At 40.4% G+C, this 461,373-nt stretch carries 398 protein-coding genes, 4 pseudogenes, 2 riboswitches and 3 other annotated features (1 of these 407 running past the window's edge); of the genes and pseudogenes, 73 read left to right on the top strand and 329 right to left on the bottom strand.

Going from position 1 to position 461,373, the window contains the following annotated elements; all coding sequences use genetic code 11:
* Nucleotides 1–18 precede the first annotated feature (18 nt).
* From IGI49_RS18310 to IGI49_RS18295, 4 genes are read left to right on the top strand one after another with little or no spacing between them, the layout of a single operon-like run.
* Nucleotides 19–1,518, top strand: coding sequence for a sucrose-6-phosphate hydrolase (locus IGI49_RS18310; protein WP_429962870.1), 1,500 nt, complete (start codon nt 19–21; stop codon nt 1,516–1,518).
* A gap of 12 nt (nt 1,519–1,530) precedes the next feature.
* On the top strand, nt 1,531–2,514 hold the full coding sequence (locus IGI49_RS18305; RefSeq protein ID WP_429962869.1) for a LacI family DNA-binding transcriptional regulator: 984 nt from the start codon (nt 1,531–1,533) through the stop codon (nt 2,512–2,514).
* Between the two features lie 18 nt (nt 2,515–2,532).
* Nucleotides 2,533–3,366, top strand: coding sequence for a helix-turn-helix domain-containing protein (locus tag IGI49_RS18300; protein ID WP_429962868.1), 834 nt, complete (start codon nt 2,533–2,535; stop codon nt 3,364–3,366).
* A gap of 40 nt (nt 3,367–3,406) precedes the next feature.
* Nucleotides 3,407–3,862, top strand: coding sequence for a VOC family protein (locus IGI49_RS18295; RefSeq protein ID WP_207701526.1), 456 nt, complete (start codon nt 3,407–3,409; stop codon nt 3,860–3,862).
* A gap of 95 nt (nt 3,863–3,957) precedes the next feature.
* Here IGI49_RS18295 and IGI49_RS18290 read toward each other — a convergent pair whose 3' ends face one another.
* Nucleotides 3,958–4,749: a CPBP family intramembrane glutamic endopeptidase gene (locus tag IGI49_RS18290; protein ID WP_429962867.1), complete on the bottom strand. Its 792-nt coding sequence runs from the start codon at nt 4,747–4,749 to the stop codon at nt 3,958–3,960.
* Between the two features lie 150 nt (nt 4,750–4,899).
* Between IGI49_RS18290 and IGI49_RS18285 the strand changes: the two genes are divergently transcribed.
* A complete protein-coding gene (locus IGI49_RS18285) occupies nt 4,900–5,430 on the top strand; it encodes a TetR/AcrR family transcriptional regulator (RefSeq protein ID WP_429962866.1) in 531 nt (176 codons plus the stop codon).
* 160 nt (nt 5,431–5,590) lie between these two features.
* Here the strand turns inward: IGI49_RS18285 and IGI49_RS18280 are convergent, their stop codons facing one another.
* The 13 genes from IGI49_RS18280 to gnd all read right to left on the bottom strand — a co-directional run bounded on the left by IGI49_RS18280 (nt 5,591) and on the right by gnd (nt 17,216).
* Nucleotides 5,591–6,352 (bottom strand): aspartate/glutamate racemase family protein, encoded by a 762-nt coding sequence (locus tag IGI49_RS18280; protein WP_429962865.1) that lies wholly within the window; start codon nt 6,350–6,352, stop codon nt 5,591–5,593.
* Nucleotides 6,353–6,363: 11 nt separating this feature from the next.
* Nucleotides 6,364–7,581: an NAD/NADP octopine/nopaline dehydrogenase family protein gene (locus IGI49_RS18275; RefSeq protein WP_429962864.1), complete on the bottom strand. Its 1,218-nt coding sequence runs from the start codon at nt 7,579–7,581 to the stop codon at nt 6,364–6,366.
* A gap of 58 nt (nt 7,582–7,639) precedes the next feature.
* Nucleotides 7,640–7,885: a binding site (T-box leader), on the bottom strand.
* Between the two features lie 53 nt (nt 7,886–7,938).
* Nucleotides 7,939–8,604: an HAD family hydrolase gene (locus tag IGI49_RS18270; protein WP_429962863.1), complete on the bottom strand. Its 666-nt coding sequence runs from the start codon at nt 8,602–8,604 to the stop codon at nt 7,939–7,941.
* Between the two features lie 124 nt (nt 8,605–8,728).
* Nucleotides 8,729–9,370, bottom strand: a complete 642-nt coding sequence (locus IGI49_RS18265; protein WP_429962862.1) for a bifunctional 4-hydroxy-2-oxoglutarate aldolase/2-dehydro-3-deoxy-phosphogluconate aldolase — start codon at nt 9,368–9,370, stop codon at nt 8,729–8,731.
* A 24-nt stretch (nt 9,371–9,394) separates the two neighbouring features.
* Nucleotides 9,395–10,468 (bottom strand): mannonate dehydratase, encoded by a 1,074-nt coding sequence (gene uxuA / locus IGI49_RS18260; protein ID WP_429962861.1) that lies wholly within the window; start codon nt 10,466–10,468, stop codon nt 9,395–9,397.
* A gap of 20 nt (nt 10,469–10,488) precedes the next feature.
* Entirely contained in the window at nt 10,489–10,938 is a 450-nt protein-coding gene (locus IGI49_RS18255) for a PTS sugar transporter subunit IIA (protein WP_429962860.1), read from the bottom strand.
* 19 nt (nt 10,939–10,957) lie between these two features.
* Nucleotides 10,958–11,839, bottom strand: coding sequence for a hypothetical protein (locus IGI49_RS18250; protein WP_429962859.1), 882 nt, complete (start codon nt 11,837–11,839; stop codon nt 10,958–10,960).
* Between the two features lie 81 nt (nt 11,840–11,920).
* Complete coding sequence (locus IGI49_RS18245) at nt 11,921–12,427, bottom strand: PTS system mannose/fructose/N-acetylgalactosamine-transporter subunit IIB (protein ID WP_429962858.1); 507 nt, start codon at nt 12,425–12,427, stop codon at nt 11,921–11,923.
* A 23-nt stretch (nt 12,428–12,450) separates the two neighbouring features.
* Nucleotides 12,451–13,308, bottom strand: coding sequence for a PTS system mannose/fructose/sorbose family transporter subunit IID (locus tag IGI49_RS18240; protein ID WP_207704619.1), 858 nt, complete (start codon nt 13,306–13,308; stop codon nt 12,451–12,453).
* A gap of 20 nt (nt 13,309–13,328) precedes the next feature.
* Nucleotides 13,329–14,168: a PTS mannose/fructose/sorbose/N-acetylgalactosamine transporter subunit IIC gene (locus IGI49_RS18235; protein WP_429962857.1), complete on the bottom strand. Its 840-nt coding sequence runs from the start codon at nt 14,166–14,168 to the stop codon at nt 13,329–13,331.
* A gap of 22 nt (nt 14,169–14,190) precedes the next feature.
* Nucleotides 14,191–15,288 (bottom strand): iron-containing alcohol dehydrogenase family protein, encoded by a 1,098-nt coding sequence (locus IGI49_RS18230; RefSeq protein WP_429962856.1) that lies wholly within the window; start codon nt 15,286–15,288, stop codon nt 14,191–14,193.
* Between the two features lie 17 nt (nt 15,289–15,305).
* Complete coding sequence (locus tag IGI49_RS18225) at nt 15,306–16,304, bottom strand: D-isomer specific 2-hydroxyacid dehydrogenase family protein (protein ID WP_429962855.1); 999 nt, start codon at nt 16,302–16,304, stop codon at nt 15,306–15,308.
* Nucleotides 16,305–16,316: 12 nt separating this feature from the next.
* Nucleotides 16,317–17,216: a phosphogluconate dehydrogenase (NAD(+)-dependent, decarboxylating) gene (gnd, locus tag IGI49_RS18220; protein ID WP_429962854.1), complete on the bottom strand. Its 900-nt coding sequence runs from the start codon at nt 17,214–17,216 to the stop codon at nt 16,317–16,319.
* A 650-nt stretch (nt 17,217–17,866) separates the two neighbouring features.
* Between gnd and IGI49_RS18215 the strand changes: the two genes are divergently transcribed.
* A complete protein-coding gene (locus IGI49_RS18215) occupies nt 17,867–18,757 on the top strand; it encodes a MurR/RpiR family transcriptional regulator (RefSeq protein WP_429962853.1) in 891 nt (296 codons plus the stop codon).
* A 55-nt stretch (nt 18,758–18,812) separates the two neighbouring features.
* On the opposite strand, the gene IGI49_RS18210 is transcribed toward IGI49_RS18215, so the two are convergent.
* From IGI49_RS18210 to IGI49_RS18040, 35 genes are all read right to left on the bottom strand, one after another.
* The gene (locus tag IGI49_RS18210; protein ID WP_429962852.1) at nt 18,813–19,652 is read right to left on the bottom strand and encodes an Asp23/Gls24 family envelope stress response protein; all 840 of its coding nucleotides are present in this window, start codon (nt 19,650–19,652) and stop codon (nt 18,813–18,815) included.
* Nucleotides 19,653–19,767: 115 nt separating this feature from the next.
* Nucleotides 19,768–20,346 carry a TMEM175 family protein gene (locus IGI49_RS18205; RefSeq protein ID WP_429962851.1) on the bottom strand — a complete coding sequence of 193 codons (579 nt, stop codon included), beginning with the start codon at nt 20,344–20,346 and terminating at the stop codon, nt 19,768–19,770.
* Between the two features lie 101 nt (nt 20,347–20,447).
* Nucleotides 20,448–21,653 (bottom strand): ABC transporter permease, encoded by a 1,206-nt coding sequence (locus IGI49_RS18200; RefSeq protein WP_429962850.1) that lies wholly within the window; start codon nt 21,651–21,653, stop codon nt 20,448–20,450.
* Nucleotides 21,650–22,327 carry an ABC transporter ATP-binding protein gene (locus tag IGI49_RS18195; RefSeq protein ID WP_207704611.1) on the bottom strand — a complete coding sequence of 226 codons (678 nt, stop codon included), beginning with the start codon at nt 22,325–22,327 and terminating at the stop codon, nt 21,650–21,652. The genes IGI49_RS18200 and IGI49_RS18195 overlap by 4 nt, the downstream gene beginning before the upstream one ends.
* On the bottom strand, nt 22,320–23,465 hold the full coding sequence (locus IGI49_RS18190; protein WP_429962849.1) for an efflux RND transporter periplasmic adaptor subunit: 1,146 nt from the start codon (nt 23,463–23,465) through the stop codon (nt 22,320–22,322). The genes IGI49_RS18195 and IGI49_RS18190 overlap by 8 nt, the downstream gene beginning before the upstream one ends.
* 338 nt (nt 23,466–23,803) lie before the next feature.
* The gene (locus tag IGI49_RS18185) at nt 23,804–24,529 is read right to left on the bottom strand and encodes a winged helix-turn-helix domain-containing protein (protein ID WP_429962848.1); all 726 of its coding nucleotides are present in this window, start codon (nt 24,527–24,529) and stop codon (nt 23,804–23,806) included.
* A gap of 38 nt (nt 24,530–24,567) precedes the next feature.
* Entirely contained in the window at nt 24,568–25,500 is a 933-nt protein-coding gene (locus tag IGI49_RS18180) for a hypothetical protein (RefSeq protein ID WP_429962847.1), read from the bottom strand.
* Nucleotides 25,501–25,516: 16 nt separating this feature from the next.
* Nucleotides 25,517–26,257, bottom strand: a complete 741-nt coding sequence (locus IGI49_RS18175) for a hypothetical protein (RefSeq protein WP_429962846.1) — start codon at nt 26,255–26,257, stop codon at nt 25,517–25,519.
* Nucleotides 26,258–26,289: 32 nt separating this feature from the next.
* Complete coding sequence (lepB, locus tag IGI49_RS18170) at nt 26,290–26,844, bottom strand: signal peptidase I (RefSeq protein WP_429962845.1); 555 nt, start codon at nt 26,842–26,844, stop codon at nt 26,290–26,292.
* 12 nt (nt 26,845–26,856) lie between these two features.
* The gene (locus IGI49_RS18165) at nt 26,857–29,025 is read right to left on the bottom strand and encodes a glucosaminidase domain-containing protein (protein WP_429962844.1); all 2,169 of its coding nucleotides are present in this window, start codon (nt 29,023–29,025) and stop codon (nt 26,857–26,859) included.
* Nucleotides 29,026–29,055: 30 nt separating this feature from the next.
* Nucleotides 29,056–30,825 carry a class C sortase gene (locus IGI49_RS18160; protein WP_429962843.1) on the bottom strand — a complete coding sequence of 590 codons (1,770 nt, stop codon included), beginning with the start codon at nt 30,823–30,825 and terminating at the stop codon, nt 29,056–29,058.
* 91 nt (nt 30,826–30,916) lie between these two features.
* Complete coding sequence (locus IGI49_RS18155) at nt 30,917–31,621, bottom strand: prealbumin-like fold domain-containing protein (RefSeq protein WP_429962564.1); 705 nt, start codon at nt 31,619–31,621, stop codon at nt 30,917–30,919.
* On the bottom strand, nt 31,618–36,387 hold the full coding sequence (locus tag IGI49_RS18150) for a SpaA isopeptide-forming pilin-related protein (RefSeq protein ID WP_429962842.1): 4,770 nt from the start codon (nt 36,385–36,387) through the stop codon (nt 31,618–31,620). The genes IGI49_RS18155 and IGI49_RS18150 overlap by 4 nt, the downstream gene beginning before the upstream one ends.
* 27 nt (nt 36,388–36,414) lie before the next feature.
* Nucleotides 36,415–38,319, bottom strand: a complete 1,905-nt coding sequence (locus IGI49_RS18145) for a SpaH/EbpB family LPXTG-anchored major pilin (protein ID WP_429962841.1) — start codon at nt 38,317–38,319, stop codon at nt 36,415–36,417.
* 518 nt (nt 38,320–38,837) lie between these two features.
* Nucleotides 38,838–39,938 carry a tyrosine-type recombinase/integrase gene (locus tag IGI49_RS18140; RefSeq protein ID WP_429962840.1) on the bottom strand — a complete coding sequence of 367 codons (1,101 nt, stop codon included), beginning with the start codon at nt 39,936–39,938 and terminating at the stop codon, nt 38,838–38,840.
* 838 nt (nt 39,939–40,776) lie between these two features.
* Entirely contained in the window at nt 40,777–41,841 is a 1,065-nt protein-coding gene (locus tag IGI49_RS18135) for a hypothetical protein (protein WP_429962839.1), read from the bottom strand.
* 442 nt (nt 41,842–42,283) lie between these two features.
* A complete protein-coding gene (locus tag IGI49_RS18130) occupies nt 42,284–43,246 on the bottom strand; it encodes an ankyrin repeat domain-containing protein (protein ID WP_429962838.1) in 963 nt (320 codons plus the stop codon).
* A 12-nt stretch (nt 43,247–43,258) separates the two neighbouring features.
* Nucleotides 43,259–43,420 carry a hypothetical protein gene (locus tag IGI49_RS18125; RefSeq protein ID WP_207703599.1) on the bottom strand — a complete coding sequence of 54 codons (162 nt, stop codon included), beginning with the start codon at nt 43,418–43,420 and terminating at the stop codon, nt 43,259–43,261.
* A 231-nt stretch (nt 43,421–43,651) separates the two neighbouring features.
* Complete coding sequence (locus IGI49_RS18120; protein WP_429962837.1) at nt 43,652–44,074, bottom strand: hypothetical protein; 423 nt, start codon at nt 44,072–44,074, stop codon at nt 43,652–43,654.
* A gap of 674 nt (nt 44,075–44,748) precedes the next feature.
* Nucleotides 44,749–45,813: a hypothetical protein gene (locus IGI49_RS18115; RefSeq protein ID WP_429962836.1), complete on the bottom strand. Its 1,065-nt coding sequence runs from the start codon at nt 45,811–45,813 to the stop codon at nt 44,749–44,751.
* Nucleotides 45,814–46,401: 588 nt separating this feature from the next.
* On the bottom strand, nt 46,402–47,163 hold the full coding sequence (locus IGI49_RS18110; RefSeq protein ID WP_429962835.1) for a winged helix-turn-helix domain-containing protein: 762 nt from the start codon (nt 47,161–47,163) through the stop codon (nt 46,402–46,404).
* A gap of 17 nt (nt 47,164–47,180) precedes the next feature.
* Nucleotides 47,181–47,924 carry a recombinase family protein gene (locus tag IGI49_RS18105; RefSeq protein ID WP_429962834.1) on the bottom strand — a complete coding sequence of 248 codons (744 nt, stop codon included), beginning with the start codon at nt 47,922–47,924 and terminating at the stop codon, nt 47,181–47,183.
* A complete protein-coding gene (locus tag IGI49_RS18100; protein WP_207702200.1) occupies nt 47,921–48,100 on the bottom strand; it encodes a hypothetical protein in 180 nt (59 codons plus the stop codon). Before IGI49_RS18100 ends, IGI49_RS18105 begins: the two co-directional genes overlap by 4 nt.
* Before the next feature lie 21 nt (nt 48,101–48,121).
* Nucleotides 48,122–50,815: a hypothetical protein gene (locus IGI49_RS18095; RefSeq protein WP_429962833.1), complete on the bottom strand. Its 2,694-nt coding sequence runs from the start codon at nt 50,813–50,815 to the stop codon at nt 48,122–48,124.
* 117 nt (nt 50,816–50,932) lie between these two features.
* Nucleotides 50,933–51,577, bottom strand: a complete 645-nt coding sequence (locus tag IGI49_RS18090) for a hypothetical protein (protein ID WP_429962832.1) — start codon at nt 51,575–51,577, stop codon at nt 50,933–50,935.
* Complete coding sequence (locus IGI49_RS18085) at nt 51,577–52,491, bottom strand: hypothetical protein (RefSeq protein ID WP_429962831.1); 915 nt, start codon at nt 52,489–52,491, stop codon at nt 51,577–51,579. Before IGI49_RS18085 ends, IGI49_RS18090 begins: the two co-directional genes overlap by 1 nt.
* Nucleotides 52,488–53,270: an LPXTG cell wall anchor domain-containing protein gene (locus tag IGI49_RS18080; protein ID WP_429962830.1), complete on the bottom strand. Its 783-nt coding sequence runs from the start codon at nt 53,268–53,270 to the stop codon at nt 52,488–52,490. Before IGI49_RS18080 ends, IGI49_RS18085 begins: the two co-directional genes overlap by 4 nt.
* A 27-nt stretch (nt 53,271–53,297) precedes the next feature.
* Complete coding sequence (locus tag IGI49_RS18075) at nt 53,298–54,554, bottom strand: hypothetical protein (RefSeq protein WP_429962829.1); 1,257 nt, start codon at nt 54,552–54,554, stop codon at nt 53,298–53,300.
* A gap of 55 nt (nt 54,555–54,609) precedes the next feature.
* Nucleotides 54,610–55,560 (bottom strand): signal peptidase I, encoded by a 951-nt coding sequence (locus IGI49_RS18070; protein ID WP_429962828.1) that lies wholly within the window; start codon nt 55,558–55,560, stop codon nt 54,610–54,612.
* Nucleotides 55,561–55,576: 16 nt separating this feature from the next.
* Nucleotides 55,577–56,656 (bottom strand): glucosaminidase domain-containing protein, encoded by a 1,080-nt coding sequence (locus tag IGI49_RS18065; RefSeq protein ID WP_429962827.1) that lies wholly within the window; start codon nt 56,654–56,656, stop codon nt 55,577–55,579.
* Complete coding sequence (locus IGI49_RS18060) at nt 56,646–56,945, bottom strand: hypothetical protein (protein ID WP_429962826.1); 300 nt, start codon at nt 56,943–56,945, stop codon at nt 56,646–56,648. Before IGI49_RS18060 ends, IGI49_RS18065 begins: the two co-directional genes overlap by 11 nt.
* Entirely contained in the window at nt 56,942–57,385 is a 444-nt protein-coding gene (gene lepB, locus IGI49_RS18055; RefSeq protein WP_429964940.1) for a signal peptidase I, read from the bottom strand. The genes IGI49_RS18060 and lepB (IGI49_RS18055) overlap by 4 nt, the downstream gene beginning before the upstream one ends.
* 60 nt (nt 57,386–57,445) lie before the next feature.
* The gene (locus tag IGI49_RS18050) at nt 57,446–58,576 is read right to left on the bottom strand and encodes a hypothetical protein (protein WP_429962825.1); all 1,131 of its coding nucleotides are present in this window, start codon (nt 58,574–58,576) and stop codon (nt 57,446–57,448) included.
* Nucleotides 58,577–58,594: 18 nt separating this feature from the next.
* Nucleotides 58,595–59,425 carry a hypothetical protein gene (locus IGI49_RS18045; RefSeq protein WP_429962824.1) on the bottom strand — a complete coding sequence of 277 codons (831 nt, stop codon included), beginning with the start codon at nt 59,423–59,425 and terminating at the stop codon, nt 58,595–58,597.
* Between the two features lie 396 nt (nt 59,426–59,821).
* Nucleotides 59,822–60,928, bottom strand: coding sequence for a tyrosine-type recombinase/integrase (locus IGI49_RS18040; RefSeq protein ID WP_429962823.1), 1,107 nt, complete (start codon nt 60,926–60,928; stop codon nt 59,822–59,824).
* Nucleotides 60,929–61,641: 713 nt separating this feature from the next.
* On the opposite strand from IGI49_RS18040, the gene IGI49_RS18035 reads away from it, so the two are divergent.
* The 5 genes from IGI49_RS18035 (at nt 61,642) to IGI49_RS18015 (ending at nt 64,418) form a co-directional block, all read left to right on the top strand.
* Nucleotides 61,642–62,406: a hypothetical protein gene (locus IGI49_RS18035; RefSeq protein WP_429962822.1), complete on the top strand. Its 765-nt coding sequence runs from the start codon at nt 61,642–61,644 to the stop codon at nt 62,404–62,406.
* Between the two features lie 412 nt (nt 62,407–62,818).
* Nucleotides 62,819–63,034, top strand: coding sequence for a hypothetical protein (locus IGI49_RS18030; RefSeq protein ID WP_429962821.1), 216 nt, complete (start codon nt 62,819–62,821; stop codon nt 63,032–63,034).
* Between the two features lie 2 nt (nt 63,035–63,036).
* Nucleotides 63,037–63,279, top strand: coding sequence for a DUF2922 domain-containing protein (locus IGI49_RS18025; protein WP_429962820.1), 243 nt, complete (start codon nt 63,037–63,039; stop codon nt 63,277–63,279).
* A 125-nt stretch (nt 63,280–63,404) separates the two neighbouring features.
* Nucleotides 63,405–63,791 carry a hypothetical protein gene (locus IGI49_RS18020; protein ID WP_429962819.1) on the top strand — a complete coding sequence of 129 codons (387 nt, stop codon included), beginning with the start codon at nt 63,405–63,407 and terminating at the stop codon, nt 63,789–63,791.
* A gap of 57 nt (nt 63,792–63,848) precedes the next feature.
* The gene (locus IGI49_RS18015) at nt 63,849–64,418 is read left to right on the top strand and encodes a DUF2922 family protein (RefSeq protein WP_429962818.1); all 570 of its coding nucleotides are present in this window, start codon (nt 63,849–63,851) and stop codon (nt 64,416–64,418) included.
* A 492-nt stretch (nt 64,419–64,910) separates the two neighbouring features.
* On the opposite strand, the gene IGI49_RS18010 is transcribed toward IGI49_RS18015, so the two are convergent.
* The 36 genes and pseudogenes from IGI49_RS18010 to IGI49_RS17835 all read right to left on the bottom strand — a co-directional run bounded on the left by IGI49_RS18010 (nt 64,911) and on the right by IGI49_RS17835 (nt 105,349).
* Entirely contained in the window at nt 64,911–65,117 is a 207-nt protein-coding gene (locus IGI49_RS18010; RefSeq protein WP_429962817.1) for a hypothetical protein, read from the bottom strand.
* A 140-nt stretch (nt 65,118–65,257) separates the two neighbouring features.
* On the bottom strand, nt 65,258–66,025 hold the full coding sequence (locus IGI49_RS18005) for a helix-turn-helix domain-containing protein (RefSeq protein WP_429962816.1): 768 nt from the start codon (nt 66,023–66,025) through the stop codon (nt 65,258–65,260).
* A gap of 17 nt (nt 66,026–66,042) precedes the next feature.
* Nucleotides 66,043–66,786 (bottom strand): recombinase family protein, encoded by a 744-nt coding sequence (locus tag IGI49_RS18000; RefSeq protein ID WP_429962815.1) that lies wholly within the window; start codon nt 66,784–66,786, stop codon nt 66,043–66,045.
* 197 nt (nt 66,787–66,983) lie between these two features.
* Nucleotides 66,984–70,199 carry a hypothetical protein gene (locus tag IGI49_RS17995; protein ID WP_429962814.1) on the bottom strand — a complete coding sequence of 1,072 codons (3,216 nt, stop codon included), beginning with the start codon at nt 70,197–70,199 and terminating at the stop codon, nt 66,984–66,986.
* Nucleotides 70,200–70,312: 113 nt separating this feature from the next.
* Nucleotides 70,313–70,945, bottom strand: a complete 633-nt coding sequence (locus IGI49_RS17990) for a hypothetical protein (protein WP_429962813.1) — start codon at nt 70,943–70,945, stop codon at nt 70,313–70,315.
* 12 nt (nt 70,946–70,957) lie between these two features.
* A complete protein-coding gene (locus IGI49_RS17985; protein ID WP_429962812.1) occupies nt 70,958–71,821 on the bottom strand; it encodes a BsaA family SipW-dependent biofilm matrix protein in 864 nt (287 codons plus the stop codon).
* The gene (locus tag IGI49_RS17980) at nt 71,818–72,600 is read right to left on the bottom strand and encodes an LPXTG cell wall anchor domain-containing protein (protein WP_429962811.1); all 783 of its coding nucleotides are present in this window, start codon (nt 72,598–72,600) and stop codon (nt 71,818–71,820) included. Before IGI49_RS17980 ends, IGI49_RS17985 begins: the two co-directional genes overlap by 4 nt.
* Before the next feature lie 27 nt (nt 72,601–72,627).
* Nucleotides 72,628–73,884, bottom strand: coding sequence for a hypothetical protein (locus IGI49_RS17975; RefSeq protein ID WP_429962810.1), 1,257 nt, complete (start codon nt 73,882–73,884; stop codon nt 72,628–72,630).
* A gap of 55 nt (nt 73,885–73,939) precedes the next feature.
* On the bottom strand, nt 73,940–74,890 hold the full coding sequence (locus IGI49_RS17970; protein WP_429962809.1) for a signal peptidase I: 951 nt from the start codon (nt 74,888–74,890) through the stop codon (nt 73,940–73,942).
* Between the two features lie 13 nt (nt 74,891–74,903).
* A complete protein-coding gene (locus IGI49_RS17965) occupies nt 74,904–75,983 on the bottom strand; it encodes a glucosaminidase domain-containing protein (RefSeq protein ID WP_429962808.1) in 1,080 nt (359 codons plus the stop codon).
* The gene (locus tag IGI49_RS17960) at nt 75,973–76,281 is read right to left on the bottom strand and encodes a hypothetical protein (RefSeq protein WP_429962807.1); all 309 of its coding nucleotides are present in this window, start codon (nt 76,279–76,281) and stop codon (nt 75,973–75,975) included. Before IGI49_RS17960 ends, IGI49_RS17965 begins: the two co-directional genes overlap by 11 nt.
* Nucleotides 76,278–76,733, bottom strand: a complete 456-nt coding sequence (gene lepB, locus IGI49_RS17955; protein ID WP_429962806.1) for a signal peptidase I — start codon at nt 76,731–76,733, stop codon at nt 76,278–76,280. Before lepB (IGI49_RS17955) ends, IGI49_RS17960 begins: the two co-directional genes overlap by 4 nt.
* 48 nt (nt 76,734–76,781) lie before the next feature.
* On the bottom strand, nt 76,782–77,936 hold the full coding sequence (locus tag IGI49_RS17950) for a hypothetical protein (protein WP_429962805.1): 1,155 nt from the start codon (nt 77,934–77,936) through the stop codon (nt 76,782–76,784).
* 19 nt (nt 77,937–77,955) lie between these two features.
* Nucleotides 77,956–78,858, bottom strand: a complete 903-nt coding sequence (locus IGI49_RS17945) for a hypothetical protein (protein ID WP_429962804.1) — start codon at nt 78,856–78,858, stop codon at nt 77,956–77,958.
* A 368-nt stretch (nt 78,859–79,226) separates the two neighbouring features.
* The gene (locus IGI49_RS17940; protein WP_429962803.1) at nt 79,227–80,333 is read right to left on the bottom strand and encodes a tyrosine-type recombinase/integrase; all 1,107 of its coding nucleotides are present in this window, start codon (nt 80,331–80,333) and stop codon (nt 79,227–79,229) included.
* A 699-nt stretch (nt 80,334–81,032) separates the two neighbouring features.
* Nucleotides 81,033–81,800, bottom strand: coding sequence for a helix-turn-helix domain-containing protein (locus IGI49_RS17935; RefSeq protein WP_429962802.1), 768 nt, complete (start codon nt 81,798–81,800; stop codon nt 81,033–81,035).
* A gap of 17 nt (nt 81,801–81,817) precedes the next feature.
* Nucleotides 81,818–82,561, bottom strand: a complete 744-nt coding sequence (locus IGI49_RS17930; protein WP_429962801.1) for a recombinase family protein — start codon at nt 82,559–82,561, stop codon at nt 81,818–81,820.
* Complete coding sequence (locus IGI49_RS17925) at nt 82,558–82,737, bottom strand: hypothetical protein (RefSeq protein WP_429962800.1); 180 nt, start codon at nt 82,735–82,737, stop codon at nt 82,558–82,560. The genes IGI49_RS17930 and IGI49_RS17925 overlap by 4 nt, the downstream gene beginning before the upstream one ends.
* A 21-nt stretch (nt 82,738–82,758) precedes the next feature.
* On the bottom strand, nt 82,759–85,923 hold the full coding sequence (locus IGI49_RS17920; RefSeq protein ID WP_429962799.1) for a hypothetical protein: 3,165 nt from the start codon (nt 85,921–85,923) through the stop codon (nt 82,759–82,761).
* A 132-nt stretch (nt 85,924–86,055) separates the two neighbouring features.
* Nucleotides 86,056–86,694, bottom strand: a complete 639-nt coding sequence (locus IGI49_RS17915) for a hypothetical protein (protein WP_429962798.1) — start codon at nt 86,692–86,694, stop codon at nt 86,056–86,058.
* Nucleotides 86,695–86,711: 17 nt separating this feature from the next.
* Nucleotides 86,712–87,563, bottom strand: a complete 852-nt coding sequence (locus IGI49_RS17910; RefSeq protein WP_429962797.1) for a BsaA family SipW-dependent biofilm matrix protein — start codon at nt 87,561–87,563, stop codon at nt 86,712–86,714.
* On the bottom strand, nt 87,560–88,327 hold the full coding sequence (locus IGI49_RS17905) for an LPXTG cell wall anchor domain-containing protein (RefSeq protein ID WP_429962796.1): 768 nt from the start codon (nt 88,325–88,327) through the stop codon (nt 87,560–87,562). The genes IGI49_RS17910 and IGI49_RS17905 overlap by 4 nt, the downstream gene beginning before the upstream one ends.
* A gap of 41 nt (nt 88,328–88,368) precedes the next feature.
* Nucleotides 88,369–89,685 (bottom strand): hypothetical protein, encoded by a 1,317-nt coding sequence (locus IGI49_RS17900; RefSeq protein WP_429962795.1) that lies wholly within the window; start codon nt 89,683–89,685, stop codon nt 88,369–88,371.
* A gap of 61 nt (nt 89,686–89,746) precedes the next feature.
* Nucleotides 89,747–90,700, bottom strand: coding sequence for a signal peptidase I (locus IGI49_RS17895; protein WP_429962794.1), 954 nt, complete (start codon nt 90,698–90,700; stop codon nt 89,747–89,749).
* A 13-nt stretch (nt 90,701–90,713) separates the two neighbouring features.
* Entirely contained in the window at nt 90,714–91,790 is a 1,077-nt protein-coding gene (locus IGI49_RS17890) for a glucosaminidase domain-containing protein (RefSeq protein WP_429962793.1), read from the bottom strand.
* Entirely contained in the window at nt 91,780–92,094 is a 315-nt protein-coding gene (locus IGI49_RS17885; protein WP_429962792.1) for a hypothetical protein, read from the bottom strand. The genes IGI49_RS17890 and IGI49_RS17885 overlap by 11 nt, the downstream gene beginning before the upstream one ends.
* Entirely contained in the window at nt 92,091–92,552 is a 462-nt protein-coding gene (lepB, locus tag IGI49_RS17880) for a signal peptidase I (RefSeq protein ID WP_429964939.1), read from the bottom strand. Before lepB (IGI49_RS17880) ends, IGI49_RS17885 begins: the two co-directional genes overlap by 4 nt.
* A gap of 42 nt (nt 92,553–92,594) precedes the next feature.
* The gene (locus IGI49_RS17875; protein ID WP_429962791.1) at nt 92,595–93,749 is read right to left on the bottom strand and encodes a hypothetical protein; all 1,155 of its coding nucleotides are present in this window, start codon (nt 93,747–93,749) and stop codon (nt 92,595–92,597) included.
* Nucleotides 93,750–93,766: 17 nt separating this feature from the next.
* On the bottom strand, nt 93,767–94,669 hold the full coding sequence (locus IGI49_RS17870; protein WP_429962790.1) for a hypothetical protein: 903 nt from the start codon (nt 94,667–94,669) through the stop codon (nt 93,767–93,769).
* Between the two features lie 367 nt (nt 94,670–95,036).
* The gene (locus IGI49_RS17865; protein WP_429962789.1) at nt 95,037–96,143 is read right to left on the bottom strand and encodes a tyrosine-type recombinase/integrase; all 1,107 of its coding nucleotides are present in this window, start codon (nt 96,141–96,143) and stop codon (nt 95,037–95,039) included.
* Between the two features lie 499 nt (nt 96,144–96,642).
* The gene (locus tag IGI49_RS17860; protein ID WP_429962788.1) at nt 96,643–97,677 is read right to left on the bottom strand and encodes an NlpC/P60 family protein; all 1,035 of its coding nucleotides are present in this window, start codon (nt 97,675–97,677) and stop codon (nt 96,643–96,645) included.
* Nucleotides 97,678–98,261: 584 nt separating this feature from the next.
* A complete protein-coding gene (gene araA, locus IGI49_RS17855; protein WP_429962787.1) occupies nt 98,262–99,686 on the bottom strand; it encodes an L-arabinose isomerase in 1,425 nt (474 codons plus the stop codon).
* A gap of 38 nt (nt 99,687–99,724) precedes the next feature.
* The gene (locus tag IGI49_RS17850) at nt 99,725–100,423 is read right to left on the bottom strand and encodes an L-ribulose-5-phosphate 4-epimerase (RefSeq protein WP_429962786.1); all 699 of its coding nucleotides are present in this window, start codon (nt 100,421–100,423) and stop codon (nt 99,725–99,727) included.
* A pseudogene (locus tag IGI49_RS17845) lies at nt 100,371–102,025 on the bottom strand (xylulokinase). Before IGI49_RS17845 ends, IGI49_RS17850 begins: the two are co-directional and overlap by 53 nt.
* A gap of 157 nt (nt 102,026–102,182) precedes the next feature.
* On the bottom strand, nt 102,183–103,256 hold the full coding sequence (locus IGI49_RS17840) for a GntR family transcriptional regulator (RefSeq protein ID WP_429962785.1): 1,074 nt from the start codon (nt 103,254–103,256) through the stop codon (nt 102,183–102,185).
* Between the two features lie 122 nt (nt 103,257–103,378).
* Nucleotides 103,379–105,349, bottom strand: coding sequence for a glycoside hydrolase family 127 protein (locus IGI49_RS17835; RefSeq protein ID WP_429962784.1), 1,971 nt, complete (start codon nt 105,347–105,349; stop codon nt 103,379–103,381).
* A gap of 217 nt (nt 105,350–105,566) precedes the next feature.
* Here IGI49_RS17835 and IGI49_RS17830 point away from each other — a divergent pair, with 217 nt between their 5' ends.
* The gene (locus IGI49_RS17830) at nt 105,567–106,505 is read left to right on the top strand and encodes a helix-turn-helix domain-containing protein (RefSeq protein WP_429962783.1); all 939 of its coding nucleotides are present in this window, start codon (nt 105,567–105,569) and stop codon (nt 106,503–106,505) included.
* A 153-nt stretch (nt 106,506–106,658) separates the two neighbouring features.
* Nucleotides 106,659–108,023 (top strand): glycoside-pentoside-hexuronide (GPH):cation symporter, encoded by a 1,365-nt coding sequence (locus IGI49_RS17825; RefSeq protein ID WP_429962782.1) that lies wholly within the window; start codon nt 106,659–106,661, stop codon nt 108,021–108,023.
* 172 nt (nt 108,024–108,195) lie between these two features.
* Here IGI49_RS17825 and arcC (IGI49_RS17820) read toward each other — a convergent pair whose 3' ends face one another.
* The 4 genes from arcC (IGI49_RS17820) to ptcA form a co-directional block, all read right to left on the bottom strand.
* Nucleotides 108,196–109,128: a carbamate kinase gene (gene arcC, locus IGI49_RS17820; protein WP_429962781.1), complete on the bottom strand. Its 933-nt coding sequence runs from the start codon at nt 109,126–109,128 to the stop codon at nt 108,196–108,198.
* An 87-nt stretch (nt 109,129–109,215) separates the two neighbouring features.
* A complete protein-coding gene (gene aguA, locus IGI49_RS17815) occupies nt 109,216–110,313 on the bottom strand; it encodes an agmatine deiminase (RefSeq protein ID WP_429962780.1) in 1,098 nt (365 codons plus the stop codon).
* Nucleotides 110,267–111,685: an APC family permease gene (locus tag IGI49_RS17810; RefSeq protein ID WP_429962779.1), complete on the bottom strand. Its 1,419-nt coding sequence runs from the start codon at nt 111,683–111,685 to the stop codon at nt 110,267–110,269. The genes aguA and IGI49_RS17810 overlap by 47 nt, the downstream gene beginning before the upstream one ends.
* Nucleotides 111,686–111,794: 109 nt before the next feature.
* Nucleotides 111,795–112,814, bottom strand: a complete 1,020-nt coding sequence (gene ptcA / locus IGI49_RS17805) for a putrescine carbamoyltransferase (protein WP_429962778.1) — start codon at nt 112,812–112,814, stop codon at nt 111,795–111,797.
* A 288-nt stretch (nt 112,815–113,102) separates the two neighbouring features.
* Here ptcA and IGI49_RS17800 point away from each other — a divergent pair, with 288 nt between their 5' ends.
* Nucleotides 113,103–114,056 carry a response regulator transcription factor gene (locus IGI49_RS17800; protein WP_429962777.1) on the top strand — a complete coding sequence of 318 codons (954 nt, stop codon included), beginning with the start codon at nt 113,103–113,105 and terminating at the stop codon, nt 114,054–114,056.
* A 169-nt stretch (nt 114,057–114,225) separates the two neighbouring features.
* Here IGI49_RS17800 and IGI49_RS17795 read toward each other — a convergent pair whose 3' ends face one another.
* Nucleotides 114,226–114,948, bottom strand: a complete 723-nt coding sequence (locus IGI49_RS17795) for a winged helix-turn-helix domain-containing protein (RefSeq protein WP_429962776.1) — start codon at nt 114,946–114,948, stop codon at nt 114,226–114,228.
* Nucleotides 114,949–115,297: 349 nt separating this feature from the next.
* Here IGI49_RS17795 and IGI49_RS17790 point away from each other — a divergent pair, with 349 nt between their 5' ends.
* The 4 genes from IGI49_RS17790 (at nt 115,298) to IGI49_RS17775 (ending at nt 118,761) form a co-directional block, all read left to right on the top strand.
* Nucleotides 115,298–116,164, top strand: a complete 867-nt coding sequence (locus IGI49_RS17790) for a LysR family transcriptional regulator (protein WP_429962775.1) — start codon at nt 115,298–115,300, stop codon at nt 116,162–116,164.
* A 114-nt stretch (nt 116,165–116,278) separates the two neighbouring features.
* Nucleotides 116,279–117,757, top strand: coding sequence for a UbiD family decarboxylase (locus tag IGI49_RS17785; protein ID WP_429962774.1), 1,479 nt, complete (start codon nt 116,279–116,281; stop codon nt 117,755–117,757).
* Nucleotides 117,758–117,773: 16 nt separating this feature from the next.
* Entirely contained in the window at nt 117,774–118,343 is a 570-nt protein-coding gene (locus IGI49_RS17780) for a UbiX family flavin prenyltransferase (protein WP_207702026.1), read from the top strand.
* A 1-nt stretch (nt 118,344) separates the two neighbouring features.
* Nucleotides 118,345–118,761, top strand: a complete 417-nt coding sequence (locus IGI49_RS17775; RefSeq protein ID WP_429962773.1) for an amino acid decarboxylase — start codon at nt 118,345–118,347, stop codon at nt 118,759–118,761.
* A 261-nt stretch (nt 118,762–119,022) separates the two neighbouring features.
* Here IGI49_RS17775 and IGI49_RS17770 read toward each other — a convergent pair whose 3' ends face one another.
* The 9 genes from IGI49_RS17770 to IGI49_RS17730 all read right to left on the bottom strand — a co-directional run bounded on the left by IGI49_RS17770 (nt 119,023) and on the right by IGI49_RS17730 (nt 128,986).
* Nucleotides 119,023–121,419, bottom strand: coding sequence for a leucine-rich repeat domain-containing protein (locus tag IGI49_RS17770; RefSeq protein ID WP_429962772.1), 2,397 nt, complete (start codon nt 121,417–121,419; stop codon nt 119,023–119,025).
* Nucleotides 121,420–121,833: 414 nt separating this feature from the next.
* Complete coding sequence (locus tag IGI49_RS17765; RefSeq protein ID WP_207702029.1) at nt 121,834–122,139, bottom strand: YciI family protein; 306 nt, start codon at nt 122,137–122,139, stop codon at nt 121,834–121,836.
* An 18-nt stretch (nt 122,140–122,157) separates the two neighbouring features.
* Nucleotides 122,158–122,463, bottom strand: coding sequence for a YciI family protein (locus IGI49_RS17760; RefSeq protein WP_207702030.1), 306 nt, complete (start codon nt 122,461–122,463; stop codon nt 122,158–122,160).
* A gap of 15 nt (nt 122,464–122,478) precedes the next feature.
* Nucleotides 122,479–123,387 carry a helix-turn-helix transcriptional regulator gene (locus IGI49_RS17755; RefSeq protein WP_429962771.1) on the bottom strand — a complete coding sequence of 303 codons (909 nt, stop codon included), beginning with the start codon at nt 123,385–123,387 and terminating at the stop codon, nt 122,479–122,481.
* Between the two features lie 123 nt (nt 123,388–123,510).
* Nucleotides 123,511–124,335: an ABC transporter permease gene (locus tag IGI49_RS17750; RefSeq protein ID WP_429962770.1), complete on the bottom strand. Its 825-nt coding sequence runs from the start codon at nt 124,333–124,335 to the stop codon at nt 123,511–123,513.
* Nucleotides 124,335–125,357, bottom strand: a complete 1,023-nt coding sequence (locus IGI49_RS17745) for an ABC transporter permease (protein ID WP_429962769.1) — start codon at nt 125,355–125,357, stop codon at nt 124,335–124,337. Before IGI49_RS17745 ends, IGI49_RS17750 begins: the two co-directional genes overlap by 1 nt.
* A 24-nt stretch (nt 125,358–125,381) precedes the next feature.
* Nucleotides 125,382–126,992: an ABC transporter substrate-binding protein gene (locus tag IGI49_RS17740; RefSeq protein WP_429962768.1), complete on the bottom strand. Its 1,611-nt coding sequence runs from the start codon at nt 126,990–126,992 to the stop codon at nt 125,382–125,384.
* 3 nt (nt 126,993–126,995) lie between these two features.
* On the bottom strand, nt 126,996–127,991 hold the full coding sequence (locus IGI49_RS17735) for an ABC transporter ATP-binding protein (protein ID WP_429962767.1): 996 nt from the start codon (nt 127,989–127,991) through the stop codon (nt 126,996–126,998).
* A 2-nt stretch (nt 127,992–127,993) separates the two neighbouring features.
* The gene (locus IGI49_RS17730; RefSeq protein ID WP_429962766.1) at nt 127,994–128,986 is read right to left on the bottom strand and encodes an ABC transporter ATP-binding protein; all 993 of its coding nucleotides are present in this window, start codon (nt 128,984–128,986) and stop codon (nt 127,994–127,996) included.
* Between the two features lie 799 nt (nt 128,987–129,785).
* Here IGI49_RS17730 and IGI49_RS17725 point away from each other — a divergent pair.
* Nucleotides 129,786–131,129 (top strand): MATE family efflux transporter, encoded by a 1,344-nt coding sequence (locus tag IGI49_RS17725; protein WP_429962765.1) that lies wholly within the window; start codon nt 129,786–129,788, stop codon nt 131,127–131,129.
* Between the two features lie 75 nt (nt 131,130–131,204).
* Here the strand turns inward: IGI49_RS17725 and lacD (IGI49_RS17720) are convergent, their stop codons facing one another.
* From lacD (IGI49_RS17720) to IGI49_RS17700, 5 genes are all read right to left on the bottom strand, one after another.
* The gene (gene lacD, locus IGI49_RS17720) at nt 131,205–132,176 is read right to left on the bottom strand and encodes a tagatose-bisphosphate aldolase (protein WP_429962764.1); all 972 of its coding nucleotides are present in this window, start codon (nt 132,174–132,176) and stop codon (nt 131,205–131,207) included.
* Nucleotides 132,177–132,190: 14 nt separating this feature from the next.
* Nucleotides 132,191–133,120, bottom strand: coding sequence for a tagatose-6-phosphate kinase (lacC, locus tag IGI49_RS17715; RefSeq protein WP_429962763.1), 930 nt, complete (start codon nt 133,118–133,120; stop codon nt 132,191–132,193).
* A gap of 12 nt (nt 133,121–133,132) precedes the next feature.
* Nucleotides 133,133–133,648, bottom strand: a complete 516-nt coding sequence (gene lacB / locus IGI49_RS17710; RefSeq protein ID WP_429962762.1) for a galactose-6-phosphate isomerase subunit LacB — start codon at nt 133,646–133,648, stop codon at nt 133,133–133,135.
* 15 nt (nt 133,649–133,663) lie between these two features.
* The gene (gene lacA, locus IGI49_RS17705; RefSeq protein ID WP_429962761.1) at nt 133,664–134,092 is read right to left on the bottom strand and encodes a galactose-6-phosphate isomerase subunit LacA; all 429 of its coding nucleotides are present in this window, start codon (nt 134,090–134,092) and stop codon (nt 133,664–133,666) included.
* Nucleotides 134,093–134,376: 284 nt separating this feature from the next.
* A complete protein-coding gene (locus tag IGI49_RS17700; protein ID WP_429962760.1) occupies nt 134,377–135,132 on the bottom strand; it encodes a DeoR/GlpR family DNA-binding transcription regulator in 756 nt (251 codons plus the stop codon).
* Between the two features lie 175 nt (nt 135,133–135,307).
* Between IGI49_RS17700 and IGI49_RS17695 the strand changes: the two genes are divergently transcribed.
* Nucleotides 135,308–136,216, top strand: a complete 909-nt coding sequence (locus IGI49_RS17695) for a magnesium transporter CorA family protein (protein WP_429962759.1) — start codon at nt 135,308–135,310, stop codon at nt 136,214–136,216.
* Nucleotides 136,217–136,788: 572 nt separating this feature from the next.
* On the top strand, nt 136,789–137,214 hold the full coding sequence (gene spx / locus IGI49_RS17690; RefSeq protein ID WP_207702041.1) for a transcriptional regulator Spx: 426 nt from the start codon (nt 136,789–136,791) through the stop codon (nt 137,212–137,214).
* Between the two features lie 139 nt (nt 137,215–137,353).
* Here spx and ahpF read toward each other — a convergent pair whose 3' ends face one another.
* The 6 genes from ahpF to IGI49_RS17660 form a co-directional block, all read right to left on the bottom strand.
* Nucleotides 137,354–138,898 carry an alkyl hydroperoxide reductase subunit F gene (gene ahpF, locus IGI49_RS17685; protein ID WP_429962758.1) on the bottom strand — a complete coding sequence of 515 codons (1,545 nt, stop codon included), beginning with the start codon at nt 138,896–138,898 and terminating at the stop codon, nt 137,354–137,356.
* A gap of 10 nt (nt 138,899–138,908) precedes the next feature.
* On the bottom strand, nt 138,909–139,472 hold the full coding sequence (ahpC, locus tag IGI49_RS17680) for an alkyl hydroperoxide reductase subunit C (protein WP_429962757.1): 564 nt from the start codon (nt 139,470–139,472) through the stop codon (nt 138,909–138,911).
* 335 nt (nt 139,473–139,807) lie between these two features.
* Entirely contained in the window at nt 139,808–142,720 is a 2,913-nt protein-coding gene (locus IGI49_RS17675; RefSeq protein ID WP_429962756.1) for a glycoside hydrolase family 3 protein, read from the bottom strand.
* A 228-nt stretch (nt 142,721–142,948) separates the two neighbouring features.
* Nucleotides 142,949–143,962, bottom strand: a complete 1,014-nt coding sequence (locus IGI49_RS17670) for a glycosyltransferase family 2 protein (protein ID WP_429962755.1) — start codon at nt 143,960–143,962, stop codon at nt 142,949–142,951.
* Entirely contained in the window at nt 143,959–144,486 is a 528-nt protein-coding gene (locus IGI49_RS17665; protein WP_429962754.1) for a GtrA family protein, read from the bottom strand. The genes IGI49_RS17670 and IGI49_RS17665 overlap by 4 nt, the downstream gene beginning before the upstream one ends.
* Before the next feature lie 12 nt (nt 144,487–144,498).
* Nucleotides 144,499–146,892: a glycoside hydrolase family 3 C-terminal domain-containing protein gene (locus tag IGI49_RS17660; protein WP_429962753.1), complete on the bottom strand. Its 2,394-nt coding sequence runs from the start codon at nt 146,890–146,892 to the stop codon at nt 144,499–144,501.
* 206 nt (nt 146,893–147,098) lie between these two features.
* Between IGI49_RS17660 and IGI49_RS17655 the strand changes: the two genes are divergently transcribed.
* Together IGI49_RS17655 and IGI49_RS17650 are read left to right on the top strand one after the other, a co-directional pair.
* Nucleotides 147,099–147,806, top strand: coding sequence for a LytR/AlgR family response regulator transcription factor (locus IGI49_RS17655; protein WP_429962752.1), 708 nt, complete (start codon nt 147,099–147,101; stop codon nt 147,804–147,806).
* Nucleotides 147,807–149,111 (top strand): GHKL domain-containing protein, encoded by a 1,305-nt coding sequence (locus IGI49_RS17650; protein ID WP_429962751.1) that lies wholly within the window; start codon nt 147,807–147,809, stop codon nt 149,109–149,111.
* 57 nt (nt 149,112–149,168) lie between these two features.
* Here IGI49_RS17650 and glf read toward each other — a convergent pair whose 3' ends face one another.
* The 9 genes from glf to IGI49_RS17605 all read right to left on the bottom strand — a co-directional run bounded on the left by glf (nt 149,169) and on the right by IGI49_RS17605 (nt 159,579).
* The gene (glf, locus tag IGI49_RS17645; RefSeq protein ID WP_429962750.1) at nt 149,169–150,269 is read right to left on the bottom strand and encodes a UDP-galactopyranose mutase; all 1,101 of its coding nucleotides are present in this window, start codon (nt 150,267–150,269) and stop codon (nt 149,169–149,171) included.
* Nucleotides 150,270–150,336: 67 nt separating this feature from the next.
* Nucleotides 150,337–151,800: a helix-turn-helix domain-containing protein gene (locus tag IGI49_RS17640; RefSeq protein WP_429962749.1), complete on the bottom strand. Its 1,464-nt coding sequence runs from the start codon at nt 151,798–151,800 to the stop codon at nt 150,337–150,339.
* A 436-nt stretch (nt 151,801–152,236) separates the two neighbouring features.
* Nucleotides 152,237–152,983 carry an ABC transporter permease gene (locus tag IGI49_RS17635; RefSeq protein WP_429962748.1) on the bottom strand — a complete coding sequence of 249 codons (747 nt, stop codon included), beginning with the start codon at nt 152,981–152,983 and terminating at the stop codon, nt 152,237–152,239.
* Complete coding sequence (locus IGI49_RS17630; RefSeq protein WP_207702053.1) at nt 152,983–153,849, bottom strand: ABC transporter ATP-binding protein; 867 nt, start codon at nt 153,847–153,849, stop codon at nt 152,983–152,985. Before IGI49_RS17630 ends, IGI49_RS17635 begins: the two co-directional genes overlap by 1 nt.
* A 93-nt stretch (nt 153,850–153,942) precedes the next feature.
* Nucleotides 153,943–155,256 carry a sensor histidine kinase gene (locus IGI49_RS17625; protein WP_429962747.1) on the bottom strand — a complete coding sequence of 438 codons (1,314 nt, stop codon included), beginning with the start codon at nt 155,254–155,256 and terminating at the stop codon, nt 153,943–153,945.
* Nucleotides 155,257–155,267: 11 nt separating this feature from the next.
* A complete protein-coding gene (locus IGI49_RS17620; RefSeq protein ID WP_429962746.1) occupies nt 155,268–156,014 on the bottom strand; it encodes a LytR/AlgR family response regulator transcription factor in 747 nt (248 codons plus the stop codon).
* Between the two features lie 158 nt (nt 156,015–156,172).
* Nucleotides 156,173–157,576, bottom strand: coding sequence for a 6-phospho-beta-galactosidase (lacG, locus tag IGI49_RS17615; RefSeq protein WP_429962745.1), 1,404 nt, complete (start codon nt 157,574–157,576; stop codon nt 156,173–156,175).
* An 11-nt stretch (nt 157,577–157,587) separates the two neighbouring features.
* Entirely contained in the window at nt 157,588–159,249 is a 1,662-nt protein-coding gene (locus IGI49_RS17610) for a lactose-specific PTS transporter subunit EIIC (protein WP_429962744.1), read from the bottom strand.
* An 18-nt stretch (nt 159,250–159,267) separates the two neighbouring features.
* Nucleotides 159,268–159,579: a PTS lactose/cellobiose transporter subunit IIA gene (locus IGI49_RS17605; RefSeq protein WP_429962743.1), complete on the bottom strand. Its 312-nt coding sequence runs from the start codon at nt 159,577–159,579 to the stop codon at nt 159,268–159,270.
* 204 nt (nt 159,580–159,783) lie between these two features.
* On the opposite strand from IGI49_RS17605, the gene IGI49_RS17600 reads away from it, so the two are divergent.
* Entirely contained in the window at nt 159,784–160,545 is a 762-nt protein-coding gene (locus tag IGI49_RS17600; RefSeq protein ID WP_429962742.1) for a DeoR/GlpR family DNA-binding transcription regulator, read from the top strand.
* A 318-nt stretch (nt 160,546–160,863) separates the two neighbouring features.
* Here IGI49_RS17600 and IGI49_RS17595 read toward each other — a convergent pair whose 3' ends face one another.
* From IGI49_RS17595 to IGI49_RS17570, 6 genes are all read right to left on the bottom strand, one after another.
* Nucleotides 160,864–162,021: an MFS transporter gene (locus IGI49_RS17595; RefSeq protein ID WP_429962741.1), complete on the bottom strand. Its 1,158-nt coding sequence runs from the start codon at nt 162,019–162,021 to the stop codon at nt 160,864–160,866.
* 92 nt (nt 162,022–162,113) lie between these two features.
* Nucleotides 162,114–162,428 carry a carboxymuconolactone decarboxylase family protein gene (locus IGI49_RS17590; protein WP_429962740.1) on the bottom strand — a complete coding sequence of 105 codons (315 nt, stop codon included), beginning with the start codon at nt 162,426–162,428 and terminating at the stop codon, nt 162,114–162,116.
* A gap of 14 nt (nt 162,429–162,442) precedes the next feature.
* On the bottom strand, nt 162,443–162,856 hold the full coding sequence (locus IGI49_RS17585) for a cupin domain-containing protein (RefSeq protein ID WP_429962739.1): 414 nt from the start codon (nt 162,854–162,856) through the stop codon (nt 162,443–162,445).
* Between the two features lie 14 nt (nt 162,857–162,870).
* Entirely contained in the window at nt 162,871–163,383 is a 513-nt protein-coding gene (locus tag IGI49_RS17580; protein ID WP_429962738.1) for a flavodoxin, read from the bottom strand.
* Nucleotides 163,384–163,478: 95 nt separating this feature from the next.
* Nucleotides 163,479–164,360, bottom strand: a complete 882-nt coding sequence (locus IGI49_RS17575) for a LysR family transcriptional regulator (protein WP_429962737.1) — start codon at nt 164,358–164,360, stop codon at nt 163,479–163,481.
* Nucleotides 164,361–164,404: 44 nt separating this feature from the next.
* On the bottom strand, nt 164,405–165,385 hold the full coding sequence (locus tag IGI49_RS17570; RefSeq protein ID WP_429962736.1) for an aldo/keto reductase: 981 nt from the start codon (nt 165,383–165,385) through the stop codon (nt 164,405–164,407).
* Between the two features lie 447 nt (nt 165,386–165,832).
* Here IGI49_RS17570 and dat point away from each other — a divergent pair, with 447 nt between their 5' ends.
* Nucleotides 165,833–166,690, top strand: a complete 858-nt coding sequence (gene dat, locus IGI49_RS17565) for a D-amino-acid transaminase (protein WP_429962735.1) — start codon at nt 165,833–165,835, stop codon at nt 166,688–166,690.
* 44 nt (nt 166,691–166,734) lie between these two features.
* Here the strand turns inward: dat and IGI49_RS17560 are convergent, their stop codons facing one another.
* The 8 genes from IGI49_RS17560 to IGI49_RS17525 all read right to left on the bottom strand — a co-directional run bounded on the left by IGI49_RS17560 (nt 166,735) and on the right by IGI49_RS17525 (nt 176,243).
* Nucleotides 166,735–167,631 carry an LCP family protein gene (locus IGI49_RS17560; protein ID WP_429962734.1) on the bottom strand — a complete coding sequence of 299 codons (897 nt, stop codon included), beginning with the start codon at nt 167,629–167,631 and terminating at the stop codon, nt 166,735–166,737.
* Nucleotides 167,632–167,715: 84 nt separating this feature from the next.
* Complete coding sequence (locus IGI49_RS17555) at nt 167,716–168,894, bottom strand: FtsW/RodA/SpoVE family cell cycle protein (RefSeq protein WP_429962733.1); 1,179 nt, start codon at nt 168,892–168,894, stop codon at nt 167,716–167,718.
* A 4-nt stretch (nt 168,895–168,898) separates the two neighbouring features.
* Nucleotides 168,899–170,029, bottom strand: coding sequence for an FtsW/RodA/SpoVE family cell cycle protein (locus tag IGI49_RS17550; RefSeq protein ID WP_207702067.1), 1,131 nt, complete (start codon nt 170,027–170,029; stop codon nt 168,899–168,901).
* Nucleotides 170,030–170,138: 109 nt separating this feature from the next.
* A riboswitch (M-box (ykoK) riboswitch) is annotated at nt 170,139–170,307 on the bottom strand.
* A gap of 467 nt (nt 170,308–170,774) precedes the next feature.
* The gene (locus IGI49_RS17545) at nt 170,775–171,800 is read right to left on the bottom strand and encodes a DUF916 and DUF3324 domain-containing protein (protein WP_429964938.1); all 1,026 of its coding nucleotides are present in this window, start codon (nt 171,798–171,800) and stop codon (nt 170,775–170,777) included.
* A 113-nt stretch (nt 171,801–171,913) separates the two neighbouring features.
* Nucleotides 171,914–172,564 (bottom strand): hypothetical protein, encoded by a 651-nt coding sequence (locus tag IGI49_RS17540; RefSeq protein WP_429962732.1) that lies wholly within the window; start codon nt 172,562–172,564, stop codon nt 171,914–171,916.
* A gap of 53 nt (nt 172,565–172,617) precedes the next feature.
* The gene (locus tag IGI49_RS17535; protein ID WP_429962731.1) at nt 172,618–173,190 is read right to left on the bottom strand and encodes a WxL domain-containing protein; all 573 of its coding nucleotides are present in this window, start codon (nt 173,188–173,190) and stop codon (nt 172,618–172,620) included.
* Nucleotides 173,180–173,506: an LPXTG cell wall anchor domain-containing protein gene (locus tag IGI49_RS17530; RefSeq protein WP_429962730.1), complete on the bottom strand. Its 327-nt coding sequence runs from the start codon at nt 173,504–173,506 to the stop codon at nt 173,180–173,182. The genes IGI49_RS17535 and IGI49_RS17530 overlap by 11 nt, the downstream gene beginning before the upstream one ends.
* Before the next feature lie 13 nt (nt 173,507–173,519).
* Entirely contained in the window at nt 173,520–176,243 is a 2,724-nt protein-coding gene (locus tag IGI49_RS17525) for a hypothetical protein (RefSeq protein WP_429962729.1), read from the bottom strand.
* Nucleotides 176,244–176,697: 454 nt separating this feature from the next.
* On the opposite strand from IGI49_RS17525, the gene IGI49_RS17520 reads away from it, so the two are divergent.
* On the top strand, nt 176,698–178,161 hold the full coding sequence (locus IGI49_RS17520) for a helix-turn-helix domain-containing protein (RefSeq protein ID WP_429962728.1): 1,464 nt from the start codon (nt 176,698–176,700) through the stop codon (nt 178,159–178,161).
* Nucleotides 178,162–179,127: 966 nt separating this feature from the next.
* Here IGI49_RS17520 and IGI49_RS17515 read toward each other — a convergent pair.
* From IGI49_RS17515 to aroE, 5 genes and pseudogenes are all read right to left on the bottom strand, one after another.
* The gene (locus tag IGI49_RS17515; protein WP_429962727.1) at nt 179,128–179,862 is read right to left on the bottom strand and encodes a class I SAM-dependent methyltransferase; all 735 of its coding nucleotides are present in this window, start codon (nt 179,860–179,862) and stop codon (nt 179,128–179,130) included.
* 133 nt (nt 179,863–179,995) lie between these two features.
* Nucleotides 179,996–180,493: a shikimate kinase gene (locus tag IGI49_RS17510; protein ID WP_429962726.1), complete on the bottom strand. Its 498-nt coding sequence runs from the start codon at nt 180,491–180,493 to the stop codon at nt 179,996–179,998.
* Between the two features lie 24 nt (nt 180,494–180,517).
* Nucleotides 180,518–181,578: pseudogene (gene aroB, locus IGI49_RS17505) on the bottom strand (3-dehydroquinate synthase).
* Entirely contained in the window at nt 181,572–182,612 is a 1,041-nt protein-coding gene (gene aroF / locus IGI49_RS17500; protein ID WP_207702075.1) for a 3-deoxy-7-phosphoheptulonate synthase, read from the bottom strand. The pseudogene aroB and the gene aroF overlap by 7 nt, the downstream one beginning before the upstream one ends.
* Before the next feature lie 13 nt (nt 182,613–182,625).
* Nucleotides 182,626–183,504, bottom strand: a complete 879-nt coding sequence (aroE, locus tag IGI49_RS17495) for a shikimate dehydrogenase (RefSeq protein ID WP_429962725.1) — start codon at nt 183,502–183,504, stop codon at nt 182,626–182,628.
* A 563-nt stretch (nt 183,505–184,067) separates the two neighbouring features.
* On the opposite strand from aroE, the gene IGI49_RS17490 reads away from it, so the two are divergent.
* Together IGI49_RS17490 and IGI49_RS17485 are read left to right on the top strand one after the other, a co-directional pair.
* Nucleotides 184,068–184,502, top strand: coding sequence for a GNAT family N-acetyltransferase (locus IGI49_RS17490; protein WP_429962724.1), 435 nt, complete (start codon nt 184,068–184,070; stop codon nt 184,500–184,502).
* A 296-nt stretch (nt 184,503–184,798) separates the two neighbouring features.
* Nucleotides 184,799–186,259 carry a helix-turn-helix domain-containing protein gene (locus IGI49_RS17485; RefSeq protein ID WP_207702078.1) on the top strand — a complete coding sequence of 487 codons (1,461 nt, stop codon included), beginning with the start codon at nt 184,799–184,801 and terminating at the stop codon, nt 186,257–186,259.
* Nucleotides 186,260–186,301: 42 nt separating this feature from the next.
* On the opposite strand, the gene IGI49_RS17480 is transcribed toward IGI49_RS17485, so the two are convergent.
* From IGI49_RS17480 to IGI49_RS17450, 7 genes are all read right to left on the bottom strand, one after another.
* Nucleotides 186,302–187,702, bottom strand: a complete 1,401-nt coding sequence (locus IGI49_RS17480; RefSeq protein WP_207702079.1) for a glutamate decarboxylase — start codon at nt 187,700–187,702, stop codon at nt 186,302–186,304.
* Nucleotides 187,703–187,715: 13 nt separating this feature from the next.
* The gene (gadC, locus tag IGI49_RS17475; protein WP_207702080.1) at nt 187,716–189,227 is read right to left on the bottom strand and encodes a glutamate:gamma-aminobutyrate antiporter; all 1,512 of its coding nucleotides are present in this window, start codon (nt 189,225–189,227) and stop codon (nt 187,716–187,718) included.
* A 218-nt stretch (nt 189,228–189,445) separates the two neighbouring features.
* Nucleotides 189,446–190,063 carry an isochorismatase family protein gene (locus tag IGI49_RS17470; protein ID WP_207702081.1) on the bottom strand — a complete coding sequence of 206 codons (618 nt, stop codon included), beginning with the start codon at nt 190,061–190,063 and terminating at the stop codon, nt 189,446–189,448.
* Nucleotides 190,064–190,207: 144 nt separating this feature from the next.
* Entirely contained in the window at nt 190,208–191,410 is a 1,203-nt protein-coding gene (locus tag IGI49_RS17465; RefSeq protein ID WP_429962723.1) for an MFS transporter, read from the bottom strand.
* Between the two features lie 194 nt (nt 191,411–191,604).
* Nucleotides 191,605–191,871, bottom strand: a complete 267-nt coding sequence (locus IGI49_RS17460) for a hypothetical protein (RefSeq protein WP_429962722.1) — start codon at nt 191,869–191,871, stop codon at nt 191,605–191,607.
* Between the two features lie 150 nt (nt 191,872–192,021).
* Nucleotides 192,022–192,618 (bottom strand): hypothetical protein, encoded by a 597-nt coding sequence (locus IGI49_RS17455; RefSeq protein WP_429962721.1) that lies wholly within the window; start codon nt 192,616–192,618, stop codon nt 192,022–192,024.
* Between the two features lie 374 nt (nt 192,619–192,992).
* A complete protein-coding gene (locus tag IGI49_RS17450; protein WP_429962720.1) occupies nt 192,993–194,114 on the bottom strand; it encodes an aminotransferase in 1,122 nt (373 codons plus the stop codon).
* 142 nt (nt 194,115–194,256) lie between these two features.
* On the opposite strand from IGI49_RS17450, the gene IGI49_RS17445 reads away from it, so the two are divergent.
* A complete protein-coding gene (locus IGI49_RS17445; RefSeq protein WP_429962719.1) occupies nt 194,257–194,823 on the top strand; it encodes a histidine phosphatase family protein in 567 nt (188 codons plus the stop codon).
* A gap of 109 nt (nt 194,824–194,932) precedes the next feature.
* Here IGI49_RS17445 and IGI49_RS17440 read toward each other — a convergent pair whose 3' ends face one another.
* From IGI49_RS17440 to IGI49_RS17375, 14 genes are all read right to left on the bottom strand, one after another.
* Entirely contained in the window at nt 194,933–196,231 is a 1,299-nt protein-coding gene (locus IGI49_RS17440) for a glycoside hydrolase family 32 protein (RefSeq protein WP_429962718.1), read from the bottom strand.
* A 13-nt stretch (nt 196,232–196,244) separates the two neighbouring features.
* Nucleotides 196,245–196,658, bottom strand: coding sequence for a PTS sugar transporter subunit IIA (locus IGI49_RS17435; RefSeq protein ID WP_429962717.1), 414 nt, complete (start codon nt 196,656–196,658; stop codon nt 196,245–196,247).
* An 11-nt stretch (nt 196,659–196,669) separates the two neighbouring features.
* A complete protein-coding gene (locus IGI49_RS17430) occupies nt 196,670–197,149 on the bottom strand; it encodes a PTS system mannose/fructose/N-acetylgalactosamine-transporter subunit IIB (RefSeq protein ID WP_207702090.1) in 480 nt (159 codons plus the stop codon).
* 12 nt (nt 197,150–197,161) lie between these two features.
* Nucleotides 197,162–197,956 carry a PTS system mannose/fructose/sorbose family transporter subunit IID gene (locus IGI49_RS17425; protein WP_207702091.1) on the bottom strand — a complete coding sequence of 265 codons (795 nt, stop codon included), beginning with the start codon at nt 197,954–197,956 and terminating at the stop codon, nt 197,162–197,164.
* Nucleotides 197,949–198,716, bottom strand: coding sequence for a PTS sugar transporter subunit IIC (locus tag IGI49_RS17420; protein ID WP_207702176.1), 768 nt, complete (start codon nt 198,714–198,716; stop codon nt 197,949–197,951). The genes IGI49_RS17425 and IGI49_RS17420 overlap by 8 nt, the downstream gene beginning before the upstream one ends.
* 145 nt (nt 198,717–198,861) lie before the next feature.
* Complete coding sequence (locus IGI49_RS17415; RefSeq protein ID WP_429962716.1) at nt 198,862–201,351, bottom strand: sigma 54-interacting transcriptional regulator; 2,490 nt, start codon at nt 201,349–201,351, stop codon at nt 198,862–198,864.
* A 167-nt stretch (nt 201,352–201,518) separates the two neighbouring features.
* The gene (locus tag IGI49_RS17410; protein WP_429962715.1) at nt 201,519–204,251 is read right to left on the bottom strand and encodes a cation-translocating P-type ATPase; all 2,733 of its coding nucleotides are present in this window, start codon (nt 204,249–204,251) and stop codon (nt 201,519–201,521) included.
* 198 nt (nt 204,252–204,449) lie between these two features.
* On the bottom strand, nt 204,450–204,797 hold the full coding sequence (locus IGI49_RS17405; RefSeq protein ID WP_429962714.1) for a 2-dehydro-3-deoxyphosphogluconate aldolase: 348 nt from the start codon (nt 204,795–204,797) through the stop codon (nt 204,450–204,452).
* Between the two features lie 25 nt (nt 204,798–204,822).
* Nucleotides 204,823–206,106 carry an SLC13 family permease gene (locus IGI49_RS17400; protein ID WP_429962713.1) on the bottom strand — a complete coding sequence of 428 codons (1,284 nt, stop codon included), beginning with the start codon at nt 206,104–206,106 and terminating at the stop codon, nt 204,823–204,825.
* A gap of 139 nt (nt 206,107–206,245) precedes the next feature.
* Entirely contained in the window at nt 206,246–207,154 is a 909-nt protein-coding gene (gene dapA / locus IGI49_RS17395; RefSeq protein WP_429962712.1) for a 4-hydroxy-tetrahydrodipicolinate synthase, read from the bottom strand.
* Between the two features lie 76 nt (nt 207,155–207,230).
* On the bottom strand, nt 207,231–208,403 hold the full coding sequence (locus IGI49_RS17390; RefSeq protein WP_429962711.1) for a sialidase family protein: 1,173 nt from the start codon (nt 208,401–208,403) through the stop codon (nt 207,231–207,233).
* Between the two features lie 154 nt (nt 208,404–208,557).
* Nucleotides 208,558–209,583 carry a 4-hydroxythreonine-4-phosphate dehydrogenase PdxA gene (gene pdxA / locus IGI49_RS17385; RefSeq protein WP_429962710.1) on the bottom strand — a complete coding sequence of 342 codons (1,026 nt, stop codon included), beginning with the start codon at nt 209,581–209,583 and terminating at the stop codon, nt 208,558–208,560.
* Between the two features lie 79 nt (nt 209,584–209,662).
* Nucleotides 209,663–210,820: an iron-containing alcohol dehydrogenase gene (locus IGI49_RS17380; protein ID WP_429962709.1), complete on the bottom strand. Its 1,158-nt coding sequence runs from the start codon at nt 210,818–210,820 to the stop codon at nt 209,663–209,665.
* On the bottom strand, nt 210,814–212,073 hold the full coding sequence (locus IGI49_RS17375) for a four-carbon acid sugar kinase family protein (protein ID WP_429962708.1): 1,260 nt from the start codon (nt 212,071–212,073) through the stop codon (nt 210,814–210,816). Before IGI49_RS17375 ends, IGI49_RS17380 begins: the two co-directional genes overlap by 7 nt.
* Before the next feature lie 170 nt (nt 212,074–212,243).
* Here IGI49_RS17375 and IGI49_RS17370 point away from each other — a divergent pair, with 170 nt between their 5' ends.
* Nucleotides 212,244–214,022, top strand: coding sequence for a PrpR N-terminal domain-containing protein (locus tag IGI49_RS17370; protein ID WP_429962707.1), 1,779 nt, complete (start codon nt 212,244–212,246; stop codon nt 214,020–214,022).
* Between the two features lie 102 nt (nt 214,023–214,124).
* Here IGI49_RS17370 and IGI49_RS17365 read toward each other — a convergent pair whose 3' ends face one another.
* From IGI49_RS17365 to IGI49_RS17340, 6 genes are all read right to left on the bottom strand, one after another.
* Nucleotides 214,125–214,484 carry an ArsC/Spx/MgsR family protein gene (locus IGI49_RS17365; RefSeq protein WP_429962706.1) on the bottom strand — a complete coding sequence of 120 codons (360 nt, stop codon included), beginning with the start codon at nt 214,482–214,484 and terminating at the stop codon, nt 214,125–214,127.
* Between the two features lie 321 nt (nt 214,485–214,805).
* Entirely contained in the window at nt 214,806–215,210 is a 405-nt protein-coding gene (locus IGI49_RS17360; protein ID WP_429962705.1) for a PTS sugar transporter subunit IIA, read from the bottom strand.
* A 22-nt stretch (nt 215,211–215,232) separates the two neighbouring features.
* Nucleotides 215,233–216,042, bottom strand: a complete 810-nt coding sequence (locus IGI49_RS17355; protein WP_207702104.1) for a PTS system mannose/fructose/sorbose family transporter subunit IID — start codon at nt 216,040–216,042, stop codon at nt 215,233–215,235.
* Nucleotides 216,029–216,922 carry a PTS mannose/fructose/sorbose/N-acetylgalactosamine transporter subunit IIC gene (locus tag IGI49_RS17350; protein ID WP_429962704.1) on the bottom strand — a complete coding sequence of 298 codons (894 nt, stop codon included), beginning with the start codon at nt 216,920–216,922 and terminating at the stop codon, nt 216,029–216,031. The genes IGI49_RS17355 and IGI49_RS17350 overlap by 14 nt, the downstream gene beginning before the upstream one ends.
* A 12-nt stretch (nt 216,923–216,934) precedes the next feature.
* The gene (locus IGI49_RS17345; protein WP_429962703.1) at nt 216,935–217,414 is read right to left on the bottom strand and encodes a PTS system mannose/fructose/N-acetylgalactosamine-transporter subunit IIB; all 480 of its coding nucleotides are present in this window, start codon (nt 217,412–217,414) and stop codon (nt 216,935–216,937) included.
* Nucleotides 217,411–219,195 (bottom strand): glycoside hydrolase family 35 protein, encoded by a 1,785-nt coding sequence (locus IGI49_RS17340; protein ID WP_429962702.1) that lies wholly within the window; start codon nt 219,193–219,195, stop codon nt 217,411–217,413. Before IGI49_RS17340 ends, IGI49_RS17345 begins: the two co-directional genes overlap by 4 nt.
* A 171-nt stretch (nt 219,196–219,366) precedes the next feature.
* On the opposite strand from IGI49_RS17340, the gene IGI49_RS17335 reads away from it, so the two are divergent.
* Entirely contained in the window at nt 219,367–220,077 is a 711-nt protein-coding gene (locus IGI49_RS17335; RefSeq protein WP_429962701.1) for a GntR family transcriptional regulator, read from the top strand.
* A gap of 18 nt (nt 220,078–220,095) precedes the next feature.
* Here the strand turns inward: IGI49_RS17335 and IGI49_RS17330 are convergent, their stop codons facing one another.
* The 6 genes from IGI49_RS17330 to IGI49_RS17305 form a co-directional block, all read right to left on the bottom strand.
* Nucleotides 220,096–221,034 (bottom strand): hexose kinase, encoded by a 939-nt coding sequence (locus tag IGI49_RS17330; RefSeq protein ID WP_429962700.1) that lies wholly within the window; start codon nt 221,032–221,034, stop codon nt 220,096–220,098.
* An 11-nt stretch (nt 221,035–221,045) separates the two neighbouring features.
* On the bottom strand, nt 221,046–222,038 hold the full coding sequence (lacD, locus tag IGI49_RS17325) for a tagatose-bisphosphate aldolase (protein WP_429962699.1): 993 nt from the start codon (nt 222,036–222,038) through the stop codon (nt 221,046–221,048).
* A gap of 14 nt (nt 222,039–222,052) precedes the next feature.
* Nucleotides 222,053–223,228, bottom strand: coding sequence for an SIS domain-containing protein (locus IGI49_RS17320; protein WP_429962698.1), 1,176 nt, complete (start codon nt 223,226–223,228; stop codon nt 222,053–222,055).
* Nucleotides 223,229–223,306: 78 nt separating this feature from the next.
* A complete protein-coding gene (locus tag IGI49_RS17315) occupies nt 223,307–224,038 on the bottom strand; it encodes a GntR family transcriptional regulator (RefSeq protein ID WP_429962697.1) in 732 nt (243 codons plus the stop codon).
* Between the two features lie 297 nt (nt 224,039–224,335).
* On the bottom strand, nt 224,336–225,145 hold the full coding sequence (locus tag IGI49_RS17310) for a metallophosphoesterase (protein ID WP_429962696.1): 810 nt from the start codon (nt 225,143–225,145) through the stop codon (nt 224,336–224,338).
* Nucleotides 225,142–227,523, bottom strand: coding sequence for a glycoside hydrolase (locus IGI49_RS17305; protein WP_429962695.1), 2,382 nt, complete (start codon nt 227,521–227,523; stop codon nt 225,142–225,144). Before IGI49_RS17305 ends, IGI49_RS17310 begins: the two co-directional genes overlap by 4 nt.
* A gap of 171 nt (nt 227,524–227,694) precedes the next feature.
* Here IGI49_RS17305 and thiT point away from each other — a divergent pair, with 171 nt between their 5' ends.
* A complete protein-coding gene (thiT, locus tag IGI49_RS17300) occupies nt 227,695–228,285 on the top strand; it encodes an energy-coupled thiamine transporter ThiT (protein ID WP_429962694.1) in 591 nt (196 codons plus the stop codon).
* Between the two features lie 28 nt (nt 228,286–228,313).
* Here the strand turns inward: thiT and IGI49_RS17295 are convergent, their stop codons facing one another.
* The 4 genes from IGI49_RS17295 to IGI49_RS17280 form a co-directional block, all read right to left on the bottom strand.
* Nucleotides 228,314–230,842 (bottom strand): cation-translocating P-type ATPase, encoded by a 2,529-nt coding sequence (locus IGI49_RS17295; RefSeq protein WP_429962693.1) that lies wholly within the window; start codon nt 230,840–230,842, stop codon nt 228,314–228,316.
* 242 nt (nt 230,843–231,084) lie between these two features.
* Nucleotides 231,085–231,681 (bottom strand): YitT family protein, encoded by a 597-nt coding sequence (locus tag IGI49_RS17290; protein WP_429962692.1) that lies wholly within the window; start codon nt 231,679–231,681, stop codon nt 231,085–231,087.
* A 122-nt stretch (nt 231,682–231,803) separates the two neighbouring features.
* Nucleotides 231,804–232,514, bottom strand: coding sequence for a B3/B4 domain-containing protein (locus tag IGI49_RS17285; RefSeq protein WP_429962691.1), 711 nt, complete (start codon nt 232,512–232,514; stop codon nt 231,804–231,806).
* Between the two features lie 17 nt (nt 232,515–232,531).
* Complete coding sequence (locus IGI49_RS17280) at nt 232,532–232,984, bottom strand: MarR family winged helix-turn-helix transcriptional regulator (protein WP_429962690.1); 453 nt, start codon at nt 232,982–232,984, stop codon at nt 232,532–232,534.
* 285 nt (nt 232,985–233,269) lie between these two features.
* Here IGI49_RS17280 and IGI49_RS17275 point away from each other — a divergent pair, with 285 nt between their 5' ends.
* A complete protein-coding gene (locus IGI49_RS17275) occupies nt 233,270–234,832 on the top strand; it encodes an Nramp family divalent metal transporter (RefSeq protein WP_207702120.1) in 1,563 nt (520 codons plus the stop codon).
* A complete protein-coding gene (locus tag IGI49_RS17270; protein ID WP_207702121.1) occupies nt 234,832–235,278 on the top strand; it encodes a universal stress protein in 447 nt (148 codons plus the stop codon). Before IGI49_RS17275 ends, IGI49_RS17270 begins: the two co-directional genes overlap by 1 nt.
* A 41-nt stretch (nt 235,279–235,319) precedes the next feature.
* Here the strand turns inward: IGI49_RS17270 and IGI49_RS17265 are convergent, their stop codons facing one another.
* From IGI49_RS17265 to IGI49_RS17185, 17 genes are all read right to left on the bottom strand, one after another.
* Nucleotides 235,320–236,678: a HAMP domain-containing sensor histidine kinase gene (locus IGI49_RS17265; protein WP_429962689.1), complete on the bottom strand. Its 1,359-nt coding sequence runs from the start codon at nt 236,676–236,678 to the stop codon at nt 235,320–235,322.
* Nucleotides 236,659–237,306 carry a response regulator transcription factor gene (locus IGI49_RS17260; RefSeq protein ID WP_429962688.1) on the bottom strand — a complete coding sequence of 216 codons (648 nt, stop codon included), beginning with the start codon at nt 237,304–237,306 and terminating at the stop codon, nt 236,659–236,661. The genes IGI49_RS17265 and IGI49_RS17260 overlap by 20 nt, the downstream gene beginning before the upstream one ends.
* Before the next feature lie 135 nt (nt 237,307–237,441).
* Nucleotides 237,442–242,820, bottom strand: a complete 5,379-nt coding sequence (locus tag IGI49_RS17255) for a hypothetical protein (protein ID WP_429962687.1) — start codon at nt 242,818–242,820, stop codon at nt 237,442–237,444.
* A gap of 1 nt (nt 242,821) precedes the next feature.
* Nucleotides 242,822–243,673: a hypothetical protein gene (locus IGI49_RS17250; protein WP_429962686.1), complete on the bottom strand. Its 852-nt coding sequence runs from the start codon at nt 243,671–243,673 to the stop codon at nt 242,822–242,824.
* 10 nt (nt 243,674–243,683) lie between these two features.
* Nucleotides 243,684–244,190 (bottom strand): hypothetical protein, encoded by a 507-nt coding sequence (locus tag IGI49_RS17245; protein WP_429962685.1) that lies wholly within the window; start codon nt 244,188–244,190, stop codon nt 243,684–243,686.
* A gap of 534 nt (nt 244,191–244,724) precedes the next feature.
* The gene (locus IGI49_RS17240) at nt 244,725–244,943 is read right to left on the bottom strand and encodes a hypothetical protein (protein WP_429962684.1); all 219 of its coding nucleotides are present in this window, start codon (nt 244,941–244,943) and stop codon (nt 244,725–244,727) included.
* On the bottom strand, nt 244,933–245,226 hold the full coding sequence (locus tag IGI49_RS17235; protein ID WP_207702127.1) for a helix-turn-helix domain-containing protein: 294 nt from the start codon (nt 245,224–245,226) through the stop codon (nt 244,933–244,935). Before IGI49_RS17235 ends, IGI49_RS17240 begins: the two co-directional genes overlap by 11 nt.
* 529 nt (nt 245,227–245,755) lie before the next feature.
* A complete protein-coding gene (locus IGI49_RS17230) occupies nt 245,756–246,484 on the bottom strand; it encodes a winged helix-turn-helix domain-containing protein (RefSeq protein WP_429962683.1) in 729 nt (242 codons plus the stop codon).
* On the bottom strand, nt 246,459–247,889 hold the full coding sequence (locus IGI49_RS17225; protein WP_429962682.1) for a hypothetical protein: 1,431 nt from the start codon (nt 247,887–247,889) through the stop codon (nt 246,459–246,461). Before IGI49_RS17225 ends, IGI49_RS17230 begins: the two co-directional genes overlap by 26 nt.
* A 1-nt stretch (nt 247,890) precedes the next feature.
* Complete coding sequence (locus IGI49_RS17220; RefSeq protein ID WP_429962681.1) at nt 247,891–248,658, bottom strand: hypothetical protein; 768 nt, start codon at nt 248,656–248,658, stop codon at nt 247,891–247,893.
* A 15-nt stretch (nt 248,659–248,673) separates the two neighbouring features.
* Nucleotides 248,674–249,216 (bottom strand): signal peptidase I, encoded by a 543-nt coding sequence (gene lepB, locus IGI49_RS17215; RefSeq protein WP_429962680.1) that lies wholly within the window; start codon nt 249,214–249,216, stop codon nt 248,674–248,676.
* Complete coding sequence (locus IGI49_RS17210) at nt 249,213–251,330, bottom strand: glucosaminidase domain-containing protein (RefSeq protein ID WP_429962679.1); 2,118 nt, start codon at nt 251,328–251,330, stop codon at nt 249,213–249,215. Before IGI49_RS17210 ends, lepB (IGI49_RS17215) begins: the two co-directional genes overlap by 4 nt.
* A gap of 13 nt (nt 251,331–251,343) precedes the next feature.
* Nucleotides 251,344–253,098, bottom strand: a complete 1,755-nt coding sequence (locus IGI49_RS17205; protein ID WP_429962678.1) for a class C sortase — start codon at nt 253,096–253,098, stop codon at nt 251,344–251,346.
* Nucleotides 253,099–253,162: 64 nt separating this feature from the next.
* Entirely contained in the window at nt 253,163–253,855 is a 693-nt protein-coding gene (locus IGI49_RS17200) for a pilin N-terminal domain-containing protein (RefSeq protein ID WP_429962677.1), read from the bottom strand.
* Nucleotides 253,852–257,415, bottom strand: a complete 3,564-nt coding sequence (locus tag IGI49_RS17195) for a SpaA isopeptide-forming pilin-related protein (protein ID WP_429962676.1) — start codon at nt 257,413–257,415, stop codon at nt 253,852–253,854. The genes IGI49_RS17200 and IGI49_RS17195 overlap by 4 nt, the downstream gene beginning before the upstream one ends.
* Before the next feature lie 25 nt (nt 257,416–257,440).
* Nucleotides 257,441–259,183, bottom strand: a complete 1,743-nt coding sequence (locus IGI49_RS17190; protein ID WP_429962675.1) for a SpaH/EbpB family LPXTG-anchored major pilin — start codon at nt 259,181–259,183, stop codon at nt 257,441–257,443.
* A gap of 354 nt (nt 259,184–259,537) precedes the next feature.
* Nucleotides 259,538–260,638 carry a tyrosine-type recombinase/integrase gene (locus IGI49_RS17185; RefSeq protein WP_429962674.1) on the bottom strand — a complete coding sequence of 367 codons (1,101 nt, stop codon included), beginning with the start codon at nt 260,636–260,638 and terminating at the stop codon, nt 259,538–259,540.
* Nucleotides 260,639–261,232: 594 nt separating this feature from the next.
* On the opposite strand from IGI49_RS17185, the gene IGI49_RS17180 reads away from it, so the two are divergent.
* The gene (locus tag IGI49_RS17180) at nt 261,233–261,457 is read left to right on the top strand and encodes a helix-turn-helix domain-containing protein (protein ID WP_429962673.1); all 225 of its coding nucleotides are present in this window, start codon (nt 261,233–261,235) and stop codon (nt 261,455–261,457) included.
* A gap of 118 nt (nt 261,458–261,575) precedes the next feature.
* On the opposite strand, the gene IGI49_RS17175 is transcribed toward IGI49_RS17180, so the two are convergent.
* Nucleotides 261,576–262,670 carry a PQQ-dependent sugar dehydrogenase gene (locus IGI49_RS17175; RefSeq protein WP_429962672.1) on the bottom strand — a complete coding sequence of 365 codons (1,095 nt, stop codon included), beginning with the start codon at nt 262,668–262,670 and terminating at the stop codon, nt 261,576–261,578.
* A gap of 187 nt (nt 262,671–262,857) precedes the next feature.
* Here IGI49_RS17175 and IGI49_RS17170 point away from each other — a divergent pair, with 187 nt between their 5' ends.
* Together IGI49_RS17170 and IGI49_RS17165 are read left to right on the top strand one after the other, a co-directional pair.
* The gene (locus IGI49_RS17170) at nt 262,858–263,319 is read left to right on the top strand and encodes a hypothetical protein (RefSeq protein ID WP_429962671.1); all 462 of its coding nucleotides are present in this window, start codon (nt 262,858–262,860) and stop codon (nt 263,317–263,319) included.
* A pseudogene (locus IGI49_RS17165) lies at nt 263,320–264,237 on the top strand (pyridoxal phosphate-dependent decarboxylase family protein).
* A 51-nt stretch (nt 264,238–264,288) separates the two neighbouring features.
* Here the strand turns inward: IGI49_RS17165 and IGI49_RS17160 are convergent.
* The 4 genes from IGI49_RS17160 to IGI49_RS17145 all read right to left on the bottom strand — a co-directional run bounded on the left by IGI49_RS17160 (nt 264,289) and on the right by IGI49_RS17145 (nt 268,600).
* Complete coding sequence (locus tag IGI49_RS17160; protein WP_429962670.1) at nt 264,289–264,693, bottom strand: hypothetical protein; 405 nt, start codon at nt 264,691–264,693, stop codon at nt 264,289–264,291.
* Between the two features lie 197 nt (nt 264,694–264,890).
* Nucleotides 264,891–265,634 (bottom strand): AAA family ATPase, encoded by a 744-nt coding sequence (locus IGI49_RS17155; RefSeq protein ID WP_429962669.1) that lies wholly within the window; start codon nt 265,632–265,634, stop codon nt 264,891–264,893.
* A gap of 130 nt (nt 265,635–265,764) precedes the next feature.
* A complete protein-coding gene (locus IGI49_RS17150) occupies nt 265,765–267,855 on the bottom strand; it encodes an FtsX-like permease family protein (RefSeq protein WP_429962668.1) in 2,091 nt (696 codons plus the stop codon).
* Nucleotides 267,842–268,600, bottom strand: a complete 759-nt coding sequence (locus IGI49_RS17145) for an ABC transporter ATP-binding protein (protein WP_429962667.1) — start codon at nt 268,598–268,600, stop codon at nt 267,842–267,844. The genes IGI49_RS17150 and IGI49_RS17145 overlap by 14 nt, the downstream gene beginning before the upstream one ends.
* Nucleotides 268,601–268,759: 159 nt before the next feature.
* Here IGI49_RS17145 and IGI49_RS17140 point away from each other — a divergent pair, with 159 nt between their 5' ends.
* The 3 genes from IGI49_RS17140 to IGI49_RS17130 are packed head-to-tail and all read left to right on the top strand — an operon-like array spanning nt 268,760 to nt 271,120.
* Nucleotides 268,760–269,458, top strand: a complete 699-nt coding sequence (locus IGI49_RS17140) for a LytR/AlgR family response regulator transcription factor (RefSeq protein ID WP_429962666.1) — start codon at nt 268,760–268,762, stop codon at nt 269,456–269,458.
* Nucleotides 269,459–269,462: 4 nt separating this feature from the next.
* Nucleotides 269,463–270,743 carry a sensor histidine kinase gene (locus tag IGI49_RS17135; RefSeq protein ID WP_429962665.1) on the top strand — a complete coding sequence of 427 codons (1,281 nt, stop codon included), beginning with the start codon at nt 269,463–269,465 and terminating at the stop codon, nt 270,741–270,743.
* 23 nt (nt 270,744–270,766) lie between these two features.
* Complete coding sequence (locus IGI49_RS17130; RefSeq protein ID WP_429962664.1) at nt 270,767–271,120, top strand: hypothetical protein; 354 nt, start codon at nt 270,767–270,769, stop codon at nt 271,118–271,120.
* An 86-nt stretch (nt 271,121–271,206) separates the two neighbouring features.
* Here IGI49_RS17130 and eno read toward each other — a convergent pair whose 3' ends face one another.
* The 5 genes from eno to IGI49_RS17105 all read right to left on the bottom strand — a co-directional run bounded on the left by eno (nt 271,207) and on the right by IGI49_RS17105 (nt 277,895).
* On the bottom strand, nt 271,207–272,478 hold the full coding sequence (eno, locus tag IGI49_RS17125; RefSeq protein ID WP_429962663.1) for a phosphopyruvate hydratase: 1,272 nt from the start codon (nt 272,476–272,478) through the stop codon (nt 271,207–271,209).
* 93 nt (nt 272,479–272,571) lie between these two features.
* A riboswitch (Fluoride riboswitch) is annotated at nt 272,572–272,633 on the bottom strand.
* A 57-nt stretch (nt 272,634–272,690) separates the two neighbouring features.
* A complete protein-coding gene (locus IGI49_RS17120; protein ID WP_429962662.1) occupies nt 272,691–273,482 on the bottom strand; it encodes an ABC transporter permease in 792 nt (263 codons plus the stop codon).
* The gene (locus tag IGI49_RS17115) at nt 273,475–274,389 is read right to left on the bottom strand and encodes an ABC transporter ATP-binding protein (RefSeq protein WP_429962661.1); all 915 of its coding nucleotides are present in this window, start codon (nt 274,387–274,389) and stop codon (nt 273,475–273,477) included. The genes IGI49_RS17120 and IGI49_RS17115 overlap by 8 nt, the downstream gene beginning before the upstream one ends.
* A 108-nt stretch (nt 274,390–274,497) precedes the next feature.
* Nucleotides 274,498–275,445 (bottom strand): aminoglycoside phosphotransferase family protein, encoded by a 948-nt coding sequence (locus IGI49_RS17110; protein WP_429962660.1) that lies wholly within the window; start codon nt 275,443–275,445, stop codon nt 274,498–274,500.
* A 17-nt stretch (nt 275,446–275,462) separates the two neighbouring features.
* Nucleotides 275,463–277,895: a DEAD/DEAH box helicase family protein gene (locus IGI49_RS17105; protein ID WP_429962659.1), complete on the bottom strand. Its 2,433-nt coding sequence runs from the start codon at nt 277,893–277,895 to the stop codon at nt 275,463–275,465.
* Nucleotides 277,896–278,559: 664 nt separating this feature from the next.
* Here IGI49_RS17105 and IGI49_RS17100 point away from each other — a divergent pair.
* Nucleotides 278,560–279,552, top strand: a complete 993-nt coding sequence (locus IGI49_RS17100; RefSeq protein ID WP_429962658.1) for a hypothetical protein — start codon at nt 278,560–278,562, stop codon at nt 279,550–279,552.
* 187 nt (nt 279,553–279,739) lie between these two features.
* Here the strand turns inward: IGI49_RS17100 and IGI49_RS17095 are convergent, their stop codons facing one another.
* The 5 genes from IGI49_RS17095 to IGI49_RS17075 form a co-directional block, all read right to left on the bottom strand.
* Nucleotides 279,740–280,207: a PTS sugar transporter subunit IIA gene (locus tag IGI49_RS17095; protein WP_429962657.1), complete on the bottom strand. Its 468-nt coding sequence runs from the start codon at nt 280,205–280,207 to the stop codon at nt 279,740–279,742.
* Between the two features lie 13 nt (nt 280,208–280,220).
* Nucleotides 280,221–280,670 carry a hypothetical protein gene (locus IGI49_RS17090; RefSeq protein ID WP_429962656.1) on the bottom strand — a complete coding sequence of 150 codons (450 nt, stop codon included), beginning with the start codon at nt 280,668–280,670 and terminating at the stop codon, nt 280,221–280,223.
* On the bottom strand, nt 280,642–281,439 hold the full coding sequence (locus IGI49_RS17085; RefSeq protein WP_429962655.1) for a MurR/RpiR family transcriptional regulator: 798 nt from the start codon (nt 281,437–281,439) through the stop codon (nt 280,642–280,644). Before IGI49_RS17085 ends, IGI49_RS17090 begins: the two co-directional genes overlap by 29 nt.
* 103 nt (nt 281,440–281,542) lie before the next feature.
* On the bottom strand, nt 281,543–282,874 hold the full coding sequence (locus tag IGI49_RS17080) for a 6-phospho-alpha-glucosidase (RefSeq protein ID WP_429962654.1): 1,332 nt from the start codon (nt 282,872–282,874) through the stop codon (nt 281,543–281,545).
* A gap of 22 nt (nt 282,875–282,896) precedes the next feature.
* Nucleotides 282,897–284,489, bottom strand: a complete 1,593-nt coding sequence (locus tag IGI49_RS17075) for an alpha-glucoside-specific PTS transporter subunit IIBC (protein ID WP_207702161.1) — start codon at nt 284,487–284,489, stop codon at nt 282,897–282,899.
* A gap of 309 nt (nt 284,490–284,798) precedes the next feature.
* Between IGI49_RS17075 and IGI49_RS17070 the strand changes: the two genes are divergently transcribed.
* Both IGI49_RS17070 and IGI49_RS17065 read left to right on the top strand, forming a co-directional pair.
* Nucleotides 284,799–285,725, top strand: a complete 927-nt coding sequence (locus IGI49_RS17070) for an ABC transporter ATP-binding protein (protein ID WP_429962653.1) — start codon at nt 284,799–284,801, stop codon at nt 285,723–285,725.
* A complete protein-coding gene (locus tag IGI49_RS17065) occupies nt 285,722–286,495 on the top strand; it encodes an ABC transporter permease (protein WP_429962652.1) in 774 nt (257 codons plus the stop codon). Before IGI49_RS17070 ends, IGI49_RS17065 begins: the two co-directional genes overlap by 4 nt.
* 333 nt (nt 286,496–286,828) lie before the next feature.
* On the opposite strand, the gene IGI49_RS17060 is transcribed toward IGI49_RS17065, so the two are convergent.
* Both IGI49_RS17060 and IGI49_RS17055 read right to left on the bottom strand, forming a co-directional pair.
* Nucleotides 286,829–287,539, bottom strand: a complete 711-nt coding sequence (locus IGI49_RS17060) for a flavodoxin (RefSeq protein ID WP_429962651.1) — start codon at nt 287,537–287,539, stop codon at nt 286,829–286,831.
* Nucleotides 287,539–288,396, bottom strand: a complete 858-nt coding sequence (locus tag IGI49_RS17055; protein ID WP_429962650.1) for an aldo/keto reductase — start codon at nt 288,394–288,396, stop codon at nt 287,539–287,541. Before IGI49_RS17055 ends, IGI49_RS17060 begins: the two co-directional genes overlap by 1 nt.
* A 102-nt stretch (nt 288,397–288,498) precedes the next feature.
* Here IGI49_RS17055 and IGI49_RS17050 point away from each other — a divergent pair, with 102 nt between their 5' ends.
* Nucleotides 288,499–288,888, top strand: coding sequence for a MerR family transcriptional regulator (locus IGI49_RS17050; protein ID WP_429962649.1), 390 nt, complete (start codon nt 288,499–288,501; stop codon nt 288,886–288,888).
* Between the two features lie 169 nt (nt 288,889–289,057).
* On the opposite strand, the gene IGI49_RS17045 is transcribed toward IGI49_RS17050, so the two are convergent.
* From IGI49_RS17045 to IGI49_RS17035, 3 genes are all read right to left on the bottom strand, one after another.
* Complete coding sequence (locus IGI49_RS17045; RefSeq protein ID WP_429962648.1) at nt 289,058–289,948, bottom strand: sensor histidine kinase; 891 nt, start codon at nt 289,946–289,948, stop codon at nt 289,058–289,060.
* Nucleotides 289,948–290,625 carry a response regulator transcription factor gene (locus IGI49_RS17040; RefSeq protein WP_429962647.1) on the bottom strand — a complete coding sequence of 226 codons (678 nt, stop codon included), beginning with the start codon at nt 290,623–290,625 and terminating at the stop codon, nt 289,948–289,950. Before IGI49_RS17040 ends, IGI49_RS17045 begins: the two co-directional genes overlap by 1 nt.
* An 80-nt stretch (nt 290,626–290,705) precedes the next feature.
* Nucleotides 290,706–291,386, bottom strand: a complete 681-nt coding sequence (locus IGI49_RS17035) for a hypothetical protein (protein WP_429962646.1) — start codon at nt 291,384–291,386, stop codon at nt 290,706–290,708.
* 323 nt (nt 291,387–291,709) lie between these two features.
* Here IGI49_RS17035 and IGI49_RS17030 point away from each other — a divergent pair, with 323 nt between their 5' ends.
* On the top strand, nt 291,710–291,922 hold the full coding sequence (locus IGI49_RS17030) for a zinc ribbon domain-containing protein (RefSeq protein WP_207702167.1): 213 nt from the start codon (nt 291,710–291,712) through the stop codon (nt 291,920–291,922).
* Nucleotides 291,923–292,204: 282 nt separating this feature from the next.
* Here IGI49_RS17030 and IGI49_RS17025 read toward each other — a convergent pair whose 3' ends face one another.
* The 3 genes from IGI49_RS17025 to IGI49_RS17015 form a co-directional block, all read right to left on the bottom strand.
* The gene (locus tag IGI49_RS17025; protein ID WP_429962645.1) at nt 292,205–295,663 is read right to left on the bottom strand and encodes a MucBP domain-containing protein; all 3,459 of its coding nucleotides are present in this window, start codon (nt 295,661–295,663) and stop codon (nt 292,205–292,207) included.
* Between the two features lie 469 nt (nt 295,664–296,132).
* On the bottom strand, nt 296,133–296,972 hold the full coding sequence (locus IGI49_RS17020) for an aldo/keto reductase (protein WP_207705022.1): 840 nt from the start codon (nt 296,970–296,972) through the stop codon (nt 296,133–296,135).
* 443 nt (nt 296,973–297,415) lie between these two features.
* Nucleotides 297,416–298,387: a diaminopimelate dehydrogenase gene (locus tag IGI49_RS17015; protein WP_429962644.1), complete on the bottom strand. Its 972-nt coding sequence runs from the start codon at nt 298,385–298,387 to the stop codon at nt 297,416–297,418.
* Between the two features lie 187 nt (nt 298,388–298,574).
* Between IGI49_RS17015 and IGI49_RS17010 the strand changes: the two genes are divergently transcribed.
* From IGI49_RS17010 to IGI49_RS16990, 5 genes are all read left to right on the top strand, one after another.
* On the top strand, nt 298,575–299,144 hold the full coding sequence (locus IGI49_RS17010) for a glycerol-3-phosphate responsive antiterminator (RefSeq protein WP_429962643.1): 570 nt from the start codon (nt 298,575–298,577) through the stop codon (nt 299,142–299,144).
* A 158-nt stretch (nt 299,145–299,302) separates the two neighbouring features.
* Nucleotides 299,303–300,751: an NAD(P)/FAD-dependent oxidoreductase gene (locus tag IGI49_RS17005; RefSeq protein ID WP_429962642.1), complete on the top strand. Its 1,449-nt coding sequence runs from the start codon at nt 299,303–299,305 to the stop codon at nt 300,749–300,751.
* 1 nt (nt 300,752) lies between these two features.
* Complete coding sequence (locus IGI49_RS17000; protein WP_429962641.1) at nt 300,753–302,021, top strand: NAD(P)/FAD-dependent oxidoreductase; 1,269 nt, start codon at nt 300,753–300,755, stop codon at nt 302,019–302,021.
* Nucleotides 302,018–302,371, top strand: coding sequence for a DUF1667 domain-containing protein (locus tag IGI49_RS16995; protein WP_429962640.1), 354 nt, complete (start codon nt 302,018–302,020; stop codon nt 302,369–302,371). The genes IGI49_RS17000 and IGI49_RS16995 overlap by 4 nt, the downstream gene beginning before the upstream one ends.
* A 126-nt stretch (nt 302,372–302,497) precedes the next feature.
* A complete protein-coding gene (locus IGI49_RS16990) occupies nt 302,498–303,574 on the top strand; it encodes a CPBP family intramembrane glutamic endopeptidase (RefSeq protein WP_429962639.1) in 1,077 nt (358 codons plus the stop codon).
* A gap of 40 nt (nt 303,575–303,614) precedes the next feature.
* Here the strand turns inward: IGI49_RS16990 and truA are convergent, their stop codons facing one another.
* From truA to IGI49_RS16935, 11 genes are all read right to left on the bottom strand, one after another.
* A complete protein-coding gene (gene truA, locus IGI49_RS16985) occupies nt 303,615–304,355 on the bottom strand; it encodes a tRNA pseudouridine(38-40) synthase TruA (RefSeq protein WP_429962638.1) in 741 nt (246 codons plus the stop codon).
* Between the two features lie 199 nt (nt 304,356–304,554).
* On the bottom strand, nt 304,555–305,064 hold the full coding sequence (locus tag IGI49_RS16980; RefSeq protein ID WP_429962637.1) for a DinB family protein: 510 nt from the start codon (nt 305,062–305,064) through the stop codon (nt 304,555–304,557).
* A gap of 248 nt (nt 305,065–305,312) precedes the next feature.
* Nucleotides 305,313–306,641, bottom strand: a complete 1,329-nt coding sequence (locus IGI49_RS16975; RefSeq protein WP_429962636.1) for a PcsB-like coiled-coil domain-containing protein — start codon at nt 306,639–306,641, stop codon at nt 305,313–305,315.
* A 464-nt stretch (nt 306,642–307,105) separates the two neighbouring features.
* Nucleotides 307,106–308,104, bottom strand: coding sequence for a PfkB family carbohydrate kinase (locus tag IGI49_RS16970; RefSeq protein WP_429962635.1), 999 nt, complete (start codon nt 308,102–308,104; stop codon nt 307,106–307,108).
* A 3-nt stretch (nt 308,105–308,107) separates the two neighbouring features.
* Nucleotides 308,108–308,752, bottom strand: a complete 645-nt coding sequence (locus IGI49_RS16965; RefSeq protein WP_429962634.1) for a bifunctional 4-hydroxy-2-oxoglutarate aldolase/2-dehydro-3-deoxy-phosphogluconate aldolase — start codon at nt 308,750–308,752, stop codon at nt 308,108–308,110.
* 23 nt (nt 308,753–308,775) lie between these two features.
* Nucleotides 308,776–310,638 (bottom strand): glucose PTS transporter subunit IIA, encoded by a 1,863-nt coding sequence (locus tag IGI49_RS16960; RefSeq protein WP_429962633.1) that lies wholly within the window; start codon nt 310,636–310,638, stop codon nt 308,776–308,778.
* A 14-nt stretch (nt 310,639–310,652) separates the two neighbouring features.
* Nucleotides 310,653–311,858, bottom strand: coding sequence for an enolase C-terminal domain-like protein (locus IGI49_RS16955; RefSeq protein ID WP_429962632.1), 1,206 nt, complete (start codon nt 311,856–311,858; stop codon nt 310,653–310,655).
* Between the two features lie 156 nt (nt 311,859–312,014).
* Nucleotides 312,015–312,776 carry a MurR/RpiR family transcriptional regulator gene (locus IGI49_RS16950; RefSeq protein ID WP_429962631.1) on the bottom strand — a complete coding sequence of 254 codons (762 nt, stop codon included), beginning with the start codon at nt 312,774–312,776 and terminating at the stop codon, nt 312,015–312,017.
* A gap of 297 nt (nt 312,777–313,073) precedes the next feature.
* The gene (locus tag IGI49_RS16945) at nt 313,074–313,682 is read right to left on the bottom strand and encodes a hypothetical protein (RefSeq protein ID WP_429962630.1); all 609 of its coding nucleotides are present in this window, start codon (nt 313,680–313,682) and stop codon (nt 313,074–313,076) included.
* Between the two features lie 143 nt (nt 313,683–313,825).
* On the bottom strand, nt 313,826–314,341 hold the full coding sequence (locus IGI49_RS16940; protein WP_429962629.1) for a DUF1456 family protein: 516 nt from the start codon (nt 314,339–314,341) through the stop codon (nt 313,826–313,828).
* Between the two features lie 335 nt (nt 314,342–314,676).
* Nucleotides 314,677–315,348, bottom strand: coding sequence for a Fic family protein (locus IGI49_RS16935; protein WP_429962628.1), 672 nt, complete (start codon nt 315,346–315,348; stop codon nt 314,677–314,679).
* Between the two features lie 343 nt (nt 315,349–315,691).
* On the opposite strand from IGI49_RS16935, the gene IGI49_RS16930 reads away from it, so the two are divergent.
* Nucleotides 315,692–317,152, top strand: a complete 1,461-nt coding sequence (locus IGI49_RS16930) for a helix-turn-helix domain-containing protein (protein WP_429962627.1) — start codon at nt 315,692–315,694, stop codon at nt 317,150–317,152.
* Nucleotides 317,153–317,336: 184 nt separating this feature from the next.
* Nucleotides 317,337–318,275, top strand: a complete 939-nt coding sequence (locus tag IGI49_RS16925; RefSeq protein ID WP_429962626.1) for an immunoglobulin-like domain-containing protein — start codon at nt 317,337–317,339, stop codon at nt 318,273–318,275.
* A 203-nt stretch (nt 318,276–318,478) separates the two neighbouring features.
* Here IGI49_RS16925 and rlmH read toward each other — a convergent pair whose 3' ends face one another.
* On the bottom strand, nt 318,479–318,958 hold the full coding sequence (rlmH, locus tag IGI49_RS16920; RefSeq protein ID WP_429962625.1) for a 23S rRNA (pseudouridine(1915)-N(3))-methyltransferase RlmH: 480 nt from the start codon (nt 318,956–318,958) through the stop codon (nt 318,479–318,481).
* Between the two features lie 350 nt (nt 318,959–319,308).
* On the opposite strand from rlmH, the gene IGI49_RS16915 reads away from it, so the two are divergent.
* The gene (locus tag IGI49_RS16915; protein ID WP_429964937.1) at nt 319,309–320,643 is read left to right on the top strand and encodes a S1C family serine protease; all 1,335 of its coding nucleotides are present in this window, start codon (nt 319,309–319,311) and stop codon (nt 320,641–320,643) included.
* A 61-nt stretch (nt 320,644–320,704) separates the two neighbouring features.
* Here IGI49_RS16915 and IGI49_RS16910 read toward each other — a convergent pair whose 3' ends face one another.
* The 4 genes from IGI49_RS16910 to IGI49_RS16895 form a co-directional block, all read right to left on the bottom strand.
* Nucleotides 320,705–323,284 carry a YfhO family protein gene (locus IGI49_RS16910; RefSeq protein WP_429962624.1) on the bottom strand — a complete coding sequence of 860 codons (2,580 nt, stop codon included), beginning with the start codon at nt 323,282–323,284 and terminating at the stop codon, nt 320,705–320,707.
* A 201-nt stretch (nt 323,285–323,485) separates the two neighbouring features.
* Nucleotides 323,486–324,097 (bottom strand): YtpR family tRNA-binding protein, encoded by a 612-nt coding sequence (gene ytpR / locus IGI49_RS16905; RefSeq protein WP_429962623.1) that lies wholly within the window; start codon nt 324,095–324,097, stop codon nt 323,486–323,488.
* Between the two features lie 105 nt (nt 324,098–324,202).
* Nucleotides 324,203–324,664 (bottom strand): universal stress protein, encoded by a 462-nt coding sequence (locus IGI49_RS16900; protein ID WP_429964936.1) that lies wholly within the window; start codon nt 324,662–324,664, stop codon nt 324,203–324,205.
* 12 nt (nt 324,665–324,676) lie between these two features.
* Complete coding sequence (locus IGI49_RS16895; RefSeq protein ID WP_429962622.1) at nt 324,677–325,003, bottom strand: thioredoxin family protein; 327 nt, start codon at nt 325,001–325,003, stop codon at nt 324,677–324,679.
* Between the two features lie 137 nt (nt 325,004–325,140).
* Between IGI49_RS16895 and IGI49_RS16890 the strand changes: the two genes are divergently transcribed.
* Entirely contained in the window at nt 325,141–325,473 is a 333-nt protein-coding gene (locus tag IGI49_RS16890; RefSeq protein ID WP_207703810.1) for a hypothetical protein, read from the top strand.
* A gap of 44 nt (nt 325,474–325,517) precedes the next feature.
* Here IGI49_RS16890 and pepV read toward each other — a convergent pair whose 3' ends face one another.
* Entirely contained in the window at nt 325,518–326,930 is a 1,413-nt protein-coding gene (gene pepV / locus IGI49_RS16885) for a dipeptidase PepV (protein ID WP_429962621.1), read from the bottom strand.
* A gap of 139 nt (nt 326,931–327,069) precedes the next feature.
* Here pepV and IGI49_RS16880 point away from each other — a divergent pair, with 139 nt between their 5' ends.
* Both IGI49_RS16880 and IGI49_RS16875 read left to right on the top strand, forming a co-directional pair.
* Nucleotides 327,070–327,915: an NAD(P)H-hydrate dehydratase gene (locus IGI49_RS16880; RefSeq protein ID WP_429962620.1), complete on the top strand. Its 846-nt coding sequence runs from the start codon at nt 327,070–327,072 to the stop codon at nt 327,913–327,915.
* On the top strand, nt 327,912–328,349 hold the full coding sequence (locus IGI49_RS16875; protein ID WP_429962619.1) for an acyl-CoA thioesterase: 438 nt from the start codon (nt 327,912–327,914) through the stop codon (nt 328,347–328,349). The genes IGI49_RS16880 and IGI49_RS16875 overlap by 4 nt, the downstream gene beginning before the upstream one ends.
* A gap of 10 nt (nt 328,350–328,359) precedes the next feature.
* On the opposite strand, the gene IGI49_RS16870 is transcribed toward IGI49_RS16875, so the two are convergent.
* From IGI49_RS16870 to fdrA, 5 genes are read right to left on the bottom strand one after another with little or no spacing between them, the layout of a single operon-like run.
* Nucleotides 328,360–329,184 carry a DUF2877 domain-containing protein gene (locus IGI49_RS16870; RefSeq protein WP_429962618.1) on the bottom strand — a complete coding sequence of 275 codons (825 nt, stop codon included), beginning with the start codon at nt 329,182–329,184 and terminating at the stop codon, nt 328,360–328,362.
* A gap of 23 nt (nt 329,185–329,207) precedes the next feature.
* Entirely contained in the window at nt 329,208–330,431 is a 1,224-nt protein-coding gene (locus tag IGI49_RS16865) for an amidohydrolase family protein (protein WP_429962617.1), read from the bottom strand.
* 28 nt (nt 330,432–330,459) lie between these two features.
* A complete protein-coding gene (locus IGI49_RS16860) occupies nt 330,460–331,815 on the bottom strand; it encodes a citrate transporter (RefSeq protein WP_429962616.1) in 1,356 nt (451 codons plus the stop codon).
* A 28-nt stretch (nt 331,816–331,843) separates the two neighbouring features.
* A complete protein-coding gene (gene arcC / locus IGI49_RS16855) occupies nt 331,844–332,779 on the bottom strand; it encodes a carbamate kinase (RefSeq protein WP_429962615.1) in 936 nt (311 codons plus the stop codon).
* Between the two features lie 17 nt (nt 332,780–332,796).
* Nucleotides 332,797–335,790, bottom strand: a complete 2,994-nt coding sequence (gene fdrA, locus IGI49_RS16850) for an acyl-CoA synthetase FdrA (protein WP_429962614.1) — start codon at nt 335,788–335,790, stop codon at nt 332,797–332,799.
* Nucleotides 335,791–335,911: 121 nt separating this feature from the next.
* On the opposite strand from fdrA, the gene IGI49_RS16845 reads away from it, so the two are divergent.
* Nucleotides 335,912–337,501: a PucR family transcriptional regulator gene (locus IGI49_RS16845; RefSeq protein ID WP_207703801.1), complete on the top strand. Its 1,590-nt coding sequence runs from the start codon at nt 335,912–335,914 to the stop codon at nt 337,499–337,501.
* Nucleotides 337,476–338,267: an alpha/beta hydrolase gene (locus IGI49_RS16840; RefSeq protein ID WP_429962613.1), complete on the top strand. Its 792-nt coding sequence runs from the start codon at nt 337,476–337,478 to the stop codon at nt 338,265–338,267. The genes IGI49_RS16845 and IGI49_RS16840 overlap by 26 nt, the downstream gene beginning before the upstream one ends.
* A gap of 91 nt (nt 338,268–338,358) precedes the next feature.
* On the opposite strand, the gene IGI49_RS16835 is transcribed toward IGI49_RS16840, so the two are convergent.
* The 4 genes from IGI49_RS16835 to IGI49_RS16820 all read right to left on the bottom strand — a co-directional run bounded on the left by IGI49_RS16835 (nt 338,359) and on the right by IGI49_RS16820 (nt 342,376).
* The gene (locus IGI49_RS16835; protein ID WP_207703799.1) at nt 338,359–339,189 is read right to left on the bottom strand and encodes an energy-coupling factor transporter transmembrane component T family protein; all 831 of its coding nucleotides are present in this window, start codon (nt 339,187–339,189) and stop codon (nt 338,359–338,361) included.
* Entirely contained in the window at nt 339,186–340,892 is a 1,707-nt protein-coding gene (locus tag IGI49_RS16830; RefSeq protein WP_429962612.1) for an ABC transporter ATP-binding protein, read from the bottom strand. The genes IGI49_RS16835 and IGI49_RS16830 overlap by 4 nt, the downstream gene beginning before the upstream one ends.
* 63 nt (nt 340,893–340,955) lie before the next feature.
* Nucleotides 340,956–341,507, bottom strand: a complete 552-nt coding sequence (locus IGI49_RS16825) for an ECF-type riboflavin transporter substrate-binding protein (protein WP_207703797.1) — start codon at nt 341,505–341,507, stop codon at nt 340,956–340,958.
* A 2-nt stretch (nt 341,508–341,509) separates the two neighbouring features.
* A complete protein-coding gene (locus tag IGI49_RS16820) occupies nt 341,510–342,376 on the bottom strand; it encodes an SAM hydrolase/SAM-dependent halogenase family protein (RefSeq protein WP_207703796.1) in 867 nt (288 codons plus the stop codon).
* A gap of 304 nt (nt 342,377–342,680) precedes the next feature.
* Between IGI49_RS16820 and IGI49_RS16815 the strand changes: the two genes are divergently transcribed.
* Complete coding sequence (locus tag IGI49_RS16815; protein WP_207703816.1) at nt 342,681–342,911, top strand: DUF378 domain-containing protein; 231 nt, start codon at nt 342,681–342,683, stop codon at nt 342,909–342,911.
* 62 nt (nt 342,912–342,973) lie between these two features.
* Here IGI49_RS16815 and IGI49_RS16810 read toward each other — a convergent pair whose 3' ends face one another.
* The 7 genes from IGI49_RS16810 to IGI49_RS16780 all read right to left on the bottom strand — a co-directional run bounded on the left by IGI49_RS16810 (nt 342,974) and on the right by IGI49_RS16780 (nt 349,907).
* Nucleotides 342,974–343,522 carry a DUF6155 family protein gene (locus tag IGI49_RS16810; RefSeq protein ID WP_207703795.1) on the bottom strand — a complete coding sequence of 183 codons (549 nt, stop codon included), beginning with the start codon at nt 343,520–343,522 and terminating at the stop codon, nt 342,974–342,976.
* The gene (locus IGI49_RS16805; RefSeq protein ID WP_429962611.1) at nt 343,519–344,004 is read right to left on the bottom strand and encodes a hypothetical protein; all 486 of its coding nucleotides are present in this window, start codon (nt 344,002–344,004) and stop codon (nt 343,519–343,521) included. The genes IGI49_RS16810 and IGI49_RS16805 overlap by 4 nt, the downstream gene beginning before the upstream one ends.
* Before the next feature lie 93 nt (nt 344,005–344,097).
* Nucleotides 344,098–345,462, bottom strand: coding sequence for an APC family permease (locus IGI49_RS16800; RefSeq protein WP_207703792.1), 1,365 nt, complete (start codon nt 345,460–345,462; stop codon nt 344,098–344,100).
* Between the two features lie 198 nt (nt 345,463–345,660).
* Nucleotides 345,661–346,638 (bottom strand): NAD-dependent epimerase/dehydratase family protein, encoded by a 978-nt coding sequence (locus IGI49_RS16795; RefSeq protein WP_207703791.1) that lies wholly within the window; start codon nt 346,636–346,638, stop codon nt 345,661–345,663.
* Between the two features lie 39 nt (nt 346,639–346,677).
* On the bottom strand, nt 346,678–347,868 hold the full coding sequence (locus tag IGI49_RS16790) for a glycine C-acetyltransferase (RefSeq protein ID WP_429962610.1): 1,191 nt from the start codon (nt 347,866–347,868) through the stop codon (nt 346,678–346,680).
* A 989-nt stretch (nt 347,869–348,857) separates the two neighbouring features.
* Entirely contained in the window at nt 348,858–348,980 is a 123-nt protein-coding gene (locus tag IGI49_RS16785; protein ID WP_429962609.1) for a hypothetical protein, read from the bottom strand.
* A gap of 486 nt (nt 348,981–349,466) precedes the next feature.
* The gene (locus IGI49_RS16780) at nt 349,467–349,907 is read right to left on the bottom strand and encodes a hypothetical protein (RefSeq protein ID WP_429962608.1); all 441 of its coding nucleotides are present in this window, start codon (nt 349,905–349,907) and stop codon (nt 349,467–349,469) included.
* Between the two features lie 273 nt (nt 349,908–350,180).
* Here IGI49_RS16780 and IGI49_RS16775 point away from each other — a divergent pair, with 273 nt between their 5' ends.
* Together IGI49_RS16775 and IGI49_RS16770 are read left to right on the top strand one after the other, a co-directional pair.
* The gene (locus IGI49_RS16775) at nt 350,181–351,032 is read left to right on the top strand and encodes a MurR/RpiR family transcriptional regulator (protein WP_429962607.1); all 852 of its coding nucleotides are present in this window, start codon (nt 350,181–350,183) and stop codon (nt 351,030–351,032) included.
* A gap of 116 nt (nt 351,033–351,148) precedes the next feature.
* Nucleotides 351,149–351,988: a Cof-type HAD-IIB family hydrolase gene (locus IGI49_RS16770; RefSeq protein WP_429962606.1), complete on the top strand. Its 840-nt coding sequence runs from the start codon at nt 351,149–351,151 to the stop codon at nt 351,986–351,988.
* 563 nt (nt 351,989–352,551) lie between these two features.
* Here the strand turns inward: IGI49_RS16770 and IGI49_RS16765 are convergent.
* From IGI49_RS16765 to infC, 10 genes are all read right to left on the bottom strand, one after another.
* Nucleotides 352,552–352,791, bottom strand: a complete 240-nt coding sequence (locus IGI49_RS16765; RefSeq protein WP_207703786.1) for a GlsB/YeaQ/YmgE family stress response membrane protein — start codon at nt 352,789–352,791, stop codon at nt 352,552–352,554.
* 503 nt (nt 352,792–353,294) lie between these two features.
* Nucleotides 353,295–354,113, bottom strand: a complete 819-nt coding sequence (locus IGI49_RS16760) for a MetQ/NlpA family ABC transporter substrate-binding protein (RefSeq protein WP_429962605.1) — start codon at nt 354,111–354,113, stop codon at nt 353,295–353,297.
* A gap of 59 nt (nt 354,114–354,172) precedes the next feature.
* Nucleotides 354,173–354,423, bottom strand: a binding site (T-box leader).
* Entirely contained in the window at nt 354,424–355,356 is a 933-nt protein-coding gene (gene cysK, locus IGI49_RS16755) for a cysteine synthase A (protein WP_429962604.1), read from the bottom strand.
* 158 nt (nt 355,357–355,514) lie between these two features.
* Nucleotides 355,515–358,073, bottom strand: a complete 2,559-nt coding sequence (locus tag IGI49_RS16750) for a LuxR C-terminal-related transcriptional regulator (RefSeq protein WP_429962603.1) — start codon at nt 358,071–358,073, stop codon at nt 355,515–355,517.
* 45 nt (nt 358,074–358,118) lie between these two features.
* Complete coding sequence (locus IGI49_RS16745; RefSeq protein WP_429962602.1) at nt 358,119–359,081, bottom strand: ABC transporter permease; 963 nt, start codon at nt 359,079–359,081, stop codon at nt 358,119–358,121.
* Complete coding sequence (locus tag IGI49_RS16740) at nt 359,078–359,818, bottom strand: ABC transporter permease (RefSeq protein WP_429962601.1); 741 nt, start codon at nt 359,816–359,818, stop codon at nt 359,078–359,080. Before IGI49_RS16740 ends, IGI49_RS16745 begins: the two co-directional genes overlap by 4 nt.
* 13 nt (nt 359,819–359,831) lie before the next feature.
* On the bottom strand, nt 359,832–360,767 hold the full coding sequence (locus IGI49_RS16735) for an ABC transporter ATP-binding protein (RefSeq protein ID WP_429962600.1): 936 nt from the start codon (nt 360,765–360,767) through the stop codon (nt 359,832–359,834).
* Between the two features lie 184 nt (nt 360,768–360,951).
* Entirely contained in the window at nt 360,952–361,311 is a 360-nt protein-coding gene (gene rplT, locus IGI49_RS16730; protein ID WP_207703780.1) for a 50S ribosomal protein L20, read from the bottom strand.
* Nucleotides 361,312–361,377: 66 nt separating this feature from the next.
* Nucleotides 361,378–361,578 carry a 50S ribosomal protein L35 gene (rpmI, locus tag IGI49_RS16725; protein WP_010755107.1) on the bottom strand — a complete coding sequence of 67 codons (201 nt, stop codon included), beginning with the start codon at nt 361,576–361,578 and terminating at the stop codon, nt 361,378–361,380.
* Between the two features lie 91 nt (nt 361,579–361,669).
* Nucleotides 361,670–362,194: a translation initiation factor IF-3 gene (infC, locus tag IGI49_RS16720; RefSeq protein WP_207703779.1), complete on the bottom strand. Its 525-nt coding sequence runs from the start codon at nt 362,192–362,194 to the stop codon at nt 361,670–361,672.
* A gap of 38 nt (nt 362,195–362,232) precedes the next feature.
* Nucleotides 362,233–362,364, bottom strand: a sequence feature (ribosomal protein L20 leader region).
* A gap of 187 nt (nt 362,365–362,551) precedes the next feature.
* On the opposite strand from infC, the gene IGI49_RS16715 reads away from it, so the two are divergent.
* Nucleotides 362,552–363,607, top strand: coding sequence for an FUSC family protein (locus IGI49_RS16715; RefSeq protein WP_429962599.1), 1,056 nt, complete (start codon nt 362,552–362,554; stop codon nt 363,605–363,607).
* 339 nt (nt 363,608–363,946) lie between these two features.
* Here the strand turns inward: IGI49_RS16715 and IGI49_RS16710 are convergent, their stop codons facing one another.
* On the bottom strand, nt 363,947–364,852 hold the full coding sequence (locus IGI49_RS16710) for a magnesium transporter CorA family protein (RefSeq protein WP_429962598.1): 906 nt from the start codon (nt 364,850–364,852) through the stop codon (nt 363,947–363,949).
* 113 nt (nt 364,853–364,965) lie between these two features.
* Nucleotides 364,966–365,622 carry a deoxynucleoside kinase gene (locus IGI49_RS16705; RefSeq protein WP_429962597.1) on the bottom strand — a complete coding sequence of 219 codons (657 nt, stop codon included), beginning with the start codon at nt 365,620–365,622 and terminating at the stop codon, nt 364,966–364,968.
* Between the two features lie 256 nt (nt 365,623–365,878).
* On the opposite strand from IGI49_RS16705, the gene mvk reads away from it, so the two are divergent.
* From mvk to fni, 4 genes are read left to right on the top strand one after another with little or no spacing between them, the layout of a single operon-like run.
* Nucleotides 365,879–366,823: a mevalonate kinase gene (gene mvk, locus IGI49_RS16700; RefSeq protein ID WP_429962596.1), complete on the top strand. Its 945-nt coding sequence runs from the start codon at nt 365,879–365,881 to the stop codon at nt 366,821–366,823.
* Nucleotides 366,816–367,808 carry a diphosphomevalonate decarboxylase gene (gene mvaD, locus IGI49_RS16695; RefSeq protein WP_429962595.1) on the top strand — a complete coding sequence of 331 codons (993 nt, stop codon included), beginning with the start codon at nt 366,816–366,818 and terminating at the stop codon, nt 367,806–367,808. The genes mvk and mvaD overlap by 8 nt, the downstream gene beginning before the upstream one ends.
* Nucleotides 367,805–368,902: a phosphomevalonate kinase gene (locus IGI49_RS16690; RefSeq protein ID WP_207703771.1), complete on the top strand. Its 1,098-nt coding sequence runs from the start codon at nt 367,805–367,807 to the stop codon at nt 368,900–368,902. Before mvaD ends, IGI49_RS16690 begins: the two co-directional genes overlap by 4 nt.
* A complete protein-coding gene (fni, locus tag IGI49_RS16685; RefSeq protein ID WP_429962594.1) occupies nt 368,886–369,929 on the top strand; it encodes a type 2 isopentenyl-diphosphate Delta-isomerase in 1,044 nt (347 codons plus the stop codon). The genes IGI49_RS16690 and fni overlap by 17 nt, the downstream gene beginning before the upstream one ends.
* Before the next feature lie 47 nt (nt 369,930–369,976).
* Here fni and IGI49_RS16680 read toward each other — a convergent pair whose 3' ends face one another.
* From IGI49_RS16680 to tgt, 5 genes are all read right to left on the bottom strand, one after another.
* A complete protein-coding gene (locus IGI49_RS16680) occupies nt 369,977–370,669 on the bottom strand; it encodes an aspartate/glutamate racemase family protein (protein ID WP_429962593.1) in 693 nt (230 codons plus the stop codon).
* 9 nt (nt 370,670–370,678) lie between these two features.
* Nucleotides 370,679–371,173 carry a hypothetical protein gene (locus IGI49_RS16675; protein ID WP_429962592.1) on the bottom strand — a complete coding sequence of 165 codons (495 nt, stop codon included), beginning with the start codon at nt 371,171–371,173 and terminating at the stop codon, nt 370,679–370,681.
* 224 nt (nt 371,174–371,397) lie between these two features.
* Complete coding sequence (gene adhE, locus IGI49_RS16670; RefSeq protein ID WP_429962591.1) at nt 371,398–374,001, bottom strand: bifunctional acetaldehyde-CoA/alcohol dehydrogenase; 2,604 nt, start codon at nt 373,999–374,001, stop codon at nt 371,398–371,400.
* Nucleotides 374,002–374,303: 302 nt separating this feature from the next.
* Nucleotides 374,304–374,648, bottom strand: coding sequence for a preprotein translocase subunit YajC (yajC, locus tag IGI49_RS16665; protein ID WP_242704515.1), 345 nt, complete (start codon nt 374,646–374,648; stop codon nt 374,304–374,306).
* A gap of 80 nt (nt 374,649–374,728) precedes the next feature.
* On the bottom strand, nt 374,729–375,874 hold the full coding sequence (gene tgt / locus IGI49_RS16660) for a tRNA guanosine(34) transglycosylase Tgt (protein ID WP_207703765.1): 1,146 nt from the start codon (nt 375,872–375,874) through the stop codon (nt 374,729–374,731).
* Nucleotides 375,875–376,370: 496 nt separating this feature from the next.
* On the opposite strand from tgt, the gene adhE (IGI49_RS16655) reads away from it, so the two are divergent.
* Nucleotides 376,371–378,974 carry a bifunctional acetaldehyde-CoA/alcohol dehydrogenase gene (gene adhE, locus IGI49_RS16655; RefSeq protein WP_429962590.1) on the top strand — a complete coding sequence of 868 codons (2,604 nt, stop codon included), beginning with the start codon at nt 376,371–376,373 and terminating at the stop codon, nt 378,972–378,974.
* 583 nt (nt 378,975–379,557) lie between these two features.
* Here the strand turns inward: adhE (IGI49_RS16655) and IGI49_RS16650 are convergent.
* The 21 genes from IGI49_RS16650 to IGI49_RS16550 all read right to left on the bottom strand — a co-directional run bounded on the left by IGI49_RS16650 (nt 379,558) and on the right by IGI49_RS16550 (nt 401,577).
* Nucleotides 379,558–379,824, bottom strand: coding sequence for a type II toxin-antitoxin system RelB/DinJ family antitoxin (locus IGI49_RS16650; protein ID WP_429962589.1), 267 nt, complete (start codon nt 379,822–379,824; stop codon nt 379,558–379,560).
* Nucleotides 379,825–380,054: 230 nt separating this feature from the next.
* Complete coding sequence (locus IGI49_RS16645) at nt 380,055–380,657, bottom strand: YczE/YyaS/YitT family protein (protein ID WP_429962588.1); 603 nt, start codon at nt 380,655–380,657, stop codon at nt 380,055–380,057.
* Between the two features lies 1 nt (nt 380,658).
* Nucleotides 380,659–382,557, bottom strand: a complete 1,899-nt coding sequence (locus IGI49_RS16640; protein WP_429962587.1) for a BglG family transcription antiterminator — start codon at nt 382,555–382,557, stop codon at nt 380,659–380,661.
* 54 nt (nt 382,558–382,611) lie between these two features.
* The gene (locus IGI49_RS16635; protein WP_429962586.1) at nt 382,612–384,054 is read right to left on the bottom strand and encodes a glycoside hydrolase family 1 protein; all 1,443 of its coding nucleotides are present in this window, start codon (nt 384,052–384,054) and stop codon (nt 382,612–382,614) included.
* A 13-nt stretch (nt 384,055–384,067) separates the two neighbouring features.
* Nucleotides 384,068–384,409: a PTS lactose/cellobiose transporter subunit IIA gene (locus IGI49_RS16630; protein ID WP_429962585.1), complete on the bottom strand. Its 342-nt coding sequence runs from the start codon at nt 384,407–384,409 to the stop codon at nt 384,068–384,070.
* A gap of 28 nt (nt 384,410–384,437) precedes the next feature.
* Nucleotides 384,438–385,706 carry a PTS sugar transporter subunit IIC gene (locus IGI49_RS16625; protein ID WP_429962584.1) on the bottom strand — a complete coding sequence of 423 codons (1,269 nt, stop codon included), beginning with the start codon at nt 385,704–385,706 and terminating at the stop codon, nt 384,438–384,440.
* Nucleotides 385,707–385,709: 3 nt separating this feature from the next.
* Nucleotides 385,710–386,015: a PTS sugar transporter subunit IIB gene (locus tag IGI49_RS16620; protein ID WP_429962583.1), complete on the bottom strand. Its 306-nt coding sequence runs from the start codon at nt 386,013–386,015 to the stop codon at nt 385,710–385,712.
* A 336-nt stretch (nt 386,016–386,351) separates the two neighbouring features.
* Complete coding sequence (locus IGI49_RS16615) at nt 386,352–387,119, bottom strand: helix-turn-helix domain-containing protein (protein ID WP_429962582.1); 768 nt, start codon at nt 387,117–387,119, stop codon at nt 386,352–386,354.
* 17 nt (nt 387,120–387,136) lie between these two features.
* Nucleotides 387,137–387,880: a recombinase family protein gene (locus IGI49_RS16610; RefSeq protein ID WP_429962581.1), complete on the bottom strand. Its 744-nt coding sequence runs from the start codon at nt 387,878–387,880 to the stop codon at nt 387,137–387,139.
* A gap of 197 nt (nt 387,881–388,077) precedes the next feature.
* Nucleotides 388,078–391,305, bottom strand: coding sequence for a hypothetical protein (locus IGI49_RS16605; RefSeq protein ID WP_429962580.1), 3,228 nt, complete (start codon nt 391,303–391,305; stop codon nt 388,078–388,080).
* Between the two features lie 110 nt (nt 391,306–391,415).
* On the bottom strand, nt 391,416–392,051 hold the full coding sequence (locus IGI49_RS16600) for a hypothetical protein (RefSeq protein ID WP_429962579.1): 636 nt from the start codon (nt 392,049–392,051) through the stop codon (nt 391,416–391,418).
* Nucleotides 392,052–392,066: 15 nt separating this feature from the next.
* Nucleotides 392,067–392,951: a BsaA family SipW-dependent biofilm matrix protein gene (locus IGI49_RS16595; protein WP_429962578.1), complete on the bottom strand. Its 885-nt coding sequence runs from the start codon at nt 392,949–392,951 to the stop codon at nt 392,067–392,069.
* Nucleotides 392,948–393,724, bottom strand: a complete 777-nt coding sequence (locus tag IGI49_RS16590) for an LPXTG cell wall anchor domain-containing protein (RefSeq protein ID WP_429962577.1) — start codon at nt 393,722–393,724, stop codon at nt 392,948–392,950. Before IGI49_RS16590 ends, IGI49_RS16595 begins: the two co-directional genes overlap by 4 nt.
* 39 nt (nt 393,725–393,763) lie before the next feature.
* On the bottom strand, nt 393,764–395,080 hold the full coding sequence (locus tag IGI49_RS16585) for a hypothetical protein (protein ID WP_429962576.1): 1,317 nt from the start codon (nt 395,078–395,080) through the stop codon (nt 393,764–393,766).
* 62 nt (nt 395,081–395,142) lie between these two features.
* A complete protein-coding gene (locus IGI49_RS16580; protein WP_429962575.1) occupies nt 395,143–396,114 on the bottom strand; it encodes a signal peptidase I in 972 nt (323 codons plus the stop codon).
* Nucleotides 396,115–396,127: 13 nt separating this feature from the next.
* Complete coding sequence (locus IGI49_RS16575; protein ID WP_429962574.1) at nt 396,128–397,222, bottom strand: glucosaminidase domain-containing protein; 1,095 nt, start codon at nt 397,220–397,222, stop codon at nt 396,128–396,130.
* Nucleotides 397,212–397,526, bottom strand: coding sequence for a hypothetical protein (locus IGI49_RS16570; RefSeq protein WP_429962573.1), 315 nt, complete (start codon nt 397,524–397,526; stop codon nt 397,212–397,214). The genes IGI49_RS16575 and IGI49_RS16570 overlap by 11 nt, the downstream gene beginning before the upstream one ends.
* Nucleotides 397,523–397,984: a signal peptidase I gene (lepB, locus tag IGI49_RS16565; protein WP_429964935.1), complete on the bottom strand. Its 462-nt coding sequence runs from the start codon at nt 397,982–397,984 to the stop codon at nt 397,523–397,525. Before lepB (IGI49_RS16565) ends, IGI49_RS16570 begins: the two co-directional genes overlap by 4 nt.
* Nucleotides 397,985–398,026: 42 nt before the next feature.
* The gene (locus IGI49_RS16560) at nt 398,027–399,184 is read right to left on the bottom strand and encodes a hypothetical protein (RefSeq protein WP_429962572.1); all 1,158 of its coding nucleotides are present in this window, start codon (nt 399,182–399,184) and stop codon (nt 398,027–398,029) included.
* Between the two features lie 17 nt (nt 399,185–399,201).
* A complete protein-coding gene (locus IGI49_RS16555; RefSeq protein ID WP_429962571.1) occupies nt 399,202–400,104 on the bottom strand; it encodes a hypothetical protein in 903 nt (300 codons plus the stop codon).
* A gap of 366 nt (nt 400,105–400,470) precedes the next feature.
* Nucleotides 400,471–401,577: a tyrosine-type recombinase/integrase gene (locus IGI49_RS16550; protein WP_429962570.1), complete on the bottom strand. Its 1,107-nt coding sequence runs from the start codon at nt 401,575–401,577 to the stop codon at nt 400,471–400,473.
* Between the two features lie 597 nt (nt 401,578–402,174).
* On the opposite strand from IGI49_RS16550, the pseudogene IGI49_RS16545 reads away from it, so the two are divergent.
* A pseudogene (locus tag IGI49_RS16545) lies at nt 402,175–402,417 on the top strand (integrase core domain-containing protein); the annotation flags it as partial.
* A 468-nt stretch (nt 402,418–402,885) separates the two neighbouring features.
* Here the strand turns inward: IGI49_RS16545 and IGI49_RS16540 are convergent.
* The 25 genes from IGI49_RS16540 to IGI49_RS16420 all read right to left on the bottom strand — a co-directional run bounded on the left by IGI49_RS16540 (nt 402,886) and on the right by IGI49_RS16420 (nt 435,556).
* On the bottom strand, nt 402,886–403,611 hold the full coding sequence (locus IGI49_RS16540) for a winged helix-turn-helix domain-containing protein (protein ID WP_207705411.1): 726 nt from the start codon (nt 403,609–403,611) through the stop codon (nt 402,886–402,888).
* Between the two features lie 24 nt (nt 403,612–403,635).
* Nucleotides 403,636–404,583: a hypothetical protein gene (locus IGI49_RS16535; RefSeq protein ID WP_429962569.1), complete on the bottom strand. Its 948-nt coding sequence runs from the start codon at nt 404,581–404,583 to the stop codon at nt 403,636–403,638.
* A 16-nt stretch (nt 404,584–404,599) separates the two neighbouring features.
* The gene (locus tag IGI49_RS16530; protein WP_429962568.1) at nt 404,600–405,340 is read right to left on the bottom strand and encodes a hypothetical protein; all 741 of its coding nucleotides are present in this window, start codon (nt 405,338–405,340) and stop codon (nt 404,600–404,602) included.
* 45 nt (nt 405,341–405,385) lie between these two features.
* A complete protein-coding gene (lepB, locus tag IGI49_RS16525) occupies nt 405,386–405,940 on the bottom strand; it encodes a signal peptidase I (RefSeq protein ID WP_429962567.1) in 555 nt (184 codons plus the stop codon).
* Nucleotides 405,941–405,952: 12 nt separating this feature from the next.
* Entirely contained in the window at nt 405,953–408,145 is a 2,193-nt protein-coding gene (locus IGI49_RS16520) for a glucosaminidase domain-containing protein (RefSeq protein ID WP_429962566.1), read from the bottom strand.
* Between the two features lie 30 nt (nt 408,146–408,175).
* Complete coding sequence (locus IGI49_RS16515; RefSeq protein ID WP_429962565.1) at nt 408,176–409,945, bottom strand: class C sortase; 1,770 nt, start codon at nt 409,943–409,945, stop codon at nt 408,176–408,178.
* Nucleotides 409,946–410,036: 91 nt separating this feature from the next.
* Entirely contained in the window at nt 410,037–410,741 is a 705-nt protein-coding gene (locus IGI49_RS16510) for a prealbumin-like fold domain-containing protein (protein WP_429962564.1), read from the bottom strand.
* Entirely contained in the window at nt 410,738–415,696 is a 4,959-nt protein-coding gene (locus IGI49_RS16505) for a SpaA isopeptide-forming pilin-related protein (RefSeq protein ID WP_429962563.1), read from the bottom strand. The genes IGI49_RS16510 and IGI49_RS16505 overlap by 4 nt, the downstream gene beginning before the upstream one ends.
* A gap of 133 nt (nt 415,697–415,829) precedes the next feature.
* Nucleotides 415,830–417,719, bottom strand: coding sequence for a SpaH/EbpB family LPXTG-anchored major pilin (locus IGI49_RS16500; RefSeq protein ID WP_429962562.1), 1,890 nt, complete (start codon nt 417,717–417,719; stop codon nt 415,830–415,832).
* A gap of 519 nt (nt 417,720–418,238) precedes the next feature.
* On the bottom strand, nt 418,239–419,339 hold the full coding sequence (locus IGI49_RS16495; protein WP_429962561.1) for a tyrosine-type recombinase/integrase: 1,101 nt from the start codon (nt 419,337–419,339) through the stop codon (nt 418,239–418,241).
* A 1,147-nt stretch (nt 419,340–420,486) separates the two neighbouring features.
* The gene (locus tag IGI49_RS16490; RefSeq protein WP_429962560.1) at nt 420,487–421,248 is read right to left on the bottom strand and encodes a winged helix-turn-helix domain-containing protein; all 762 of its coding nucleotides are present in this window, start codon (nt 421,246–421,248) and stop codon (nt 420,487–420,489) included.
* A gap of 17 nt (nt 421,249–421,265) precedes the next feature.
* Complete coding sequence (locus IGI49_RS16485; RefSeq protein ID WP_429962559.1) at nt 421,266–422,009, bottom strand: recombinase family protein; 744 nt, start codon at nt 422,007–422,009, stop codon at nt 421,266–421,268.
* The gene (locus IGI49_RS16480) at nt 422,006–422,185 is read right to left on the bottom strand and encodes a hypothetical protein (protein ID WP_429962558.1); all 180 of its coding nucleotides are present in this window, start codon (nt 422,183–422,185) and stop codon (nt 422,006–422,008) included. The genes IGI49_RS16485 and IGI49_RS16480 overlap by 4 nt, the downstream gene beginning before the upstream one ends.
* A 21-nt stretch (nt 422,186–422,206) precedes the next feature.
* Entirely contained in the window at nt 422,207–425,467 is a 3,261-nt protein-coding gene (locus IGI49_RS16475; protein ID WP_429962557.1) for a hypothetical protein, read from the bottom strand.
* Nucleotides 425,468–425,580: 113 nt separating this feature from the next.
* On the bottom strand, nt 425,581–426,219 hold the full coding sequence (locus IGI49_RS16470) for a hypothetical protein (RefSeq protein ID WP_429962556.1): 639 nt from the start codon (nt 426,217–426,219) through the stop codon (nt 425,581–425,583).
* 1 nt (nt 426,220) lies between these two features.
* Nucleotides 426,221–427,108, bottom strand: coding sequence for a BsaA family SipW-dependent biofilm matrix protein (locus tag IGI49_RS16465; RefSeq protein ID WP_429962555.1), 888 nt, complete (start codon nt 427,106–427,108; stop codon nt 426,221–426,223).
* Nucleotides 427,105–427,887: an LPXTG cell wall anchor domain-containing protein gene (locus tag IGI49_RS16460; RefSeq protein WP_429962554.1), complete on the bottom strand. Its 783-nt coding sequence runs from the start codon at nt 427,885–427,887 to the stop codon at nt 427,105–427,107. The genes IGI49_RS16465 and IGI49_RS16460 overlap by 4 nt, the downstream gene beginning before the upstream one ends.
* 32 nt (nt 427,888–427,919) lie before the next feature.
* Nucleotides 427,920–429,176 carry a hypothetical protein gene (locus tag IGI49_RS16455; protein WP_429962553.1) on the bottom strand — a complete coding sequence of 419 codons (1,257 nt, stop codon included), beginning with the start codon at nt 429,174–429,176 and terminating at the stop codon, nt 427,920–427,922.
* A 56-nt stretch (nt 429,177–429,232) separates the two neighbouring features.
* Nucleotides 429,233–430,183 (bottom strand): signal peptidase I, encoded by a 951-nt coding sequence (locus IGI49_RS16450; RefSeq protein WP_429962552.1) that lies wholly within the window; start codon nt 430,181–430,183, stop codon nt 429,233–429,235.
* Nucleotides 430,184–430,196: 13 nt separating this feature from the next.
* A complete protein-coding gene (locus tag IGI49_RS16445; protein WP_429962551.1) occupies nt 430,197–431,291 on the bottom strand; it encodes a glucosaminidase domain-containing protein in 1,095 nt (364 codons plus the stop codon).
* Nucleotides 431,281–431,580 (bottom strand): hypothetical protein, encoded by a 300-nt coding sequence (locus IGI49_RS16440; protein WP_429962550.1) that lies wholly within the window; start codon nt 431,578–431,580, stop codon nt 431,281–431,283. The genes IGI49_RS16445 and IGI49_RS16440 overlap by 11 nt, the downstream gene beginning before the upstream one ends.
* Nucleotides 431,577–432,053, bottom strand: a complete 477-nt coding sequence (gene lepB / locus IGI49_RS16435; protein WP_429962549.1) for a signal peptidase I — start codon at nt 432,051–432,053, stop codon at nt 431,577–431,579. Before lepB (IGI49_RS16435) ends, IGI49_RS16440 begins: the two co-directional genes overlap by 4 nt.
* A gap of 39 nt (nt 432,054–432,092) precedes the next feature.
* A complete protein-coding gene (locus IGI49_RS16430; RefSeq protein ID WP_429962548.1) occupies nt 432,093–433,226 on the bottom strand; it encodes a hypothetical protein in 1,134 nt (377 codons plus the stop codon).
* Between the two features lie 18 nt (nt 433,227–433,244).
* Nucleotides 433,245–434,075, bottom strand: a complete 831-nt coding sequence (locus IGI49_RS16425) for a hypothetical protein (protein ID WP_429962547.1) — start codon at nt 434,073–434,075, stop codon at nt 433,245–433,247.
* Between the two features lie 368 nt (nt 434,076–434,443).
* Nucleotides 434,444–435,556, bottom strand: a complete 1,113-nt coding sequence (locus IGI49_RS16420; protein WP_429962546.1) for a tyrosine-type recombinase/integrase — start codon at nt 435,554–435,556, stop codon at nt 434,444–434,446.
* Nucleotides 435,557–436,288: 732 nt separating this feature from the next.
* On the opposite strand from IGI49_RS16420, the gene IGI49_RS16415 reads away from it, so the two are divergent.
* The 5 genes from IGI49_RS16415 to IGI49_RS16395 all read left to right on the top strand — a co-directional run bounded on the left by IGI49_RS16415 (nt 436,289) and on the right by IGI49_RS16395 (nt 439,057).
* Nucleotides 436,289–437,059: a hypothetical protein gene (locus IGI49_RS16415; protein WP_429962545.1), complete on the top strand. Its 771-nt coding sequence runs from the start codon at nt 436,289–436,291 to the stop codon at nt 437,057–437,059.
* A gap of 395 nt (nt 437,060–437,454) precedes the next feature.
* Nucleotides 437,455–437,670, top strand: a complete 216-nt coding sequence (locus IGI49_RS16410) for a hypothetical protein (protein WP_429962544.1) — start codon at nt 437,455–437,457, stop codon at nt 437,668–437,670.
* Nucleotides 437,671–437,672: 2 nt separating this feature from the next.
* A complete protein-coding gene (locus tag IGI49_RS16405) occupies nt 437,673–437,915 on the top strand; it encodes a DUF2922 domain-containing protein (protein ID WP_429962543.1) in 243 nt (80 codons plus the stop codon).
* A gap of 124 nt (nt 437,916–438,039) precedes the next feature.
* Nucleotides 438,040–438,429 carry a hypothetical protein gene (locus IGI49_RS16400; protein ID WP_429962542.1) on the top strand — a complete coding sequence of 130 codons (390 nt, stop codon included), beginning with the start codon at nt 438,040–438,042 and terminating at the stop codon, nt 438,427–438,429.
* Nucleotides 438,430–438,487: 58 nt separating this feature from the next.
* Nucleotides 438,488–439,057, top strand: coding sequence for a DUF2922 family protein (locus tag IGI49_RS16395; RefSeq protein ID WP_429962541.1), 570 nt, complete (start codon nt 438,488–438,490; stop codon nt 439,055–439,057).
* 468 nt (nt 439,058–439,525) lie between these two features.
* On the opposite strand, the gene IGI49_RS16390 is transcribed toward IGI49_RS16395, so the two are convergent.
* The 18 genes from IGI49_RS16390 to IGI49_RS16305 all read right to left on the bottom strand — a co-directional run.
* Entirely contained in the window at nt 439,526–442,726 is a 3,201-nt protein-coding gene (locus tag IGI49_RS16390) for a hypothetical protein (protein ID WP_429962540.1), read from the bottom strand.
* A 207-nt stretch (nt 442,727–442,933) separates the two neighbouring features.
* Complete coding sequence (locus IGI49_RS16385) at nt 442,934–446,095, bottom strand: hypothetical protein (RefSeq protein ID WP_429962539.1); 3,162 nt, start codon at nt 446,093–446,095, stop codon at nt 442,934–442,936.
* 344 nt (nt 446,096–446,439) lie between these two features.
* Nucleotides 446,440–447,246 (bottom strand): NlpC/P60 family protein, encoded by an 807-nt coding sequence (locus tag IGI49_RS16380; RefSeq protein ID WP_429962538.1) that lies wholly within the window; start codon nt 447,244–447,246, stop codon nt 446,440–446,442.
* A 138-nt stretch (nt 447,247–447,384) separates the two neighbouring features.
* Nucleotides 447,385–448,149, bottom strand: a complete 765-nt coding sequence (locus IGI49_RS16375) for a winged helix-turn-helix domain-containing protein (protein ID WP_429962537.1) — start codon at nt 448,147–448,149, stop codon at nt 447,385–447,387.
* Nucleotides 448,150–448,166: 17 nt separating this feature from the next.
* Nucleotides 448,167–448,910 carry a recombinase family protein gene (locus tag IGI49_RS16370; RefSeq protein WP_429962536.1) on the bottom strand — a complete coding sequence of 248 codons (744 nt, stop codon included), beginning with the start codon at nt 448,908–448,910 and terminating at the stop codon, nt 448,167–448,169.
* Nucleotides 448,907–449,098 carry a hypothetical protein gene (locus IGI49_RS16365; RefSeq protein ID WP_207700615.1) on the bottom strand — a complete coding sequence of 64 codons (192 nt, stop codon included), beginning with the start codon at nt 449,096–449,098 and terminating at the stop codon, nt 448,907–448,909. Before IGI49_RS16365 ends, IGI49_RS16370 begins: the two co-directional genes overlap by 4 nt.
* Before the next feature lie 489 nt (nt 449,099–449,587).
* A complete protein-coding gene (locus IGI49_RS16360; RefSeq protein WP_429962535.1) occupies nt 449,588–450,232 on the bottom strand; it encodes a hypothetical protein in 645 nt (214 codons plus the stop codon).
* 12 nt (nt 450,233–450,244) lie between these two features.
* Nucleotides 450,245–451,090: a BsaA family SipW-dependent biofilm matrix protein gene (locus IGI49_RS16355; protein ID WP_429962534.1), complete on the bottom strand. Its 846-nt coding sequence runs from the start codon at nt 451,088–451,090 to the stop codon at nt 450,245–450,247.
* A complete protein-coding gene (locus tag IGI49_RS16350) occupies nt 451,087–451,809 on the bottom strand; it encodes a cell wall protein (protein WP_429962533.1) in 723 nt (240 codons plus the stop codon). Before IGI49_RS16350 ends, IGI49_RS16355 begins: the two co-directional genes overlap by 4 nt.
* Nucleotides 451,810–451,850: 41 nt before the next feature.
* Nucleotides 451,851–453,167, bottom strand: coding sequence for a hypothetical protein (locus tag IGI49_RS16345; RefSeq protein WP_429962532.1), 1,317 nt, complete (start codon nt 453,165–453,167; stop codon nt 451,851–451,853).
* A 57-nt stretch (nt 453,168–453,224) separates the two neighbouring features.
* Nucleotides 453,225–454,211: a signal peptidase I gene (locus IGI49_RS16340; RefSeq protein WP_429962531.1), complete on the bottom strand. Its 987-nt coding sequence runs from the start codon at nt 454,209–454,211 to the stop codon at nt 453,225–453,227.
* 13 nt (nt 454,212–454,224) lie between these two features.
* Nucleotides 454,225–455,370, bottom strand: a complete 1,146-nt coding sequence (locus IGI49_RS16335; RefSeq protein WP_429962530.1) for a glucosaminidase domain-containing protein — start codon at nt 455,368–455,370, stop codon at nt 454,225–454,227.
* Nucleotides 455,360–455,677 (bottom strand): hypothetical protein, encoded by a 318-nt coding sequence (locus IGI49_RS16330; protein ID WP_010760231.1) that lies wholly within the window; start codon nt 455,675–455,677, stop codon nt 455,360–455,362. The genes IGI49_RS16335 and IGI49_RS16330 overlap by 11 nt, the downstream gene beginning before the upstream one ends.
* Nucleotides 455,678–455,679: 2 nt before the next feature.
* Entirely contained in the window at nt 455,680–456,126 is a 447-nt protein-coding gene (lepB, locus tag IGI49_RS16325) for a signal peptidase I (RefSeq protein WP_429962529.1), read from the bottom strand.
* A gap of 63 nt (nt 456,127–456,189) precedes the next feature.
* Nucleotides 456,190–457,329, bottom strand: a complete 1,140-nt coding sequence (locus IGI49_RS16320) for a hypothetical protein (RefSeq protein WP_429962528.1) — start codon at nt 457,327–457,329, stop codon at nt 456,190–456,192.
* 19 nt (nt 457,330–457,348) lie between these two features.
* A complete protein-coding gene (locus IGI49_RS16315) occupies nt 457,349–458,221 on the bottom strand; it encodes a hypothetical protein (RefSeq protein WP_429962527.1) in 873 nt (290 codons plus the stop codon).
* Between the two features lie 402 nt (nt 458,222–458,623).
* The gene (locus tag IGI49_RS16310; protein ID WP_429962526.1) at nt 458,624–459,730 is read right to left on the bottom strand and encodes a tyrosine-type recombinase/integrase; all 1,107 of its coding nucleotides are present in this window, start codon (nt 459,728–459,730) and stop codon (nt 458,624–458,626) included.
* 845 nt (nt 459,731–460,575) lie between these two features.
* Nucleotides 460,576–461,373 carry the 3' portion of a permease-like cell division protein FtsX gene (locus tag IGI49_RS16305; RefSeq protein WP_429962525.1) on the bottom strand. 90 nt of this gene lie beyond the right edge of the window, so 798 of the gene's 888 nt are visible here — the last part of the coding sequence; its start codon lies off the right edge, out of view; it ends in the stop codon at nt 460,576–460,578.

Here is a 461,373-nt window from a genome sequence, read left to right as displayed (position 1 = left end):
AAAAAGGGGAATTTACAAATGGAATTAATAAAAAACTGGACCGATGCGCTGCGCTATCAGCCTTATTGGCAATGGGACAAACAGTATCAGAAGCTGTTGACTGAAACGGTGAACCACTCTAAGTGGCGCCAGAATTATCATATTCAAGCCGAGAGCGGTCTTCTAAATGATCCTAATGGCTTTTCCTATTTCAATGGACAATGGCATCTCTTTTACCAGATATATCCAATGGGACCGGTGCATGGAGTAAAATCCTGGTACCATGTTTCGTCTGATAATCTGGTTGATTGGCAGCCAGAAGGATTCGCTCTTTTACCTGATATGACCTATGACAGTCATGGTGTTTATTCAGGTTCAGGGATTGTAATAGACGATGAACTGATACTTGCCTATACGGGAAATGTACGTGATCAGGATTGGCAAAGAAAGTCTTATCAAATGCTGGCCGCAATGAACAAGCAAGGCGAAATCACTAAACAGGATAAACCATTTATTTCTGCTCCGCCAAAAGGCTATACTCATGAGTTTCGCGACCCGCAGGTATTCAAGTATCAAGAGCAATACTGGCTGTTGATCGGTGCACAGACCGACCAGCTTAAAGGAAAAGTACTGGCTTATGCTGGAGACACCTTGGAAAAGCTTGAATTTAAGGGTGAACTGCACTTTACCGATCAATCGATGGGCTTTATGGTGGAATGTCCTAATTTAGTATTTATTGAAGAAACACCAGTACTTCTTTTCTGCCCTCAAGGCTTAGACAAAGAAGTACTGGATTACCAAAATATCTACCCGAATACCTATATTGTTGCTGAAACCTTTGATCCTGAAACGTTGACTCTCACCCAGCCAAAGGCACTGAAAAATCTGGATGAAGGTTTTGATGTCTATGCGACCCAAGCGTTTAATGCTCCTGATGGCCGAGCTTTAGCCGTCAGCTGGGTTGGCATGCCCGAGACTGCTTATCCTAGCGACCATGAAGGCTGGGCACATTGTTTGAGCATTGTTAAAGAACTAAAGCTAAAGAATGGTCATTTATGCCAAACACCGATTAAAGAACAAGCTGAACTGCGTCAAGAACAAACAGCACTTGCAGGAGAACTGACTTCGCAGCCTGCTGTTTTAATGCAAGCAACCAACAATTGTTATGAAGTAATTTTGAAATTTACTGCCGGTAGTCAAGGGAAGCTTCATTTGTTTGCTGACCAAGAGCTGAATCACTCATTAGTTATCGATTTTGATACAAAAAATGGTATGATTAAGATGGATCGCACAAACGCCGGCAGTCCTTTTGCCCAAGAATACGGAACTACGCGTTCTGTTTCCATCGAAAAAAATCAGCCGCTTACTCTGCAGCTCTTCGTTGACCAATCTGTTTGCGAATTATTTATCAACGGAGGGCAACAGGTTGCAACAGCTCGCATCTTTCCTGGTGAAGGAGAAGATGGCGTAGTGATTGAAGGAGCAGCTGGTTCCTATGCTGGTGATTTCTGGCGTTTGCGCAGCATGAAAAACGACTAAGGAGTGCAAGCGATGGCAATCAAGTTAACCGATGTTGCTAAAAAAGCAGGCGTTTCTCCCACGACTGTTTCCCGTGTCATCAATAATTACGGGTCATTAAGTCAAAAGACCATTGATAAGGTTCAGGCAGCTATGGAGGAATTGAACTATCAGCCCAATTCTCTTGCCCGTTCTTTGCAAGGAAAAAATACCCAGCTGATTGGGGTCATTTTCCCAACGGTTTCGAACCCATTTTTTGGTGAATTAGTGGATAAACTGGAAACCACATTGTTCGAGCAAGGCTACAAAACAATTCTTTGCAATAGTGCTAACAACAAAGAAAAGGAACGAGCTTACATTAATATGCTGGCAGCCAATCGGGTAGATGGTATCATCGCTGGTGCCCATAACTTGGGAATTAAGGAGTATGAAAACATCGGCCTGCCGATTGTCTCCTTTGACCGTTACCTATCGGAAAGTATTCCGATTATCGGCAGCGACAACTTCCGCGGCGGTTATCTAGCAACCGAGAATTTGTATCTGCGCGGCTGCCGTAAAATTGGCATTCTGACCGGAAGTCTGAAATCCAGCTCGCCCACTAATGGACGATTAGAAGGGTATGAACAGTTCCTGCAGAAAAAAAAATTAGATTCACGTATTTTTGCGATTGATTCCCGAGCCAGCTCGATGGCTTTGAAGACGCTAGAGATTAAACGAATTTTGGAAAAGGAAGACCTGGACAGCCTCTTTTGTACGGATGATTTAACCGCTATTCTGGTTTACAACATTTGTCAAGAAATGCAGATTTCAATTCCAGAAGACATGAAGCTGATCGGCTATGATGGAACCAAATTTGTCCAAAATTATTTCCCACAGTTATCAACAATTGCTCAGCCGATTTCTGATTTTGCTGATTTGCTGGTCGATTTGCTGATTCAGCGGATTAACAATCCAGAAAAAATGCTGGAACAGCAGTATTCCCTGCCCGTGAAGCTGATTCAAGGCAGGACAACCTAGATTAAAAAGGGGATTGCGATGCTCACGAAAAATTCTCTGGCAGCCTATCCTGCGCTGCATCGGATTATTAGCCGCGGGATAGATTTTATTTACCTCCAGCCTCATCCAGCTTTAAAAAAATTTATTTCTAATTACACCCTTACCTTTCCCAGCGAGGAAATGCTATCAGAGGATTACACCGTAATTCCTCATGGCTGCTCCACGCTGGTTTTTGGCTGCGATCAAAGGGGCATCGATGCCGTTTTATTAGGACCGGCTACCCAACCTGTCACTGTCGGCGATCGCGCTCGAACCTTTGATTTAGTGTTTATCGTTGAATTTCAGCCAGCAGGTTTGTACCAATTCACAGGAATTCCCCAAAAAGAATTAGCGGACCGACAGCTGCCTTTTTCCTTTGTCCAGCCTCAGTTGCATCAATTGATTCAACAGCTGCTGGAAACTAGCGACAATCTTTTTAATTTCATCGCTTCCATTGATCAGCTGCTTTTGATTAATATGCAAAATGATTGCCCGCAGTCCTTAACCACTGCTGCTGCCGCTGTCCTAAAAAGCCAAGGTACACTATCAATCAAACGGCTTGCTGAACAGACTTTCTACAGCGAACGCCAGTTGAACCGCTTAGCCAACCAACATCTAGGAATGAGTGTGAAGTCTTTTTCTCGTTTAGTTCGAGTGAATCGAGCAGTTACCTTGCTGGAAAATACTTATAACAGCTTAGCTATGATTTATCGTCAAACAGGCTACTACGATCTGCCCCATTTTATTCATGATTTTAAAACCACCTGTGCCCTTACTCCTGAAGAGTATCGCAAAAAGATGTCCGATTTTTACAGTCAAATCGCCAAATTTTAGGCTATAGTGAAGAAAAGAAAGGATAGAACAGGTGATGTCAATGAATTATGGTGGAACACTCTTAGCCGTTTCCGATCTGGCAAAGGCTAAAGACTTTTATGAAAACGTGATGGAACAAAAAGTAGTCATGGATATCTTCGCCCATGTAACTTTTGAAGGAGGTTTCTCTTTGCAGGAGGATTATGCAGGTTTAGTTGGAACAGACTTGGTAATGAAACCTCAACCCAATAACTTCCAACTGTATTTTGAGGTAGAAGATTTACAGGCCTGGGAAGAAAAGCTTTCAGCGGTGGAAGGAATCGAATTTCTGCATAAAAGTAAAGAATACCCTTGGGGACAAAAAGTCATGCGGATTTATGATTTGGATAAATATATTGTAGAAGTATCTGAAAGCATGGAATCCGTGGTCAAGCGTTTGCTGGCTGAAGGAGTATCTCCGGAAGAAACTGCCAAACGTACCATGTTTCCTCTTGAATTTGTTCAACAGTTTATCTAAAGACTATTCTCATTAGAGCTCCGAAAGATCGAATCTGTAGCGCTCTAATGAGAATTAAAGATTTTGATAAAAGCGAACAGAATTATACATTTAGGTTAACAAATTGGGATTACTTGCTTTTTACGAATAAGAAAAAAGGCGGCCATCAAAGGGACTCCAGCTCCAACTAATAAAGTTATACACACTTCACCAACTGATAGCGAAGCAGTCACAATAGAGGTTGCATTATCTGTAAATAATACTTGCGGAAACAGCGCAAAGAAATTCGTTAACGTATGAACACAAATAAGACCGCTTAGATTATGATTTTTCCAATAAAGTGTCGCAAATAATACCTCCGAGCAAGTCGCATTTATAACTTGCATTAAGACATTTAAGAGAGGAAAGGTTGGCAAGTTAACTAAATGAACGAATCCAAAAATCAATGCGGACAAAAGAATAGAGCGAAAGACACCACTTTTTTTTGCTTCAAACGTTTCATACAAACAATTAAAAACGACCCCTCGGTACAATAATTCTTCAACCGCCCCTACAAGAAACATATTCAACATAAAGACTGCACTATCAGAAAATGCTGGAAAGGTTTGTTCAGAGAATGATGCCCCATTCGTTAATAGAGCGGAGCCTACTCCGATAAGGACTAAGGGACTTCCCCAAAGTAATGTCGCAAAAAACGCTTGTCCTCTCCCGTCATTAACTGAGAAAAAGCCTTTATCCTTTATCAGCAGCAATAATCCAAGAATCACAACAATTCTAGATACTGCAAAATCTTTCCCTCCTAATGCATTTTGATCCGTATCAATAGAAGTAACCACCAAAACAACCAATACCAAAATTACGGAAAACAGAACAGGATAACGCGTAGATAAACTCTTCTCTTTAAACATCTTCTCTCTTCCTCTCCATAAATGACACATTTGTATCTTTTTGTTCTATTCATTATAATTACAGTAGATTCACTGCGTCAATATTCTCGTGACAACTTACACAGAGCAGTGAATTATGTGTCATTTTTTGAATGATGGGAGGAAGCTAGGATGACTAAAATTAATCCTTCAGTTACAAGATCGAAACAAATGATAACCCAAGCCCTGATTGATTTAATGGGCGAAAAAGCCTACACAAAAATCACAATCACCGAAATCGTGACTACAGCCCAAATCGCGAGAAAAACATTCTATCGTAATTTTACTTCAAAGGATGAAGTACTTGCTGAGTACATTGAAGTACTTTTCAAGCAATATCAGAACCAGCTTTCACACTCTTCCGTGTTTACAATCCACGAGGCAGTCTTGACTTATTTTACTTTTTGGCAAAATCACCGCGTGTTTATCCAGTTGTTGATACAGAATAATTTGGCACATCTCGTGCTGGAAGCATATGAAAAATATTTACCAATCATCGACAAAATCCATCAACATAGTGACTTAGCACAATCTGATTATTACGATTATTCAATTGCATTTTCAGCGGGTGGCTTTTGGTGGTTATTATGTACTTGGATAAGAAAAGGTGCAGTAGAGTCACCTAAAGAAATGGCGGATTATTATGTTCGCGTATGTTGCTAAATCTCAAGCTTATTTGGTACTGTCCTATTAGTCATGCTGAAGACCTTATTCAATTTATATCTTTTAAATTTAACTAGATTTAGGACGAAGAAACAGCAGATCAATCCGCTGTTTCTTCGTCCTAAATTAGAGCATCTTCTTTTTGCTTTCTTGATAAAAATTAAAAATACCCATGATATGGTCGTTGCACCACACTAGTGTATACCCAATGGATCAAAGTAATAAAGTCAAATACTGCTAATCCAGTTGCCTGCTGCAACGCGCACGCATAAGGTGGCAGATCACTACACTCCAGTAAGATTGCACCGATCTCAGGATACTCAGCCAGCTTCTCCTGAACTATTGCCACCAAGTCCAGTGTCAACTGTTGATTATTTAACTCTGTTTTACCCCAGCGGATCGGTGCAAAGCTTGACAAAGAACCGATCTCGCAAATTAGACAATCCTCCAATTGAGCACCAGATTTCTGAAAAAACTCTGCTGTTACATCCTCCCCGCTAGCTACTAAGGTAAGAATCTTTTGCTGCGGTTTCAATCCTAGCTTAATTAAAGGTACCTGACTGATGCTAGACATAAAAACAGGAATATCTACAGCCTCCGCTACTACTTGTTGGAAATGCCCAAAATAACCACAAGCGCCAACAATTGCTCGTACGCCACGATGCGCTAATTTTTCAGCTGCGGTAATGATTTGCTTCTTAATTTCAGCTGATCCTGCAAACAGCTCTTCGATCTCAAACTCAACCACCTCATACAAAACGGGAAAAGGAAATGTTGTTGCATTGGCTACATTTCCCGGAAGTTTAGGATAGTTTAGATTCACAGCAATGATTCCGATCGCATAACCAGCGAACGGCGCAGCCGGTACTCGATGAACCCCTTGCAGTTCAGACTGTTGATTCAAGGTCCCTTTCCAATGCATCCTTCACCCTCCTATAGCTTGCCAGTTTCCAAGTATGTTAACAGAGCGTCTTTTTCTAAGTGACCAATCCCTAAATCATCCAAAGTTAATCCTTCTTTTAAGAAATCTCGACCGGTCATAACAGAAGCCAAGGTAATCATGCTATCGATTACTTTAGTTTCCACATCAAACTTTTTACCTAACTCATGATAAATGTGGCAGCCTACTGGAATATCTTCAGTGATATAACGATCCTGAATACTGAAAGGTCCGGTACCAATCGCCATTTCGTATTGTTCATCGAAAGGTACGATGCAATCATCTCCCATATATTCAGGGCCTAAAATACTGGTACGAGATAAGAAATTCTTTTTCGGGAAGCGCTGCAAATCAACCCCGATTGCTTCAGCCAGCGCTACTTCTTCCAAATAAAAGGCATATTGTACTTCAGAGATGGATTCACAGTAAGCATGCGAGTAAATCGAATAGGTAGATTTATCGTTGCCGCCAAACACGCGACCCCAATTTTCCATGACACCCACACCCAGAATAGTTCCTGGACAATGCAAAACAGGATTTACGTTGCTAAAGCCCACATCCAAAACCGTCTTTCCGCTAGTGGGTCCATCACCTTCAGTAATTGCATCAAAACAGCCTAATTGCTTCGTACTTTCTAAAAATTTCTCCTGATCGGTTGAAGGCAAACTTGCACCGCGCAAGGTAATCGCTCGATAGATTAAGCCGATTTCCGACGTCATCACTCCGCCTTCCTTTACCACTCGCGCACCATACGGAGCACTGGACCAGCCGCCAATAATTACTTGCTTCGTGCAATTCACTTCCCGCATTTTTTTACGCAATTTTAGTGAACCAAAGTTATCAGGAATAATATGGATGATCATGCCATCCTCCAGCACTGGCACTAACTCTTCAAAAAAGGCATCGTGAGCAATTGAAGGAACAGCCACAATCAATAGTTTACAACCTTTTACACACTCAGCCACACTGTCAGTAATTTTTTCAAAGCGAGCATTACCCGAACGTTTAAAACCATACTTGCTGTTTTGCTTGCCGGTTATGTTAATTCCTGTTCGTTCGACCGTTGCTAGTGTTGTTTCAAAAAAGTTAGGTAAATCACAAATATTTACCTTGTTTCCACCTAATACACAATCTGCTGCCACTGCTTTTCCAGCAGCGCCTCCTCCTAAAACAGCTACTGTCGTTTCAGGCAAATTTTCCTTCAAAACCATTCCATTCACTCCTTTTCAAAATAAAAAAAACGCCCCTGGTTTGCATACGAAATGCTAAACCAAGGACGATTACAACCTGTGATCGTGGTACCACCTTTTTTCGCCTGTATAAACAAGCCTCTCAGCTACGGAAATTCCTTCGATAGCCTAGTCGCGATATCGGGCGAACCCGCAGCACCTAGGGTCTAACCCTCAGTGACTGATGCCAAAAGACCATCTTCCTATCTGCTTGAATATCTCTTTTCACCACTCAGAGACTCTCTAAAACTCTTGCAACTAGTACTCTTCTTTTCTATGCATTAATATTAAAATTAGATTAGTAATTACCTAGTATCTTATAATTACTAATCGCTTCTGTCAATGCCTTTTCAAATAATCCAAAACAATTTGTAAATCCTTTCCTCGCTGAATGACTCCAGCGGGTACTGCTTGAACATCTAACTCAAAATTCGAATCCGGAACCATCAAGACCTTCAATCCAGCATTCTCAGCTGCCTGGCTGCCAGGAATCGAATCTTCAACGGCAATCCCAGCATCCGCTGTAAAACCGGCACGCTGCAACACTTCCAAATACAAGTCAGGTGCTGGCTTCAGCCGTTCCACATCATCACCAAATACTGGATAATCGATATACTGTAAAAAATCTAAACCAGCCATTACATCCCTCGCCCGTTTGGCAATTGTAGAAGTTGCTAGACCCACTGTATAGTTTTTCTTCGCAGCTTGCAGTGCCTCTTTAGCATAGGGTTTAGGAGGAACCCTTCCCTCAGCTAATTCCTGGTAAAAATATTCTTCTCGAGTTTTACGAATCGCCATTACTAGTTCTCGATCATTGGTCAACCTCACCAGCTCTTCAGTGGTCTCATGATACCCCTTACCTACCCAGCCCTGAAACATTTCAGCCGGCAGCTGAACCCCATGATCCTTCGCTGCATATTCCCAACCATCGCGATAAACCCTTTCTGTATCAACCAACAACCCATCCATATCAAAGATGACAATCTTCAACTCACTTTGCCCCATCTAAATCCTCCTAGCAGTATTTAGTTCTTTCTTCATTTTGACGGTTTTGTTGCGAGATTGCAATGGATTCCGAAAGACCTCTCAAAAAAACGAACTTGATCCATTGATCAAGTTCGTTCCATTGTTACCCTTTAATCTTCGCCACCAACTCGCGTAAATTCTCATCTGCACTTTTTCCATCATCTTTTTTCAAAAGAGCTTCAGAAATGATGAATGAGCCGCCGACCCCAATGATATGATCATTTTCAAGATACTCCATGAAGTTTCCTTGGTTAATTCCACCCGTTGGTAAAAACTTCACGTCATAAAACGGTCCACTTAATGCTTTGATTGCCTTCAATCCGCCATAAATATCTGCCGGGAAGAATTTCACAACTTTGATGCCAAATTCCATTGCTCGCTGGATATCTCCAGGAGTTGCCGTCCCTGGAAAGACTGGTACATCCCGTTCGATACAGTAGTCAATCACCTCTGGAACAATCGCTGGTGAAACAACAAATTTCGCACCATTTTCTAATGCCAGCTTGGCTTCTGCCAAGGATCTGACCGTACCAGCTCCCACAATCAGTTCACCTGAATCAGCTAGCTGCTTAATGGCTTCGGCTGCTAAGTAGCTGCGAAAGGCAACTTCGATAAAGCGAACGTCGTTTTTTATCAGCACTTCTTCTAATCGACCCAGACAGCTTAAATCTGTTGCTGTATACAACGGCAGCAATTTTACTTCTGCCATCTGTTGATAAAGCGGATGATTCATATTTGCTAACATAATTTATCTCACTTTCCCGTAAAATTAGTTTGCTTTCTTAGACTTGACTGCTGCTTCATGCAGACCCTGCAAGTAGGTAATCCCCATTGCCCGGTCATACAAGCCGTAACCTGGCATTGCAACCTCGCCCCAGACTGTTCGACCATGGTCCGGACGGATTGGTCCATCAAAACCAGCATCAACTAAGGCCTCCATAATAGCATACATATCTAGAGAACCCTCTGTGCTTAAATGAGCTGTTTCCTTAAACTTGCGTTCTCCCATGAAGCCAACATTCCGGAAGTGAACAAAGTTAATTCTGTGACCAATTTCACGAACCATCTCAACTAGATCGTTAGCTGGATCAGCCCCGAGGGACCCTGTGCAAAATGTAATGCCGTTATAAGGAGAATCAACGATACTCAAAATTTTCTTCAGATCCTCCAGATTTTTAGTAATCCGAGGCAGATCAAAGATTTCCCAAGGTGGATCATCCGGATGGATCGCCATTTTGACATCCATTTCTTCACATACCGGAATGATACGGGTTAGAAAATATTCTAAATTTTCAAATAATTTTTCTTCTGTTACACCATCATAAGTGGCCATCAGGCTGTTGAATTTTTTCAACCGCTCTTCTTCCCACCCAGGCAGCTTGAATCCTTTTGATTGGCTGTGGATCAGCTTATACATATCGCTTGGTTCCATGTTGTCCACGACTGACTGGTCGTAAACCAAAGAATAACTGCCATCCTCATTTTCATAGTTCAAGGTTGTTTTGGCCCAGCCAAAGATTGGTTTGAAGCTGTAGCAAATCATATGAACATCGCAGGCCGATAAATTCTTAATGGTCTGGATATAATTATCGATGTACTGGTCCCGTTCAGCTGTTCCGGCTTTGATGGCGTCGTGAATCGCAACACTTTCAATCCCTAAAAGCGCCAAATTTTCCTTCTCGATAGATTCCTTTAATTCTTGAATTTCATTAACCTGCCAGACATCTCCTGGCAGTTTGTTCAATAAAGTACCGACAATCCCGTTCATTCCTGGAATTTGACGTACATTGTTTAATGGAATGGAATCACCTTTCTCACCATACCATCTAAATCCCCACTTCATTATAGACCTTCCCCCATTTCTTAAAAATCGTCCTCATCGTCATCGTCTGATGCATCTACCATAGAAACATGCCACATGCTTAAGCTTTCAGTACCTTGGTTAATTACTGCTTGAGCAGCTTGCTCCACAGGGGTTCCCAAGATTTGATGATTGATCGTTTCCAACAGCATTGGCAAGTTTACTCCCCCAACAATGTATACAGCTTCCTGTAACTCTGATTCCAGGTCGTTTACTGTTAAAACAGATTGATTATAAGGACTCGCGCTTACTAAATCGACAAGTACAATAACGCCCTCTCCCTGGTTGACTTCATTAATTGCTTCTTTGATTTTTGTTCCTAATGCTTGAACATCATCTCCCTGATTCAAATTCACAGTAGCGATGTTGTTAGTAGCACCAATGATGACCTCTGCCGAATCCTTTAGTCCATCACTTAATTTGCCATGTGTTGCTATGACGATACCTAACATGTAAAAAGCCTCCTATTCTTTATTCGAACAATTTGATAATCTTCGTTAAATTTTCCATATTCAACGTCTTTTGCTTTAACGCTGTTTTATCCAAAACATACTGAGTACCTTCTGTTGTTTCACTAACATTAGCCCCGAACAAGTAAGTGATATTTCCTATACTCGGATGCTGATGAACCTCTGCTTGCTGCAGCCGCTCACTAGAGAATCCTTTTCCTTTAACCTGCAGCTCCGTATGAGCACCGACTGCATCCAGAGAATAAATTTTCGCTGATGCCTTGCAGGAATCCTGAAGGACATTTAATCCCACTTCACCATAAGCACCTTCATCAATAAAGGCAAAGGCTATCTTTTTGTTTTTGACACTATTTATCAACTGTAAGATAGCTAAAATAGATGACGTATTACGAATCAACGTCTGGCGACTCGACAATCCCTTGGCTATTTTACTTAAAAAGATAAAATATGCTCCATAGCAAATCGCTACGAGGATAGTCAGCGGTGAGGAAAGATCAAAAGCACTTGGAGCAACTTGCATATAAGCCAGTGTGAATAGCAAACCTGCCAGCAATGTTAACAAAGCACTGACTAGAATAAAGCTTGTGGTGCCTTTGCTTTGTTTTTTACGGTCAAATAAATAATAAGGACCAAAATGCTGAGGCGGTGTATCATAATAGGTACAAATGATCTGATCGGCCTTCTTAATATCCCCAACGTAAATATTATTGGCAGCATATTTTTTATGACGGTTGTATTCAATCACCTGAATGTCTTCCCGCATTTTTGCAATATCAGTAACCAATGCAGTTATAAATCTACGTTTTTGCTTCGCCGTACGCCGTACACGGTATACATATTGATAGCGAAACAGCCAATCGTTAAAGGTCTCATTTTGTTCCACTGGCTTCACTTCCCAACATTTTGGTCTTTCTTTAAAAGAAAATTACCACCGGATGCTGCGTGATGGTAATTTTCAACAGTTTTATAAACCGAATTGTCCCAATACATCTTTCAATGATGATTTAGGTGCCGATGGTGTTGCTTGGAAATAAATATCCTCTACACCATAATCGTCATGTAACTCTTTCAGTCTTGCTGCATCTTCTTTGTTTAGATAAACAGATTTTGTTACTAGCAAATCTTTGTCTGGATCTTTTTGAGCAATCCCACCAATATTCAATTCCTTCATCGGTAAACCATGCTTAACCAAATCGTAGATCACGCTGACCGTTTTAGTAATCAGAATGCAGTTATAATCCTTGAAACTATACTCATCCCAATAAAATTTCGCTTTTTCTGGTGTGATAACAATGGTCTTTTGACCAGTACGACTTCCAGCACTCTTGTATAGATCCCGCATAAATTTATCTTTAGCTACTACTTCATCCACCACAAAGATTGAGTTTACTCCGCTTTTTTGTGATAAGGTCATCATTACTTGTCCATGAATCAAACGCTCATCGACACGCGCTAAGTTTACTACTCCCATTACAGATCACTTCCTTTTAAGTTTTATAAAATTCCTACAGCTGCTAATACAATCAGAATAGCCGTTAGCCACAGCAGTGCTTGGGTAACCTTCAAGCCTTTCTTAGTATAGAACCAGTAGACACCCATCACGACTGCCAAAGGCAAGATTCCTGGAACAATTTGATCTAGTATTTCCTGCACAACGAATTCTCGACCTGACAGACTGAATTTCAAGGTTGATGCCACTTTAACATAGTTGCCGGCCAGAATTCCCATCATAAACAACCCAAGTACGGACAATGTTTCAATCGCTGTTTGGACACCTGTGCTTTGCATTAAACCAGTTGCATTACGTCCCATTGAGAAGGCTTGCTGTGCAAAGAATACCCCTAGAATCACTTGGTATAGAGCGAAACAAACGAATGGGAATAAAGCACCTAGTGGACTACCCTCTTGAGCCCAAGGAACAGCAATCGCAATAAAGATGTATTGAACAGTTCCTGAGTCAATCGCATCCCCAATACCTGCCAGAGCACCCATTAGTCCAGCTTTAGTATTGTACATTAGGTCATCTTGCATCATAATTTCTTTTTGTTCATACTCTTCTTCCGCCCGCTGTTGTTCCATTGAGGACATCAAGCCAGTGATAACTCCACCACCCCAGCTTAACTGAGTATTAAAGAATAGTAATTGCCGTTTGTAAGCGGCTTTTAATGTTTCATCATCTTTGTATAATTTTCTTAAAATCGGCATCATAGCATAGAGCAGTGATGGTGCCAAATAACGTTCAAAGGAATGCGGAATTTCATTGGCAAAGTGCCAGCGAAGATACGCTTTGGTTACATCTTTTTTAGTAATTTCTTCTGGTGCCAGATTATTTGTTTTAGTTGCTTCTGTCATTATTTTTCCCTCCTTATCGATTAAAATCCGTCATCGTAATCATCATCGTCGTCATCCATTGAAGCTGGTGCGCTTGATCCACTATCTGATGCTTGTACTAGTTTTCCTTTTTGTGACTGTACAAAGATCAAGGCAATAATTACGCCGAAGACAGCGTAAGTAACCATGGTAATTTCCAATGATTTGAAGACAACACTCATGAAGTACGCAAGGAAGAAGAAGACCATGTAATCTTTTCGACCAATAACATAAACCGTGGTTGCAATCCCGATTGCGGCTAATCCGCCACCGACTACTTCCAGTACATGGATAACTACGGTTCCTTCCAGAGCAGTAATGACATCTGCAATAACTGGTGCACCTAAGAATAGAGCCACAAATACTAATGGCACAAACAACAAGAATGATGCAATGGTTGGATAGGTAATGATCGAACGAGCAATTGCTCGTGGGTTCAAATCGTCCACTGCTTTATCTGTGTATTTTCCTAAGAAGGTATTAATGAAGAATCTAAATTGATAAAGATAACTACCTAAAAGTCCTACTGGTACTGCTACGGCAATCGCCGCTTCAGGTTTCAAGTTTCCTAATAAAGCCACCGGTACGGCAATTGCTGCTGCAATTGACGGTTCTGCTGGCATTGATCCACCAGGTGAGAATACCCCCATGTAAATCATTTGAAGTGCCGCCGTAACAATCATTGCCTGAGAAACATTTCCCATGACAACCCCTACAAAAAGTCCTGTCATTAATGGAGAGAAACGCAGGGTCAATGTTGCCCCGCCTCCTAGCCATCTTGACATAACGGCCGCAACCCATAACGCGATTAACAAACTCTGCATTACACTTAAAGTTTCCATATGTCCTCCTTTTGAAGCTCGTTTAATTTAAGTATTGCTCTAACATCTCAATCGTTTCTTTTAATTTCTCTTCCGTGATCGTTATCGGAATCAAATGAACCTTTTCCTTGGAATCAATGAATTCAACTAACTGATCAATTACTGCCTCATCCTTTGGATAAATCCCCATTTGATGCAATGAAGTTGGCAAGTTCAGCTCCTGATAAAACGGCATCAAGCGATCAATCGTTGCCCATTTGCCTTCTAGAGCCAGCTGGAAAAAGATTCCATATGCAACTTTTTCACCATGCAAGTACCGATGACAGTCAGGAATGTATTTGCTCATCCCATCATGCATCGCATGAGCCGCAGCATTTCTAGCATATTTATCTCCTAAGCCGCCAACTAATCCGGCAACCCCAAAAACAATCTCCGATAAATGAACAAACTCATCTGATAACCGTTGATCCTTCATGTCTTGAATGGCTTTGGCTGAATCTCTAGTAATTGCTTCTTCGCACAGCTTTGCCGTATAACCCGCCATTTGCAAAAATGGTTCATTCTTCAAATGATCCTGTGCCAGAATTGTTTCTGATTCGTACCATTTAGCTAAGGTATCAGCTAATCCAGCAATAAAATAATTAACTGGCGAATCGATCACTAATTCAGGTTCTGTAATCAGAAAGGCTGCCTGACGTAAAAAGTGTTCGCTCTTGCCTTCTGATTCTCCATTTTCCTTGTACATCACTGAGAGCGGTGTCCACGGTGCACAGTTGCTGGCTAACGTAGGAATTACCCCAAAATTCACATTAAATTTATGTGCTGAGTAACCAACCAAATCGGTCAGTTTTCCTCCACCAACACCAATAATAAAATCGATGTTGTCCTTTTTCACCACTTCACCAATTAAATCTGCCCCGTAGTAGCTGCATTCTCCCGTGTATTGATGGTAGGTAAAGCGGTACCGTTCATCCTCTAAAAAAGATAATCTGGGTCGCGCCTTTTCCCAAGAAATAGTCCCATGAACAATCAATACATTTTTGGCAGCATATTCTTGCAATAAGGTAGGAATTCTTTCAAAAGCAGCTGTACAGTACTGATAAAACTGCGGTCCTACCTTTACCTTCAAACCTTCTAGCATTGTCAATTTCTCCCTGTCTACTTGATATAGCTGCTCACCGGCTGTACTGCTCGTTCCGGCAGCTGGCCTTTAGTCACATCCTCTACATCACGAACACATTTCTTGCCCATTTCCTCTAAACATTCCATCGTGTAAGCAGATGTATGCGGTGTCATTACCACATTGTCAAATGCCAAGTACGGGTGGTCCTTGCGACCAGGTTCTTCTTCTAATACATCCGTTGCAAAACCAGCAATCTTGCCCGTCTCCAAGCCTTTTACAATTGCTTGCTCATCCACTAATGCACCGCGGGCACTGTTCGATATATACACGTGTTCCTTCATTTGTGCTATTTCCTTATCACCAATCATGTGATAATTTTTTTCTGTTAAATTAGCACATATGCAAATCATAGCTGAAGACTGAAGAAGTTCCTCCAATTCAACTTTTTTGGCTCCATGACTTTGAATATCCAGCTCTGATTTGTATGGATCATAGGCCAGTACTTCACAGCGGAAGCCATTTCGTAGAATTTCCACAACACAGCTGCCAGTATTTCCGACACCAATGACACCCACTGTTTTATTAAATAGTGTCCGGCCAACAAATTGAGCACGATCTTCCCAGTGATCCTCAGTTACCCGTTGGTGCGCTTCCACCGTTCGTCGCAAAATCGCCATTAAATTAGTGATATTATTCTCAGCTACCGCATCTCTTTCTACTAGTGCCGGAATTATTGTTACAAGTGTATTGTGCTTTTTAGCCGCTTCAATATCAACATTATTAAAACCTATTCCGTGTCGGGTAATTAAAATAAGTTCATCCTTATGATCAAAAAATTCTTGTGTAAAAAATGGTGTAACACTGGCAATAATAATGTTGTATCCCTGAAGTGTTTCTGCTAGTTCTCGACCCTTGATTTCACCATCCACCGTAAAATGTTTAACCGGTCCGATTTTTTCTAAACGTTGGATATGCTCTGGAAATACTTGACCGAAACTACTGGAGTTGACAATTGCAATTTTGTATTTTGACATTTCTAAACCCCTTTAAATGCTCTTTACGACAGCGTGTCCACCGAAACCATGTCTTAATGAAGCAACGACCTTATTGGAAAAGCTGTCTGGAATTTTACTTTGGTTCCGAACGAATAAGGATAATGCGATAGTCGGTACTGGAATATCTAACTGTAAAGCTTCTTCTATAGTCCATTTTGCTTCACCGCTAGCATTTATTTCTCCTTTGATTTCTTCTAGATGAGGATCCTGTGCAAATGACCGCTCTGCTAATTCCATCAACTTCGCTTCAATAACAGAACCATGGTTCCAAACCTTTGCGACCTTTTCTAAATCAAAAGCATATTCCGAAGCCTCCAGCAGTTGGAAGCCTTCACCAATCGCCTGCATCATGGCGTATTCGATTCCATTGTGCACCATCTTCAAATAATGCCCTGAACCTGCTTTACCAGAATACAAATACCCGTCTTCACAAGCTAAATCCTTAAAAAAAGGTTCCACAATTTTTACCGCTTCTTCATCACCACCAACCATTAAACACGCACCGTGACGAGCACCCTCCATTCCACCAGACGTCCCACAATCAACAAAATGAACGCCTTGTTTTTTGCCCGCGTGATAATTGTTTAGACTGTCATGGAAATTAGAATTTCCGCTGTCAATAATTACGTCGCCTCTATTAAGCGCTTTCAACAAGTCCGTCACAAGTAAATTCGTAATTTCTCCGGCTGGTGTGCTTAAGAAAAGGATTTTTTGTTCATCTAAAGAATCCAACAACGTCTCTATTGACCTAACCGTTCGAACATGTTCTGCTTCTGCCTTCTCACGTGCCTGACTGCTTGCATCAAAACCAACGACTTCCCATTGTTTATCCATTACATTCAGCGCCATGTTTAATCCCATTTTGCCGAGTCCAATGAATCCTATTTTCATATTTCTTTTTCACCTGCCCTCCTGCTATATTAAAATCATATCGTGAAAAGAATAAATTGTAAAGATTTACATCAAATAAAAAATATTTTTTATTTAGCGATTTCTACCTGTGTTATTTTATTCATAGCCTAGATTGGAATCGTATAGAAAAAACGTTGCAAACGCTACCATAAAATTTGTTAATTCTCCTTCTTCTTTTATCTATTCTAAAAATTAGAAAATACGAATAGAATTATACGTTTAAGAAACCGGTTACTATTACGGCAAGCTTTTTATGTATAACAAAAAATATTCAACAAGTTTTTTTCTAATAATATACTAACCTCGTTTAAGGAAAGGTTTCGATATATACTAGCTTCTTAGGATCATTATTCCTTTTAATTTGGCCCTGATTAATTAAGCCTGTTCTTATTTAATGAAATAATCGCAGCTTTTGAATAAAGATTATTTATTTTAGTGGATTGGACGTTTTATTGTCAGTAGAGACTGGTTTCATAGGATTTTAGGGGGATTTGTTCCTTGCATTAGAAAAAATATTTTTAGGAAATTGTCTTTTAGAGTACACTTCCCTATAATGAGCATAAGATCTTTTGAAGAACGAACGACGGAAGCGATTATTATAGAATCAGATTTTGGACGGAGGAAGCGACATGAAAAATCATTATCTTGATCAACGAATCAGAATAAAGAAACCTAAGCTTAGCGATACTGAACAAAAAATAGCCAATTATCTTGTTCACTCTGAAGAAGCCCTAGCTCATAAAACCTTAGATGAATTAGCTAATGAAATTGGTGTCTCACAGTCCTCAGTTTACCAGTTTGTTAAACGCATCGGATACAGTGGTTTTCAGGAGTTCAAAATTGATATTGCCCGTAACTCCAACTATCAGCCGACATTTCAATCTGTTAATCCGATGAGCGGTACAGATGATATTACATCAGAAGACTCAAGCATCGATATTGCAAAAAAAGTGCTGCAATCAAATCTGCACTCGTTGAGTAACTCAACTCATTTTATTACAGAAGAACTACTGGATAATGCATTAGCTCTCATTTATTCGTCTAAAACACTGCATTTTTTCGGTCAGGGAGGCTCTACAATTGTAGCCTTCGACAGTTTTCATAAGTTTATCCGGACCAAGTATCGTTGCAATTACGTTTTTGATTACCATATGCAGATAAGCTTCGCGACTAAGCTGACTAATGAGGATTGTGTGTTTATTTTCTCACATTCTGGTCAAACCAAAGAATCAATTAATTTAGCCCGACAGGTAAAAAAAACCGATGCTAAATTGATCACTCTCACTGGTAATGGCGGTTCAGAACTGGTCAGTTTATCAGATGAAGCGATTATTGTTGTTACCGAGGAAAGTCTGTTTCGGACAGAAGCTCTTTCTTCAAGAATTGGCTACTTAACCGTCATGGACATTCTTTATACGAATGCCATGCATCATAATTACGATCAAAATACAGATTCCCTAAAGAAAATTCGTGACAATATCAGCACTACAAAGGTAGATCCTCATAACTTCATGATGTAAAAAAAACAAGGCAAGACCGATAGGGGTCTCGCCTTGTTATTAGCGCCTATAATGATTATTCAACACGTGGTTTTTCAGATTTTTCTTCTTTATCTTTGTCTTCTGACTTTTCAGCTTTCTCTTTGTCGTCAGAAAATTCTTCACGTTTTTCGTTTACATATTCTTTCGCTTGGTCTGCTTGTTCAGAAGCCTTGTCTTGCAAAGTTTCTTTATCTTTTTCATGTTCTTCTTTTGTCTTAATGTCAACAACCTTCAAATTCACTTCGATGACATCTAGACCAGTCATTTGCTTAACTTCTTTAGCAACCACTTGTTTTAAGTTATTGAAGATTTCTTGGATATCTTTGCCGTATTCAACAACTACATCCATGTCGATTGCCACTTGTTTTTTGCCAACTTCGGTTTCAATACCGGCAGTATCATCAGCATTATTGCTGATTTTTTTAGCAGTATTTGAGAAGAAGCCGCCATCCACATTCAACAGTCCATTTACGCTATCCAAAGCTACAGCAATAATTTTTTTAATTACTGAGTCATCATATTCAACGTCCCCGCGAATATTTTCAATATCTTGTTTGTCAGTTGATTTTTGATCTTTCTTTTCTTCTTCTTTTTTCATGTCGTTACTCATATCTTTCGCTTCCTTCTTATTATCAGATTCTTTTTTATCTTCACTCTTTTGCTTTACTTCAGCAGCTTTTACTTCTTTACCACTTTTCGTTTCTTTGCTGTCTTGGTCATTCTTCACGTCAGGAGTCTTTGCTTTTTGATCTTCAACTTTGTTTTCGTCTTTTTTGATATCTTTAGCATTTCCGCCAGCCTGATCATGTGCTTCTTTCACGCTTTCGGTCACTTCTTTCTTCATGTCTTTATCTACTAAGTTTTGAATTTCCATGTTGCATCCTCCTTTTTTCTTATACCTTAAGCATAGAGGATAATGTACAAATTTCAAAATAAAACGCTTGATTGTGTCACAGAATTATTTTTCTTTCTTTATTTCTGACAATTGTTCAATCTAAAGTAACTTTTTCCAGCTTCTTCTCTGGAATAAACCACATTATCAGCATAATCCCGTTAATCACGATAACTAATACCGGATGAATCAACCAGCCAGCCAGTAAGGCGACCACATTCAAAGCAATAGTCACCCGTATCTTCGTATAATGTCTAAAAAGCTTGCCTACCGCTGAGTCCTTGCCGTTGCAGCGAACTAGAGATAAGCCTAGTAAATAATAAGAGATATCCGTTCCTAAAATAACTAAACCGTAAAAAATTTGCGGTGCCAGTGAGGTTGGATAGTCGGTTACCCAGACAGTGACATATGGAAACAGTGTTAACATCAAAATCAACAAGTTATTCATCCACAATACCAGGCCGTCCACTTTTTTTATCATGTGAAAAAGATGATGGTGATTGTTCCAATAAATGGCTAACGAAATAAAACTGACCAAATAAATAATAAATTGATGGGCTTTTCCTTCAAAAGCGAAAAAGGTGTCCCCATTGGGTTCATGCAGCTCCAATACTAGTAAGGTCATAACAATGGCGATTACAGCATCTGTGAAGGCCTCGATTCGATTTTTCGGCATTCAAATTCCCTCCTTACTTTTCTTTCTGAGTCTACTACACATTGATTGAAAAGTCTGGTTTAAAGCCTGTTACAACCAAAAGACCCTTGCAGAAGCAAGAGTCATTTTAAGATATCGATTAATTCTTTTTTGGCAGCTGCAGAAGCTGGCAGATAGCTGAAGCAGATACCGATCAACGTCGAGGTTCCAATGGAAATAAAAACAGTCATCAAATCTGGCCGAACTGAAAATGGTAATGCAAAGGAAGCAGCAAAAGCGATTAATATCCCTAACACGTAGCCGATTACTCCACCACTTAAGGTCAGGACAATTCCTTCAAAGAGGAATTGCTGCTTGATCGATTTAGCATTAGCACCTAATGCGCGACGAATCCCAATCTCTTTTGTCCGCTCGGATACAGAAATATACATCATATTCATTACACCTACACCGGCAATAAATAACGAAATTGCAGCTACAGCGCCAATAAAAAGCGTCATTTGATCCAGCATCGAGCCTAACTGCTTAATCTCAGCGGAAGGATCATAGCTTTGGTATTCCCCCTGCAAACGGCTTTCACCGTTAACGTTCAGTTGCTTAAGTACTTTGTCCATTGCTGCGTTATCATCTGCTTGGGTATTGAACTTGATTGCCAATACGGAGTGATTTTCCTTTTTTTCCAAGTAATGAGCATAGGTCTTTTTAGGAAAATAGGCCAATGGTTCATAGTTTTGAGGACCCATCTCTCCTGAGCTGTTAACGGAAACTCCGACCACAGTGAATACCTGACCGTTCAATTCAAAAGCCCCGTTTAATGCGGCCTTGGCTGAGCCAAAGACCTGTTTTGCAACAACTTCGTCTAAAACAACTACCTTATTCAATCCATCATTGTCAGCCGGAATTAATTGACGTCCAGTTAAAATAGGCAAGGAAGTTTTCTTAGTTGTTTCAATCGCCATAGTGAATTTCATATTTTTATTATAGAAGTCAACAGAGTCTTTATCGTTCTCTTTCATCGTTTGATGGTAGCTTACTTCCTTGACCTCTGGCAGATTGGCCACCATATTTTTATCGGTTTGAGAAATACCCGAGTCATCTTTGATTAAATTATCAAAATCATTGTACTTAATATTGATATACTTGGTTTGTCCTGTTTCGTCAGCGCCAGTTGTTTGCGATAAGATATTGCGTTTAAATCCATTCCCTAAAGCAACAATGGTAATAACTGCAGCAATTCCAATAATGATCCCAAACATGGTCAGGAAGCTGCGACGTTTATTTTTGAAAATTGAGCGGAAAGCTGTACGCCAAAGAATATATTTTCTCATGCTTGCAATACCTCCTCAACCATCTGTCCATCTCTGATTTTTAACAGCCGGTCACAATAAATAACTGTTTCTGGATCATGAGTAACCAGAATTATGGTTACTCCTTCATCGTTCAACTGCTTAAACAACTGCATAATCTCATCAGTTGTATGGGTGTCCAAAGCCCCCGTAGGTTCGTCAGCTATAATGAAGCTGGGTTGATTGATTAATGCTCGAGCAATCGCAACTCGCTGCTGTTGTCCACCGGAGAGTTGTTTTGGTAATTGATCCAGTTTGTCGGCTAGTCCAACCCTTGTTAAGGCTTGTTTGACCTTTTTTTGGGTTTCATTATGCTTAGCACCATTGTACAAAAGCGGCAGCTCAACATTTTCAGCAACGGTTAAATTTTCAATGAGACTAAAGTTTTGGAAAACAAACCCTACCGACTGATTGCGAATCTCTGACAGCTCTTCATCCTTGAAATCATCAATCTCTCGGCCTTTAAAAAGATAGTGTCCTTCAAAGGTTCGATCAATAAATCCCAACAGATTAATCAATGTAGACTTGCCAGAACCAGAGGGCCCCATGATTGCTACAAATTCGCCCGCTTCGATAGAAAAATTGATGTCCTTTAAGACATTTATTTTCGTATCGCCCGTTTCATAATATTTGTAAATATGCTCCAGCTTAATCATTCGCGCTCACCTGTACCTCTGCGCCATCTTTTAATTCGTCATCAGGATTTTCAATAATTTGATCCTTCGCTTTAAGTCCGTTCTGGACAATCTTGTGTCCATTCACTTCTTGAATTTGAATTTCAGTTTGTTTCACCTTACCGTTAGTATATTTAAAGACGTAGTGCTTGCCCCCTTTTTCCTTAATGGCAGCATCTGGCAAAATAAGCTGATCTTGTTTTAAGGTAACCACCGTAGATAGGTCATCGGACCAAGGGAAATCTCCTTCGACAATAAACTCATAAGAAGCAACATTATTATTGTCATTGCTGGAAACAATTGCACTGGAAGCAATACTCTTAACCTTGCCTTCTGCTTGCTGATTATCTCCAATAGTAGATACTTGAACCGCTTGACCCGGCACTAATTTGTCCAGATCATATTCAGTTACTATGCCTTTAATTTGCTTGTTTTTTTCAGAAATTGTTACGACTGGTACTTCCGGTGAGGCCTGACCTTTTTCTTCAACTGAAACAATCCCAGCTATTTCAGCATTAACTGTTGTTGAAGCCTGCTGCTGTTGTCCTGCTAGTACATCTTTGGCAGCTTGGATATCTTCATAAGCACCCTGCACAGCAAAACGCGCTTGACTTAATTGATCATTAGCCGCCTGCAGCTCTGCTTGCTGCTGCTTCAACTGTTCATTAAGTCCGGCTTTTTCTTCCTGATCCTGTGTGCGTGCTATCTTTTGCTGAGTATCCGTTACTTGGTTGGTCAAAGTTTGGGCCTGCTTTTCACTCGAAGCAACGGCGGCTTCTGATTGGGAAGCATCTAGTGAGCTCTTATTCACTGCATGCTGTTGAGTGATCAATTCATTTTGAGCAGTATCATTTTGGTATTCAAGTAACGGAGTACCCTCGGAAACTTCCTGTCCATTAGTAACAGTAATATTTTTAATTGCTCCCTTAGAAGTATCTAAAAAGTAAAGCCGCTTTTGAATCGGTTCAACCTTCCCTTTTAGCTGTAACGGATCCGCAGTTTTTACTGTATAAGCACTATACTGCGGCTCCTGTTTCCCTGATCTTAATGCAGCAAATCCACAGCCTGCAATAACTAAACCAGCAACACTAGCAATAAATATTTTTGTCTTTTTCTTCATGTTCTTCCTCCAAATAAACTTTCTGGTTCTAGTTTACTGAAGGAAAAGACTATCCGACATCGAATCAGGTAGAATTGATCTAACAAAAAAGTAAGGTGAGACTGTCATCTCTGTGAAATTTAAATAACATGGAAGGTATGTGTGGGTGGAGGGGAGTCTGTTTAGCAAACAGTTTGCAGAGTTTTTTTCATTTAATAGTTATGATCTGTTCTTTGTGACTTTTTAGAAGGCATATAAACTTTATCCACGGCTTTTACAATAAAAAATTCGAACCAAACAAACCGAACTCCAAGAGACGGATCCTCTTAAAAGCTTCGATTTGTTTGGTTCTCTGCTGGTTAATAAAACGACTGAGCGTAAGATGCGCATTGTTGATAAAAATAGTCACTCAATTGGTAGCCTCTCCCCCAATGGGTCACAATAATCCGTCCATCTACACCTTGATTTTCGAATTTACGCTTGATTCGATTAATCATACAAGAAAGCTGACTCATGTTTGACGCCGTATTGCCTTCTGACCAAATTTTTTCACACAACTCTTTCCGAGTCATTACTTCTCCTTGTGCTCGAACAAGAAGGTTCATAACCGTTTGCTCTTTGCCTGTTAGGCGAATAAGCGTTGAGTCGAATTCACTTCTGTTTTCTGAATTAGGAAATGGAACCACTCGTTGATTCGATTCCTTTGCTTGGTTTCTCTTCATAGTAGCCAATGCAATTTTTTCTCGAATCACTTCTTGTGAATCAATTTCTGCAAGGTATCCCTGCAGTCCAAGTTCTGTCCATTTTTCTCGTTCCTCTTCCGTTGGCTCCTGTTCAACCTCTCTTAATAGAATAAGCGGGTATTCTAACAAAGGCTGCAATAACGTTTGTACTTCCTCATCAGAGAGTGATTTACCAAAAATAACTACCTGAAATTGCTGAGAAACAAACACAGGGACACCGAAGCGTTGAATTTGATCCAACAGCCAAGTAGAGCACCATACTTCATCATTTAGTTCTTGCAATTTTTTTTGTAGTGTTTGGTTTGCTAAAATATTCTTTGTTAGAAGTAAGGCTTGAGACATATTTTTTCCTTCTTTCGTTCGATTTTAATTTTATCTAGTTACTCTTCTTTTGCATTAAGTTTTGTATTAGCTAATTTATCAACGCGCTGCTGCAGCTCTTTGAAAATTTCCAATACGTCGCGTTTCGATTCATTGACCTCAAAAGAAATTTCCTTCGCTCGGTCGTAAACAACCTCAAGATCTTCCTCTGCCGATCGAATCATCATTTCCGCATCCATTTTAGCTTTTTCGACCGTTCGATTTGCTTGCTTCCGGGCGGAAACTAATACCTCTCCAATTTCCAATTGAGAGCGAATCGCTTCTTCTTTTAGTTCCTTATTTTCTTTTTGCAGCTCTTCCAGCTGCACTTTCATTTGTTGAATCGTCACTTGATCGACCACCTGATCGGAATTTTCCAGCAAGGAAGCTAACGCAGTCTCCTTTTCGGTAATAATCTGATTTAATTCGCCCAGTTTCTGATCTTTGATAATTAATTCTTCTTTTAACTGCTGATTCACTCGTTCCAACTCAACAGCATCGGCTTGCTCTTTTAAGGTTTCCCGCAGGTTCGTGATCTCACTTTTCATTGTCTGTGTTTGCTGCTGGGCTTGCTCTTTTTCTGACTCTACGACACTTAGAGCACTGCGAAGACGTTCCTGCTCATTCATTAATTTTTGCACTTCAATCCGTCGATCCGTCTGTTGCTGAATAAGTTCTCGTTCGCGCTCTTCTGTCATACGTTGCAATTCATCTTGCAGACGAATAACTTCTGGTGGATGGATCGCTGCTTTGGGACTGTTCTTTTCGATTGGCGGCTCAGTTGGTCTTTCACTCGTTCTTTCAATTGGTCTTTGCACTGGCTTCTCTCCGTTCTTTTCCATTGAGTAAACATTCGATCCTAATTCTTCGATACGATTTTCTGGAATTGCATTGATTTCGTCTACAATACTTTTATTGAAAAACCAACTGTTCTTTTTCTTGTTTGACGACATAGGCTACCTTCTTTCTTTATTCTTCTGGGACCTGCACAAATTCTTGATCATCACCTGCACGGGTGAACGTGCGATGATGCGTTTCCTCTTTTTGATCTTCACCAGTTAAATGCATTTGAAAGGTGACCTGAGTTAAATGGGGCACCACCTCGGCTTCCTTAACAAAAGCTAGTTGATTGGCTTCCAGCGTTTCCAGTTGATCTTTGGTCCCCGAATGCCCTACCAGTGCAATACTCAGTGTCTTTGACGGAATATCCAGCACAATTAACGTAGAGGACAATCCAAAATAGGGTTCAGCTTTTGCGGCCAACTCATTCTCAATCTCGTATTGCTGCTTGCGATTTTCATTTTCAAAAAGAGCCGCCCAATCATACGTACCCAATCCTAGTCCCTCTTCAGGGTAGGCTTTAATTGGTAAGTCATTAATAAAACGCCGCTGCTCCTCTCGCATCTTATAGAGTTCATCATTCGTCTGAGCATTTTTCTGATTCACTGCATACAGCTGATCCTCCAGTTCAAAGAGACTATAGGTGCTTAAAAGCAGACCCATTGCCAAGAGCAGACTCAAAAACAACAGGTAAGACACATGTTTTTCTTGTTCCAGATACTTCACATAGGCCAGTTTTTTATAAAATGACGATGGCTGACCTTTTTGCTTTTCAATTTTCTTTAGGCGTGAAGTCATCAAAAACCGATAAAGGACAATGAGTAATGTAACAACCACAAGTCCTACACTTAGAATGTTAATAATTAACACGCAGCTTCCTCTTTTCTTCCTTCTTCTCTTTATTACTGAACCGCAGCTAAATGCAGCTGAACAATTCCTTCAATTTCTGTTTGCTTCACCAGTCCAAAGGTTCGGCTGTCTTTAGATACATCCACATGATCACCAATGACAAAATAACAATCCTCGGGAATCTCCGTTAAGGTTTGCATTTTCTTAGCTGCAGATGGGTTAACTTGAAAGGTATAAACTGTTTCAAAATTTTTAGGCTCTCCGATGTTTAAAACCATCCGATTATTTTTAACCATAATCGTATCCCCTGGCATGCCAACTACCCGCTTAACAAACATATCCGGCTCTTTGGCTACACTAAAAACAACCACTTCATACCGATGAATCGGTGTTTGTTTTCGCACCAACACGGCATCGCCATCATGTAAATTCTTTTCCATAGAAGTACCCGAAACCCAATGAATACTAAAATGGTTTCGCATCTGTGCATCAATCAGAAAGAAGCCGGTTATCCCTAGGACCAACAAATAAAGAATCGCAACTGCCTTTATTAGATTTCTTTTTTTGCGCCCATTTATTTGTGAACGATGTCTAGGTCTTCTACTCATGTGTCGCTCCTCTTACTTTGGTTGAATGTAGGATACTTGGTTGGATCGAGCCAAATCATTGCCAATTACTCGATAGGAAATAATCGTCCCACCATAGACGTTCCCTTCTGAAATCAGAATCCCCTCTGATCCTACAGCTTCCACAAAAGCCACATGGCCATAACGTGTATCTGATCCGGCAGTTCCAGGACTAAAGGAAACCAACCATCCAGCTTTTGGCTGTTGACTCACCTTATAGCCTAAACGTTGGCCTGTTGCTCCCCATTCACCACCGTTGCCCATAAACTCATCGACTGATTTACCCAGTTGTTTTACTCGATTGTAGGCATACCAAGTACATTGACCGACTGGATAAGAGCCTGAGCTGTTGTAATTTTTTCCATCATAATCCGGGAGCTTCATCCGTTCTTTGTACTCAGCAGGAATTTCTGATTTTCCTTTAATAAATACACTGGAGTCCGTCGCTTTGGGCCGGTCAAATTCTGTTAAGTGATAGACTGCAATCAGAGAATTCAGCTTCTGATTGTATTCTGTATCCGTCGCATAGCTTCCAGTTAAAGAGGTGGTGGCATTTAAATAATTTTTAGCTTTAGAACGCCAGGTTGGTTGATAAAAGGCACTGTTACCGGAAATCCCTCCTCGCAGCAAGCTGACATAATCGCCTAAAGACGCCGCATAATTGGGATATTTCCGAAAAGCAGATTGGATTTGATACAATTCGCCATTTCCACGATCTTCGCTGGTCGCAAAAGAAACCGATTGGCCTTGATAGGTTCCCTTAACCCCAAACAAATTGTAATGAGGTGGTAAGGAAAGTCCGCTAGTACCGGAGCCGCTCTCCAAAATAGCTTGTGCAATCATCACTGAGGCAAATACATCGTATTCCAGTCCTAAAGTTCGTGCATCTTCACTGATAGACTCGACAAAGTTTGTCGTTGCTTCACTGGCTTGGAAATTTTTAGCTGCCGGGTAATTAGCTAACACTTGCTGTCCCTCGGCTGTCAGCTGCACTTCAGGTAAGGATTGTATGGTAAACTCATCGTCCAATTCAGTTAGCAAACGGACGACTGCTTGACGTTCCTTGACTGGCTCCTCTGATTCTTTTGGTTCTTCGGCTTCTTCCGCCTCTTCTTTTTTCTCGGCTTCTGCATGTTCTTCGGTTACTTCAACGTCTGCCAAAGTAAGATAGCTATCGTTGCCCAAATACAAGCCCACCAGCTTTTGATCTTGGTAGAGAAGGGTGCCAATTAATAGTTCTTCCTTTTGAAACTTTTGACTATCCTCTACTAAATTTGTTCCATAGAACATTTGATACAGCTCCTTGAAAAATTCAGCTGCCTCCAAGTTTTTCTCTTGCGGCTGCCCCACTTGTTGAATGGCTCCATAAATCCATGCAGCCACCTCTTTGCGTTCAAAGGTAGATAGTAATGGTAGTTCGAACCGTCCTAAATCCGATTCCGCTAATCGTTCTGCCCGCCATTCCTTTGGAAGGTTGAGGGTACTAGTAGCTGAAAGGGCTTGGTCTTGCGTTCCATTAGTTAAACGAGGTGTCTGTACCGTTGGCTGACTCGGCTGGGGTACTTGAACCATTGGCGGTTCAGCTGGAGGTACCTCTGGTGAAGAAACTTCTGGATCACTAGAAGAAGGGCTCGTTTCTTGTTCTTCTGTAGTCGAAATGCTAGTACTGCTTTCTGTTGAATAAGCAGGCTCTTCACTTGTCATCGATTCAGTTGAACTTGTCGATTCCTGTGTCGTGGTCGAACTAGTGGACGACTCCGTGGTTGAGTTACTAGTAGTACTTGTTGTAGACTCACCTGTGGACTCGCTGCTCGAACTGGTCGTGGCTTCGGTCTCACTTGTTTCACTGGACGTATTAGATGACGGGTCACTGGATTCTTTTGTTGCTTCGGTCGATTCCTCTGAAATTACTTCTTCTACGGAGGAGTCAATTGGCGGTTCAATTGCTGGTTCCGCTGCTTGAGACGTTGGCGGCTCCTCTGTGTTTAACAAGGATGGCTCCTGTACAGTTTCTTGTGAAGGTTCAGTTGCTATTACTGGTTGTTCCGATAGTTGGACGTTTTTTTCTTCAAGCTCTCCCGCCTTCAAGACGCCACCTCTTAAACTAAAGAGTGAGACACCCAGCAACAACAGCGCACAAATTCCTCCAGCAGTTTTTTTCATCTTGTTTTCTCCTATCCCTGTCTTCCTTTTTTAAATCAAACTGAAAAATAAAATTGGCAATAAGAACAATAAAAATAATGGCACGACGGTTTGTAATGGATCACTAATGATCTTAGCTGCCAAGGTCATACTCCAATGATCCGTTGTGGTAATCGGGTCCTCCTTCATAATCTCGCCATTCACCTTGGTATTTGATCTCGTTAAATTCATTTGATCAAATAGCTCAGCTTCGGCTTCTCTCAAAGGTAAAATACTTTTTAGATTCCCTTGAACCAGTCGGCGATAGATTGTGCCAATGTCCCCTTCGCACCGCAACAGAGTCAGTAAGGCGCGATTGTTCGCTGGGTTCTTCTCAACATAGTCCACTTCTGTCTCCTCAATAATTTTGTTTATGGAAACCTCATAGACATAAATATCTTTGAAATCTGTCGTGTAGATCAGATCGCCTTTCTTTAAATTTTGAATCCGGTGCAGCAGAACATCTTTATCAAAAATATTATGGGCCAACAGCACATAATTTCCTCGACCCAGCTGCTGATCTAGACGATACGTCGCTGCTCCACTCAACAGATTTTCATTGGCTAACCCTGCCAGAATGGGTAAATCTATCGACACTTTGGGAATAACAATTTTGCCCACTCCCCAATTATTGGTTGTCGTCTGAATGGCTGATTTTGCTTTCGCATAGTCTGAAATTTTTACGCTGGCAATTTGTTTCTCCTCATAAGTGGCCTGTGAGATTTTATCCAGATTAAAACTGCTCAGCTCTTCTGATTGGCCGATATTGACCGATGCATACGCTGGCTCTTGTTCCATTTGAAGATAGCCGTAGATTGCTGTACACATGACCGCCACCATACTAATAAATAGTAAAATGAATAAGGTTTTTGTGACTAGGAACAATCGTTTCAGACGTTTTCTCGCCTTTCTTGCGACCAGGGGATCATCCGAGCGAAAGCGGCGGATATTGTATTGATAAATCCCCATTAATAGAAGAAAGATTGCGACATTACTGCCCAACGTGGCCAAAACAATATTTTGGTAACTCCATTGATTACGCTGTTTTACCTTTCGCTGCATCGCCTCGTTGTAGTCCACTCGATGACCTGTGACCAGAAGCCGGAAGGTATTGATACCCGGAGGTGTACAGGTTAACAGCGTCACCTTATCCTTTTTGGGTTGAATCTTGATTTTATCGGCGTCTGTCGGCAGAATCTCTTCGAAGGAATCAATTTCATAAGCCAACCGTTTGCCTAAAATATTGATGAAAAATAAATCACCTTCTTTTAAGTTACGGATGTCGGTAAAGAGTACTTGGTTACGGACACCGCTATGACCCGTGATTACCGCACGCGTATCTTTGCCGCCGATGGGAATCGAGGTCGGTTCAAAATGCCCTAGGCCCTTATCCAAGGTCTTAAAGGAAGTCCCGTGATAAAAAGGCATCTGTTTGATATCAATCGCCGGAATATCAATGGTGCCCATGACATCTCCCTGCTTCATGATGCTGTTGTAAACAATCGGTTCCCCTGTGGTTTTTCCCTCTTGTTTATTGAATATGTAGTGATTGTATTCTTGTGCCAGCTGCAGCTGTTTCTCTTTGTCTGCTTTTGACATTTTTCTCATGGTGTCATCGTATTGGCTGACCGCTTGACTGCGTTCTCGATTGGCCAGATAATTCCCAACAATTGGGTACAAGAGTGTCAGAATCCCTCCGAAGATCATCAACAGTGCAAAGTTTTTAAGCAACGAATTTCTTCGTTTGTTTTTTTCCCGCTTCACACTGGTTCCTTCTTTCATCTAAGTTCGTTTTACACTAGAAACAAAGAATCGAGGACACCTCTGCAAGTATCCCAGATTCTTTGTCTTGCTTATCGTTATTGCTGTTTGGTTAAAAACTGTCTCTTTTTCGGTGAATGTTCACCATCCCAACCAGCCCCATGACAAGCACCATAGCTAAAATCCACAGCAGGGTCTGATACGTTCCGATATTCCCGCTGGTTTGTGGCAGCTTCTTCACAGGATCCTTGGCAGAAGTACCAGGGGCGGGAGTATCCCCCTTCGTCCCCGATAACCCTGGACGATCACTGACCGCACTGGATTTCGGATAGATATAAACACCGTGTAACGCTTCCCCTTGTTGTTGCGGGAACGGCAGCTCCACAATGACCGGTTCCATGACTTCCAGCAACTGCTCATGTTCTTGTTCAACAATCTCATACATCCCTTGAGCGAGACCAGTGACGCTGGCCATGCCCTTATCGTCCGTCGTTACGGTAGTCGTGAAGGCACCTTCCCCTTTTAATGGTTCGAATCCTGTACCACCTTGCATCGGAGTAACCCGGGTGATGCTGTAGGACACACCTTTCATCGGTTCCAAGGCTTTACCTTGTTCGTCAGTTACCTGATCTACCTTGAGTCCATCTAAAGGAAGGGCATGAATGGTTGCGGCATCTTCCACCTTGTATTTCTGAATGTGGACATTGTAGCCTGATTCAGTATCAGTTGCAGGTTCTTGTCCATGTACAGGCACCCCTTGCATCAGATACGACAGAGAGAGAATAAGAAGCAGCGCTATACGACTTAATTTTTTCATCTTACTCGCCTCTTTCGTCTCTTAATTGGGTGAAATTGATGGACGATGCCCAGCATACCGATCAGCATCAGGCTGCCCGCAGCCACTAAAACAAGTTGCATGGCTTTGTTTCCACCCGTAAACGGCAATAGAGTCGCTCCAGAATCAGAAACATACACCTTCACAATATAATTGTATTTGGGAACATTCACTTTGATTGGCTCTTTAATCAATTCATAGCCAGAAGGCGCTTTGGTTTCCACCAGTGTATAGTCCCCTGGAGGGAGACCGGTGTATTCTAACCAGCCATATTCATCGGTCGTCGCTGAGCCGATCTTATCCGCTGGCTTCGTACTGTTTCCTTCAAACAAATCGAATTCTGCATATTGTAACGGTGTAGCGGTCTTTTCAATTTCTTCATCTGACAGATGCCCATCTCCATTCCCATCAACTGCACTACCCTCAATATATTTAAAGAGTCGAATCGTTGATAAACGAGTGAGACCTGCGTTGACATCTGTCACATGATGGACATACTTACCGGAACCAAGGGTGGTCGGCAGATCCTTCAATTCAGGCTGCGGATACTCTGGTGTCTTATAGTCGCTTGGACTAGCTTTGGAGTTCTTAGTCATATCTGAACCAACCAATTGCTTAGTAACGATCACGACCTTTGAAACAACTAAATCTCCGACAATAAACTCAGCTAGGTATTCGCCTTCTGGCAAATCTTCGAACAGGTACTCGCCTCTGGCATTGGTCTTAATTAAGGAGTCTCCGCTACCATCAATGTACGAATCTCCTCTTAAGCTCTCTTTGACCAATTGTTTTTTATACCCAGTGTTGGTTTTACTAGTTCGATAAAGCTTAACCGGAATATTAGCGACAGGATCTTCTGCCGAACCGTCTTCTTTAGTTCCAATCAATCCGTCATAGTCATCGTCATACCAGACATAACCTTTTAAATCTCGGCTGTAGACTCGGGTTTGAACAATGTTACTGTATACTGGCAATTCCAGCTTGCTGTTAAAGGCTGCTTGATTTCTAAACAAATCTCCAGCCATGTGTCCGGTTGGCGCTAACGTGACTTCGAAGCTAACCTTTTCGTTTACCCCTATTGAAGCTACCTTTGCCATAATCGCTTTGGCATTTTCATAGAGTTTTGGATTCCCACCTGATGGGAATGCTACTAAACCTGGTATTGCAGCATTCGGATTCTGATTTGTCGGAACAGACGAATTTGTATAGAAGAAGCTTCCTGTCCCCTTAGTCATTTTAAGATTTTTCACTTTGTACGACCCATTGAAATCAGAACCACGAACAGTATCCCCATCAAACGGCAATACATCTAAGAGATTCACATCCACTAGCTTATCTGAACTATTATTTTCCAATTCGATAGTGTACGTAATATCTGAAGATGCCGAAGGATTCGCTGCATCTTTCGCACCGACTTCCAACAACTCTTTATCCACTGTTTTTGTCAGTAAAATTTGCTGTATTTGATAAAGATCAATTTCTCCTTCTGACTCTCTGACTCTTTGTGCAGAAGGATCTTTTTGACTCGGACTTCCTTTCACCCATATTTCACCGACAGTATGGGCTTTGGCCTTAGCTACGGATTTATCATCAAAGGATAAATCCTTAACTTCAGCGCTTGTAGTAAAGTTTACCTCTGCAATATCTCCCCTCGCAGGGTTTAGATTATCAAGAGTAAACACAAGCACTGTAGTACCATCTGGTTTCTTCGTTACCGAAACATTTGAAGCCGCAATTTTATTTCCTAAACCATCTACTGCAGAACCCACATCATAATCAATTCCCTTAGATAAGGTAGTAGTTAATCGGACAGTATGAGCGGTGTTTCCACCATTGATGTTCCCATTGACCTTCCACTTGATGGTTTCATCTGTCGGGTAAATTGGCTTTTCTGGCGCCGTAGTGGTCGTAATCGAAACACCATTTATGAAGAAAGTATCCCCATAACTTGCCATATCTCCAGCTACATTAGGAACTACCTCATTCTCATCTCTATCGTACTTGGCAAAGTGCCCGCCTGTTTTGGTCCCTGTGGAAGAAAAGATAGATGGCGCATATGAAGTACCTACATCTGGTCTTTGCTTCTTAGTTCCATTAGAAAAGTTAACAAAAGAAGCCATTAGTAGAATATTCGGATTTCCGGAAGCATCTTTGTGACTACCAATTGGCCCAACGGCTGTCACAGGTAAAATGACACTGTACCCATACGGTGTATAGGTAGGAGTAGTTACTTCATCTTCAAGTTTACATGCAGTTATTTCCCTTGATCCCACCTCAGCTGCTTCGACTGTTGGGTACCAAGTATATTCGGCATCAAGTTGAGCTTGTGTTCTGTATGCGTTGCTGATAGGAACCTTAGATGTTTTAACCCCATAAGATATTTTTTTAGCCTTTGTGTAAACTGGCCTGCTAGAATCAAACTTTGCCGAATTCCCATTCCAGCGTACGTAGCTCACCGCATTTTTTACTAAGTGACAATCTGTTGAAACAGATAAACGTCCGACTGCAGTGAATTCATAGCCTTTATTTACTCTTGCATCTCCTGCAGCATTCCAAACGCTGCTTGTACTACCTAAACTTACACCATTATCACTAAGGTTCGCTGGGGGATTATACGCCCATAAAGTATGCTGCGAGAATCCTTGTCCAGCTTTCGTACGACTGTATTCAACAACCGTATCTCCAGAATGACTATTTCCTTCATACGAAATATTGGATACTTCGATCTCAGAATTGAAGACCCCTGTACCTTTGTTGACAATGTACAAATTGTTCCACTCAGTCAAAAGACTCACTGATGCAAAAACATGATTATTTTTACTAACAGCAGTACCGGACATATTATAAGTATAGGGATTCCACATAGGTTCATAATTTTCAATACTGACTTGAGTGTCACCAGTTAGACTTACATCTCCTGTATCAAAAACACCAATATTCGATTTGTCCACTGCTGTTGGTTCAGAAAAGTGAACATCCTGATACTTCCCGAAAGGAATCTGATCGCTTAAAACTGCTTTGTTTACCTTCAGTGTTCGCCCAGTAGCCTTGTGTAATCGCCAAAACCAATCAGCAGAATTATCACTCATTGTTCCTGATGTTCCAGCAACAATCTGAACTGGGTAAGCATGACTTGTAGAAGTAGCTGATCCAGTTGGAACAGGCGTTTTTGAAGATGTATTGGTCACCTGATACGTGTTGCTCTTTGTTCCTAAAGTAAACTTAATCGCTCCCGTTGGAAAAGTGGATCCACGAAAGTCGTATTTACTTCGTCCGCTTAATTCTTTCAGCGAAATATTGACACCAACACCTACAACCTGCCAATTATTTCGAGTCGCTGCAGACCAAGTCCCACCTGAAACAGTACTGGCAAAATCAGCTTGCTTGCCCTTAACAAGTTCGGGTTTTATGTTTGCTTTTGCTGATACTTTTGTATCTTTTACTTTTAGTTGACTCAAATTAGTTTGATCGTATTCTTTATTAATTGTTTCTACAAATCCAGTAGACTCATTTTTGGCACTAATAATCGTAATCTTTAGTTTGGGTTTGATCACAGTACCATGTTCAGCACCATAGACATTTACAAACATTGGGACTAAAATTTGTCCATTTGAATTGATCGTAGAACTCAGATACCCCTTAGCAGTTTGAGTGCCATCTGCTTCCGGATGCATTGACGTATTTTCGTGTGCAACTACTTCCCAGTTAAAGCGTTTCTTACCAGCTGAATCCAATCCATAAGCTTTCGGTACTTCCATATCTACTCGATATTGAATTTCTGAATACTTGATTCCAGGGTCTGATGCTTCTAACGAAAATGAAAGCAGATATAGATTTGAATCAAATGACCGAACTAGATCGTTGGTTTCTCCAGAATCGTAGCCTGGACCATCACTTGTATCAAACTTCGATGTTCCTGTACGCACAGTTACTTTAGCATTTGTCACTGAAATAGCAGAGGCTGCTTTTGTTCCTCGCTTTGCCTTTGCTTCTTCAGCCGGAATTTCAATTGGCTTAAAGGATTCTTCTTCTACATAGGCTCTTTTTTCAAGCTCTTCAATCGTTTCGCTTCCACTCAAAGGCTCTGGTTCGTTTTTTTTCTCTTCTGGCTCCGCAGGTTCTTCTGGAGTATTTATTTCTTCTGACGTTTCTTCCACTTTAATAGAAATAAAATTGAACAATTTATGCTTCCTTGCTTGTTCCACATTTTCAAGTTCAACCGTGGATTCTTGACTATCCTGTTCCCTAGAAAAGGTAACCGTTTCAGTCTTATCCTTCAAAAGCTTTAAATACGTAGTGACTTTTCCAGTTTCGGTATCGGATACTCGAATCAGCTCACTAGACAGCGCTCTTTTTTCAGCCTCATCATTCTTTTCAGAAGTATCCGTTTCCTCTGGTTCACCTTTCAATACAGCAAGTTCATTTTCTAAATCAAACTGTGAAGACAGTACTTCTCTAACTGGAAGTTCCCGCGAATCAGGACTTGGTGATGATAGACTGACGTGCTCATTTTCAACGAGCCGAAAAAGTTGATTTTCTTTTGCAGTCAATTTTAAGTTCACGGAATTTTCCAAAATACTGGTATCTTTTCCGGTGATGTCTTCATCATCCTTTTGAACAGTCAATTGGGTGGAAGAATCATCCGCTCGTAATAAATCCATACTAGATATTGAATAAACAATACCTAGTATGAATAGGATAGGAAGTAGGATGGCGACTACGTGCTTTATTTTTGTTTTTTTCCGCATTGTCTGCCCTTCCTTTCTGCCTTCATGTTACGCTGCGCGACGCTTTTTATCGATTGCGATGGCTACTGTACCGATTGTGATGGCTCCTAAAGCGATTGCTACAAGAAGCATAGTGCCTGTTCCACCAGTAAATGGCAGGTCTGTTTTAGGATTATTGATTACTGTTAATTCAATTTCACCATCGTCTTCAGTTCCTGGTACTGGTGGGATAGTTGTTGGTGTGCCTAATTTAACTGTTACTTTCTTAGGATCCTTCAACAATTCGTAGCCAGTTGGTGCTTTTGTTTCCACTACCCAGTAGTCTTTTTGGATCTTGTCATGAGACCATGTTGCTTCTGTTGGGTCACTTGGATCTTGTTTGCCATCATTCGCATTTGGTCCAGCTGTATTATCAGTAAACCAATCTAATTTCAATCCATCAAATTCAGCAATCCCTGGTTTCGTTGGATCTTCCCCTGCTGTTGCTTTTAGGAAGGTTACGCCACCTGGCAACGTATCTGCTGTACCAAATTTGTCTGTATCTTTTTTGTATGACTTGCCATCGGAAGCTAAGAAGATGCCTTTTTCGGCGTTGTCTTCATTTTCTGCAATATGGAATTCTGCGCCGTCTAATGTAGTTGTTCCATCAGTTTTTACCTTTTTGATGTCGAATCCGCCATTGTAGTATTCTGGTTCATCACTTGTGCCAGTATCAGGTGTTCCACCAGGCAGCAAGTAGTCGATGGTGTATTTATTAGAGATCATTCCGTTAAAATCTTTGTTTGTGTTTACTTTGTAAACCACTTGAAGTTTTGGCAGCTCATCGACACCGATTTTTTTCATTCCGGCTTTAGTTAAGCTAACGACAACTTTTTTCTTCGCACCTTCAGTTAGATCTTGTACTTTAGCTGGAGGTGTAATTGTTGTACCGTCTAAGGTAACGGTATATTCTACCCCATTAGTTAGTTTCACCTTAGTTCCAGTTTTATCAATAGTGTAAACTTCTGCATCATCTAACAATAGATCCTCACTGATTTCATCGCTTACTTTGAAGTAAGAAGCATAAATTTCAGCATCTTTCGCAAAAAATGTATCAGTTGGTGTTGCGGTTGCATCATCTGGATCTATATAACCTGTGACAGTCATATCTCGTGGAGCAATCGCGAATAACCCATCAGGTAATTCAGTGGTTGCTTCCCATTGGAAAGAATTCCCTGCTTTGATTGAGTAGCCTTTTCCGCCTTCAACTGTTTTATCCAATTTAGTATTAGTTACAATATTTTTCGGATAAACATGCACGTCATAGATCAAGCTTCCTGTATCGTCCCGCTTTGTTTGAGGGATATAAACGAAGAATGGATCCATTGGTTTGGTTACCTTAATACCTGGTTCAGCAGCAGTTGGTGGTACTGCGGTTGGGTCTGCTGGTTTTGTATAGGTATAGTTGCCAGATGCATCAGGAATTTCACGAACAATATAAATCCCATCCGCAAGCTTCTTATCAGTTGCCGCTAGACTTTTACTTACATCAAATACTAACTTACCATCTGAATCAGTTGCCCCCTTATCGGTAAAGGCATTGGTCGTATCAACTTCCCAATCCGTACCTTCGACTTGTTTCAAAGGATCGGTTAATTCTGCCGAACCAATTGGTTTGATTTTGATGATTTCAAAATTAACATCTTGCATCATTTTTTTGCCAGCAACGTTCGGCGCTTTACTCGGATCAGGATTAATACCGTCTCCACGCTCACCTAATTCAGCCGAACTATTGATTTCATATTTCCAAAGTGTAATCTTACGATCCGATGTATCATCTGAAACCGGATTGTTGCTAATGTCTTGATCAACCGCATAAGCTGCACTCCCAGCACTTAATGCTACGCCTCCCAACATCGTTAATAACCCTAAACTAACCGCTACCTTGCTTATCCATCTTTTTTTCTTTTTCATAATAAGCTCCTTCTCTATCCTTTTTTTGGTTGACTTGCTATAATTTAATTAGATATTTTGCGGATAATTGACGGCGAGGTCGATTTTCTATCCTTGTTTCTTTTTCTTTAGCACTAAACCCTTATTCAATACTAATCGTTAATATCTAATTAAAAACCTAAACTGTTCTATCTTTGCGATAGACATCCCCCCTCCAATGACTTATTACGTGGTATTCATGATTGTTGGCACAAGCAGAATAGTCCGCAGATTTTTCCTGAACTGTTTAATTCTAGGAAAAAGCCGATACAATCAGGGTTTCATAGGTCATTTGACGGCGAATGGACGGCGTATAAATCCAAAACAACTCTCTTAATTGAAAGAAAAACAGCTTATAAAATAACTGTTGTTATCTAAAAAAGACAAAAAAGCTCCCCCAATGGAAAAGCTTGGTTTTTTTAATTTAATTTTCATTTTTAACTAATAATAGCTTTCCCCTTTATTCAGATCATTTAACTTAAACGCAGACTGAAATAAGACTAGATCATCCAGCCCATTTCTAAGCGATTCAACATTTTACGCCGCTCAGTTAAATCAGAGCCTGTATAGATATCTAAAGTCATTTGCGTGGATGAATGCCCCAATAAAGCACTGATTCCCGCAATAGTTCCCTGTTTTTCCAGCAGGCGAGTGGCAAACGTATGGCGTAATTTATGAAAATGACAGTCTTGAATCCCCGCTTTTTTGCAAATTTGTTTGAAATGATACGTAATTAGACGCGGCTCCATCGGATGATCCTTCACCTGAAAAACAAAGGATTGATTCTCTTCCTGTTTCAAGGAAAGCAACCATTTTTTTACCCCACCAGCTAAAGGAATGACGCGTTCAGAAGCTCTTGTTTTAGGTCTTCCCAATTGCAATTCAGTGCCTTGTCCCGCCGTTAGAATGCGTTGATAGGTGTGACGTACATGGATCAAATTGGCCGAAAAATCAATATCCTGCCACTGCAAAGCAGCCAATTCACCAATACGCATCCCTGTTTGCAGAGCAAGCAGTACAGGCGCACCATTTATCTCCTGAGCAGCAACTTTTTCTATCTTTCGCTGTTCTTGAACGGTTAAGGGTTCCACCTTTTTGTTTACTTTTGCCGGTAGGCAAATCTCTTGGCACGGATCTTTTTTTAGGTACCCTTCTTTGAACGCTTGGGTTAAAAACCGTCGAATCATCTTGAAAACTGCATGGATCGTGGTACTGCCCAATGATCCTTTCTCCAGAGTCTCCACCCAGTTTTGAATGGTCCGCTTCGTCAATGTACGAAGGGGTTGTTCGCCAATATAGGGCAATGCATATTTTTCAACTTTGTATTGATAGGTTGTCAAGGTTGAGGGTTTGACTTGATCCTGTTTCTGTTGGATGCAGTACATCAACCAGTCCTCGACACTTCCTGAGTACTCTCCTTGATTTGCTTGAATCTCTTGATAGTTGAACTTCAATTTCAATAAAACTTCTCGTACTTTTTTGAAGGTCCGACGGTAGACATAGCCGTAATGAATCTTACCATTGGCTTTTCTTCCTTTGATATACCGCCCTTCCCAACGGCCATCTTTTCGTTTGTAAATATTTTCTCCTCTGCGAGCCATGTAAAACACTCCTTTAATTTGATCGTATCCTGATTCGATTTTTTGACGGCTTAATTGACGGCGAATAAAATCAAAGAAATCCTAAAAATACAATCCTCCAAGGTGCATTTTATTTCAATTCAAAAATAGAAAACACTTTGTCTTTCGTTTTTCTATCCAAAAACTTTAATTTATAAAAGAATATTGACGAAATTTTTCCAATATACTATAATTCGAATAGAAAGAAATTATTTGTTTTTATTAGGTTTTTCCTAGAATTAAACAATCAAAGAAAATCAACGAACGATATATTTAGGCTTGAAATAAAAAGGGATCAAGCTTTTTTATATTACAACTAAATCGAACACTTTTCACCTTTTCATTATATTTTTCATTCAAATTCGTTCTTTAGGTCATCTATCAGCAAACGATTGCTAATTTATAAACATAATTACGATACTGTTTTTTAAAACCTCATAATCCTAGAAATTATTTCGACTTTAATCTTGTGACAAAAAACAACCATTTCTTTAGCTGAAAGACCTACTTCTTACTAGTCTCATACTTAACAATTTTATTTTTCTATGTACTTTGCTATGTTTTCTGATAGCTTATTATTTATTCCCGAAACTTACAAAAGCACTTTAATCCGCACATAATCCTCGGTTATCTTTGTACCTTCTTATGCTTTTTTAATTCGAATTGTATTGCTATATTTCTGATACTTATTCTAATTTCCGACTTCTAGTAGGATTTTTTTTTGAACAAACTGATACTTGCATGTCTTTAATAGGAGACATTATTTCTTAAAAAAAAATCCCGAACTCCGAAGAGCCCAGGATGTTTGTTAACTATAGTGTTATATTACTTCTTGACTCAGCAAGGCTTCTAAACGAGCAAACTGCTCATCGGTAAGATAGGGCGAATAGGCACTTAGTAGTGCTTGACGTTGTGTCTCATCTAATTCTGACATATTTGCTTCAAACTGCTGGTAAACCACCTCAAATTGTTCGTCCGACAGCTCTTCTATCTCGTCCTCTCCCTGAGCAACCTCACCAGCTACACCGCTCATCGCTTGCGGTACAAAGAGATCATCCAGTTCTTCAGCTGGAACAATGTCCTGCTCTTTTGGAATTGAAATAGTTGTCTTCTTTTTACTTGGAGTGAGTACTACTTTCATCGTCATCTTCTGTTCTGAATCCCGCATCTTTACAGTGCAATCGGTCTTCAAAGTTTTTTTGTTTATTTTCATCGTTAACGTCATATTGTGTAGACTCTCTTCAGTATCTGCACCCAAATCAAAGCTTTTAGCTATTTCTTCCAAATCCTTGCTGCTAAAGGTATGAGAAACGGTCTCGCCCTCACTCTTAAAGCTGTCTTCCTTAGCTCTCCCTAATAATTTGTTCATTTTACTTCTGACTTCCTTAGGCTCAAGCGTAGCCTTGTCGTCATCAGCTGCTTTCATTTCTTCTGGATCAATCGCAATGTATTTTCCTTCTAAGTCATTTAATTGCTCCTGATCTACTTCAGCTGACCTGCCAAAGCTGTCCATAAAAGTCAGCATCCCGTCAATAAACGAAGTAGAAAGATAGACTTCATTCCCTTTTCCAACCATTTCAATAGGCATCGTGTTATCAAATGCTTTTACATCCGCCTCAAAACGAAAGCTCTCATCCTTGGCATTGTACTGATAGTCCCCATTGACTGACATATTTTTCAAGCTTTCACTTAACATGCTGGCCCAAGCTGCTCCAGTGGTCTGATTCATTTGAAAATCTGTAATTGATAGCTCAAATTTTCCAGCATTGTACTCTTCACTGCTCAGTGAGTCATAGGCACTTATAAATTCTTCTTTGGGACTTTTGCTGCAAGCACCTAATAATACTACTACCCCTAGTAAAACAATCCATTTAACCCTTTTCATTTTCTTCTCCTCCAAACCTTTCTTCACTTTCTGCCGAATACGACAAGGAAAGTACACCCAACTAACTGATTCTTCTTACAGTATACCCAGTTATTGAACGTAATCAAAGCTTGCTCGACAGAAATTTATTCATAGAAAACTCCCTGCTTGAATCTGGATATAAATTAATTGGACTTTACAACAGATTAGTGTAGAAATCCTTACAAACATTCAGGACCTTACGTAACAGGAAGTTGCGTGCTTTTCTTTTAGAGTTTTCTGTCCTACATTTTCAGCAATGTGTGTGAGCATCCATTGTTGTTTTATTTCCCGAATGTCCCGATTGAACAAGATGTCTACATAGGCTCTTTTGAACTTCCTATAGAGAATTTTGCAAAGTTCAAGTACAAGTCAGCTGCTCATTTGACCTTCGTTTCTAAATTTATTTTTATACCTTAGCGGCTTAATTAATTAGAACAAAATCTGAAATTTTCTTTCTTATTGAAGCATCATTTATTTTCGAAATATAGTTTTGGACAGTAAACCCTTTAGCATCTCTTACTTGAGTATCGGCTCCATGAGCAATTAAATATTCGACAATTCTAGCATTGCCATATTCTACTGCAAATAGTAAGGCTGTTTTTCCCTCTGCATCTCTAAAATTGACATTCGAATTATTTTGGATAAGTAATTTAACTATGTCAAAATTATTATAACAGCTTGCTATTATTAACGGCGTATTCCCAGCATTATCTGTTTGCTCCACATTTGCAGCGTTCGATAGAAGAAATTTTACTATCTTCGTTACTCCTTCCGCTGAAGCTGCGTACAATAAAGTCTGACCTTCATCGTTGGTCGAATTAACAGAGCAGCCCTCATCCACCAGTAAACTTATTACATCTACATTTCTAGATTGCAGGCTCCAATAAATAATTGGTTCATTTCTGTAGGAAAGCTTTGGATTAAACTTATTTGCTAACATCACCTTTAAATTTTCTACTTCACCATTTGTAACCGCTAAAGCCAACATCTCGCCTTCAGTAATAGAATCAATTTTTTCACGATTATTTTCGATCAATATGCTTACTATTTTAGAGTCCGCAATACTGGCTGCCAATCCAAAGGAGTTTATCCTACTGCTATTTCTAAGGAATGGATTAGCATGATTTTTTATAAGCAACTTGACTATCTTCTCATCGTTATCTCGGATAGCCCAATTTAACAGGGTGTTATTGTCTTCATCCAAGCTGTTGATTGCCATGAAATAAAGATTAGGGCTATCAATACTATTTTTCAAATTTGAGTATAATTGCTGCATATTGTTTTCCATTCTATTTCCCTTCGTAATAAACTTTTTCTGAGTTAATCCCAACCAAACTTTGAAACCGTTTGATACTTGATGGTGTGTCTCATCTAATTCTGACAAATTTGCTCCAAACTACTGATACAGCATCTCAAATTCTTCATTCGTCAGCTCTTCTATCTCTTCATCTCCCTGAAAAAATTCTCCAGATATACCACTCAGATCCTGCGAGTCAGAAAGTTTATCTAGATCTTCTTCGGGAACAATATCCTGCTCTTTTGGTATTAAAATAGCCATCTTTTTTTATTTAGAGTGATTACAGCTTTAATCGTCTTTTTTTGTTCTGAATCTCGCATTTTTACAGTACAATCAGCTTTCAAACCTCTTCAGTATTTGAACTCAAATCAACACTTTTAGCTAGCTTTTCTAACTTTTTTCGGAAAGTAGATTTGTGTTTATCTTGTCTTCTGATTAGTATAGATAACCTGATACGCCGGAGAGGAATAAACGAGAAAAATACTTAACTTATTAAGTAATAAATAGAAATAAAGCATTAAAGAGTAACACTATAGTTGAAATAACAAGTAAAATGCATTTTTCTATCCTAGAACTTCTACTGAAGATAATTCTAAGGATCGCACTTGCAATAAACAGCATATTGATGGTAAGAAATAGGCTTGCGATTGCAGTATTTATGTTTGAATCATTCGGATCAATTCGTTGAGCAAATGATAGAATTACGACAACGAGGTAACAAACCAATAGACTTGTACAGACTACGTAAACAATGATTTCGATTAGAATTTGACAGCGTTTGTTGTATTTTTTGGTTTTCTTATTGATTACACGAGTGATTAAATCATCAATTGGCTCAAATATAATCGTCAACATAGCCTCTCCAAATACTCCAAAAAGGACTTCAAAGAGAACTCCCAAAAGAACTTCAAGCATGGCAATGCCTCCCCTGAAAAATTACTCATCAAGTAGTATGTTCTATTATTTGCTGTCCAGTGCAAATTATCGGTTGAATATGGTTGCCCGTTCCTCTATCACATAAAAAGAAGCTATTCTTTGATTCCTGTCGCTCACGCCATACAATATCGAACAATAAAATCTACTCAACAGTTAGGAATCAACGCGTTTTGATAAGCTTGCGAGTTATTCTCAAGCGATCTTTCATATCACTGTTTTCTCGTTAATATGTTTTGTGACAAAAGAGATGAGATCATTATTTCTCATACATAAATTTGTTTTCCAACAAACTATGAAAAATCTTAGGAGGTTTGGTAAAACCGAGAAGTTCCGCAAATCAAACTCTTCAAACTCATAGCCAAAATATATTGATCGGTTCCATTGTAAATATGGACTTCATCATTTCCAAGTGTAATTTGATCGACTTTTTTTGTTAAGTTGATAGGATCGAATACAGAAGATGCTTTTTAATCTGGTGTATCTTTTTAACAAAAAAACTTCATGTAATTTATAGTTGTCCTACTATACATACAGTACGCTTAATACACCTTATCTTATTTTTTAATGTAGTCATTGTTTATAGAAAAAACATTCTAGATTTCAAAAAGTATAAGATGCTTGATAACTTATTTTTAAACTTTGGATTGTAACCACTATTGATTCAGCAAAGATTCCAAACGGGCAAACTGCTCATCATTAAGATAAGATGAATAGGCGCTTAGTATTGCTTGACGATGTGTCAGATCTAATTCTGAGAAATCTGCTTCAAGCTGCTGGTACAGCATCTCAAATTCTGCATCCGTTAACTCTTTTATCTCTTCATCATCCTGAACAGCTCCACTATGTACACCGCTCATGATTTGAGGATCAGAGAGAATACTTAATAATTCTTCAACTGACATAATATCCTTCTTCTTTGGTAATGAAAATGAACTATCCGCCTTGTTTTTACTTGGAGTGATTATTGCTTTAATCGTCTTCTCTTGTCTCGAATCCAACATTTTTACGGTACAATCAGTTTTCATCGTCTTTTTATTAATTTCCAATGTTAAAGTAGTGTTAAGCATATCCATTTCAAGGTTCCTACCAAAATCATTATTTTTATCCGCTTTTTTTGTATTTTCTTCGTTAATAGTATGAGAAATAGTGTCTCCATCAATTTTAAAGCTCTCTTCTTTAGCATCCTTCAGTAAATCATATATTTTATCCCTAACTCTACTAGAATCCGGCATATTCTTATTATCTTCAGCTGCTTTCATTTCTTCTGAAAAAAGTTTAATATATTTTCCTTCTAAGTCATTTAACTGCGGCGGATTTACTTCAGTAAACATATCAAAGCCATACATGAAGGGTATCATCTTTTGAATGGATGAAGCAGAAAGATAGCCGTTACCTTCTTTTCCAACTATTTCAAAAGGTACCATTTTATCATATAATATTATGTTCCCCTCATAACAGAAGCTTTCGTCTTTCTCAATGTGTTTGTAGTCCCCCTTAATTAACATGTTTTCAAAGTTTTCACTTAGTTGACTACCCCAAGCCTCTTTAGTGGTTGGATTTATCTGAAAATCTATGACCGATACTTCAAATTTTCCAGCATCATACTCTTTACTAGTCAACAAATCATAGGCGTCCATAAATTCCTCTTTTGGGCTCTTACTACAAGCGCCTAAAAGTAAGACCATTCCAAACAAAACCATTATTTTGACTCTTTTCATTTTCTTCTCCTCCAAACATGTTTCTTCCTTCTCTGTTACCTGTAAAGAAAGTGTCACTAGCCGAGTGAATAATCCCTCCATTTAGCTTTTTGACGATCTCAAAAACTCAAATTATACTACTCTATTTCTCATCAAATCAACAGACTATCCAGCTTACGATGTTTCCGAATACATCCAGAAGAGTTTTCCTTGTTTAATTAGTGATACGCAGGCTCTAGTCCCGTTCCCACTTGGTGATGGTTTTATCGTCTTGATAGCCGACAGCCTGAAAATCATAGAAGCAACTGTCTTTTCACTTTACCAAACAACTTTTTGTGATCCGTGAAATCAATGATATTCTCGTGTAATACCGCCTATTGTTGTTAGTTCAAGTCTAACAGCAGGTACTTTGATCATCTAGCCGCTTTACTATCTTATGGTAACGATTTTTAGTATGGGATGCTCAAAATCAAAATCTGAAACTAGCATAAAAAATTAAATAACTGAACGATTATATTCTATCATCAAGAATAGAAATTCAATCGTTCAGCTTTACTTCGTCTTTTCTTTAACCAGATTTTTTAGATTAGTCTCTTTTTCCTTTCTAATTTAAATGACCGACTGAGGAGAAAGTAGCGCTGCTTCTTGTTCCTCGTTTAACCAGCGTTGGTAAAAGTCTTCGTTTAGCTTGTAGCCTCTTCCCCATAAGGTGGTGATAATCTCATGGGTCATATCAGTTTGCTCAAATTTCACTTTAATTTTATTAATCAAGCAAGACAACTGGCTCATGTTGGAAGAGGTCTGTCCGTCCTCCCATAGGTATTCGCACAATTCTTTTCTGGACAATACACCACCATGACTTTGTGCCCACAATAATCGATCAAATACCTTCTTCTCCGTCTTGGAAAAGCTCTTGTGAACCTTTCTCAATACGCCAGCTGCTTCAGTGGTAACCTCACTGATTGGAAAATTCAAAATTTGATTGGCACTCACTCGTTGGTCTTCTAGTAACCTGATTGCTTCTACTAGCCCCTCTCTAAGTTCTTGTATAGTAGGACTTTTGGTAATCCAATGATGAATCCCTTGTTCCTGCCACGCAGCCTGTTCACTGGTAGGTAATGATTCCCCTACCCGAATAACTGCTAACGCGTAAAGACTTAATGTTGGCAGGAGCTGTTCAGCTTCACTATTGCTTACCGTTTCGCTGATAATCACTAGATGGAAATAGGAAATAACTGGAGATATTCTTCCTTGTTGCAAGGACTGAATCAAATCAGCCGAGCATAGAACTTCATAATTTAAATAATGAAGCTGTTGGATTAATGGTTCCTCAGATAAAACATTTTTCGTTAAAATAAGTACATGTTGCATGGGGATTCACCTTCTCTTCAAATTTTTGATGCTTTCTTCTCTTTTATAGGTGGCTTCACCTCGGTTTCTTCGGTGTCGATTAAGACATTCCACAAGATAACCAGTGTGACAACCACACAAATGACTACTTGAATCCATAGTTGATCAAAATAGGATTCGGCCAATTTAATACTAAAAATTGCCAGCAGGAAACAAATCACTAAGATGATTGCTAGTTGAACTTGTTTTAGTTCTTGTTGCACACGGTAAACAGTCTCTATCGGGACTCGTTTTTGTTGTGCCACTTGACGAACCGAACTCTTTTCTACCAATAACCAAATCATTTCACGATAAAGCTTACGTGCTTCCGGTTCTTTGCTGAATAAAGAGTAAGCATCTTTACTGCGATCTCGTTCCTTCCCGGCTTTCACCAACACTGGATGAAGCAGTCGATCATTGCGTAACGACCATCGGAAGACTTGGTGCCACTCTTCAATCGTGAGTTGGGGAAGATTGAGTACATCTAATGATAGTTCTTGTGTTTCTAACTGATCTAGGCAAGCCAGCAGCTGTCGATAATCTCGGGAAACAACTTCCCACGAAGCGATTACTAGATGATCACCTGGTTGAGCGAAATTCATTAAGGCTTGGAATTCACTTGTCGGTGAACGCAGGGCTTCCACTTCTTGCGCCCCATCAGAAAATAGTTCGTCAACTGGGTAATCCTCCAGCATATCCAATTGTTGGGTCAGTTGGTACCCGCGTGCATAGCCAAGTTTCATCGTGTCCTTCCTCTTTCTGTTGGAGTTTTTCGTTTAACATTACTCGGTTGCGGTCTTCTCGACAGCAACCGAGTCACCTTTTCCTGCAAGTCTTGTTGGCTTCGCATCAGCGAGAACAGCAGATAGCTTTGAACCAATACGATCAGGCCTAACACTAGTAATAATAGATAGACCATGTTCTGTCTCGCCTCTTTTGTTTACCTAGTTGTAATTCTTCCCAGATCATTTTTCTTGTAGTCCCAGCTGTAGGGTTGTGGATTTCTGCCAATTTCAGTTGGGCTGATATATATAGTGATAAAGTATCCATCAACCATCTCCATCTCAACTCTAGGTCGTTCAAAATCTCCACCATAGATCGCCAGGTTGCCTTGATGGTCTGCTCCCATCGGATCATTAGGGTCGTCCAAATGACGTTGAGTGAAGAAATGACCTCTATATTCATAAAATTCGGGCAAGATTAAGTTGAGTCTTAATAGATCCCCATCATCCGTCATATGCTTTGTACTTACCGCAAACATTTCAAAATCAGGAACCTCATCATTATTTTGGGACGGTATTTGTACTTGTATCAGTTGATTAGTATCTTCAGTATAGTTCCCACTATTTACGTCGAACAACGATGTTTTCAGATTCAAATATCCCTCTTCTGGACTAACTAATTGATTCTCAGGCTCCAGTACAACTTGGCGAACATGCAGCATTACCTGCCTGTTAGCATAAATGAATGCTCCCTCTTGAAAATCTTTCGTAACAGTATATTGGTCTCCAAGAGGTATTGGAGGTATCATTTCACCGTTTCGATCTCTATGTTCCAAAAATGTGAACAATTCAAAATCATTCGGCTGTGCTGTGATTTGGCCCCCTATTCTTAGCTGCTGATCGTAAAGGATGTCTCCTTGAGCAAAACGTTGGAATTGGCCAAACCGTTCAGTATAAGCTTGGATGTTAATCTTTTGAGGGATACTTGCATTCCAGCAAAAATCATTCACACTTTCTTCTCCTTCTTTTTCATGAAGAATTACTTTGACTCCCCCCTCTTGATTAACTGGATCAGCTATAGAAAAAAGTAAATTTTCTAAAAAGTTGGCTATCACACTTTGTTCATTGTTATCCTTAATTACAAACGAATAAGTATTGTAATTTACTTCGGTGGTATCGTGTGATTTCGTCCAAGTATTTGGTAAAACTAATGTGTTGTAATTATCTATACTTACATTTTTGGGAACTTGGATATCTAATACTTCCATTGTTTTATCTACGTCATCCTCTAAGGACACTTCTACTAATTGATGACGGTTTTCTGTTCGTTCGATTTCAAAATCAACTGGTTGAGTGATATCTCTGATTTGTTGACTGGCCACCTCACTCACATTGTTTGCACGATCCACAGCAACTATATGAACATATCTCCCAGAAGTATTTTTCTCTGATAACGTAAAAGTTGTTGCGGTTTCGTACCTCACTGAATCATCATTTGGTGCTACATAAAGGTCGAAATCACTAGTTTCTATTCGACCCAAAGCATTCTTTTTTGCTTCTACTTGGGCAGCTAAAGTCGAGATAGAAGAATCCGATACTTCGTAGAAATATCCAGCAATATTGCTAGTAATCGTTTCTCTCACCCTATGTGAATTTTTTACGCCATCATTCTTCGTATTCGCTTCAATGTACCATTGATATTCTTTTCCTCTGTCAGTAGCATCTACTCGAATGTTCACATTATCTTCGTCTCCACATCGAATGAAAAAATCCGGCTGATCAGGTGCTACATTATCTAAAACCGTATAATCGTTAGCATTTGATTCTTCTGTAATTTGTGCCAAGTTGTATAGAGTATTAGCAATTATTTTTCTTTCATCAGTAGTTGATTCGCCATCTATCTGCCCCGCCATATGCCCCGTTTGAATCATGCCAGCATTTCCATTTGTTACTAGATAAAAATTGGTAGTTGAATCAGGCTCCATAAAAGCCTCTGTTCCCATACTAATAGAATAATCTGTGAACTCTAGCCAAATAGTCCCATTATGCAAACTTCCGGCTACTTGTCCAAAAGTATGAGTTTGTGGAATCTCAAGTTCCATATCATCTTCAAATTCGTGAGGATATTTCATTAAATAGCCATTGTTTATAATAGTAACTTTTTTTGAGGATGGAAAACCTTCTTTCTCCTCATATTGGTTTCTCAATCCAATCCCTAAATACTGAGCTAAACGATTATTTTGACTTAGATCAGCGGTAACTCCTCCCCAATTTCTCGTATTTCCAGATAGCACATCATGTCCCACCAATAATCCTCTGCCAGCTTCAATAAATTCAATAAGTCTATCCACTGCGGTTTCATTAAAAGAAACATTATTATTCGCATTTGCTGTTCCTACAAAAATAACGTCATATCGATATTCTCCCTGGGCATCCCTTAAATAACTATCGGGATTATCATTAAAATTTGACATAGAAATTGGCGTAACATTGATCAATCCTTTACCTATATCCGGATCATGCATCCACTCTTGAATCATAGTTTCATAAATCTCTGGAGAATCCGGAAAAATGTTCAAAACTTCAATTTGTTGTCCATACCTAGCAGAGCGCAGATCCCAATTGGTCCCATCTTCTGATTGATATATACGATAGCCTTCTGAACTTAGGTCAGGAATATCAGCCCAATCTAACTCAGCATAGCTCTTTTGGTCTGTACTATCCCAACGATTATCTGCGGTTAGTCGGAAATCTCCGGCAGTTACTACTTCAGAGGCTTCGATCTTTTCTTTTTTAGAAGTATCTTTATTAGTAAAAAATACAAACATTCCAGCAACAACCATCATGGGTACTAAAATTCCCAAAACGATTCGAGAGTGGTAAGTCGCTCTTTTTTTCTCCTCATTTGTCATTTCTTATCCATTCCTTTCTTTTCAACACTTATCAAATCAATGTTCTACTTGATAAAACACTCACCTCATGAGTGTTGTTTCTTCATAAATACTGGATACAGTGGGGAAACTGCATCCCTAATTTTCGGTCAATGCTTCTAATGCATTATCCACTGCTTCTAATGGTGAATCTGCTTCAGGTGTGTTTCCTTGCCACCAGGCATCGCGATAGGCAAACTGTGCACAATTGATTGTTTCCACCTTCAAGGATATCGTCAAGGTTGTCTGATGGTAGCGATCACTTAACTGCTCCGCCAGCCTTACCGACTCGAACAAATAACTTGTCCTATCTCCAGAATCCAATCGTTTGTTGTAATAGTAATACCCATCACCACCATCGATCCAATCACCTACAACCATTCCTTCTAGTTCAATACTCGTACCAATAGGTAATGGCAGAACTTGTTCATTTTGTGCATCTCCCACAATACTCTTTCGAACCTCAGGTAAGATCATGACGCGTACAAACTGTCTAATCGTTCCAGTATTTTCGATTCGTACTTCTTTAGGAATTGACTGGTCTTTGGGTATTTCGGTCATGGTTTCGTCAAAATGTTCCTCAAAAATCCTTGTTTCTACCTGTCCAACCTGAAAGTCATTTTCTTTACGATCTTGAGCAGTCATGGCTGCATACACCAGATAACTCCCTCCAATTAAAAGCAGAAAGCAGATAACACCTATCACAAGGTAAAAACGACGGTGAATTTTTCTTTTTTGCTTCATTATCCTCCGCCTCCTTGATTGCTTTTACTCATAAAAACCAAATGATCTTTGTATATCTCTTCTACTGGACTGTCGGCAATTCCCCAATCGGTTAAAATGGATTCGGTTATATCATGAGCATCCATTTCAGGCACCAGCTTGTACAAAGCACCCTTGTACTGATTGGCATAACCCGCATCTAAGGTAATACTTTCCAATAGATTGACCGTTAGATTCTCTCTTTGAGGGGTTAATGGATCATCCTTTGACTGCAAGACTTCAGAATAGTAGAAAAAACCCTCATGGTAAAACCAATAGTTTTCTTCTCCAACTGTATCGTCAGGATCATCAAAAACCTTCGCTGTTTGAAAGTTCAACTGAAAGGCAGACAAAGGTTCTGTTCTTGCCGCTCCATAAAGGTAGTCGCGATCTTGTAAACTAACGTTGGCTACGTAATGCTTCGTTCCATCAACTGAATAAACATTGCCAACCGCCCAGGTACTTGTGTCCTTTATATCAATCAACGTATCATTCTGCTCATCCAATTCATGAAGGGTCAAATTCGCATTCCCGTTTAGAAGATTGACATCCTGCCGATGATTGTCGGTCGTATCTACTTCAAATCCTACAAAAAATTCTTTAAAAGAGAGCCGGACAATCGCTGGTGTTTCCCCGTCATTCTTCACTCGAACTGCCTTCGTTTGGGTTGTCCCGGGGGCCCAATGAAAGACTTGGTTGAAGTCTTCGTCAATTCGAGCAGATAATTGTTTACGTGTCGCTTCACTACGATTCACTCGTTCATCATCAGAAGTAATCCAAGCATACGTACTGCCTATAATTAGAAGTAAACTCAACACGATAGAGAAGCAGGCAAACAGGGCTTTACTTTTAAGAAATACCCGAAATAAATGACGTCGTTTTTCCTTTTGGTTCATTCCTGCTCCTCCTCTCGGCGCTTCTTCCATAGAAACAAAACAATTAGTACCAACAACATCCCACTCAGAAACATGTACACAATTTCTTCTCCCGTTTGCGGCAATCGTTTGCCAGATCCGGAGGCTTGGGGATTGCCTCCAGTATTTGTCAAGTTACCGTGATTAGGTTCTGACCCGATTCCAGAATCAGATGGAACTGTTGGTGTTGATGAGTCGGAAGACGAAGGTTCCGTTGGCTTAGTTGGTGATTGATCCCTCGTACCCACAAACGTCCAGTAAAACTCTAACTGACTTTGTTCCCGCAGGTCTTCATTCGTCAGACTGGAGTCTAGAGTAAATGTTGCGGTTAACAGCTTATCCGTGCCATATTTACAAATGCCCAATTCCAACGGTGTCTTCGACCAGTCAAATTCACCATTGCCTAACAACGGTCCCTTGTAAAGCTCTTTCCCGTCCAGCACTAACATCATTGTGATATGCTCTTTCCATAAAACAGAGCCACTGGAGGAAAACTCTTCAACCAGTAATCCTAAGGAAAAAGGTTCTTCCAAATCCAAACTGCGTATAGTGATTTCCTTTTCATAAGTTTCACCTGGGAGAATATCCTGTAAATCAATGTAATACTCTCCTTCAGAAGTGACATAAATCCCTTCTGAATCGGCGATGACTAAACCTGGCGGTAATGTACTCACCGCTTCACTGACTACCCCGTGGCCAAAAGACAGGAGGAAAAGAGAAATGCCCAATAAACGGATAACCATTGATTTTAGGTAGTTCATACACCTCCTCCTCTCCAGTCCACATGCTTATGCTCCGATACGAGCAACCAATTGTTGCACAATTTCATCGGTATCACTACCAGTTGTTACACCATCTAAATCCCAACCAGCTGAATCCTTCAATGCTTCTTCCGTTGCTTGGATTGCTTCCATTTTCACGACTAAATCATAGGTAGCATTCGTATATTCGCCGCCCAAATCTTTGTCATAGATCAATTTTTTCAATAAGTCAGGTGTCGTCGCGCTTGGTTTCAATGGCTCAGTGAAGTAAAACCAACCATCATCTTCGTTGTAGACCCATTTAGTCGCTGCTAAAGCGCCAACTGTTGTAATATCCGTACCATATCCGATTCGAATGTGGGTTTTGCTTAAGCCGATCTTATCTGCTTGAACACCCTTCACATCGTTATCAGCCAACGGAATTTGATCCGCATCCGTTGCTGGCGCTGGTGTTGGAATGGAAGCAATTCCTAACGTTCCAATTGTGTAGTCGTAATCCACTCCATGACGATTTCCTGTGGTTCCTAGCAAAGCATGACCGGTAAGCGTGTTGTCTTTATTTGGTAAAGAAGACTTCGCCCAGTTCACCACTGCGTTTTCGTAGCCACCTGCGTAGTAACTGTATTTCAAATCACTAACTTCGAATTCCCAATCTGCCGCAGAAACAGCTCTGTCTGCAATAGCATCTGTTGGCGAAATGGTATACTGCATTGCTTGGTATTCTCCAGTCGCATATTCATGAACAACGACTGCTTCATAGCTTACTGAGCGCTCACTTGTCGTAGGATCAATCGTTAACCCACCTTTAACAAACAACTTCGTGTCTGCTTCTAATCCAGTTACTTGGGTACTTGGATCTGTCACTTCAGAAAAGCCATTCGTTGCACTGATTTTATCTGCGCTGTATTTTACAGGCACATGAGAAGTTAGTGTATTCGTAGCACTCGGATCATATTTTGCCCCTGTTACCGTGTTGTCTCCATGAGAAACAACGCCTTTGCTCGCTAAATGTTTCAATACTTCTTCATAAGAAACCCGAACAAACACATTGGCATTCCCTGTATTGGTGACACTTACTTCCTTCGTTGCTTCGGTTCCTGGAACCATTGGTTTTGGTTCCCATTTTTCATTGACGGTCACACTGTCGTCAACCACTGCAGCTGACTCCACTCGGTTAATCCGTTGTTGTTGTGACGTGATCCAGGCAAACGTCCCTGAGATTACCGCAACTAGTGCAAGCAATGCGGCAATGGCCAACAACTTTTTCTTTTTACGTTCTTTCATTTCTTTTCTCCCCTTAATTTGTATTTTTTATATAAACATTTGTATGAGACAAATGTTATATCCTTGATGGTTGGTGTGACGGATGGCTGCTCTTTTCTGGTGGCAAGAAGTACGCCTTCAATACTAGGAAAAAGCCAAAGGTGGATAAGGCACAGACTAGACACAACCAGACGTTTGTTTGTATAAAGGCTAAAAAGGTGCCCATCTTAGGGATAACAAACGTAACTTTGCCGTAAACCCGATCCGCTGCTATGGGCGGATCATTGGTTTTGTTGGCATCTCCTTTGGTAACGATGTACTCCCCTTTTTCTCCATTCAATTCATCTAGGCGTTCCACCACCCTGTGTGTTAAGTAACGATCTCCTTCGCCTACCCGAAACGTTACGACATCCCCTTCTTTGACCTCGGAACCATTCATCAACTTGACGATCACGATATCCCCTGCATAGAAGCCGCCTTTAGGCGAGTCTGCCTGCGGAGCCATCGAATCCGTCAATACCTGATAAAAGCGATGACCCAAAATGGCTGCATCGGATTTCTCACTAAAGGCAAACATTAAGGAACTCAACAGAATCCCAATCGTCAATGTGTAGAAGAACAGGTTATAAGCAAACAAAAAGATCTTGCGGTTTGTAGATTTCTTTGCCTCTTGCAAAGGCGGGACCCTTTGTTGAGTTGGTCTAGGTCGTTGCGGTCTTGGCCTCGATGGTGCCATCTGTTCTCGTTCGTATCCATAGTTATCGGGTCGCGGTCGTGAATACCCGTTTCGGTTTGGCCGTCCCCTTGGTGGATAAGAATCTCGCGAAGAGGGGACAGTACGACGTGAGTGCCCATTTTCTCGCCCTCGATTAGTTGTTCGTTGAGGTGGATAGGATCTCCGATCATCGTATTCTTCTTCGTAATAGTCATTTCTTCTAGCTGGCCTACGGTTAGAAAGAGGGCGCTCATGATACGACGATTCGTTATAATCATCCTCGTACTCTCGATAGTCACGTTGTCTCGACATAATTCCCCTTCTTTCATTAGACAAGTTGGTTTCCCGACAGCTGCTTGGCTGGTCGCTGGGCAGTTGGTGGGATCACTACTACTGATTGCGTTGTCTCATTGACGATAATCGGTTGATCCACAGTTTCATTAGATACTTCAACTGTTGGTTTTTCTTCTGAATGATCTTCTAATCCCACGGGATTATCAGTTGGTTGTTCTTTCTCTGCTTCAACACTTCTCGCTAGATCTTTGTCATAGATCGTTAAATTGTATGCTTCGATTAGAGCGATCAATTTCTTATCGTAAGTCGTATCCGTCGCATATTTTCCAGTTAAAGCTTTTGCCGCTTCTTGATAACTCCCAGCATTCGACTTCCATGTTCCTTGATAGAAACCAACATTGCCTGAGAGACCATTTTTCAAAAGTGCTGCATAATCTTCCAAAGATTCTTTATAGCTTGGATACTGCCGAAAAGCAGATTGAATTGTATAGAGCTCCCCATTCCCTTTATCTTCCTGTGTTTTGAAAGACACTTCTTTTCCTTGATAACTTCCTTTAATTCCAAACAGATTATAATAAGGTGATCGAGCCAGTTGACTGTTGCCTGACCCTGTTTCTAAAATGGCTTGAGCAATCATGACGGAAGCATACAGCTCTTCATCCCATGCAATTTGTTGCGCTTCTTTTCCAATGAGTTGAATGAAGGACTCAGTGGTTTGATTTTTACTCACTGAAAACTGATAATTTTTTTCTACTTTTTCTATTGGAAGCGGCGTCTGAACTTTGCTTACTCCTTCTGAGACTATTGAGTTTGAAATAGTTGGCTTTTCCGTTGTTTTTTCACTCTCTGTTGAACCTGTGAGTGAATCGATCGTTTTTTTCTTTTCCTGTTCGCTGCTTTCACTTTCTTTAATAGAAGAAGCGGTTGATTCCGTGACTTCTTTTCTCACTGTACTGATAACAGTAGACGCGGTTATCACCTCTTGAATCGTTTCTGATTGAGAAGACAACAGGTTTTTCGTTTCTGCCACTACCATTTGTTTTATTGATTGTTGCCACCAGATAAATGAACAACTAACTAGTACAAAACCTTTCAACAGAATTTTAGTCTTCATTGGGCCTCCGCCCTTCTGTTGGTCGGCCTCTCGGTTTTCTTGATCGAACAGATCGTTTTAATGTCTGCAGTGTGGAGTGAAAATGCAAAGCTGTCATTCTAAGGTAAATGGCTAGCAACATTAACAATAGTAGTAAGAACAATTGACTGACTGTCACTACTTCCTGGAAATCCGTAAAGTAAAAGAAAATCCCTAAGACAACGACACCAAGCAGAACTACCAACGAAAACAACCAGTAAATCCAATACCAAAAGGTATACCATTCGATTTTTTCCTGCAGTGTCTTCATTTCTGATCGTTCCCCTCTTGGACAATCCCTAAGATTTGAGGCTCGGTAATTAAACCAAAATGGCGACTGTCATAGGACAACTCCCGATTATCCCCTAAGATAAAGTAATAGCCTTCCGGGATTCGGTCCCTGGAAAAGTTATCCCAGTTAAAGTCTTCCGTTTCTTGGGCAAAAGGATCATTTACCCGTTTTTTATTGACAAATAATTTACCGTTGTGATAATCAATCCGCTCTCCTGGTAGGCCAATCACCCGTTTTAAATAGGTCCCTTCTGGGTTTTCTGGCGGATGTAAGACAATCACATCGAAGCGTTTAGGTTTATGATGGGCGCTAATTTGAATCACTTCCTCTTCCTTAAAGGTGGGGGACATCGACTCCCCACTGACAGAATATTTAGGATACAACCAATGATAGGTCTGAAAAAAGCTAAAGAATACCAGGTATAGTCCGACAAAAAACAGCGCGGCTTTTGCTGGAAATGTCCCGCGTTGACTCCTACCTCAACCAGCCTCCTTGGCATCTTTTACTGGGGTATCTCGCTGTTCCCGCATAAACTTCTCTAAAACCGAACTTTCTCCTTGCAGTAAATCAAAGTATGCTGCTTTGCCTAGTAGGTTGTCATAATCCATCTTCATTAATTTGACATACGGCTTTCGAAACCACGGCCTGGCATGAATCTGGGCTCGAGATTCAATCACCTGGCATTCATACAACATAAAATGAATATCTCGAGCAGAGAAATTAGCTTTAATCTGCTTGACCTGATCTCGTTCATAGACTAGCTGGTTGGCCGTCACTATCATCTTTTCAGTTTTACTCACCAAGTCTCCATTTAAATGCCACATCTGTTCCAAAAAACGAGCCTTTTGTAATAAGTAGGTGTATTCTCGCAAACTAATCCTAAGACGTTTGTCCCAGTTGCTTTCTTCTTTCTGTTCCTGCTTAAAGTACTGGATACCGCTGTGGAGCATTGAAAGCTCCAATTTCTCAATGACCAGCTCCAGCTTTTGATTCACGGCTCGCAGGCGGGCTTTGCTTTGACTCTCGAGGTTTTCTTCCTCTTTTTGAACTCTATCTATTGATACTGCTTCTTTGGCTTGATCTGCAGCTATTGTTACAACTGGCTTTTTCATTGCTTTTCCCATTTGTTGTGCAGCCAGTTCCTGAAAAAGCTGCTCTGCTCGCTTCAACGCTTCCTCTGGTGTCAAAGCAAATTGTTGCGATAAGCTCTCTTCTAGTTGAACTGCAAAAGGAAATCCTTCTTTTCGAAAGGTCAGTGGCACAAAATCAAAGCGATAGACTTGTCGCCCATACTTGGCTTCTTCGGTTTGCGCCTTCAGCCAAGCAAATTGGGGAAAGAACTGTTGAATGACTTGCCAGAAAGCGTGCCAATCAAATTCGTTAGGTTCTAACAACAGCTCTAAGTGATAACTGCCATCCATCCAATGAAATAATTGTTGAAAATGTGTCCGAATTTTTTCCCTTTGGTGTCCATCTAAACTACCTTCTGGCGCATACAAATACTCACAAGATTTTTCGATGGCCGCCAATAAATCCGTCTCAGCCAAACTAGTGGTCATCTTTGGTGCTGGTGTGGGATACAGTGTTACTTGTGTCTGTTTCGTCTTCACTGTGGATCATCCCTTCTGTTACTCGTCATCTAATAGATGATCGCTGTTCGCTAATAATTTGACGAAGAATTGAGCCGTTTCGTCTTGAACGGAACGTAGGCGCTTGCGGTAATTCTTAATTTCCTGCTTCATCACTCGCAGCTCCAAAGCCGCATCGTGCATCAGTTGTTGGGCTTCATGCTCGGCTTGATGGCGGATACCGTTGGCTTCGTATTCTGCTCGCTCCAAGATTTCCCGTTCTTGTTTCTTGGATTCCACTAAAATACTCGCTAATTCATCCTTCATCGCTTCATTGGCTGACAGTTTCTTTTTTAGTTGGTTAATTTGTTGCTTAGCTTCTGCTAATGCAGCCGCATCTCCTGCTTGTCCATCTAATTCCTGATTCAATTGTTCTAGCTTCTCCTTCAACTGAGTCAGCTGATCTCCTCGTTTATTCAGTTGATTCTTTAGTTGCTCATTGACAACTTTTTGATCTTGAAGCTGCTGTTCTTTTTCAGTTAAGGTAGTAGCCATACCCGTAAGCTCGGTTTGTTTGACTTCTAATTGATGCTTCAATTGCGCAACAGTTTCTTCCAGTCGTTCCACTTCCTGTTGCAGTGGCTGTTCCTTTTCAGCAGTTGTATTCTCTTGTGCTGTCTGATCTTCTTTGTATTCTTCTATTCGTTGCCGCGAACGTCTGCTTCCCCGTTCGTATTCGTTATACGATTCACTTGGTCGCTCATACCCTTCTTCTGGATAAGAATCGTACCCGTAGTCCTCTTCATAACCTTCTTCGTACTCATCATAGTAGTAATCTTCCTGTGGTCCTTCTTGAGAATCCGCTCTCTTCTGCTTTCTTAATCCAAACATCTATTATTTTCCCTCCAGCTCTGTAAAAAATAGGTTTTGCTATATTCTGTCCATTCCTCTATACTTTTACTAGACAATTACTAGGCAATGGCACGCAGTTCTTTCCTAGTCTAAGCTAGACTAGGAAACCCATCGAAAAAGCCCATAGGGACAACAAAAAATCAGCTACCTGTTGACGGCAGCTGACGGTTTAACCACTCAAAAAAAATAGTAATATTTTTTATTAAATAACAATCACTCTAACTAATTTGCACAATTTTAAAATAACGTATGTTATCCAAAGGTTTTTATCTCTTAAATAGGTTTAAGAGATCCTCTCCATCCGAGTAAACGCTTACTTGAATTATCCAAAACAATTCTCTTCCTAAAAGCTTTTTTCGTTATTTTGAAAACGTTTTACAGGATAGTTTCTTCCATTTGTGCCACCACTTGGATCCGTTGTTCCACGAGTGTACCCGCGTAGGTGTCCAAAGTCATTTGGGTTGAGCTGTGCCCCAACAAGGCACTGACACTCATGATATCTCCTTGGCTTTCTAAACAACGCGTCGCAAAGGTGTGCCGCAGCTGATGAAAATGAACATGAGATAACCCGGCTTTCTCGCGGATGCGATGGAAATGATAGGTTAACAACCGCGGCTCCCATGGACGATGGTTTCTGCAGAAGACAGCGGGGCCTTCCGCCTGCTCTTTGTGCTGTAGTAACAGCTGTTTGACCGCTTGACTCATGGGAATGGAACGGGTGGATGTCGCTGTTTTTGAACTGCTATAGAGCAATTCCGTTTTTCGTCCATTATATACACCGAAAATGCGTTGGAACGTTGAGTGAACATGAATCAAATTATTGTCAAAATCAATATCCTGCCATGTGAGGGCAGAGATTTCACCAATCCGCAAGCCGGTATGCAGAGCCAGCACTGTAGGTAATCCCTGACCTTTTTCTTCCATTAATGCGATCGTTTCCAGTTGTTTTTGTTCTTGCCTCGTGAGGGCCTGGTTTCTATTTTTCACCACTTTAGGCAATGGAATCAACCCAAAAGGGTTTTCTTTGATCAGCTTTTTGCGGATCGCTTGGTTCATGCATTGCTTGGTAATCCGGAAAATGACGTGAATCGTCGAAGGCTTTAGCGACTGTTCCATCAAAGAGGCTAACAACTCCTCTGCCACTGCTTCATCCAATTCGTTCAGATCGTAATGCCCGATCACCGACAGAACATAATGAACCAGCTTGTGTTCATAGTTGGCATAAGTGGATGGCTTTACTCCCGGCTTCACCTCTTGTAACCAGCGATAGCCCCATTCATTCAGGGGAATGGCTGCTTCTCCTTGAATTGTCTGAACTAGTTGATACTTCATTTTCAGGGGATAGAGCTTTGCCCGCACTTCCTGAAGGGTTTTGCCGTACACTGATCCATACTTAGATTTTCCATTCGATTTTGTGCCTTTCCGGTAGCGGCCTTCCCAGCGTTTGTCCTTGCGGCGATAGATATTTTCGCCTCTGCGCATGTGTGACCATCCTTTCTCTTTGACGGTAAATTTGACGGTAGATAGAATTACGCCTTCTTTCCGCTTTTTCCTGCATAGATTCGAAGAGTTATCTCCTAGATGGGGAAAAAGGGAATAAGTAAATAATCATTTTAATTATTTTTATAAAATATATTGCGTAATCATTCCCGATAACCTATAATTAAAACAACAGATGTGTGAAAAATGAAAGATAAACACACGAAATGACGACCAACCTCCTAGTCTAGCTTATACTAGGATTTTTTTATGTCTACGTAGCATTCTTTCACTTTTGATTAACATTAGTTTTTTAGTTTTTCCGTATTGTATCCCTTAATCTTTTTTAACTTAATGATTCAAAATGATTATTCTTATTTTAAAAAAAGAATTTCCATCGGATTATATCACAGGTTCCGTTTAATTAAACATAAACTTTACATCACTTTCAAAATAAATGATGGAAATTATTTTAACAAAAGAGCGGATTTATCAGGTAAAATTGGAATACGTCATAGTATTCATTCCTATGACAAATGATTTCATCAGGCTGTTAGAGTCGGGAAAAGCATGGAAACCGTACCTGTTTAGATGAGGGGCCTCTCACGATCAAGCGAAAGAAATAACTCGTTGATACGCGATCAACGATGTTGGGTATTTGGTTCTAGCTATTTCTTCGATCTTCTTCAGTAACTGAAAAGAAGGAGTGTACATGTATGGGTAATCCCCTTGTTAGCGATTATATTGAAAGCGTTCTTCTAGAATGTGAATGTTTTTCAAAGAATTGGGAGAAAGTGTGCCATCAAATAGACCAGTCTGCACCACCGGAAAATCAAGTCCTCTCTCTTGTTTTGCCTATTCCTGAAAGGAGTGGGACCATTCTCTTTAGTGAAACCAGTGGGTACTCTTCTCCTTATCAATCGTTAGCGACCCTTAAAAACGATAAAACGATTCATAATTTTTTAGACTATGCCGCCCTATCCCATGCACTGAAACGCTTTAGCTGCTTTGGGGCGAAAGCAATGCCTCTGGTCAATCTGCGTTCGGTCTTATTTCCTGTAGGAAGAGCCAGAAATGCCAGTTGGATCAATCCCTTAATGATTGAACAATTGGAGGAAAAGGGGCCGTTTACTCAGATTCAACTGATCAACGGTCTCACAATCGAAGTGGCGGCTAGTAGTCAAAGCATTTGTACTCGAGCCGAAGCCGCGCTATCTGTTTTATCAATGATTGAACGTGACTACTTGATTGCAGGAAAGACGGGGCCTCATTCGCCTTTAGACGTGTTGCGGCTGCCGGATACGCCTTTTGCGCGCAGCATGAGTCGCAAACCGCTGTTGCAAAAGTTTCCATTACTTATTCGGGCCTTGAGAACAGCGTATGAACAGGAATATGCCTTACAGACCCTTCTTCGTTTTGGGCATACGATCGAAGGGCTTGACTGGATCCATGAGTCCTTCCACACCTTACCTACTGAGTAAAATCAATTAAGTTTATCAATCAACTAAAGCTGTCTTCGTTATTTAATTTCTCATTGGAGAGACGAAGACAGCTTTTTTCTGTCTTCTTTTTCGTCTATTCGCTAACAAGAACAGTATTAAACCAACGAATATAGCCATGCACTTCACAAACTCCTTCTTCCATTTGGGACATGAAAAAATTTTCTTGTATGTCCCAAATCGGCCCTTTTTCCGCTTTGAAAACGAGTGGAAATTTGCGAAAGCTTATTAAATCAAGATTCTCAAAAAATCGAAGGGCTGTTTTGGGACATGACCAACCACTTTCGGCGTTTTTCAAACTCGTGTTATTGAAGTAGGCTTTAGTCACCGGCCGGGAAACACAACAAGCACTACCAAAACAAATTTAAAAACAGAAAACGGAGGAATTAAAACGATGATGCAAAAGTTAGGCACAAAATTACAGGTACAAATCGAACAAGCAGGGGAAGACAAACAGAAGAAAGTGAACTTTTCAAATGTGATTGATAATCCACCCGAAGAAGATGTGGTGAAATTAGGAGAGATCATGGCAGAGCTATCCCAGCAAGGCAGCTCACTGGATAGTGTGATTATGACTGTTCAATCAAGAATTACGAAGGAGGTTGAATAAGCATGAATCGAGTCGTGAAGTTAGTTTCTATTTTTAGAAATGGTGCAGGCAAATCGCAGACATGGAGCTTGAGTAACCCAGATACTACTAAGACTCCCTCACAGATCAAAGGTCTATTAGGAGAACTGGCTCAATTGAATTTGTTTCAGAAGGATGGGATTCGTTTATTTGAAACAGTTGTTAGTGCGAAGTATGTCGAAACGATTGAAACAACGATCTTTGAAGAAGAACTTGTTGCACGGTAATTGAATTTTGAGAAGCTGCGGCAGACGTGCCGTACTTCTTTTACTTAACGAATCTAGCTGGATTTCCTAGGTATCCAGCTTATCTGCTAGTTACCTACTATACAAATAAAAAGGAGAAATTTATTATGGCAGAGCAACCCTTCACCCACCAACAACTATTTAACCTAAAACTCGAAACCATTGAGCAAAGACTCATGGAATATTATCAGGAAACTCAAAATGGCACCATGACCATTAAACTATTGCTTGCTTTACGTGTTCGTTATCAGCTTGGTGCGAAGGAGTTCGCTCTGGTATTGCAAGACTTAGTACGTTACCTATTTATGAATACCAAGGCTACGAAAACTATGAAGCAGTTTTTCTGGTATTTCGTGGATTATTTTGAAACCAGTGAATTGCGGATACTGGGTTTTAAACTGAATCCTGTTCGCAAGTTTATTGAAAAAACCAAGTCTCTTATAAAATCAGCAGCGAAGATTTTCCAAAACGTTACCGACTCTGAAGCCACCTGAAAATAATACTTATTGTCTGTCCCACCTACGCGAATAAAAACCGAAAGGAGTCACAAAATGATCAGACTAGTTTCCACCTTCCTAAATAGCGAAGGTAAGAAGCATAATTTTACTTTTAAAGATCCGGATACTACAAAGAGTCCGGAAGAAATCAAAGAATCATTGGAATTGTTAAGCAGCTTAAATCTATTTGAAAAAGATGGCGTTGGCCTATTCCAAGAAGTAGTAAAGGCCAAATACGTTGAAACCATCGAAAGACCAATTTTTGAGGGGGATGAATTATTTGGGGTGCCTGTTCCAGAAGAAAAACCGGAGCAGCTGACAGCACTTCGTTGCACTTGGCAGGAAACACCAAAAGTTCCAGAAGTATCCTTAGCTTCACCCATCAGAAGTGAGGTGCACGACGCACTGCGTTCAGCTTCTGATAAAGGTACGGTGGTTGAAGATACTACAACTACTTGTTCTTCAATTGAAGGAACAACAACTCTAGAAGAAGAAAAGACTTTCTCTCCACCTGCTGGCAGTCCTTACGATGTCGTTAAGGAATTGGTGCGACGCCGAAAGCGGAGGAAAGCCAAAGAAAAAGAGCGTCAGAAGCGAAAAGATCCGCCTGACGCTCCTTCTTGATACTAATCTGATCATTTACCAGCGTAGGTAGACAATCCTCGTCTGAATCATGCTCCTGTACTGAAGGGAGGTGATGGATGTGCAACCTTTTGTACAGTATATTCTAGCTCCGATTATTGTTGGTGTGGTTCTCGCTATCGTGAACCATTTGCTGGATGATCATGATCCATGACGAAGCAATAAAGTCTGACACTTGCGAATCGGGCCCATTCGCAGGTTGTTCACTCTTCTAGTATCAGAAGGAGTTTAGGTCTTACTACGACAATAAGACTAAAAATCGACCTTTGAAAACTAAATATCGAATGGAAGGCACACTAAAACAATTGCTGCTTTTTTCTTTTTTCGGTACGTTCATTATTAGAATTTAATCCTGCCCATGAACAAATGTGGGCAGCTTGTTTAAATGTACATAAGAAGGATTACTGGTGTACACAGCTTTTTACTAGACTTGGTTTCTAGACTCATAAGATCGTTCTTCCCCTACTTTTCAATCTAAAAAACAGCATTGATATGAGCGACACTACAATCATTCCAGTAAATGGCAAAAATAGAATGAATATAAATCATTGCTGGCGGAGAACTCGTCAAACCGTGTTCATTTTGACAAACCAGTTCTCTATATTTTCCCACCATAATATGAGAAATGATCAAGGTGATAATGCCGAAAGTGACGGTTAAATAGCGATAGATACGTTTCATTGGAACATCCCCTTTTTTCCTTTTATTGTCTCATATTCTCTTCCTAGTAGATATAATATCTTGGTCTTCTACATACTGTTCACAATACAAAGATATATAAAAAGCACTCAATCTAAATTGTAATTGAGTGCTTAGATCCACTAATTCATCGCCGAATAATACTTTAATTCTTCCAGTTGTTGGGAACTCTCTAGCCAATATTCATAGAAAGAACTACTTAATTTGTAGCCTCTGCCCCACAAGGTGGTGATGGTTTCACCTGTAATGCCGTGAAGCTCGAATTTATGCTTCAATTTGTTAATCAAACAAGACAACTGACTCATGTTCGAAGACGTGCTGCCATCCTGCCATAAATAGTTACACAATTCCTGGCGGGATAATACGCCGCTAGTGGAATAGGATTGGATCAGGCATTCAAAGACCCTTTTTTCTGTTTTGGAAAGGCTTTTGATCAGTAACTTCAAATTATTCGAGGTAGTTTCTTCTCCTTGTATAGTAGGGAAGGTTAGAATTTGATTGCCAGTTACTACGTCCTGTTTCACTTGATGCTGAAGCTCATTCATTTTTTCTCGCAGAAGTTCATAGCTGGTCTCTTTTGCTACCCAATCCACTAGACCGCGTTCTTGCCAGAAGGCTTGTTCTTCCTCATTTGGGATGTTCTCCACCACTCGTAAAACTAGTAGTGGGTGATTTTTTAACATTTGCAGAATCTGTTCTACTTCTGAATTACACAGACTTTCACTTAACACAATCCATTGAAAATAAGAAAGAAAAGGACTAATCGTGCCTGTCTTAAGACGTTTGAACAGGTCTGTCGAACAAAGAATTTCGCAATTCATCCGCTGTAACTTGCGGACTAACGGCTCTTCAGCCAATGAGTTTTTCGTTAAAATAAGTACATGTTGCATGGGGATTCACCTTCTCTTCAAATTTTTGGTATTTTTTTCTCTTTTATAGGCGGCTTTGTCTCGGTTTCTTCCGTATCAATCAAGACATTCCACAGAATGACTAACGTCACAACCACACAAATAGCGACTTGAATCCACAATTGATCAAAATAGGATTCGGCTAGTTTGATACTAAAAATTGCCAGTAGGAAACAAATGACTAAAATAATAGCTAGTTGGACTTGTTTTAGTTCTTGTTGTACACGATAGGCCGTTTCAATTGGTACTCGTTTTTGTTGGGCTACCTGTCGAACAGAGCTTTTCTCTACCAACAACCAGATCATTTCGCGATAGAGTTTGCGTGCTTCCGGTTCTTTGCTGAATAGAGAGTAAGCATCTTTACTACGGTCTCTTTCTTTGCCAGCTTTGACCAGTACTGGATGGAGTAGGCGGTCATTGCGCAGCGACCATCGAAAAACTTGGCGCCATTCTTCGATGGTTAGTTGAGGCAAGTTCAATATATCTAAGGTTAATTCTTGTGTTTCTAACTGATCCAAACAAGCTAGCAACTGGCGATAATCGCGAGAAACAACCTCCCATGAAGCAATTACCAAATGGTCTCCAGGTTGGGCAAAGTTCATTAAAGCCTGAAAGTCACTTGTTGGTGAATGCAAGGCCTCCACCTCTTGTGCTCCATCAGAAAAGAGTTCATCCACTGGATAATCTTCCAGCATATCCAATTGTTGGGTGAGTTGATACCCGCGTGCATAGCCTAGATTCATCGTGTCCTTCCTCTTTCTGTTGGAGTTTGTCGTCGGTTAGTGCCCGATTGTTTCCTATTTAGTAACAACCGGGTAATCTGTGTCTGCAAATCCTGTTGGCTTCGCATTAGCGAGAACAGCAGGTAACTTTGAACCAGCACAATCAGGCCTAATACTAGTAATAAGAGATAGACCATATTCTGTCTCGCCTCTTTCGTTTATTTTGTTTTGATTTTTCCTAGATCATTTTTCTTGTAATCCCAGCTGTAAGGTTGAGGAGCTTTATTTTCTACATCAGCTGTTTGATTCGGTTGAAGATAGAGGGTCAGCCACAACTCGTTGGTGGCATCAATCGTTCCTCGATTTAACATCACAGGACCAGCAGTGATTGATGTATTGTTCTGATGACTGGCTGCTTCTGTAGTCACATAATGACCGAGGTACTCATAAAAGGATGGAATCACTGGTTGTAACACCAATTGATCTGAATCATCCGTCAACGGTTTGGTGGTCAAAATAAAATTGGTAAATGCCGGATTGTCCGCATTTTTCCCTGAATTAACAATCGTATTGGCTTGATAGGTCGGATCAATAGCTGGACTACCACTGTTAAACAGTCGGTTCTCGATCTCTATATACCCTTCTGCTGGTACCACCAGTTCATTGGATGGCTTCATTACTACTTGGCGAACATGAAGGATCGCTTTTCTTAAGGAGTAGATCGCCTGTCCTTCTTGATAGGTTCCTGAGACTGTATAGTTCATCCCTCTTGATGTATCATCCAACTCTCGAAGCTCAACAAAGCTGTAAAATTCTAGACTTGTAGGTTGAACCGTGATTGTCTGGTTTAGTCGAAGTTGTTGATCAAAAATCAGGTCTCCATCTGTTACGGGTGTTCCCAGCTCATCATAGGCCTTTAAGGAAATTTTTTGTGGAATGGCTGCCTTCCAACAGACATCGGTGATTTCATCGCCTTCGGTTTGACCACCGTATTCGGAGAATTCGACGTAGTAACCTTGATTCGCATCAGCGCTATATGTTACGTTGCCAGGTAAATCATTCCACTCTTTACTATCATGAAAAGCAAATTGAAGAATATATTCTGATGGACCACCTCCGCCATTATTAGGTTCTCCTGTAGCAAATTTATTATAAACATTTATAGGTGTATAACCTGTTGTGGTCTTCCCTACATAAAAACTCTCACCGGCTTCTGGTCCACTAGCCCAATACCATTCGTCTTGCTCTGTATCGTAGTCACTCTGAGCTTGTGGAACTACAGATTCATCATTTATTTTATTACCGTTTTTCAACACACCTCTTGTACCTCCAAGCAGGCCTGCTTCTTTGGCAATATTGTCGAAAATGAAATCATGCTCTTCTTCTGAGGTTATCGTGGCAAGATAGCCAGTCAGACCTTTATATCTTAATTCTTTTGCGCCATTATATGCTTCAAACCAATTTTTTCCTGGTGCACTCTTTTCCTGCATGAAGACATAATAGTGTGTTGTTCCATTTTCATCAATCCATGAAGTATATACTTTTTCATGAAGAATCACTTTAATGTTTCCAGAAGTGTTCACCGAGTTCTTAATAGTAAATCGCAAACCTTCCAAAAATGTTTGAATTGTAGCTGCACCATTATTGGACTCCATCGCAAAGCTGAAAGAATAGTAGTCCGTAGTTTCGCTATTCTCAAACGAATACCAGTCTGTTGGTAAACTAAGCGACGCGAAATCTTTAATTTCTGTATTTTTAGGAATTTGGATTTCGATGGATTTCATTTTATTATTTATTGAAGCATCCAAAGCTACGTTTACCAGTTTCGCTTCATTACCTGTTCGCTCTATTTCAAAGTCCACATTTTGAATGATGTCTTTAATTTGAACAGTCGTCGTTTCGCTGACATTACTCATCCGATCTACTGCTATGACTTGTACATATTTTTCCGAATCCTGCTTTTCATTGATTGAAAATGAAGTAGCAGTTGAATAGGAAACCGTATCATCATTGGGTGCTACATACAAATCGAAGTCCGCTTCTGGAATTCGACCATTAGCATCTTTTTTTGCTTCAACTTCAGCTTTAAAGTCTGGAGATGTGGGTGTATTTGTTACTCGATAAAAATAGCCAGCAATATTGCTGCTAATTTCTTCTTGCACAGTATCCGATTTCAACAATCCCTGATCTTTTGTATCAGCTTCTACATACCATTGGTAAATTTTACCTTTATCATTGGCATCTACTCGAATGTTCAAATGATCCTTGTCCCCACACCGTATATCAATTAAGGGTTCATCAGGAGATTGATCATCTTTGATTGTATAGTCATCTCCATGATTTTCTAAAGAAACTTGTGCTAAATTATAAAGAACATTGGCTATGATTTTTCGTTCATCTTCCTTTGATTCACCATTACTATGACCAGTTTGAATCATCCCTACATTGTTATTTGTGATTAAATACCAATTGTTTGTCCAATTATTCTCTGTCCAATAAGGATCCCATTTAGAAGGAATATCTGGATTAAATTGCAACCATAATACAGCCGAACTCTCTAAGTTAAAATGATTAATTGAATGCGCTAAAGGAATATCAAAGCTTAAATCATTTGCTAATTCAAAAGGATATTTCATTAAATACCCGTTATTCACAATCGTTACACTATCATTTGCAGCCCACCCTTTTTTATCATGATATCTATAGGTTGGTGTTGTTTCAGCATTAGTCCCAACAAGAGGACCATATTTGTTAAACCATTCCTTATTGAACTGCACCACATTATCGTCATTGGATCCATGCATAATCGTGTCATGTCCAAAAAGTACACCCCTTCCTGAATCTGAAAAAGCTTTTGTGGCATTGTAAGATGTTTCGTTCAAATCATTTGTTGCCCCACCGTAAGTATCCCAACTTCCAAACATGATGACATCATACTTATAATCTCCTGAAGCATCTTTCAAATAGTCATCGGGTTTTGCATTATACTCAGAAAGCTTTACAGGAGTAACTTGAATCAAATTGGCTCCCTGATCATCGACCAAATTTAAACCATTCATCCACCCTTGCAAAGTATTGGAATCTTCTCTGTTTGGATAAACATTTAGTACTTTAATACTTTTTCCATAATTCAAGGATTTTTTTGTCCACGTTCCTCCCTGATCTTCTGATTGAGACAATCGATAACCCGTCTGCGTTAAATTTGAAATTTCATCCCATTTTAAGTCAGCATAACTTATTTTTGACGAGTCCTTCCATTTATTATTAGCAGTTAAACGAAAATCTCCATTTGTGACAATACTTGATGCCTGAACCTTTTTAACCTTTTCTGAATTTGTCCATTGTTTAAATCCTGCAAACAAACTACCAGCTAATAAGCATAAGAAACCTATCATTAAAAGATTTTTTACAGGCTTTTTTCTCATCCATCTCATTTATCTCAACTCCTTCTCCAACACTTATCAAATCAATGTTCTACTCGATAAAACACTCATCTCATGAGTGCTGCACTTTTTATAAAGGGATACAGAAGTTGCTGCATCCCTAGTTATCTACCTTCATTTAACGCATCGTCGACATCTTTTAACGGTCCGGAAGTTGGCGTATTGCCTTGCCACCAGGCATCACGATAAGCAAATTCTGCACAGTTGACCGTTTCTGCCTTGATCGTAATGATTAATTCTGCCCCATGGTACCGATCTCGTAATTGATTAGAAAGTTTCACCTTTTTGAATAGCTTGCTGGTTGCTTTTTTCGGTTCGACTGCTTCTTTGATGTAGTAGTAATAGCCGTCTTCACCATCCAACCAGTCTGCTGTAGTCATTTCTTCCAGTATCAAGTCTGTGCCAATTTTTAATGGTAGGACTTGTTTATTCTGGGCATCTCCGGCTATTGCTGCTTGAACCTGAGGTGAGACCATCACTCGGACGAACTGGTTAATCGTTCCACTGTTTTTAATCGAAACTTCTTTTTTCACTGAGAAGTCTAAAGGCAGCTCCGTTCGAATTTCGAAATCTTCCTCAATTGACGTCTCCACTTGACCCACTCGAAAATCATTTTCTTCGCGATCCGTTGCCGTCATAGCCGCATAGACCAGATAACTTCCGCCAATTAATAGGAGGAGACAACTGAATGCAAAAACAAGGTATAACATGTGACGATTTTTTCTTTGCTGCTTCATCTTGCCCCTCCTTTACTTGGCTAGTTTATCTTTGTACAGCTGATAAGCATGATCATTGGTGGGATGAATGCCCCAGTCGCTGATTAATTCTTTGGTCAAATCATGAGCGTCCATTTCTGGAACCAGTTTATATAGAGCTCCTTTGTATTGGTTGGCATATTCAGCATTGAGCGTAATGCTTTCCAACAAATCAGTCGTTACTTCGTTGGGTTGAAGAACTTCTGAATAGTAAAAATAGCCCTTCTCGTAGTACCAATAGTCTTGTTTTCCTACCGCCGCTGCTGGTATATTAAAAACATTCGTAGTTGCGAACGTCAGCTCAAAGGCCGCCAGAGGCAATATCCTTGTACCACCATAGATATAAGCTTGATTCTTTAACACCTGATCCGCCTTGTAATACGTATTGGCGTTGATCTCATACGTATGACCGATTACCCATGTGTCTGTTTTCTGCACATCAATGGGAGTGGTGAAGGTTCCGTAACTCTTTAGATTGGCATTGCCATTCCGATTATTGTCGGGATTGGCATCCAACCGATGATTATCGGTCGTATCCACCTCAAAGCTGGCAAAAAACTCCTTCAAGGAGAGTCGGACAATTGTGGGCATTTCCCCATTATTCCTGACCTTCACTTGTTTAGTCTTTTTGACTCCCGGAGCCCAATCAAACACTCGATCGAAGTCTTCTTCAATAATTGCAGACAACACTTTACGATTGGCATCTGCTCGGTTGACTCGTTCATCGGCAGAAGTAATCCAAGCATAGGTACTGCCTAACACTAGCAACAAGCTTAACACCAGAGAGAAGCAGGCGAAAAGTCCCTTACTGCGGAGAAACGTTCGAAATAAATGCTGTCGTTTTTCCTTTTGGTTCATTCCTGCTCCTCCTCTCGTCGCTTCTTCCATAGAAACAAAACAATGAGTACTAGCAACATTCCACTTAGAAACATATACACAATTTCTTCTCCCGTTTGCGGCAATCGCTTGCCAGGGCCGGAAGCTTGGGGAGTGCCTCCAGTATTTGGTAAGCTGCCACCACTCGGATTTGACCCTGTTCCAGAATCAGATGGAACTGTCGGTGTTGATGAGTCGGAAGACGAAGGTTCCGTTGGTTTTGTGGGTTGTTGATCCCTAGTACCCACAAACGTCCAGTAGAATTCTAAATGGCTTTGTTCCCGCAAGTCTTCATTCGTCAAACTGGAGTCCAGTGTAAATTTAGCAGTTAATAGCTTATCCGTACCATACTTACAAACGCCTAGTTCCAACGGCATCTTCGACCAGTCAAATTCACCATTACCTAACAACGGTCCCTTGTAGAGCTCTTTCCCGTCCAGTACTAACGTCATCGTGATATGTTCTTTCCACAAAACGGAACCACTGGAGGAAAATTCTTCGACCAACAATCCTAAGGAAAAAGGCTCTTCCAAATCCAAACTACGTATAGTGATTTCCTTTTCATAAGTTTCACCTGGGAGAATATCTTGTAAATCAATGTAATACTCTCCTTCAGAAGTGACATAAATCCCTTCTGAGTCAGCGATCACTAAACCTGACGGTAATGTATTCGCAGCCTCACTCACTAATCCATGACCAAAAGACAGGAGGAAAAGAGAAATGCCCAATAAACGGATAACCATTGATTTTAGGTAGTTCATACACCTCCTCCTCCCCAGTCCACATTCTTATGCTCCGATACGAGCAACCAATTGTTGTACAATTGTATCGGTATCACTACCTGTTGTTGCACCATCCAGATCCCAACCAGCTGAATCCTTCAATGCTTCTTCCGTTGCTTGGATTGCTTCCATCTTCACGACTAAATCGTAGGTCGCATTGGTGTATTCGCCACCTAAATCTTTGTCATAGATCAATTTTTTCAATAAATCAGGCGTCGTTACACTTGGTTTCAATGGCTCTGTGAAGTAGAACCAGCCATCGTCTTTGTTGTAAACCCATTTAGTTGCTGTCAAAGCGGCAACGGTTGTGATGTCTGTACCATAGCCAATCCGAATGTGGGTTTTACTTAAGCCGATCTTATCTGCTTGAACACCCTTTACATCATTATTAGCCAATGGAATTTGATCTCCATCCGCTGCTGGAGTTGGTGTTGGAATAGAAGCAATTCCTAATGTTCCAATTGTGTAATCATAATCAACGCCATGACGATTTCCTGTCGTTCCCAATAATGCATGACCAGTAAGCGTGTTGTCTTTGTTCGGTAAAGAAGACTTCGCCCAGTTCATCACTGCATTTTGGTAACCACCTGCATAATAGCTATACTTCAAGTCACTAATGGCAAATTTCCAATCTTTTGCAGCAAGAGCTCTGTCTGCAATAGCCTCTGTTGGTGAAATTGTATATTGCATTGCTTGATACTCACCAGTCGCATATTCATGAACAACGACTGCTTCGTAACTAACTGAGCGCTCACTTGTCGTAGGATCAATTGTTAACCCACCTTTGACAAACAATTTCGTCTTTGCTTCTAATCCCGTCACTTGTGTACTTGGATCCGTTACTTCAGAAAAGCCGTTGGTTGTACTGATTTTATCGGCACTGTATTTAACTGGAACATGAGAAGTTAGTGTATTCGTAGCACTTGGATCGTATTTTGCCCCAGTTACTGTGTTGTCACCATGAGAGACTACCCCTTTACTCGCTAAATGCTTCAGCACTTCTTCATAAGAAACCCGAACAAATACATTGGCATTTCCTGTGTTGGTTACACTTACTTCCTTCGTTGCTTCGGTTCCTGGAACCATTGGTTTTGGTTCCCATTTTTCATTTACAGTCACACTGTCGTCGACTACTGCCGCAGACTCTACCCGGTTAATTCGTTGTTGTTGTGACGTAATCCAGGCAAATGTTCCTGAGATTACCGCAACTAATGCAAGCAATGCGGCAATAGCCAACAACTTTTTCTTTTTACGTTCTTTCATTTCTTTTCTCCCCTTAATTTATATTTTTATATAAACATTTGTGATTAGACAAATGTTATATCCTTGATGGATGATGTGGCGGATGGCTGCTCTTGTCTGGTGGCAAGAAATACGCCTTCAATACTAAGAAAAAGCCAAAAGTGGATAAGGCACAGACCAGACATAACCAGACATTTGTTTGTATAAAGGCTAAAAAGGTCCCCATTTTAGGAATGACAAACGTTACTTTGCCATAGACCCGATCCGCTGCTATAGGCGGATCATTGGTTTTATTGGCATCTCCTTTGGTGACGATGTACTCACCTTGTTCCCCATTTAGTTCGTCCAATCGTTCCACCATTCTATGCGTTAAATAACGGTCTCCTTCGCCTACCCGAAACGTTACGACATCCCCTTCTTTAACTTCAGATCCATTCATCAACTTGACGATCACGATATCCCCTGCATAGAAGCCGCCTTTAGGCGAGTCTGCCTGCGGAGCCATCGAATCCGTCAACACCTGATAAAAGCGATGGCCTAAAATAGCCGCATCAGACTTTTCACTGAAGGCAAACATTAAAGAACTCAGGAGGATTCCAATTGTCAGTGTGTAAAAGAACAGGTTATATGCGAATAAAAAAATCTTACGATTCGTGGATTTCTTCGCTTGTTGCAAGGTCGGTGTTCCTTGTTGCACAGGTCTCGGTCTTTGAGGTCTTGGCCTCAGTGGTGCCATTTGTTCTCGTTCGTATCCATAGTTAGTGGGTCGTTGCCGCTGATACTCGTTTCTGTTCGGCATACCTCTTGGTGGATAAGAATCCCGCGAAGAGGGGACAGTCCGACGTGAGTAACCACCTTCTCGGCCTCGATTACTCGGTCGCTGAGGTGGATAGAGTCTTCGATCATCGTATTCTTCTTCGTAATAGTCTCTTCTTCTAGCTGGCCTACGGTTAGAAAGGGGGCGCTCATGATACGACGATTCGTGATAATCATCCTCGTACTTTCGATATTCACGTTGTCTCGACATAGTTCCCCTTCTTTCATTGGACAAGTTGGTTTCCTGACAGCTGCTTGGCTGGTCGCTGAGCAGTTGGTGGAATTATTACTACTGATTGCGTTGTTTCATTGATGATAATCGGTTGTTCCACAATTTCATTAGATACTTCAGATACTTCAACTGTTGGTTTTTCTTCTGAACGATCTTTTAATCGCACAGGATTATCAGTTGGTTGTTCTTTCTCTTCTTCGACACTTCTCGCTAGCTCTTGATCATAGATCGTTAAATTGTATGCTTCGATTAGAGCAATCAATTTCTTGTCATAAGCAGTATCCGTCGCATACTTCCCTGTTAGAGCTCTCGCTGCTTCTTGATAGGTTCCAGCATTCGACTTCCACGTTCCTTGATAGAAACCAACATTGCCTGAGAGACCACTTTTCAAAAGTGCGGCATAATCTTCTAGTGATTCTTTATGGCTGGGGTATTGCCGGAAAGCCGTTTGGATCGTATAAAGCTCCCCGTTCCCTTTATCTTCCTGTGTTTTGAAAGATACGTGCTTTCCTTGAAAACTTCCTTTGATTCCGAATAAATTATGATAAGGTGGTCGAGCCAATCGACTATTGCCAGAACCTGTTTCCAAAATTGCCTGTGCAATCATGACCGAAGCATACAGGTCTTCCTTCCAAGCGATAACTTGCGCGTCTTTTCCAATTGTTTGGATAAATTCTTCGGTCGTTTGATTCTTGCTTACCGAGAATTCGTAGTTTTCTTCTACTTTTTCTATAGGCAAAGAGGGTTGAACATTGTTAGTTAGCTCAAGTTCTTTATGCTCATCTGAGGTTACTATGAGTGATTTTTTGTCGATAGTTGTTGTCACAGTAGTCTCTTGTATTTCACTACTCGCCATTTCTTCTACGGATGAAGCAGAACCCAGCGTCTTCGATGTTTCTGAGTCACCTTCATCGGCCTGACTAGAAACCTCGGAGCTTTTTTTGATCGCTTCCTGAGATACAGAAGAGGTCTCTTTTGCTTCTGCAAAAATAGTTTGTTTTATTGGTGCCTGATCTCCAGCAATTAAAAAAGCGCTCAGTGCTAAACTGCCGAACAGGATTTTACCCCTCATTAGGCTTCCGCCTTTCCTGTGACCGTGAGTGACCTCTTGGTCTTCTTGGTTGGGCAGCTAGTTGCTTCAATTTCATAAGGACGTTATGGTAATACAACGCTGTTAGTCGTAAATAAAGAGCCAGAATCATCAGCAATAATAGAAGAAATAATTGACTAACGGTCACCACATCCTGAAAATCGGTGAAGTAGAAAAAGATTCCTAACACAACAACTCCCAGCAGCACCACCAAAGAGAAGAGCCAGTATACCCAGTACCAAAAGGTGTACCATTCGATTTTTTCATGCAATGCCTTCATTCTTTCTTGTTCCCCTCTTGGACGATGCCTAAAATTTGTTTTTCCGAGACTAAACCGAAGATCCGGCTGTCTTTGGAAATCGTGCGATTGTCTCCCAAGACAAAATAATAGCCTCCAGGGATTGGCTCGTTTGAGATATTTTCCCAAGCAAAAGCTTCGGTTCGATAGGCAAAAGCATCGTTTACTATTTCATGGTTAACGAGTAACTCGCCCTCTTGATAACCAATCCGTTCTCCTGGCAAACCAATCACTCGTTTCAAATACAACTCTGTGGGAGCATCGGGTGGATGCAGAACGACTACATCGAAACGTTTCGGCTTATGATGAGCTTTTACTTGAACGACCTCTTGTTCCCAATAGGTTGGATTCATGGATTCGCCACTGACAAAGTATTTCGGATACAACCAGTAGTAAGCTCGGAAAGTTCCAAGAAAAATGAAATAACAAATCATAAACACCAATGCCAACTTTGGTGCTAATGTCCACTGAAATCTCCGACCTCAGCCAACCTCCTGAGCTTCTTTGACTGGTGCATCTTGTTGCTCGCGAACCATTCGTTCCATCACTGAATTTTCTCCTTGTAGTAGATCAAAGTAAGCAGCTTTACTCAATAAATTGTCATAATCCATTTTCATCAGTTTGACGAAAGGTTTTCTAAACCAAGGTCGCGCATGAACTTTTGCACGGGATTCGATTACCTGACATTCATACAGCACGAAATGAATATCTCGTGCCGAAAGGTTGGCTTTGATCTGCTTTACCTGATCTCGTTCGTAAACCAGTTTATTGCCGGTAACTGTCATTTTTTCACTTTTATTAATCAGCTCTCCATTTAAATGCCACATTTGCTCTAAAAAGCGAGCCTTCTGAAGCAAGTAGGTGTACTCTCGCAAACTGATTTTGATTCGCCTGTCCCAGTCGCTTTCTTCGGTACTCTTTTGATCAAAATATTGAATGCCGCTGTAGAGCATCGAAAGCTCGAGCTTTTCAATCACCAGCTCTAGCTTTTGATTGACTGCCCGAAGACGAGCCTTGCTTTGACTTTCCTGGCGTACGTTTTCTTTTTGAATTGGATCTACAGGTACTTCCGATTCTTGAAGTTTTTTAGTTATTTGTTCACCTGGAGTGGACTCTTCATTCTGCGGCTCTTGGACAATACCTTCCGAGAAGTGCTGCTCTGCCAACTCTAATAGCAGCTGCTCTGCCCGCTCCAAAGTATTCTCAGTCGCCGTTGGAAACTGCTGGTTTAGGCTGTCTTCCAAATGAATCGCAAAAGGGAAGCCTGTTTCTCTATGAACCAACGGAACAAAATCAAAGCGATAAACCTGTCGACCATATTTTGGTTCTTCCGTTTGAGCTTTGATCCAAGCGAACTGTGGGAAGAACTGATGCAAGGCTTGCCAAAAAGCTTTCCAATTTAAGGTTCCTGGAACAAGTAATAACTCAAGATGATAACTGCTGTTCATTAATCGAAATAATTGCTCAAAGTGCTGGTAAATCTTTTCTCGTTGCTCGTCATTCAATGTGCCTTGTGGGGCATACAAATATTCACAGGCTCGCTCGATTTCTTCTAATAATGATTGTTCGATCAGCTCCTCTTGCATGACCGGAGCAGGTGTCGGATAAAGGGTGAATTGATTCTGCGATTGCTTCACCGAAAAAACCTCCCCTCTTCTATTCGTCTTCCAATAATGCATCGCTGTTGGCTAACAAGCGGACGAAAAATTGGGTGGTTTCTTCTTGTACCGAGCGCAGACGTTTGCGGTAATTTTTGATTTCCTGCTTCATGACTCTCAACTCCAACGAAGCATCGTGAATGACTTGATGCGCTTCCTGCTCTGCTTGACCACGAATTCCTTTAGCCTCATATTCTGCCCGTTCTAAAATTGCTCGCTCTTGCTTTTTGGTTTCAATCAGGATCGTAGCCAGTTCAGCCTTCATCTCTTCATTTTCTTTTTGCGTTTGTTTCAATTCTTCGACCTGTCGTCGTGCTTGGATTAGGGCTTCTGTTTGATTGGTCTGGCTGTCTTTTAGATCAGCTCTCAGTTGTTCGACTCGATTTGATAGCTCTTGCATCTCACGGTCTTTTTCAACTTGTAGCTTTTCAAGCGCTTGTTGTTTTTCTTCTTGTAACTGTGCCGATTGTTCTTGTTGCTGCTGAAGAGCTTGATCCTTCTCCGACAAGGTCGTTGCCATCGAGCTCATTTCGGATTGTTTGACCTCCAGCTGATGTTTTAACTGAGCTACAGTTTCTTCCAGTCGCTCAACCTCTTGTTGCAGCGGTGATTCTTGGCGTATAGGCTGCTCTTCTTCCGGAGCTGGTGCCCGCATGGGTTCAGTTTCTCCACCATAGCGATTGTCATAACGTTCATCTGCAGGAGTTTCTGTCCTTCTGCGTGAGCGTCGTTCCCCGCGGTCATATTCCCGATAGTTTTCTACTGGCCGCTCATATTCTTCTTCAGGATAAGAGTCATATCCGTAATCATCCTCGTACCCTTCGTCATACTCATCATAAAAATAATCATCTTGAGTTACTTCTTGATAGGTATCCTTCTTCTGTTTGCCAAAACCAAACATGCCTCTTCCTCCTCTATCCACTAGCCTATAAATACTACTTTTTGATAATTTGCCTTATTTCATCTATACTTTTATAAAGCTCAAAAAGGCTGCTCTTTTTTCTTGGTCTTTACAAGACCAAGAAGTCTTACGAAAGGCCCATCAGAACAATAAAAAAAGACCGTCACTTGACGGCGGCTGACGGTATAAAAAAGAATAATAATAAATTACTCATCAAAATAAAAAAATCCCTTTGCAAACGAAAGAATAATAGCTGCAGAAAAGCTGAAAATTTCTGTTTTAATGATGCAGCACAAAGTAAGCGTTTACTTTTTAAAAAATAAAAAAAGGCCTTCCGATGAAGAAAATATTCTTTTTTTGAAAGCGTTTTAGCTGATTGCTTTTTCCATTTGTCCTACTACTTGGAAGCGTTGTTCCATTAAAGAACCAGCATATGTATCTAATGTCATTTGAGTGGAGCTATGCCCCATTAGTGCACTGACACTCATGATATCTCCCCGACTCTCTAGACAACGAGTCGCAAAGGTATGTCTCAACTGATGGAAATGGATGGTCGTTAATTTAGCTTTCTTGCGAATCTTATGAAAATGATAGGTTAACAGTCTTGGCTCTACTGGTTTCTCATTATTAGTGAGAACAAATTGTCCGTTTGACCGTTGTTTCTGTCTCAACAACACTTGTTTCAAGGTTTGACTCATGGGAATCAACCGAGTGGATGAAGCCGTTTTTGAACTCGTACAAATTAACTCTGTTTTCTTTCCGTTGAATACACCGACAATTCGCTGCACCGTTGAATGAACGTGAATCAGATTATTTTCAAAATCTATATCTTTCCAAGTAAGCGCGGAAATCTCGCCAATTCTCAATCCAGCATGAAGAGCTAATAACGTCGGAATCCCGTACCCTTTCTTTTCTGATAACGCTGCAGTTTCCAAGCGTTTTTGTTCCTGCTTTGTGAGTGCCTGATTTCTGTTTCTCACTAGCTTAGGCAAATTTATTGAGGCAAATGGATTCTCCTTCACCATCTTTTTTCGGACGGCTAAATTGATACATTGCTTTACAATACGGAAAACTGCATGGATCGTCGAAGGCTTCAATTTACGTTTTTCCAAGTCTGCTAATAAAGTTTCAGCCGCATTTTCATCTAATTCATTTAGACTATATTCACCAAGAATAGCCAACACATAATGCTCTAGCTTGTGCTCGTAGTTGGCGTAAGTAGACTGCTTCACATTGGTTTGAATTTCTTGGAGCCATAGATATCCCCATTCATTGAAGCTAATCGCTGCATCTCCTTGTTTATTCTGAACCTGCTGATAGTGCAACTTTAAGGGATAAAGCTTCTCACGAACTTCCTTGAGCGTCTTGCCATACACCGATCCGTATTTAGTCTTACCATTCGCTTTTTTTCCTTTGGGATAGCGTCCTTCCCAGCGTTTGTCTTTGCGGCGATAAATATTTTCACCTCTGCGCATATCCTCACTTCCTTTCTATTATTAGGGACGGGAGTTTTGACGGTAAATGGATTTTCCGTCTGTTTCAAGGGATTCTCTCTCCACGACTTGATGCAAAGAGTTCCAAAGAAATAATTTTAATTATTTTTATAAAACATATTGCGTATTTCTAACTCCTAATCTATAATTAGACTAGTTAATAACCCACAAATATAAATAAACATAATTACTTAACGAAACATCTCGTAGTCTTGTAAAAACTAAGAAATAAATTTAACTCTTTCAGTCATTCATCATTATTGAATGACTTTTCTATTTTCTAAAGCTTAATATCTTTATGTACATTATATAGATTAACCAGATTAAAAAAACAACAAATTTCATCATAGACAGAAATAAATGATAAAAATTAGTTTGCATCTCAATTCTTCTTATTAACCAACCATTTCTCCTGCCACTACAAAGAAGCATCAGCAAATTAGATTCCCTTTGCTGATGCTTCTTGTCGCTATTCTTTTACCAACATTCTCTTTGCTCTTTCGATTGGCTTTTGGTTTCACACTCCTTGATTAAATGGCTTATTAGAACATTTCACGGTCATCAACCTAAGCTATTGCAGAAATTCCTATTGACTCAAAGGATTACTATATATGCACAGTTGACAGTCTTAATTCAATGTAAAAAACCGCTCAATCGGAAGTCGATTGAGCGGTTCGTTCACTAATTTGTAGCAGAATAATACTTCAATTCTTCCAGCTGTTGTGAGCCTTCCAACCAGTATTCATAAAACGTACTGCTTAACTTGTAGCCTCTGCCCCATAGTGTCGTGATGGTTTCGCCAGTAATGCCATGGGTCTCAAATTTATGCTTCAATTTGTTAATCAAGCAAGACAACTGGCTCATATTCGAAGACGTATTGCCATCCTGCCATAAACAGTCGCACAGTTCTTGTCGAGATAGAACGCCGCTAGTGGAATAGGATTGAATCAGGCATTCAAAGACACGTTTTTCCGTCTTAGAAAGACTCTTAATTAACAATTTTAGACTATTCGGCGTGGTGTCCTCTCCTTGCGTAGTAGGGAAGGTTAGAATTTGATTGCCGGTTACTACGTCTTGCTTCATCTGATATTGAAGCTCATTCATTTTTTCTCGCAGAAGTTCATAGCTGGTTTCTTTTGCAACCCAGTCTACCAAGCCTCGTTCTTGCCAGTAACTTTGTTCTTCCTCATTAGGAATGTTTTCCACCACTCGCAGAACTAATAGAGGATGATTTTTTAACATTTGTAGAATCTGTTCTACTTCTGAGTTACAAAGACTTTCACTTAAGACAATCCACTGAAAGTAGGAAAGAAAAGGACTAACAGTGCCCGTTTTCAGACGTTTGAATAAATCTGTCGAACAAAGAATCTCACAATTCATCCGCTGTAATTTCTGGACTAGCGGTTCTTCTGCTAAGGAATTTTTCGTTAAAATAAGTACATGTTGCATGGGGACTCACCTTCTCTTCAAATTTTTGGTGTTTTCTTCTCTTTTGTAAGTGGCTTAATCTCGGTTTCTTCTGTATCGATCAATACATTCCACAAGATAACCAGTGTTACAACTACACAAATGGCGACTTGAATCCACAGTTGATCAAAATAGGATTCGGCTAGTTTGATACTAAAAATTGCCAACAGGAAACAAATCACTAAGATAATCGCTAGTTGAACCTGCTTTAGTTCTTGTTGGACACGATAGGCTGTTTCAATTGGTACTCGTTTTTGTTGAGCGACTTGACGAACGGAGTTTTTCTCTACCAGCAGCCAGATCATTTCACGATAAAGCTTCCGTGCTTCCGGTTCTTTACTAAACAAGGAATACGCATCTTTACTGCGGTCTCGCTCCTTTCCTGCTTTGACCAACACTGGATGAAGTAAACGATCATTGCGTAGTGACCAGCGAAAAACCTGTCGCCACTCTTCGATACCTAACGGTGGCAAATTCAAGACATCCAATGTTAGTTCTTTTGTTTCCAATTGATCCAAGCAAGCTAAAAGTTGGCGATAATCTCTAGAGATAACTTCCCAAGAGACAATCACTAAATGGTCTCCAGATTGAGCAAAATTCAGTAACGCCTGGAATTCGCTCGTCGGGGAGTGCAAGGCCTCCACCTCCTGTGCGCCATCAGAAAAGAGTTCGTCCACTGGGTAATCCTCCAGCATATCCAATTGTTGGGTTAGTTGAAACCCGCGTGCATAGCCAAGATTCATCGTGTTCTTCCTCTTTCTGTTGGAGTTTTTCGTCGGTCAGTGCCCGGTTGTTTCCTATTTCGCAACAGTCGAGTCAACTTTTCCTGCAAATCCTGTTGGCTTCGCATCAGCGAGAACAGCAGATAGCTTTGAACCAATACAATCAGGCCTAATACTGTTAACAATAGATAGACCATGTTCTGTCTCGCCTCTTTCGTTTACTTCGTTTTTATTTTTCCTAAGTCATTCTTCTTATAATCCCAGCTGTAGGGCTGTGGAGTAGTCGGATTATCTTGACCATCTACATTGGGTTGAATGTACATCGTAACCCAGAATTCTTCATCCTGGAGTAACATATTTTTATTTATTTGAAGCCATCCAGCTGTATAGCTCGTGTTGTTCTCATGGCTTTGCCCACTCGCATCGGTTTGTTGTGTCGTCTGATAGTAGCCTAAATAGTTATAAAATTCCGGCACTACAACGGACAGCTGAACCTGATCGGATAAATCGGTCAGTTGATCAATACCCACAGTAAAATCTGTGAAAGCAGGTTTGTTCGCCAACACTTCCGATTTCCCTGTCAAATTCGCTCGATAATCTGGATCTACAATGGGACTGCCACTATTATTAAGAATCGTGTGAACATCTATATAACTCTCTGTTGGAACCACAATCTCATTGGATTCATTCAACACTACCTGTCGGATATGGAAGAGTATATTTCCAGTCAGATTAACATCCAAATGTCCTACCGTTTCATTGCCTGCTATCGAGCCATCTTTGTGATGGGAATCCACTGGACCATCCCACTTGTACGTAACAGACGGTGTCGCCTTTCCAGGAGCTAAAGCACTATGAATGGGTGGTAAATCAACGACTAATTTATTGGCATTTTTGGTTGCGTCTGCCAAGGTAGGCAGTTCTGCTGAAGTTTCATGGGTTGCATCGAAATAGTCATAGACCTTCACTTTTCCATTTTTTACTACTTCATTGTTTGTTTGCGTTGTCCGCAGTCGGTATGGAAGAGTGTATTCATCCGCATAATAGACTACGCCATTGGTATCTACCGGCGTTACTTCTGGATTTACGGCACTATTGGGCAGCGTATTCTTCGTAGTCACAAATGCCCAAACTCGATTGGTTATTTCAATTCCTGATTCAGGTTTATACGTAACGTCTACCGGATAGGGTTTAGCGGTTGTCGCCTCACGGAGAGCTTTCAACTGGGCGGCATTTACAGTCACTTTTCCAGATAATTTACTAGAATCCTTCCCATCCTCATCCAATCCTCCGCCTTGATCTCCGTCACTAATCCCATGCTTAGTAAGACTCCAAGCCATTGTCTTCGCAAATTCCTTGAATTTGTCGGCATCTGGAATAGTTGTATCAATATTCTCTAACGGAACATGGAAATTCTGAGCATCCAATGCATACTTATCATCATCATCTATAATTGTTTCCGTTCCTATTTTGTTTATCCATCTTGAGATACTGGAGGATTGTAAAGAGCCATCTGACACAAAGAACTTGACCTTTTGCGGACCTGTTTTGGTTTTGTCAAAGCCTAATGTTTTCCAATCAATGGCTGGAAATTGTTGTCCGACAGGCGCCGTGTAATTGATTCGTCGAGGATTTCGATTGATTCTGGCTTTTAACCAGGCTTCATCCTTCTGACCTGAGATATTGTTCGATGAAAAATCATACTTATCGATTACATCAATTCCATCCAACAACTTGTTTTCGATGTCTTCTTCTGTGTCATCTAAGTCAATTAGAATATTGTCTTTAGTGAATTTGATTCCAGGAGAATAATCTTTTTCTAAAGTCAAAATCCCATAGAAAGCGGCTCTACTCGCTCCAGGCCTTTTGTTGTTGAATGGACCAGTAACAAAATCACTGTCCGTTGAAGCAGAACCAGCTATGGCGTAATTTTCAGTTTTCGGTATTGGTTCAAACGAAGCCAGTGCCAAGCTACCGGTTGCAGAGAGTCCTCTTAAGTTTTTCAATTCGAAGTCCTTATCCAATATCCCAAAAGCAATCCCCGAACTATTAAGATATCCACTAAACATCGGATCAGATGCTGCCTGTGTGTTGACTGTCATATAAATATTATATTCATTTTCGCCATTCCCATTTGTATATTTAGTAATATCCTGAACCGTTGTTCCCTCCGGAAATTCCTTTACTGTGTCTGATTTGAACGTCTCTGGATTTAGCTTCTGCAATAGCGCTTGATTATCGCTATAATCCATATAGTAGTAGGAAGAAGGATCAGCATCCGACAACCCTTTAATAAGATTTCCCGATTTTGCAGTATCACTCCGATCGGAAACTTGCATACGACTTATTTGGTTGCCGTTCAAAGCATCTAACTTATAAATGTACTGCACAGCGGGTACCTGCTCAATATAGCTTCCATAACGGACTGAGAGAATATAATGATCGCCATATCGTCTAATGTCACTAAAGCTTATCTGAATATCTACAATAGGTGTTATTCCCACCATTTGTTGATAAGTATCTAATTGAAATATTATACCAGTCTCTTCAATACTTTTTCCTCCTGCATTGTACTCATATAATTCGAAACTATCCCTAGTGGCTACTTGGGTTGGAGGTACTACCGTTCCACCATTTGTTACATAAAGTTTGCCGTCACTTTGGTTGGGAATGGGTCGAATATTGGAGATAACATAGTTTATGCTGTTAGGCATTTTAAATTTTTCCCATTCAAAGCCTGACATTGTTGCTGCATCGAATTGATAAATATAGTGCTGGTCTGCATGCTCGCTTGGTCGAGTTCCATAATATTTACCTATGATTTGACTATCAGCTTCCAAGGCTATCAAAGCAGTATCTCGAGCAGATTCTAAAGCAGCTGTTGTATCATCTATATCTGGCGTATAGCTAGGCTCACCTGTAGCTATATAAGCCTGATCAATTCGTTTACCTTCTGAGTCTGTCTTAATCATAGAGCTTCTAAAAACGAAAGTATCTTTAGGAAAATTTGTCACAGCCTCACTTCTAGAATTACTTTGGAACATTATAGAACCATCACTTAATGTACCTATATAAACAGCTGCATCATCTACATCACTTGTATATGTATTAATTACATTTTTAGACAAGCTTGGTAGTAAAGCGGTATCTTGAAACCAGCCTTTATCAACGGGTAAGTCGTCCACTCCACCTAGACCTGTCGCATCAGCAGGCACAACGTATTTGTAATTTACATCATCGTAATCCAAGGTTACACTATCGGATGTATCTGCCTTTACTTTTTTCACTGGTTGTTGATTATTCACGAAAAAAATACCTGCTAACAGACCAAGCATCATTAAACTAATTATCACTATACTATTTTTCTTTTTTGTATTTTTCATGCTACACCTCCGTTGAATAAAATTGCCTGTTTCAGCTTTGTAGCACTTATCAGCTCAGTGCTTTAGTTTAAAACACTCACCTCATGAGTGCTGCTTATTTGAGATAAAGGGATACAAGTTCTCTTTGTATCCCTAATTGTCTACCTTACTTTTTAACGCATCATCAATCGCTTTTAACGGCTGATCGGTTGGCGTCTTTCCATGCCACCAAGCTTGGCGATAGGTCTTCTCATTACAATTAATTGTTTCTACTTTTAGAGACAAGGTGAACTCCGCGTCATGGTAACGGTCACTCAAACTGTTGGACAATTTGATAGATGTAAACAAACTAGTTGTGGGCTTTTTCGGTACTAAGGCTTCTTTGATGTAATAGTAATACCCATCCCCGCCGTCCTTCCAATCACTCGTATTCAAATTTTCCAATACTAAATCTGTTCCAATAACTAAAGGAAGGACTTGCTTGTTGTTCGTATCACCAGCTACACTGGTCCAAACTTCTGGCAAAACCATTACTCGAACAAATTGATTGACCGTTCCCACATTTTCGATGGTTACGTCTTTTCCAACTGATTGGTTTTTGGGGATTTCTGTAATCGTTGTATCAAAAGCCTCTTCTAATTTTGTTTCTACCTGTCCAATTTGAAAATTATTTTCCTTTTTATCTGTTGCTGTCATTGCTGCATAGACAAAATAGCTTCCACCAACTAACAGGAGGATACACCCTATTAGGGCAATGAGATAAATCAACTGTCGCCGTTGTCTTTTTTGCATCTCTCATTCCTCCTTGTTTAGTTTGTGCCATCCAGCTTTGATTGATACATACTGTATGCGTAGTCACTACTAGTGATTGACCAATCCGAAAGTAGTCCTCGGGTGATATCGTGTGCATCCATTTCTGGAACCAATTTATAGAGGGCTCCTTTGTGTTGATTGGCGTATGTTGCGTTCAGTGACACGCTGTCTAACAAATTAGGCGTAACCTCTGTTGGTTGCAGGACCTCAGAATAATAGAAATACCCCTTCTCGTAATACCAATAGTTGATGTCACTGACAGTCGGCGGTGTTCCTTGATCAAAGACTTTTCCTGCTTGGAAGTTCAGCTCAATTGCTGGTAAAGGAGTTGCTCTTGTTCCTTTGTAGGGATACGTCTGATCTACTAAAGCGATAGATGCCTTGTAATGCTTGTTCGCACTAACTCCATAAGTATTGCCAACTATCCATGTATTGGTTTTCTTCACATCAATTGTTGTTGCACTGGGGGTGCCGAATTCTTTTAAATTCCCGTTGCCATCACCAGCACCATGATTGTCTGTTGCATCGGTCTCAAACCCTACGAAGAATTCTTTTAGTGAAATACGAACAATCGTTGGCATTTCTCCGGTATTTCGTACCCGAACATTTTTTTCCTTTGTTGTTCCAGGGGACCAGTGGAAGACTTGATTAAAATCTTCTTCTACAATCGCCGACAACTTTCGTTGATTGGCATCCGTTCGATTCACCCGTTCATCTGTGGAAGTAATCCACGCATAGGTACTGCCTACTATTAATAACAGACTTAACACCAGAGAAAAGCAGGCGAACAGGCCCTTACTGCGGACAAAAGTCTGAAACAAATGTTTTCGTTTTTCCTTTTGGTTCATTCCTGCTCCTCCTCTTGGCGCTTTTTCCATAAGAACAAGACAATCAATACCAGCAACAGCCCGGTCAGAAATAGATAGACCAATTCTTCACCAGTTTGTGGCAACAGCTTGCGTGCGGTCGGTATTCCTTGACCAGTCGCTGGCAGTTGATCTGAACTGCTGGGGGGAGTACTTGGTACCGTTGGCTCTGTTGAAGGTTCGGTTGGCTTCGTTGGTTTGGTTGGTGGTGTAGGAGCAGGTGATTGATCCTTGGTACCCACAAAATTCCAAATAAAATTCAACGTACTTTTTTCACTCAAATTCTCATTGGTTAAACTAGAATCGATAGTAAACGTCGCATGCATGATTTTATCTGTCCCATAGGTACAAACACCCAATTCCAAGGGCGTTTTACTCCAGTCACGATTGGCATCCCCTAATAAGGGACCCTGATAAATTTCTTTACCATCTAGAACCATGGTCATCGTGATATGATTCTTCCAGTCAACCGAACCAGTAGAGTCGATCTCTTCGACTAACATTCCTAAAGAGAAGGGGGTTTCCAGATCCAAACTGCGAATCGTTATTTCTTTTTCAAAAACATCTCCGGGGAGAATATCCACTAAGTCAATGTAGTATTCTCCCTCAGAGGTGGCATACATACCATCGGAATCACCGATCACCATGCCGGAGGGAAGTGCTTTTGCCGCGTACACGGTGGACATGCCGCAAAAGAAGAAACAGAAACACAGGATGCTGCTTGCTAATACGATAAGCTTTCTCAACCTCTGTCACTTCTCCCTTCTTTTCATGGCGTGCGCATGGCTTAGATGCCTGCTTTAAGTTTGGTCACAATTGCTAACGTATCGCCTGTTGGTGTTGAACCGCCGCCTAATTCCCAACCTGCTGAATCAGTTAATGCATCGGCATTGGCTTGGACTGCTTCCATTTTCACCACTAAGTCATAAGATGCATTGGTGTATTCTGTACCCATCCCACTTTCAAAGACTAGTTTTTCCAATAAGTTCTTCGTTGTTTCGCCAGATTTTACTGGAACAGTGTAATAGAACCAGCCATCGTCTTTGTTGTAAACCCACTTGTCACTGCCTAAAGTAGCAATATCTGTAACATCTGCACTGTAACCAATACGAATTTCACTCTTACTCAAGCCTTTTACATCTGCTTGAACGCCGTTTTTACCAGTTACTGTTGGGATTTGATCGGCAACAGTTGCAGGTGTAACTGCTGGTAGGTCTGTAGCGGCAGCATAGCCTAAACCACCAAAGGTATAGTCGTAATCCACACTGTAACGAACACCGTCTGTTCCGATCAATGCACGGCCAGTTGCTGCACCGTCTTCATCTGGTAAAGAAGATTTTGCCCAGTTGACAGTTGTATTCTTGTACCCATTTTCATAGTAGCCGTATTTCACACTGGTCAATGCAAAGTTCCAGTCTTTGGCATCCAATTTGTTGTTTTCATTAGCAACTGTGATATTGAATGTCATCGATTGGTATTTATTTTTGCTTGCGTCATAAGTTGGATCCCCAGGATTTAGCGTGCTATTATCTGGATGAGTGAAATATTCATGCATTAGTTTTGCTTCATAACTGATTTTTTCAGCACCAGTAACTGCATCGATCGTTTTTCCACCTTTGACCAATAGCTTCACATTGTCATCTGCTGGTGTTGCCAACCCAGTAATTTGAGCAGCTGGCACTTGAACAAAACCATCTTTGTATGTCTGATCCCCATTGAAGTTGATTGGCATATGTTTGTTCAAGCCTGAATCGTTCGCTACATACGTGTATTTTGCACCAGTAACTGAGCTTGCATCATACTTTTCTGCACCCAATTTATCCAAATGCTTCAACACTTCTTCGTAAGATACGCGAACAAATACACTTGCTGTACCTGTGTTAGATACGGCAACCTCTTTCGTTGCTTCGGTTCCTGGTACCAATGGTTTTGGTTCCCATGTTTCCTTTACCGTTACGCTGTTGTCGCTTACTGCTGCGGATTCTGCCCGGTTAATCCGTTGATCCTGTGCAGTGATCCAGGCAAACGTCCCCGAGATGGCTGCGATTAACGCTAAAGCTGCTGCTGCAGCCATCAGCTTTTTCTTCTTACTATTCTTCTTCATTCCTTTTTCCTCCTATACATCCTTTTTTACTATTTATATAAATACTTGTACAAACAAGCAGTTATACCCCTCTTGGATATTTCGTTTGTTTCATTGACCGTCTCACTGGTTCTGGTTGTAGAAAATAGGCCTTAAGAACCAGGAAGAAGCCGAATGTGGATACCACACACACTAAACATAGCCACAGATTTTCCTGTACAAAGTTTAGAACATTGCCCATCTTAGGAATCACAAAGGCTACTTTCCCGTAGATTCTATCTGCGGAAATCGGTGGGTCCTTACTGTTGTTGGCGTCCCCTTTGGTGACAATATAATCACCCTTTTCCCCGTTTAATTCGTCTAACCGCTCTACCATTCTATGGGTTAAGTAACGATCACCATCTCCAACTTGGAATGTAACAATGTCGTTTTCTTTGACTTGACTGCCATCCGCCATTTTTACCAATACAATATCTCCCGCATAGAAGCCTCTTGAAGGTGAATCTGGTTGCGGCGCCATTGAATTGGTCAAGACTTGATAGAAACGATAGCCAAAGATCGCGGCATCGGACTTCTCACTGAAGGCAAACATCAAGGAACTGAGTAAAATGCCAATCGTTAGCGTGTAAAAGAACAGGTTATACACGAACAGGAAAATCTTGCGATTCGTGGATTTCTTTGCCACTTGCAGTGGTGGTGCTCCTTGTTGGACAGGTCTTGGTCGTTGAAGCCGCGGTCTTGGTGGAACCATCCGTTCTCGTTCATAACCATAGTTATTTGGTCGCGAATTTCCATATCGCTCTGGCGCCCCCCGATGTGAATAAGAACCTCGTGCAGGCGGGACGCCATGCCGTGAATAACCACCTTCTCGTCCTCGATTAATCGGTTGTTGAGGTGGATAGGATCTCCGATCATCGTAGTCCTCTTCGTAATACTCGTTTCTTCTAGGCGGTATGCGATTAGAAGGGGCGCGGTCACGATACGACGATTCGTCAAATTCGTAGTCATGATCCCGATATTCACGTTGTTTCGACATAGTTCCCCTTCTTTCATTGGACACTTCGATTGCCATACAGCTGTTTAGCTGGTCGTTGGGCAGTCGGTGGAATGATTACTGCTGACTGTGTTGTCTCATTGACAATAATTGGTTGTTCACCAGTTTCATTAGATTCTTCAACTGTTGGTTGTTCTTCTGAACGATCTTCTAATCCCACGGGATTATCAGTTGGTTGTTCTTTCTCTGCTTCAACACTTCTCGCTGGATCTTTGTCATAGATCGTTAAATTGTATGCTTCGATCAACGTAACCAGTTTCTTATCATAGGTTGTATCCGTCGCATATTTCCCGGTTAACGCTTTTGCGGCTTCTTGATAAGTTGCAGCATTTGATTTCCAAGTTTCCTGATAAAAACCAGCATTTCCAGAAATTCCTTTTCTCAAAAGTGCTGCATAATCTTCCAAAGATTCTTTATAGCTTGGGTACTGCCGAAAAGCAGATTGGATTGTATAGAGCTCCCCATCCCCTTTATCTTCCTGTGTTTTGAAAGACACCTGTTTGCCTTGATAACTTCCCTTGATCCCAAACAGATTATGATAAGGCGGTTGAGCCAATTTGCTGTTGCCTGACCCTGTTTCTAAAATAGCCTGAGCAATCATGACCGAAGCATACAACTCTTCCTGCCAAGCAATCACTTGCGCCTCTTCCCCTATAAGTTGAATGAAGGCTTCGGTCGTTTGATTCTTACTGACAGAGAACTGATAGTTTTCTTCTACCTTTTTGGCAGGTAATGCTGTCTGAACCTTAACAGTGGTTGTTTCTAAAACAGCTGAGGCAGAAGTAAGGGACTCTTCTGTTGTTTTCTTTTGTTCAATTGAACTTAAGGCAGCTGATTCTTTCGTTTTGCTACTCTTGTTTTCTTCTATAGAAGAAGTCTCAAAAGACATCGTTGATTCAATGGATTCCTGGGCTGCACAACTATTAGAACTAACCACCGTACTTGGCATTGTTTCCTGTTGTGAAATTGAAGCAACGGACTCCTTCACCTCTGCTGATACGATCTGTGTCTGGTAGATAGTAAACAAACAAATGCTTACCCCAAAACAAGACAGTAAGAATCTACCGTTCATTGGACTTCAGCCTTTCCTGAGGATGTGATCGCGGTTGTCCTCTAGGTCTTCTCGTTTTAGCTGTCATCTGTTGCAGTTTCAAAAGAACACCATGATAATGCAAAGCAGTTATTCGTAAATAAACAGCTAACAGCATTAATAACAGTAGTAAGAAAAGCTGGCTAACCGTAACGACTTCTTGAAAATCAGTAAAATAAAAGAAAATCCCTAATACAACGACTCCTAACAGTACTACTAAAGAGAAGAGCCAATAAATCCAGTACCAAAAGGTATACCATTCAATTTTTTCCTGTAATGACTTCATTCCCTATTGTTCCCCTCTTGGACAATGCCTAAAATTTGTTTTTCTGAGACCAGTCCAAAGATTCGACTATCTTTAGAAATGGTACGATTATCCCCTAGAACAAAGTAATATCCTTTGGGAATTGCTTTATTCGACAAGCTATCCCAACTAAACTCTTCCGTTCGATAGGCAAAATCGTCAATCACTCGTTCATGGTTAACAAAGAGTTGACCCTTTTGATAATCAATCCGTTCCCCTGGCAAACCAATTACTCGTTTCAAATACAACTCACTTGGTGCATCTGGAGGATGTAACACGACTACATCGAAACGTTTCGGCTTATGATGAGCTTTTACTTGAACGATCTCTTGTTCCCAATAGGTAGGATTCATTGATTCGCCACTGACAAAGTATCTAGGATATAGCCAGTAGTACATCCGAAAGCTGCCAAGAAAAAGGAAATAGCAAAGCACAAACAGTCCAGCCAACTTTGAAGCTAGTGGCCATTTAAATTTCCGACCTCAGCCAACCTCCTGGGCTTCTTTGACTGGTGCATCCTGTTGTTCCCGAACCATTCGTTCCATCAATGAATTTTCTCCTTGTAAGAGATCAAAGTAAGCAGCTTTGCTTAGTAAGTTCTCATAATCCATTTTCATCAGCTTCACGAAAGGTTTTCTAAACCAAGGTCGCGCGTGAATCTTTGCACGGGATTCAATCACTTGGCACTCGTATAACACAAAGTGAATATCTCGTGCGGAAAGATTCGCCTTAATCTGTTTCACCTGATCTCGTTCGTAAACCAATTTATTGCCGGTGACTGTCATCTTTTCAGATTTGTTAATCAGCTCCCCGTTTAGATGCCACATCTGTTCTAAGAAGCGAGCCTTCTGAAGCAAATAGGTGTACTCTCGTAAACTGATCTTGATTCGCCTATCCCAATCACTTTCTTCCGCGCTTTTTTGATCAAAATATTGAATCCCACTGTAAAGCATCGAAAGTTCCAGTTTTTCAATCACTAACTCTAGTTTTTGGTTAACTGCTCGCAGACGAGCTTTGCTTTGGCTTTCTTGACGTACTTCTTCTTTTTGTACACGATCTGTTGATACCGCTGAGTTCTGAAACTTTTTCTCTGTATGTTCCAGCAATTTTTCGTTTCCCAACAACTTTTCTTGAACAATGCCTTCCGAGAAGTGCTGCTCAGCTAACTCCAGCAACAACTGCTCTGCTCGTTCCAAAGTATTCTCGGTCGCTGTTGGAAACTGCTGATTTAGGCTATCCTCTAAATGAATCGCAAAGGGAAAGCCTGTTTCTCTGAAAACCAATGGTACAAAATCAAAGCGATACACCTGCCGACCATATTTTGGTTCTTCAGTCTGAGCCTTCAACCAAGCAAACTGAGGAAAGAATTGATGCAATGCTTGCCAAAAGGCTTTCCAATTTAAGGTTCCTGGAACAAGTAATAACTCAAGATGATAACTGCTGTTCATTAAGCGAAATAATTGTTCAAAATGCTGGTAGATCTTTTCTCGTTGGTCGTCATTCAAGCTGCCATGTGGGGCATACAAGTATTCACAGGCTCTTTCGATTTCTTCTAATAATGGTTGTGTGATTAGCTCTTCCTGCATAGTAGGAGCTGGTGTTGGATAAAGGGCGAGTTGATTCTGCGATTGCTTCATCGGAAAGCTCCCCTCTTCTATTCGTCTTCCAATAATGCATCGCTGTTGGCTAACAGACGTACAAAAAATTGGGTGGTTTCTTCTTGCACCGAACGCAGACGTTTACGGTAATTTCTGATTTCCTGCTTCATGACTCTCAACTCCAACGATGCATCATTAATGACCTGGTGCGCTTCCTGTTCGGCTTGGCTGCGAATTCCTTTAGCCTCATACTCTGCCCGTTCTAAAATCGCTCGTTCCTGTTTTTTGGTTTCAATCAGAATCGTAGCCAGTTCAGCCTTCATCTCTTCATTTTCTTTTTGCGTTTGTTTTAGCTCTTCGACTTGTCGGCGAGCTTGAATCAACGCTTCTGTTTGATTGGTTTGACTATCTTTCAAGTCAGCTTTCAGCTGTTCCACCTGTCTCGACAATTCTTGAATTTCACTGTTCTTTTCAAACTCCAAATTCTCCAATTCGGCTTGCTTTTCCTTTTGTAACTGGTCTTCTTTTTCTTGTTGCTTCTGAAGAGCTTGATCCTTCTCTGACAAGGTAGTTGCCATCAAGCTCATTTCTGATTGTTTGACTTCTAACTGATGCTTCAACTGAGCTACCGTTTCTTCTAGTCGCTCAATCTCTTGGTATAGCGATGATTCCTGTCTTTGAGGCTGCTCTTCTTCATGAGCTGGTGCTCGCATTGGTTCCGATTCTCCACACTGGCGGTCATCATAGCGCTCATCCATTGGCGCTTCTGTTCTCCTGCGTGAGCGACGTTCTCCACGATCATACTCCCGATAATTTTCTGCCGGACGTTCATATTCTTCTTCAGGATAAGAATCATACCCATAATCATCCTCATAGCCTTCGTCATACTCATCGTAAAAATATTCATCTTGATTCGTTTCCTGATAAGCATCCTTCTTCTGTTTACCGAAACCAAACATACATTCCCTCCTCTATCCATTGACCCCTAAATACTGATTTTTGATAATTTTCTTTGTTTCATCTATACTTTTAGAGAGCATAAAAAAACAGCTCTTCTTTCATAGTCTTTAGAAGACTATGAAACCTCCCAAAATCCCCATCAAACCAACAAAAAAAGACCGTCGATTGACGACGGTTGACGGCATAAAAATTGTATTTTCTCAAACTAATAACTCAATTCAGGTAATTCTTTTATAAACGAAAGAAAACCAGTCGCAAAAACCTGAAAATTTGTGCTTTAGTAATAGACTAACCAAGAGAGCGCTTACTTTAAAAAATATAAAAAAAGTCCTTCCCAAAACGAGTTATCCTCTTTTTGAAAACGCTTTATATGATTTCCTTTTCCATTTGGCTGACTACTTGGAACCGTTGCTCCATTAAGGATCCAGCATATGTATCTAAGGTCATTTGAGTGGAGCTATGTCCCATTAGAGCACTGACACTCATGATGTCGCCTCGACTCTCTAGGCAACGTGTCGCAAAGGTATGTCTCAACTGATGGAAATGAATGGTTGATAAATTAGCTTTCTCGCGAATCCGGTGAAAATGATACGTTAACAGCCGAGGTTCTACTGGCTGCTCTTTGTTGGTAAGAACAAATTGCCCTTTTATCCGCTGTTTCTGCTGCAACAAGACGTTCTTCAACGTTTGACTCATAGGAATTAAGCGAGTAGAGGAGGCTGTTTTCGAACTCGTGTAAATTAACTCCGTTTTCTTTCCATTGAATACACCAACAATACGCTGCACCGTTGAATGAACATGAATTAGATTATTTTCAAAATCAATGTCTTTCCAAGTAAGGGCCGAAATCTCGCCAATTCTCAAACCAGCATGTAATGCTAATAGCGTTGGAATCCCTTGTCCTTTTTTAGAGGTCAAAGCAGCAGTTTCCAAACGTTTTTGTTCCTGCTTCGTAAGAGCCTGATTCCTATTTTTTACTAATTTAGGCAGTTGTATCAAGGCAAATGGATTCTCATGGATCATTTTTTTCCGAATAGCTAGATTGATACATTGTTTGGTAATACGGAAGACAGCATGAATCGTCGAGGGTTTTAGGTTTCGTTTTTCCAAAGCTCTCAACAAATTTTCAGCTGACTCTTCATCTAGTTCATTTAATCCATATTCACCAAGTACATTTAGCACATAGTGAATTAACTTATGTTCATAATTAGCATAGGTAGACTGCTTCACACTGGCTTGAATGTCCTGCAGCCACCGATATCCCCACTCATTAAAGCTAATTGCGGCCTCTCCATAATTATTTTGGATAAACTGATAGTGCAGTTTCAAGGGATACAGCTTCTCACGAACTTCCTTGAGTGTTTTGCCATACACCGATCCATATTTAGTCTTACCATTCGCTTTTTTACCTTTAGGATAACGACCTTCCCAGCGTTTGTCTTTGCGGCGATAGATATTTTCACCTCTGCGCATATCCTCACTTCCTTTCTATTAGTAGCGACGGGAGTTTTGACGGTAAATAGACTATCCGTCTTTTTCAAGGGATTCTCTTTCTATTAACTGTTGTAAAGAATTCCAAAAAAATAATTTTAATTATTTTTATAAAACATATTGCGTATTTCTAACCGTTAATCTATAATTAGACTAGTTAATAACCCGCAAATATAAATAAACATAATTACTTAACGAAACATCTCATAGTCTTCTAAAAACTAAGAAATAATATCAATTCTTTTAGCCATTCATCTTTATTGAATGACTTTTTTTATTTCTAAACAACAATAACCCCTAATACATTATATAGATTATCCGGAACAAAAAAACGATAATTTTTATTAGATACATAAAAAAATGATCGTACCTATTTTTGATGTATCTATCTTCTCAGCTCGTGAGTCATTGCTTCCCACAATACAAAGAAGCATCTGCGATCGAGAACTCCTTTCGCAGATGCTTCTTTTGATTATTCTTTTTAATATAACACTCTTCCAGCACTTTCAAACGGGTACCAGCTTGTATGGGTGATCTTCACCACATCACCTGGCTGCGGCGCTTGAATAAAATACCCATCCCCAATATACAAAGCTACATGGTGGGCAGGTCTCCCCCAAAACACTAAATCGCCTGGCTGTACTTCACTAACGGGTATTTCCTTCACTGCCGCCTGTTGTGCTTGGCTGACTCGTGGAATCGAAACACCATTTTGGGCAAAGACCCATTGCATTAGTCCACTACAGTCAAAGCCGCTCGGTGTGGTACCTCCCCAAACATAAGGTACTCCAAGATATTGTTTGGCTGACAAAATGATCGCCTGAGCTTTATCCGAAACTTCTTCACTGGTAGAAAAGTTCTGACCAAGAACAACCTGCTCCAGCAATGCCTCTTGTTGCGCCTTCGTTGCTTCTTCTTGTTTGCGCTCTTCTTCTTGTATTTGAGCCAATACTGCTTCATTATCCTTTAGCTCTTTTTCCAGTTGTTCTTTACTAGACTGTTGAGTTGCCATCGTAGTTTGTAATTGTTCTTGAACGGTTTGATATTCTTCTTGTTTTTTCTCCAGCTCTTTTTGCTGTTTCGTAAGATTCTCAGTCAATTCGGTATATTCCTTGGCTTTTGCGTCATCGGATTGCCGAATCGTTTCTACTCCCTTGATGGAGCTCAGCATCTTTGTCCAGCCTTCCAGTTGAAAGAAGTTCACTTTCCGATCAGCGTCCTTCAGTTGAATGGCTCGTACTCGCTCTTGAATTTCTTTTTCCAATTGCGTCAGCTTATCTGTCATATCCGTCACTTTCTTCTCTTGAATAGTGAGTTCTTGAGTTAAGGCTTGGCTCTTCTTTTCTTGTTGTTCTTGCTCAACCACCGTTGTCGAAATTTCATCATTCAATTGGCTTAAACGTTCCTGCAATTCGGTAATCGTCTGTTGGGTTTCTTCTTTAGGCTCAGCATGAACTGGCGTCATGAAGCAGAATAATCCCATACTTACGATGACCGCTATGTATAACTTTTTCATTCAAACACCTCTGTTCTTAACATTATTCGAACTATACTAACCTTTATTGTAAACAATCTCTCACTCTTAATCGTGTTCATCATTCACTGCAAGCAGACGCTTCTCATCTTGTTTGACAAAATGAAGCTGACCATTTTTCTTTTTACAAATATAATGAAGAAAAATGTGTTCCCTTCATTATATTCATATTTGGTCGCGACTAGCAATACCTTATGCACAAATATTTTTGCTTTTTTTAATTTAAAAATAGCATAGACTAAATTTTTACTATTTGGAAGTTAGCCTTGCGGAACAATTCGTACAATTAGCTACCTTTACGTAGATTAGTTAGAACAACCCACCAAACGTAAAAGAGAGAAAATAACCTAGCCAAAAGGCTGTCAGTTATTCTCTCTTGTCATTTTTTTACAGTTATTCGATTGCACACTCCGTTTGAATTTTTCAGGCAACTTCTATTTTAGAATCTTTTTTTTAGGAGCTTTCTCAATTATCTCCGAACCATTCTTGAGGTTAGCAGCACAGAAATAGATGCTTCCAACAGTGAACCTACTCAACTAATTACACAAACAGCTTTTAAGATTGAATTATTTAATCGTTACATATTCTAAATCAACCAGCTTCGCCCAAGCTTCAATTTGTTCAGTTGTCAGCTTCAATGAAACCACGGTGTGATGCCCACCGCCTGTGCGAATCCAAGCACCGACTCCCTCATGGAAATTCGGTTTCACCTTCCATAATACTCGTGCCACTGGCAAGTTCGGAGCCTCCTCAGTTGGTTCGAAAGCTTCTACTTCATTGATTAGCAGCTTATAATGAGTGCCAAAATCAGCCATGGAAACCACGACGCCATCACCAGCTTTTCCATCAAAGACTAAGCGAGCAGGATCTTCACGATCACCCATTGATAATGGAGAAACGACAATTTTTGGTTTGTTAACAGCTAAGGTAGGATCGACCTCCATCATATGAGACTGCAAAATTGCTTCTTTTCCAGCAGCTAATTCATACGTATAGTCTTCCATGAAGCCAGTGTTTTCGTTGTTAGCCATCACCTTTAACAAACGATCCAAGGCAGCCGTTTTCCAGTCGCCTTCTCCAGCAAACCCATAGCCTTCAGCCATTAATCGTTGAACGGCTAAGCCTGGCAGCTGCTGCATGCCGTACAAATCTTCAAAATTAGAACTAAAGGCATTGTAATTTCCTGCCTCTAAAAAGCGTCGCAAGCCGATTTCCTGTTTTGCCTGTACCTTCACATGAGCTTCCCACGTCCCATGATCGTAATCGCCGTAATCAAAATCATAAAGCTCTTTGTATTCGGCAAATAAGGCTTCCACTTCTTCTTCCTTCACTGCATCAATGAATTGAACCAAATCTCCAATCCCAAAATAATCGACGACCCAGCCAAATTGAATCTGAGCTTCTACCTTGTCGCCTTCTGTTACCGCTACATTTCGCATATTATCACCAAAGCGAGCGACTTTAATATTGAAGCTTTCGTTGTAGGCCACTGCCACATCCAGCCAATCAGCAATTTGAGACTGGACACTTTCTGTTTGCCAATAGCCGACAACGATTTGGTTTTGCTTTTTCAAGCGTGCATTGATGAAGCCATATTCACGATCGCCATGAGCCGATTGGTTTAAATTCATGAAGTCCATATCAATTGTTTCCCAAGGGATACTTTCATTAAATTGAGTCGCTAAATGCAGCAATGGCTTTTGCAGCAGCTTGGTTCCGCGAATCCACATTTTTGCTGGAGAAAATGTATGCATCCATGTAATTACGCCAGCTACCTCATCACGATAGTTAACTTCCTTCATGAGGTTTGTGATGGTATCTGCTGTTACTGCTAATTCCTTCAATACAATTGGATAGCGCATCTTGCCGCTTTCGTTTAAACCCTTGACGATTGTTTCCGCATTGCTTTTCACGCTTTGTAATGCTTCTTCTCCATATAAATGCTGTGACCCTACAACAAACCAAAATTCTTTTTTACTGATTTCTAACATTGTATTCGCTCCTCTTAGTTAATAATTTTTTTGATTGACTAATTTGCTTGCCCGTAATAGGCGTTTTTTCCATGTTTTCGTAAATAATGTTTATCCAATACTCGCTGCGGTAATTCTTCTGCGTAGGTATTTAATTGACGAGTGAACAAATTCGTTTTTGCTACCTCATCCAGCACTACCGCATTCATTACTGCACTTTTAGCATCTTTGCCCCAAGTAAAGGGACCATGTCCATGCAGTAGAACACCAGGAATCTCCATAACATCGATTGCTCTTTCTTTAAAAGTTTCTATAATGACATTGCCCGTCTCATGTTCATACCCCGCATCAATTTCTTGTTGGGTTAAAAATCGGGCACAGGGAACACTGCCGTAAAAAGTGTCAGCATGCGTGGTTCCCATTGCTGGCAAGTCTATACCAGCTTGAGCCCAGATCGTTGCCCAAGTAGAATGCGTATGGCAAATCCCACCAATTTCTGGAAAAGCCTTATACAAAACGGCATGTGTCGGTGTATCTGAAGAAGGATTCATTTCCCCTTCAATTACTTGGTTCTCTAAATCTACCACCACCATATCGGAAGCCTTCATCTCTTCATAGCTGACTCCGCTTGGTTTGATAACAAAATAGCCTGTTTCGGCATCAAAGGCACTCACATTTCCCCAAGTGTACTTAATCAAGCCTTGCTTAGGTAATTCTAAATTGGCTTGAAAAACTTCTTCTTTTAATTGTTCCAGCATCTAAACCTCTCCTTATTTCAAACCATCGATTGCGGCTTTTTCGATTGGCAAGCCTTTTAAATAGCGATCAGTAAATTCCCCATAGCCTTGCAGGTCTTCTTCGGTTGGAATAACCGTGATTCCTTCACTTTCGGCAAAAACCTTTTGTTCTAGAAATTCTGCTAACGATAGTTGTTCTTCAGATATCCGATAAGCAGCCAGTAAAGCAATCCCCCAAGCACCGCCTTCGCCAGCTGTTTCCAGCACCGTCACCGGCGCTTCCATTGCTGCTGCTAAGATCCGCTGACCAACTTCAGGGGTTTTGAATATTCCGCCATGACCAACTAATTTGTCGATCTGAATCTGCTCTTTTTTTAGAATTTCCATACCGATTCGCATGGCACCAAACGCACTAGACAAATGCAGGCGCATGAAATTGGCTAAGCTAAAATCACTTTCAGGTGTCCGAACAAATAATGGTCTGCCTTCATTGAGTCCGGTAATATTTTCACCAGAATAATAGCCGTACGACAACAAGCCGCCACAGTCAGGGGCACCCTCCAAGGCTTTAGTGAATAGCGTGTCATATAGCTTTTCTCCGCTAATCTCCAATCCTAAGCTTTCAGCAAATTCTTTGAACAGCTTTACCCAGGCATTAATTTCAGAGGAACAATTGTTAGTGTGAACCATCGCTACTAAATCGCCAGCGGGGGTGGTCACTAAATCAATTTCAGGATGAACCTCCTTTAATTCCTCTTCCAAGACAATCATGGCAAATGCAGAGGTACCCGCCGAAACATTTCCAGTCCGTTGACCAACACTATTGGTGGCAACCATACCAGTTCCCGCATCCCCCTCTGGTGGACAAAGAGGAATTCCTGGCTGGAGTGTTCCAGTCGGATCAAGCAAATAGGCACCTTCCTGAGTCAGAATACCCGCACTTTCTCCAGCCAGCAGAACCTTTGGCAAAAGCTCCTGCAGCTCTTTAGTAAAGCCTTCCTTTTCAGCTAAATCCTTAAAAATATTCAACATAGTCTGATCGTAATTTTTCGTAGAGCTATTGATGGGAAACATGCCAGACGCATCGCCAACCCCTAATACTTTTCGTCCGGTCAACTGCCAATGAATATAGCCTGCCAAGGTAGTTAAAAAAGTGATGTTCGCTATATGCTCTTATCCATTTAAAATCGCCTGATACAAATGAGCGATGCTCCATCGTTGAGGGATATTGTAGTGAAAAGCCGTAGTCAGCTGTTCTTCTGCTTCACCGGTAATAGCGTTGCGCCAAGTTCTAAAAGGAACCAGCAGCTCATCCTGTTGATCGAAGACCATATAGCCATGCATCATTGCGCTAAAGCCGATTGAGCCAATCTTAGTTAAGGTTTCACCGTACTTTTCAAACACTTCTGCGGCCATTTTTCGATAGCTGACACGTAAGCCCTTCCAAATATCCTCTAATGAATACGTCCAAATGCCCTCTTCCAGCTTGTTTTCCCACTCGTAGCTTCCAGCTGCAACCGGTGTTAAATCTGATCCAATTAATACAGCCTTAATTCGTGTCGAACCAAATTCAATGCCCAAGGCTGTTCGTCCGTCCATAATATCCAGCTTGGTCTGAACCATCTTTTCTTCGCTTTTAATAGGAATCGCCTCCTTATTTCCACTATTTGATAAGCCCAGTATATAGTTTGTGTACGTACATGTCAATGTAATTAATGAAATCTGTACGTACACAACCCAAAAAAATAAACAGCCTGCAATAGGCTGTTCTAATGAGTTTTTACTTTTCCAATACAGAATCTCTTTTCACCAATTCAGGTTCATAAAGAAGGCTCTCCCCGTTTTTCCCTGTCTCAACGGCTTGAACAATCCACTTTGCAGCATCACTCCCCATTTTTTCTTTAGGGTGCGTCAAAGTAGACAACTTTACTGCCCCAACTTTGCTTAACGAGGAATCGTCATTTCCAATAATAGAAATCTGCTCGGGGACTTGATAACCCCCTTCTACTAGACGATCCAGCAGCAAGCTTGCAATCTGATCATTGTAGCAAACTACCCCGGTAATTTCAGGTGCTTCTTTTAAACGAGTTTTTACTAAATCAGGTACTTGTTTTCTGGTTTCCGTTGTATACGTCACAATATCCTCAGGTGCAAATTGAATTTCGTATTGCTCACAGGCCTGAATAAAGCCTTTCATTCGATATTTCCCCTGCAGATCGTCAATTTTTGTTACAAAAAGCAGCTTATCCTGCTGTTGATGGATCAAATACTCTGCGGCTAAAAAGCCTGCCTTCACATCATCCACACAGATTGATGCCGATTCCAGCTCTTCATAAACCGCATTAATCATTACCATCGGAATTCCTTGTTCTCTCAATCGTACATACAAAGCTAAGTTGGGGTTGTACTGGTTGCTTTTGGTGGGCTCGACAATTAGACCATCCACTCCGTAGCGAATCATCTTTTCCAGACAAGCCTTTTCCTGCTGATAATCGTTGTTGGTACTGGCCAGTAATAAAGAATACCCATGCTCACTTAAGGTTTTCTCAATCCCGCGAATAATCGAAGGAAAGATATAATCCGACAGGTAAGTTGTAATGACTCCGATTGTTTTTGGCGTTGGACCTTTACTTCTTTTATAGGCATCATCGACATATGTACCTGAACCTTTTTCTTTTCTCAAGTAGCCTTCATTGACAAGCTGGGCAATGGATTGCCGAACGGTATGACGACTCACCTCGTAATCTTTTTGCAGCTGCAGTTCAGGAGGAATCGTTGTGCCTACTGGATAATCGCCAGAAAAGATCTTTTCTTTTAGTTCATCTGCAATAATTTGATACTTCGTTTTGCTCATGAGGTTAGTCCTTCCTATCAATTTGTCCGAACATTTTTTTCATTGTAGCATACTTCATCGCTGGAAGGGAATGCTTACAAAAAAAGAGAGTACAGCTTTCGCCGTACTCCTGCGTTAACCTTCTAGTTCTTCTCCTGATCCAACCAAACCGCCATATTCCCTTCCTCCCGGTTGGCCCAAGCATAGTAAGGAATCAATTTTATTTTCGCGTCTTTCCATTTTGTCGGAATGTATTCATGATAAAGAGAAGGCTCCTTTTCTTCTTCTGGTGTTTTTGCTGCCGCATAAATTACCCCTAAGCCCCCTAACAATTCTGATTCAAAACGATAATCAAGCTGTCCATTAGGTGCCAGACTATATTTCCAAACGGACTTTTCTTGATCCGTCTCCTCAAGACAATAAACCAATGGCCCTCTTTGAATCGCGACCTTGCCAAAATTGTAAACCACATTGGTATTGGATTGATATTTCTTGATTGACATGTCTAGAAGCAATTCAATGCTTGTTGTCCCAGGTACTGCTTCTAAATAAATAAAGCCATCGTTTAATTGGTAGTCTTGCGTTTCCCCATTGATTGATAATCGGGCATTTTTCTGTGACCATTGAGGGATTCGAATACCCAAAATACAGGGTTCATCAGAAGTATTTTCTACTTTATAGTTGATCGTACCCTCCCATGGAAAATTGCTCTCTTGCTGAATCGTCACCCCATTCTCAAAGGTAGCTTGGTTAGAAATAAACTGATGAGAAAGAATCACGTCTTCTTTTACTGCATAAATGTATTGATCCACTGAGGCTATAAGCCGTGCAACATTGCTAGGACAGCAGGCACAGCCAAACCACTCAGCCCGATGGGTCAACACATGGTTGCGGCTAGGATTGTGCGCTGAAATGTCTGGATCTGCCAGCAGCGGGTTCACATAGAAGAAATGCGTGCCATCCAAGGAAATGCCGCTAATAATCCCATTGAATAATTGCTTTTCTAACACATCGGCATATTCGCCTTTGGTTTCCAACTTAAGCATTTCTCTGGCAAAAAAGACCATGCCTACAGAAGCACAGGTTTCGCCATACATGGTGTCGTTAGGCAAATCATAGTTGCCAGTAAAGGATTCTCCAATATTCGTGGAGCCTATACCACCTGTAATGTACATTTTTTGATGTACGATATTGTTCCAGAATCGCTGACAGGTTTCCAGTAGGCTTTTGTCACCAGTTAGTCGCGCAACCTGAGCCATCCCAGCGCAAAGATAAACGACTCTTACCGCATGTCCTTCTGCTGTTTCTTGTTGGCGTACCGGTTCAGCCGCTTGATAATAGGACAAAGGAAAATTTCTCATCCCATCAATGACATCTCGATCTAGTCCGTCTGCAGCAATTTGCCGATCAAAGAAATCGTCTTGTCCACGTTGATCAATAAAGAAATGAGCCAAGTCTAAATAGTTTGATTCTTCGGTTAGCTCATAAAGTCTTGCCAGTGCCAGCTCGATTTCAGGATGTCCATCGTATCCAGGAATTTGATCTGCCCCCGGACCAAAATGCTTCAGCATGCAGTCAGCCATTTTAACGGCAATCGACAAAGCTTTTTGATTTCCCGTAACTTCAAAATAAGCGACTGCAGCTTCAATATAATGCCCCATTGTATATAACTCATGGGACTGCTTCAATCGAGCAAACTTACGGTCTGGTGCCTCAATTTGGAAAAAACTAACTAAATATCCGTCATCCTCCTGAGCCTGAGCAATTAGATCAATCAAACGGTCGGTAATCTTTCTTAACTCCTTATCTGGATGATAGGTCAACGAATACGCCGCAGCTTCAAGCCATTTATAAACATCGGTGTCTTGAAAGGTATAGCCATTATGGGTACCTTCTTTTAGTCCAGCTGCAATTTCTAAATTTTGGATCGCATGGCTATGCTCCTGATGCTCTTCATTCCCGCCAGGTTCATGGGTAATGGAAATATCGGCCGAATCATTCATCACTTCCCACTGATAGGGCAATACCTCCTTCACAATTAATTCCCGGTATTGATTCCAGAATTCAGAAGTAATTTGGATGTCTTTTAACTGATTTTTCTTTTTAGTGATCATTTTTTTCTTCCTTTCCAGCATCGTTTGCTTGTACCTAAAAATATAAGCTTTCAAAGCTCACTTGTAAGCGTATACTTCTGTATAAAAGGTGGACTTTTGCGAAACCATTCGTTTTCAATCTTTTTTTTCCGTAGAAAAAGTAGATAAACCCGGAAATTAAATCCATTTACGAATTTTTTCGTTATAATCAAGTCAAACTAGTCAAGGAGGAACTGCGATGTTGGCGATTGATTTGCAGCAACCAGTGTTTTACTATAAAGCCGGTGAATTTTCTGCTGGTACTGGCTGGCAGCACAAGAAGATGTTCCATGACAAAGATTTTGAAATTATTTTTTGCTTGGAAAATCACTTGTCTTTAATGATTGACGGCCAGCCAATTCATTTGAAAAAAAACGACTGCTTAGTTTTACCACCCGAAACAACCATTGAAGGTGCCCAGCTTTCAGCCCAACCGGTTAGTTTTTATTGGTTGCATTTTTACGCACAATGGCAGCTGTTGCCTGCTGACGATCAGACAGTTAGTCAGCTGCAAAAGGCATTTAATCAGCACAAAACAGTGACAGCTTACAGCAATCAATGTGTGCTGCCTGGCTTGTTTACAATCAAGGAGCCCAATTTCTTAATTATCTTGATGAATCAGTTATTAAATGTGTCCAATACTTATTACTATAGTTCCAAAATGGCAGATACCTTGACTCAAACGATATTGCTTGAATTGTGCAATCAATACTTGGCTGTTTCCTCCACCATGGGAGAAGAGTACGATGCCAAAATTCATCAAGTAGCCGAGTGGATTCGCGCAAACATGAGTGAGGAGTTATCTATCCAAGACATTGCTGATCATTTTGAAGTTTCTCAAGATTATTTGTCTCGCCAATTCAAAAAGGCGTTTGGCAAGAATCTACGAGATTATTTGATCAACTTAAAAATCTCCGTAGCAAAAGTATTGCTGGTGCAAACCACTTTACCAATCAAAGCGATTGCGGAATTGTCTTATTATGCCGATGAAAAATATTTTATTCGCATGTTCAAAAAGCGCACAGGCTTAACCCCTAACAAGTACCGAAAAGCCTATTCTGGCAACCATCAAAACAATCCCTATATTGATCCAAAGCTGCCGATTCCTCAGGCGGTTGAAAAATTACTGGGACAATAGCAAACCGCCAGCCACTCAAAATTTGAGTGGTCTTTTTTATCAAAAAACGGAAATGTATACTTTTACTACGTTTAAATCCGTTTTATTCTCTTTTGTAACCTCTTACAATTATCCACATAGATATCTATGAAATTGAAAAGAAGGAGCAAAAAAATGAAAGACATTGTTGCGGCAAAGAAAAAAGCACACCCTCTAGTTAAGAAGCTGGCTTATGCTAGTACAGATGGTGCTGGAAATTTATTGTTTTGCATCATCAGCAGTTATATTCTCTATTTTTATACAGATGTTTATGGTTTAACCGTGGGGGCAGCAGGTATTTTACTGCTGATTGCGCGAATTGTTGATTCCTTCGATGCCCCATTTTGGGGATCTGTCATTGACCACACTAAGAGTAAATATGGGCAAAGCCGGCCTTGGTTTCTGTGGTTGGCGATTCCCTTTGCAATAGCTACTGTGTTGGCCTTCTCCACGCCTAACTTATCGGGAACCGCAAAGGTAGTTTATGCAGGAATAACTTATGTCGTTGCTGGTACGATTTACAGTGGGATTGCTACGCCAATTACTTCTATTTTGCCGAACTTATCCAACGATCCAGATGAGCGGATTCATCTAAATTCTTTTAGAATGGTGGGAGGCAATGTCGGAAACTTTGCAGCAGTTACCTTTGCATTGCCGTTGGTTGCACTCTTTGGTGGAGGCGATGATCGAAAAGGCTTTAGTCTAATGGTGGCTTTCTTCGGAGTTATTGCCGTTGGGTTGCTCTTCTTTGCCTTTTTCAACTTGGAAGAAATCAATACAAAAAAAGCGGTCAGTGTTCCTTTCAAGGATAGTTTGAAAGCGGTTAAGGGGAATTGGCCTTGGGTATTGCTGGTTTTGGCTAATTTAGCTTTTTGGATGGCTTTAACGGTGCGGACTTCTGCTTTACTTTATTATTTTGAATACAATCTAGGTAGTAAAAATTTAGTGCCTTTGATTAATGGGGTCTCCTTAATTCAAGTTGGAGGAATGATGGCCATTCCATTTATTTCTAAAAAACTTAAAAAGACGGGAACGATGATTATTGGCTTGGGGTTGGCAGTGGTTGGACAATTTTTGCTGTTTCTATCAGGAACCTCGATGACTTTCTTGGTGATTTCTTGGGCGATTGCTTGCATTGGTTCAGGAATCGCTTGTTCAATGCCCTTTGCAATGCTTTCAGATGCGGTAGATTTTGGGGAATGGAAAAGCGGCATTCGTTCCAGTGGATTTCTGTCAGCAATGGGCAGCTCTTTCTGTATTAAGGTTGGGGCTGGTCTAGGCAGCTACTTTTTATCTGTCATTATGGCAAAAACTGACTACGTTGCCAATCAAGTGCAAACTAGTCAGGCCTTAGCAGGGATTCAATTTGTTTTTCTATGGTTGCCAGCCATTCTATTTGCTCTAGCAGCCGTTCCAATGCTGCGTTACTACAGATACGAAAAACAAGAAGGTGTTATCCGAGCAGAATTGTTAACTCGTCGAGAACAATCAGAACAGTAAGAAAAGTGGTTCAACGTCGTTAACTTGAAAAGACCAGCCTTATTAGAGCGTTCATCTAGAGCCTTTACAGATGAATGCTCTTTTTATATCCGTCCTTCTTTATTAGGAAACCAATACACAGGAAAAGCCGCTCAACAGAATTGTTGAACGGACTTCGGTCAATAGGTATTGTTTATTGTTGAACAGTTGTGCCGCTTTTGCCAGTGATGGCTTCAGAGGCTTGCTCTAGAGAAGCAATAATGGCTTTGCGGCCGGCTTTTGATTCAGCAAAGTCAATCGCTGCTTCAACTTTTGGCAGCATACTGCCGGGAGCAAACTGGTCTTCTTTAATATACTCTTTCATTTTCTCCACTCTGGTATCAACTAGTGCTTCTTGATTATCTTTACCGAAGTTGACGAATACATGGTCAACTGCTGTTAAGATAATAAAGACGTCCGCATCGATTAAGGCTGCCATTTTAGAAGCAGCGAAATCTTTGTCAATCACTGCGTCCACGCCTTCATAGCGTTTGCCGTGATAAACGACCGGAATACCGCCTCCTCCGCAGGCAATAACTACCTGACCTGCATCGACTAAGGTTTGCAGGCTGATTTTTTCATAAATATCCATCGGTTTTGGTGAAGGAACTACTCGGCGCCACCCACGCCCAGAATCTTCTTTATAGATATCGCCGGTTTCATCCATAATTTTCTTTGCAGCGGCTTCATCATAGTAACCACCAATTGGCTTGGTTGGATTCTTGAAGGCCGGATCTTCTGGATCAACGACTACCTGAGTAAGCATTGAAACAACTGGTACATCATTTACTCCACGAGCAACTAATTCTTCATCGATGGCTTGCTGTAAGTGATAACCAATATAGCCTTGGCTCATGGCTGTACATTCTGGGAAAGGCATTAGCTTTTCCGGATCGTCATTTCCCATATTTTCAAAGGCTAAACGGATTTGACCAACTTGTGGACCATTTCCGTGAGCAATCACTACATGGTGTCCAGCTAGAATCAAATCCGCAATTGATTTGGCAGCTAATTCGGCTTTCGTTAGTTGTTCGTTGGCTGAGTTGCCTAAAGCGTTTCCGCCTAAAGCAATAACAATTTTCGACATGTGAAACCCTCATTTCTGATTTCGTTAAAAATCTTTAGTGGATAATTTTCCGGCTACCCTTCTTGGAAAGATAGCCGGAGTGACTGTTTAGCGTCTTGGTTGTTGTTGCGTGATACAGTGAACGTTTCCGCCGCCGTATACAACTTCGACTGTGTTGACACCCACGATTTCTTTGCCTGGGAACATTTCTTTTACTTGTTCCAAAGCTAGCGCATCATTTTCATCGCCGTATTGCGGTACGATGACACCATCGTTAGTAATCAAGAAGTTCATGTAAGAAGCGATACAAATGTCGCCATCTTCACGAGGCATTGTGCCTTCTACATAGTCAATCTTAAAGTTGCCATCAATCGTTACTGTTTCAACTGGGCAGCATAATTTGTGGACTTTTAGCTTGCGGCCTTTAGCATCAGTCATTTCTGACAAACGTTTGTACGCATCTTGAGCTGCTTCATAGAATGGGCTCTTTTCATCTTCTGTGTAGATACAAGCTACTTCACCTGGTGCTACGAAGCAGGCAACATCATCTACGTGTCCATTGGTTTCTTCAGGATCAATCCCGTCGCCTAACCATAGAACTTTTTCAACGTTTAGGTAGTCACCTAACATTTTTTCAATTTCTTCTTTTGACATATGTGGATTACGTCCTTCACTTAACAGACACATTTCAGTTGTCAAAACAGTTCCTTCGCCATCCACGTGGAATGATCCGCCTTCTAATACGAATCCGCTGGTCCGGTAAGAATCCACATGTTCAATTTCACAAACCTTTTGTGCAATTAGGTCATCTTGATCCCATGGGAAGTACAAGCCATCAACTAGTCCGCCCCAAGCATTGAATTCCCAGTCTGCTGCACGTAATTCGCCTTTATCATTGATTAAGAAAGTTGGTCCGCAGTCACGGATCCATGCATCGTTATTAGACATTTCATAAACCGTAACTTCAGGTGGTAATTGACGACGACAGTTTTGGAATTGCTGCTGAGATACCACCACGTTCATTGGAGTAAATTTGCTGATTGCTTTTGCTACATCAGCAAAAGCTTCTTGTACGGGTTTACCACCGTCGCGCCAGTTATCTGGACGTTCTGGCCAAATCATCCATACTTTTTCCTGTGGTGCAAACTCTGCGGGCATTCTAAACCCGTCTTGTTTCGGTGTTGTCGCTTCGATTCTCTTTGCCATTGTTATCGGCTCCTTCTTTTGTTATTTTTTTGAAAACAATAATCGCTTCGCCAAATAGGATAAAGACTACTGCCCCGATAGTAATCGGCAGCTGTTCAGTTAGTGATGCCGCATCAAACTGCAACGGAATTGCAGTAAAGATCAAAGAAACAATGATCATCAGCATCGGTGCAATTACTAATAGCTTCAATACGCCATCTCCACCGCCGACTTTAAATGGCCGAGGGGTATCTGGATCGATTTTACGTAATTTGTAAAAGGCTGGGAATACTGGTACATAAGACAACAGGAACATTACTAGGTTCAATGAGAAGAAAGCCCAGAATAGATCTTGGTTTGGCAAGATTGGCGCAATCACAACTACGACTGTGGCTACGATTCCGTTCATTAAAGCTGTTCCAATCGGCATTTCATTTTTTGAACTACGTTTTGCAAAGAATTTTGGCATGTCGCCATTTTCAGCTGCATAACAAGCGGTGTTGTTTACACCTAATGACCAAGAAATCATATTGCCAAATAGGGTTAACAGGAAGAAGAAGGCCATCAAGATAATGAACCAACCTCCAGTTGATCCAGTTAACAGCTTGAAGCTGTCCATCATTCCGCTGCCGGTACTGATTTGATCCGTTGGGATAGCTACCCCAATACCAAAGGCAGAGAAAATGTAAATCGCTGCAATGACAATTCCAGCTGCTACAATTGCTTGCGGAATTTGTTTTTTAGGATTTTCCATATCGTCCGCAAAGGTACAGATAACTTCAAATCCTAACAAATTGAAGATGATAACTGAAATAAAGGAAAGACTATTTAAATCAAAAGATGGCAACATCGATTGCACGGTAAATTCGTTCGCCATACCTTTAGTAAAGGCTACGTATAGACCTAAACCACCAATTAATACGGCCAAAATCATTTTGATTACCGCCGCACCATTCAAAATCCAAACACTGTCACTGACTGGATAAAAGCTAATCCAGACAACTAACCAAATAAATACGAGTTGAATGATGATCGAAGGAATGACTGGAAATTCAATTCCGGTCATGGTAGTCAGCAATTCTGGACACATTACCGCCAGTGAAGCCAACCATAATGGGAAGTTAATCCAATAATACCAAGAAACCCGTGATCCCCAGCGGTGACCGAAGGCTTTGGTTACCCAGTCGTAAATACCGCCGTCGCCGATATAAGTGGTTCCTAATTCTGAAGAAATGAGACCATAGGGTAATAAAAAGGCAATCAGCAGGAAAATCCACCAGAAGAACTGGGAGTTTCCGATTGCGGCAACCGGTGCTGCAGCTTCTGCTACGAATACCACACAGATTACGGAAAGAATGGCACTCATCAAGCTAAATTTTTTCTTTTGTTCCATTTTTCTCTTCCTCTCTATAATGGAAGGAATGGTTGAGGCAGGCGCCTCAACCATCTAATGAAAATAAGTCCTTAGCGAAAAGCAGAGTTATTTCCATTCCTACGCTGTTTTACAGTGGTTTCTTGATGAACATTTCTAGTTCTGCTTTTGCTTCAGCTGTTGCTGCTTCGTCAATTGGATTCTTTTCTGCATAATCATCCATCAAATAAACTAACAATCCACGAATCGAAGTCAAACGGTTTTCCGCTTCATCGAAACAGATAGAGTTTGGTCCGTCCATTACTTCATCTGTTACTTCTTCACCGCGAGAAGCTGGTAAGCAATGCATGAATTTCGCATCTTTGCCGGCTTTATTCATTAATTCATCATTGACTTGGTATTTAGGATAGAAAGTACTCATCCGTTCTTCTTCAGACAATTCTGCTTCGTATAAGCCGTACCATACATCGGTGTAAACGAAGTCAGCACCTACAATTGCTTCAACATCATCCGTTACAGTGTAAGTTCCGCCAGATACTTTGCAGTTTGCTTCTAATTTTGCTTTGTGATCGTCGTTTAATTGGAAGCCTTTTGGTCCGAATTGTACAAAATCCATTCCCATCTTAGTAGTAACTAAACCTAATGAGAAGCATACTTGTGTTGCATCACCGATAAAGGCTACTTTACAGTCTTCTAATTTTTTGCCTGCTGGTAAATGTTCTACCATTGTAGTTAAGTCGCCAACCTCTTGTGTTGGATGATTATAATCAGACATTCCGTTGATTACTGGAATAGTTGCGTGTGTTGCTAAGTCGTTTACACTGTGGTGACGTTCTACCCGTGCCATTAAGATATCTACTAAACGAGATAATACGCGGCTAGTATCTTCAATTGTTTCGTGTCCGCCTAATTGGATTTGGCCTGGTGCTAAATATTGCGCATGTCCACCTAGTTGAGTCATCGCTGTTTCAAAGGATACTCGGGTTCTAGTAGAAGATTGTTGGAAGATCATTCCCAATGTTTTGTTTTTTAATAGAGGTGGATAGAAACCATTTTTGATCGCCTTTTTAATTTTTAATGATAAGTCAACGATGTATAAAATTTCCTCCTTCGTATAATTCTCCGTTGTAATGAAATCGCGTTTTGCCATGATGATTCCTCCTATAAGATAGTTTTTCGTTTGCTTTGCATCCACAATGTATCAATTTATGAAAGGGTTTACGATAATCTTTTAGTTGTAAACGCTAACATCTTTAGGAACGGTGAAAAACCAGGGTTTATTTATAGTTGTAAACCGCTTTCTCAAAAAGGTTTAGATAAGTTTAGGGACTAGTTTAGACGAATGACGCAAAAATTCCTGAAAAAAAATGTTATAATTATTCCATGGAAAAATTGTAGCATGATTTTAGTAAATGGTTCGTCGAAAGGGGTTACAAATATGATCGCCATTTTCATATACAATATTGTTTTGATCGTTTTATATACAATTACGATGTCTACCTCCCTCATTTTCTATCTTAGAGAAAAGCACAAAATTTTTCTCGCGTTCTCAGTCTATCTATCCTTCTTTATTCTTGATAATGTTATTATTTACATGACTGAATTCTTCAATACCTTTGCACACCAGTACAACCAAACGTTTATGAGCGTACCGGCTGCCAAGACCATTATTTTCGTAGTAAATGCCTTTTGTTCCTTATGGATTGTGAATTTATTAGCTAAATCTAAGATCAAACCTTATCAAAATGCTTTACTCATTGTTCTAGCGGTCTGGATGCTGCTGACGCCATTGCTGGCTAATTCGGCCTTCAAGGTTTGGCTCTACTATCTGCCTAATCAGCTGTTTCTTTTCTATGTCGGGACCTATGCCTGGGGTCGCTATAAAAAGACCGAGGGCTTATCCCCTACGGAAGCAACCTATTTGAAACGATTCGCTATTTTAGCAATTGTTTTCAGCCTAGCCATTTTATTAGAGGATACCTTTGTCATCTTCAATATTGATCAGTACACATCACTGACAATTAAAATCTATAATCGGAATATTTGTGAAGATATCTTCTCTATTTTGGTTTGTGTACTTGGACTAAACTATTTCTTGCGAGGAAATTCGCAGCAGGTTGCCGAGGCTGAGGAAGAGGTGCAGGAGGAGCGTCTGTTTGAACAGTTTTGTACGGCTTATCAATTTACTCAACGGGAAATGGAAATTTTCCGCTTGCTTTTGGAGCATAAGCAAAATCAAGAGATTGCTGATGAACTGTTTTTATCAGTGGGAACCGTGAAAACCCACGTCCATAATATCTTTATCAAGCTCGATATTAAGAAACGAACGCAGATTCAAGGCCTGTATGAGAAATATAAGCTGGATTTGGATGCTAAGCTGCTGGGAAACTGATGAAAGAAAGAACGCGATTGTGACAGAAGCTGGCAGCTCCGGCAAATAAGAGGAATCATCTACGAGTAGCTTCTTATATTTTTGATTCCCCTTTTTATTTCCGCAAAACTCCGAGAAAGGGTCTGTGACTTTTTATGTCACAGGCCCGTCTTTAGCTATGGCTGTTCCCTTAGAAGGTAACTGGCATCTTCATTTTTTCAGCATAGCATTCGTAAACTTCATTGGATAAGGAATAGCCTTTGCCCCAATGAGTTTCGATGGTTGCCCCCTTGGCACCATCCTTTTCAAAAGCAGTTCGGATACGTTTCATAAGCCAGGAGATTTGCGATAAATGAGAACTGCTGGCACCGTCTCCCCATATGTACTCGCACAGCTCTTCACGAGAAATAATTTCGCCGCGAGTCTGATACAGCTTGCTTAATACACGAGCTTCCATTTTGGTTAACTGCAGCGAGCTCAGCAAGCGTACTTCTCGTTGAACGATTTTATTTCTTGGGTCAAAGGAATAAACGGACCCTTCACTGGAAACTGACTCTTCCCATTTGTACAAACTTTCACGAAGCTCTTCAAGGTTCATGGCATCAGTAATTACTCCGTTAATCCCTTCTATGGATCCCTCTGCTTCGCTATCGAAATATTGATCCACCTTACGCAGAATGATCTTAGGAGACTTTCGTAAACTTGGCATAATCCACTGGAGTTCCTCATTGGTGACTGTCTCACTAACGATGATACAATCGAAATAGCTGGCCAACATAATTTCATTAGGGCGTTCAATCAGTAGGCTCAACGTTTTTGGAGAAGAAAATACTTCACAATTCAATCGTTGCAGTCGCGTCTGGAGCTTTTGCTCCACTAAAATGTTTTTCGTCAAAATCAATACAGAACTCATTTTTCCACCTTTTCTTTACTAGTAATAATCGCAGGATATTTTTATCATCTCTCCACCAACACTTTTTATGGTTCTAAACTTAACCATCCAAAACATAACAATAAAAACATTTAAATAATAACAAAAAATCACTAATATGTAAAGCCGGAAAATTTATTTCAGTCATATCAAAATTAGAATAAATACAATTTAATAAAACGAATAAACTGTTTGTCCAAACTTATAAAAAAACGCCTATTCTTTTCATAATTTATCAATCAACGTAATTTATTTTTAGTTTTCTGATTTTTTCTGCTAAACCTTTCTCATTCCCTTATAATAAGACTAACTAACAAAAAAGGATCTGCTTATGGATATTCAAAAACTAGAAACCTTTATTCAGTTGGCTGAGCATTTAAATTACTCTAAGGCCGCTGAAGAAACCTACACTACACAAGGTAATGTTTCCAAGCATATTTTGGCATTGGAAAAGGAATTGACTGTCAATCTGTTTAATCGCTCCAAGCGTCAAGTAACTTTATCTGCGGCTGGGCACGAACTGCTGCCTTATGCTCAGGAAATTGTCCATCAGACTCACTTGATGCAGGAAAAAGCTGCCCAAGTGAAACAAAGGCAGCAGCACTCACTAACTATCTATACCATTCCGACCTTAATTAACTATCCTGCCTTGGAAAAAATTGCGACATTTCGCAATCAGCATCCAGAGGTCAATTTGTTGCTGAAAGAGACTGAGAATGAGCCCTTGTCAGCCATTCGCTTTTTTGATGAGAATACCCTGTTCTTCACCCGATTATTCCAGCTGCCAGAGCATTCCTTTGACTACAAAATTGTTGATCAGGATTGTTTCGTGGCGGTGCTGCCAGCTGACCATCCTTTGGCTGAAGAAAAAGAATTGTCCTTGGAGCGTTTGGAAAGAGAAGCCTTCCTGCTGCTGGGAAAAGAAACCGGTCTTTTGAAACCGATTCTTCAACTGTGCCAGCAGTCTGGGTTTACACCTGAAAACAATTACGGCGGCTCCCGCATTGATCTAATTTTGAACATGATTGCCAGTGGTCTGGGTATTTCTCTATTAATGGAAAAAACGATTCTAGGAAAATTGCCGGAACAGATCGTTTACATTCCGATTGTACCTAACAAGCTCAGCCATCTATGCTTCGTTCGCAAGAATGGGCCGCATAGTACCGCCAACAATCTCTTTTGGCAATCCATTGAATAGCTCCATAAAAAGAAGTATTCCAAAACGGAATACTTCTTTTTAAAATGCGATTTGTTTTCTTCCTAATAAGGCGAATACAATAAAGAAGAAGAATTTTTATTAGGAGGAAAACAAATGAGCCAAGAAGAACTATACGATTTACGCAAGGTCTTAGAAGAATTAAAGCAAGAGCCTGGTGCTTACCATGAAACCGATGTCGAAGTGGACCCTGATTCCGAGCTGGCTGGCGCCTACCGCTACATTGGTTCCGGCGGCACCGTGATGCGTCCTACTCAGGAAGGTCCAACCATGATGTTCAACAACATCAAAGGCTTCCCCGGTACGCGAGTGACTATTGGGATTATGGCCAGTCGTAAACGGGTTGGAAAAATTTTGAACTATGATTATCGGTACCTTGGTCGATTGTTGAAGGAATCAGTAGCAAATCCTATTAAGCCAGTGAAGGTTTCTAAAGAAGAAGCCCCTGCACAAGAAGTGGTACATTTAGCCACGGATGATGGTTTTGATATTCGCAAGATCTTACCGGCGCCGACTAACACGCCTCAGGATGCTGGTCCTTATATTACGATGGGCGTAGTACTAGGTTCTGATCCTGACAAAACGATGAGTGATGTTACTATTCACCGAATGGTATTAGAAGACGAAGATACGATTGGAATGTATGTCATGCCTGGTGGACGTCACATTGGTCATTTCCAAGAACAATATGAAAAATTGAATAAACCTATGCCGATTACCATCAATATCGGACTTGATCCAGCAATTTCTATCGGAACGACCTTTGAACCGCCAACCACCCCTCTTGGCTACAACGAACTTTGGATTGCTGGAGCGCTACGTAATCAGCCAGTTCAATTAGTCGACAGCCTTACTGTGGATGAAGTGGGGATTGCCCGATCAGAATTTATCATTGAAGCTGAAATTTTGCCCAACGAACGTATGCAGGAAGATCTTCACACGAATACGGGTCATGCTATGCCTGAGTTTCCTGGCTATAATGGCGATGCAAATCCGGCGGTAAATATCGTAAAGGTTAAAGCGATTACTCATCGTAAAGACAATCCGATCATGCAAACCACCATTGGACCAAGTGAAGAGCATGTTTCCATGGCAGGAATTCCAACCGAAGCCAGCATTCTAGATTTAGTAGAAAAGGCCATTCCCGGTAAAGTAGTGAATGTTTACAATCCTCCAGCTGGCGGCGGCAAATTAATGAGTATTTTGCAGATTCACAAGGAACGGGAAGCCGATGAAGGCATCCAGCGTCAGGCAGCGATTTTGGCACTGTCGGCCTTCAAAGAATTGAAGACAGTCATTTTAGTAGATGATGATGTGGATATTTTTGATATGAATGATGTGATGTGGACCTTGAATACACGTTTCCAAGGGGACAAGGATATTATCGTTCTGCCCGGCATGCGGAATCACCCATTAGACCCGTCAGAAATCCCTGAATACAATCCGGGTGTCATTCGCTTTCGTGGAATGAGTGCCAAGACTATTTTAGATGGCACAGTACCTTTTGATTTGAAGGATAAATTTATTCGAGCACAATTTAAGGATGTATCTGACTGGGAAAAATACTTGAGATAAGAAAGTAGTGAATTAGATGAAAAAAAGACGGATCGTCATCGGCATCACCGGCGCTTCAGGCACCATTTATGCATTGGATCTGTTGAAGGCCTTGAAAAACTATCCGGAAATTGAAACCCACGGAGTCATTAGTGACTGGGCCAAAGAAAATTTGAAAATCGAAACCGATATGACCTTGACTGAGGTTTATGATTTACTGGATTATCACTACTCAGTTAAGGATTTAGGTGCTTCTATTGCCAGTGGTTCTTTTCTAGTGGATGCAATGGTGATAGTGCCTACCAGCATGCGAACGGTTGGGGCAATTGCAATGGGCCTAGCAGATAACTTGATTACACGGGCTGCTGATGTGACTCTAAAGGAACAGCGGAAGCTGATTTTAGTTCCTAGAGAAACACCCTTGCATGCCATTCATTTAGAAAATCTGACTAAGTTAGCCAAAATGGGGGTACAAATCATTCCACCTATTCCAGCTTTTTACAACCAGCCCCAAACCATTCAGGACTTGGTGCATCATCAAACCATGAAGTTGTTGGATGCCCTGCAGATTGATAACGAGTTATCTGGTCGTTGGAAGGATGCTTAAGATGAATCAAACAGTCGTAAAAACGCAAGCCGCAGGTTTTACAATGTCTGCTGAGGCCAAACAAATCGGTGGAGATCTGCTGATCACTTTAACTGGTGGAGACACACCGCATATTGGTACGGTGACGACTTTCTCCCGTAATCAAAAGAGAGAGACCCTTCGTTTCGAGAGCCACAGCGGACGGTTCCATAAAGATGATGTTTTAGCTGAGAAGCTGTTGGAAATCCTGGCGCCCTTTATTCCGGGAAACTGTGTGATTATTTCAGGAGTCCATGTTAACGGAATTACGCAGGAACAAATTGCCGCTTCCTTTGATATGGCTGCTCAATTGAGTCAGCAGCTAGCTGACTGGCTGAAAAAAAATCCTTTTACCTCGAAAGCCCCTATCTACAAAAAGGATCACGATGTAAATGACTGAAAAATAGACACCCCTCGAAAATCTGCTGAAGATTTTTGAGGGGTGTCTATTTTGTATATAAGAATTTTCAACACTAGCAGAACTTCCCCATTGAAGCGTCAGATAAGCACACTTATTTTCTGCTTCATCGTTTGAATACGTTGCTCTGAAGCTATTCAATGGATGGTCTAAAAGATGTTTATTGTATGAATCTTAGCACTAGTTTAGAAGAATTGACTGTCTAAAAGACAACCACCTTTTTTAACTGGTCTCGTGCTCAGCTTATATCTTTTTCTTATCCTTTTTCATCCAGATAAATAATCCAGCTGACAAGGCTACTACAATTATCCCTACAGTTGCAAATAGATTGTTCAACTGCTCACCTGTTTTCGGTAAAGCTTTATTAGAAGTTACCGTACTTGGTGTACTAGTAGACGGTATTGTAGTAGAATTGCCTGTCTTTATTGTGCTTGTTGGCGTATTTGGATCCTCTGCAGTTGGCGTACCTGTAGTCGAATCTTCTGTATCTGACTTTTGTTTATCCAGCACTGTTAAAGTAATTGTCTTTTCTGCTACATGGGACTGGCTGTTAGGTGTCTTTCCTTCGACATAATAAGTAATTTTATACTTTCCAGCCTGTGTCAACGTATCATTGATTGTAGAAACAGGTATTCCCTCTCCTTCGACATCAAATCCCGTAACGTAGTCTTCTGCATTTTTGAATTTAGCCCAAGATAGGACTTCTTCTTCGGTTAATTTATCACCAACATGCATCGTTTTATCCGCCGCTTCGATGGTTGGTGCGGACTGATCTTTTTTAGGTAAAACAATGAGTTTTACCTCTTTCACTTGGCCATCGGCACTTGTTAAGCTCACTTCATATTCACCAGCTTTAGACACGTCAGCTTTACTCAAGTCAACACTAACCTCAGAAGGTTTGCCATCCTTGTCTGTTGCACTAGCTTTGAAGTCAGAGGCAGTAGGTTTTGGATCCCCAACATGCATAGTGAAGTTTTCTCCAGCGATCTTTTGTTTATTATCATTATCTAAAACAGTAATCGTCGAGATACTTGTGGTTGTTAGTCCATAAGCGTTAGTTACACCATATTTTATTGTATAGGTGCCAGGTTTGTTGGTGTCCACACTATTATTCAATACTTCAATTTTATCAGTTAAATCTGTTTTAGGAGAACCATCCTTTTGTTGGTCAAAGGCTGATACATTTTTTAATGCGTCAAAGGATTCTCCTACATGGATGGTCTGATTACCTGCCTCGATAACTGGCGCCACCGGATCTACCCAATTAACACTAATTTCCCCACTGCCACTGTATTGTCCTTGAGCTCCTTGCCAAGTAAAACTTACCTGTGAAGGCAGATTGGTTGGACTTGCTTCGATAATAAAGCTTTGAACACTATTTGTACTACCTTCAATAGGCTTGATTGACCCATCCGTTAATTTCACTGCAGAAATACCTGCTAAATTATCCAACGTTAATGTTTGAGCTGTCGGATCTGGTGTTCCCGCATAGTATCCTGTTGAACTATCATATTGATAATCTAACGAAGTAATCGGCACAGCAATTTCATATTGCTTCGTATTATTTCCTGTTGGTTTAATCAGTGAAATATCTTTTTCGTAGGTTTGATTGATTGCCGAAGTATTTGAATTCAGTTGGTAACCTTCCATAAATTCAATACTGTAAATTTGGTTATTATCCACCTTATAGACATGTAAATTCGGGTATCTGTCTTTTAAATTCTTCATGACAGAAATATCTTTAATTTGATTATTGTTAACGATTAAGTATTCCAAATTAGTAAATGTTGCGTTTGCAAACGCATCGATCTCGGTAATCATGTTATGGCTGGCATCAAGAGTCACCAAACTAGTTAAGGTCGACTTAGCAATTGGTGAAATATCTGTAATTTGATTGTGTGAGGCCAATAAGGTATTTAGCTTAGGCACATCAACATTCTCGATAATCGAAATGTCAGTTAATAGATTGTTAGAGACATCCAATCGTTCAATATTCGGCAAATTAATGCCTGCAATACTGTTTAAATTAGTCAATACATTATTGGAAAGATCGGCAGACGTTAATGAAGTCAACTGGTTACTTTTTACAAAGGAGATATCTGATAAATTGTCCCCTGTTGCAATGATTGTTTCCAACTTTGATAATGTGCCGATTTCAGATAGATTACTTGTCTTTGATAGATCTGTATTCGTTACAGATAAATAGGTTAGGTTCTTTGCATAAGACAAACCTTGTGCATTAGAAATTTCTTTGCTATCAATAGAAGCACTTGTGATACTAAGCATATCTTGTTGCGTGAAGTCGGTTTTGCCTAAAATTTCGGCTACAATTGCTTGTAGGTTTTCATCTGGCATCCATGAATCGATAGACTCATCTCCAGTAGCAAGCACTTCAACTTTTTCACTATCCGTATTCTTATTATTGTTTATGTCTTCGGTTGCCTTTGTATCCTTTTGGTTTTGATTTTCAGCAGCTGTTGAATCATCTCCACCCTTACTCGTTTTGTCTTCTGTTTCCTCTGATACTAATTCTTGGCGACTGCCTGAAGAATCAGTTGTTGTCTCAGCAAAGCTTGTCAAAGGAACCAATGCTTGTGAGCAAAGTACTAAAGCTGTCATAAAAATATGTGTTTTTTTCATATTACTTTCCCTCCGCCTTTTCGTCAAAAAAGTTACAAACATACCACCTTACTCAAAAAAACAAGTTTAAGATCTATGGATAGGTATCTTTTTCTAAAGAAAATAACTCAAAATTAATTTTCTTACAATGATTATCATAATAGAATGAAAAAGAAATGGCAAGATGATTTTTTTAACACTAATAGAGAGTGGCAGTAAAAATGTTTCGGAGTATTACGTAGGGTAGTCGCTGCTTAGCTCTTCCTAAAGCTATCTTTACGATAGGAAAAATAAAAAAGTTAATACCTTCATATTTTTTTAATGAACAAACTTTTTTCTTCGTGAAAAATAGGTACCTTTTAGAAATACTGCCGAAGCGTTTCTAAAAGGTACCTATTTGATTGAATTTATTCAACTACTTACCGTAACATTATTTTACTTATCTGCCGCTGGAAAAACCATTAAATTCCAACATTGAAGCTCATAACGGTAGAACCCGCCTTTAATAATCGGATCTTCGTCAGAAATTCGTTGGGCATCGGCCAAATCATTGGCTTCGAAAAGAATCATCGCACCATCGACTTCCTCTGTTTCCATATTCCCAAATACTCCGGCTAATAAATAGCGTTCACTGGCTAATTGTTGAAGATACTCCATCGAAGCCATCGCTTCTTCTTCACCAACCTCTCGTTCATCAAGCTTGTAATCTGTTCTCACATATAGCATTTTTTGTTCATTCATCTGCTTCCAACTCCTCCTTTAATTCCCAAACAAATAATTGTTTTCCTTATCGGCTACCTGTACTGCCTTCAGCTTGTAAGTAGCGTACCCGCCAACTACTAACGGCTCTTGCTTACAAAGCATCTCCGCTTCTTCATAGCTGGCAGTTTTAAGCAGCAGCATACCAGCGACACCAGGATACCCTTTAAAGACACCACAAAAATCTAACTTGCCAGCTTCGTCCAGCTTTCTCAAATGCTCAACGTGCTTTTCCACCTCCGCCTTCGTCAAACGATTGTAGGTTTTGGTTTTTTCAATAAACATAGCATAGACCCATTTTTCCATTTACTTTTCACTCCTTTACTCTTCATACATCTGAACAATCATTAACGCTTGCTCCTTTAACATTGTTTGGACTTTTTTTGGTGACAAAACCTGCACCTGCCTGCCAAAAGAAAGCAAGTAATGAATCATCCAATGATTCAATTCCGCTTCAAACTCAACCACGTAACTGCCGTCCGCTTCAACTGTCAATTGATCTTCAGCGAATTCATCGTACAATCGATGGATTGCCTCTGGTGAAAACCTCAGCTGCAGCTTGGTCAACCTTTCTACTGCTTTTGGTGATTTCATTGAATAGTCTTGCGGTAATTCTCTTGCAAAGGTTTCCGTTTGTACCCTCAATCGTTTCGTTCTGGACAGTCGAAAAACTCTTATTTCCAGCTTTTCTTGGCAGTAGCCGACAATATACCAGGCATGGGATTTAAAGACTAAACGTAAGGGTTCAATTTTCCGATGGGATTTTTGTAATTCAGAATTTGCATACTCAAAAGCAATCACATGCTTATTTAGAATGGCATACTGCAAATCCGACAATTTAATCCTTTCGGTGTCATCGCTTCCCCAATAAGAAAAATCTACCTCTAACCATTGCGGCTGCAGCACATTATGAAAGACTGCTCCAATCTTACTAATTGCTATTTCCGCATTTGGATAGTCGGTTGCCTGTAGAAGCTGCAATCCGTGGTAAATATTCTGCTGCTCCTCTTTAGTCAACAAGGATTTATCCAGCGTATAGCCCTCTAATAAGGATATCCCACCTCCAGCACCTTTGGCGGACAAAATAGGAATTCCTGCTAAGGTCAGTGTATTGACATCTCGATAAATGGTTCTTGTTGAAACATTGAACTGTTCCGCCAGTTCCTTTGCAGTCACTTGTCCATGATCGATTAAATAGAAGATCATTTGTACCAGACGTTCGATTTGCATGAGTCTTCTTCCTTTTCTATAAAAATCATAGCATACCTAATATGACAACTAGCTGTCGCATTTGGTTCATTTATTCTTAAAACCAGCAAAGAGGAAATAAGGTCTTCCCTATTCCCTCTTTGTTTATTTATTTTTCAGTTTTGGATCTAGATAATCCCGCATGCCATCACCAACGAAATTTGCGCCAATGGACATGGAGAAAATGGCCAAGCCTGGGAAGGTGGACATCCACCAGTAATTCATGTTGTTGACCCCATCAGATACCATCGAGCCCCATTCTGGTGTTGGTGGTTGTGTTCCCAACCCCAGAAAACTTAAGCCAGAGAAGGTTACGATGGCATTGCCGATATCCAAGGTAGCCATAACCAGCAACGATCCTAGTGCGTTAGGAACAATTTCCTTCACCAAGATACGCAGATGACTGGCACCTAATACACGGGAGGCGACAATGTATTCATTTTCCTTCAAAGTAATAACCAAACTACGCATCAGCCTAGCGTAGTTCGGCCACCAAATAATAGTCATGGCAAAAACTGAATTTGAAATGCTGGGTCCTAAGGCAGAAGCGATTACCATTGCCAATATCAACGGCGGAAAAGCATTGATCAGCTCAGCGATCCGCATCATGACATCGTCAACAAATCCACCCACATACCCGGCAATTCCGCCATAGATTGTTCCCACAACAATCGTAATACAAACGGTCACCAGTCCTGCTGCAATCGACACGCGACTGCCGACTAAAACTCGCGAAAATACGTCCCGCCCTAACTCGTCAGTTCCCAGCAAATGACCGGAGCCAGGTGCTTGGAAACGCGCAGTCATATCTTGGGCAATTGGGTCTTGAGAAACTAGATAGGGTGAAAGCAGTGCTGCTAAAATCCAGCCCACACAAATGACAATCCCTAATTTAAATAAAAAGTTTTTTTGCTTTAGAAATCGTTTCATCAGCTGTACCTCACTCTCGGATCAATCACTCCATAAAGAATATCGATTAATAGATTGAGGATTACATTGATTAATGCGATTAACAATGACACCCCACAAATAGCTGGGAAATCAAGGGTCGTTGCGGACAAATAAGCATATTGACCAATTCCTGGCCAAGAGAAGATTTTCTCAACAAAAACCATTCCGCCCAGCAAATTACTAAAGCCCATCCCCATAACTGTAATTACCGGGATCAAGGCATTGCCTAACGCATGACGCATAATGATTCGTCCACGAGACAAGCCCTTGGCCTTAGCTGTTCGAATATAATCCAATGAGGTTACTTCCAGTAGGTTGGAACGCGTTTGACGGGAGATTAACCCCATAGTGAAGAATCCTAACACAATTGCTGGAAGGATCAAGTGAGATAGGGCGTCATTTACCAGCGACCAATCTCCTTTCAATAATCCATCCAAAACATATAATCCTGTTCCACCTGTTGGTGCCGTCATTCTGGAATTAATTCGGCCGCCACCTGGGAACAAGTGCCACTTCGAATAAAAGAGCAACAGCATCACCAGAGCAAACCAAAAGTTAGGTATGGATACACCGCTGATGGAAATTGTTCGAACCGCATAATCCAAAGGTTTGTTGCGATAAACAGCCGACAACACCCCAAAGGTAATTCCAAAGATAATCGCAATGATCATCGCTACAATGGACAGCTCCAAGGTAGCTGGGAAAAACTGCTTCAAATCACTTAGCACTGGATTACCAGTACGGATCGAAATGCCCAAATCTCCCCGCAGCAAATTGCCTAGATAGATAAAGTATTGCTGCATCAACGGTTTATCAAGTCCCCATCTTGCGCGGTAAGCAGCAACGGCTTCAGGATCACTCATTGCGTGGGGACTCATGTTTGATGCAATTGGATCACTAGGAACCAAGTGAGAGATCATGAAAACCAAAAAAGAGATTCCGATGACCAGAAAGCAGACAAACACTAAGCGCCGCAATAAAAACCTTGCCATATTCCTCATGTGATTTTGCTCCTTGCATCTAGATTATTTGATAGCTACATCCTGGAAGTTGATTTTTTGTACTTCATAGTAGTTCACGCCATCTAAATTACTGCGGTAAGCCAATACCTTCGGATGCTGCACTAACATAGCATAAGGCATGTCTTTATCAAGCAATTCTTGAAGCTCTTTAGAAGCTGCCGCTCGTTTGTCTTCATCTGATTCAGTTTCAATTGTTTTTTGCAGTTCGCTAATTTTCCCATCGGATGGATCTGTTGTCCATTTCGCACGTTCACCGACAGTTTCACCTGGCAGGAAGGCTAATTGATTGTTGATATCCATGTAATCTGGATGCCAGTGCATCATTAAGAATTGTTCTTTCCCTTCACGGTAAGAATCAATCACGACCCCGATTTCAGAGGTTTCGATTTTAGCATTGATCCCAATTTTACTTAAATCGTCTTTGATTTTTTGGCCAATCGTCGTCCAAGACATTCCTTCTGTGTCAAAGTTCGCTACAGTAAATTTCACTTCAAAACCATCTTTGTAGCCAGCTTCGTCCATTAATTTTTTCGCTTTGTCTAGATCCATATAGTCAGTTTCTTTTTCCAAAGCCCCAGTGAAGCCTTCCGGTACAATGTTTAATGGTAAAACTGATTTATCGCCGCAGATTTCCAACAACTCTTTGTAATTAATTGCTAAACGAACCGCTTCTTGCACCTTAGCATCTGCCATCGGTCCACCGATTTCCGGATCATCATTCATCAATAGGAAGGTAGTCGTTGTTCCAGTGTAGTTCTTCAATTCTACGCCTTCTTGGTCTTTCAGTTGAGACGCATTGTCTACCCCTACGCCTAAAGCAATATCAATATCTCCTTGCTTCAAGTTTTGAATCTGTGTGTTCACATCTGGAATTTCTTTACAGATGACTTTGTCGTTCTTCACATCGCCCCAGTATTCTTCGTTGCGATCAAGCACCACTTCTACATTTTGTTTCCATTCGCTGAGAACATAAGCTCCTGATCCTGCTGAGTTTTGGTTTAACCATTCTTCTGCAGTATCTTTAGTTGCCGCATCTTCAGCGTCTGTTCCGCCATGTTCTTTGACTACTTCAGAATCCATAACTGCGAATGAGTTGTTCGCCAGTTTTACTAGAAATGCTGCATCCGGTGCATTTAAAGTAATCACTACCGTTTGATCATCTGGTGTTTCTACACTTTTCACATTTTCGGTATGATGACTTGTATTACTCTTTAAATTTTTCGTCCGATTAATACTGAAGGCTACGTCTTTTGATGTCAGTTTGTTCCCGCTAGAGAACTTCACGTCTTTTTTCAGCTTGAAGGTATGAACCGTTTGAGAATCATCTAGTTCATGTTCTTCCGCTAATGATGGTTCAGGTGTTGATGAATCATAGGTCCGGTACAAGTTATCGTAAAGTGCATAGTAAACCATGTTGCCATAAACTTCGTAACCATGAGCTGGATCCAAGGTCTTCAAGTCAGAGTCCATTCCTACGACCAACGTATTTTCCCCATTTGTGCTGCCTCCAGAGCTTCCCCCTGAATCATCTGTATCTCCGCCACCGCCACAAGCAGTTAACAGCAATACCAACGTGCTTAACAAACCCAATGCGACTTTTTGATGTTTTTTCATTTTCTAATTTCCTCCCTCAGTGTTTTTTTTACATAAATGACAAGCCACAAAGTGATTGTCTTTTACTTCAAGTAATTCCGGATTCTCTGTTTCGCAAACCGGCATAGCATATGGACAGCGCGTATGGAACTTGCAGCCCTTTGGTGGATTGGAGGGACTTGGAACATCCCCTTTTAAAACGACACGATCCGTTTTTTCCAAATCGATCGTTGGTGCCGCAGAAATCAGTGCTTGAGTGTAAGGATGCAAGGTATCTTCATAGAGTGCCTTTTTATCCGCCAGCTCCACAATATTTCCTAAATACATCACGGCAATCCGATCACACATGTGGTAAACAACCCCTAGGTCATGGGAAATAAACAAGTAAGTTAGTTCCATCTTTTCCTGCAGGTCTTCCAGCAGGTTAATCACTTGTGCCTGAATTGACACATCTAAGGCCGATACTGGTTCATCACAAATGATGATCTCAGGATTCAAAGCCAAAGCTCGAGCAATACCAATCCGCTGCTTTTGTCCTCCAGACATTTCATGGGGATAGCGATGCTTATACTCCGGTGCTAATCCTACCATGGTTAAAAGCTCATCAATCTTTTGATCAATCTCCTGTTTAGACATACTACTTTTATGGTGAATCTTAAAAGGCTCCGCTAAGATAGCCCCGATCCGATTTCGCGGATTCAGACAAGCGGAAGGGTCTTGGAACACTAACTGAACCTTGGAACCAAAGGCCACCTTTTCTTTACGACTTTTTAGCTGATTCACTTCTTGTCCATCAATACAAATTGCCCCCTCAGTGATTGGGAACAAATTCAAAAGAGTCTTTCCAAGCGTACTTTTCCCGCAGCCGCTTTCACCTACCAACCCAAATGTTTCACCCTTTTTTATTTGAAAGGAGACGCCATCCACAGCTTTCAGTGTGCCCTTTTTCCCTTTACTGTCTCGAATATCGAAATATTTTTTTACATTTTCTAATACGACTATCGGTTCTTGTGCTTCCATTGTTATGGGCTCACCTCGACTTCCTCGGCTGAAGAATATTTAAAGCAGCGTACCTTTCGTCCCTCAGCAGTTTCTGATAAAGCAGGTCGTTTCTCCTTGCAAATATCCATTGCATAAGGACATCTTGGATGGAAGCTGCAGCCTTTAGGCATATCATCCAAACGCGGAACAACACCATCGATACTGTTTAATGGTTCCTTTTGATCCTGCATTTTAGGAATTGCTGCAATTAAGCCCTCGGTATAAGGGTGCATTGGTTCATCGAGAATATCGCGAATACTGCCTTGTTCAACAATTTTCCCTGTATACATCACTACCACTCGATCACAAACCTCAGAAACTACACCCAAGTCATGAGTGATCATGATAATCCCCATTTTCAACTTTTCCTTCAGATCCTTCAGCAGCTCTAATATTTGTGCCTGGATCGTAACATCCAGTGCAGTTGTCGGCTCATCGGCAATTAGGAGTGGAGGATCACAAGCTAAAGCCATCGCAATCATGATCCGCTGCCGCATACCACCAGACATTTGATGGGGATACTCATTGAAGCGCTGCTCCGGCGCCGGAATTCCAACCAGCTTCAAAAGATCAATTGCTTTAGCTTTAGCCTCTTCTTTACTGATCTTCTCATGAATCAGCATCGATTCCATGATCTGCTTGCCGCATTTATGGAGTGGATTTAAAGAAGTCATAGGCTCTTGGAAAATCATCGCCAGTTGATTCCCACGATAATGCTGCTTCTCTTTTTCTGGCATAGTGATCAAATCTTTTCCCTTGAAAAAGGCATGTCCAGTAACGGAAGAGGTATCTTCATCCAATAGTCCCATAATGCTTAATGAAGTAACGCTCTTGCCGCTTCCGCTTTCACCAACGATTCCCAAGGTTTCATTTGTATTCAATTGAAGGTCCAAATTGTCGATTGCTGTGACTGTTCCATTGTACGTTCGGAATTTTACAGTCAGATGATCGACGCGTAACAATTCTTCATCCATAAAATAATTATCTCCCCACACGATTCTTTCTTTAATGATCCATTAGAATACCTATCATTTTCTAATCTTAGGAAAAATACATTGTCAGAAATTTCACATAATACTATATCTATTTATTATAACAGCACTGGAAACGTTGTCAAGACGGCATCGTTTGCGAATATAGCTATGTGATTCTCATTGATAACATACAAATTGATACCCTTAAATACTTAGTTTACAATGAGAAATTTTATTTTTTTCCAATTTACTAGCGATTTATTCTTTGGATAAAATTCATTTGGTGTTGCTTTTTTTCTTTCAAATAACAAATTTCGAAATTTATTCGATTGAATCATTCGTACCGAGACACTTCCTTTGATAGTGATGGAAGTATTTTTTTCACTCACTGTCAGGAAGCTGCATAAAAATAATCTAGCCATTCGGATGTTTGTGCAGAGAATACCCTTTTATGGAAAAGCTCAGTATTAGTTAAATAAAGACCAGGTAGGTATCGGATTTACAGACGGTCCTAACGATTCAATGTAGCTACTTATTGAAGTTTGAGAGATTAGAGACAAAAAAGCTACCGATTCACATGCTCGTTAGAAGAAACATGCACACTGCTGAAGAGCAACAATCGATTTGAAGTCTATTGACATTTCTTTCCCCCCTTGTTACTTTAATACTAGTTAAATTATGTGATTAGTTTAAGGCGTTTAGAGGTTACCCCTAGTGTACAAATCGTACATCTGCGTAACCTCTAAGCGCCTTTTTTATCAGCTAAGCAGGTTTTAAAATCAGAAGGGATGGGGTTGCGTTGGGGAAAGACATGACTCAAGGTGGAATTGTCAAAATGCTGCTGCTTTTTACTATTCCTTTAGTATTGAGTGGCGTATTTCAACAGCTGTTCAATTGGGTGGATGCGTTCATTGTTGGAAATGTTGAAGGAGAGTTCGCACTAGCTTCGATTGGTGCAACCTCAGCTGTGTATAATCTGTGTATTACTACAATTGTAGGCTTTACTTCTGGAATTTCAATTTTGTCTGCACAGCAGCAAGGTAGAAAAGAGCTGGACAAGGCGAGAAACACCCTAATATCCTTTACCCTGATTTTAGGGGTATTTTTCTTATTAGTTGCAATGCTGGGGATCTTTTTCACTACGCCGATCATTGATACGTTGGGTACCCCAGAAAATTTAATGGCCGTTGCAAGACAATATCTCAGAATCATGTTCATCGGTGTTCCGTTTTTAGCTATTTATAATGTGTATGCAGCTATTCTACGAGGATGCGGAGACAGCCGAGCTCCGTTTGTCGCGATTATCGTCTCTTCGCTGATCAATGTGGTACTAGATCTTCTACTCGTAGCTGTCTTGAAGAAAGGTGCTGAGGGAGCAGCTATTGCGACTGTGTTTGCGCAAATTGTTATGACTATATTTATTGTTCTGTACACGGAGAGAAACTATTTTTATTTGAAGTTTCGCTGGAACAAAAAGTTTTTTACTCGCACAGCAATTACTCAAGGCTTCGGTTTTGGCTTGCCGCCGACGATTCAAGCGAGTACTAGTTCAGTCGGAAACCTGATTCTCCAGCGGTTTATGAACGGCTTCGGAGAGCGAGCGATTGCCGCGTTTAGCACGGCTTATCGCATTGACTCCGTGATCCTTTTGCCTATCGTGAACTTTGGATCGGGAATCGCAACCGTCGTGGCACAAAATATTGGGGCAGGTAATCCTGAACGAGCGAAAAAGGTGTTGAAAATCGGCTTGATTATGATGTCTATTATCTCAATCGGTTTGACAGGATTGGTTCTTGTGACTGGGGAATATTTACTGACCATCTTTGGTCTTACGTCCCAGTCGGTGGCAATTGGTAAATCGTTCTTTCAAGTATTGGCAAATTTCTATATTGTCTTTGGGTTGGCCATGGCGATTAGAGGCTATTTGGAAGGAAGAGGCGACATGTTGTTTTCCAGTGTTGCTGGGATTGCTGCGTTGCTCGTTCGGATTGTCGTATCTTATGGATTTGTTGACCAGTTTGACCGTATGATTGTTGCGTATGCGGAAACTTTTTCATGGGTGGTCCTTCTGGGAATCTATCTTGCTCGTTATTGGCAAACGCAGTTAAAAAAAGCGGTGTTTGCGAAATTTCCTGACCAATAAAGCAAAGTAACTTCTTATTTAAACAGATAAAAAATTCGACAAACATACTAATTAGATGTGTTTGTCGAATTTAAGTTAATCAAGTTTTATTGGTGTCGCAGTTTCGTTAAGTACCTGATTCAACGCTTCAATATTGCTTCGCCCCTGAGTTTGCAGCCATTCTTTGGCGGCTTCTGTTCCTTGAATGACATAGGGTTCTACACCGTTTGCCCAAGTTGCTCTTCCACATAGCACTCCATTAAAGGTAGAGCCTGCTTCTTTGGCAAAATGCAAGGTTTCTTGGAACAACGCAGCACTGACACCCGCACTTAAAAAGATAAATGGTAGATTGGTTGCTTCAGCTTGTTCCTTGAAGAAGCCTGCAGCCTGCTCTTTAGTATAGACAGGTTCTTCCTCTCCATAGCCTGCTACAAAGTTCATATTAACTGGCACTTCTACCTTTAATACATCTACTCCATAGCGAGGGGCTGAAAATTCTTTCATCATTTCAATTACCTTATGAGGCTTTACCTTGGCATATTCTAATGAAGAGCTGTCAGCATTAGCGGCATCATAAGAAACTAATTCGAGAAAGAAGGGAAATTCTTCTGCTTCACATTCCGATCCAATTCGTTCCATAAATACTTTCTTTTGTTTATTAATTGCTTCGTCTTCATCTACATCGTAGTAGAGCAAGAATTTACACGCATCTGCTCCAGCTTCCTTCAAACGCTTCACCGACCATTCAGAAAGAATATCTGGCAAGCGTCCAGGAGTAGTCGCATCGTATCCGGTCTTCTCATAGGCCAGCAATAAACCCGCAGTATCCGCTCGTTCGTCAGCCGCCGGCAAGCCATATTCTGGATCAAGCAGAATAGAACTAGCGTAAGGCGTCAGCTCTTTTGAAACTAGTTGCTTGAACTCAGCAATTTCTTCATCGGTGGCCTCGCTGCCTTTAAACTTAGCGATCATTTTTTTCAAGGCACCCCGTTGATCAATTGCTAATGCGCCAATGATTTGCCGCTCATTGCTTAACTGCTTCAAGTAATTTCTTTTTGCTTCCTTCATTTTTTCCCTGCTTTCTAAAATGTAGTTACTTCAATCTGATCAAAAAGCTGCTGATAATTGGCTAAATTGACTGCTCCTGTGACTGCTTCCTGAGCATTTAACATGCCAAGCACATTCCCTCTTTTCAGCAAAGCTTTTGCATCTTTTCCCTCAGCAATCGCTGCTGCAAAACCAGCAACGGTCGCATCACCTGAGCCGACTGGATTCTCAACGTCAATTTTAGGAATCGTTACTCGATAAAAGGTGTCTTGATGCTTGGCAACGGCTCCCTGTGCTCCTAAGGAAATCACTACCCACTGAATTCCAGTAAATAAGTCATTCATCAAAGCGTCTTTAATACTTGCCGTATCTTCCAGCGAAATTCCCAGCAGCTCTGACAATTCCTCCTGGTTTGGTTTGATTAAATAAGGCTTATACGGACTGCTTAATACTTGCTGCAAAGCTTTGCCTGAGCAATCCAGTACAACCGGCTTTTCAAAGTCTTTGCAGCGTTTGATTACTTCTACGTAAAAATCCTCTGGAACCCCTTGAGGCAGACTGCCGGAAATTGTCAGCACCTCAGCGGTCGGAATCATATCATCCAGCTGAGTTAAAAAGCTTTGGACTTCTTCTGCTTGAATGATTGGACCACTCTCAAGAATTTCTGTTTGTTTTCCTTCATGCAGGATGGCAATACAGTTTCGGGTATTGCCAGAAATTTCAGCAAACTGATGAGAAATACTGGCTGCATTTAATTCAGTCTTAATCCCTTCGCCAACATAGCCTCCTAGCAACCCGCTGGCAATCACTTCATGATTCAGCTGTTTTAAGACACGCGTCACATTTAATCCTTTGCCGCCAGCAGTTTTCCTTGTGTTGCTTAAACGATTAACGGTATTTAGTTGAAAGCTTTCCAGCGGATAAGAGATATCAATGGAAGGATTCATAGTGATCGTTACAATCATTAGGCTCGCTCCTTAGTCATGGTATTCGCCGCGATCCCACTTTTCGATAAATTCATCAAAGAAATTGGCTGCGAATTGTTTTTCTGACGCTTGTTCAACGTGATCAATTTTGGCGATCCATTCTTTGTTGGTTGCATCTTCTTTGTACTCCGCTTTAATAAAAGCTTCAATGATATCACAAATTAGAAATTCACCAGTAATACGGGCACCAAAGCCGATGACATTGGCATTAAGTTGTTCCTTTGCATAGATTGCCGTTGTCATATCCCGGACCAAAGCACCTCGAACACCCGGAACTTTGTTCACCGCATTATTGATTCCTACTCCGGTTCCACACAGACAAACCCCTAAATCGGCTTCGCCATTTACAACTGCTTCTCCTACCTTCTTGCCAAAAATAGGGTAATGAGTTCTAGTAAAATCATACGTTCCTACATCTACTACTTCGTATCCTTTAGATTTCAAAAAATCAGATACTGCGATTTTAGTATCCGTTACAATATGGTCGCATCCTAGTGCAATTTTCATTTTTTCCATCCTCTCTTAAGCCATTTTATTTAGCATATCCACCCGAACCTGATGACGTCCGCCATCATAATCCGCTGATAGAAATTCACGTGCAATATTCATCGCTAGTTCAGGTCCTACAATCTTTGCTCCCAAAGTAATCATGCGGGAATCATTGTGCTCTCTCGTCATATAGGCTGTCCGTTCATCCGATACTTCTGCTGCCACTATGCCCTTTACCTTCGTTGCTGTCATGAAGCTTCCAGCACCATACCCATCAAGTGCTATACCTAAACTTTGTTCATTTTTTAAAAGATCTTCTGCAATTGCCAAGGTAGATTCTACGAAATCCTTTGCTGGGCTCTCACTTTTGTCCACTACCTCGTGACCTTCCTGAATTAAATTTTCCTTGATGTAATCCTTTAATTTCATGCCATCCTGATCTGAACCTAGTACTACACGCATGCTTTTTTCCTCCTTAAATAGTGATTGCCTTAACTTTACGATCACTCTTAGCCTGGCAGTCATTTTTCATGCTAACTTCATCAGCATTCTCCGATTAAAGAAAATCGCTTTGAATCAGTTACCATTCTCCTTACAATCATAATAAAACATTTTCAAACATTATTCAACTACTTTTTGTTTGTTTCGGTTCGTTATAAGCATTTTTATCAAAACAACAAACATAAACGCTCACCAGAAGCCCAAAAAAAGCAAGAACCAGATTATATCGTTCTGGTTCTTGACTGCTAGTCTGCTATTATTTTCTGATCTTTTTCTATCCGGGTGTAACTCTCATCTTTGTCCTTGTTGGTAATTACGGTTGTTATATCCTTTAAATGGTAATAGGTGTAAAAATCCTTCTGCCCAATCTTCGTATGATCTACTAATAGATATTTCTCAGAAGAATTGTTTAGTGCAATGGCTTGTGTCTGTCCTTCTTCAAACGTTGAAGTCATTATATCCTGCTCATTTAAGGCATTGCAGCTAAAGAAAGCTTTGTGAAAATGGATGTCCATCAAATTCTTATTAGTAATCTCACCAAAAAAAGATTGGGTCGTATCCCGCATCTCTCCACCTAGCAAATAGACCTTCCGCTGATTGCTTGACTCCTTCAGCTTTTGAAACACTGGCAAACAATTCGTTACAACTTGAATCGATTGCATCGTAATTACTTCTGCTAATAGTTCAATCGTTGTTCCCGGCCCTAGAAAGATGGTTTCATTTTCTTGAATAAGCTGGACTGCCTGACGAGCAATTGCTTGCTTTTCTTCAATATTCATGACTTGTTTCTCACCATGAGACAGCTCCTGACTGCGAATAAAATTCTTCAGTCGTGCACCGCCATGGACTCGTTCCAACAGCCCTTGGCCCTCCAGCTCGTCTAAGTCACGGCGAACCGTCATATCAGAAATATTTAACTGTTTGATAATATCACTCACCTTGACCGTTCCACTGATCTGCAGCAGCTGCATAATCGCTTTTTGCCTTTCATCTTTTAACAAAAGTCCACCCCTCATCTTGTTTAATCGTTTTTCTTTTCTTCTATAATAACAGGTATTTGCTGTTTAGGCAGTATTCGTTCGTCAGCATAATCAATTCGCTGGAACAATGCTTCTCATTTCTACTAAAAAGGTATACAATGAAGCGAACTTTCTAGTGTAGAAATGAGGGGATACCATGCTGACAAAGCAAACATTTAACCATAATCAGAATACTTGGATCAACCTGACAACTGAAAGCAAAGAAGAAGTCGCACAGCTTTACAACGAATACAAAATCGATGAAGAGGTCGTTGAGTATTCCTTAGATAAAAACGAAAGAGCGCATCTGGATTTTGACAAAGCCGCTCAAACCTTCGTCTTAATCTATAATGTGCCCAATCGTTTAAAAATCGATAATCACTATGAGACGATTCCTATGTCCTTCATTATCAAGGATCGCCTGCTTATCACTGTTACAAATAAGAGAAACCAATATTTATTCTTCGAAATGCAAAATTATTTGGAGAAGTTTCCTACTGTTTCGATCTTCCAATTTTTATTTGCCAGTCTTTTCCTAATTAGTGAAGCTTTCTTTCCTTTTGTCGAAGAGATGAACCAAGATCGAACCAAGGTCAGCAATAAGCTAAAGGATAAAACTACTAAACGTAACTTATTGGAATTATCAGACTTAGAAACTGGGATTGTCTTCTTCATTTCTGCTTCTAAGCAGAATGTCGTGCTGCTGGAACAAATCAAAGCACACGCCATCTACAAGCAGCTAAGTGATCCAGAAAAGGAAGAACTGGAAGATGCTATGATTGAAGCGAAGCAATTAGTCGAAATGACCAAGCTCTCTTCTGAAATCTTACAGCAGCTCTCCAGCACCTACAATAATGTCTTAAACAATAATCTAAATGATACCATGCGTATTTTGACCATTCTTTCCGTTTTACTAACCATTCCAACAATTATCACTGGTTTTTTCGGTATGAACATGCCCTTACCTTTGGAACATAATACTTCTGGTTGGATAATCGCCATCGTAATCAGCACGGTTCTCTGGTTTGGTCTTTCACTAATTTTTAGGAAACTACTAAAGCGATAATGTTAAGCGACGAGCTGCTCTCCTAAAGCAGCTCGTCGCTTTTCTCATGGGAATGATTATGTATAAATTTTTCCAAAATGAATAAAACAGGGGAATTTAATATATGTAATTTGGTTATTCACATTTTAAAGCTAAATAATCCTAATTAGGCAATGTAATTTTATAAGTTGACGTAGCATTGCTAACTATAAAAAAAGACAGAATTGAATCCTCTTACTTTTTTCAGATATTCCTTTTTTAAGTGAATAATTGTGAGAAAATCATTTAAATCAGTTTTTTCGATTCTTAAGAACTTTTTGATTGTTCTTTGTTTTTTTTAGCCCTCTTGTTACCTAGATTCTCTTGGAAAGCATATAAAGGTTTATATATCAGCATTTAAAACTCATATAGTTTATTATTCAAAGAAAACTTTTGTTTTTTTAACCTATATTTCAAATTAGAATCACTATCTTTTAGAGATTTCTTTAATTCAAAAATTTCACAAACGATTAAATTTCCTGTAACTTAATATGTGTAAGATATGTCTAGTTATTTATATAATCTTTTTTATTTTCAGAAGGGTAGGATGTTAAATGATTAAATTGTATATTTCTCCAAGTTGTACTTCATGTAGAAAAGCGAGAGCGTGGTTAAACGAAAAAGGGTTGGAATTTGAAGAAAGAAATATTTTCTCTGATCCCCTAAATTCAGATGAAATCAGAGAAATTCTTTCACTAACTGAAACGGGTACAGAAGAAATTATTTCAACACGTTCAAAAATCTACGAAAAATTAAATATTGATTTTGATAAATTATCTACAAATGAATTGATTGCTCTGATTGAGAAATACCCAGGGTTATTACGACGACCAATTATCTTGGATTCCCTGCGCTTACAAGTGGGCTACAATGAGGATGAAATCCATCAATTCATTCCACGTAAAATTCGTCGTACCGCAGCAAAAGAGATGGCTAAGATGTTGGTATTTATGGAATTAGAGAAAAAAAGTTTAGCTTAACCCCCAATTTCAACTATATATTAAAGTAAAAAAGCTGCAAATTCGCAGCTTTTTTTGTGGTTAATAGTACATTTCAAAAAAGCCCGAACACAATCAAATGTGCTCGGACTTTTCATCAAATGACTTATTTTATGTGCGTTTATACTTCTGGAAACTCGTTGCGAATCGTATAATCAAAAGCTCCTAATGCGGCAGTAGCACCAGATCCCATGGAAATGATAATTTGCTTGTAGGCACTGTCTGTGCAGTCTCCTGCAGCAAAAACCCCCTCCACATTAGTCGCTCCCTGTTTATCTACCGGAATTTCTCCCCGATCAGTTAAAGCAATGGAACCTTGCAGCCACTCTGTATTTGGCATTAAGCCAATCAGAATGAAGACACCCTCAACTGCTAAGGTATGCTCCTCACTGGTTACTCGATCAGTGTAAGTAATTGCTTCAACGTGGCTTGAGCCAGTAATTTCTTTTGTTGCAGCATTAGTAATCACGGTAACGTTAGTTAATTGATGCAATTTATCCTGCAGAACTTTATCTGCTTTTAACTCAGGCAGAAACTCTAAGACATAGACATGCTTAGATAAGCCAGCTAGATCAATCGCCGCTTCAATTCCTGAATTCCCCCCACCTACAACTGCAACGTCTTTGCCTTTAAACAAAGGACCATCACAGTGTGGACAATAAGCAATCCCTTTGTTCTTAAACTCTTTTTCGCCGGGAACGTTAATTGCACGCCAGCGGGCACCGGTAGCTAAGATCGCCGTTTTAGACCGCAATTGAGCCCCATTTTCCAGCTCCACTTCAATCCATTCGTTTTTACGAATCGATTTAGCACGTTGGCCTTTCATAATATCAACACCGTATTGATTTACGTGTTCTTCAACCTGACGCATTAATTGAGGTCCTTCGACGTAAGGAGTTCCAATGACGTTTTCAATTCCTAAGGTTTCAAGGACTTGACCGCCAAAGGTTTCAACTACCATTCCGGTTTTGATACCCTTGCGAGCTGCATAAATTGCTGAACTGGCTCCAGCTGGTCCCCCACCAATTACTAATACATCGAAGGGCTCCTTCTCATCGAATTCTTCGGCACCAAGAGGTCCGGCAATCTTCTCTATCAATTGTTCAATCGTCGTACGGCCGCTGCTGAACTCTTCGCCGTTCAAGAAAACAGTTGGTACTGCCATTACTTCTTTTGCGTCGATTTCCGATTGATACATGCCGCCTTCGATCATAGTGTGAGAAATTTTAGGATTCAACACAGACAGAATGTTTAATGCCTGAACTACATCCGGACAATTGTGGCAAGTTAAACTGACATAGGTTTCAAAATGAAGCTCTTTGTCAATCGCCTTGATTTGCTGAGCTACCTGATCTTCAATCTTTGGTGCACGTCCGCTTACTTGAAGCAAAGCTAAAATGAAAGAAGTGAATTCGTGACCCATTGGCAGTCCGGCAAAAGCGATACCACTCTTCTCGGTACTGGAACGATTGATTTCAAAGCTGGGAGTACGAGACAAGACTGCCTCCTCAACGGTAATCCGAGGAGTCATTTCTACTACTTCATCTAAGAATTCTGCTACTTTTTTCGAATTTTCGTCCTCAGCTAAGCTAGCGGTCAGTACTACATCCGATTCTAATAATTCAAGATACTGTGTTAACTGCGCTTTCGTTTCGTTATCTAACATTGTACACTCCTTAAATTTTGCCTACTAAGTCAAAACTTGGCTTCAATGTTTCGCCATCTTCTTTCCATTTAGCTGGGCAAACTTCGCCTGGATGTGTACGTACGTATTGAGCTGCACGAATTTTATCTACTAAAGTGCTTGCATCACGACCAATACCATCTGCATTAATTTCCATTGCTTGAACGATACCATCTGGGTCAATAATGAAGGTACCACGTTGTGCCAAACCAGATTCTTCATCCAAAACATCAAAAATACGTGAAATATGATGTGAAGGATCACCAATCATTGTATATTCAATTTTACCGATTGCATCAGAAGTGTCATGCCAAGCTTTATGGGTGAAATGAGTATCCGTTGAGCAAGAGTAAACTTCCACACCTAATTCTTTTAGTTTTGCATATTGTTCTTGCAAATCTTCTAACTCAGTTGGACATACAAAAGTAAAATCAGCGGGGTAAAAACAGACAACATTCCATTTGCCAGCAAAAGTCTCTTGAGAAACTTCAACAAATTCTCCTTGATGATACGCTTGTGCTTGAAACTCTTCTACTTGCTTTCCAATTAATGACATGGTTAAATCCCTCCGGTTTAATAGTGAGAATAAGATTCTCTAATTGAAAAAGTATGAACAAAAAAATCTGAAAAACTCTATTCATACTCTTCAATCAATTTATAATTATTATAAACAGAAGTTCATTCCATTGTAAATACCTTTTTGCGTTTTTTTGACAAAAGATTTGAGCTGAAAACCGTTTATGGTTCCAGCATTAGTCGATCTGTTGCTTTTTGTTCAAATAGCTCCATAATCCGTATGTAACTTTTGGAAAATAAAACCGGAGGACTTTTATCCCTCCTAAGAGTGAACTTAAATCCTCCGGTAATTTGTTTTCTGTTTTGGTTCTGCTTTTATTGATGATTACTGCGTGATTTTTTTCTATACAAGTAGATAATCAACCCTTGTATCGCTAGGATGACTACGCCTACGGCAATATCAATTTTAATTGCTTTTTGCTGCCAAGGCATCCATTGAGATGCAGAATCATAATTCTCGTATTCACGACTGTTAACAACTGTGTACAAAATGTTATGAGCTGCTGTTCTCATTGCTTTAACCGTTGTTGCACTTTCGGTGTCGTCAAGTCCTGCACCCGTTTCGCCAGTGGTTGATAACATCATATCGTTTCCGCTTCGAATTGCTTTATCAGCATCCATGTAGCCATAACCACCAAAGTAATCCGTTAAAACAAATCCATCAAATCCCCACTCGTCTCGCAATACCGTATTTAATAAGGTTGAACATCCGCCTGCCCATTGATTCCCAATATAGTTGAAGGCTGACATAGCAGCATTTGCACCGCCATCCTTAACCGCCATTTCGAATGGTTTTAAGTAAACTTCCCGAATCGCTTGTTCGGTAGACCAAGTCAATAGCAAATCAGTCCGATTTGTTTCTTGATCATTCAAGGCAAAGTGTTTCATGTATGAATAGACACCTTTTGATTTTGCTCCAGCGATTTCATTAGCTGCCATTACACCTGAAAGTACTCCATCCTCTGAATAATATTCAAAGTTCCGACCAGAAAAGGCGCTTCTATGAATATTCATTGCGGGACCATACCAGCCAGAAATTCCAATTTCGGCTGCTTCTTCACCCACAGCTTCGCCGCGATCCTCAGCTAATTTTTCATTCCAAGTTGCAGCAATCATTGTTGCAGTAGGAAAAGCTGTTCCCTTAGCTTGAACAAAGAAGCTGCTGATTCCGGCTGGGCCATCAAAGTCGTAGGTTTGCAATTTACCAACAGATTTTGCTGCAACCGTTTGATACCCACCATAGGTAATTAAGTTGCTCATGTCTTTCACAGTCATTTGATCCAGCAGCTTATCCCATTTTTTGTCTTCATAATCCAAGCCGGCTAAATCATTTAATTCCATGCCATTCGATACACCTGTTTTAGGCATTTTGTCTTTGGCATCATTCTCAATTTTATAATCTTCTGCGTTCGTTAAACCATCTTTTTCTAAGTCAGTCAATGGACGGCTCTTAGGTTCAGCAGTAGTTGCTTCGTAGTTTGTAAAATTGTCTTTACGACTCAGATATTCTACTTCACCTGTAGCAAAATCCGTAAATTGATTTTCTGCTGTTACTTCATCAGTACTACGTTTATTCTCACCATTGTAAGTGATCGTTCGTCCCAACGTGTAGGGTTTGCTATCCAATGTGTCATGAGAATTAGCTTTTAGAGCAATTGTGTACTCTCCTTCTTCCAAAACATAAGATTTAGCCGTTTGATTATCAAATGAAGCCATATCCTCCTGATTAAAGGACACTTTTAATGTTTGGCTTTCTCCGGGTTTCAATTCTTTTGTTTTTTCAAACACTAACAGATTCGCTGCAGCTTTTTCGATCCCCCCGTTTTTATAGGGTGGCGTAAAGTAAGCTTGAACAACATCTTTTCCCGCTACATCCCCAGTATTTCGGACAGTTACATCAAATTCAATGGTTCCATCACTTTTTGTTTGTAAATCTCCCATCGTTTGTTCAAAGTTGGTGTAACTCAGACCATAACCTAATGGATACTGAACGGCTTTTGAATACCCTTCTTGATTGTCTTGGTAGTAGGTTTCGTAAAACTTGTAGCCTACATAAATATTCTCCACATAATCTACAAATTTATATTTACTATCATCGTAAGAGAAATCGCCAAAGTTGTTCCAAGTTGGTGTCTCCTTAAGATCGTATACAAAGGTATCAACTGTCTTTCCGGATGGATTAACCGATCCATTTAAAACATTTCCTAATGCTGAAAACCCAGTAGCACCAGGTCCAGCCATCCATAAAGCACTCTTGATGTTTTCATAATCATTCAACCAGCCAAGTTCCATAGCATTCGATGAATTAATTAATACGACAACATCTTTGAAATTCTCAGTGACTAAATCCACCATATCTTTTTCAGTTTTCGTTAACTCTAGATAATGATCGCCAGCCTCGAAATCTCCTTCATTTCCTTTGTAGGTAATGTCCTTAGACTTCATATCAGTTGGCAAATCAGCTCCCTCTCCACCTACACGAGAAATGACAATCAAGGCTGTGTCTGAGAAATCTTTGGCATCATCAACTAATTGATCAGAATAATCACTTCTCTTAGGTTCAACTAAGGTCCAGTCCTGCTCCCACATACCAACTACCGGGCGATCCTTACGATAATCCGTATAAAAATCAGACAGCTGATCATTCAAAGCAAAACCTGCATCCTGCAGACCACTCAAAATAGTGGTAGCATTACTCGTGTCAACATTTCCAGAGCCAGTACCACCATATACAGGATTGGTAGATGCCCAGCCAAAAACATTTAGTTTCTTATTTCCTTCAGCCAAGGGAAGATAATTATCCGTATTTTTTAACAGGACCGTTCCCTCATTGGCAATTTCTTCTGTTAGTTCGCCATTTTTGTTCAAAGTAGCTGCACTAACGTTTTCTAAACTCGCATAATTCAAGTTAAACAAGTTAGACATTGGACCAAAAACAATCGTGTTTACAGTAATCATAATTGCGATTAGCATGACTACGATCGATTCACCTTTGAGCCAGAATTTAAATTTCCACTCTTTATTTCTAAAGACAATTAAAGCGATAATTATAAGTACTAATAAAACAACAGCAGGAATGAAGTAGACAGAAACTTTTTTAATAGTGGCATAAACATCCTCCATGTTCAGCACACCGTCTTGACTCAATTTGTTTAAATAAAATGCAGCAAAACCTGCAATTGCTAAAACAACCACCACAGGTATTAGTATTTTACGATACTTTTTCAATTTGTATCCCCTTCCATATTGTGAAAATTAGCTTGCAAAGCCGATACCCATTCGCTTTTCCCACCAAGACACACCGGTTTGTCTCAGTAGAAAAAGCACATGTAACCCTTTACAAGGCATAGTATAGCAACGGAATTGAACAATAAAACAGCTCATTCATATCTTGTTGCTATTTATTCATAACTTGCGTTCACCCACTGGCAAGCAACTGAAAACAAGTAGCGAATCTTAATTAAAACCGTAAAATCGTTTGGCAATTTGATAGGCTCCAATCGCCGTTTTCCTTCCCAGCTTTCCTGGAAGATTTACACCTAGACCAAACAATCCTCTTCGCAATCTTCTGTATAGAACTGGATCGCTTTTTCTAATAAATTCCCATAATTCTTGCTTTTTATGCATACTGTCTGATGATCCCTCTTTGATTAAAAAAATCGAGGAAACCGTTGTGATAATTTCGACATAGCGTTGCATATATTTCAATAGACTTTCGTCTTCTACCTGTGCATCTGAATAGAAAGTGACCATTCGCTTATTGACAGCTAATTGCTGATCAATTCGTTTAATCATTACTTGTTCATTAACGGATTGATCCTCTCTGCCGATAAAATAGCGATATAGGTTCACATTTAAATAATGCATATTCTTTACTAGTGGCAATGGCTGAAAAATATACAGGTTATCTACATAGAAAGTATGCTGAGGCAAATTCAAAGACAATTCCTTTAAAATATTCGAACGATAAATGACCGAATGCATCAGTAAATATTTCCCCAGTGGAAAACGAACATCTTCCCAAGAAAAAACCTGATCGACTGGTAAAAAAGATTCATAAGAGATAATTTTCTTGTTCTTTGCCCCTTGCTTTTCGTAAACATAATTACTGATAAGCATATCAATCGGCGAATTATTTTGAATGGTGTCTGTTAGCTTTTGCAAAACTTGTTGATAAGCATTGGCTTCTAACCAATCATCACTGTCCACTACCTTTACGTAGTGACCTGTTACATGTTCCATTCCCGTATTGATCGCTTGACCGTGCCCACCATTTTCCTGATGAATCGTCTTGATGATTTCTGGGAAGTAATTGGCATAATGATCAGCAATTTCTGCTGTACGGTCTCTAGACCCATCGTCGACAATGATAATCTCAACTGCTTCTTTTCCTAGTAATAAAGAATTAATGCAACGTTCCATATAATCTGCTGAATTGTAGCAGGGAACAATTAGACTAAGTATTTTCATGATTCGTTTTCTTTCTTCATTATTTTGAATTTCATCATTGGATAGTTTATCAGAACTTGAATGACGATGTTCACAATATTTGCGACAGTCGGTGCAAAGTTTCCGATATAAGGTGACAGCCGAGCGATAATATATGGCGGCAGCCATACTGAGATAAGTCCAGCTACTGTAACTGTGGCGATATACCAAGGCAATACTTTTTTCACATCCACAGTGGCGGAAAATACTACCTTTCGTTGAACGATAAAATTAACGATTTGCGCACAGATGTAGGCAACTAGAAAACTTAGAAATCCTCCCAAGCCTCCTTGTTCGGTTCCGTAATTAAAGATAAACCAGTTAAATGGGATAGTGCTTAATCCTGAGAAAACAATCCCTGTGCCAATCCATAACACTAAGAAGTTGGTTATCGTCGCTACATTACTCATAATATTGAACAAAATAAATTCATAAACATCTGGATGTTCATATTTAAAATTCTTGATAATTTGTACCAGTTTGTTGCCTGATTGACTTTGCTTCATGCGCTTCCTCCTCTACTTTGCTTTTTGAAGCTTACGATTTTGAAAAAATTGCTTAGTTAAACCAGCAAAGCCCTTGAAAAAGTGACCATTTACCATAACCAGCATTTCATCAACCATGGCTAGACTAACCATTCCGTTTGTCATTTTAGCAATTGCTCTAAAAGGCATATTAGAAATAAATAGTAAATTCAGATCCGGTTTGCCCTTTTTTTCGCTTCTTTTAAGCAGAGCACGGATAATCCGATGAACAAAACGAGCCAATGGATTCTTCGCTTGATTCATCTCGTCAATAATACTTGTCCGATTCAACAGATGCTGACCGCTGGTTTCTTCCTGAGGAACCTTTTGCCCATATAATTTCTCAAAATCAGCCAAAGTAACCTCTTCAAGTTTCGCTGCTTGATAATTTGGCAACACGACATAATCTTCAGGTTCTGTTCCTGTGATCAGTAGTTTTCCTTCTAAGCGGATATCTTTGACTGAACTCGCTAACATAATGTTGTATTCACCAGATTCCGTTTTCCAAGATCTACTCTCAACGTCATAATAGCGAAAACTCTTATCATCGAATGCGAGTTCAATCATTTTACTTTCTCCAGGCTGTAGAAATACTTTGACGAATCCCTTTAACTCCTTCGTGGGTCTCACTAAAGGTGAAGAAGACTTGCCGATATATAATTGAACAATTTCTGAACCAGCCTGCTCACCAACATTGGTTATCACTGCCTGAACACCTGAGTTGGTGATCATTAGTTCACTGTATTGAAAACTCGAGTAGCTTAAACCATAGCCAAAAGGATAACGAACAGCTTTTTGAGCCTTATCATAATAACGATACCCAACATACAGTCCTTCTTTGTAGTAGACGTATCGCCCCTTAGCTGGAAACTCCTTACCAAAAGGCACATCCTGGTAGGAAATTGGATACGTTTCATTGAGTTTTCCGCTAGGGTTGTGATGCCCGCAGATGACTTCCAACATTGCACTGGCCCCAGCCTCGCCACCAAGATACCCATGCAAAATACCTTGTACTTCTTTTTCCCATGAGCATTCAACAACAGAGCCTGCTGACAAAACTACTACAATTGGTTTCTTTGCCGCTGCTAATTCTTGAATTAATGCCAATTGGTTTTTTGGCATGTCAATCGTTGTCCGATCCATTCCTTCGCTTTCTAAAATTTCATCCAGTCCTGCATAAAGCAAAATTACATCACTCTTTTTTGCTAACTCAAGGGCTTCATTCACTAATTGGTCATTGCTTTTTCCACCGCGTTCATACCCTTTTGCAAAACCGACGACAGTCAGAGGATACTCTCCAATAACGTCTAAAGTCGTTTCCAAATTCTTTGCGTTCACTACTGATGAACCTGCACCTTGGTAGCGGGGAGTTTGAGCGAAGTCTCCAATGACAGCAACCTTTTTTTCTGAGGTCAATGGCAAGATGTTCGCTTCATTTTTCAGCATAACAATGCTCTCCATTGCTGCTTTCTTTGCTACTTCGTGATGCTTCTGCCAATCGATCGTTCCATCAACTGGTGAAAAATCAACTGCTTGAACAACCGATAAAAATTCATCCACTCGTTGATCCAATACAGCTTCTTCAAGTTCTCCATTTTCCACTGCGTTAACCAGCTCTAAGGTACCGTTTTTCCCTAATGTCGGCATTGCTAAATGGCTGCCATTTTTAACACCAGCTGTATGATCGTTGTCCCCACCCCAGTCAGAAACAACAAAGCCGTCGAATCCCCATTCCTCCTTCAACAGGTCTCTAAGCAGGTAAGAATCTTCATTGGCATAGTTCCCATTCACTAAGTTGTAGGAAGACATAATGGATTTAGGCTGACCTTCTTTTACAGCGATTTCAAAATTGGTTGTGTAGATTTCTCTTAACGTTCGTTCATCCACAATCGAATCCGAAGCCATCCGTCGGTATTCCTGGCTGTTAACTGCAAAATGCTTTGGACTAGCGATTGTTCCATTAGCTTGAATCCCTCTAATGCTTGATGCAGCAAGTTTTCCTGCTAAATAAGGATCTTCACTATAATATTCAAAGTTTCTGCCGCATTTGGGGTTTCGCTTGATATTTAATCCAGGTCCCAGAACGACATTGACATTTAGAGCCTTCGCTTCTTCACCAATACATGTACCTACTTGATAAACTAAATCTTCATCCCAGCTGTTGGCCAAGGTGGCTGCTGTAGGAAAACATGTGGCAGGCAGACTTGCATTTAATCCTAAATGATCCGCTTCTCCGACCTGTTTTCTCAAGCCATGAGGACCATCAGACATGAATATTGCTGGTATCTTCTCTGGAATATCTTGGGATTCCCACGTATTCTTGCCTGACATTAGCGAAGCTTTTTGCTCTAACGTGAGATTTTCAATAATTTTTTTATTCTTCAGCATCTTACTCACCTTTTTTCAATTTATGAAATCAATTTATCATCAAAGTAAACGGTAACAAATAGTTCATTCATACTTTGACAATTTTTATTCATAACCTGTTTTTTCAAAGCCTAAAACGATGGGTTCACAAAAACAACCTTGCTTTAGAATCAACATTAATTATAATAAATGAGAGTAGATTGAATTTTTTGGGGAGGTTCGTTCTTATGAAAATTGCCATCGTAGAAGATGACATTCAGCAACAGAATTGCTTTATATCGCTGGTTAATCGATACACAGCTGAAAACAGCTTGCCAGTTAGTATCACATCTTTTAATGACGGAATTGATATTGTTGAAAAATATAAGGGGGATTTTGATGTTATTTATTTTGATGTAGAAATGCCAATAATGGATGGTATGACTTCCGCTAAAAAAATTCGAGCAATGGATCCTAATGTCATCATTGTATTTCTGACAAATTATGTACAATTTGCCATTGATGGTTACGCAGTGAATGCGGATGACTTTTTATTAAAACCCTTAACTTATTTTAATTTCAGTGAACATTTCAAAAAAATAGTCAAAAAATTATCGAATACTACCGATCAGACCATAACTATTAAAACAAATTCTGGTATACGAAAAATTTTGCTAGAGGATTTAATATATGTGGAATGTGAGGGGCACTATTTATATTTTTACACCAATGATCAAGTATATTCCTTTCTTGGCTCCATGAAGAATATTGAAAGCGAATTAAAACCGAAACATTTCTTCCGTTGTAATAATTGTTATTTAGTCAATTTAAAGCATGTCAAAGCTGTTGATGGAAGTACTGTCCATGTCGGCAGGTTTGATTTGCGGATTAGTCGCCCTCGAAAGAAGGATTTCATGGCTGCTTTAACGAATTATTTGGGAAGTGGGGGAATCTAGTTGAACGAACTGCTGCCGAATATTCCTCGTTTTTACACAGCCCTCGCTGAGTGGATCGCTTGCATATTTGTGATACTTCAATTTGATAAACAAACCTGGAAAAGCAGCGCATTGATTGTTTTGCCGTTCATGGGAATTGGTCAAATTATCTTACAATTATTGGTCGGCACTTGGCCGTTGCTGTTTTGGATCCCTGGAATGATTTTAAATGTATTGTGGATGCTTTTGACTCTTTATCTTGCTGTAGACATTTCACAATTCAGCTATTTTTATAATTTGTGCAAAGCCTTCATCTTTGCTGAGTTTATTGCCTCGGTCTCTTGGCAGTTGTTTTGCGTTCTCTTTCTGAGGTCAACGAAGCATTTTGCTGTTCCGTTAGTATTTATGCTTATGATGTACATAATTTTTTCCTTGTTCTATTACATCTTTGAAAAGCGCAGTCCTCACCAGGTTGTCTTAAAGAATATTAAAAAAAGAGAGGTTGTCATCGCAGCTCTTTCCGCAATTATCATCTTTACTGTCAGCAATATGGGGTTTATGTTTTCACAAACATTTTTAGTTGCTGGTGATGGACAGTCCATTTTTATCTTTCGGACCTTCATTAACTTATGTGGATTACTGATTCTCTATATTCAGGAAGGAATGCGGTACGACATCTATTTACGAAGCGAGCTTTCCTCCATTAACAATGTCCTGCAGTCGCAATATGAACAATACGAAGCGTTTAAAGAGAGTAATGCTTTGGTCAGTCAGAAATTTCATGATCTAAAGCATCAGCTGGATATTATTGAAATGGAGTCAGAGCCTGCTAAGAGAAAAGAATATGTTAATCAATTAAAAAAAGACATCACTCAATACCAAGCTACCGTAAAAACGGGAAATGCTATCATGGATGTCATTTTAACTCGAAAAAACAGCTTTTGCATTCAAAATAAAATTACCTTTACTTGTATCGTAGATGGAAAATTATTGGATTTTATCGAAGTTATGGATCTATGCAGTTTACTGGGGAATGCTTTAGACAACGCAATTGAATCCACCTTAAAAAATAGTGATACCGACAAACGATTGATCAACCTACGAGTGGAAAAAAAGGCTGGCTTCGTGCTGTTCTTACTAAACAATTACAGTGAAGATCGGTTGTCTTTCGAAGATGGCCTGCCCCAAACAACAAAGGATGATAAAGAGTCCCATGGATATGGGTTAAAGAGTATTTCCTATATCGTTAATAAATACGATGGAACAATGACCATTAGCCATGAAAACAATTGGTTCTCCTTGAAAGTATTGTTGCCAATCTCCTAATAATAAGAGCAGTCAGCAGGAAAAAATCTGCTGACTGCTCTTATTAATGCATTTCTTTTAGGACTCTTTTGAGGCAAGGCTGAGTGCTTCATCAATTACCTGATGCATATCAAAATAGCGGTACATCCCCAAACGTCCGCCAAAAATCACCTGTTCATCCTGATCTGCTAATCGTTTATAGCGTTGATAAGTTTGCTGATTTTTGTCATTGTTCACAGGATAATAGGGTTCATAACCTTTTTTCCAAGTTTTTGGATACTCCTTGGTAATAATCGTTCGTTCCTGTGTGCCAAACTCAAAATGTTTATGCTCAATGATACGGGTGTATGGTACTGTCTTATCAATATAATTTACTACAGCATTTCCTTGGAAATTGTCAGTTTCCAGTATTTCATGTTCAAAGGTTAGAGAACGGTACTCTAGTTCCCCATAACAATAATTGTAATACTCATCAATCATGCCGGTATAAATAATCTTTTCGTAACCTGCCAACCATTTTTCTTTGTTTTTCATAAAGTCGGTACTTAGGTGCAGTTGGATATTCGGATGATCTAGCATTTTTTCAATAATCTGAGTATATCCACCTATAGGAATTCCTTGATACAGATCATTGAAATAATTATTGTCGAAGGTCAAACGCACAGGAAGGCGCCGAATAATAAAAGCGGGCAGCTCTGAACAAGGTTTCCCCCATTGTTTTTCCGTATATTCCTTAATCAAGGTTTCATATATGTCGCTGCCAACCAACGAAATAGCCTGTTCCTCAAGGTTTTCCGGCTCCTTATTATGAGGAAGGCGACTTTGCTGAGCAATTTTTTCTTTTACTTCCTTTGGTGTTTTTAATCCCCATAAAGCATAGAAGGTATTCATATTGAAGGGGAGATTGTACAGCTTACCTTTACTCAATGCAACGGGTGCATTGGTAAATCGATTAAATTCTGCGTACTGATTAACGAACTCCCAAATTCTTTTATTGGATGTATGGAAGATATGCGCGCCATATTGATGAACCTGCACACCCGCTGTTTCCTTGGTGTAAATATTTCCAGCAATATGTTCGCGCTTTTCCAGTACGGTTACCTTGTGACCCTTGGCTGCCATTTGACTGGCAAAAACCGCACCGAACAAACCGCTGCCAACGACTAAATAGTTTGTCATCACTTTTCCTCCCCAAATCATAATCACTAAACAACCTATCACAATTCAGTATGATTTTCTATAGTTTTTATCCAAAGTGATGATTGATGTACAACTGCACACGTTGAATGGATTTTTTTGTGGGGAAAATTTCCCAATAGAGAATTTTATCCGAATCAAAGTTCAGGTTTTCATAAATTCGGTCGGCAATTACCAAGCAAGTATCCTTTCCAACCGTATTGGTGACTACTAATTCGACCGCCAATTGCTGAGTTAAATTACGCTTGATAACTTCTATGTACTCATCTCCGAAAACCGAAAGAATACACACGGAAATCTGCTGGTTTTCTTTTTCCACTTCAATATACTGACTAATCAAAAATTTATAGCTCATCAACAAAAAAGTCTTATTCTTTAACAGCGAGGGTTCTTTAGCTGCCAACTCATCAAACATCTGCTGAACCTTGTAATCAAAACTCGAATTGGTGAATAAAGCAGCACTGAGATCCATTTCCATCAACACTCCTGCACCATGAAAGGTTAGAGCCTTGACATGCTTGTGCACCAGATTAGCATACAGCAAACCGTAATCCTTGGCTGATGGATAAACTGAGAACTGTTTATAAAACTCTGATAACCATTGATTTGTCAGAGTTCCAGCACGCAGCTGATGTGTTTGACAATAAAAAAGCATGTCGCCAATATTGTTATTATCAGAAAGATGGTATTCCTGAGAAAAAAGGAATATGTAAGCATAAGCCAGTTCTGCTTTGATTTGCGTTTGGTCATTTATCCGGAAAAACAATTGGAATAACGGTCTGACTTTTTTGTATAATTGCTGAAAATGCCAACTGTCCTGCAGCATTTCATGCTCTAAAATGACTGAGTCGACGTAATTCTTTTGCATAATTCTAGTAATGATTACACCTAAATCATTGGCTACCTTCTGCTTTTCTACGATGCCCAGTTGCCGACCGCGAACCTTTTCTACATATTTGATGGAGCGTTCAATAATTTTTTTGTTCACCTTAGGAAATGGCCAAGAGACCCCACTGCTGGAATGCCAGAAAAATTCTGAGTAGAAGAATCGAATTTGATGCTCGCTGCCATAAAGCTGGCCGCTGCTATTCGTACTGAAGTTCAAATCGAAGGCTTGAAGCGTCGGATTTAATGCTTGCATTTTTTTGTAAAGCGAATTATAAGAAATGAATTGTCTCTCTGCGAAATCCTTTAAACGAATTTCGCCATTGTGAAAGAGCGCCACCATCGCCTGATACTGAACACTTTCATCTAAATAATTCAGCAGAATACGATGGAGAGAAAAGTTCTCCTTTGCCTGTAAGTAAACATCGGCCCGCTCTTTGATTATAGCCGGTTCTTTTAGCTGCCAGTCATTAAAATCTTCTTGAATTGATTCAATCGAATGCAGGACAGTTCCCCTAGCTACTTGCAACAATTGGCTCAATTCATCAATCGTAACCTTTTCTCTATCATTTAACAGCGTCAATATCGCTACTTTCCGCCTGACACTTACATCTAAAAACTTTTTCAATTTTTAATTCCTTTCCATTCATTCAGGTTGTTAAGGCCTTAGTATAGAGAACAACGCATCAATCTAAAAAAGAAAACGACCGTTATATTTCAATATTTAGAAAAAAGATAGGTTTATCTGATAAAAAGATAAAATAATAGCAAAAATGATAGGAATTCCACTATTTTTCATAATTGTGGAGAATTATTATTATCTATTAACTACAGTAATCACCTTTCTCTCTTTCTTAAGACTAGTCGAAAATCATTTTTAGTCAATCCACAGAAAATCGCTTTGAAGTAAAATGAATGAGTGGATTTTGCTTAGCAGCAGCTTCTTTATTCTTTCAATCTCTTTACTTTTATTTATTTAAAAGTTATTTTACAAAAAAATATGAGTGGATTTTTATTGAGATAAAAAAACGACTGGATTATCTCCAGCCGCTTTCCCTGCTTAACTATTCTTGTTCAAATCCGTTTTTGCGATAATTTAAAACGAACAATACTGAAATGATCAGCAACTCACCAATTAAGACTAACCAGCTTTGAGAGGTCAATCCTTGGTTGGTCCCCTCAGCAAAGGATGAAACTAAGTTCCCTACAATTCCAGTATATAAAAATCCGCTAATCTTCTGAAAATTCTCAGCGATATTACCAAAAACCGGAACCATCATTAATACTAGTACAAAAATCGTACAAATATTGCTGGAGGACATTTGATTTTTAGCAAACAATCCGATCAGCATACCTAATACACAGCTGGTTAACCCAGCAATAGCTGTCACCAGTAAATAAAGACCTATATTAACTTCCCTTAAATTTATACCGCTCAGCAGCAGCACCAAAAGATTTATCAGAAAAGAGACTACAAAGGATGGCAGCACAGAACTGATAAAATATTCTGCTCCATTAACAGAAGAGGTCATCAGTGTCCGCAGAGTGTTTTTTTCCTTATCCTTAGCCAACATCGTTGCCGGCATCATCATGGAAACACTGGTTAAATTCATTAGCAGACCGAGATTCAATACCAGCGCAATCATAAACGGCGGCATCGCGGCTCCCTCTAAAATATTTTGATAAACAAAGCGCATAATTAAGGTTAATAAAGGAACCATACTGCCTGTGATAAGAAAGGTTTTGTTGCGGAACAGCTCCTTAAATTTGAAACGAGTTAATACCCCAATTTTTTTAATGGACAACCTCATCAGCTCAACTCCCTTCCTGTAACGGTTAAGAAGACATTTTCCAGCGTTGGTTCACAGGAATGAATCGATTCGACTAAATCGTCCGTCATCCATTCTGTTAATTTTTTCGTATTTTCAACCGTATGAGCTAAAGTAATTTTTTCCCTTGTATTTAGCAAAATACGGTACTGTTTCTTAGAATTATAGCGCAGACAAATCTCTTGGGGCGTGCCAAACTCAACGATTTTGCCATCATTTAACAGCGCAACATGGTCACACAGCTTAGAGGCTTCTTCCATATTGTGTGTCGTCAAGAAAATACCCATACCGTCTTTCTTAAGCTCCAGCAACAGGCGATGAATTTCAAGAGCTGTAGTCGGATCAAGTCCCGAGGTCGGTTCATCTAAAAACAATACCTTAGGCTGATGCATTACTGCTCGCGCCAATATTAACCGCTGACCTTGGCCTTTAGAAAGCTTCCCAGCCAATTGCTTTTTCTGTTCCACCAAACCAACCCGTTTCAGCAAATGATCAATCCGCTCCTTAGGCACATTCAGCAGCTGAGCAAACAACAGCAGATTTTCATAAACAGTAAATTCTTCGTATACTCCGCTGGCATCGGTCACTATTCCGATTTTTTCATAAATTTGTTCATTGATTCTTCGCGTGTCACTGCCCAATATGGTCGCTTCACCAGAGCTTTGAACCATTTGTCCGGTCACAATTTTAATTGTCGTAGTTTTTCCGGCACCAGATGGCCCTAAAAAACCAAGAATTTCGCCAGCAGAAAGAGTCATATTAATGTCTTTTAATGCTTGTTTATCAGAAAAAGCTTTCGAAATGTGTTTTAACTTTAACAATTCTTCCTTCACTTTTCTTACCTCCATCAGTTATTCCTTTAACTATAATCACTAATCGGATAAAAAAACGTTTTGCGTCCAAAAAAGACAGAAAACTGTCCTTTTTGGCAGTCTTCTGTCTTATGCTAGTTTAAATGTCAGCAGCTGAATAAATTCTTGTTTTTCAACCCGCGTCTCCAGCCAAATATCTGGATATTGACGGGTAATTTCTTTCAAATTGGTTAGTCCCAGACCGCGGTTGTCCCCTTTTGTGGAATACCCAGCTGTCCAAATACGCTGCAGGTCAATTGATTGACTGGTAACATTTTTGACAATAAAGGTTAGTTTTCCTTTCTCCTTCAGAAAGACAATTGTAACCTGCGGCTTCTTTTCCCAAGCAGCAGCCTCAATCGCGTTATCCATTAAAATACCGCCGCATCTCAGCAGGTCAGAGATTTCCATCGGAATCTTTTTTATCGGCTCCATGACTTCAATCATCAGCTGCACATTCATTTTTTCTGCCTGCATGACCTTTGACATAATCAGCGTCTTCAGCTCAATTACTTCAATGTTAGCCAACTGGTTCAATTGCTGCATGTCTAGCCGGATTTCTTTGTCCATCTGCAGCATCTTAGTACTGATAAATTCCTGAGCTGCCTTAATATCGCCTGATTCTACTTGCGCGTATAAACCAGTAGCAACATTTTTATAATCATGATGAATTTTTCGCAAATCCAACTGAATACTTTCCAACCGTTGCAGATACGCCTGCTGCTGCAATATTAAGGCTTCAGATTCTTTCAATCTTTGCTCTCTCAGGTATTCCCTCAACAAAAAGATATACACTGTAATCACCATGCTGTAGCTCAGAATATAAAGTGCTGTCACCAGTAGCGAATGATCATTTAGGAAAAAGATCATTTTAACCAGTTCGATCAAAATATTCAAAACGCTGACAATCAAGCCAATGATTAAAGCAAGTCTCGGATAATCCACAATGCGACGCAATACAAAAAAGACGCGCGTTTTGGACAAGATCCGATACAACAGCAAAATGAAACAGAAGACGATCGTTGTACCTAGAAAATTCATCACCACTGGAGAGGTACCAGGAGCAATCGCTAGAATAATCGCTTTGTAGATACTATTGAAGATTAAGGTAACCAACGTTATAAAAATAGCTAGAAAGAATATGATTCGCCAATCTACCACCTTAAAAATGTACTGATGCAGCAATAAGGAAAGACCCGTTCCCACGCCAGCTTGAACCAAAATGTAAGCAGCTAATGGCAAATCAGCTAGCGCATACGTCAAAAATGCCAAAAGGACAGACATGAGCAAATACAACAGCCAAGTAAATGGATTCTTACTTTTTTCTTTGAATACAAAATAAACCAATAGGTATTCTAAAATAAAATTAGTCATAAAGATGTACGTTAAGATTCCCATACTCATTAAAAAGCTGATTATTCTTCACTCCCTTCGAAATAACTTCGCAGCAGCTTTTTACCAGCCCGCGACATTAGACAAACCGATCCATTTTCCATAATTACGGTATTATCAGAATAATTAACCTGCTGAATCTTACTTTTTTGTACTAAATAAGAACGGTGAATCTTCAAAAATTTCTCCGAAAGCTGTTGTTCAATTTTCTTTAATTCTCCTCGGAATTCTAATAAGCGGCTCTCAGTATGGAGAACCACTCGGTGTGCTCCTACGGTTTCAAAGAATAAAATACTTTCCATTGGCAGCTGATAACTGGCATCAGCAATTTTTACCGTATAATAACTTTGCGAATCCCCTAGCTCCTGAGTTAACAGCTGCTGGATATCTACTAAACACTCCATTAATTGGCCATTTAACTTCTCGGGAGCATCTTTATATAAATAACTCATTGCTTCCAAACGATATTTAAAGGTTTCAAAAATCAGCTCTTCATGGGTCGTTATAAAGATTAGGAACCCTCGCGTATCCAGTGCACGCATTTCCTTGGCCAATGAAAACCCGTTGTATTCTTCATGCTTTAAATCGACATCAAAAAAATAAATCGAACGCATCGCATGGGATCGGCGGTGCGCAAGAACTTCTTTAGGATCGCCAGTCACCAAAACAATCTCCATATCATAATCATGAATCATGATGAGATTCGAAATAATCTTTTTCAGGTATTCCCGTGTTTCTTGGACATCGTCACAAATATAAATAGGTACCATACTTCATCCACTTCCACTAAAGGTATATCTCAGTTTAGCATTACTTCCTAATCGTTTCCACACCATTTTCCAATATCGTTTCAATGAACCAAAAAAAGCTAACCAGAAGTACAAATGAACTCTGATTAGCTTGATTTAACTGGTTTGAGCCGTTTTTTCTAAGATAGCTGTCCGCTTTGACTCATTTTCCGATACCAATACGCACTTTCTTTTGGATAACGCGCCTGTGTATCAAAGTCAACATAAAATAGCCCATAGCGTTTGGTATACCCATTCGTCCAAGAAAAAACATCCATTAAGGACCAGATAAAGTAGCCCTCTACCTTAACTCCCTTTTCAACAGCATTTAAAATAGCCTGTAAATGTAAACGAACATAATCAATTCTGGCTGTATCGGTTACTGTCCCATCAACAAGCTTGTCTTTATCCCCCATGCCGTTTTCGGTCACGTACAGCTTGTTGTAATTAGGATAACGTTCTTTAACGAAAACCAGCATGTCCTCTAGCCCTTGAGGATAGATTGGCCAATCCCAATCGGTTGTCGGAATCGCTGGATTGTTTACTCGTTCTCCAACACCCTTTAATGCAAAGACGCTGCTGCCCTTCTCCCCAGTCCCATTGTGATGAATTTGTGATTCACCTGAATAAGCCTGCAAGAAATGACTGGCATAATAATTAATTCCCATAAAATCGATCTGCTCTGCAGCAAACTGTAAATCCTCAAACTCTTGCGGTGTGGTTCTCAATTCTCCTTGATTTTCGGCTAAAATACCAGAAATAATCGACCAAGTATCTTCCGAGTAATTCCCCTTAAACGTGGCATCTAATAAGAATTGATTTGCTAGAACGTGCTCTTTTAACGCCGCCAATTTGTCTGCTTCTGAGTCAGAGATTGGGTACTTAGACTCTAAAATGTGTACGATCCCAATTTCACCCGATTGTCCAGACTGTTTGAATTTTTTCACGACTTGAGCATGAGCCACCATCATATTGTGCATAGATTGAATCGCTTTAGGCAAGTCGTATTGTAAATTAGGAGGAAAATGCCCAATAATATATTGTCCAGCAACTACTGACCATGGTTCATTGATCGTAATCCAATAGTTCACCTTACTGCCATATTCCTGGAAGCAAAATGCAGCAAATTCCACGTATGCGGCAGTCATTTCATTAGACAGCCAATCCCCTTTTTTAAATAAAGGTACTGGTGTATCGAAATGATGAAGGGTAACAAACGGTTCCACACCATTTGCAAGACAGGCATCAATCAATTGATGATAGAAGCTTACACCTGCCGGGTCTACTTCACCAGTTCCTTGTGGAAAAATCCTCGTCCAAGCAATTGAAATCCGAATACCATTGATCCCGAATTCCTTGCACAAAGCTAAATCTTCAGGATATTTATGGTAAAAGTCGCTGGCAGTGCTAGGATCGAATACTCCTTGCTCAGCTAAGTAATCATCCCAGTAATTCTTTCCTCTTTTTCCTTCATTGACTGCCCCTTCTGCTTGATAAGCAGCTGTTGCGGCACCAAAGATAAACTTTTTCGGAAAATTATGCATCTAATTCCTCCTTAGGCTAAACTTTCAAAAACAAAGTTAATGGCTTGTTCAGGGGCTCTTGCTAAAGCAACGTATTCCGCCCCCGTTGTTGAGACCGCCTTGGTTCCTTTACCAACGGTTTCTTCTTGCAATTCCTTCAGCATAGAGGCCATTTGCGGCGCCAAAACAATTAAATCAAAATCACTAATTAAGTCCTTGTGCTGGCCATAAGCCATCGCAGTTGAATCCACTTCTACACCTTTTTCCTTTGCACCTTTTTTAATCGCATTTGCCAGCATCGAACTGGTTGCCCCATTGGCACAGAGTACTAAGACGTTCTTTTTACTGCCTGCTTCTTTCATTACAGAAGCCACTTCTTGAGCCACTTGATCTTCGACAATTTGGATTTCTTCGTTCGTTGATTCTTCGCTACTTTCTTTGGCAACTAATTCATTGTCATAGGCTTTAAAGAATGGGAAGTAGATCAGAAAATCTACAACTAGCAAGACCGCCATCAATACAATAGCTAACCCAGCAAAACCAGTTCCCATGATTAACCCTAAAGGTCCTGGTGTTGTCCAAGGCAAGTTGTAAATAAACCCATTCATTCCTAAGAAATCAACAAAGAATTTGAATAACCAAACATTCACGATCGGCGCTGCGATGAATGGAATAAAAAAGATCGGATTTAAGACAATTGGGGCACCAAACAACATTGGCTCATTTACCCCAAATAGTACCGGAATGGATGATGCACGTCCGATTGTTTTGAGCTGCTTGGATCTAGCTAGAAAAGCAAACATTAACGTGATGACTAGCGTAGCACCGGTTCCTCCAAGGGTTGCTACAAAGTATTGCGTTCCCTGAGACAAAATATTCGGTGCATGTTCGCCAGCTTGATAGAGATGCATGTTCAATTCAACATTGGTAATATAAATCGCAGATACTGCTGGTTCTACAATCGATGGGCCATGGATTCCAACAAACCAGAAGAATGCCATTGCACCAAAGATCAGTGCTAAGCCAAGATATCCGTCAGCAGCACTAAAAATTGGCTGGAATACTTCGATAATTTTTTCTGAGAATCCAGCTCCAGTAAGATTACGGAAGCCTAAATCGAATAACCAAAAGAAAACAGTCGATAATGTAATAGGAATAAGATCTTTAAAGGTTTGCGAAATATTTCCAGGAACTTCCTCTGGCATTTTTACTGTAATATTATTTTTTACACAGAAACGATAAACATTCGGTACAATAAATCCAACAACAAAGGCAGTCAATAGACCTTTTGTTCCCATGAAACCAGTGGAGAACCCACCTTCAATTGGGTCAACACCAATAATAACAAACCCGATAATTGCTGCAACCATAGTTGAAGTGCTATTGATTTGATTCGTTTTTGGCAATTTATTATTGAAGTTTTCAGTTAAACTTTTGGTAACCGTGGCTGCCATCAGCAGTCCCAGAATTCCCATTGAGCCGTTATAAGCTTTCATTAGAATTGTTTCAATCGATGTATCCCAGTGAAATCCAAATGCATTGGGTACATAAGCAACTAAAATGAAGAAGCTGGAAAAAAGAATGACTGGAATTAAACTGATAAACCCATCGCGAATTGCGCGAAGGTAGGGATTATTAGAAATTTTTTCAAAAATAGGTTTCATTTTCTCAATTCTATTAACTATTGCTTTCATTGATTCCCCTCCTAATCGTTAAGCCTTTTTATAGATATTAAATAGATGCTTGATTGTATCCTTCAGCAGCATTGTTGTCATCAGATGATCCTGTGCATGTACCATGATAAAACCAACTTCGATATTCTCTCCACTCGCTTCAGCAGCTAACATTTGCGTTTGTGATTTATGTGCCTCCATCAAGCTAGCATGGGCCTGCTCAACGAGCTGATCAGCCACTTCAAAATTTCCTTGCTCTGCTTCATCAAGCGCTTCCATTAATTTTGATCTCGCTTCTCCTGCAAAAGCTACTACTTCAAAACCAACCATTGCTGCTTCTTCTCTATTCATTTCTTTTCCTCCTCAATTTAGGAACACTTCATGTTTGATGATGTTTGTTTGTGTTCTTTATAAACATATAATATAGTGAGTAACGGCACTTGTCAACAGGTTTTTGTTGAACGGAAAAACTAATTGACAAACAACTCCAAACAACATATGATTAAAACAAACATTTACGGACAAACAGTATCTTATATAAAGGAGTTTAGTAGAATGCTGAAGGAAGAACGACAAAAGATCATGCTAGAATTACTAACTGAAAAAAAAATTGTAAAAGTAGCTGATATTACTGAAAAACTTCAAGTGGCTGATATGACCGTTCGAAGAGACTTTCAAGAATTGGAAGATAAGGGATTAATCATTCGAATTCATGGTGGTGCTAAAATTCTGGATAAAGATACGTTAACCTCTATTGAACTAAGTCACCGAGAAAAGAAAAAAATCCATTTAGAAGAAAAAATTGAGATTGCTCAAATCATTGCTGAAAATATTTCCACTGGCGAAACTATTTTTTTAGGCCCAGGAACCACCATTGAACTGGTCTATGATTACTTAACCGTAGACTATGCCAAGATAATTACCAATTCTATCCATGTCTTCAATAAGTTTAAACATGATTCTCGTTTTGAATTGATTCTGATTGGTGGTGCTTATCGAAGTAAAACTGGGGCTTTTGTCGGAACCATTGCCAACGATTTCATTTCAAGTATTCATGTCCAAAAGAGCTTCATTGGTGTGAATGGATTAAATCAGACAACCATTTTCACTTCTAATGAAGATGAAGGCTTAACACAAAAATATGCCCTTAATAGCGCCGAAGAAAAATTCATCATCGCAGACCATCATAAATTGGATAAAAAAGATTTTTATGGCTTCTACAAATTGGAGGACATTGATTGGCTGATTACCGATGCAGGGATTTCGACTGACAAAGAACGAACCTTTGGTAAATGGATTCATATTCTAAAAAAATAATTTAAGAAAAATTTGCTCCAAAATAAGTAATTAAGTGAACAACAGCTAACTGATAACTGAGTAGTTTACCTTGCTTTTAATAGTATATCTCACCAACAAAAAAGCCCGATTTCATGGAGATGAGACGGGCTTTTTGATGCGATTGATTGTTAACTTTTTTCTTTTGATATACTCATTTTGATTCATGGTTCTAAGTAGGGGCTGTTAGTCTATGCTTAGGTCATTTTTCCTTTTTGGACGTTTGCTCTTCCATAGTTGATGAAGCAGATAATAAAAAAACAGCCCCTACTTTATATCTAACAAGCTTACTATATGTTTTTAGTTTTCTTCAGGTGCAGATCGCGTTTCTTTCCCTTTGAAAACTATTGCTCCTACTGCTAGCAGAAACATCACAATGCCCTCACCAATAAATAATCCAGCATTTTCTAATACAGGAAATATCCGCTGAAATAAGGCAATTGTAACAGGAGCAAAGGCTGTCCCGAGATTGAAAGCTATTAATAAAATAGATGTGTTTTTTTCTGAATGAGCGACTTGCTGATTGACTGCATTAAACAAGTAGGGAATAAAGGTGCGAAAAGATAATCCGCCTATCACAGCCGCTAATGAAGCTGTAAACATGTCTGAAGCTGCAGCTATCAGAAACATTGCCAATGCTAAACTGGCAAAGGCCGTTGGTAGCGTCCAGTGCTTTAGCGAAACTACTAAACGACCAAAGATGATTCCAGCAATCATGGCTCCTAAACCTACTAAGGCTAATAGATTGCTGCCATCAGTTGCATCGCCGATTCCTTTGTCTAACAGTAAAGAAGTAATTTTTACTGCCATTGACATATAGATTGTGACCACAATTGAAAGCAATACAACATATCCCCAAACAGCACGGGTAATTTGGTCTGACTTTACATGGATTTTTTCCTGTTGACTTGCAAAACTTATTTTGGGAACAAATAGGGTAAACAGTATCAGTATTGGTAATGCCAAAGCATAAACAAAAAAAGAAGCGCGCCAATCAATCAATAGTAATTGTCCTACTGAAAAGGTCATTAGCATACCGCCAATTCCTTCAAAAGAACTCTGCATGCCAATCACAGAAGATAGCTCTCTTCCTTTGTAAAGATTGCCGGAAAATGAATAGAGCAGCGGATTAAACAAGCCGATCCCTACCCCAAACAGCAGCCGACTAATAAACAACAAGCTAAATGATTTCGTAAATACTGGCAACACTCCTGCAATGAAGACTAGAGCAAGTCCCAGCTGAACCGTCTGCTTATAGCCAATTCTGCGAGCCAACTTGTGACTAAAAAGAATCGTCATAACAATCATCAGGGAAGGAATTGTCGTCAATAATTCAACCAATGTATGATTAATTGCGGGATAGTCAGCCATGATTGCTGGAACATTGCCAGCAATCGCTCCTCCTGAGACAACTAATAATGAAACAGACAGCAAGGCCGTTTTAGTTAATTTTTGCATAATCTCTCCTTTAGTAACTCTCCCCAGCATAAACGAGCAGTGCTAAAAAAATTCACGAACCAGCGAACCAGTTCGTGAAGGGTATAGCTCTATTATTCACCAAAAATTTCTTTTGCCAGCGTAAAGGCTGACCATGCTTTAGGCCATCCCGCATAAAAGGCTAGGTGGGTAATTAATTCTACAACTTCATCTTTCGTTACACCATTTTGTTTAGCGATAGTCAGATGCGCCTCCAACTGAGGGGCCCCCATTGCTAATAAAGCTGAACAAGTAATTAAACTGCGGTCATGAGCCGAAAGCTGTTCCTCCCGATCCCATACTTCCCCAAATAAAACATCATCATTTAACGCTGCAAATTGCGGTGCAAACTTACCTAATTGATCTCTTCCTGCTGTTTGTTTTGCCATGCTTATTCACTCCTTTATTTTACTAATTGATCGTATAACTCATCAGTGACTGGTTCCAACCATTCTGGAGTACCCGCAGTAATTGCGAGATGTTCAAACCAACTATCTTTGGCCGCACCATGCCAGTGCTTCACTCCATCGTGGGTAACAATCACATCCCCTGCTTTTAGGGGTTGAGCAATTTTTCCTTCTTCTTGATACCAGCCTTCACCACCAGTAACCAGCAGCAACTGGAAGCCGTCATGATGAATGTGCCAATTGTTGCGGCAGCCAGGTTCAAAGGTTACATTACCGACCCCCACCTTTATATCTGGGTCGGCCACTAATGACTGCAAATAGCTTTGACCGATAAAATAGCGCGCATAGGCATCATTTTTTTCACCGACTGGAAAGATAACTCCATTTTTTACTTCTTCGTGTTTTGCCATCCTGCATTCCTCCATTATTCTTTGATAGTTGTTAGCCAATTCTTAATTGCCGTATCGGCGCGGTCCACTCGGGAACCGCGAATTGGCAAGCCTGCTTCTATGATTGCTGTAGGACAAAGCTGCTTCAGTTCCTCTACACTACTGCCCATACCACTGCCCTCGTGAGTGCAAAATGGATAGATTGTTTTGGCCTGCCAATCGTTGTCTTGTAAAAAGGAAACCACAATTTGGGGCAATCCACCCCACCAGTTTGGATAGCCTAAAAAAATCGTTGCATAATCCGCTAAAACTAAATTGCTCTTCAGATAAGCAACAGGTGTGCCCTGCTGCCTTTCAAGCTCTGCCTGTTTCGTGGTTTCCTGATAATCATTAGGATAAGGAATTACCGGTTTCAGCTCGAATAACGTGGCACCAGATGCTGCGGCAAGCTTCAATGCTGCGGCTTCAGTATTACCCACCACTAATTCTTCCATTTTCCCACCAACAAAATTTTCTCCTCGCCGAGAAAAATAGATTACTGCCTCCATAGTAAACACCTCCTCTATAAGAAAAACGCTGTAAGATGATAACTTCATCCTACAGCGCTCTGGCTTATTCGTCTAATACTTATTGAATCATAGTGCTATACTTGAAAAGCATAGTTAAAGCGACGAATCAGTTCTTCAACTACAGGTGTGTGAATTCGTCGTTTCCACACCAGCACACCATGGGTTTTCAATGCAGGCTCCAAAGGAACAAAACTAAATTGCTGAATATCCCGGTGAGCCGTTGCACCTTCAATCGCCAAAGCAGAGCCTACTCGATTTTCTACTAAAGAGAAAATATTGAAGATTAAATTATACGTTCCTACCACATTTAATTCCTCAAAGGGAGCACCTAACCATTGACTAATCAATTCTTGAACTTCTTTACGCGAAGAAGTCAAAAGTGGTATTCCTTTTAAATCCACGGGAGTAATCGACTCCTTTTGAGCTAAAAAGGTTTCTTTCGAGACCAAGAGTCCCCATTTTTCCTCCCGTGGAAGGATTAAGGATTCATAATCGCTCCTATCAATCGGCTCCAACAGAAGCGCCAAATCTAGTATCCCTTTATCCAATCGATCAGATATATCTTCACTTGTTCCCGTCACTAAATTAAAGCGAACCTGAGGATAATCGCTAATAAATTCTTCAATCATCATAGACAAGGTATCAGAATTATCTGCCTCGACACAGCCAATGGAAAAGCTGCCGCTTAGCTGTTTATTCTTGTGGTCGAGAAAGGCCTGATCCAGTTTATCATTCAGCGATAGGATCTCCTCAGCCCGTTCCTTCAAGAAAATCCCCTCTTCAGTTAAAGAGAGTTGGTTATTGGTTCGGTGAAACAACGCAACACCTACCGATTCCTCTAGCTCCTTAATCTGCCGACTTAAAGTAGGCTGAGTAATATTCAATAGTTTAGCTGCTTTTGAGATATTTTTTTCCTCAGCAACAGTCCAAAAATAGCGCAATAAACGTGTCTCCATCCTCAGCCTCCTTGCTTTTTCTTCTATTATAACAGTCTTTTGAACTAAATTGCTCCAACTACCTCATGCGGCAAGTAAGGCGCTTCTAAAAATTTCACTTCTTCTTGAGTTAATTGCAAATCCAAGGCAGGCAAAGCATCCAGCAGATGACTTTCTTTAGTCGCACCGATGATTGGTGCAATCACTGGTTCTTTTTGGAGCAACCAAGCTAGAGCCACCTGCGCACGTTTCACCTGGTGCTTCTCAGCAAGTTCAGCAACTCTTTCGACAATCAGTCTATCCTGCTCCTCGGTTTTATCATATTTTGAGCGAGCTGTTTTATCAGTCAAAAAACGTTTAGTACTGGCATTCCAATCACGAGTTAAGCGTCCAGCTGCTAACGGACTATACGGTGTCACTGCTATTTTTTGGTCCTCACACAAGGGCAGCATTTCTCGTTCCTCTTCCCGGTACAACAGATTCAGGTGATTTTGCATTGAAACAAATTTTGTCCAGCCATTTTTATCTGCGACTGCTTGAGCCTTGGCAAATTGCCAAGCATACATTGCTGAAGCGCCAATGTATCGAACCTTTCCAGATTTCACCAGGTCATGCAAAGCCTCCATTGTTTCTTCAATCGGCGTGTTGTAATCCCAACGATGAATAATGTATAAATCTACATAATCCATTTGTAAACGTTCCAGACTCTGATCAATCTGATGAAAAATTTCTTTGCGAGAAAGCCCACCACTGTTAGGTGCATCCTTCATTGTAGTGAATAATTTGGTAGCAACCACAATTTCGTCTCGCTTGGCAAAATCGTTCAAAGCCTTTCCAAGAATGCGTTCACTTTCACCATAAGAATAGACATTCGCCGTATCAAAAAAGTTAATCCCCAAATCCAGTGCTTTTTGAACAACTGGACGACTGTCCTCTTCTCTTAATACCCACTCATGAAAGCCGCTGTCAGGATCTCCAAATCCCATCGTTCCTAAACACAATGGTGAAACATCCATTCCAGTATTGCCAAATTTAATATAGCGCATCTTTATCCCTCATTTCTATTGATTAAAAGTAGTGTACTCCTTGAAGTGCACTCTAAGTCAACAGAAAATTTACTCTGCTGTCATTTGACTGCTCATTCAAAAATTTGATCGTCTGCTAGAAGGCTAGCAGCGATTGATGTTTCCGCATTTCCCATTGACCTTCTTTCATGATTAATTTATCATGATATAAATAATATCAGTACGCTACTATTAACCAAGCACCTTCATGGAAAAAGGGCTGCTTTTAAAGACTAACTCTATCACCGTTATTTTCATTAGTTCTGTCTTTACCTATCAATAGAACTACCCCATTTCTACAATTATCAAAGAACACTAAAATTTACGTTGCATTATTTTAACTGACCAACGGCTTTTAGTATCGTCTTAGTTGTTTATGAATACTATCAAACGTTCGCGTATACACTAAAAAAGAAAGCAGGGAAACAGATGAAAGTTATTTTAAATGGTCAATTGGTTGACCGGAAGGATGCTAAGGTGGATATCGAGGACCGGGGGTATCAATTTGGCGATGGAATTTATGAAGGATTTCGAGTGTATCAAAGCTGTATATTTACCTTTGACGAGCATATTGCCCGTCTGTTTCATAGTGCTGAATTGATTGACTTGGAGATTCCTTATACTAAGGAACAGCTGAAGGATCAATTAACTGAATTAATCACTGCCAATCAATTAGGTGATGGAATGATCTATTTACAGATTTCTCGCGGCACTCAAATGCCGAGAAATCACGTGTACTTGCCTAGCAATGAACCAGTTTTAATGGCTACTTCCATGGCAGCACCTCGTGATCCTGCCTCTTTTGAAAAAGGCATTACTGCGATTACAGCAGTAGATGATCGCTGGCTGCATTGTGATATTAAAAGTTTGAATTTATTAGGCAATGTCCTAGCAAAAAATCAAGCTGCTAAAGCTGGTGCTGACGAAGCCATTTTGTATCGGGATGAATATCACGTAACCGAATGCTCTCACTCCAACGTCTTCATTGTCAAAGACAATACTCTGATTACTCACCCGGCAAATAATTTTGTTTTAAATGGGATTACTCGGCAAACCATCTTGAAGCTGGCAAAGGAAAATGATATTGCTGTCGAAGAACGAGTATTCAGCTTAGCAGAGTTGAAGCAGGCCGATGAAGTCTTTATCTCCAGTATTATGGCTGAGGTAACACCTGTCACTACCATTGATGATGAAACGATTGGCAATGGTACTCGTGGTCCGCTATCAACAGAATTAGAACAATACTTTGTTGCAGAAATCGAGAAAAACTGCGGCGTAGAACTATAAAAAAACTTCCCTCTGCCGATTTTCAGTGGCAGAGGGAAGCTATTTTATTTTAGAAAATCAGCAATCGCCTGTTGATTTTTATCCAATTGTATCTCCAGTACACTACCAGCTGGAGTATCATCATTGTAGCTCCAGCTATCCTCTATTGGAATAGACAATGTCTCCACTGGCTTTTCAACCCCCTTAATGAAGTCCAATCCGCAGGCAATCAATACCGTGTTAGGAATATTGGTATCCATGCTGCCCATCAGCTTACCAATAGTCTTTGGTAACTTCATTAATGTGGTGATACCTTTAGACTGCTCACATAAAGCCTTTACTACCTGCTGCTGGCGTGTAATCCGACCAAAATCTCCCTCACCATCACCACGGTAACGAGAGTATTGCAGCAATGTGTTGCCGTCCATTTGTTGTTTTCCCTTTTCGATAGTCACACCATCTAATTCAAAGGATTCTTGAGCATCTATCGTCACCCCTTTGGGAAACAAATCATTGATGCAATCGACAAATTTATCAAAGGTCATACTAATATAGTAAGGTGTTTTTACCTGAAAATTATCTTTTAATGTCTCCTCAAGCAAGGGCATACCACCGTAAAAGTAAGCGGCATTGATTTTGTCCTTCCCATATTCAGGAATGTCCACATAGGAATCTCGCATGATTGAAATCAATTTAGGCTGCTTAGTCCGGCGATTGTACTGGCCAATCATTAAACTATCGGAGCGGCCGCTTTCTTCATCAGGCCGAGCATCCGATCCGACTAATGTGAAGTTCACTATCTCCGGCACCCCCGCAGGTACGGGAAGCTCTGGCGCTTCCTCTTTGACAGTCTTCGTCTTTTTTTCAGCTGTGAAACCCTCGAGAAACTCAAAGGAGACAAAACTGACTGCTGCAACTAGGAGCATAAGAACCAAAATCGTTGCTTTTTGTCCCTTGTTCATCATTTATTTCCTTTCTATTTGAAGGGAAACTCTCGCTTGCCAAATCACTGGTCCTCTATTATGATAAGTCAAACTGAGAATTTCTTAGTTTATCTTTTTTGGGGTCGATAGAGCTGCCACTCTTCGGCCTTTTTTTGGCTTTTCCATTCCTAGGACAATTCCCAGTCCAACACACACTGTGATCATGGAGGTTCCACCCTGACTCAAAAAAGGCAACGGAATACCCGTTAACGGCAAAATTCCAATGGCTGCACCGATATTTTCTACTGTCTGGAATAATAAGGCAAAAACCAAACCTACTGAGAAATATAAGCAGCCGCGATTATTGGTTTGAATTCCAGCCGTCAGCATCTGATAAAATAGATAGAAATACAAAAACAGAACACCGCTGCTGCCAATAAACCCAGCTTTTTCTGCAATAACAGTAAAAATCATATCTGACTCACGTACGGGAACATAGATGGAGACCAATTCACTAGGTTTTCCGGCAAAACCACCCGCTGCCACGGATAGCATACTGCGAACCTGCTGGAAAGAAATCGAATCCTGATACTTGAAAGGATCAATCCAGGCCTCCACTCGATTCAGTTGGTACTCTTTAAAATGTAGAGTTTGCAAGATTACTCGTCCCCACTCAGTGAAGACAAACAACAGCAGACATCCCCCCAACATTGCTAATGTTCCTGCTCCAGCTAATAAGATCCGTTTATCTACACCCACTACAATAAACAAAGCTGCCAAAACACAAATAAACACTAAGCTGGTTCCAAAATCCCGTTGCATGAACATCAACAAAAAGGTTGGTAAAGCAATGGCCAAACTTTTTATTATATACACCCCATCCTCTTTCAAGGAATGCGGCCGACCTTCTTTTTCGTACTTCAACGTAAAATGTACGAGCATTAATATAAAACTGATTTTCACCATTTCTGAAGGCTGCAGCGACAACGGTCCGATTCGCAGCCAACGTTTAGTTCCTGTCAACAGATACATTGCTGGGTCATAATACCATTGCAGCAGCAACATGATGCCTAAGGAAAAACTATACCAAATAGGTGCAAACTTAACTAAAAATTGAAAGGGAATCCGTCGCATAATCAGCAACGCTCCAAAAGCTAACACGCTAAAAATCAGCTGCTTAAAAATGACTGGCTGAACGGCTCGACCATCCAGCAAAGCTGCCTGATATTGTACCCAAACACTTAAAATGAGAAGTAAAAAGATCGGCAGCAATAAGGCATCATTCCACTCTTTGCGCTTCACTTCTTCACCTCCTTTCCCTAGCTGAGATATTCAATGCAACCCCAAGACTGACCGAAAGAATCATATAGCTGGTTCCACCATAACTGAGAAAGGGTAATGGAATCCCCGTCATAGGAATTAAACCTAGTGTGCTGGCTACGTTAATACTCGTCTGCACCAGCAGCAAAGTCCCAATCCCCATGACGATTAATGCAGCCTGATGATTTTGGCAATGGGTGCTCAGCCAAAACAGCCGCAGACAAATGACAAACAAAAGCAGAAGCAAAAACAAGGCCATAATCATCCCTAATTCTTCGACGATAATTGAGAAAATAAAGTCGGTTTCTGCTTCCGGCAAATAACCATTTTTGGTGATGCTATTGCCGATTCCCCGACCAAAGAATCCGCCATTATACATGGCATAATAGGAATTGCTCATTTGATACCCTGTTCCATTGACATCAGCAAAGGGATTTCCCGCAATCGCGATTCGTTCATACACATGTTGAAACAGGTGTGGCAGTAAATCATGACTCCCCAGCAGCAGCACAATTCCAGCAGCTACCAACGCGCCAACTACCGCTGCAAAGCCTAGAATCAGTCCAACATCGACTGGAATCGCCGCTGCCCAGAAAAGAACTCCTGCCACAAGTAACAGAATCAAGGCTCCAGTTACTTTAGGCTGAATAAAAACCAGCGTTGCCAAAAACAGAGTAACTAAAATGGGCGCCCGCAATTCTTTTTTTGATTGCAATGGATTACGAAAGTAATAGCTTAAGTAAAAAATTAGAGCAATATTAGCCAATTCCGAAGGCTGAAATTGAATCCCGAAAATCGAAATCCAGCGCTGAGCCCCATTCACCGTTACTCCAAAAAGATGTACCTTCACCAGCAGCAAAAGCAAGGCCGAACAACCTAAAAGAATTTGGGCTACTCCTAATTTCAGAAAGTGCTGCAGTTTAACAGAATAGGTTAGAGCTAACGCGCCCCAGCTAAGAATTACGAAGACTAGCTGGCGATAAAATAAACTTCGAGGATTCGCACCGGCGATCATGAGTCGATAAGAACTTGCGCTGAAAACCTCTAAAAGACCGATGATAGACAGGACGGCATAAGGTCCAATAATCCACCAATCGATCTTTTTTACATTTTGCATTGCTTCACCTCCCTTCGACAAAGTTAGGTGAAAGCGAGCGGTTATTTCTACTAGTTTTAAAATTCATACAAAAAGGTCAGAAACCTTTTCGAACAAGAATTCTGACCTAGTGTCATCTCATCGTCCGAGTTTTAGCACTATACAACGTAAAGATTCTCATCTTAGCTATTTTGGAAAAAGCCTTAATCCGACAATTCCTGTTTTACCCATTGGCATCTTTCGATGTTTCTGAGCAATAGCTTATGTTTGTATAGGAGCCTCACCTAACAAGTTATATTGTTTTATTTTCACGATCCAATCTTACTCTTTCCAACAAGAGGCTTGCAACCAAAATTCTAGTTTTTTCACTTAATTTACTTTTTCTTAATAACATCCAATTAGATACAAAAGAACAAATACTGAATAAAACCTTCCAGATACTAGCTTTTTACTTACGGAGACTCCTCGGATTGTTTCTTTCAGCTAATTCCTATATACACCAAAAAATTTTCTAAAAATGACCTTTTTTCCAAAAATCAGTTGCAATTACGGTCATCTAAAAGTACCATTCTTGCTGCGATGAAAAATAGTTTTCTTTTCCAAGCTATTTCCCTTAAACATAAAAAACAAGAGCATATAATTAAAAGAACAACAATTATTTTAACATTCAATTAGTATCACCAAAAAATTGTTGTTAAACAAAAGAACTGACGGCTCTTATCATTCTCATGAATTTACCTTCAGTCCTTTGATTTATAATGAACAGTTATTGATTGCTTTTTTGTTTTTGTTTGGTATAGATGAAATAACCCAAGAAGCTTAAGACTACCGCCGCCAGAATTCCGATAATAATATACAGCCAATAATTCGTGCCTTCTTCAACCTGGAAAACTTGGTTGTTCACTGCACTAGCTTCCTTTTTCGTAATCTCAAATGGTTCGTTAAACTTCCAATTGTGGCCAGCGTCATCTTCTACACTCAGCTCCAAGCGATACTTTCCAGCAACCAAAGGCTTCGTATCTCCTGCTTCTCCATTGAATAAATGTAAATCAAAGCGAGATGATGGCGCTATACCGCCATCTTCAATTGTACGAGTGATCACTGGTTTAGTGCCATCTTCAGCATAAACATCGGCCGTCAATGATGCCTTCTTAATATTGATCGGTGTAGGATTTTCCATGGAAACAATTAGACCAGCATTATTTGTCAATTCCTTCGCCTTAATCCCTTTGTATTGTAAATCAGGTTCCACTGGCTGATCATTTTCAGAAAGCATTAGGCCGATCACATAGGCATATTCACTAGAAATCTGATCCTTGGGCTTTTCTTCTTTACCAAAGTCCTTCTTCACCTGAATTCCACCCAGTAAGATACCATCAAAGCTTTCTTTAGGCACGGTAAGATCTAGAGACACAACACCCGCTTTTTTGGCAGGAATCGTCACTTCTTTCGGATACTTAACATAGTCTGAAATTGGTTGTTGATTGATGGAGTCTTTTGGGATGTCAGTATTTCCATAATCAATCGTCAGATTCCCACTGGTTTGGGCTGTATTTACTTCAATAAAATAGCGTTGCTCTTGATCTGAGTAGTTTTCAATTTGAAGCTGGATTGTCTGTTTCTCCTCTGGTTTTACTCGCAAATCAAAGAAGGATTTCCCCCGGTCTAATTGATTGTCCGGCAGTATGGGAGCTACGCTGTAGTCGACACCGAGATCAGCGGCCGCAGCAGGTGAGCTAAACATAAACATTGCGCATCCAGTGATAAGTAAATACATCATAATGGCTCTCATTTTTTTCACTATCTATTCCTCCATTTTGGTTAGATCTTTCTTGTATTTTCTATGTAAAAAAGACCATCTAAGTCACTAAGCAGTTACGTGACTTAGATGGATTTTACGCAAATTTATTCAGCTGAAATAGCTGTAAAAGTAATAGTACCTGCGTATGTTTGGATATTTAAGTTGTTGTTAGCAATTGTCAAAACAGGATCAGCCAAACTATATGCTTTAGTCCCTACTGGTGTTTGGCCAGAGTTTTCAGTTACCACTGTTCCTTCGGCAGTTAATACTTCAACATCACCAATTTTTAAAGAAGTTCCGATGTTATCAAGCTGAGTTGCTTGAGCATTTACTTTCCAAGAAGATGCGGCTACTGCGCCTTCCCAAGCTGCTTTTGAGTCATCAATTTCAGTTTGCGTTACATCCGCACCCGCTGTAACACCTGAAATTGTGTTCAAGGCTGAAGTAATGCTGCCTTGAGTTGGACGCGCATCCTTCACTTCTAAATCTTGATCATAGGTTCCTTGGAATGACGCATTCGTTGCAGCTACGCTGTCTAATGAGTGCTGACCAAAATCAATACTTGGTACTTGATTAATCGCAAAAGCACCTGGACTACTTGGTAAGCCTGTCGTTGGATCAATTGTGTAATCTGTAATTTCCACACTTGTTGTTCCATCTGCAGTTTCATTTAATTCCGCTGCTGATGCTTGAGCTGTAAACCCTAAGATTGCTGTTGATAATGCTAGACCTGCGATAATTTTTGTGATTTTCATGTATATTTCCTCCGTCAGATGTTTTTTATTTATATCAATTTTTGATATCTGTTTTAAAGGTCGGCATTAACAACCTGCCAACTAATTGTTGCTGTATACTCTCCGGCCTGATTTTCATCACCATAGCCGAGAGTGATTTGTTCTTTTGGAATGGTATAAGTAATCCACCCATAATCTTTTTTGCCTGTTGCCTGAATAATCGTCTGGTAAGCAGTAGTCAACCGAGAAATAGGATAGCCGATTACCTCGTTATCCACATTGCTGTCATCGAATTTGCCTTTGCCAATTGCCAATTCTGCAGCTTTTAAGGTTTGCTGCTCTTCGTTTTTAAAAGCAGCAATTTTCACCTGCAGTTTCCACGAGGTTGGCTGCTGTCTTGAATCCAGCAATTTAATCGACAAATCGGTTGCTGCAGGGTGTTTCTTTTTCGTATCTGTGACTGTTTGATCACCAAACTGAAGATCCGATACCTCATATAGCCGCGGAGCTTCCTCATCGAGCGGAACAATTACAAGAGACGTTTGCCCCCCATATTCATCAATTTGGGCAGCAGCAGTCACTTCTTGGCTGAATAAACTCCAGCCAAACAGCACACTAAACAAAAGAATTTTTCTGTTAAGCTTCATTCGATCGCTCCTTCCGCTGCTTTTTGACCAGCAGCCAAAAGAAAAAGAGCAGTAAGGTGCCTAGAAAGGAAAGACTTAAGGTGGTCAATTCTCCTGTCGTAGGCAAACGATGATTTTTATTGCTGGAACCCGCGGATACCGAAGCATTTGCTGCATCAGATTCTTGTTCAGATTTTAAAGAAATCGTTGCTGTACTTTGCCGTTGAGTATAGGACGCTTGCGTAGTCGTGTCCTCTGCTGCTGCTGAATTCCCACATAAACTGACCATTAGTAAGCAGAAGGATAACAGGATAACAGACCATTTTTTTCTATTCATACCCTTCCTCCTTTTATGGTGCATCAGTGATCGCCCAGGTGATCGTTCCGCTGTAAGTGCCGCTTGGACTTTGATCTGAAAGTTTTAATAGCAATCCCTCTGAAGCGGAATACTGATACAATTGATTCATCGCTAAGCTTACCTCAGACAATTCCAACTCTCCGTGATCCTGTAAGAAAACTAAGTCACTTGCCGGAATAGTTTTGCCAGAGATTGTTTGAATTGCCGAAGCTTTCGCTGTAATTCTAACTTGGCTGTTATCACTTAAGGTATCCCTGCCCTTAATTTGCATGTCAGAGATTCTAGTTTGATTCTTTTTATTACCAGACAGCTTATCCTTCGATGTTTTCCAAGCAAAACTATCTGTCATTGTTTCATATCCTAGATACCCCTTTACTTGGAAGGTAAGCGTTTGGATGTCTTGTAACCCAGTACTGTCAGCAATTGTTAATGACAGCGTATTCTCCCCCCGCACAAATGCTCCACCACTTAATAAGTCAATCACTTGTTCTTCTTCTATTTTGAACTGTTCTTTGGCTGGGTCTTGCAAGGTACCCGTTTGAAACGACTGATCATTTATCTTCAGCTCATACGTTAACTCTTCTGGTTGAGCATCATTATCTGCATAATCGAAAACAACGCCAAATTTGTCTTTAAAATCTGTAAAAGTCTGATCGGACATAATCGTGGTCAAATTAGTAATCACGGGTGGTCGATTAACTTTTTTTATCCAAAAATAGCTGGAATTACTGTCAAAGTTCTGATTCTCAGTATCTGCTCCAAAATGGCCAGTTACAGTACTGTAGAAAGAAGATTTTACCGCTTCTTCTTCCTCCAACTTTTTAGTCGGTAAAGTGACTTGCCATTTCACCTTATGTCCAGCTTCGATTGTAAGGTCTCCTGAGTCCAGCACGATTTGACCAGCATCATCAATTTCCCCAGTTATTTGACTGGATGGCTCATCATCCACTTGATAGTTAATGGTTACTTCATGGTTTTCTGGTATTTCAATGTGCTCTGGTTTGACCTGAGCCGACCATTGATTCAAAGTAAAATCACGATCTGATTCAGTCAATTCGTAAGTCGATTCAAACATCACCGAATCACCATTGGGAAGATACGTTTGTCCTAAGTCATCCAGAGCGCCTACCTGTACCGAAGAACCTTCAACGTTTTTGACATCATTTTTCAAATCAGATGCCAGTTCTACCGGTGTTTCGGTAAAGACAAAGCGAGTAGTTCCAAGTGCCGCTCCATTTGCAGCAGTGAATCCCCAATAGGCAGTATTATTCGTTGCTGCTAAATTCAGATTTGCAATCAAATCTTTCTCTGGGATTGTTACAGTAGTTGTTCTCGACCCATTAACTGGATTCGAGAGGAAATAATTTAACCCTTTGCCTTTTTCATAATCAAAACGAAACTCGTACCAGCCTTTGTTAATTCCGTTGATTAGTTGTACAGCCTCAACGCCATCACCAATGTAATGACGTAACCGAGCTTTTCTAGCAACCATAGAAAGCCAATAGGGATCACTCCACTTATTATCCTTTCCATCGTTACCACTATTAAGCAAAAGCTCTTGATAAGTATTAGGATTTCCTGGAAATAGATAGGCCATGTGCTGTTCTTTTCCAGCTGGTAAGGCCAATTTATAATCAAAAGCATTGCCTGCATCATCACCAGCATCATTGTTCACATTAGATCGCATATCAAATTCAACAGCAATTGAATTCTGAATAGCCGTACCCGATGGATTTCCAAATTTATTTTTGCCTAACTTTCCATTGTACTGACCATAGACACCTAGATTTTGTCCATCTTGTTTACTTTGAGCAGAAGTAATGGCGGCAGTTCCTTTTGCGTCATTATGAAGGACAAATGCTAAACCATCAGAATTTGCTTTATCAAATTGAATATATACACGACCACTGAAGTCTTTGTTAAAATCCAGCTTATTATTCTCGTTTGACCAAATAGAAATCCAGTTGCTGCTTCCAGACAATTCAATAAGATCATAGGGACGATTATCATTTTCACCGTTAGTCGGCCGTTGATTAGTGATTGCATTAGCCGCTCCATTAACAGGGGCAAAAAGACTGCTGATTTCTTTAGCACCATAGGGAATTTGTCCATAGCCATCTCCGCTCATGTTTTGCGGAAGAGCTAGACGGGCCAAACTTCCGATTTCTTCTGGTACATCGGACGCAACTTCCTCGACTTTTTCTTTTGAAGAATCTGTTATTGCTGCAACTGTTTCATTAGTAGCTGTTTCATTGCTTACTGTATAGTTATATGTAGCTTCGGCTCCTATTTGTTGGAAAGTTCCTCCAGCGGATTCCCGATTGCTTTCAATTGACTGGGGTGCTACCGTCACCGTGTAGTCCTGTTTCTTCTCCAGAATCTTTGTCTGAAAATATATGGTATTTTTCCCTGTTGACTGAGCATTTTCGTTTAAGTAATACCAGCCTTCAGAATCAGTCGTCAATGTATCTTTAGGCTTTTCTAATTCAGTTATATCTCCTAACAATTCCAAATTTTCTGAGTACGCCAATTGGAATCTTATTCCCTTAGACAGATCTTCCGTATTTACTTTTTGTGTATGCGTATAGGTAAAATACCAATCGATGCTATCGCCTGATTCAGAAAATTCAGCTGATGCAGTAAGCTTAGCTTGCTCCCCCTGTGCCAGCGTCTCTTCAGTAGCGGATGAATGATTAGGAAAAGACAGCACAGACATTATAAAAATCAATAAGAATGCTAGGATGCGAAAGATCCTTTGTCGCTTTTTTTCTACAGGAATCCCTCCCTCATATATTTTTCCTCCACTCCTGCTTCATGTACCATTCTCAGCTTTAAAAAAGTACTCGCGGCATTTTATGCAGCAAGTACCTTTTGGTGATTAGATATTGAATAACTGACAAGTGCTGAAGCTGTAATCATTCTAAACAGTAAACTGTGTAAAAAAAGGTCATTTTTTTGAATATATGAATTTTTTAATGACCCTTTACCAGAGAAACCGGACTTTCCATCTACAATATTAATTCAAAAAATTATCTTTTCTTAAAAAGCTATAATTAGGTTAAACTTTAGATTTTTTAAGTTTCCTTCAAAACGATCAAAAAAAATACAAAAATATTGCGAATTTGCTTAAAAATTTTTAGTATTAGGAAGCACCATGAAAATTAAAAGAGGTGATACATATTTTTGGTCTAAGCAAAAACACATTATTAAAAAGAGATATCATCGAAGTATTAGACCGGACACAAGAACCGATTTCTTATAAAGAACTTCAAATGGATATTCCTTATGTAAGTTCAAGTACTTTAAAAGCTACCTGTGCCGAATTAGCAGAATTATTGGAACAGCTTTACCCTGATAAAAACTGCTTTCTACAATTCAGTAAAGAGAAAAAGACGATTTCAATTTCTTTAGTCCGCTCATCTAATAACCTGCAATTTTTTTATGATTATATTTACTCCGACGATTTAGCTCATGACATTCTTCAAGTTCTTTTACTGCGAAGAAAATTTTCTACTATCGAGTTCTGTCACGCTCACGGTGTAAGCGAATCAAAATTAAAACGTAAAATAAAAGATATCAATCGTGAGTTACGCTCTTTTGATTTGTATATCTCCTGCTCAAATCAATTGAATTTAAAGGGCAGAGAAGTCAACATTCGAGCCTTTCACTACATTCTTTTACGGATTGTGCACCGGCAATTCTTTACCATTCCCGAATCAGCATACTTACATGAGACTTACCAATTAGGGAAATACATCGCAGATTATCTAGGTGTCCCCAATGATCTTCCCCTCATTGAACGCTTCGCTTATTGGGTGCTAATCACACGAACTGGTCTATTCAAAGGTGAAGAGCTGCAATTTAGTGCAAAAGAAGAGCAGTTGATCAGCAATTTAGTTTTCCCGGAAAAACCTGTTTTTTTAGCTCGTTGGTCTGAACAGGATTGGCAATTTTTATTGATTGCCATTCACTGCTCCATTTCTGACTATTTCCGATTGGAAACTAAAGATGAGAACTTGGCAAAAACAGACAGCCAAGAACGTTGGATAGAATTATTTCAATATTATTTTCGTCCGTTAACAATAGAAGAAAAAAGATTGGCTTTTGAAAAATTGCAGCAATTAGACTTAACTACCTACTTCTTCCCATTGAGTACCAATTTTCTACTCGTGTTGAAAGAGTTCATTGGATTAGAGGATTTGGCAGTTATGTATCCTCGTTACATACAGCAATTTGATTGTTTTTGGCAGGATTGGTCTATGCAATTCCCCGACAGGAATTCAGAAATGTTCCGTATGTTTAGCTTACTAACCAGTGTAACCATTTTGCCGATGGAAGAATTGCTGCCTGAAGTGGCGGTATATGCTTTTTCTGAAAATAATGATGCTTTCAAGCAGTACATTAAAATAAAAATAACCTTCTCTTTCAGCAATCGTTACCATCTAACCTTTGTCGATTCACCACAAAAGGCTGATTTATTAATTGGTACAACCAATTTCTACGAAAATGATGCTTCTCCCCATCAAAAATATCTGATCGTGCGCACGCGGGTATACCAAAGAGACTTGGATGATATCTCAAACGCATTAGAAGCAATAATTGATCGTCGATTGGTGGAGTCCTCACAATATTAGAATTTCTAGCATACACCTATCTTCTGCTGCACTCTTTTTGTGGGAGGAACCAGTAAAAAAGGAAAGTTAAAATGGTAAAATGTCTTTATACTTACCCGAAACACAAAAAGCAGAAGACGTGCAAGACTTTGAGCAAGAATTTTTTGACTTTGAAGATAAGATAATTTCTCACAATAGTTCGTTGAATCAGTTGAGTTGTATGGATTGGATAACACACCGCTTTACAAAAAAAACTACTCAGGTGATTAGATACTTTCGACAGCTTTCTTTTCTGTGTAAGAAAAACTTATTGAAAGAGTTGGTATTCTTCCTCATGTCATTCCTCATTTTTACGCAATTTTGCTGGTTTATCATGGACCCGGCAAACCGACACAAAAATCAGTCCTCTGGATTACTGAAACTCGATTTAATCTATGCTTAATCCCCCAATCTGACTGAGGTGTTGCCCAGTAGACTATGTCAACTCCTGCTGAAAATTTGAAAAATAACATATTCATATTTTAAACTGGCTAACCAAAGTGGCACCAAACTGTTGATACAACAACAATCTTAGTAACTGATTTGATCAGTATGCTAAGATTGTTTATTGTAATATTTCATGTTTTTCACAGACTCGCTGATTAAAAATTTGTTTTACTGCTTCCTCATCAATTGTTTCCAACCGTCTAAATAGACATGAACTAAACGTCCCTGCTGGTCAAAAAGCAAAACTAATTCTGGTTGTTCTTAATCGTCATTAATCACTAGATGGAACGGATCATTCCAATTACTAATCTGCTAAGTTTTGTTGTAATACTTTTCTGCTGGCCTATCTGCTTACTTTTGAATCAATCGTTCCCTCATTTCTTCCATCTAACTCTGCGGATGGTTTTCCAGCAGTATTTTCCAATTCTCACTAATCGTGTCGCACTGGCAAGCTGCGTAAAAAAGACCTTACCAGTAATAGCTAGTAAGGCCTCAGGAATCTTATTTTAAATTAGTTGCTGAAACGATCAGCATCATTGGTCGACGGAGTTCATCCTTCATCCCAGCAATATCTAACATTGCTTCAGGTGGTGTTGGCTCCACTAAACGATTAATCGTGAAACCATTGGTTAACAAACCATCTAAATAGGTAGTTAACGTTTTATGGTATTTCGTTACCTTACTGCCTAAAAAACGGGCCGTCCGCTCCCCTTCGTAGAAATAATTATCTACCGGGAAGTGCAGAATTTCACCGTTTTCGTCATAATACCAGTCTTGGGTTCCGTAAGCGGTAAACACTGGGTGCTCTACGGAAAAGATAAATTGTCCGCCATCTTTTAAATATGCGTGAACATTTTTAGCTACTACTTCAAAAGACGGGATGTAATGGAATGCTAAAGAACTAATTACTATATCAAATTGATCAGGATCAAAAGAAGCCTCTTCAATGCCTTCTCTTAGATAGGTCACATTGGAATAGGGTGTCTGCTGTCTGGCAACCTCCAGCATTTTCTCAGAGATATCCACGCCAGTAACTGCTTTAGCACCATGCTCGGCTGCATAGATGCAGTGCCAGCCATATCCACAGCCTAAATCAAGAACCGTTTTTCCTATAAAATCAGGCAATAGGCTCTGCAACGTCTGCCATTCACCGGCTCCCTGCAGACCTTTTTTACTACGCTCCATTTGACTGTAGCTTTCAAAGAATTCTTCGTTGTCATAAATATTATTAGTCATTTTCTTTTCCTCCATGTAATTAAATTATCTTTCGGTCATTACATGGAGTCCATCTCTTTTGTGGGCAATCATTTTCCTCGCTCCCGTCCGACTGAATATACTGTTAGTTTAGCATATTCAGCAGTATATTACCTTATGCCAGCTGCTGGATGATGTCACTAGCAATTTCTTGCGGACAGCGATCAGAGGTGTCCACTGTAATTTTTGCTAATTGCTCGTACAGTCTTTCGCGAGAATGGAATAAGTCCTTAATTTCACCATCATTCTTGTTCGCTGCATTCGGGCGAACATTTTCTTCATCATTGCGAATACGGTCAATCAAAATTTCTGGATCAGCTTTTAAATAGATTACTTTTTTATCTGCTAGTACTTGTTGATTTTCTTCTTGTAAAATGACTCCGCCCCCAGTTGCTATTACTGACTCTTGAGTAATGGCTTCTTTTAACAGATTGGTTTCATGCTGACGGAAAGAAGCTTCCCCATGTTTTTCAAAGTATTGGCTAATTGATCCGATGCGCTCAACCAGCACATCATCCATGTCAACACGATGACAATTTAATAAATTAGCTACCTCGCGACTGATTGTAGTTTTTCCTGCTCCCATAAAACCAATTAAAATAATAGATTCCATAATAAAATTCTCCTTTTTCATTTTTTAGGCATTGATATATTGTTTTAACTCCGTTAGAGGCACGGTGTGGATTTGACCTTTCCCGATATCTTCAACTAGGACAATCCGAATCATGTCTCCGCTGACTTTTTTGTCGTGCATAATTGCTTGATAAATTTTTTCTGCGTTCCAGGTGGTATAGGCAGAAGGCAATTGAAATTTTTCAACCATTTGAATAATTTCTCCTGTTAATTGCCTTCTGCTCAGTCCTTTTTTTCAGCAACTCGAGTCATCTGAACCATACCTAGAGCAACTGCTTCCCCATGGCTGATCATTTCGTAGTTTTCACTGGCTTCCAGTCCATGGCCAATCGTGTGACCGAAATTTAGTAATAAGCGATCGCCTTGGTCGAATTCATCTCGTTCAACTAAGTTTTTCTTCACATTCAACGCTTTTTTGATGATGCTCTCACTGTTAGTTAAAATGTCATCTAGCTTCGTCATTTTACGCAGCTGTCTCCATAAATTAATGTCCTGGATCAATGCACATTTGATAACTTCTGCCATGCCCTCTGAAAGGCGTCTTTGCGGTAAAGTTTGCAAGGTATTTGGATCGATCAAGACACCGTCTGGCTGAGCGAAGGTTCCTATTAAGTTTTTTGCTTTTTCACAGTTAACACCAGTTTTACCACCGATACTTGAATCTACTTGCGCTAATAAAGAAGTAGGGACTTGAATAAAGCTTAAGCCACGCATGTAAGTTGAAGCCACGAAACCTGTTAGATCACCGATTACTCCTCCACCTAAACCGATCAATGAATCACTGCGGCTGAAGTCGTTCTCAGTAAGAAAATCATAAAGCTCATTGGCTGTAACCAATGATTTTGTTTTCTCACCAGCATCAACTACGTAAGAGTAAACATCGAAGCCTTGAATTTCCAAGTATTGTACGACGGTTTGACCGTAGTGGGGAAACACGTTCGTATCACTGATTAGGGCAATTTTACGTGAAGACCAAATGTCAGCTGTCCAGCTGCCAATTCTTTTCAGGGCATCTTTTTCGACTAGAATCTCATAGGTTTTACTAGGTAATTCAACTTTTAGCATACGATTTCCTCCTTCGATAACTCGTCAATCTGCTTCATTGCTTGGGTCAAAATAGTAACTTCCTTCATCATTTGCAAGTAATTCTTTTCATTTAGTGACTGCTCCCCATCTGACCATGCATTAACTGGGTCAGGATGAATTTCAACAATCATGCCATCAGCTCCGCTAGCAACTCCTGCTCGGGCCATTGGTCCTACCAGGTCCCAAATACCGGTACCATGACTTGGATCAACAATCACTGGAAAGTGGCTCAATTTTTTCATTAATGGAACAGCACTTAAATCTAGTGTGTTGCGGGTTGCTCGTTCGTAGGTCCGGATGCCCCGCTCAATGAACAGGATATTGAAATTATTTTGAACGGCAATGTATTCTGCCGCGTTCAACCATTCTTCAATGGTACCGGAGATACCGCGTTTTAGACCAATTGGTTTTCCTGTTTTGCCCACAGCTTCCAATAATCGGAAGTTTTGCATGTTGCGGGCACCAATTTGAATAATATCTGCGTACTGACAAACGACATCGATGTGCGCTTCATCCATTACTTCGGTAATTACCTTCAAGCCATGAGCATCAGCGGCTTTGCGCATAATCCTTAGTCCTTCTTCACCCATCCCTTGGAAAGCGTATGGGGAAGTTCGAGGCTTGTATGCGCCACCTCTAAGAATTTGAGCTCCGCCAGCTTTTGCCATGCGGGCAGCTTCCATTATTTGTTCTTCTCCCTCAACCGAACAAGGACCAGCCATCGTAACGAAGCTTCCATCACCGATCTTGACACCATCCACATCAACTACTGTGTTTTGTGGATGGAATTCTCTTGAAGTCAACTTGTAGCTGTTAGTAATTGGTACGACACGCTCCACTGAGGAGTAACGCTGGAAGGATATGGTCTGTAATATCTCCGGATCTCCTAGTAAACCTAATACGATACGATCTTTTCCATGATTGACCTGCACCTCTAGGCCATTTTCTTTAATTTTATTAATAATCGGCTGTAATTCGCCTTCGGTTACTTCCTGCTTCATAATTAAAATCATTTATGTCACGCTCCTATTTTCTAATTTCAGCTTCTAACAATGGTCGAATAACTTTTATCGGCATTTCTTCGCCAGTCCATAGTTTAAAAGCAGCCGCTCCCTGATGCAGCAGCATTCCAAGACCGTTAATGGCAATCGCCCCTTTTTCTTCAGCGGCTTTCAACAGCTTAGTTTGTGCTGGATGATAAATGACATCAAACACTGGCAAATTAGCTCTTAATACTTCTGTATTTGGAATAGGCAGCTGATCTGGATCCGGGTCCATCCCGACGTTTGTTGCATTAATCAGCAGCTGACTTTCAGCTAATGACCGACTTAGTTGTGCTTCATCCGCTAAGTCATAAAGGTTCAATCGGCATCCTGTTTCTTTTTCGATTAAAGCTAATTTTGGTTCTATCGTTTGATAGAAGGAATCGCAAATGTTAAAGACATCAATTGCTTTGGCACCATCAATAGCTGCCTGCGTGATAATGGCTGTCGCTGCACCACCAGCGCCTAGGATCGTTAATTTCTGATCCTCAACTGTTAAGTTGTGTTCTCGCAGGCTTTCCAAGCAGCCGATTCCATCTGTCGTATGTCCAATTAATTTTCCCTCTTGGTTTACAATCGTATTAATTGCACCAATCAGACGAGCAGCTTGACTCAATTCATCTACATGATCGATAGCTGCCATTTTGTGAGGCATCGAAAGATTGATTCCCAGCATTTCCAAATCGCGAATTACTTGAATGCTTCGGCCCAACGTCTCAGGCTGTACATCAAAGCTTAGATAGACAGCGTCAATCCCCAATTCGCGAAACGACGTGGTATGCATCGTTGGTGAAAAGCTGTGTCTTGCTGGCAGAGCATATAAGCCTGCTAGTCTTGTTTGTCCCGAAATTGCTTTTTTCATTCTCTACCTCCTCGGTTGTTTCACTTACCAATTTTTATTTGAAAATTGGTACCAAAAAAAGACTCATTGTAGATGAAAAATCTACAATGAGTCTTCTGCCCGAAAATAAAGGTATAGAAAAAGCCACTATAGATATCCTCATCTACGTGGCGAAAGTCATCTCAAACTTCTCTAGCCATCATAGATACAAACACGTTGTCCGTTTGCACCCATGATTTCATGAATACAAACCTATCTAAAATAGCTAAAGTAATAATTATTCAGTTGTGTATTAATATTTTTTATCATATCAATCGCTCCAAACTGTTTTTTAAGATTGGGTTAATTCTAGATGTGTTTTTTCTAATTGTCAACACTTTTGCTAAAAAAATTTCGATTCCATGAACAAAACGAGGCCGTTTAATGAAATTTCCACTGATATTTTCCTTGTTCTAATAGGCTTTCGATCAATTTAGCAAGTATTAAAATTTATTTGAAAAAAATTTCTTTTTTGACTCAAAATCAGCCAATTCATGAAAAAAATTCTTAGACTTGCTATAATGACAAAAAGGAGAAATGCGTATATGAACATCCAAGTGAAAAGTATCAGCGAACTAACTGCTGAAGAATTATTATCTATTTTTATTGAGCGAGTAGCCGTGTTTGTAGTTGAACAAAATTGTCCCTATCAAGAAGCCGACGAAGAGGACAAAGTAGCCTTGCATCTTTGCTTCACCGACGAAACTGGCTTAAAGGCCTACTCAAGAATCATTGATAAAGGCGACTATATTACCTTCGGCCGTGTCCTGGTTGCACAAAATGCTCGCAAGCAGCACTTAGGTCGAAAATTAGTGCATCGAACAATTGAAGAAATTCAACACCGTTTTCCTGGCAAGACCATCACTATTTCCGGTCAAGCCTACTTACAAAAATTTTATGAGTCCTTTGGTTTTTCAGTAATTTCTGAAGAATACCTGGAAGATGGGATTCCTCACATTGACATGACTTTATTAGCTTAAAAAAGTTGCGGCGGTATCTTAAGCAGATACTGCCTTTTTTCTGTTCTTCTCATTATAATTGTCGGTAATTTTAATCAACATTCATCGATCTTCACGTTATTTCCCCTCCAGTCATACTTATAAACTAAACGTTAGTTTATCAAGCTTTGTATTTTTTCTCTAAACTTTTTAAGGTGAAGCTGTTTATTTAACTAGTTATTCTAAAAATACAGCTAGTTTCTTTGTCGGAACCGCTTCAGTATCATCAAAAATTCACAACCAGGTATATAATAAAAGATGAAAAAGGAGGTTTTTTTATGTTGGAGCATTATTTAGAGAAAAATATCTTCCGTCAAGTCTATCTTTGTGAACAGCTGTACGATAAAAAGACTCTTCAAATTCATGATGCTGCTGAGCAGCTGGAAGTTTGCCCAGTAACAGTTCGAAGCGATTTAGATACCATTATTGACCTGCTGGAGCCGCACATTCAATTAGTTGAGAAAGGTCGTAACAGTTGTACAATCATTTTTGATCACTCATATTCTCAGTTGGAGCTGACACAAACTATTTATCAAAATTCGAATTTTTTATCCATCTTAAGTCAATATTTAACTGGTGAACGTAGTTGGTCGGCTATGGCAGACAGCGTCTTTATCTCCTTGAGTAAGGTTTACACCATTCGCAATGACCTGATGAAGTTTTTAACTGAGATGAATTATTTAACGAAAGATGGAGAAACTATTATCCCTGAAAAGGACTACCGTTACTTGTTGTTAGCAATTATTCGTTATACCAATCAAACTCAATTAGTGTCCATTACTCCCCCTCTTGAAAGAGCTTGCCAGCAATTGATTAATTATATTGAACGGCACTTCTTTTCTCGCAACTATCCAGTGGAAGAAAAACAGTTGATTCAACTGGGAATTGCGATTGGTTTGCAGCGAGCAAAAACCAACCCTGTTTTCTTCACTTCCGAAGAAAAAGAGTTGGCTCAGCATACTCCATTGTTTCAATTGATCCATACTGGTCTTCAGCAAAATGATTTTTCGCTCTGTCGGACTGAAGATGAACAATTTTATGTGTACTCGTTATTCAATTCGCGAAATTATTTAAGCAACAGTTTAGAACTGATGCAAAAGGACTTTACAGTGGTTTATCAAAATCACATTAAATACAATCCTTTAATCGATCATTTGGCACAGCGCTTAAGCAACACCTTAAAGCTATCGTCAGAGGATCAACTCCTGTTTGAAAAGGCCTTTTTACCTTTCATTCGTTCTACCTGGGCGGATACACAGATTTTTTTGCCTGAAAAAATCTATCTCCTAGACCAGCAGCAACGGAAGCTGTACGCCGACATCTATCAGGTTCTGCACCAATGGAAGGACGAGCAGCAGCTTGCCTTGCGCTGGAACGATAATCTGATCCGAAAATTTACTATCCACGTTAGTTTTCTGCTAGCTGATCAGCCCTCAGAGACAATTGAGGTATTTATTGCTGCACCAACTGATTTCAAATTTCTCTATTATCATCAGCAGTTGACTGAACTGCTTAGTGAACACTTCACCGTCAGTAATCTGATTTGCAGTGACCTGGCTGAGCTGTTAGATGATACTTTCTTTTGTACTAAACGCATTATTTTATGCGACACAACCTTGTATCAGGATCACTTGGAAACCGAAAGCACTCAAGTTTATCCTGTATCCTTTCAAAACATCTACAGCATCATTACTCAATTGAACCAACAGGTTTGCCGCTTATCGGCTAATGACTTTTAAGCCTGCTCCCCCAAAAGACCGCCTTTTTGGGGGAGTTTTATTTTAATGAGTAAAGCCGTAAGTTTTTACTTCTTTTCTTTTGTGATATACCAAATGTGCTTTGTTTAGATCATCGATTGCTTGCTGCATGTCCTGCACATAATCATAGGCCATATTCATACCAAAATCGGCACGTACAACTAGACGTTGAATCACTAATTGATCCAAATCCTTTGGTAGTGGGTAAGCAGGAACCTGCCAGCCCTTCATCAATAAACGATCAGACAAATCGTATAAGGTCCATTCATGATCAGTTTCTTCCTTCAATTTATAGCAAACCAATGGCAATTGTGAGCCATCATTGATAATTTCAAACAGGCCAGTTTCTTCAATCGCTTGGGCTAAATACACAGCAACATCATGAGTTCTTTGATGAATTGCTTGGTAACCGTCAAAACCGTAACGAACAAAATTGTAGTACTGCCCGATTAATTGAGCCGCACTGTGAGAGAAATTAATGGCCATAGTTGGCATTTCTCCTCCTAAGTAGCTGACTTTGAAAATCAATTCTTCTGGCAAATATTGTTGATCGCGCCATAATACCCAGCCTACACCAGGATAAACTAAGCCGTACTTGTGGCCAGAGGCATTAATAGAGATAACATTATTTAATTGGAAATCCCACACTAAATCAGGTTCGATAAATGGTGCGTAAAATCCACCGGAAGCTGCATCTACATGAATGTAAACCTTGTAGTCAGTTTTTTTATTGTATTCTTCCACCAAATCATTCAGACCTTTAATGTTGTCATAGCGACCAGTGTAAGTAATTCCTAGAATACCTACAATTCCAATAGTGTATTCATCCACATAATCCATTACAGTATCTAGGTTAATGGACATATGGTCTTTATCCATAGGGACTTCCCGCATTTCAATGTCCCAATAAACACAAAATTTTTCCCAGCACACTTGATATCCGGAAGAGATGACCAAATTAGGCTTTTTAGCTTGAATATCCAATCCCAATTTTTCTGCTCGTTTGCGCCAAGAGAATTTCATTGCCATACCGCCAAGCATACAAGCTTCTGAAGAACCAATAGTTGACGTACCCATGAATTTTTCTTGGCTGCTTGCATGCCATAAGTCCGCAATCATGTTTACACAACGATTTTCGATCTCAGTTGTACGGGGATATTCTGATTTATCAATGGCATTTTTTTCTAAGGTTTGGCTCATTAGCTTGACTGCTTCAGGCTCCATATAAGTTTGACAGAAAGTAGCTAGATTCAAGCGTGCATTGCCTTCGTCCAACATTTCATCTTGTACTAATTGATACGCAACACGAGGTTCGATTGATTCCTTGTTTAATTTATACTTAGGTAAATCCACTTCTGCGCTTTCTGAACCAAAGATAGGTTCTAAATATTCTGCTTCTTCACGATCTTCTTTTCCATACAACATTGTATATTCCTCCTTAGTGTTTTAAAACATGTTCGTCTTTTTGAATAATATGATGTTCACCACGAGCGGCTGGGTAAACAGACCGATTGACCTCTTCTGCCTTCATATGAACAGGCTCTTCCAAAACAGCGTGCTGCTTCTTATCATGCAGCTCATAAATAATAAAGGGCAACAAAACCGTTACAATAAAGCTAATCAACAAAATGATTTGATACGTCCGATGTTCATTGGCTGCAATTGATGCTGGGGGAACAAATGAAATCAGCAAGGCAAAGATTGATAAAACGAACCCTATTCCGCTGATTATTATTTTACCCGCTGTTTTACCCGGAACATTATACGTTCGCTTAAGATCTTTCTTCTTAAAAATTAACACAAAGTAACCGATAAAAAATAGTAAATAGCCTACTAAATAGATCACCACAGTTAACGAAATCGCTACAAGAAATGACAAGTTATTTCCGCCACCGCCAAAGGTTAAGACCGCTCCCCATATCGTTACAATAATTCCTTGAATCATAATTAACGGAACGGGCACACCATGCTGGTTCGTTTTACGAAAGAACGGTGGTAATAACCCTCTTTGAGCTGCTGTAAACATTCCTCTGGAAGGACCTACAACCCATGAACTGACTTCGCCCATTACACCAAAGGCAATCATTAGTGCAATGATTTTTACTGCCCAACCTAAATGTGCATTGAAGTGTAGAATTAACGATTCAAAGGTTTGGATCACACCTGCACTTAAAGACAATTCCTTTTGAGGAATAACTGCTGCAACCGAAAAGCCGCCAATTGCATCCAAAGCAATCGCTAAAATGACCAATAAAAACATCGCCAACGGGTAGTTTCTTTGTGGATTTTCTAACTCATTGATGTGAGAGGCCGAAGCTTCCACTCCCATATAGGCTAAAATAAATGAAACAAAAACTACCAAAGTAGATAATTTTGAAAAGTCAGGAATAAAAGCTTCAGGGCTTAGTGTCATTTGAATTGGATTACCTCCAATAAAATAAGCAATTGCCAAAACAAACAGAATAACCGAAGGAATGACGATACCAATCACAAAACCAGCCTTAGCAATTTTCGCCGTCCGTTTGGTACCTCCAAGTTGAGAAAAAGTTAGTCCCCAAAAAATTACTAGCACACCAATATATTTAATTAAGGGGTCTGTGTTCAATTCTGGGAAATTCAGCACATAGGATAGCGCACCAAGAATAAAGTAGATCATCGTAATAAAACCTACTGTAATTTGAAACCACTGGAAAAAAATGGCCGCGAAACCAAAACGTTCACCCAGGGTTTGACTGACCCAGCTGAATATCCCGCCATCTTTCCAACCTTCAACTGTCGCCATTTCTGCTGCACAAAGCGCCACCGGCAGAAACCATAAAATACCGCCTAATAACAAGAAAAAGACTAAATGCAGCTGAGAAGTAGCAAAAGTAGGGTACTCATAAACGGTCAAAACCATCGAAGCCGTTAAGGCAAAAAAGCCGAATAGAGATAATTGTTTTTTGTCCATATCAATACTTCCTCATCTTATTTTTCTGCTTTTTTGTTTAAAGGAAAAGCAAATCCTTTTCACTAATCGTACACCTCTTTTCTTACAAGACGAAGTATAGCAGGGAATGAAGAAGTAATTTTCCTGATTTTTTCATTTCCATCTTTCATAAAATAAAAAAATCTGGAAAAAGTCCAGACAAAAAAAGTCGTATCCTCATCAGATACGACTTCATGAAATTATCTTAAGTTTGAAAAAGCACCGAATTTAGTTAATAACTCATCGAATCCATCCGTTGTTTCTTCACGATTCCAATCACGCTGTAATTCACAAGCCAATTGAGAAATTGAGGTTAATTGAGCCCCCGCTTGTTCTACACGACGTAATGCAGTTTCATGCGCTACCAAAGAGGTTCCGCCAACTGCATCAACAATCGGATAAACTTCAAAGCCTTCTTTTATAGCATCCAAGGTAGGAAAGGTCAAACATGCTTCTGTCCATAATGCTAAGATCAAAATTTTCTTGCGGCCAGTTGCTTTGATCGCTTCATTGTATTCCTTATCTTCCCAAGCATTAATTGAGCTACGGTCATACGAGATTGCATCTTCGCCAACTGCTCGTTTTAGAACCGGAATCGTATCAGTGTTCCAGCCCTTTTCAACGTTTACTGTTGATAAGACGATTGGGATATTATATAACTTCGCTAATTCGATTACGATTTCGGTGTTGCGAATTAATTCTGAACGATTCATAGAATTAATCGAGTTAATTTGGGTTGGTTGATAGTCAATTACTGTCAATACAGTATTATCTGGAGATAACAAATGGTCGTCGGTTCGTTTTGCATAACTTGTCATTTTTATCCACCTTTCTTAATAAGGCCAGTATACTCTGAAACCATAATTTAGGCGAACAATCTGCCGGACAGGCAAAAAATAGCGAAATGACTCCTAATTAAAGGCATATCATGTCGCTAATATTTTAGATTGATTCTTTTTTTCTTAATCCTCTGCTGCTAAAAAGACAATAATTGTACCGACCGCCGAAATAATTGTACCTATCAGCAGCATTGCTTGAACCGAAAAGAAATTCAACAGCTGTCCTCCTAAAAAGGAACCGACAATGCCGCCAATAGTATTCGCAGTCGCCATTAACGTTTGCCCTTTTATCAAGTCTTTTTGTGGAATAATTTGATTCGTATAATAAACTGAAGCCGTCGTGTGCAAAGCAAAGCCCAGCATCTGCAGACTTTGAGCCACATTAATCATCGCAATATTTCCTGCTGCCAGCATCAGTACTGCTTTCACCGTGAAAAAGAAAGCAGCAACCCGAATTAGGGTCTTGCAGCGGAAGCGGGTTAACAACCAAGTAAATAGAAACATCGTCGGCAGTTCACTCACAGCAGCAATCGAAAGAGAGGACCCCACATTCGCTTCTGTCCCCCCTAAAGGCGCCAGAATCTGATACATATAGCTGTTCCCAATGGTATGGAAAACAAACAGCATCGATACCCCGATTAATAGGACCATAAAACGTTTGTATTTTTTTATAAAGACCGGTAAGCTGCTAGGTTCCTCCAACTCTGGGATTGCCGAAACTTCCATTTCAGTCAATGAGACTGAATATTTACCTGCCTTTTTCCTAGTATCAATCCAAAAGGTGGCAACAATAAAGAACAGAAAAATTCCCATCATCAAATACAAAATCACATTGGCAGAATAGCGCTCAATCAAAACACCAGTTACTGCCGATGCTCCGGCAAAAGCCAACGAACCCAATCCGCGAGCAACGCCAAAATTGAGCCCATAGCCGCGGCTAATAAAGAAGGTTCCTACCGAAATCGTGATTGGCTGCAGCAAAATCAAACTAGTGTAAAGTAAGATATAAATCAGCGCTACCGGCAAAAACTGGCTCGGCAAAACAATTAGAATAAGAGAAAACCCGACAACGAAGGCAGCCATAACAGCAGCCAAATGAGATAACGTCAACTTCTTCATCCGATCGGCAAAAGAGGCGATAAAGGGTTGCAACAGCGTTGCTACCAAATTGGCGATCGCCAGTACTAAACCAATCTGTCCATTGCTGAATTGACGGGAAAGCAGAAACACTGACGTAAAAGTTCCTAGTACGGAATATCCCATCCAATAGGGCATCTGCATACTGATATATTGTAAATTTAATTTAGCATTTTCGTGACGGTTCATCCTTATCCTCCAAAATTTTATCCAAAAAGCAGCACAAATAGACGTGTAAATTGATTGTACCTTGCAGATAGTGCGAATACAATCCTATTTCTTTGCTTCTATTGATAAAAACAATCCTCCCAGGTAACTCTTGGAGTTCAATTAGGATGCTTTGGGTAGATTCAAAACAATTATCACTGGTGTTCTAATCCCTTTTACTTTCGCTTCTTCCTCTTCCGATTCTTTTTAGGCTTGTTGTTTCCCATCAGTTTCTTTCTCAGCTCCTGCTCTTTCTTTTTTTCCTCTCTTTTCTTCGCCTGCTCGCCAAATAGATCGGGATTTTTTCCCTTGCCTCGGATTCGCCGTTTTTCTTCTAAAATTTCTTCTTTGGTACGATTGAGCTTCGTACCACTTAAGGACAAATCTTTTTTCTTGGGCTGCCCTTTAGCTGTAGAATCTTCAGAAAAACTTGAATCTGTCACCTGCGAAAAATCCTTTTTCTGCGGTGAATGCCCCGTCTCCCTTGGTTTCTTTTCATCGGTCTTCTGTTTCTGCTGTGTTGTTTTGCCTGTTTCTAATTTGTCCGGCTGGTAGTTAGGATCTTCTTCATTGCGGATATCAAAATCGCGAAATCACTCATCAATAGAAAAATCCAACCAGACCACTTCTGTAAAGCGACGAATTCCTTCTTTTTGAAAAATAGTTAATTCACCCAGAATATTTAAAAGAGCTCGGTGTTCCTGAGAGGAACGCAAAGCAACCACATTGCTCAAGCTCCAGTTATGACCCTTACCACTTTCATCTTTAAATAAAGCCTTTAAGGTTAATTTCTTTTCGCCGGCTTGTTCCCCCACGTTAAGTATCGGACGCAACTTCTCTATACGTAAACGTGTTTGTTCTGTTAATTGCGCATATTCTATTTGGTTCTCAAATAAACGATCAATAACCTGAACCCACTCATCCTCAGTAAAGTAATCTTCAAAATAGACACACAAATTTCGCACGGAGTTCAATTCTTCAACTGAACTAGTTAAAAATAGTGAACACACCAATTCTTTAGCAAAATAAGAGAAGTCTTGTGTAGAAAAGGCATTTTTTACCATTATTGCTAAAGCATACTGAATGACACAGGCAGTCTGTTTCGTATCATTGTAAAATTCCTCAATCTTTTTCTCTAAATTTTCTCTCTTAGTAACAAACAACTGATATTGGGTCAATACTTTAGTCATATTCATAGCTCCTTATCCATTTTTGTGCTAGATTTCTGAATCTGAGACAGATTTCGCAGTTGATCAGCATCTACTCATGTATAAGGTATGTAAAAAATTGCAAATCGTTTTGTTAAACTTTTGTCTTAAGAAAAAATTAACCTTTTTTGGAAAAAAAGTGAAAAACAACCTGTTAAGCATTGCCGTTATCAATTTCCCATAAATGATTTTCTAGAAATACTTCCTTAACCTCTGTTTATCCTCGAACAAAACAATGACCCAAGTTGGCTACCAGTTCTTCTGTTTTAATTCGAAGTACTCCGTTTGCCTATATTCACCTGATCCTTGGAAACAGAAAAGCAACCTCTCACCGAATGAAGGCGAGAGGTTGTTTTTTAAACTGTTGCCAAATACTCCGAAAATTTATTCAACCCGGCAATTAATTCCTCGGTTTCGCAAGCATAGCCGATCCGTACGCAATGTTCGAACTCAAAGCAATCGCCTGGTGTAAACAGCAACCCATGATTATCAATCAAATCAATACATAGCTCGCGGCTGGGATGATCAAAATCGTAGTATAATAACGTAACAGTTCGCGCCTGAGGCTTCACATAACTAATATGCTTTTCCTTCTTCACCCATTCGTCTAAAATCGCTAAATTATCCCGCACGATTTTTTTGTTGCGGGCCAAAATTTTGTCTTTGTTAGCCAGTGCAATCCCTGCCAACTCTTCGTCAAGCATGCCACAGCTGATGGTATTGTGATCACGATGCAAACTGCACTGCTCACCGACTTCAGGATTAGTTGATGCGATCCAGCCTAGACGCAAACCAGCTAAGGAGAAGACTTTCGACATACTGCTTACGCTAATTCCTTTGTCATAAAGATCAGCAATCGACGGGCTTTCCTCCTCTGCTTGGGTCAAGCCGCGATACGTTTCATCGGATAAAACATAAGCATCTACTGATTGAGCAATCGCTACAATTTCCTGCAGCATGTCTTGATCCATTAAAGACCCCGCTGGATTATTCGGATTGTTGATGATGATCATCTTAGTCTTGTCAGACACCAATTTACGTACTTCAGCTAAATCCGGCAGAAAATTATTTTCTGGTGTTAACGTGTGACGTTTAACAGTTGCTCTAAACGATTCAGGAATTGAATACAATTGCTGATAAGTTGGCAGCACCGCTACTACTTCATCCTCCGGTTCAATCATTGAATAGAGAACCAAATGATTCGCTCCAATTGCGCCATGAGTGGTTAAGACTTGGTCAGGCTTGATCCCTGTATATAAAGAAGCAATCCCTTTCTTAAAGATAGGGTTACCAAAGATATGACCATAAGTCAGTCTTTTTTGCAGTAATTCATTTAGTTTTTCTTCTTTGTTAATGCCAGCTAATTCAAACAACTCATCGACACTTAGGGAATCAACACAGGTTTCTCCAGTGTTATAAACAGCTTTGTCTTCGTGTTCATTCATCCATAATTCGACCTTAAAAGGTTCAATTCTCATTCGTTTCTTCCTTTCCCATCATCTTTTCTTAAAATATACCACAAACCTGACAATTATAGTCAGAGAGTTTTTACAATCTTATTGCCTTAGCAAGGCTTTGATAGGTTACAATGAGAGTATCAGAAAAAGTGGAGGGATATATTTGGTACAAACACTTTATTTAATGCGACATGGACAAACCTTATTTAATCAGCAGGGAAAAATGCAGGGCTGGTGTGATTCGCCATTAACAGAATTGGGAAAGCAGCAAGCGAAATCTGCTGCTGACTATTTTACTGATATTCCGTTAGGTAGTGCCTATTCATCAACTTCAGAGCGAACAAGCGACACACTGGAATTGATTACCAATCTACCTTATCAGCGAATTAAGGGGCTAAAGGAATGGCATTTCGGAGCATTAGAGGCTGAACACGATTACCTGATTCCACCGCTTCCTTATGGCGATTTCTTTGTGAATTTTGGTGGGGAAGGCGAAGAGCCCTTTAGAAAACGAGTTGCAGCCACTATTCTTGACCTAATGAAAAAAGAAGAACAAGAGCATGTCCTAATGGTTTCTCACGGGGCTTGCTGCCGCCAGTTTATAAGTACTTGGGCCCACACTAGTAAGCTGACTCATTCGGGGCGCTTAGGGAATTGCTGTATATTGAAATTTGAGTTTGAAGAGGATACCTTCCGCCTGCTGGAGATTACTGATCCAAATAAAAATTAAAATAAGGGAAGAACGACTGTGGCGTGATCAAAAGAAGTTAGACCGAAAATCTAACTTCTGGAGCTCGATACACTACTTGCCGTTCTTCCCTTGTTTTGTATGGAGGAAACTACTGCCAGATTTTTTCATCAGAAGCCAGTAAGTACACCTTACCATTAGTAATCCCGTTGGTTTCTATCATTATCGGGCCCCTTAGCTCACACTTGTTGGTAAACGTAAGCTGCCCATTGTTAATAAATAATTCGGTTAGTCCTCGGTCAAGAAATAGACGGACCTCTTCAACCATATCCAGAGAAACCTTATCTATTCTATCTCTCAACGCATCTTTAATCTCAAGCGTTAGTTGCTGATGAGCATAACTGATTTGATAGCTAGCCTGCTCAGTACTTAATTTAAGGGTGAAAGCAGACAGATTTTTGGACTGAAAAATAAGTTCAGTTGTTTCCGCAATGACCAACCCATTAGCTAGATTCTGTTGCTGCTCCCGCAGTTCACAAAGCTCCGCAATCGGCTGCATCCATAGACTGCCCTCTTTTATTCGCAACTCTCGCGGCAAAGTTAAGGCTCCTACCTGCTGCTGACTCTCCTTTTCCTGCTCACCAGGTAATCCAAACCAACCCCACACTAAGCGTCGCTGTTTAATCGGATCAAAGAAAGTCGCTGCAGCATAAAAATCAGTGCCTGCATCTAAAACTTGCATTTCTTCAAAGCATGCTGGTTCATCACTTAGAAAGTACGTTGTATCGAAACCGCCTTTGTACGTTGTATCCAGCCCTTTAGGTGAAATCAACAGAACCCTTTTCCCATCAAGAGTAAAATAATCCGGACATTCCCACATCGTTCCTTGACCAGTCTGTGCTTGAGCAACTTGTCTAACATATTCCCAAGGTCCGGTAATGCTGTCGCTTTGATAAAGATTAACCTGTCCCAGGTTTTCCCGACTTTCACCTCCGATTACCGCGTAAAATTTTTCTTGCTCCTGCCAAACTTTAGGGTCACGAAAACGATGAGTATTTCCTGTCGGCGGTGTTGTAATGATCGGATTATTTTCGAACTTTTCAAAAGTTACCGCATCCTGACTAGCAGCTAAACACTGAGTTTCTGTATAATCCCGTTCTAAATTTTTGTGCCCAGTATACAGCAGGTACAGAGCTTCTCCCACTTGAATTGCACTCCCTGAAAAACATCCATCCCAATCGTAATCCTGGTCTGGCATTAAGGCCATTGGTTCCCTCTTCCAGTAAATCAAATCCACAGAGGAAACATGCGCCCAACCAATTGTTTTCGTATTCGTTTCTATCGGATTGTTTTGAAAAAAAACGTGATATCGTCCTTGAAAATAGCACAAACCGTTGGGATCATTGCTCCAGCCCTGCTGTGGGGCGATATGATAGCCATAGCGTGTCATGTATGTTCACCTTCTATTCGTCGTCATCGTTCGTTCGCAGCTGAGCCTGTTGAGTGAAGGTCGATAGAGCGCCAGCGGTCAATAGCTGAGGGACAACCTGCTTTAACGACTGCTGCTGCTTTCTCAAATTAACTGCCTCAACTAAACAAGGTAAATTAACCCCCGCTATAATTTCAAATTCCTTAGCATATTCACCAGCACATTTTGCTGCAACGTTAAAGGGCGTTCCATAGAGCAGATCAGTAAAAATCAATAGCGATTGCCCCTGAAGCTGCTCTACTGTTGCCTGCATCTGATCCTGAAATTTTTCAATTCCTGATTGGTCGATTTCAACTGTGTAAAGATCGTTCTCTGGGAAAAAGAAGCTTAATGATTCCTTCATAGCTGAGGCCAGCGGTCCATGGCTGGCAATGATTATTTCGTACATGCGATCCTCTCCTACACAATGACATCCTTCAAGTAAATTTTATTATCTCCTGGCACCATAATCGTCGTGATTTCAACGCCTCGATTTAATAATTCTTTGAAGGCCGCTTCTTCAGTTTCAGTAATGCTGACAGTTGGCCGAACATGACGAGTCCCCTCGCGCACTGACATATTGCCGACGTTGACCGTTTGAATGGGCAAACCCATTTCCATCAAATCCAGTAAATCAACTGGACTTTTCACCACAATTAGTACCTTTTGTCCTTTATATTTTCCAGCCAAAATATTGGTTGCTGCCGTTTGTTTAGTAATGATAGAGGTAGCTACATTAGGTGGTGCAGCCATCCTCAATACTGTTTTTTGCACATCATTAACTGCTACATCATCATTGATTACCATTATACGGGTTGCTCCCAGCTCGTTGGTCCATTGTGTTGCAACTTGTCCGTGGATTAAGCGATCGTCCACGCGAATATGAATAATTCCTTCCATTTTTTCCACTCCCTATTTTAAGATATTTAACGCATATAGTCCGACAGATAAAACCATAATGATCAAAATAATATAGATCGGTTTTACTTTTTTTCCTAATAAATAGTATACGGCGAAGACTAGCAAGGCCGGAATCACACCTGGCATAATCTGATTAAGAATTTCGTCTCCCGTCATTTCCAGTGAACCTTGTTTAAAGGTAAAGGCTAGATTTGCTTTAATTACAGTTGGGATTAGTGCCCCCACCACCATCAATCCTAGAATCGCTACACTTTCAGTGATGGCTTTTAGTTTTGTTTCAATCGAAGCCAATAGACTTGTTCCTGATTTTAAGCCTGCTTTGAACAATGGAATTCCTAACGCCTTCAATAACCACGTAACCGCAATCCAGATAACAATGCCGACTACACTGCCTTCCAGTGCCATATTTGCTGCAATTGCCCCAAATATTGTCCAAGGAATGACTACAAAAACACTGTCGCCTAAACCTGCCAAAGGTCCCATCAAACCAGTCTTTAACGCCATAATGGTATCTAAATTCTTTGCCTTCTCCACTTCTTCGACACCCATATTTACACCCATTACATAAGGGGCAACATACGGACTAGTGTTGAAAAATTGTAAATGCATCTTCACAGCCTGCTTCAAGCCTGCTGGATCGTCTTGATAATTTTCCTTTAGAAACGGCATCATGGAATACGCATAAGCTAGACCCATCATTTTTTCGTAGTTTAATGATGCACCACCGTTTAACATCCAACGCAATAATGTACGATTTTTCGCTTTTTGACTTACTTGATTATTCATCTTCATCCATCCCTCCTACAGCCTGAACAGGTTGTGCCATACTATTTTTCTTAAATAGGATCAAGGCAATTGCCGCACCTAGCAAAGCTACGCCTAGAATTGGAATGTTTAAATAAACTGCCACTACAAACCCGATAATCAAGTAGCCAAAATAGCTTCTGACTGGTAAGTATCTTAACAATAATCCAATCCCCAAAGCTGGTAATAATCCGCCAGCAACCGTTAAACCACCTGTTAACCATTCAGGAATATACTCAATAACTTTTCCTACGACAGTTGGTCCAACAATTACCGTAAGTAAAACCGGAATACCAGAAGTTAACATGGTATTGGCTACACCACATAAATGCATCAGTTCAACTGCTTTATAATTTTCCTCATCCGCATATTTCTCCGCTTTGTTTTGGAAAAAAATATTGGTCGTCCATTTTAGAACATCCAATTGAACCATCAACATGGCTACTGGTATCGCTAAGGTAATTCCAATTGATGCTTCTTGTCCCGTGGTAATAGCAATATAAGTACCTACCAAAGCTGCTGTTTGATAATCAGGTACTGAAGCACCACCAAAGCTTGAAATTCCCAACGTCATCAGCTGCAATGTTCCACCAATATAAAGTCCAGTTGTAATGTCCCCTAAAATCAGACCTATCAACATCCCCGCAGTAACCGGCTGAGAGGTCCCCAGCATTGTTCCGTTCTTGTCATAATTGATGAAGAATCCATACAACACAATAAGTGCTACTTGCCAAAATTGAATATCCATTTTTTCTCCTCCTTCTTTACTTATCTATAAGCAAGTGGTGTGCCAACTTCTAAAACGACTACAAATCCCTTTATAGCAGCTTTACTACAGAAAAAGCTAGTGTTTGCCGGTCACAAACACTAGCTCAACAGAATCAACACTAACTTTTCAATTGCGAATGAATGATTTGATAAATGTATTCAAACTCCTTATCCGGAATTTGAATGTTGTATTTCTGACAAATTGGAGCAAAGATTATCGTGGCAGCTGTAATGAACTCTTTAAATTGTGTACTTTGATCACTCGATGTTCCATCACTAACATCTCCCACCAACAGTCGTTCAATCATCGAAGACAAATGCAAGAACAGATTTACCCGAATGAAGTTTTTGAAAACGACTTGGTACTTGTTCTCCAAAGCGGCAATCACTGTCTCGATTTCATTAATGACCATATCAGGATTTAGGAATCGGAGGCGAGCACTGGCACCCTCAATCGTAAATAGTTTGACAATCTCATTAGTAATAAGCTTCAGCTGCTCTTCGGAAAAAATAGTATGAAGAAAGTCCAGCGTTTGACTGCCGTTAACCAGATCTTCAATATTTAAACTTTTTACTCCTGCCACTGAAACTTTTGATGTACTGATAATCAGCAAAGTATTCTTAAAGGAAGTTAGACTTCTTTCCTTTTCCAACTGCTTCAATTCATCAAATGCCATTAAAACAATTTCGACATTCGTCTTTGGTTCCTGTTGCAGAAAAATCTCCTTAACTTTGTCAGCAATGCCATCACCAGACATACAGGAAATAACAATATTTGGTGATTGAGAAATCCCTTCAAAATATTGCGGTTTTACGTTAAAGTCACTGTAATCCAGAGTGGTAAAATACTCCATCGGTCGATTTTGCTTCAAAGAAAAACCAAAATGTAGGGCCAACGCAGTAGAAACATTGTTTACAATCAGTAAGTCTCCGCTAACATTGTCCTTAATCTCTTCATACATCTTTTCCAGAGACCCCATGTCCACTAGTAAAATCAGTCCGTCTTGAGTATCCACCTGGGAAACGTAGCGATTCACCTTCGCAACAATTTCTTTCGTCTCAACCTGAATCGGCATATCAAAGGCCTCAAAAATGTAGTCATCGACTAAATAATTGACCTCCCTCACCAAGTTGGAAGCCGATTGCTTGCCATGCATTAGAATCAACGCATTCTTCTGACTAATAATCGGCAATTGGTTGACAAAATAGCCCGCCAGCAAATACAACAATGTGTCCGTCGCTTCTGTTTCAACAATTTCCAACAATCTTTTTGCCATATTAAAGTATTTGGACATACGTTTGTGTTCAATTGACGGAACAGTAATGGATGCTTCTTCTCTAAAAAGATCAATAAATAAAGCCAATTGGTACATTTGCTGCTCCATCAGTTCCATACCAAAATAAGCGAACCGTTCCTTGCCTTCCTGCAGTTGTGTCCTCACCATTACAGCACTGGCTGACAATTCTTTGGCTGGAAACAAAGCTTCAAGCTCTTTAATGAGCAGGGGCACCTGTTCAACCAGTTCATCGAATTCTTTTCCATCTATGTATGGATGAATCAGGTCTGCCAGATCATTAGTACGAAGCGTGTCCTTTATTTCAAAATGCTCCGGATCAATTTCAATGTACTGCTCTAATCCAGAACTGGGAATAAATAGATTCTTCAATGAGGCCTGCTGATTGTAGGTGGCCGCGCACATGAGTCTTATTTTATTTTGAATCGCTCCAACGTTGCCCTCTTCTTCATTAGTCAAAAGCTGGTCGATTAACGATGGATGCAGACAGATTTTCTTATTCATCTGTCTAGCCTCCAAGGAAAAGAAAGTCAAAATTAGCTGGATCCGCTCATTTCTTGTCCGATCCTTAAAATCCGGCAAGGTTACCTCTAAGGGAATTCTTCGTCTAAAGGTTGCCAGCAAGCTACTGCTGGTTTCTTCAGTCGTTGCTAATATCAAGCGAATATCGGCTGCCTGCCACTGCTCCTCTTCTCCCAAACGGCGAAATTTCTTCTGATCAATGAGTAAAAAGAGCTTTTCCTGATTTTCCTGCGACAAATTATGTACCTCATCTAAAAAAAGATAGCCGCCATCAGCCGCGTCCAGCAATCCTTTTTTCTCTCCCTCAGCTCCCGTAAAAGCCCCCTTCACATAACCAAAAAGAACAGAAGACAGCAGTTCAGGATTGTTCGCATAATCCGCACAATTCAAGACAATGAACGGTGCACCTATTGGAATAATCTTATGGGATACTGCATATTCATAAACTTTTCGAGCCAGCATACTTTTTCCAACCCCACTGCTGCCTCGCAGAATTACTGGCAAGCCGTTTGGTGGATAATTCACCGCTGCCTTGCATTGTTCAATAATTGGCCGCAAACTATATTCACTTCCAATCACCTCTGCAAAAACATTCGTCACCTCTGGCAGCCAAAATTGAGTTGGTCGCGTATTTTCCTTCGCCAGTTCTCCCGACTTCACTAACTGGTTTAAGTAATTTGATACCATGCTGCGGGATAAACTAGTCCGCTGAACGATATCAGCAGCTGTGAATTTTTCTCCTTGTGCAAGCTCTGCTTTTATTTTTTCTAACAAAATTTCTCCACTATACATCTTCCCCACCTCATTTACTTTATACGTGACCACGGGGAAAAAATCAATAGCGTGACAGAAACCAACTTTTTAAGTCATTGGCTCGCTCATCCTCATACCGCTTATTAAAATAGGAATAAAAAGGTACTAAAAAGCTGATAAGCAGCGTTTTTAGTACCTGAAAATTATTAATTGTTTGCAGGAATACCTTGTCCGTTTTCCTGAGTTGTCTCAACCTTTCGCTGAACAAATTTTACAATCTCAACAATTGGTATGATTGAAAAGGAAGCAACTGCCACTACTGTCCACTGACCAACGTTTAGGGAAGCAACTTTGAAAATATCATTTAATCCTGGCACTAAAATAATAATTCCCATTAAGGCGAAGGACAATAAAATCGCCCAATTGAAGGCTTTGTTGCGGAAAGGTCCTACTTTAAAGATGGATTGTTTAACTGATTTCACATTAAATGCATGGAATAACTGCATAAATCCAAGGGTCGCAAAGCACATAGTCAAAGCATCTGCATGCTGCAACGTATACAATGCTTGCGATGAAAGTTCGGGCATGTTTAGTGCAGTATGAGCTGGATTACGTAAAGAGAACCAATATACGAACAGTGTAATACCACCTTCTAAAATCCCTTGATAAATAATACTGCTGAAAACTCCGCCAGAGAAAAGATTGGAATTACGGCCTCTTGGTTTGTGACTCATCAAGTCTTTTTCCGCCGGCTCCATTCCTAAAGCAATCGCTGGAAAAGTGTCTGTAACTAAATTGATCCACAATAAATGAATCGGCAGCAAGGTGTCCCACGCAAACAAAGTCGCAAGGAATAAAGTCAAAACTTCTCCTAAATTAGCCGCCAGTAAATATTGGACTGTTTTCTGAATATTTGAGAATACTTTCCGTCCTTCTTCGACTGCTACGACAATTGTGGCAAAGTTATCATCGGCCAGAACCATATCAGAAGCCCCCTTGGAAACCTCTGTTCCAGTGATTCCCATACCGATACCGATATCTGCTTGCTTTAATGAAGGGGCATCATTCACACCATCACCAGTCATAGCAACAACCTTACCCTCTTTTTGCCAAGCTTTAACGATACGAACCTTATGCTCTGGTGATACCCGAGCATACACGGAGTAGTCATAAACTCGCTTTGCAAATTCTTCATCTGTCAGCTCATTTAATTCTGCGCCAGTCAGCACAGCCTTGTCGTTTCCAGCACGGATAATTCCTAAGCGAACGGCGATCGCCTCAGCCGTATCCTTATGATCACCGGTAATCATAATTGGTCGAATGCCTGCTGATTTAGCTAAACGAACTGCTTCAGCAGCTTCTTTTCTTTCCGGATCGATCATCCCCACCAAGCCGGCAAAAACTAAATCATTTTCCAGCTCCTCTGAAGTCAATTTTTCCGGTAGTTCATCAAGATATTTGTACCCCATCGCTAAGACCCGCAGAGCCTGCTTCGCCATATCTGTATTGTTAAATAAGATTTCTTTTCTTTGCTCCTGAGTCATTGGAAGTTCCTGATTCTGTGACAATACACGGTTTGTTCGCTCAATCAACACGTCTGGAGCTCCCTTGACTGCTACTAAGTATTTTCCGTTAGCCATTTGGTGTATTGTACTCATCAATTTACGCTCTGAATCGAAGGGTAATTCAGCTACACGCGGTTCCTGCTTCAAACAAGCAGCTAAATCCAATTGATGATCCAAGCCAAACTGAACTAATGCTGTTTCTGTGGGATCACCGATTAAAGAACCGTCTTGAGCTATCTTCGTATCGTTAACATAATTCATGATTCGCAAAGCCTTATTAGTTAAATCAATCGGTTCGACTGAAGCCACCTGATGGAAATCATAGTACAGCTTTTCTACCGTCATTTGGTTCAAAGTTAAAGTTCCAGTTTTATCTGAAGCAATAATATCTGTACTCCCCAATGTTTCAACTGCCGGAAGCTTACGGATCACCGAATTACGTTTCGCCATGACCTGTGTGCCTAATGCTAAAATAATCGTTACTATTGCCGGTAGTCCCTCTGGAATAGCCGCAACTGCAAGAGAAATCGAAGTTAACAGCATATCCACAAACGAGGTTCCATTAAATACAGTTCCGACAACAAACATGATAATAGCAATCACAATAATTGCAATGGTCAAGAATTTCCCTAATTCGTTCAAATTGTTTTTCAACGGCGTTTCCGTTTCATCGGCTTGTGCCAGCATGTCTGCTATCTTGCCAACTTCGGTACTCATTCCAGTATTAACTACCACACCTTTTCCTCGACCATAAGTAACGTTACTATTAGAAAAAGCCATGTTTATCCGGTCACCGATACCGATTTCTTCTGCTGGAAGAACAATCAATTCTTTTTCTACTGGAACAGATTCTCCTGTCAAAGCGGCTTCTTCAATCTTCAAAGATGCTGCCTCCAGAAGACGAAGGTCAGCCGGAACCACATCTCCAGCTTCCAGCAAAACAATATCTCCTGGAACCAGCTCGTCGCTCTTGATAGAAAGGGTATGCCCATTCCGTAATACATTAGCATTGGGAGTAGACATTTTCTTTAATGCTTCAATAGCTTGCTCAGCTTTAGCTTCTTGAAAGACACCCATTATCGCGTTAATGATTACCACCAAAAGAATAATCATTGAATCCACAATCTCATGAGAAACAATCGCTGAAATAATTGCAGCTGCCAATAATACCAAAATCATAAAGTCCTTGAATTGCTCAGCAAATTTCATAATTAGACTCTTTTTCTTACCTTCTGCTAATTCATTTTTCCCATAGGTCTCTAATCTTTTTTTAGCTTCTTCCTTACTTAAACCTACTGGTGAAGCCTTCACCTCAAATAGAGCACTTTCTACGTCTAACGCATAAAAACGCACATTCTTTTGTTGTTCTGTCATAATTGCCTCCCTTTATTCGATAAAAAAGAGACCTGTATATGCTCTAAACATACACAAGTCTCACCGTTTAAGACAGCACCAGAAATTTCTTTCAGGATTGGTGATGCTGCCACAGCCTGCGCTGCCAGTTACTCCCTCATGCTATTTTTCTTTAAAAGATGATAACTGATGTTATAAAATTAGCAGACATATTCTGTGTTACTTTTTCAAAATGTGAATGGCAAACCCGCCAAATTCTCCCGCTAGATAAATATTTTTAAGCTTTTCCTCTTCATCATAGGCAGCTGTATCCATATTAAAACTCAATCCTTTTTCCTTAAGCTCTACCACTGCATCTTCTAAATTAGCTGTTCGCATAGCAATATGTCCATTTTTACCTAGGAAAGGACTACGCATGCACTCAAAATAGTCACCCGCGAATTCCGACTTCTGTCCATGCCGAGGAGCTAAATTAAACATGCTGCTTAACAGCTGTGCTAACTCTTCAGCCACCTGTGCATTTTCCGTATTGATACCAATATGTTCTAATTCAAATTTGTTTGTCATTTTTCGTACCTCTTCCTTAAAAAATCTACATAGGGAACATAATTAACGCGCCAACAGTCAAAGCAATCAACCGAATGAAATACTGAGGAATCGTAAATACCCAAAATTCTTTTGCTGAATATTTTCCATAGCCTAAAATCATTGCTGGCATTCCGTCAATTGGTAAGAAGTGTCCGCACCAGCCGGAAATAACAATTGCACAGGCAGCAGCAGTAGGATCCAGCCCAAGATTAGAACAAACTGCAATAGCTAAGGGTGTAAATACATACACTGTTCCTATCGTTGACCCTGTCAATGTAGCTAGCAAACTAGTCAGGATACAGAAGGCAAAGATCATCATGAAAGGATTAATATTGTTACCTAACATTCCGGCAACCGTTTCGCCTACTAAATTAGTAAGCCCTGTGCTTCCCAGAGCATCTGCCACACCAATAACACCGGCCGACATTAAAATGATTGGTGCACTGATCGCATCTCTAACTTCCGCAAAATCCAGCACTCCAACAACTAAAATAACTGCAACCGACAAACCCGCCATCGCATAACCAGCGTCTCCGATTCTACTTTGCAGCAACATACCAACAACCGCAAATACAAATGCTGCATAAGTAACATTTTGCTTCCATTTAGGTAATAACGAAACGTTCTCATTTCCTTCAGTATTAACCTCTTCGGTATCTTCATCCTTGATGGGGTGATCTGGCAAGAATTTATACTGAATAATACAATTCAACAAAAATCCCATGGATAAAAATAAATTGACGATAGCAAATTTAAAAACTGAAACATTGATTGCTTGTCCAGCTGCTCCAAGAACAGCAATGACAATTCCGTACTGCAGAGCCGTATTAAATGGGATCAAGGGATGATTTGCAGCAAATCCAGCAGTCATAATTATCTTAGAAGGGGGAAGTTTTTTACTATAAGGCAACGTAGAAAGTAATCCAATAGTTAATACATAATAGGCGGTTGATCCTGTACCGAACATGCTGCAGCCTAACATCACAATTAAAATAATCAGCATGTACGATTTAAATCCACCCTTATTAGCCATCGCAAACATGGCCTTTTTAAACACGACAATAAAATTCGTTTTTTGCAGAGCAGCAATAATAGCCATAAACTCAGCTAACATAATAATGGTTGAATTAGAGAATCCGGCAAAAGCTCCTTTAATGTCAGCGATTCCAAAGATAACCAGCAATATACAGGCAAACAATGGCGGTGCACCAAATGGCAATTTATCAATCATTATTAAAACAATCATTAGCGCTGTGATTGCCAAAGCAATAATCATTTGAATAGTCATAATACCCTCCTAAGCTTTTTCATCTATTTCAATTAGAAGGATAGAATATATAAGCTGCAACAAACATATATTCTATCCTCAATGATACATTTCATTGCTGCTCACCAATTATAGAAAAAGGGAGCAGCAGCTGATTCAGTTATTTCATACCTTTAGCTTTATTTTCTTCCAGCACTTTTTTGATTGCTTCGATTCCTTCTTCAGGCACTTGATTGAATGGAGCACGACAAGGTCCTACATTGTATCCTAGTAAACGGGTAGCAGTTTTTACAATTGTATTAGGATTGCCATACTTAAAGCAGGCTCTGAAGCTTTGGATACTTTCATTGGCCTTTTTCGCCTCCTCAATTTTCCCTTCAACAAATAGGTCATAGATAGAAGCCATCGTCTGAGGATACACATTGGCGCAACCTGCGATTCCCCCAGTTCCTCCAGCCAATAATGTCCAAATAATTAATTGATCATTTCCAGATAGGGTATAGAATTTTGCGTTTGTTTTCTTTTTACCTGCATCAATATAACCCAAAATATTAGCAAAATTCCCGCTAGAATCTTTAGCGCCAATAATATTTTCAATTTCTGCTAAACGTCCAACTGTTGCTGGAGCTAAGGCATTACCTGTACGTGCTGGAATGTTGTATAAAACAATTGGCATATCAACTGCTTCTGCCACCGTTTTGTAGTGAGTGTATAATTCATCCTGACTCGCTGCAGCAAAGCTTGGCGTAATAATTGACAATACATCTGCTCCAGCAGCTTGAGCCATTTTACTTTGTTCAATTGTTTCCTTAGTAGAAAGTGTTCCAGTCCCTGCATATATGGGAACACGACCATTCGCTTGATCAACTACCGTTTCAACAACCGATTTCTTTTCGTCAGCTGTTAAAATATAGCCTTCACCATTCGTTCCAAAAGGGAAAATTCCGTGAATGCCATTCTCGATCATCCGTTCCACTTGTGTGCGAAGTTCCTCTAAATTTAGCGTTTCGTCCTCATTCATAGGGGTTAAAATCGGGGAAATAATTCCTTTCAATTCTGTCGTTTTCATTTAATTCTCTCCTTTTTTATTGTTTATCATTAAGAATGCGGTATCATTTACTCAATTGATGCTTGTCTCAAAGAATTTATTCCAGTACCCCTTCACCTGAGGTTGGGTTATATAAGCCTTCGGTCTCCCGTTTTTCCCCTAATAAATCTTCTACTGTAAAACGGACATATTTTACGCAAAGACGATTTTTGTAGGCATAAACTAGATGCAATAAACCTTGGCTGTCTTGATAAAGCGTTGGATACTCATGCTGTGAATTGTTGGTTTTATTCTCAATCCCGATATAGCCTTCTGCTGGTTCAAATACGCGACCGATCGGCCAAGTTTTGCCAAAATCTTCCGTGACTGAAACAGCAACTGGATTCCGTAATCCTGGCCAAGCTACTTTTCCAAAGGCAGCATGATTGGCTGCATTTAGGTTATAAGCCAGGGCAACTTCGCCGGACTGCAAACGGATAGCACTGACACTTGCATTGTTATTCGGTAATACCGTGGGTTCCGGCACACTCCAGCTATCGCCAAAGTCAAAGGATTCACTGCTGTAAACATGATCCGCAAAACGACTCCGCATGAAGGCCACTAAATGTCCTTCTTCTACTTCCACAATGTTGGCGTGAACTCGTCCGCTGCTATCAGGCATTCGAACCGCTGTCCAGGTTTGTCCTTGATCATCAGATACTTGGAATTCTGTTGGATCATTAGTTAATCCGTCTGGCGAATCTTCACACAACCAGGTACTGAAAATCCAGCGGCCGTTGCTCAGGATTTGAATGGCCTGACGAGAGAAAGTTCCTTCGTCAGCGAACAATGCTTCAGGTTCTCCCCAGGTTACTCCTTCATCACTTGATTTTTGAACCATGATGATGGAAGTAAACTGCATATTGTCCTTACCTTCTTGACGACTTACCTGTGAAGTATAAATCAGCCAGATCTTTCCATCGGGTGCTCTAAAAAAGGCTGGATTTTGTTCACTACGGTCTTCTCCCTTTGATACGGTTACTGGTACTGACCAAACCTGAGCTTCTGGATCAAGTTTGGATACCACAATAGAAATATCTCCGCTGCCTTCAAAGCTTCCGGCAAACCAGGCACACAACAACCCGCCGTCTTTTGTCTCAATCAGTGTTGGTGCGTGGGCAGTATTATTACCGCCAGTTGGAATAAGGCCAAAATCTACAGCTAAAAATTCATCTCGATAGACCACACCATTTGGTTCTGATTGTCGGACACTTGGTAATTTTGTAGCCATTTTTTTAATCCCCCTACATCATTTTTTTCTGCCTATTTTTATTAAGACTGAGCTTAATTATCCCTTTGGTTATATGAAATTTCCTCGTCAACAGCCAGCTCTTCTTGCCGAACATTATTTATTCACTGCAAGAAGAATCAGCTATTACGGTTTTTTAAGAGTTTTCAGCTAAGCGAATCGCATAATCAATCGCATTTTCCAGACTTAACTCACTTGCTGTCCACTTGCCAGCCTGGTCGAAGGCCGTTCCATGATCCACGGAAGTCCGAATGATCGGCAGATTCAAGGTAATATTGACTCCCTTCACAGCTTCCCAGCTAGCTGTCTTTTGATCGTAAACAAAACCCAACAGCTTCAAGGGAATATGCCCTTGATCATGGTACATAGCTACAACAATGTCGTACATGCCGCCGTTGGCTTTTGAGAAGACCGTATCGGCTGGCAATGAGCCGTAAGCATTGATGCCCTCTGCTTTAGCCGCTTCAACAGCTGGATTGATCTCGTTAATCTCTTCTTGCCCAAACAAACCATTTTCCCCACAATGAGGATTTAATCCTGCTACGGCAATGCATGGGTTTTTAATGCCGAGATTTTTACAAGCAGTATCGGCAATCCTGATGACATCCAAAACCCGGTCTTTAGTCGCCCGGTCACAGGCTTCCCGCAAAGATACATGAGTAGAAACATGCACCACTCGCAAATTGCCGTCAGCCAGCATCATGGTATATTTATCAGTCCCAGTTAAGTCAGCATAAATTTCCGTATGGCCAGCATAATGATGGCCCGCGGCATTCATAGCTTCCTTGTTCAATGGATTGGTCACCGTAGCATCAACTTCTTTAGCTAAAGCCAGCTCAATGACTTTTTTCACATATTGGAAGGCTGCATTACCGCCAACCTCTGACACTTCACCAATCGGCAGCTCATCCATGTTAACCACCTGTAGGTCAATTAAATCAATGATGCCAAAGGTGTATTTCCCATCACTTGGTTTGTCAATGGGATGAACCGTCACGTTCAATTCTGGATGCTGAGCTAAATAATAATCTAGGACACTTTTATCACCGACTAACAGCGGACGACAACGGTCATATAATTCTGCTTTCAGAAAAGCCTTCAAGGCAATTTCCGGTCCAATACCAGCTGGATCTCCCATGGTAATACCGACGATTTTTTTCATTGCTGCAAAACTCCTTCTATAATAAGTAAGAAACGAATGCTGCTTAATTCATTTTGCATTTATTCAACAACGTTCATCACTACATGATTTCCAAATAAATCTTTCGTGCATCCTTAGGAGTTACTTCCCGTTTGTTGTTAACCAATAAGCGGGTCACCTCCATACCAGCAGCCACTAAGCCGTCAAGATCTTCTTCTGGTACATTGAAGGTTTTCAGGCTGGTTGGTATCTCCAACACCTTCACCATTTCTTCCAGCTGATTGATCATATAGCCTGATTTCTCATCAACAGACAAATCCTTGTTACCGTTCTTCACTACTCGGTCATAGGCAATAGCCAGCAGATCCTTAATGGCTGGTTCATTAAATTTCATCACTGGAGTCAAAAGCATAGCATTGGACACCCCATGAGCAATGTGATATTTCCCGCCCAGCGGGTAAGACAAGGCATGAACCGCTGTCGTACCTGAGGACGTAATCGCTACGCCGGCATAAAAGGAGCCTAACAGCATATCACTCTTCGCTTTCAAAGCTTCTGGGTTGGTACAGGCTTCAACTAAATTGTTCATGATCAAATCCAAGGCCTCCAAAGCAAAAGTATTGCTGATAGGGTTGGCTTTAGCTGAAGTGAAACATTCAATCGCATGACATAATGCATCTACTCCAGTTGCCGCAGCAATAGGCTTTGGCAGATTTTTTATCATGCGGCTGTCAAGAATCACATAATCGGCAATCATCTCTGAATTAACAATACCAATTTTCAAATCCTTCTCTGGAACACCGACAATACTATTAGGAGTCGCCTCAGCACCAGTTCCGGCAGTTGTTGGAATCATCAAGCTGGTAATTTGCTTCTTCGCTAGCAATGGTTCGTCCAGCAAATCCTTCACGCTATACTCATCTGTCGCCAAAATCGAGGATAGCTTGGCAACATCCATTACACTTCCTCCGCCGATGGCTATAATAAAATCAGCTTCCTGTTTTTTAAATTCATCGATCATAGCCTGCGCTTCGTGATAGTTTGGTTCAGCTGGGATGTCGGAAATAATTGTGTAGTCAATTCCAGCTTCTTCAATGATTGCCTTAGGGATATCCACTAAGCCGGCTCCTAAAATTCCTTTATCAGTAAAGATGACAATTTTCTTCACTCCGTTGGCAATGATGCCGGCCAATTGCTCCAGGGCGTGCTCTCCGGCGTTGATATTTTTGGGCATTTTTAATTGATAATCTGCTAACATGTTCTTCCTCCTATGTGTTCATTTAAACGACTAATTTCTTCAAACAACTCTTCGTTGCCAAATCCACCTGACTTAGTAATCACCTGGCGTTGCTTTTGGTTCCATTCAATAGTTGATAAAACAGTCCCGGCACTGAGCTCTGTCAGTGGTCGGATTGTCTGAACCCCCAATACCTTCATGGACTGAAAAAGGGTATCCCCGCCAGTGAAAAGAAATGTATTTTCGCTGTGACTGGACCACAAGGCCTGAGTCAATTCTCCCAACGACTTGCCGATCCGAAAGCGATATTCAGAAACCGGCAGCGCTTTTTCCCGGCTATATGTCTTAATCCCTTCGGAAGTCTCTTCGCTTAAGGTTTCAAAAACCAGCAAAGGATGGACCTTCATCAGCTTCAGATAGTTTCGAAGTTCCTGTTTTCCTTCTGTTCTGGACCAGTAATTCGGCTCCAGCAGCTGTTGGGGGGTTAAGGAAATTCTGGGATAAGCTTTTTTGTCAGCGTGTTCAATTTGCTTTTTAGTAATAGGATTAACGCTGCCGCAGATCACCACTAACGGATTTTTTACCGAGTAGCTGCTGACGGACACGGCCGGAAATAACTGCTGAGCTAAAATCTTGGCAAATCCAGCACAGCCGATGGTGATTGCCAATAGATCGCTTTCCTTTAACAATTGCATTTGTTGCTTTAAATCATTCTCTGTTTGCGCATCAAAGATCAAAACACCTTTTCTATTATGGGGAAGTTCATTGGCTTTGACCAGCAGTGCTTCGATACCCGCCTCTTGCTTCAACCGATGAATCAGATTGCTTTCTGTTACTGGCTCATAAGGATCATCAGCAAACACACTTTGAGAAACCAAGACCTGATCGATATACAAATTACCGTCAACTAGTACGCGATTCATCTCAGGATAAGCTGGTAAAAATGGAATGATTCCTGCTTGGCTGGTATCCAGAATAGCTTTGACTTCGGCACTGATATTCCCCCGCAATGCAGAATCTACTTTCTTATATATATATGGAATCCCCTTCTGCTGAGCGCTTACAATTATTTCACTCATTTGCTCGTAGGCTTCTTTAAAAGGTAAATAGCGGCTCTCAGTATTTATTACCAGTACAGCGACGCTTTCCTCCAGCTCAATCTTGTTCAAATCTATTTCCGTTGAAACCAAGGTATGGACTCCCTGATTGGAAAATTGAACACCCGTATCAAGAGCTCCGGTAAAGTCATCTGCAATGACTAATAGCTTTAACATTCGTTCACCACCTTGGATTTCATAATTTCATTTTATGTTCTCAAATCTACTTTTAATATCAAAAAAAGCAAAAAAACGTTTAATTATGAAACGATATAGAACTTCCTCTATCATTTTTGGTTAAACACCTTTATCATTGTTACTATATGAAACATCAGGAGGTTTGAAAGATGAGAACGAAGTTTTTAGGGATTGCTCCTTATGAAGAATTAAATCATTCTATGAATGTGGTCAGCGATCAATTTGAAGAGCTGCAGGCAGATATTTACACAGCTGATTTGGAGGAAGGTCAAAAACTGGCCGTTGAACTGTTTAGCGATGGGTACGATGCCATTATTTCCCGGGGTGGAACCGCTGATTTGATTCGTAAAGCTGTATCGATTCCGGTTATTGATGTCTCCATCTCCATTTACGATATTTTAGGTGCCATTCGGCTGGCGGAAAATTATACAACGAATTTTGCGATCGTGGGCTACGCCAGTATTACCGAAAAAGCTCATCTGCTTTGTGATATTTTAGGATATAAAATTAAGATCATTACCCTGACCAACACAACGGATACCAGTAAAATTTTGGATGACTTAGTGGAGGAACAGTATGAAATGATTCTTTGTGATGCCATTACTAATCGGCTGGCTTTGACAAAATCATTGAATACCATCTTGATTACTTCAGGTTTTGATAGTATTAAACACGCTTTTACCGAAGCTCTAACGATTGCAACCTATTTAAAACAAGCTCAGCAAGAATATCAGATGTTAGCTGAAAGTCTGAAAAGTCAACGGTCCGACTGCCTGATTATTGATCAGGAATTTCACGTTTTCTTTTCAACCCTTAATCCTGCATTAGAAAAGGCCTTTTTGCTCTTTTTACAAGCTAAAAAATCATTAACAGAGGAAAATCAGTACTATACAACGATTCGGGGAAAATCCTACAGTATTGAACTGAAGCCGTTGCTGATTGACGAACAATTTTATTATAGTTGCGCCATCAATACCTCCACCCCGCCAATTGTGGGAAATCGCCTAGGAATTCTTTATCAAAAAAGAAGCGAAGTAGAGGAAAGCTTGACCACCAAACTACTCTTTACTAAATTTATTCAGCAATCAACTAAGCAAGAGCTGCAGAAGCTGGCTGATCATTATCAAGGCATGATTATTTTTGGTGAAACTGGAACAGCCAAATCCAGTATGGCCTATCAAGCTTACTTAAATAAAAAGACCCATAACAATTTTTTGATCTCCATCGACTCTAAACTAATCAATGATAAAATGTGGAAATTTTTGGTCAATCCGTCAAACGGACCTTTTGTCGATGTGAACAACACTATTTTAATCGAGCATGTTGAACAGCTTTCCAAGCAGGATATTGACCAGCTGATCACAATTATTCAAAACACTCGCCTGCTTCAGCGTAACCATGTCATTTTTACTTATAATACCAATCGTGCTGGCGAAGCAAGCACTTACGAACAACTGATAACGGAATTAAATTGTGCCAGTATTTATGCTCCTGCTATCCGTGAACGTAAAAACGAACTTAGTGTGATTACGACCTTGCTTCTGAATAAAATGAATATTGAGTGTAATAAAGAAATTATGGGTTTTGATCCCAAAGCCATCAAAGAATTCTTATCCTTTGACTGGCCTGGAAATTTGAATCAGCTGCAAGCAGCCATCAAGGAATTAGTGATCCATGCTGCAACTCACTACATCACGGAACACCAAGTTAGCGAATTATTAAAAAAAGAGCGGCTGATTCAATCTTTTTCCATCAGCAATCAGACACCCATAACCTTGCAGCTTACTGCTGAACAACCTACTCTGTTTGACTACATTAAGCAAATTGTCTTGAACGTGTTGGAACAAAACAATGGCAACCAAACAAAAACGGCTGAACAACTAGGCATCAGCCGAACCACTCTGTGGCGCTATTTAAAAGAAGAATAAATGTGAACAGGGCCTGTGACTTTCTATTACAAGCCCTTTCGAAAAGATATTTCCCCGTAAAAAAACCGCCATTTTCAGGCGGTAGAACGACAATTAAATAAGTTAAAAAACATCAGCCTTTACTCCAAAGGCTTCCAATTTTTCAGGATTGTAACCAACACACAGATTATTATCATCAAATAAAATCGGCCGATTAATTAAATTAGGATAAGTTCTCAACACTTGCAATAATTCTTCTGGGGACAGATGACCATAATCCAACGCCAGCTCATTGTAAATAGGTGACCCTACCGTAAGAATCTCATCAATATCATCCACCAGCTTTAAAATAGTGGATAACGTTTCTCTTTGCATCGCCTCGGTTTGCAGATTATAGGATTCAAAATTCACGTTGTTCAATTGCAGCAGCTTTTTGGTTTTCTGACAGTTGGGGCACCCTGGATCAGACAGTACTTGAATCATTTTTTCACTCCTTTGCTTCATTTATTTAAATATTAGTACATTTTTTATTAATGCACGATTTACCACATTAGAATGATCTTTATTTTTTTGTTTATCTATTATATTTCAAAGTATACACTAGGATAATTAATTGGAAAAGCAAAAACCTGTGAATGATTGAACAATATTGATTGACAGTGCTATCGTTTTGATCAAATGCCAAAGTTCACATCACTAGTTTTTTCTGAGAGAGCAACCAGCTTTTCTTTTTATTATAAATAGGACCCTCCTTCTTGGAACAATCAAAAAACCGTCTCTGTAATAGAAACGGTTTTTGACGTTTTATTCGTCGTCCTCATCATCGTCTGAAGCAATTACATCATTGACATAAGCAATATTGCTAGCTCCAGCCTGAACCAAGGACATTTCAGTCCCAACTAATTCACTGTTAATGAAATCAATGACCATCGGCATATTCATGCCAGCATACAGTTCAATATCCTTTCCTTCCATAATTAGGCGGGAAACGACATTACAAGGGGTACCGCCCATCAAATCAGCTAATACTACAAAATCGTTCAAATCTTCAATAGCTGTCTCGAACTTTTTACGGAAATCCTCCGGCGCCTCTGATTCCAGTAAAGCTACCGTATGAATATTTGCCTGCGGTCCCATGATCATTTCTGTACTTTTCTTTAATTCTTCACAAAATAATCCATGACTAACTAAAACTAATTGTTTTCCCATTTGTCCTTCTCTCCTGTCTAAATTATTTAGAAATTACGCCAAAGGCAGATAGAGCAACACAGACAACTAATACAATGAAAATCGCTTTAGTAGAGGTCATATTCTTCTTGCCCAGCATCCAGTAAACTGCACCAACGATACCTGCTGGCAATAGACGCGGCAAGATCATATCAATATTATTTTGCATGTTCAACGTAACATCACCAATACTTGGTGCCCATGAAAACTTCACGTTAACCATCGTTGCGACTAACGCACCGACCATGAATACTCCTAGTAAAGTTGCGGCATCAGTTAATGCTGTTAAACGATGCTGCATAGTGGTAACTAAGGAAATTCCTTCCTTATAAGCAAATTCCAGCTGCTTCCAGCGGAAAATCATTACAGCAATTTGAGCAATAATCCAGATAAAAATTCCCGTTGGGTTGCCGTTAATTGCCATATTTGCTGCCAAAGCACCAAAGATAGTTGGAATTAATGCAGCAAAAATGGAATCGCCAATCGCGGCAAAAGGTCCCATTAAACCGGCTTTCAAACCAGAAACTGTTTGCTTGGCACTAATGCCTTCTTTTTCTTCAATCGCTAAATCAATCCCGGTAATAATGGTATTGAAAAAGTTGGAGGTATTGAAGAATTGAGTATGGGTGCGCATGACTTCCTTCAGCTCTGGCGTATCATCTCCATAGATTTTGCGTAATTGCGGCAGGATCGTGTACAAATAGCCTGATCCTTGCATTCGTTCATAGTTCCAGCCCAACTGGAAAGTGAACAAGCTTCGGCGATTGATTTGTTTAAAATCTTCTTTTGTTAACTTGTAATTAGATTTCGTCATCTTCAATTTCCCCCTCGTCTGAATCGCTGCCATTGCTGTGGGAAGCTGGTGCACTTGGTACCATCTGTCCGTTCTTATAGCTGATCGCTGCTAATGCAAAGCCGATTAAAGCAATCGCCAACATTGGTAATGAATTGAAGACTCCTTCAAAATCCTTAACAACACTAGCAACACCGCTGCCTAATAATTGCATATTGGTAAAGACTGTTCCCAGTAATGCGGTAAGTGTAAAGCCTAGAATCAAGTAAGGGAAGTGTTTTTTCACTGGCAAGTAACGTAATAGAATCGCAAAACCGACTGCTGGCAATACGGCACCGGCTACGGATAAGCCATCACCTAACCATTTCAAATCTCCATTCAAGACTGCCACAACTCGTTCAACCAATCCACCACCAAAAGCTAAGGCTAAGAATACTGGAATCATCCGTGACAGAGACCATGGAATAGCTCCCATTAAAAAGTTGCGCTCAATACCTTTATAGTTCATATCTTCAACTAATTTATCGATACGGTGAGCAAAGAATGTATTCGCAAAACGAGCTAAAATATCCAATTGAATCATCAAACTTGCTACTGGTACCGCAATTGCTGCAATCGCCTGTTCTGGATTCATTCCTAAGGCAACGGAGAATGCGGTCGCCAAGACTGTTCCTGAGTTGGCATCAATTTTGGAAGCACCACCAAACGTTCCAACACCCAATACTGTTAATTGCATACTACCACCGATAATCAATCCGGCTTTAAGGTCTCCCATAACTAATCCGGCAAACAAGCCAGCAAACACTGGTGCACTTAGCGATGAATAAATTTGCAGTTCATCTAAAATTTGATACCCTGCATATAATGATAATAATAAGATCTGCCACCATAAGATATCCATTTTACTTCCCCCTTATTTTTTTAACAGACTCATAAAGTCTTCTGATTTATCACTCGGAACCATTTGTGCCACCAAACGAACACCCTTAGCATCTAACTGGTTAAACACGTCAACATCCTGATCCACAACATTAATCGATTTAGTAATCGAACGTGTTTCATCCGTTTGTGACATATTGCCTACATTAATTTCGGTAATCGGCACACCCAGCTCGACTAATTTCAATAAACGATCTGGTTTACGAGCGATAATCAGCAAACGTTGAGAATCATATTTGCCTGCTAAAATATTGTTGGCTGCTTTTTCAACTGGCAAAACACTTAGCTTAACTCCCGCAGGTGTCGCCAGTTTTAATCCACTTTTTTCAATATCATTTTGAGCAACCTCATCGTCTACTACCATGATACGACTGATGTTTAATTTAGTTGTCCATAAATTTGCCACTTGTCCGTGAATCAAACGTCCATCAATTCTTACTCCGATAATACTCATTTTTCTCCCTCTTTCATCTCTTTATAAATTGGTTTAGCTGTTAATTGGATTTCCGATTGGTACGTGCCTTCCGTTTCAAAAACAATAATTTCGTTCAACCCGGTGTTTAGATAACCTTTAGGAATATACAAGGACAAAGTTGGTCCTACTTCCCAGAAACGGCCAATATTTACTTGATTAATAAACACAACACCTTTGCCAAATCCTGACAGATCAATAAAGCAGTCCTCTACTTCCTCAAATGTCACCTGATAGCGATAGAAACTTGGCTGCTGCGGTTGCCATTCCTTGGAAAAATCAATTTGTTCCACATTGTCCAATGGCAGGCAATACTGCTGCCAATTGGTAATAAAATGTAAATCCGCCATCACACCATTACGAATCCCTTTGCGTTGAGTATCAGCAAATAACTTATGCCCGTAATTTACTCGTCCCATATTCTCCATCAAAATATCCAGCTGATTTTCCGGCTGCTCCATTTCAACAAAAATATCTTCGCCAATTTCTGTCTGGTATTGGGTCGCCTTCAAATTTTGATTTATATACATTTGTGCCCGATCGCGACCATCAATAATTCGAAGTCTTTCTTTTTCAGCATCCTTTTCAATTGTCGTCCGGTAAAGCAGATAACCCGTATTTTGTCCCAGCTGCTCCATCCCTTGCGGATATTGAGAGCTGACTGGCTGACTTAGTGTGTCTACTGTTGCGAATAAGCTGACTTTTTCGCTTAAAGGAATTGCTTTTACTTCTGCACCCTTCTTAATTAGCGGGGGCATCTGCTGCAGCTCAGGATAGTTCTCGTGGACCATCCGTTGAATTGCGTAATACTTTTCAGTTGGGTTGCCCTGTTCATCCAATGGTGCCCCGTAATCATAAGAAGTGATTTGCGGCAAATCGATCGTTCCACGAGCTGAACAGCCATTCATAAAGCCAAAGTTTGTTCCACCATGGAACATGTAAAGGTTAATGCTGCCGATTGCTAAGACTTCCTTAATCGCTTCGGCTAATTCCTCAGCATCCCGCTGCACAATCGGTTCCTTCCAGCGGTTAAACCAGCCGTCCCAGAATTCCATGCACATCAGGGGCCATTTTTTGTCATGTTCAGCAAAGAAGCTTTCCATATCAGCAAAGTTTTTCTTCGCCTTCGAACCGAAATTTCCAGTAACTAGAATATCTTCATCAATCATGCTGCCAGCTCGCAGGGTTGCCCGCCAAGGTCCATCTGAGGTAAAGAAAGGAACGTCAATCCCTCTTTCCTGCATCAGATCCCGAACAGCTCGTAAATAATTTTTATCCTCACCGAAGGAACCGTATTCATTTTCAATCTGAATCATCAAAACATTGCCGCCATGAGTCAATTGATGCGGAACAATTTTTTCTATCAGTACGTCGTAATAATCTGCCACATTTTGCAGATAAGACGGATCTGAAGAACGTATTCTGATAGGTTCGTTTAACAACCAAGCCGGAAATCCGCCGAATTCCCATTCAGCACAAATGTATGGCGATGGTCGAACGATTGCGTACAATCCTACTTCTTCAGCAGTTTTTAGAAATTTTTCCAAATCCAAAATACCGTCAAACTGATACTCGCCTTTTTTCGGCTCGTGCAAATTCCAAGGAACATAGGTTTCGACTGTATTAAAGCCTAATGCCTTTAAGTTATACAGGGAATGATACCAATCTGTCGGATGTACCCGAAAATAATGAATAGCACCAGACATGATTTTAAAAGGTTGACCATTTAGTAGAAAATCTTCTTTTATTTCAAAAGTATTCAAGAATATGCTCCTCCCAGAAAACGTTTTCAGTATATTAATATATTAAATTTAGTCAAATAGAAAGTCAACAGTATTATTAACTCAAACTTATGGTAAAATCATGTTTGACAGGGTATACGATAAAATACTAACCAAATTTTTAGGATTTATTCATAATTGGAGGCCGAACAAATGACAATCCCAAAATACCAAATCATTAAAGATGAGCTGAAGCAGCAAATCATTGCTGGCCGCTTCGAAAACGGCGATAAATTTTACACAGAAGCCGAATTAGTTAAACTGTTTAACGTCAGCTCTATCACGGTGATTCGGGCATTAAATGAACTAGTAAAAGATGGTTTCATTGTTCGCCATCAAGGGCGCGGCTCCTTTGTCTCCCGGGCTCGCAAAGGCAAGCTGGTAGAATTTTCCGACATTGAGTTATTCCCGATTAATCACGATCAGGTCAAGGTGCTTAGTATTACCCGGGGCAATGACGCGGACTATCTTAATCGACTGGAGCTGCCGGAGACAGCCTTTTATTATTGCATTGAACGTGTTCGAACAACTGGGAATGTGCCCTACATGTATCATCAAACCTATTTGCCTGAGCAATATGTGAATCCTAATTATCCTGATTTAAGCTATTACAATTCGGTTTATCAGCGCTTTAAGCTGGATTACAACATTCATATGAACGATGAGACCTTCGTTGAGACCAACGAAATCAAGTTTCCAGCACCTGACAAGGCTTGCGAAAAGCTGCAAATCATTAAAGAAGAACCCATTGTCTTGCAAATCAGGATGACCAAACGAAAAGATACTGAACAAATTCTTGAATACGTTGAAACCTTCAAAAAATGGAACTTCTACAAAATTGAATTGGTTTCTAATCCGAACTAGTTTGGTTAGGCTGAGCGCTTAATCAAGCTTTTTTATTTGAATTTCTTTCATCAGCTGGTTGAAATCATCAGGATCAACTTGCCCGGTTTTGACTTGCATTGCATTGGCCATTCCAGCTGCCATACATTCCTTCATAATCAGCTGAGGTTCGTGTTTCTGAGAAATGCCATAGGCTAAACCGGCAATCGTGGCATCGCCAGATCCAACAGGGTTGACTACTTGAATATTGGGAATCGCTACTCGATAAAATTGGTTTTGATAGTTGATCAGTGCACCCTCTTTCCCCAAAGAAACCACAATCCAGGTAATCCCAGCAAAAATTGGCTGCTGCAGCGCCTTTTGAATTTCTGTTGGACGATCAATTGCCAAGGGTTGTCCTAGCAGATCACTTAATTCATCCAAATTCGGCTTAATCAAATAAGGTTTCACCTCACCAGCTAGAACCTGTTTTAGACTCTCCCCAGATGTATCTACTAAAACGTTCACTTCTTGTTCTGCTGCCAGTCTAACCAAAGTCTGATAAAAGTCCGCAGGTAATCCTTTGGCTAAACTGCCTGAAATTGTAACCAGCTGAGCTTTCTCAACTAATTGCTGGTACTTTTCTAAAAAGTCTTGCTGCTCTGACTCCGTGACAGTGGGTCCGGGTTCTAAAATCTCTGTTTGATTGCCCTCATGGAGGATAGCAATCGAATCCCGAGTTTCCCCTTCAATTGATGCAAAGTCGTGGGTAATTGACGCTTGATCTAACTGCTTTGCCAAAAACTTTCCATGAAAGCCGCCCAGTACGCCAGTAGCCGTTACTTCGCCGCCCAAATCATGAATCACTCGAGTAACATTCAGGCCTTTTCCTCCAGGAGTTTTGGATACTTGTTGTACACGATTCACCTTATCGAGAACAAACTTGTCTAAGGGATAAGAGATATCAATGGATGGATTCATCGTTACTGTTAAGATCACAGACTTTCCTCCTAATCGATCACTTCTGCTTTGTCATGCCATGAGCTGGCGGTCTGATTAATCACCCGATTGAGGCTTTCAATGTTTTCACGACCAACGGTTTGCAGCCATTCGCGACCAGCCGCTTCCCCTAACTCAGTAAATGGTTTGACACCGTTCTTCCACGTTGCTCGTCCACATAGAACACCGTTAAAGGTTGATCCAGCTTCTTTGGCAAATACCAGCGTTTGCTGGAATAATTCCGTTGAAACTCCCGCACTTAGAAAAATAAATGGCAAATTTGTTGCCTTGCTTTGTTCTGTAAAATAAGCCGCTGCTTCTTCCTTGGTATAGGCTGTTTCCCCTGGAGCAAAGCCTTCAACAAAGTTCATATTAACGGGTACTTCTACCTTGAGAACATCCACTTTGTATTGAGGTTTAGAGAATTCTTTCATCATCGTGATGACTTTATGAGGTTTTACCTTGGCATACTTCAATGAATTGGCATCACTGTTCTCCACATCGTAAGAAACTAGTTCCAGATAAAAAGGTAAATTTTCTGCTGCACATTCGCTGCCTAATCGTTCAATAAAGACATGCTTTTGGTGATTGATTGCTGCGTCTTCATCGACATCATAGTAAAGCAGAAATTTAATAGCATCAGCGCCTTGTTCTTTCAGCCGCAGGACTGACCAATCAGCCAACAAATCAGGTAAACGACCTGGCGTAGCAGCATCGTACCCGGTTTTTTCATAAGCCAGCAGCAACCCAGCTTCCTTATGACGTGCCTTCGCTGCCGGCAAGCCGTATTCTGGATCCAATAAAATAGAGGAAGCATAAGGTGTCAACTCACTGGATACCAGCTTTTTAAATTCTTCAATATGCTGGTCAGTTGGTTCTACCTCCAGTGCCTTAATCATTTTTCTTAATGCCCCTCGTTGATCAATTGCCAAGGCACTGATGATTCCATCCTTGGTTGATAAACGATCCATAGCGGCCTTTTTTTCTTTCGTTAATTTCAACATCTTCTGCCGTCCTCCTAGTTATTAAATTCGTGAATCGTAACGCCCTTAACTACACGGTTAACTGTACCAGTAGGAGAAGGAGTATCCGGTTTGTTTTCTACCTTTATCGAGGTTAATAAAGCTACTGTCTGGGCAACCATTACGTAAGCTAGCGCTAGATAGCCATCTGGCAGCAAGGTTTGGTCAGCAGTAAATTCAAAGGTATCTCCGGTAAAGTTGCGGTCACCAGATTGAGTAATCGCAAAGGTCCCAGCAGCAATGCCGTCTTCCTTCACTTCTTCCAACACGTCTAAGTCATAATCACGGGTGTACGGCTGATTATTCACAAAACCAAACATCAAGGTTTGTTCATTAATAAATGATTTTGGTCCATGACGGAAGCCCATCGAAGAATCAAAAACAGTCGCAACTTTGCCCGCGGTTAATTCTAAAATTTTCAGCTGTGCTTCCCGCGTTAAACCAGATAAGCTGCCTGAGCCTACATAGACAATACGATTGAAGTCTCGATCAACAATTGCTTGAATCTCTGCTTCTCGGCTGATTACTTCTCGGCCTAATTTTGCCAATACTTCAATGTAGGTTTGTTTTTCAGCAAGCCCGGTCTCATCAAAGGTCAATAAGGAGCCCAATGTCATGCAAGTGAAGCTGCCGGTCATCGCAAACCCATCATCATTAGAGCGTTCAGGCATTAGGAACAATAGACTGCGGTCATCGTTGCGGCCAATCTCAGCTAGTCGTCCCTCTTCTGCACAAGTGATGATTAAATGATGCAAGGTATCCACTGCTTTATTAGCAACTTCAATGGCTGCAATACTCTCTGGGCTGTTGCCGCTGCGGCCAAAGGAAACCAGTAAAGTTGGTACATCTTGCAATAAGTATTCATGTGGTGCAGCTACGATATCTGTAGTTCCAATACTTTCAAAAATAAACTCCTGATGATTCCCCTGAGCGGTTAAGTAAGGAACCAGTGTATCTCCCACATATTGTGAAGTACCGGCACCAGTAAAAATCACTCTCGTTTTAGCCCCTTTTGCCTGAGCTGTTACTTCAGCCAAAAAGGCTTGAATATTGGCTTGCTCCTTTTTATAAATAGATAAGGTTTCTTCCCATAATTCTGGTTGTTGACGAATTTCCCGGGTGGTGATTTCCGCCCCCATTTTTTCTAATTCTTCTGTAGACAATGAATACATGCTCAACTCTCCTCGTGTTAAATAAATTGGTTACATCTTCATGACTTGCATTATTCTGCGCGAGACAGAATGGACATTCTAGCTATTTCTAATATGCCGAATATTGTAGTGAAACTGATCCGCTCGTGCCACACTTAGTGTAAATTCGATAATTTCATTTTTCATATTGTAGGTTGATCGAGCTAGATGCAGGACAGGTGCCCCTTCATTAATACTTAACAGCTTCGCATCGTCCTTTTGGGCAATACTGGCATAGAGCTCTTCATCTGCTAAACGGACCGTTTGATTGAAATCCTCCGAAAATAAGTCATACAACGGTTTGCGCCGCAGCATTGTTTCATTCAAAGATAAAAACAGCTTAACCGGCAGATAGGAATCCTCTACCATTAAAGGCTCTTGGTCTGCTAGCCGTAGACGACTAAGTTTAAAAACAGCTTCGCCCAAAGGTAAATTCATGTGCTGAGCAATATACTTATCCGCTTCCAGTTTTTCAAAGGACAAAATGCGTGTCTCGGGATTGCGCCCCATGCTGCGCATCTGTTCCGTAAAGCTGTAAGCTCCTGCCAAATCAGCCGCGTTTTTGGTTAGGTCAGAAACGAATGTCCCCTTCCCATGCCGTCGATAGATATAGCCGGTAGCTTCCAATTCCTGCAGAGCCAAGCGAACCGTCGTTCGACTAACTCCATAATGCGCCGTCAATTCCCGCTCAGACGGCAATTTGTCATGGGGAACCATGCTGATTTCAATTCGTTCCTTCAGCAGATCCACCAACTGATAGTACAAAGCTTTGTTCTTAAAGGAATTTTCCATCGTTGTTCTCCCACCTTCATAACTGGTTATAACCACAAGACAAGTGTAAGGTGGTTTTTCAAAAGCTGTCAAGAAAAATATATTAAGCGGTTACAACCAAGTGGTTTTAAATGGCCTATACGCTGATACAATAGGTTTTATAGATAAAAAGCAATCATTAATCTTTTCTCATTTTTATTTTCTCTTTATTTTTCTGCCTTAAAAATCGGCTAAAATCTAATACCAGTTGGCAAATTCCAGATCAAAAACCACTGATCTTTAACTCAAAACGAAGACCAGTGGTTTCTCTTTTCTCTATTAAAAATGTATCGTAAAGCTGGAAATTTCTGGTATCACACCAAAGCGAGCATGAATCGCTGTTGTTCCTAACCCAGTGTTTACGTACAGTTGGGTGTGATCGCTTAATTCATATAGACCGCGAACATACTTCTCAGCTAGGACATTTTTTACCTGATAAAAGGGCAGGCGCACTTGTCCACCATGACTGTGGCCAGCTAATACCAGTTGCGTGTTCGTACCTATGAAGCCATCAGCCACATCCGGCTCATGGGTAAGTAAAATCGAATAATCGTAGTCTTGGCGATAAGCCAAGGTTCCTGATATGGAAGGATTTCCCAGCAAAGAATCATCCAAGCCGCCAATAAAGACCTGCTTGCCGTTCGCTAAAGTGAGGGTTTCTCCCGTATTTTGCAATACATCAAAATTGGCAGCATTCATCACCTGTTCATATACTCGTGAAGCTCCCCCGCCATAATCATGATTGCCCCAAACCGCATATTTGCCAATGGTTGCCTTCATTTGACTCAGCTTATCAATGATTTCCTGCTCATGATCGTATTGAGCATAATTATCGAACAAATCACCGGTAAACACGATGATATCGGGATTTTCCTGATTCACTTTTTTAATTACTTTGTCTAAACGATTGGTGGCATAGCTTTCAGATACTTGAATATCAGAAAGCTGAACCACCTTTACCTCTGCTGGCTGAGTTTGATCCCCCAGCTCTAAACGGTGAACCACCGCCAAATTTGGTTCAATTTTAAATGCATAGAAAGGAATGAATACTAACAGCAACAGCAGTCCAACGCCTATTTTTCGCATCATTTTGTTTCTTCTTTCTGGTTTTCAATCACCGTTTGTTTTCCATGGTCGGTAATCACTGCCGTATGAGGTTGCACTGCTGTGTTGTCCAACTGGTGAGGCTGATCTGAGAAGTTGGCTATGACTGACAAATCTGAACCGTATTTCGTCTCCTGAACCAATTTATCCTCAGTTAAATAGGTGAAGTCTGTCATTTCTTGATTGATGGCAGCCTTTTGGAAAGCTTGCCAATGTTTCGAATTTGCTACAATATCTTGTTTTCGTTCCTGCCAGGTGGCTGCATCCAAGTGCATCAATGGAGGCACGTTGTACAAGTATTCCTTCAAACGACGATTTTGAACCTCACCTTCAATTTTGTAACTATCCCACTCCCAGTGATGCGTAGTAATCACGGATTCGTTATAAACCAGCTTGTACAGAGGTACATTGTATACTGGGTCAATAGTCGTTGCTTTGTATTCTTCCTTAATCGGTACTTGTTTGGCATAACGCGCTGGAATGCCATCCGATAATGCTGCGTAGCCGCCAACATAGTACGGACTTTCTTTATTTTCTCGCATATCAGGATCACTCCAAGCAATTACCGGCGTTTCTAGACCATGAGCAAAAACCATGCCTTGATTAAAGTAGTCGTTCCCAGTTTCAGTGCCAACTATTAGTCCTTTTTCTGTTAAACCAGCCGCTCGTTTTAATCGTGCTTGAACATCTTCACTTATTGAGGTTGGATGCTCAGGGTTAAAATCATTGTAGATTTCACCAGCTGCATCAGTATCTAGAAACCAGGTGTTAAATGGCACCTTCTTTGAAGTTATCTGCTTTAGGCGATACTGCCATTCATCATCAATTAAGGTTTGATTTACCTTTCGCCCCTTGCCTAAAAAGCCAGAAACATAGTCGCCAGAAGGCTTCATGATTGTTTTATTCGCATAGACATCCGCATTATCCTTGAAGCCAGCCGTATTCCAATCGATTGACGGTGTTTCGTGAATGGATTGATAGGAATCATAGGGACCGATTAAATAATCGTCTTTTTGTACCGCTTGAACAAATAGTGGATTAATTAGGCCTTCATTCCAGTTAGCCAAACCTATCCAAGCATGCTCAATCCCACTATTTTTCAGCTCTTGAATCACCTCAGTACTGGTTGCTTGTCCCCATTGCTCCAGCGGCTTGGTACTATCAGCTAATTCGTTTTTTAACAGCTGTTTATTAATAGAAAAGCTGCGCTCTGTCGGCATCTCTGCTTGGATGCTCTGCAAGTATTCCTGATCCTTTTTAGCCAAGGTTGGAAAAACAGCAGCATCATAAAAATCAGTGTAAGCCAAAACAGTATTCAGCCCAGTTAAAATCGTATTCTTTTCATACTTATAAGCCTCTCCCTGCTGCAAAGCAGCTATTGCCTGATCAAATTCCTCTCGCCCATCCTCCGAATGCTTCGCTAATACATCCCCCACATGTTCAAAAAGCTTTTGATGGTCTTGCTTTTGCAGTTTCTGCCAGTTCACATCCTCTGTAGTTAAAATACGATTTTGCCAGAAGTAAATATGAGGTGCACCAATTAATTTATTGATTGAGGGGGTCTTTTTTTCCTTCTCTGCCAACGAAGTAAATTGCTTATTTTCAATCCGATTCTTTTGATAAAGCTTAGCCGCTGCCACCGGATTATTTTCTGACAAATAAACATCATAGGTTTGAGTCTGCTTGCGATTAAAACGATTAAGGTTGGTCTTCAACCGAAAATCCAGATTTGATGTCTCACTAGCTTCGTCCAACTCTTGGTTAAAGTTGTTTTCCATTATGATGGTTGCCGCTGTATTATTTTGAACAGCCGAAACAAAAGACATAGAGAAGCTTTCGTTTAAATCCAGCTCAGCATTCTCCTGAAAATAGCTTTGCCAGCTGGCATCGTCAGCTGGAATACTTTTCCCTTCGCCAATGGGTAAATAGTAGTTGTCCCCTTGGATTTTCGGAAACTCAATGGCTTCTGATTTATCGTTTTGAGGAGTAATTTTTATTTGTAAATGGTCGGTTTGTTTTTTGACTGCCACCTGCAGGCCTTTTTCCGGATACTCCCATGAGATACTGTTCGTTGTCTTTTTGACCTTGGTAACAGCTTGGGCTTCGTTTCCATCGAATGTGAATTGATGGTCTTTGGCAGTCAGCTTCATTTGAAAGGTAGTGGGATCAATAGCGTAATCAAAGTCTTTGATACTGTATTTAGCATCCTCTTTTGCCACTTTTTCAGCATCAAAGCTTAAAGAAAGATTATCAGCTGCAGTTTTTTTTGACTGGGTAACTATGGCTGCCAAACTGCCGGCTGATAAAAGCAAAGCTGCAGTCAGACCGCCAACAATGATCTTCTTTTTCGTGTTATTATCCATAAGTAGTTCCTCCTATTTTACGTTGTTCGCTTTTACAAATAGAAGGATACAAAAGGAATGTGCAAAACTTGTGCAAATTTGATGGAATCAAATAGTTTTGCTTTTCCCAGCTTTCGTTGTTTGGTAGACTAATGAACATACGATGAAATGAAAAAAAATGACGAGGTCGCTATGAGAAAACAACTATCGCTAAACGTTTGGATTGAAGGCACTCTGATTGCTGCTCTGGCAATGAGTTTATCCTTTTTACCCATTCAATCACTCAATGCCAGCTTAGATTTATCACTGGGACTGGTGCCTTTGGTTTTATATTCTTTTCGCCGCGGGTTGGTACCTGCATTAATGGCCGGATTTACTTGGGGGCTGCTAACGATCGTTGTAGGCTCAGCCATGCGCAACTTTATTAGTGTGCCGCAAATAATTTTTGAATATCCTTTTGCCTTTACCTTTGGCGGGATGGGCGGTCTGCTTTCACCTAAATTGCAAGCAGCCATCAAGGCTCAGCAAAAACGCAAATCTATCTTTTTAATTGTTTCTGGCGGCTTTATTGCTGCTTTTAGCCGTTGGTTTTGGCATTATTGGGCCGGTGTATTCGTATGGGGTGCCTATGCACCAGATACAATGAACCCCTTCTTGTATTCCTTTATCCTTAATGGTGCTTCAGCACTTGCTAATGCAATCTTCGTTTCGGTGGTGCTGGTTTTCATATTCAATGTCTCTCGCACCTTGTTTATCCCAAGAGAATCACCAAAATCCCTCTAACGCATGCGTCAGAGGGATTTTTTGCTGGTTAAAATTTTCCTAAACGTTTTTTTGTTTCTATATAAACAAGGGGTGATGCTGACAAAGTAACAACTAGAAGCCAGTGACTTACCGTCAAGCTGGTGAAACCAAAAGCAGCAGCAGTTGGCCGCAGATTTACCAGTAGTAAAATAATTAGTGTTCCAACAGCTGTAGTAGCCAGCAGCAGCTTATTGGTTAAAAAGCCAATACGGAAGATCGACTGACTGCTGCGGCAGTTGTACATATGAATAATAGTGGTCAATCCTAGTACAATAAAGGTCATGGTATTAGAGATCAGCAATGATGGTGCGACATTTTGTACGGTTACCGAATGCCCTACGTAAATAGCCGTCAGTGTCAGTACGGTGAAAACCACTGAGATTTCAATAATTTTATTTAGCAAACCATTGGCAAAAATACTCGTCCCTTTCTTGATCGGTTTTTTCGACATGATATCCTTCTCCGCCGGTTCCACACACAAGCTCATGCCAGGGATTCCGTCAGCTACTACTTTAATAATCAACAGCTGAATCGCCGTAACCGGTGCACCCCAACCGACAATCATAGAAATTAATACAATGGTCAGGGCTGAAATATTGCAGCCTAACATGGCATATAAGGATTTACGAATATTGCTGTACACTCGACGCCCTTCTTTTACCGCCTCGACAATCGTCGCAAAATTGTCATCTAACAACACCATATCTGAGGCTTCCTTGGCAACTTCGGTCCCACTGCCCATGGAAATACCGACATCGGCGGCCTTCAAAGCGGGCGCATCATTCACTCCGTCTCCCGTCATCGCAACCGTTTCGCCATTTTGCTGCAAGGCTTTCACGATTCGGATTTTGTCTTCAGGCGTTGTTCGAGCAAATACGCGATAGGCATGAATATCCTGTGAAAGCTGTTCATCAGATAATTGGTTTAAGTCGGCTCCTGTCATAGCCTTCGTCCCAGACTCTAGGATTCCCACATCCGCAGCAATCTTTTTGGCTGTTAACAGGTGATCTCCCGTAATCATAATAGGTCGAATACCGGCCTTCTTAGCTATTTCTACTGCGTGATAGCTTTCTTTCCGGGCTGGATCGATAATTCCAATAAAGCCGCCGAAAATCAACTCTTCTTCGATAGAAGCATCGTCTAAATCCTGCGGCAGCTGCTCATATTTCTTATACGCTACACCCAGCACCCGATAAGCCTGACTAGCTAAATCATCATGAACCGGCAGCCATTCAGACTGATCTCCCGTAATTTCCAAACGATCAAAAGCACCTTTGGTTACTGAGAGATACCCTTCCTCCGTTTGATAAATGACGGTCATCCGCTTACGTTTTGAATCAAAGGGAATCTCATGAACTCGCTGCATCTTGGATAAGCGCTGCTGCAATTTCTTTTGATTAAATAATTTTTCAGCTGCTTTTTTAATCGCTAATTCTGTTGGGTTGCCGATGTTTCCATCCTCGCCGTTAATATTGCTGGCTAAGTAAAAATACAACAGCAGCTCTTTTTCGCTCAAGCGTTGATCGGCTGGAACGATCTTCTCAATCGACATTTTATTTTCGGTAATCGTCCCAGTTTTATCAGAGCAGATAATTGATACGTTTCCGATGGTTTCAACAGCGGTTGGTGTTCGAACAATGGTATTGCGTTTCGCCATATTACGAATCCCGAAGGAAAGAGAAATAGTGACCACCACGGGCAAAACCTCCGGAATAGCCGCTACAGCCATTGAAATAGCCGTCATTAAGGTTGTCTCAAGCGCGTATCCTCGAATAAAACCGATCAAAATTGCTAAGACCCCCGCTAAGATTGCTAACAATCCTAAGCTTTTTCCTAGTTTTTGCATTCTGATTTGCAGTGGTGCCAAGGCTGGAGCCGCTTCGGTCAGCATACTAGAAATTTTACCGATTTCTGTGTTCATTCCAGTCGTTTCTACGACCGCTGTGGCCCGACCGCTTACCACCATGGAACCAGAAAAAATTCGATTTTTCATATCACCAATGGAATCTGCCTCACTGGGGATGTAGTCACTATCTTTTTCACTAGGTTCGCTTTCACCAGTTAAAAAGGACTCATCTACTAAAAAGTTGGTCGCCTCCATGAGAACTGCATCGGCTGGTACCCGATCTCCTAATTCCAGCTGCAGCAAATCCTCTGGCACGATTTCGGTACTCTTAATGCTGACCAACTGACGATCACGATAAACTTTAGATTCTGGCACGTTAAAACTCTTCAACTCATCCATCGATTTTTCAGCTTTTTTCTGTTGCCGAATGGATAAATAAATATTTAGGATAACAATCCCCGCAATAACCAGCGGTTCGGTCAAATCATCGGGATGATTTTGATAAGCAACATAACTAGATAAACCTGCTGCCAGGATTAGGATCAAAATCGTAATATCCTTTAAGGCATCCCACAGGTAACCGAGAAAACTTTTCTTTGGTGCCTGCTGAATTGTATTCTCACCATACTCTGCTAACCGTTCCTTTGCTTCCCTTGTTGTAAGTCCTTTGTTGTTCCAATTTTTATTCATGCCTGTTACCTCCTAACAAAAAAAGCCAGTCAAACTAACCACAAAAGCCTACAGTTAGTTTGGCTGACTTTTTGAAGTACCAATCCGGCGATCGGTACTAAGTCTATTTTTTCAATTGGCACTATTCTTTCACATTGGAATTAGAAAATCAACTAGTTTCACTTAAAAAAATCGATTAAAAAAACAAAAAATCGCTATACACCTTGATAGTTCTAGCTTTTAGCAGTTTAAAAAAATTTCAATTATTTTTCTATTCCTGCAGGTGTTCTGGCAAAAATCAGTCTGTTTCCAATGGCTTGATAGAACTTCATGCTGTAGGACATAATCAGAATCGAAGTGGCAGCTGACAACCCATTTAACGGGTCCAAAATGGAAAAATTCAAAATAATAATCAGTAAATTGGTCAAAAGTAATCCAGTAGGTGCCGGAATGCGGAAATGCTTTTCTAAAATCAATGGAGGTATCGTTACACCACCGTTGGAAGAACCAGCTATATACAACGTAAAGACCCCCAGGCTAAATAATCCACTGCCGAAAATCAAGGAACCCGCGTAAGAAGAAAGCAGCGGAGTAATTGGTACAATCATTAAAAACAACGGAAAAAGCAAACTTCCGATAAGGACTTTCGAAAAAACACTACGATCCAACAACCAATAAGATAACAACAGCATCAAAATATTAATCAGCCAGACTGTTTTCATACTATGAATCGCAAACTGGACCTCCAACAAATGGCCAATTGCCCCTACTCCTGCTGAAGCAATGCTATGAGGCAATAAAAAGAAATTCAAAGAAAAGGAAACCAACAGCAGACCCCCTAAAATTTTTACAACTTTCATAGGACACACCTTCTTTTTTGTCATTTGTTTTATCGTATCAATAACAAAGAAGGTTATAAGGTCATTTTTTTCATACCAGACTGAAAAAAATCCAATCACCCAGAAGTGATTGGATAACGATCCTATAAGACGAACTCGCTGTTTTCCTTAGTTAATTGGCTACCGACACTTTCCACTTGGAGATGTTCGTTGAAAAGCTGGCTTAATTCAGCGGCAGCTTCACTCGCCCGAGCAGCCTGTTCCGGATTAATCGCTTCAATGAAAAAGACAGCATTCGTTGTTTCCTCTGTCAGCATAGTCCGTTGTGCTTCTCGCCAATTTAAGCAGCGGCAAACAGCTCCAGCTTGATCATAGTAAATGATTTCTCCTTCAAGAGCCGGGGCATCCTTTTCCGCTCCTAAGGGGAAAAATTCTTCGCCGCCTTGGGCTTTTCCTAAATGCAAATCACCTTGAAGCTGCTCAATATCTTCACCGCCGCAAGGAACACCATGCTTAAGTGAAACACTGTTATAAACATCTACTAAAGGATTGATCGGCAAAAATTCACGCCCTTGTTTCGCCCTTTTCAATAAAGCTTCGATAGACGAACGAGCCCCTTTTTTGGTTTTGAACTGACTGAAGGCTTCTCGCCACTGAGCCACTACTGGATTCTCACTGATAGGCTCCGCTTGGACGAATTGTTGGGCAGCTTGGCTGGCTTCCGATAGAAGCTGCTTTAAGTTCTCTTCCTGACCTGTTTGGAAATGATTATCCACACCTTTAACGACTAATACGTTTATTTGTCCTTGGGGGAATAATTCCCAAAAGACTGGATCAATGATGACTTTTTTCATAAATATCCTCCATTCGCTTAATAGCTTCGTTTGTTTCCTTTTTTAACGAACTCCCAATCAGAGCCGACATTTTCGCGTACAATATGCAAATATTCCTGCAGCTGCTGAATATCTGCTGGTGTTAACCCCGCCAAAGCGGTTTGGGTGGAATAGTTATTTTCTCGTATAATGTACGGGTAAAGCTCTTGCCCCTTCCTAGTGACATACAGCCGTTTGATCTTTTTATTGGTTTGATCCTCCTGTCGATAAATAAACCCTTTTTCCTGCAGGCGGTTGATTGCCCGAGAAATCGTCGTACGATCGACCATAATCAGCTCTGCTAACTGCTCTTGAATAATTCCAGGATTTTCATAAATACGAACCAAGTACAGGTATTGGCCACGATTCAAGTCAAGCTCCTTAAACTCAATGTTGCTAATGGAATCCAAGGCTCGAGCAATCATTCCGATCTCCCTCAATACTTCACTCATCGCTACACCCCTCTTAATGTCATTTACTTTACGCCATTTTTGTTGCAAATGCAACAAAAATTCACATCTCTAGAGTAATACTAGTGGATACTTTATAGTGGTCAAACTTTTGAGGGAATTCTTTTTTTTAACCGAAAGTTGATTTAGACGCATTGAAAGAGAATTTCAATAATTTTTCTACAGAAGAGAAGCAAAAAAATTAGGTATCCCATATTTTTTGCTTTCGTTCTACCTTATTTGGGTGTATGATAGATTCGAAATGATCGATTGAAAGGTGGTTTTTTAATGAGTGAGAAGAAACATAAGCTGGTTGACCATGCCAATGGCCCATCACTGGAGGAAATAAACGGGACGGTTATTGTTCCTAAGGGGAAAGGTTTTTGGAAAACTTTATTCGCCTATTCTGGACCCGGAGCCTTAGTAGCAGTTGGCTACATGGATCCTGGAAATTGGTCAACATCAATAACCGGAGGACAAAACTTTCAATATTTGTTAATGTCTGTAATTCTAATGTCTAGCTTGATTGCTATGCTGTTGCAATATATGGCCTCAAAATTGGGGATTGTTACCCAAATGGATTTGGCTCAAGCAATTCGTGCTCGTACTAGTAAAAAGCTAGGGATTGTTCTATGGATTTTAACCGAGTTAGCCATTATGGCAACTGATATCGCAGAGGTAATTGGAGCGGCGATCGCCCTATACCTGCTATTCAATATTCCTTTAGTAATCGCCGTATTCATAACTGTATTTGATGTTTTACTACTGCTATTATTGACTAAAATCGGCTTTCGAAAAATCGAAGCCATTGTTGTTTGTTTGATTTTCGTCATTTTGTTTGTGTTTATTTATCAGGTTGCCTTATCCAATCCTGATTGGAGCGAAATGTTTAAAGGGTTTATTCCAAATAGCCATACCTTTTCCAACGAACCTGCAATTGGCGGACAAACTCCCTTAACTGGGGCGCTGGGAATTATTGGGGCTACGGTTATGCCGCATAATTTATACCTGCATTCAGCTGTTTCACAAACGCGCAAAATTGATCACAGCGATGAAGCCAGCGTAGCTGAAGCCGTTCGTTTTTCTACCTGGGATTCCAATATTCAACTGACTATGGCCTTTTTCGTTAATGCCTTGCTTTTAATTATGGGGGTTGCTGTATTCAAAACAGGTGCTGTGGAAGATCCTTCTTTCTTCGGCTTATATCAAGCACTTTCTGATCCTTCCACTTTGAGTAATGGAATTCTAATTTCCGTGGCTAAATCAGGCTTGCTTTCTACATTATTTGCCGTTGCATTATTGGCATCTGGTCAAAATTCAACAATTACTGGAACTTTGACCGGACAAGTGATCATGGAAGGCTTTATTCATATGCGGATGCCCATCTGGCTGCGACGATTAGTTACCCGGTTGATTTCTGTCGTTCCCGTTCTCATTTGTGTTCTGTTAACAAGTGGAAAAGGGACGATTGAGGAGCACGAAGCGTTGAATAATTTGATGAACAACTCGCAAGTTTTTCTAGCCTTTGCCCTGCCATTCTCAATGATCCCATTGTTAATGATGACTGACAGTCGCGCTGAAATGGGGGAAAAGTTTAAGAATACCTTGGTAATTAAAATTTTAGGCTGGATTTCAGTGATTGGTTTGACTTATTTGAACATGATCGGCTTGCCAGGACAAATTGAAGGTTTCTTTGGTGATAAAGCTTCTTCCAATCAGCTGCTGCTGGCCGATTCAATTGCCTATGTCATCATTGTTTTAGTATTGCTGCTCTTAGCTTGGACTATTTTTGATCTGTACAAAGGGAACAAACGGGTAGAAGAAGCCTTACTGAAAGAAGGAAATCACTAATGGTTAATCATGAAGTTTTTGAAAAGTTTCAGTGTATTTTAACAGGTGTGGATGCTTCAGAAAATGCACAAAAGGCCTTTAAATATGCCGTAACCCGCGCTTATCAGGAAGGCGCTAAGTTAATCATTTGTACCATTTTGGAAATTGATGAAATGAATGTTTACGAGGTAATGGACGAAAATTATATGGCGCAGCAACGAAAAAAATTACTGCATCAATTGAAGGAATATCAACAATATGCCGAGGCACACGGGGTTAAGGAAATCGAATTGATGTCTGAAGAAGGAGATCCGGCAGAAAAAATCATTAAGGTGATCCTGCCGAATACTCAGGCGGATCTATTAGTAATCGGATCGCGGGCCAACCACGGAATTCAAGGTTATTTTGGCACCAGCGCTTCTTATATGGCAAAGCATTCGCCAATCTCGGTAATGATTATTAAATAGTAAAAAAATCTGGAATGAGTGCCGTCATTCCAGATTTTTTGCTATTTTAGCGGCAAAATTACTCTTGCAACAAACTTTCCTGCCTTCTGCTGTAAGATTAGCTCCCCACCAAGTGATTTCAGCGACTGTTCTACCAGAGAAAGTCCCAAGCCGGTTCCTGAAAGATGATGATTGCGGGACTGCTCTCCCACTACAAACGGATTCGTCAGCTGTGCAAACTGCTGTGGTGCTAATGGGACTGCACTGTTTTCAAAAGTCAGCACATACTTAGCAGATTGTTGTTTCCCGCTGATTTTCAACTGTTTGTCTGTGCTGTATTTTAGTCCGTTGGTTACTAGGTTCAACACCACAATCTCCAGCAAGGCCTCATTCGTCTGGAGCACACCGGCCTCTATATCCATCACCACTTTAAAGTCCGGATCAATCACCTGCTGCTGCTTTAATTTTTTATCTAGCAGTGGCTCAATGGCGACTGGTTCCAACTGAATTTCTTCCTTCAGCTGCTGACTATAGGCTAAAATTTGAGTTACCAGCTCGTTCATGTTCATTAGTTGCTGATTAATATCAGCTAAAAAGGTTGGGCTTTTTAGTCCCATTTCCTCACTATCCACAAGTAGTTGGATTATCGAAAGCGGCGTCTTCAATTCATGGGCCAAATTTGCCGAAAAAGTCTTCAACTGATCATTGCGCGCCAGCATTTCCATTTCATGCTGCTGCAGTGAGCGCTTCATATGATTAATTGACTGACTCAAGCTGCCTAACTCATTTTCCTCCTGGATATCTGAATACGCAAAGTTCAAATTCGAAATACTGCTGGTCGCCTGCTCCAGCCGTCCAATTGGTTTAATGATCTGCTTACGTACTAGTAATACGATTAAACCAAACAGCAGCAGTAGAAACACCAACGTTGTGGCCACTAAGATCGGCAGCAGCACTTGAATGGCTGCTTTAAAATCGGGAATACTGGTTCCAATCATATACAGCGTTTGATCCTGTACTAAGAAGATCGTGTAAAAATCGTTTTTCTGTTTTGTCTGATTATACAACCGCTGAACTGAACGTCCTTCTTTCAAAGCATTTAGGGTGGTAGTGTCCACCCAAAAACGATTCAAGGAAATTCCGTTTTGATTCAAACGGAAGGACAAATCATTCGTTACTTCTTCTTCAGAATTGATGCTCTCAATATCCAAATGAAGCAGGACAAGATCCTCAGAAAGCACTGGTTCCTTGCTCTGCTGGATCATTTCCTGTGCCTGTTTGACCGGCTGTTCCATTTTCCAGTAATAGTACGTGGGAAAAATCCAGCGGTAAAACAAACCAAAGAAAATAGCCGCGACAATAAAAATAAGCGCAATTCGCTGGATGAAGCGACGGGTTAAACTATTCTTCGGGTAACTCAAAGCGATACCCCATTCCGTAGACCGTATGAATAAATCCCTTGCCCAGCTTGCCGCGCATGATCCGAACGAAGCTGTCCACGGTCCGTTCATCATTCTCATTGTCTGAACCCCAAACCGCCAGCAAAATCTGTTCCCGGGTCAGTACCTGCTGCGGATGTTGGTAAAAATAATACAGCAGCTCATATTCTTTTTTAGTTAGATCCAGCTCCTGATCCTTCAACAAAACCCGTTTTTCCTGCGGAATAAATATTAAGGACTGTTTCAAATTTTGGTGAATCACTCCTAAAAGCTTAGCCACTCGTACCAGCAGTACATTTGCATGAAACGGCTTCGCTAAATAATCATCCACACCAGCAACGAGCGCTTCCACTTCATCCTCCGGCATATTTTTTGCTGTCAGCATTAAAATTTTGATCGCGTATTCCTGTTTCATTCGTTGAGCGACTTCCAACCCATTGATTTTCGGCATCATCCAATCCAAAATCACCAGATCAAATTTCTCCTGATAAAAAGCCTCCAGGGCCTCTTCTCCATCAACAGCTTCAACTACTGTATACCCTTCATGCTCCAGGAATCGCTTCAACAATTCCCGCATTTTATCTTCATCTTCACATAGTAAGAGTTTCATTTTCAAAAATCCTTTCTCTTAGCTATACAAATTATACCCACCATGACTAATTTTGCTATTCAATCACACCATCTTAATAAATTCTAACAAAAAAACGACCCATCCTATCACACAGGATGAATCGTTTTGATCGGCTTAGCCGGGCGGATTCCAAATAAGGAACGGCCAGGTGGTCTCGTATAGCGGTTCTGTTTCGGTATTGCTGCGGTAAGCTTCAAAAACAATTCGGTATTCACCGTTGAAGCTTTCATCTAATTGATCCTGAAACTTTATCGTAAACGATTGAATCGTTTGCGGATCAATCGCAGCGGGCAGCGGCGTTTCTATCAGCTCAGACCAAACGGCTGGTTGATAATTAGCCCCTAATTTTCGTTGAAGCTTTGGAACAACCTTTCTAATCCTTTCCGAATCAAAGGTTAATGCAACTTGCTGATTGCTGGTTTTGCTGTAGAGTAGATGAGCATCCGCAGCAGAAATCACCTGGATCCCTGTTTGTTCTGCTGGAACGATACGGAAGGGAACCTCTTCTGTATCCAAAACTTCATCATTTAACGGATAGGTGGCTGATTGACTTCTGACACCTGAAACTTTTATTTCATAGTTTTTGCCAGCAGTGAAGGGCTGAATATCATTGAAGAGTGTCAATTGATAAGGCAAATTTGTGCCTACATTTGCAATGGCCTCCGCCGGATAGATGAACTGAAGCTTTCCATCTACGTCTTTAGGTCGAATCAGCGTACCTGGATTATTCGCATTTTGAAGCAGGACTCCCTGAGGCCAGTCAACCAGTGTTTTGTTCGACCCATCCACTTCATAAAGCGCTAGATTTAATGCCAAAGATTTTTCCTTGTTAAAGCTGTCCACCGCCGGACCGATATCCGTAAGTGTGAAACGACCATTTAGCTGAATAGGCTCATGCGGATGATAGCTCACCGGTGTCGAATTCGAAACAGCGTTTGTAATACTGCGTTTTGGTTCAATAATAAACCGTTGTCTTTCTGTCTTTGATGACTCATTAAAATCAAGATGCAAGCCGATGGTATCAGTAGAAGATATACTAGCATCCTCATTGGCAAAATCAAAGACAAACAGATAAGACAGTTTTTTCGCTTTATTTATGTGGCTATTAATGTCTACAAGAGTTAAATGGGTATTATCCGTGCCCATTTTTACGAAAGAAGTCAATTCAATGCGCGACTGGGCACCAGCTGTATTATTTTTATAGTAGTAATACTCAGGCCTCACTCGCTTACCATTTTCATCAGTAGATTGAACCTTCATTAACACGGTATCCCCAACAGGTAAAGCGCTTGTTGAAGAACCTGAACCAGACGCTGTTCCAAAGCTCAAATATATATCTTTATCCGTTGTATTTTCAGGCAGTTTACTACCTTTTAAAATATCGTAAGCAACCTGAATCGTAAAGGCACCGTCCTCCAAAGTAGTGATATTGTTTTCCCCACTGGTAAATTCTCGATAGACCTTGCCCGCGACTAACGCTGGGTGAGCTTCAATTTTTGAAGCCTTTCGCTTAATATTTAGTACTATATCAAAGAGAAGATCCTCATTAGCCACCGAAGAATACCTTAACGTTACTTTCTTTTCTCCAATGGTATCATTGATATTTTTGGTGTTGTAAATTTTGTAATTGAGTTGATTCGTAGTAGAAGTTTGTCCTAAAGCAAGCGTATTGCTTAACGCCAGACTTAGATCCTTAATCTTGGGATCCGTCTCGCTGCCAATATCAGCAATATTTAATCCCGTGTTAAAACCAAAAGTGGTATTGCCATAGCTAGTCGGTTTATTCGGATCAGCTAGAATCTCATTAACCGAAGCTAATACCATATCCTTCAGACTCGTAGAAGCAAGCTGGTTGATCTGTAAATTATACTTATTCACAAAACTAGGTAAAGAAATGGCTGCGGTTTTGTTCATTCCTTCCGCTTCGCCAGTTAGATAATCATCACTGTTATAAGCCCAAATATCAATCACCTGCGGCTCTGGACGATAGCGGATACGCATAGAATTTTCCGGCGCAAGATTGGTGAATTCATTTCTTGAGCCATTCATTGTATAAATTAGCGATACATACGGGGTCCAATAGGCCGTTTGCCCAGCTAAAACCGAAAATTCTTCCGTATTTGTTGGACTATAGGCAAGAGGCATTTCGGCAGTTAATTCCTCACCAAAGGGAATAATCATGCCGGTTTCCAGATTTCGTTCAGCAATTACCTTCACCATTGTCACGTTATCTAAATTGTTCTCCACCGCATCGTACTCTTGATAGCTTGCATGCGCAGCAGAACCATCAAAATTGGCCTGACCATTATTGAATCGTTTGTTTCGATCGGTCGAATAGCCGACTTTATAAGTAACCCCTTTGCTGGATATAGGCGTTACTTCTCCTTTTAAAGTCAAAGAAAATTTTGGAGTAGATTGTTGCGCATTCATCCATTCCGGGACTATCCCCTTTTTGGCTACTGGCAGATAAAAAATAAACCGCCCCTCATTGTCTACTTCACCTGTCTGCGCTATATTTTTGAAAAAGAACTTGGAATTAAAAGTGGTTGTTTCCTTATCCAGTACACCACTGTCTTTATTAGCTGATGGGTCCGTCACAACATTTGACGACAGCTCGGTATCATACCCAAAATCTAATTTTGCTAGATTTGTGCTAAAAACATTTCCTAGCCTAGTAGAAGCTAGTTTAGTGACGCCATTCTCTGTATTCAATCCTGCCTTACCCGTCAGCTTAGAAGCAATTCCCCAAACGTCCGTTACTAGGCTGTTTCCATAGCTTCCTGATAAAAAGGCGGCATATTTTTGATCTGTCACAAATAACAGTTCGCGATAAGAGACAGGGACTGCCCTTGCTCGAATATTGACAGCCATTCGATAGGTAATATTGATTGCCTCTCCAACTAATTCCCGGTCCTCATTAAAATAACCTAGCCCATCACTGTCCGTCGGCTTTAAGTAGTACAGTTTGCTGTCATCATCTAAAACTATAGGTTCGTCAAGTGTATAGTTAAGCTGTCGATTATCCTGCACTAGATTGATCGAATTTTTGTCTAAATCAAAGTCGATCGGGGTGCGAATTAAAAAGACCGGGTTCGGCGCATAGCTGGTTGAACCATACGTATAATAACTAGCTATGGCACTAGCATTTACTGTTACCTTTTTGCCAACATCCACACGATGATTAATTGTACTCAACGTCTGCCCGTTTTCGTTTTTCACTGTCATCTTTGTCCCCGAGTCATCCAACAATAAGCCAACATCTCTTTTATTAGTCGTCTTATCAATGAAGGTCGTCGTACATCCACCACTTAATTTATTTCCTGAAAACCCTTCTGCAGGCTTGATTTCAAAATTCGCCGTTCCTTTTGAACCGACATCCCCAAATGTATAGCCGAAAAATTGTCCTCCAGCTTCTCGAGGGCGCCCGCTGTCACCACTTATATAACCGGAAGACGTAATCTCCAAATCATAAGACAGCTCTTTGATATAGTAGTCATTACTATCAAAATCAGCTGGTAAGCCTTCATTGAAGGTGCCTCCAGACAACATTTGTCGATTCACATAATAATAGTAACGTTCATTTGCGTATCCCAGCAAATTGCGCTTCGTTCCGTCACTTCGACTAATTTTAACTCCTTGGTATTGTAGACTAGGCTTAAGCGAATACGAGCCTGTAAGCTGGCCCTCACCAGCAGCCGCACCTTTTTTTTGCAAGATGAAATCAAAATTGTAGGTGTAATTTCGCGATTCAGCAACGCTTCCTCCGTAATCCGCCGGAACAGTCCAAAACTGTACCGTAGTAACGCCATAATTCCATTTGGTTTCTGTATCAAACTTGTAAGTAGCTCGGGCTGTTCCTAAGGCAGTAGAATTGTTTTTAACGAGTGCATTTCCTAAAAGAGTCGTTGCTTGAGTCCCTTTAACAGAGATTGGCGAGTAGCTGGCACTTCGATTGATGAAGCTGAAATCAAAGGCCTCATCACTGGTAATGGTCGCTCTTCCAGTAGAATTAGTTAGTGGATTTCGTGTATTTTCCGCTATTGTTGCTATTTCATTTTCATCGTATTCGTAATTGCGAAAAATCCATCCCAAATTATTCTGTGTATAATGAAGTTGCTCACCAATAGAAAAGGATTGATTCTTTTCATTTTCTTGGCTAAACAAGCGATAATACATACAGAGATCAACGGCATTCATTAAATACTCTTGACTGCCATTAAACATCGAATAAGTGACTACTGTTCGACCATCCACTAGGTTATCGACAGAATAGCTGATTATTTGCTCGCCATTGTTCGCCTGTGTGATCCCTGCAACCCAAGCATCCATTTTATCCGTCAGCAATTCCGCTGACAAATAGGTATTGTTAGTTAAGGGCTTATACGGCAGATAGGCTTGAAAGGAAACATTACTCATGTAATACGCGTTGCTGCTAGGATTTTCGGTTGCGTTACGCACTCGCGGCTGAATAATCATTTGAAGCTCATCGTCTAAAGTCTGGGGACCAAGAGTCACTGCCCCTGTTGAACCTCCATCTGGACTTCTAACAACTGCAGTATATTCAACAGCACTTGGAATAATGAAATCATCCATTACTAAGGTTTTAGTCGGGGCGTCATTTTCGATCAGCTTTACCTTTAAGGGCTGATTTCGAACTAAGCTGTCCCCACTAACACCGGTCCAAAAATTAGGACTGTTCGTCGTACCATCTTCATAGTTAGGCAACAAATTTATCCGAAATCCTAAGGTACTGATGGAAGGTGATACATCAAAAACAATTGTAGCTCCCGTCACATAGTCAGTTGAATAGGCATTCGTTCCTGATAAAGGATCGACAAAAAGTGTCTTTCTAAAATTTACATTTAATTGATAGGTGGCTATCGTTTCCATATCCTTGACCGAATAGTTGTAGATATGGCTATTGTCGTTTACTAGTGCCTGCAGCTGGTCTTTTTTAACTAAAATTCCTCTAGGTACCACAATTTCGATCTTTCTTGAATTGATGTCGATGGTGGAGGCGTCACTCAGCTGAAGCCCTAAATAGTAGCCATCATTTTTTAGTACCTGCCAGTTAACCGAAACCTTTTCACCAACTGACTCATCTTTTAAATAAATTGGTACTAGCCCCTCATTTTCATCACTTTGAATCCCCGCTACAAAATCCTCTGTATCACTTTGTGGCGCAAAATTCGCTGACTCTTTCGGGACAGTTTCTTGACTGGAAGCCGGTTCTTTTTCCACTGTTTCAGTTGTCTGATCTTCAGTTGATGAACTGCTTTCGTCAACCATCGGAGGCTTTTCGGTTTGTTCAGTCGGTTCTTGTGTCTTAGCTAATTCATCAGTAGGTAAGGTGGTCTTGTCAGGAAGCACCTCGCTAGTATCCAGCTGAGTGGAGGATTCGCTTTCTGTTGCGGCCAGCACGCTGTTTACTGAGGGGACCACTGCTAAAATCACGATGATAACCAGCAAGAATATTCGTTTTAAGTGCTTCATTTTACCCTCCCCCTTGTTTCTCTAATACATCAAATACGCTTTTATAATTCGTTGTATAATCTTTTGATTCGTCATACTTCAATAAGTAGAAGGTTATGGAGCCTGTGTCCTTAACCTCACCTAAATCAATCAGTTTATCCAGTTGCCCGTTTTGAACGGATTGACCATAAAACACTGGGTTCGTTTGATCAGGCACCACTTCAGAACTCTTCCAGGTTAACTGAAAGGCTCTTTTTTCTTCAGTCGTAACTGTCACCTTTGCGTAGGGACTATCTGCCGCATCTTCAACGATTACCTGAAATCCTTCTGGTGATTTTTCAATTAAAAATCGGGCGGTAAGTTCCTTCTCATAAGGATAGGTTGCTTTTGCCTTAACAACAGCAACCTTGCCAGTAGTTGTACCTGCCAAGAAATCCTGTCCCAGCTTAATCTCAATAGTTGCGGCTTTCTGCTGATCTTTAGGTAAAAGCAATTCCTCAGTAATCCCATTAGTTGAAGAAACAGGACTACTATCCGCTTCAAAAGCTGCGGAAGGATCATTTACCTCAACCGTGTACTGAATATCCCGGGTAGTCAATCGTTTACTATCTGGAAAATTTCGCAACTCGAGACGAATTGTATCTTCTTTAGTCCAATCAGCAATTACATAGTCATATTCCTCTGCAGCACTCAACGGTTCTTTTAATAGGTCACTTGTAAAAAAAATCTCAACTGCCTTCACGGTTGAATCCTTTGCCTGCTGAGAATAGTACTTTGCTAAGTAATAAGAGCCCATGCAGAAGATTCCAATGACTAGGACAACGATTAATCGAATTCTATTTTGCTTAGATTTAAATGGTTTGCTTTCTTTCATATGTAATCACCTAATCTATTTGTTCCGCTCGTAAATTCAAACGAATCGCTTCTAAATTATTTTCATTAACAGTATTTCTTTCTTCTTTCGGCCAAAAAATCCTTAGTGAGTAACTATGTATCTGGGGTTGCTGAGAACCGGGATTCATGGTACCTTCTATTTTATTATTTTGAAAATCAAGCTTCTTCCCCTCTTTATACAGTTCATAGTTTACGGGCAGTGACCCATAGCTTTCCAGCTGAATCGTATAACGCATAGCCGTTTCGATCTGTTTTACTCCATCCCTATCAGTAATGTCTATAGCTATTTCATCATATTCATCCGGCGCCAGATTCAGATTCACTGGCACAGACTCGAAACGATCTCCTAAAAAAAAGCCTACTCTAGTCGACGCACGGATTTCGCTCGTGGCATGAAATTTGGAATAGGTCAAGCTCACTACTAAAGAGAAGAAAACAATCGATAAGCTCAAGACTATTGCTGCTTTATAACGATTCTTTTTTATTAACTCTATCATCCTGATCCCTCCTCAAAATTGAAAAACTCATTTTTTATCCTTTGCTAATATAAAAGTACGGTTGTTATATTAAACTATAGAGAATAATATTCTGCTTAGAATTTATTTCCCTTCCTCATTGCCTTCTCGCACAGCTTCCATTATACGACTCTATTTTATCATATAATTATAATCAAAATAGAATTATCACAGAATATTTCTTCGATCTTAAGGTTAGTTAAATTATACGGGTCACATTAAGAAAACAAAAAAGGAAAATACAACGATAAAACATCTCTTATCCTCTCAATTATTCTTTTTGTAACAAAATCTTCTGTGCTTTTGTAATGCAAGATAGAATTTTCCAGACTCCATTAACCTCAAAGCAATAAAGCGAAGTGTTTCATCTAAGTCTCGCTTACCGCTCACCCATTTGCTTGTTCCCCAATCCAAACAAAAAACTAGGCATTCTTGCAAAATAAAAAGAGCATGCAGCGAATGCACACTCTTCCAGTCGGTCAGTTTGTTTTAGTTTGGAGCAAAATAATTTACGTCTTAGTTTCTCTGAGCCTTATGTTCTCTCTTTTTCACTACACGCAACGCAACATGAGCTGCTATTAAAGCAATAAACGGTATCGCTCCTATGATTAGCAGGCTAGGCGGTATATACCCAACTGGAGGTGCTTTGCTGCCGCCACCCACAACAACAGCTATTAATGATACCCCACACAGATTGTATAAGATCAGAATCGCCTTATTCAATTTATTCACCATGATGCTCGTCCTCCTTTATATTGGGAAGGTTGTAATAGTTTCTCAGGTTTTGGGCATTGGCTAGATAATCTAAAAAACTTGGTTTGGCACGACCAATCAGCTTGTTAACATTCACTTTATACAATTCGCTTAGCCTTACCAATTGATCAACATCTGGGTAACTCTTGTTGCGTTCCCACTTGGAAATCGTTTGAGGTGTCACATGGAGGACAGCGGCAACATCCTTTTGAGTGAACTGATTTTCTTCACGGTAATATTTGAGCTGCGAACCAATCTTAATCATGAGCATACCTCCTCGTCTATTTAAGTATAACGTATCTGTTGAACTGCTCACCAGCTTTTTCAGGTAACGAATTTGTTGACCGGAGAAATTACTGCTCAACGCTGCGTTGTTTCCTTGATGTGACGGGGTTCATCAGCCCTGAGCGCATAAAAAAGGCGGAGAAACTATACAAAGTTTTTTCGCCTCTCAGGTTTACATTATACGAATCTAATAGAAATTGATGAATCAAACGATGAACAAACTTCTTTATCTCATCTTATTTTTTCTCAATCAAATAGCTTTCTAATTTTGGAATGCTGACTTGTTCTTTCCAAATGCAAATGGGGCAAGCAATAAAATACTCCGCTGAAGCCGTGCATATTGGAATGAAAAATATAGTGAGCTTGCTGCCGAGTTTGATTCCCTCCATCGTTACCCAATTTGAACAATTAGGACAGGTACACTCCAGATGTGTTTTCCCTAAATTTTCCGCAAATCCTTTACTACCCCAGACAAAAAGCATACAATTCCCCTTCTTTTTCACATACTCTTACTGATAATTCTTTTGCTGATACCCTATGCACTGCTGGTAAAAGGCCTCACTTAATTGATACCCTTTGCCCCAGTGAGTCAGGATGAGCTTGCCTTCAACACCTTGGGCCTCAAACTTGCGCTTGATCCGGTTAATCATACAGGATAGCTGACTCATGTTCGATGGGGTTTGTCCTTCTGACCAAATTTTTTCGCATAATTCTTTGCGGGTGATCAGTTCGCCCTGAGCTTCTATTAATAGCTCCATCAATTTGCTTTCTTTACCGGTTAAGTCAATGTTCATTGCGTTTCGTTCTTTTGAACTATCGCCACCTGGAAAGGGCACGATCCTTGCAGCGGTGGATTCCTTTTGATTAACACTGGCTTGGGCTTGTGAAAGCTTTTCCCGTAGGTCAAACAATGCTTCCTCCTCTAATAAAAAGCCGTGCAGTCCTCGATTTTTCCAGCTTGCCTGATCTTCCATTGATGGAAGCAGACCCACCTCTCGCAAAATAGCCACAGGATGGCGGTGGAAGAAATCTACCAGTACACCGGCTTCCTGATCACAGATGGTTTTGCTGAAAATAACCGCTTGAAATTGTTGTATCAATGAAGGCGGCATGCCAAAACGCTGCACCTGATCAACTAGCTGAGCGGAGCACCAGACTTCGTGGTTTAAATTTTGCAGCCTTTCCTGCAAGGATTGGTCGGATAAAATATTTTTAGTTAGAAGTAGAACTTGACTCATGACTATCGCCTTCTCTCGTTGTGGTTTGCGGTTCTTGGAAAACAATCTTTTGTGCGAATTGATCGACTTTTTCTTGCAGTTGTTGATAGAGCGTTAGGATGTCTTGTTTGGAATTGGTTAGTTCATTGGCTAATTTCCCCGCCTGCTCTTCCATTATCTGAGCACGCTGCTTGGCCGTGGTAATTAATTGATTGGCTTGCTGCTGGGCTTCTTGAATGGTTTGATCCCCTTGCTTCTTGGCAGACAAGAGAATTTTGCTAACCTCTGCCTGTTTGGCGGCTGTTTCTTCCTGCAACGCATAAAATTGCTCTTCCATCAGATGAGCATGATCCTTTTCTGCCCGGTAGGCAGTCTGAGCATCCGTTACCTGCTGCTCCAATTGCGTGATTTGTTGTTGAAGCTTTTGGGTGGTTTCTTCTTTTTGCAACAGCTGCTGGCGCTGAGCATGAATCAACTGATCTTTTTCGGTCAGTTGTTTTGATAAAATAATAGCTTGTTCATCGGCATTCTTAATTTGCTGATGCAGTTTGCTGTTTAAAGCTTCTGCCTCTCGCAGTTTGGCTGCTTCTTGAGAAACCGTTGTGAATTGTTTTTTCAAGCTTTGATAAATAGCCTGCTGGTCTTTTAATTCTTGCTTTAGCTGTGGCACTTGTTGAGAAAGCGTTTGTTCTTCTTCCACTTGGCCCTGCAAGTGAATGATATCGCTATGCGCTCGGTATAACGCCTCGCTTAGTGCGTCTTTTTCTTCTTTTAACTGCTGCTCTTCTTGATGGGTCATTTGAGTTTGACTGGTGAGCGCTCGCTGGTTGAGCTGATGGCTTAACTGATTATTCTGGGCGATCAACGTTTGTCGTTCTTTGACTAGCTCGTCTAATTTCAGACGTAATTCTTGTACTTCACTCGTTAGGCGAGAAAGTTCTTCTTGTGGTTGCCGATTTTGTTTTTCAAGCTGTGCTTGGGCTTGTTTCAAGGCTTCTTCTAATCGTTGTTGTTCCTTTGTTTGTTCTTCGCTGACTGCTGGTTGATTTTCGTAGCTGGCTAATCGTTCAGTCAGCTGGGTTCTTTCTTTTAGCAGCTGCTCCTTTTGCGCCATCAGCTTTTTCGTCACTGTCGTGATTTCGTTTTGCTTGTTTAACAGCTCCTGCTTGGCTTGTTCCAATACAGCCTGCTGCTCTTTGAGTTTTTGGTTTTCTTCTTCCAATGCTTGAGTGGCTGTTTCGTCTTGTTTGGGTTTTAGTTGGTAGACCTTTTGTTCGCTTTCTTCTTTAGGCTTAACTGGCGATTGTTTTTGAGCCAACGGACCCACTCGTTCTTCAATCACTTCATCCGATAGTTCGTTGATTTCGTCTAAAATACTTTTGGTAAAAAACCAGCTGTCTTTTTTCTTTTTGCGTTTTGTCGCCATTTTAGTCGTCATCCTTTGCTTTTTTTTCTGCTTCATCTAGTAATTCAAAGGCTTCATCCGTTTCGTTGCGGCCATAGGTGCAGCTGTAAACGGTCGGGGCGTCTGCCTGTGAAGTTTCGTTGATTTGAAAATGGATTTGGGTCAGCTGGGTCACCGCTTCAGCTTCTTTAACAAAAGCAGTCATGTTTTGGCGAATCGTGTCTTCGCTGGCAGAGGTACTGACATCTCCTACTAACGAAAGGCTCAGCGTTTTAGTCGGCACATCAATCGAAAGAACCAATGTTGATAAGCCAAAGTAAGGCACAATCTGTTGACTCAACCCCTGTTCAATCTCAGATTGCAGCGAGGCATTGCCATTGTCTTTGAACAGCTGGTCCCAGGAATAATCTACCAACCCGATGCCTGCTTCTGGATAGTTCTTCACTGGAATCTTGGTAATCAGCTGTTTTTGTTCCCGCTTTAGGGAAAATGTCTCGTCTTTTAGGGTTTCGCTTTGGGCTCGCAAGGTTTCCACTTTTCCTTCCGTTTGAAACAAGGAAAGAGTGACACATAGGACGGTTGCCCCAATAAGCAGACCATTGATTAGTAAAATATGGACATGCTTTTCTTGTTCCTTTTGCTTAATCAGGTGCAGCTTTCGTCGGGCTTTTTCAGTTAGCTGACTGGACTGCTCTACCTGTCGAATCCGGTAATGAATTAGGAAACGGTACCCGCTCAGGCCTAAGATCAGTAAGACAAATAAGACACTAAGGACATTTAGTATGAACATGCTGGGACTCCTTCCTTAATTAATGGGGCCAAATTCTGAGAATGGATAGACCCTGTATTGAACCTTGCCTTCCACCTTCTCGGCATCGACCCACCCAAAGGAACGACTGTCCTTTGATACTGCAGTATGATCGCCAATCACAAAATAATGATGGGGTGGAATCGTGGCCTCCTTTTTCAGTTCTCGAGCAGTTTTAGGTTCTAGGTCAAAGGTGTAGGTGGTCGTAAAGCCTTCGTCGCCAATACTGAGAATCAGCCGATTGCCTTGAACCAAGACCGAATCCCCTGGCAAACCAATTACTCGTTTGACAAACATGCCTTCTTCTTCCGAAACAGAAAACCCAATGACTGAATAGCGGACAATTGATGAGCGTTTGTTTAGCAGTACCCGATCGCCATCCTGCAGGGATTCCTGCATCGACGTTCCTGCGACGGGATGGATCAGGTAGTTATGGTGCACCCAACTGAATAGGATGACTAGCATAGCTATAAAGAGAACACTTTTAACTAGCACTTTTAACCAGTGAATCGAGAGTTGCCGCTTTCGATGAGTACTCATTTCGGCTTGATGTAGGAAACCAGATTGGATTTCGCCAGATCATTAGAAATGACACGGTAAGAAATGGTGGTTCCCCCAACGACGTTTCCTTCGGAGATCAAGATTCCTTCATCCGTCACAGCCTCCACAAAAGCCACATGGCCGTAACGCGGATCAGAGCCTGCCGTTCCCGGTGTAAAGGATACTAGATAACCAGTCTTTGGTGTTTGAGTTACTTCATACCCTAGTGCTCGTCCCTTGGTTCCCCATTCACCGCCATTGCCCATAAAATCATCCACCTGTCCACCAAGTTGAGCGACTCGATTGAAGGCATACCAGGTACATTGGCCGACCGGATACGACCCGGATACGTTATAGTTTTTCCCATCATAATCTTTCAACTTCATCTTTTTACGATATTCAGCTGGAATCGACTCCTTACCTTGTAAAACCGCACTGGTACTGCCGCTTTCTGACAAAGGCTCATCATAAAGTGTCAGATGATACGCCGCAATGATTGAACTGATTTTTTTGTGATAGGAAGTGTCTGTCGCATACTTTCCAGTTAGCGCTCGAGCTGCTCGTAAATAGTTCTTGGACTCTGACCGCCAAACTTCTTGGTAATAAGCGGTATTTCCCGAAATTCCTTCGCGAATCAGTGAGACATAATCACCTAACGATTCTGCGTAGCTTGGATAACGGCGAAAGGCGGCCGAAATCGTGTAGAGTTCTCCGTTGCCCCGATCTTCTTGAGTGGGCAAACTAACCGAGTGACCACCATAGCTGCCCTTCACCCCAAACAGATTGTAATTGGGGGCGACCGATAACCCGCTGGTACCTGACCCACTTTCTAAAATGGCTTGGGCAATCATGACAGAGGCAAACACATCGTATTTCAGTCCTAGTTTTTGCGCATCGACTGCCACCTGATCAATAAACTGTTGGGTTTGATCGTTGGTCTCAATCGCAAAGGAAGCGGGATAAGATTGTTCTACCTCTTCGGCATAGGCTGTTTTGGTTCGATTCGTTGGTCGTTTGCCAGATCTAGTTTCTTCTTCACGTTCAGATAGGAGTGCAATTGCTACTTCTTGTTTGGTATCTTTTTCTTCGTTTTCTTCTGAAATGTCTACCTCTTTCGCCTTAACCGTCAGGTAATGATCTTCTCCCAGATACAAACCGACGATGCGGTTTTCTACTATTAAAAGATCTCCTGGTTGCAGGTCTTTTTCTTCAATTGCTTGTAACGATTCTTCTAAATTTTCATTGAATAGCTGACTGAACAGCCCTTCGACAAATTCTTGAACCGTATAATCTTCTTCCTTTTCTCCCAATTGTTTTAAGCCTTCATAAATCAGAACACCATGCTTTGGATCGCTAAAGGAGGAAAGCAGCGGCAATTCGTACCCATTAAAATCTGACTCCGCGACTTGGCTCACTCGCAAGCTTTCGTCCAGCTCTACTTCCCGATTGCTTAATGGATTACTTGAGCCAATCGTTGGCAAAGGTGAAGCTGGCACAACAACTGATGGTTGTGCGGGAAAGCTGGCAATCACTGGTTCACTGGTAGCTGGTGGCGAAGCAGGTGTTGGCTCCTGAGGTTCAGGTATTTGTTCTTCTACTGGTCGTTCTGTTGAAGACTCCGTTGTACTTTCTGAGGAGCCAATCGCTTCTTGACTAGAACTGCTGGTCGACGAACTTTCTTCGGTCTGGCTCTGTGACGTACTCGTTTCTGTTGTACTTGAAGTCGTGCTCGTCGTACTTGTCTCGCTCGTACTCTCAGACGAAGTGGTCGTACTGGATTCCGTCGAACTTTCTTCCACTGAACTCTCACTTGTGCTGCTTTCTTCTGAGACAGAAGTCTCCTCCGTGACTTGTGTTTCAGAAGAAATTGTTTCGGTTTCTGCAGGTACTTCAGACTCCGTGACTTCTTGAACTGGTTCTACCGGCACAGGTTCTATCACTTCTGGCGGCAGGTCATTGATGGACTCAGAAGGAATCGTCGTTTCTATAGTGGTTTGACTGCTGGTACGTTCAGTCAGCTCATCGCTGGCCTTTAAGCTGCGGCTTGTGGAAATACTAAACACGGTAATAATACCCAACACCAATAGTCCACTACCTAAAATGAGTTTCTTCATGGATTTCCTCCTACTAACGAATCAAGCTGAAAAATAAAATCGGCAATAACATCAATAAAAATAAAGGCACAATCGTCTGCATTGGATCTGAAATAATCCGAGCAGCGATAGTCATACTGGTTTTAGTCACTTGCGGTACGGGGTCAACTTGCAGCAGCTCACCATTTTTGATGGTACCGTCTTTTTTTATTCCTAGTTCTTTGAGCTGTTGGTCGTTCGCTTCTGACAATGGTTCTTGTTTGACTAATTTGCCTTGGACGACTCGGCGATAAATGGTTCCGATATCCCCTTCACATCGTAGTAACGTGATCGTTGGCGTTTGGTTGGCTGAACCTTCTTCCACATACGACACTTCGGTATCTTGAATGGTTTTGTTTACCGTGACTTCGTAATGAAAAATGCTTTTGAAATCCGTGGCATAGATCGTGTCTTTTTCCTTTAAGTTTTGAATCCTATGTAACAACAGATCCTGGTCGAAAATATTGTGGGACAGCAGCACGTAATTGCTTCTACCTAATTGCTGGTCGGCTTGATAGGTAGCTGCCCCGGTCAATAAATTCTGATTGGCTAAGCCTGCCAAAATCGGCAAATTGATATCAACCTTAGGAATCACCAGCTTGCCAATCCCCCATTGATTAGTGGTATCCTGCAACCTATTTTTAGCCTTGGCATAATCGGCAATGTTCACACTGGCGATTTGTTTTTCTCCGTAGTTAGCTTGACCGATCTTGTCCAGGTTGTACTCAGCCAGCTCGGACTGAACACCAATCGGAACCTCGGCCATTGCCGTCTCTTCTTGCATCTGGGTGTAGCCATAAATGGCGAAGCCAATCGTGGTCAGCATCGCAAAGAACAAGAGAAAGAAATAGGCACGCGTAACCCAGAATAATTGCCGCAATCGTTTCGCCGCTTTCACATAAACTTTTACATCTTTGGAACGCAGGCGTTTCAATTGGTATCGATAAATCGCCATTAGCAGAATGAACAACAGCACATTGAAGGCTAATGTAGCCAACACCATATTTTGATAGCTGAAGGTGTTGCGCTTTTTGACTTTCTTCTTCGTGGCTTGTTTGTAAGGAATGCGATGTCCTGTCACTAGCAACCGATAGGTATTAATCCCAGGTGGTGTACAGGTCAACAATGTCACTTTATCCTTACCTGGTTGAACCTTGACCTTGTCTGCTTCGCTGGGCAGAATTTCTTCAAAGGAATCAATCTCATAGGCCAAGCGTTTACCGAGGATATTAATATAGAAGATATCTCCTTCCGTTAGGTTGCGAATATCGGTAAAAAGCACCTGATTTTTCACGCCGCTATGTCCAGTAATCACCGCTCGTGTGTTTTTCCCACCGACTGGAATCGAGGTAGATTCAATATGACCTAAGCCTTTATCCAAGGTTTGATAAGAGGTGCCATGATAAAAGGGCATCTTCTCGATATCAATTGCCGGAATATCGATAGTCCCCATGGTGTCTCCCACGTCGGCAATATTCTTATACGCCATCGGTTCAGGATTCTCGCCGAGTTGCTTTTGATAAATGTAGCGATTATACTCTTTTGCCAGCTGCCACTGTTGGTTGATTTCTTCTTGGCTCATGCGTTTTAAGACTTGGTCATACTTGGCTGTGGCCTCGCTGCGCTCCCGATTGGCTAAGTAATTGCCAACAATCGGATACAATAGGATGATGACACCAATGACAATCATGACAATGGCAAAGATCATCAAAAAGGAATGGTTTTTCTTTTGTTTTTTGGTCTGAAGCATCCCTTCTGCCCCTCTCGTTCCCGCTTATTGAAAAGAAAGAGCAACTCAGACGAGTCACTCTTGTCTAAAAATGATGCTTCTTGGTTCGCATAAAGTAGCCGCCAATCGCCCCCATTACCACAATCAACGCTAATATCAGATACAATGGCTGCATCGTACCTAGGGTGCCGCTAGTTTGCGGCAACCGTTTATTGGCAGCGGTGGCTTCTGCGGCGGTTGGGTTGGCCGGATCTTTTTCCTTCGTTCCTGAGGTGCCCGGCAAAGTCTGCACACTAGACTTCGGATAGAGATACACGTCGGATAAAGCATCACCGGTTCGTTGCGGCAATGGCATCTCAAAAGTAACTGGCTCCATCACTTGGCGCAACGTGTCCGTGGCTTTTTCACTGACACGATAAGTCCCCGCGACCAGATTACCCACACGAGCACTCCCTTGATCGTCTGTTGTGATAGTGGCAGAAAAAGCATCTACCCCTTCCACCGGGCGAAACTCGCTGGTCCCTTCCATTGGGGAGACCCGGACAATTTCATAAGTGATACCGGATAAAGGATCTAGCTGATTTCCCTCAGCATCGGTGACCTTTTCTGCCTTCGTCCCATCTTGAGGAACATCTTCAGATAAAGTCACTCCTTCAGCCAACTTGTACTTTTGGATCGTAATGCTAAACCCCGTTTCTTCTGCCGCAACTGATTGCGGCAGAAGAACAATACCCAGCAGCAAAGAAAGCAGTAAGCAAATGGTTCGCATCTTTTTCATCGCGTGTGCCTCCTTCGCTTCGGCTGACGGTAATAGAGCATCATACCGATAAAACCAACGGTCATCAAGCTGGCAGCTGCCAACAGAAGCATGATCATTGGGTTATCACCACCTGTGAATGGCAGATCGGTTTGGACATCGTTGTCTTGGTACAATTGAATCACTTGATTTCCTTGCGTAATGGTGACTTTAATTGGTTTCTTTAAGAGTTCAAAACCAGATGGGGCTTTGGTTTCGACTAAGGAATATTCGCCAGGGAATAGATTCTCGGTTAAGCCTGAACCTACATCAAATTGAAGCTTCCCATCCTCATCTGTAGTGGCAGTGCCCAGCTTAGTACCTGTGCCAGTGTGCCCTTGATACAGATCGAAGACAGCACCTTTCAAAGGTGTACCCGTCGCTTTTTCTGGATCGCTTAGTTCGCCGTCTTTGTTTCCATCAATCGCTGTACCGGCTTCATACTTAAAGAGCTTAATGGTCCCAGGACGAATCAAGCCGACGTTCACGTCAGTTACATGATTGATTGAATCAGCCTGTCCCCAAACAGAAGCAAGTTCATTAAGCTTCGGCTGCGTGTAGTTTGGCGTCTTATTGTCGTTTGGATCAGCCTTTGAGTTTTTAGTGACATCATCGCCAATTAATTGTTTGGTGACTCGATGGATTTCTCCATCAATGATAAACTCCGCAACATATTCGCCTTCTGGTAGATTCTTAAAGATGTACTCGCCATTTTCATTCGTCTTAATTTTGGAGTTTCCTGAAGAATCAATAAATTCTTCTCCAGTTAAGCTTTCTTTGACCAGCTGATTTTTATAGTCAGGATTTTCCAGACTGGTGCGGTAAAGTTTTACTGGAATATCTTTGGCAAAATCTTCTAGTACTGACTGATCCGGTTTGTTTCCGATTAAGCCATCGAGACTATCATCATACCAAGCGACACCTGAGAGGTCGCGGCCGACTACGAAAGTCTTTACTTCTTTTGTCTTCTGATAATCATTAAGCTCTGAATTTAAAGAAGCATCGTTAATAAAACATTCTCCTGCCTTCTGTTGTTCAGGCTGCATTGTTATTTTGATCTCTATTTGTTCATTCTTAGCAATTTTTGGAGCAAGTATTACTAATGCTTTAGCATTTGCTAATTGACTTGAATCCTCACTCATCTTGTACCAACCAGTAGACTGTGTAATAACTAAATCATTTGGATCAGAAAACTCGGAGACTGAATTAACTGAATAGTAAATATCACTTTTTTGCATTGATGAACTTACATTTTTAATCATATATGATCCAGAAAAATCACTATTCCGTGCATCAGAATTGAAGGGTAACACATCTAAAATTCGTATATTTTCTATTGAAGAAAAACTTGTATTTTTTCCTGTAAGTGTATAACTAAAAGTAGTCAGTGATGTATTTTCTGGTTGTGCAGGATCAATCTGATTTCCTGTTTCAATTAATTCTTTATCTACACTCTTATTTATAGTCAGTTGCTTAGGAATTTTTACAGTAGTTACTACTTCATTTGAATCAATTGAATCTTTTTGTCCGTTGAAATACGTAGCAGAAAGATTCACTTTATTTTTGATTTCAAGCTTACCTTGACTATTTTTATTAATTTTACTTAACTCTGTAATTTTTACTGGAACGTCAAAACGCAGATTTCTTAATAATGAATAAAAACTCGGATTTGACAAAGTTTCACCTTTTGCTTTAATTGTCAATTTACGCGTTGTTTCATCTAGGTCATACATAAAATAGTTAGTGACGTCTTGATTGTTATTACTGGTTGCATAAGCTTTAATATTACCAACACTATTTACTAAAGATAAACCGTCTGGCATTTCATCTTCTAAAACCCATTCACTCAAATTATATTTCTGATAAGCATTTTGAGGTATTTTCCCTTCCAATGAATAGGTGAATATCTCATGTAAATCAGATAATTCATTATTAAATACTAAGTTTTCATCCGAATCTGACACATACTTCTTAGGCTTTACAACTTGAGTAGGAACTGTTGAATGAAATCCTATTGCCTGACTCCAATTTAATACATTATCTCCAGGATTAACGATTGGGATATTAGGTCGTTGCATCCATCCAGCTGACGTAGCACTTCCCTTGAAGGTCATTGAAGGTACGCGTTCCGCCGGTTCAAAAATTGATATATCAGTTTTTTGTTTTGGTTCAAAAACTATGGTCTCTTCACTGTTCTTTTTTCCGATTATTAATTCATCACTACTTTTTTGTTTAAAAATAGTAGGATACATCGCAATATTTGTGCCATTTTCTACCCAATACTGTTCAGGCCCATCAACATCTCCATAAATTAAGGGTAATTTTACACTATAAGGGATGTTTGTATTATGTTTGTAAAATTCTATTACGTATCTTGCCGCTGAAACTCCTCTTGATAGATTCGCAATAAAAAAGGGTTGATCATTATAAAACCTTAGTTCGCAATTAATTGAACTCAATGTCCCAACAGAAGTATGATGTAAAGGATTTGTTTGGACGTAGTCAAACTTCATTTTTATATCTATAAAATCCTTATTATTATATTTAACATTTTCAAAGAACACTCCAAATTCATCATTGTTAATACTATCTGGAGCAAAATCTTTAAACTGAACTCCTTTTCTAGCAGGAGTGTTTAAAACTGTCCCGGGTCTACCAAAACCTTGAAATGTCACTTCAGAAAAATCTAATACATTATCAAACTCAGGGGTCATCCATGAATTTTTATCATTCAAGTCATATTCTGATAGATTTGCCCCTATATACTCCGTATAATCCGTTGTAGTTGCTAACGGCTGAAGATTTCCCATTTTCATCTGGAAGTCTTCAAGTTCACTATCACTTTTGATGGGTTGCCTAGAAGGTTCTTTGCTTATTATTTCGTTATCCTCTAATTGATCCGTATCTACAAAAGAATTAGATGTATTTTCACTACTCTCATTAATATCTTCACTAGATTGCATTTCTCCATCTAAATATGAAACTAATATCTGAGTTTGAGAAGTGTCTTCTATGTCGTGCACAATTATTTCTTTTGCTTCATTTGAAAAGCGAACAATACTTAATTTAATAGTATCTCCTTCTGATACACTTAAATAGAAGTTACCTGAGTTCTCTCTCTCTGGATTGACAGCTTTTATTAATGAGGGGAAAGATTTTTTTTCATTTTCTAAAAGTTCAGTAGTCGATTCTATATTGCCGGAAATTAGTTCTTGCTTAAGCATTTCGTTTTCAAATTGTTCAGTATAGGACCATTGGCTTATATTCAAATTTGGGAATTCTATTTTGTAAAGGTTCTCATCATAAGGAATTTCTAGAATTGTTTCTTTCTTAGCGGTTAAATCCATTTGTATGGTTCTCTCGTCTGTTTCGTAAGGACCTTCAATAATATGACTATCGATAGCTATTTCAGCTAATGTAGAATCTGTAAATGTAAAAGCCCTTAATAACTCTCCTTTAGGAGTAAGCATGAATGCTACTCCTAAAAGAAAAATGATGGGAAGAAAGACTATGGATATTCTGATAAGTCTCTTTTTTTTCATTATCTTGCCCATCCTTCCTGTTTGGTTACGCTGCACGTCGTTTCTTGTCAATGACAATAGCCGCGGTACCGATCGTGATTGCACCTAATGCGATGGCTACTAATAACATAGTTCCTTCGCCCCCGGTGAATGGCAAGTCGGTTTTAGGTTTATCTACTACATCTAATTCCACCGTAGCATCCTTTTCAGTTTCTAAATCTACAGTGACTTTTTTCGCTTGCTTCAATAATTCATAGCCTACTGGAGCTTTGGTTTCAACTACCCAGTAGTCTTTTTTGATGTCTGCTTTGGCAAAGGTTGGTTCATTGGTGGCAGGATCATCGGTAATATCTTGTTTCCCGTTGCCGTTTTTATCTTCGTACCAGTTTAGTGCTAACCCATTAAATTCTGCCCAACCGTCGTCATCAGATATGGCTTTTAAGAAAGTGACTCCACTTGGCAGATCCGCTTCTAGATACGATTTGCCGTCAGTGGCAATGAATTTCCCAGCGTTGGCATCAGCTTCTGTTTCCGCAATCTGGAATTCAGCACCTTTTAATTTATTGTTTGGTGCAGTTTTGTCTTCAGCTGTCTTCTCAATATCAAATCCACCCGTGTAGTATTCAGGATCAGTTGGGTTCCCTGGATTAACTGGTTCCAAACCTGGTGTCAGGAAGGCAACATCAAAGTGGTTGGAAATCGTACCATTATAATCATTAGCAGTATGAGTGGTATAAAGTACGCGAATTTTAACATCTTTGTTTAAAGCAACTTTCTTCATACCGACTTCAGTTAATTCAACTTTGACTGCTTTGGCAGCATCAGTCACATCTGTAATTGGTGCCGTTGCTTTTTCAGCACCATTTACAGAAACCTTATAATCTGTACCTAAAACTAGATCAGTCCAAGCCCCAGATTCTGTTTTCACTTGTGTTTTGACATTGTCTAATAGTACTTCTTTAACTAGCGTATCGTTAATAATGAAGTAATCGGCATAGATTTCGTCATCCTTTGATACATTAATATCGGCAATTTTATTGCCGCCTTTATCATAAACAGGGGTAATCACCATGTTTTGACTTGCTACGGTATACAAACCACTTGGTAAATTAGCGGTTGCTTCCCAAGTAAAGGTTTGGCCGGCTTTAATCGAATAACCTGCGCCTTCCTCTACGGTCTTTTGTGGATCAAGCAAAGATTCCATGATGTTCTTTGGTTGAACTTCTACATCGTAAATCAATGAGCTCAAATCAGTCCGATCGGTTTGTGGCACATAAACAAAGAATGGATCGGCTGGTTTGGCAACCTTTGGAGATTCGCCGCGATCGTCTGCCAGCTCAGTGACTAAGTAAATGCCGTCCGCAGCTGTTCCTGTTCCTAATGCTTGCTTAGCGCTGCCATCTGTTCCTGTTGTGATGGTGCCAATTTCTGAATCTACTGTGTAATGTGTGTCTTTCACTTGAACCAATGGATTCGTTAATGAAGCATCTCCAATAGGCGAAACTTTTTCAATTTTAAATTTAATTCCTGGCAATGGATCTTTGGTGATTGTATCGTTTTCTTTCCCGTCTCCACGCTCACCTAATTCTGAAGCATCCTTTACCTGATATTTCCAAATCGTAATAGAGCGCGCGGAGGTCTTATCCGCTACCGGATTTGTGCTAATATTCTGTGCCGCATCTGCAGCTACACCATTCCCCAACGCTAGACTGCCTAGTCCCGTCCCGACTGACGCTAATAAAGCCGCAGTCATCGCCAACTGCACCATTTTTCTTTTGCTTCTCTTCATGATAAAAACTCCTTTTCCCCTTTTTTTCTCTTTCTTCCGCTAGAAAATGTCTTTTTCAACTTACAGCTATCACTAGACCTTGGTTGAAAAAGCGATTATAATAGCTGAATAAAGCCATTGGTTGTTTTCCAAGATTAAATAAGTCTAGGAAAAACTGTTTAGTATCAAGGTTTCACGCGGATAATTGACGGCTCATTGACGGCGAATAGAACCAAGCAATAAAAAGACAGTTGTTATAAAAAAGACAAAAAAGCCTTCCCAGCGGAAAGGCTTTTTTTTAAATTTTTCTGATTCAAGCAGTTGGCAACCCTCCATAAAATAAAGTCATGAACATAGTGAAAAAAAGAGAGAAGCCTAGCTCACCCATCCTAGTGATAGGGTGTCCACCATTTTCCGTCGGTCAGTCAAGTCGGTTCCAGTATACACATCCAAGGTCATTTGAGTGGAGGCGTGTCCTAACAAGGCACTAATCCCGGAGATAGTTCCACGATTTTCTAACAAACGTGTGGCAAAGGTATGACGCAATTGATGGAAATGGCAATCCTTCACGCCAGCCTTCGCACAAATTCGTTGGAAATGATAAGTAATTAGGCGAGGTTCCATTGGACGATCTCCCACATGAAAAACAAATTCCTTCGCTTGATCCGGCTTCCAAGATAACAACCAAGCCTTCACTCCTTCTGATAAAGGCAGCAGTCGTTCAGAAGCTCTTGTTTTCGGCCGTCCCAACTGCAGTTCGGTCCCCTTCCCTTCAGATAGTACCCGTTGATAGGTGTGACGAACCGAGATTAGGTTGTTGGAAAAGTCGATATCTTCCCAACGAAGACCCGCCAATTCCCCAATGCGCAGGCCAGTTTGCAAGGCAAATAAGACGATCTTGCCATTTTTTTCAGCGGCAGCCGTTTCTTCCAATTGTTTCTGTTCTTGAATAGTTAAAGGTTGGATTTTTTTAACTTCTTTTTTAGGTAAAACTACTCCTTTACAAGGATTTAATTCCAAGACAGCTTCAGTTACTGCCTGTTCAAAATAACGTTGAACGGTTTGAAAAATCGTGTGAATAGTAGTGCTGGATAAGGTGGTATCACTCAACTTCTGAATCCATTCCTGCATATCTCCTTGAGTAACGGCACGCAACTCCGTCTCTCCCAAGTAAGGCAGCAAATATTTAGTTAATTTATACTTGTAAGTAGCCAAGGTTGAATGCTTCACCGTGTTCTTTTGTCGATCTAAGCAGTGAACCATCCAGTCTTTAACGCTACCTGAATACAGACCTTGAATGACCTGAACCTGTTTATACAACCATTTCATCTCAGTAAGTTTTTCTTTCGTTTCCTTATACGTCCGACGATAGACATAGCCATAATGGACTTTTCCATTGGCCTTACGACCTTTAATATAACGGCCTTCCCAACGACCATCCTTACGTTTATAAATGTTTTCTCCACGACGACTCATACTTAAACTTCTCCTTTGATCTAGTGATAGTTTTGACGGCTTAATTGACGGCGAATAAAATCATAGAAAGCACCTGAAACAGACTGTTTTATTCTTTTCCAATCAAAAGTTAGTAACTAAAGAACAATAAAAATTGATGAATTATCCAAAAAAATTATTTTTTTGAAATATATTGACGAAATTTCGTCCGTATACTATACTTTGATTAGAAATTGATTATTTATTTTTATCGTTTTTTTCTTTGATTTATTTAGTCTAAGAAACTAATTTTTGGAATTTACCTTCCTTTAAAATTAAAATAAACTCAACTTATTTAAGTTTACTATTAAGTTATGATCTTTGCATCAATTTTTTTATTCTCCCACCACCCTCTAATTAAATTTACTTTTCCTCATGATTTTATTTCTTTATACTCTCAATAATTACTTATAATCGTACATAAGCATTCTATTTCATCCCTTTCTTCTAATTTACTCAAAAGAAGCATACCAAAATACTCAACTTAGTCTAGTTCTATTACACTATTCTAGGACAAATAGTCCTAAAATACAGTAGGTCGTATTGTCCTAATGTAAACTTACATTAGGTGATTACATGAATTTAAAAATCAAAGATGTCAGAGAAGATCGAGATTTGACCCAGCAAGAGGTTGCTGCTTATTTGCAATGTGACCAATCGCTTTACTCAAAATATGAACGTGGACAACGAGAGATTCCACTCCATCTTATCTACAAATTGGCCGTATATTATGGAACAAGTATCGATTATCTTGTAGGGCTAACAAATGAAAAAAATCCTTATTCTAGAGAAAGTCATTAGTAGAGTACTGATACCCAACACTGGCCTTAGTTCGGTACTTTAGTTCCTGATTACTTGTTTTACGTAAAAAAGCACAGATAGACTTAACTCTTCAGTCTACCTGTGCTCATTCACTCAATTAATTTTCTAAACTAACCTTAAGCAGCTGATCATCATTATCAGAAGGGCTGCCTCGGCCATCACGATTGTTGGTAATGAAATACAGATCATCCCCATCACTATAGACATCCCGAATCCGACCATAATCCGTAATCAGCTCCCTTTGATGATTATTTGCTAGATCGAATTCCAAAACTGCGGTACCTCGCAAAGCAGCTACATAAAGCTTCTGATCATGATAGTCCATACCTGAGGGAGCCCACGTCTGGTTGCTGCCTGAGGTAAACAGTGGGGCTTCCATTCCATCACGGGTTTCGTTGCCTTCAATGACTGGCCAGCCATAATTTTTTCCAGCCTCGACTACATTAATTTCATCGTTGGCACTGGCACCATGCTCGCTGGCATACATCGTACTGTCATCAGACCAAGCAAGCCCTTGGGCATTGCGGTGTCCATAGCTGTAAACATAAGAGTCGGCAGAAGGATTATCATTAGGGATTGAACCGTCGAGATTCAACCGTAGAATTTTTCCCGCTAATGAATCCAAGTCCTGAGCATTGTCGGGAACTGAAGCATCCCCCGTCGTTACATAGAGCTTATCATCTGGCCCAATCTTCATTCGACCGCCGTGATGATTCGCCCCACTAGGAATCTCATCTAGCAGCACTTCTGTTTCCTCCCATTGATTTCCATCTAAGTGCAGCTTCACAATCCGGTTCATCCGATCGCTGCCCTTCTCATAGGTGTAATAACCAAATGCTTCATTGGAGGTGGTAAGATCGGGTCTTAGAACAAATCCTAAAAATCCTGCCTCCGAAGCAGAAGAAACTGTTTCGTCAAAATTTACTGGCTGCTCTCTTGTTTCACCATTTTCAATTCGTATAATTGAACCGCCTCGTTGTGTTAAGTAAATCGTGTCATTGCTCTTTTCAATCGCCCAAGGAACCTCCAAATTGTCCGCAATAACTTCTGGATCAGCACTTGCCGATTGATTAGCGCTAGAACTGGAGGTGTCAGTCGTTCTGTCATTGTTGCTCGTGTCAGTCGTTTCATTTGTGGCACAGCCGGCAAGAATCATACCAGCGATGGCACTAAAGATCAGTAATCTTTTCATTTCTAATCACTCCTGGTCTTTTTTTAAACGCTCTCTTAGTCTCCAAGGTACCATCTATGAAAAGACCCTGTAAAAATATATGCTTCATTTGAAATCAATTTTACCAATTGAAGAATTTCCATTGACGGTTCGCTGCCTCAGCACGGATAATGAGGGGAAATAAGACTAGGCGAGAAGGAGACAAGACATGGCACATTCAATGGACACAGATAAACAGCAATTTGCAGCACTGATGCAGCAGTTCATAGGGCTGGAGCAGGATTATTTTGAAACAATCAATGAAAAACCAGTCGCTAATACTGCTCAGCTTTCAGCAAACGAAGGATTAACTGAACTTGGTACTGGAGCAAGCGAAGCATTAGAATACTTTTCTGAGTTTTTCGCGGAAGAATTAAGCGGCAGCAACGGACCACGTTATTTAGGTTTTGTAACTGGAGGTGCCACACCAGCAGCAATTATAGGAGATTGGCTGACAAGTCTTTACGATCAAAATGCAGCCAACTTTTCCTACTCATTGGCTGGTCAAATCGAGCTGTTAACTATTGAGATGCTAAAAGACCTCTTTTCACTCAAGCAGGCGTATACAGGCAGCTTCGTCAGCGGTGCGACAATGGCAAACTTTGTCGGCCTAGCTCAAGGCAGACAATAGATAGGCAAACAATATGGTCAGGACCTTGCAGAAAGTGGTCTTTTTTCGATCCCAGAAATAAAAATTGCCAGCGGCACGCCTCACTCAAGTATTTCTAAAGCTGCCGCTATGCTGGGAATTGGCAGAAATGCGCTGCAACCGATTCCTGTTAAGGATGATCGTGAAGCTGTTGATCTTGCAGCGCTGGAAACCTTTCTAAAACAATTGGACCGGCCCTGTATCGTGGTTGCCAATGCTGGAACCGTCAATACCGTTGATTTTGATGACCTTGAAGCCATTGGTCAATTGAAGAAAAACTATCCCTTCTGGCTGCATGTAGATGCTGCTTTTGGCGGTTTTGCGGCTTGCTCACCGAAATTTGAGCAGCTGCTTACGGGTCTGAATCATGCTGATTCAATTACCATCGATGCCCATAAATGGCTGAATGTTCCTTATGATTCAGCTATGCAGTTTACCCAACATCAAGAGCTGTAGCTAGAGGTCTTCAATAATCATGCGAGCTATTTGAATACTGGCGGAGCGCAGCCGGACTTTTCTAATCTTACACCAGAAAATTCCCGCCGTTTCCGAGCGCTGCCTGCTTGGTTCACTTTAAAAGCATACGGGAAAGCCGGATACAGACAGCTGGTTGAACAAAATTCAGCCTTTGCTTTGGAGTTAGGAAAGCGAATTACTGACAGTCCGTTCTTTGAGCTGTTGAGTCCAGTCCGCTTGAATGGTGTCTGCTTTGCCTTGAAGGATCCAACTAAAACAACTGAATTTTTGAAAAAAGTCAATCAAGCGGGTCAGGTCTTTTTAACTCCTACTACTTATAAAAAAAAGCCAGCAATTCGGGCCTCCTTCAGTAACTGGCAAACTAAACCCGCCGATGTAGCCATTATTTGGCACTCTCTCGAAGCGGATGCACAGCAGCTATAACGTATTAAAAAAGCCTGGTTGTCGGATTTCTCCACAATCAGGCTGTTGCTATTACTTTTCGAAAGCCGCTTGAATCAAAGAAAGATGAAAATCTGAGACCGTGGGATAAGCCAGACAATTTAATGACAACTCCTCCTCCGAATCTTCTGCAATCAGAACTGGGATGAATCCCTTCTCTGAAGCCTTTTCCAAGCGCTCCATTGAGTTATCTAAAAAATATTTCGGATTGTGGGGAAAGGTTCTTTTATCGAAGATTTCTTCAACTGGTATGTAAAGATTCAGGGCTTCTTGAACCGAATCGTCGATCGTCTTCGACACATCCAATAAGACTAGACCTGTTTCAAAATCCCTGCGCCGCAAGTATTCTACCAGCTTTGCACAGCCAAAAGCCATACATTGTTCCGTATCGGTAGTGTCCAAAAAAATGTCTTCTGTTGCCAGCATCAATTTCTCCATATCTTCCACTCCTAAGTTTCTCTATTTTAAAAAGTGAGTGTCTCACTCATTAAGCCAAAGCTTCTACAAAAGGTTCAGAAATTCATTAGTGAATATTTTCACAATTTTATATAACTGAATTATACGTCCCTTTTAGCAGAGTGTCAACTGATAGCCTAGAACAAAAAACACTTACTCAGATTGCCCTGAATGGACACTTATTCCCTCAACAGGTAATGCAGCATTCGTTTAGGATCCTCATAAAACAGCTTCGTTTCTTTAAAAGCGATGGTCTCTTCTAACGAAAGCTCTTCAATCCCTTCACGTGAGAACTGATAAATGGCAGCATCGGGATAAGACATAATAATCGGTGAATGCGTGGCAATAATTAATTGCGAGCCGCCTTTTACTAAGCGATGGATTTCCTGCAGCAACGCATACTGGCGACTGGTTGCCAATCCGGCTTCCGGCTCATCCAGTAAATAAAAGCCCTTATTGCCAAAACGATTTTCGATAATAGATAATAGTCCTTCCCCATGCGAACGAGTATGCAACGGTTGACCGCCGTAAGAAGCATGTGCTAAGGCCCCTTCCATTGGATCTTGTCCTAGTGCTTCTAATTCAGAGGCAACATTGTAATAGGTTTCGGAACGTAAAAAGAATTTGGTTTGCGGAATATCGCCTTTTTTAACTAAAAGAACCTGTTCATATAAAGAAGAATGACTCGCAACCGTGGAAAAGTTGAAATTTTGGCTTCCCCCTTCAGGATTAATACCGTAAGCCACTGCAATAGCTTCTAAAATAGTTGATTTGCCTGTTCCATTGTCACCAGATAAAAAGGTGACCGGTGCGGTAAAAGGCAAGGCTCCTCCTTGTTTGAGGATTTCTTGAACCGCAAAAACGTCATAAGGATATCCTTTGGGCAGTTTCGCTTTTGGCAACCGCATCTCGTAAACAAACATAGCTTCTCCTTTGCATCGCACATATTTCTTTTAATCATACAAGCTGGCAGCTGCTAAGACAAGTAACGCTTTAGCAGCTGCCAGCTTAATTGGCTATTCTTTTCTCACAACTAGCTGTTTCGAACCGCTCCTACTGGTACACAATCTTCAATAATTTTTTTAAAGAAGCACGATAGACGGCATAGACGTAAATACTCACAACAACCACTAATCCTATATCTATTACATACGATTTCAACTCTTCAGAGGTCAGTACTCGATCATTGCCCCAGAAAATCAGCAGTGTATAAAGCAGGACGACGATGACGCCAATCACCATTGGGAAAACAAAGATCTTGGTTAATTGTGAATGAATTGTCTTGCGAATATAACGCTTATTTGCTCCCAGCTTCGTCAAGTCATCGAACAATTGTTTATTGTTAATTCCAATTGTGATACTGCGGGTATACCCAATAATCCCAACAGCGGCTAGACAGATAATTGCTACATAAACAAAGAGCAGGAAATACACCGCCATATCCCGCAGGAAGTTTTGCTTCATAATAATTTTAATGTTGGGGTAATATTTCCAATTGTCTCTTAAATCAGGATTGTCCGCGTCCAACTCAATCGGAATATCATCACCATAATGTTCATTTGCGGACTTAGCCTGTTCAAACTTATAGTCATCAAAGGGATTGATTCGCGCCATTTCCGCCGGTGATTGATCAACGAACCGTTGGAATACATCCTGGGCGAATGCTTGAGCAGCCTCGGTTTCCTCCACATTAAACATCAACTGCTTCAACTGATGTTCTGCCGGCATTCCTTCACCGACTATTTGGCCAAAATCGGCATCATTTAATACATAACGATCCGTCCCAAACCGATGAAGAGCTGAATCCTGTTTATCGCCAGCAAAAGTTAAGTCGAAGGATTGATTGGTCACTGGATTGGTTACCTTATCCAAATCATCAAACTTATACCAGAACCCTTCAGGCCCACCTGCTAAAATGTAGTACTTTCCTTGCGGTACCTTCAGCTCTTCACCTGTCGCTTGTTGATAAGCAGAAGCACTGATAAACTCACTGTATCGACTCTTTTCCTGATAATCTTCAACAAATTGTCCGTCATCGGTCCAATCCCGTTCCACTCCACTGCCAAGTAATTTTGTAAAATAGACCTCTTGATAATCGGTTACAGCCACTCCATGCTCAGCAGCCAAGCTTTCAATGTCGCCTTGATTCATAAACTCGATAGAGGCAGGAAACGGCAGCGAAAAATCAATCGGATTATCGTCAATCGACCAGAAGGAAACCGAATTCATCGGGACATAAAACAAGGCAAATAGACTCGCTAATACTAGCAGTGCCATCACGCACATATTGCGAACGGTTTGCTTTCCCTGGAATTTCATCATGCTGAAGGGAATGATTTTTTTGTAATAGCTTTGCGGCCGTCTGCCTCGTTCATGATGAGAAATCAAATACGTAAGTATCCGATAAATCCCTACAACAGACAAGAGATACGTCGCGCTCCAGATCGCTGGCAGGCTAAATTTAAGCAAAGTGGCTGTGATCATAGGTACGCCATAGCCTAACAACAACCCTGCGACAACCATTACCAGACCAACCAATCCATAGGTTTTCGTCACTTCCTGAATTGGCTCGTTCTTGCGCTGTTCGTTTAAAATATCCATTAAATTGCTGCGCTTCATAAATAGATAAGCTAAACCTAGGACAAACAAGCCAACAACTAAACTAAACACTACGCCGATCGCAGTGCCAATCGGAGAAAATTGGTACGCCATCTGACTGGTATCAATCACCAGCAAACGGAAAAATTGCCAAATAAGAAAAGAAGTAAGGTTCCCTACAAGGATGCCGACAAGACTGCAGGCCAACAAAATTTTCCCTAATTCCTTATAAAAGGCCTTAGCCAATATTCTTTTAGAAGCACCGAGTGCCAGAAACACCCCGGTCTCTCTACTTTTATATTTGAAAAAGAGACCTGCCGCATAAACGGCAAACATTAGACAGCCGATTAAAGCTACCGCAAAGATCAGGTTAACCTGCTTGCGAGAATCTCCTCCCAGCGGCAGCACCGTTTGCACAGTTTTACTATACATGGTCGCCGCAAAGGAGGTAATTAAAAGAATTGCAAAAGTTAAACAAAAGACCAGCTGAACATAATTGCCGCGATTGTAGCGGCGCAGCTTGCTGAAAACTTTATCCATGTTCATGACTAGTGCCTCCACTCAGTTCCTTAAGCACCTGCAGCAGCTCATCATGGAAGACAGCCGGACTGCTCCTACGTGTCAGTTCGGTAAATACGTGACCATCCTTCATAACAATCACCCGATCACAATAGCTAGCTGAAAAACTGTCATGAGTAACCATGCAGATGGTGGCATGTAGCTCACGCTGAGCTTCAGCGAAGGCCCCGATCACCGCAGCACTTGAACGACTATCTAAATTTCCTGTGGGTTCATCGGCTAAAATCAACAAAGGATTATTCATTAAAGCCCGGGCCACTGCTGTTCGTTGTTTTTGTCCGCCGGAAACCTCGACAGGATATTTTTGGCCGATTTCTTCAATATCAAACATGCGAAGTAATTTCTGTGCTTTGGCTTCCATTTTGCGGTAAGGTGCATTTTTTATAATTTTGGGAATGCAGACATTTTCAAAAATAGTTAAGCCATCCAGCAGCATAAAATCCTGAAAGACAAACCCCAGCTTTTCATTGCGAACCTCTGCCATTTGTTCTTCTTCTAAGGCCGCCAGCTTGGACCCGTTTAATAAGATTTCTCCTTTTTCATAAGGAATAAAGCAAGAAATACAGTTCAACAAGGTCGTCTTTCCACTTCCAGAAGGCCCCATTACCCCAACAAATTCGCCCTTTTCAATTGTAAATGAAACGTCCTTTAAGACGTCATAGGTAATTTGTCCACTTTGATAGCTTTTCCATAAATGATTCACCTGCAGCATGTTGTAACTCCTCCTTTTTTCTTCATTACGTTTTCCATACCTTAATAATAAGCAAAACAAAGCTGGCTAAATAGATGCACCAATGTCAACTTTGTCCTAATTTTTGTAAAGTTTTGCAGGATAACTATGATAAAATGATGAACAGGAGGTGTGAAAATAATGCGAATCGCCATTTGCGATGACGAAAAAAAGCAACGAAATGCTTTGCGAACCACCGTTGAACGGTCCCTGCAATTAAAAGGGTTGGCCTATCAAATCGATGAATTTGAAAATGGTGAGGCATTACTGGCTCAATTAGCTGCTGTGACTCCCGACATTTTATTTCTTGATATTGAAATGGGACAGCTGAACGGGATGGAGACCGCACGTCTCTTGCGCAAGCAGGCTGCAGAGCCCCTTCTCATTTTTGTTACTTCACATCCAGACTATGTATTTCAAGGGTATGAGGTGCAAGCTTTGCATTACATCTTGAAGCCCTATAAGGAACAAAAAATTCTCGAGGTGCTGGATTACGCACTTTCTGAGCTTGGCATAAAAAACAAGCAAACCTTTCTATTCAGCCATAAGGGCAGCCAACGAAAGCTACCGCTGCAGGAAATTTCCTACTTTTGGAGCGAAGGAAGAAAGGTCCATGTTCAAACAAAAGATGAAGCCTTAACCTTCTACGGAAAACTCAACGAGCTTGAACTAGAGCTGCCGGATTATTTCATTCGGATCCACAATCGTTATCTTGTAAACCTATATTTTGTTGAAGAAATCAGCAGTACGATCGTCTGCTGTGCTGGTCAGCATTTGCCGCTTAGTCGTGCAAATAAGCAAGGATTGCAGCTTGCCTTTGCTAGAACTTTATTGGAGTAGAAACATGATGAAGCTAATTGTCCCTCTATTAATACTACTGAATTATCTGTTTCAGATTATTGCAACCTACTACTTTTATCAAACAGTGGGTTGCTTTGTTCCCGTCAAAAACAATCGAATTTTGAAGGCACTAGTTGGCTGCACGATGTTTATCATTGTACTGATCGTTATCCAACCGCAGGATGTTGCAAATGTCCTTGGCGTATCCCTTTTGTTTATTCTGACGCTTTTTATTGGCTTCAATGGCACAATCATCAGAAAGATTAGTACGATCGCAATTTTACTGCCTTTAGTGATTACATCTAATTTTTTACTGGAGGAAATCGGGGTTTATATCTTTTTCATGACCCGACAAGGAGAAATACTAGACGCGCTACTGCATCTAATTTTCGCCGGTATAAAAAGTGTGATATGGTACGGGGTCTACCGAGGCTTTAAGCAAAAAATTACTAACGCAAAAAAAATGTTGAATTCCTCTGCCTGGGGCATGATCAGTTTAATCTGCTTAGGGCCGCTGGTGGGAATCATTTTTATTGTTATCTTTTCACCTGATACTATTTGGCTGACCTTTCCGGTAATGGGCGCTACTGCCCTAACCAGCTTTAGTATTCAGTATTTGACTGGCTATCTTTCAGATGCATTTAAAAAGGAAATGGAAAATAAAAATTTAAAAATGCAGGAAGCTTATTATCTAGAGGTGGAGAAAAATCAGCAGGAAATACGTAAGCTTAAGCATGACTTAAATAACCATTTGAGTGTGGTGGGTACTTATTTAGAGGATAACCAGGTGGAGGAAGCGAAGGCCTATTTTACTGAGCTTTCGACTGTCTATGCCAACCAACGGCGTGAATTCTGTAAAAATCCCTTAGTCAATAATGTCTTAAACGTAAAATACCAGTTAGCACAAGAGTATGGGATCGACTGCTTTATCAATATTGATATTAGTAATGTCATTGGCATTGACGATGTCAGCCTATGTACTGTTTTAGCCAATACTCTGGACAATGCCATTGAAGCCTGCCTAAAAATTGAAGAACCCAGCCAGAGAAAACTGACTGTCAAAGCTCGCTATCATCGGGGCTGCTTCAGCTACGAGATTACTAACACTATCTCAGCTGCCGCAAGTAATTCAACGGAGCTGCTGCTTACTACTAAAACAGATAAGAAAAATCATGGCTTTGGTCTAGCTAATATTCGAGAAATCGTGGATAATTATGAAGGAACAATCGAGATCAAACAATCTGAGCATCAATTTTCACTCTTGCTGGTGATCATGGACGTCTAAGATTAAAAAGAGGAGCCTCTGCTATGTCAAAACTTGTTGCTAACTATACAAACAGCCAAGGAAAGGTCCAACACTGGACACTAGATTTAACTGCAACCATTGGGAAATCCAATGATCACTTAGATGAAAGGCCTAAACCTGCAAAAAACGCGGGAGTTACTAAAGGCCGCTACCTTTTCTCGACAAAGTCGGTGGAAAGCTTTGATCCTTCTATCCCAGAAAGCTGGCCAAAAGAAATGAGTCATGCCGCATTCTCTCCGATAGTACGTACTGACGAATCGTCGACTACGCCAGAAGAGCTAGTGGAAGACATGCAAAACGAACTCGCAACAAATAGTCCATCCTGCAAAATTATTAGCTTCCCACAAAAGCCTTGAAATAAGGTATCAGCCTCAAGAGTAACCAAAAAAAGCTTGATCTTCGACAGAATGTCAGGATCAAGCTTTTTTTCGTCACTCAAACGCTAAGCCTTGGGAAATCTTGCTAAGCTGGCTGCATTTCCCAGTTCTTCTTCAATCCGTAAAAATTGATTGTATTTTTCTACCCGTTCACTGCGGGCCATCGAGCCTGTTTTGATCTGACCAGCGTTCATCGCTACAGCAAAGTCGGCAATAAAGGTATCGCCCGTTTCACCTGAACGATGAGAAATCATGGTATTGTAGCCATTTTTACGAGCCAATTTGATTGTTTCAATTGATTCCGATACCGTTCCGATCTGATTTAACTTTATCAAAATAGCATTAGCAATCTGTTTTTGGATCCCCTCTTTGAAAATGGCAGGATTGGTGACAAAAATATCGTCGCCAACTAATTGAATCTTGTCTCCCATTGCCTCGGTCTGTGCCCTGAACCCGTCCCAATCATGTTCAGAAAACCCATCTTCAATTGAAATAATAGCTGGGTACCTTTCAACTAGATTTTGGTAATACTTCAGTAATTCTTCCGAAGTTAATTCACGACCTTCAAAACGATAGGTCTTAGTTTCGTCTGAATAGAATTCACTTGAAGCTGGATCTAATGCAATCGCAATCTCACTGCCTGGAGTGTATCCAGCTGTTTGAATTGCTTGATACAACATTTCTACTGCTGCTTCGGTACTGCCAAGTTTTGGCGCAAAGCCACCCTCATCCCCAACAGCCGTTTCATATCCTTCTTTAGCTAACACTGATTTTAAGGTATGGTAAATATTGGCAACTTTTTCTACTCCATCGCGGAAGCTTTTCCGTTCAACAGGTGTGATCAAAAATTCCTGCACATCAATGCCTGAATCAGCGTGAACACCACCATTAATGACATTGAAAAATGGTTGAGGCAATTCTAAATCCACCCCGCCTAAGTAGCGATACAAAGGTATATTCAGACTTGCTGCTGCTGCTCGAGCAACGGCCATAGATACACCCAAAATTGCATTAGCACCTAATCGACCTTTGTTGGCTGTTCCATCCAAGTCAATCATGAGCTGATCAATTTCTGCTTGGTTGAAGGGTGCTTTTCCAGCTAAAGCTTCGCGAATTTCTGTATTCACATTGTTTACAGCTTTTGAAACACCTTTTCCTTGCAACCGCTCGCCACCGTCTCTAAGTTCCACGGCTTCACGGTCTCCCGTTGACGCACCTGAAGGAACTTCTGCTCGACCCAAGCTTCCATCTGTCAATTGTACGTCTACCTCGACGGTAGGATTGCCTCGTGAATCAAATATTTCTCTTGCTTTAACAGTTTCAATGACTACTTCCATGTTCTTTCTCCTCCTTAAAAAATCATGCAAAAAAACACCTGCTTATCCAGTGTCAGTCACAAACTGCCCTTTTAGGCAGTGCAAATAAACATTAGATAAACAGGTGTCATCAGCTAGTTTTAGCGGTTATAGGGAACACCATCCCTTATTCATGTGTAAGCATACACCTTGAGAATTTTTTTTGCAAGAAAAATGTTGTTCCCTATGCACTACTACTTCAGCAGCATTTCATAAGTAAAGCTTTGCATAGAATTCTGTAACAGAACAACGGCCACACCCATTAATACCACGCCAGCGATCAGCATAGCCCAAGGACTAATCAGGAAGAGCCCTGTAAACTGCCCCACCATAAAAAGGACCAGCGGCATAACCAAAAAACCGGAACGCTGCTGCGCTTCTTCCATTGTTTGCGACTTGGCAGAGCCTTTAACAATCACTGTAATTGATACCAAGGTAATTGCCGGAACTAGCAGCAGCAAAATATAAGCCCACGAAACACTTAAGGAAAGCAGCGTACTTCGCAGAAAAAATACTTCTGCCTGAACAACCAGCAACATGATCACAAATGAAGACAATGTAATCCCAAAGCTGACCACAAAGGAAGAATACACCTTCGCTTGAAAAATTTGTTTTACTGATAATGGCGAGTACAGAAGCGTCTCTAAGGTATTCTTCTCCTTCTCCCCGACGAAGGAGCTGGCTGCCATAACCGTCGCGGTCATAATTGGAATCATCAAGAAAAACATCGGCAGCACGGAATTAAAAATCGTTTGCACAATCTGAATCCCTAAATCTCCCTGCTGATATTGCTCTGGCAAAGTCTTAAGCAGCTGTTGAAAATCGTTAGAGCTGACAGGTGTCAGCAAAGCAATTAATACAAAAACGCTAGGTAAGACAACAGAAAACAATAAGGGGATCAATAATATCATATAAAAATAGCGCTTATTGGCAACAATCCCTTGAATATCCTTCTTGATAATAGCTTGCTGCTTGGAATTAATCATGGGCTGAGCCTCCTTCTTCTAGCAAAGCAAAATAAATTTCCTCTAGTGTCATTTCTTTTGCTGAAACACTGTAAACATCCGAGCCTGATTGAACAATTTTTCTCACCAGCTCCGGAATTTCTTTTTCACTGGACAAGGTGAACTCAAACTCGCCATTGCTCAAAGTCTCATAAGGTTCAACCAAGTTTAACTGATTGGCCGCAATCTGTACCTTTAACCCCTTGAAGGTTTGCTTGCACAGACTTTCCAACGTACCAGTAGCCAACAGCTTACCCTCATCTAGCAACCCATAGCTGGTACAAATTTCTTGCGCATACCTTAATTGATGGGTACATAGGAAAACCGTAATTCCCTGATTTTTGGCGAGGTCCTGAATCAGTCGATTCACGTTCAAGACACTTTCCGGATCCAATCCACTGGTAGGCTCATCCAAGAAGAGTATCTTTGGTTGATGAATCAGTGCGCGAGCCAGCGACAGCCGCTGCCGCATCCCGGTGGAATAAGAAGTTAATTTCCGGTCAGCTGCGTAGGTCAGCTCTAATTGCTCCAATAAAGACAGACCTCTTTCCCGGCTTTCTTGTTTGCTTAAACCGAAAACCTCCCCGTAAAACATCAAGTTATCAATCCCGGTCATTTGATCGTACATGCCCGCTCTTTCGGTCAACACACCAGAAAAGTGATGAATCGTTGAAGACTCCTTGGTGGGATCATGACCAAATACAGTCATGCCTCCGTCAGTTGGCTGCAGCATGCCATTCAGCAATTTAACCGTCGTAGTTTTTCCGGCACCATTTGGCCCAAGAAAACCAAAGACCTCTCCTTGATTGATCGAAAGGTTTAGGTCGTCCACGGCAATTTGTTGATTGGCAAAATGTTTCGATAGATGTGCTACTTCAATGGCTTTCATGGTTATCCTCATAGGTTCTATAATTTTTGATTAGTCTAAGTGTAGCACGATGAAAACGAGTTATGAAGAGAGTCATAGTTAACTTTGTAACGCAATAGGAAACTTCCGCTAGTTTAAAACAATCTTTTCCAGAAAATCCACCAGTTCTATCTGCTTCCAGCTATCAGCAATCGAATCATCGCCCGCCAGCATAAAACCTAGGAAAAACAAATAGAAATAATCCTTTCGGTACTCCGGCTGAAATTCTAGTTGAAATAAACCAAAAATCCGAGCAAAGGCTTCATCATATTCCCCTGCCAGATACGCCTGATAGTACCGATGGTTCGCATGCACATCCACTTCATTCCACATAAATTTGAAAAAATCGTGAAAGAAAAGATACTCTCCGGCCGTGTCCCAATCAATGTACCAGAGCTGTTCATTTTCTTTTTCCAATAAAATATTTTCCGTCCACAAATCACCATGCAGCATCAGAAAAGGAAATTGAGCTGTTAGCAGGTCAGGCTGAATCTCCTTGACCAGCTTTTCAAGCCTTTCATTGGGTTGAGCCAGAAATTCTGTCACACTATGTTTGGCAGCCATTGTTCGCTGCTGCAAGAAATAGCGTGTGTAGTCCTGATAAATTGTCTTTAAAATCAGCGGATCATCCTGGGTGGCTATCCTCCTAAAATCGATCCGCTCCTCTATCAATTGCAGCTTTTCGGCATTCCGCTGCTGCAGCGATGGCACGGAAAAGAACGGTGAGAAATAGTTATAATGCTGAATTTTTTTCTGATAACTGGCTTTACTGCTGCACAGAATAAGTACAGTATCCTCAGAAAAGATTTTTATTTCACCACTGCTGGTGAACCAGAGAATCGTGCCGGAAAACTGTTTGACCTTCTGCTCAGAGATAAGTACTCTCTGACTATTTTCCGGCTTATATTTACCAGCAATCATCGGATGATTCATTTGATTTTCCAAGAAAAAAATCCGATCCTCTTCGGCACTGAAGTACTCACCAGCTGTTAAGTATTGTGCCAATTTTTGCACTTGCTCTTTCCTCGTCAATCTCATTATTCCGCCCCCTTCTCTTACGTCCAAATATTTTTCTGAGTCATTGTATTGTTGCGCACCTGGAAGGACTGAGCCATCCGGTAAGCCACCAATTTTTGACGTCCAACAGGATTTCGTGTATATACCAGCTGACATTTGGGCAACGATTGCTGGTTTAACTCTTTGAGAAAAAGGCTAGCTGTCTGCTTGTTACGAGCAAAGCGTTCCGGCACCGGAAATACAAGCTTTTTCCCTTCAGCTAAATACCTCGGATTCTCAATCGGTGCGAAAAGCTCTAAAATAACCGCTGCAAAAAGCTGTCCCTCGCGATAGCCGGCGTTTTCAAGGTAACAACTGAATTCCTGCTGATCAGCCTCTACCACTGCCTTACGTTCAGCAATTTCACCTAGCTGCTGCAAGGTCTTCTGAACACAGTTTGCTAAGATTTCTTTTTGCTCACATTCCTTTTGCCATTGTTTCTGCTGTCCTCGAAGCTGCAAATATTCCGACAAACTGCCGTTAAGCAATGATCGCCAGAAGGTTGGCTTTTTCGTATTTTTAACCACCACTGGCAACAATTCTTCTGGTCCTTGACTTTCCTGATCCACTTTCCTGATAATGACCGGCATGGACAGGTGCCACCCACTTGCTAAAGCAGCGGTCCATCGTTCCTTTAGCTTAGTGCGTTCACTGGAAAAATAGAACATCGACTGAGTGTAGGTTTCCATCGTAGTGGTGGTGTACTTCAGGGGCAAAGTAAAACGATCTCCCCCGCTTTCGATTTTTGATGGCTCCTCAAAGGTTAGTCCTGAAATATAGCCCAAACGCCGGAATATTCTTGTCAAATCCGGCTGTTCAGTCAACGATACCCCCGGCAGACCAACCCCTAAATGCCAAATATTCGTCACTTTATCTTGCGCACCTAACCGCAATCCACGCCCTCGCAGCTGCTGAGTTTGGACAAACGAAGATGCTTGATTAGCTAAAATCAATAAATTAATCGCTGGACAATCCCAGCCTTCTCCTAGCAAGCTGACCGTTCCTACCAAAATATTCAGCTTCTTCTCTGTTAATAATCGCGTAGCCGCCTGCATCAAAGCTTGGCGATTTTTGTCATCCATCGTTAGACAGAAGTAGCCCGAAATATAAGGATGTTCCTTCATGCCTATTGCTAACTCTGCCAGCTCAACCGTCACTAGTTGTTGCGGCAGTAGTAAAAATTCTCCGCAGATCGCACCGATTTGTTGCGTGGTGCCCAGCAAAGAAACAATTTCATCAAACAATGGAACCACTCCATATGCTAAGGTACCGTCTCCACCAGCCAACACCTCTTTACAAATGCGATCCGTCAGAACAACGGCCGTCATATCCTGCTTCAGTTGAACTTCTTCCTTTATCAGGATTTGACAAACCGCCTTTTTTTTCTCTGGAACAGCATGATTTGCGACCGTATCTGGATACTCTGGAAACATATGCAATCCCTCGTCATACAACCAGCCAGCCTTTTTTAGCTGATAGAAAATAGACAGATCTGGCTGCTGGGCGAAAAGCCGCTGATAAATCGTGTTTAGCTGTTTCTTGCCTAAAGGAGGAACCGCCGACTTCTTGCCCTGTTTCTTGGAAATACCTAAGAGCTGCCAATGCTCTGGCGTCAATTCATAGCCGTGGTGATTCAAAAAAATCAAGGCACTAGTAAAGAGCTCAAAATTTTCATATATCTCAGCTGAATGCTCCAAAGGTAGCTTAATAAAGTCCAAGGAAAGCAAATAGTCTACTGTTTCCTTGTTCTCCATCAACGCGGTTACCAGTTCATTTTGTTTCGCTAAAAATGCGAAATAATGCTGCGTAATCTCCTGATTAGCCGGGATCAAATAGAGGAAATCCTGATGCGGGCACAGAACCCCTTCCTTCACCAGCTCTGGGATGCTGATTTCCTCATCAATCATGCCATTCAGATCCAGATACTGCTTCCATTCCGCCTGCGAGCTGTCAATCGGCGGTGTCGCAGTCAAGGAAATCGTTAACAGCTTGGGATGCTTTTTCTTCAACTCAACCAGAAGTTCACCCCAGCTTTTCTTCAAATGATGCGCCTCGTCAAAAACTAGAAGCTCTAGCTGAAGCTGATCAAAGTAGGTTGGCTCTTCCTTCAAACGGTTATAGATGGTTTGATACGTCTCAACAGTGATTCGAGCTGGCTCTTCAATTGTTCCTGAAAGATAGCAACTGTCCGCCGAATCAACTAAGAAAAACGCTTCAATTGTAGTCAGCCATTGCTTTTTTAAAAGCAGTGAAGGAACCAAAATCAATGTCTTGCAGTCCAATCGGCGAACCATTTCGATGCCTAAAAAGGTTTTCCCTGCCCCTGGTGGAGCCACAAGATGAACGGAATCGTTGGTTAAATACGTGGAAAAATTAGCCAATAAATGCTTCTGATAACTGCGCCATTGAATCTTTTCATCCGATAGCCACAACTTGGTACCCTCCCTTGCAAGTATTTCCTCCATTATATCCTAAATGATCCTCGCAAAAAAACTGCGGACAACCCTACTGGTCATCCGCAACTTCTCATAGGCTTCTTTCTCAACCAATCCGATTCGTATTAGATTTTTATCTACTGCAAATTGAAAAATTTTCTGCTTCACAAGTATCATGTCCTTTGATACTGTTCGACATTTCATGAGCATTATTAACAACCGCTGCTCTATTTTTAATAGTGGTGACTTCCAAATATGAAAAATTAATAGTTATTGAAATATTTGGCTAATCTCAACTATAAAAACGGGTCAAAACAGCCCTTTTGAAATTTTATTTCGACTAAAACAACACAAAATTGACCTTTATTAAATAACGGTATTTATATTTTTATTTTCACTTTTTTGCTTGATTTATAAACCTCATTTTTCTCATTGTACCTTTCTATAACCGCAATAAAATAAAACGATCCGTACGATTTTTTTATATTTCGTCCAATATGAAATGAATATTAGGTAAAATTAATTGTTGAATGTAGCAGAATTTTACGGTATTCTATAAATAAATTATTAGAACGCTTCCAATTATTTGCTAACTGAAATTTCAGAATAATTAATGCAGATTATGCAATTAAAAATTAGATTCCCCTAAGGAGATAAAAAAATGACAAGCCAATCACCTGTGAACAAATCAACCCAGCCCTTCGGAAAAAGACAGATTTTCACGCTAAAAAAACGCGATACGCTTTCTAAACGCTTAGAAGCTTATTTACTGGAGACAAAATACTCCGCTCGTTTTATTCAATTTTGTGTAGCAATTATGATCCGCAATGCATTTAGTCCGCTTGATCTATCCTTTGTCGCAAAAGAGCACGTTCGCGACTTGTTCCTAAATGGCGAAGCCCCTGCCTCCGTTCGTCATTTATGCCTCTACTTCCAAGATTATTTCACTACCGAGAAAGAATGGCAGACTGTCATCAGCCATCTCTATAAAAACCAGCAAGAATTCAACCAGCTTACTCAGGAAACGCGTTTACATATTGAATCTTTACGTCCCGCATTAATTTCTGGGGAACAGCCCGTCGACAGAAAACGAAAATTAAAGGCTGCCTTCTTAGATGAAGCCGGTAAAATGCACAATTGGAGCTTAAGCAATGTCGTGTGTCTTCGCTCGCCCCAAGAACATTTAGCTCTTTTAAACATCTTAGGAGAGTTAACCATTTTCCAAAAGGAGGGGGTGCGTCAATTTACTCAAGTAGTTTGGCTAGATTTTGCCATCGATGAACGTTCTCGCAACTTCGACATCCTCAATGAGGAAGACCCGATGTATCAAGCAAAGGAATCCGTGCAAGAACAACCGGAAAAAACTCCGGCTAAAAAGCAATCCATTAAAACATCTATGCCAAAGGACGTTGCCAAAGAAAACTCTCAGGCAGCCCAGTCAACCACGTCTGCTAATCAGTCGCAGCAGACCCAGCATTCAATCCTGTCAGAGAAGAAAAAGCTTGGTAAACCCCCGACGGATCGGATGCCCAGCTGGAAAAACTTAAATGCCGTTGGCAAAATACCGAAAGAAGAGAAGGATCTTGAGTTAGAAAAAGCCGTACGAAAGAAAACCGGCAAGAAAAAGAATCGCAAGCGGAACAAACGAAAATAGCTGATTATTTTTTTTGCTTTAAGAATCATGGTTCTTGAACACTGTTTGAAGTCGTTGTTGATCCGGTTGGAATAAATACTTCTTCCATCTTGTTTTGGTGAGAAATTGCTTAATGTTGCTGCTGCCTGAAAAGAGTAAATGAGCATTCAAAAAAACCAGAAATGACGGGCATCTCTGGTTTGGTTCACTAGATACTTTCACCTACAGCTTCACCATGCTCAACAGTTTTTTCGACGACGGACAGCTGCCGGTCTATTTGAGATGGTAAAAGGACCATAATTGTCGCTGGTTTGCCTTTTTCCTTTAAAAATTCAATGTCCATATGGGCCAGCTTAGTGGTTCCATCAACGGAATCACCTTCCTTTACAAGGATGTCAAAGCCCTGTCCTTCGAGTTCAACGGTATCAATGCCGAGATGGATCAGAATTTCTACGCCTGCTTGTGTTTTTAAGCCAATTGCGTGCTTAGTAGGAAAGACGGAGGTTACTTTCGCTTCAGCCGGTCCGTAGATTTCAACTGCGGTTGGTTCAACTGCGTAGCCAGGACCCATCATACCTGTGGAAAAAACCGGATCGTTTACCTTTTCTAAATTGAGTAGTTCACCATCGGCTGGTGCATAAAGTTCATTTTTCTTCTTTTTCAAAAATCCAAGCATTAGGTTCCTCCTGTTATTGAATCAATGTTAGGGCAACAACCAGCACAGATAAAAGGCCTACTAAGCCCATCAAGGTATACGTTTCAAACTGAACAGACCAAGCTGTTTCGCAAGTGTTCTTTAGCTGCTCATTTTTTAACGATTTACGGTATAAATAGAGTAAAACGGTTCCAATTAAATTAGCAGTAATAGCCTGCTGCAGCATGGAAAATAATAGAAAGTGGTTCAACAGTTTTTCATTCGTTTCCTTCGTAGTTAAACGATACAGCAAATATGCCTGAATCAGCAGCAAACAGCTTAATAAAAATGTCAGCGTTAATGAGGGGATACTTGTCAGCAATGAACTCACCGAGCTGCCTTTGACAGTCGCAAAGGTCAATAGATACATAAAGAATAAAAAAGGTAATAATAGCCAGTAGCCTAACACTAAGCTTTTATATTTCGTGTTGTTTAGTTGGTTCATTTTTCTGATCAGCATGTTTTGTAAATTCACCATACTTTCTAAATAGATAATCCATGGCACAGCTTAAACCGATTAAACTTTCTGAGATAAAGGATTTTCGACCAACAATAATTGGTGTTGCGTAATAAAACAAAGAATAATCCGCTTTGCGGCTAAAGTAATTGTCACCAAAGGAAGTAATAGCCGTTGTTGTAATGCCTCGCATTGCCAAAATATCCAAATTTTCTTTGACATCGTCGGTTTCTCCGCTCAAAGAAGCAAAGATCACCAAATCAGTCTTTTTGATCATTGGCATTGAGATGTCGAACTCGGTTTTATTGGGCAAAATAATGACCCGCTTCTCGACACAAATCATTAATTTAGAAAATTCCTCTATTACCTTTCGCTGGGAATAGCCCGTACCATAACAGTAAATTGTCTCTGAATCATCCATTTTCTGCAGCAGCTTCGTCATGTCCTGACTTTTTAAGTAGTCGAGGGTTCGAGTGATATCACTGATTTGTGTCGCCACGCTGTCAACGTTTGGTCCCTTATAAGAGTCAGAGACTCGATTCTGCTTCAAAAAGTACTTAAATTCTGAAAAACCAGTAAAACCCAGTTTTTTAGTTAACCGCAGAATTGTTGACTTTGAGGTATGTACAGCATCCGCCAGCTCGATAATATTCATTTGTTCAGTAGCTGTCTGATTGTCTAGAATAAATCCAATAATTTCTTTGTCTAATTCGCCTAATTCTCTTTGATGCTGCTGAGCAATTCCAGCTAAATCCATATAATCGCCTCTTCGTTTTTGTCATTGTCATTATTATAGAAGATTTGGTCATAAATATGAATTGAAATCAGGAAGCAAGCTAAGTTGCTTCCCAATTCTGCGATTAGTTTAAGGCTGGCCAGAATTCCTGATTGGCCTCGATTAAATCGTCTAGCAGCTGCTGTGCAATTCGGGCATTTGGCACAATTCTGGATAACGTTAGTGCTTGCCACAATTTTTGGTAAGAGCCCTCTTTCCAAGCTTCTACTACTAATTTTTCGACTGACACCTGTTGCTCCATCAACCCTTTTTGGAACTGAGGGATTTTCCCTTGTGTTAACGGCTCTGGCCCATTCGTTCCAACAATACAAGGCACTTCCACCATGGCCGTTTCATCGAAGTTTACGATAGCTCCTTCATTCGGTACAATCAGCAGCATTCTTTCGTGTGTGTTGTAGGCGATTGCTCGAGCCAAGTCCACAATATAGCTGGCATGCTCGTCGACTTCTAGTGTCGTTCCTTCCGCGGTTCCTGCTTTAGCAATCTTGTTGCATTCTCCAAAGACATGCTTCTCCCGTCCGGCCATTACTTCATTTGCTCGGGTGTATTCTGGATTCGCATGCGCTACTTCATCCTGCGGGTACAAATAATATTTCAAATACGTATTCGGCAATGTGTCTGGATCAACAGCATGCACATCTTTTGCCTTGGCAAAGGTATGCATCCAGCTTTCATCCGTATGCTGGGACTCTTCAATCTCATCCTGCAGCGAATAGCCGTATTTAGCAACGTGCTCTTTAATTTTCGGCATCAAATCATTGCCTTCTTGGTCTCGAATATCTGTCCACCAGCCAAAGTGATTCAAACCATAGTAGCGTACGACCATTTCTTTGCGGGAAGAAAGTCCGACTGCTTTAGCCATCCGTTCTTCAATTCCTACAGGCATATCACAAATATTGATGATCTTAGCTGTTGGACGCAGCTTGCGAGTTGCTTCAGCCACAATTGCTGCAGGATTTGAATAATTCAGCATCCATGCATCGGGGGAATATTTCTCCATGTAATCCACCAGCTCTAACACACCTCCGATAGAACGCATTCCATAAGCAATTCCGCCAGGTCCGCAAGTCTCCTGTCCTACAACGCCATATTTCAATGGAATCTTTTCATCCTGTTCTCGCATCGCATACAGTCCCACACGAATGTGAGCCATCACGAAATCAACATCCTCAAAAGCTGTCTTAGGATCAGTTGTCGCTACGAAGTTAATATCTGAGGCTCTTTCCTTAATAATAATCTCACAGGCATCCGCAATTTGCTGTTGTCTTTCTTGGTTGTTGTCATAAAACTTGATTTGGCGAATCGGGAAACGATCCAGGTTTTCTAAAAGCATCAGTACAATCCCAGGTGTAAAGGTACTTCCTCCACCAGCAATTACAATAGAAAATTTCTTCATTTAAATCAATCTCTCCTTATAGTTAATCATTTATTTTAAGCAACTGCTCGAATTGCTCCCGCACTTGCGGAACATCCAATCCAACAATTACCTGAAACGCATTGCCATTTCTTACAACACCATGAGCCCCACCTTCTCTGAAGGAATCATCTGGCTGTACCAGGTTTTCATTTTTGACAGTAATTCTTAAACGAGTCGCACAATTATTCACTTTTTCGATATTATCTGTACCGCCAAAGGCTTCCAAATAAATTGCAGCTTGTTGAGTATAACGGTTACCGCCATCAGCAGTGGCCATTGCACCCGCTCCAGCCTGACGCTCTTTGTAATCCTTTTTAGTAAATAATTTAACATCGGCGGTCTCTTCTCGACCAGGTGTCGCAAAATTAAATTTCAGGATTAAGAAGCGGAAAACAAAGAAGTAAATTGCCACAAAGGCTAAACCAATGACCAGCTGTGTGAAAATCATTCCTTTGTGATTGGCAAATAGGGGAATCCAATTCTTCGCCAGTAAATCAATAAATCCGCCCCCCATATCACCTACTACACCAAATCCATACATTGTTGCCGCCATGGTTGCTGCTAAAATGGCATGTACAGCGAACAAGGCTGGGGATACAAATAGGAAGGTGAATTCTAATGGCTCGGTAATCCCTGCCAGAACAGCTGTTAAGGTTGCCGGAATTAAAATGGCTAGTACCTTTTTCTTATTCTCTGGCTTAGCCGTAAAGTAGAAGGCCATCGCGATTCCTGGAGAAGCAAATATTTTTGAATTGCCGTGAAGAGCAAAACCACCCTCTGGAAACAGCTGCTTTAATGGTGTTGTCACTTGAGAATACTCCGTTAAGTGTGCCATCCAATATTTGGTAATGCCATCCTCTACTACCGCTGGGCCATAAATAAATGGTGTATAAATGAAATGATGCAGCCCGGTTGGAATCAAAATTCGTTCCAGGAAAGTATAGAGCCAAACGCCAAAAATTCCAGCACTGGCTAAAAAGCCTTGTAAAGAACTAATACCCATTTGAACCTTCGGCCATACTAGACAAATAATAAAAGCCACCGGCAGCATCGTGAAAAATCCTAAAATCACTACTAAGGATGAGCCTTGAAAAATACCTAAGAAATCCGGCAGCTTCGTATCGAAAAAGCGATTGTGTAAAAATACAACAATAGCAGAAATCAAAATCGCTCCAACAATCCCCGTGTCCAAGGTCTTAATCCCAGCAATCATCTTCATGCCGCTTTCGCCACCAACCTCTTGGGCAAAATTCACGCCAAAGAATCTGCCGAAATATTCCAGCATCGCGCTGACAAAATATTGAAAAGTTAAATAGACTACGAAGGCCTCCATTGCTGCTCGAGCATTGGCCTTTTTAGCCAATCCAATCGGCAAACCAATGACAAACAGCAGCTCCATTTGGTTAAACACTGTCCACGCACCATTTTCGAGAACAGACCAGATTCCGTACCAGACAGTTCCTTCGTTGGCAATACTGCCTACGAGCATCGGATTTTTAAAAATAATTGCTAAAGCCACCATAATTCCCGAAAAAGAGAATAATAATACTGGTGTAAACATCGCGCCGCCAAAGCGCTGAATTTTTTCCATCATAGTGGGAAATAACCTCCTCTTTATTTGCTATGCCTTAGTTATACCAGCTAAGGAATTCGCTTACAATGCCTGATAGTCCTTTAGAGAAGCCGTTTCTTAAAAAGAAAAAAAGTGTCATGCTGCGGGAAATTTCTCAAAAAAAGCATGACCAACCGTCTTTCCAGCTAAATATCCCCCAAACTTTAGAAACATTTTAGAATTGGTTGAGAGTTATCTGAAAAAGAAACCGTAAACTGATAAGTATAGAAGGTCAGTTAACTGATTCCGGCCTTAACAAAACTAAACTTAACTAAAAAGGAGCAGCATACCATGGAAACTATTCTAACTGTTCAACAACTGAATAAAAAATACAAACAGCAATATGCTTTGAAAAATGTCTCACTACACATTCGTAAAGGAGAAATTTACGGCTTGATCGGTCGTAATGGCGCCGGTAAAACAACCCTGTTAAAAGCAATCACCCGATTAATTGCACCAACAAACGGTCAAATCGCCTTGTTTGGTTCTTCTACCGATAAGGAATGGACCAATAGCTTAAAACGTACAGGAGCTGTGATTGAAACGCCATCCGCTTACGATCAGCTGACGGCAGAACAAAACTTAGCCTACTATTGTAAATTGAGAGGGATTGTTCAGTCTAAGCAAGTTATCAAAGAAACCTTAGAGCTGGTGGATTTGACAGATACCGGCAGAAAAAAATACAAGAACTTCTCCTTAGGAATGAAGCAAAAGCTGGGCATTGCGATTGCCATTTTGACTCGTCCAGACTTCCTAATTCTAGACGAACCAATCAATGGGTTGGATCCGATCGCTATCGTCGAATTTCGTCGCCTCGTCAAACGATTGAATGAAGAACGCGGGATGACAATTATCATTTCCAGCCATATTTTAACTGAACTTTACCATGTCGCTACCCGATTTGGAATTATCAACGATGGTCAGCTGGTGAAGGAAATTTCGAAGCATGAATTTGATCAAATGAACGATGAATTTATCGTCCTGCAAACTAAGCAAATCCAGCAGGCTAGTAAATTTTTACAGGACAGCTTGCATTATGTTCTAAAGGTAGTTGATGAGAATACGATGCATATTTTCGGGGAATCAAACCAGGTCAATCACATTATTCACGCATTGGTAGAAGAACGAATTGTGATTGACGGCATTTACCATTCAAAACAAAACTTAGAGGATTATTTCACGGAACTCGTGGGTGAATTAGGAGGAAACGTATCATGATTAATACAATTCGAGCAGATTTTTATCGGTTATTTCATTCAAAGGGCTTTTACATCACTCAATTGCTTTTAATTGGGTTGGTCGTTCTCTCTGTAGCAACAGAAGCTTTAGGCTCAGTAGGGATTTCCCATGACTCCCTTCAGCAGCTGCAGGAGCAGGTTACCCAATCCCAATGGTCTGGTGCCAACACTTTAATCGCCATGTCCACTATGTCCAGCTTTCTCATGTATTTCTGCTTACCGATTTTTGTTATGACTATCGGTTTTGATCTATCACGAAAGACCTTAAAAAACTTGATTTCGTCGGGCGTTTCTCGTGAGAAATTCTTCTTGTCGAAATATGTCGTTTTCATGGTGACAGTATTGATGCAATTTGCCTTCTATTATGGCTTATCCTTCTTAACGGCAACCATCAAAAATGGTGTAGGGGATTTTGGGGTCAATTACTTTGAAAATCTTTTCCGTACCTTAGGTGTGCAGTATTTATCTATTAATGCCATCTTTGCTTTTGGCTTACTGGCTTTGTATTTAAGCTTCTCCAATATTGCAGCCGTTCTAACGGTGGTCATTTTGCCGATTGCTACTGGAATTATCACAATCATTTATTCTAAAGTAAAAGCTCTGCAATATTTAAGCTTCCAAGGCAGCATGGATTCTGCTTGGTTGAATCTGCCGGACAACTTTTGGTTCAATACCATGATTGCAGCCGTTCTAGTAATTATTTGCTGCGGCGCTCTTTCCCTAATCTCCTTCAAGAAACGAGACCTATAGAAAGAGGCTGTGACATAAAACGTCACAACCTCTGAAAACCGTATAATCGGTGTAACTGAAGCAGCTCCTTCGGAAATAAGTCGAATAATCGCAAAAATATGAGAAGCTCCAAGTAGGTACTGTTCGACATCAACTCCAATACTCGTTGTGTCTCTCAGCAATTTTAGGATTATCGGTCTTATTTCTCGGAGCTGAGCGCTTTTCTAAAAGCTCCATTTGTATTATTTGTTGTTACACTCTAATAGTAAAACGAAAGACAATAAAATACTAAAAGAAGGTATGAAAAAAGCCTATAACAGTGAGGTTTATAGACTAAATCATATGCTTAATAAACTATTTTTTCAAATTTATTTCTCTCAACCAATCTTCAACTCTTTGAGGAGCTTCTTCCATATCGTCTCTAGACATAGTAAATGCATTGGTGATTACATTCGCATTGGTCAATTTGTTCTCTATAGTATTAACTGTGCCCGCTAAACCAGAACCGCCATGTGTAGAAAATGGAATGACAGTTTTACCTTCAAAACTATAAAGTTCCATAAAGCTGTACATAATTTGGGGCATATCTCCCCACCAAATTGGATAACCAATAAAAATTGTGTCGTAATCGTCAAAATTACTAATCATATCTTTTATTTCGGGTCTCACATCGCTGTCTTGTTCTTTTGTGGCTTGTTCTACCAACTCCTTATGATTTGTTGTGTATGGTGTGCTAGGTTCGATCCTATATATATCTCCACCAGTATTTTCACTTATAATATTAGCGACGTATTGTGTATTTCCTAGAACTTGTCCGTCAACAACAATGGCACTGTTTTCTTCTTCTTGTGTCATTTCTTTATTTGCATCACCGGTTTCAGGGACAGAAAAATATGCTACTAAAACCTTCTTTCCGTCAATACTCTTATTTTCTCCTCCAAGAGTTACTTTTTCACTAGGTTCATTTACTTCAGATTTTTGATTAAGTAAAAAGTAGGCTGACGCGCCAGCAATAAGAGCTATCAAAACTCCAACGCCTATTAAGATTTTAGTTTTGTTTGACATTATTTATCCTTTCTTTTTTCGATTAATTCTTGAAACATTTTTACAGTTTCTGGAGCTTGATGGTCAAAAAATAAACTTTTACCTCTATCAAGTTTTGCGATATCTTTCATCTCTTCTTGAGAAAGCACAAAATCAAAAACATTGATATTTTCGCGCATTCTCTCTATTTTTGTAGATTTCGCTAAAACAACCACATTTCGCTGTATTAACCATCTAATAATAATTTGTGCAATGCTCTTACCGTGAGCTTCAGCAATTGATTTCAAAGTCGGATTTGAAAACATATTGTTTCTACCTTCACCAAATGGTGCCCATGCTTCAATCTGTACATTATTTTTTTTCATATTTTCTTGTGCTGCTATCTGCTGATTAAATACATTAGTTTCTACCTGGTTTATCTGAGGTGTTATTTCTGTAAAAGCACTAATATCTGACAGTCTGTCAGGATAAAAATTACTTATCCCAATTGCTCTAATTTTTCCTTGTTGGTAGAGTTCTTCTAATGCTCGGTATGCACCATAATAATCACTAAAGGGCTGGTGTAAAAGAACCATATCAAGATAATCTACCTTTAATTTTCTCATAGATTCATTTACGGATTCTAAAGCTTTATCATATCCATAATTATCAATCCAAATTTTAGTAGTTAAAAAGATATCTTTTCTTGCCACGTTGCTTTTGCTTATAGCTAGTCCGACTTCTTCCTCATTAAAGTAACTTTGAGCGGTATCAATTAGTCTATACCCACTTTCGAGCGCTTCAAACACACATTTTTCGCATTCTTCTTTTGGGATTTGATAAACACCAAAACCAATTTTAGGAATAACTACGCCATTATTTAATTTTATCATTTCCATAAAGTACATTCTCCTTTGTCTGTTTAAATGTTTGATGGTACACTTATTGTATAAGTCGGTAGTAACTACCGGTCAATAGCAAAATTGAAATGAGGTATGAATATGTACTCGATGAAAGAAACATCTAAAAAAACGGGTCTATCCTATGGAACTTTAAAATTTTATTGTAATGAAGGGCTTATTCCTGGAGTAAAAAGAAATCAAAATAATTATCGTGTATTCGATGAAAAAACAATCGCTTGGATTGAAAGTTTATACTGTTTACGAGGTTGTGGAATGACAATTCAAGAGATGAAAGAATATTTGGCGTTTTGTTTAGCAGGAGAACCAACTATTCCAGAACGAAAGAAAATGTTAGATATAAAGAGGAAAGAGCTGTTAAAACAAATAGACGAATTAAAAAGCTATGTGAATTTTATAGATTATAAACAGAATTTTTATAATGATGTGCTTACAGGAAAGATTGAATATAAAAGCAATTTGATTTCTTAAGTGGCTTGTCGCTATAGTTAAAAAATCTTGAGAATACTAAAAGAAAGCATAAAAAAACCTATAAATCAATGTTTATAGGCTTTTAACTACAGTTTTATGGGCGAATCCTTATTGTATTTTTTAATGCTATCTATTTGTCTCTACGAACACTAACACTTCTGTCACAACCTCATTTTCCGCTTAATTGCCACGTAATTTCTATACAAAATTGTTTGTCCTGAGCCTTCATCGCTAAAAATCCTTGTGTCAACTCAACCAGTTCTTTGGTAATGTACAGCCCCAACCCAGAAGACTTCTCTGTTTCGGACATGTTCTCTGAATAAAAGCGGCTGGTCAGCTTTTCCAGATTTTGAATTGCCTGCTGGCTCTGATTGCAAATTGTTACATAAGCCCGCTTATCATCACTAGAGAGCTTAACAGTCAGCTGCTTTTCCCCATGCTTTAAAATATTGCTGAAGATGTTCTGGAAAATCCGCTGCAAGATTTCTGGGTCATTTTCGATCAAACAGCCTTCTTGAATAGTGACCTCAGCCTCAAAATTCTGCTCAGTCAAACTGCTGTAATAATTTAACAGGTTTTCGGTTAATGCCTGTGAAAGGTCTAGTTGCTGAAACTTAGGCTGGACATTTGCTTCCAATAAATCCTGATAGTCCAGCAGTACCTCGACCCGCTGAGACACCGTCGTCAAATTTTCTTGAATTTTCGATAACCGTTCCTGTTCCTCCGGCAGTTCTCTTATCAAATTTTGCGTGAAGCCGCTGGCAATTGTTAACGGTGTCCGAATGTCGTGGGTGATATTATGGATAGCTAAATCCAGCGTCTTTTTCTCCTGCTGATTAAGAACTCGACTAGCCTGCAGTTCATTAAACACTTGGTTCACCGCATGAATTAACGGGTCTAAACTCATTTGATGCTTGGGATTCATTAAAACTACATTCGTTTGACTGATCCGCTTCGCCTCAATCTCGTTTGCCAAGTTGCGTAGACTCAAGCGCAAAGCAATGTAACGATAGGCTAAAAACACTGCGACCAATGTACTAAAAATCGCTAAGTAGCTCATTATTCACCTGCCAGCTTCACACCGACTGCCCAAACCGTTTCGATGTAATCATTCTCAGCATCCAGCTGACCAATCTTTTTACGCAAATTGCTTAAATGTGTATTTAAGGTATTATCACCGGGCAAATAGCTTTCCTGCCAGACTTGCTCGTACAGCTGTTCCTTTGTAAAAATCTGCTTGGGGCGACTCATTAACGTTTTCAAAATATCAAATTCCTTTTTCCCTAGCCGCAGCGATTGCTCCCCCTTCTGAATGGTAAAAGAATTCTCATCCAGTGTAATATTTTTATAGCATAAACATGGACTCTCTGTTTCAGGTGGCTTAGCACTTCTCAGCTGAACCATTACTCTGGCATGGACTTCATCCAGATCGAAAGGCTTGGTAATGTAATCGTTGGCTCCGTTCATCAAATAATCACTAACCGTCTTTTTGTCTCCCAAGGCGGTAATGATGATGACTGGCACGTTACTTCCCTGACGAATTTCTGCTAGCACCTCTTCGCCGTTTTTCCCTGGCAGCATAATATCCAGCAACACCAAATCTATTGCTTCATACCGAAACAGCATCAAGCCCTCTGTTCCTGAAAAAGCCGGAAACACTTCGTGCTGTTCCTTCAACAAATCCTGCAAAATTTCATTGATATCATTGTTGTCTTCTATAATTAAAATCTTGGCCATCCACTGTCCTCATTTCTCCACTGGTTGTGCAAGCACCACTGAGTGCTCTCGCTGCACTCGTACAGTTGTTTTCAAGTATCCTATTTCTTCAGCTTGCTGAAAAACTTTTGAAGCAAAGAACTTTGCTTCGCAGCAGGCTCGCTAGCTCCCTGTTCTTTTCTCAATGATTTCATCAAAGTACTATTTAACTTCTGATAACTCTCTCTTGTAAACAATGTTTCTCCTTGATGATTCGAATATTCATCTGACCCAATCGTCGAACCTAACGCATCTTCTGGAAAAATCCATTTGTTTTCTTCCTTATTTTCAATTTGCTTAATGAGCAGTGAGATCAAACGATAAAACTCTAAATGATCTTCATAAAAGCCGATCATCTGTCCGTAATCTATGATAATCGTTGCTTCTGGATTATATTCCTTTTGCTGGTTAATTACTTTTACAAAAGCATCAAAGACTTCCGTTAAGCTGCTGTACACCGTCTCAATATAATCTCGATTATTTTCTAAGTTATCTGCGTATGCTTGAATGCTTAGCTGAACATCGCCAATCTGATGGGTGGTGAACCAGTCAAGATACAGCTCTTCGTAGGTATCCTCATCCACCCCCTCTTGCTCTTCCGGAGCCGATAAATTGGCCGTTTCTGCTATTTTAGCTTCGAACGGCTGCGGACAGCCGCCTAAAATCCAAAAAATCGGCAGCGTGTTATTGGCTTCAAATAATTGACACTGGTCATCCGTTAACAAGTAGCTTCTATTTCCCATTTTTACCTCCTCCTAACCCTTTTAATTATTTAGTCCATTTTAACAATAAATTATCACCATAACTATTATTTTTCTAAAATAGATTTACACAGTCTGCTAACAAGCAGTCCCTAATTTCCTGACCACTTAAAATTCCACGAAAAAAAGATTCTGTACTTATTTATCCCTTCAATTCCCCTATATAACCCATTTTAATTATTTTGATATTAAAAAAAAAGATACTCCTAAAGTTAAGAAAAAAATCAGTCTGAGGGAGTAAGCTTTTTCTTTGAAATCTTGCTATTCTATAAGAGTAGTTAAGACAAACAAAGGAGAAAAAGAAAATGGAAAAACGACAATACGTTTGTAGTAAGTGTGGGAACCAGCATTATGAAACGGATCAATTTCAGGCAACTGGGGGAAACTTTGCCAAAATCTTTGATGTGCAGAATAAGAAATTTTACACCATCAGCTGCGCGCAATGCGGCTATACAGAAATGTACCGCGGTGAAACAACCGATGGCTGGAATATTTTAGACTTCTTGATGAACAGTTAAACACTTAATTTAACGTATTAATCTTCACATAAAACCTTACGCTAGCCGCACCATTCGACGGGAAGAATGGTGCGGCTTATTTTATTGCTGGATTGAATGGCTGAGTAAAAATGAGTGCTAATAAAATTTTGGTTGATTCACCCTCATTCAAGGCCCTTTCTTCACGTTCAATACTCTTCGCTTGGCTGCTAATTCTAGTTCATCCTTTAGCCCAAGCCAAGTTGCTGCTGGTTTTCACCAAATAAAAAGTGCGCACTTTTTACAGTACGCACACGAATTGTTTTATAGATTTTTAAGACTTCGTTTTCTTAGCAGGAAAACCGCTGCCCCAACAGTTAAAATCCCTATTGCACTTAATAAAGCCGTATTTGATCGTTCTTCACCAGTTTTTGGCAAGGTCTTTCCTTGAGCAGCTGCAGTACCAGTATCCGGTAATGTTCTGACCGTTGCTGGTGTTGTTACTGTACCTGTACCTGTGCCTCCGCCTGTTGCTGAACCATCTCCGGTTGTTGGCAAGCTGTCTTTCACATAAACGTAGGTAATGGTTTGTTCTTGCTCCTGATAAGTACCTTTGGCATTCTCAGGTGCATCCTTTAACTTCCAGCCTGTAATTGCTTTAGCCGTTGTTTCGTATTTTTCACCAATAACTCCGATTTGTTGTTCAGCTGCAGCTAGTTCGTTACCAGCTTCGTCCACGTAATGGATCGCAATTGTTCCTTTATTGCTGTAAATGTAGGTAACAATTTGTGGTTCAAGAGTGTATTTACCGATTTTATTTCCTAATACTTCCTTCAATACATAACCTTCAAATTTCTTTTCTTCTGTTTGATAATCAGAATCCACAGCACCTGACAAGAGTGCTGGATTAGCTAATTGCTTGCCCTCTTCACTTAAGTAATTAACCAATACTTTGCCTTCCTGCCTCCGGTATACAACGGTGACCTCCTGGGTTTTCTCCGTGTAAAACCCGCTGGTTAAGCCTTTAATTTCCTTTAACGTGTAAGAGTCAATTGTTTTGGTAAACAGCTCCAATGGAATTGCAGTATCAACTGGCTGCTCATCTGAAAAATCTTCCGCAATGGTCTTACCTGCTTCATCCTGATAGTGGACAATCAGCTTCCCTTTGGTTACGTTCTTTTGATAAATATAGGTAACCTTAGTAATTCCCTCGGCATATTCGCCAGACTCAGCACCTTGAACTTCCTTAAAAGTATAACCTGAAATTTCCTTGCGGGAAGTCTTATACGACTCACCGACCTCAGCAATCGATACCTCGCTGTTGCGTAATGGCTGTCCTTCTTCGTTCTGATACTCGACAATCAAAACGCCAGTCTCTTTCCCGATTCCCTGCTCTGTGTAAATCAAAGTGACTTCCTGATCAGCAGCCGTAAATTTCCCGCTGACCGATCCGGTGATCCCCTTCAATACATACCCATCAAAGGCTTTTACTTCCGCAGCATAATAATTGTCTATATCACCTGTTAAGGTTTGATCAGCAGCCAAAGAGGTCCCATCCTCCTTCTGGTAATGCACAATCACTTTTCCCTGTTCTACAGGGTTTTTAGTATAAATATAGACAACCTTGGTAATTCCCGCAGCGTATTTCCCATTAGGCTCTCCTTGGACTTCTTTAAAGGTGTAGCCAGGAATATCCTTTTGCTGGGTCGTATAATCTGTGTCGACTTCACCCATGGTGACTTCATCACCAGATAAGGGGTTGCCCTCTTCATCCTGGTATTGAGCAAGTACTGTTCCTTTTTCTTTCACTGTCTTCGTGTAGATTAAGGTAATTTCCTGCGGCTGATCACTGAAGACCCCAGTAATTGAGTCGCCATCCTTCACTCCAGCAAAGGTATACTCGTCAATTTGCTTGATTTGAGCATGGTACGCTTCACCTAACGCTCCAGTTAATGTTACATCGGGATTTATGCTGACTAATTGTTTATTTTCATTATAAGTCATGTAATGGACAATCACTGGCTCCGATTTTTTCCAAACTGCATAAATGGTCTCGTTGCCTTTAGGGATGGCAAGTGTATTTCCTTCAGCGTAGGTTGGATCAGGCTCTTTGGCTGTCTCTTCCTTCGACCAGCCAGCAAATTGATAGCCCTCTTTAGCTGCTTTCAGCTCAACACCTTTTGGAATCGTCTGATTCAACTCCTTGTACCCCACTTGATAATAGGCAGTTGGCTGAGTTCCCTCGTAATAAATCATGCCCTCATATTTAGAAAGCTCGGTGCCAAGATCAAAGATCCCGCCATTGCTATCATATTTGATCCAGTCAATTTCGACTGAGCCAATATCAGCCTTGGCCGTTCTTGGTAAATCCCGCTGATCGACCAATATATCTCGCAGGTTATCCACCTGGTCATCCGCTGATTTTTCAGGTGCAATCGGAACCGTTGGCAAAATAATAGCATCGCTGGTAGTTCCTGCTGTGATTTTATTGTAGTTGTCCACTAAACCAACTGGTGCCGTTCCGAAAACATCCGTCATGGTAGTCGTACTTGTCTTTCCATTATCATAACCAATGTTCGTTTCTAAGTCGCCAGTACCAGCTATCGCCGTAGAGTCCGCAATATTATTTCTACTTGCAGTCCGAGACTTGTTGCCGACAAATAGATTGTTGGCATAGCGGCCAGCCGAATAATTCAGTCCATAGCCAGAGCTGCCAATCGCGCCACCATCGTAAACAGCTTCATTTTCTACAAAGCTGTTATTGACATAATCAATCGCTGATTTTCTTCCTTGGGTAATTGCTCCATTGGCATAAATTTGAATTGCCCCACCGCTATTCCCTGAAAAATCCTGCCCTAATGCCTTATTCTGGTAGAAAGTATTGTTCTTAAACAAGACACCACTATCAATGTTGTCATTAGTTTGAATCAAAATGGCTCCACCATCATCTCCGGCAATATTGCGCACGAATGAGTTGCTGTCAAACAAAATCTGTGTTCCTGTTACAGTATTAAAGAAAGCAATCGCTCCGCCATCAGCCAGCTTAGCTTTTCCACTAGTAATTGTTTCCACTGATTTATTGCCTTCAAAATAATTATTGGTAAAGTTAAAGGTTGCTGTGCTGCTTGGCTGAAAGAAGTAAATTGCGCCACCCTCACCACCAACATTTCCAGTTCCTGCGAAGGTAGTTTCATTATTCAAAAACTGACAATTACTGGCAGAAAAATTAGCTGAATATCCTTTGCTGGCAATCGCTCCGCCTGAATAGCCAGAACCTGTGTTTTTATTATTGGAAAATGTACAATTCACCAGACTTGTATTTCCGGCTGTATAGAAGGCACCACCATCATCATAAGATTGAAAATTGTTCACCTTGCTGTTTTCTAAAACAAACTCGCCTTTATAACCAGAGATAGTTAATGCTCGCACACTATTTCCTAAACCTTCTAGATTCAAATTTCTTATCGTTAATGCTGAGTTTGCGGTTCCAGTACCTCCACCGTAGGAAAATAACTGCTTTCCAGTGGTCGATTGCAAAGTAAGTCCATTGCCGTTTACTACGACTTGATACGGTGATTCCTTCAAAGCAATTGTTGCATCAATATCCGTTGGAAATGTACTATCTAAAGTAACCGTTCGATCACTTGGTGCATTATTTACCGCGTCCTGCAAATCGGCGACAGTATTTACTGCCACTTCATCAGCAAATGCCTTCTGACCAGCTAGGCCTAATGAAAGAAGCAGAAGTCCCAGTCCTGCCAACACATTTATCCTCTTTTTCATTTTCTTCCCCACTTTTCTTTTAAATAATATTTTTTGTCTAGCATTTCACAAGAATTATTTGATTGCTCTTTCCTCCTTGCTTACACGATTCATTGAATCCAATCTTTTCGATTAGAAAAAATAATTTTCAATAAAATTTATTTTCGATCTATAATATTATTTTATGGTATAAAAACCATTTTTTCAACAACTTTATTTGGTTTTATAGTTATTTCAGGACTCAGAACATTTATTCCAAAGTTATATTTTTGGTCAAAAAACAATCAAAAACATTTTATTTATAGTTTCCTCTCTTGTACAAATTAGTGATAAATCGGTTACAATCAAAACTTTCTATCGATAGTGCCCCAAATAATAACAAGTGTTTTTTTGTATGCTTTCTCAATCATTTGAGAATTAAACAAAAAAATTACTGAACTATAAGCTGTCAGCAGACGCTTAGTTCAGTAATTTCCAATTCTATCTAGTTTTAGTCAAACTCTTCATACTCATTTGGGTCTTGTCCGTCTACACGGCCATCTGATTTGTTTAGCTGATTAATTGAAGCAATTTCATCTTCCGTTAAATGGAAATCAAATACAGACAGATTATCTCGCTGCCGTTGCGGATTGCTGGATTTTACTACTGGTAAAATTCCACGATCTAAATGCCAGCGAATCACAATCTGAGCAGGAGTTTTATCGTATTGGTCAGCCAGCTTTTTCAGGATATCTTCTTCCAATGAAACCGTACCACGACCTAAAGGACTCCACGCCTCTGTCACGATTCCTCGCCGCTTGTTTTCAGCCAATCGTTCTTCTTGAACCCAATAAGGATGGAGTTCAATTTGATTGACTGCCGGCGTTACACCCGTTTCTTCAATAATCCGATCTAAGTGATCAGGCTCAAAATTAGAAACGCCAATCGAACGAATCAATCCCATTTCTTGCGCTGTAATCAAGGCTTGCCAAGCTTCTACATAATGATCTCGTTTTGGCAAAGGCCAGTGAATCAAATATAAATCAAAGTATTCCAAACCCATCCGACGCAAAGATTCTTGAATCATCATCAAAGCATCCTCATAGGCATGATATTTTCCTGGTAATTTAGAAGTCACAAAAAGCTCAGCTCGCGGAACACCTGAACGACGAATCGCTTCTCCCACGATACCTTCATTATCATAATTCGTTGAAGAATCGATCAGACGATAACCACTTTGGATCGCTGCGACAATCTGGTTGGTTCCGTGGTCTCCACGAATCGCTACTGTACCTAAGCCTAAAGCTGGTAATTTATTCCCATCATTCAATGTAATCATTGGTGCTGTCATCTGCAAATTCCTCCTTTAGTAATAGTGGTTGGTTCTTTTTGGCAAAGCTATCTTTTCCCCTTAGAATCAAAGGGAATTTCCTAAAAACATTTTATGCTTAAGGCAACCGTACTGATTACCAGCCACATTTTAACCCTACCACTCATCCGAAAATCTGTTAAATTTTATGTTTATAGATAAAAAACAGACTGTCCTTTTAACGAACAGTCTGTCTCCTCAAATAGCCACTACAATCGGTCGAAACTTTTCTAAACCGATTACCATGAACGGCGTATCTTTCTTTATTAACATTCCTTGGCTTTTTAAGCACTCCTCTCAGAACAAGAGTATAAAAGAGCACCAAACTGCTATTCCAGTTTTCATCACCATACATAGAACTAAGCTGTTTTCTATCCAAAAAAAGTTCGGACTTCCAATTAAGAAGGGCCGAACTTTCATTATTTTTACAGTAATTCTTTGCGCAGTGTTGCATCATCCAGCGGCGACAAATATTTCGGTGCAATATCTAATACGGTGAACGCACCAAAGTGTTTTTCCTTCGCTAAACGCACACACGCTCTAGCATAAGCAACTAACACGCTAGCAGTAAATTCTGGGTTGCTCTCTAATTGCAGCGTGTACTCAATTACTTGGTTGGTATCCTCTCCTGTGGTTCCCGAGTGTAAAACAGTTCCCCCATGAGGCATCGCTTTATGGTCACGATTCAGTTCCTCTTGAGAAATGAAATTCACTTCTGTATCATAATCAGAGAAATAGTTTGGCATCGTCACAATCTCTTCTTTGATTGCTTCTGCATTCGCATCGTCTTCTAATACTACAAAGCATTGTCTAAAATGCTTATCCCGAGTAGTTAATTCCAGCTTTTCGCCAGACTTCAATTTTTCAATCACTTCATTATTCGGAATCGTATATTGGGTGGCATCTACTACACCCTCAATTCTTCTTAAAGCATCTGAGTGTCCTTGACTGACGCCCTTGCCCCAGAAGGTATTCGTTTCACCTGTCGGCAAAATACTTTGTGCATACAAACGATTCAAGCTAAACAAGCCCGGATCCCAACCTGTTGAGATAATTGACACGGTTTGATTCTCTTTCGCCACTTGGTCGACATTGGCAAAATGCTCAGGAATCTTAGCATGGGTATCAAAGCTGTCGATAGTGTTGAACGCCTTAGTGATTTCTGGTGTCTGTACTGGCAAATCAGTCGCTGAACCACCACACAGGATACAAACATCAATCTCCGCTTTTTTACTTAATAGATCATCCATATGATAAGCGGTTGCGCCCTCTGTTGCAACGGCTTCAGGTGACCGTCTGGTAAATACACCTACTAACTCCATGTCAGGATTTTGCTTTAAGGAACGCTCTACACCTCGACCTAAATTTCCATAACCGACAATTGCTACTTTTGTCATTCCATCACTCCTCGTAGTTGTTACTACGATTATACTATAGTAGAAGAGAAAATATCATGGATTTTTTAATCATTCTCTCATATTTTCACTTCAAACGAAGAGAGTCGGTTCAGCGAATAATTTATGCTAAAATGAAAATAACTACTACGGGACCTTTATTCTTATTAAGATCGGGAGAAAGCTTAAAATGAATACACATGAACTGTATAACAAACTGGAGCTTGCTCCAGTAATTGCTGCTGTGAACAACGAAACAGAATTGACTCAAGCTTTGCTAACTGATGTTGAGATTCTATTTGTGCTGCAATCTCACCTAATGCAGCTGCAGGAACTATCTGAAAAAATTAAACAAAGCGGCAAGGTGGCCATTTTACATGCGGATCGCGTAAAAGGACTGTCCTCTGACGAAACAGCGATTGACTACATAAAAAAATGTACTGTCTTTGATGGAATCATCTCAACTAAGCCGTCAATTATTCGCCAAGCCAAAAGACATCAACTGTTAGCCATTCAACGGTTCTTCCTATTGGATTCATCTGCATTGGTTAACGTTGAACGGCAGCTGACACAGACAGAAGCTGATTTAGTAGAGGTTCTTCCTAATGTTTCGCCAAAAGTCATCAAGGAGCTCGTCAAACAATCTCGAAAGCCTTTGATTGTTGGCGGACTAATCCGTGACAAAGAAGATGTCATGGGTGCTTTAGGAGCTGGAAGTCTTGCAGTATCCTCTACAAGGGCTTCAGTCTGGTCGAGCTAGAGATTGTTGTCTCAAATAAAAGGTGTTATAATACAGTTAACTAAATAACTTGCTAGAGACAAAAAGAGTATAGCAGCAAATGCCAACAATCCTTGGCATTTGTTTCCTATACTCTTTTTTTGCGCATTACTAGTTGAAGGTTACGAGGAGGAAAGATTATGTATGATGCTATCGTCATCGGTTGCGGAATTGTTGGTGCCGCCACCGCCTATGAATTAAGCAAATATCAGTTAAAAATACTCGTTTTAGAAGCAGAAAATGATGTCAGTCAAGGGGCCACTAAAGCCAACAGTGCTATTTTGCACGCTGGCTTTGATCCTGAACCTGGTACCCTGATGGCTAAGCTAAATGTTGAAGGTGCCGCTTACGCAAAAGAACTTTGTCAAAGGCTTTCGGTTCATTATAACCAGATTGGCTCTTTGGTTGTGGCGTTTTCCGAAGAGGATTTAGCTATGATTCAAGAATTATACAACCGCGGTGTAAAAAATGGGGTGCCGAAGCTAACTTTACTAACTAAAGAAGAGTTGCTGGTTAAGGAACCGCATCTTTCTTCTGAAGCTGTTGGTGCTCTTTACGCTCCTAGTGCAGCAATCGTCAATCCATGGGAATTTTGCTTGGCTTTGGCTGAAACAGCGGTTAAAAACGGGGTGGAATTAGCTCTAAACAATCAAGTCACCGCGATTACTCAAACTGCTGAAGGCTATCAAGTCAAAACCAATCAAGCAGTCTATCAAACCAAATACATTTTTAATGCCGCTGGCGTTCATTCAGATGATCTGCATAATATGATTGCGGAGCCCAATTTCAAAATCACCCCGAATCGTGGTGAATATTATTTACTGGATAAATCTGAAGGAACGAGAGTAAATCACGTCATTTTTCAATGCCCGTCTAGTATTGGTAAAGGAGTTCTAATTAGCCCAACGGTTCATGGAAATTTGATCGTTGGACCTAACTCTCATGGCATTTTGAAATCTGAATTAGGGACCGGTCTAGATACCGGAAATACTTCTGCCGGATTATCTCAGGTAGCTAAGCTGGCTGAAAAATCCGTTCCTGACCTTAATCTAAGGCAATCAATTCGCAACTTTTCCGGTGTTCGGGCCAATAGTACCCGCAACGATTTTATCATCCAAGAAGCTGCGCCTGAATTCATTGATCTAGCCGGCATCAAATCACCTGGGCTCACCTCTGCTCCAGCGATTGCCTTATATGCTATTGAATTACTGGAAAAATCAACGAACCAGTCCTTTAAACAAAAAGAGCAATGTACAGCTGCTCGCGAAAAAATAGTTTTTCAAGAGCTGAGTCTTTCTGAGAAAAATCAATTGATTAAAAAAGAGCACAGCTATGGTCGAGTAATTTGCCGTTGCGAAACAATTACTGAGGGTGAAATTAAAGCAGCCGTGCATTCACCCATTCCACCTACTTCACTGGACGGGATCAAACGACGCTGTAACGCTGGCATGGGTCGCTGTCAGGGTGGATTTTGTGGACCAAGAGTGGTGGAAATCTTATCCGAGGAGCTGGCTATTTCTCCATTGGACGTCTTGCAGGATCGCAGCGGAAGTAATGTATTAATCGAAGCTACTAAAGGAGGGATTTAACATGCATGACTTGATCGTAATTGGCGGAGGTCCAGCTGGACTTGCAGCAGCGATGGCTGCTTACAATGAAGGGGTTCAAGATATCTTAATCATTGAAAGAGATCAACAATTAGGTGGTATTTTAAATCAATGCATCCACAACGGCTTTGGCTTGCATTATTTCAAAGAAGAATTAACTGGTCCTGAATATGCGAGACGGTTTATCGATAGGATTGAACAAACAACGATTCAGGTCTTCTTAGATACGATGGTTCTAGAAATATCAGAAAATAAAGAAGTCCATCTAGTTAATAAGGAGCAAGGTTACCAAATCCTTCAGGCAAAATCAATTGTCTTGGCGATGGGATGCCGCGAACGTACACGAGGAGCTATCGAAATCCCTGGCAGTCGACCAGCTGGTGTCTACACCGCTGGTACTGCGCAACGTTATGTAAATATGGAAGGATATTTAGTAGGGAAAAAAGTACTGATTTTGGGCTCTGGTGATATCGGCTTAATTATGGCTCGCCGTATGACATTAGAGGGTGCTGATGTACTAGCCTGTGTTGAGGTGATGCCTTACTCAGGTGGACTAACTAGAAATATCGTTCAGTGTCTAGACGATTTTGATATTCCTTTATACTTATCCCATACTATTACCGAAATTCGGGGAAAAAACCGTGTAGAAGAAGTCATTGTCTCTCAGGTAGATCAAAACCGGCGCCCAATCGCCGGCACCGAGCAAATCTTTGTCTGTGACACGATTCTATTGTCCGTTGGCTTGATTCCAGAAAATGAATTGAGCCGCAGTGCCGGCGTCATTATGGATAATAAAACTAACGGCGCTATGGTTTATGAAAACATGGAAACCTCGATCCCTGGTATTTTCGCCTGCGGCAATGTCGTTCACGTTCATGATCTAGTAGACTTCGTGACTGCCGAAAGCACACGAGCGGGTGCTGCAGCTGCACAATACCTTTTCCAACAGGAGCAGCTGAAGCAGCAAGATGTTTGTCTTGAAATAAAAAATGGGGCTTGTGTAACCTATGTTGTCCCGCAAAAAATTCGTAAAGACAATGTTCCTAAAAAGGTTGAACTTTTTTTCCGGGTGAATAAAGTCTTTGATGACAGCCAAATCATTGTGAAATCCCACGGAGAGGTTATTGCCCAAAAGCGGAAAAGCTATATAGTTCCGGGAGAGCTGGAAAAGATTCATTTATCGAAAAAGATTTTAGACAAAGCCAGCAATGGTGAAATTGAACTCTCAGTTGAGGAGGTCAGCAAATCATGAAACCATTCATTTGTATCATGTGCCCCAAAGGCTGTCATCTAGCCGTAGACGAAGAAAATGATTACCAAGTCACTGGCCACAGCTGTAACAAAGGAGTAAAATACGGCAAGGCTGAAGCCACCAATCCAATTCGAGTGGTGACCTCCACAGTTGTAGTAAGAAATGGCAACTCCCACCGCTGCTCAGTCAAAACGCTGGATGGCATTCCTAAAGAATCCGTCAGAGAAGCCATGACGATCCTTAATCAGGTTCGACTGCAGGCACCCGTTGAAATTGGTGATATCGTCCTTGAAAATCTGCTAAATACAGGAATTGATGTAGTAGCTACTTGTACGATCCAAGCAAGCTAACGTTGAGGAGGATGCCTTCTCCTCTTTATCATTCAAGCCCCATATTCAACCATTTAGGACAAAAGCAGCTTTCAAACACAGTTATTCGTTAAACTTCAGGTAAGAAAGCACTTAAGGAGTGAGAATATGAATAAACAAATTGAAAGCAAGCAGTTAAGAGTTTTCTCCATCATCGCTTTTGGATTGCCGGTAATCATGGGGCTATTTATGTGGTATGGCTATAGTACGAAAAGGAGCATTGATCTCTTCACCTTGACCCATATGTACTATCCAGCGGCTGGCGCGATGATTGCTCTGTATCTTAGCCGCAAAAATCGACAGCTTATGCCTAAAGCGTTCTTCATTGGTTATTTGATCCAAACTGGTTTAATGATTGTTTGCAGCCTATTAGGATTATTTATTGGTAATAGCACTTTTATGATGATCGGCAGCTTCGTAATGATACTTGGCAGTATTTTTCTATGGATTGCTCTATTGGTTGCCAGAACGGAACGTCGAGAGGCCTATGGTTTACGTAGAAAAAATTGGAAGCTGACCATCGCCTTCGTTTTATTATTTGTGGTGTTGTATATCGCACGAATGGTCATCTACTATCTAATAGAGGGCGGGCTTGGCGGAATGAAGGAGAACTTCTCCAAATCCCAAACTTGGTTTGCACTGATCCAAACCTTAATCAGTTATCTTATTATGTTTGGACCTTATTTTGGTGAAGAATACGGCTGGCGCTACTTTTTACAACCTATTTTGCAGAAAAGATATGGCATGATCAAAGGCGTGCTGCTTCTGGGCATTGTATGGGGACTTTGGCATTTACCGCTGAATTTCTTCTTTTATACTTCTCCAGCAATCGGAATTATTTCGGTAGCCAATCAAATCGTTGTCTGTATCACGATGGGAATTTTCATGGGGTTCGTATATATGAAGACTGATAACATTTGGAGTGTTGTTGCCATTCATTTTTTGAATAATAATCTGGCACCTATTTTTTCCGGTGATCTCACTGGTGAATCCATGTCTGGCTACACGATCGGCTGGTCCGATGTTGCTACAGCAGCAGTAATCATGAGCCTTTGCTATGCTTGGCCGATAATCACTAAATACTTCAGGGATAAAAACAACCTGAACCAAACACCCGAAGCTCGGGCCGACCAGATTACTGAAGAAACAGTGCCTAAAAAACACTCAACTACAAAATACGCTTAGAAAAAAGGGGCTCAGCCAACATAGCTGCGCCCCTTTTTTTCTAATGGTAATAGACTTCATCAAGAAATAAGCCTTGTGCTGGCACTGTTTCTCCAGCATTTTCCCTAACCTTACTAGCCAATATTTCGTCAATTGCTTCCGGCTTCATCGTTCCTGCACCAATCCCCAGTAAAGTACCTACAATAATCCGCACCATTTTATGCAGAAAGCCATTACCAACAAAGGTAAAATGCAACAAATTGCCTTCTTCCTCAATTGTAATACTCTCAATCGTACGAACAGTGGATTTCTTAGTTTTCTTCAAAGCCGAAAAGCCCATAAAATCATGCTTGCCAACCAGCTTGCGGCAGGCTTCCTTCATCTTTTCCAGATCCATTTCTTGCGGATAATGATAACTGTAGGATCGCTCAAAAGCAGAGGGAATCTCCGCATTCCAAACATAATAGCTGTACTGTTTTCCAGTAGCATTGTAGCGGGCATGAAAGCGTTCGGCGGCCTCTTCTGCTTTTTTCACCACAATATCCTGTGGCAGATACTGATTCAAGAAAGCAATCATTTCAGTCAAAGGCATTTCACTAGTTGTTTTAAAATTAGCTACCTGACCTCGTGCATGAGTCCCGCCATCCGTGCGGCCAGAACCAATAATTTCAATTTCTTCACCAGTCATTTGCTTGATGATGTTTTCGATTTTCCCCTGAATGGTTTTATCGGAATCCCCCAGCCGCTGCCAGCCTAAGTATCGTTTACCATCATATTCGATGGTTAGTTTAATATTTCTCATATGATCTATTTTACTCCTCTAGTTAAGTTAGCTTTATAGTATCATTTTTCGACTGTCCATAGGTTTTTTTTAGTGACAGACCTTTGATTTTTAAGCAAAATGACTCTTTTACTTAAGAAATTAGTGCGTTTACAGTAACATACCTTCAATTCTAAAAAGACCAATCACCAGCTCCAATGATTGGTCTCCATTTATAAATTTATTTGCCAATGACTAATCTTCTTGTGTACACCGCTTGTCCTGAATGCATCACAGCGTCATCAATTGCTGAAACAACTCGAACCTCTCTCGTTACCGGTGGCGTCCAGCTGGCATCAACAATATCATCTAAACTTTCTTCTTTGAGCTCTTTTAAGTAAGAAATTGTAAAATCGACACTAGCAGACAAATAGTCCAGCAAGATATCTTTATTACTCACCACAACCTTCTCTGCTTCCTCGGGAGTATGGTGCCATTCTTCTGTATCGTCAGGCAAATCCAAAGCAAACTTTTCACTCCACCCGGCTGACAGCCATAGCGGTTCCGTATTATTCAGACCTGAAATCTGAAAGTCCAGCTCACGGGCAGTGTGCCAAATTAGCCAAGTAACTGATTTGATCAATGGCGCTGGCATCGTATTGGCTTCCTCGATACTCATCTGACTCAAGGTATCCTCCAGTCGTTCCTGTGCACGCTTCAAGGTATCAATCGACAATTTTGTAAAATCCATTTATAGTCCTCCTAGTCAAAACAAAGTAGACACTCCTGTCTACTAGTCACTTTACTACAGCGGTTACTTATCAGCAAATTTTCCGTCGCAACGATTAGAACAAAATCGTCCACCTCAGATTTCAAGATTAGTTCCCATTTTCTCCTTAAAAATTAAGGAAAATTAGGCTAATCACTCTTTTTTTCACTGCTGGTCCGACAACCCAAACAAAAAAGCTTCCGAAATTCGGAAGCTCTTAAATGATTTATTTATGGGTGGATGTAAGTTAATCCTGAAGCACTTAAGGTTGCTGTGTTTGGTCCCATTGGTGTTGGGAAGCCCATGCCGCCTTGAGTAATTGTAATAGTATTGCTGCCAGCATCATACGATTGAACGTAAGCTACGTGACCGTAAGCACCATCTGCATTCCATGTTCCAACAGATTGTCCTTGAGCAAAGACCACGATTGAACCTGCTGTAGGAGAGCCATCTACTTGGAAACCGTCAGCCGCTGCTGAAGCTCCCCATTGACAACCATTGCCCCAATAAGTTCCAGCCCATGGAGCGACTGATTTAACATACCAAGTACATTGACCTGGTGAGTAAGCATTGCCTGATCCAGTGTGGTCAACTCTTCCACCAGTGCTAGTTGTTGGAGTTGATACTACTGGAGTCTCAGCTACAGAAGAATTTGTTGTTGTTTCTGCTTTTGGCTCAGTACTTGTTTGTGCTTGAGCTGTTGAACTAGAGCTAGTTTCAGTAGCAGCTGTAGAAGATTCTGCAGTTGCTGCTTGTTCTTTAGCTGCCTTCGCTTGAGAGGCTTCAAATGCTTTTTGAGCTTTCGCTGCTTCTTCCGCTTGGCGTTTTTCTTCTGCTTGACGCGCTTTTTCAGCGTCTTGCTGCTCTTTCAAAATACGTGCTTGTTCAGCTTTGGCAGCTTCTTGTTGTGCTTTTAATTTAGACTTATCTTGTTCAGCAGTTGCTTGCTCAGCAGCATAGTTGGCTTTCACAACATTTAAATCTGCTTGTTTGTTGGCAATTGCATTTTTTTGCGTTTCTAATTCTTTTTGGTTTTCAACAAGCTCAGCCACTTTTTCTTCATTGGCTTTGACTTGCTTCTCAACCTCTAGTTTATCTTCTTTTTGTTGCTCCATTAAAGTTTTGTTCGCTTTAACCATGGTATTCATCGCTTGAACACGACCAACAACATCAGATAAAGAATCAGCATCCAATACTGCATTCACATAATTAGTTGCTTGACCATTTACTTGTGCATCACGCGCTTGGCTTTCAATCAACGCTTCACGTTTAGCAATACGAACCTTCAAGGTCGCAATTTTATCTTGTAATTTCATTGTATCTTCGTTTAATTTTTCTTGTTTTGCTTCTAAGTCTTTTACTTGTCCGCTTACTGTTTCAATTTCAGCAGTCATTTCATTGATCTGCGTTTGAACAGATGATTGTTTTCCTTGCAACTCACTAATTTTTTGATCTTTTTCTTGAATTTGTTGATCATAGTTATCGGCTAAAGCAATGTTTGGCACCGCTGATAAAGCTAATGTACATACCAATACTGCTGATAATAAAGTCTTCTTCACTAAATAATTCCTCCGGTTACTTTACTTAATATGTAAGTTATAAATTCTTTAAGGTCAGAAGCAATTCTACCATAGTGATATATCACACATATGAATAGAATATTACAAAAATATTTCAATCCAGTTTTTTTATATTGCCTCAACCATATAGGTAAGTAAGTGCAAGGAATTCAAGTCTTCAAAACTCCTTGTTATTTTTAACTATTCTAATCTAGCAGAAAAACTGCTTAGTTCCTGATTCGTAAGCGTCAGATTGACTTTAAACGTATTGATTATTTGCTTCCAGCAGCCTAATTTAGGCTTTATAAGCGCGAAAAAAGTTCAACGAGAATTCGCTGAACTTTATAGTTTATTTTATTCCATAGTACCTTGAATACCAAGGAAAATTTGTCCTTTTGTCTTTGGCATGCTGAAAAGGTACACGAATGAAACTCGTCTACCTTTTCAGCATTAAATCAATTAGCTTACCGTTCCACATCTCCTCTTGTTTTGTTCAAGTACTGTTCAACTTCTTCAGCACTAAACTGATTACAGTCGCCTTCAACTGAATGTTTCAAGGCAGAGGCATAAGTAGCAAAATCAATCGTTCTTTGCGGAGACATTTCGGTCCTCAAGCAATGTATGATTCCAGCCGTAAAGGCATCGCCACCGCCAACCCGGTCGACAATATTTGACATATCAATAACTTCAGATTGATAGAAAGCATTGTTCATAAAAAGATTTCCCTGCAATCGATGATGATTGGTAGTCAATACTTCGCGAGTTGTTGAGTAGAAAACCTTAATGTTGGGATACATTCCTCTCATTTTGCTATAGTAATAGGACAAATCCTCCCCAGACTTCTCAGGAATCTTAAAAAAGTTGAACGCGTCTAAACGTCCTGCTGAACACCAATCAACATATTTAGCAATTGTTTGAATATAGCGACTACACGCATTTACAGACCACAGCTTTCCTCGATAATTAATGTCTAAGCTAACCATAATCTGCCTTTTCTTCGCTTCCTTTAGTAAATAGACTATCCACTTTTCCCACTGTGGAGAAATCGCTGGCGTAATACCCGAAAGATGAAAAAGATCTACATTATGGAACAGCTCATCTAGGTCCCATTCCAGCTCAGTCATTTTAGCAAAGCTGGAGTAATCTCGATCATAAATTACAGAAGAAGAACGTAAGCCCGCACCTGTTTCCAAGTAATAAATGCCTAATCGGTCACCACCAACTAATAAATTCGTGATATCCACACCATACTTTAGTAAATGCTGCTTGGCTCCTGTTCCTAAGGCATGATCGGGAACTTTGCTGGCAAATTTCACTTGATGACCGAAATTGGCTAAAGAGATCGCCGTATTGGCTTCGGCACCGCCAAAATGAACAGCTAGCTGATTACTCTCACTTAAGCGTTGATTGTCAAGGGTAGACAATCGCAGCATGATCTCTCCCATTGTTAGAATTTTAGGCATGATTTATGCTCCCTTGATCTTTTCAAATTCAGCCATGTACGCTTTGGCCGCATGAGTAACCCCTTCATAATCCTCGGTCTCAGCAGGTTTTAAAAGATTTCCTCCGACACCGACAGTTATAGCCCCAGCTTCGAACCACTCATGCATATTTTCCAGTGAAACTCCTCCAGTTGGCATGATATTGACTTGGGGCACCGGTGCCTTGAAGGCAGAGATAATTGAAGGCCCATAAGCAGATCCTGGAAACAGTTTTATGATATCTGCTCCAGCCTTTAGTGCAATTATTATTTCACTCATTGTCATACAGCCTGGGAGATAGGGTACTTGGTACAGATTGCATAACTCTGCAGTTGCTTGATCAAATGTAGGACTCACGACAAATTCAGCCCCAGCCAAAATCGCTAACCGTGCCGTCACAGAATCCAGCACTGTACCTGCACCAATTACCACTTCACAATCAGTATTTTCTCGGTTTAATTCTGTGATCACTTCAGCCGCATTAGGTAAAGTAAAGGTGATCTCGATTCCTTTCACTCCTCCTTGAATGAGCGACTGGCAAGTTTTCTTTCCTTGTTCCTTTGTAGTTCCCCGCACAACAGCAATCACACCAGCTTTTTCAAGTTTCTTTAGTACTTCTACTCGTTTCATTTCTCAACATCCTCTTCTGGCTTTCAAACAATACTACCAATTTCATTTCCATTCATTTGTGGACCATAGTCAACCTTCAAACGTGCTGCATCCATTTCGGGAAAGACCACGATTATCGAATTATCTTTATTATTTTTCTCAAGAATAGATAGATCAATTTTTGCCAAAAGTGTGTCCTTGTTAACCTTCTGGCCTTCTTCTACTAATATCTCATAACCTTCACCTTGTAATTCGACCGTGTCAATTCCCATATGAATCAATGCTTCTTCACCATTTTCAGCTTTTACAATTACCGCATGTTTAGTTGGAAAAATAGAAGAAATGGTTCCATCGAGTGGTGAGTAAACTTCGCCATTCTCAGGTTTAATTGCAAATCCTTCACCCATCATTTTCTTCGCAAAGACTGCATCATTCACCTCAGTAATACTAGTTACATTTCCTTGAACAGGATTATAAATCTTCTCAATTTTTTCTGATTTTTCAGTCTTCCTTTTTTGTTCTTCCTGCTCCATTGCCTCATTAGGATCAAAGAAGAAGTAAACTAACCCTCCTGCTACCAGCATCCCAGTTAAATGAATGATGAAATAGTCTCTAATTCCAGTAGCACTATATAAATAAGTCACTAGACCAGGAATTGCCGCGACGCCCATTCCGGTACTTTTTGCATGCAATAATCCGGCGATCCAACCAGCAGCTGCTCCACCAGTCAAGGCAAAAAGAAATGGTTTGCCAAACTTTAAATTCACTCCAAAAATCGCTGGTTCCGTGATTCCTAAAAATGCCGGTAAAGAAGCAGACATTAAGAAGCCCCGTTTCTTTTTATCTCGAACTTTCCAGCCCGTTACCAATGCTGCTGTTGCCTGCGCAATGATTCCCCCGGTAATCATCGCATTAAAGGGATTAAAACCCGTGTTGGCCAATAGATCTGTTTCCAGTGCTAAGAAAATATGGTGCATCCCCGTGACAACAATTGCCTGCTGTGTGCCGCCGATAATTAGTCCACCCAAGCCAAACGGCAAACCAATCACTGCTTTGGCTGCACCTAAAACGAGCAACTCAATATACTGACAAATAGGACCAATGATAATCAGACCTAGTAATCCTGCAACCAAAATTGTTGTAAAGGGAGTTACGATCAAATCCAGAACATCAGGGACTCTCTTCTTTAAGAACTTTTCAGTTTTGGCAGCAATAATCGCCACCATCAATGCAGGCAGAACTGAGCCTTGATAACCAACTACATTCAAATCTATCCCGAAAAAGCTGAATGTGATAGCATCCGCTACTCCTTTTGCCACATCGCTAGGGTTGGGCAGTAATGGATTTACCAACATTAATCCCAAAACAATCCCTAATACTGGACTACCTCCAAATTGCTTCATCCCGGCCCAAGCAATTAGAACTGGCAAAAAGGTAAAGGCCGTTTTCATTAAAATTGTTGCGATTGTCAACACGTTAGGATTCATCTCAACCCCAAAAGCATTAATACAGTTAATAAATCCACTAAACAACCCGGTAGCTACTAACACCGGAATGACTGGAATAAAAATGTCACCTAAGATTCTAGATACTTTTTTAGGTAGAGACATTCCTTCATAGAGGTCACCCTTAATATCAGTATTCAACTCATCACTCGAACTTCCGACTACTATGTTATATACCCGATCCACAAAACCTGTTCCTAGAATAATTTGATACTGCTCTCCTGCAAAAAATTGACCCTTAACTCCATCAATAGTCTCAATAGTTGCTTCATCGACTTTTGCTTTATCATTTAAAGTAAGACGTAAGCGAGACGAACAATGCCCAACTGCTCGAATATTTTCTTTCCCACCAATCGCCTCAATGATTGCATTTGCTACTGCTATATCTTTACTTTGATTCATTTTCAATTCCTCCTTTAAGGTCTTCCAGCAGAACCATCAGGTAAACGACACAACGTCCATTCCGCCATACGGTCATGCGTTGGAAAGGCTGCCGCAGCCTCTTCATCAATATCAACACCAATTCCTGGCTGATCATTCAAATAAATATACCCATCCTTGGCAACTGGGGTACCTGGAAATACTTTATAGGTGTTTTCCTTGATACTGCAGCTCCATTCTTGAATGCCAAAATTCGTTGATGTGATACTCAAATGTGTATTCACTGCATGTCCAATTCCAGTCATGTCGCCAGGCCCATGCCAAGCTGTTCTAACGCCATAGGCATCTGCCAGTGCAATAATTTTCCTTGTTGGGGTAATTCCACCTACTTGACTAAGATGAAGTCTCAAATAGTCAATCGTACGATTTTGAATAAGATCCATCCACTCATGCGGATTGTTGAATAATTCCCCCATCGCCAAAGGAATGTTCGTATGTGCTCTCAAATGCTCAAACCATTGAACCTGCTCGGGTGGCAATGCATCCTCTAGGAAGAGTAGATCAAATTTTTCTAATTGATTGGCAAATTTCACTGCGTCACTCGGTGTTAACCGTTCATGAACATCGTGACAAAGCTTGATGGAATCACCAAATTTTTCTCGTAATTTTTCAAACCCTTCAATCATCGTCTTCATGTAAACATCTGGATCGTAATAGACTCCTGGAGTGCTTTCATTTGGCAGATGCATGGCTTGATTATTGCCCCCGTAGCCGCCAATCTGTACTCGAATTTGTCTCCATCCTTGATCTACTCTCGTCTGTACCAGTTCAACGGCATCACTGACACTCTGTGCATCTGCATGAATATACGCTGGAACTGCATCACGAACTTTTCCACCAAACAATTGATAAAGAGGCATATTAGCTAATTTCCCTTTAATATCCCATAACGCCATATCAATACCAGACAATGCATTGTTCAGTACAGGTCCATTTCTCCAATAACTGCTTACCGAAGCTGTTCGCCAAATGTCTTCGATGCGCTGCGGATCTTTTCCTATCAAAAAGGGTTTTAAATACTTTTCAATAGCTGTTACTACTACTTCATATCGTTGCGTAAATGTGGCACAACCTACTCCGTAAATACTTGGATCATTCGTTATTACTTTGACAGCTACTAAGTTAATTCCTTCCGGAGCTGTTGCAATGACTTTGATGTCCTTAATTACTAACGCTTTCATAAATAATAAGACCTCTTTCCTAAATTTGACTCAAGTATAATCGATTCTTTTTTCTGCGCCTATAGATCCTGACAGCTTATGTAAATGATTCAGCGATAGATTCTTTTCCCAAAAACTGGAATTTTTCCCAGCTTACCAAATAAAAAAACTCCCCAATCAGGGAGTTGCCTCTTGTTTATACTCTATATAGCGTAGAAATAAAATACTGACTAAAATAAAATATGGATCAAGTACACTGTACTTTTTTCCTTTACCAATTGGTACTTGGTCTAAGTTCACAAAAATATTTTCATTGCTGAAGTGAGCAATCTGATTCTCAGAAAAGCTGGTAATGACAACAAACGGAACCCCCTTTACCTTCAAATCTTTAGCAAATGAATGGGCATTGTCAGATCTTCCTTTTAGCGAAATAATAAAAACTAAATCCTCCGTAGTTAAAGTATCCGTCAAAGAGCCAATCTCGTCCACTCCTTCAACTACGTAGAAATGTTCATCTCCTGCTAGAAAAACCCGACGCATTTCCTGGGCAACCGCTCTCTGTAAGGTTCCAGTACCATAAATAAACACCTTTTTACTATTTTGAATAAGCTGGAATACCGTTGTAAAATCACGATACTTTAATTCATTCATTGAATTAGAAATAATTGATACATAACGATCAATTAAGTTTCCTTCCAATTCCTCTGCCTCTAACTCCAATTTCAAAGCATATTTTAGTTCTGAAAAACCATTAAATGATATCTTCTGTGCAAATCGATGAATACTCGATTTTGAATAATTACATTTTTTTGCCAAATCAATTAACGTTGATTCTGATGCTTCTTTTTTATGATTAGAAATATATTTCCAGATAGCCAAATCATTATCATTAAGCTCGAAAAAGTACTTACTTACTAGCTCTTCTACTTTATTAGACACTGCTTTCCACCCCGTTAAGCCGTATTTTCTTCATTGTACAACATAATAAAAGGCTTAGCGATATGGTTTTGTGTTGAGAGAATTGATGTGTCAGTATTATTTAAATTTTTAACCACCTCTTTGTGGAAATTATTAGTTTTAGCTGTTGATTTTGGACTTGTATCATTTTTAGTACAAAGGCAGCGTATCCACACCGAAACCGAAAAAAACCACTCAACAACGACATTGATTGGCTAATTTTCGTACTCAACTATTCAATTCAATCGAGAACTTGTTCGTCTTATCATTTTAAGTTCTCTATTCACTCAACCAGACAACATCATCAATGATCTGATAAATTGTATCTTCTGAATTTTCTTCTATTAAATAGGCTGAATTTATAATTTTATTTACATCTTTTAAGGACCATAGTTTATTCTTTACATCTTCAAACATTTCTTGCTTAGACCATTGCGTTAGAAATATTCCTTCGTCCCAAGTTAACTGGGTAGATGCTTCAATTTTTAGCTCTGCAGGTAAGGCAGCACTAGATTCAACCTCTGAAAAGAGCGTATCATAGTTATGCAATGATTCGCGATAACTTGCTACAACCTGTGATTGCATGAAGTCATTTTTGAATATCCATATCTTTAAGTAATAAGGTTCATCAAGTTCTTCCAACCTTTTCTTCCAAGAAAGATAAACATCAATTAATGCATGAACGATCAAACGTTTATACCAATTAGGTAACGTGTACTTTCTAAGGGAACAAAATGGACAGCTCCACAGCTTTGCGTAGTAGATAGATTTTTGTTCCAACTCATCTAAGTCTAAAACTTCATTGTCCATTATCCAATAATCTACATCCTTTAACCGTCTTTTCCACCCGCGAAGCTTTTGTTTTTTATAGTCAAATTTCCATCCCATATTATCTCCTAATTTAAAGCCTAAACCTCATTTATCTTACTCAAAAATCCATCAGACAATGCATATTGATGGCATTTTGCATACATTCTGAGTTTATAAATATCAAGGGGCGTGAACTTTTTAGATTATAAAGCAAGCGTTGATCACTTCTCTCGATTTTCCTCGCTCCGATAAACCAAACCTAATCCTTTTAAGAAATTACGCGCATACTTATCTCCACAAGGTTTGAAGTTGCGATGTCCTTCTTTTCGTAAAATAGCCCCAAGCTCCCCCTTTGAAGGATAGACTTTTGCCTCAGCAAGAATGGCCAACATGTCATCACTAGTCAGGAATAGTGCAATCTTCAGCTTTTTCAGAAGAATATTATTGATATATTTGATCTCCTTGTTTTGAGGCTGTACTTCTTCCACAGGTTTATCTTTTTGCGGACCGCGTTTAAGAATGATGAAACCATTCAAAAAGGCATCTAATTCTTGATTGTCTATAGGCTTCAAATACACATTGTCTTCCTCACGTGAAGCAGGCTTCACTTTAGTCAACATCTTATGCATATCGTCCTTAGTAATCGTGATTCCACCTAGCTCAAAAGCTTCGATAAGATCAGCATCCTTAATATCAATTGCATATCTTAAACGTAACAATCTGTCATTATTGTTCATTTAATATCTCCTTGTTTTCGTTTTTCTAATTGAAAATCTCGAGTATAGATTTCATTCATCATACCTGTTGTAGTATACCTTACAATCAATTGCTTTAGTGAGGCAAATGGAAATTTAGCAAGATACTCCAGACTATCCAGACTATGTAGTACCTTTCTGTTCATACAGGAATTATTGTAAATAAGGATCGAGACAATGGGGACTTGTTGCTAACAGCTTCACGAAAAAGACATTTAGAATTACACATATGTAGGAAACATTCCTGTACATAAGGTGTAATTTCTAAACGCCTTTATTCATTCAAAGCAAAAAGTCATTGCTATTACTAAGCTTAACTATGGGAATTCAGTCATTCGTTCACGTTCAAATACCATTGATTCCCTAAATAATTTTGCCAAGGATTCACTATCCTGTTCTCCTAGATATTCCATATATTGACCTCGCCATTCTTTTCTGATAACAATCGGCACTCCTAAATATTTCATACTCAGGTACATCAATAGTAGGCGTCCGGTTCGCCCATTTCCATCAGAAAAAGGATGGATTCGTTCAAACTGAATATGAGTATCTGCTAATACTTCCAAAATTTCTTGTTCATCAGTTAATAAATCTAGACGGTAGTTTGTATTGTCAGCCCATTGACTCATTAGTAATGGCATTTCCTCCGGCACAGCCGTTTTGAATTCCGCTCCACGGATCGCATTTTGCTGCGTTTTAAACTGACCCTTATCATGCTGCAGACGATCTGTTAGCAGAAAATGAAATTGCTTGATTTCTGCTATATCTAATGACTGATTTTCAGCTAACAATCCGATCAAATAATCAAAGGCTTGCTTATGATTTTCAATTTCATAAAATTCACGAATGCTTTTACCGCTGCTGGGAAGCGTTCCTTCTAAAATGATAGAGACTGTCTGTGGCAAACTTATTGTGTTGCCTTCTATTCCACTGGAATGATACGCCATTCGGACAAGCACATCATCTAAATAATCTTGAGAAACATCCATGTCTTTTCCTCCCCACTCGTGCTTACACTATTTTATTATACCTTAATCGAGCTACTCAAAACACTTGTAGCTTTTATATCTACACTGACACTAGCATCTAATGTTCAAATGTCCTCAAAAAAATACTTACTTATATTACGAACCCACATATCGCAAATAATACTTTCAAAAACCGCATTACTCAGTATCCCTCTCCCTATCATAAACCAATGATAGTCATGACTTTTCTCGATAGCATCAGATTTCTTATTACTATAGCTAGTGACAAAAATCCGGAATGTTCGTGATTTTTGCAGGTGGTCAGACTATAATAAATGTAGTGATGAGGAGTGGAGGTAGTACGGTGATTGAAGCATTTATTGAAAAGGATGTTATTCGACAAGTCAAGTTGATCGAATACCTTTATGAGTTAGAAAAGCTGACCTTGCGTGAGGTTGCCAAGCGACTACAAGTGACAACGAATACAGTGAAACGAGACTTTGATAAAGTCGTCTTAATATTAGAGGAGCAAATCGAGTTTTCTGAAATCACCAGTACAACGATTTCCATTATTTTTAATAGCTCCTTTACGCGTTATGAATTAATTAAAATGATCTACCAAGATTCGTATTTTTTAAAAACATGTGCGTATTATTTGCTTGGTGAATCCGATTATCTGACTCTAGTAGAAGCAGAATTTATTTCAGTTGCTAAAGCTTTCACAATAAAGAAACAGGTAGAAAACTATTTCAAGGCAGCAGAGATCATGGACGAAAATGGTGCCTTCATTAATAATGAAATTCGCTATCGTTTAGTCCTTATTTCTGTTTGGATGCGATGCGATGTATTGGATAGGCTGATTGTTTCAGATAAGTATAAAACTGCTACTGTTTTTGTTGATCAAGTCTTATTCAAGTTTGCCAATGGCTACGAAAAAAACAAAAGAGAATATCAATTTTTGCTGCTGAATACCTACTTGTCGCTCAGTCGCTTTAAAGATTTTTCTTTAATTTATGAAGAAGAAGCCATTACCTATTTGAAAAATACACCGACTTTTCAACAACTGATGGATGTTAATGACTTGATTTTAACGAAAGAAAAATTACCAGAAACTGAAATTCAATATCTGGCTTCGATTTATAAAACGATCCCTTTAAACACGAGTAATTACTTAATTGTGGAAATGAACTATCAGAGGGAAAGAGAATTGATGATCGATAAAAACTTTATGGTTCGACAATTGCTTAAAAATTTTGAAGATGAATTTTCTGCTGATTTGTTCAACCATATTCTATTTGAAAAACCCTTTATGAATTTTATCTATTCTTTATGGCAGGAAACCCAAGCTTTTTCTGTTGAAAAGCATTTTTATCTAAGTGACCAGCAATTACAGTTAGCAGAAAGAATCAAGCAAGTCTTAGAATCTTGGCAGAAACACTTCCATTTAGAAACAGAAGTCATATTCAATCAGACCACACTTGAAAAGTTCTGCTCTCAAGTAACCGTGAGTTTGATGCAAAAAAGAACCCCAAAATTTGTTTTTTTCTTTATTGCAGAAGATGAACTATCCCATACTATTTACCGGGAGAACTTAAAACGTTGGTTGAACTTGGACTATAATGTTATTGATAGCACTATGTATTATTCCTTAGATGAATTACCAATTTATGTCAAAGACTGGCCAAGTATCGTTATATGCGAGCGATCGCTAAAATACGATTTCACGATTCCCGATTCACTCACCTTCTTTGCAATCTCACGAAACTCGATTTTAGAGGATACCAAAAATATTTTATCCTATGTTTATAACTGGAAAACTGAATAATACCTCAAAAGAAGACAGCTGTACCTTAGAAAAGCCATTCTGGCACTAGGGCTACAGCTGTTTTCTTTATTTTTTCATCTTTTGTGAAAATCCATGAAATAAGATAGAAAATATCCTGGAAAAGAAATTGTATACTACTCTCGAAAAAAGAAATAAATCTATTTTATTAAAGGGAGTGTTTACAATGACTGCATTAAAAAAAGCAATGATTTTTTCTATTGGTTTATTGTTACCACTGACTTTTCTAGGATTCGCAAAGCAAGATGATCATTCTAATGCAAGTGCAAAAGACACGATGCCCCCTAAAATCGAGCATATCGCAGACTGCACGTTGACATTGAGCGAAGCAAAAAATTTTGATCCAATGGAAAATGTACAATCTTTTGATAACGTAGATGGAAATCTAACAGAAAAAATAAAGCTAAACAGTGACTTAAAGAAGGATACGGTTGGAAAATATGAATTGATTTACTCTGTAGCAGACAGCAGCGGCAATAAAACTTCTAAAAAACGAACAGTCACAATTGTTCCAGACAAAGAAGCCCCTTCAACTGTTGAGCCTGCTGTTTCTGATCAACCAAAATCCGTTGAAGCAGATACTCCAGTTGCTGAAAATAATCCGGACGTTTCTGAAACTGTAGAACCAGTTGCGGATAATACTCTTTCAGAAAATCAACCTGCCTTGGTCGAAGAGAATACAGCACCCGTTCCTGAAGCTGAACCAGTCATGATCCAACAAAATTCTACTATCAGCTTTTTAGGTAGTACCATTCCCTTCATCAATTGTAATGGCGCTAGTGCAGCTCCTAGCAGCGGCGCCGGTACATGGACAGGGACAGGAATGGTCAATGATGGCGCACCTACCCACTTCATTGGGCATAATCCTGGTGACTTTGCACCAGTAATGAACATCACAGTGGGCACACCAATTACCGTAGTTGATGGGCAAGGCAACACCCGTACCTACACAGTTTATGAAGTACTTGATGTCTATGATGACGGAATTAATGTCCATGACCCAAACGACGATATTTGGGGTAGAGTAATTGATGCTGGGGGAGAACGCATCTCTCTTCAAACCTGCATCACTGATTCAGTGAATCGAATCGTTTTAGCAAGCTAAAAACAATTCTACAGATCAATAAAATGAACCCTGTAAATAGTACGCAGAAAAAACGTGTACAAGTTTACAGGGTTCATTTTGTTCAGTGATCCTATTTTTATTGATTCAACCTCTTTTTGTTTAGTGTAAGAATGTATACATAGAAAAATAGTTAAATGGATGCTTCATTATGGCAGCCTCTTGATCGGAGGATACTGTTTCAGTTACTTATGATATGGACTATTCGTATTTATCCGAAACGCTCGATAAATCTGCTCCACCAAAATCAACCGCATCAGCTGATGAGGATAGGTCATCTTCCCAAAGGATATTTGAGCATTGCTGCGCTTCATGACTTCTGGACTTAGACCTAATGATCCACCGATAACAAAGACGAATTGACTGTTGCCAGAAACCTGCAGCCGATCCAGTTGGGCTGCAAAATCTTCGCTGGTGGGATTTTTACCTTCTATAGCTAGTGCATAAACGTATTCGCCTTCTTTGATCTTGGATAGAATCCGTTCGCCTTCTTTTTGTTTGACCTGCTCCATCTCGGCTTCGCTTAATTTTTCGGGAGCTTTTTCATCAGGTACCTCTAAAATCGTTATTTTTGCGTATTTCGACAAACGTTTGACATACTCAGCAATCCCTTGAATTAAGTACTTCTCTTTGAGCTTTCCCACAGTTATGATTTTAATATTCATTTTATTTTCCTCTTTTCCACTTTTTTATCCACACTAATCACAGGTTTATCCACAAAACTAGTGGATAAAAAGCCTGTTTTGACACGAATGTTCTTTGCAAACATATGTTTTCCCCAGACTTATCCCCGTTATCCACACAACTGTGGATAACTATATATTGCTTTTTAACATAGTTTTCCCAGACTTTTCCACTAGAATTGTGGAAAAGTGTTCTAAATTTTTTCATGTTATAAAAAATAATTACCTAACTTCTTCATAAAAAAGTCAAAACACCATAGTAGACTAACCTTAGATAAAAATACTATACTCAATATAACGTATATTTAAGTAAAGGTGGAGGAATAAAAATGATGGATAGAAATGATATGACCCCTACTCCAAAAAAATCTAATGGTTTCTTTAAACGTTTTGGTATTGGCCTATTAGGCGGTTTGGTTGGGGCAGGCTTGATATTTGGGATTTACTATGCAGCAACTAGTGCTGGTTCTGGTGACAATGTCAGCGGCTCGCCAAGTGCTGGCAGTACTCAGGTCAGCAACATGAAGGTTGACGCAAATTCAGACATTACTGGCGCTGTTGAAAAAGTTCAAGGCGCAGTAGTCTCCGTGGTTAACTTGCAAAAACAACAGCAACAGCAGCAAAATGGTTTAGGCGGCTGGTCAGATATTTTTGGCGGCGGTAATAGCGGAAACAGTGGCGAAGAATCCCAGGATAGCCAAAGTGAAAGCGACAGTGACGGCAATTTAGTAGAGGCTTCTGAAGGCTCTGGTGTCATTTATAAACGTGAAGGAAACACAGCATACGTAGTAACCAATAATCATGTTGTTGAAGGTCAAAATGGGTTGGAAGTATTGCTAAAAGATGGTTCCAAGGTAAAAGCTGAACTAGTCGGAACCGATACTTATACCGACTTGGCTGTTTTAAAGATTGAGTCGGACAAGGTTGCGGACATTACACCTGCTACTTTTGGGGATTCTGACAGCTTGAAGGCTGGAGAACCAGCGATTGCTCTAGGTTCTCCATTAGGTTCTCAATATGCAAACTCCGTGACTGCAGGCATCATTTCTTCACTGGGTCGTCAAGTAGTCAGCCAAACGAGTGAAGGTCAATCTGTGAATATTAATGCCATTCAAACAGATGCTGCAATCAACCCTGGGAACTCCGGTGGTCCACTAGTAAACATTGCCGGACAAGTTATCGGTATTAACTCTAGTAAAATTGTTCAAACTGAATCTAATGTAAGTGTTGAAGGGATAGGTTTTGCAATCCCAAGTAATGATGTGGTGAATGTCATCAATCAACTGGAAACTGATGGAAAAGTAACCCGACCTGCTTTAGGAATTACTATGCATAACCTGTCGGACTTAACTAGTCAACAGCAAGAACAAATCGTGAAGGTGCCTAGCTCTGTGACTCAAGGTGTGGTTGTTGCATCTGTTCAAGGAGCTACCCCAGCTGAGAAAGCCGGCTTGAAGCAATATGATGTGATTACCAAAATCGATGGTGAAAATGTTTCTACTGGTGTTGAACTGCAATCAGCTTTGTACAAACATAAGGTTGGCGACACAGTTGAAATTACCTACTATCGCGAAGATAAAGAGCATACAACTAAAGTTGAACTGTCACTAGATTCTAGCGCATTGCAAAAACAAGCAACTAACCAACAAAATCAACAAGGTGAATAACTAAAAGGGCGGTCGCGAGATCGTCCTTTCCCATATGCAAAAGAAGCAGAGAAATCCCCAATTACTTGGTCGATTTCTCTGCTCCTTTGCGTTTTATCAGTGGTTTGTAGACAACATAATAACCAATTACACCAATCATTACAACAATGGATACGATGCCTCCAACAACAGGTGCTGTCGGCCTGTAGACAAGTCGAATCTGATGGCTTCCCTTTTTAGGAACATTAACTGACAAAAAACTGCCGAAAACTTTATTAGTCTCTACTTGCTGATTATCAATATAAACCTTCCAGGCATCATCGTAAGGAATCGACAAGTACACTGTCTGATTGTCTTCCTCAGCGTTTAACGTGCCTCGCAGCTGATCGTCTCGTTGTCCTTTTAAATCAAATGCAAATTCATACTTATCATTCAACAGTTGATCAAAGTTTGTTTCATCCAACGTAGCGATTTCTGCCTGTTTAAAGTTAAAGTCTTTCTTACCTTTCAACTCAACCGTAACCTGCTCACCAGCTTCAAAATCGCCTAAGTTGAACAACTGATTGGTTTGAATCCCAATTGCCGTTTGGTGTTTTTTGCCATTGACTAACAGCTCATCTACATTCTTCCAATAAACCTTAGGCAAATACATGAAAAGCTTACCGTTCTCAGTGGTCTCTAAGGTAAAGGTATTAGGTGTCGTTCCTAGAGTCATTTTAGCTGGTTGGAAATAGTGCTTCTCCTGTTTCTTCAGTGCCTGCAAAATACTTTCCTGGTTTTCGATTACCTTGTTAGGCTGCAATTTTACTTGGCTGTCCTCCAACAGCAACCCCATTCCTAATGCTTCAGTATTCTCGTACACATAGAGATTATGGGATTGCTTAATAGCCTCCCGATCATCTATATCCTGCGGCTTAATAGAATAGCGAATATTCAACAATAAATTCAATACTGGATTTTCATCTACATAAGTAAAGCGTCGGACATTCCGCGAATAAATTCCCAAATTGACTAAGGTATCCAAAACATCCTTTTCCAAAGTAGACGTATAACTAGAAATATCAGCAAAATTATACAAAAAGGAGTCATTGTAGCTGTTGTAGGCAATCGAAAAGCCATCATTTTTTTGATCCGTCTTTTCATTGATTCGCCAGAGTGTCGGCGAAGAGTTCAGCCCCTCAATCAGCTCACTTTGATTGTCGTAAAAATCGGCGAACTTGCTTTGACTGCCAAAGGGAACCGCTCTTAGAGATTGCTGATAATTAAAGCCTAGCTCGAAAAAGGTCACACAAGCGATAATGCCAATTAACCAGTGATAGTTTTTCCGCTTCATCACAATAAGTAAAAATACGTACAACCAAATTAGCAGCAAGCTATACCAAAGATAAGCCGTATTTCCTATCAGTTCATTTTTAATAAACCAGCGTTCACTCAGTGATCGTTCAAAATTTACACTTACTGGTGCCAGTAAAAGCAAGATAGTAAATACACCTGCAGCCTTGACCAAAGTCTGAGTCACTTGCTCCTTATCCAGTTTCAACCAAGCCGCATAAGCAAAGCGAATCATCAACAAACTGAAAATGAACACATTACGGTAAGGAAATCCGGCCGGACTTTGAAACATGTGCCAGACTGTATTAATCAGTTGGACAATAAAGGACAAAAACAAGGCCAACATCAAGAAGAAGGTACCCTTTTTTTCACGTTTATCAATCTGTTTACAAAAGAAGTAGGTGATAAACAATAAAACCATTAAGATACCTGAGTACATCGTCGGCAGATGCTGTAGGCGATCCTCGAACTCATAGGTACCTATTCCCAGTTCTCCAAAAGCTGACAAAGCGAACCGAGGAGTTGGAGCAAAGCTTAGCGGATCAAAATTGGTTTTCGCAGTCCGCAGCATTCCCACTAATGATGGAAGTAAAATAAAGCTGGTAGCAATCCCCGCTAAAAAAGAAACGACAAAAAACTTCTGCCACTCGCGCCAGAGGGTCTTTAATTTCCAAGCACCTTTTTCCGGATGACCCAGCCAGTAAAGATATACGCTGTAAATAACAGCATATAAGCAAACCATGTAGCCTAAATAATAATTAGTTACGATCGTCGCAAACAGCGAGAGCCCATACAGTGCTCCGGTTTCCTTCCGCCATAGTTTTTCTAAGCCAAAGGTCACTAGCGGCAGTAAGATCAGCGCATCCAGCCACATAAAATTTAAGCTGTAAGCCACCACAAAGCCGCATAAGCTGTAGGACGTTGAAAAGATGATTGTTGTAAAGCTAGGCTTACCGAAGTGGCGAGCCAAATAGTAATACATAGTACTTCCCATCGTAGCGATTTTGGCAGTAATGATCCAGATTAATGCAATCGGCAGGTTTTTATCTTGAAAGAACAGACAAATCAAATTATAAGGACTGATTAAATAATAGCCGCTCAAGGCCTCGATTGAACCACCAATACCGTTTGAGAAGGAATACAGACTGACTCCTTCATCAAAGAATCGCTTAAACAGACTCATGAACTCCAAGTACTGAGTTCCGATGTCACTCACTAATAAATTGTTATCACCAAAAGGAGCAATCGCCAGTGAGTGCCAAATCAACAGCATGATAACAAACGGCACTAGAAAACTCCCTAGTCCGCGCAAAAATTTCTGTCTGGTCATTTCAACCTCCTTGATACAAAATTTCATTTTTTCAGAAATTTTCTTTATTCTAATCAAGGATAGCCATTATCTGAATTTCTGTCAAAAGTCTTAAGACCGATTTAACAAACAATTAGTAGGATATTTTTCAAAAAAACACGGTTTTTTATGATTTTCAGCAAAAAAATAGCCAAACGAAGGGGTTCTTCGTTTAGCTATTGCTTATTTTCCTACTTGAAAAGCTTCGCCCACTACGGCATCTTCATTAAGAACCAAGATTCCTTTTTTCTCTGAGGCATTCGGCAGATGCAATTCTTTAGCTGAACAAATCATGCCATAGCTTTCCACGCCCCGTAATTTGCCAGGCCAGATCATTAAACCATCAGGCATCATAGCACCTGGTTTAGCAACTACCACTTTTTGTCCAGCCGCAATATTGCTGGCACCGCAGACAATTTGCAGTACTTTTCCGTTATCTACTTCTGTTTCAGTGATATGCAAATGGTCTGAATCAGGATGATCGACACAGGTCCTCACGTAGCCTACTACGATTTTCGGTTCATCGTCTGATGCTAAGCGTTCTTCAAAACCAGCCATTTCCATTTGTTTATTCAATACACCAATTTCTTCATCATTCAAAGTTACCTGACCCTTGCCTTCAATCGTCAAATATTCGGAGACGTTGAAGAAATTCCAAGCAACAGTTTGTCCTTCGTTGGTTTGAATACGCGCAACATTTGCTTTACGCTCAGTTTGATTTTCTTTGTTTTCATCATTGGCAACGATCACTAGTAGTGTATCGCCGATTGTTTCCTTATTATAAGCAAAAATCATGCTGTGACCTCCCTTTAATCCTCTGGTATCTTAACAAAAAAAGCAAAAAAGTTCATGAGAGATTTTTCATTTAATAAAACTACTTTGATGCAAAAGAAAAGCTGGCTATTCACCAGCTTCTTTACTTGGATGAACGATAAGTACATCACAAGGTGCTTCCTTAATGACATAGCTTGCTACACTACCAGTCATAAACCGTTCAACCGCATTTAACCCCGATTGTCCAACCATAATTAGATCAATGCCATATTTTTCTGGCAGCTTGTGAGCCATCGCTTCTTTGGCCGATCCGTAAGCCAAGATTCCTTCCACTTCATCGTAGCCGAAATCCTTGGCAAGCTTCCGATACTCAGTGATTAGCTGTTTGGCATCATTGGTTTGCTGATCAATGATGTTTTCGTTTAACGAAGAATAGCCCATAATATTGTAGGCTTGATTGTCCAAGACATGTGCGACATAAACCTTCCCTTGATTACGTTTAGCAACAGACAGGGCGTTCTTGAATGCCTCAAGTGCTTGATCACTACCATCCGTACCTACTAAGATGCGCTGATAATTTTGTATAATCATTTCTTTCACTTACCCTTCCACTTTTTCCAAAAAGTCCACGATCTCTTCTTTCGTCTTACGGTTCTTATTTACCAGACGCCCTAACTCTTCTCCGTCATTAGTCACAACAAAACTAGGAATTCCAAAAACATTCCATTCAGCGGCTACATCCAAATAGTCATCTCGATCGACTTGAATGAACTGAAACTGAGGAAAAGCTGCTTCAATTTCCGGCATTTGCGGCTTGATAAAGCTGCAGTCACCGCACCAATCGGCAGTAAAGAAGAAGATATTTTTCCCTTTTTTTACATAATTAGCTAGTTCCTCAATATTTTTTGGAATAATCATTTGCGTCACGACCTTTTCTTTTGTTACTTTAATTATACACGTTTCTTTTTGTTTTGCGAAAGAAAGTATTTTGGCAATTAAACAGACCTTTTAAGCAAATCTATGTTAAAATTGATGGGAAATAGACGGCAGGAGGGTTTATGCACATGGGCAAACACACAGATTTTTCCCGCGGCTTACTAATTGGTTCAACTTTTGGACTAGTGGGTGGAATTGCTGGTAGTTACTGGTTTCAGAAAAAACAAAATTTATCCCCGGATGAAATTTTAAATCGCATCAAAAAAGCATTTCTAGAAGAAGGTCCTATTGAAGGCTCCTGGATCTCTTTTGAGACAAAACCTTTAAGGAAATTTGCCATTCGTATGAATGGTGTAGAGGGCGGCATCACTCGTCTTGAGGATGGAAAATTGGTTGCTTACGAATTTATGGCGGATGCCAAAACCGGAGCAGTCCTAACTATTGATCGCTTAGCTATGTAAAAAGGTTACGAAAATCTTTTGGATTTTCGTAACCTTTTTGTTTACTATTTTGCCAAGCGATAAATCGCATCAGCATAGATAGCTGTTGCCCGTAAGATATCTTCTACTGGCATAAATTCATTGGCTTGGTGCATGGTGTCGGTATAACCTGGGAATTGCGCACCATAAGCAACACCGCGTTCTAATAGACGGCCAAAGGTTCCTCCGCCGATGATTTTTTCTTCACCCTTTAATCCGGTATGCTCTTCAAAAACATCCATCAAAGTAGCAACTAGCTCGTCATCTCCTGGGACATAATGAGGCAGCATGTGATGACCATCTAACAAGACCTTTGCGTTGTCGGCAAATAGATCAGTTAACGTGCTTTCGATTTCTTCGGCAGTAATGCCTTTTGGATAACGGAAGTTTAAGACGATTTGGTTGTCTTCATCTTGTCCGTTTTCAAATTGGAAGACACCTGCATTCATAGTTAATTCACCCATAACATCATCCTGATAAGCTACACCCAAGTTTTTGCCATAAACATCTTCATGAATGTAATTAGCTGAATAATCAATAAAAGCTTTCGCAGCACCATCAAAATCATAATTGTTCAAGAAAACTGCTAAGAAGGTTCCAGCATTGATTCCTGATTGAGGGCTGGCACCATGTGCTGCTTTACCAACAAGATCGATAGAGACTTCATTGCCCTTCACTTCAGCATTACCACTGATTGGATTATTTTCTACGTAATCTGCAAAGTCATTGGCTAACGTTTGGGCAGCTGCTTCATCGGGTGTTTGAATAACTGCTTTGGCATTGCCAGGAACCATATTGGCACGCAGGCCGGCGTTAAAGCTGCTTAATACATAATCAACACCGTTGGTTCCGTCAAAATGAGGAACAAAGGTGACATTGCCTTTTTCTCCATTGATCATTGGGAACTCAGCATCAGGTGAGAAGCCAAAATCAGGTTTTTCTTCATGTTCAAAGTAATAATCCATATCTGCCCAGCCCCTTTCTTCATCAGTTCCGATGACAAAACGAATTTTTTTAGAAACAGGCAGGTCTAATTCCTTAATCATTTTCATTGCATAATAAGCCGCAACGGTTGGACCCTTGTCGTCGCTTGATCCGCGGGCATATAATTTGCCGTCTTTTACAACTGGTTCATAGGGATCAGTATCCCAGCCATCACCAGCTGGTACAACATCTAAGTGTCCGAAGATCCCTAAGGTTTCGTCCCCTTCGCCAAAATCAATGTGTCCCGCATAGTTGTCCACATTTTTGGTAGAAAACCCGTCACGCTCTGCAATAGTAAGCATTTTTTCCAAAGCTTCTTTAGGACCTGGTCCAAATGGAGCCTCCTTTGTTGCTTGACTGTCGTCACGTTCGCTGTTAATCCGCAACAAGTCGTTCAAATCGTTTAACAAGTCGTCTTTCCGTGCTTCGACTTCTTTTTTCCAATCAATGGTCATTGCATTCATCCTCCTTGTTTTTACCACTTTTATGATAGCACTCTGAATTACAAAATGAAAACAAAATAAACCGACTATTCAAGACAGATGACAAATGTTGTTTTATAATAAGAAGAAAAGCATAAAGAGGGTGAACCCTGTGAACCAACTGACCGAAGACATTTTGATAAAAGTCATTACTCAACGTCCAGAAAATTCTCATAAAGGAACCTTTGGACGGGCAGTTTTAATCGGTGGAAATAATCAATACGGCGGCGCAATTATTATGAGCGCTGAAGCTTGTATCAATACTGGAGCTGGGTTGACAACCGTCGTTACAGCTGAAAAGAACCATGCCCCCCTGCATGCTCGACTGCCAGAAGCAATGGTCGTTGATTTTTCTGATACGGAGCTGCTGGTGGAGCTGCTAAAGAATGTTAATGTGATTTTGGTCGGTCCCGGATTGGGGCTAAGTGTCACAGTCTTATCGATTCTAAAAAAAATCTTATCCCTTCAACAGGAAAATCAGTGGCTGATTATTGATGGGTCGGCGATTACATTGTTTGCCAGTCATCAGCTGCCTTTGAAATATCCGGAAAAAGTAGTGTTTACTCCTCATCAAAAAGAATGGCAGCGGCTAAGCGGCCTAGAAATTGATAAGCAGACACCTGAGAACAATCAAGAAAAGCAAAAAGAATTGGCGGCTACTATCGTACTAAAAAGCCATCGTACAGAGATTTACGATGGTAATCAGATTTGGCATAATACGGTTGGAAATGCTGCCATGGCAACTGGCGGAACGGGGGATACCTTGGCCGGAATAATAGCTGGATTTATTGCTCAGTTTGGTGGCAGCAGCGAAAGCATTGCAGCAGCTGTCTACCTCCATAGTAAAATTGGGGATGACCTTGCACAGGAGCATTATGTGGTGATTCCTACATCTATCAGCCAAGAAATCTCTCGCTACATGAAAAACTACGCGCAAAAAGAAAGGACAGAAGAATGAAATCTTATCCTGGTTACACCCGCAAACCTTTTTATTACGAAACCGACAAAATGGGGATCATTCACCATTCCAATTATATTCGCTGGTTTGAGGAAGCTCGTGTCGATTTGCTGGAATTCGCTGGCTATCCCTTTGAACGAATTGAACGAGAAGGAATTATTGTTCCAGTTTTAGGAGTTAGCAGCACCTACAAAGAGATGGTTCGGTTCGGTGACGAGGTTCTAATCCATCCAATTATCAGTAAATATACCGGAACTCGTTTGAATTTTGAGTACCAAGTCATTAACCTAGCAACGGAAACGATCACTACCCTCGGAACCAGTGAGCATTGCTTTATGTCCAGTGAATCCAATCGACTGGTTCACTTAAAACGTCAGCATCCCACATTACATCAACTATTTATGGAGTATTACAAAACAAATGAGGAAGCTTAATTAAGCTTCCTCATTTGTTTTTTACTGCATTTAAGCCCAGCAAAATACCGTAGGCCGTGTCTTTTCCTGAGGTTTCCCCGATTGATAAAATCCTTTGTAACGCTTGAGCCAATACTGCTTCACTTGCCGCCTGATTCATTTTCTGCTGTAGCTCAACAAAAGGTGAACTAGCAAAGCCAGCAATCATTGCCTCCAGATAATTCTGGCTGACAATGGTTGTTCGATCAGTTTTTGAAGCCAAAGCGGTCATCAGCTGATTGGCTTCCGGCAATTGATAACTGATTAATACAAATAGATATCCCATCAGCAAATCATCGCCGCTAGGAGTTAATCCTTGACCGCGCCCAATGAAATAAGTCGTCAGCTGATTCCAAACTTCACTGTCTGGATTAGGCCGCATCAGAAACTCAAAAAAAGCCGATTCCTTTTCTTCAATAATTAAGCCCAGCTGAGGTTGCAGCTGAAAGTTTTCCAGTTCAGCAATCATCGTTCTAAGTACCGTAGAATTAAAGAAAATTGTAGACAATTCTAAAGGAACTGAGTCCACTGAGCTAAATTTGATTTTTTTCGTTCCTTTATGACTGTAAAAAATCATTGAATCAGGGGTTAATTTAACGACATTCCCTTGACGACAAAAAGGCTTTACTGCCTCAAAGCTTTCTGTTGTAATACGAATTCCGAAACTGGACAAAAAGTCTTCAGTATCGGTGACATGCAGCAGGTGCTCATTAATAATCAAATTAAAGGAGTGCTGGAAAACGCTGTGAACCTGTCCGATTTTGCCGAAGCAATCCAAGGTTGCTAAATATGAACTTATCTGACAAGTATTCTTCACGTTGCAGTACCCCTTTTTACAAATTAGCGATTGATAGTTACTTTAGTATCCACCTTCACTGTTACGCGACCATTTTTAATAACATAAACCCGTTCAGGAATATCGATAATCGCATTGGCTTTAACTTTAGTATCCAATAAAACTAAATCAGCTTTCTTGCCTTCTTCAATTCCATAATCAGTTAGACCTAAAGCTTTGGCTGGATTTTCAGTAATCATCGGTAAAACCGTTGGTAAATCGTCGGCTCCGCCCAAATGTCCTACTGGAACAGCTAGCATTGCAATTTGAATCAGATCACCATTACCATAAGGTGTGAAAGCATTTCGAATGTTATTAGTTGCCAAACAAATATTCACACCCGCGTCCCGAAGCTTGCGGATAGGTGTTACTGCACGGCGAACATTGTACTCATCATTACGTGCACCTAAATGTAAGTCAGTAGCTGGTAATGGCATCACATTGATCTTAGCTTCAGCCATTTTTCCGATCACACGGTCCAACTCATCTTTCTTCATTGCGTGTAAAGCAGTCAAATGCCCTACTGATACGCGACCTTCGTATCCTTCTTTAATCGTCTTTTCACATAGATATTCAATCGACGTTTCATCGGCTTCATCAGCAAAATCTTGATGCAGGTCAATGTCCTTATCGTATTTTTTGGCAATTTCAAATATCAAATCAATGTGCTCATTTGCTGGTGCATCATTGTAAGGAATACCGCCTACTACATCAGCACCCATATCCATCGCTTCGTACATCATTTTCTCAGTACCAGGTGCTTTAAAAATTCCCTCTTGCGGGAAGGCCACCACCTGCATATCAATCATATCTTTGTATTCTTCTTTTAATTTTAAAATCATGTTGAAGCCAGTAAATCCTTGGGCTGGATCAAATTCGGAATGGGTTCTAACTGTCGTTGCCCCACGACGAATAATCATTTCCAAGGCTTGCTTCGCCCGTGTATAAACATCTTCTTCAGTGAACGTTGGTTTCAATTTTGCGGTTACTTGAATCGCTTCTTTTAAAGTACCAGATTTGTTGGGCTCACGGTCGGCGATTAAGGCTTTATCCAAATGAATGTGACTTTCCACTAGTCCTGGAATCAATACTCGCCCTTCCGCTTCGATTACTTCATCGGCGTTTTCGTCAATAGTCGGTGCAATTTTGACAATCTTGCCGTTTTCAATCGCGATATCCTGCAACGCTTCGCCATCATTTAATCTTGCTTGTCTAATTAATAAATCCATTCTGTTCACTCCTATGTCTTTTTTTATATTACCCAAAAATTAAACCAATTGCTAATAGTAGAACCGAGGCTAGACTTAGCCATTTCACATTTCCCTTTACCACATCCAAAATTGGAATCTGGAAGCCGGAAGACAAGGCCTGCATGGTGATATTTACAAAACTCATTTGACTCCCTAAACCAACACCCATCGTAACAAATCCTAATGCTAACGGTGGGAACCCTAATGAAACGGCGACTGGCAATACTAACGTTAACACCGATCCTACGTAAGCACCTGCTGGAACACCAATTAACACTCCAGTTAAAATAGCTACTGGCACTACAATAAACTCAGGTGCGTTTTGAGCAATGCCGGCAATAACTGCAAAAGTACCAGTTTGCGCAATGACATTAATGAATGCTAAGAAAATCCCTACTTGGAACAGTCGAGTCAAAATATAAGTTGAGCCGTCTACCATCGCTTCCACCGATTGATTCATGGTGAAGTCTGTACAAACGAATACTAAAGCTAAGGTTAAAATCATATAAACCAATGGTGTAAAGAAAGCAAAGCCGATCAAATCATTTACCACTGGACCAAAGATTACTGCAAACAATAAGAAAATAGCCGGTAACGTTAATTTGAATAATTCTCCATTGGATTTTTTATCAAAGATATCATCCTCTGATTCCTTGAAGCCAACATTGCGGCGTTTGGTTCCCCAGAAGGCTAAAATGATTGCCAAGACAACAAATACCAACCAATAAGGACGCATAACTGAAACATAATCACCGACACTTACATCACCCAATTTGGAAACAATACTCGACTCTAATGAAGCAGGTGAAGTGGTGAAGGAAACGGCTGCTGCCAAGGACATCCCAGCAATCAACTCAGGTACAACCCCAACTGCTGCAAAGGCCAATGGGGCAATAACCATCGCACTGCCGCCGCCGATTCCTGACATGTAGGTCGCCGCTGCTAATAAAACCACGATAAATGCTGAAACATATTCTACTTTTCCTTTGGTTCCACGTTTAGCCAGCGTTAACGCTGCCGAGTAGCTTCCTGCCTTGAAGACCGCCATAGCTACTGCTGAGTTAATAATCGGAACTGTGATACTTAGCATAGAAGGAATAGTCTCCAGCAACTGAGCATTGGCATCCATCAAACTGATGCCGCCAATCAGCATTGCCAGAATCCCCGCAACTAAACCTGCGATAATCATATCGACCTTCATAAACAGTAAAACTAATACCAGTATTAATGGAACAATAACTAAAATAGCTTTAAACCCGGTTGGTGCTACAATGGCGTCTAATCCATCTGACGCATAAGCACTGATTCCTGAGGTTATGCCTACTAGTAACATCAACAGGAATAACGTAATTTTTCGTTTCATGACTTAACTCCTCTACTTTTTTGTAGTATTAACAAACAATTCTCGTTCCATAACCCGCTACAATATTGCTCAAATTTTCAATGGATGTAATCACAGCTTCTCGTTTTTGGCCTTCTTTAACAAAATCAATCGCTGATTCAACCTTTGGCAGCATGCTGCCTGGTGGGAATTGATTTTCTTTAATATATTGCTTGGCCTCCCCGATCGTCAATTTTTCCAACTTCTTTTGATCCGGTTGGTTGTAATTAATGTAGATATTGTCCACACCAGTCAAAATAATCAAACGATCTGCATTGATTTCTTTCGCTAGGTTGTTGGCGGAAAGATCCTTATCGATTACTGCTTCCACCCCTTCATACCTTCCATCTTGATTCTTGATAACTGGAATACCACCGCCACCTACACAAACAGTGATAACATCTGCTTCAACCAATGAAAGGATTGCCTCTTTTTCAACAATTTGTTTTGGCTTAGGAGAGGCGATCACTTTGCGATAGCCTCTTCCTGAATCCTCTTGATAAATTCCTTCTCCACTATCCATTTTTTGTTGGGCTTCCTCTTTAGTGTAAAACGGCCCAATTGGTTTAGTAGGATCTTGAAAGGAAGGATCTGCTGCATCCACTTCTACTTGAGTGATGACACTAATAACACTTTTTTTGATGTTTCGTTTTTGCAACTCATTTTGAATCGCTTGCTGAATCCAGTAGCCGATACTGCCTTCGGTCATGGCTACATTAGTGTCCAGCTTCATCATCGGCGTCTTTTCTGAATCACCAGCCTTTTGCTGAATCAACAGGTTTCCCACCTGTGGGCCGTTGCCATGGCAAATCACCACTTGCTCCCCTAGTTCAATAAATTCGATAATGTCTGACGCGACTTTACGAACAACCTCCTTTTGTCCCTCGTCAGTTGGAATTTTATCTAAAATGGCATTTCCGCCTAAAGCAATCACATTTAATCCCATGTTTATCTAATCCTTTCCTACTCTACCTCAATGCCTAATGATTTCGCATAGGCTTCTAATGCTTTCTCAAAGCAGTTTAATGGTGCTCTAACTGTTCCGGCACCAACCTGTCCGACACCAGCCTCTTTATTGGCAATCCCGGTATTAATAATCGGTGTAATGCCAGTTTCTACGACTTTGCGAATATCAATACCGAGACAAGTTCCTTGGAAATCCCAAGTTGGAATGGTCCAGGTTGGGTTATGCCCAATACTGATTTCTGCCATTTCATCGGAGATTGACAAAGCATCCTGGAATCCGCCAGCTCCCACAAAACGAGTTACTCCAGGAGCTGCTACCATTGCCATACCGCCTACTCCAATTGTTTCGGTAATCGCACTATCCCCCATATCCGGGTTACCATCTTCTTCAGAAAAGCCCGTAAAGTACAAGCCCTTTGGCAGATTAACTGGTGCAGTAAACCATTCATCACCAGTTTCTGCAATCCGTACACCAAAATCGACACCATTTCGAGTTAAGGTCGTTACTACGGTTCCTTTGGCATTTTTACGAGCCGTATCGACGATGGACTTACCGGCTGCCATCATAATATTCAAGAAGAATTGATCGGTATCCGCTAAGAATTTCATCACATCAAATTTATCTTGCTCATCCATTTGTAGTGTCACAATAAATGGTGCTACTTCTCTTAAAAAGTTTAACGATGCCGCAAAGTTGCGTTGGTGGAATTCATCCCCCATCGTAATCGACCGGGCAATCAAGACACTCAGATTAATACCTGTTACGCTTTGTCTTAACGCACCTGATAAGGTTGGACCCAAGATATCCTTCATCCAGTTCAAGCGGTCGATCACTTCCTGTGAAAAGGCCCCGAAACGCAGTACTTTACCAATGCCTTCGTTCATAGTGCAATAACCTGTTGAGCCGTCCAAACGGTTTTCAACTACAAATACGGGCATATTGGCTGAAGTAATTCCGCCCATTGGTCCTACTGCATGGACATGATGGCAGGGAATAAAACGAATCTCGCCAGCTTCCACTAAGGCGGTTACCTGATTTTCGTCAGTAGCCCAGCCTTCAAAAATAGCCGCTCCTACAACTGAACCCTTCATCGGTCCTGTCATAGCTTCCCAACTAATCGGTGGTCCAGCGTGCAGTAAGGTTCTAGTTTCTTCATTCAGCTCGGGAATAACATCCTTAGCTGGCACGACATCGGTTAGAAAAGGTTGTGCATTTTTGATTTTATCCATTACCTGTTGGTTTTCTTCTGCGATTTGTTCATCATAATCTTCTAAAGCATTCAAAATCTTAATCATTTTCTGATTACCGCCTGCTCGCGGTTTCCAGTTGAATTGTTCCGATTTTCCATCAAAGGCTTGAATCGATTGATTGAAGCTTTGCAGTCCAACGTTGATAATGCGTGGTTTGGTATTTAGCAATTCCATCACTGGATCACTAGGCGCAGGTACAGTTATTTTGCTTCCATGATAAGCTGCTACGGCTTTCGGTTCTTCCGTCAACTCAATTCCTTTTAAGCGTAACGCCAGCTGAACAGCTTTAGCATTGCTTTCGGTAACAAGCACACCTTCAGCTTCTAAGCGCAGAACTGCATCTTCATAATTTTGCGGATCTTTATTAGTGCCAACCACAGTAGCGACAAATTGTAAATCTGGATTCAATGCTTGGGCTTCCTTGATGGCTGGCATTAAAGCTCCTACCATATCTTCATGCGCACCATAGCCTAAAACAATATCCAATAGAATGACGCCTGTGTTTTCTTCCGCCGCATATTCTTGAATCTTCTTCACGCGAACTTCTGGATCGATCATGGGATGGGGTTTACCCTGGGTATAAATGTCATCTCCTAAGTCAATCACATCATAACCATCCGATTTTAAAATATAACCGGCTTCCTTAACCAAACCAGCCAAACCTAATGCTTCTGAGATTAGCATGCCGGCTTCGGCTGCCAAGGTTCCGCCTGAATAAAGGCCTTTGATTACTTTTCCTTCAGCAATTGTTTGCTCTGGTTCAGCAACAGGTTCGAAATAGTTGGCTTTAACTGGTACTTCATTGGCTAAATCAACAGCAATTTTAGCGGTCTCTTCTAGCGTATGAGCCAAGTAAACCTTCCCTTCATGGGCAGTCGGCTTTTCACCTAAGAAAATTGCTACTACTGGTTTGGAAATACTTTGCAGTAATTGTACTACTTCGTCACGCACTTCTTTTGCTGGCGGCTTTGAGATGACGCAAATGACATCGGTTGGTTCATGATTTTCCAAAGCCACAATCGCGTCTTTCATGGTAACCGCTCCGACCTTGCTGCTAAGATCCCGGCCACCGGTTCCAATTGCATGAACCACTCCATTACCAAGTCGATCGATAATCGTTGTTACTTCTTGAATCCCAGTTCCCGAAGCCCCGACAACACCAATGTTTCCTGGTGAGATTACATTAGTGAAAGCGATTGGAATACTAGAAATAATCCCAGTCCCACAATCAGGTCCCATCATCATCAAGCCTTTTTCATGAGCCAGTTGCTTCAAGCGTACTTCATCTTCCACTGGTATATTGTCAGTGAAAGAGAAAACATGTAGTCCGTTTTTTAAGGCCGTCTCCATTTCAGCTGCCCCGTATTCTCCTGGGATGCTGAACAATGCCATATTGGCATCCGGTAATTGTTCTAAAGCTTCCTGCCAAGTAGTTGATGCCTGCTTCACGTCACTGAAGCTTTTAGAAGATAGATCACTTAAGAAATTGTCTACTTCTGGCAATACCTGATCCATAATTTCAGGTAATTCACTATCAACGACGATCATCAGATCATTAGGTGAAGCTGCTTTCGCTTCATCCGTTAATAATCCGGTATTTTCTAAAATATCTTTATTGGCATTGGTTCCCATCATCAACTGACTCATGGTAACTGCCTCTAATTCATTGATTCGGTTAGTCAACAGCATCAAATTAATTGAATCTTGATAATTATTCTTTAAAATAACTGTGTTTAGCATTTCAATTTCCCTACCTTTCCTCTACACTATTATTCTAAAGATAAAAGATTGCGTTTTCATCGGACAATATTCTAAAAAGATGTCATACTTTTTATCCATAAAGCGCAAAAAGGAGAGTTTCATGAAATTAAAGGAATTGCTGGCTCAAGGAGAATTAAAAACAAGTAAAATTTTGACTAAAGATATCGGACTAGAAAACGATGTAGAATCTGCAATGGTTTTAGAGGCCATGGATATTGAAAACTGGAGCAAAAAGAATCAATTAATCCTAACTTCCTTTTATGCCTTCAATGGCGTACCTGAGGACGATCTAGAGGAATTCTTCAGTAAAATGCAACAAATTGGTGTCAGCGGTTTAGTGGTAAAGATGGACCGTCTCATTAAGATCATCCCCAAGTGGGTAATCGAGCTTTCCTTTAAATACGAAATCCCTTTGATCAAGATCGCCCAAGAAGTCAGTTACGAAAAAATCCTATTGACTATTTATGAGCCCTTGTTAAATTATCAAACCCATATTTTGCGTACCTATTACGAAGTACGCCAACGTTTTACTAAGCTAGAGCGCAGCTACCCTTCACTAGAGCAGATTATGGAAGAGTTTTATCAGATAATTAATTACCCTTGCAATCTAAAACTGATTGATAAACAGCAAGAAATTTACTTTGGTAAAGTTCCTAAAAATGATGTGGTGCTGAATCGTGAGAGCTTAGCGAGTGGTGAGTTTACTAAAAATGACTACACACTGCTGACACTTTTTTCTCAGCAGGAAGGTAAGACCCGCTCGGCTTTAGAGGTAAGTCTATTCAATCCATACTCCAGCAACTGCCTGCTGTTGGTTTACTTGGATCAACCCGAGGTAAAGGAAACCGATTTAATGATTATTGAAAATACGATTGATGTACTGCAAGAAAAATTCAACACAGAGTATTTGTTAAAAAAAGAACGTTATGAACGACTGAATAACTTAGCAGATGCTATTTTACAAAATACGCCCAACAACCTGGAAGAGCTGGAAAGTCTATTGAAGGAAGCCGATATGAATCAGTACACTTTTTATCAAGCGATCGCCTTTCCGACTAAAACACCAGAAGCTCAGCTGATTAAAGATCGCACATTAAATTTGTTGAAGACCTTGAAATCCAAATCGATCTTCTTTGATCATCACAACTATTCCCTGATTCTACTTAATTTCGATCAGGAAAAAGGTATTGCTAAAACTGACGTTAAACGTTTGTTAACAGAAATATTAGAATTTCATCCGGCGATGACGTTTGTCTTAAGTAGCTTAAAACGCAAACATGAATTGAAGGAAATCTTAATGGAGTGTTTAGATATTTTGAATTTCAGTGAGGAATTTTATCACGACGATGTAGTGGAATTAGCGGATATCGGTATCTTTCGGCATTTCATTCGTAGTGAGCAGCTTGAGATGATTGATGAATTGGTACCAGCTAAATTACTGGCTTTGTCGCAGGAAAGCTACGATCTTTTCGAAACCTTTTACCAATTTTTGCACAACAATCGCAATTATAAACAAACAGCAGAAGCCATGTTTCTGCACTCGAAAACGATTCGCTACCGTTTGACAAAGATTGAACAGTTTCTATCAATCGAATTGGATGACCCTTTGCAGGTAATGAATCATGAAATCGGTACGTATATTATTAAGATGAGGAGAAACGCCATTGAAAAAAACAATCACCCTAACTAATGGTGCAGCCGTAGATATCTATCCAACTGATTCCCAACAAAAGATGGTCTTATATTTTCACGGCGGCGGTTTGATCTATGGATCGAAAAATGATTTGCCCAGCGGGTTACGAGATCTTTTTTTAGCAAAAGATTGTACTGTATTAGCAGTGGATTATTTATTGGCACCCAACAGCACATTATCAGAAATTATGAATGCTTTAGAAGAAAGCTTCTATTTATTGAAAGAATCGGTGATTGGTAACCGACCTTTTGGTTTTTGCGGTCGCTCTGCCGGTGGTTATTTGATGCTTCTGTTAACTAAACGTTTGTTGGCTAAGCAACTATCGCCAGATTTTCTAATCAATTTTTACGGCTACACAGATTTGTCTTTTATTCAAAACGAGCGTCAACTGTTGCCGCTGACTATTGAAGAGAAACAGATTGCAACAGTAGGTCTAGAAGGAACCATTTGGGACGATCCACTGTTGACTCGTTTTTTACTTTATCATTATGCAGTGCAGCAAAATCTGCTGCTGGAGTATTATGACGTTGATTCTATTGAAGAATTTTCTGTTGCTGATGCAGACTTGGCAAAATTCCCACGTATCTTCAGCAGTGCGAGTACTTCCGATAAAGAAATTCCTTTCAGTTACAGCAAAAAAATTGCTCGCTTGATTCCTGACAGCTGCTTCAAACCAGTCTATTATTTAGACCATGATTTTCTAAAAGAGAGCGACAATCTTGAGGTTCAGAAAGTTCTGCACGCTTTAGAGGAATGGCTGTAATAAAAAAATCCTCCTTCGACTGAGACATCAGTGTGCGGGAGGATTTCATATTTACAGTTTTCTATTCGATCTCTTTAAATACAGTTTAATGTTAAAACGGATTATAAAAACGTCCGCCATTGACTCTAAACAGCAATAGGCTGACCGCAAACAGTAGAATACTACCTAGCATCAAGATATAGTCCTTATTCTTGAAGGGTTGATCCACATACCACGTACGCTTTTTCTTTTGACCAAAGCGGCGCAGTTCCATGGCAGTACTAATGGTTTCAATCCGATCGAGACTAGAGAAAATCAGTGGCAGCACTATTTGGGCTGTACCTTTCAATCGTTGAGATAGCTTGCCCTTTTTCGACATTTCGAAACCGCGGGCCTGCTGCGCTTGAGAGATACTAAAGAAATCTTCTTGAATATCAGGAATATAGCGCAAAGCTAAGGAAACTGCATAGCTGATTTTATAGCTTAAGCCGATTTTATTGAGACTGGCCGCAAACGAGCTGGGGTTCGTCGTTAATAAAAAGACTAAGGCCAAGGGAATCGTACAAAAATACTTCAACACTAAATTAAATAAGTAGAACAGCTGCTCTTGCGTCAAGGTAAAGCGACCGATTCCTTCCAAAATCACATGGCGGCTGCCATACAAATGAACCCCATATTCCGGTTCAAAAATGTAAACTGCCAGCAGATTCAACACAGAAAAGAAAAAGATAAACTTCATAACGAAGGAAATCTGATGCCACTTGATATTCGCCAGCTTAAACAAGACCAATGAAAAGATACTGACAACCAACAAATACCGAGTATCATAAGTAGTCATACAAGCAACTGAAACTAACAGCAGAAACACTAGCTTAGCAGTAGCATTCAACCCGTGAATCACCGTATTGTCGGGATGATACCCCAAAGTTTGATGTTCGTTCATCGTTGGCGCACCTCCCGATCATAATGGATAAATTTACGTGTAAAAGTAATCGGGTCCTGCAAACCAATCTTTTCCGCAAAGGTAAACAGGCTAGTCTCCTTCAATGAAGACTGCTCCACCAGCTCTCTTGAGGTCAGTACGTCGATTGGTGTGGTGTCCATCAAGACTCTCCCGCCACCGATGACTAAAGCCCGATCACTGTATTCCAGCATTAGATGCATGTCGTGAGTGATCATAACTACTGTTTTACCTAATTTGTTTAATTCTTCAATAAAGCACATCATTTCAGTATAATTGCGAAAATCCTGACCAGCAGTTGGTTCATCAAGAATGATCATTTCTGGTTCTAGCACTAAAATAGCCGCAATCGTCACGCGTTTCTTTTGTCCATAGCTTAGGGCTGCAATTGGCCAGTTTCTAAATGGATACAAGCCGCAAACTTTTAAGGCATGCTCTACTCGTTCTTTGATTGCTGTTTCAGAAACACCCCGAAGAACTAGTCCCAAAGCTACTTCATCGAAAATCATTTTCTTCGAAATCATTTGATTAGGGTTCTGCATGACATAACCGATTTTATCAGCGCGTTCCTTAATTGATTCCTTGGTAATATCCTGCCCATTCCACAGCATTTGTCCATCAGGCGAGATAAAGCCGCAAATTGCTTTGAACAAAGTTGATTTACCTGCACCATTTTTACCAACGATACTAATGCGTTCACCTTTATGAATAGTGGCTGACAGATGATCAATTACTAGTGGATCCTGCTTGCGATAACGATAGGTTAGATCAGATAATTCCAATAGCGATTCGCCTTGTTGAGAGGTGCTTAGATCAAAATGCTCCGCCTCCCAAGCCACCATCTTATCCTTAATTTCCTTACCACTCAAAGCTGCAAGATTGGCCAAATGATCAACTTTTTCTAAATCCACCTTGGCATACTTCATAGCTGTTACATACAATGGCTCGCGAATTCCATTTTCCGCTAAAACTGAAGATCGCAATAGTTCATCTGGTTTCATGTCAGCTACTATCTCACCTTCATTAAAAACGATCACACGATCCACTGGCTGATCCAGCACATCCTCTAAACGATGTTCAATAATCACTACTGTTGCTTTAGAATCTTTATGCAGCCGATCAATCAAAGCAATCGCTTCTTTACCAGCTGATGGATCAAGATTCGCTAAGGGCTCATCAAACAACAAAATCGGTGCTTCATTGATTAATACGCCAGCCATGGACACCCGCTGCTTCTGACCACCTGATAAATCCTGAGGCCGTTTGTCCAAATGTCCATCTATATCCACGACTTCCGCCCAGCGCGCCACCTGTTCATGCATCTGTACCTGAGCCACCGCATCATTCTCTAAAACAAAGGCAATATCCTCAGCTACCGTTAAACCAATAAATTGGCCATCTGTATCCTGCAGGACCGTTCCGGTGCTAAAGGACAGCTCAAACAACGAACTATCCACAATATTTTTCCCATCAACCACAACTTCTCCTTGAATGGTTCCTTCATATTGATTAGGAATCAGACCATTAATACAATGGGCAAAGGTCGATTTGCCGCTGCCAGAGGGACCGACTACCAGAACCTTTTCTCCCTCATTGATGGTGACAGTTAAATTCTTCAAGGTTGGTTCCGATTGACTATGGTATTGAAAGGTAAAATTATTTAATGCAATCATCGGTTTCGTCATATTTTTTCTCCTTGAGCAATAAAACGCAGAAAAGCCGAGTGCTAGGCACCCGGCTAGCGACAGCTAGTCCTTTTTCAGACTTCCTTGTTTGGTTTGTGTCGCTGCGTAAGCTTTCATTAATAATGTACCAATAACTCCTACTGCCAAAGCATTTACCACGACCGATACAACACCTTGGGTATAGACTTTATTCGCAGGTTCGCTATAAATGATAACATCTAACGTTGGAGCTAACAAGCCCCAGACGACTGCATTAGAAAGCACTTGAAAAATATTGAAATAAATAATTTCTTTTTTGCCAAAAATACCATGCTGCAAATCAATTTTGCGACCAACAAAACCGAAGATTAAACCAAGCACACCTGAACAAATAATCCAGCTCCACCAAGCACTGCCGTACGTTGTGAAATCTTTTAAGGTATGGCCGATAAAACCGATTAAGGCACCCGCCACTGGTCCATAAATGACGGACATCAAGGCTAAGAACGGATAGGCCGTCTCAATGTTGGTATTTGGAATCCCAGTTGGAATCACCACAAAACGTCCGAGAATAACAAATACTGCTGAGCCAATCCCAATGGCTACGATTGTTTTTACTGAAAATTCTTTTTTCACACTTATTCCTCCTCAAAAATGATTCGTGGTGCTTTACGCAACTCAATCTTCCAGTCTGTCCCTGTACCGATGTGATACAAGTCCGAGAAAGAGTCCTGATTGACCGCGACGCCAATGTTCACCAATGAATTGATATAAACCAATGGTTCCCCGACATTCACATCAGCAAAAGACTTTGCAAATTTCATAATGTTTTGATAGACCTTTTTACCTTGATGGAAAATGGTTACTTGTAACATATTCCCATGCTGAATACCTTCGTTTTTAAAGTAGTCCAGTGGAATATTGGTCCATAGTGAACCAAATCTTACATCTAATACATCAATACTGCCGCTTAAGATATGATGGCCTTCATGCTTCGCTTCCACAATCTCCAATTCCGCAATACTATCATTAGAAACAACACTGCCTAATTCTTCAAAGGTAATTTCACCACTAGCTAAGCGAGCACCATTGTAAGCATAAATATCTCGACCGTGGAAAGTATGGCTTTCCTCCGAATGAGGCAGACGACTTTTCACTTCGTCGATTGCTCGAACTTCTTCGATACCTTCATAATGCTTAATGTGAGTTAGTGATCCATTGTCTGGCGTAATCACGTAATGACCTGACTTTGTTTTGCAGACAATACTGCGGCGAGCACTGCCCACACCAGGGTCAACCACTGAAACAAAAACTGTTCCTGCCGGCCAATATTTGACCGTTTGATATAAGCGATAGGATGCTACCCAAATATCGTATGGAGGGATATCATGCGTTAAATCACTAATTGTAATCTCTGGACTCACCATATGAGCCACACCGTACATGGCGCTGACTGCACCATCACCTAAACCAAAATCTGTTTGCAACACTAAATATTTTCCCATAACAGCCTCCAATTGAACGAAATTTCATAACTTTCTGAAATATCTTATAATTTCGGCTCCAAAAAAGCAACTGATTTTTGCGATAAATCGTAGAAATATTCGTGAATTACTAAAATCTGTCCGAAATCGATACATTTTTCCATCTCATTGCTCGTAACCAAAGGATTCACATCTAATTATTCACGAATTGAGTCTATCATCATTAGAGTTTTCCCATACTGAGAAATAACAAGTTCATATCTTTGTAAGCTCTGTAAAAAACCTATAATATATAAAATATCTTAAGATAAAGGAGGAAATGACAATGAAAACATTAGACTATATTGCACTTGGATTATTGATCGTTGGCGGCTTAAACTGGCTATTAGTAGGTTTATTCGAATATGATTTGGTAGCAGCTATCGCAGGTGGTCCGGCAACAGCTTTCGCAAAAATTATTTACGTAATTGTTGGAATCTGTGCTATCTATTGCTTACGCTTCTTCCCACTTATCTCGCGCTCAGCTGAAGTTAGAGACACAAACACGCACATGTAAAAATGAATAATACGTTAGGTTGTTGGGGCAGTCCGTTCCAGCAATCTTTTTTTATGCTCAGGCTACTCATCTGAGAACCCATCTAGCTCAAAGGAGATTGCGACCATCGCTTCTCCAAAGCCCCAAGCCATCCACTCCGAATCACTATAAATTGCCATGCATCTTTTGATAAAGCCTGGATGTGCTTGACTCTTCTGATTTTTGTTAATCCCTGTTACAGCCTTGTCGTACACTGAAATGATCGCTGAATAGAAGGTCTCGGATATATCTCCATACATATTGGTAAATTCGACCCCGCATTCGACAAAAAACAACTGTAGATCAATCCTATTTTCCGGTTGACGGCAAATTCCTAGCCCTTTCTTTAACAAGACCTTCGCTTCTGGTAATGAGAAACCAGCTGACATTGATTTTGGGAAAAATATCCGATAGATTTTTTCTTTATATTCCTCAGCAATTCCTTTTTCGTAATCCTCCTCACGATAAGCAACGTTGATTATTTCCTTGACTTCCTTCGACTGCTTGTACAAATCTACGACTAGCTGCTGCAGCTGCTTTTCATCCATCGTTTTTAAGTGTTTTTTCAACTGTGGAATGGTCCATGGTTTCATTTATTTGCTCCCTTCTGTTGATAAGCTATTCCTTGATCTTCACACCATTCTTTGGCGATTTCCAACATAGCTTGTGCCTTGAAGTCATACCATCCTTGGCTAATGCCTAACTCCTCGATTGTATCTTTAAAATAGCGAAAGGCTCCTTTGCCGTGTATAGCTTGCTCTAAGCAATTTTGCATCATATCATTGGATAATTGATCAATGAAATCTTCCATCATGCCATATTCATTTATCTCATAACGATTAGACAGCGAAGCGTAGTCCTCCAGATGTTCCCAATATTTAATAATTTCAGCAACAGCTTCCCTTTCCCAATCCTGACACTCCGTCAGACCCTTTTCTCCATCATCCACTGCTTCAGCCAAAGCATAATACTCTGTTTCTAGATAAACAAAATCGCCTGTCTTCTTATGGACAAACTTATCTACTTCATCAAATTGCATATCCATTTCTTCTGCTAAATCTTTTAATTGAAGCATCCTGCACACCCCCTTCTATTATCTTTCAATCAAAAATATTTGTCTATGCAAAAAAAACACCAGCAACCGCAGCTGCTGATGTTAGTTTTATATTTAAACTTTTTGATTTCTTTTCATCATATAGAAGTAAACAGGAATTCCCAATGCAGTAATCAGCAATCCAACCATTGCTAACGAGAATTGATTAATCAGCGTCATGATTAATATGAAGATTCCACCAATAATCGCAATTGCTGGGATAATCGGATACAACGGTACCTTATAGGGTCTATGCAAATCTGGTTCGGTTTTACGCAGCTTGATAACAGCAACAAAAACTAACGTATAGAAAATCCAGATCACGAAGACTAACATATCGGTTAACAAATCAAACCCGCCTACCATCATCATACCAATCGCAATAACTAACTCTAAAATACCAGCAATGTAAGGAACAGAATTCCGATTCAATTTAGCTAACTGTTTAGAAAATGGCAATTGTTTTTCAATCCCCATAGTATACGGCAAACGCATACCTGTCATAGTATAGCCGTTAATAGTTCCGTAAACTGAAACTAAGATACCAATCGTTACTAAACGGCCTCCCATACCGCCGAAAATACGTCCAGCAACTTCCATTGCTGCATTTTCGTTACCTGCTAATTCAGGAATTGCCATAGTTTTTAAGTAAGCCCAGTTTACTAATAAGTAAACTACCATGATTCCTAAAATCCCGCCAGCAATTGCACGAGGTAAGTCTTTAGCCGGTTTTTTTAGTTCTCCTGCCAAATTACCTACGTGAATCCAGCCGTCATAAGCAAACATAGTTGCCAATAATCCAGCACCTAATGCTGGAGCAAAACCGCCTACATTGGCACCTGCCTGAACTGGAAACAGACTAACTTCAACCGCCCCTTGACGCATCAACCCGAAAATAACGATCAGAGCTAATGGGATTAGTTTAAAGACCAATGTAACCGATTGGAACATACCGCCAGCTTTGGAGCCTAAAAAATTAATTAACATGATGGAGGCTGCTGCCACAATAGCAATTGGAATAATCGTTCCATCACCTAATCCAAATAGATTCTTAAATTGAGTAGCAAAGATAATCGACAGAGCTGCTACATTAGCTGGGAAATAAATAATTACTTGTGCCCACCCTAATAGAAAACTAGGAAATTTCCCATATGCACGTTCAATATAACGCAGCATCCCACCTGTCTCTGGAATAGCTGCTGCTAACTCTGCTCCGGTCAATCCAGCACAGACACTGATTAGTCCTCCTAAGAACCAAGACAGCATATGCATACTGGTTGAACCAGTTACCGCAGCAACACTGGCTGCTTTAAAAAATACTCCTGCCCCGATTACTGTACCCATTACTGTGGATAGTGCTGGGAAGAAGGTCATCGTTCGTTTTAATTCACCTTCTTGGGTTGCTGGTGAAGAAGCAACATCTTGTTGGTTCGTTTCCATGCTTTTCCCCCTCATTTGACTATTTACAACGACAAGCCGCTATCGCAAAAATTAATAAGTGCTGCTTACGAATGACACACGGCGTTTTTAGTCTGCTAAACATTTTATCACGCGAGGCAGAAAAAGATGGTGTTTTGCTCGGAACACTCACCTTTTTCTTAGCAGCGCCTCATGGTTTTCTTAATGATAAGTGGTTCGTTATTTTGCTACCATTCCTTCAGTTTCAAACTTTTTCTCTAGACGCATTAGCATTTCATCAGTCATGCGTTCTAAATCATAGCTTGGAGTAAAGTTCCATTCATCAACCGCACAATGGCAATCAATTGAGTTTGGCCAAGATTCAGCAATGCCCTGACGAACGGGATCCACTTCATAATGCATTTCAAATTCTGGAATACGTTTTTTGATGGCTGCTGCAATTTCTTCTGGTGCAAAGGACATTGCTGTGATATTAAAGGCATTGCGATGGTCCAAGCGATCTGAATCAGCATTCATTAAATCAACGATCGCATCAATTGCATCATCCATATACATCATATCCATATAGGTCCCTTCAGCAATAAAGGATTTGTAGGATTTGTTTTTTAAAGCTTCGTAAAAAATGTCCACCGCATAGTCAGTCGTTCCTCCACCTGGTTCAACTTTGTAAGAAATTAGCCCTGGGAAGCGGACAGAGCGAGTGTCTACTCCGTATTTATCATGGTAATAATTCTCCAATAATTCACCAGCAACCTTGGTTACACCATACATAGTAGTGGGATGCATCACTGTATCCTGCGGTGTACTATCCGGTTCAGCGTCTGGGCCATAAGCTGCGATGGAAGATGGTGCAAAGAATTTAATGCCTTCACCTAATTCGCGAGCAACCTCCAACCCATTCATCAAACCGCCCATATTCAATTGCCAAGCAAAAGCTGGACGTTGTTCAGCAGTAGCCGACAATAGGGCTGCTAAATGAATAATTGTGTCTACCTCATACCGTTTTGCCATATCTAAGAAGCTATCGTAATCTTGTACATCCAAAGTCTCAAATTGTCCATTTTCAACAGTTGGGTTGTTGTCAGGCTTACGGATGTCTGTTGCAATAACACTGTCAACACCTAAGTCACGACGTAAACGTTCGGTTAATTCTGATCCAATTTGTCCTAAAGCTCCAGTAATCAATACACGTTTCATAATAAAATACTTCCCTTCTTTAGTTGAGTATTATCTTTATTAAATAATTTCTAATTCGTTGCCAACCTGTTCGTATATCTTAATAGCGTCATCTAACATTTCTTTAGTATGACCAGCATTTGGCATGTTACGTACACGACCAGTTCCTAAAGGTACAGTCGGATAAACAATTGGCTTCGCATAGACACCGTTTTCAATTAATTTTTTAGAAAATTCTTGCGCTAGTTTTTCATCTCCAACAATGACTGGTGTGATCGGCGTTTCCGATTTACCAATGTCATAACCGATACGTTTCAATTCTTGCTTGAAGTAATTGGCATTATCCCAAAGCTTTTCCACATATTCTGGATGTTCCTGAATCAATTCAATAGCCTTAATTGATGCTCCCGCTGCTCCTGGTGTTAAAGAGGTAGAAAACAGGAATGGGCGTGCTTGGGATTTTAACCAAGTAATCAATTCTTTTGTCCCCGCTACATAACCGCCGACTACTCCAATTCCTTTAGACAAGGTACCCATTTGAAAGTCGATATGGTCTTGCATGCCAAAATGCTTCACTGTTCCAGCACCCTTGCCCATAACACCTGTTCCATGCGCATCATCTACATAGGTAATCACATTGTATCTTTCACAAATTTCAACAATTTCTGAAATCTTTGCTACATCACCATCCATCGAAAATACGCCATCAGTGATATACATCACTTTATTATATTCACCGCTTTCAGTTGACTCTTTGGCTTTCTTTTCTAAATCCTCCATATCCTGATGATTTACTCGGATAATTTTAGCTCCAGATAAGCGGCAGCCATCAATGATGGAGGCATGATTCAATTCATCAGAAAGAATGGCATCCCCTTTTTTCATAACTGCTGAAATAGCACCCATGTTGCAATTGAAACCCGATTGAAAAGCTATTGCTGCTTCAGTTCCTTTAAATTCAGCAATTTTTTCTTCTAATTGACGGTGAATAGCCAATGTTCCATTAATAGTACGTACTGCACCAGCACCTGCTCCGTATTTTTCTGTTGCGTCAACATCAGCTTCAATTAGTTCCGGCCTAGTCGCAAATCCTAAATAATTATTTGAAGCTAAGTTGATTAGTTCTTTCCCATTGATGGTTATTTTTGGACCATTGCTTCCTTCAATAACATCGATTGTATTGAACAGTCCTTTTTCTCTTAATTCGTTTAGATTTGTTTCAAGAAACTGATCAAGTACTTTTGAACTCATTTCGATTCCTCCATTACTTTATTTTACGGGTGATTGCGTTGTCGAATTATCGTTATCTTTTCAAGTGATCAATTTAGAAAAGATAACAAATCGATTCAATAAACTGTTTTAATGTCACCTACATCCGTAGTATATATTCTTATTGTCAACGCTTACAACATTTGCGCATTCAAATTCTTTGAATTATAATAAATAACTTGTCCCATTCTAAGGTTTCTTATTTTAAAACGATCATCTGCTTATCTGTTTACTCAATAAAAGCTCGAAAAATAAATATATTTTGATTAGAATTCATCAAATAAAAAAGCGATTGTTTTCACAATCGCCTAATCATTGTTGTATAAAATAGCTTTATAATCACTTTGCATGGGTCTAATTCGTTTCACAAAAAGGTTATTTTTTATCACATACAAATGAGAAATTTTATCTGATTTTTCTGACAAAACATTGCTAATAAACCGCTTTCTTTTTCTCATTCTAAAAAGAATTCACTAAGTTTTTTTGCCATAAAAGACTATTTAACATTTATCTCATCGTTGAATGACCAAAAATGACAGGTTATTGCAGCAAAATCCATGAAAAATTCCCTAATGTCTGGCAAAATTATCCCTATTTTGTAGCAATTATTAGAAGCTATTTAATTTTTTTCATTATTCCATTTAGCCTAAAACATACCTTTACGCATTTCAAACTTAATTTAGTTAGACAAATTAATCCAGAGATCCCGCCGATTTTAATGCTAACAACTAATACTCATTATCGATTTTTTTACCTATTAAAGGGGACCTCATTTTCTCATTGTAGTTCTCTTTTCTATTCTTTAGATCAGGTAACTTCGTCAAAAGTCTTTATTTTGAATCTATTTCAAATTGGATGGATGGATTTCTGAAGCTTCATTTGAAAATTTTCTTATGCTATCTTTTTCTATTAGATTGAATGGCATTTGGGTTGTTTTGAAATGGAGATACGGTCATTGCCTTGAGCCACTCTTAATCAGGGTAATAACGACTTTGTCTTACCTTATTAGCTGTTAACCGCTGAATTTCTTTGCGAATCATCCAAAAGAAAATTACTGTACCCAATAAGCTTGAATTTAGAATCAATTGCTTCATTATAATCCCTCCTAATTTTATGAAAGTGGACGGCTGGAATCGAACCAGCAGCTCCAAAAAGTATGAAACAAACGATCGTTATAGGTACCATAGAGAGTATAAATACCAATTTCATCCACAACTTACTTATGAATTAACTATAGCTGAAAGATATTATACAAGGGATAAGATTGTTAGAAGAAAAAGAGAATAATGCTAAATAATTGCTTAACGAAACCATAAGCTAAGAAGCCCAAATTTTAAGAAATTCTCTTATCCTAAGTGAAAAGAACAAAACAAACTTTTCATCGCAGGGAGTGGTTTCCTTCCGCTTTTTAACTAGAATAGTTAATATGTCACGTTATATGATAAAAATTAAGTCTAATCACGCTAGTTGCTTAAGTGGTTTATAGGTCATTTCATCCTTTTTATTTCAATACGCAAAAAGCAGCAACCTAAAAAAAAGCTGCTGCTAATCCGATTAACTCGCTACAGAATAGTTGCTATCTACAGCGAATCTTTTTCTTGGTCTTCTTTTGCTGCTCTCGTTTCTTTAATTAGAAGCAAAATATCGTCATATGCTTGCTGTACCCGATCTAACCATTCCTTAGTCACTACTCCCTCTAACTTCTGTTCCAACATAACTACACCCTCATCTAACGTCTCAGCATAAACTACAGGCAACCAAGCGCCATCCTTTTGAATGAAGTAGTAAATTTGCTTAGCTTCCAGAGATAATGAACTGGACAAATGAGTTAAGCCAGTGAAATCACTGGGCTGTCTTTTATAGGGAGTCAAATAAACAAAATAGCCTCCTTCTTCGAATGCATACCAGCTCACCTCCAATTTCCATCCATACTGCTGAACAATTTTGTGGATATTTTTCATACTGTTGTTTTGCTTATACCCTTTTCTGTATAGCTTTTTCTCATTACTGGGTACAAACAAAATTCACCTCCTAAAATTTTCTTTTTGATACGCCCCACAATAATAAGAGAACGTATTCTTAGAAATTCTAAAGGCAGTTTTTCCACTCTGATATGAAATTTCAAAAAAGGAACTATTTAGATCAAAATCGACTGAACGCGGAAAATTCCCAGTCTAAAGTATTTTATTTTTGCCATATATAGTTCATTTTAGAGTCCACAGCTATGAATTGACATTTGATCTCGTGTTATAATTTACTTACAATCATTTGTTTTTAACTAGAGGAGAATCCTTATGAACCTATTCAAAAAATTCGCTGAAATGAATAATCTAACCAATAATGAAAAAGCACTTGTAAATTATATTCTATCCAACCCTACAAAAACGTTAACCTTTCGAGCACAAGAACTGGCGGATGCTGCATTTGTTTCAGTCGCAGCTCTTTATCGGTTTATCAACAAGCTAGAACTAACAGGCATGGGGGAGTTAAAAGTCGAACTGGTCTCATCGCTAAAGGAAACACAATTATCAGTGGATATTAATTACGACTATCCTATTTTAGAATCCGATACTCCCTTTCAAATTACTGAGAATTTAGGAAAGATTTATAAACGTACCATAGATGAAACGTTGAGTTTTTCTGATCCTGAAGAATTAGCCACTGTCAGTCAGGCCTTGCTAAAAGCAAAAATCATTGATGTATATGCTGCATCAGCTAATCTATTCTTTGCCCAAAATTTTAAATTTCAAATGCAAGAGATTGGGATTTTAGTTAATGTTCCTGAAGAAGACTATATACAACGCTTGTCAGCAGCTAATAGCGATTCAGAACATCTTGCTATCGTGGTTTCTTACGGAGGTCGGGGACAAACGCTTAATGGCGTCGTTAAAATACTTCATGAAAATCAGATTCCGATGGTTTTAATTACTTCTGTTCAAGATAATCCTCTTGCTAAATACGCAGACTACAAAATTTATATGGCTTCCATTGAAAATCATTATGATAAAGTCTCTTCATTTTCGACCAGAATGTCTTTATTAATGGTCTTTGATACTTTATACGCTGTCTACTTTAATCACCAGCATGAGAAGAACGTTCATTTCAAAATCACCAATTATCAGAAAATGAACAAGGAATTGAGATAAACGTTTCATAAAGCTTTATCAGTTGCTTATCCCTGAAAAAATTTTTTCAAAATGTCCTTCACGCATAAAATTAGCCTTCATTATTGTTATACTTTTAGCAAAAGGGAGGCAAACTAATGACCATAAAAGCAATCGTCTTAGATATTGATGGAACTTTGTTAAATGATAAAAAAAAGATTCCACTAGCAACTAAAGATACCTTAATCAATGCACAGCAAAAGGGAATCAAGCTCATTTTGGCTTCAGGACGTCCTACATCAGGTATGCTAGGTTTCGCTGAAGAACTTGAAATGAAGAAACACCATGGCCTGCTGGTTTCCTACAATGGTGCCAAAGTTATTGATTTTCAGACAGGTAACGTGCTTTTTGACCAATCAATGACTGTAGAGGAAGGCAAAGCTGTGTTGGAGCACATGAAAAAGTTTGATGTGAAACCAATGATTGACAAGGATGACTATATGTATGTTAACGATGTTTATAATTGTGATGTTACATATAAAGGAACCAAATTGAACATTATCGAATACGAATCACGTGGAGGCAACTACAAGCTTTGCGAGATTACAGATCTAGCAGCTTTTTTAAATGAGCCCATCAGTAAAATTCTGACCGCTGGTGAACCAGAGTATCTATCGGCGCATCATCAAGAGATGATGGCCCCTTTTAAAAATTTGTTGAATTGTGTCTTTACGGCTGACTTCTATTTTGAATTCACGGCTAAGGGGATTGATAAAGCGAAAGCATTAGATACAGTCTTGCTTCCTATGGGAATTTCCCCTGAAAATATTGCAGCCTTCGGTGATGGTCACAACGATATCTCCTTAGTTCAGTATGCAGGTAAAGGTATTGCTATGGAGAATGCTGTTCCTGAATTAAAGGCAGCAGCTGATCACATCGCACGATCTAACAATGACGATGGAATTCACCATATGCTTGAACAGCTATTGTCTTATTGATTCACTGAACAATCTCTTATTTAAGTTGGATAATTATTTAATACCCAAAATTTTAACCTTTAAAAAAAGACACGAAAATTTGAACTTCCGTTCAAATCTTCGTGTCTTTCTCAATTAATCCCTTTAGTGAGCAAGCAATTTCAATAGTATTTCCTGTAATATGAGTATCTTCTTCCCCACATTTACTCATTTATACTATTGATACTCACTTTTTAACCCTAAAGAGATACATTTCCATCGTCACTCTATTCACTTTCAAAAAATGATACAAGTCGTAGACTATATCCATACTTTCATTAGAGGTTAGATAACATGTTAGAGATGCCAATTTAGTGCTTAAACTAGTTTTCCTCACAATAAAGTATCACAATACATCTCTGTATTTTCTTTACAATCAAAGCTCCAACCTTGGTAAAAATCACGTATTTCAGTCTATCCTTGCCCAATTAAATCCTGCAAATATTTAGCAGGAACAAAATTAGGAATATCACCTATTAGCTAAGTCAATAGTTTCTCTTGGAAATTTTTTTTGCCCTATCTGTGTATACAATTGTTAGTTAGTTTTACTTATTTCTTCCAAAGAAGAAGGAGACAACCGCAACTAAGATAACAGCTCCAACGATTGATGGAATAATTGCCATGCCAGCTAAAGCTGGACCCCAGCTGCCAAATAGCGCTTGTCCTAACCAAGAACCAATTAATCCAGCGACAACATTTGCAATGATTCCCATTGATGCTCCCTTACTAGTAATTGCTCCAGCGATAGCACCAATTACACCGCCTACTATTAATGACCAAATCATTTTTACCACTCACTTTCTTTTACTTTATCGAACATAAAAGTTCGATGATTCTCTCAATAACTTTCTTAAAATACCTGCAGTTTGTTTCTTTGCCAGCGATAATTTCTAATTAGAAAAATCCATTTACTTGTCTATAACCATGGACCAGTCTTTTCTGTTCATTACCATTTCAGTACCTTTTTGATAACATGCATGCTTAAATATAGCTTAGACTTTTATCTTGTTTTTGGCAAAAAATCTGCTTTTGATTTCTTATTGTGAGGAATTTACAGTATTTATTACGTTGAAATTGAGACATTTTTTGGGGAATCCGCTATGTTTTATTGTACTTTACAACAATATTCATTCTTTTTATAGTGAGTTAAAGTAACAAAAATACACCAAAAGTGTCGAAAATTAATTCATCTAACACTTTTGGTGTGATCATTATTTCTTTTCTATTCCACGATTAAAGTAGTCAGTAATTCTACTGAATCGTTTGCTTGATGAATGCAAAATATATCTTAGTTATCTACCGGTTTTACTGAACCTCCCCACTCATTTAAAATCCATTCCTGAACATCCTTATCGTGCAAAACGTCAACCAATTTTTTAACTCTTGGATCTTCAGCATCTTCTGAACGAACGGCCAAAATATTACCATAAGGAGAATTATCATTTTCCAGCAGCAAAGAATCCTTCACTGGATTAAGCCCTATACCATAAGCAAAATTAGCATTGATTGCTACTAAATCTCCTTCTTCATTATTATAAGTTGTTGCCAACAAAGCTGGATCAATGGAATGATCAAACTTCAAATTCTTGGGATTTTGATCAATATCTTCAAAGCTAGCCGTCTCCAAATTTGTACCATCTTTGATAGTAATCAAGTTCGCCTCTTGCAAGATAGTGAGGATACGCCCCCAGTCGGAAACTGAATTTGAAGTAATAATTGTAGAACCGTCAGCTAAATCTTTGATATCCTTAAGCTTCTTTGAATAAAGCCCCATTGGTTCTACGTGAACCGCCCCTACGTCTTTAAAATCATAATCATTTTCTTTTACTGCCTTATTAAAAAAGGGTTTATGCTGGAAATAATTGACATCCACCTCACCATCGGCTAAAGCCTTATTAGGCAAAATGTAGTCATCAAAGTTAGTTATTTCTAAGGTTACGCCTTTCTCTTTCAATAATGGCTTCACATGCTCTAAAATTTCTCCATGCGGAGTCGGCAGCGTTCCCACGACTAAAGTCTGATTCTCATCCGCACTATTCCCTTTACCGCAAGCGGCCAATCCTACCGTTAAAACTGCTGCAATAACAAACCAAAAAAACTTTTTCATTCTATCTTCCTCCATTTTTTTAAATAAAAAACAGCCTTCGTCTCAAATGTATCCACTACATTTAGGACGAAAGCTGCTGCTTCCGTGTTACCACCTAAGTTTCTTATTGCTTTATGCAATAAGCTCAACCAGAACTTGTCTTCGACGTATTCCGCGGTACTGTAACGGGCACACCCGTGACAAACTTGATTGCTCTTATCTGTCCTTGCTCAAAGACCATTTTCCATCTAATTGCCGTTGCCCCTTCGCAGAATACCGGGGTTCTCTGGATACTTTTACTTAAATGTACTTTTCTTTTCACTGCATTTGGTTATTCAGTTGGTGAATCATAAAGCACGGTCGAAAGATAGCGTTCGCCATTATCTGGAACAACTACCAACACTTTCTTTCCTTTGCCCAATTGTTTGGCTACCTCAATTGCTCCTTTGATAGCAGCTCCACTGGAAATTCCGACTAGAATGGCTTCTTTTTGAGCAACTGAACGGGCCGTCTGAATAGCATCATCACTGGATACTTGTAAAATTTCCTGATAAATCTCAGTATCTAAGATACTTGGTATAAAACCAGCAGAAATCCCTTGTATTTTGTGAGGGCTCGGCTGTCCACCTGATAAAACTGGTGACTCTGCCGACTCTACTGCAAAGATCTTAATTTCCGGGTAAGCTTCCTTCACCGCTGCTCCAGCTCCAGTCACTGTCCCACCAGTTCCAACACCTGCTACGAAGGCATCCAAACCGTCAGAGCCAAAAGCGTCAACGATTTCTTTACCTGTAGTTTGCTTGTGAATGGCTGGATTTGCTGGATTGTCAAATTGCATTGGCAAGAACCAACCATGTTCTTTTGCTAAAGCTTCAGCTTTGGCAATGGCACCTTTCATTCCATCAGCTCCTGGTGTAAGAACTAATTTTGCGCCGTAAGCTTGAATCAATTTTCTGCGTTCAATTGAGAACGTATCTGGCAGCACGATCACAACTGGATATCCTTTGGCAGCACCAGCAAAAGCTAAACCAACTCCAGTATTACCTGATGTAGGTTCAATAATCGTGTCACCAGATTTTAACTGACCATCTCTTTCGGCCTGCTCAATCATTGCTACGGCAATCCGATCTTTTACCGAACCTGCTGGATTATAAAATTCCAGCTTTGCGTAAACATCTGCTGCTTCTTCTGGCACTATATGATTCAATTTAACAATCGGGGTATTGCCAGTTAATTCTAAAATATTGTTAACTATTTTTTCCATGCTTCTCCCTCATTTCTCTACTAAAGTCTAAACAAATATTGAGGTTATTGTAGCATGTACAATTTCAACAAGATAATAGGTTTTATTGATAGCTGGTTATCAATTTTTTCTATATCAAACTATCGTGAACAGGTTTTACTCTCGATTGTTGTTAAAATTTATTCTAAGAGCTTTAAATGCCGTGCTTTTTCTACAGCCATAACTCGAGAGCTCACTCCAAGTTTACGATAGATATTCAAAATGTGTGTTTTTGTTGTGGCCATTGATATAAAAAGTTGGGCAGATATTTCTTTATTGGTCAGTCCTTTGGTCAATTCCCTCAATACCTCTAGTTCACGTTTACTTAAAAAGGTTTTCTCTTCAGGACAGATTAGTCTATTTATCTTTTCATGAAATAACAACTCATCTGGCTCAAAATTTTCACAGATGCGATTGCCTAATCGATTGAAAAGAATCATTAATTCCTTTTTATACAAAAAGAATTCACACAAGATTTTATTTTCTTTGCCGTAGTGAATCGCTTCATGATACAAATCCTGAAAAATTCGTTCTTCACAGTTTTCCATTTGCAATAGAATATCAATTTTCAACAAATCGGCTCCAATAATCCGAAAATAAATTCGTTCTCTACGACTAATTTCTAGGACCTGATCGACCATTTTCAGTGCTTTGGCTCGTTCGTTTCGCGCCAATAGCAGCATGCCGTAAAATAAGCGATTACTAATCGAAAGCTGATTCATTTGAGCATAATCTTCGAGATATTGTTCTTGTTTTCCAATAGATAATTGATGACTCTTCAGCATATAACGGAACAATCCAGCTTTTATCCTCAAATTTTGGTAGTAATCAGTCAACTCCAATTGTTGAACAGCGGCTAGAGCTTCTTCCTCTTCCCCCTTTAAATAATGCAGTTCAGCATAATTGTAGAGGTAAGAGGCCCGAATGTGAGGATGTTGCTGCTGAGCTATTTCTTGCAGAGCTTTTTCGGCTGAAGTCAATTCCATCTTCTTTAAATAGATACCTGCAATGGTCAAATTGAAGCTCAAATGATAATTGCGCATCACTCTTGCATCAGCGCTAATATGTTCAATTTTGGCATAGGTCCTCTCCAACAAAACCAACCCTTGTTGAAAGTCGCCAATCTCCTCATAAATTTGAGCCAAAAAAGTTTCACAAAAATAATTAATGAAGGGATTTTTACCCTTTCTATTTAGTGACAGACTTTCTTCTACAAAAAGAATAGCCTCTTGAAACTCATTTTTATAGTAAAAAAAGAGTGCATTTTGCAGGAAAAGAAATGCTTTGGATACATCATTCAAGGGTAAAGAGTGCAGGAATACGGGTGAAAGTCTGATATCTTCCACCTCTATAAACTCCACCCCCAAAAGTGCCAGTAACCCATTGAATACGTGAGCTTCTTGCAACGCCGGAAAAGCTGCTTCCAGCGCACAAATTAATTGCTCCAGCTTCTCATAGTTCAAAATCGTATAATAATAAAATATTTTCTGAAAGGCAAAATCAATATTTGCTACTGCTGCGTCATCAGGTACTTGCTGAATGTAAAATGATGTTCGCAAATTTTGTGGTCTTTCCAGCAACAAAGTCATAATCTGCTGATAATCTTCCACCTCAAATAAAAGAGACAGCCCTTCATCGAAATAGCTCTGCTGCAAAAATACTTCTGCCGCTTGTTTTTTCTGAATAACAATCTCCGCTGCTTCTTGCTTTATAAAAGCTTCAATTAAAACATCACGAAGTAACGGATGATAAACGTAGCTGGCTTCCTTATTTTCCAGACGGTTAATCATTAGATGCTGCTTTTGCAGCTTCTCCAGCATTTCTTCATAGTTTATTTCTGGGAATAGCTTGCAGCTTAACTCAGGAAATACAAATGGGTAATAGGATGTATGAATCAAATAATTCTGTTCAATTTTTGGGAGCTTGTCCAAAATTTCTTTTGCTAAATAGTCGAAAACTATTTTTTTCTCTGAAGTATCTGCTCCAACGGTTGGAGAAAAATCACCAGAAAGAAGCAACAGCTGCAAACCACCCAACCATCCCTGTGCCTTGCTGATTAGCTGATCTTGAATTTCTGTTGACAGATTCCCGTAGCCCACTTCCAACATTACACTTTTGGCTTCCGTTGGCGTAATCAAAAAGTCAGCTTCCTGAATATACTGCAGCTCATCTTCAATCAGCAGCTGACCCAGATAGATTGCTGGCTTGTAACGAGTAACTAAAAGTAAATGCAGATAATCCGGCATAGCTGCCACAAAGGAATCAATTGACGCAACCAGCTTCGTATCTATAATATGGTGAAAATCATCTAATACTAAATAAATATCCTGTTTGGGAAGTATTTCCAAAAGAAACACCCCAAACGAAGTCAGATTCCCTTCTTGAAGACTTCGTTGAAAGTTATCAAACGCAACTTCTTTTTCATTTCCTAAAAAATCAGACAAACTTTCTAAGACATAGCTCCAAAATAAAGTGAGTTGATTGCTATCTTCTGCTAAATTCAGCCAACACCATTTTTGATTAGGTAGTGCTTCCACACTCTGTCGCAAAGCTAACGTTTTTCCATGGCCAGCTCCAGCTTCTAAAACTGTTACTTTTTTGTTAAAGCCGGTCTGAATTTTTTTAACCAGCTGTTTTCGAGGGATTCGGTTGCTTTTTAGTTTTGGTGGTATCATTCGACTGCTTACTAAAATTCCCACAGACCAATCCCTCCAATCATTTTTATTTAGTATAGCAGTTTTTCTTTATTGTAAATATTGCTTTTGGTTTTTCTTAATCGCGATGAGCAGAAATATTCCACTTAGCACAACTAAAAAAATAATTTTCAAGCTATTTTCTTGATAGCTTTGTCCCTTGCTGATCGCTTCTGTCAGCTGCAGAAATTGCTTTTGCGGCAAATAATGGGTTAAGCTTTTCCACCAACCAGTGTCATTAGCCAAAGAGAAAAAGCTGCCTGAAACAAGCGAGGTAATGACTATAAACATTGATCCAATCATATTCGCCTGGTCTCCATCCTTAAAGAAAGAAGCATTACACAAGGCAAAGCTAACACCGATCAAACAAAGCAATGCCAGCAAACAAGCATAATTTCCTAACGACATCCCCAGGTCAATCTGGAATACCTGATTAACTGTCGCAAAAATAATGAAGGTTGGTATAAAAAGCAAGCCGAATAAAAAAATGAAATAAGATAAAAAGAGTTTTCCTTGAGAAAGATCGCTGCAAATCATTCGTTCCATTAAATGCTTTTCCTTATCCTCACTAAATAAAAAGGTATTGGTAATCCCCGCCATCAGTAGAAACATCAGCACGTATCCTAAAATTCGTTGTGCCTTATTCATCTGAGCAGCCGTTTGAACAGCCTCACTAGATTTCCCTGCCAAAAAAGTAGCTAATTGCTTTTTAAAATCATTATTTTTGAAGGTAGTGATTTGTGGTGCTCCTTGAGAGAAGTCTACCACTGCATCATAGGTTCCTAATGCCAGCTCTGATCTTGCTGGCTGTTTTTCCAAAGAGGTGATTTCCAAGGAATTATCCTTAAGCTGGATTGCTGGATTACCTACTACCGCAATTTTTAAAGAAGAGGATGTTCGATCGCTTAAAAATAAGGCGACTCCTAAAGCAGCTACAATTAAGCTACTCATAATAATAAGCCGCATCTTTTTATTCCAAGCTCGTATTAAATGGTTTCTTAATAACTCAATCATACATATGCCTCCCCTTTAAAAAGCAATTGCGACAATAGAGTGAATACCAATGCAACTAGCAGTGAACCGATGAAAGCCAGCAAAAAATATTGACTATGGCTATCATAAATCAATTCAAAAGCAGCCTGAATAACTTTTGACAGCGGCATCCATTGGCTTACCTTACTAAATGCCGGACCCATTGCTGCTGCCGGGAATAGTAACCCCGCAGTAATTGCTACAATGCTGGTTAAAACACTTAAAATCTGATTGGCAACTCCTTCGCTTTTGAACAAACAGCACATGAAAACACCAAAGCTGCTGCTAGCTAAATTTACCCCAACAAACAAGAGCCATAGCTGAAAAAGAGCAGCGCCGTAGTTGATTGAGAACAATATACTCACTAAAACAGCGACAAATGAATAAATGATCAGTGTATAAAGAAACGTAGCAATTGTTTTTGAGAAAGGAATTTTCCATTCACAATTCGGTGCATAAATTCCTCGTAGATTAGCCTTTTTTATCCGTTCCTCCATAAAACTATTGGCTGCAAAGGTTCCTGAATATAAGGCCGAATAAAACATGAGGGTAACTCCGTAATAATCATAGCTGGTAAAGCTGTCACTATACATTCCCTGCGTCATAAAGCTGACAATTGTTATCAGCAAGAAAGGAAACATCAGACAAAAGAACAGCCAAGTAGGATTAATCAGCAAGTTCAAAAAATCCCGTTGAATCATTTTAGTTAATTGATACATCGTATTTCAGCTCCTAATCTCTCAATGAACGTCCAGTCAAATCCAAAAAGACCGTTTCAAGATTGTCTGTTTGAATCGCAATATTTTGAATCTTTTCCTTACGTCGAACTAAGTAATCGATAATCCGATCAAGATTTTCGATACCTTTAATTGCAGTAAGCATCAAAGTTTCGTGGGAAAATTCCACTGTTTTTACTCCTTCGATTTGATAAAAATCATCAAAGCTTTTGGAGTGAGGCGCTTCTAATTCGATCAAAATTTTACGTTCTTTATTTTTTTCCTTGAGGGCCTCTTTGGTTCCTTCAGCAATGATTTCCCCATGGTCCATAATGATAATTCTGGTTGAAATCTCCTCGACTTCCTCCATGTAATGGGTAGTGTAAAGAATGGTCATTCCCGCTGCCTGCATCTCACGAATGGATTGCAAGATGTGATTCCGAGACTGAGGATCAATCCCCACTGTAGGTTCATCCATGATTAGAAGCTTAGGCCGATGAGCAATTGCGCAGGCAATGTTTAGCCGACGCTTCATCCCACCAGAAAAGGTCCGGGCCTTTTCCTTTCGATGTTCCAATAACCCCACCGACCGCAAAGCAAACGTTACTCCTTCTGATAAATCAGTTCCTCGTAATCCATACAACGAAGCAAAAAAACGAACATTTTGCTCAGCACTCAAATCTTCATAGATAGCTAGATCTTGCGGAACTATCCCCAACTGCTTCTTGAATGTCGATAATTTCTTGGCAACTACTTGGCCTTCATAGCGAATTTCTCCACTATCAAGGCTTAATGCCCCACATAAAATATTGATTGTCGTACTTTTAGCTGCACCGTTTGGCCCTAAAAAACATAATATTTCCCCTTCGTAAATCGTAAAACTAATGCCATGCAAAACTTTTTTCTTTTCATATGATTTAACTAGTTGTTTAACTTCAATTAATGGCTGCATCTGAACTTCCCCCTTTGATAGTTCTATCTTAAAGAAAAGAAGGGATAAAAAAAATCAACCATGTGGTTGATTTTTCAATAGCAAAGAGAAAATTATTAAGGATTGAGTATTTGAGCTTAATTGATATATATATAATAGACAAAAAATCCCTACTCAAGCGAGTAGGGATGAAAGTTTAGAAAAACTATTTAGCTAATGAATCTTTCGCTTGGTCAGCAAGCGCTGTGAAAGCAGATGCATCATGTACAGCTAGGTCAGCTAACATTTTGCGGTTGATTTCGATTCCAGCCAATTTTAAGCCATGCATTAATTTTGAGTAGCTTAAGCCGTTCATACGAGCTGCAGCGTTGATACGTGCAATCCACAATTTACGGAAGTCGCGTTTTTTCTGACGACGATCGCGGTATGCGTAGTTGTATGAATTCATTACTTGTTCTTTAGCTGTTTTAAATAGAGTGTGTTTAGAACCGTAGTAACCCTTAGCTAATTTTAGTGTCTTTTTACGACGTTTACGAGTTACTGTTCCACCTTTAACACGTGCCATGTTTAATTCCTCCTAATGTTTCTGTTGAATTTTAAAATTAAATGTTGTAAAGCTTAGGTGCTGCAATTATTTCATGCGAGCTAATTGTTGACGGATACGTTTGTAATCGCCAGCTGATACCATACGTGCTTTACGCAATTGACGACGTTGTTTTTTAGTTTTGCCGTGGAAACGGTGACTTGTAAAGGCGCGGAAGCGTTTAAGACCGCCACCACCAGTACGTTTTACGCGTTTTGCTAATCCGCGGTGTGTTTTTTGTTTTGGCATAATAATTTCCTCCTACATTTCATTTCGCATACCGTTCAACTACAAGAAATGTAAAAGTTGAACAAGCATCCTCAAAATTTTTTGCTGACTATTAGTCTTTCTTCTCTTTCGGTGCAAGCACTAAGAACATGCTACGTCCGTCCATCTTCGGTTTTTGTTCTACTGTCGCAATGTCTTCTGTTTCAGTAGCCAAGCGCATAAGAACTTTCTGACCAATCTCTTTGTGGGTAATGGCACGGCCCTTGAAACGGATAGAAGCTTTCACTTTATCGCCTTTTTCTAGGAATTTACGTGCATTACGAAGTTTTGTATTAAAGTCATTCACGTCGATTGTTGGACTTAAACGAACTTCTTTGATGCTAATCACTTTTTGCTTCTTACGAGCTTCGCGATTTTTCTTCTGCATTTCAAAACGGTATTTTCCGTAATCCATGATCCGTGCTACTGGTGGTTTCGCACCTGGAGCTACGAGAACAACATCAAGGTTTGCTTGTTCAGCGATTCTTAATGCTTCTGCTTTAGACTTCACACCTAATTGTTCGCCATCTTGTCCGATCAATCGTACTTCGTGAGCACGAATGCCGTCGTTAACCATCATATCCTTTGCTATGGTCATTCACCTCCAAAATTTTTGAGAGAAAATAAAAGCCGCATTCGGCACAAAAAAAACGAGTTCATACTGAACCCGCAACTTAGCCATACTTATCTACTAAAGACAAGTCATTAACTATCTAGCCCAGCGAGATGTTCGCGTAAGGCGAGAAGCGGGTGCTTCTGCTTTCATTTCTCAACTTTTATAGTATACAGGGATTCATACTAGTTGTCAATCCTTTCATTACTAGAATTTCTTATTTTCAGAAAGTTCGGTTGTTTTTCTTTACATTTCTGTGCTAAGCTTAAAGAGAAGCTTTTCCTTTATACAAAAAGATACGCTCCTTACTAAGTACATATTAATAAGGAAAGAAGTGATAAAATGGAACGTTCTTTTTTTCGCGAATTAATTCATTACAATCAACCAAAGGATTCCTATATTCGACTGATCGGTGCCGGTCTTTGTATGATCAGTGTCCTCTTCACCGGCTATTTTACTCACCAGCTAGCCATCGCCAGCTTCGGTTCTTTAGGTATTTTCACTTTTTTATACTATCAGCCTTTGCCATTAAAACAGTTGGTGCTTCGGTTAAGTTTAATTGGTATTTTCTTAACTGTTGGTAATTTTGTCGGCATGCTTTCCACCCACTGGCATTGGACCGCCCCATTATTTGTTGCCTTGGTAGGCTTAATTGGACGATTCTTTTTCCGTTTATATGGCATTGCCAAACCAGGTGCCTTTTTCATTGTCATGGTTTCAGCCATGGGAGCCAGTACCCAAATTCCTTTACCTAAAATTCCGGTAATGAGTTTTTACTTTCTTATCGGTGTCTGCTTTGCTATTTTCTTTGCTACTCTGTTGCATTTTTTCGACAAGAGAACACCGCAAATTGAAGTGAAGATAAGCCTGAAGGAACGTTTGAATGATGACCCTTCGGTACTGATCGATAGTTTATTCTATAGTTGTGTATTATTTTTTGCTGTTTATTTAAGCATGGGACTCCAATTGAAGAATCCTTATTGGTTAGTAGTTTCCTGTGCAGCAATCTTGCAGGGAGATAATCTGCGGGCGATGCTTCATCGGAATATTCAACGAATCTTCGGAACATTAGTAGGCTTAGTGATCGCGGCAGGGTTGCTGAATCTGCCTTTGACAGTGTTTGAAACTTTGCTAGTAATTACAGCTTTGTTTGTCACAGTAGAATTTTTTATCAGACGCAATTACGCCATTGCCCAATTCTTTACTACACCTATGTCATTAATGCTTGCCATGCTAGTACGGCAGCAGTATTTATACTCATTGATTCAATATCGTTTTTTAGGAATTGTACTGGGCAGCCTGCTGGGATTTGGTGCAGCTTGGATCATGACCACTGGGCTCAAATTTTATAATCAAAAGTTCGATCTTCATGAAAACTTCGACAAAGAAACCGAGTAGCTGTCTACTCGGTTTTTGCTTTTCCAGCATCTTTATTTATAAAAAAACTAAGAACATGGCCATTGGTAAAGTAAAAATTTTTAATGCTCCCCCAAGAGAAATAGACTCAGGGCTTATCTAAAAATATAAACATTCGCTTACTGGTTAATCATCTAGATCATTGTCCTTTATTATACTATTCTTTGCTAACACGTCTTCTTCATCAATAAATTGTCCGGCTGAGGCATTGGCAAAGTAATCTTCTACTTTCGGAATGAGTAAAATTGGTCCATCTTTCTCTTCAACACGTAATCACAGTAATTACAAACAACCCTCGTTTTTTTTACTCAAGTTGGTTTGTTACCGTATTCTCCGCCACAAAACCACGATCAGCCAGACTGAAAGTCCTAAGCTAATAAACAGCGAAATAATCCAGCCAATCTCTGAATGTTCAAAAGGCAGCGGCATATTCATACCAAAGAAGCCGGTCACAATTGTTGGAATAGTCAAGAGCAGCGACCAAATTGTCAAAATCTTCATGGTATCATTCAGATTATTATTCAACAAATTATTGTAGGTACCTGAAAGCTGGTCCAGGATTTCACTCGCTAATTTAGTCATTTCAACTGCTTGTCTGGCTTCGATCAGCGCATCATCCAGCTCCTCTTTTTCCTTATCGGTAAAGTTCGGGAATAATCCTTGGGCTTTGATTTGCTCCAACAAAACTACATTCTGTTTTGTAGCTGTGACCAAATAAACCAGCCCAATCTCCAAATCGGAAAGCTCCAACAAATTCTTATTGGTCGTCTTTTCTCGTAATTTGGTGTTCAAAAGAACTCGCTGACTGTTTACTTCTTCAATGTTTGGGAAATAATAATCAGATATTAGAAAGAGCGTATGGAAAAGCAAACTAGCTGTGCTTTGCTTGGGATCACGATTTAACACGTTTTCCATTAAGTCCACCACATAGTTAGTTTTCTTCGAAATAAAAGAAAATATATGATGATCCTTCATAATGAAGGCCATTGGACTTGTCTCATAATGATTGTCAGTCTTTTCCAGGTGGGCCACATTGTAAATAACCAATAATGTATGGTCAAGAGGATCATACTCTACCCGGGCCCGCTCGTTCTTATCCAGAGAATAAGTCAGCATTTCATCGCTAATCTGATAGGTCTCTCTCAATTGTTCTATTTCTTTTGTGTCCTTGGAATCGATCGTGATCCAAGTACATAAGCCTTGATTAAATGTACGGCGCGTTTCCATGCGTTCTCCTCCTCATCTTTTCTATTATATCGGTTCACCAAAGAGTTTGCACAAAAAAATGCCCAAAAGAAGCGGTACTGACCCACTTCTTTTAGACAGTTGCTTTTACTATTTTAGATAACCGAAATATTTTGTACTTCAGAAATTTTTTCATCGATCATTTGTAGAACAATATCACGAGCATCAGCCTCTTCAACAAAATTCAGCTTATCACCATCAATTTGGATTTTAGGACTTTCGTTATAATCCTCATACCATTGGTCATAGCGATGATTCAGTTCTTTATAATAATCATAAAGTGTTGGATCAAAGCTTAGTTGTTCATAATCCCGACCACGCTTTTCAATCCGATCCAGCATGGTTTCAAAAGAAACTCGAATGTGTACCAATAAATCAGGATGTTTCTTGTGAGCCGCATAAGGCAGCTCTTCCATCATATTGGCCAATAATTCATCATAGACCTTCACTTCCGTATCAGTTGCTCGACCAAGGTCAGCATTTAAATGGAAAAGCAAGGAATCCTCATAGATAGAACGATCTAATACGTTATTATCATCCTGCATCGCTTGCTTGATACTGTCGAACCGCTTATTCAAAAAATAAATTTGCAATAAAAAGGCATATTGTTCTGGATTCGCATAAAATAATGGCAATACCTCGTTGTCTTCAATTGATTCATAAAAAGCTTGGCTGCCTAGATGTTCTGACAACATCGCAGTCAAACTAGATTTTCCTGCTCCAATAGTACCGGCTAATACAATCACGCTCATTTACCTCCAACTCGTTTCATACAAAATATGGTGTTTTTTCTTCAACTTTAATAATATACCCCCAATATCTGGTGTCGTCAATAAAAAAAGCTTTGAAACATATTAGAATTTGCCTGTCAAGGAATGTTTAAAAAAAAGTTCAGTTTATAAAAGTTTTTAACGGATTCATTTACTTGTTTGTTTTCTCTGAGTAAAATAGAAGAGATTGAATACAGAGCTGAATATTCTGTATCGGGTATAAAAAGGAGTTTTTTGAATGAAAAACATCGGTTTAGGACACGCCAGTGGAAAGATCATTTTAATGGGAGAACATGCGGTAGTATACGGGGAACCCGCAATTGCTTTTCCTTTTTCTGGTACCGGCATTACGACTACCGTCCAATTTCATCAAGGAAATGAATCATGGATTGAATCCAGTTTTTATCACGGTCCTTTAGCAAAGGCACCCCATTCAATGCGAAATGTGACTGTTTTGTTGTGGCAGCTGGTTCGTCAATTTGCCATTCAGAAACCATTTTATGTAACCATTGAGAGTACCGTTCCAGCCGAACGTGGAATGGGGTCCAGCGCAGCAGTTGCTGTCTCTATTACCCGAGCATTCTTTGACTGGCTGGGGCTGCCAACTGATCAAGAAAATATATTGTTATTTGTTAATCAGGCTGAAAAAATAGCTCATGGCAACCCTAGTGGGATTGATGCAGCAACGATTAGCGGTACGGAACCGCTGCTTTATCAAAAAGGCTTAGATTTCCAACCTTTCCAGTTAAATATGGACGCCTTCTTAGTGGTGGCAGATACTGGACACAAAGGACAAACACGCAAAGCAGTAAAGGACGTCGCTCATTTAATGGAGGTTGACCGTTTAGTAACCGGCAGCCGAATTCGACAGCTGGGTCAACTGACCAAGCAAGCACAGCAAGCCATTTTGTCTAATCAGCCCGAGTTGTTAGGGGCTTATATGACGAGAGCACAGGAACATTTACAAGCATTGGGAACTAGTAATTATGCCTTGAACCACTTAATTCAAACTTCCTTAGCCAATCAAGCGTTGGGTGCGAAATTGACTGGCGGCGGTCGTGGTGGATGCATGATTGCTTTAACAAAAAACGAAGAAAGCGGACGTCGATTGCAACAGATTCTAATGAGTGCTGGCGCACGCGATACGTGGATTGAAGGGTTAGGGGTATATGCACATGTATAAAGGTCACGCGCGAGCTTACACAAACATCGCGTTGATTAAATATTGGGGAAAAGCGGATCAGCAGCTGATTTTACCCATGAACAATAGCTTGTCATTGACACTGGATGCTTTCTACACAGAGACATCGGTTACCTTTTCCTCAACATTTTCTGAGGATCAGTTTTATTTAGATAATCACTTACAAGACAGAGAAACTACAGTTAAAGTGAGTCGTTTTTTGGATCTAATTAGAGAGAAAGCGCAAAGTCAGCTATTTGCCAAGGTGGACAGCCAGAATTTTGTCCCAACAGCAGCTGGTCTGGCTTCTTCAGCGAGCGGTTTAGCAGCTTTAGCCGGCGCTGCCAGCGCTGCGCTAGGATTACCTTTAGAGGAAAAAGAGCTGTCACGCTTAGCTCGTCGCGGTTCAGGTTCCGCCTGCCGAAGTATTTATGGCGGCTTTGCGGAGTGGCAAAAAGGAGATTCAGATGATAGCTCGTATGCTGTACAAATTCCATCAAACGGCTTTGAAGAGGAGCTAAGCATGATCTTTGTGGTAGTAAATGATCAGCAAAAAGATGTCTCCAGTCGTGATGGTATGCAACGAACTGTTGAAACCTCTGCGTTTTACGACGGTTGGTTGGCTACCGTTCCTCAAGATTTAGCCAAAGCACGAACAGCCATTGCCAACAAAGATTTCCAATCACTGGGCGAAGTCACTGAGGCTAGTGCTCTGAAGATGCATGGTACCACCTTAGCAGCCATACCTCCATTTACCTACTGGTCGGCTGAAAGTATGCGGGCGATGGCCCTTGTTCGTCAATTACGGAATGAAGGTTTAGCTTGCTACTTTACACTTGATGCTGGACCTAATGTAAAGATTCTTGTTCAGAAAAAAAATGAATCTACTGTGTTAAGCAAGCTGCAAGAACATTTTTCAGCGGACCAATTGATCGCTGCTCATGCTGGGCCAGGGATCAAAATAATGACGAAGGAAGTAGAAGCATGATTGAAGTTTCAGCTCCTGGTAAATTATATATTGCTGGTGAATATGCCGTAGTCGAAGCTGGTCATCCAGCTATTATTGTTGCAATTGACCAATTCATTAATGTCTCTATTGATGCTGCTAAAAGAATTGGCAGTATTCAATCCGCTCAATACAGTGATCTGCCTATTCGGTGGACCCGACGAAACAATGAGTTAGTGTTAGATATTCGGGACAATCCCTTTCACTATATCTTAGCAGCCATTCATTTTACCGAACGCTATGCTCAAGAAAAAGGGAAAGAACTGGCTTTCTTTGATTTAAAAGTGACCAGTGAATTAGACAATTCCAATGGCCGCAAATACGGTTTAGGCTCTAGTGGAGCCGTAACCGTAGCCACAGTTAAAGCGTTAAACATCTTTTATGATCTGCAGCTTTCTCAGTTGGAGCTGTTCAAGCTGGCTACCTTGGCTCATTTAAATGTACAAGGCAACGGCTCCTGCGGTGATATTGCAGCCAGCTGTTATGGTGGCTGGTTGGCTTTTTCAACCTTTGACCATGATTGGCTGCTGGAAAAACTAGAACATGAAGCCTTATCAACTATTGTAGAGAGCGATTGGCCTAGTCTGCGAATTGAACCTTTGAAGGCGCCCGATGATTTGCGTCTGTTGATTGGTTGGACTGGCAGTCCAGCCTCTACTTCTGATTTGGTGGATCAGGTTCATCAATCAAGAGAAGAAAAGGCTGGAGCTTATAAACAATTTCTAGCGGATAGTAAAGCCTGTGTGGATCAAATGATTGAAGGCTTTAAGCAGGAAAACGTAGCCGAAATTCAAGCAATGATTCGCAAAAATCGCGAATTGCTTAACCAATTAACAACGTTTAGTAACGTATCAATTGAAACACAACAGTTAAAGGTCTTGAATGATTTAGCTGAACAGTACGAAGGAGCGGCCAAGTCTTCCGGTGCTGGCGGTGGCGATTGTGGAATTGTGATCGTTGATAAAAAAGCTGGAATTCTACCTTTGATGAGCTCATGGGAGAAAGCTGGAATCACCCCGCTGCCCTTGCATGTCTACCACTTAACGGAGGAAAACACCGATGAATCGCAAAGATGAACATCTGTTGCTGGCGAAAGCACAGCAGCAAAAACCTAAGGAAAATGACTTCGATGCGGTATCTTTCGTCCATCAGTCAATGGTTTCGATTTCCGATGATCAGATTGATTTAACAACTTCCATCAATGGACTTAACTTGGAAGTACCGTTTTACATTAATGCTATGACTGGCGGTAGTGAAAAAACTAAGGTCTTCAACCAGCAGCTGGCAATGGTTGCTAAAGCAACAGGCTTAATGATGGCAACTGGTTCAGTATCTGCTGCCTTGAAAGATCCATCAGTCGTTGATTCCTATACTATTGTGCGAGAGGAAAACCCTCAAGGTCTACTGCTTGCTAACATGGGTGCTGGTCGAACAGCTGAGGACGCACAAAAAATGATTGACCTCTTGGATGCTGATGGTTTGCAAATCCATTTGAATGTACCGCAGGAATTAGTGATGCCTGAGGGGGAACATGATTTTGAACTATGGGAGACCAATATTCGTGATACGATTGACGCCGTTTCAGTGCCGGTCATTGTCAAAGAAGTTGGTTTTGGTATGGCTCAGGAAACAATCCAGAAGCTATTGGATTTAGGCGTTCAAGCAGTCGATGTTTCTGGTCGCGGCGGCACCAGCTTTACCCAGATTGAAAACTCTCGTCGTAAGGAGCGCGAATTATCCTACCTAAATGATTGGGGTCAATCTACCGTAATTTCTTTACTGGAAGCTCAGCCTTTTATGGATGATTTGACCATGCTGGCTTCTGGCGGTATCCGCAATGCCTTTGATATCTTTAAAGCTGTTAGCTTAGGAGCTAACGCCGTAGGTATCTCTGGTACGATTCTGAACACCGTGATGTCAGAGGGTGTTGATGCAACGATTAAACTGGTAGAAGATTGGAAAGCGCAGCTGCGTCTACTCTATGCCTTAACCGGAAAAGCAACTACCAAAGACGTTCAAAAGAATCAATTGATCGTTACTGGAGCACCCAAAGAATGGGCAGAGCTTCGCGGAATTAACCTCTACAACTTAGCTGCACGCTAAAAAAGACGAAAGACTTTAGGTTTGATTCCTGAGTCTTTCGTCTTTATTTATTCTGCTAAAGCTTTCTTCACCGCAACTGCACAATGGATTTCGGTTGTGTCGAACAATGGAATGTCCACATCGGTCTGCTGAATCAGCAAACCAATCTCTGTACAGCCTAGAATAATTCCTTGAGCTCCTTCAGCCTTCAGCTGTTCAATTACTGCCAAGTATTCTTGTTTCGAAGCTTCATTAATTGCCCCTAAACAAAGCTCCTCAAAAATCACGGTATTCACCAGCTCAATTGCTTCTTCATCCGGAATCAAAACTTCGATTCCTTGATCAATGATTCGTTCCTTATAAAAATCTTGAGTCATGGTATACTTCGTGCCTAATAACCCAACCTTCGTAATTCCTTCAAGCTGCAGCTGATCGATAGTTGCATCCGCTATATGCAAAATAGGAATGGTCAACTGCTGCTGAATTTGCGACGCTACCTTATGCATCGTATTGGTGCAGATTAACAGGAAGTCAGCTCCTGCTGCTTCCAATCCTTTAGCATAGCCAGCCAATATCTCGCCGCTTTTCTGCCACTCTCCTTGAGCCTGACAGGTCTCAATTTCTTGAAAATCGACGCTGCCTAAGAGAATTTTAGCTGAATGCAGACCCCCTAATTCAGCCTGAACTCCTTGATTAATTAATGTATAGTAAGACACGGTACTTTCCCAGCTCATACCGCCTAACAACCCGATTGTCTTCATATCTTCCTCCTACTTTTTACCCAGCAATCGCTGCCAAAAGCTTTTCTTTGTTCCTACTCGAATGTTACCCGCAGCTGTTTCGTTGGTGCTAATCATTGTTTGAAAAACCAAATTATCCTGCAAAAGGAATTGGTTTAAAATATGCAGCTGATCCAGCTGATCCATGATATGAGCAATTTGCTCTGCATTTAAATCGAACAAGTTTAGTTTTTCGCCTTGAGCCTTCAACAAACGCTGAAAATCTCTTTGAATCAATTTAATAAGTTCATATTCCCGCGTCAGCAGACTGTTGATTTTCCTTGGCTCTTGTTGCAGCCTATCCTCTGCTGGTACTAGGTTAGTAATTATCTCTAATGCCTCCACATAATCTCTTAAATCCAAAATAAAGATTTGGGCTGCCTTTTTATTCATTAAATAGGTTTGACTGGTTAAAAACTCGCCTAAAGAAACCAATTCTGCGTTTGTTTGGCTGAGTTCACTTATCTCCCGCGTTAGCTTTTCCACTGGCGTTTTTCCCTCTTTTCTTCCCTTAATACCAGTCTAACTTGTTTTATAAAATAGGACAATCGAAGAGTTCAAATTTTAAAAAAATAAAGAAACAAATTAGAACTCCCTTCGATTTCATCGCTTATTTATTAGGCTTCTAAGCTATACTAATTTCTCATTGTATCTCTGTTCAAAAGTAAAAAAAGAACCCCCCACGCGGGAGGCTCTTAATTATAGTCTAACTAAGCTTTGTAATCGTAAGCTGTAACGATAATTTGTTTCAGCTCGCTGATTAAAGGCTCTTTAGGGTTAGCAGTTGTACATTGGTCTTCGTAAGCTAATTCAGCCATACGATCCACTGTAGTATCTAGAACTTCTTGAGTCACGCCTTGTGCTTTCAAGTTCATGTCGATTCCTACAGTTGTACCTAAGTTGTAGACTGCTTCGATCAATGCATCAACCAATTCAGCAGTTGTGTTACCCTTAAGACCTAAGAATTTAGCGATATCAGCATAGTCTGTATCCGCACGGAAGTAGTCATATTTAGGGAACATTGCATGTTTTTGTGGATCCTTCGCATTGTAACGGATGATATGAGGCAATAGAATTGCGTTCGTACGTCCGTGAGGAATGCCATATTCTCCACCAATCTTATGAGCGATTGAGTGACAAATTCCTAAGAAAGCATTGGCGAATGCCATACCAGCCATAGCTGATGCGTTATGCATTTTTTCCCGAGCTTCTGGATCAGCAGTTTTCACTGAATTTTCAAGGTTTTCAAAGACAATCTTGATTGCTTGCAAGCTCAATCCACGTGTGTAGTCAGATGCCATTACAGATACATAAGACTCGATTGCGTGCGTTAATACGTCCATACCAGTATCAGCAGTTACTGAAGGTGGCACAGTCATAACAAATTGAGGGTCAACAATCGCTACATCTGGTGTCAATGCATAGTCAGCTAATGGGTATTTCACGTGAGTATCGCTATCTGTGATAACGGCAAACGGAGTAACCTCAGAACCAGTACCAGAAGTAGTTGGAATACATACAAATTGTGTTTTCTTAGGATCAGCAATCTTGTAAGTACGTTTGCGGATATCCAAGAATTTTTGTTTCGCGCCGAAGAATGAAGTGTCTGGGTGTTCAAAGAACATCCACATACCTTTCGCCGCATCCATCGCAGATCCACCACCTAATGCAATGACCGTATCTGGTTGGAACTCGTTGAACATTTCTAGACCTTTATAAACTGTGTTAGTTGAAGGGTTAGGCTCAACATCTGAGAATACTTCAACCTTCACATCATTTTTACGACGGCCTAATACTTCACGAACGATGTCAGCATAACCAAATTGAACCATACCTGGGTCACAAACCAACATAACGCGTTCAACATCTTGCATCTTAGTTAGATACAATAATGAGTTCTTTTCAAAGAAGATTTTTGGTGGTAATTTAAACCATTGCATATTATTTCTCCGTTTCGCTATAGTTTTAACATTGATTAAGTTAATAGCAGATACGTTCTTAGATACAGAGTTCTTACCGTATGAACCACAACCAAGAGTCAATGATGGAATCATTTCGTTGTAGATATCACCGATACCACCTTCAGCAGATGGTGTGTTAACCAAGATACGGCAAGCTTTCATACGCAATCCAAATTTCACTTGCAAATCTTCATCTTCTGTATGAATAACTGCAGTATGTCCTAGTCCGCCTAATTCAAGCATACCTTGACACATGTCTAATGCTTCGGCTTGGCTATTTGCTTTAACCATTGCTAATACTGGAGAAAGTTTTTCACGAGATAATGGATATTCTGCACCAACGCCATCGATTTCTGCAATCAGCATCTTAGTGCCCTCAGGAACTTTGATACCCGCGCGTTGAGCGATATCGATAGCTGAATGTCCAACAATTGCTGGGTTAACAGCATACTTGCCTTCGTTCATTACAGCATCTTCTAATTTTTTCAATTCATTTTTCTTAACAACGTATGCTTGGTGAGCTTCGAATTCTCTCTTCACTTCGTCGTAAATTTCTTTATCAACGATGATTCCTTGCTCAGAAGCACAAATCATGCCGTTATCAAAAGTTTTTGATACAAACAAGTCATTCACTGCACGTTTGATTTTTGCAGTTTTTTCGATATATGCAGGAGCATTACCAGCACCTACACCTAGAGCAGGTTTACCAGTAGAGTAAGCAGATTTAACCATGCCTGGTCCACCAGTTGCTAATACGATCGCTACGCCTGGATGATTCATCAAACCTTGAGTTGCCTCAATTGATGGTGTTTCAATCCATTGGATACAGTTTTCAGGAGCTCCAGCAGCAATTGCAGCGTCACGAACGATACGTGCAGCTTCCACTGAACATTTTTGTGCAGATGGATGGAATGAGAATACGATTGGGTTTGCTGTTTTTAAAGCAATCATTGCTTTAAAAATAGTTGTTGAAGTTGGGTTGGTTGTTGGTACAACTCCACAGATAACGCCAACAGGTCCAGCGACTTCGATCAAACCTCTTTGTTTGTCTTCGCCAATAATACCAACGGTTTTATCATGTTTAATGCTGTTCCAAATATACTCAGAAGCGTACATGTTTTTGATCGCTTTATCTTCGACAATTCCACGGCCAGTTTCTTCAACTGCCATTTTTGCCAACATCATGTGTTTATCTAGTGCTGCCATTGCCATTTCATGAACGATATGGTCAACTTTTTCTTGATCGAAATCAGCCATTACATCTAATGCTACATTGGCCTTCGTTGCCATCTCATCAATCATTTGCTCAACATTGATCGTGTCTTTTATTTCTTTCTCAACCGCTTTTGCCATGTGAGTCCTCCTAATAACATAAATTATTTGTTAATTTTTTCACATTCCAATCATACAACACAGGCATAGATTTGTAAATAGTTTTTTGTGATTTTTTTCACACCTTTATATTCTTTAACAAATGTGCCTGCTATCGCACCTTTTGTAGCAATTTCTAAAATTTTAGAAATCATGCTCCAGTTAAAATGACGAGTATTATTTAATTCGAAGTTTCACAAAAATGGCTAATCATTAGCTAAAAAGAACCAAAAAAAGGCTGAAAGTAAACATTAAGCTTACTTCAGCCTTCTTTAACAAAAGAACTATTCTTCTTTATCAGTTGGTTCTGGTGTTACTTCAGGTTCAATAACTGCTTCAGTTGTTTCAACTGGTGCTGGATTTATTGGAGCTGCTGACTTCACAGTACGGATCGATGCACGATCAAACACTAAGAAGATGCCTTCGCAGTCTAAAGTAACTGTTTTTTCAGTGCTGTTCATTTCAGAAATGACTCCGTGCAAGCCGCCGATAGTTACGACACTGTCGCCTGGCTTCATTGCATCTAATAAATTCTGACGTTCTTGCTGTTGTTTCTTTTGGTTGCGATTCATCATAAAGAACATACCAATCATCACAACTAGTAAAATTATCATTGGAAAGCTTCCCATGTTTATTCCCCTCACATTCTAATAGTCACTAAATACTGTAACAAAGATAACAAACTTAAACTAGTGGTTTGCACTATTTTTTAGAAACTTTTTGCGTTTTCCTTGTTAAAACCATAGGCTTCAAAAAACGCTTGACGGAATTCTAACAGATTATCATCCATAATAGCCTGACGAACTTGCTTCATTAAGTTAATCAAGAAATACAGGTTATGATAAGAAGTTAAACGAATACCAAATGTTTCATCACAATGAATCAAATGACGAATATAAGCACGGCTGTAATTGCGGCAAGTGTAGCAATCGCAGTTTTCATCCAACGGACGGAAATCGCGGGCAAACTTAGCATTCTTCACTACTAATCGGCCTTGAGAAGTCATGGTGGTTCCATTACGAGCAATCCGTGTTGGCAATACGCAGTCAAACATATCTACCCCGCGAATTACACCATCGATCAAGGAATCTGCTGCACCAACACCCATCAGATATCGTGGTTTGTTCTCCGGAATCAACGGTGTGGTAAACTCCAACACCCGATTCATTTCAGCTTTTGGTTCACCGACTGATAAACCACCGATAGAATAACCTGGGAAATCCATGCTGACTAAATCTTTAGCACTTTGACGACGCAGGTCTTCAAAGCCGGCTCCTTGAATAATTCCGAACAAGCCTTGAGTATCTGGATTAGCATGAGCCTTCAGCCCCCGTTCAGCCCAACGCGAAGTACGTTCAACTGATTTCTTCACATAGTCATAGCTTTCGTCAAATGGTGGACACTCATCAAAGCTCATCATAATATCTGAACCCAGTTTGTTTTGGATATCAATCGCCTTCTCAGGGGATAAGAACATTTTTGATCCATTTAAATGATTCTTGAAATGGACACCCTCTTCAACGATATTACGCATATCTGCCAAAGAAAAAACCTGAAAGCCGCCTGAATCCGTTAAGATCGGCTGATCCCAGTTCATGAACTTGTGCAATCCACCAGCCTCAGCTACTAAATCTTCACCCGGGCGCAACCATAAATGGTAGGTATTACTTAAAATAATTCCAGCACCCATCTCTTTGAGTTCTTCTGGCGCCATTGTTTTAACGGTCGCTAATGTACCTACTGGCATAAACATTGGTGTTGGAAAGGTACCGTGAGGAGTGATGATTTCACCCAGCCGTGCACCCGTATGTTTTTCTTTTTTTATTAAACGATAAGAAATCGCAGGTTGTGTCATTTATCTTCCTACTTTCCTTGCTATGTATGAACGAACAACTTGTATCATCATACTGGTTTTGACGACCTTTTGCAACTTTATAAAGGCTGTTTAAGCTCTTGTTGAGATTTTAAAAAAAAGGATTTTTTGTCCTCGAATAATTGTAGATAAAATGAGTCCTTTTTTCATATTCATATCGGCATTTATCATTAAAATCTAATTTGCCCACTTGTTACTATTTTCATAAACTCTTTGGGAAATGAAAAAAAATTTGATAGTTTAAATCTAAAGCTATTATATTAATTTCACAAGCTTAATCAAAAACAGACAGTTAGTAATTGCAGCTGCGCTTTTTCAAATTACAGATAAAAAAATAACTAAAATACAATGAGTGAAAGATTGTTATTTCATGATATCTAAAAGATTGTGAAAATAAAATTATATAAAGAAACCGTTTACAACGGCCACCCATTAGCCTATGATTAATGAGAATAAAATATTAATTAGGAGGAAACAAATGGTTAAATCAGCGGAAAAAGAGCAAAAAGAAACAATCAATGTGGAGCAAATGATTGACGACTTAGCTGCTAAAGGGAATGCTGCTTTAAAGGCTATGAAAAGTTTTACACAAGAGCAGGTCGATCACGTTGTTCACGAAATGGCTATGGCTGCTTTAGATAAACACATGCTGCTAGCTAAAATGGCAGTTGAAGAAACAGGTCGCGGTATCGTTGAAGATAAAGCGATCAAAAACATGTACGCTTCAGAATACATCTGGAACAACATCAAGAATGATAAAACCGTTGGCGTTATCCATGAAGACAAACAACGTCATTTGATCCAAATTGCAGAGCCTGTCGGCGTTATCTGTGGGGTTACTCCTACAACCAATCCAACCTCTACAACTGTATTCAAATCATTAATTGCTATCAAAACTCGAAATCCGATTATTTTTGCTTTCCATCCAAGTGCTCAAAAATGTTCAGCTGAAGCTGCACGTATAGTTCGTGACGCAGCAGTAGCAGCGGGCGCTCCTGAAAACTGTGTTCAATGGATTGAAACGCCATCCTTAGACGCAACACAAGGCTTAATGAATCATCCAGGCGTAGCCATCGTCTTAGCAACAGGCGGCAGTGCAATGGTTAAATCTGCATACTCAACTGGCAAACCTGCTTTAGGTGTGGGCCCTGGTAACGTACCTGCCTACATTGAAAAAACGGCGTTAATTAAGCGTGCAGTCAATGACCTGTTCCTTTCAAAAACTTTTGACAGCGGGATGATTTGCGCTTCTGAGCAAGCAGTCATCGTTGACAAAGAAATTTATGATGAAGTGAAGAGAGAATTCGAAGCACATCAAGCGTATATCGTTAAGAAATCCGAATTGAAAAAATTAGAAGCAGCTGTAATGAACGAAGGCAAATATGCCGTTAACCCTGCAGTTGTTGGTCTTTCTGCGATTACAATTGCTGAAAGAGCGGGCATTAAAGTTCCAGAGGGGACGAAGATGTTAATCGCTGAACTAGATGGCGTTGGCGCGGATTATCCATTATCTCGTGAAAAACTTTCTCCGGTTTTAGCAATGGTTAAGTCCAATAACGCTGAACACGGCTTCGATCTTTGTGAAGCAATGCTAGATTTAGGTGGTTTAGGCCATACGGCGGTTATCCATACAGAAGATGAAGACTTGCAATTAGAATTCGGTATGCGTATGAAGGCTTGCCGTATCTTAGTAAATACACCATCTTCAGAAGGTGGTATCGGTGATATTTACAACGAATTGATTCCATCATTAACCCTTGGCTGTGGATCTTACGGTAAAAACTCAGTTTCTCATAACGTATCAGCACCTGATTTATTAAACGTCAAAACAGTAGCGAAACGGAGAAAAAATATGCAATGGTTTAGATTACCACCGAAAGTTTTCTTTGAAAAGAACTCTCTATTGTATTTAACAAAAATGGAGAAGGTCTCTCGCATTATGATCGTTTGTGACCCAGGTATGGTTCAATTCGGTTATGCAGATATTGTAACTGAAGTGTTGAATCGTCGTGACAATGATGTGAAGGTTGAAGTGTTCTCAGACGTTGAACCAAATCCTTCTACTAATACGGTATACAAAGGATTGGAACGAATCGTTGACTTCCAGCCAGATACGATTATCGGTCTGGGCGGCGGCTCGGCTATGGATGCAGCGAAGGGCATGTGGATGTTCTATGAGCACCCAGATACTTCCTTCTTCGGCGCAAAACAAAAATTCTTGGATATCCGTAAACGGACTTACGGAATTAAGAAGCCTGAGAAGTCTCAGCTGGTTTGTATTCCAACAACTTCTGGTACTGGTGCCGAAGTAACACCTTTTGCTGTTATCACAGATAGTGAAACACATGTAAAATATCCATTAGCAGATTACGCATTAACACCAGACGTGGCAATCATTGATCCACAGTTTGTTGTAACTGTTCCAGCATCAATTACAGCCGATACTGGTATGGACGTATTAACACACGCAATTGAGTCTTATGTATCAGTTATGGCATCTGACTATACACGCGGATTAAGCTTACAAGCAATTAAGATCGTCTTTGAATATCTTGAAAAATCAGTCAAAACAGCCGATCCAGAAGCTCGGGAAAAAATGCATAATGCTTCTGCAATGGCGGGTATGGCATTCGCTAACGCTTTCTTAGGAATTTGTCACTCTGTCGCTCATAAGATCGGTGGAGAATATGGTATCCCTCACGGACGTACCAACGCAATTCTGTTGCCGCATATTATTCGCTACAATGCGAAGGACCCGCAAAAGCATGCGATGTTCCCTAAATATGACTTCTTCCGGGCGGATACAGACTATGCTGATATTGCTAGATTCTTAGGCTTGAGAGGAAATACAACTGCCGAATTGGTTGAAGCGCTAATCTCAGCAATCTACAACTTAGGTGTAACCGTAGGTATTGAAATGAATCTGAAAGCCCAAGGAGTTACACAAGAAGTCTTGGATGCTACTGCAGATCGCATGGCTGAACTGGCTTACGAAGACCAATGTACAACCGCCAATCCAAAAGAACCTCTGATCAGCGAGTTGAAAGAAATCATCGTGACCTGCTTCGACTATAAACAATAAGAATCTGAATAGCCGAACTGCCTTCTAGTTTTGAAGGTGGTTCGGCTTTTTAAATTGGTGAACTAAGTGAATTTGCAGCTATATCGTAAGAACCCCCAGAAAATTTGAGTTTTTACGATATACCGAGTAAAACCCTAAAATGTTAGTTAGCATGAGTTCATTAAGCTGATCTACATAATAGTCTGGCTAATTCAGGAACAAGAAAAATCCTGCGTCACCACTTTCTCAAAAGACAGATCGCATGTTTTTTCTTCTATATTTAAATCTTGTTCAATTTGCTTATAAATTCGTTTAGATTGCTTATATCGTTATAGGTTAACTTGCCCACGTGTTTGAATATTATATCGTTATCAAGCTTCGACACACCTCGTAACGTTCCAACATCAATCCAAGACTCTTTTGATAACCCTGCCTCTTTCCAATTTTTTTCGGGTAATAAAGCCTTTTCATTCTTTCCGATTTTTCACTATACTTGCTAGTTATGCTGAAAAATTCTAGACTCTCTTTTTTGTCCTTAATTACTACTACAGGTCTTCTTTTCCCGCCTGATTTCCCTACGAATGCAAGGTATACGGTGATTATTTCATTCCTCTTCATTTAGCCACGCTTCTAACTTTTCCTGAGTATCTAACATTTCCACTGGCATGTTCTTGGTCAATTCTCTCAATCTTATTCCCGCTTTTGCTTCATCGCTCAATTTTATTTCCATCGGGAATTCTCCTCTTGCTACCACTTGCTTATACAATATTGTGATGGCCGTAGTTGGGTTCATTCCTAATTCGCTTAAAATGTATTCAGCTTCTTCCTTTAGTTCTTTATCGATACCTACTTGAATTCTTCCCTTTTCCATATATATCACTCCAAATATAGTAAATTGAACTCTCTTTTACTATTATTATACTACTTTTGTAGTACTTCTCCAAAGAGATGTCAGTAAAAAACTACTCGCACACTCATGACTAACAAACTGTCATTTAAGGAAAATGGCGGAATGTTCCTGAAAAACCTAAACGAACTCACTGAGAAAAAAGCTGATTAACTCCAAATAGAAACTACTAGCAACACAAACAGACGAACCATTCAAGACAGTTCGTCTGCTTTTATTCTCAAACTAACCTTCATACCTAGATTTAGAAACAACTGAATCGTAGGTCCTAGCAAAAAGATCGCAAACAACGTGCCCCAGCCAACAAAGCTTCCTAGCAGCAAACCAACTAAGACAATTAAAAAATCCAATAAAACTCTTCCTCGCTGCAACGAAACCTTTAGCAAACTGCAGACACAAAACATCATGCCCTCTAAAGGTCCTGAGCCTAAATCAGCGGCTAAATACAAAGCCGTACCAGCAGCCATGATCAGAAAACCGAAGAAGGAAACAATCAGCTGACCGTGCAGCCATTCGACACGCTCTATAAGCGGCTGTACCCAACGAATTGTCTCCCCTACTAACAAAGTATTAATCACACTGCCAATTCCCAGCATTTTCTGATTATATAAAAAGCTGACTCCTAAAAATACTAGGCTAATAATCTGGCTCCAACGGCCAAAGGGAATACTCGTATGCTGCATCAACCCACTGATCAACGTACTTACCGAATCCATTCCCTGACCAGCAGTAACAATTACCTGTATACCTATCCCCATCAGGATCGTACCCATACAAACCTGAACAATACGTCCCATTTTATTCATCCGCTTCAACCATCATTTTCAATTTCAAAATAAATTCATCATAGTCCTCACTCATACTCAACTGCTTAGTGTTCACCGGTTCCGAAACGATCTCAATAAACTTCTCAAAGAAATCATTGAAGGTGTTGGCTTCTTCCTTGTTAATCGCAATAAAGGCCACCAGCTTCACTGGATAATTTGCCCAGATCAACGGCTCCTGCAAGGTCATAATAGCCACACCGCTTTTCTTGGCTTCCAGCTCGATTGAGTGAGGAACGGCGATTCCAGAAGGAAAGCTGGTAGGTGACATCCGTTCGCGCTTTTCCACTTGTTGAAGAAAATAGCCGCCCACGAAACCGGCATCTACCATACGCTGATTCAGTTGAAGCCGAATCTCTTCAGGATTTAATTCAGAAGGATCAATTTGATTAAAATATAATTCCGGTAAAATATATGCGTCAATTGCTTGATACATTCGTTTCTTTTCTCTTTGTGATTTGAATGCCTCTATTCGATTCTCAATCTTTTTAATATCCTTCACGGTTAAAAAAGGATGGATAAAAACCGAACCAGCATAAGCTGAAGCCACCTTGCGATCTGTCGTCAGCAGCAAGTCATAAGTCTGTAAAGTATCAGGCTGCCGCTTGCTAAGTAACACTACATTGCTATCACTAAATTTTTTTTGAATTTGTTTGCGTAACTTCTGGCCAATGTCGTGATAATCATTAACAATCAGATGAATAACAATTTGATTTTGATGACGTTTCTTGGTTTCCAAAAAAGCCCCAATGTGCAGCGCAATAAAAGAAATTTCATCCTCATTAAACCAAATATCCAATCGTTCCTGAATCAGTGAAGAGATATACACTGCCAAATCGTAGGTCAAGGGATACGCCGTTTTAATATCCAGCAAGCTGCTGTTTCGTGTGAAGGTTTCGTAGTGGGAGCGATAATACAAGCTTTGAATATGAATTGCCAGCTTAGTAAAAAATTCCTCTTCATGCAGCTCCACTAGATACGTCTGCTCCACTTCAGCTAAAACTTCTTGTAGGACATTGATAATTCTTTGATCGACAAAAGCAGAAAGCTGCTGATTATGTTCTTTAGTTAACGTCTCATTTTGCATACCAATAAACAAAAGCGACAGCTGCTCCAATTCTATTTTTGAGAAATGGATATCGTATTGCTGCGCCAGAGAATCCCCAATTTCTTCGGCCAATAAGAATTCCGGCTTTTCTTGTAATTGCGGAATACTCGGTCCAATATTCAGGCTGTGTCCCTGACGAATTCGTTCAATACTAATCGCATAGTGCAAAACGATATTGTTCAGTGAGTATTGATTGATTTGAATCTCATGGGCTGAAAGTGTCTTTTTAATGGTCTCCTGCAGTTCATCTAAAGAAATGTAGCCAATCATCTGCTGAATACTATGCTTTAGTTTTTCTTGCAGATCACTTTCGTTATACAGCAAAGAAATCAAATAACGGCGTTTGGCCCGCTCTGGTCCGGTCAGCTTAACAAAATCTTGTTCAAAAACAATTTGAATCGCATCATTGGTAATCTCTTTTTTTAACTGCTGAATATCATTCTTCAACGTGGATTCTGAAACAAACAGTTTCTCGGCCAGATCAAAGACATCCACACCGTCAGAAGAATGCTTCAAAAGTTCAAGAAAGATACGAGATTTCCGATCCTCTACGCCTTCCTCAGCAATCGCTATAGCGGGGTTTAGCTGATAACCTAAATGACTGGTTAAAATAAGTTCTGGTGTTTGCTGATTAATTTTGGCGACACGGTTGCGAATGGTTCGGGTCGTACATTGGCAAAAAACGGCTAGTTCCTTGGAGGTAACCCATTGTGTCTGCTTTTTCTCTAAAAATCCAACTAATTCCTTTTCTTTTTCCGTCAGCATTCTCTCACCCCTATTCAAAGAAAAGTTGGCCAATGTGACCAACTTTTCGATTTGTTATAGCTCTTCACCGTTCGTAGCGATTACCTGCTTGTACCAGTCAAAGCTGTCTTTTTTGATTCGTTTACCGCTGCCCTTGCCTTCATTATCTAAGTCCACATAGATAAAGCCGTAGCGTTTTTCCATTTGTGCTGAAGAGCAGCTGATAATATCAATCGGTCCCCATGCACAGTAGGCAATTACATCAACTCCATCGTACATTGCTCGTTTCATCTGGGCAATGTGCTCTGACAAATAAGAAATCCGGTAATCATCATGCACCTTGCCATCCTCCAACTTGTCATACATCCCAAAACCATTTTCGGCTATGATAATCGATTTGTGGTAGCGATCCCAGTATTGTGACAAGGAATTGTACAGCCCCTGCGGATCAACAGCCCAGCCCCACGGATTAGCTTTCAGGTTGGGATTCGGTGTTAATGACAATAGATTCATATCATTCTTCGTGGAATCCACCATTTGGGAATAATAATAAGAAAGAGCCAGATAGTCCATTGGATGATCCTTCAAGATTTGTTTGTCTTCCTCTGTAATCTCCAAGTGAACATCATTTTCTGCAAAGTAGTTCAGAGCATATTGCGGATATTCACCCTGAAACTGAACATCTGTGTAAAAGTACTGCATTCGATTACGACGCAGTGCCAGATTCACATCACTAGGATCGCAAGAGTAAGGATAGGCGGTGCAATCTGCCATCATTGTGCCGATCATCATCTCTGGATTGATACGTTCCGCATATTCCTTCAACAGGGCACAAGCGATAAACTGATGGTGCACAGCCTGATAACTAGCCTCCAAATAATTATCTACCGTATCATAAGGGATCGCCGTTGAGTTAAAAGGCTCAAACTGAATTAGATTAACTTGGTTAATGACGATCCAATATTTTACCTTGTCTTTGTAGCGATTCAGCACAACTTTACCGTATTTTACAAATAAATCAACTACTTTACGATTGTTCCAGCCGCCATAGTTTAAGGTGATGCCAACCGGTGTTTCATAATGAAGGATGGTAATAATCGGTTCCATGCCTAAGCTGATAATTTTATCGATCAACCGATCATAATAAGCTAAGCCGGCTTCATTCGGTTCCTCTTCATCGCCCGTTGGAAAAATCCGTGTCCAGTCAATCGAGGTACGGAAGTTTTTAAAGCCCATTTCACTTAGCAGCTCCAAATCCTCTTCATAAGTATGATAGAAGTCGATCCCATGGCGTTTTGGATAATAGCCTTCCTTATCCGCCATATTTGCCTTCACATCAGCCAATGACATTCCTTTGTGTTGTTCTTCCGCTATCTCAGCATTGGTTTTGTCTGGATAATACTTGTGCAAATCCGCTAAGCTGACGCCTTTTCCTTCAACTTTATAAGCACCTTCCGCTTGGTTAGCGGCAATCGCACCGCCCCATAGGAAATTTTTCGGCATTTGATAATCTTTCAAAAAGAACTCCTCCTTATTTTTGGCTAAAAGCTTCAAACAGCTTCACTAAATGTTCACCAATTAAAATCTCGCTTTGCGCGGTCATCAAGGTATCCTGCGCATGGCAAAACAATGTCGAATAGCGTATCTGCTCTCCTGAAGCCTCCAGCTGCAGCGTATCTGTCTGAAGTCCGTGAGCTACGACTACTTCCTTTCGAGCTGCGGCGACTTCTGTTTTGGCCTTTTCAAAATCCATTGTTTCTAAGCTTTCCAATGCCTGAACTAAATGATCTCGGGCATTGCCAGCATGTACCAGAATATTCATGGATAACTGGTTCAGCTGATCATTTTCTTCCATATAAGTTGTCTCTTCCATCTGCAATCTCCTGCTTTCGTTGCTAATCTTATTGTGCTGCTGTGTTCATTTGTGCTTCTTCTAACGCGTCCTTTTCTTCCTGTTTCAATAAAGAATTATCATAAGCCTTAAAGAATGGCAGGAAGATCAACCAAGTAACGACGAAGATTACTACACTTACTACAATTGCCCGCCAATCCTGTGTTGCCAAATAAGAGGTAATTGGATAAGGCATATACCATAATAAGAATGTTTGCGAAGGGATATTTACTAACCCTAAGGACATTGTCACGTAAGCAATGGTAGGAACAATAATACTGTTGATCCACATTGGCACCATCAAGTAAGGATTAAAAGCAATCGGTGCACCAAACACTAAGGGCTCATTAATATTGAAAATAGACGGAACAATAATCGCCTTTCCTATTGCCTTCAGCTGAGCGGAACGACTTAAAATCAGCATCATTACTGACAAGGCCAACGTGGTTCCAATTCCTCCCATCGAAGAAAAGGCATAACAGGTTTCTTGGGTAGCGATATGCAACGCTTCGCCGCCGCTTGCGACTGCTTGCGCATTTTCAGCTAGTCCTGACATATAAACCGGATAGATCACCGGCATCATTACCCAACCAGAAATCCCAAAGGTATACAAAAATACCGGAATAAAAACTGATAACACAAAACCAGGATAAGACTGAACAATTTTCGCCAATGGGCTGAAAATCAAGATAATCACATCAAAGAAATCCACTTGCATCTGGAAGGTGATCAACCAGCCGACAAACAAAACAAAGGTAATCGGCAGCAAGCTATTAAACCAGCCCACCACGAAATCTGGAATCGGTGTATCTTCATCAAAAAATGATTTCTTTACAGCTAAATTCATGACAAACGCCACGAATAGTCCCGTAACAATCGATAAGAACATCCCAGTTGATCCAAAACGAGAAAGAATAAAAATTGCTTCGCCATCCTCAGTAATCGTCGGAAACAGCAGCATCATAAACAGGACCAATGAAGTAGAACCAGAAATCAGCTTTTGTCCCCCATGACCCTTTTTTTCCATTAAATAGTAGGGGATCAAAAAAGCGACGACTAACCCATACATCCCGAAGGAAAAACTACTGATCATAGAGAAATCTGGCATTCCACTAAAAATATTCCCCAATAAAGAAACTATTGTAACTAACGAGCCAACAAATACTAAAGGCAGAGCGATCATGATCGAATCCTGAATCGCTGAAATCCACGGATTCTTCACAACCTTATTTACCTTAGGAGCAAAAGATTCCGTCATAAATTTCATAATATTATCCATTAGTTAATCCTCCATACTTAAAATCAAGTCCAACGCTTTCTCACCATTTAAGGCCCCGTAAATATTCTGCGGAATAACCGCTGCTTTCACCTGTTTATCTTTTGTCTGTTCCTGAATGTCATTTAGCATGTAAGACAGATGAGGTCCAATCAACAAGTAATCGATTTCATTAATTCGATCATCTAATTGTGATTCACTTGCTGCTTTCACTGTTACCCCAACGCCGCGCTTCTTTGCTGCTTTTCTAATAGCTGCCGCCATAAACCCACTGGAAGCGCCTGACCCGCAAATTAATAAAATATTTTTCATTTTCTCCACCGCTCTCTTTTCTTGATACTCTTATTATAGGAAGTCGTAGGTTTTCCTACAAACTTACTTTTTTCCTACGGCTAGGAAAAATGAAAAAGGACTGGAAAGGATGCTTTCCAGCCTTGATTTTTGTATGAGAATGATTTTTTATACTTTGTATATTCTTTAGGGTGGATATCCATGGTTCTCTGATTCTTTTAAATTACTTTCGCAAATCTAATTATTGAACTGGATCAATCGTCTTTACAAATTAGAAAATATTTATAGTTATTCTTCTTCAACCTCAGCCCATCAAAAAACTCAATCACAAAGCAGATGATTGAGTGGTTTGATTGACTAATTCATTGCAGAATAATACTTTAGCTCCTCTAGCTGCTGCGAGCCTTCCAGCCAGTATTCATAAAACGCACTGCTTAATTTATACCCTCTCCCCCACAAGGTGGTTATCGTTTCGCCAGTAATGCCATGGACTTCGAATTTATGCTTCAATTTGTTAATTAAACAAGACAATTGGCTCATGTTCGAAGAAGTGCTGCCATCCTGCCATAAACAATCACATAATTCTTGTCGGGACAAGACACCACTAGTGGAATAGGATTGAATCAAGCATTCAAAGACACGTTTTTCGGTTTTGGACAGACTCTTGATTAATAGTTTTAAACTATTCGGAGTAGTATTCTCTCCTTGCGTAGTAGGAAAAGTCAGAATTTGATTGCCGGTTACAACGTCTTGCTTCATCTGATATTGAAGCTCATTCATTTTTTCTCGCAGAAGTTCATAGCTGGTTTCTTTTGCTACCCAGTCCACTAAGCCTCGCTCTTGCCAGTAGGTTTGTTCCTCTTCATTTGGAATATTTTCCACCACTCGTAAAACCAGTAATGGGTGATTTTTCAACATTTGTAGAATCTGTTCCACTTCTGAGTTACACAAACTTTCGCTCAAGACAATCCATTGAAAGTAGGAAAGAAAAGGACTAACCGTGCCCGTTTTCAGACGTTTGAACAAATCTGTTGAGCATAAAATCTCACAATTCATTCGTTGTAATTTCTGGACTAGTGGTTCTTCTGCTAAGGAATTTTTCGTTAAAATAAGTACATGTTGCATGGGGACTCACCTTCTCTTCAAATTTTTGGTGGTTTCTTCTCTTTTATAGGCGGCTTTGTCTCGGTTTCTTCCGTATCAATTAATACGTTCCACAGGATAACTAACGTCACAACCACACAAATGGCGACTTGAATCCATAACTGATCAAAATAGGATTCCGCTAGCTTGATACTAAAAATTGCCAGTAGGAAACAAATGACTAAGATAATCGCTAGTTGGACTTGCTTCAACTCCTGTTGAACACGGTAGGCTGTTTCAATTGGTACTCTTTTTTGTTTAGCTACCTGTCGGACGGAGTTTTTCTCTACTAGAAGCCAGATCATTTCACGGTAAAGTTTCCGTGCCTCAGGTTCTTTACTGAATAAAGAGTAAGCATCTTTACTGCGGTCTCTCTCCTTGCCTGCTTTGACCAACACCGGATGAAGCAGTCGATCGTTGCGCAGTGACCAGCGAAAAACTTGGCGCCATTCCTCTATCGTAAGCTGAGGTAGATTCAAAACATCTAAGCTTAGTTCTTGTGTTTCTAATTGATCTAAACAAGCTAACAGCTGGCGATAATCACGGGAAACAACTTCCCAGGAAGCAATCACTAAACGGTCTCCCGGTTGGGCAAAGTTCAGTAATGCTTGGAATTCACTGGATGGTGAATGCAGGGCTTCCACCTCTTGTGCGCCATCAGAAAAAAGTTCGTCCACAGGGTAATCCTCCAGCATATCCAATTGTTGGGTCAGTTGATACCCACGTGCATAGCCTAGATTCATCGTGTCCTTCCTCTTTCTGTTGGAGTTTTTCGTCGGTTAGTGCCCGATTGTTTCCTATTTCGTAACAATCGGGTAATCTGTGTCTGCAAGTCCTGTTGGCTTCGCATTAGCGAGAACAGTAAATAGCTTTGGACTAGTACAACCAGGCCTAGTACAAGTAATAATAGATAGACCATGTTCTGTCTCGCCTCTTTCGTCTACTTGGTTTTGATTTTTCCTAGATCGTTCTTTTTGTAATCCCAGCTATAAGGTTGTGGCCCTTCTTGATTCAACTTTGGTTTTAGATAAATAGTGATGAAGTATTCTTCGTCGTTGTAAAGCTCGTCTCGCTCGAATATCAATGAAGTTTTATTGCTGTTTGCTTCTGTTTTCCCTGTGTGGCTTACGCCATTTGAGTCTGCACTTCCTAAAGTTAGATAGTTGCCTTTTATTTCATGATATTCAGGGATAATTAGCTCCAATTCCAATTCATCCAACGGATCGTCCATGTGTTCTGCATTCACAGCAATTGTTTCGAAGCTTGGATTATCGGCATTCTTTCCCGATAAAATCTTTACTTGTCTTAGCTGATCCGCATTTTCCGTTGTTGTTCCAGATACTCCATCGTAATCCTTGGTCACCATTCTTAAGTACCCTTCTTCAGGTACGACCAACTGATTGGAATCATTTACAACGACTTGACGTACGTGCAGGAGAATATCTCCAGTTAAAGTAACATCTAGCCCTCCCAGAGTTGGCTTTGTCGTTCCTAATTGATGGTTACCATCCACTCCTCCATCCCATTCGTAACGAATCATAGCTGGACCATCTGGCGGACTGGAATCAATTAGTCCGGGTTGGTTAGCTATCTTAATTGCATTAAGATTGACCACTTGAAGTTTTGCAGCATTGGTCGACTTATCTGCCAACACAGGCAATTCCGCAGCTGTTTCATGAGTAGAGTCATAATAATCATAGACACGGACATTGCCTCTATCCAAAACATCAGCAGCAGTATGTCCGCTTCTTAAACGGAACGGCAAAGAATAATCATCTGCGTAATAAACCACACCATTAGTATCAGCAGGGGTTACTTTTGGATTAGTTTCACTGTTAGGTATCGTATTTTTTGTTGTAACAAAGACCCAAACCCGGTTCTTGATTTCAATACCACTTTCTGGTTTATATACCACATCCACTGGGTAAGGCTTCGCTATAGTAGCTTCCCGCAAAGTTTTCAACTGTGCCGAATCCACCTCCACTTTTCCAGATAGTTTACTGCTGTCTATTCCATCCTCATCAATGGTTCCACTCTTTTGATTCCAAGCCATTGTTTTAGCAAACTCTTTAAATTTATTTGCATCCGGTACTATAGTGTCTATATTTTCCAATGGAACATGGAAATTTTGAGCATCAAACACATAATCATCCTCCTCGAATGTTTGAGGCGTTTTTTTATTGACTAAAGTGGATGCTGTAGATGTTTGATTTTGACTATCTGTAACAAAATAAGTTACTATTTGAGGGCCTGCTTTTGTCCGATCGAATCCTAATTTATCCCAATTAATTGGATCTGAACTTTGCATAACCCTGCCTGTCACATCATAAACAATAGATTTAGGATTCTTATTCACTCGTTCACGTAACCAGCTGATATCATAAGTATTTAACCCTTGATCGATATCAAAAGTGTCATAAACTTTAACAGCCTTAGCATCAGTTATTAGCCCATTTTTACTTCCCGTCAGCAACCACCTGTCCGTAGCTGCTTGGTTTCCACTTGCAATCCCCGAATCTGATATATCCACTTCAAAACTTTCAGGTGGTTTAATTACTGGACTCCAATCTTCATTATTAGTCAAGATAGAGACAAAACTATTTCCTTTTGTAGGTGTTCGATTCTGCGAAGACCATTTCTTATTTGTTCCAGTACTTATTTCACCAGGGTAGTTACCATAAATTACTTCATCGATAAAATGGGTCTCCTCTGTTTGAAAAGTTCCACTTAAAATAAATTGATTTCCTTTCCCAGAAAAAGTAGCAATACTTACCGGGGATACATTATTATCAGTAAAATTTAATCTTATACTGGATGCGCTCCTCCAATCAAAATTAGCGTCCATATATCCGCTGTATATTCCTGCTTGATTTCCCATTCCTGAAAAAGGACCTGAAAACTCATCTATTTGTCCTGCAAAAAAATAGCCAGAGCTATCCTTATTAAATTTTAATCTTGTTGTTTTTGGAAAAGTTTTTTCAACAGTCATTTGACCACTTTGAGGGGTAATTTTTATCAGCTCTACTTTAGTCTCTTCACCATTCTCTCTTTTATATATCTGAACATACACTGCATTATTGTTAGATATGCCATGTTCGATACTTACTCCAGAGATTTCACGTATTATTTCTGTTCGTGTAGTATTTTTTGTACTATGATTAATATCCCATCTTGATAAGCAAGTAAAGTTACCTTTGGAGGTTGATATGTTTTCTAATCCAATGATAGTATTAGCATCTACTACAAACACATCTGTTATTAAGGAATGATGAGGTCCTTGAAGAGTCATATCCCCTTCAAGTCCGGCTGGTGCTTCATACTTGTACTGATTTAATATATTGCCATTTGCATGTTCAAGAACGTGATAATGGTTCTTTTGAGTAGCATTTTTATAGATAACAGTACTGCTCATATTATTCCCTGATGAATTAACCCAATGCGTCTGTATACCTTGGTTGTCTAAATTGATTGCATTTAAGTCTACTGCTTGATTATTATCTGCTATCGATATTCCTAAAGAATTTCCATTATCGATAAAAGTGGTTGTACTTAACTTTTCTCCAACGTATAAAGCTAAAAATTCTGTTCCGCTTTTCTTAAAAAAAGAATTGTATACTGTTGATTTAGTTCCACTATGTTGACTAATATCATTGGGTGTGTTACGCACCCACTTAGAATCTAAAATTGTTCCCTCTTCGTTTTGAAGGATTATTTTAGTTTGATTTATAGCAACATAACCTGCTCCATAAGGATAAGTTGAAAAAGTTTGCATGGATATAATATTGTTATAATCAGTAATGTAGCTTTTAAGAATATAATTTCTGACTTCACTACTGAAAAGCGTTGTTTTGGCACTTTTGTTAGCGGAGATTTGTTTGGACAATGCAGAAACACTTTGGTTCGCTTGGAAATGATCATCATAAAGAGAGCCTGAAGGAAATTCTAAATTCTTTTTCCCGTCTATAGGTACTTCAAATTCATTTGTTCCGCCCTCATCCAACTTGATCGTATTTGTTGGATGTGCAGAGACCTCTTCCTTTTTATCTTTAAAACTGTTCATTCCGAATACTGAACCAATACCGATGACTACTAAAATCAAAAATATTCCGATAACTTTTTTAACCCTCTTATTGGCAAACAATGCGTAAACAGTTCTCTTCTTCTTCACTGTTTTAACCCTCCCTACAATACTCATCAAATCAATGCTTTAATCGTAAAACACTCACCTCATGAGTGTTGATTTATTTAGAAAGGACATAGGTTCCTATGCCCTTATGTTTAGTTTTCTACCTTCTTCTTTAAGGCATCATCAATTGCTTTCAACGATTGATTGGTTGGTGTACTTCCTTGCCACCAAGCATCCCGATAAGCAAATTCTGCACAGTTGACTGTTTCTACCTTTAGATAAATAGAGAAAGTAGTTTTGTCGTACTGTTTCGCTAAACTATCTGATAGTTTTATGGATTCGAACAGTTTGCTGGTCTTTTTTTTAGGTTCAACAGCTTCTTTGACATAGTAGTAATAGCCATCGCCACCATCTTTCCAATCGGTTGTTGCCATGTTCTCTAAAAGAAGGTCTTTGCCAATTACTAAGGGCAACACTTGTTTATTGGTATCCCCGACTATCGGCGCTCGAACTTCAGGCAAAACCATCACCCGAATAAACTGTTTGATTGTCCCAGTGTTTTCAATTAGGACTTCCTTCTTAACATCTTTACCTGTCTCTATTTCAGTGATGCCAGTAAAATCTTCCAATAGCTTCGTCTCAACTTGCCCAACTTGAAAATCATTAGCTTTTTGATCCTGTGCTGTCATTACCGCATAGACAAAATATCCGCCACCAATCAACAGAAGGATAAGAGCTAGTGCGAATCCTACATAAATGAGTCGTATATTTTTCTTTCGATTTCTCATCTCTTGCCTCCTTGATTAGTGCAGCTTATTTTGGTACATGTCATAGGCAAAGTCTGTGGAATTAATTCCCCAATCAGAGACTAGACTTTTCGTTATATCATGGGCATCCATCAAAGGGACCAGCTTGTACAAAGCGCCTTTATATTGGTTAGCATAGGTCGGATTCAATCGAACGCTTTTCAACAAATCCTCGGTACTTTCGTTTGGTTGCAGAATCTCTGAATAGTAGAAATATCCTTTTTCGTAATACCAATAACTTGTATCTCCGGAAGTCGGTTTCTTAGTTTGGTCAAACAGCTTGGTTGTTTGGAAATTCAACTCCATGGCTTTTAATGGTGTAGTTCGATTAGTGTCGTTATAGATGTAAGCCAAGGAATGATCATCTAATGAATTGCAGATCACTTGGTTTGCCTTGTAATACTTATTTGCATAAACACTATAGTAGTTATTGACTTTCCACGTAGCTGTATCCTTAACCTTGATCGTATTATTCGGTAAAACACTGGTAGCTGGATAAACAATCAAATTACCGTTTCCCACTTCAACAGTTGGATTTTCCCGATGATTATCTGCCACATTCGTTTCAAAACTAACAAAAAACTCATGCAAGGAAAGTCGAACAATCGCTGGTACTTCACCATCATTTTTCACTCGTATTTCTTTCTTTTTCGTTGTTCCAGGGGACCAGTGAAAAACTTGAGTAAAGTCTTCTTCCACCATTGCCGACAACTTTCGTTGATTGGCATCCGTCCGATTGACCCGTTCATCTGCGGAAGTAATCCACGCATAAGTACTGCCTACTATTAATAACAGACTTAACACCAGAGAAAAGCAGGCGAACAGGCCCTTACTGCGGACAAAGGTCTGAAACAAATGTTTTCGTTTTTCCTTTTGGTTCATTCCTGCTCCTCCTCTTGGCGTTTTTTCCATAAGAACAAGACAATCAATACCAACAATAATCCGGTCAAGAATAGATAAACCAATTCTTCACCGGTTTGCGGCAACAGCTTGTGTGCGGTCGGTGTTCCCTGACCGGTCGCTGGCAATGTGCCTGAACTGCTAGTTGAAGTACTTGGTATAGTTGGCTCTGTTGAAGGCTCGGTTGGTTTCGTCGGTTCAGTCGGTTCAGTCGGCTTTGTGGGCTCCGTTGGTTGATCTTTGGTTCCCACAAAATTCCAAGAAAAATTCAAGGTACTTTGTGCGTTTAAGTCCTCATTCGTTAAACTAGAATCGATGGTAAAAGTCGCATGCATAATTTTATCCGTACCATAGGTGCAGACCCCCAACTCTAGAGGAGTTTTACTCCAGTCTCGGCTGGCATCTCCTAACAAAGGACCGTGGTAAATTTCTTTACCATCAAGAGCCAATGTCATCATGATATGATTCTTCCAATCAACCGAACCACTGGAATCAATTTCTTCTACTAGCATTCCTAAAGAAAACGGAGCCTCAAGATCCAAACTGCGAATCGTTATTTCTTTTTCAAAAATATCTCCGGGGAGAATACCCACTAAATCAATGTAGTATTCTCCTTCAGAGGTGGCATACATCCCATCAGAATCGCCGATCACCATGCCGGGGGGAAGTGCTTTTGCCGCTTGCACGGTGGGCATGCCGCAAAAGAAGAAACAGAAACACAGGATACTGCTAAATAAAATCCTAAGTTTTCTCAACCCCTGTCACCTCTCCCTTCTTTTCATGGTGTTCATGAATTAAATGCCTGCTTTAAGTTTGGTCACAATTGCTAGAGTATCGCCTGTTGGTGTTGAACCGCCACCCAAGTGCCAGCCCGCTGTGTCAATTAATGCATCAGCATTGGCTTGGACAGCTTCCATTTTTACAACTAAATCGTAAGAAGCATTCGTATATTCTGTTCCCATCCCACTTTCAAAGACTAATTTTTCTAATAGGTTCTTAGTTGTTTCACCAGATTTTACTGGAACAGTGTAGTAGAACCAACCGTCATCTTTGTTGTATACCCACTTGTCACTACCTAGAGTAGCGATGTCTGTAACATCTGCACTGTAGCCGATACGGATTTCACTCTTGCCTAAACCATTTGTATCTGCTTGAACGCCTTTTTTACTAGTTGCTGTTGGAATTTGGTCTGCAACTGTTGCAGGTGTAACTGCCGGCAGGTCTGTAGCAGCTGCATAGCCTAATCCAGCAAAGGTATAGTCATAGTCAACACTGTAACGAACACCGTCTGTTCCGATCAACGCACGGCCAGTTGCTGCACCGTCTTCATCTGGTAGAGATGATTTTGCCCAGTTGACAGTTGTATTCTTGTACCCATTTTCATAGTAGCCATATTTCACACTGGTCAATGCAAAGTTCCAGTCTTTGGCATCCAGTTTGCTATTTTCATTAGTAACAGCGATATTGAAAGTCATCGATTGGTATTTGTTTTTACTTGCATCGTAGCCAGCATCGCCAGGATTCTTTCCAGTATTATCCGCATGAGTGAAGTATTCATGCATCATTTTTGCTTCATAACTGATTTTTTCAACACCAGTAACTGGGTCAACAGTTTTTCCACCTTTAACTAATAATTTTGCATTGTCATCTGCTGGTGTTGCCAAGCCAGTAATTTGTCCAGCTGGCACTTGAACAAAGCCATCTTTGTAGGTCTGATCCCCATTGAAGTTGATCGGCATATGTTTGTTCAAACCTGAGTCATTGGCTACATAGGTGTATTTTGCCCCTGTAACTGAACTTGCATCATACTTTTCAGCACCCAATTTATCCAAACGCTTCAACACTTCTTCGTAAGACACCCGAACAAATACGCTGGCTGTACCGGTGTTCGATACAGCAACCTCTTTCGTTGCTTCGGTTCCTGGTACCAATGGTTTTGGTTCCCACGTTTCCTTCACCGTTACGCTGTTGTCGCTTACTGCGGCAGATTCAGCCCGGTTAATCCGTTGGTCCTGCGCAGTGATCCAGGCAAACGTCCCCGAGATGGCTGCGATTAACGCTAAAGCTGCTGCTGCAGCCATCAGCTTTTTCTTCTTGTTATTCTTTTTCATTTCTTTTTCCTCCTATACATCCTTTTTTTACTTTTTATATAAATACTTGTATGAACAAGCAGTTATACCCCTCTTGGATACTTCGTTTGTTTCATTGGCCGTCTCACTGGTTCTGGTTGTAGAAAATACGCTTTAAGAACCAGGAAGAAGCTAAATGTTGATACCACACACACTAAACATAGCCACAGATTTTCCTGCACAAAGTTCAGGACACTGCCCATCTTGGGAATTACAAAGGCCACTTTTCCATAGATTCTATCCGCAGAAATCGGTGGGTCTTTACTGTTGTTGGCGTCCCCTTTGGTGACAATATAATCACCCTTTTCCCCGTTTAGTTCGTCTAACCGCTCTACCATTCTATGGGTCAGATAGCGATCTCCCTCACCTACTTGGAATGTGACAATATCGCCTTCCTTGACCTGACTGCCATCCGCCATCTTTACCAATACAATATCTCCCGCATAGAAGCCTCTTGAAGGTGAATCTGGCTGTGGCGCCATCGAATTGGTCAAAACTTGGTAGAAACGATAGCCAAAGATCGCCGCATCAGACTTCTCACTAAAGGCAAACATCAAGGAACTAAGCAAGATGCCAATCGTTAACGTATAGAAAAACAAATTGTAGAGAAACAAAAAGATTTTCCGGTTAGTCGATTTCTTTGCATTTTGCAACGGTTGCGCTGATTGTGGAGGAGTCATTTTCCGTTGTGGTCTCGCCCCTCTAGGGGGAGACATCCGCTCACGATCATACGTGTCATAAACTGGCCGCGAGTTTCGTGGTGCCAACCGATTGGACGGATAGTTTTCTGAATATCTACCTCGAGGATTTCCTCGCTGTCCATTTATTCTTCTATCCGATTCTCCATAATAGCGTTCCTCTGATCGTCTCGGATAAGATCTTTCACGATCCGAATACTCTTCTTCATAGTCAATCCTTTGCGGTGGTCGTCGATTAGAAGGGGGACGTTCACCACTGTAAGGTGATTGTTCTTCATACTCATAGTCCCGTTCTCGATACCCTCGTTGTCTCGACATATCTCCCCTTCTTTCATTGTGCCGTTCGATTGCCTGCCACCCCTTTTGCTGGTCGCTGAGCAATTGGTGGAAGAATTACCACGGATTGCTTGGTCTCGCTTGTCAAAATCTTTGGTTCCTCCGTTATACTTGATTCATTTGGTTCATTTTCTTTTTCTGTTTGAGTTACAGATGCTTCCACACTCTCACTAAACATTTCTGCTGTCGTACTTATTTCTTCTACATCTGGTTCTGCATCATACGAAGTTAAATGATAGGTTTCAATCAATGCATTTAACTTTTTATCATAGGTTGTATCTGTCGCATACTTTCCTGTGAGCGCTTTAGTTGCCACTTGATAATTTTTTGCGTTTTCTCTCCAGGTTGCTTGGTAGAAACTTGCATTTCCCGAAATTCCTTTTTTCAGTAAAGCCGCATAATCTTCTAAGGATTCTTTGTAGCTGGGATACTGTCGAAAAGCCGATTGAATCGTATACATCTGTCCATTTCCCTTGTCTTCTTGGGTATTAAATGACACGTTTTTCCCTTGATAACTCCCTTTGATACCAAACAAATTATGATGGGGTGGCCGAGCTAGTTGGCTATTGCCTGAGCCTGTTTCTAAGATAGCTTGAGCAATCATCACTGAAGCATAGAGCCCTTCATCCCAAGCAATCTTCTGTGCATCTTTACCAACAGTTTGGATAAACTCTTCCGTTGTTTGATTCTTCACTACTGAAAACTGATAATTTTCTTCGACTCTTGCGGCTGGCAACGTTGTTTGAACTTTAGTAACTGTTTCTGACATATTTGATGGGGAAACAATGGATTCTGTTGTCTGGACTTCTGTTCCTTTCGTCATCTCGCTTACTGTCGTTGTTGGGGCAGTAAATTCTCTGAATACGCTACTGCTTTCTTCTATAGAAGAAAAAGTTTCGTAAGCTCCAGGTGACTCTTCAAGTGCTTCACTAACAGTTGTCGAGCTGCTTTCTATCTTTGGTATTGCTTCTGATTGATCCGAAATGGACTCCGTCATTTCAGCCGATACCGTTTGTCGCACTTGGGTCTGATCACTTGTGACTAGACAGAGTCCAAGGATGAAACACCCCAACAAAACTTTACCCTTCACCTTGTTTCCGCCTTTCCTGCGGTCGTGGTTGTGGATGTTCTCTTGGTCTTCTTGGTCGAGCAGCAGCTTGCTTCAGCTTTAAAAGGACATTGTGATAATAAAAAGCCGATATTCGTAAATAAAAAGCCAGAAGCATCAATAATAATAGAAGAAATAATTGACTGACCGTCACAACATCCTGAAAATCGGTGAAGTAAAAAAAGATTCCTAATACAACGACTCCTAGTAACACCACCAAAGAGAAGAGCCAGTAAACCCAGTACCAAAAGGTGTACCATTCAATTTTTTCCTGCAGTGTCTTCATTTATTAATGTTCCCCTCTTGGACGATGCCTAAAATTTGTTTTTCTGAAACCAGACCAAAAATGCGACTATCCTTTGAAATTATTCGATTATCCCCTAAAACAAAGTAATAACCGTTTGGAATCGCCTGATCGCTAGAGTTGTTCCAATCAAAATCTTCTGTTGTCGATGCGAACTGATCTGCTACAAACTTTCCATCGACAAATAGTTGACCTTTTTGATAATCAATCCGTTCCCCTGGCAAACCGATCACTCGCTTCAAATACAACTCAGTTGATGCATCGGGTGGGTGCAACACGACTACATCAAAACGCTCCGGTTTGTGATGGGCCTTGACTTGCACAACTTCTTGTTCCCAAAAGGTAGGATTCATGGATTCCCCACTGACAAAGTATTTTGGATACAGCCAGTAGTACATACGGAAGCTACCAAGAAAGAGGAGATAACAAATAACAAACAGTCCTGCCAGTTTCGAAAACACCGACCACTGAAATCTCCGACCTCAACCAACCTCCTGGGCTTCTTTGACTGGCGCGTCCTGTTGCTCCCGAACCATTCGTTCCATCAATGAATTTTCTCCTTGTAGCAGATCAAAATAGGCAGCCTTGCTTAACAAGTTGTCGTAATCCATCTTCATCAGCTTCACGAAAGGCTTTCTAAACCAAGGTTGCGCGTGAACCTTTGCACGAGATTCAATCACTTGGCACTCGTACAACACAAAGTGAATGTCTTTCGCTGAAAGATTGGCCTTGATCTGTTTCACTTGATCCCGTTCGTAAACCAATTTATTGCCAGTAACTGTCATCTTTTCGGATTTATTTACTAGCTCTCCGTTCAAATGCCACATTTGCTCTAGAAAGCGGGCCTTCTGAAGCAAGTAAGTGTACTCGCGCAAACTGATCTTGATTCGCTTGTCCCAGTCACTTTCTTCCGTACTCTTTTGATCAAAGTATTGGATGCCACTGTAAAGCATCGAAAGTTCAAGTTTTTCAATCACCAATTCCAACTTTTGATTCACAGCCCGAAGCCGAGCTTTACTTTGACTTTCTTGTCGTACATTCTCTTTCTGGACTCGATCTGTAGGTAGTACAGATTCTTGAGGCTGTTCGTTTTTTTGTTTTATCAAAAGTGAGTCTTCAGTTTTTTTCTCTTCTTGAACAATCCCTTCCGAAAAGTGCTGCTCTGCCAATTCCAATAGCATCTGCTCTGCTCTCTCCAATGTGTTTTCGAACGCTGTTGTAAACTGCTGGTTCAAGCTGTCCTCCAAATGAATCGCAAAAGGAAATCCCTCTTCCCTGAAAACCAATGGAATAAAATCAAAGCGATAAACTTGTCGACCATATTTTGGTTCTTCAGTCTGAGCCTTCAACCAAGCAAACTGTGGGAAAAACTGATGCAGGGCTTGCCAAAAGGCTTTCCAATTCAAGGTACCTGGCATTAGTAACAATTCAACATGGTAGCTGCTATTCATTAATCGAAATAATTGCTCAAAGTGCTGGTAAATCTTTTGTCGTTGGTCGTCATTCAACGTGCCGTGTGGGGCATACAAATACTCGCAGGCTCTTTCGATTTCTTCTAATAGCTGTTGCTCGATCAGCTCCTCTTGCATAATTGGAGCAGGTGTCGGAAAAAGGGTGAGTTGATTCTGCGATTGCTTCATCGAAAAGCTCCCCTCTTCTATTCGTCTTCCAATAATGCATCGCTGTTAGCTAACAAGCGGACGAAAAATTGGGTGGTTTCTTCTTGTACTGAGCGCAGACGTTTGCGGTAATTTTTGATTTCCTGCTTCATAACTCTCAGTTCCAACGAAGCATCATGGATGACTTGATGCGCTTCCTGCTCCGCTTGACCACGAATTCCTTTGGCTTCATACTCTGCCCGTTCTAAAATTGCTCGTTCTTGTTTTTTGGTCTCAATCAAGATCGTAGCCAATTCCGCTTTCATCTCTTCATTTTCTTTTTGCGTTTGTTTCAGTTCTTCGACTTGCCGTCGTGCTTGGATCAGCGCTTCTGTTTGATTCGTTTGACTATCTTTCAAGTCAGTCTTCAGTTGTTCTATTTGTTTCGATAATTCGTTAATTTCACGATTTTTTTCGTTTTCTAAAGTCATTAACTCTTGTTGCTTTTCTTCTTTTGCCTGCTTCATCTCGGATTGATACTCTTGAAGCATTTGATCTTTTTCTGATAACGTCGTGGCCATAGAGCTCATTTCGGATTGCTTGACTTCCAGCTGATGCTTCAACTGAGCCACCGTTTCTTCCAGTCGTTCAACCTCTTGTTGTAACGGCGGATTCTGGTGGATAGGCCGATCATTCTCTAAGTTTGAAGCAGTGGGTAGTTCAGACTCTCCCTCATAGCGGCTGTCATAACGCTCATCCGTAGAGGGCTCCGATCTCCTACGTGAGCGACGGTCTACACGGTCATGCTCCCGATAATTTTCTACTGGCCGTTCATATTCTTCTTCAGGATAAGCCTCATACCCATAATCATCCTCATAGCCTTCATCATAGTCATCGTAAAAATAATCATCTTGAGCTGTTTCCTGATAGGTATCCTTCTTCTGTTTTCCGAAACCAAACATACGCTTCCTCCTCTATCCACTGACCCCTAAATAATGTTTTTTGATAATTTACTTTGTTTCATCTATACTTTTAGAGAGCAAAAAAAAGCAGCTCTTCTTTCGTAGTCTTTAGAAGACTATGAAACCTTCTGAAAGACCCATCAGACCAACAAAAAGAAGCCGCCAACTGACGGCAGCTGACGGTATAAAAAGCTTATTTTCTCAAGCCAATAACTTAACCCGATAATTTTTTTACAAAACGATGAAAAACAACAACAGAAAAACTAAAAATCTCTCGTTTACTGATCGAATTGATATGTAAGCGTTTCCTTTAAAAAATATAAAAAAAGCCTCTCCAAAAAAATTGTTCATTTTTTTGAAAACGTTTTATTTAATTGCCTTTTCCATTTGATCGACCACCTGGAATCGCTGTTCCATTAAAGATCCAGCATATGTATCTAGCGTCATTTGAGTGGAGCTATGTCCCATTAGGGCACTCACACTCATGATGTCTCCCCGACTCTCTAGACAACGAGTCGCAAAGGTATGTCTCAACTGATGGAAATGGATGGTCGTTAATTTCGCTTTCTCGCGGATCCGATGAAAATGATAGGTCAACAACCTTGGTTCGACGGGGTTCTCATTGTTAGTGAGAACAAATTCTCCCTTTGCCTGCTGTTTCTGTTGCCACAAGACTTTTTTCACCAGTTGACTCATAGGAATCAACCGAGTAGAAGAAGCCGTCTTCGAACTGGTATAAATAAGACCTGTTTTTCTCTCATCAAACAGCCCAATAATACGTTGTACCGTTGAATGGACATGAATTAAATTGTTCTCAAAATCAACATCTTTCCAAGTTAATGCCGAAATCTCTCCAATTCTCAAACCAGCATGAAGAGCCAATAAGGTTGGGAGTCCTTGTCCATTTTTTGTCGATAAAGCAGTCGTTTCTAATCGTTTTTGTTCTTGCTTCGTAAGGGCCTGATTTCTATTCTTCACAAGTTTAGGCAATTGGACTAAAGCAAATGGATTCTCTTTAATCATCTTTTTCCGAATAGCTAGATTGATACATTGTTTCGTAATACGGAAAACAGCATGAATGGTGGAAGGCTTCAGCCTACGCTTCTCTAAGTCTTTCAATAAGAGTTCTGCTGCTCCTTCATCCAATTCGTTCAAACTATAGTCACCAAGCACATTTAGTACATAATGCTCCAGCTTGTGCACATAATTCGCATAGGTGGACTGTTTCACATTGGATTGAATTTCTTGGAGCCAAAGATAGCCCCACTCATTAAAAGTAATTGCGGCTTCTCCATGATTCGTCTGAATCAGTTGATACTGCAGCTTTAAGGGGTACAGCTTTTCACGGACCTCTTTTAATGTTTTGCCATACACCGATCCATATTTAGTACGGCCATTGGCTTTTTTTCCTTTGGGATAGCGACCTTCCCAACGTTTGTCTTTGCGGCGATAAATGTTTTCACCTCTGCGCAACCTCTTCACTTCCTTTCTATAGAAACGACGGCGGTTTTGACGGTAAATAGGAATGGCCGTCTTTTCCAGCCTTTTGCGTGATTTCTCTCTTCAGTCATCGTTCTAAAAAGAGCCAAAGAAATAATTATAATTATTTTTATAAAACATATTGCGTATTCCTACCTCCTAATCTATAATTAGAATAGTTAATAACCTATAAATTTAAATAAACATAATTACTTAACGAAACATCTCATGGTCTTCTAAAAACTAAGAAATAATATCAACTTTTCCAGCCATTCATCATTATTGAATGGCTTTTTTTATTTCCAAAGAATAATAAGCCCTAGTACATTATAGCGATTAACTGGATCAAAAAAACGATAATTTTTATTAGATACACCAAATAATTTGATGAAAGTTAGTTTTCTAGCTTCATTCTCCTCAAAATCCTTGTAAGCGTCAGATCAGTTTTTTCCAAAGAAGTTGAGAATATATTTCGTAGCTTGGATACAGTCAGACATTTGAAAAATTTAGAAATAGAAACTAGAAAAGCTATTCACAGTAAAGAAACTGACCCAGTAAATAAAAGGGCATCTTTAATTGAATTCAGGTTAATCGGTTTATACCTCTTACGATTATAAGAAACAAGTAAAAACAACAGGCATTACCATGAGTATGTCCCGCAAAGGAAAACCCTCAGATAATGCCTGCAATCAAATCGTTTCATGTCTCGCTAAAGTCTGAAACGTTCTACTTAGATTAGTTAACGTATGAGCCTCCATCTATTGTAATAGAAACGGTGAAGAATACCTTGCTTATTACAATGAACAACGAATTCAACAAAAACTAGGCTACTAATCACCGTATAATATCGGAAATCACCAACCTAGGATAATACTTTTTTATTATTGTCTCAGTATTTTAGGTCTGTTCCTTGCTTATCAACAGACTTTTTTATTTTTGGGATAGCGCTATGATAAACTCACTGCCCTTTCCTAATGCACTTATAACACCTATTTTTCCATTGTATTGCTCTGTGATTATCTTAGCGAATGCTAAACCTGAACCGTTCAATCAACTACCTAAGTAATCGAAATATTTTTCCATAAAGCAAAGCCTGTGTTTTGTGCTTCAAGTATTACAAGAGGTATTTCGACTCGCTAGTCATCTTACTACCATACGATTCACATTTTATCTCTCTTGCTTATCAAGAACCTTTAAAACTGCAAACTTATCTTTTAGCCATCCAAAAAAACCGCGCACAACCTCTTCATTTTTAAAACAAATGGTTGTTGCACAGTTTTTTTCAGTATTATATTAATTGACTTAGTAAAATATTTGGGCATAAGAGGCACACTGCTGATAGAAGTAGTCACTCATCTGATACCCTCTTCCCCAGTGGGTCACGATAATTCTTCCATCTACCCCTTGTTTTTCAAATTTACGCTTAATTCGATTGATCATACACGAAAGCTGACTCATGTTTGAGGCAGTATCGCCCTCTGCCCAAATTTTTTCACAGAGTTCTTTTCGTGTTATGACTTCTCCCTGTGCTCGGACCAGAAGATTCATCACCATTTGTTCCTTGCCGGTAAGACGAATATTGGATGAATCAAAATCACTCTTGCTCTCTGAATAAGGAAAAGGAACCACACGTTGACTAGGCTCACGCATTTGGCTTCGTTTTATAGTAGCTAAAGCAATTTTCTCTCGAATAGTCTCTAGTGAATCTTCTTCTGATAGATAGCACTGCAATCCCAACTCTATCCATTTTTTCCGTTCCTCTTCAGAGGGCTCCTGTTCAACCTCCCGCAAGACAACCAGTGAATAGTCTAGAAATGCCTCCAATAGACTCTGGACTTCGTCATCACAAATGGTTTTACCAAAAATAACCGTTTGAAATTGCTGCGAAACAAATACAGGTACTCCAAAACGTTGAATTTGATCCAACAACCAAGTGGAACACCAGACTTCATCATTTAATCCCTGTATTTTCTTTTGTAATGTTTGATTTGCTAAAATATTTTTTGTTAAAAGCAAGGCTTGACTCATTGGCTTCTCCTTCTTTCATCAGATTTATTGTGCTTCTTTTTGTGTAATTTTTGTAGTGGCCAGCTTGTCGACTCGCTGCTGTAATTCTTTGAAAATTTCCAGTACATCACGTTTGGATTCATTGACCTCAAAGGAAATTTCTTTTGCCCGGTCGTAAACCACTTCTAAGTCTTCTTCTGCCGAACGAATCATCGTCTCTGCGTCCATCTTGGCTTTTTCAATGGTTCGATTCGCTTGCTTGCGAGCCGAAACCAACACTTCGCCAATTTCCAGCTGAGACCGAATTGCTTCTTCCTTCAGCTCATTGTTTTCTTTTTGCAGCTCTTCCAGTTGATGCTGCATCTGTTGAATAGCCGCTTGATCAATCACTTGATCTGAACTTTCTAGTATAGAATTTAAAGCTGCATCTTTTTCTATGATCATCTGTTTCAGTTCATTTAGTTTTTGGTCCCTATCCGCCAGTTTTGCTTGCAGCTGCTGATTCTTCTGCTCCATCTCGGCGGCATTAGCCTGCTCCTTTAAAGCTTCTTTCAGCTTCTGGACATCACTCTTCAATTTTTGTGCTTGCTGCTGAGTCTGCTCTTTTTCTGTCTCTACTACACTTAATTGGCTGCGCAAATGTTCCTGCTCATTCATCAATTTTTGCACTTCGATCCGTCGGTCTGTTTGTTGCTGAATAATTTCCCGCTCCCTCTCTTCTGCCATGCGTTGCAATTCATCTTGTAAACGAATCACCTCTGACGGAGTTGCTTCTGCTTGGTGATTACTTCTCTCACTTGCCTTTTTCGTGGTTTGTTCTGCCAGTCTCTCACTCGTTCTTTCAATTGGTCGTTGCACAGGCTTCTCTCCGTTCTTTTCCATTGAGTAAACATTTGATCCCAGTTCTTCGATCCGATTTTCTGGAATTGCATTGATTTCGTCTACAATACTTTTATTGAAAAACCAACTGTTCTTTTTCTTGTTTGACGACATAGGACCCCTTCTTTCTTTAGTCTTCTGGCACTTGTACAAATTCTTGATCATCACCAGTCCGGGTAAACGTCCGATGATGCATTTGCTCCTTTTGATCAGCTCCAGTAAGATGCATTTGGAAGGTGATCTGTGTTAAATGAGGTACCGCTTCGGCTTCTTTGACAAAGTCCAACTGGTTACTTTCCAGTGTTTCCTGCTGATTCTGTGTCACTGAATGCCCCATCAAAGCAATACTCAGTGTTTTTGAAGGAATATCCAATACAATCAAGGTAGAGGATAAGCCGAAATACGGTTCTGCTTTGGCGGACAACTCGTTTTCTATCTCATACTGTTGCTTGCGATTTTCATGTTCAAAAAGCGCTGGCCAATCGTACGTTCCCAGACCTAATCCATTTTCAGGGTAGGCTTGAATCGGCAGATCATTAATAAAGCGTCGTTGCTCCTCCCGCATCTTATAGAGCTCATCTTTAGTCTGGGCATTTTTCTGATTGATGGCATACAGCTGATTCTCTAATTCAAAAAGATTATAAGTACTTAACAGTACCCCCATGGCCAAAAGAAAACATAAAAACAACAGATAAGACACATGTTTTTCTTGTTCCAGATACTTCACGTACGCCAGTTTTCTGTAAAATGATGGCGGCTGTCCCTTTTGCTTCTCAATTTTTTTTAGACGTGAGGTCATTACAAAGCGATAAAGGACAATGATGAACGCAACAATCACCAGTCCCACACTTAGAATGTTGATAATAAACATGTGGCTTCCCCTTCTCTTCCTTCTTCTCTTTGCGCCTGCCCTTTATTAATTTATTGCAGCAAGCTGCCATTGGACAATTCCTTCGATTTCGGTCTGCCTCACCAAACCAAAACTTCGACTATCCTTGGAGACATCCACATGGTCGCCAATCACGAAATAGCAATCCTCTGGAATCTTCGTTAAAGGTTGCATGGCTTTGGCTGCTGCAGGGTTCATTTGAAACGTATAGATGGTTTCAAATTTTTCTGGCTCTCCGATGTTTAGGATCATCCGGTTATTTTTAATCAGGATTGTATCCCCTGGCATTCCCACTACCCGTTTCACAAACATATCCGGTTCTTTCGGTACATCGAATACAATCACTTCGTAGCGGCGAATAGTTCTTTGTTTTCTTACCAGCACAGCGTCTCCATCATGTAAATTTTGTTCCATCGATGTGCCGGAAACCCAATGAATACTAAAATGTTTACGCAGCTGGGCATCGATCAGAAAGAAACTGGTTGCCCCCACAACCAACAGGTAAAGCATCGCTACGACTTTAATTAGTTTCTTTTTTTTGTGCGCATCGATTTGTGAGCGCTGCCTTGATCTTCTGCTCATGTACCGCTCCTCTTACTTTGGTTGAATGTAGGATACTTGATTGGAGAGAGCCAAGTCGTTGCTGATAACGCGATAGGAAATGATTGTCCCACCATAGACGTTCCCTTCTGAAATCAAAATCCCCTCTGATCCCACCGCTTCCACAAAAGCTACATGGCCATAACGAGTATCTGATCCAGCAGTTCCAGGACTAAAGGAAATCAACCAACCAGCTTTTGGTTGTTGACTCACCTTGTATCCCAAACGTTGGCCTGTTGCTCCCCATTCGCCGCCGTTGCCCATAAACTCATCGACTGATTTACCTAACTGTTTCACTCGATTGTAGGCATACCAAGTACATTGGCCGACTGGATAAGAGCCTGAGCTGTTGTAATTTTTTCCATCATAATCCGGGAGCTTCATCCGTTCTTTATACTCAGCAGGAATTTCTGATTTCCCCTTAATAAATACACTGGAATCCGTCGCTTTGGGCCGGTCAAATTCCGTTAAGTGATAGACTGCAATCAGAGAATTCAGCTTCTGATTGTATTCTGTATCGGTCGCATAGCTTCCAGTTAAAGAGGTGGTGGCATTCAAATAATTTTTAGCTTTAGAACGCCAGGTTGGTTGATAAAAGGCGCTGTTACCGGAAATCCCTCCTCGCAGCAAGCTGACATAATCACCTAAAGACGCCGCATAATTGGGATATTTTCGAAAAGCAGATTGAATTTGATACAATTCGCCATTTCCTCGATCTTCACTGGTCGCAAAAGAAACCGATTGTCCTTGATAGGTTCCCTTAACCCCAAACAAATTGTAATGAGGAGGTAAGGAAAGTCCACTTGTACCTGAGCCGCTTTCCAAAATAGCTTGTGCAATCATCACTGAGGCAAACACATCGTATTCCAATCCTAGCGTTCGTGCATCCTCACTAATTGAGTCCACGAAGGCTTGTGTTGTTGCACTAGCTCGAAACTCTTTAGAAGCAGGATAGCTGGCAAGAACCTGTTGACCTTCTGCGGTGAGCTGAACCTCCGGTAATGCCTGCGCATAAAGATCCTCCTCCAGCTCATTGAGTAAACGAACCACAGCTTGTCGTTCCTTGATTGATTCTATTGATTTTTCTGATTTGGTGGATTCTTCGTTTTCTTCCAGCGGTTCTTCTTTGTCTTTACTTTCTTTTTCTACCTCAACATCTGCCAACGTAAGATAGCTGTTGTTGCCTAAATAGATTCCCACCAACTTCTCCCCTTGGCTCTGATAAAGGAGCATTCCTGCTTGCAGGTCTTCCTCGTTTATTTTCTGGTTTTCTGCTGGTAAGGTTGTTCCATACAAATCTTGATACAACTCGTTGAAAAATGCGACTGGCTCCAAGCCTTCTTCTTGAGGATACCCCACTTGTTTAATTGCCCCATATATCCATACAGCTATTTCTTGGCGTTCGAACGTAGACAATAGTGGCAGTTCAAATAACCCTAAATCTGATTCGGCCAGTTGTTCTGCTTTCCATTCATTAGGAAGGTTAAGCGTACTGGTAGCTGATAACGCTTGGTCTCGTGTTCCATTAGTTAAACGAGGTGCCTGTACCGTAGACGGAATTGCTGGCGGCACTTGTACTGGTGTTACCTCAGCTGGCGATGATATTTCTGACTCCGACTCACTGGAGGGAGGTACCTGTTCTTGTTCCTCTGAAGTCGATGTACTAGTGCTGCTTTCTGTTGAAGGAATCGTCTCCCCTTTGCTGCTGGTTTCGGTTGAACTGGATGTTTCCTGGGTCGTAGTTGTTTCCGTCGATGATTCTGTAATTGAACTGCTGGTTGTGCTTGTTGTTGACTCACTCATTGATCCACTGCTTGTTTCACTTGTGATTTCGCTACTTGAGCTAGTCGTTGAATCGGTTGTAGGATCAGTCACACTTGCTTCACTAGACATACTACTGATTAATCCACTCGATTCCGTTGATGCTTCTGGATTCACTTCTTTTATAGCAAACTCTGCGGTTGGCTGAGCTATCGGTTCAGCAGCTTGTGATGCTGGCGGTTCTTCTATGGTGACTGTCGGCGCCTCTTGGACATGTTCCGTTGAGGGGGCAGTCGCTGGTGCGGTTGACTCTGAAGAGTGGCGTACTGTTTCCAGCTCTCCCGCCTTCAAGACGCCACCTCTTAAACTAAAGAGTGAGACACCCAGCAATAACAGCGCACAAATTCCTCCAGCAGTTTTTTTCATCTTGTTTTCTCCTATCCCTGTCTTCCTTTTTTAAATCAAACTGAAAAATAAAATGGGCAATAAGAACAATAAAAATAATGGCACGACGGTTTGTAATGGATCACTAATGATCTTAGCTGCCAAGGTCATGCTCCAATGGTCCGTTGTGGTAATCGGATCTTCCTTCAAAATCGCTCCATCCACCTTGGTATTCGCTCTCGTTAAGTTCATTTGATCAAATAAATCCTCTTCAGCTTCTCTCAACGGTAAAATACTTTTTAGATTCCCTTGAACCAGTCGGCGATAGATTGTGCCAATGTCCCCTTCACACCGTAATAGGGTCAGTAGTGCCCGATTATTTGCCGGATTCTTCTCAACATAGTCCACTTCTGTCTCCTCAATAATTTTGTTTAAGGAAACCTCATAGACATAAATATCTTTGAAATCTGTCGTGTAGATCAGATCGCCTTTTTTTAAATTTTGAATTCGGTGCAGCAGAACATCTTTATCAAAAATATTATGGGCCAACAGCACATAATTCCCTCGGCCCAGCTGCTGATCTAGACGATACGTCGCCGCCCCGCTAAGAAGATTTTCATTGGCTAAACCTGCCAGGATTGGTAAATCTATCGACACTTTGGGAATAACAATTTTACCTACTCCCCAATTATTGGTTGTTGTCTGAATGGCTGATTTTGCTTTCGCATAATCCGAAATTTTTACACTGGCAATTTGTTTCTCCTCATAAGTGGCCTGTGAGATCTTGTCCAGATTGAAACTGCTCAGCTCTTCTGATTGGCCGATATTGACTGACGCATACGCTGGCTCTTGTTCCATCTGAAGATACCCGTAAATTGCTGTACACATGACGGCTACCATACTAATAAATAGTAAAATGAATAAGGTTTTTGTGACTAGGAACAATCGTTTCAGACGTTTTCTCGCCTTTCTTGCGACCAGGGGATCATCCGAACGGAAGCGCCGAATATTGTATTGATAAATCCCCATTAATAGAAGAAAGATTGCGACATTACTGCCCAACGTGGCCAAAACAATATTTTGATAGCTCCATTGATTACGCTGTTTTACCTTTCGCTGCATCGCCTCGTTGTAGTCCACCCGATGACCGGTTACTAGAAGCCGAAAGGTGTTGATTCCTGGAGGCGTACAGGTTAACAGCGTCACCTTATCCTTTTTGGGTTGGATCTTGATTTTATCGGCGTCTGTCGGCAGAATCTCTTCGAAGGAGTCAATTTCATAGGCCAACCGTTTGCCTAAAATATTGATGAAAAATAAATCGCCTTCTTTTAAGTTACGTATGTCGGTAAAGAGTACTTGGTTACGGACACCGCTATGACCCGTTATTACCGCACGCGTATCTTTGCCGCCGATGGGAATCGAGGTCGGTTCAAAATGCCCTAGGCCCTTATCCAAGGTCTTAAAGGAAGTCCCGTGATAAAAAGGCATCTGTTTGATATCAATCGCCGGAATATCAATGGTGCCCATGACATCTCCCTGCTTCATGATGCTGTTGTAAACAATCGGTTCCCCTGTGGTTTTTCCCTCTTGTTTATTGAATATGTAGTGATTGTATTCTTGTGCCAGCTGCAGCTGTTTCTCTTTGTCTGCTTTTGACATTTTTCTCATGGTGTCATCGTATTGGCTGACCGCTTGACTGCGTTCTCGATTGGCCAGATAATTCCCAACAATTGGGTACAAGAGTGTCAGAATCCCTCCGAAGATCATCAACAGTGCAAAGTTTTTAAGCAACGAATTTCTTCGTTTGTTTTTTTCCCGCTTCACACTGGTTCCTTCTTTCATCTAAGTTCGTTTTACACTAGAAACAAAGAATCGAGGACACCTCTGCAAGTATCCCAGATTCTTTGTCTTGCTTATCGTTATTGCTGTTTGGTTAAAAACTGTCTCTTTTTCGGTGAATGTTCACCATCCCAACCAGCCCCATGACAAGCACCATAGCTAAAATCCACAGCAGGGTCTGATACGTTCCGATATTCCCGCTGGTTTGTGGCAGCTTCTTCACAGGATCCTTGGCAGAAGTACCAGGGGCGGGAGTATCCCCCTTCGTCCCCGATAACCCTGGACGATCACTGACCGCACTGGATTTCGGATAGATATAAACACCGTGTAACGCTTCCCCTTGTTGTTGCGGGAACGGCAGCTCCACAATGACCGGTTCCATGACTTCCAGCAACTGCTCATGTTCTTGTTCAACAATCTCATACATCCCTTGAGCGAGACCAGTGACGCTGGCCATGCCCTTATCGTCCGTCGTTACGGTAGTCGTGAAGGCACCTTCCCCTTTTAATGGTTCGAATCCTGTACCACCTTGCATCGGAGTAACCCGGGTGATGCTGTAGGACACACCTTTCATCGGTTCCAAGGCTTTACCTTGTTCGTCAGTTACCTGATCTACCTTGAGTCCATCTAAAGGAAGGGCATGAATGGTTGCGGCATCTTCCACCTTGTATTTCTGAATGTGGACATTGTAGCCTGATTCAGTATCAGTTGCAGGTTCTTGTCCATGTACAGGCACCCCTTGCATCAGATACGACAGAGAGAGAATAAGAAGCAGCGCTATACGACTTAATTTTTTCATCTTACTCGCCTCTTTCGTCTCTTAATTGGGTGAAATTGATGGACGATGCCCAGCATACCGATCAGCATCAGGCTGCCCGCAGCCACTAAAACAAGTTGCATGGCTTTGTTTCCACCCGTAAACGGCAATAGAGTCGCTCCAGAATCAGAAACATACACCTTCACAATATAATTGTATTTGGGAACATTCACTTTGATTGGCTCTTTAATCAATTCATAGCCAGAAGGCGCTTTGGTTTCCACCAGTGTATAGTCCCCTGGAGGGAGACCGGTGTATTCTAACCAGCCATATTCATCGGTCGTCGCTGAGCCGATCTTATCCGCTGGCTTCGTACTGTTTCCTTCAAACAAATCGAATTCTGCATATTGTAACGGTGTAGCGGTCTTTTCAATTTCTTCATCTTCCAGTTTCCCGTTGCCATTGCCATCAACCGCAGTACCCTCGATATATTTAAAGAGTCGAATGGTTGATAGACGGGTAAGTCCTGCATTGACGTCTGTAATATGATGGACATTTTTGCCAGAGCCAAGAACTGTTGGCAAATCTTCCAACACTGGTTGCTTGTATTTGCCTTCATCTGTTTTGTAGGTGGTTGGATCGGCTTTTGACGTTATAGTCTCATCAGGGTCCTGATCTTTTTTCGTGACAATAACGATTTTTTGAACCACCAAATCGCCAACCATGAACTCTGCAATGTATTTCCCTTCCGGCAGATTTTCGAATGTGTAGATACCGTCTGTGTCTGTTTTAATGTTGGAATCACCTGTGCCAGGATCAATGAAGTCTTCGCCAGTCAGACTTTTCTTAACCAGTTCTTTGACATACGTGCCATCTTTTTGACTGGTACGATAGAGCTTAACGGGAATATTGTCCACTGGATCTTCGGGTGTTCCGTCTTCTTTGAGTCCGATTTTGCCATCGTAGTCATCGTCATACCAGACATAACCGGTGAGGTCGCGGCCATAAACACGTGTTACAGCAGTTTGTGAGTTAACTGGCAAATCGAATTTTGAATTCATACTGGCATTATTAATCAATACATCTCCAGGTTCTTGATTCACTGGTTGTAATGTGATTGATAGCTCAATTTCTTTACCGATTCCTAACGAATCATGGCTTACGAGAATAGATTTTGCATTTTCTACTTTGGAAATTGGATGTGTTCCCAGTGTGAATGGTGTCCATCCAGATATACTGTTGGGATCACTGCTTTCACTAATAACAGAATCATTGAAAGTAATCTGTGCACCGCCACTGGCTCGAATATCTGTGATTTTATAACTTCCTTGGAAGATTGTTCCTCGGGAGTCTCCATCATAAGGCAATACCTCTAATAAACGAACATCTGGTATTGGCGCTGCACTTTCATTCACCAATTTTACTTTGTAAGTAATCTCAGTTTTTTCAGCTAACGGACCTTTATCACCAACTTCAATCAATGGTTTCGTTGTCGATTTACTTAGAACAACCTGTTGAACCATTTGTTCAATGAAGGTATCAGATGATGAACGAATTTTTGTAGAAGATGTGTCTTTTAATGCAGTGTTTCCCTGTACCCACATTTCCCCTACTGTTTTTACTTCGAGAGTATCGGTATACCCAGTAGACTTAAACGTTAGCTGAGTAAAATCGGCAGTTGCAGTAAAGTTAACTTCAACCCCAGTAGTTAAAGGCATATCTCTAAAATCCCATCGTAAACTAGTCGTTCCGTCTGGATTACTTACAGGTGTAGGATCCGTTATTGGGTTTCCCAAAGCGTCAGTGGATGTTCCAAGTTTGTAATGAATCCCTTTTGGAAGAGTGGTGGTTAATGCACCATCATATTTTATTCCTGATGTTCCTGCCGTCACTCCATTAATTTTTATGTTTATTTCTTCCTTCGATTGATAAGCTGATTTTTCAACGTCTGTTTTTGTCGTGATTCTAAATTTCTTGACATACGCTGTTTCACCAAACCAGTTCCAGTGAGAAGATGGGAATGCAATTGCTTTTCCGTTACTGTCATATTGAGTTGGGTAATAATTGTAATGAGCTGGTGCATATTCGTAATACGGATCAAATAAAAAGTTATCACTGGCACCAAAATATTGAACGGCTTCCCTTGCAACAATTGATTTTCCATAAGAAGTTTTATCACCTGGCGAACAAGTCACTATCAAGGGAATTCTAGGGTATAAATTACAATCGCCATTACCATTGCTACTGGCCAAATCATTAGTCGATGTCACTGTTGTTTGCACAGCAGATATTAATCCTGCAGCTTGAGCAGCCTGTGGTGTGTCATACCAGTTGTAGAGCTTCTGAGCAGCAGTAGTAGCTATAATCTTATAAGTGTAAGGCGGCGTATCAGTGTAAAGTTTTGCAACACCATATTTAAAGCTTGATGTCACTCCTTTGTCAGTACTGTTTACATACGGATCTCTTGTCGGATCGTACGTAAATGCTGTCGGATCCCACATAAGCACAGATTCCATTTTCCTTACATCTTTTCTAGCTGTAACATCCAAACTACCTAAATAGATAGAATCACCTTGATTCAATTGAGCATCTCCCAGATTTTTATTAGTATCTGGATGATTATTTTCCAAATTTTCTTCTACTAACGGCATTTCTGAAAGTTGTTTTATAAATATCGGTCCCCCAGCAAATCCACCTTTGGGAGTAAATGTATCAGGGTATGAAATTTCAGTCTTATTCCCATATGTTCCGCCATCATAACTTATGGAATCAATGAAAAAATTCAGTTCATAACGATTCCACCCGTTAGTGGTTACAGCATTTATAGTCGCAAAGGAATCCCAGCCGTAAACTAACTCGTAGCTGGAAAAAGATTTATCTGTTGCTGCTTGTGTACGTTCACCGGTCATATTGTAAGTGTAAGGGTTTAAGGTTCTAGCATAGCCGCTATTAGAAAATGTGTGCCCATATCCGCCACCGGTCCAGCTTCCATGACTCATGACACCAGAGTCATAAACACCTATTGCTGACAAATCTCCAGAAGGTTGCGAAGTGTATATACTTCCCGTTTTTCCATGGGGTGCAGCTAAAGGTTTTTTAAATTGACTTTCATTAATCGTACCCATTTTTGACCAAGATGCTGTAGTTCGATCCTTGAGTGCTGCAGCGTAACCAAACAGTGCTGGAGAATTGTATGCTGAAGTAGGCATGGGCTGGGGAGTTCCACCACCTATTTGGTAAAATGCATTTTGTTTAATTGCATAAGTAACCGCGCTTTTTGGAAAAGTGGACCCTCTATAATCGCCGGTTGCTCTCCCTGAGAGTGGTTTCAACACAGTTGTAACGCCTATATCAAATGTTTTCACAGACCAACTACTAATTCCTATCACAGAACCGGGAGCTACCTCTCCTGCAACAAGCTTAACTTCTACGGATGATTTTGCAGAAATTTTCGTTTCTGGAACTTTTAATTTGGCAGTGACTGTTTCGTCATATACATCCTTGAAGGTTTCAATCAAACCTGTTTTAATATTCTTTGCTTCGACAATTTCTATATGAATCTTTGGTTGCACTATATCTCCATGATCTGCACCATAAACATTCAAAATAATTGGAACAAAAATTTGTCCTGTATCAGAAATCGTTGATTCCATTGCCCCAATCGAATGCTTTGATCCATCTCCGTTTTCAACGTAAGTACCATTAGCAATTTCTGCAATATTCTTTGGTACACCGCTAGCAATAACAACCGCATTAGACAATTCAGAAACCACTCTATAGCGAATATTTGTATAGTTTTCAGCCAATGAATTATTTTGAACAGAAAAAGATACTAAGTAACTCACTTGGTCAAACGTTCGGACAATATTGTTGTCTTCACTAGAGTCATGCCCCTCATTGTTATCCGGATCAAATGCGCTTGTTCCCGTCTTTGTTCGAACATTAACATCTCTTACCACAATGGGTGAAGCAGCACGACTGCCCTTTTCCTTTTTAGTTGAATTGCTTTCTAACCACTTAGGATTTTTTAAAGAATCTTTTTCTTCGTATGATTCTTTTTCCAATTCGTCTATTGTTTTTTTTGTTTTTGCAGTTTTTACTGCCAACATATTTTTATAGCTTTCTGGTGTTCCTAACGCTGGATATTCTTCTTTTTTCGTTTCTTCGTCTTTTTCTTCTGATACAGCTTCCTCATTAGAATCTGCCTGCTTCTCCTCAGAAACAGGTTCTTCTTCCTCTGCTACTTCAGCTTCCGTTTGTTTTGCTTCTAGTTTTGGTTCTTCTTTTGGTTCTTCTTTTGGTTCTTCTTTTGGTTCTTCTTTTGGCTCTTCTTTCACTTCTACTTTTTTCTCAACAGATTCCGTAGTTTTCGTCTCTTTGGTTTTCTCTTCAGTTGACGAAGTTTCCTCTGGCACTTCTTGATGCAATGCTCGATTCAGTTCCGCAAACTGCAAGAAGATCTGCTTGACTTCTGGCTTTGCGGCGTTGACAATTTCTACATTGATCTCTTGACTTGCATTTCGATTGATTTTTACATTTTGGGTCTGTCCCTTTTCTAAAAAGAAAAAAAGAGAGGCGGTCTGATCTTCATTGATGACTCGAAAACAAGTGGCCTTTTCTGACTTCTCGTCTTTGCTTGGTTCGGTGTATTCTTTGATTCGTTCTTCTTTATTTTTATTAAATTCTGTCGATGCAATCTGTTCAACACCCAATGGCTTCTTCTTTTCATCCAGAGGCTCAATGGAGAAGTTTTCATTGTAAGGAATTTCTAACAGCAGTGTTTCTTTTGCTTCAAGGGTTAATTCAACTGTTTCTTTTTCTGTCTTAAATTCATCATAAGATATTTCTTTCCCGTCAAGGCTTACCTTGACTAATTCGTCTGTGTTTGATGCTCTTAAGAGTTCTCCTTTAGGAATTTGTAGAATCGCTATTCCAACCAGAAATATTATAGGAAGAAGGATGGTGACTATTTTTCTTGCTTTGCTTTCTTTTCGCATCGTCTTCCTTTCCTTTCCACCATCTGGTTTCCTTTTTTGATGGTGTCTTCTATTTCAACAAAACGTTGAGAACTTACTTTGTTTACCAAGGATGGCTGGAGGCCATCCTCAGTAAAGAGTGATGCTCTTTGATTTACGCTGCGCGACGCTTTTTATCGATTGCGATAGCTACTGTACCAATTGTGATGGCTCCTAAAGCGATCGCTACAAGAAGCATTGTGCCTGTTCCACCAGTAAATGGCAGGTCGGTTTTAGGATTATTGATTACGGTTAATTCAATTTCAGTATCATCTTCAGTTCCTGGTACTGGTGGAATAGTTGTTGGTGTGCCTAATTTAACGGTTACTTTCTTAGGATCCTTCAACAATTCATACCCAGTTGGTGCTTTTGTTTCCACTACCCAGTAATCCTTTTCGATCTTGTCATGAGACCACGTTGCTTCAAGTGGATTGCTAGGATCTTGCTCGCCATCGCCATCATCATCAGTAAACCAGTCTAATTTCAACCCATCAAATTCGGCAATCCCTGGTTTCAGTGGATCTTCTCCTGCTGTTGCTTTTAGGAAAGTCACTCCAGTTGGCAACGTATCTGCTGTACCAAATTTATCTGTATCTTTTTTGTATGACTTGCCATCAGATGCTAAGAAGATGCCTTTTTCAGCATTTTCTTCATTTTCTGCAATATGGAATTCTGCGCCATCTAGTGTAGTTGTTCCATCGGTTTTTACCTTTTTGATGTCGAATCCGCCATTGTAGTATTCTGGCTCATCACTTTCGCCTGTATCTGGTGTGCCACCAGGCAGCAGGTAATCAATGCTGTATTTATTGGAGATCATTCCGTTAAAATCTTTGTTGGTATTTACTTTGTAGACCACTTGAAGTTTTGGATGTTCATTGACGCCGATTGCTTTCATTCCGGCTTTGGTTAAGCTAACAACAACTTTTTTCGCTGTTCCCTCAGTTAAGTCTTCGACTTTATTTGGAGGAGTGATGGTTGTTCCATCTAAAGTAACAGTATATTCAGTGCCATTCGTTAACTTCACTGGCGTGCCGGTCTTATCGATTGCATAGACTTCAACGTCTGCTAATAACAAGTCTTTACTGATTTCATCGCTTACTCTGAAGTATGAAGCGTAAATCTCATCCCCTGCAGCAAAGAATTTGTCCGCACCTGGTGCAGCTGGCGTATCTGGGTCAACATAGTTTGTGACCGTCATATCCCGTGGCGCAAGTGCGTATAACCCATCAGGCAGTTCAGTCGTTGCTTCCCATTGGAAAGCATTTCCTGCTTTGATGGAGTAGCCTTTTCCGCCTTCAACTGTTTTATCTAATTTAGTGTTGGTTACAATATTTTTCGGATAAACATGCACATCATAGATCAAGCTTCCCGTATCATCCCGTTTTGTTTGAGGAATATAAACGAAGAATGGATCCATTGGTTTGGTTACCTTAATACCTGGTTCAGCAACAGTTGGTGGTACTGCGGTTGGATCGGCTGGCTTTGTATAGGTATAGTTGCCAGACGCATCAGGAATTTCACGAACGATATAAATCCCATCCGCAAGCTTTTTATCAGTTGCCGCTAGACTTTTACTTACATCAAATACTAACTTACCATCTGAATCAGTTGCACCCTTATCGGTAAAGGCATTGGTCGTATCAACTTCCCAATCCGTACCCTCGACTTGTTTCAAAGGATCAGTTAACTCTGCCGAGCCAATTGGTTTGATTTTGATGATTTCAAAATTAACATCTTCCATCATTTTTTTCCCAGCAAGGTTAGGTGCTTGACTAGGATCGGGATTAATCCCGTCGCCACGCTCCCCTAATTCAGCCGAGCTATTGATTTCATATTTCCAAAGTGTGATCTTACGATCTGACGTATCATCGGAAACCGGGTTGTTGCTGATGTCTTGATCAACCGCATAAGCTGCACTCCCAGCACTTAATGCTACGCCTCCTAACATCGTTAATAACCCTAAACTAACCGCTACCTTGCTTATCCATCTTTTTTTCTTTTTCATAATAAGCTCCTTCTCTATCCTTTTTTTTGTTCACTTGCTATAATTTAATTAGATATTTTTGAGGATAATTGACGGCGAGGTCGATATTCTATCCTTGTTTCTTTTTCTTTAGCACTAAACCCTTATTTAATACTAATCGTTAATATCTAATTAAAATTCTAAAGTGTTCTATCGTTGCGATAGACATCCCCCCTTCAAAGGCATACTGCGTGGTATTCCTGATTGTTGGCACAAGCAGAATAGTCCGCAGATTTTTCCTGAACTGTTTAATTCTAGGAAAAAGCCGATACAATCAGGGTTTCATAGGTCATTTGACGGCGAATGGACGGCGTATAAATCAAAACCAGCTCTCTTATTTGAAAGAAAAACAGCCTATAAAATAACATTCGTTATCTAAAAAAGACAAAAAAGCTCCTCCAATGGAAAAGCTTGGTTTTTTTAATTTAATTTTCATTTTTGTTTTATCGCAGCCTTCCTTTTTATTCAGATCTTTCAACTTAAACGCAGCCTGAAATAAGACTAGATCATCCAGCCCATTTCTAAGCGATTCAACATTTTACGCCGCTCAGTTAAATCAGAGCCTGTATAGATATCTAAAGTCATTTGTGTCGATGAATGCCCCAATAAAGCACTGATCCCCGCAATGGTTCCCTGTTTTTCCAGCAAGCGAGTGGCAAACGTATGGCGTAATTTATGAAAATGACAGTCTTGAACCCCCGCTTTTTTGCAAATTTGTTTGAAATGATACGTAATTAGACGCGGCTCCATCGGATGATCCTTCACCTGAAAAACAAAGGATTGATTCTCTTCCTGTTTCCATGAAAGCAACCATTTTTTTACCCCACCAGCTAAAGGAATGACGCGTTCAGAAGCCCTTGTTTTAGGCCTTCCCAATTGCAATTCAGTGCCTTGTCCCGCTGTTAGAATGCGTTGATAGGTGTGACGTACATGGATCAAATTAGCCGCGAAATCAATATCTTGCCACTGCAAAGCAGCCAATTCACCAATACGCATTCCTGTTTGTAAAGCAAGTAGGACAGGTGCGCCATTTACCTCCTGAGCAGCAACTTTTTCTATCTTTCGCTGATCTTGAACAGTTAAGGGTTCCACCTTTTTGTTCACTTTTGCCGGTAGGCAAATCTCTTGGCACGGATCTTTTTTTAGGTACCCTTCTTTGAACGCTTGGGTTAAAAACCGTCGAATCATCTTGAAAACTGCATGGATCGTGGTACTGCCCAATGATCCTTTCTCCAGAGTCTCCACCCAGTTTTGAATGGTCCGCTTCGTCAATGTACGAAGGGGTTGTTCTCCAATGTAAGGTAATGCATATTTTTCAACCTTGTATTGATAGGTTATCAAGGTTGAAGGTTTCACTTGAGCCTTTTTTTGGTGAATACAATACATCAGCCAGTCCTCTACACTTCCTGAATAATCCCCTTGATCTGCTTGAATCTCTTGATAGTTAAATTTCAGTTTCAATAAAACTTCTCGTACTTTTTTGAAGGTCCGGCGATAGACATAACCATAATGAATCTTACCATTGGCTTTCCTTCCTTTGATGTACCGCCCTTCCCACCGGCCATCTTTTCGTTTGTAAATATTTTCTCCTCTGCGAGCCATGCAAAACACTCCTTTAATTTGATCGTATCCTAATTTGATTTTTTGACGGCTTAATTGACGGCGAATAAAATCAAAGAAATCCTAAAAATACAATCCTCCAAGGTGCATTTTATTTCAATTCAAAAATAGAAAACACTTTGTCTTTCGTTTTTCTATCCAAAAACTTTAATTTATAAAAGAATATTGACGAAATTTTTCCAATATACTATAATTCGAATAGAAAGAAATTATTTGTTTTTATTAGGTTTTTCCTAGAATTAAACAATCAAAGAAAATCAGCTAGTGATATATTTTCGCTTGAAATAAAAAGGGATCAAGCTTTTTTATATTACAACTAACCCAACTATTTTTCACTATTTTATTATATTTTTTATTCAAAAAGGTTCTATGACCAATCTATTAACGAACGTTCGCTCATTTTCCAGCTGCAATTAGGCTCTTACCTCTCAAAAACTCATATTTGAGAAAAAGTATGTTCTAAATACTTTGCTGCGACTCCTCAATTTTTCCACTAATCTAAATAAATTATTTCTATGAATTTCTGTTAATTTCATCCTGTACTAAACCCGAATCACACTTACCATCTTTCGGATGCCTTTTTTGGTTTTTCACTAGTGATTTTTCTGAACAAGTTACTACTTGGGATTCTTGAGTGATTGACCGTATTTCTAAAAAAAATAGCCTAAACTCGGGAGAGCTAGGATGTGTAATAACCATACTTTATACAAATAAATGATAGCTTTAGTGAATTCCTAAAAAACCTTTGTTTCTGATCGTACTTCATGTTCCCTCATAGGCTGCATTGTATTTGATAATTGCAGAGGGACTATGCTCTTTTCCCAGGGATTTCATAAAATAGAAACAGGCTATTAGTTTCTGTTATTGCCTTATGAAATTCTAGATTTTATAACTAGAAACTACCATCCAGTTAGATATCTTCCAGTATTCGATCTTTATTCAGGATATTGTTTATCTTAAGTATGAGAAAGCAGGTCACTTAAACTGAGAGCTTGAAACCAATTAGAAAAGCAAATAAATAGCTGAACGATTGTATTCTATCATCATAAATAGAATATAATCGTTCAGCTATCTTTCGTTAGTTTCTCTTTGCTAAGACTTCTGGATCAACCTCAACTTCTTTTCTACCCTAAATGACTGACTGGGGAGAAAACAAGGCTGCTTCCTGCTCCTCTGTTAACCAGCGTTGATAAAATTCTTCATTCAGCTTGTAGCCTCTTCCCCATAAGGTCGTAATAATCTCATGAGTAAAACCAATTTGCTCAAATTTCACTTTGATTTTATTAATTAAACAAGATAGCTGACTCATATTGGAGGAAGTCTGTCCATCCTCCCATAGGTATTCGCACAATTCCTTTCTGGACAATACACCACCATGACTTTGTGCCCATAATAAACGATCAAATACCTTCTTCTCAGTCTTAGAAAAGCTCTTATGAATCTTTCTTAATACACCCGTCACTTCAGTAGCAACTTCACTCATTGGAAAATTCAGAATTTGATTGGCACTCACTCGTTGGTCTTCTAATATGCGAATTGCCTCTACTAGTCCTTCCCGCAGTTCTTGAATGGTAGGGCTCTTGGTAATCCAATGATGAATCCCTTGTTCCTGCCACGCAGTCTTTTCACTGGTAGGCAGTGATTCTCCTACCCTAATAACTGCCAAAGCATAAAGACTCAATGTTGGTAAGAGCTGTTCAGCTTCACTGTTGCTTACCGTTTCGCTGATAATCACTAGATGGAAATAAGAAATAACCGGTGACATTCTTCCTTGCTGCAAGGATTGAATCAAATCTGCCGAACATAAAACTTCATAATTCAGATAATGAAGCTGTTGAATCAGTGGTTCTTCGGATAAAACATTTTTCGTTAAAATAAGTACATGTTGCATGGGGATTCACCTTCTCTTCAAATTTTTGGTTTTTTCTTCTCTTTTATAGGTGGCTTTGTCTCAGTTTCTTCGGTATCAATCAAGACATTCCACAAGATAACTAGCGTTACAATCACACAAATGACTATCTGAATCCAAAGTTGATCAAAATAGGATTCAGCTAATTTAATACTAAAAATTGCCAGTAGGAAACAAATCACTAAGATGGCTGCTAGTTGAACCTGTTTCAATTCTTGTTGAACACGATAGGCTGTTTCAATAGGTACTCGTTTTTGTTGGGCTACTTGACGAACCGAAATTTTTTCTACCAGCAGCCAAATCATTTCACGATAGAGTTTTCGTGCTTCTGGTTCTTTGCTGAACAGAGAGTAAGCATCTTTACTGCGTTCTCTTTCTTTGCCAGCTTTAACCAGTACTGGATGGAGTAGGCGATCGTTGCGTAATGACCAGCGAAAAACCTGGCGCCATTCTTCAATAGTGAGTTGTGGAAGATTGAGTACATCTAATGTCAGTTCTTGTGTTTCCAGTTGATCTAGGCAAACCAACAACTGGCGATAGTCTCGGGAAACAACTTCCCATGAAGCAATCACCAAATGATCCCCCGGCTGAGCAAAGTTCATTAAGGCTTGAAATTCGCTTGTCGGTGAATGCAGAGCTTCTACTTCCTGCGCCCCATCAGAAAAGAGTTCATCCACTGGGTAATCTTCCAGCATATCCAATTGTTGGGTGAGTTGATACCCGCGTGCATAGCCAAGATTCATCGTGTCCTGCCTCTTTCTGTTGGAGTTTTTCGCTTAGCATTACTCGGTTGCGGCCTTCTCGACAACAACCGAGTCACCTTTTCTTGTAAATCCTGTTGATTTCGCATCAGCGAGAACAGTAAATAGCTTTGAACCAATACAATCAGGCCTAATACTAGTAATAATAGATAGACCATATCCTGCCTCGCCTCTTTCGTTTACTTGGTTTTGATTTTTCCTAGATCATTTTTCTTGTAATCCCAGCTATAGGGTTGTGGACCTTCTTGATTCAGCTTCGGTTTTAGATAAATAGTAATAAAGTATTCTTCATCATCGTAGAGATCATCTCGTTGGAAAATTAACGAAGCTTTATTGCTGTCTGCTTCAGTTTTTCCTACATGACTAGTGCCGTTCGCGTCCACATTTCCTAACGTTAAATAGTTGCCTGCTATTTCATAGTATTCGGGATTTATCAATTTCAACTCCAATTCATCCAGAGGATCGTCCATGTGTTCAGCATTCACAGCAATCGTTTCAAAGCCTGGATTATCAGCATTCTTTCCAGATGAAATCTTTACCTGTCTTAACTGATCTGCATTTTCCGTAGTTGTTCCCGACATCCCCTCGTATTCATTCGTCGCCATTCTCAAATAGCCTTCTTCTGGTACAACCAATTGATTAGAATCATCTACAATCACCTGACGTACGTGTAGAAGAATATCACCAGTTAACTTGACATCTAGTCCACCCAATGTTGGTTTTGCGGTTCCTGATTGATGATTGTCATCCACAGCTCCACCCCATTCATATTGGATCATCTCAGTTCCATCTTTGGGACTGAAAGCAATCAAGCCCGGTTGAGTAGCGGAATTAATTCCGTTAAGTCTAAGGACTGTTAGATCGCCAGGATTAGTCGTCTTATCTGCCAACACAGGCAATTCAGCATCTGTTTCGTGCTTAGAATCATAATAGTCATAAACCCGCACATTGCCTCGATCCAAAACATCGGCTGCAGTATGGCCACTTCTTAAACGGAACGGCAAAGAATAATCATCTGCATAATAGACCACACCATTGGTATCAGCAGGGGTTACTTTTGGATTAGTTTCACTATTTGGTACTGTATTTTTGGTAGTAACAAAGACCCAAACCCGATTCTTAATTTCAATCCCGCTTTCAGGTTTGTAGGTCACATCCACTGGGTAAGGTTTAGCGACTGTGGCTTCTCTCAAGGCTTTTAACTGATTAATATCCACTGTTACTTTCGGTGAGAGTTTGCTGGAATCAGCGCCATCCTCATCTAAGCCATTACCTTGATCACCATCCGTACTTTCATGTTTAGTTAAACTCCAAGCCATCGTTTTTGCCAATTCTTTAAATGTGTCTTCATCCGGAATGGCTGTATCAATACTAGATAACGGAATGTGAAAGTTTTGTGCATCTAACGCGTACTTATCATCTTCATCAACAACGGTTTCTTCACTCTTTTTGTTCACCCAGCGAGAAGTGACACCCGCTTGATTTTGAGAATCAGTAACAAAATAAGTGATCAGTTGTGGTCCTGTAGTAGTGATATCAAATCCTAATTTCCCCCATTCAATCTCTGCAGAAATATCTCTAGGATTTCGATTGATTCTTTTTTCCAACCACTCTTGCCTTTCCATAGTAGTAGGTGCTATATCTGGATTTTTAATGTCCGCACTGTCATAAACTTTTATTGATAATGGATCAGTTAAATTACCGTCTTTTGTCCCTGTGACTAACCAATTATCTAGCATTGTCCATCCATAACTATTCGTTTCAGCTTTTTTGATATCTGGATCGTCAATATTAACAAGGATATCTCTTGATAAATCACCTCTAGGAGCGATTACTGGGGAGAAATCTTCATCTTTTCTTACACTTCCAAAAAACATATCATGATCCCCAAGATTTGGCCTATGCTCTTTCCAACCTTCTACTGGCTCATTTGAAAATGTCCTACTATTTGTAAGCCCATAAATGAAATATTGATTAGTTCCAGGAATGGCAATCATTTCTTCAACTGACACTTCGGCATCTGCTTTGATAAAGTTTGCACTATTTACGGAATAGTCATCATTCAGAGTCCCCATTACAACACCTGGACCATTTAAATATCCAGCAAAATCATCTTCCATATTTCGGACAACTCCATAAAAATCAAATTCAGAATCATAAGCTATGCTAGGGTTTTTGATAATTGAAATTTCTGTTCCCAATGGAAATTTTCTCAATTCTGTTAATGTTCCACTACTAGTATCGATACTAATTAATCGATTACTAGTTGGTGCTATTTCCAAGGCTACAATTTGATCACTATTACTTAAATCACCTTGTAATCTGTACGATCCTCCCACTACATTACAGGACCACTCGTAAGAACCTGCAGAATCAAATTTTATTATATGTTGAGATGGCGTTATTTCTGAACCACTTGGTGATGCATGGTATATACGCCCATACAACATAAGTCCTCCATCAGATGTTTTAGTAACATTTAATCCTTGAATACATAGAATTCCCGTAGTTATATCTGTGACACCACTATTTAGTTGATTAAGTGTAGGATATGTTATCATGATATCTTCTGAAACTGTTCCTGTTTGATTGTTTACACGCAATAGGCTGGATTCTGGCTGATAAGTATCTTCTTGATGAAGTGGAACAAGAGAGTTTCCTGTATACCAGGTGTCATTATCAACAATATCCTTTCTAAAAATGAGTCTTGATGAATTAGCAGGTGTGGGATTTCCGCTAAAATCTCCCTCTGTATATGAAGCTGAAGCCGGATCAAGATTTTCATTAAGAGTCACATGCCTCAATATTGCATCTTCTTCATTTGGGGAATATCCCAAGTACCACATCGATACCCTTCCAGCTTCTACTACTAAACCTCCCCCATCTACAGCTAATCGAAGATCATCATCAGTATTGTTACTTGAAGTAAAAAAATCTTCACCGCTTGCAACATTATAGATATTTAATATTTCTCCATCATTATTCACCTTAACAATATACTTTTGATATGCTCTTGGCTCCCCTTGTTGAGTGTACCAATCTTGTCTGAAATTGATCCCCATTACCCAATTTCCATCGCCTGTTCTTTGAACTGATTCAAAATGAAGAAGTGACTGCTCTGAATAGCTTTCTAAGTTCAATTTAGTCAATGCACCAGCGATTCTTTCTCCTTGTAGAAAATCTTGATACCTGGGATCACCCATCAAAATCTGTTCCTTTAGCCTATGTGCATCCGTAGGAAGTATAAATTCATGAGATCCACCTTCATCTAATGTTATTGTACTTGTTGGGTGTGCAGATACCTCATCCTTTCTATTCTGCAAATTACCAATTGCTACAACTGAACCAATACTTATCAAAGCTAGAATGAAAACCATCCCTGTGATTTTTCTTATTCTCTTATTAATAAAAAAATTCTTCATTATTTTCTTCTTTCCCATCGCTTCGATTCCCCTTTCACAATACTCATCAAATCAATGCTTTAGTCGTAAAACACTCACTTCATGAGTGTTGTTCCTTCATTTTTAGGACACAGTGGGGAAACTGTATCCTGCTAATTATCTACCTTTGTTTTTAGTGCATCGCTTACTTCTTTAAGTGGAGATGCTGTTGGAGTTACTCCCTGCCACCACGCATCACGATAAGCAAACTCGGCACAGTTTACAGTTTCCACCTTTAAATAGATGGAAAAATCCGTTTGATGATACTGACCTGCTAAGCTATCCGATAATCTAATGGATTCAAACAGTTTACTAGTCGAATCTTTGGGATCAACGGCTTCCTTAATATAGTAGTAATAACCATCGCCGCCATCTGTCCAATCCGCAGTTACCATCCCCTCTAAGAAAATATCCCTGCCAATGATTAAAGGCAAGACCTGCTGATTTGTATCTCCAGCAACCGGTCCTCGAACCTCTGGCATGACCATCACACGAATGAACTGTTTGATCGTTCCGGTATTTTTAATTACGACTTCCTTTTCGACACTTTCGTCTAATTCTATTTCTGTAATACCATCAAAGTCTTCCAATAGTTGGGTCTCTACCTGTCCGACCTGAAAATCATTTTCCTTCCGATCCTGAGCGGTCATTGCCGCATACACGAAATACCCGCCACCAATCAAAAGAAGAAGGCAGCCAAAAAGCACTACTAAGTAGATAGGTTTGTGAGTTATTCTTTTTTGTTTTTTCATCCTATCCACCTTCATTCTTCAAGTAAAGTAATCGACTGTTGCCTTCATAAACCTTTTTCACTTTTTTTCCATCAATAGCCCAATCGTCCACGAAGGTCTTGGAAATATCATGTGCATCCATTTCAGGGACCAGCTTATACAAGGCACCTTTGTACTCATTGGCGTAATTTGCTCCTAGACTCACACTCGCCAATAAGGCTTGGGTTTGTTCGCCAGGGTCCAGTATTTCAGAATAGTAGAAATAGCCGTCTTCATAAAACCAATACTCGCTTTTTCCTGAAATGTCATTGCTATCATCAATGACACGATTTGGAGTGAAATTTAAGACAATTTCAGATAATGGAGTTGTCCGTGGACTGCCATATACATAAAGTTGATTCCTAACCGCCATAGTTGCTTTGTAATGCTTGTTGGCACTCACCTCATAGGTATTCCCAAGGGTCCAAGTATCAACTTTTTTAACATCTATGGGTGTCATAGTACTTGGTGCATCGTACACTTTCAGATTGGCATTTCCATGACGATTGTTTTCCGGATTGGCATCTTCTCGATGATTATCAGTTTTGTCCACTTCAAAGCTGACAAAGGATTCCTCTAGTTTCACTCGAACCAATGTGGGCATTTCTCCATCATTTTTTACTCGAATGCTTTTAGTCTGAGTTGTCCCAGGGGCCCAGTGAAAAACCCGATCAAAGTCTTCGTCTATTCGAGCGGATAATTGTTTACGCGTCGCTTCACTGCGATTCACTCGTTCATCATCAGATGTAATCCAGGCATAGGTACTGCCTACTATTAGTAACAGACTCAACACCAGAGAGAAGCAGGCGAATATTCCTTTACTGCGAACAAAGGTCCGAAACAAATGCTTTCGTTTTTCCTTTTGGTTCATTCCTGCTCCTCCTCTCGACGTTTTTTCCATAGAAATAAAACAATGAGCACCAGCAACATGCCGCTTAGAAACATATACACAATCTGTTCACCTGTTTGCGGCAACCGTTTGCCAGAACCGGAGGCTTGGGGACTACCCCCAGTATTTGGCAAGTTGCTGCGACTAGGTTCTGACCCTGTTCCAGAATCAGACGGAACTGTCGGTGTTGATGAGTCGGAAGTAGAAGGTTCCGTTGGTTTTGTGGGCTGTTGATCTCTAGTGCCCACAAACGTCCAGTAAAACTCTAACTGGCTTTGTTCCCGCAGGTCTTCATTCGTCAAACTGGAGTCCAGTGTAAATTTGGCAGTTAATAGCTTATCGGTACCATACTTACAAACGCCCAGTTCCAACGGTATCTTCGACCAGTCAAATTCACCATTGCCTAACATCGGTCCCTTGTAGAGCTCTTTCCCGTCCAGCATCAACGTCATCGTGATATGCTCTTTCCACAGAACGGAACCACTGGAGGAAAACTCTTCGACCAACAATCCTAAAGAAAAAGGTTCTTCCAGATCCAAACTGCGTATAGTGATTTCTTTTTCATAGGTTTCACCTGGGAGAATATCCTGTAAATCAATGTAATACTCTCCTTCAGAAGTGACATAAATCCCTTCTGAATCGGCGATGACTAACCCTGGTGGTAATGTATTCGCCGCTTCACTGACTACCCCGTGGCCAAAAGACAGGAGGAAAAGAGAAATGCCCAATAAACGAATAACCATTGATTTTAGGTAGTTCATACACCTCCTCCTCCCCAGTCCATCTCATATTTTTATGCTCCGATACGAGCAACCAATTGTTGCACAATTGTATCGGTATCACTACCTGTTGTTGCACCATCCAGATCCCAACCAGCTGAATCCTTCAATGCTTCTTCCGTTGCTTGAATTGCTTCCATTTTCACGACTAAATCATAGGTCGCATTGGTATATTCGCCACCTAAATCTTTGTCATAGATTAATTTTTTCAATAAATCAGGCGTCGTTACACTTGGTTTCAATGGCTCTGTGAAGTAGAACCAGCCATCGTCTTTGTTGTAAACCCATTTAGTTGCAGTTAAAGCAGCAACGGTGGTGATGTCTGTGCTATAGCCAATCCGAATGTGGTTTTTGCTTAAACCGATCTTATCTGCTTGAACACCCTTCACATCGTTATTAGCCAATGGAATTTGATCGGCATCCGCTGCTGGAGTTGGTGTTGGAATAGAAGCAATTCCTAATGTTCCAATTGTGTAATCATAGTCAACGCCATGACGATTTCCTGTAGTTCCCAATAATGCATGACCAGTAAGCGTGTTGTCTTTGTTCGGTAAAGAAGACTTCGCCCAGTTCATCACTGCATTTTGGTAACCACCTGCATAATAGCTATACTTCAAGTCACTAATGGCAAATTTCCAATCTTTTGCCGCAAGAGCTCTGTCTGCAATAGCATCTGTTGGTGAAACGGTATATTGCATTGCTTGGTATTCACCAGTCGCATATTCATGAACAACGACTGCTTCGTAACTAACTGAACGTTCGCTTGTCGTAGGATCAATTGTTAACCCACCTTTGACAAACAACTTCGTCTTTGCTTCTAATCCAGTCACTTGGGTACTTGGATCCGTTACTTCAGAAAAGCCATTCGTTGCACTGATTTTATCGGCACTGTATTTAACTGGAACATGAGAAGTTAATGTATTCGTAGCACTTGGATCGTATTTTGCCCCAGTTACTGTGTTGTCACCATGAGAGACTACCCCTTTACTCGCTAAATGCTTCAGCACTTCTTCATAAGAAACCCGAACAAATACATTGGCATTTCCTGTGTTGGTGACACTTACTTCCTTGGTTGCTTCGGTTCCTGGAACCATTGGTTTTGGTTCCCATTTTTCATTGACGGTCACACTGTCGTCAACCACTGCAGCTGACTCCACTCGGTTAATCCGTTGTTGTTGTGACGTGATCCAGGCAAATGTCCCTGAGATTACCGCAACTAATGCAAGCAATGCAGCAATAGCCAACAACTTTTTCTTTTTACGTTCTTTCATTTCTTTTCTCCCCTTAATTTGTATTTTTTATATAAACATTTGTGATTAGACAAATGCTATATCCTTGATGGATAATGAGCAGGATTCGTGCTTTTTTCTGGTGGTAAAAAATAGGCTTTTAATACCAAGAAAAAGCCAAAAGTTGACAAGGCGCAGACCAAACATAACCAGACGTTTGTTTGTATAAAGGCTAAGAAAGTCCCCATCTTAGGGATGACAAACGTTACTTTGCCGTAAACCCGATCCGCTGCTATGGGCGGATCATTGGTTTTGTTGGCATCTCCTTTAGTGACGATATACTCCCCTTTTTCCCCATTCAATTCATCCAGACGTTCCACCATTCTGTGTGTTAAGTAACGATCTCCTTCGCCTACCCGAAACGTTACAACATCGCCTTCTTTGACCTCGGAACCATTCATTAACTTGACAATCACGATATCCCCTGCATAGAAGCCGCCTTTAGGTGAATCTGCCTGTGGTGCCATCGAATCCGTCAATACCTGATAAAAGCGATGGCCTAAAATAGCCGCATCGGATTTCTCGCTAAAGGCAAACATTAGAGAACTTAACAGAATCCCAATCGTCAATGTGTAAAAGAACAGGTTATAGGCAAACAAGAAAATCTTACGATTCGTAGATTTCTTGGCTGTTTGCAGAGTCGGTGTTCTTTGTTGCGCAGGTCTTGGTCGCTGAGGTCTTGGCCTTGGTGATTCCCTCGGTTCCCGTTCGTATCCATAGTTATTGGGTCGTGGTCGTGAATACCCTTGTCGATTTAGCCTCCCTCTCGGTGGATAGGAATCCCGCGAAGAAGGGACAGACCGACGTGAGTACCCATTTTCTCGCCCTCGATTCATCGGTCGCTGAGGTGGATAGGATCTCCGATCATCGTATTCCTCTTCGTAATAGTCATTTCTTCTAGCTGGCCTACGGTTAGAAAGGGGGCGCTCATGATACGACGATTCGTTATAATCATCCTCGTAATCTCGATAGTCACGTTGTCTCGACATAGTTCCCCTTCTTTCATTGGACAAGTTGGTTTCCTGACAGCTGCTTGGCTGGTCGCTGAGCAGTTGGTGGGATCATTACTACTGATTGTGTTGTCTCATTGACAATCATTGGTTGTTCAATAGTCTCGTTAGAAACTTCAACTGCCTGTTTTTCTTCTGAGTTATCTTCTAGTTTGGCCTGATCAGTAACTGGTTGTTCTTGCTCTGTTTCAGCGCTTCCCGATGGATCTTTGTCATAGATCGTTAAATTGTATGCTTCAATTAGAGCGATCAATTTTTTGTCATAAGCGGTATCTGTCGCATATTTTCCAGTTAAAGCTTTTGCGGCTTCTTGATAGGTTCCAGCATTTGATTTCCATGTTCCTTGATAGAAACCAACATTGCCGGAGAGACCATTTTTCAAAAGTGCGGCATAATCTTCCAAAGATTCTTTATAGCTTGGATACTGTCGAAAAACAGATTGAATGGTATAGAGTTCCCCATTCCCTTTATCTTCCTGTGTTTTGAAAGACACGTGCTTTCCTTGAAAACTTCCTTTGATTCCAAACAAATTATGATAAGGTGGTCGGGACAATTGACTATTCCCTGACCCTGTTTCTAAAATGGCTTGAGCAATCATGACGGAGGCATACAGCTCTTCATCCCATGAAATTTGTTGCGCTTCTTTTCTAATGAGTTGAATGAAGGATTCAGTGGTTTGATTTTTACTCACTGAAAACTGATAATTTTTTTCTGCTTTTTCTATTGGAAGCGGCGTCTGAATTTCGCTTACTCCTTCTGAGACTATTGAGGTAGAAGTAGTTGGCTTTTCCGTTGTTTTTTCACTCTCTGTTGAACCTACGATTAAATCATTTGTTTTTTTCTTTTCCTGTTCGTTGCTTTCAATCTCTTTAATAGAAGAAGCGGTTGAAGAAGCGATTGATGCTATGACTTCTTCTCTCCCTGTACTGATAACAGTAGACGCGGTTATCACCTCTTGAATCGTTTCTGACTGAGAAGATATCAGGTCTTTCGTTTCAGCCGATACTGTTTGTTTTATTGGTTGTTGCCACCAGATAAATGAACAACTAACTAGCACAAAAACTTCCAGCAGAATTTTAGTCTTCATTGGGCCTCCGCCCTTCTGATGGTCGGCCTCTCGTTTTTCTTGGTCGAGCGGTTCGTTTTAACGTCTGCAGTGTGGAGTGAAAATGCAAAGCTGTCATACGTAGATAAATCGCCAACAACATTAACAATAGTAGTAAAAACAATTGGCTAACTGTCACTACCTCCTGGAAATCCGTAAAGTAAAAGAAAATTCCTAAAACAACGACACCAAGCAGAACTACTAACGAAAACAACCAGTAAATCCAGTACCAAAAGGTGTACCATTCGATTTTTTCCTGCAGTGTCTTCATTTCTGATCGTTCCCCTCTTGAACAATCCCTAAGATTTGAGGTTCGGTAATTAACCCAAAATGGCGACTGTCATAAGATAATTCTCGATTATCTCCTAAGATGAAGTAATAGCCTTCCTGGATTCGGTCTCTGGAAAAGTTATCCCAGTTAAAATCTTCCGTTTCTTGGGCAAAAGGATCGTTTACCCGTTTTTTATTGACAAATAATTTACCGTTGTGATAATCAATCCGCTCACCTGGTAAGCCAATCACCCGTTTTAAATAGGTCCCTTCCGGATTTTCTGGTGGATGTAAGACAATCACATCAAAACGTTTGGGTTTATGATGCGCACTAATTTGAATCACTTCCTCTTCTTTAAAGGTTGGGTACATCGATACACCACTGACAGAATATTTTGGATACAGCCTGTGATAGGTCTGAAAAAAACTAAAAAATACAAGATACAATCCAACAAAGACTACTCCAGCCTTCATTGGAAAGGACCAATGACTCAAAGAATGGGGTGTCCAGCCTCAGCCAGCCTCCTCAGCTTCTTTTACTGAGGCATCTTGATGTTCTCGCACAATTTTTTCCAATACTGAACTTTCTCCTTGCAATAAATCAAAGTACGCTGCTTTGCCTAACAGATTGTCATAGTCCATCTTCATTAATTTGACATAAGGTTTTCGAAACCAAGGTCTGGCATGGACTTGAGCGCGGGATTCAATCACCTGGCATTCATACAACATAAAATGAATATCCCGTGCCGAGAAATTGGCTTTGATTTGTTTCACCTGATCTCGTTCATAGACTAGCTGGTTAGCAGTCACCGTCATCTTTTCGGTCTTATTCACTAACTCACCATTTAAATGCCACATTTGTTCTAGAAAGCGTGCCTTTTGTAATAGATAGGTATATTCTCGTAAGCTGATCTTGAGACGTTTGTCCCAGTTACTTTCTTCTTTCTGTTCCTGCTTAAAGTACTGGATGCCGCTGTGAAGCATCGAAAGTTCTAATTTTTCGATGACCAGCTCCAGCTTTTGATTCACGGCTCGCAAGCGGGCTTTGCTTTGACTCTCGAGGTTTTCTTCCTCTTTTTGGATTCGATCCACTGATACCGATGCTTCTTCCACTGGATCGACAGAAACTGTCGCAACCGACTTTTTCAATGATTTTCCCAGTTGTTGTGCAGCTAATTCTTGAAAAAGCTGTTCGGCTCGCTTCAAAGCTTCCGCCGGTGTCAAAGCAAATTGTTGAGAAAGACTTTCTTCTAAGTGAACTGCAAAGGGAAAGCCTTCTTTTCTTAGTGTCAGCGGTACAAAATCAAAGCGATAGATTTGTCGCCCATATCTTGATTCTTCGGTTTGCGCCTTCAACCAAGCAAACTGGGGAAAGAACTGTTGGATGGCTTGCCAGTAAGCTTGCCAATCAAATTCGTTAGGTTCTAACAACAGCTCTAAGTGATAGCTACCATCCATCCATTGAAATAGCTGTTGAAAATGTGTCCGAATTTTATCTCTTTGGTGTCCATCTAAACTACCTTCTGGTACATACAAATACTCACAAGCTTTTTCGATGGACGCCAATAATTCCGTTTCAGCTAACCGTGTAGTCATCTTCGGTGCCGGAGTGGGATACAGTGCAACCTGTGTCTGTTTCGTCTTCACTGTGGTTCATCCCTTCTATTACTCTTCATCTAATAGATGATCGCTGTTCGCCAATAATTTGACGAAGAATTGAGCCGTTTCGTCTTGAACTGCACGCAGACGCTTGCGGTAATTCTTGATTTCCTGCTTCATCACCCGCAGTTCCAAAGCTGCATCGTGCATCAACTGCTGGGCTTCATGTTCGGCTTGATGACGAATGCCGTTGGCTTCGTACTCTGCTCGTTCTAGAATTTCCCGTTCTTGTTTCTTGGATTCCACTAAGATATTCGCCAGTTCATCCTTCATGGCTTCATTGGCTGACAGTTTCTGTTTTAGTTGGTTAATTTGTTGCTTAGCTTCTACTAATGCAGCCGAATCTCCTACTTTTCCATCTAATTCCTGATTCAGTTGTTCTAGCTTTTCCTTCAACTGAGTCAGCTGATCTCCCTGTTCATTGAGCTGATTCTTTTGTTGCTCATTGACAACTTTTTGATCTTGAAGCTCCTGTTCTTTTTCAGTTAAGGTAGTAGCCATACCCGTAAGCTCGGTCTGTTTGACTTCTAATTGATGCTTTAACTGCGCAACGGTTTCTTCTAGTCGTTCGACTTCCTGTTGCAGCGGTTGTTCCTTATCAACAGTTGGATCCTCTTGTGCTGTCTGATCTTCTTGATACTCTTCTATTCGTTGTCGTGAACGTCTACCTCCCCGTTCGTATTCTTTATGCGATTCAATTGGTCGTTCATACCCTTCTTCTGGATAAGAATCGTACCCGTAGTCCTCTTCATAGCCTTCTTCGTACTCATCGTAGTAATAATCTTCCTGTGGTCCTTCTTGAAAATCCGATTTCTTCTGCTTGCCGAATCCGAACAAAATCCATCATCCCCCTCTGTCTTATACCGGTTAGTTTTGATCTATTCACATAATTCCTCTATACTTTTATCAGTCATTTGACTCTTTTTTACTTGGTCTTAAGAAGACCAGGAGAACCAGCGAAAAGGCTATCAGAACAACAAAAAACCGTCTTTCGACGGTAGTTGACGGCGGACTCAATTGAAAACGACTCCTTCATTTTCTTTTTTTCAATAACATCACCTAAGAATGATTATTATCAAAATAAATAATGGCTAATTATGGTCTTTTCAATAAATAGAAAAACATAAGTTATTTTGGTAAGCGCTTACTAGGTAAAAGCAGTAAGGGTTCTTCCTTAAATTCCCAATTATCATTTTGAAAACGTTTTATTTGTTTATAATAAACTTTTCCATTTGTTTGACGACTTGAATACGCTGCTCCATCATTGATGCGGCATAAGTATCTAGGGTCATTTGAGTAGAGCTATGCCCCATTAAGGCACTCACACTGACAATATCCCCTTGGCTTTCCAAACAGCGTGTCGCAAAAGTATGGCGCAGTTGATGGAAATTGGTCCCAACAAGCTGGACTTTCTCACGAATTTTATGGAAATGATAGGTGATTAAGCGTGGTTCCATGGGCTGGTGCTTTCTGGAAACGACGAATTCGCTGTTAGTCTCCGTCTTCTGCTGTAACAATGCCTTTCTTATTGTCTGACTCATAGGAATGGAGCGGGTCGAAGAGATCGTCTTTGAACTGCTGTGAAGCAATTGGGTTTTCTTTCCGTCAAATACCCCAAAGATCCGCTGAAAAGTACCTTGTACACGGATGACTTTGTTGTCAAAATCAATATCTTTCCAAGATAATGCCGCAATTTCTCCAATCCGTAATCCCGCATGAAGGGCTAACAGTGTCGGCAATCCTTTCCCATTTTTCTCGGCTAGTGCTGTCATTTCTAAGCGTTTTTGTTCTCTTTTAGTGAGTACCTGATGGTTGTTTTTCACTAACTTAGGCAGCGAAATCCGGGTAAACGGATTTTCTTTCAACAGCTTTTTACGAATGGCTGCATTGATACACTGCTTGATAATACGGAAAATTGCTTGAATTGTTGCGGGTCTTAATTGTTGCTGTTTCAAGGATTCCAACAATTTTTCGCCGCTTGCTTCGTTTAGTTCATTCAGTGCACAATCCCCCAAAACCGACAATACATAATGGGTCAGTTTATATTCGTAGTTGGCATAGGTGGACTCTTTAATGGTTTCTTGTGATTCGGCCAGCCACTGATGCCCCCATTCATACACCGACATCGTTACCTGTCCTTGATTTTTTAAAATAATTTGGTATTTCACCTTCAAAGGATACAGCTTTTCACGAACTTCTGTGAGGGTTTTTCCGTATACTGATCCGTATTTCGTCGTACCATTCGCTTTTTTTCCTTTCGGATATCTGCCTTCCCATCGTTGATCTTTGCGCCAATAGATATTTTCGCCTCTGCGCATGTTTGTACACTCCTTTGTTTTCGACGGTGCTTTTGACGGTCTCTGGAACACCCATCAATTTTACGTCTTTTATCGTGATCTATAGTCATTTTTCCTCATTTCCTCTGGAAAACAGCCGAAAAATTACCATTTCAATTATTTTTTTGAAACATATTGCACATTTATCCATCGTATTCTATAATTAAATTAATCGATCGTTTAAAAAAGACTACTTTCCTCAAAAAAATCCTGGTCTTCTTAAGACTAAGACATTAATTTAGCAACAACTAACATCTATTTCCATAATCATTCCTAGCATTATTCCCAATTCTATTGAATTAAATTATTGTTACGCTAAGTATTATACTCGAAAAATTATTTTTTTATTCCATTAAATTAAATTGTTTGTTTCACAGGTGTTTTCAGGAAGAAAAATTATTGCGTTATGGTCACACAAGGCATTGAAATTCATGTATTATTTTATTTACTAATAACTATTCCCATATAGCTATTAGTAAATTTGTCAGTAATTTTTGAGGTCAGTGAACAACTTGTTTGGCTGATCGCTCGCTTTGAAGGAGCCACTCTTCCTTCCGAATCTTCTCGTGCGCACGAGTAACGACACGCTTCAAAGCGACCAGCGATTCTGGCAACCACTTTTTGTTTTGAAACACAACCATTCAAGTAAACTCTCTGAAATTGAAACGATTCACTAAACGAATAAAAATTTAGAAAGAAATAGGAGTAAAGACTATGCAAAAAAAGACTTCCCCTGAGGAACTTGTTGGGGCCAACCCATTATTAGATTGTGAGAAGAATTCCGATGCTTGGCAAGGGCTGTTACGTCAAACGGAACCTTATGTACCACAAGAAAACCAAACCCTCTCTTTAGTATTGCCTATTCCAGAACGAAATGAGAGCGTGGTCTTTTACCAAGGGAAAAGTTATTACTACCCGAAACAAACCTTTACTACGCTTAAGACCTATGAAAGAGCCCATAATTTTCTAGACTATCCTGCATTGACTCGGGTATTGAGACGCTTGAACTGTTTTGGTCACTATCGGATGCCTATGGTCAGCTTCACTTCCGTCTTGTTTCCTTTGGGAAAACCAAATCATACGGTTTGGATCAACCCTTTTGAGATTGTGGAATTGAAAGAAGAGGGACCTTTTACATGGATCCATTTATGTAATGGACCGACTATCAAGGTCTGTTTAACAAGTCAAACCATTCGAAATTATGCCGAAATTGCCTTATTGATTTTGGCCACTGTTGAACGGGACCATTTCTCCACTGGGTTGATCGGTCCGATCTCGCCTTTGTCTGTCTTAGGCGTGCCAGACACACCTTTTGCACGCTCGCTCAGTCAACGACCGCGGCTGCAAAAATTCCCACTGCCGCTTCGGCTGCTCAAGGAGGCGTTCGAAAAAGAACTCGCCCTGCAAACGATTTTACGGTTTGGCTATCAGAGCGGTTTGGATCGCTGGAACCATAAAGCCTTCTTCGAATTATTCGATCAGTAGCACCTATTAAACTAAACAGAAAAGTTGTTTCCGTTATTTTAATTCCCATTAGGGAGACGGAAGCAACTTTTTTCTTGCTTACTTTTTGTCTTCCATCAATACAAGCACGTTAGTATCAGGGATTATACCGCTTTTCCTCGCATTGTCTATGTTGTTTCTTTGGAAACAAAAAGTTTTTCTGACCTCACGATTAGCCCTCTTTTGCGCCACTCAGAAAAATTGAATCGCTATTAAATCAAGCTTCTTCAAAAAAACTAGAGAGCCAATCATGCAGTCCGAACGCTAATCGTGCAGTTTTCAAATTTTTGTTATTCAAGTATGGTTTAGTCACCGGCCGGAAAACACAACAAGCACTACCAAATAAACCAAAAACAGAAAACGGAGGAATTTGAAAAATGATTCAGAAATTGGGCACAAAATTACAGTTACAAATCGAACAAGCAGGGGAAGACAAACAGAAGAAAGTGAACTTTTCAAATGTGATTGATAATCCACCCGAAGAAGATGTGGTGAAATTAGGAGAGATCATGGCAGAGCTATCCCAGCAAGGCAGCTCATTGGATAGTGTGATCATGACTGTCCAATCAAGAATTACAAAGGAGGTTGAATAAGTATGAATCGAGTCGTTAAATTAGTTTCTATTTTTAGAAATGGGGCAGGAAAATCGCAGACATGGAGCTTGAGTAATCCAGATACGTCGAAAACACCCTCACAGATCAAAGGTCTATTAGGGGAACTGGCTCAATTAAATTTGTTTCAGAAGGATGGCATTCGTTTATTTGAAACGGTTGTTAGCGCAAAATATGTCGAAACAATTGAAACAACGATCTTTGAAGAAGAACCTGTGGCACGATAATTACCAATTGAGAAGCATCGGCAGACGTGCCGGGCTTCTCTTACTTAATCAAGCAAACTGAATTTCCTAGGTATTCGGTTTAACTACTTATTATTCATCATCAAACAAAAAGGAGAAATTTATTATGGCAGAGCAACCCTTTACGCACCAGCAACTATTTAACCTTAAACTCGAAACCATCGAGCAAAGACTCATGGAATACTATCAGGAAACCCAGAATGGCACCATGACCATCAAACTATTGATTGCTTTACGTGTACGCTATCAGCTTGGTGCAAAGGAGTTCGCTCTGGTATTGCAAGACTTAGTTCGGTACTTATTTATGAATACTAAAGCAACGAAAACCATGAAGCAGTTCTTCTGGTATTTCGTGGATTATTTTGAAACTAGTGAGTTGCGGATACTGAATTTAAAACTGAATCCTGTTCGCAAGTTTATTGAAAAAACCAAGTCTCTTATAAAGTCACAAATTGCTAAGCTATTTCATACAGAAGCTGACACTGAAGCCACCTGAAAATGATATTTACTGTACGTCTCACCTACGCGAATAAATAAATGAAAGGAGGCACAAAATGATCAGACTAGTTTCCACCTTCCTAAATAGTGAAGGCAAGAAGCATAATTTTACTTTTAAAGATCCGGATACTACAAAGAGTCCGGAAGAAATCAAAGAATCATTGGAATTGTTAAGCAGCTTAAATCTGTTTGAAAAAGATGGCGTTGGCCTATTCCAAGAAGTAGTGAAGGCCAAATACGTAGAAATTATCGAAAGACCAATTTTTGAAGGGGATGAATTATCTGGGGTGTCTGTTCCAGAAGAAAAACCGGAGCAGCTGACAGCACTTCGTTGTACTTGGCAGGAAGCACCAAAAGTTCCTGAAGTATCCTTAGCTTCACCCATCAGAAGTGAGGTGCACGATGCACTTCGTTCAGCTAGTGAGAAAGGTACAGCGATTGAAGATACTACAACTATTTGTCCTTCTATTGAAGGAACAACAACTTTAGAGGAAGAAAAGACTTTCTCTCCACCTGCTGGCAGTCCTTACGATGTCGTTAAGGAATTGGTACGACGCCGAAAGCGAAGGAAAGCCAAAGAAAAAGAGCGTCAGCAGCGAAAAGATCCGCCTGACGCCCCTTCTTGATACTAATCTGATCATTTACCAGCGTAGGTAGATAACCTTCGTCTGGATCATGCTCCTGTACTGAAGGGAGGTGATGGATGTGCAACCTTTTGTACAGTATATTCTAGCTCCGATTATTGTCGGTGTGGTTCTCGCAATCGTGAACCACTTGCTGGATGATCATGATTCATGACGAAGCAATAAAGTTTGACGCTTGCGAATTGGGCCCATTCGCAGGTTGTCGCTTTGCTCTTTCTATAAATAATTTGTTCTTTGAAAATAGAATAATAGCTGCAGAACTAAGAAAGGACACCCGTTTTTCAGTGTCCGATTATTTATATCCTATACTTAACTCACTAAGAATCCGACTAAGAACGTGAACAGATAAAAGAGGAAAAGATTTGCTCCTTTAATGCTGCTGCAAAAAACCGAAAGCATCTATATATAGAATATAGACACTTCCGGTTCTTTACTTAGTTTGAATCGTTGTTACGATGGTAGAATGGTATGAACTTTGTCGAATTTATTTCGTTCATAATCCCAACTATAAAGTTCTGGGGTCTTGCTATCTCTTTTAGTGGAACGTACATAGATGGTCAGCCACTGTTCCTGATCGGTATAAAAGCTGTCGCGACTGACTGCTGGTATACCTGGTGTTATTGTTTTATTTGCTTGATGGCTTGCACCATTTGGATCCTGCTGCTGAGTCGTTAAATGGTAGCCTTCATATTGGTAATAAGCTGGTACCGTCAGTTCAAGTAAGGATGCATCCTGTCCGTCTTCTTGATGTACCGTTGAAAAAACTACATCAGTAAAGCTCGGATTATCCTCCTGTTTGCCGGATGAAAGGATTCGATTGTTTTGATAATCGGTATCCAAGGTTGGATTATTATTATTGAATCGCTGATTCTTAATTGTCAAATAGCCTTCCTTAGGTACTGGAATCTCCGCATTCGCATCCAAGATCACTTGCCGAGCATGCAGTTTGGCTCCGCGAGAAGTATAGATCATCTTTCCTTCTTGGTGCTGAGGTTCTACGATATAATCCATGTCTCTTTCAGCATCTGTCATATCTCGCAGCTCCACGAATTTGTACAAATCGATGTTTTTCGGTTCAGCAGTAATGGCTTTTCCTAAGCGTAATTGTTGATCGTAAACCAAATCACCATATGAGATACGCGCCCCTCGTTCTTCATAGGCCTGGAAGGTGATTTTTTGTGGCATTTCTGCGGTCCAGCCTACATCGGTTTCTTCGATGCCTTCTTTTTGGTTGCCGTATTCAGAGAATTCGACGTAATATCCGTGATTGCTCGCCCAAAATCCTAGATCACCTGGTAAGTCATTCCAATATTTACTGTTATTTTGAGCAAATTGCAGTGTAAACTCTACTCCACCAGAATTATTTGGCTCCTTAGAATTAAACGCACTGTATGCTCCAGCAGGTGTTTTCCCACCACTATAGGTTATTCCATTGTAGAATACTTGCCCTGCTTCTGGCCCGTCCGCCCAATACCAATCTTTTAAGGTGAGATTATAATCGGAGACATTCTGAGGTACAGTGGATTCATCATTGATTTTGCGGCTTCCTGTCTTGACAACTCCTCGTGTGCCGCCTAACCATCCAGGTTCTTTGGAAATATTATTAAAAACAAAGTCGTGCTCGGCTAGAGAAGTGATCGTTGTCAGATAACCTGTCAGTTGCTTATACCTTAGCTGTTTGGCACTATTATAAGCTTGGAACCAGTTCTTGCCTGGCAAGGACATCTCTGGCATAAACACATAATAATGATTGACTCCGTTTGGGTCCACCCACGAGGTATAAATTTTCTCATGGAGAATAATGTTTATCCGTCCTGGATCATTGACATTATTCTTGATGGTAAAGCGCAGCGATTCCAAAAATGATTGAATCGTTGCCGGATCATTATTGGCTTCCATCGCAAAACTGAAGGAATAGTAGCTATCGGTTTCACTGTTTTCAAAGGAGTACCAGCCACCAGGCAGCTGCAGCGAGTTAAAATTCTTGATCTCGGAATTTTTAGGAATCTGGACCTCGATTGATTTCATCCGATTCCCAATGGTTGCAGCATCCATCGTTAGATCTACGATTTTTGCTTCGTCTCCCGTTCGTTCTAATCCAAAGTCCATCAATTTAGTCAGCTCTATTACTCGTTGACTTTCAATCTCACCGATATTATTGGCGCGATCGACAGCAACTACATGGAGGTATTTGCCGGTAACATTGTCTGCTGAAACATTTTTATTGCCCGAAGTGTCATAGTCAGTCGCATTACTATCTGGTGCTACGTATAAGTCATACTTACTAGGGTCAATTCGACCAAACTCATCCTTTAATCCGTTGACTCGATCCGTTAAGGTACTGTTCGGTGAATCAGACAGCTCGAAGAAGTAGCCGGCAACGTTACTGGTCACCGTTTCTTTTACTATATCTGACTTCAAGACACCACGGTCCTTCGTGTCCGCATCAACATAGAATTGATAGTCCTTCCCCTTGTCGGCAGCCTTTACCTGAACACTTAAATCCTTTCCGTTGCTGCTTTTAGCTGTAATCTTAGGTTTAGCTGGTCCTTGATCATCGATCACTGAATAGGCCGTGGCGTTGCTTTCTACGGAAACTTGAGCTAAATTATACAGGACATTCGCAATAATTTTGCGTTCATCCTGTGTCGATTGGCCCCCACTGTGTCCGGTTTGAATCATCGCCGCATTGTCGTTGGTTTTCAAATACCACCCCCCGCGCCAAATCCCCGCATCATAGGGTTGGTTGGGGTACCCACCGGAAGGTTCAATAAATTCGGACCACGTAGTTCCAATATTTTTGTTACTTAGTTCAATATTGTGCGCATATGGAATCGTCAAAACAAGCCCATTTGCCATTTCGAAGGGATACTTCATTAAGTAACCATCGTTAATCACCTTTACCTTTTGTGAGCCAGTCCAATACTTAGAATCAACGATTCCGTCTGATCTTTCCATAGCGCTTTCGTGACCGACACCTAAATAATCCTTTTTATCATGGAAGTAGGTCCAAAAGTTTCTCGCTTTTGTTCTATAAACGGTATCGTGACCGAACAATACACCTCGGCCAGAGCTGAGAAATCGGGTAGTAGCCTCGGCAGCGGCCACAGAAATATCTTTGCCGTTGTTACTGTCCCAGCTACCGAACATGATTACATCGTATTGGTATTCTCCAGCGCTATTTTTCAAATAGGAGTCTGCAGCACCATTAAACGTTGTAATCCCTACAGGTGTCACCTGAATCAAATTGCTGCCGTCGGTACCTTTCAGATTCAGTCCGTCCATCCATCCTTTTAACGTATTTGATGCAGCATTATCAGGATAAACATTCAATACCTTAATACTTTTTCCGTACGTTGTTGAGCGGATATCCCAGTCTGACCCATTCTCTGATTGATAAAGCTTATAACCAGATTGTGACAGATTAGCAATTTTATCCCACTTCATGTCGACATAGCTTCTTTTGGCTGAATTATCCCAGCTGTTATTCGCCGTTAAACGAAAATCCCCAGTCGAAACCACCGATGAGGCTTGAATCGTTTGGATGGGCTCTTTTCCAAAATAGAAAAGCAGCCCTATTCCTGCTAGGATTGTGCCTATCAATAACCCTAAAACACCTTTTGGAATTCTTTGTTTGCTCCTTCTAAACATCTCATTCACCCTTTTTTTCTCAGTCCTCATTCACTTAAGCCTCTCTGAGGAAAGCCGGACACTGCTGCATCCTGTTTCTCCGGCTTTCTTCAGGCTTGACTATATAAAAAGTTCGCATCTCCAATGAAAGCAAAGAACATTCACTATTTCCCACTCGCTTTTCGCTGTAAACACGGGCTTTTTTTAATAAGGTCTACGTATTTTTTACTACTGGTTGATCTTATTGAATTTGTTGACTTCATAATCCCAGCTGTATAATTCTGGGCTGCTGTCTGCCCCTTTACTGGGTCGCAAATAAAGGGTGAGCCACAATTCCTGATCGGTGGATAAGCTCGCTTGACTCATTGCTGGTATTCCAGGAGTCAGGCTAGAATTTCCTTGGTGACTGGCACCATTAGGGTCTTGCTCCTGAGTGGTTACATGGTATCCCTCATAGTGATAATAAGCTGGCACAGTTATATCCAATACAGTTTCATCTCTCTCATCCTTTTGATGCTTTGTTGAGAAGATGACATCAGTAAACGATGGATTGTCTGCTTGTCTACCAGAGGAAATAATCCGATTGTTCTGATAGCTGGCATCCAACTCTGGATTATTATTGTTGTACTTTCGATTTTTCAGCGTCAAATACCCTTCTTTAGGTACCGGTATTTCTGAGTGATCCTCTAAAATAACCTGTCGTACGTGCAGCTTCGCCCCACGGAAGGTGTAAATCAGCTTCCCTTCTTGGTAGGAAGCAAGCACCTGATAGGTCAGCGATCTTGGTGTATTACTTGTATCCTGAACTTCAAGGAATTCATAAAGGTCGATCGTTTTGGGTTGAACGGTAATCGTTTGTTCAATCCTTAGCTGCTGATCGTATAAAAGATCACCGTAGGGAATTGCTGCTCCTTGTTCTTCGTAGGCTTTAAGCGATATTTTCTGCGGGATCGCGGCGCTCCAGGCAACGTCGGTTTCCTCCACCCCTTCTTTTTGATCGCCATATTCAGAGAATTCGACATAGTAGCCATGATTCCAAATAGAGCGATAGCTTAGCGTTCCGGGTAGGTCATTCCAATTTTTGCTGCCACGTTTGGCAAATTGAAGAATGTATTCCTTTTGGCTTCCCTCGATCCATGTATTATTCGGTTCACTAGGCGTACCCCATAGACTGTAAGCCCCGGCTGGAGTGTACCCGCCATTTCTAGTTTTACCAACGTAGAAAACTTCTCCGGCCTCCGGTCCGTTCGCCCAATACCAGTTGTCCTGTTCAATGTCATAATCACTTGCATTTTGAGGGATGATAGCTTCATCGTTAATTTTAGTGCCATTTTTTAACACGCCTCGTGTACCACCTAACAATCCGGGCTCTTTGGCAATATTGTTGAAAATAAAATCATGCTCCTCGGCTGAGGTGATCGTTGCCAGGTAACCAGTTAGTCCTCGATACCTCAAGGTTTTGGCACTGTTGTAAGCTTCAAACCAATTCTTCCCAGGTGCTGTCATCTCTGGCATAAAAACATAATAGTGGGTCACACCATTGCCATCTACCCAGGAGGTGTAGATCTTTTCATGTAAAAAGATCGTGATATTACCGGGATCGTTTACTGGATCCTTTATGGTAAAACGCAGGTCCGTTAAGAACTTTTCAATTACCGCGACACTATTGTTGCTGCCCATCGCAAAGCTAAAGGAATAATAGTCCGTGGTCTCACTGTTTTTGAAGGAATACCAGCCACTTGGCAGCTGTAGTGCAGCATAATCCTTAATCTCGGTATTTTTAGGAATTTGAATCTCAATGGATTTCATCCGGTTGCCAATATTGGCAGCGTTCAAGGACAGCTCCACAATTTTGGCTTCATCTGCTGTACGTTCTATTTCAAATCCCAATAATTTAGGCGTATCCTTAACCTTTTGACTAGCAATTTCACCAATATTGTTGGCCCGATCAACCGCAACCACATGTAAGTATTTGCCGACTGCATGTTCAGCGGAAATCGTTTTATTACCAGCCGTATTGTAGTCAACTGTCTTAGTGTCTGGTGCTACGTATAGGTCATACTTGGCCGGATCAATCCGACCGAATTCGTCCTTTAGACCTTCAACTCTGGCTGTTAAGGTACTGGTGGGGGAATCAGAAAATTCAAAGAAATACCCGGCGACATTACTGGCAACTGTTTCTTTCACCACATCTGATTTCAATACTCCTTGATCCTTCGTGTCCGCCTCGACATAAAATTGATAGTCTTTGCCTTTATCGGCTGCCTCTATCTGAAACGTCAAATCCTTTCCGTCGTAAACATTTACGTGTGTTTTCGGCTTCTCAGGACCTTGATCATCGGTAACGGAATAATCTGTCGCATTGCTTTCAGAAGACACCTGAGCCAGATTATAAAGGACATTCGCGATAATTTTTCGTTCATCTTGGGTCGATTGGCCTCCACTGTGACCGGTTTGAATCATGGCGACGCTATCGTTGGTTTTTAAGTACCAGCCGCCGCGCCAATCTCCTTCGTCATAAATTGGATTTGGGAAATTTCCTGACGGTTCAATGAACTCCGCCCAAGTGGTTCCTATGTTCTTATTAGCAAATTCAATGTTATGAGAATAAGGAATGTTCAAAACTAGTTCATTAGCTAATTCAAAGGGATACTTCATCAAATAACCATCATTAATGATTTTTACTTTTTGTGAACCAGTCCAATACTTGCTGTTTACTAACCCCGCATTTCCATCGGTGAATTCTGTTTTGCTTTCGTGACCGATACCTAAATAATCCTTCTGGTCATGAAAGTATTTCCACCAATTCTGTTTTGCATTGACATACGGCGCTTTGTAAACCGTGTCGTGACCAAATAATACGCCTCGGCCGGAGTCAAGGAATTTAACCGTTGCCTGAGCCGCTGCTTCAGAAATGTCTTTCTCATTGTTACTGTCCCAGCTACCAAACATAATAACGTCCTGTTGGTAATCAGCTGATCCCCCTTTTAAATAAGTATCGGGATTGGTATTAAAATCGGATATGGACACCGCGGTTACTTGAATGAGATTACTTCCGTCCTCTGCCTTCAAATTTAATCCGTCCATCCAGCCCTTCAAGGTATTAGAGCCAGCAATATCCGGGTAAACATTCAATACCTTGATACTTTTCCCGTAAGTCATCGATCGAGTGCTCCAGCTGGAACCGTCCTCTGATTGATAAAGCTTATACCCCGACTGGGTCAGGTTGTTGATTTTGTCCCATTTCAAATCAACATAGCTTCTCTTGGCTGTGTTGTCCCAGCTATTCTCCGCAGTTAAACGAAAGTCCCCATTAGAAACCACAGATGAGGCCTGAACTTTATTCAGTGGAGCTGGTTTGGCGTATAAAAACAGGCCTATTATTATCACTATAGCTCCTGCCAGTAGAGCAAGAATACACTGCTGCATTCTTCTTTTTTTTGATACATTCTGGTGTTTAAACATCCTGTCTTATTACCTCTTTCCTCGTTACCTCTTTTCTCATTATTTAGCACTCCGTCAACTCTTGAGTCTTTACTTAATGAGGGATGTGCAGGGTTCGGATGCCCATTCTTCTATTCAGCTGCTTCGATCCAATCTTCTCATCTTTTGTTGTTAGCCAGATGTTCTTAGCGTCGCAGCTGTGGATTTTATCAAACTAATTTCGTTCATGATCTTCCGTTACAAGGTCCTAGTGTTTTGTTTCCATTTTGACTAGTCTCATGTAGTCCATCTTACTGAACTATTCGTCCAGCACTTTCAAAGGGATAGTAGCTGACGCGAGTTATTTTCACTGCATCTCCAGGCTGTGATGCGTGTATGAAATAATCGTTACCGATATACAATCCTACATGATGGGCTGGTCTGCCCCAAAAAACTAAATCTCCTGATTGGACTTCAGTCAAAGGGACTTCTTTGGCAGCTATCTGCTGAGATTGACTTGTGCGAGGTAAACCAATGCCATTTTGTGCAAACACCCATTGAATAAAGCCGCTGCAGTCAAATCCGTTGGGCGTGGTGCCTCCCCAGACATAGGGAACACCTAGATATTGTTTGGCTGATAGAATAATGGCTTGCGTTTTTTCGCTGCCTTCTTCCTCTGTATCTAGTATCTGACCTAAAACAACTTGTTCCCATAGGATTTCCTGCTCATTCTGTATGGCTAATTCTTGTTGCCGTTCCTCTTCTTGAATCCTACTTAACAGAAATTCATTTTCTTTTAGCTCTTGCTCTATCTGTTCTTTACTGGAGCTTTGCTTGTCAATGATTGCTTCCAATAACTTTTGTGCCGCTTGATGCTCCTGCTGCTTTTTCTCCAGGTCTGTTTGTTGTTGGGTAATCCTTTCGACTAGTTCGGTGTATTCTTTGGCACGGACATCATCGGTTTTACACACGGTTTCGATTTCTTTTACTGAAGTCAAGGTTTTGAACCAGCCATCCAGCTGAAAAAAATTCGCGTTCTGCTTGGCGTCCTTTAACTGAATGACCCGTTCTTGAATTTCTTTTTCTAACTGAGTCAATTTTTCCATCGTATCAGTCACTTTCTTCTCTTATCAGGTACTCTCTTGATTTACATTCTGGATGCTCTCGTTCCCCCGTTGTACTACTTTTTTTAATGATTGACGCCTTTTTATTGGCAAAAGCGCCCAATCAAAGAAATGATTGAGCGTCTTTTTTGTTTAGTTTGTTGCCGAATATTGGACTTCCTCTTCTTCCTGTTGGCTGCTTTGCATCCAATACTCATAGAACTCATTACTTAATTTGTACCCTCTGCCCCAGAGCGTAGTAATGGATTCACCGGAAATCCCGTGCTGTTCAAATTTGCGTTTTAATTTATTAATCAAACAAGACAGCTGGCTCATATTGGATGAAGTTTCACCATCACACCATAGCTGTTCGCATAATTCCTTGCGAGAAAGTACACCGCTGCGAGGATACGCTTGAATGAGATTTTCGAAAACTTTTTTCTCCGTTTTTGATAGGCTTCTGATCAATGTTTCCAACCCTTTATTGCCAAAGGCACTGTCAGAAACTGGGAAGGTCAAGATTTGTCGGCCAGTTGTGATTTCTTTTTGCAGCTGTTTTTGCAGGCCATTCATCTTTTCACGAACAGTCGTAAAGGTTGCTTCGCTTAATATCCAATCCGCCAAGCCGTAATTTTTCCATTCTACTTGTTCTTCCTCTGTCGGCTGACTCTCAGTTATCCGTAAAGTCAGTAAAGGCTGGCCTTTTGTTTGGCGAAGCAGCTGTTCGACTTCCTCATCACATAGGGTTTCGCTAAAAATCACCCATTGGAAGTAAGAAAGAAACGGAAGAGCGGTTGATTGCTGTAGGCGATATAATAAGTCAGTCGAGCAGAAGGTTTCAAAATTCAACTGCTGTAGTTTTCTGACCATATTTTCTTCTGATAAGGTATTTTTTGTTAGAATTAGTACGTGTTGCATGGTGATTCCTCTTCTCTTTAGGTTTTTGATATTTTCTTCTCTTTGACAGGCTGCTTTACTTCATCATCGTCGGTATCTACTAACACATTCCACAAAATAACTAATGTGACAACAACACAAATGGCCACTTGTATCCATAACTGGTCAAAATAGGACTCAGCCAATTTGATACTGAAAATAGCCAGCAAGAAACAAATGACCAAAATGATTGCAAGCTGAATTTGTTTTAATTCTTGCTGGATTCGATACACTGTCTCCAAAGGGATTCGCTTTTGTTTGGCTACTTGGCGAACCGATTGCTTCTCGACTAGCAGCCAAATCGTTTCTCGATACAACTTGCGCGCTTCTGGTTCTTTACTAAATAGCGAATAGGCATCTTTACTACGATTTCGTTCCTTGCCAGCCTTGACCAAAAAGGGATGCAGCAATCGATCGTTGCGCAGCGACCACAGAAAGATTTGCCGCCATTCTTCAATCGAGAGCTGCGGGAGATTGAGTGCATCTATGGTTAACTCGCGCTTCTCCAATTGCTCCAAGCAACCTAGTAATTGACGGTAGTCCCTAGAGATTACTCCCCAGGAGGCAATTACCACGTGGTCACCGGGTTGAGCAAAATTGAGTAACGCTTGAAACTCACTAGTGGGAGAGTTCAGCTCTTCAATTTCCTGGTGCCCATCGGAAAAGAGTTCGTCAACTGGATAGTCTTCCAGCATATCCAGTTGTTGGGTAATTTGATATCCCCGTGCATATCCCAGATTCATCGCGGCCTTCCTCTTTCTATCGTTTTTTTCGATGGGGCTTTTCTTGCTTCCGGTCGTCTTGATTGTATCGAGCGAGCCAAGTGGGCTACCTTTGCCTGCAATTCACGCTGATCCTTTATCAGTGACACCAGCAAGTATCCTTGAAACAGCAGAGCAAGTCCTAATACCAGTAATAAAATATAAACCACTGATTTTCGCCCCTTTCCTTTTATGGTGTCTTCATTTAAGTAAAATTATTTGCTTTCTATTCCCAACTAGCGGGCTGAATCATTTATTTTCCGGCCTTGGTCGCAGATACAGCATCAGTCAGATCATTCATTTTATTTAGGGGCTCATGGTTGCATCTCCCTATCCAATTAATACGATCAATGATAAGTATTCATTCAAAGGCTATATCTGTGTCTGTTCGTTCCAATTTATCCTTCGAAGATTCTTCTTTTGAAGTCCTCACTTCCTTAATAGGATTTGATAACTGTTTAATGGATAAAAAAATACGCCACTTAAAAAGAGACCCACAGGGAACAGAAAATGATCCATTGTGTTTTTTGTACTTTTTCTTATGTACGTCCCTTTACTCGTTTTTGAAAAGCTGATCAAATCAGTATTTTACTTAGTAAAACACTCATCTCATAAGCATTGACATTTTTTAGAAGGGACACAGAGACGCGTCTGTATCCCTAGGTATCTAGTTTCGTTTTCAAAATGTCGTCAATCGTTTTTAACGGTCCTTCGGTCGGTGTATTGCCTTGCCACCAGGATTGTCGATAGGAATTCTCCGTACAATTGATGGTTTCTGCCTTCAAAGTTAAGGAAAACTCGGCATCATTGTATTGGTCGCTAAGATTATCGGACAGTTTGATTGAATCAAATAAAGCGGTCGTCGGTTTTTTTGGTTCAACTGCTTCTTTTACATAGTAATAGTAGCCGTCTCCGCCATCCTTCCAATCCGTTGTATTCAGCTGCTCCAATGTCAAATCAGTGCCAATCGCTAGTGGTAAAATCTGTTTACTTCCTGGATCACCAATCACATCTGCTCGAACCTCTGGTAAGACCATGACCCGAACAAATTGTTTGATCGTCCCTGTATTTTTGATGCTTACCTTCATTTCCACGCTTTGACTCTTAGAAATTTCCTTGATGTTCCCATCGAAGACTTGGTCAAGCTTGGTCTCGACCTGTCCAATCTGAAAATCGTTCTCTTTTCTATCTGATGCAATCATTGCTGCATACACCAAGTAACTGCCGCTAACCAAAAGGAGAACAAGTCCCACCGAAACAATGAGATAAATCAGCCGACGAGGCGTTGATTGCTGTGGTTTCATCTTTTCTCCTCCTTAATTCGACAATTTACTTTGATAGAGGCTATAAACGTAATCCGTTGACTGGATTCCCCAATCGGAAAGTAATTCCTTGGTGATGTCATGGGCATCCATGGCAGGTACTAATTTGTAGAAGGCCCCTTTGTAACGGTTCGCATAAGCTGCGTTTAAGGTGACACTGTCTAATAAATTACTGGTTTCCTCATTGGGACGAAGAACTTCAGAATAATAAAAGTAGCCATCCTCGTAATACCAATAAGCTTTATCCGTCCCGGCAGGCTGTTCATTTTCATCAAACACTTTTCCATTAGGGAAATTTAGTTGGATAGCTGGCAATGGTTCTGTCCGTGTCCCTCGATAGGCAAAGGACTGATCCTTTAATGCATAATTCGCTTTATAATGCGTATTTGCATTCATTTCGTATGTCTTACCGACTACCCACGTACTCGTATCCTTCACATTAACAACTGGCAAAACAGGTGCAGGATAAACGGTTAGATCCCCGTTCCCATTTCCGTCATCATGATTGTCTTGTGCATCGGTTTCAAAGCTAACGAAGGATTCCGTCAGAGACAGACGAACAATCGCTGGAACCTCACCATTATTTTTCACCTTGATTTGTTTCGTTTTTACTGTCCCAGGTGCCCAGTGTAAAACTGGATCAAGATCTCCTGTGATTTTGGCGGAGAGCTTCTTTTGGTTCTCCTCCGCACGATTCACTCGCTCATCACTGGAGATAATCCACGCATAGGTACTTCCCATTATCAATAGTAAACTCAATAAGATGGAGAAGAAGGCGAAAAAGCCTTTACTGTGATAAAATACTCGGAATAAATGACGCCACTTTTCACGTTGGTTCACCCCTCCTCCTCCTCTCTTCTTTTTTTCCATAGACACAACGAAATCAATACTAACAGCAAGCCAGTTAAAAATTTGTAAACAAGCTTTTCGCCAGTTTGTGGTAAGCGTTTATTGCTTGGCGCGGTTTTGGGTAGCGCTCCAGGCTCACTTGAAGGGATTGGTTCTTTCGGCTCTGTCGGTTTTGTGGGTTCGACTGGCTGGTCTTTGGTTCCAACAAAGGTCCAGTAAAATTCAACCTGGCTTTGTTCCCGCAAGTCTTCGTTTGTCAACGTAGAATCCATTGTGAAGGTTGCGTTCAACACTTTATCGGTTCCATATTTGCAAACACCTAATTCTAGTGGTGTTTTTGACCAATCAAAACTGCCATTGCCTAACAGCGGTCCCTTATAGATTTCTTCCCCGTCTAACACTAAGGTCAACGTGATGTGTTCTTTCCATAAAATAGAGCCCTTCGAATTTACTTCTTCGACTAGCAGCCCCAATGAAAAAGGTTCTTCTAAATCCAAGCTGCGGATGGTAATTTCCTTTTTATAGGTTTCACCTGGCAGAATGTTTAACAAGTCAATATAGTATTCTCCATCTGACTCGGCATACACACCATCAGAATCTCCAATAACCATGCCGGGAGGAAGTGCTTTTGCTGCTTGCACCGTACGCGTACCGCAAAAGAGGAAACAGAAACACAGGATACTGCTTAATAGAATTGTAAGCTTTCTCAATATCTGCCACTTCTCCCTTCATTTCATGGTGTCCTTTTCAATTAAATACCCGCTTTAAGCTTGGTAACAATTAGTGATGTATCACCAGTTGGTGCTGCACCGTCACCTAAGTTCCAACCTGCTGAATCAGTTAGTGCATCCGCATTGGCTTGAACGGCTTCCATTTTCACAACTAAATCATAAGAAGCGTTGGTGTATTCCGTGCCCATTTCACTTTCAAAAACTAATTTATCCAATAGATTCTTCGTTGTTTCGCCTGATTTTACTGGTACTGTGTAATAGAACCAGCCATCATCTGCGTTGTAAACCCATTTATTGCTGTCTAACGCAGTCGTATTGGTCATATCTGCACTGTAGCCGATACGAATATTCGTCTTACCTAAACCGTTTTTATCTGCTTGAACGCCTTTATTACCTGCTGCTGTTGGAATTTGATCTGCTACTGTTGCTGGTGTTACTGCTGGAAGGCCAGCCGCACTGGTAAAGCCTAAGCCACCAAAAGTGTAATCATAATCTACGCTGTAACGAACACCGTCAGTACCAAGCAATGCGCGGCCTGTTGCTGCACCGTCTTCATCTGGTAGAGTAGATTTCGCCCAGTTAACTGCCGTATTCTTATAACCATTTTCGTAGTAACCGTACTTCACATTAGTCAAAGCAAAGTTCCAGTCTTTCGCATCAAGACTGCCATTTTCATTGCTGACCGTAATATTAAAGGTCATCGATTGATATTTGTTTTTACTTGCATCATAACCAGCATCACCAGGATTTTTCCCAGAGTTATCTGCATGGGTGAAGTATTCATACATTAGTTTAGATTCATAGCTGATTTTCTCAGCTCCAGTAACGGCATCGACTGTTTTTCCACCTTTAACTAAAAGCTTCACGTTGTCATCTGCTGGTGTTGCTAAACCAGTAATTTGGCCAGCAGGTACTTGGACAAAGCCATCTTTATACGTTTGATCCCCATTAAAGTTAATCGGCATATGTTTGTTTAAACCTGAATCATTCGCCACATAAGTATATCTTGCTCCTGTAACTGAACTTGGATCGTACTTTTCAGCACCCAATTTAGCCAAATGCTTCAAGACTTCTTCATAAGATACACGAACAAATACACTCGCTGTACCTGTGTTAGTTACGGCTACTTCTTTCGTCGCTTCCGTTCCTGGTACTAATGGTTTTGGTTCCCATGTTTCCTTTACTGTTACGCTATTGTCACTTACTGCTGCGGATTCCGCTCGGTTAATCCGTTGATCTTGCGCAGTAATCCAGGCAAACGTTCCTGATATTGCTGCAATTAAGGCTAGAGCTGCAGCTGCAGCTAATAGCTTTTTCTTCTTACTATTCTTCTTCATTTCTTTTCCTCCTGTTTCCCTTTTTCTTTTTATATAAACACCTGCAAATGCAAGTGGTTATACCCCAGTGGGATATTCATTTCTTCGATTTGCTTGTCTAGCTGGCGGTTCTGGCTGTAAAAAGTAAGCTTTGAGTACCAGGAAAAAACCGAAAACTGACAGGACGCAAATCAGACATAACCATAGATTTTCTTGCACAAAGCTTAGGACGCTGCCCATTTTAGGAATGACAAAAGTCACTTTACCGTAAATCCGATCGGCTTCAATTGGTGGATCATTGGTGTTATTGGCATCTCCTTTAGTGATAATGTAATCACCCTTTTTGCCATTTAACTCATCTAAACGACCCACCATTCTGTGCGTCAAGTAGCGATCGCTATCCCCTACTTGGAAGGTAACAATATCTCCTTCTTTGATCTGATTGCTATCTACCAGCTTGACTAAAACAATGTCGCCTGAATAGAAACCACCCTTAGGCGAGTCCGGCTGTGGTGCCATCGAATCTGTCAATACCTGGTAAAACCGGTAGCCAAAAATCGCTGCATTGGATTTCTCACTAAAAGCAAACATTAATGAGCTGATCAAAATACCAATGGTCAACGTGTAGAAAAATAAGTTATAGAGAAACAAAAATATTTTTCGATTGGTTGATTGCTTGGCCTGCTGCAGCTGTTGTGCGCCCGATCCGGTTGCTTGCGGTTGCCTTGGCGGTCGCGGGCGTGGCGGCTCGCGAGTCCCATGACGATCATAGGCAGGACGGGGATTTCTATAGTGCTCCAGCGGTGGGCCCACTCTACTTTGTGGTCTCCTTGGTTCGCGTCGCGGGTCAACTGGACGCGGTGGTTGGTAGTATTCTCTTCGTGGTGCCTCTCGAATCGGCGGTCTGTCCTGATAGCGTGGACGCTCTCGCCGATTCTCGTAATACTCGTCGTCTTCATACCTTCTAACAGGTGGTCTATTGGAAGGGGGGCGCTCACGATACTGCGGCCGATCATCGAAATCATAGTCATAGTCTCGATCCCGGTAATCACGTTGTCTCGACATAGTTCCCCTTCTTTCATTGCGCAATTCGCTTGCCAGTAACCTGTTTAGCGGGACGCTGGGCAAGCGGCGGAATTATTTTTACTGGTTGCTTTGTTTCAGAAACTTGCAGATTCGACTTCTCAGTTTGTTCCGTGTCACTGTTTTCACTTGCTTGATTGGCTTCACTAGCTACTGTTTCAGTTTCCTTTTGATTCTCTGCTTCTTCAGAGGAATCCTCCTCTTCAGCATTTGGCTCTTTATCATAGGAAGTTAATTGATAGGTTTCAATTAAAGCATTCAGCTTTTTATCATAGGAAGTATCTGTGGCATAGCTTCCTGTTAAGGCTTTTGTTGCCTCTTGATAGGTCGCTGCCTGCTTTTTCCAAACCGCTTGATAAAAGCTGCTGTTGCCAGAAAGACCATTTTTTAGAAGAGAAGCATAATCTTCCAAGGATTCCTTATAGCTGGGATATTGGCGAAAAGACGATTGAATCGTATACAGTTGACCATTTCCTTTATCCTCTTGCGTCGCAAAGCTGACTTTCTTCCCTTGATAACTGCCTTTAATTCCAAATAAGTTATGATGAGGCGGTCGTGCCAGTTGGCTATTGCCAGATCCTGTTTCCAAAATTGCTTGGGCAATCATGACAGAGGCATACAAGTCTTCCTTCCAGGCAATTTGTTGCGCATCCTTGCCAATGGTTTGGATAAACTCCTCCGTCGTCTGATTTTTGGTTACAGAAAACTGGTAGTTCTCCTCTACTTTTTCGACTGGTAAAGCTGGGGGAACCTCTTGGATCGGTTCAGGTATCACAGCGGGTTCTGCAGGAGCTTCTGTTGCTTCCTTTTCTTGACTGCTTGCTTCTATAGGCTCTTCGGGCACTTCACTACTAGATACTTCATTCGATTCTTCACTGCTGGGAAGCGTACTTTGACTTCCAGTCTTTTCTGCTGACACAGAAGATTCGGGCGTCGACACCGACTCAGAAGATTCTTTTACCGTCTGTACTAATGCCTTCTTCTCTTTTGAAGAGAGCATTGTCTTTTCCTGTAACGTATTCTGTTGCTGGACAACCCCTTTAGTTTCTGCCGAAACGGTTTCCGGTTTTTGATCTTGACAGCCAGCTAACAAAAGCGTACTTACCAGTAAAAAACTACCTAATAAAACCTTACCGTTCATCCAACCTCCGCCTCTCGCTATTGCGGGGCTGCTGAGGATTTCTTGGCCGTTTGGGCGGACGAGCAGCCATTCGCTTCAAGTTCAATAGAATCGAATGATAATGTAATGCAGTCATTCGTAAATAAATAGCTAATACCATCAGCAGCAGCAGTAGAAATAATTGGCTAACCGTAACGACATCTTGAAAATCAGTAAAATAGAAAAAGACGCCTAGGACAAACACACCCAGCAGCACTACCAAAGAGAAGAGCCAATAGACCCAATACCAAAAGGTGTACCATTCGATTTTTTCTTGTAGTGTCTTCATTTTCAGTTATTCTCCTCTTTGATGATTCCTAAAATTTGTTTTTTCGAAACGACTCCGAAGATTCGACTGTCTCTTGAAACAGTCCGGTTATCCCCCAGAACAAAGTAATAGCCTTCTGGAATTGGCTCCTTGTATAGGCTCTTCCAGTTGAAATCTTCCGTTCGATCAGCGAATTCATCAGCAACTGGTTTTTCGTTTACAAATAATTGTCCCTCTTTAAAATCAACTTGCTCACCAGGCAGTCCGACAATTCGTTTTAAATAAAGTTCTTCGGGATCATCAGGCGGATGCAGGACGACCACATCAAAACGCTGCGGCTGATGGTGGGCCTTTATTTGGATGACTTCTTGTTCCCGATAGGTGGGATTCATGGATTCACCACTCACAAAATACTTGGGATACAACCAGTGATAGGTACGAAACAAACCAAAAAATAGGAAGTAGCACATAACAAAAGCAGTTCCCAGCAAAAGTGGCAAAGATCTACGATGAAGGGGACGTCTTCTTTGACCTCAGCCTGCCTCCTGCGCATCCTCAGTTGAAATATCCTTGTGCTCTCGGACGATTCTTTCAAGCACCGAGCTTTCTCCTTGGAGTAAATCAAAATAGGCAGCTTTGCTGAGCAGATTGTCGTAATCCATTTTCATTAATTTGACGTAAGGCTTTCTAAACCAAGGTCGCGCATGTACCTTTGCCCGGGATTCAATTACCTGGCATTCATAAAGAACAAAATGAATATCTCTGGTGGAAAGGTTGGCCTTGATTTGCTTCACCTGATCCCGTTCGTAAACTAATTTGTTTCCGGTCACAGTCATTTTTTCAGTTTTATTCACTAACTCACCATTCAGCTGCCACATTTGCTCTAAGAAACGTGCTTTCTGCAGCAGGTAGGTATATTCTCGTAAGCTAATCGTCAAACGCTTGTCCCAATCGCTTTCTTCTTTGTCCGACTGGTCAAAATACTTGATCCCACTATAGAACATGGAAAGCTCCAGCTTCTCAATCACCATTTCCAGCTTTTGGTTCACTGCGCGTAAGCGTGCTTTACTCTGACTTTCCTGCCGAGAATTTTCTTTTTTGACTAGATCTAATGAAGTAGTCGTCTCCTGATCCTGCTCGTCAGTTGGTTTCTCTGGTTCTTTAGATTCTTCAAAATCTTCTGAAATTTGTTGCTCCGCTAGCTCCAGCAGCAATTGTTCCGCGCGTTTCAACGCATCATTCGCCGGCAATGAATATTGCTGAGTTAAACTTTCCTCCAGACTTACTGAAAAGGGAAAATCTGTTTCATTGAACGATACAGGAACAAAATCGAACCGATAAACTTGACGACCATACTTCGGTTCTTCTGTTTGGCATCGTATCCAGGCAAATTGCGGAAAGAATTGCTGCAACGACTGCCAGAAGGTTGACCAATTAAATTTCCCCGGCTGCAGCAGCAACTCCATATGATAGCTGCCGTTCATTAGTTTGAATAATTGATCAAAATGCTGATAAATTTTCTTCCGTTGATCACTGGTTAAGGTGCCATGAGGTGCGTACAAATATTCGCAGGCACGCTCAATTTCTTCCAACAATGGTTGAGTGATCAGTTCCTCCTGCATCATAGGCGCAGGGGTTGGATATAGCGCGACTTGATTGCTGGTTTGTTTCACCGCAAGCCCATCCTTTCTACTACTCTTCATCTAACAGCGAATCACTGTTAGCCAGTAGACGAACGTAGAATTGTGTTGTTTCTTCTTGTGCTGAACGCAGTCGTTTGCGGTAATTCTTAATTTCTTGTTTCATTACCCGCAACTCTAGGGCTGCATCATGGATGACCTGTTCTGCTTCTTGTTCTGCTTGACTGCGAATTCCTTTCGCTTCGTACTCAGCCCGCTCCAAGACAGATCGTTCTTTCTTTTTAGTCTCAACTAAAATCGTCGCTAACTCCGCCTTCATTTCTTCATTAGCAGTTTGATCTTTTTTCAAGTCTTCAATTTCCTGTTGTGCTTTGATAAGCGCTTCTGCTTGTTCCTGCATGTTGCTGTCAAGCTGAGCCTTTAAATGAGCGAGCCGCTGTTTCATTTGAACCAGCTCCTGCTCTTTTTCAGTTTGTTTCTCTTGAAATTGTTGTTCTTTTTCAGTTAGGGTCGTTGCCATGTTGGTCATTTCTGCTTGCTTGACCTCTAGCTGATGCTTTAATTGAGCAACGGTCTCTTCCAAGCGTTCAACTTCTTGCTGCATTGGTGATTCCTTAGCAGGCTCTTCGTCTACTTGTGGAGGAAGCACCTCGCCTTCTTCCTCATAGCGAGAGTCATACCGGTCTTCACGGGAATCGTACCGTTCCTCTGCTGAAGGAGCTGCTCTTCGTTGTGATCGCCGGTCGCCGCGTTCACTGCGATCATATTCAGAATAATTCTCGGCTGGCCGATCGTATCCTTCTTCTGGGTAACCTTCATACCCATAGTCTTCCTCATACCCCTCAGCATCGTATTCATCGTAATAGTAGTCTTCCTGATGTGGATCTTGATAAGCATCCTTTTTCTGTTTGCCAAATCCAAACATGTTCCTATTCCTCCTCGGTTACTAACCTTGCATTCTAATTTTCAAACTATGAGAAAGCTTTAACCCACCTACCAAATACGTGCTAAATAGTTGTACTTCGTGATAAAATATAAATAGATAGATGCCTCCTGCTTTCTATCTTTGAATTAAGGAAAACAGGATGACGTATCTAAAGCTTGCAATGACAGGCTTTTTTTTATGTGACGATTATTGATGACGGCTTATGCGTTTACAAAAAAAACATTCCATAACGAAAAATTCATTTTTCCACTAAAGAATTTATAAAGACAATGGTTTATTTGTCTAACCCAATATGATAGCGCTTTCTCAAAAAAGACAAAAAAACTCTTCCCCGAATCGTCTATTTGGCTTAAAAAAAACGGCCGTTATAGATCATTCAGTTTAGCTGATTGCTTTCTCCATGCTGGAAATGGCCACTATTCTTTGAGTCAACATCGAATCTGAATAAACATCCAATGTCATTTGTGAAGAGGCATGACCTAACAGGGCACTCACTGATGGAATATCCGCACCGCTTTCTAAGCAACGCGTCGCAAACGTGTGCCGCAATTGGTGAAAATGGATTTGACCCAGATTCGCCTTTTTACGAAGTCGATGGAAGTGGTACGTCAACAATCGTGGTTCACAGGGCTTCCCATTTACTGAAAATACATAGTCATCCGTTGCTTGTTTTTTGCGTTCCATCAGGGCTTCCCGGATTTTTTTCGACATTGGGATCACCCGAAGTGACGAAACACTCTTTACGGAGCTATAACTCATCTTCGTTTTTTGTCCATCCGGCATGGTTAAGCGTTGGTAAGTATTTTCAACCATGATTAAATTCTGATCAAATAAAATATTCTCCCATCTCAAAGCAGAAATTTCTCCAATTCGCATTCCTGTATGCATTGCCAGTACTACGGACAAGGCTTTCGAGCTTTTGGCCCTCTCTGCTAAGTGCTCTAATTTTCTTTGTTCCCGCTTGGAAAGTGCCCGAACCTTTTTCTTTTTTGCTTTTGGCAGCATCACATTAATACATGGATTTTTCTCGATTTTCCCCATTTGTTCCGCATTTTTTAGTGATTTGCTCAATAAACCGACAATAATTTTGATACTGCTGACAGATAACCCTTCATCCAGCCAGGTTTGAACCATTTTTTTCAACTGCTCACCATTGATTTCATGTAAGGGTGTTTCTTTTAAATGAGGCAGCAAGTAGCGATTGATTTTGTAACTGTAGCTAGAAAAGGTGGAATCCTTAACTGTAGCCTTCATTTCAACCGTCCACTGATTGATCCATTGCTGGTAGGTTAACCCGCCGGCCACCTGATAATGAGACAACAGGGCAATTTTCTTTTTCAACGGCTCAAGCTTCTCTTTTACTTCTCTGTAGGTTTTTCCGTAAATATATCCATAGCGTAATCGTCCATTTGATTTCCTTCCGATGTGATAACGACCTTCCCATCGACCATCTTTTCGTTTATAGATATTTTCTCCAGTACGCGCCATAAAATAACCAACTCCTTCGAATAGTTTGACGACGAATTTTGACGAGAATAGACAAAAAGTTTTCTAAGCGAAATCCTATGATTTCGCTCACTTTTACTCTCTTTAACATGCGATTATAAAAAAAAGTAACAGCAAATTTTAAATTACCGTTGCTTTCTCCCATCTTTTCTTTTATAATTTTTAGAGAATAGAATACAAAGATAAAAGCATGTATCAATTATGTGACCTAAAGCTGAGATTTTTTCCTGTTTTCCTTAATTCAAAGATATTTTTCAACTTTTCTCATAATATAGAAAAATCAATGCAATGTAAAACACCTTTTTAGTATATTTGTTGTTTTGCATTGTCTTTTGTTTTCTCTAGTAAAAATAACAAACACACAATTGAAATAGTCCCAATTTAGTTTAAAAATTACCTTTTTTCATTTATACATCTGCAAATTACATACCTTTCTCCGGAATTTTAAGTAATCAATCTTTCTATAACCTAAAAAATATTCTTAAATAAGCTCTATAAATAAAACTAACTATCTGTTTCATTTTTTAATTTTAGTGATCAAATAAATTTATATTTATAACCCTTGTATACTCCAAATATTTCCGAAATTATTCCTTGGTTTTCCAACGATTATTAAATCATTCTCTCACTTAGTAATATTTAATTATATTTAGCAGAAGGATCATTGTATTCCCAAAATTTCTCTGTTCCCCCTTGGACTGAACCTCTCCAATTGAGCGTATGTAAAAGCACCTAGCTAGTCCCAACAATCGAGACTTACTAGGTGCCTCATAGAGAACACAAAAAAACCAGAAGGTATCTGTAAAAAGATCCTTCCGGTTCACTGTTTATTTTGGATATTTGATACTGCTGCGGATCGCCATACTGGCACTCATTCCACCAATAATAATCGCCAATAAAATGTTGGCGCCAATAATACACGGTACTAAGGTTGAAAAGCCCATCCAATTATAACCTATAGGTATACGAACCCAATTTGTTACGAAACGATGATAGCCACCTAGTGCTATTGCTCCAGCTACTAAACCACCTAATCCAGTAAGCAACACGCTTTGAAGGAAGAATGGTCGATAAATGTATCCTCTAGTTGCCCCTAGCAAGGTTCGTGTTCGAATCTCTTCCTGACGTGTTTTGATACTCATCAGCAGAGTGGCAAAGAGGATTAAGCCGGTAAAGAGCAAAGTGATTGCTAGTATGACAAAGCCTGCGACCTGTACACTTCTTAGACCAGACAACAGGTTATCCGCTGCTTCATCGCCGTAGGTAGCCTGAAATACATCTGGCAGCTGACGAATTTGCCGCAACGTTGCTTGAATCTGTGAGTTGTCAGCAACCTCTACCGTTAATTGGTCATACAGCGGATTCGTATCTCCCTCCAGCATTTCAAAAGCACTACCGTATTGCTCCACCATTTGCTTCATGCCCTCATCCTTTGAAACAAAGGTGACATTAGTAATATTTCCTAAGCGTTGAATCCCCTGCTCCAACGCTTGAATACGCGGCTCATCTGCTGTGGCATTCACAAATACTTGAATTTGGATATTTTCCTTGGCCTGCTGTGAAAAGTGATTAATATTCAGCAAAAGAACCACTAGTAAGCTAAAGAAAAGTAAAGAAATCGCTGC

The sequence above is a fragment of the Enterococcus sp. AZ071 genome (genome assembly GCF_050499065.1).
Classification (GTDB): domain Bacteria; phylum Bacillota; class Bacilli; order Lactobacillales; family Enterococcaceae; genus Enterococcus_A; species Enterococcus_A ferrettii.
This window is presented reverse-complemented; position numbering and strand designations above follow the sequence as displayed.

Excerpts from the sequence above, each read along its gene's own strand:
- IGI49_RS17110 (WP_429962660.1), bottom strand. The coding sequence starts at position 275,445 with ATGAGATTGACGAGGAAAGAGCAAGTGCAAAAATTGGCACAATACTTA.
- IGI49_RS16945 (WP_429962630.1), bottom strand. The coding sequence starts at position 313,682 with ATGGGATGGAAATTTGACTATAAAAAACAAAAGCTTCGCGGGTGGAAA.
- IGI49_RS17285 (WP_429962691.1), bottom strand. The coding sequence starts at position 232,514 with ATGAAAAAAGTCATCATTGATCCAGTCTTTTGGGAATTATTCCCCCAA.
- IGI49_RS16935 (WP_429962628.1), bottom strand. The coding sequence starts at position 315,348 with ATGGATGTTTCTCAAGATTATTTAGATGATGTGCTTGTCCGAATGGCG.
- IGI49_RS17465 (WP_429962723.1), bottom strand. The coding sequence starts at position 191,410 with ATGAACCGTCACGAAAATGCTAAATTAAATTTACAATATATCAGTATG.
- IGI49_RS17155 (WP_429962669.1), bottom strand. The coding sequence starts at position 265,634 with ATGTTTGTTTACGAGATGCGGTTGCCAAAAGCGAAACTGCCCAAAGGA.
- IGI49_RS17170 (WP_429962671.1), top strand. The coding sequence starts at position 262,858 with ATGGCACATTCAATGGACACAGATAAACAGCAATTTGCAGCACTGATG.
- IGI49_RS16705 (WP_429962597.1), bottom strand. The coding sequence starts at position 365,622 with ATGAGCGTGATTGTATTAGCCGGTACTATTGGAGCAGGAAAATCTAGT.
- IGI49_RS17085 (WP_429962655.1), bottom strand. The coding sequence starts at position 281,439 with ATGGATTTAGCTGGAATTGCTCAGCAGCATCAAAGAGAATTAGGCGAA.
- tgt (WP_207703765.1), bottom strand. The coding sequence starts at position 375,874 with ATGACACAACCTGCGATTTCTTATCGTTTAATAAAAAAAGAAAAACAT.
- IGI49_RS16980 (WP_429962637.1), bottom strand. The coding sequence starts at position 305,064 with ATGGATTTTACAAAATTGTCGATTGATACCTTGAAGCGTGCACAGGAA.
- IGI49_RS17630 (WP_207702053.1), bottom strand. The coding sequence starts at position 153,849 with ATGGAGGTAAGAAAAGTGAAGGAAGAATTGTTAAAGTTAAAACACATT.
- IGI49_RS18000 (WP_429962815.1), bottom strand. The coding sequence starts at position 66,786 with ATGAATCTAGGCTATGCACGCGGGTATCAACTCACCCAACAATTGGAT.
- IGI49_RS18155 (WP_429962564.1), bottom strand. The coding sequence starts at position 31,621 with ATGAAAAAATTAAGTCGTATAGCGCTGCTTCTTATTCTCTCTCTGTCG.
- IGI49_RS17985 (WP_429962812.1), bottom strand. The coding sequence starts at position 71,821 with ATGAACCAAAAGGAAAAACGACAGCATTTATTTCGAACGTTTCTCCGC.
- IGI49_RS17935 (WP_429962802.1), bottom strand. The coding sequence starts at position 81,800 with ATGCAACATGTACTTATTTTAACGAAAAATTCCTTAGCAGAAGAACCG.
- IGI49_RS17975 (WP_429962810.1), bottom strand. The coding sequence starts at position 73,884 with ATGAAAGAACGTAAAAAGAAAAAGTTGTTGGCTATTGCCGCATTGCTT.
- IGI49_RS17830 (WP_429962783.1), top strand. The coding sequence starts at position 105,567 with ATGTTGGCGATTGATTTGCAGCAACCAGTGTTTTACTATAAAGCCGGT.
- IGI49_RS16420 (WP_429962546.1), bottom strand. The coding sequence starts at position 435,556 with ATGCGCAGAGGCGAAAATATCTATTGGCGCAAAGATCAACGATGGGAA.
- IGI49_RS17160 (WP_429962670.1), bottom strand. The coding sequence starts at position 264,693 with ATGGAGAAATTGATGCTGGCAACAGAAGACATTTTTTTGGACACTACC.
- IGI49_RS17240 (WP_429962684.1), bottom strand. The coding sequence starts at position 244,943 with ATGGTGAATAAATTGAATAAGGCGATTCTGATCTTATACAATCTGTGT.
- IGI49_RS17540 (WP_429962732.1), bottom strand. The coding sequence starts at position 172,564 with ATGAAAATCACAAAAATTATCGCAGGTCTAGCATTATCAACAGCAATC.
- araA (WP_429962787.1), bottom strand. The coding sequence starts at position 99,686 with ATGTTAGAAATCAGTAAAAAAGAATTTTGGTTTGTTGTAGGGTCACAG.
- IGI49_RS17840 (WP_429962785.1), bottom strand. The coding sequence starts at position 103,256 with ATGAGCAAAACGAAGTATCAAATTATTGCAGATGAACTAAAAGAAAAG.
- ahpF (WP_429962758.1), bottom strand. The coding sequence starts at position 138,898 with ATGTTAGATAACGAAACGAAAGCGCAGTTAACACAGTATCTTGAATTA.
- lepB (WP_429962845.1), bottom strand. The coding sequence starts at position 26,844 with ATGAGTAGAAGACCTAGACATCGTTCACAAATAAATGGGCGCAAAAAA.
- IGI49_RS16990 (WP_429962639.1), top strand. The coding sequence starts at position 302,498 with ATGAATAAACAAATTGAAAGCAAGCAGTTAAGAGTTTTCTCCATCATC.
- IGI49_RS16390 (WP_429962540.1), bottom strand. The coding sequence starts at position 442,726 with ATGTTTAGAAGGAGCAAACAAAGAATTCCAAAAGGTGTTTTAGGGTTA.
- IGI49_RS16310 (WP_429962526.1), bottom strand. The coding sequence starts at position 459,730 with ATGGCGCGTACTGGAGAAAATATCTATAAACGAAAAGATGGTCGATGG.
- yajC (WP_242704515.1), bottom strand. The coding sequence starts at position 374,648 with ATGGGAAGCTTTCCAATGATAATTTTACTAGTTGTGATGATTGGTATG.
- IGI49_RS17835 (WP_429962784.1), bottom strand. The coding sequence starts at position 105,349 with ATGATCACTAAAAAGAAAAATCAGTTAAAAGACATCCAAATTACTTCT.
- IGI49_RS17250 (WP_429962686.1), bottom strand. The coding sequence starts at position 243,673 with ATGAAAGAAAGCAAACCATTTAAATCTAAGCAAAATAGAATTCGATTA.
- IGI49_RS18105 (WP_429962834.1), bottom strand. The coding sequence starts at position 47,924 with ATGAAACTTGGCTATGCACGCGGGTACCAACTGACCCAACAATTGGAT.
- IGI49_RS17075 (WP_207702161.1), bottom strand. The coding sequence starts at position 284,489 with ATGATGGAAAAAATTCAGCGCTTTGGCGGCGCGATGTTTACACCAGTA.
- IGI49_RS18115 (WP_429962836.1), bottom strand. The coding sequence starts at position 45,813 with ATGAAAAGAGTCAAAATAATGGTTTTGTTTGGAATGGTCTTACTTTTA.
- arcC (WP_429962615.1), bottom strand. The coding sequence starts at position 332,779 with ATGGGATTAAATGTGATTGCTTTAGGCGGAAATGCCATTTTAGATAAA.
- IGI49_RS17635 (WP_429962748.1), bottom strand. The coding sequence starts at position 152,983 with ATGAGGTTGTCCATTAAAAAAATTGGGGTATTAACTCGTTTCAAATTT.
- IGI49_RS17120 (WP_429962662.1), bottom strand. The coding sequence starts at position 273,482 with ATGATTAATTCCAAGCAGCAAGCTATTATCAAGAAGGATATTCAAGGG.
- eno (WP_429962663.1), bottom strand. The coding sequence starts at position 272,478 with ATGGAAGTAGTCATTGAAACTGTTAAAGCAAGAGAAATATTTGATTCA.
- IGI49_RS17200 (WP_429962677.1), bottom strand. The coding sequence starts at position 253,855 with ATGAAAAAGATGCGAACCATTTGCTTACTGCTTTCTTTGCTGCTGGGT.
- IGI49_RS17535 (WP_429962731.1), bottom strand. The coding sequence starts at position 173,190 with ATGAAGCTTAACAGAAAAATTCTTTTGTTTAGTGTGCTGTTTGGCTGG.
- IGI49_RS18045 (WP_429962824.1), bottom strand. The coding sequence starts at position 59,425 with ATGTTTGGATTAAGAAAGCAGAAGAGAGCGGATTCTCAAGAAGGACCA.
- IGI49_RS17870 (WP_429962790.1), bottom strand. The coding sequence starts at position 94,669 with ATGTTTGGTTTCGGTAAACAGAAGAAGGATGCTTATCAGGAAACGAAT.
- IGI49_RS16370 (WP_429962536.1), bottom strand. The coding sequence starts at position 448,910 with ATGAATCTGGGATATGCACGGGGATATCAAATTACCCAACAACTGGAT.
- IGI49_RS16890 (WP_207703810.1), top strand. The coding sequence starts at position 325,141 with ATGGGCAAACACACAGATTTTTCCCGCGGCTTACTAATTGGTTCAACT.
- IGI49_RS17115 (WP_429962661.1), bottom strand. The coding sequence starts at position 274,389 with ATGAAAGCCATTGAAGTAGCACATCTATCGAAACATTTTGCCAATCAA.
- IGI49_RS16340 (WP_429962531.1), bottom strand. The coding sequence starts at position 454,211 with ATGTCGAGACAACGTGATTACCGGGATCGAGACTATGACTATGATTTC.
- IGI49_RS17595 (WP_429962741.1), bottom strand. The coding sequence starts at position 162,021 with ATGCAAAAATTAACTAAAACGGCCTTGCTGTCTGTTTCATTATTAGTT.
- IGI49_RS18065 (WP_429962827.1), bottom strand. The coding sequence starts at position 56,656 with ATGAAGACTAAAATTCTGTTGAAAGGTTTTGTACTAGTTAGTTGTTCA.
- IGI49_RS18265 (WP_429962862.1), bottom strand. The coding sequence starts at position 9,370 with ATGTTAGCAAATATGAATCATCCGCTTTATCAACAGATGGCAGAAGTA.
- IGI49_RS16925 (WP_429962626.1), top strand. The coding sequence starts at position 317,337 with ATGACTGCATTAAAAAAAGCAATGATTTTTTCTATTGGTTTATTGTTA.
- IGI49_RS17530 (WP_429962730.1), bottom strand. The coding sequence starts at position 173,506 with ATGAATAGAAAAAAATGGTCTGTTATCCTGTTATCCTTCTGCTTACTA.
- IGI49_RS17990 (WP_429962813.1), bottom strand. The coding sequence starts at position 70,945 with ATGAAGCAGCAAAGAAAAAATCGTCACATGTTATACCTTGTTTTTGCA.
- lacD (WP_429962699.1), bottom strand. The coding sequence starts at position 222,038 with ATGTTGAAATTAACGAAAGAAAAAAAGGCCGCTATGGATCGTTTATCA.
- IGI49_RS18165 (WP_429962844.1), bottom strand. The coding sequence starts at position 29,025 with ATGAAAAAAACTGCTGGAGGAATTTGTGCGCTGTTGTTGCTGGGTGTC.
- IGI49_RS16530 (WP_429962568.1), bottom strand. The coding sequence starts at position 405,340 with ATGTTTATTATCAACATTCTAAGTGTGGGACTGGTGATTGTTGCGTTC.
- IGI49_RS17320 (WP_429962698.1), bottom strand. The coding sequence starts at position 223,228 with ATGTATTCATTGTCTACAGAAGAATTAGAAAAAATGGGGGCGGAAATC.
- IGI49_RS16865 (WP_429962617.1), bottom strand. The coding sequence starts at position 330,431 with ATGGATTTATTAATTAGACAAGCAAGATTAAATGATGGCGAAGCGTTG.
- IGI49_RS17980 (WP_429962811.1), bottom strand. The coding sequence starts at position 72,600 with ATGAACTACCTAAAATCAATGGTTATCCGTTTATTGGGCATTTCTCTT.
- IGI49_RS18060 (WP_429962826.1), bottom strand. The coding sequence starts at position 56,945 with ATGAAGACACTGCAGGAAAAAATCGAATGGTATACCTTTTGGTATTGG.
- IGI49_RS17230 (WP_429962683.1), bottom strand. The coding sequence starts at position 246,484 with ATGAGTCAAGTTCTACTTCTAACTAAAAATATTTTATCCGACCAATCC.
- fni (WP_429962594.1), top strand. The coding sequence starts at position 368,886 with ATGAATCGCAAAGATGAACATCTGTTGCTGGCGAAAGCACAGCAGCAA.
- IGI49_RS18290 (WP_429962867.1), bottom strand. The coding sequence starts at position 4,749 with ATGTTTAAAGAGAAGAGTTTATCTACGCGTTATCCTGTTCTGTTTTCC.
- IGI49_RS18295 (WP_207701526.1), top strand. The coding sequence starts at position 3,407 with ATGAATTATGGTGGAACACTCTTAGCCGTTTCCGATCTGGCAAAGGCT.
- IGI49_RS17070 (WP_429962653.1), top strand. The coding sequence starts at position 284,799 with ATGGAAACTATTCTAACTGTTCAACAACTGAATAAAAAATACAAACAG.
- IGI49_RS18230 (WP_429962856.1), bottom strand. The coding sequence starts at position 15,288 with ATGCTAGAAGGTTTGAAGGTAAAGGTAGGACCGCAGTTTTATCAGTAC.
- IGI49_RS17175 (WP_429962672.1), bottom strand. The coding sequence starts at position 262,670 with ATGAAAAGATTACTGATCTTTAGTGCCATCGCTGGTATGATTCTTGCC.
- IGI49_RS17000 (WP_429962641.1), top strand. The coding sequence starts at position 300,753 with ATGCATGACTTGATCGTAATTGGCGGAGGTCCAGCTGGACTTGCAGCA.
- IGI49_RS18015 (WP_429962818.1), top strand. The coding sequence starts at position 63,849 with ATGATCAGACTAGTTTCCACCTTCCTAAATAGCGAAGGTAAGAAGCAT.
- IGI49_RS18185 (WP_429962848.1), bottom strand. The coding sequence starts at position 24,529 with ATGTCTCAAGCCTTACTTCTAACAAAGAATATTTTAGCAAACCAAACA.
- IGI49_RS17245 (WP_429962685.1), bottom strand. The coding sequence starts at position 244,190 with ATGATAGAGTTAATAAAAAAGAATCGTTATAAAGCAGCAATAGTCTTG.
- IGI49_RS17735 (WP_429962767.1), bottom strand. The coding sequence starts at position 127,991 with ATGGAAGCACAAGAACCGATAGTCGTATTAGAAAATGTAAAAAAATAT.
- IGI49_RS18180 (WP_429962847.1), bottom strand. The coding sequence starts at position 25,500 with ATGTCGTCAAACAAGAAAAAGAACAGTTGGTTTTTCAATAAAAGTATT.
- uxuA (WP_429962861.1), bottom strand. The coding sequence starts at position 10,468 with ATGAAGTGGGGATTTAGATGGTATGGTGAGAAAGGTGATTCCATTCCA.
- IGI49_RS16485 (WP_429962559.1), bottom strand. The coding sequence starts at position 422,009 with ATGAATCTTGGCTATGCACGCGGGTATCAACTCACCCAACAATTGGAT.
- IGI49_RS16315 (WP_429962527.1), bottom strand. The coding sequence starts at position 458,221 with ATGTTTGGATTTGGCAAACAGAAAAAGGATGCTTATCAAGATCCACAT.
- ytpR (WP_429962623.1), bottom strand. The coding sequence starts at position 324,097 with ATGATTTTTGCTTATAATAAGGAAACAATCGGCGATACACTACTAGTG.
- IGI49_RS17665 (WP_429962754.1), bottom strand. The coding sequence starts at position 144,486 with ATGAAGCAAAGTCAATCAGGCAACAAACTGGTACAAATTATCAAGAAT.
- rlmH (WP_429962625.1), bottom strand. The coding sequence starts at position 318,958 with ATGAATATTAAAATCATAACTGTGGGAAAGCTCAAAGAGAAGTACTTA.
- IGI49_RS18280 (WP_429962865.1), bottom strand. The coding sequence starts at position 6,352 with ATGCATTGGAAAGGGACCTTGAATCAACAGTCTGAACTGCAAGGGGTT.
- IGI49_RS17925 (WP_429962800.1), bottom strand. The coding sequence starts at position 82,737 with ATGGTCTATCTATTGTTAACAGTATTAGGCCTGATTGTATTGGTTCAA.
- IGI49_RS17995 (WP_429962814.1), bottom strand. The coding sequence starts at position 70,199 with ATGAGATGGATGAGAAAAAAGCCTGTAAAAAATCTTTTAATGATAGGT.
- IGI49_RS18020 (WP_429962819.1), top strand. The coding sequence starts at position 63,405 with ATGGCAGAGCAACCCTTCACCCACCAACAACTATTTAACCTAAAACTC.
- IGI49_RS17895 (WP_429962794.1), bottom strand. The coding sequence starts at position 90,700 with ATGTCGAAACAACGTGAATATCGGGATCATGACTACGAATTTGACGAA.
- IGI49_RS17575 (WP_429962737.1), bottom strand. The coding sequence starts at position 164,360 with ATGGAGACACGTTTATTGCGCTATTTTTGGACTGTTGCTGAGGAAAAA.
- IGI49_RS16540 (WP_207705411.1), bottom strand. The coding sequence starts at position 403,611 with ATGAGTCAAGCCTTGCTTTTAACAAAAAATATTTTAGCAAATCAAACA.
- IGI49_RS17760 (WP_207702030.1), bottom strand. The coding sequence starts at position 122,463 with ATGGAAAAATGGGTCTATGCTATGTTTATTGAAAAAACCAAAACCTAC.
- IGI49_RS16765 (WP_207703786.1), bottom strand. The coding sequence starts at position 352,791 with ATGATTTGGTCATTAATAGTAGGCGGTGTAATTGGTGCTATCGCTGGA.
- lacC (WP_429962763.1), bottom strand. The coding sequence starts at position 133,120 with ATGATTGTAACGATCACTATGAATCCTTCCATTGATATCTCTTATCCG.
- IGI49_RS17315 (WP_429962697.1), bottom strand. The coding sequence starts at position 224,038 with ATGGAAAATTCCTTTAAGAACAAAGCTTTGTACTATCAGTTGGTGGAT.
- mvk (WP_429962596.1), top strand. The coding sequence starts at position 365,879 with ATGAAAAACATCGGTTTAGGACACGCCAGTGGAAAGATCATTTTAATG.
- dapA (WP_429962712.1), bottom strand. The coding sequence starts at position 207,154 with ATGAAAACGACAGAATTGAAAGGAATTATTTCCCCGATTTTAACCCCT.
- IGI49_RS16595 (WP_429962578.1), bottom strand. The coding sequence starts at position 392,951 with ATGAACCAAAAGGAAAAACGAAAACATTTGTTTCAGACCTTTGTCCGC.
- gadC (WP_207702080.1), bottom strand. The coding sequence starts at position 189,227 with ATGGACAAAAAACAATTATCTCTATTCGGCTTTTTTGCCTTAACGGCT.
- IGI49_RS17235 (WP_207702127.1), bottom strand. The coding sequence starts at position 245,226 with ATGATTAAGATTGGTTCGCAGCTCAAATATTACCGTGAAGAAAATCAG.
- IGI49_RS16955 (WP_429962632.1), bottom strand. The coding sequence starts at position 311,858 with ATGAAAGCGTTAGTAATTAAGGACATCAAAGTCATTGCAACAGCTCCG.
- IGI49_RS17025 (WP_429962645.1), bottom strand. The coding sequence starts at position 295,663 with ATGAAAAAGAGGATAAATGTGTTGGCAGGACTGGGACTTCTGCTTCTT.
- IGI49_RS16995 (WP_429962640.1), top strand. The coding sequence starts at position 302,018 with ATGAAACCATTCATTTGTATCATGTGCCCCAAAGGCTGTCATCTAGCC.
- IGI49_RS16715 (WP_429962599.1), top strand. The coding sequence starts at position 362,552 with ATGGAACGTTCTTTTTTTCGCGAATTAATTCATTACAATCAACCAAAG.
- lepB (WP_429962549.1), bottom strand. The coding sequence starts at position 432,053 with ATGAAGGCTGGAGTAGTCTTTGTTGGATTGTATCTTGTATTTTTTAGT.
- IGI49_RS17470 (WP_207702081.1), bottom strand. The coding sequence starts at position 190,063 with ATGACAAGTTATGCAAAACGAACCGACGACCATTTGTTATCTCCAGAT.
- IGI49_RS17755 (WP_429962771.1), bottom strand. The coding sequence starts at position 123,387 with ATGCAAATCGAACGTCTGGTACAAATGATCTTCTATTTAATCGATCAT.
- IGI49_RS17180 (WP_429962673.1), top strand. The coding sequence starts at position 261,233 with ATGAATTTAAAAATCAAAGATGTCAGAGAAGATCGAGATTTGACCCAG.
- IGI49_RS17100 (WP_429962658.1), top strand. The coding sequence starts at position 278,560 with ATGACAAGCCAATCACCTGTGAACAAATCAACCCAGCCCTTCGGAAAA.
- IGI49_RS17580 (WP_429962738.1), bottom strand. The coding sequence starts at position 163,383 with ATGGAGGCAGTAATCTATTTTTCTCGGCGAGGAGAAAATTTTGTTGGT.
- IGI49_RS16415 (WP_429962545.1), top strand. The coding sequence starts at position 436,289 with ATGCAAAAAAAGACTTCCCCTGAGGAACTTGTTGGGGCCAACCCATTA.
- IGI49_RS16770 (WP_429962606.1), top strand. The coding sequence starts at position 351,149 with ATGACCATAAAAGCAATCGTCTTAGATATTGATGGAACTTTGTTAAAT.
- IGI49_RS17280 (WP_429962690.1), bottom strand. The coding sequence starts at position 232,984 with ATGAGTGAAGTATTGAGGGAGATCGGAATGATTGCTCGAGCCTTGGAT.
- IGI49_RS17310 (WP_429962696.1), bottom strand. The coding sequence starts at position 225,145 with ATGATGCGAAAAATAGGCGTTGGACTGCTGTTGCTGTTAGTATTCATT.
- spx (WP_207702041.1), top strand. The coding sequence starts at position 136,789 with ATGATTAAATTGTATATTTCTCCAAGTTGTACTTCATGTAGAAAAGCG.
- IGI49_RS16940 (WP_429962629.1), bottom strand. The coding sequence starts at position 314,341 with ATGAACAATAATGACAGATTGTTACGTTTAAGATATGCAATTGATATT.
- IGI49_RS17055 (WP_429962650.1), bottom strand. The coding sequence starts at position 288,396 with ATGGAAATGATAAAATTAAATAATGGCGTAGTTATTCCTAAAATTGGT.
- IGI49_RS17900 (WP_429962795.1), bottom strand. The coding sequence starts at position 89,685 with ATGAAGAAGAATAGTAAGAAGAAAAAGCTGATGGCTGCAGCAGCAGCT.
- IGI49_RS17940 (WP_429962803.1), bottom strand. The coding sequence starts at position 80,333 with ATGCGCAGAGGTGAAAATATTTATCGCCGCAAAGACAAACGCTGGGAA.
- IGI49_RS16680 (WP_429962593.1), bottom strand. The coding sequence starts at position 370,669 with ATGAAGACAATCGGGTTGTTAGGCGGTATGAGCTGGGAAAGTACCGTG.
- pdxA (WP_429962710.1), bottom strand. The coding sequence starts at position 209,583 with ATGAAAAAAATCGTCGGTATTACCATGGGAGATCCAGCTGGTATTGGA.
- IGI49_RS18215 (WP_429962853.1), top strand. The coding sequence starts at position 17,867 with ATGAAAAATCATTATCTTGATCAACGAATCAGAATAAAGAAACCTAAG.
- IGI49_RS16335 (WP_429962530.1), bottom strand. The coding sequence starts at position 455,370 with ATGAACGGTAAGGTTTTATTAGGTAGTTTTTTACTGGTAAGTACGCTT.
- IGI49_RS17425 (WP_207702091.1), bottom strand. The coding sequence starts at position 197,956 with ATGAATAATCAAGTAAGTCAAAAAGCGAAAAATCGTACATTATTGCGT.
- lepB (WP_429962680.1), bottom strand. The coding sequence starts at position 249,216 with ATGAGTACTCATCGAAAGCGGCAACTCTCGATTCACTGGTTAAAAGTG.
- IGI49_RS17825 (WP_429962782.1), top strand. The coding sequence starts at position 106,659 with ATGAAAGACATTGTTGCGGCAAAGAAAAAAGCACACCCTCTAGTTAAG.
- IGI49_RS17600 (WP_429962742.1), top strand. The coding sequence starts at position 159,784 with ATGCTGAAGGAAGAACGACAAAAGATCATGCTAGAATTACTAACTGAA.
- IGI49_RS16610 (WP_429962581.1), bottom strand. The coding sequence starts at position 387,880 with ATGAATCTAGGCTATGCACGTGGGTATCAACTGACCCAACAATTGGAT.
- IGI49_RS16410 (WP_429962544.1), top strand. The coding sequence starts at position 437,455 with ATGATTCAGAAATTGGGCACAAAATTACAGTTACAAATCGAACAAGCA.
- IGI49_RS16505 (WP_429962563.1), bottom strand. The coding sequence starts at position 415,696 with ATGCGAAAAGAAAGCAAAGCAAGAAAAATAGTCACCATCCTTCTTCCT.
- IGI49_RS17620 (WP_429962746.1), bottom strand. The coding sequence starts at position 156,014 with ATGGTACCTATTTATATTTGTGACGATGTCCAAGAAACACGGGAATAC.
- IGI49_RS16795 (WP_207703791.1), bottom strand. The coding sequence starts at position 346,638 with ATGAAACGTGTATTGATTACTGGAGCTTTAGGACAAATTGGATCAGAA.
- IGI49_RS16645 (WP_429962588.1), bottom strand. The coding sequence starts at position 380,657 with ATGGGACGTATTGTTCAGGTTTGTATGGGTACGATCCTGATGGGGATA.
- IGI49_RS17485 (WP_207702078.1), top strand. The coding sequence starts at position 184,799 with ATGTTGGAGCATTATTTAGAGAAAAATATCTTCCGTCAAGTCTATCTT.
- IGI49_RS16455 (WP_429962553.1), bottom strand. The coding sequence starts at position 429,176 with ATGAAAGAACGTAAAAAGAAAAAGTTGTTGGCTATTGCTGCATTGCTT.
- IGI49_RS17190 (WP_429962675.1), bottom strand. The coding sequence starts at position 259,183 with ATGAAGAGAAGCAAAAGAAAAATGGTGCAGTTGGCGATGACTGCGGCT.
- IGI49_RS17455 (WP_429962721.1), bottom strand. The coding sequence starts at position 192,618 with ATGACTAAAGTATTGACCCAATATCAGTTGTTTGTTACTAAGAGAGAA.
- IGI49_RS16835 (WP_207703799.1), bottom strand. The coding sequence starts at position 339,189 with ATGAACGAACATCAAACTTTGGGGTATCATCCCGACAATACGGTGATT.
- IGI49_RS17185 (WP_429962674.1), bottom strand. The coding sequence starts at position 260,638 with ATGAGTCGTCGTGGAGAAAACATTTATAAACGTAAGGATGGTCGTTGG.
- IGI49_RS17785 (WP_429962774.1), top strand. The coding sequence starts at position 116,279 with ATGAGCCAAGAAGAACTATACGATTTACGCAAGGTCTTAGAAGAATTA.
- IGI49_RS18080 (WP_429962830.1), bottom strand. The coding sequence starts at position 53,270 with ATGAACTACCTAAAATCAATGGTTATCCGTTTATTGGGCATTTCTCTT.
- IGI49_RS17790 (WP_429962775.1), top strand. The coding sequence starts at position 115,298 with ATGGATATTCAAAAACTAGAAACCTTTATTCAGTTGGCTGAGCATTTA.
- IGI49_RS18305 (WP_429962869.1), top strand. The coding sequence starts at position 1,531 with ATGGCAATCAAGTTAACCGATGTTGCTAAAAAAGCAGGCGTTTCTCCC.
- IGI49_RS17920 (WP_429962799.1), bottom strand. The coding sequence starts at position 85,923 with ATGAAAAATACAAAAAAGAAAAATAGTATAGTGATAATTAGTTTAATG.
- IGI49_RS17050 (WP_429962649.1), top strand. The coding sequence starts at position 288,499 with ATGTACTCGATGAAAGAAACATCTAAAAAAACGGGTCTATCCTATGGA.
- IGI49_RS17765 (WP_207702029.1), bottom strand. The coding sequence starts at position 122,139 with ATGAATGAACAAAAAATGCTATATGTGAGAACAGATTACAAGCTTGAT.
- IGI49_RS17410 (WP_429962715.1), bottom strand. The coding sequence starts at position 204,251 with ATGACAGAACAACAAAAGAATGTGCGTTTTTATGCGTTAGACGTAGAA.
- IGI49_RS17490 (WP_429962724.1), top strand. The coding sequence starts at position 184,068 with ATGAACATCCAAGTGAAAAGTATCAGCGAACTAACTGCTGAAGAATTA.
- IGI49_RS18145 (WP_429962841.1), bottom strand. The coding sequence starts at position 38,319 with ATGAAAAAGAAAAAAAGATGGATAAGCAAGGTAGCGGTTAGTTTAGGG.
- IGI49_RS17860 (WP_429962788.1), bottom strand. The coding sequence starts at position 97,677 with ATGAAAAAGTTATACATAGCGGTCATCGTAAGTATGGGATTATTCTGC.
- IGI49_RS16475 (WP_429962557.1), bottom strand. The coding sequence starts at position 425,467 with ATGGGAAAGAAGAAAATAATGAAGAATTTTTTTATTAATAAGAGAATA.
- IGI49_RS17435 (WP_429962717.1), bottom strand. The coding sequence starts at position 196,658 with ATGTACGAAATAATCATTGCCAGCCATGGACCGCTGGCCTCAGCTATG.
- IGI49_RS18090 (WP_429962832.1), bottom strand. The coding sequence starts at position 51,577 with ATGAAGCAAAAAAGAAAAATTCACCGTCGTTTTTACCTTGTGATAGGT.
- IGI49_RS18205 (WP_429962851.1), bottom strand. The coding sequence starts at position 20,346 with ATGCCGAAAAATCGAATCGAGGCCTTCACAGATGCTGTAATCGCCATT.
- IGI49_RS17045 (WP_429962648.1), bottom strand. The coding sequence starts at position 289,948 with ATGAGCTACTTAGCGATTTTTAGTACATTGGTCGCAGTGTTTTTAGCC.
- IGI49_RS17335 (WP_429962701.1), top strand. The coding sequence starts at position 219,367 with ATGACAATCCCAAAATACCAAATCATTAAAGATGAGCTGAAGCAGCAA.
- IGI49_RS17910 (WP_429962797.1), bottom strand. The coding sequence starts at position 87,563 with ATGAACCAAAAGGAAAAACGAAAACATTTGTTTCAGACTTTTGTCCGC.
- IGI49_RS18245 (WP_429962858.1), bottom strand. The coding sequence starts at position 12,427 with ATGGGAGTAGTAAACTTAGCGCGTGTCGATGAGCGTTTGATTCATGGA.
- IGI49_RS18125 (WP_207703599.1), bottom strand. The coding sequence starts at position 43,420 with ATGGCTATTTTAATACCAAAAGAGCAGGATATTGTTCCCGAAGAAGAT.
- IGI49_RS16570 (WP_429962573.1), bottom strand. The coding sequence starts at position 397,526 with ATGAAGACACTGCAGGAAAAAATTGAATGGTACACCTTTTGGTACTGG.
- IGI49_RS16630 (WP_429962585.1), bottom strand. The coding sequence starts at position 384,409 with ATGGAAGAGACAACTTATATGGAAGAAAATGATCAGCTGAACCAGTTA.
- IGI49_RS17550 (WP_207702067.1), bottom strand. The coding sequence starts at position 170,029 with ATGCAAAATGTAAAAAAGATCGATTGGTGGATTATTGGACCTTATGCC.
- lepB (WP_429962806.1), bottom strand. The coding sequence starts at position 76,733 with ATGATTTGTTATTTCATTTTTCTTGGAACTTTCCGAGCTTACTACTGG.
- IGI49_RS17890 (WP_429962793.1), bottom strand. The coding sequence starts at position 91,790 with ATGAACGGTAGATTCTTACTGTCTTGTTTTGGGGTAAGCATTTGTTTG.
- IGI49_RS17020 (WP_207705022.1), bottom strand. The coding sequence starts at position 296,972 with ATGACAGCACCAATGATTACATTGAATGATGGGAATAAATTACCAGCT.
- IGI49_RS17670 (WP_429962755.1), bottom strand. The coding sequence starts at position 143,962 with ATGAAAATACTTAGTCTAATTGTTCCCTGCTACAATTCAGCAGATTAT.
- IGI49_RS16405 (WP_429962543.1), top strand. The coding sequence starts at position 437,673 with ATGAATCGAGTCGTTAAATTAGTTTCTATTTTTAGAAATGGGGCAGGA.
- IGI49_RS16465 (WP_429962555.1), bottom strand. The coding sequence starts at position 427,108 with ATGAACCAAAAGGAAAAACGAAAGCATTTGTTTCGGACCTTTGTTCGC.
- IGI49_RS16710 (WP_429962598.1), bottom strand. The coding sequence starts at position 364,852 with ATGGAAACGCGCCGTACATTTAATCAAGGCTTATGTACTTGGATCACG.
- IGI49_RS18195 (WP_207704611.1), bottom strand. The coding sequence starts at position 22,327 with ATGATTAAGCTGGAGCATATTTACAAATATTATGAAACGGGCGATACG.
- IGI49_RS17625 (WP_429962747.1), bottom strand. The coding sequence starts at position 155,256 with ATGAGTATGGGAATCTTAACGTACATCTTTATGACTAATTTTATTTTA.
- IGI49_RS16845 (WP_207703801.1), top strand. The coding sequence starts at position 335,912 with ATGAAATTAAAGGAATTGCTGGCTCAAGGAGAATTAAAAACAAGTAAA.
- IGI49_RS17195 (WP_429962676.1), bottom strand. The coding sequence starts at position 257,415 with ATGAAAAAAAAGAGACTTATCAGAATATCCATAGTCTTTCTTCCCATC.
- IGI49_RS18300 (WP_429962868.1), top strand. The coding sequence starts at position 2,533 with ATGCTCACGAAAAATTCTCTGGCAGCCTATCCTGCGCTGCATCGGATT.
- IGI49_RS16615 (WP_429962582.1), bottom strand. The coding sequence starts at position 387,119 with ATGCAACATGTACTTATTTTAACGAAAAATTCCTTAGCAGAAGAACCA.
- infC (WP_207703779.1), bottom strand. The coding sequence starts at position 362,194 with ATGACCATAGCAAAGGATATGATGGTTAACGACGGCATTCGTGCTCAC.
- IGI49_RS16510 (WP_429962564.1), bottom strand. The coding sequence starts at position 410,741 with ATGAAAAAATTAAGTCGTATAGCGCTGCTTCTTATTCTCTCTCTGTCG.
- IGI49_RS17510 (WP_429962726.1), bottom strand. The coding sequence starts at position 180,493 with ATGGAATCTATTATTTTAATTGGTTTTATGGGAGCAGGAAAAACTACA.
- IGI49_RS16480 (WP_429962558.1), bottom strand. The coding sequence starts at position 422,185 with ATGGTCTATCTATTATTACTAGTATTAGGCCTGATTGTATTGGTTCAA.
- IGI49_RS16625 (WP_429962584.1), bottom strand. The coding sequence starts at position 385,706 with ATGGATAATATTATGAAATTTATGACGGAATCTTTTGCTCCTAAGGTA.
- IGI49_RS17865 (WP_429962789.1), bottom strand. The coding sequence starts at position 96,143 with ATGCGCAGAGGTGAAAATATCTATCGCCGCAAAGACAAACGCTGGGAA.
- IGI49_RS16560 (WP_429962572.1), bottom strand. The coding sequence starts at position 399,184 with ATGAAGCAATCGCAGAATCAACTCACCCTTTTTCCGACACCTGCTCCA.
- dat (WP_429962735.1), top strand. The coding sequence starts at position 165,833 with ATGAAAGTTATTTTAAATGGTCAATTGGTTGACCGGAAGGATGCTAAG.
- IGI49_RS17400 (WP_429962713.1), bottom strand. The coding sequence starts at position 206,106 with ATGACTATTCAAATGATTATTGCTTTGGCAATCACAGCGCTAATGATT.
- ptcA (WP_429962778.1), bottom strand. The coding sequence starts at position 112,814 with ATGGCAAAACGCGATTTCATTACAACGGAGAATTATACGAAGGAGGAA.
- IGI49_RS17030 (WP_207702167.1), top strand. The coding sequence starts at position 291,710 with ATGGAAAAACGACAATACGTTTGTAGTAAGTGTGGGAACCAGCATTAT.
- IGI49_RS17370 (WP_429962707.1), top strand. The coding sequence starts at position 212,244 with ATGAGAACGAAGTTTTTAGGGATTGCTCCTTATGAAGAATTAAATCAT.
- IGI49_RS18270 (WP_429962863.1), bottom strand. The coding sequence starts at position 8,604 with ATGGGGCAAAGTGAGTTGAAGATTGTCATCTTTGATATGGATGGGTTG.
- IGI49_RS17275 (WP_207702120.1), top strand. The coding sequence starts at position 233,270 with ATGAGTGAGAAGAAACATAAGCTGGTTGACCATGCCAATGGCCCATCA.
- IGI49_RS16785 (WP_429962609.1), bottom strand. The coding sequence starts at position 348,980 with ATGAAGCAATTGATTCTAAATTCAAGCTTATTGGGTACAGTAATTTTC.
- IGI49_RS16445 (WP_429962551.1), bottom strand. The coding sequence starts at position 431,291 with ATGAAGACTAAAATTCTGCTGGAAGTTTTTGTGCTAGTTAGTTGTTCA.
- IGI49_RS17295 (WP_429962693.1), bottom strand. The coding sequence starts at position 230,842 with ATGAATAAAAATTGGAACAACAAAGGACTTACAACAAGGGAAGCAAAG.
- IGI49_RS17525 (WP_429962729.1), bottom strand. The coding sequence starts at position 176,243 with ATGTCTGTGCTGTCTTTTCCTAATCATTCATCCGCTACTGAAGAGACG.
- IGI49_RS17655 (WP_429962752.1), top strand. The coding sequence starts at position 147,099 with ATGAAAATTGCCATCGTAGAAGATGACATTCAGCAACAGAATTGCTTT.
- IGI49_RS17305 (WP_429962695.1), bottom strand. The coding sequence starts at position 227,523 with ATGGATAATAACACGAAAAAGAAGATCATTGTTGGCGGTCTGACTGCA.
- IGI49_RS17965 (WP_429962808.1), bottom strand. The coding sequence starts at position 75,983 with ATGAGGGGTAAAATCCTGTTCGGCAGTTTAGCACTGAGCGCTTTTTTA.
- IGI49_RS17780 (WP_207702026.1), top strand. The coding sequence starts at position 117,774 with ATGAAAAAAAGACGGATCGTCATCGGCATCACCGGCGCTTCAGGCACC.
- IGI49_RS17355 (WP_207702104.1), bottom strand. The coding sequence starts at position 216,042 with ATGACGAAATCTAATTACAAGTTAACAAAAGAAGATTTTAAACAAATC.
- IGI49_RS16495 (WP_429962561.1), bottom strand. The coding sequence starts at position 419,339 with ATGGCTCGCAGAGGAGAAAATATTTACAAACGAAAAGATGGCCGGTGG.
- IGI49_RS17590 (WP_429962740.1), bottom strand. The coding sequence starts at position 162,428 with ATGGCAAAACAAACAGCAGGAAGAGATCAATTAGGTAAGTTTGCACCG.
- IGI49_RS16640 (WP_429962587.1), bottom strand. The coding sequence starts at position 382,557 with ATGCTGACGGAAAAAGAAAAGGAATTAGTTGGATTTTTAGAGAAAAAG.
- IGI49_RS16345 (WP_429962532.1), bottom strand. The coding sequence starts at position 453,167 with ATGAAGAAGAATAGTAAGAAGAAAAAGCTATTAGCTGCAGCTGCAGCT.
- IGI49_RS17060 (WP_429962651.1), bottom strand. The coding sequence starts at position 287,539 with ATGTCAAACAAAACTAAAATCTTAATAGGCGTTGGAGTTTTGATAGCT.
- IGI49_RS16470 (WP_429962556.1), bottom strand. The coding sequence starts at position 426,219 with ATGAAAAAACAAAAAAGAATAACTCACAAACCTATCTACTTAGTAGTG.
- IGI49_RS16440 (WP_429962550.1), bottom strand. The coding sequence starts at position 431,580 with ATGAAGACACTGCAGGAAAAAATCGAATGGTACACCTTTTGGTACTGG.
- IGI49_RS16650 (WP_429962589.1), bottom strand. The coding sequence starts at position 379,824 with ATGGAAAAGGGAAGAATTCAAGTAGGTATCGATAAAGAACTAAAGGAA.
- adhE (WP_429962591.1), bottom strand. The coding sequence starts at position 374,001 with ATGGCAAAAGCGGTTGAGAAAGAAATAAAAGACACGATCAATGTTGAG.
- IGI49_RS17585 (WP_429962739.1), bottom strand. The coding sequence starts at position 162,856 with ATGGCAAAACACGAAGAAGTAAAAAATGGAGTTATCTTTCCAGTCGGT.
- IGI49_RS16970 (WP_429962635.1), bottom strand. The coding sequence starts at position 308,104 with ATGCCTAAAATTCTAACAATGGGAGAGATCATGCTGCGATTGTCTACC.
- IGI49_RS16515 (WP_429962565.1), bottom strand. The coding sequence starts at position 409,945 with ATGAAAGAAGGAACCAGTGTGAAGCGGGAAAAAAACAAACGAAGAAAT.
- glf (WP_429962750.1), bottom strand. The coding sequence starts at position 150,269 with ATGACAAACTATTTAGTCGTTGGCAGCGGTTTGTTCGGTGCGGTTTTT.
- IGI49_RS16800 (WP_207703792.1), bottom strand. The coding sequence starts at position 345,462 with ATGGAAACGAACCAACAAGATGTTGCTTCTTCACCAGCAACCCAAGAA.
- IGI49_RS18160 (WP_429962843.1), bottom strand. The coding sequence starts at position 30,825 with ATGAAAGAAGGAACCAGTGTGAAGCGGGAAAAAAACAAACGAAGAAAT.
- IGI49_RS16810 (WP_207703795.1), bottom strand. The coding sequence starts at position 343,522 with ATGAAACCATGGACCATTCCACAGTTGAAAAAACACTTAAAAACGATG.
- IGI49_RS16910 (WP_429962624.1), bottom strand. The coding sequence starts at position 323,284 with ATGACCAGACAGAAATTTTTGCGCGGACTAGGGAGTTTTCTAGTGCCG.
- IGI49_RS17135 (WP_429962665.1), top strand. The coding sequence starts at position 269,463 with ATGATGAAGCTAATTGTCCCTCTATTAATACTACTGAATTATCTGTTT.
- IGI49_RS17405 (WP_429962714.1), bottom strand. The coding sequence starts at position 204,797 with ATGACAAACAAATTTGAATTAGAACATATTGGTATCAATACGGAAAAT.
- IGI49_RS17450 (WP_429962720.1), bottom strand. The coding sequence starts at position 194,114 with ATGAGAATTGAACCTTTTAAGGTCGAATTATGGATGAATGAACACGAA.
- pepV (WP_429962621.1), bottom strand. The coding sequence starts at position 326,930 with ATGACCATTGATTGGAAAAAAGAAGTCGAAGCACGGAAAGACGACTTG.
- IGI49_RS17915 (WP_429962798.1), bottom strand. The coding sequence starts at position 86,694 with ATGCAAAAAAGACAACGGCGACAGTTGATTTATCTCATTGCCCTAATA.
- IGI49_RS17480 (WP_207702079.1), bottom strand. The coding sequence starts at position 187,702 with ATGTTGTATGGAAAAGAAGATCGTGAAGAAGCAGAATATTTAGAACCT.
- IGI49_RS17140 (WP_429962666.1), top strand. The coding sequence starts at position 268,760 with ATGCGAATCGCCATTTGCGATGACGAAAAAAAGCAACGAAATGCTTTG.
- IGI49_RS16860 (WP_429962616.1), bottom strand. The coding sequence starts at position 331,815 with ATGAAACGAAAAATTACGTTATTCCTGTTGATGTTACTAGTAGGCATA.
- IGI49_RS16360 (WP_429962535.1), bottom strand. The coding sequence starts at position 450,232 with ATGAAACCACAGCAATCAACGCCTCGTCGGCTGATTTATCTCATTGTT.
- IGI49_RS17390 (WP_429962711.1), bottom strand. The coding sequence starts at position 208,403 with ATGGCTACAAAATTACCAAGTGTCCGACAATCAGAACCAAATGGTGTG.
- IGI49_RS18225 (WP_429962855.1), bottom strand. The coding sequence starts at position 16,304 with ATGTCAAAATACAAAATTGCAATTGTCAACTCCAGTAGTTTCGGTCAA.
- IGI49_RS16460 (WP_429962554.1), bottom strand. The coding sequence starts at position 427,887 with ATGAACTACCTAAAATCAATGGTTATTCGTTTATTGGGCATTTCTCTT.
- lacA (WP_429962761.1), bottom strand. The coding sequence starts at position 134,092 with ATGCGTGTAGTACTAGGTTCAGATCAGGATGGCATGAAATTAAAGGAT.
- IGI49_RS17010 (WP_429962643.1), top strand. The coding sequence starts at position 298,575 with ATGAATACACATGAACTGTATAACAAACTGGAGCTTGCTCCAGTAATT.
- IGI49_RS17095 (WP_429962657.1), bottom strand. The coding sequence starts at position 280,207 with ATGCTTGGATTTTTGAAAAAGAAGAAAAATGAACTTTATGCACCAGCC.
- IGI49_RS16490 (WP_429962560.1), bottom strand. The coding sequence starts at position 421,248 with ATGCAACATGTACTTATTTTAACGAAAAATGTTTTATCCGAAGAACCA.
- IGI49_RS17960 (WP_429962807.1), bottom strand. The coding sequence starts at position 76,281 with ATGAAGGCATTGCATGAAAAAATCGAATGGTACACCTTTTGGTACTGG.
- IGI49_RS17795 (WP_429962776.1), bottom strand. The coding sequence starts at position 114,948 with ATGAGTTCTGTATTGATTTTGACGAAAAACATTTTAGTGGAGCAAAAG.
- gnd (WP_429962854.1), bottom strand. The coding sequence starts at position 17,216 with ATGAAAATAGGATTCATTGGACTCGGCAAAATGGGATTAAACATGGCG.
- IGI49_RS18120 (WP_429962837.1), bottom strand. The coding sequence starts at position 44,074 with ATGCTTGAAGTTCTTTTGGGAGTTCTCTTTGAAGTCCTTTTTGGAGTA.
- IGI49_RS18140 (WP_429962840.1), bottom strand. The coding sequence starts at position 39,938 with ATGGCTCGCAGAGGAGAAAATATTTACAAACGAAAAGATGGCCGTTGG.
- IGI49_RS18285 (WP_429962866.1), top strand. The coding sequence starts at position 4,900 with ATGACTAAAATTAATCCTTCAGTTACAAGATCGAAACAAATGATAACC.
- IGI49_RS17145 (WP_429962667.1), bottom strand. The coding sequence starts at position 268,600 with ATGCTGCAGGTGAATCATTTATGGAAAAGCTATCAAAGTGGACAAATT.
- IGI49_RS17775 (WP_429962773.1), top strand. The coding sequence starts at position 118,345 with ATGAATCAAACAGTCGTAAAAACGCAAGCCGCAGGTTTTACAATGTCT.
- IGI49_RS17440 (WP_429962718.1), bottom strand. The coding sequence starts at position 196,231 with ATGACACGCTATGGCTATCATATCGCCCCACAGCAGGGCTGGAGCAAT.
- IGI49_RS16400 (WP_429962542.1), top strand. The coding sequence starts at position 438,040 with ATGGCAGAGCAACCCTTTACGCACCAGCAACTATTTAACCTTAAACTC.
- IGI49_RS17730 (WP_429962766.1), bottom strand. The coding sequence starts at position 128,986 with ATGGATGAAGAATTGTTACGCGTCGATCATCTGACTGTAAAATTCCGA.
- IGI49_RS17770 (WP_429962772.1), bottom strand. The coding sequence starts at position 121,419 with ATGAAAAAAACACATATTTTTATGACAGCTTTAGTACTTTGCTCACAA.
- IGI49_RS17130 (WP_429962664.1), top strand. The coding sequence starts at position 270,767 with ATGTCAAAACTTGTTGCTAACTATACAAACAGCCAAGGAAAGGTCCAA.
- IGI49_RS17970 (WP_429962809.1), bottom strand. The coding sequence starts at position 74,890 with ATGTCGAGACAACGTGAATATCGAAAGTACGAGGATGATTATCACGAA.
- IGI49_RS17430 (WP_207702090.1), bottom strand. The coding sequence starts at position 197,149 with ATGGAAGGAATTATTCATATTCGCGTGGACGATCGCTTAATCCACGGA.
- IGI49_RS18150 (WP_429962842.1), bottom strand. The coding sequence starts at position 36,387 with ATGCGGAAAAAAACAAAAATAAAGCACGTAGTCGCCATCCTACTTCCT.
- IGI49_RS18010 (WP_429962817.1), bottom strand. The coding sequence starts at position 65,117 with ATGAAACGTATCTATCGCTATTTAACCGTCACTTTCGGCATTATCACC.
- IGI49_RS16585 (WP_429962576.1), bottom strand. The coding sequence starts at position 395,080 with ATGAAAAAGAATAACAAGAAGAAAAAGCTGATGGCTGCAGCAGCAGCT.
- rplT (WP_207703780.1), bottom strand. The coding sequence starts at position 361,311 with ATGGCACGTGTTAAAGGTGGAACAGTAACTCGTAAACGTCGTAAAAAG.
- IGI49_RS18275 (WP_429962864.1), bottom strand. The coding sequence starts at position 7,581 with ATGGTTTTGAAGGAAAATTTGCCTGAAACGACAGTAGCTGTTTTAGGA.
- lepB (WP_429962567.1), bottom strand. The coding sequence starts at position 405,940 with ATGAGCAGAAGATCAAGGCAGCGCTCACAAATCGATGCGCACAAAAAA.
- IGI49_RS18110 (WP_429962835.1), bottom strand. The coding sequence starts at position 47,163 with ATGCAACATGTACTTATTTTAACGAAAAATGTTTTATCTGAGGAACCA.
- IGI49_RS17545 (WP_429964938.1), bottom strand. The coding sequence starts at position 171,800 with ATGAGAGCCATTATGATGTATTTACTTATCACTGGATGCGCAATGTTT.
- IGI49_RS17220 (WP_429962681.1), bottom strand. The coding sequence starts at position 248,658 with ATGTTCATACTAAATGTCCTTAGTGTCTTATTTGTCTTACTGATCTTA.
- IGI49_RS16690 (WP_207703771.1), top strand. The coding sequence starts at position 367,805 with ATGATTGAAGTTTCAGCTCCTGGTAAATTATATATTGCTGGTGAATAT.
- IGI49_RS17570 (WP_429962736.1), bottom strand. The coding sequence starts at position 165,385 with ATGCGCTATATTAAATTTGGCAATACTGGAATGGATGTTTCACCATTG.
- cysK (WP_429962604.1), bottom strand. The coding sequence starts at position 355,356 with ATGGAAAAAATAGTTAACAATATTTTAGAATTAACTGGCAATACCCCG.
- IGI49_RS17930 (WP_429962801.1), bottom strand. The coding sequence starts at position 82,561 with ATGAATCTTGGCTATGCACGCGGGTTTCAACTAACCCAACAATTGGAT.
- IGI49_RS18135 (WP_429962839.1), bottom strand. The coding sequence starts at position 41,841 with ATGAAAAGGGTTAAATGGATTGTTTTACTAGGGGTAGTAGTATTATTA.
- IGI49_RS17090 (WP_429962656.1), bottom strand. The coding sequence starts at position 280,670 with ATGAACCAACTAAACAACACGAAATATAAAAGCTTAGTGTTAGGCTAC.
- lacB (WP_429962762.1), bottom strand. The coding sequence starts at position 133,648 with ATGAAAATTGCACTAGGATGCGACCATATTGTAACGGATACTAAAATC.
- IGI49_RS16600 (WP_429962579.1), bottom strand. The coding sequence starts at position 392,051 with ATGAGAAATCGAAAGAAAAATATACGACTCATTTATGTAGGATTCGCA.
- arcC (WP_429962781.1), bottom strand. The coding sequence starts at position 109,128 with ATGTCGAAAATTGTTATTGCTTTAGGCGGAAACGCTTTAGGCAACTCA.
- IGI49_RS16805 (WP_429962611.1), bottom strand. The coding sequence starts at position 344,004 with ATGCTTCAATTAAAAGATTTAGCAGAAGAAATGGATATGCAATTTGAT.
- aroE (WP_429962725.1), bottom strand. The coding sequence starts at position 183,504 with ATGAAAAAAGCAATTTCGGGACAAACAAGACTAGCAGGCTTATATGCT.
- IGI49_RS17885 (WP_429962792.1), bottom strand. The coding sequence starts at position 92,094 with ATGAAGTCATTACAGGAAAAAATTGAATGGTATACCTTTTGGTACTGG.
- IGI49_RS16915 (WP_429964937.1), top strand. The coding sequence starts at position 319,309 with ATGGATAGAAATGATATGACCCCTACTCCAAAAAAATCTAATGGTTTC.
- IGI49_RS17610 (WP_429962744.1), bottom strand. The coding sequence starts at position 159,249 with ATGAAAGCAATAGTTAATAGAATTGAGAAAATGAAACCTATTTTTGAA.
- IGI49_RS16760 (WP_429962605.1), bottom strand. The coding sequence starts at position 354,113 with ATGAAAAAGTTTTTTTGGTTTGTTATTGCAGCAGTTTTAACGGTAGGA.
- IGI49_RS18030 (WP_429962821.1), top strand. The coding sequence starts at position 62,819 with ATGATGCAAAAGTTAGGCACAAAATTACAGGTACAAATCGAACAAGCA.
- rpmI (WP_010755107.1), bottom strand. The coding sequence starts at position 361,578 with ATGCCAAAACAAAAAACACACCGCGGATTAGCAAAACGCGTAAAACGT.
- IGI49_RS18075 (WP_429962829.1), bottom strand. The coding sequence starts at position 54,554 with ATGAAAGAACGTAAAAAGAAAAAGTTGTTGGCCATTGCCGCATTGCTT.
- IGI49_RS17660 (WP_429962753.1), bottom strand. The coding sequence starts at position 146,892 with ATGCTGAAGAATAAAAAAATTATTGAAAATCTCACGTTAGAGCAAAAA.
- IGI49_RS17080 (WP_429962654.1), bottom strand. The coding sequence starts at position 282,874 with ATGAAGAAATTTTCTATTGTAATTGCTGGTGGAGGAAGTACCTTTACA.
- IGI49_RS16520 (WP_429962566.1), bottom strand. The coding sequence starts at position 408,145 with ATGAAAAAAACTGCTGGAGGAATTTGTGCGCTGTTATTGCTGGGTGTC.
- IGI49_RS18190 (WP_429962849.1), bottom strand. The coding sequence starts at position 23,465 with ATGAAGAAAAAGACAAAAATATTTATTGCTAGTGTTGCTGGTTTAGTT.
- IGI49_RS17800 (WP_429962777.1), top strand. The coding sequence starts at position 113,103 with ATGATCGCCATTTTCATATACAATATTGTTTTGATCGTTTTATATACA.
- IGI49_RS18035 (WP_429962822.1), top strand. The coding sequence starts at position 61,642 with ATGGGTAATCCCCTTGTTAGCGATTATATTGAAAGCGTTCTTCTAGAA.
- IGI49_RS16735 (WP_429962600.1), bottom strand. The coding sequence starts at position 360,767 with ATGCAGCCATTAATTGAAGTTAAACAACTAGTTAAATCATATGAAAAG.
- IGI49_RS18310 (WP_429962870.1), top strand. The coding sequence starts at position 19 with ATGGAATTAATAAAAAACTGGACCGATGCGCTGCGCTATCAGCCTTAT.
- aroF (WP_207702075.1), bottom strand. The coding sequence starts at position 182,612 with ATGATTTTAATTATGAAGCAGGAAGTAACCGAAGGCGAATTACAGCCG.
- IGI49_RS16450 (WP_429962552.1), bottom strand. The coding sequence starts at position 430,183 with ATGTCGAGACAACGTGACTATCGAGATTACGAGGATGATTATAACGAA.
- IGI49_RS16395 (WP_429962541.1), top strand. The coding sequence starts at position 438,488 with ATGATCAGACTAGTTTCCACCTTCCTAAATAGTGAAGGCAAGAAGCAT.
- IGI49_RS16960 (WP_429962633.1), bottom strand. The coding sequence starts at position 310,638 with ATGAATCAAAGTAAAGATATAGCAGTAGCAAATGCAATCATTGAGGCG.
- IGI49_RS18085 (WP_429962831.1), bottom strand. The coding sequence starts at position 52,491 with ATGAACCAAAAGGAAAAACGACGTCATTTATTTCGGGTATTTCTTAAA.
- IGI49_RS17515 (WP_429962727.1), bottom strand. The coding sequence starts at position 179,862 with ATGACTAATAATATTTATGACAACGAAGAATTCTTTGAAAGCTACAGT.
- IGI49_RS17270 (WP_207702121.1), top strand. The coding sequence starts at position 234,832 with ATGGTTAATCATGAAGTTTTTGAAAAGTTTCAGTGTATTTTAACAGGT.
- mvaD (WP_429962595.1), top strand. The coding sequence starts at position 366,816 with ATGTATAAAGGTCACGCGCGAGCTTACACAAACATCGCGTTGATTAAA.
- IGI49_RS17350 (WP_429962704.1), bottom strand. The coding sequence starts at position 216,922 with ATGGATATCTTATGGTGGCAGATCTTATTATTATCATTATATGCAGGG.
- IGI49_RS16790 (WP_429962610.1), bottom strand. The coding sequence starts at position 347,868 with ATGAGTTCAAAAGTACTTGATCAGTTTCTTGAAACAAATCTAAACGAA.
- IGI49_RS18070 (WP_429962828.1), bottom strand. The coding sequence starts at position 55,560 with ATGTCGAGACAACGTGACTATCGAGAGTACGAGGATGATTATAACGAA.
- thiT (WP_429962694.1), top strand. The coding sequence starts at position 227,695 with ATGAGAAAACAACTATCGCTAAACGTTTGGATTGAAGGCACTCTGATT.
- IGI49_RS16555 (WP_429962571.1), bottom strand. The coding sequence starts at position 400,104 with ATGTTTGGTTTCGGAAAACAGAAGAAGGATACCTATCAGGAAACAGCT.
- IGI49_RS17290 (WP_429962692.1), bottom strand. The coding sequence starts at position 231,681 with ATGAAAGTTGTAAAAATTTTAGGGGGTCTGCTGTTGGTTTCCTTTTCT.
- IGI49_RS17750 (WP_429962770.1), bottom strand. The coding sequence starts at position 124,335 with ATGAAACGATTTCTAAAGCAAAAAAACTTTTTATTTAAATTAGGGATT.
- IGI49_RS18200 (WP_429962850.1), bottom strand. The coding sequence starts at position 21,653 with ATGAGAAAATATATTCTTTGGCGTACAGCTTTCCGCTCAATTTTCAAA.
- IGI49_RS18210 (WP_429962852.1), bottom strand. The coding sequence starts at position 19,652 with ATGGAAATTCAAAACTTAGTAGATAAAGACATGAAGAAAGAAGTGACC.
- IGI49_RS18095 (WP_429962833.1), bottom strand. The coding sequence starts at position 50,815 with ATGACAAATGAGGAGAAAAAAAGAGCGACTTACCACTCTCGAATCGTT.
- IGI49_RS17415 (WP_429962716.1), bottom strand. The coding sequence starts at position 201,351 with ATGTATAGTGGAGAAATTTTGTTAGAAAAAATAAAAGCAGAGCTTGCA.
- IGI49_RS17745 (WP_429962769.1), bottom strand. The coding sequence starts at position 125,357 with ATGAGGAATATGGCAAGGTTTTTATTGCGGCGCTTAGTGTTTGTCTGC.
- IGI49_RS18240 (WP_207704619.1), bottom strand. The coding sequence starts at position 13,308 with ATGACAGAAGCAACTAAAACAAATAATCTGGCACCAGAAGAAATTACT.
- IGI49_RS17850 (WP_429962786.1), bottom strand. The coding sequence starts at position 100,423 with ATGCTGGAACAATTAAAAGAAGAAGTTTTTCAAGCCAATTTAGAATTA.
- adhE (WP_429962590.1), top strand. The coding sequence starts at position 376,371 with ATGGTTAAATCAGCGGAAAAAGAGCAAAAAGAAACAATCAATGTGGAG.
- IGI49_RS17945 (WP_429962804.1), bottom strand. The coding sequence starts at position 78,858 with ATGTTTGGTTTTGGCAAACAGAAGAAGGATACCTATCAAGAAGTAACT.
- IGI49_RS16620 (WP_429962583.1), bottom strand. The coding sequence starts at position 386,015 with ATGAAAAATATTTTATTAATTTGCGGGTCAGGCGCTTCCAGTGGGTTT.
- IGI49_RS17260 (WP_429962688.1), bottom strand. The coding sequence starts at position 237,306 with ATGAAACTCTTACTATGTGAAGATGAAGATAAAATGCGGGAATTGTTG.
- IGI49_RS16330 (WP_010760231.1), bottom strand. The coding sequence starts at position 455,677 with ATGAAGACACTACAAGAAAAAATCGAATGGTACACCTTTTGGTATTGG.
- lacG (WP_429962745.1), bottom strand. The coding sequence starts at position 157,576 with ATGCATAATTTTCCGAAAAAGTTTATCTTTGGTGCCGCAACAGCTGCT.
- IGI49_RS17380 (WP_429962709.1), bottom strand. The coding sequence starts at position 210,820 with ATGTTAGCAGATTATCAATTAAAAATGCCCAAAAATATCAACGCCGGA.
- truA (WP_429962638.1), bottom strand. The coding sequence starts at position 304,355 with ATGAGAAATATTAAACTAACCATCGAATATGATGGTAAACGATACTTA.
- IGI49_RS17225 (WP_429962682.1), bottom strand. The coding sequence starts at position 247,889 with ATGGCGACAAAACGCAAAAAGAAAAAAGACAGCTGGTTTTTTACCAAA.
- lepB (WP_429962529.1), bottom strand. The coding sequence starts at position 456,126 with ATGTGCTACTTCCTATTTTTTGGTTTGTTTCGTACCTATCACTGGTTG.
- fdrA (WP_429962614.1), bottom strand. The coding sequence starts at position 335,790 with ATGCTAAACACAGTTATTTTAAAGAATAATTATCAAGATTCAATTAAT.
- IGI49_RS16830 (WP_429962612.1), bottom strand. The coding sequence starts at position 340,892 with ATGACGAAACCGATGATTGCATTAAATAATTTTACCTTTCAATACCAT.
- IGI49_RS17810 (WP_429962779.1), bottom strand. The coding sequence starts at position 111,685 with ATGGAACAAAAGAAAAAATTTAGCTTGATGAGTGCCATTCTTTCCGTA.
- IGI49_RS17605 (WP_429962743.1), bottom strand. The coding sequence starts at position 159,579 with ATGAATAGAGAAGAAGCAGCAATGGTTGGTTTTGAAGTAGTAGCTTTT.
- IGI49_RS17560 (WP_429962734.1), bottom strand. The coding sequence starts at position 167,631 with ATGAACAAGGGACAAAAAGCAACGATTTTGGTTCTTATGCTCCTAGTT.
- IGI49_RS18100 (WP_207702200.1), bottom strand. The coding sequence starts at position 48,100 with ATGGTCTATCTATTATTACTAGTGTTAGGCCTGATCGTATTGGTTCAA.
- ahpC (WP_429962757.1), bottom strand. The coding sequence starts at position 139,472 with ATGTCATTAATTGGAAAGCAAGTAGAAGAGTTTCAAGCACAAGCGTAT.
- IGI49_RS17345 (WP_429962703.1), bottom strand. The coding sequence starts at position 217,414 with ATGAGTATTATCGGAGTAAGAATTGATGGACGTTTGATTCACGGACAA.
- IGI49_RS17035 (WP_429962646.1), bottom strand. The coding sequence starts at position 291,386 with ATGGGAAATAGAAGCTACTTGTTAACGGATGACCAGTGTCAATTATTT.
- IGI49_RS18025 (WP_429962820.1), top strand. The coding sequence starts at position 63,037 with ATGAATCGAGTCGTGAAGTTAGTTTCTATTTTTAGAAATGGTGCAGGC.
- IGI49_RS17210 (WP_429962679.1), bottom strand. The coding sequence starts at position 251,330 with ATGAAGAAACTCATTTTAGGTAGTGGACTATTGGTGTTGGGTATTATT.
- IGI49_RS17740 (WP_429962768.1), bottom strand. The coding sequence starts at position 126,992 with ATGAAAAAACATCAAAAAGTCGCATTGGGTTTGTTAAGCACGTTGGTA.
- IGI49_RS18235 (WP_429962857.1), bottom strand. The coding sequence starts at position 14,168 with ATGGAAACTTTAAGTGTAATGCAGAGTTTGTTAATCGCGTTATGGGTT.
- IGI49_RS16875 (WP_429962619.1), top strand. The coding sequence starts at position 327,912 with ATGAAATCTTATCCTGGTTACACCCGCAAACCTTTTTATTACGAAACC.
- lacD (WP_429962764.1), bottom strand. The coding sequence starts at position 132,176 with ATGAAGGAAGCAAAAAGAAATTACTTGAAGCAGTTAAGCAATGAGCGG.
- IGI49_RS17875 (WP_429962791.1), bottom strand. The coding sequence starts at position 93,749 with ATGAAGCAATCGCAGAATCAACTCGCCCTTTATCCAACACCAGCTCCT.
- IGI49_RS18255 (WP_429962860.1), bottom strand. The coding sequence starts at position 10,938 with ATGTTAGGTATCGTCATAGCAACACATGGCAAATTAAGTGATGGACTA.
- IGI49_RS17365 (WP_429962706.1), bottom strand. The coding sequence starts at position 214,484 with ATGATTCAAGTACTGTCTGATCCAGGGTGCCCCAACTGTCAGAAAACC.
- IGI49_RS17375 (WP_429962708.1), bottom strand. The coding sequence starts at position 212,073 with ATGTTAAAGCTATTAGTCATTGCAGATGACTTTACCGGAGCTCTTGAT.
- IGI49_RS18005 (WP_429962816.1), bottom strand. The coding sequence starts at position 66,025 with ATGCAACATGTACTTATTTTAACGAAAAACTCATTGGCTGAAGAGCCG.
- IGI49_RS16745 (WP_429962602.1), bottom strand. The coding sequence starts at position 359,081 with ATGATTGAGTTATTAAGAAACCATTTAATACGAGCTTGGAATAAAAAG.
- IGI49_RS16580 (WP_429962575.1), bottom strand. The coding sequence starts at position 396,114 with ATGTCGAGACAACGAGGGTATCGAGAACGGGACTATGAGTATGAAGAA.
- aguA (WP_429962780.1), bottom strand. The coding sequence starts at position 110,313 with ATGGCAAAGAGAATCGAAGCGACAACACCGAAACAAGACGGGTTTAGA.
- IGI49_RS17015 (WP_429962644.1), bottom strand. The coding sequence starts at position 298,387 with ATGACAAAAGTAGCAATTGTCGGTTATGGAAATTTAGGTCGAGGTGTA.
- IGI49_RS16500 (WP_429962562.1), bottom strand. The coding sequence starts at position 417,719 with ATGAAAAAGAAAAAAAGATGGATAAGCAAGGTAGCGGTTAGTTTAGGG.
- IGI49_RS16740 (WP_429962601.1), bottom strand. The coding sequence starts at position 359,818 with ATGTATCAATTAACTAAAATGATTCAACGGGATTTTTTGAACTTGCTG.
- IGI49_RS18040 (WP_429962823.1), bottom strand. The coding sequence starts at position 60,928 with ATGCGCAGAGGCGAAAATATCTATCGCCGCAAGGACAAACGCTGGGAA.
- IGI49_RS17005 (WP_429962642.1), top strand. The coding sequence starts at position 299,303 with ATGTATGATGCTATCGTCATCGGTTGCGGAATTGTTGGTGCCGCCACC.
- IGI49_RS16775 (WP_429962607.1), top strand. The coding sequence starts at position 350,181 with ATGAACCTATTCAAAAAATTCGCTGAAATGAATAATCTAACCAATAAT.
- IGI49_RS17205 (WP_429962678.1), bottom strand. The coding sequence starts at position 253,098 with ATGCTTCAGACCAAAAAACAAAAGAAAAACCATTCCTTTTTGATGATC.
- IGI49_RS16965 (WP_429962634.1), bottom strand. The coding sequence starts at position 308,752 with ATGAAACGAGTAGAAGTACTAAAGAAACTTGAAAAAGCTGGTGTGATT.
- IGI49_RS17040 (WP_429962647.1), bottom strand. The coding sequence starts at position 290,625 with ATGGCCAAGATTTTAATTATAGAAGACAACAATGATATCAATGAAATT.
- IGI49_RS17360 (WP_429962705.1), bottom strand. The coding sequence starts at position 215,210 with ATGGGAAAACAATTAGTTTTAGTTAGTCATGGATTATTTTGTGAAGAA.
- IGI49_RS17065 (WP_429962652.1), top strand. The coding sequence starts at position 285,722 with ATGATTAATACAATTCGAGCAGATTTTTATCGGTTATTTCATTCAAAG.
- IGI49_RS17695 (WP_429962759.1), top strand. The coding sequence starts at position 135,308 with ATGCTGACAAAGCAAACATTTAACCATAATCAGAATACTTGGATCAAC.
- IGI49_RS17255 (WP_429962687.1), bottom strand. The coding sequence starts at position 242,820 with ATGAAGCACTTAAAACGAATATTCTTGCTGGTTATCATCGTGATTTTA.
- IGI49_RS16820 (WP_207703796.1), bottom strand. The coding sequence starts at position 342,376 with ATGGGAAAATATTTAGTGTTGCAAACAGATTTTGGTTTAGGTGATGGT.
- IGI49_RS16535 (WP_429962569.1), bottom strand. The coding sequence starts at position 404,583 with ATGTCGTCAAACAAGAAAAAGAACAGTTGGTTTTTCAATAAAAGTATT.
- IGI49_RS16375 (WP_429962537.1), bottom strand. The coding sequence starts at position 448,149 with ATGCAACACGTACTAATTCTAACAAAAAATACCTTATCAGAAGAAAAT.
- IGI49_RS16815 (WP_207703816.1), top strand. The coding sequence starts at position 342,681 with ATGAAAACATTAGACTATATTGCACTTGGATTATTGATCGTTGGCGGC.
- IGI49_RS17150 (WP_429962668.1), bottom strand. The coding sequence starts at position 267,855 with ATGAACATGGATAAAGTTTTCAGCAAGCTGCGCCGCTACAATCGCGGC.